The sequence below is a fragment of the Caproiciproducens lactatisolvens genome, assembly GCF_052443335.1.
Classification (GTDB): Bacteria; Bacillota; Clostridia; order Oscillospirales; family Acutalibacteraceae; genus Caproiciproducens.
In genome coordinates this window covers 1,957,431-2,418,803 of record NZ_CP195750.1, presented here as the reverse complement: position 1 = coordinate 2,418,803, position 461,373 = coordinate 1,957,431, and the positions used below count along the sequence as shown (strand labels likewise).

Genomic DNA, 461,373 nt, shown 5'->3' with positions numbered 1-461,373 from the left:
GGAGCAGAACCCTACCGCGGAGGAATTAAAGGAATGGCGCCGGAAGAGCGGGCTGGAGCTGAAAAAGTTCTTTAACACCAGCGGCCTGCTCTATAAGTCCTTGGGCCTTTCCAAAAAGCTGCCCTCCATGAGCGAGGAGGAGCAGTTCGCCCTGCTGGCCACGGACGGAATGCTGGTGAAGCGGCCGATTCTGGTGGATGGCGATACCGTGCTGGTGGGTTTCAGGGAAACGCAGTGGGAGATTTTAAAATAAAACAAAAGGTTCAAAAGGAAGATCGTAACAGCACAGAATACCGTGCGCTCCAAGAGGAAAGGAATGTCAGTCCGGCCCTCTCAGGGGGCAGAAAAGCGAAACCGCCCGGAAATTTCCGGGCGGTTTCGCCTGCCGCGGGTCAATCTGTTAAAAGAAAGTCCCGGGCGGGGATCTGTTAAGTTGAAAGTAGGGCGTTGATTGCGCCGGTGTAGCATTCCACCGCTTTTTGCAATTGATCGATTTCAATAGATTCGTTGATGGTATGGGCCAGCGATTCCAGCGAGGGTCCCAGACCGATGGTTTTGATTCCGGCTTCCCCGGCGTAGTGGCTGCCGTTGGTGCAGAACTGATACTGCGTGATTTCCGGCTGAAAGCCCATGCGCCGAAGCTCCCTGACAACGTTCTGAACAAAGGGCTCCTCCCGTGCGAACAGCCAGCCGGGGAAAAAGCGCTCGCCGCTGATTGCCGCGCCGGTATAGCATTCTTCCTTCCCTTGAGCGTAGGAGACCCGCGCCCTCAGGGCAGGATCCCTGCCCATTTCCTCTTCCAGCAAGGTTTGCAGGGGAGCCAGTACGCTTTCCTGGGTTTCCCCCACCAGAAGCCTTCTGTCGTAAGTCGCGCAACAGTATTCCGGCACCACCGAGGCGCCGGGGTAGGGGGTGGACTTGATATCCGTCAGCTCTAGAATTCCTTTCCCCAGGACCTCCTGCTCGGGCGGGGGAAGACGGCGGATCCGGTCGATCAGGCCGCAGATCCGGTAAACCGCGTTTACACCCTTTTCCGGGTTCGCGGAGTGGGCGGGGACGCCGAAGGTTTCCAGTCTGATTTCCGCTCGGCCCCGCTGGCCGATTTTTACGTTCAGGTTGGAAGCTTCCCCGATGACCACATAGTCCGGTTCGACCAGGGAACTGACGGAACGCGCCGCCACCCCCTCGAAGCACTCCTCGTGCACGACCCCGGCAACGTACAGCTCACCCGCGAAATCTCTGCCGCTGCTCCGGGCGAAATTGCTCGCCGCGCACGCCATGGCGGCGACCGCGCCCTTCATATCCGACGCGCCGCGTCCGTAGATTTTGCCGCCGCGGATTTCCGCGCCGAACGGGTCGCTGTCCCACGCGGAAGGGTCGGTGACCGCAACGGTGTCGATATGTCCGTCGAACAGAATTCTGTTGCCGGGCCTGTTTCCTTTGATGCAGCCGATGACATTGCCGTAGGAATCCGTCTGGACGCTGTCAAAGCCCTTCGCTTTCAAAAAAATTTTCAGCACCTGCGCGGCGGAAGATTCTTCGCCGGAGTAGCTTTTTTCGCGGATCAGGCTTTGGCACAATGCGATGACTTCCTGCTTCTGCTCCTGTGTCAGCATCGGTTTTCCTATCCTTTCCTTATATCATTTTTTCCTGATGAAGGATCGGAAGCTACGCGCTGAGCACCTTGGCGAGGAAGTCCCTGCACCGGTCGTTCTTGGGCGCCGTAAAGATTTCCTTTGCGGAGCCCTGTTCCACAATGTAGCCGCCGTCCATAAAAATCACGCGGTCGGCCACGTCGCGGGCAAAGTTCATTTCATGGGTTACGATCACCATGGTCATGCCCTCCTGCGCGAGGTTCTTCATGACCTTGAGCACTTCATCGACCATTTCCGGGTCAAGCGCGGAGGTCGGCTCGTCAAACAGCATGATTTTCGGGTTCATCTGCAGCGCGCGGGCAATCGCCGCTCTCTGCTTCTGCCCGCCGGAAAGCATCTGGGGATAGACGTCCTTTTTATCCTCCAGCCCGACCTTCTTCAGAAGGGCCAGGGCTTTCTCCTCGGCTTCCTTCCGGTTCATTTTTTTCAGCTCCAGCGGGGCAAGCAGCATGTTTCCCAGCACGGTGTAATTGGGGAAAAGGTTGAACGACTGGAAAACCATGCCGATGTTCTCTCTCAGCCTGTTGATGTTTTTGGTGTGGGTAACGTCCTCGCCCAGCACGGCCACGCTTCCGGCCTGAATATCCTCCAACCGGTTCAGGCAGCGGAGCAGCGTGCTTTTTCCGGAACCGGACGGGCCGATGATGCAGAGCACCTCGCCTTCGTCCACAGTCAGGGAAATGTCGCGTAAAACCTGCAGCTTTCCAAAGCTTTTCCTGATTTTATTCGCCTCGATTATCATAACTCAGCTTCCTTTCCATCTTTTTTGAAATCATGGTCAGAATCGTAATAAAGATAAAATACATGATGGCTACGATCGCGTATACCTCGAACGGGCGGTAATTGTTCGCAATGATGATCTGTCCGCTCAGGGTGAGCTCCCTCACACTGACGACGGAAAGAATAGAGGTGTCCTTTATGGTGGTAATGAACTGATTCATGATGGACGGAATCATGATCTTTACCGCCTGCGGCAGGATTACCCGCTTCATCGCCTTGAAATAGTTCAAACCAAGGCTCCGGGCCGCTTCCATCTGGCCGAAATCGATCGCCTGGATACCCGCGCGGAAAATCTCCGCCATATACGCGCCCGCGTTGATGGTCAGCGCAATAACGGCGGCAACCATGGGGTCAAAGCGGATCTGCAGCGCGGCGCCGACGCCGAAATACAGAAACAGGCCGAGAATCATCAGCGGAATCCCGCGAATGACGTAAATATAGGTAGTGGAAATGGCCTTCAGCAAGCGGAATCTGCTGATGCTGAAAATGCACATAATCAGTCCGACAATTGACGCGAAAAACAGGGACAAAATTGCCATGATAATGGTGATCCGCAGCCCGCTCAAAAGGCTGGGCAGCGATTCCTGCAATATCTTCAAAAACAAATCCAAACTCCATACCTCCTATAATCTGCCCCATGGAAAACGCAGCGGCCCGCGCTTGCGCGGGCTGCCGCTTTATTTTGCTCTTTTTATAAGTACTGGTTGACGATTTTGTCGTATGTTCCGTTTTCCTTTACCTTTTTCAGGCCTTCGTTAAACATTTTCAGCAGGTCCTGATTCTTGCCTTTATCTACGGCAAAGGCGTCGTACGGGGCTTCGCCAATGGACTCGACCGCTACCTTCAGCTTGGAACCGGCGTTGATCTTGATGGAATAGGAAATAACCGGGAAGTCTTCCACCAGAAAGTCCGCGTTTTTGTTTTCCACGGCCTGGAACATGGAGGGGGAGTCGTCGTAAACGTTGACCTTCAGGCCGTATTTGTCCTTGTTTTCTTCGGCAAACGAAGCGCCCGTGGTGCCCTTCTTAACGGCGGCGGTTTTGCCCTTCAGATCGTCCAGGGACTTGATGCTGTCGTCGTCCTTGTTCACAACGATGGAGGAACCCGCCTGAATATATCCGTCGGAGAAGTCGACGGATTCTTTTCTTTTTTCGGTGATGTTCATTCCGGCGATCGAACCGTCGATCTGACCGGCCTTGATCGCGGGGATGATGCCGCTGAAATCCATCGGCTTCAGTTCATACTGGAAACCCTCCGCTTTCGCAATGGCGTCCAGCAGTTCCACGTCGATTCCCTTGTATTTGCCGTCTTCTTCAAAGGAAAAGGGAGCGTATTTTGCGTCGCACGCAATCAGATATACTTTTGAACTGGCGGCCGACGCAGCGGATGAGCCCGCATCCGTTGATGCGGCGGGAGCGGCGGAACTGGCTGCGGTGCCGGAGCTGCAGCCCGCAAACACAGTGGCCGCCATCAGCACCCCCGTCAGCATCCCCGCGATGATTTTCTTCTTCATAGCCTTCAATCCTCTCAATCAAATACTTTTTAATCCGGTGTGGGTAAAACAAAAAAAGAGGCCCGCTGCCGAAGCAGTGAACCTCTTTGTTCGTATGCCCACCATTATACCCGACGAAACGGCCCGCGTCAATATGCAAGCTCACCTAAGTTTCAAAAATCAATTCGCTTTTTCTTGTCGTTTGCTATAATCTTTTTGGATTATAATTGGAGGATTGAAAATAGAAACTTGCAAAAACGTTCCAACTATAAATAAATTGTCCCGAAAAACGGGTTGACAATGCAGGAATCAGGATTTATAATTCATAATAATAGCAAGGGCGCTGTGGATTTTATCATCCGCGGCGTCCTTTTTTTACCAGGTTTGAGGGTGTGCAATATGTATCCGAAAGTGTCCGTAGACACAAAAAAACTGCTGAAAAATGTCAGAACCGTCCGTGCGCTGTGTGACCGGCACCATATCCGGGTCACAGCGGTTACCAAAATGTTCGGTGGAGATCCGCGCCTGGCACAGGTCTTTCTGGACGGGGGAATCCGCATGCTGGGGGATGCCCGTATCCAGAACCTGGAGCGGATGGAACAGCTGAAAGCGGAAAAATGGCTGATCCGCATCCCCATGCTGAGCGAAGCGGCCGACGTGGTGCGCTGCGCCGATGTGTCGCTGAATTCGGAGCTTCTAACCGTGCGGGCCCTGCAGAAAGAAGCCAAAAAGCAGAACAGGGTCCATAAAATCATATTGATGGCGGATCTGGGAGATATCCGCGAAGGGTATGTGGAGGATGACCAGCTGATGCGCACGGCGGACGAGATCCTGAAAATGGATTCCCTGCTGCTTTATGGAGTGGGAACCAACCTGACCTGTTTTTCCTTTGTACAGCCGGATACCGAAAAGCTGGAGCATCTGGAGCTTTTAAGCAGGGCGATGGTGGCTGCCGGGGGAAGCGGCATTGTCAGCGGCGGAAATTCCGCGACAATCGACCTGATGCTGCACGACGGCATTCCGCGGGGGGTCAACAACCTGCGTCTGGGCGAGGCGCTGCTTTTCGGCAGGGAGCGGGCGCATTACCAATATCTGGATCATACCTGTTCGGACGTGTTCATCCTGCAGGCGGAAATTGTGGAAATCAAGGACAAGCCGTCCCAGCCCTGGGGAGAAATCGGCGTGAATTCCTATGGGAAGAGGCCCGCTTTCGTCGATCGGGGTGTGCGCACCAGGGCCATCTGTGCGATAGGACGTCAGGATGTGGATACCGGCACCATGGAACCGCTGGACCCCGGGGTGATCCTGCTCGGCGCCAGTTCGGACCATTTGATCCTGGATGTGAGCGACAGCCGCCGCGCCTATCGTGTCGGCGGTATCGTCGAGTTTAAGCTGGGATATTTCGCGGCTATGCGCGCTTTTAATTCCCGGTATGTACAGAAGGAGTATCATTAGACTCCAGCCGCATTCCTTTCCTCCTTTTCTGCTAAATACAGCGTTTCCAGTTGATTCTGAAACAAGGCTGCGTTCCTCCCCCGCCTTCGGCGGGGGAGGAACGCGTTTTATCCCGCAAACTGAAAGGAAATTGTTATAGTAGTTTTCTGAAAGATGAATTTTATTCTTATACAGAAAATATATAAAAGCAATATTATGTAAAATAAGGATAAATTCAGGAACGGCAGTCATAATAGGAAGGATGAGCGCGGTGAAAAATTTATTTTTTTATGACACGGATATCGGGCGGATCGCGATCGCCGAAGACGGTACGGGGATTACCGACCTTTGTTTTGAGGGAGCCGCCGTCCCCCGCGGCGCTGCCGTGAGGGAAACGGAGCTGCTGAAGCAGGCGGCAAAAGAGGTGCGGGAATATCTGGCAGGGAGCAGAACGGAATTTACCGTCGCGCTGTCTCCGTCGGGAACGGAGTTCCAGCGGAAGGTGTGGCACTGCCTGTGCGGTATCCCTTACGGAGAAACCCGCAGCTATAAGGAAATTGCCGAAAGCGCCGGCAGCCCGAAGGGATTCCGCGCGGTGGGAATGGCGAACAACAGAAATCCGATTCCGATCCTCATTCCCTGCCACCGTGTCATCGGCGCGGACGGGTCGCTTGTTGGGTACGGCGGGGGCGTGGACATCAAGGTACGGCTTCTGGCTCTGGAAAAACAGGCGCGCTGAAGAAAACTTCGTGACCGTAGCCTGCGTGTACGGCAGGCTGCAAACGGATGACACAAAACGCCGGAAAAGTCGGGGAAGAAAATGAGTATCAAACAGAATTTATTTGAATCGATGGAACAGCATCTGCTTGCGGATGAAAAGCCTTCGCTGTATTTTGAGGAGCTGGACAAAACCGCCGCTCTGCGGGAGGCCCCTTTTGCCATGCTGCACGACCTGAAAAACGCCGAGCAGTCGCCGCAGCATCATCCGGAGGGGAACGTCTGGAATCACACCATGCTGGTGGTGGACGAGGCCGCGAAGATGAAGGGGAAAAGCAGCGACGCGAGGGCCTTTATGTGGGCGGCGCTGCTGCATGACGTCGGCAAACCGGGCACGACCAGAATCCGCAGGGGAAAGATCACTTCCTACGACCATGACAAGCTGGGCGCAAGAATGACTGCTGAGTTTCTAAAGCAGTTCAGCGGGGACGAAGCATTCATTGAGAAAGTGACCGCCCTTGTGCGCTGGCACATGCAGCTTTTGTTTGTGGTAAACGGCCTTCCTTTCGCGGATGCGGAGCAAATGAAAAGGCAGACCTCCGTCCGGGATGTGGCGCTGCTGGGCCTTTGCGACCGGCTGGGGAGGCTGAACGCGGACAGGGAAAAGGAAGAGGAAAACGTCCGTATTTTTCTTGAGAAAACCAGATAAAAAAGTGCTGCAAAACATTTTTGAAAAAGCGGGACAGTCATGCCGAACGGTGTGACCGTCCCGCTTTTTCACTTGTCTTACAGACTGCGGTATTTTCAGATACGGAAACATATTTACAGGATATTGTTACTGTGCTATGCTGGTATCAGTAATCAGAACCTGATACTTTTAAGGAGGAGTTTCATGGAAGATATCAAAGCGCAATATCCCGTCAGAAACAAAGTGGTAAACATCGTGGCGTATGTTTTTGCGTTTTTTGCGGCGATATCGGTTGGGTATTCTATTTACGTCCTGATAAACAAGCAATCTTTTGAAATGTATTTCATCATTGAGCCTGTATTTGTTTCTTTTTACATATTGAAACCATTCAATTTTTTAAGTATTTCCTATCTTGTCATGTGGATGTTATGGAAACGCTTGCCGGATATCAATCAATTGCACATTACTAAAAAAGCAATAAGAATTTTGCTTCTGCTTTTCAGCCTCTTTGTGATTGCCTTCTATTTTTTTAGCATTTTGGCGTTAAGTTTTGGTTTTATAACAATTCCGGTTTTGCTCCATAATCTAACAATTGCTCTTTCGAGGGCCAGTTATATTTTTGCTCCCGTTGGCGTCCTTCTGTTCTTTGGGCTCAAATCATAAATGAAAATTCTGATGATCTTATTTCTCAAAACAAAAAAGGAAGTCCGCAGAATGCTTTTTCTGCGGACTTTTTTTTATGGAGATCAATTCTGCGGTTTCAGAACCGCAAGCACATTTTCCTGAAAGAATTTTTTGGCGGTGGTGCCGGTAACGCTTTGCACTTCTCCGGAGTCGATTTTTACGCAGACTCCCTGATGAGTGCAGTGCCCCATGCAAAAGGCCGCTTTGATTTTCACGCTGTCGTGCAGACTGTACTTTTCGATCATCTGCTGAAACGCGGCGATCACGTTATAGCTGCCCTCCAGGTGGCATGCTGTTCCAATACAGACACTGATAACCATTCCAATCACCGATTCCTCTCATTATATTCGACGTGGAGAAGCTCGTGTACCCTTCCCTTGAGTAAATCGGAATAAAGCGACATCACGACCGGATTTTCTTCCGAGCGCTTGATGCTGCACATTTTATCGGCCGCGTAAAGGCCGCTGCCGCGCTTCGTTTTGCCCTGCGCGTCGGTAATCGGCTGTCCGGCTCCGCAGACGCAGCCGCCCGGGCATGCCATGACCTCTACAAAATCATAGCTTGCCTCCCCGCTCTGCATGCGGCGGATCAGGTTCTCCGCGTTTTTCAGCCCGCTGACGATGGCGATTTTCAGTTCGCGGTCGCCGTAGGGGACAACGGTTTCCTTGGTGCCTTCCATCCCTCTTACGCCGTTGAACGCGATTGCGCGCAGCTCGGTGGTGGATTTATTTTCGGCAAGACGGCGGATAACCGCCTCGGTCACGCCGCCGGTCACACCGAAGATGACGCCGGCGCCGCTCCGGTTGCTGAACGGCATGTCGATGGCTTCCGACTCCAGTTCGGAAAAATAGATGCCGGATTCCTTAATCATCTGAATCAGTTCCTGCGTGGTGATGACGTAGTCCACATAGGGAACGCCGTCTTTTTTGAATTCCTCTCTTGCCGCCTCAAATTTTTTGGCCGTGCAGGGCATGACGGCCACGCTGACGACACGGCGGCTGGAATGGCTGTATTCTTCCTTTAAAACGGAAGCGAACATTTCCATGGGGGAACGGCAGGTGGAAATATTGGGCAGAAGCTCCGGGTGCTTTTTCTCGGCGTACTGTATCCACGCCGGGCAGCAGGAGGTAAACAGCGGAAGCTTTCCGCCGTTTTCCAGCCGCTCCAGCAGTTCGTTCGCCTCTTCCATCACGGTCAGGTCGGCGCCCGTCGCGGTGTCGAACACCTCGTCCGCGCCCATGCGTTTGAGGGCCGCGACGATTTTGCCCATCAGGTCCTCGCCGGCCTTCTGGCCCATTTTTCCGCCGATGCCGACGCGCACGGCGGGAGCGATCTGTACGACCACTTTGGTGTCCGGGTCGCTCAGGGCGTCCCAAACGCTGTCGGTATCCTTTTTCACCACAATGGCCCCGGTGGGGCAGACGGCGGCGCACTGGCCGCAGCCGACGCAGTTGGAGTCCGCGATCGGCACATGGAACGCGGTGCTGACCGTCATTTTCGCCCCTCTGGACATGAAGTCGATCGCGCCCACGTTCTGGACCTCGTTGCACATTCTCACGCAGTCGCCGCAGAGAATGCATTTATTGGTATCGCGGATGATGCACAGGGAAGAGGTGTCCAGCTTCGGCTCCTCCGCGGTGTTCTTGAAACGGATCTGCCGGATTCCGAAGCGTTCCGCCAGCTCCTGCAGCCTGCATTCCCCGTTTTTCTCACAGGTGGTGCAGTCGCGGCAGTGGTCGGCCAGCAGCAGCTCCAGAATCATTTTACGGTATCTTCTCAGCTTCGGCGTATTGGTGTAGATCTCCATCCCCGCGCGGGGCGGGGTGGAACAGGCGGCTTCCATACCGCCGCGCTTGTTTTCCACCATGCACATGCGGCAGGCTCCGTAGACGGAAAGCTCGGAATGGTAGCAAAAGGTCGGCAGCTCGATTCCCGCCTTGCGGATGAGGCTGAGCAGGTTCTTTTCACCCTCTATTTCCACCGGGATGTTGTCAATCAGCATAAATTCTCCGGTCATTAACTTAGTCCTCCTTTACCGCGTGGAAGGCGCAGGCTTCCACACACGCGCCGCATTTGATGCACTTCGCGCCGTCGATCACAAACGGCGATTTGATCTGGCCGGTAATCGCGCCCACGGGACAGTTCCGCGCGCACTTGGAACAGCCCCTGCACAAAGATGCGTCTATGTAAATCTTTTTCAGTTTCTGGCAGTTCCTGGTGGGGCAGCGCTTTTCAATAATATGGTTTTCGTATTCCTCACGGAAATATTTGATCGTGCTCAGCACCGGGGACGCGGCAGTCTTGCCCAGCCCGCAGAGCGCGGTTGCGGAAATGGTTTCCGCCAGCTCTTCCAAAAGATCGATGTCGCCCGGCTCTCCGTTTCCGGCCACGATGCGTTCCAGAATTTCCAGCATCCGCTTGGTGCCTTCGCGGCAGGGAACGCATTTTCCGCAGGATTCGTTCTGCGTAAAGCTCATGAAGAAACGCGCCACCTCGACCATGCAGGTGTGGTCGTCCATCACGACCAGTCCGCCGGAGCCGATCATCGCGCCGACTTTTTTCAGGTTGTCAAAATCCAGCGGCAGGTCGAGATGCTCTTTTGTCAGGCATCCGCCGGACGGGCCGCCGATCTGTACGGCCTTGAACTCCGCGCCGTCGCGCATTCCGCCGCCGATATCGTAAATGACCTCGCGCAGGGTGGTGCCCATGGCGACTTCGATCAGTCCGGTATTCATGATGTTGCCGGTCAGCGCGAATGCCTTGGTTCCCGGGCTGTTTTCCGGGCCGATGCCGCGGAACCATTGACCGCCGTTTGTGATAATCGCCGGTACGTTCGCAAAGGTTTCCACGTTGTTCAGTACGGTCGGGCTGTCAAACAGTCCGTGCTCCACCGTTCTGGGCGGCTTTACGCGCGGCATACCGCGCTTACCCTCAATGGAAGCGGTCAGCGCGCTGCCCTCGCCGCAGACGAAAGCGCCCGCGCCGCGGCTGATTTTGATATCGAAGCACAGGTCGGTGCCGAGAATATGGTCACCCAGAAGCCCGAGCTTCCTCGCCTGATCGATGGCAATGCCGAGACGGGTAACGGCGAGCGGGTACTCCGCGCGGACATAAATGTAGCCGTTCTGCGCGCCGCAGGTATACGCCGCAAGGATCATGCCCTCCAGCATTTTATGCGGGTCGCTTTCCATCACGCTTCTGTCCATAAACGCGCCGGGGTCGCCCTCGTCGCCGTTGCAGACGATATATTTGTTTTCGGCCTTCCGGCGTTTTACCTGGGACCATTTTCTCGCGGTGGGGAATCCGCCGCCGCCGCGTCCGCGCAGGTTGGAAATTTCCACTTCCTGCAGCACTTCTTCCGGGGTCATTTCGAACAGGGCCTTTTCCAGCGCCGAGTACCCGCCGTTCGCTATGTATTCGCCGATGGAGGTGGCGTCGATATGTCCGCAGTGCTCCAGCACGACGCGCTTCTGCCGTTTGTAAAACGGAATGGATTCCTGATGCCTGTGGAACTCGCCCCCCTTATGATAGGTGAGCCGTTCCACACAGGTGTCGCTGACCACGCTGGCTTCCAGAATTTCCTCACAGTCTTCGGGTTTTACTTTTACATATAAATAGCCCTTTGGTTCGATACGCACCAGCGGGCCCATTTCACAAAATCCGTGACAGCCGCTTTTCTTTACGCCCAGCGGTTCCCCCTCCGGCTCATGCTCTAAATCAACCGCACAGTTGATTCCTTTTTCCTCGATGAGCTTCATAAATGTATCGTATAATACGAGGGACCCGTTCGCAACACACGCGGTGCCGGCACAGATCAGAATTTTCACTTTCTGTTTTTCAAGGCGGGCCTGATACAGGCTGCGGATATTCTGCAAATCTTCTCTACATTTCAGCATCTGTTTTGCCCTCCCTGAGTGTTACAAGTAAATCGGTTACCTTCTGCGGGGTCATCATTCCCATGACCCGGTCGTTCACCGTCAGCGTGGGAGCAAGTCCGCAGGCGCCGAGGCAGGATACCGTTTCAACGGTAAAAAGCAGGTCTTCCGTTGTTTTCTTCGCGGAAGAGAGGCCCAGTTCCTTGCGCAGCTGATCCAGAATGGCGGCCGATTTTCTCACATGGCAGGCCGTGCCGTCACACACCTTGATGACATATTTTCCTTTGGGCTCCAAAGAGAAATTCTCGTAAAAGGTGGCAATGCTGAAAATTTGCGCCTGGCTGATCCCAAGCCGGTCTGAATAATAGGGGAAAATATCCTTTGGAAGATAGCGGTACACCTCCTGTGTATCCTGAAGGATCGCAATGATGTTGCCGGGGTTGTACTGGTGTTTTTCCAGTATTTCATCCAAAATCTTGTGGTCGCACTGAGTATCCATTGATTTTTCTCCTCGCAATTCGTTTCGGTTTACCTGTTAAAAAATCTCTAAGGTTACAAAAAAGATAACATATCGTTATTTTATTGTCAATGATTTTTGGGAATATCGATGAAAAAAATAAGCTTTAGCTATCTTTTTGTAAATTTATCCCATTGACTCTCTTTATTAAATGAAAAGGAGACTAAGGTTTTATGAAACATTTCCGCCTTGACAATTTACGGGCTGAAAGATATGATTGGTACCGATCAAGAAATCAAATTCAGACTGAAAGGACGGAAGAGGATGATGAAAACCACAGCCGTGATCTATCGATCGAACTCCGGATTCACCGAAAAATACGCGCGCTGGATAGCAGAGGAGGCGGATGCCGACCTGCTGGAAGCGGACGGGGCAAAGCTGGAAAATTTGCTGCGGTACGGTACCATCGTCTACGGCGGCGGGCTGTACGTCGGCGGAATCAACGGCGTAAAGCTCATTACCGCCATAGGAAGGAACTGGCGGATAAAAAGCTGATCGTGTTCGGCATGGGTGCGTCGCCCTGCCGTCCGAATACGGTTGAAGAGGTTCGCAGGACCAATTTCTCCAAAGAAGCGATGGAAAAGATTCATTTTTTCCTTCTTCGCGGCGGATTTGACCTGAATAAATGTAACCTGAAGGATAAAATGCTGATGAATCTGCTCAAAGTCAAACTGGAAAAAGCCCCCGAAACGGATGAAGACGCAAAAGGAATGCTCGCCTGTTACGACCATCCGGCGGATTTTACCAGCCGGGACGCAATAAGGCCGATTCTGGACTGCATAAAAAAATACGCAATCATAAAAAAACGATGATATTCATCCCCGCTTTGTCAATACTATGGGCGAGGTGATGATCGATGGCAAAAGCCAGCGCTTATTTTGATATAGAAAATATGACCGATCGAAGAGACGTTCAGACCATTCAGAAGGAGCTTGACACTCTGCACGGAGTCATCTCCGTCAGCACCAATACGCACACGGGAAGAGTTGCCGTGGACTACGACACCACAGGGGTGGAGCAGAGCCGGATTGAGGATACGCTCCGGCGGCTCGGCTATCAGATCCGGGCGGAAAAAAACGAAGACCATGTGATGTAGGAGGAAGAAAAATGGACGAGAAGAAAGTTCCGGAGAAAAACGGCCTGAACGGGGAAACCCGGGCGGAAGCCGTAAACCAAGCGGGCCGGTCCAAAAAGCCGGAGAACCAGAACCAGTCGCACAATACAAAAAAGGCATCGCTTGGGCCGAATACCAAACGATCATAAAATTTATGAGGCGGGGCGCCTTTTCCCTTATTTACTTTTTGGCGCTGTTTGTGTATAATGGGATGAACGAAAAATATCGAAGCAACGATCCGGTAAAAAATGTTGCATGCGGATAAAATTCCGCGATCAGGCGACAATACAAAGGAATATCGTAATATCCCTCCAATAGAAAATGACGAAAATATTTTGGTCATGTTTGACCGGAAAGAAGGATGTTATTATGAAAGCGACTCTTGACAGAAGCGGATGCATTTCCTGCGGACTCTGCCCCGAAACCTGTCCCGAGGTTTTCAGAATGGGGGACGACGGTGTGGCCGAGGTTTACAGGGAGGATGTGCCGCCCGAGGTTGAGGACAAGGCGATCCAGGCGCAGGAAGGCTGTCCGGTTTCGGTCATTACGGTGGAATAAGCAGAACAGACAAAAAGAGAAGGCCCGCTGAAATGGGCCTTCTCTTTTTGTGATAGGATGCGGCGGTCAGTTCAGGTCGATTTTGTCGAGGATTCCGGACAGATACGCGATCACCACGCCGTAGTTGGACATGGGAACGCCCTGCGCTCGGGCGCGTTCCACGCGGGACAGCACGTATTTCCGGTTGAACATGCAGGCGCCGCACTGAATCACCAGATCATACGGGGAAAGGTCCTCCGGAAAATCGGAACCGCTCACCACGTCGACCGTCAGGGCTTCCCCGGCCTTTTTGCGGAGCATGCGCGGGAGCTTTTCCCGCCCGATGTCCTCTGCCAGCGGCGCGTGCGTGCAGGCTTCCGCAACCAGCACCCGGGACCGCTCCGTCAGGCGGTCGATCGCACCCGCGCTTTCCACATAATACGGAAGGTCGCCCTTGTAATTGGCGAACAGGACCGAAAAAGAGGTCAGCCTGCTTTCCTTCGGCTTTTTCTCATAGACCGTCTTAAATACCTGCGAATCGGTGATAATCAGCTTGGGCGGTTCTTTCAAGCAGGCCAGCGCTTCGTCCAGCTTGTCGGTGGTCGCGCTGAGGACGACGCACTTTTTGTCGAGCAGCTCTCGCAGCGTCTGTACCTGCGGCAGAATCAGGCGGCCCTTCGGCGCCTGAATATCCTGCGGCATGACCAGTAAAATCAGGTCCCCGTTGTCCGCCAGCCCGCCGGTGATGCTTTTTGCCTCGTAATCCTCGGGCAGCCGGCGGATGAGCTCCTCGCGGATTTTTTCAATCCCCGTTTTTGCCTTTGCGCTGACCACAATGGGGCTTAGCTTGCCGGTTTTCCGGACCTTCGCTGCAATTTCAGCCGCGTCGGCAAGAATATCGGCCTTGTTGACGACGGCGATGACCGGGATTTTATGCTCGCGCAGGGTGTCTGTCCAGCGGATTTCCTCCGTAATGTCTTCGCCGCTGAAAACGACCAGGGCAATGTCGGTTTTATCAATGACTTTTTTCGTTTTCTCCACCCGCATTTGGCCCAGCTCGCCCACGTCGTCGAACCCGGCGGTGTCGATGAACACACAGGGGCCGATGCCGTAAATCTCCATGGACTTATACACGGGGTCCGCCGTTGTTCCGGCAACGTCCGAAACCAGCGCGGTCTCCTGCCGGGTGAGCGCGTTGATCAGGGAGGACTTTCCGCTGTTGCGCTTCCCGAAAATGCCGATGTGAAGCCGGTTGGCTCTTGGGGTATCCGTCAGACTCATTTTTCGCACCCTTTCTTATGGATTCCTCTTTAAAACCGGAAGTCCCGTTTGCCCGCTTTCATCTCCTGCAGATGCTCCATGGCAATCGAGCGGACTTTTTCATTCGGAATATTGAAAACTTCTCTGGCAATCAGCGCTTCGCCTTTTTGTCTGGTATCCTTGGAAGCGTAATCCTCCAGATATTCCTTGAGCGTCATCAGGGCGTTCGGATGACAGCAGTTCGCGATCTGCCCGGCCTTTACCAGGGTCATGAAGCGGTCGCCGGTCCGTCCCGCGCGGTAGCAGGCGGTGCAGAAGCTGGGGATAAAGCCGAGGTCCAGCAGCCAGCCGACGATTTCGTCCAGCGTACGCTTGTCGTTCACCTCGAACTGCGCAGAGTTGTCCTCCTCCTCTTCCGGCTCGACGTACCCGCCGACGCTGGTGGAGGAAGCGCCGCTGATCTGGGAAACGCCCAGCTCCAGCACGCGTTCCCTCGTTTTCTGGGATTCCCTGGTGGAGATGATCATGCCGGTATAGGGGACCGCAATGCGCAGCACGGCGACGATTTTGGCAAAAATATCGTCCGAGATGGCGTTTGTGAAGTTTTTGGGGTCAATGTCGTCGGCGGGGCGGATGCGCGGCACGCTGATGGTGTGCGGGCCGACGCCCATGGCGGCTTCCAGATGCTCCGCGTGCATGAGCAGCCCGACAAAATCGTAGCGGTACATATTTAATCCGAACAGCACGCCGATCCCCACGTCGTCAATACCGCCTTCCATCGCGCGGTCCATGGCCTCGGTGTGGTAGGCGTAGTCGTGCTTCGGGCCTGTGGGATGCAGTTCCTCATAGCTCTTTTTATTGTAGGTCTCCTGAAAAAGAATGTAGGTACCGATCCCGGCTTCCTTCAGCTTCCGGTAGTTTTCCACGGCCGTCGCCGCGATGTTGACGTTGACGCGGCGGATAGCCCCGTTTTTATGTTTGATTCCGTAGATGGTCTGAATGCTTTCCAGCACGTACTCGATCGGGTTGTTCACCGGGTCCTCGCCGGTTTCCAGCGCCAGACGCTTATGGCCCATGTCCTGCAGGGCGACGACCTCGCGGGCGATCTCTTCCTGCGTCAGCTTTTTCCGGCAGATTTTTTTATTCTTAAAATGATAGGGGCAGTATACGCAGCCGTTAATGCAGTAGTTGGAAAGGTAGAGCGGGGCAAACATCACGATCCGGTTGCCGTAGAATGCCTGCTTGATTTTTTTGGCCAGCCTGAACATTTTTTCATTTTCGTCCGGCAGGTCGCATTCCAGAAGGGCGGCCGCTTCCCGGTGGGTCAGGCCCTTACAGTCCTTCGCCCGCTCGAGCAGCCCGTCGATGAGCGCGCGGTTCTGTTTGTTTTTCCGGGCGTAGTCCAGAGTATCCAGAATTTCCTCGTCGTCGATAAATTCGGTCGCTGTTTTCGATTTGCAGTTATACATGATAAAAACTCCTTAATCGTTCAGATTGGCGGGGCGGAAATCTCCCCGGTCGACCACAATCCGGTATCCGATGCTCTCCATCCGGTTCTGCAGGCAGAACCGGCATTCGGCCGCTTCCTCGCCCGTACAGATTTTGTTGTCGTACAGCTCGTATTTTTTCCGCACTCTTACGGGGGAAAGATTGGGCATGACGACATTCGCCCCGGCTAAAATCCCTTTTTCCCGCCCGCTCGGATGAATGGTGCCCAGCGCGGTCGTCGCGGGAATCAGCGCGTTCGGCAGCATCAGCCGGAGGATGCCGATCAGGAACAGCGTCAGTTCCAGGCTTCCCGCGGGCTGATCGGCAAACGGTGTGCCGTGGTGGGGGATATATGGCCCGATTCCCACCATCTCCGGCTCGAGCTGCCGGATAAAAAGCAGATCCTCCGCAAGGTTTTCCACCGTCTGGTAGGGCGAGCCGACCATAAAGCCGGTGCCTACCTGATAGCCGGTTTTCTTCAGCGCCCGCAGGCATTCCATGCGGGTCTGCAGCGTCTGGCTTTCCGGGTGGAGCCTGCCGTAGTGGTGCGCGTTGGCGGTTTCGTGCCGCAGCAGATAGCGGTCCGCCCCCGCCTGAAAGTATTTCCGATAGGCTTCCTCGCTTTTTTCGCCGATGGAAAGAGTGACGGCGCAGTCGGGGTAGCTTTTTTTGATGGAGCTTACCAGACCAATGATGTCCCCGTCCGTATAAAACGGATCTTCTCCCCCCTGTAAAACGAAGGTACGGAAGCCGAGCCCATAGCCACTTTCACAGCAGGACAGAATTTCTTGTTCCGTCAGACGGTAGCGCTCCGCCCTGTGGTTGCCGCACCGGATCCCGCAGTAGTAGCAGTCGTTGCGGCAGTAGTTGGTAAACTCGATCAGCCCGCGGACGTAAATCCGGTTCCCGAAATATTTTTTGGACACGCTCCGGGCCCGCTGAAAAAGGTATTCGCTGTTTTCCGGTGTGCAGTGGCTTAAAAGGAGGCAGAAATCTTCTTTGCTGAGCGTTCTTTCCATGTAAAGCCTGTCGATCAGTGCCCTCATTCGTAATCTCCGTTCTTATTACTCTTCCGTTGGGGGAACTTTTGAGTAGACTGTCTTGATGTTGACGTGGGGGATCATTCCCAGTTTCCCGGAAAGGGCGCTGATGACGTCCCCCGGCGCGTCCATCACGATGCTGATGACCGAAATGTGCCGTTTATGGTAAGGAATGCCCATCCTTCCCACAATGTACTCCCCGTATTCATGGAGGATGGCGTTGATTTTTTCCACCGAGTCGGTGTTTTCCACGATAATTCCGACCAAGGCGATTCTGGATTCCACTGGATAGCCTCCTTTCCGTGCAAAAAAAATCCCTGCGCCGAAAAGGCACAGGGATAGCATATCAAAACAAAGGCACACAGACGTGCCTTTTGAATTTCCACTATTCTCTCGCCTTCTCATTCGGGACGAACCCTCCTGCATTCAGTACGATCACTTTTTGAAAAGTTTCCCCATGGTTTGCCGCAAGATGAAAAGCTCCGTCTCAGCCGGCGCACCGAAAACTTATTTGTTAATATTATATCATGGTTCTGAAAAAAAGCAAGAAGGATTTCACAAAGGAAACTGTCATATTTACTATAAACAGAAGAATTGTATTTCATTTCCTGTCTGTTTTATCAAACGAAAATGTATCCCGCTCTTTCACGGCGCCGGCCGGCAGGCGGCGGTTGGGTTCGTGACGTTTTTATGCAAACGGCGGACGAAAAGAGAGAATACCAAAAAGTTTATATTACAGAACGATTTTCATTTTTTCCGTTCCGTGTTATACTGTTTTAAGCCTAATGTTTACTCTAAGTCGAGCAAAACAAAGATTTACAATTTGTATAATTGATGGAGGAATTTCCAATGGGTTATACTATTAAACAGGCGGCGGAAAAAATGAATCTGACGGCGCACACGCTTCGTTATTATGAAAAAGAGGGCCTTCTGCCGTTTGTTGAACGGACGGAGAACGGAATCAGAGTCTTTACGGATTCCGATTTGGAACGGCTGTCCGTGATCTGCTGCCTGAAAGGTACGGGAATGCCGATCAAGAAAATCAAGGAATATATTGATCTTTCGCTCGAAGGGGACGCGACGCTGGAGGAAAGACGGCAGATTTTCATCCGGCAGCGGGAAAGCGTGCTGGAGCAGATTCAGGAGCTGCAAAGGCATCTGGCCAAAGTAAATTATAAGATTCAGTTTTACGATCAGGCTTGTTCTGTCCGTCTGTCGGGGTCAGATTGCATGAACAAACCGCTCAAGCAGTCCGTCTGACGATGATCCCAGGAGGAAACATGCTTATCGGAGGAACATTTTGTGAGTGCTTCATAAGATGAATCGTATTCCTACAGCATTTCCAGTTGATTCTGCAACAAGATTGCGTTTCTCCCCCGCCTCTGGCGGGGGAGAAACGTGTTTTATCTCGCAAACTGAAATGGAATTGCTGTAGTTTTGATGTATTGAGTAAATTCATGAAATTATTGATACATAAAGTATAATGTGATTATTTTAATTAATTAGTCTTGGAAATTGCTCCAATGATTGTAATAAATACATGACAATATACTATTGGTATTAATGTGGAAAAGCGCACGGCTGTTAATTCAGCCGTGCGCTTTTCGATTTGTCAGTCCAAAGGCCCTTGGAGCGAGGCGGAATTTTATTTTGGTGTATCTTCGGTTCCGCTTCTTCTTCCAAAATCAGCTCCACGCCGGTTACAGTAATAAACAATAGCACCGTCCAGCCCAACTGCGGTCAGACCGGCAAGGGAGTAAAAAGCGTTGCGCAATCCAAATGTGCTGGTCAAAGCGCCGGTTACAACCGGGAGCGCGGTCATACCGGCCGCATAGACCGACTGATAAAATCCCATCGCGGTCGATTTCGTTTTTGAGGGGATGTTTTTCATCGCCTCCGAGGTACAGAAGGAAAACAGTATCCCGGTGGAAAGTCCCGATAAAATCTGTGTGGGGTAAAACCACTCTATGTTCGGAAGATTTGGAATCAACAGGCAGTAAATCGTCAGACAGGCCAGAATCACAGGAATCCAGAAGGAAGGGCCGAGCTTCTGAGACGCTTTTGAAGCGGCAAAATAAGAACTGAGCACCGCAGCGACAATGTAAATGACGGAGCATAAGCCGATCTGTGTGCTGTCCGCACCGCGCGCCTGCGCCGCCTGTGCTGTAAAAGACATGGAGGTGGAAATCTGTACCCCCTGCTGAATCAGCGCAAGCAGGGAAAAAAGAATGAGCCGCCTGTCCGTGCATATCTTCAGCAAATCCCTTACGGGCGGCGCCTGTCTTTCATGAGATGGTTCGGTGACGAACAGCGACAGAAAAAGCGCCGGAAGCGCGGCGGCGGCGCTCAGCACGCACAGCAGATGCATTCCAAAATGCCGGTAAAGCAGGGTGCCCATGGAAAACCCGAGAAAAATCCCCATATTATTCGCGCCGACAATCAAGCCGGAAGCTTTTTGTAAACTACTTTCCTGAAAGTGGCTGAAAAACAGGATCATAAAAGAAATCCAGGTGGCCGAAGCGAAGCCGGAAAACAGGTTGCCGAGGAAAAAACCGTATTCGTTCGGCAGAAAGATCCGAAACAGGGAAGCGGTTCCCGCACTGAAAATTCCAAGCATGATAAAGAGCCTGTGCCTGCCGCGGCGGTCGGCCGCTACGCCCAGCGGCAGGCGCAGGATCAGCTGCGTGAATCCGTAAGCGCCTGTTACAACGCCGATCAGAGTGGGTGCCGAGCCGATTCCCGACAGGTAGACCGTTTGATAGGGAATATAAACATACTGGCAAAACCAAAAAAGAGACACGATCACGGACAAGAGAAGAATCTGCGGCGTGTCCTTCGTTTTCTTTTCTGCTGCGGTTATCATAATGGGAAATCCCCTTTGATCTGATGATTTGGCGGTTAGATTGACAGAAAGACGGAATGCTTTATTCAGTCTCGCCGTTTGACGGCATTTTGGGTGCAGGTCCCGGGCGGCCCGGGACAGATTCCGCCGATATTAAATGGAGAAGCAAAAGGCTTTACATAAATGGTAAGCCTTTTGCTTCTGTGGAGGGAGGAATTGTCGCCGGGAGGAACGGGGCAGCGTCCTTCCGGCTTCTGTGCCGGTTTTGCTGCCGGCTATGTACAAACGGTTTCGGCTCAGATGGTGCCGTCCCAGGTGCTTACAGTCGTGGATTTGGATTCTTCCTCATCGAACCAGCGGGTGGTTACGACCTTGCTGTCCGTATAGAACCGGTAGCCGTCTTTTCCAAGGCAGTGCAGGTCGCCGAAGAAGGACTTTTTATGCCCGGAGAAGGTGAAATATCCCACGGGTACCGGGATGCCGACATTCACGCCGACCATGCCGCCGTCGGTATGGCGGACAAATTCCCTGGCGTAATGCCCGTTCTGGGTAAAGATGACGGAGCCGTTCGCAAACGGATTCTCGTTCATAACGGCAAGGCCCTCTTCAAAGGTTTTTACTCTCTTAATGCAGAGCACAGGCCCGAAGATTTCTCTTTCACCGACCGTCATGCCGGGCTTTACGTGGTCAAAGATGGTTGGCCCAAGGTAAAATCCCTTTTTAAAGCCTTCTACTTTGACATTCCTGCCGTCAAGCACAAGCGTGGCCCCCTCGTCGATCCCCTTCTGAATCCAGCTTGCTACAGACCGGCGGTGCGCCTCGTTGATCACTGGGCCTAACTTCGTGGTCTTGTCATAGGCAGGCCCTATTTTCATCTTACTGGCCTGTTTTACAATCTCAGCGACCAGCCGGTCGGCAATCCCTTCCTGGATGACGATGACGGGAAGCGCCATGCAGCGCTCGCCAGCGCAGCCGAAAGAGGAGTTAATGATACCGGCCGCGGTTCTTTCAACCGGTGAGTCGTTTAAAACCAAAGCGTGGTTTTTTGCTTCGCAAAGCGCCTGTACGCGTTTGCCGCTCGCCGCCGCAGTGGAATAAATATGTTGGCCGACATCGGTGGAGCCTACAAAAGTAATGGCTTTTACATCGGGGTGCGTCAGAAGGATTTCGGCTTCGTGCCGGGAACAGGTGACAATGTTGATGACGCCGTCCGGAAGGCCGGCCTCTTTGTACAGCTCCGCAAACCGGAGGGCGGACTGCGGGGTAAACGTCGCCGCTTTTAAAACGATGGTGTTGCCGCACGCGACGCAGATCGGCGTCATCCAGCCCATTGGGATCATGGATGGGAAGTTGAAGGGGATAATTCCCGCACACACGCCCAGAGGGACGCGGTACAGAACGGTATCGTAGCCCCTGCTGGCATCCATCAGGCTTTCGCCCATCATCAGCGAAGGCGCCGAGATTGCCTGTTCGGTACCTTCTTTCGCCTTCAGCACGTCGCCCTGCGCCTCCGACCAGTTCTTGCCGTTTTCCTGCGCGACCAGATAAGTCAGTTCGTCGAGGTGCTCCTCGATCAGCTGCCGCATCTTATAAAGAATCTGCACGCGCTTTACGACCGGTGTGGACGACCAGCCCGGGTAAGCTGCCTTGGCGCTTGCGACCGCTTGCTCCACCTCATCCGGTGTGCAGCAGGGCACCTTGGCGATCACTTCGCCGGTACTCGGATCATAGGCGTCACTGTATTTTTCCGTCTTTGACTCGATGAATTCTCCGTTGATATAAGGTCTCAGTTTCTTGACTTCACTCATTCTTTTTCCTCCTTAAAATGATAAACTTATGAGTAAGTTATGAATCTTTTAACCATTATATCTTTGAATAATAAAAAAATCAAGTTAATTATCAAATAAATATCGAAAATTGTTATTTATATATGCAAAATGATTTCATTGATCTGCAGAAAGAAAATAGATTATGAATCAATTTTATCAATTTATTGAATGCCGCGTTATTTGGTAAGAAGAATTCTGCCGCCGGAGCCCGTTATAAAGCTGCGGATCTCTTTGGGCGGTTCGGCTTCGGTAATCAGGACGTTTACTTGGCTCAGATCACAGTAAGTAATCAGGGAAACCGCACCGAATTTACTGCTGTCCGCTAAAAGATAAACCTGCTGGCTGCGCTTTACGGCCATGCGTTTGATATCGGACTCCGAAGGAGAGGAATTGGTCACGCCGTTGGCGATGGAAAACCCGGTCGTGGCCATAAACGCCTTGCTGATATTGTAATTCTGCAGCACCTGCGCGGAGCTGGTGCCGGTAAAGGACAGGGTTTTGCGGTTGAGCGTGCCGGAAAGGGAAATGATGTTGATGTTGTCATACGGGATTGCGCGCAAAATGATTTCCACGTTGTTGGTAAGGATGGTGATTTTCTTTTTATCCCGTATATAGTCGACGATGTGCAGCGTTGTCGTCCCCGAATCAATAAAGGCGATATCGCCGTCCTCCACCAGCTCGGCCGCGGCTGCGGCGATTTGTTCCTTTGCCGCCGAATTCGAGATATTCCGCTCCTCAAAGGAAGTCAGTTCCCTTTTGGGAATCGCCGTCACACCGCCGTAAATTTTTTTAATGTCGCTTTCCATCAAAATCTCGTCCAGGTCCCTGCGGAGCGTGCTCTTTGAGACCTTGAACCTTTCACAGATCTGGTCGAGCGTCACCGTTTTGTTGTCATAAATGTAGGCTTTGATTTCTTCAATTCTTTTAGACCGCATCATTTTAACTCCTAATCATATGTTATTCGCGGGAAATCATAGAGCAATATATAGAAAATGGTTACATTGTTCCTTTATTATATAGAACTTAGTCAAAATTTGCAATTCATAAATTTGTCGAATTCAGAAATCTTTTAGCTGATTTTTTATTAAAATAGTATTTGATTAATATAGAAATATAATCACAAAACTCAATGCAAATTTATTCTTTCTGGGACTAATCAGTTGTGAATTATTGATAAAGGAATTATTTAAATATTGTAAGTTATTATAAATAAATAAAAATTGCCTAAGTTTTCGCAAAAATCTATTGAATAATTTGCAGAATAGTGATAACATATCGTCATAACATATCCAAAACATTACAGAGAGAAGGATGAAACATGTCTATCCGTCCTATGAAGGAACTCATTATGGACGCTTCCAAAGAGGATAGGGCAGTCGGAGCCTTCAACGTAGGAAATATGGAAATGCTGATTGGCGCGGTCAAGGCGGCGGAAGAACTGAACACCCCTATTATCCTGCAGATTGCGCAAATCCGGCTGAAACATTCCCCGTTGGATTTAATGGGGCCCATGATGGTTCATGCGGCCAGGAATGCGAAAGTGGATGTCGCGGTCCATCTGGACCACGGTCTGACAGTGGATACCGTACAGCAGGCGCTCGATCTGGGATTTACGTCCGTCATGTTTGACGGCTCCAAATACGAGCTGCCTGAGAATATAAAGGTTACCGGACAGGTGATACGGATGGCCGAAAAGTGCGGAGCGTCCACGGAGGCCGAGCTTGGGGTCGTAGGCGGGAGCGAGGACAACAGCGTCAACCATAAAATGGTCTGCACCGATCCGGACGTCGCCCGCGATTTTGTAAAGGAAACAGGGGTGGACGCCCTGGCCGTTGCGATCGGGAACGCACACGGTCACTATACCACAGAGCCGAAAATCCGTTTTGATATTCTGGAAGAAATCCATCAGAAGGTCGCGGTTCCTCTGGTGCTTCACGGCGGTACGGGAATCAGCCCTCAGGATTTCAGGACCTGTATTCAGCACGGTATCCGCAAAATCAACATTGCCACGGCCAATTTCGACGCTCTGACACGGGGAGCGGAAAAGTATTTCCAGACGGAGGCTCCCTACAATTACTTTGCGCTCAATGAAGCGATGGTGCGGGAAGTATACGGGAACGTAAAAAAACATATCGAAATTTTCAACAACAGAATACCTCTGGAGCAAATTTCATAAAACGCGCACAGGGAAAGGGACGGCATGATGAAATACATAGAGTTTGACGCAAACAGAAAATTCGACCTTACGCCTTTGGGCAGAATTACGATTGACCTGAATCCGGTTGACTATTATAAAACGCTGGCGGAGAGCACGACCTATAAGAAATATCTGGGCGGTTCTCCCGCAAACATTGCGGTGGGCCTTTCGCGGCTGGGGAAAAAATGCGGTTTTTTCGCGCGGGTATCCGATGACCGGTTCGGTGATTACGTGACGGATTATTTCAGGAGAGAGGGAATCGACACTTCCCGGATCCGCCGCTGCGAAAATGGGGAAAAGCTGGGGCTTACCTTTACGGAAATTCTAAGTGAAAAAGAAAGCAGCATTTTAATGTACCGCAACAAAATTGCGGATTTACAGTTAAATGTGAACGATATTGACGAGGAATACATGAAGCAGAGCAAGGCGCTTCTAATCTCCGGAACGGCGCTGGCCGAAAGCCCGTCCCGGGAAGCGGCCTTCAAGGCGCTGTTCCTTGCAAAAAAAACCGATACGCCGGTTATTTTTGACATCGATTACCGCGCGTATAACTGGCAGTCAGAGGATGAGCTCGGCGTTTACTACGGGATTGCCGCCGGCCAGGCAGATGTGATTTTGGGTTCCAGAGAGGAATACGACCTGACCCAGAGTCTGATCCGGCCCGGCCTTTCGGACAGGGAAACCGCGGCACTCTGGCACAGCCGCTGCGCCAAAATCGTTGTCATCAAGCACGGGAAGGAAGGCTCCACCGCTTACACCTGCGACGGCCAGAGCTATACCGTGAAGCCGTTTCCGATTAAAAAGCTGAAGGGCTTCGGCGGCGGCGACGGCTACGCTTCCGCGTTCCTGTACGGGCTGCTGGAAGGCTGGGAAATCATCGACTGCCTGGAATTCGGCAGCGCGTCTGCTTCCCTGCTCGTCGCCAGCCATTCCTGTGCGGACAGCATGCCGGACGTGAAGACCGTTCGGGATTACATTGCCGACTGCAAACAAAAATACGGCGAAATGATCGCCAGAGCATAGAGTTTACGAAAGGAGTTCGGCTATGGGTACGACCAGAATGACAATGGCACAGGCGCTTGTGCGTTTTTTGGATCAGCAGTACGTCAGCGTGGACGGGGCGGAAAATAAATTCGTGGAAGGGGTCATCACGATTTTCGGGCACGGGAACGTGTGCGGGATCGGGCAGGCGCTGGATGAAAACCGGGGAGAATTAAAATATTTTCAGGGTAAAAACGAGCAGGGCATGGCCCACCTGGCCACCGCCTTTGCAAGGCAGAACAACCGCAAAAGGATGATCGCCTGCTCTTCCTCCATCGGCCCGGGCGCGGCAAATATGGTCACCGCCGCGGCCTGCGCTTCCGTCAACAATATTCCGCTGCTGCTTTTGCCCGGCGACACCTTCGCCAGCAGGCAGCCTGATCCGGTCCTGCAGCAGGTGGAACAGTCAGGCAGCCTGCAGACCACCACGAACGACGCGTTTAAAGCGGTCTGCAAATACTGGGACCGGGTGGAGCGCCCGGAGCAGCTGATGACTGCCATGATCAACGCCATGCGGGTCCTGACCGACCCGGCGGAGGCCGGCGCGGTGTGTGTCGCGATTCCGCAGGACGTGCAGGGCGAAAGCTACGATTATCCGGACTATTTCTTTCAGAAGCGCGTACATAAAATCACGAGGTGCCTTCCTGCGAACGAAGAGCTCGAAGATGTCCTGAACGCGGTGACGGCCAGCAAAAAACCGCTGGTGATCTGCGGCGGCGGCGTGAAGTATTCCGGAGCCGGAGACGTTCTTCAGAGTTTTTGCGAACAGTTCCATATTCCTTTCGGCGAAACGCAGGCCGGAAAAAGCGCCTGCTCCTCCAGCTCTCCCTATAATCTGGGCGGAATCGGCGTGACCGGGAATCTGGCCGCGAATACCATCGCGCGGGAAGCCGATCTGATTCTTGCAGTCGGTTCCAGACTGTCCGATTTTACCACTTCCTCCAAATGGCTGTTCCGGAATCCGGGTGTAAAAATGGTTTCCATCAATGTGTCCCGGTTCCACGCCTATAAAATGGACAGCATCAAAGCGGTCGGCGACGCAAAGGCGGCTCTGGAGGTGCTCACCGTCCTGCTGAAAAACAGAGGCTACCGCAGTGCGTACACCCATGAAATCTCAGACGCCAAAACAGCCTGGAACGAAGAAATGAAACGGCTGGCGGCCTATTCCTACGGAGAAGGCTTTGAACCGATGATCGCGGACCGCGCCCCGGACAGCATTGAAAAATTTGTCGGGATGACGGGCAGCCGCCTGACCCAGACGGCTGCGATCTGCGCCATTCGCGACGGTATTGCTGACGATGCGATCATCATCGGCGCCGCGGGCAGCCTTCCGGGCGATCTGCAGCGCATGTGGACGACCGAGGCGCGCGACTCCTATCACATGGAGTACGGATTTTCCTGCATGGGCTATGAGATCGCCGGCGCGCTCGGCGTCAAGCTTGCAGAGCCAAAGCGGGAGGTTTATGCCATGGTTGGTGACGGCAGCTTCCTGATGCTGCATTCCGAGATCGTCACCGCGGTTCAGGAGCATCGGAAAATCAATATTCTGCTGTTCGACAATGCCTCGAACGGCTGCATCAATAATCTGGAAATGTCCAACGGCATCGGAAATCTGGGGACGGAATTCCGTTTCCGCGATCCCGAAACGGGAAATCAGACCGGAGATTTTGTTCCGGTCAGCTACGCTGCGGTCGCCGCCGGTTACGGGGCGAAAACCTATACCGCGCGCACCATGGAAGAGCTGAAGGCTGCTCTTGCCGACAGCAAAAAACAGACGGTTCCCACTTTGATCGATATCAAAGTTCTGCCCAAAACCATGACGCGCGATTATGACTCCTGGTGGCACGTGGGCGTTGCAAGCACGGCAAAGAAAAAATCCGGGCAGGAAGCCTTTGAACGGAAAGAACGGTACAGAAGGGCCTCCAGAGAATATTAAAAATGGGAGGAATTACTATGTTCGATAAAGAAAAGGTTTTTGTGGGGATCGCCCCCATTGCATGGACCAATGACGATATGCCCGACCTCGGCAAGGAAAACACCTTTGAGCAGTGCATCAGTGAAATGGCTCTGGCCGGCTACAAGGGATGCGAAATCGGCAATAAATATCCAACACATAAAGAAGTCCTGAAAAAAGCTCTGGATTTGAGAGGTCTGCCATTTGTAACCAGTGGTTTTCCGCTTTCCTGATTTCGAAGCCCTTCGAGGAAACAGCAAAGTTGTTCGATGAAAAATTGGATTTTCTGAAATATCTGGGTGCAAAAGTCATCGGCGTTTCCGAACAGAGCTACAGCATTCAGGGGAAAAAGCAGCCCATTTTTGAAGGGAAACATGTGATGGATGACCGGGAATGGAACCTGCTGTGCGACGGCTTGAACCGTTTGGGGAAGATAGCGAAAGATAAGCAGATGAAGCTGACTTTCCATCATCATATGGGAACCGTTGTTCAGGACGAAAATGAAATCGACCGCTTGATGGCGCATACGGATTCGGAGCTTGTCTACCTTCTTTTTGATTCCGGCCACCTGAGCTTTGACGACATCGATCCCGTAAAGATCTTAAAGAAATACGCTAACCGCATCGGTCATGTGCATTTGAAAGATTTGAGAAACGATGTGGTGGCAGAGTCTAAGGCGAAACATCTGAGTTTCCTGGATGGCATACGCAACGGTACGTTTACGGTTCCGGGCGACGGGGATATGGACTTTAAGCCGATTGTCGGCATCCTGGACGAGAACCATTATAAAGGCTGGATCGTGGTGGAAGCCGAGCAGGATCCGGAAAAAGCGAATCCGTTTGAATATGCTAAAAAAGCCCGCGATTATATTTTCAGGATAACCGGAATTTAAACACGGCAGTCATCCTCCAAGATGTAAATCGGATTTTCCGTTTACATAAATTCGCCTAAATAAGAAAGGGGATTATTAAATTGAAAAGGTTTTTAGCAGCGATTCTATGTGTACTGCTCGTCATGGGGACGGCGGCCTGCGGCCAGACAGAAAATGCACAGGCGCAGAATTCAGGAACCCAAAGTACGGCGGAGGCTCCCAAAGAGACTGGAAACAAAAAAATGAAAATAGGATTCTCCATAGCTTTGCGTGATCAGTGGCTGACAACACTGGAAACAGCCGCTAAGAAAAAGGCGGAGGAAAACGGTATCGATTTTACGGTTTATGATGCGGACAGTGACGTTCAGAAGCAGCTCTCTCATATTACAACAATGGCCACGCAAAAATTTGATGTCATGATCGTTAACCTCGTCAATTCGGATAACGCTCCTGAAATAATCAGTACCGCAGGAGATATTCCAATTGTATTCGTAAACAGGCTTCCGAACCAGGAAAATCTAGTCGAAAATAAAATTGTATACGTAGGTTCCGACGAAAATACGAGCGGAAAATTGCAGGGCGAGTATTTAGCGAAATATTTTAAGGAAAAAGGAAAAACAGAAATCAATTATGTATTGCTGATGGGGACTCTGGGACTACAGCACACGACCGCGCGCACGGCCTCGGCCAAAAAGGCGCTGGAAGACGGCGGAATCAAAGGCAATGAGGTGTTTGAGGATACAGCCAATTACGAGCGTGCGACAGCGCAGCAAAAAATGCAGCAGTTCATCGGCACCGGGAAAAGCTTTGACGCCGTTATCTGCAACAACGACGAAATGGCACTCGGTGTAATAGAAGCTTTGAAGGCGGCCAATATCGAGGCCCCGGTTACCGGAATCGACGCTACGGAGAACGCTCTGGAAGCGGTAAAGAGCGGCGAAATGGCCTGCTCCGTATTCCAGAACGCGGTAGGTCAGGGAGAAGGAATGATCGATGCCGCTGTCAAACTGGCCAAGGGCGAATCCTGCGAAAAATTGAACTGGGTTCCGTTCGAGCTTGTCACAAAGGATAATGTGGAAGAATATTTCCAGAAGGTAAAGGGAAACTGATCGGCGCAAAGAAACATTTCCCTGCTTTTATGCGGGCAAACGCCCGCATAAAAGCAATTATGATCAACCGGAGATGAAATGGATGAATGAATATATTCTGGAGATGCTGGATATCTATAAAGAATTTCCCGGCGTACACGCTTTAGCGGGAGTTAATTTACGGATCCGTCCCGGTACGGTACATGCGCTCGTAGGGGAGAATGGCGCGGGAAAATCCACCCTGATGAAATGTCTGATGGCTATATACGAGCTGACTTCCGGTAAAATTATCTATCAGGGAAAAGAGACCGTTTTTCGTAACATCAGCGACGCATTAAGATGTGGACTGTCCATGATTCACCAGGAACTGAATCCGGTTCTGGAAAGGACCGTCTGTGAAAATATCTGGCTTGGACGCGAGCCCCGAAAAGGAATTATTATCGATCACAAAAAAATGAAGAAAGATACTGTTGAGCTTCTTAAAGAACTTGGGATTAACCATATAGACCCGTGTGCTTTGATAAAAAATTTATCGGTTGCCCAGATGCAACTCGTGGAGATTGCAAAAGCCGTTTCCTACGACGCGAAAATTGTAATTATGGATGAACCGACATCGTCGCTGACAACGTCGGAAGTGGAACAGCTGTTCCGCATTATCCGGCAGCTCAAAGAAAAGGGAACAGCGGTCATTTATATTAGTCATAAAATGGATGAAATTTCCCAGATCTGCGACGAAGTAACCGTTTTGCGCGACGGTCAGTTTATTGCAACCGATAAAATTGAAAATATGGATATCAATCAGATTATCAATCTGATGGTGGGACGCAAAATAGATGAGATGTTCCCCAAAGTCGACTGCCCGATCGGCGACACCATTCTGAAAGTGGAAAACCTGTCTTCCGGCAAGGCGGTCAAAAATGTTTCCTTTGAGCTGCACAGGGGGGAAATCCTTGGCTTTGCAGGACTTGTCGGAGCCGGCAGAACGGAAGTAATGGAAACCATTTTCGGGATCCGTGCTATGACGGGTGGAAAAATTTTTAAGAATGGGACGGAAATCCATATCAAAAATCCCGCCGACGCAATCAAAAACAATATTGTATTCCTTACGGAAGACCGGCGCCTTTCAGGGATCATCGGGATTAGAAGTGTTATGGAAAACATTATTTTATCCAGTTTGAAGCACTATGTCAGGCGTTCCTCAATGTTGGATTACAGGAAAATTGAAAAGGAGTGCAAAGAATATATTGAGAAGCTGAATATTAAAACACCGGAGCTTGATACCCAGATACAATATCTTTCCGGAGGGAATCAGCAAAAGGTTTTGGTAGCGAGATGCCTTCTGACGGACCCCGATATTCTGATCATCGATGAGCCGACGCGCGGTATCGATGTAGGTGCAAAAGCGGAGATACAGTCTCTTATTTCCTTCCTTGCGGGTCAGGGAAAGGCAATCATTATGGTGTCTTCTGAACTGCCGGAGGTCATTGGGATGAGCGACAGGGTTGTGGTTATGCACGAAGGAGTCATGACCGGCACCATAGACCGCAAGGACCTGAGTCAGGAAACAATCATGAAATATGCCATTGGCGCCCTTACGGCATAGGAGGAGAAAAGAATTGAGACATAATTTAAAACAATTGGCGGGTAAAAATTCAATGTGGCTGCTCCTGCTCGCCATGATCATCGTCATGAGCTTTGCGTCCCCCTCCTTTTTTACAGGAACCAACGCAATCAATTTGCTGATGACGGAGTCTATAAAAGGGATTATGACTATAGGCGTGATGTTTACCATATTGTCGGCCGGAATTGATTTATCCCCCGGTGCAGTCGTAGGATTGTCGGCAGTCATTTCGGCGAGTCTTGCTCAGGAGCTGACCTATTCCGCGAGGCTTTATCCGGGTCTTGGCGAAATCCCAGTCCCGGTTGCGATGCTGGCGGGAGTGGCGGTTGGGACGCTCATCGGCGTTGTCAACGGATTATTGATTGCGTACACAAATATCCATCCGTTCATAGCGACTTTGGGTACCCAGCTGATTGCACGTGCGATGGCCTACCTTTATACCAATGCATATCCCGTGCCAATGCTTAACAAGGGCTTTAAGAATGTAGGACAGGGTAAACTTTTCGGAATTCCGCATATCGTTCTTATTTTTATACTGGTCTGTGTGATTGCCTGGTTTATCCTTTCCCAGACACGCTTCGGGAAAAGCGTTTATGCAGTTGGGGGAAACAGAATTGCCGCCGAAGTGGCGGGAATTAAAGTCAAAACAATCTATGTCAGGGTTTATACCTGGAGCTCCTTCTGCGCAGCGCTTGGCGGCGTTTTGCTGGCGTCCTACTCAGGTTCCGGCAATGTGGCTTTGGGAGTGAATTACGAATTGGATGCTATCGCGGCTGCAACCGTCGGCGGCGTCAGCCAAAGAGGCGGAATCGGGCGCGTGAGCGGAGCGATCTGTGGAATCCTGATTCTCGGCGTTGTAAACAATGGTTTGCTTCTTCTCGGTATTTCACCTTACATACAGCAGATGGTAAAAGGCATGATTATCATCGGCGCCGTTGTATTCGATATGAGAAAAAATGCGAAAAAGGCTTGATTACATACTGAGCACAAAGATTGCAAAGCCTATTGACATGGCAAATAAGCTTTTTGAAGCAGTAACCCAATATGGTCTTATAAAATATACATTTTAGGAGGAATTTAAATGGAAGAATTAAGAATCGGCGTAATCGGCGCAGGCGCAATTGGCTGCGAGCATATCAAACGGATTACCAATAAACTTTCAGGAGGAAAAATTGTTGCGGTCACCGATATTAGCGGGGAATATGCGCAGAAAGCGGCTGCAATTTCCGGGGCGCGCGTAGAAAAAAGCGGAGAAGCTTTGATTAAGGCCAGTGATGTGGACGCCGTTATTGTCACAAGCTGGGGGCCGGCCCATGCCGAATCCGTGCTTCAGGCGATTGCGGCTGGGAAACCCGTATTTTGTGAAAAGCCTCTGGCTACGACCGCGCAGGACTGCAGAAAGATTGTAGATGCTGAAATGGCGCTCGGAAAGCATCTGGTACAGGTCGGTTTTATGCGCCGCTACGATAAAGGCTACAATCAGGTCAAAGAGATTCTGGAAAGCGGCGAGGCCGGCGCTCCTCTTATGGTGCATTGCGCGCACAGAAACGCCCAGGTAGATGACGGCTACAGCACCAGCATGGCTGTGACGGATACTGTCATCCATGAAATCGACTGCCTGCACTGGCTTGTCGGCGATCAGTATGTTTCCGCACAGGTGCTTTTCCCGAAGAACAGCAAATATGCGCATAAAGAGCTTCAGGATCCGCAGATCATGCTGCTTACTACGGAAAGCGGCATCCGGATCGATGTGGAGGCGTTTGTAAATTGCCAGTTTGGTTATGACATTGAGTGTGAGGTTTGCTGTGAGGGCGCAATTGTCAGGATGCCGGAACCTTCTTTCCCGTTGATTCGCAAGGATGCAAAACGTTCTGTAGCGATCGAAACCGACTGGAAACGCCGTTTTGCGGACGCCTACGATACAGAGATTCAGGATTGGATCAATTCCACAAAAAAAGGGCAGGTAAACGGCCCGTCCGCATGGGACGGTTATCTTGCGGCTGTTACCGCCGACGCACTGGTCAAGTCCCAGACCACTGGTGCCGTGGAGCCGATTGAAACAGGCTCCTGCCCAAATTTCTATCAAAAGTAATCCGATATCTAAATATTAAGGAGGAATTTTCATGAAAATGGGGTTCAATGAGGGGACATCCCTCGGCTGTAAAGGCCATACCCTGCTGGCAGACCTCGAAGCCTGCGAAAAGTATGGTTTTGACTACATAGACATTCGTTTCGATTGCCTGGAGGATTATTTGCAGGAACATACGCTGGAGGAGCTGGCCGGCTGGTTTAAAAGCCATCATTTGAAGCCGCTTTCCTACAATGCCCTGTGTTTCTTTAACTGGAAAAAGGACGCCGCCGCACAAAAAGCCGTATTTGACGAATTGGATCATATTATTAAAATCTGTAATGCCATCGATATGAAGCTGCTGGTTGCCGTTCCAACCTTTGACATCAAAGAGCATGCTTCCGTTGATGAAATTAAGGCCGATGCGGTGGATATGCTTCGTAAAATGGCTGATCAGTGCGCACTGAGCGGCATCGGAATCTCTCTGGAGTTCTGCGGTGCCCCCGGATGCACGATCAACCGCTTCGATACCGCCTATGATATCGTCACAGCCGTGGATCGGGACAATGTCGGGCTCACCCTCGATCAGTACCATTTTTATGCGATGGCATCTTCCTGGGAAGCGTTGGAGAAATCGGACGGCAAAAAAATATTTGTTTACCATTTGAACGACACAGAGAATCTTCCGCTTGGAGCTGCCTACAACACGGATGAAAAACGCCTCTGGCCAGAAAACGGCTGCCTTGATCACGCCCGATATACTTCCACGCTTAAAAAGATTGGTTTTGACGCGGATGTATGCACCATGGAAGTTTTTCGTCCCGAGTATTATCAGCTTTCCGTTGATGAGAATGTCAGGATGGCGGCACAAAGGACCAAAGCTTTTATTGCCAAATATTTTGGTTCCTGAGCACTGAAAGACGCATGCTGCTGCTGTTCAGCAGCATGCGGTAAGATATTACAATTGCATGGTAAGGAGGAATCCCTTTGAAAATTGCATTTGATGTCGATGTATTGGCAAAACAGATGAGCATCAGCGACATGGTCCATCAGGTTGCGGACTGGGGTTATAAATACATAGAACAGTCTCCGCATCCTCGTATTAATCCCTTCTATAAGCATCCATTGTTCTCCAGGGAATGTGAGGCGGAGTACCGCAAGGCGCTGAGGGAAACCGGGGTGGAAATTTCTTCGTTTATTTGCGTTTACCGCTGGTCCGGTCCAACTGAAGAGCATCGCAGGATGGCGGTGGACAACTGGAAAAAAATTGTGGAAATCGCCGTCAACATGGGCGTACAGGTTATTAACACGGAATTGTCCGGGGATCCGAATCAGCCGGAGCTTTGCAACGGAATGTGGTTCCGTTCCATGGATGAATTGCTTCCGCTGTTTGAAAAGGAAAATATCCGCGTGGAGATTCAGTCTCATCCGTATGATTTCTGCGAGTTAAACGACGAAACCTGCGACATGGTAAAATCCTATCACAGCGACAACCTGAAATATGTGTATTCTTCGCCGCACGGTTTCTTTTATGACAAGGGAAAGGGGGACGTCCGCCACATGCTTGAATATGCGGGAGACGATCTTTCCCATGTCCTGTTCGCGGATACCATGAACCAGACCATAGACTGCCGTTATATATTGAATCCTCCGGGAGTAAACGCCACCATCCATCAGCACATTGGTTTAGGCGAGGGGGAAGTGGATTTCGCCGGCATCTTTGAGACGCTGCGCAAAATGGATTTTGCCCATAAAACGTTCCGTGTCGGCGGGGAATCCATTGCCTGCGTATCCCTTTTCGGATACCCGGAAAAGATGGCGAAGCAGGCCCCAGAAACGCGGGAACGGATCGAGAAAGAACTTCTGGGCAGATAAAAGAGGGAATCCCTGCCCGGAATGCTTAATATTTTGTTTTTACAGGAGGGCTTCATGGAAACATCTTCTAATATCTTCGGTTATCCGGTGTTTGACCGGACCGGTAAAAAAATTTTGACGCAGACACAGGGGCCCTATGCGGACAGTCTGATGAACATTACGGTTTATCGCGTGGAGCAGGGGGAATCGCTTACCTTTTTCTCTGAAGACGAGGAAAGGGCGATATTGCTGGTCGAGGGAAGCGTATCCTATCTCTGGCCGAACGGCAGTGTCGCGGCATCCCGGGACAGCTTTCTGCGGGACGGACCGTATTGTCTGCATGTTGCCAAAGGCGTGAAAGTAAGAATCACCGCGCTCCGCCAGAGCGAAGTCCTTGTACAAAGCACTGGGAACGAAAGGGACTTTGAAAGCAAGCTTTATACACCGCAGAACTGTACCGAGGAAACCTTTGGACAGGACCAGTTTGAGGGAAAAGCACAGCGGACGGTCCGCACTTTTTTCGATTATCATACGGCGCCCTATTCCAATATGGTCATGGGCGAAATCCTTGTGCCGCAGGGAGGCTGGTCCAGTTATCCCCCGCACCACCATCCCCAGCCGGAGGTGTACTACTACCGCTTTGAAAAGCCGCAGGGCTTCGGTGCCTGCTTTATCGGCGACGAGGTTTGCAAAATCAAGGACGGCAGCTTCTGCCTCGTTCCCGGAGGGCTGACCCATCCTCAAGTGAATGCGCCCGGCTATCCCATGTATTATGTATGGATGATCCGCCATTTTGACGGTGACCCATGGACGGACCGCATCTTTGATCCGGCGCACACATGGCTGTTGGAAGAACCGTAACGGTCAGGATGAAAACGGCGGAAAATTATTTTTCTGCCTGAATCTCAGTTTTTTTCATTGAAAATGCCTTTTTCTTTTTCATACATATCTCCTACCCATTTTCTGCGGTCATTGCGGGTATTCTACAACTGTCTTGCGGTTCATCAGGAATAACAAGACCGTCGTTGGAGAATCCCGCGGTGACCTTTTCTGTTTTGACCGGAGCATAAACGGATGGAATCGCTTTTGTTGGGATATGTTCCGTCATCCGCTGATTATGCCAGACATCCGGCCCATTATTTCCCAGTATCAAAATTTTCTGAAAAGAGATGAAATCATGTTAAAAAACATGAAAATAGGCAAACAACTGATTCTGACCTTTGTTTTGGTAACGGTGATTTCCAGCACCGCGGGTGTGACGGGCCTTATTCAAATGGCGGATATGAACGCCAAATACAATGACGCTTTGGTCAACTATGGATTTGCACAGGGGGATATCGGCCTTTTTAATTCGACTTTTTTTGAAAACAGGGCAATCATCGGTTCGATCGTATCTTTGTCCGATGTAGAATCCCTAAATCATTTTTCAGATCAGCTTTCCGATTCCAATAGAAAAATGGACAGCTATTTTGTGAGTATGGAAAAGAGAATGTCAAATAAAAAAGAGAAAGGCTATTATAATGACATAAAGAAAAGCTTGACCGAATATAAAGCGGTGAGCGAACAGGTCGTGACCCTTGCTCAGCAAAATAAAACGGCGGAAGCCCAGGCACTTTTGCAATCCCAGGGAGAACCGCTTTTCCAAAATATTAAGACTGCGACCAATGCGCTGACCAGTGAAAAAACGGTGTTAGGGCATCAACTTGCCTTGGACCTCTCCTCCATGGGAACAGAGGCAACCTTGCGCATTTTTGTCATAGTTCTTGTGACTCTGGCTGTTTCCGTAACCATTGCGCTGCGTATCTCACGCAGTATCGGCAGACCGGTAAAAAAGATGGCCGAAGCCGCGCAGAGATTGGCGCAGGGGGATCTGAGCGTGCAGGTCAGCGTGGATTCCGGAAATGAAATAGGACAGCTTGCTGCTTCCTTTTCCGAAACGATCGAATCCATTCGAATGTATATTACGGACATATCGGCCAACCTTGCCAAAATGGCGGAAGGGGATCTGAACATCTTCTGCTCTGTAGAATATAAAGGGGATTTTATCGCGCTTCAGGAGTCAATTTTTCACATCGACCAGTCTTTTCATCACACGCTGTCCGAAATCAATCAGGCTTCGGAGCAGGTGTTGAGCGGTTCCAACCAGGTTTCCGACGGCGCGCAATCCATGGCGCAGGGAGCCGCCGAACAGGCGGAAGAGGTGGAAAGGCTGGCATCGTCCGTCGCGGCAATCTCCGAACAGGTGAAAAGCAATGCCGAACACACCGCCAATGCCGGTCAGAACGTTTCCCAAGTCCGTTGCGAAATTGATTCCAGCAGCCGCCATATGAGCGAAATGATGGAAGCAATCTCGCAGATCAGCGATTCGTCGAGTCAAATCGGAAAAATTATCCGGGTCATTGACGATATTGCTTTCCAAACCAATATTCTTGCATTGAACGCCGCTGTTGAGGCCGCAAGGGCAGGCGCCGCGGGAAAGGGCTTTGCCGTAGTTGCCGACGAGGTGAGAAATCTGGCGGGCAAGAGCGCGCAGGCGGCAAAAAATATTACTTCCCTGATAGAAAAGTCGGTTCAGCAGATTGAAAACGGAACCGTGATTGCGAATCAGACGGCGGAATCGCTGTTTCAGGTGGTCAACGCAACAAATGTTGTTTTTGACGCGGTTGAGAAAATATCGCAGGCATCCGGTTACCAGTCGGATGCGGTCGGTCAGATCAAAAGGGGAATCGACAACATTTCCAGCGTCGTGCAGACGAATTCCGCGACAGCGGAAGAAAGCGCGGCGGCCAGTGAAGAGCTTTCCGGACAGGCAAGGGAGCTTAAAAAGCTTGTGGACCGTTTCCGTTTGATTGAAGACGAACCTGTTTCCGCGGATTGTTTAAAAGAGAATGAAGATGAATTTCAGTGCAATCAAAAAAATATCATTGCCTGAAATGAGCAAAAAAAAGTATTGCCGCTCCCTGTATTAAACAGCGAACGGCAATTTTTATAATATCTTCATTATATGGGACAAGCAGTGCAGGCCTTTACTGAGGCCTTGATTTTTGCGGGGTGGCGCTCAGCACACAGCAGTTCGTGCAGAGAATAAAAAGGAACAAGAATTACGAACGGTCGATCGATGCGTCTACGACTTCAAAGTGGTCCTGAATCGCGCGGACCGCGTCATCCTCGTCGTTGCGGCTCAGGGCGTCCACCAGCTTTTCGTGCGACAAATAGAGCTGCTCCGCCTGTTCGTCGTCCTGCACGATGCGCCCGTACATGATGCTGATAAAATCATTGATGGTCGAAAGCATAGCCATGAAAATCGCGTAGATCAGCTTATTGCCGGCGGCTTCACAGAGAAGCGTATGAAATTTCTGGTCGAGCAGGGAACCCTTTTCGGCGTCCGGCTCCTCGCGCATCCGGCGTACCAGATCCGCCAGCTTGGCCGTCTGCCGTGGCAGGATGCGGCTGGCCGCCAGGCGCGCCGTCTCGGATTCCAGCCCCCTGCGCAGCTGGCTCACCTGCCGAAAGTTGGTTTCTCCCATCATCATCATGATCCGGAGCGTCTCGCTCAGATTCTGCTCCAGGTCGCACGATATGAAATTCCCTCCGCCGTGTACGCTGGAGATGAAACCCATCATGCTCAGTGTGCGCATCGCCTCTCTTACGGAGTTGCGGCTTACCCCGAGCAGCTCCGCCAAATCCCGCTCTGAAGGCAGCCGTTCTCCCCGCTTGAGGTTCCCGCGCCAGATCTCGTCCTTTACGTAGTCGATCACCCGTTCATAGGCTTTTTCGCTTTTTTCCGCTTTTGCGTCCATAGAAACATCTCCCTGCAGCCAAGCTGCCTTTCCGTGGTTTTCCGCCAAAAATCCCTTTGATAATTTATGCAGAAAAGCGCAGAATTTATTTATTTTTAAATTTGATTTTTAGTTCCATATAACTATGTATTATAGCATTTTTGTGTGTCTTAAACAAGGGTCAACTGCAAGCCGCAGAGACAGCAAGGCCGCCGGCTGGTTTCAGCCGACGGCCTGCTGTTAGTATGGATAAACGAGTATGGATAAAAAGGAGTAAGTGAATTTATTTGACGCCCATCCAGCCCGAGATGACCATGCGCTGTACTTCGCTGGTTCCTTCGTAAATCTCGGTGATTTTTGCGTCGCGCATCATGCGCTCAAACGGATATTCACGGGTGAAGCCGTAGCCTCCGACCAGCTGCACACAGCGGCGGGTCACGTCGCTGGCGGTGTCGGCGGCAAAGAGCTTCGCCATCGCGGCAAGGTGGCTGTATGGGTCGCCGTCCTGCTTGGCCTGCGCCGCGCGGTACGTCAGCAGGCGGGCCGCGTCGACATGCGTCTGCATGTTGGCCATTTCAAACTGCGTGTTCTGGAACTGGCTGATGCGTTTGCCAAACTGGATGCGCTGGGTAATATAGGGAATGGTCTGATCGATACAGCCCTGAGCGATGCCGACAGCCTGTGCGGCAATGCCGATCCGGCCGCCGTCCAGCGTCATCATGGCAACCTTGAAGCCCTTGCCGATTTCGCCCAGAAGATTGCCCTTGGGAATGCTGCAGTCTTCAAAGACCAGCTCGCAGGTGGAGGAACCGCGGATTCCCATTTTCTTTTCATGGGAACCGATGCGGAAGCCGGGAGTGTCCTTCTCGACAATAAAGGCGGAGATGCCCTTGGTTCCCAGGCTCTTATCCGTCATTGCGAAAACAACAAAGACGGACGCAAAACCGGCGTTGGTGATGAAAATTTTCGAGCCGTTAAGAAGCCAGGAGTCGCCCTTGTCCTCGGCGACCGTGCGCTGCATGGCGGCGTCGGTTCCGGCGCCGGGCTCAGTCAGGGCAAAGGCGCCCAGTTTTTCGCCGGAGCACAGGTCCGGCAGGTACTTTTGTTTCTGCTCCTCCGTGCCGAAAGCGAAAATCGGCCAGGCGCACAGGGAGGAGTGCGCGGAAAACATGGTGCTGGTGGCCGCGCAGTGCTTTGAGATTTCCTCAACCGCGGCAATATAGGAAAGGTAGCTCAGGCCGGCTCCGCCCGCTTCTTCCGGGTAGGCCATGCCCATCATGCCCATTTCGGCCAGCTGATGCCAGGTTTGCTCGGGAAATTTCTCCTGCTCGTCAATCTCCGCAGCAATCGGAGCGACCGACTTTACGCAGAAATCATGCAGCATATCTAAGATATCCTGTTCTTCACCGGTAAATTTAAAATCCATATTGAAAGACCCCTTTTCTTGTTAATCGATCTCAGGCTTTTGCTTTTTTGATCTCGGCAGTCAACGCGGGGACGATCTCAAAAAGATTGCCCACAAAGCCGTAGTCCGCGACACCGAAAATCGGGGCGTCAAAGTCCTTGTTGATCGCCACGATGACGTCGGAGGAGCTCATGCCGGCCAGATGCTGGATAGCGCCGGAAATGCCGCAGGCAATGTACAGCTTCGGACCGACGGTTTTGCCGGTCTGGCCGACCTGATGGGAATGGGTGATCCAGCCCTCGTCCACCGCCGCGCGGGACGCGCCGACGGTAGCGCCCAGCGCGTCCGCCAGCTCGCGGAGGATAGTAAAGCCTTCCGGTCCGCCGACACCGCGGCCGCCCGAGACGATGATGTCCGCGCCTTCAAGGTCTACGATCTCGCCCGCTGCTTCGCGGATGGTTTCCAGCAGTCTGGTGCGGATCTGGTCCGCGGATACATGAAAGTCCTCGCGGAGAATCTCCGCCTTGTCCTCGCAGACGTCGGGCTTCTTAAAGACTCCCGGCCGCACCGTACCGAGCTGCGGGCGATGGTCCGGGCAAAGGATTACCGCCATCAGGTTCCCGCCGAATGCCGGTCGGGTCCAGGCGATATTGCCGCTGGCTTCGTCGATGTCCAGCGCGGTGCAGTCGGCGGTCAGGCCGGTGCCGAGGCGGCAGGACAGGCGCGGCCCGAGGTCGCGGCCGTTCGGGGTCGCGCCGATCAGCATGCTCGTAGGCGCATATTTTTCAAGCAAATGCGCCAGCGCGGCGGTGTAGGCGTCCGTGGTGTAGCGCTGAAATTCCTCGCTGTCCACCACGATCACCCGGTCCGCTCCGTGCGTGCCCGCTTCTTTTACGGCTGCATCCGTGTGGCAGCCGATGACAACGGACACCAGCTTTCCGCCCTGCTTGTCGGCCAGGCGGCGTCCGGGGTTCAGTAATTCTATTCCGACATTCTTGGCAGTGCCGTCTTCATTGGTTTCCAAAAATACCCAAAGGTCTTTGGTTTTGGCTTCCATTTCCCAATCCCTCTCTTTCAAATCACGTGCGCTTTGCTCAGCAGCTCATACAGCTTGTGAGCGGACGCTTCGGTGGTTTCTTCCTTGACCACAACGCCGGCTTCTTTGCGCGGCGGCACATAGGTGCGCTTCACTTTTGTGGGCGAACCTTTCAGGCCGGCGTGCTCCGGGTCGATGTTCGTCAGTTCAGCCGCGGTGAGCTGAGCGATCTGCGCTTTGCGTGCCGCCATCTTGCGTTTGATGGTGGGGAAACGGGGATCGAAAGAGGGTTTGGTAAAGGTGATCAGGCAGGGCGTCTGTACACCGATGACTTCCTTGCCGTCTTCCGCCTCGCGGTAGACATGAAGGCCGTCTTCCGCCGATTTTACTTCCAGCGCGTAGGTTACCTGCGGGTAGCCCAGGTGTTCCGCGATTTCCGGGCCAACCTGTGCGGTATCGCCGTCGATCGCCTGCTTGCCGCAGAAGATCGCGTCAAATTTCGCGCCTTCCAGCTCTTCGACCTTTGCGATTGCCCTGCTCAGGATATAGCTGGTGGCCAGCGTATCGGATCCGCCGAAGATGCGGTCCGTCACCAGGTAAGCGTTGTCGGCAGCAATGGCCAGACACTCCCGCAGCGCGTTCTCCGCCTGCTTCGGGCCCATGGAAAGCACCGTGATTCTGGTGTCCGGCGCGTCGTCCCTCAGGCGTGCCGCCGCTTCCAGCGCGTAGCCGTCGAATGGGTTGACGATACTTGGCACACCGTCGCGCACCAGGGTGTTGGTGACCGGATCGATCTTGATTTCATTGGTATCCGGTACCTGTTTGACACATACAAGAATGTTCATATCGTTACTCCTTTTAAATGATTCTCCTGAAACTATTCTCCCTTTCTCGTCAGGTCCATACAAACCTTGCCGGGGTTCAAAATCAGCTTCGGATCAAATACCTTTTTAATACCGCGCATCAGCTCCATGTTCACCGGGCCCATTGCGCTTTCCAGGAAATGCACCTTTCCGTAGCCGATGCCGTGCTCGCCGGAAATCTGGCCGCCGAGCTCCACCGTCTTCCGGTAGAGAGCGCTCAGGAACTGATCGACCTGCTTCTTGAATGTTTCCTCTTCCATTTCCGTGGAGCAGGTGTAGATATGCAGGTTGCCGTCGCCGGCGTGACCGAAATATTTTACCTCAAAATCATAGTTTTGCTTGATCTCATTGACATATGCGACATAGGATGCAATTTTATTCACCGGAACGACCACGTCGCACTCATCCAGCAGCTTGGTCTGCTCCTCGATACCCTCCAGGAAAGAGGAACGGGTCGCCCAGATGTCTTTCAGTTTCGGCGCCGTATCCGCCACAAGGACGTCCAGCGCGCCTTCTTCCACCAGCATTTCGGAAGCGCTCTCGACGATCGGGTCCAGCTCATCCATGGAATCGCCGTCAAAAGTAACCAGCAGATAAGCGCCGACCTCCGTGCCGTCGATCTTGCGCGGGAAGACCTGCTTGCCCAGATACTCTTCGGAGGAAATCAGGATTTCTTTCTCAAAGAACTCCAGTGCCTGCGGACGGAAATGCTTCATAAAGAATTTCGGTACGGCAGAGATGCAGACCTCCAGGTCCTCGAACGGGGCCATCAGGCTTACGGTGGCCTGCGGGGCGGGGATGAGCTTCAGGGTCAGTTCGGTGATGATGCCCAGCGTGCCTTCCGAGCCGATCATCAGGTTCGTAAGACTGTAGCCGGAACTCGTCTTGGAAACCGTGCCGCCGAACCGGGTGATTTCACTGTTCGGGAGGACCACGGTCATGGCGCGGACATAGTCGCGGGTAGCTCCGTATTTTACGGCGCGCATGCCGCCCGCGTTTGTGGCCACGTTGCCGCCCAGAGTCGCCATCTTCTCACCCGGGTCCGGGGGATACATGCAGCCGTGCTTCAGCGCGTCGTCGGCCAGCTGCTGCAGCAGGACGCCGGGCTGCACCGTGACCGCGAAGTTTTCAAGGTCGTAGGACAGAATCTTGTTCATGCGCATGGTGCAGAGCACGACTCCGCCGCAGACCGGGGTGCAGCCGCCCACCAGACCGGTGCCGGCGCCGCGGGTCGTGACCGGAATGTTGTGCTCATAGCAGATTTTCATGATGGCGGAGACTTCTTCCGTGCTCTGCACGTCGATGGTGACGTCCGGCATGCGGGTACCGTAAATGGGCATTTCGTCGCGGGAGTAGTCCGGGTTGACATCTGCGCCGGTGACCACGTGACCGGGCGCCGCTTTTTCCAGTTCGGCAAGAATTTCCTGTGTGACCGGATTATAATTTGCCATGATAAATCCTCCTGATAAAATATTTTTATAGCTGTTAAGCCGATTCTCTCACCATAACGGAGATGCCGTTGGGGATCACGACCAGATGGGCGTCCGCGCCTTTGATGTCCCTTGCTTCCTTCAAAGCGGTATCCACATCCGGGGCCCACGCGATCTTCATGTCTTCAATGGTCTTCCGCTGTTCGGGTTCCGTGACATAGATGACATGGTGCTTGCACAGCACGCGGCAAAGGATCTGGAATTCCCACTGGTCGGGCCGGGTCCGGTCCTGCGGGGTGGCGAGAATCTGTTCCGCCAGCTTCTCCGGGGAAACGCAGTCGCGCAGCGCACGGTAAAAGCTTTCTCCGCCGTGTCCGTCGCTGCAGGAGCTGACCATGATCAGCACGGCGTCCGCCGCCGCCGCGGCTTCCGCCGCGGTAAGGCCTTTTACGCTTTGGTAAATATTCTGGTCCAGCGGGTAGCCTCCGTTGCTGGAAATCACGATATCGCCGCGTTTTTCCGGCTGTACCTGACAGTATTTCAGCAGCAGGTCGCAGCCCCGGCGGTGAGCGGTGACGGCGTCCCCGGCAAAGGCGGCAACCACATGCTTATCTTCGTCAATAATGACGTTTACTATGTATGCAAGATGCGCCATTTTTGCCGCGGCGAGCATATCCTTGTGCAGCGGGTTGCCGTCCAGGACGCCGGTGCGCGCATAAGGCGAAGCGATAAATTCGGAGCAATGGTTGCCAAGCACCGTCACCTGATCGCAGACACCCGGCAGCACGCTCTTGCGCCCACCGGAAAAGCCGGCGAAGAAATGCGGTTCGATAAAGCCCTCGGCGACGAGCAAATCCGTTTGTGCCGCTATTTTGTCGATCACGCAAGCCGCTCCGGAAGGAAGCACGCCAATCTGCACATTGCCCGACGCGTCCCGGCTGTCATGGATTACGATCTTTTCCCGCTCCACGATATCCCGGCCGAGCTTCGCCACCAGCTCTTCCTTGCCGGTCGGACGGTGAAAGCCGGTAGCCACCAGCAGCGTCACATCGATGTCCGGGCTGCCTTCGCGCAGTTCGGCCAGCATGGCGGGAAGAATGTGTTTGCTCGGGACCGGACGCGTGTGGTCGCTGATAATGATCGTGCAGGTCTTTTTGCCGGCAGCCAGCTCCCGCAGGCGGGGGGAATCGATCGGATTGGCCATGGCGGCCAGTACCAAACCGTCCTCCGTGTCGGCGGCTTTGAGTTCTTCCACATGGGATTCCAGAATTTCCGCATCGCTGAGATCCGCGTGCAGCGGCATCCCGGATTTGCCAAAGGGAATCATGATGGACATGAAAACGCCTCCATTCTGATTTTACACCAACCGTTTACAGATGCAAGCGGCAAAAAACCACCCTAAAATTGGTAGCTCCACTTATTTATGCTATCATCTTACCACATTTTATTTTTAATACAATGCCAAATCGAGTGATTCTATTTTTCTGACAAAATTGAAGTTTGATATTCGTCAAATATACCAAAATGTAATTTTGGATATAACTTCATATGGACTTTATGCTGATTTGAGGATATAATGTGTCCAGTATAGAAATATTCATTTCCGAGAGGATTCTTTTTTGCTGCCGTTCGTTTTCATATATCGCCGGAATGTTTGTCGAAACTGGTAGAACCAAAAGCAGGTAAACTGTGACTATTGCAGCCACTGAAATAAATAGGGGAGGTCTCTTATTATGCTTCAGTCCTATCTTGCTCTGGTACCGATCGTCTGGCTGATTATCGCGCTTACTTATCTGAAGATGCCCGGCCACAAGGCGTGCCTCAGTGCGCTGGCCGTTGCCGCGGTCCTGGCGCTGACGCTTTGGCGCATGCCGGCGGTGGATTGCGCCACCTCCGCCCTGGAAGGTTTCGCCACCGCGCTGTGGCCGATCATTCTGGTCATCATCGCAGCTATTTTTACTTATAATCTTTCTTTAAAAACCGGCGCGATGGACATCATTAAGCGGATGCTCACAGGCGTTTCCGCCGATAAGCGCCTTCTGATCCTGTTGGTGGGGTGGTGCTTCGGCGGATTTCTGGAGGGCATGGCCGGCTTTGGCACGGCAATCGCCATCCCGGCCAGCATGCTGGCCGGGATGGGCATGAATCCGATTGAGGCATGTGTGGTCTGCATGATCGCCAACGCCTTTCCCACAGCGTTCGGTTCCGTCGGCATCCCTACCGTTACCCTGCAGGCAGTGACCGGGCTGGATGCGCTGCCGCTGGCTTTTACGACGGTGTTTCAGATGGTGCCGTTTATGATTCTGGTTCCGTTCCTGATGGTCATCGCGGGCGGGGGCGGCGTCAAAGCGCTGAAGGGCGTTGTGGGCATCACGCTGGTGTCCGGCCTGTCCTTCGTCCTGCCGGAGCTGGTTGTTTCCAGGTTCCTCGGGCCGGAACTGACCGTCATCGTCGGCTGTGTCGTCTCGCTGGCCTGTACCTTCCTGATGGTCAGGGCACGGAAAAATAAGCCGGTTCCCAAGGAGTACGATATGAGTGCGGGGATTGCCGGAACGGCGCAAAAGCAGGACGAACCGGCAATGCCGCTCGCGGTGGCCGGCCTGCCGTTTATTCTTATTTTCGTGCTTCTTCTTCTGACCTCCAAGCTGGTTCCGTCGGTCAACGGTTTCCTTTCTATTTTCAAGTCCACCGTAAAGATCAGCACGGCCTCCAGCGCCGGTCCTGTTTCTTTCAGCTGGATCAATACGCCCGGCATCATCATTTTCGTTGCCACGGTGATCGGCAGCCTCGTGCAAAAGGCCAGCGGCAGGATGATGTGGCAGGCGCTGACCGGCACGGTGAAGCAGATGTCCAAAACGATCATTACCATCATGTCCGTGCTTGCCGTTGCCAAGATTATGACATATTCCGGGATGATCGCCGATATGGCGCACCTCTTTGTCGTTCTTACCGGCCGCTACTATCCGTTTGTGGCGCCGATCATTGCCGCGATCGGTGCGTTTGTCACCGGCAGCGGCACCAACACCGAGGTGCTGCTGGGTACCTTGCAGACGGCTGCCGCACAGCAGATCGGTGTTTCCAAGTACTGGCTCGCCGCGGCGAATTCTCTGGGCGCCGGCGTTGGCAAAATCATGTCTCCCCAGTGCGTTGCCACTGCGGTCGCGGCTGTCGGCCTCGTCGGTCAGGACAGCAAAGCGCTGCGTGCGGTCCTCAAGTGGGCGCTCATTATGCTTGCGATTACCTGTGTGGTAGTCGGCTTCGGCGTTCCTCTTTCTCCTGCCTGAGCACTGCTGACGGATTCCGGGTGTTTTTGGATACAGTCCGGACATAATTTCAGCACATCAGAATTCCTAATTACAAACAAGGCTTGGCATGCGTTGTCATATATCTCCTTCCAGCGAACAAAGGAGCCCTTCTTCCGCCGATGTTTCAGCGGAAGAAGGGCTTCCCGCTGTTCTACGGGACACACGAAACGATGATATTGCCTTTTCAGTTGTGGCTATAGAATAGTTTGTTGTTTCTATTCGGTATTTGCAGTATAATAAACCGGATGATGTCAGATAGAACCTTTACGGTATGGCGGTAATCATTTTCTTTGCTAATAAGCATAGCGGGACGTCTCATCTTTCTTTTAAACTGCACATTATGTTTATTTTTATAATTAGGAGAAAAAATCTAAAATGGATACAGAATTAAATTTCCGTTTTGCAGACGAAGGGGATATATCAAAGATTTTATACTTCATAAAGGAACTTGCAGCATATGAGAAGATGGCAGATGAAGTAGTTGCCACGGAAGAATTGATAAAGGAGTGGTTGTTCGAGAAGAAAAAGGCAGAAGTGATTTTTGCTGTTCAAAACGGAGTAGAAGTAGGATTTGCATTGTTTTTTCACAACTTTTCCACCTTCCTTGGCCGTGCCGGAATCTATCTCGAAGATTTATATGTTCTTCCAGAGTGCAGAGATAAGGGCTATGGGAAGGCATTATTAAAGCAACTCGCGAAGATAGCGGTTGAGCGCGGATGTGGGCGGCTGGAATGGTGGTGCCTTGATTGGAATAAGCCAAGCATAGATTTCTATCTTTCTCTTGGTGCTGAACCCATGAGTGATTGGACAGTTTATCGAATTGCAGGAATGACCCTTAAAGAACTGGCTGAATAATTTTGGCGTGGTACTGAGGTACTATTCTGCGGGAATTATCAACTTCGCGTGATGTTTATTAAGTGCACTTAGAGCATTCTTCCGGCTCATATAAGACTGCTTATAATAGAGGAATATATTAGACAAATGCCGAATTCAGGAGAAATACAATGATCTATAAAGTTGAAAAAGTCCCTGTGGAGGAAAAGGAAAATGCGCTTGAAATTTATGAATCTCTAAAAGGCAGTTATGGTTGTACATGGGACGTTCATTATCCGGTTATGGAAGATGTTTCCAGGGATATTCAGAGCGGTTCCCTGTATGGTGTTTTTAAAGATCGGGAATTGATTGCCGTAGCCGCCGCGGGGAAAGATGATGAATTAGCGCATTTATCCTGTTGGGATCGCTCTCTGCAAAACGCGTGCGATCTGGCACGTGTTGCGGTAAGGGCGGATTATCAAAATCAGGGAATTGCGAAAATGTTGATTACAGGTATCGAAAAAAACGGAATGGAAAGAGAATTCGACGGCATTCATTTAATAGTCGGTAAAACGAACCCTTATGCGATAAGGCTCTATGATTCGTTAGGTTACCTATGCTGTGGGGAAACTTCCATGTACGGCAATGAATGGCTCTGCTACCAAAAGAAATTATGACGGAGCCGGGCGGGATGGAATAAACTCCAATCCTCCGCCGGAGCACCGGACCGAAACAGCTCCATGGCCGAAAGGCCATGGAGCTGTTTTTATGCCGGACGTCCATGCTTCCCTGAATTTTACACATCAGCAGGACGGGCGGGCGCTTTTGCGGTACTCATTCGGGGAGATGAAAAGATGCTGCTTAAAGACAGCACAATAGTAGCTTTGATTGCAGAAATGATAAAAGCTCGCGATATCTGCGATTTCATAGTCTGTGTAAGCGATGAAATAGGTTGATTCCTCAATCCTCCGCCGTGCGATAAAATCGGTAAGCGAGCATCCGACCTCTTTTTTGAAGATACTGCTCAGATAATTCGGATGCACATACGCGTGTTTCGCAATATCGGCCAAACTCAGTTTTTGAGTCAGATTGTTGTTAATATACTGCAGCGCGGAAAAGATGGGGCGCGAATATTTTGCCGAGGTTTTATCCTTTGCCAGCTTGATAAACTCTTTCAACATTTCCTGCTCAAAGTTGCGCACTTCGGAAATGCCGGTCATCTTTTCGATCTGTTGAATAAAAGTGTCGCTGTAGGTAAAAGCGATATCCGGGAACACCCCTGCTTCGATCACCGCGCGCGTGAAAAAGGAGCAGGAACAGATGATCGAGTTCTTGAGGGAGCGCAGCGGATCCTTTGCCAAAACCGCGCGGCTGAGCAGGTTGATTTCCATCAGTGTGTTCAGCGCGCCGTCCGTATCGTAAATCTTGATTTGGTTGACGATCTTTTTTTCTAAAAAAAACGGTGGATGCGAAAACATCTTTTCCTGATTTTTATGGGTATTCTGAAAGTATTCCTGAATAAATCCGACTTCCTTGCCGATCGGGCGGGAATCCGGCGTCCTGTTCATGTTTCTGGCGTTGAAAAGCGATGCGATCAGTTTTCCGCAATAATAATATGTCTGGGGAGTAATTTCGTTTATGCCGTGATAATAGGACTCCAGCTTCTGCTTCCATTTAATCGGGATTTTTTCATTTTGGATCATGTTTACGATCATACCGTCCCGTACCGGCTCTGTCAGAAAAGGCCCGGCCGCTACGACATAAGTATCGTCGAATACATATACAATGAAAAGCTCGCCAAACTCACTGGAAAGATATTGCACGGTATTGTATTCATGGGGACTGTATTGGGTATGTAAGCCTGATTCCCCTGTAATGATTTGCCCGGCTGTCACCAGAATTTCGGGAAAGGATTGCTCGATTCGATCATTTTTTAATATACTGACAGGAAGCTGTGTTGCATAATAAAAAACCTTCACTTGCTCAGATAAATCAAATTCGAGCATAATTTACACCTGTTTAAATTTATTTTAGATATATTTTTATATCTTATTAAGATTATAACACTAATCTTAATATTTTGAAATACTGATTTCCTTTTTTACGTTATGATAAGATCATTCTTAATGGGCGTACAAAACCAAATTTAGGAGGATTGCAATGATGAAAAAGATAATAGCGGCATTTTTGGCAATTGCCATGGCAGCCGGCATGACCGCCTGCGGGAGCCAGCCGGCAAGCTCCTCAAAACCGGCCGATACAGAGAGCCGGGCCGCCGAATCCCAAACAGAGGCGGCAAATGGACGCGTCACCTTGAAGTTCGGCGCGCAGGCGGATTCCACCCCCGCCACACAGGCTGTTGTAGATGCATTTAACTCGTCGCAGACAAAGTATCAAGTGGAGTGGGAACAGTTCACAAACGATTCCGCGCAAATGCACGACCAGCTTTTAACTTCCCTTTCCTCCGGTTCCTCCGATTACGACGTCATTTCACTGGATGTCGTGTGGGCCGGCGAATTTGCCGCGGCAGGGTACCTTTCGCCGCTGGATGTCAAGATGAGCGAGGCGGGCTACAAAAAGACGGATTTTAACAAAGGCTCCATGGATTCCGGCAATTACCAGGGCAAGCAGTACACTCTGCCGTTTTTCCCCGATGTTGCCATGCTGTATTACCGTTCCGACATCGTCTCGAAAGAAGACGGTGAGAAACTCGTCGGCGGCAGCTATACATATGACGATCTTTATCAAATGGCGGCAAAATACAAGGGCCAGAAGGGCGCTGTCGACGGTTACGCGTTTCAGGCGAAGCAGTACGAGGGCCTGACCTGCAACGCGAATGAATTTACCGCGAACTTCAAAGATATTAAGGGCGGGCTCCAGATGATGAATAAATTCATTGCTTCCAAGGTTGCGCCCAGCGACGTTCTGAACTACAACGAAGGCTCGACCGACGCCAGCTTTAAAGACGGCAAGAGCGTATTTTCCCGCAACTGGCCGTATCAGTACGGTTTGATCAAAGCCGGGGACGTGGCTGTCAAAACGGAACAGGTCGGGATTGCGCCGCTGCCGGAGGGCGGCTGCGTAGGCGGCTGGCTGCTCGGTATGAACGCGAAATCCAAGAATGCGGACGGCGCATGGGAATTCATCAAGTACCTCGCGGGGCCCGACGGGCAGAAAATCATGTCGACAAAGGGTTCTTATCTTCCGGGCTACAACGCGGTGCTCAAGGATGAGGAAGTCATCAAGGCAAATCCGCTGCTTACCATGGAAGGTTTTCAGAAGGCGCTGAACACGACTATCGCAAGACCGGTTTCCGCCCAGTACTCCAAGACAAGCGACACAATTCAGATTCAGATTCATAAGTATCTTTCCGGAAGTCAGGATGTCGACACCACCGAAAAGGCTGTGCAGGACGCATTGAAATAAATTTGGTAGGCGTGCACCAAAACTGATGCACGCCTTTTTTGTATTACCGGCACAGTCGGGCATGATTCCGAATTTCTGAGATTGTGAGGCTTATCTATGAAAAAGAAGATGACATTCAAGGAATTCTTATTTATCGTACCGCTGTTGGTTATCATTGCCGTATTTTCAATCTGGCCGATTTTAACCTCCTTTTCGTACACTTTTTTTGATTATCGGCTCAATAACGCGCAAAAGTCGAAGCTTAGCTTCAGCGGCAGCTTTTCAGCCGATAATTTTAAGGAGAACAGCGAGTATATCAAGATTTTTTTGAATGATGACGCAGCCGTGGCGGCAAAGGACGAGGCGGCCGCAAAAGATTTTGCAGCGGCGCTTTCCGACACGGAGGCTTATACAAAACAATTTTCCCCCCTGCAAAGCGGAAAAATCTCCGCCCGGCAAAGCAATGATTTTACCGCTGCAACCGCCGGGCTGCAGGCAGAGGTAGAGGCGCTGTATCAAAACCACCCCAATGCAGAGTACGCCAACACGGAATCCCTTCCGAAAATTTTTGAAGAAATAAACAAGGCGATCGCCCCCTCGAATTTCATCGGACTGCAGGGATATCAGAAAATTTTCAGCGACGGCAGGCTGTTTGCCGCGCTTGGACATACGGTGTATTTTACGCTGATCTCCGTTTCCATTGAATTTATTCTCGGGCTGGGACTTGCGCTCGTTATGAACCGGGCGATCCGGGGAATCGGGATCATCCGGGCAAACGCGCTGATCCCATGGGCAATTCCGACTGCGGTTTCCGCGCTGATCTGGAGCTATTTGTACGATGGGTCCAACGGCATTATTTCTCATATTTTTGCCGAAACAGGGCTCCTGTCCGAACCGGGAGCGATGCTGCTGACAGGCCCCGGGGCCATGTCGGCCGCCATTCTTACGGATGTCTGGAAAACGACGCCCTATATGGCGCTGCTGCTGCTGGCAGGCCTGCAGGTGATCGATAAAGGACTGTATGAAAGCAGCGCCATCGACGGCGCCAACCGGGTACAGACTTTCTTCAAAATTACGCTTCCGCTGCTAAAGCCTTCCATTCTCGTAGCGGTTTTGTTCCGCATGCTGGATGCTTTCCGCGTGTATGACCTGATCGCCGTTTTGACCGGCGGCGGCCCCGGCGGTTCCACGGAAACGCTTTCCGTTTACGCTTACAAGACGATGTTCTCCCAGACGAATTTCGGATACGGCGCCGTAGTCGTGATGTTTATGTTCGTCTGTGTGCTGATGATCGCGGCTTTGTTCGTTAAGGTGCTGGGCGCCAATATCTTGTCTTCGGATTAGGAGGGACGCATGATGAAAAAAGCAGAAAATAGTATCTTCTATTTGGTGACGGCCGTTTTCCTGGCGATTATCCTGTTTCCGTTTTTCTGGATCCTGATCACCTCTTTCAAACCCTCCAATGAAATTTTCGGCGCCGGAGCGTTCCGCGTGCTGAGCGATCATTCCACCCTGCGCAATTACGGCGCGGTGCTGACGGGAAAGAACATCCTGAGCTCCGTAAAAAACAGCCTGGTCGTTTCAGCCACCACCACGCTCTATGTGATTGTTGTGTCAACCATGGCCGCCTATGCGATTTCCCGCTTCCATTTCCGTTTTAAAAATATCCTGCTGGGTCTGATCCTCGTGATCTCGATGTTTCCGCAGATGATCGTTGTCGGCCCGGTTTTTAACCTGTTTACCTCTTTGCACTGGACAAATTCCTATTTTATCGTCCTTCCCTACTCGACCATTACCATTCCGATGGCGGTCTGGATCATGGTCGCCCATTTTGGGAAAATCCCGCTGTCCATCGAGGAATCGGCGAGAATCGACGGCGCGTCCGCATTCCGCACGCTGTGGAGCGTGGTGTTCCCGCTGGCGGCCCCAGGCGTGTTTACAACTGCCATTATTACCTTTATCGCCGCGTGGAACGAATATTTGCTGACGGCGACTTTGAATACGGAAATCTCCATGCAGACGGTGCCTGTCGCCATTTCTTTTTTGCGGACACAGTTCCAGATCCTCTGGGGCGAGGTTGCGGCGGCGACGGTGATTGTGACGATCCCCACAATGATGATTGTACTGATTTTTCAAAAGAGAATTGTTTCCGGTCTCGTTTCCGGGGCAGTGAAGGAGTAACTATGGATGAAAGTAACTATGTCTATGAAGTCAGTGATTTTAGTCTTAAAAATGATGAGCTGATGCTGTACGAAACGCTTTTTCATAATGCAAACGGTTACCTTGGCGTCCGTTCCAATTTTGAAGAAGGGTATCCCATCGACTTCCAGTCGATCCGGGGCGAGTACATCAACGGCTTTTATGATTTTGTTGAAATGAAGCAGGCGGAAAGTCTTTGCGGCCTTACCGAAGAAAAGCAGACCATGCTGAATGTAGCCGATACGCAGGGGATCAAACTGTATCTGGGGGACGAGGAATTCAGCATGTTTACGGGCAAGGTCCTGAAAAGTTCCCGGGTGCTGGATATGGAAAAGGGCGTGACCCGGCGCAGTGTGGTATGGCGTTCCCCCGGCGGGAAGGAGGCCGAAATCACGATCGTGAGAATGGCTTCCTTCGTGATGCTTCCGCTTTTCACGATAGAATACCGTGTAAAGGCACTGAATTTCAGCGGGACACTGCGCTTTCAATCCACCCATATCGGCAGCGTTCTGAACTATTGCGATCCCAGTGATCCCCGTGTGGCAAACGAGACCTTCCAGCATCTTCTTTCCGCGAAAGCGGAGTTTGTGGACAATGACTCCGTGATTTCCTCCCGCACCTCAAAATCCTCGCTGGAGGCAGCCAGTGCGGTGAAAAATCTGCTGTCGAAGCCGGCCAAAGAAGAACGTTTGAAAAGAGACAGCACCGCTGCACAAAAGTTTACGGCGGAGGCGGAAGCCGGCGAAACCGTCACGCTGACCAAATATACGGTTTTGTGCGACTCCATCCGGTACCCGGATTGCCGCGCGGCCGCGCTGGAACATCTGGAACGGGCCTGCTCGGTCCCGCTTGCGCACTGGTACCGGATGCAGGAACAATATCTGAAGAAGTATTGGGAAAGCTGCGCCGTCCATGTAAAAGGCAATGACGAGCTGAGCAACGCGATCACCTATAACCTGTATCAGCTCATTCAGTCCGTCGGCAAAGACCCCCACAGCAATATCGCCGCGAAGGGGCTTTCCGGCGAGGGCTACGAGGGACATTATTTCTGGGATACCGAAATGTACATTCAGCCTTATTTTCTGCTTACCCAGCCACAGATTGCGAAAAATCTGATCGAATACCGTTACACCACCTTGGACGCAGCAAGGGAAAACGCGCGTATTCTGGGGCATAAAAACGGCGCTCTGTTTCCGTGGCGCACCATTATGGGCAAAGAATGTTCCGGATATTTTCCCTCCGGCAGCGCCCAGTATCATATCAACGGCGATATCGCCTATTCCGTCATCAACTATTATCTTTTGACAAAGGATATTGAGTTTATCGCCCGATGCGGGGCGGAGATTGTTTTTGAGACCGCGCGGCTCTGGCTGGACGTGGGGAACGACTGCGGCGGAAAATTCCTCATCAACAGCGTGACCGGACCGGACGAATATACCTGCCTTGTCAACAACAACTATTACACCAATGTTTTGGCACAGCACAATTTAAACTGGGCGGTCAAATTTTATGAATTGCTGAAGACGAAAGAACTTCTGACGCCCGTCAGGGAGAAGATCGGCCTGAAGGAAGCGGAAATTTCCGGTTTTAAACATGCGGCGGAGAGCATGTATCTGCCCTATGATAAAAGAATGGATATCAATCCGCAGGATGACTCGTTTCTTTCAAAAGCGGTATGGGATTTAAAAAAGACGCCGCGGCAGGATTTTCCGCTGCTGCTTCATTATCATCCGCTCTACCTTTACCGCCATCAGGTATGCAAGCAGGCGGATACGGTGCTGGCGCATTTCGTTCTGGAGGACGCACAGACGCTGGCCACGATGAGGCATTCCTTCAATTACTACGAGCGGGTTACGACGCATGATTCCTCGCTTTCCACCTGTATTTTCAGCATCATGGCATCCCGGTTGGGAATGCCGGAAAAAGCATACGATTATTTCGGAAAATCCTCTGAGCTCGATTTGTTCAATACCCATAAAAATACAAAAGACGGAATCCATACCGCAAATATGGGAGGCACCTACATGGCGATCGTATATGGATTCGGCGGACTGCGCATTAAGGAGGACGGACTGCACCTTGCTCCGGCTCTGCCCAAGCAATGGGAGGAATACGATTTTAAGATACACGACGAAGACAGCCTGATTCAGGTTTTGGTAAATCGGCGGGGATGTGAAATTTCGCTGCTGAGCGGTACGGAAAAAATGATTTTTATCTATGGCAGAAATTATCTGCTGCGGGACAGGCTGCAGCTTTCGCTGAAAGAATGGGGGAAGGTGTAAGTGAGCTTTCGCTGCGCGATTTTCGACCTCGACGGCGTATTGGTCGACACTGCGAAATATCACTATCTCGCGTGGAAAGAACTGGCCGATCAGCTCGGATTTGAATTTTCACCGGAACAGAACGAACAGCTGAAAGGCGTGTCGCGCATGACGTCGTGTAATCTTCTGTTGAAAACCGGCGGGATGCAGGACCGCTTTTCCGACGGGGAGAAAGAGCGGATGGCGGCAGGGAAAAACGCCAGATACGTGGAATATATTTCCGGCATGGATCAGTCCGAGCTTTTGGACGGCGCGCCGGAGCTTTTACAAGAACTGAGAAGGAGAGGCGTGAAAATCGCGCTTGGGTCCGCCAGCAGGAACGCTCCTCTCATTCTGAAGAATGTCGGGATCGCTTCCCTGTTTGATGCGGTCGTCGACGGCAATCGCATTTCCGCCGCGAAACCGAATCCGGAGGTGTTTACACTGGGTGCGGACTGCCTTCATATTCCCTACCCGGCTTGCCTGGTATTCGAGGACTCCGAAGCCGGCCTTCAAGCGGCAAAACGTGCCGGTATGTATGCGGTCGGCATCGGGGACAGGAAACACCTTCCGTCTGCGGATGTCATATACCCCGGTATAAAAGAATTTGAAATAGACAAATACTTTTAAATATCGGATCAGGGCTGCGTATCGTCCGGCGGCCATGGGAACAAATCCGGGCAATAAAGCAGTCAGTGAAGCCGTAAATCCAATGAATGAAGGATTTGCGGCTCTTATTCTGCCTGAATTCACTTTGTATGTTATCCTGTGCGTGTAGTGTTTACAGCATTCCAGTTGATCTGCAACAGGGCTGCGTTCCTCACCCGCCGAAGGCGGAACGTGTTTGTCTCGCAAACTGAAATGAAAGTGCTGTAGGCTGTAGAATGAATTTCAAGTAAAAAGAATAAATATGGCATTCTTTTTCCTTTTGGGATACACTAAACGAAACAGAAAAAAGAAGGTGATTAAATGCCTGATACTGAAAACAGGGTGCCCAATCGGCTGATCCATGAAAAATCTCCTTATCTTCTTCAGCACGCCTATAATCCGGTCAACTGGTACCCGTGGGGAAAAGATGCCTTTGAAAAGGCGAAAACGGAGGACAAGCCGGTCTTTCTCTCTATCGGCTATTCGACCTGCCACTGGTGCCACGTGATGGAGCGCGAAAGCTTCGAGGACGACGAGGTCGCACAGGAGCTGAACCGGAATTTTATCGCGATCAAAGTGGATAAGGAGGAGCGGCCGGACGTGGACGCGGTTTACATGACGGTCTGTCAGGCGCTCACCGGCAGCGGCGGGTGGCCCCTGACCGTTCTGATGACCCCGGACCAGCGCCCGTTTTACGCGGGAACGTATTTCCCGAAGCATTCCCGGTATTCCATGCCCGGACTGATGGACCTGCTTGCTTCCGCCGCGCAGCAGTGGCGGGAAAACCGGAAAGAGCTTCTCGGCTCCGGCGAGCGCATTGCCATGGCGCTGAGGGGACAGACGGTGAAAAAAGCGGGAAGGCCCACAAAGGACCTTCTGGTTTCCGCCCGGTCATGGTTCCGGCAGACCTTTGACGGTCAGTACGGCGGGTTCGGAGCCAGCCCGAAATTCCCGTCTCCGCACAACTTGCTGTTTCTGCTACAGTATGCTATGCTGGAAAAAGACGGGGACGCTCTTCAAATGGCGGAAAAAACCCTGCGGCAGATGTACCGCGGCGGGATTTTCGACCATGTGGGCTTCGGATTTTCCCGTTATTCCACAGATGACAGATGGCTGGTCCCCCATTTTGAAAAAATGCTCTACGACAACGCCCTGCTGACCATCGCGTATCTGGAAGCGTTCCGGATCACTCAAAACGATTTCTATAGAGCGGTCGCCGTAAAGACATTGGAGTATATTCTGCGGGAAATGACGGACGAAAACGGCGGCTTTTACTGTGCGCAGGATGCCGACAGCGACGGCCAGGAGGGGAAATACTACGTTTTTACCCCGGATGAGATCGTTTCCCTTTTGGGGGAAAGCGACGGCCGGACTTTTATCGAATATTTCGGAATGACGCCCGGGGGCAATTTTGAGGGAAAAAATATTCTGAACCTGATCGGAAACCCCGATGCCGAGCGTCCGAATGAGGCAATCGAGCGGCTGCTTCCGAAGGTGTATGAATACCGCCTGACGCGTACGAAGCTGCATAAGGACGATAAAATCCTGACCTCCTGGAACGCGCTGATGATCACGGCGTTTGCCGATGCCTATCGGATTCTGGGGAATAACCGTTATCTGGCCGCGGCGGAAAAGGCGATGCGCTTTCTCCAAAGCAGCCTGACGGACGAACAGGGCGGCCTGCGGGTACGTTACCGTGACGGAGAAGCCGCGGGTACGGGCGGGCTGGACGACTACGCGTTTACCGTGTGGGCTTTGCTGAGCCTTTACGACGCAACCTACGATGCGGATTATCTTCAGCGGGCGGCGGAACGGAACCGGACCATGCTGGACCGGTTTTACGACGGGGAAAACGGCGGCTTTTACCTTTCCGCAAGCGACGCGGAACCGCTTATTTACCGCCCGAAGGAAACCTATGACGGCGCGATTCCGTCCGGCAACTCCGCGGCGTCCCTCTGTCTAATAAAGCTGGCGGCGCTTACCGGGAATCTGGCTTTGCAGGAGGCCGCGGATCAGCAGCTCCGCTTCATGGCGGGCGCCGCGCAGGAATTTCCGGCGGGACACAGCTTTGCGCTGACGGCCATGACGGCCGCGCTGTACCCCTCCAGGGAAATCGTGTGCGTGGTAAAGGACGGCGCCGATTTTGAACAGGTCAGATCCCTGCTGCATCAAAAAAGAATGCCCAACACCACCGTGCTTGTAAAGAACGCGGAAAACGCGGAGCAGCTGGCAAAGCTTGCGGAATTTACGGAGGAATATCCGCTCGGGGAAGGCCGGAGCGCTTATTATATCTGTCAAAACAACGCCTGCTCGCCCCCGGTTTACGATCTGAAAGAGCTGGAACAAAAACTGTCGCAATAAAAGACTCCGTGCGAAACCTGCTGGTTCCGCACGGAGCGATTTTTGAAAAGAGGAAAAGAACTTATGGTAAAAGTAGGATTTCATGATTTGGACTATGTGAAGAACGACAGCCTCAAATATGCCATCATTGCGGCGCGCATGGGAGAGAAATGGATTCTCTGCCGCCATAGGGAACGGACAACCTGGGAAATTCCGGGCGGCCACCGTGAGAACGGAGAAGATATCCACGACACCGCGAAACGGGAGCTGTATGAGGAGACGGGCGCGGTGGAATTTCAGATCAAGCCCGTCTGCATTTATTCGGTGGAAGGGGAGGACGACCTGATACATAATGCGAAACCCACTTACGGCATGCTGTTTTACGCGCAGGTGGAATCCCTTTCTGATTTGCCCGCCGATATGGAAATGGCCGAAATCCAATTTTGCGCGGCGCTGCCGCAAAACCTTACCTATCCACAGATTCAGCCCGTGCTGTGGCGTTGGATCGTCAAAAACGAAAAGCTTTAAACGGTTTGCACCGCGTCCTCGCAGGAACGCATGGCCAGAATGGTCTGCTCAATCAGGTAATCCAGCTCCCAGCCGAGCATCTCCGCGCCGCGCCCGATCACTTCCCGGGAGCAGCCCGCCGCAAAATTCAGGGTTTTGTACTTCTTTTTGACCGATTTCAGTTCCAGGTCCTGTACGCTCTTCGAGGGGCGCATCAGCGCAACGGCGCCGATCAGCCCGGTGAGCTCGTCGACGGCGTAAAGCACCTTTTCCATCGTGTGCTCCGGCTTGATATTCACGGTCAGCTGGTACCCATGGCTTGCGGTCGCGTGGATGATATCCTCGCTGACTCCCCTTTCGCGCAGGATGGCCTGTCCGCGAATGCAGTGCTCGTCCGGGAAAAGCTCAAAGTCCAGGTCGTGCAGGAGCCCGACGATGCCCCAGAAGTCCTGTTCCTCCTCAAAGCCGAGCAGTTTGGCAAAATATCTCATGGTCCCCTCCACAGTGAGGGCGTGTTTCAGATGAAACGGGTCCTTGTTGTACTCCGTAAGGAGGGCCCAGGCCTGCTCCCGCGTAATGTTCAAATCCATTTTCCGCATCCTTTCCGCAATCAGCCCGCTTGCTTCCGGCGGCTCTTCTGCCGGACGGGGTTTTGCTGACATTTTATTATTTTGTCTTTTATCATACTGTCGCCCGGATAAAATGTCAATCTATTACCGCTTTGATAGGAAAAGACTTTTTATTTCAATAACCGATTGATAAAGGCCGGCTGTTACGGTATAATTTGTTCCGTGAGATCTATAGCAATTCCATTTCAGTTTGCGGGATAATACACGTTCCTCCCCCGCCTTCGGCGGGGGAGGAACGCAACTTTGCTGCGGAATCAATTGGAAATGCTGTAATGATAAAATTAATGATGACTGAATATACAGGTGGGAAAGAAATGTTAAATGAATTTTCGAGGACGGAGCTTTTGCTGGGGGCTCCCGCAATGAAAAAGCTGCAGGAAGCGGCGGTGGCGGTGTTCGGAATCGGCGGGGTCGGTTCCTACACGGCGGAAGCGCTCGCAAGAAGCGGGATCGGCGGCATCGCGCTGTTTGACGACGACAAGGTCTGCCTGACCAATATCAACCGTCAGCTGATCGCCACGCGCAAAACGGTCGGCAGGGCAAAGGTAGAGGTAATGCGCGACCGGATACTGGAAATCAATCCTTCCGCAAAGGTGGAGATTTTCCCTATGTTTTATACGGCTGAGAACGCCGATACCGTCGACCTGTCCCGATATTCCTATGTGGTGGACGCGATCGACACCATCTCCGCCAAGCTGATCCTGATTGAAAGGGCGAAGGCTGCCGGTGTTCCCGTCATCAGCTGTATGGGGGCGGGGAATAAGCTTGACCCCACAAAATTCGAGGTCGCCGATATCTATCAGACTTCCGTCTGTCCCCTTGCGAGGGTGATGCGCAATGAACTGCGTAAACGGAACATCCCTTCCCTGAAGGTGGTGTATTCCAAGGAGCCGCCGATGACGCCGATCGACGACGACGCCACCAGCTGTAAATATCACTGTATCTGCCCGCCGGGCACAAAGCGCAAATGCTCCATCCGCCGTCAGGTGCCGGGCAGCGTTTCTTTTGTTCCTTCCGTCGCGGGACTGATTCTGGCGGGGGAAGTCATCAAGGATATCGTCCGGGAATAAAACAGAAAACAGCAGGAGCGGGATCGAAATGAACTGCACCCCAAAAGTTAGACAGTATGATATACTGAAACTAACGGAAGGGGTGCAGTTTTTATGCCCAAAGGAATACCACTCAAGAAGTATACTGGTAAATTTAAGCAGCTGGTAGTAGAAACAGTCCGAAAGGACGGATTAAGCTATCGTGAAGCAATGCGCATATTTGAAATTGGCGGAGCAGAACGAATCAAGAAATGGGAACGAATTTATCTTGAAGAGGGACCGGCAGGGTTGTATGTCGAGCGTCGAGGCCGAGCCAGTGCCGCCAGCGGAACCCAGAAAGGCCGACCACCAAAACTGGACAAGCAGATGGAAGAAGATCTGATCGCAGAGAATCAGCGACTGCGTGCAGAGGTGGCGTACCTAAAAAACTTGCAAGCCTTGGTTTTGGAAGACGAGCGAAAAGCGCGCAAAAAACGCTGGTGATTCGAGGACTGAGGCAAAGTTATTCATTGGAAATTCTGTTGGAAGTGGCTCAGCTTGCGCGCTCGACTTACTACTACCATGAGAAACGGCTGGCAAAGGCAGATAAATACGGCAACGCCAAAGAGGGCATTGCCGCAATTTACCACGAGAACAAAGGGCGCTATGGCTACCGGCGTATTACCGCAGAGCTGCGCCGCCGCGGTTTCCCACTAAACCACAAGACGGTGCAGCGGCTGATGAAGCAGCTTGGCCTTGTCTGCCGTGTACGGATGAAGAAGTACCACTCTTACAAGGGCGCGGTTGGCAAGGTTGCGTCAAATCTGCTGGAACGAAACTTCGAGGCGGAAAAGCCAAACCAGAAGTGGGTGACCGATGTCACAGAATTTAGTCTGTTTGGGCAGAAGCTCTATTTGTCACCAATTCTTGACCTGTGTAGCCGTGATGTTGTAGGTTACTCAATCTCGGACAAACCAGCGCTCTCCATGGTGACAGAAATGCTGGACAAGGCTTTTGCAAGAATTCCAGACGGGACAAACCTGATCCTGCATTCCGACCAGGGCTGGCAATACCAGCACAAGCAATACCAACGTATGCTCAAAAAGAAAGGCGTCCGGCAGAGTATGAGCCGAAAAGGCAACTGCCTGGACAATGCCGTGATTGAGAACTTTTTCGGTCTGCTCAAGAGCGAACTGCTATATTTACAGACTTTTGAGTCCATGGAGCATTTTAAAACTGAACTCGTCGATTATATTGACTATTATAACTACCGCCGCTCCAAGGCAAAGCTAAGGGGCCTGCCGCCTGCTCTTCACAGACAACAAGCCCTCTCGGCTGCCTAATTAAAATATTTGTCTAACTTTTTGGGGTCAATTCAAAATCCCGCTCCTTTATTTTTCGCCGGTCATCAGCTGATAGCCGACGTTTTTGATGCAGTGAATCCGGATGCCGGAATGAATCCGTTTCAGCTTGTGGCGCAGATAGGTGATGTGTACCTCAAGGCTGTTTTCCGCCGTGGAATTTTCAAAGCCCCAGAATTTCGTCAGTAAATTTTCCTTGCTGCTGACATTGTGTCCCTGCAAAAGAAAGAATTTCATCAACTCGAATTCCTTGTTGGAAAGGGGGACGCTTTCCCCGGTGTCGGACAGCTCATAGGTGCTCAGGTTCAGCCTCAATTCACCGAAGGACAGGGTGTCCGCAATCAGCTCCCCCTTCCTGCGGGAAACCGCGCAGAGCCTTGCGAGCAGCTCGGCTTCCGCAAACGGCCTTTCCATAAAGTCGTCGGCGCCGCCGTTCAAGCCGCGGACCTTGTCGCTGACGCCGCATTTCGGCGACAGCATCAGGATGGGGACACAGTGGCCGGCTTTCCGTATCTGCTTAAGCACCTCCAGCCCGCTGCAGTCCGGCAGCGAAACGTCCAGAATCACCGCGTCGTAGATGCCGCTCATCGCTTCATCGGCTCCGTTTTCCCCGCTGGAAACGGAGAAATATTCAAAACGGTTCCGGTTCAGCAGCCTGCCGATTTTTTCCGCGATTTTTTTATAATTCTCTATGAGCAATATTTTCATCCGAATCCCTCCATCCGCCTTTCCTATATTATAGCAGCAGCGCATTTTTCGCATGTGATGGTCTTGTGAAGATGCGCTTAAATTTATGTGAAGCGCCGAAAATTTAGGTTTCGATTAAGGTTAAATTCCTATAATTGGATGTAGAAAGCGGAAATTGGAGGTCAGTTATGAAAGATAAAGCACTCAAAATAAAGAATAAGGTATTCAGTTTGGTTCAGAATCACAAAAAATTGTGTATCATCATCGCCTCGGGCACCGTCCTGGGCGTTGCTGTTCTGACGACGGTTCTGCTGTATCTCCACCAGATCAAGGCTTCGCAGAATACGGTCAATTACCGCGAGTATACCGTTGAAAAGGGCGCCGTAACCGTGGGCACCAGCGAAAGCGGCACGGTTGCGCTGGATGAGCAAACTGTTTCGTTCCCAGTGGATGTCACCATCGACAGCGTGCTTGTGAAGGTGGGCTATTCGGTCAAGGACGGGGAGTCGCTGGTAAAGCTGGACCAGAACAGCGTGACCGACGGGACGCTGGATTCCCGCACGAAGCTGGCGGAGGCTAAGCTTTCCCTTGAGCAGGCTCTTGCCGATCAGGACAGCAAGCTCAAGACCGCGAAGCTCACTTATGAGAAAAGCAGGTCGAACGCCGCCAACGCGTATACACAGGAATATCTGGACAAGGCGCAGATTCAGAACGACGTCGCTTCCGCCAAGGAGGATCTCAAGGAAAAGCAGGACGACCTTACGAAATACCTCGCCTTACAGAAAAGCTACCCCACGGATTACGCCAAGCTGAAGCAGCTGAAAAAGTGGAGGGACGACACGGAAACGACAAAGAGCAGCTACGAGGATCAGCTGGAGCAGTATGAAAAGGACCACAAAGCGGCGCTGGACGGACTCAGCTCTCTGGAGTCGGCGAAGAATTCCGCGTATTCCGCGTGGGTCCTGGCCAAAGCGCAGGACGACGGGGAAGACGAGGCGGAAACGGAATACGACGCGGCAAAGGACGCCTACAACGATTATGCCGACTACATAGCCTCTACGGTTTCCGCAAAAGAGGCGCTGGAAACGAAGGTGTCCCTTTACACGGCGGAATATGAAAACTATTCCTCGGCTTATGACGATTACAATGAAACCTTCCGGAGCAAGTACGGTTCCAGCTCCAGCAGCAGCGACGACAGCGATACGGCGGCTTCATCGGATGAAATCGACTCTAAGGTGACCTCGCTCCAGAATGAAGTAAAAACGGCTCAGTTTGCGCTGGAAAAAGCGCAGAAATCCGCGGCCGGGAGTGTCGACGAAGCGGAGCAGACGCTGCAAAGCAGCCTGATCGACGGCTCCGGCGCCGAAGCAGCCTATGAGCTGACGGCCAACCAGCTCGCGCAGGCGGTTTCCACCCAGCAGGAGACGTACGACAGCCTGCAAAGGGAACTGGACGACGTCAACAGCGCGATTAACGGAGACGGTGTGCTTACCTCTCCCTGCGACGGAATCGTCGTTGCGGTCGGCTACACCGACGGAAGCGACGTGAAGGCGGGGGAAGCCATTATCACGATTGCCAAAACCTCCTCCGTCAGTATGTCCGTTTCCCTGTCGGAAGAGGATGTCACCGACCTGTCCATCGGTCAGGACGCGGAAATCACGCTGACCTCGTACGACGGCCAGACCTTCCCCGCAACGGTGGAAAGCATCGCCGCTTCTCCCTCGCGCAGCGGGTCCGCTTCCGTTACCTATGCGGTCACGGCAAAGATGACCGACCCCAATACGAAGAAAGTGTTTGTGGGCATGAGCGGGGAAGTCGAGTTTATCAAGAAGCAGAAAAAGGATGTGCTGTATGTTTCCGATCAGGCCGTTACCTTTGAGGACGGCGTTTCCAGCGTGCTGGTGAAAAGCGCGGACGGTACGACCAAAAAGACGACGGTGACAACCGGGTTTTCCAACGGGCAGTACGTTGAAATTGTAAGCGGCCTGCAGGAAGGGGAAACCGTTCTGGTCGAAAGCGCGGTGACAAAGTCATGAGATTCAGTGAAATCCTTCATCTGGTATGGATCAATATTCTGGAAAGCAAAACCAAGGTCATGCTGACCTCCCTCGGGATTATCGTCGGCGCCGCGACCATCGTGCTGGTTATTGCCATCGGGCACGGCGGAGAGGTGGACGTTCAGGAGCAGTTTAAAACCCTGAACGTCGGCGCCATCAACGTGACCGTCAGCACGCAGGCCGATATGGCCGACGCGATGGCCGGGATGATGCCACCGGGGGATATGGGCGGCGGAGGCGGTTTCAGTGGCGGCTTCAGCGGCGGAACCCAGAGAAGCTTCAGCGGCGGAAGCCGTACCGGCGGGAGCGGAGGCGGCGGAATGCCGGGCGGCGGCCAGATGGGCGGGGGAGGCACCGCTCAGAAGGGCGTGACCCTGACCACGACGGATGTGGAGGATATCCTCTCTTATGTGCCCGATCTTTCATCCGCGTCGATCGTCCTCAGCGGAACGGGCGCGGTGCTGACGGATAATCTGGACGAGGAGACGGATGAGACGATCGTCGGCTGCCTGCCGGAATACCAGAATATCAGCAATCTGGAGCTGCTGCAGGGCGATTTTATTACGCAGGACGATGAGGACAGCAAAAATAAGGTCGCGGTGATCGGCAACAGCCTGGCGAAAACACTGTTCGGCAGCGCGTACGCCGCTTACGGCGACGTGCTGACCATCGAGGGGAAAACCTATACGGTGGTCGGCGTGCTTTCGGAAATCGGAACAGTTTCGTCCGGCGTCAGCCCCGACGATTCCATTTATCTGCCCTATTCCACGGCGCAGAAATTCGTACTTGGCAGCACGGCCACCCCGTCCATTATGGCGATCGCTTCGGATGTGAAAGAGGTATCCAATGCCATGGCGAATATTACGGCGGTGCTGACGGAAAATTATCCGAACGGAAGATTTACCCTGACGGACGCGGGCAGTGAAATGGAAGCGGCGACCACTTCGGCGAACACGCTTTCCATGCTGCTGATCGCCGTCGCGATCATCGTATTTATTGTGGGCGGTATCGGCATTATGAATGTGCTGTTTGTGTCGGTCAGAGAGCGCACGCAGGAGATCGGCATTTTAAAGGCCCTGGGGTGCAGCAAGCGGGAAATCCTGCTGGAATTTCTGGTGGAGGCAAACTTCATGAGCACCTTCGGCGGGGTGCTCGGCGTCATTGTCGGGTTTGCCCTTGTACCGGCGGTGCGCATGGCCGGAATGACGGTGGAGCCGCTCGCCGTGAGCGGCGTTCTGGCGCTTGCGTTCGCGGTGGTGACCGGCACGGCGTTCGGCTTTTATCCCGCCTATAAGGCGGCTCAGCTCACGCCGATCGAAGCTTTGCAGCAGGAATAAAAGGAGGAGTAAACATGATAAAAAGAAGAACAGTATGCGTCCTCATGGTTCTGCTGGTTGCGGCCGCCGCTCTCACCGGCTGCTCGTCGGGGAAGACCTCCCAGAACGCCGGAGAGAAGACGGAGTCCGGACTGAACCGTGAAAACCTTCAGGAAGGGACGCGTACGGGCACAAAAGACAGCGGCGCAAAAGGGGATTCCTCTTCGCAGTCGCAGAATCAGATCATCGGGAAGGTGACTTCCATTGTCGGGAATGAAGTGGAGCTGGAGCTCGGAACGATGTCCGGGGAAAGCGGTTCGGGGGAATTCGTATCCTCCGGAGAAACGAAGACGCTGCTGATTCCCGTGGGGCTTTCCCTGTCGGGCTCCGGTACGGGGGGTACGGCGCAGGCCGGGGGAACGGCCGGAGTAGGTGAGGCGGGCGCTCAGCAGGGAGGCGCGCCGGGCGGAACCGCCGCCGGGCAGACCGGGACAGGGACGTCTGCCAACCGGTCGGGTTCGGCCAAATCCGGCTCCGCCACCAAGACAACGGCCGGTACCGCAGCGGCGGGAACGGCCACGAAACGCACGAGCGGATTTTCCAGTATTACCGCGGGAATGGTCCTGCGGATCTCGCAGAAGGAAGTCAACGGAACGCTGACGGTCGTCAAAGTGGCCGTTGTATCGAAATAAACAAAGGGGCGCCGGAAATGGAAAATATCATTACCATGAATAAAATCCACAAATGCTATCAGGTAGGCGGCGACACCCTGGATGTGCTCAAGCATATTTCACTCGATGTGGAGTCGGGCGAATACCTTGCGGTTTTAGGGCCCTCCGGCTCCGGAAAAAGCACGCTGATGAATATCATAGGCTGTATGGACAGCTTTCAGGACGGAGAATATTTTTTGACGGGACAGCCGGTCCATCAGATGAACGACGCGCAGCTGACGCATCTCAGAAATCAGCAGATCGGGTTTATCTTTCAGAAATATCACCTGATCCAGAAGTACGACGTGCTGCAGAACACCATGCTTCCCCTGCTGATCCGCGGGGAAACCCGCAAAAAGGCGGAGGCTCTTTCCAGGGAAAGACTGGAGATGCTGGAAATGGATCAAAGAATCCACCATAAGCCGAACGAGCTTTCCGGCGGCCAGCAGCAGCGGGTCGCCATCGCCCGCGCGCTGGTCGGCAGGCCGAAGCTCCTTTTGGCGGATGAACCGACGGGCGCGCTTGACTCCGCAACCGGCAAGGAGGTTCTGAAGCTGTTCGGCCAGCTCAATGAAATGGGAAACACCATTGTGATGATTACTCATGACCTGCATGTGGCGTCTCATGCGAAACGGGTCATCAATATTATCGACGGCGAGCTTTTTGAAAATGAGACGGCTACGGCCTGATGAGAAAGGGAGGAACTGCCATGATAAAGAAGATGAGGACCGCGGTACTGGTTCCGGTCATCGCGCTGCTGCTCGCAAGCTTTTCCGCCGCCGCTTTTGCGGATTCGGCGCTGAACGACGAAGACTGCGCCGCGTCGGTCACACTGAATGAGATTTCGCTGGTGCAGAACACCAGCTATGTCAGCGAAGCGTATTTCGGGGTCATTTATCTGCGGGTCGACGACGACAGTATCGTCAAGGCTTCGGCGGACTCACAGGGGCATGTGGTGATGACCGCCGTCGCCGCCGGTACAACCAAGGTACGGTACTATTACAGGACCCTTGCGGAGAGCGACTGGACAAGCGCGGCGGTGCCCGTCACCGTAACGGGTTCCTCCGCGGCTCCTGCCGTTTCGTCCTCGGGACTTGTGTTTTCCCAGAGCAGTGTGAAAATCGCGAAATTCGGCGACTATACGCCGGACAATATTACGCTGAACGGAAATAAGGTGGAGGCTTCCTCGCTTTTGTGGGTGTCCTCTTCCACCGGCGTGGCTGCCGTAGACGCGTCCACCGGCAAAATCACGGCAGTGGGCGGGGGCACCGCGGTCGTTTATGCCATAGACCCCACGACAAAAGCCGCGGCGGATATCAGCATTTCCGTCTATTAATCCCGGTCATAAAGACGTAAAACGCCGGGGATTTTGGGAAGATATGCCGCTTGTACCGATCGTGAAAAAACCATCGAAACAGGTCTGACAGGAATATTCTTTGCTGCTTTGTGCAAATGTTCCATAGGAACCTGTAATTCCCATAAACTATTGGCATTATTCTGCAACTTTACTCTTGCAAACTTGCAAATAAAATGATAGAATAGGCTTGTTTAAAGCAAAGGCGCTTGACTGATGGTGTTAGGCGCCTGTCTTTTTATCCCATTGCTTTCCCCATTTACAGTGTTTTGGCTTAAAAGCATGACTGTGAAACTCTGTAAAAGCGCAACCCTGTTAAAGCAAAAAATCGGATAAAAGAATGATGAAGAGAGGTTTTAACGATGAAAAAGAGCAAAAGACTGCTGGCTGCCGTTCTTGCGGCAGTGATTGCCTGCGCGGGCCTGACGGCTTGTGCGGGCGGCAGTAAAAGCAGTACCGCGGCGGAGAGTGGCGTGGCATCTGCGGCAGATACCAGCAAAAGCAGAGCACAGGACACCCTGATCTACGCGCAGGGCGCCGACCCCAGAGGTCTGGACCCGGCGCTCGTGGATGACGGTGAATCCGCGAAGATCATGGTAAACATTTACGAGGGCCTTTTGAAGTACGACAAAGATTCCACAAAGGTTCTTCCTTCCCTTGCGGAAAGCTGGGATGTCAGCGACGATGGTCTTACATACACCTTCCATCTGAAAAAGGGCGTCAAATTCCAGGACGGCACCGATTTTAACGCGGAAGCCGTTAAATTCAACATCGACCGTCAGCTTGCCCCGAACGTAACGGAAGATATGGGCTACGCCGGATTCGTATTCGGCTCCGTCAAGGATGTTGAAGCCGTGGATGAAAACACGGTTAAAATCAACATGAAAGCCGCCTGCACACCGTTCCTCAACAACCTCGCCATGTGCCTGGGCGCGCCGATGGTCAGCCCCAAAGCGCTGAAGGACAACAACAATAACGTCAATGAGCATCCTGTCGGCACCGGCCCGTACAAATTCGTAAGCTGGACCAAGGGCCAGAACGTTGTTCTGACACGCAACGATGAGTACTGGGGAGACAAGGCTCTGACAAAGAACGTTATCTTCAAGTTCATCAAAGACAACTCCGCAAGAGTGGTTGCCCTGAGCAACGGCGAAGCCGATATGATCGACGGAATCGACGCGACGGTTGTCAGCCAGATCGAAAGCGCGGGCAACAAGATTTACGAAGCTCCGGGCATGAACATCAATTATCTGGCTTACAATACTACCAAAGCTCCTTTCACCGACGCGAAGGTCCGCGCGGCAGTTTCCCAAGCCATTAATGTTCCCGAACTGGTCAAGAGCCTTTATCAGGGTTATGCGGACCCCGCCACTTCCGTCCTGCCTACCTTTATGGAGGGCTACGACGAAAGCATCAAGCAGGTTGCGTTTGACCAAGCGGCTGCGAAATCCGCCCTCGCCGCAGCAGGCGTAAAGACGATTCACATGATTACCTATACCAACCCGAGACCGTATAACACCGCAAACGGCCAGGCGCTGGCAGAAGCGATCCAAGGCTACCTGCGCAACGCGGGCGTGGAAGCCACCATCGACGCTTATGACTGGACCACCTACAAAGAGAAGGTCAAGGCAGGCGATTACGATGTCTGCTTCTACGGCTGGACGGGCGACAACGGCGACCCGGATAACTTCATGAACCTGATGGCCGACAAAGACCCGACCATGAACGTTGCCCGCTATGACAATGCCGACTTCAAAGCGATGATTGCGAAAGGACTTGCCACGAAGGCCGGCGACGAGCGCAACAAGATTTATACGGATCTTGAAAAGAAAGCTGCCGAAGAAGCCGTGTGGCTCCCGATTTCCCATGGCAAGACTCTTTGCGGCTACAGAAGCAACGTAAAGGATTTCTACTACCACATGACCGGTGTTGTATTCCTTTCCGGTGTTTCCAAGAGCTAAACTGGTGTTTGTAAACAAAACGCAGATCTCTGTTTGAAAGGATTCTATGGATTGCCGGAGGTTGTTCAATACGACTTCCGGCATCTTGTTTGTTATGATACAACGAAAGGTTGTTGTAAATGTTCAAGTATATCGTCAAGCGCATATTGATGCTGATTCCCGTGCTGCTGGGAGTTTCGGTCATTGTGTTCTTAATCATGCGGGTTTTTTCACCGGACCCGGCCCCGATCGTTCTGGGGCAGCACGCTACGGTGGAAGCCGCCAACGCGTGGCGCGCGGCAAACGGTCTGGACGCCCCGCTCTATATCCAGTTCTTTAACTTCATCAAAGGCGCCGTCACCGGCGACCTTGGGACCTCGTACTACACAAAAACGCCTGTTACACAGGAAATTTTCTCGCGCTTCCCGGCCACAATCGAGCTTGCGCTTGCCGCTATTATTTTCGCGTCCCTTTTCGGCATCATCATCGGCGTTGTTTCCGCGGTGAAAAAGAATTCCTTTTTTGACCACGCGGGAATGGTGCTTGCCCTGATCGGTGTTTCCATGCCGATCTTCTGGCTGGGTATTCTGCTGATCATCCTGTTTGCGGGCGTATGGCATATCCTGCCCTCCGGCGGCCGGATCGACCCGCTTCTGCAGCCCATGGCGGCTTCGGGCTTCTACCTGATCGACACGCTTGCCATCGGGGATACGGAGGCTTTTGTCGACGTGCTCCGGCATTTGATCCTTCCGGCGCTGGCGCTCGGCATGTACTCCATGGCGATTATTACCAGGATGACCCGTTCCAGCATGCTGGAAACGCTCAATCAGGATTACATCCGTACGGCGCGGGCAAAGGGCGTGTCCGAAGGCAAGGTGATTTCCCACCATGCGCTGCGCAACGCGATGATCCCCGTCACAACGGTCATCGGTCTTCAGCTCGGCTCCCTTTTGGGCGGCGCGGTTTTGACGGAAACCGTCTTTTCCTGGCCGGGTATCGGCAATTATACCGTGGAATGCATTCTGAAATCCGACTTCCCCGTCGTACAGGGAGTCGTGCTTCTGATCGCGTGCATCTTCGTGCTCATCAATCTTGTCGTAGACGTTGTTTACGCGTTTATTGATCCCCGCATCAAATTTTCCAAGAAAGAAGGTTAGCTTGTTATGACACAGAAAAAAGCAGAGCAGCCGCAAACAGAATCCTCATCACAGGCAGCCGTCGTTCTCGAAAAACCGGAATCCCAGTTAAAAGAGATGTGGGAATCGCTTTGTGAGGACAAAGCGGCGATTACGGGCCTCATTGTCATTGGGTTCCTCGCGCTGCTGGCAATCTTCGGGCCGCTGATTATGCCGTACGATCCGAATTTATCGGATATGACCAAGAGCTTTATTCAGCCGAACGCCGAGCACTGGTTCGGAACCGACCAGCTTGGCCGCGATATTTTCAGCAGGATCATTGCCGGTACGCGCATTTCCCTTACCGTCGGCCTGAGTGCGGTCGCCATTTCCCTGACGGTCGGCGTCGTGCTGGGCTCCATTGCCGGGTACAAAGGAGGAAAGACGGATACCGTCATCATGCGCTTTATGGACATGATGCTCGCCATCCCCTCCATCCTGCTGGCTATCGCCTTTATGGCGGCACTGGGCAAGGGCATCGATAAGGCGGTTATCGCCATCGGTCTGGTTTCTATCCCCGAATACGCGCGCATTGTGCGCGGCTGTATCCTGTCCGTCAAAGAAAACGACTATGTGCAGGCGGCCAGGGTCATCGGAAACAAAAACAGCCGCATTATTTTCAAGCATATTCTTCCGAATGTGCTTTCCTCCATTGTGGTCAGGGCGACGCTGGGAATTTCCACCGCGGTTCTTGACACCGCCGCTCTGGGCTTTCTGGGCCTCGGCGTGCAGCCGCCGGCGGCTGAGTGGGGCGATATGTTAGGCAGAGCGAGGGGCTTTATCTTCACCGCGCCCTACACGCTCATTTTCCCGGGCATTGCCATTACCCTGACGGTTCTGGCGTTCAATCTGCTGGGCGACGGTCTGCGCGACGCGCTCGACCCGAAATATAGAAAGAATTAGAGGCGGTGAAGTTTTATGTTGCTTGAAGTAAACCATTTAAAAACGGAATTTCAGCTGAAACATGGCACCGTCAACGCCGTGGACGATATCAGCTTCTCATTAAATAAAGGTGAAATCCTGGCGATCGTGGGAGAGTCCGGCTCCGGAAAGAGCGTAACGTCGCTTTCCGTCATGGGCCTTGTTCAGGAGCCGGGCAGGGTGACGGGGGGAGAAATCCTGTTCAAGGGCGAGGACCTCCTGAAAAAGAGCAAGTCGGAAATGCAGGCGATCCGCGGAGACCAGATCTCCATGATCTTTCAGGAGCCGATGACTTCGCTCAACCCCGTATACCGCATTAAGGACCAGATCATGGAGAGCATCATGACGCATATGAAGCTATCCAAAAAAGAGGCGTGGGAACGCGCCGTCCATATGCTCGACATCGTGGGCATTCCTTCCCCGGCGGAGCGCGCCAGGGATTACCCGCACCAGATGAGCGGCGGGATGCGCCAGAGGGTCATGACCGCCATGGCGCTCTCGTGCCGCCCGGAGCTGCTGATCGCCGACGAACCGACCACCGCGCTGGACGTGACGATTCAGGCGCAGATTCTCGACCTGCTTTATCACATGCGCGAAAAATTCAACATGGCCGTCCTGCTGATCACCCATGACCTTGGCGTGGTGTCGGAGGCCGCTGACCGCGTCATCGTGATGTACTGCGGGAAAATCGTTGAGGAAGCGGATGTGAAAACACTGTTTGAAGAGACGATGCATCCCTATACGCTCGGCCTGCTCCGTTCCATCCCCAGGCTGGAGGATGAGAGCAGCGAACCGCTCTATATGATTAAGGGCATGGTGCCGAATCCGCTGAAAATGCCGTCCGGCTGCGCTTTCTCCGACCGCTGTGACCGGTGCATGGACTGCTGCCGCGAAAAGATGCCGGCACTGGTTGAAAGGGACGGCCATAAGGTGCGCTGCTTCCTTTACGGAACGGAAACAGAGGAGGCGGAAAAGCATGAGTGAAGTATTGGTAGAAGTGAAAAATCTGGCCAAGTATTTTAATCTGGAAAACGACTTTTTCGGCCGCCCGACCAGCGTCCTGAAAGCGGTGGACGACGTGTCGTTCGCCATTCATAAGGGCGAGGCCTTCGGACTTGTCGGCGAATCCGGCTGCGGGAAAACCACGATCGGCAAAATGCTGGTCAATCTTTATACCCCTACGCGCGGACAGATTATTTTTGAGGGCACCGACCTGACCAAGCTGTCCGAAGAAAAGCGCCGCGGATTCTGCAAGGATATCCAGCTGATTTTCCAGGACCCCTATGCTTCGTTAAACCCGAGAATGACGATCGGCGATATCATTGCGGAGCCGATCAAAATCAACAAGCTGCTCCCCGGCAATGAGATTGAAAAAAGGGTCACTTATCTTCTGAACTGTGTCGGACTGGCCAACCATCAGAGGAACCGCTACCCGCATGAGTTTTCCGGCGGACAGCGTCAGCGTGTCGGCATTGCGCGCGCTCTCGCCGTACAGCCGAAGCTGATCGTGTGCGACGAGCCGGTTTCCGCGCTGGACGTTTCGATTCAGGCACAGGTTCTGAACCTTCTGGATGAACTGAAGGCAGAATTCGGCCTGACCTATCTGTTTATTGCACACGGCCTGAACGTCGTGAAGCATATCAGTGACCGTGTGGGCGTGATGTATCTGGGAAAGCTAATGGAAGTCGCGCCGAAGAAGGAACTGTATTCCAACCCGCTCCATCCTTATACGCAGGCTCTGCTTTCCGCGATTCCGTTTATTGGCCCGACAAAATCCAAGCAGCGCATTATCCTGACCGGCGACGTGCCGAGCCCGATCAATCCCCCCGAGGGGTGCCGCTTCTGCTCGCGCTGCTTCAAAAAAACGGACGAGTGCGACGGATATACGCCGCAGCTCCGCGAAGTGTCCCCGGGACATTTCGTTTCCTGCCGCCTTTACGACGAGTCAGTGTCCTCCTGATTGATGAACCGGCAACCGGACTGTTTTTCAGCAGTCCGGTTTTTTATGTAAAATAATTCGATTATGTTATTAAGTTTGACAATTATATTCATAAGTTTTATTATGAGAATAAAGAACAGTCAATGATAAGGAAGCACTATCCTTAATGACTGTTTCATTTTGGACGAGCGGAAAAAGTCGGCTCGGATTTTTGGAAAAGGAGTTGTTATCCTATGCAGATAAATTCAGTGACAGCTTCCCCGGTCTGGAAGTATTCTTCAAACGAAAAGGGCAAGACTTCACAGACGGCTCAGAATCAAAAGTACCTGATCTTTGATTCTACGCCGGAAGAAGTGGTTTCCAAATATAATATCAATCAAATCAGCGAAGAGGAATACAGCCAAATGACAAGGGAACTCTGGCTGAATAAAAATGAAGAGTCAAAACAATTGGGAAGAGCTTTGATAGGGAATCAGCTGATGGATGATCCAACAACCAATTTCTCTGCTACCGATGGACAAAATATGCTTTGTTTTGCCAAGGACGGAAGCGGTGCAAATGTGCTGGATGCGGTTTTGGAAAAGTATAAACAGCAGCTTTCCTTAAACAGCGACAGCGCATCGACCTATTTGAAATTATATCAAACTTTATGGGATCTAAGTGAAAAGTAGTCGGGATTATCTGCTTATTTCTCAGGGACTCCCTGTCAGGAGTATTTTCCGCGAGGATAATTACAGCATTTCCAGCTGATTCTGCAACAAGGTTGCGTTCCTCCCCCGCCTTCGGCGGGGGAGGAACGTGTTTTTTTCGCAAACTGAAATGGAGTTACCGGAAAGCTGTTTTGCGAACAAGAGGGCGGAAAACGGCTTTTTTATCTGGAGTTACATAAAAATCCAACAGGGAAATCATACTAAGATAAAATGAATAAAACACCTTGAAAATTGTGGAGTGAAGTGGTATGATAATAATCAAACAAAGATTGTTATACTTTTAACAATTATGAATAAAAAATGAATTTAGGAGGAACATTTATGGCACGATTCACCTTACCAAGAGACATCTACTTCGGACCGAACGCAATCAGCGAGCTGAAAAATCTGAAGGGCTATCAGAAAGCTTTTATTGTGACCGGCGGCCATTCCATGAGAAAAACCGGGTTTCTGCAGAAGCTGGACGATGTTTTGAAGGACGCCGGCCTGCAGACCTTTATCTATGACGGTGTCGAGCCGGACCCGTCTATCGAAAGAGTATACGACGGCGCCAAGGCCATGCGCGAGTTTGAGCCGGACGTGATCGTTGCCATCGGCGGCGGTTCCCCCATGGACGCTGCAAAGGCGATGTGGGTGTTCTACGAATATCCGGAGAAAACCTTTGACGATATCAAGAATCCTTTCACCATGCCGAAGCTCAGAAAGAAAGCAATTTTCGTCGGCATCCCCTCCACAAGCGGGACAGCTTCGGAAGTGACGGCTTTCTCCGTGATCACGGATTATTCCACCGATATCAAATATCCTCTTGCCGACTTTGAAATTACGCCGGATATTGCGGTCCTGGATTCCGATATCCCGATGACCATGCCGAAAACCCTGACCGCGCATACCGGTATGGACGCCCTGACCCATGCGATCGAAGCCTATGTTGCCTCCGCCCGTTCGGACTTTTCCGACGCGCTGGCGCTCAAGGCGATTTCCAGCATCTTTGACAGTATCCTTGATTCCTACCACGGCGACGCCGAGGCGCGCGGCAAAATGCACATCGCCCAGTGTCTTGCCGGCATGGCGTTTTCCAACGCCCTTCTGGGAATCTCGCACAGCCTTGCCCATAAGACCGGTGCGGTGTTCCATATTCCGCACGGCTGCTGCAACGCCATCCTGCTGCCGAACGTCATCCAGTACAACTCCAGAGTCTGCATGGAAAGATACGCGCAGATTGCCAGGGAAGTCGGCCTGCCGGGCGCTACGGACAAACAGCTGACCAATTCCCTTGTGGAAGCCGTCCGCGAGCTGAACAAAAAGCTCCAGATCGCCCAGACCTATCAGGCAAACGGCGTCAGTGAGGAAGACTTCAAGGCGCACTGCAAGGAAATTGCGGTCAACGCCGTCGGCGACCCCTGCACGGGCTCCAACCCAAGGGAGACCGACGCGGACAATATGCTGAAAGTCCTTACCTGCGCCTATTACGGCGAGGACGTCACCTTCTGATTTTGGACAGTTTATAAAACGGCATCATCCCTTAAAGCGTCCGGCTTCGGCCGGGCGCTTTTTCCTGTCCGATTTTTTATAAAAATTTAATTTTGTAGCCATGGATACCGAAATAACGGAAGCTGAATGATATACTGAGGCCAACAAAACAAATGGAGGAACAATGTATGAAAAGACATATCGTTCAGATTGATTCTGAGAAATGCAATGGCTGCGGCCTGTGCGTCAGCGCCTGCCGGGAAGGCGCTTTGCAGTTGATAGACGGAAAAGCAACCCTGATCAGCGACAGCTACTGCGACGGGCTCGGAAACTGTCTTCCCGAATGCCCGACCGGCGCGATCCGGATCATTGAGCGCGAAGCCGGGGAGTACGATCAGGAAATGGTAGACGCCAAAATGAAACAGAAGGCAGCCCGGCCTCCCTTCGGGGGATGTCCGTCCGTGCGCATGAAGACGTTTGACCGCTCGCCCGCCCCGGCCCAACCGGAGACTCCGGTCCGGTCCGCGGCTCCGGCGGCCGCCCGTTCGGAGCTGCGCCAGTGGCCGTGCCAGCTGAAGCTGGTCGCGCCGAACGCCCCGTATTTTGAAAACGCGCACATCGTCGTCTGCGCGGACTGCACGGCTTATGCCTGCGCGAATATTCATCAGTTTATGAAAAATAAAATTACGTTAATCGGCTGCCCGAAATTGGACAACATAGATTACAGTGAAAAGCTGACGGACATTCTGAACCTGAACGACATTCAAAGCATCACCGTGGTGCGTATGGAAGTGCCCTGCTGCGGCGGAATGGTCAACGATGTGAAAACCGCTCTGCAGAATTCCGGGAAAATGATCCCGTGGCGTGTCGTTACCGTCGCTACCGACGGTGAAATATTAGAAAACTAATTGAAGGAGGAAAAGGAAGATGTTTTGTTTTCAGTGTGAACAAACCGCCGGAGGAACCGGATGCACCAAAATGGGGGTCTGCGGCAAAAGCAGCGTGACCGCCGATTTTCAGGATGAGCTGACCGGCGCGCTGGTCGGCCTGGCCAAAGCGGCGGGGAATTCGGGCAGGACCAAAAAATCGGATGAACTGATTCTGCGCGGCCTGTTTATGTGCATTACCAACGTGAATTTCGACAATGAGGCAATCGAGGCTCTTACCGCAGAGATCAGGAAGGAAAAGAATTCGCTGACGCCCGGCTGCGCTGCCTGCGGCTCAAAATGCGGCGGCACCGACGACCTTGATCTAAAACAGCTTTGGAACAGCGGCGAGGATGTCCGTTCGCTGAAATCCCTGCTTCTGCTCGGTATGAGAGGAATGGCGGCGTACGCGTATCACGCCTATGTGCTGGGTTATACCGACGACGAGGTGACCGGCTGGTTCTACAAGGGGCTGACGGCGATCGACTATGAGCAGGACCTGCCCCGGCTTCTGGAGCTTGTGATGGAGTTCGGCCGGGTGAACCTGAAATGCATGGCTCTGCTGGATCGGGCCAATACGGAGTCGTTCGGCAATCCCGTGCCGACCGAAGTGAGCAATACGATTGAGAAAGGCCCGTTCATTGTTGTTTCCGGCCACGACCTTTCCGATCTGAAACAGCTTCTGGAGCAGACAAAGGACAAAGGGATCAACATTTATACACACGGCGAAATGCTGCCCGCGCACGGTTATCCCGAACTGAAAAAGTATCCGCACCTGAAAGGCAATTTCGGTACCGCGTGGCAGAATCAGCAGAAGGAATTTCTCAATGTCCCGGCGCCGTTCCTGTTTACGACAAACTGCCTGATGCGCCCCATGCCGGCCTATGCCGACAGGGTTTACACGACCGCGGTGGTCGGCTATCCCGAAATGCCCCACATCGGCGAAGGGGACGGTAAAAAGGATTTCGGCATCGTGATCGAAAAAGCGCTGGAGCTCGGCGGATACGAGCAGGACGTGCATATGCCCGGCATCAACGGCGGAGAAAAGCTGATGACCGGCTTCGGCCACAACACCGTGCTGTCGGTTGCCGACCAGGTGATCGGGGCGGTGAAATCCGGCGCCCTGCGCCACATTTTCCTCATCGGCGGATGCGACGGCGCAAAGCCCGGCAGAAACTATTACACCAAGCTGGTGGAGCTTACCCCGCCGGATTCTGTCGTTCTGACCTGCGCGTGCGGAAAGTACCGCTTCAACGACCTCGACATGGGAACGCTCGGCGGACTGCCGCACATCATGGATATGGGCCAGTGCAACGACGCCTACTCCGCGATCAAGGTTGCGGTCGCCCTTTCGGAGGCTTTCGGCTGCGGCGTCAACGACCTGCCGCTGTCCATCGTGCTTTCCTGGTATGAGCAGAAAGCGGTCTGCATCCTGCTGACCCTGCTGTCGCTCGGCATTGCCAATATCCGCCTGGGCCCGACGCTTCCCGCGTTTGTATCCCCGAATGTGTTTAAAATACTGGTAGAGAAATTCAACATCATGCCGATCACCACACCCGAACAGGATCTGGCCGCCATGCTGAAATAGGAGGTACCGTATGCAAAAAAATTATATTAAAAATATCGATTTTGCAACCGCGCTCACTCTGGCGGAGCTGGTAACCTATCAGCCGGGCCAGGTCGTCAGCAAGACGCTGGCGCAGAACCCGGCGGTCAGCCTGACGCTGTTCGCTTTTGACCAGGGGGAGGAGATCAGCTCCCACGAGTCGAACGGCGACGCGATGGTCATTGCGCTGGACGGAGAGGGCGAAATTACCATCGGTTCCGAGAAGCATCTTCTCAAAGCCGGACAGACCATCGTCATGCCCGCGAAAACGCCCCACGCGGTCTATGCTTCCCAGCCGTTCAAAATGTTTCTGGCAGTCGTGTTCCCCGATTGATCCTTCCTCCGTCAGGACCGGCCTTTCGGTGATTTCGTGTCGCCCGAGGGCCGGTCTTTCTTTTTCCTAAAACAGGATTTTTCCCGTTCCAATCGGATATTTTGATTAATTTTAGCACTCTAACAACAAGAGTGCTAAAATTAATAATTTGGTCATATTTTATATGATTATTTTTCACAATCATTGGATATAGTAAGAATTGTTAAAGGAAGTAAGGCTTCCGGAGAACAAAATCAATATATGGAGGTTTTGATGATGTTTGATTTAATGCCGTTTGGACGCAGGGAAAACAACTTGTTCAGCTATTTCGACAATCTGGAGAAAAACTTCTTCGGCGATCTGTCGCAGAGCTTTTCCGCTTTCCGTACGGATGTGATCGATAATGGCGACAAGTATTTGCTGAAGGCGGAGCTGCCGGGCTTCAAGAAGGAAGATATCAAGATTGATATCGAGGGCGACAGGCTGACCGTCAGCGCGGAGCACAAGGATGAGACCGAGGAGAAAAAGGAAAATTACATTCGCAAGGAGCGCAGGTACGGCGCGTTTTCCCGCAGCTTTGATATTTCCGATGTCAAAGCCAATGAAATTTCCGCGGAGTACAAGGACGGAATTCTGGAGCTGAGCATGCCGAAGGTGGAAACCGTGGTGCCCGAAAGCCACAGAATAGAAATCCGCTAAAAGCGAAGACCAAAAGGGCCGGCCGGGGAAGATCCCGGGCGGCCCTTTTCGTCTGTTTTACGGGCCTTTTGCTCTGTCTGTGGAGCCGTACGGCAATTGCTTTCCCCTGCTGATTTTGATATAATGGAAACAATGAAAAGAAGATTGTCCGGGGGCGTAAAGGAATGAATCAAATTAAAATACTGCACTGTGCCGACCTGCATCTCGGCGCGGAGCTTACCTCGCTGGGGAGCAAAGCGGGCCAGCGCAGGGAAGAAATGCTGATGACGTTTGACAGGATCGTCTCCCTCTGTAAAGAGGAAGGCGTGGAGCTGCTTCTGATCGCCGGGGATTTTTTTGAAAGCTCCGGTACGGACGCCGCGACGGTCCGTTCCGTAAAAAAAACACTGTCCGAAATTCCGGAAACGGCGGTTGCCGTTGCGCCGGGGAACCACGACTATCTTTCTCTGGATTCCCCGTACGCCGACCCGGACTGGCCGGCAAACGTACATATTTTTCAGTCCGGCTTCGACTGCTTTGAGCTGCCCGGCAAGGGCGTGCGCGTGTGGGGGGCGGGGTTTGCGGGAACCTATGTCACGGAACCCCTGCTGGGGGAAATCGGCGCGCCGCAGGACGGCCTGCTGAATATCTGCGTCCTGCACGGAGACCTGGTCGCCGAGAACCAGTCGAGCAATTACAACCCGATCACCCCTTCCCGGATCCGTTTCAGCGGCATGGATTACCTTGCGCTCGGCCATATTCATATGCGCACCGAAATCCTGCGCAGCGGAAGGACCGCTTACGCCTACTGCGGCTGCCCGGAGGGCAGGGGGTTCGACGAGCTGGGGGAAAAGGGCGTCTATATCGGCACCGTGAGCAGGGACAGGCTTGACCTCGCTTTCCGCCCTGTGTGCCGAAGGAAAAATTCAGAGGTCCGCGTCGATATCGGCGGGGTTTCGGCCAACAGCGAGGCGGCGGCCGTCGTCCTTCATACGCTGCAGCGGCAGTTTGGGGATACGTATGCGGACAATCTTTATAAAATCATTCTGGAGGGCGCGCTGGACGCTTCCTTTTCGCCGGACTGCGCCGCGATTGCGGCAAGGCTGGAAAGCGAGCTGTACTTTGTGAAGCTCCGGGATGAAACGCGTCTGCGGGCCGATCTGACCGCACTGTCCAAGGAAACCTCCTTAAAGGGGATTTTTGTCCGGCGCATGCTGGAAAAAATCGGCGCCGCGGCGGGCGAGGCGCAGAAGCAACAACTCCGGCGCGCGCTCGATATCGGTTTAAAAGCGTTTGACAGCGAGGTAAAGCTGAATGAAAATTAACAAAATTTACATTGGACACTTCGGCAAGCTGAGAGAGTATACACTCGATCTGACGGACGGCTTCCAAATCCTCTACGGAAATAACGAGGACGGCAAAAGCACCGTCATGGCGTTTATCAGAATGATGTTTTACGGTTCCGAGGGCAGGAGCGGCGACCTTTCCAAAAATATGCGGAAAAAATATCAGCCGTGGGACGGGGCCAAAATGTCGGGATTTCTCGAATTTGAGGACAACGGGACCGTCTATCGGCTGGAAAGGCTGTTCGGCGCGTCCAACGCGACGGATAAAATCAGCCTGTGGAATACGGCGACCGGGGAAAAAGAGAAGATCGCCAGCGGTACCGACCTGGGTCAGCGTTTTTTTGGAATCGGGGCCGCGGCGTTTGAGAAAAGCGTCTTTATCGGGCAGGCCGGGAGCATGGCCGGTGCGGACAGGGACGATGAAATCACCCAGAGGCTTTTAAACCTGGTCTCCACCGGGGATGAAAGCGTGTCGCAGAAACGGGTGGAAACCCGTCTGCAGGCCGCCATGAACGAGCTGAAATCCAAAAGCGGCAGAATCGGCGTGCTGGATAAAGGCTATCAGCAGCAGGAACGGCTTGCTCAGGAGCGGGCGGCGGCTCTGGCGGACGAGGAAGAAAAAAAGCGGATGGAGCGCCGGTACGCCGAGCTGAACAAGAAGAAAGAAGCTTTGGAAAAGGAATATCGGCATTCCGTAGCCCGGTCCGCTTTGCAGGAAAAGCTCGTCCGGCTTCAGAATCTGGACAAAATCGTCCAGAAGCAAAAGGAGCTCGACGCGCAGATCAAAGAATACGGGGAGAAATCCGGGCTCCTTACTTCGGGCGGCACTGCCTTTGACGAGGAATTCGTTCATAACGCAGAAGAAAAAATCACTCAGGTCCAGTCTCTTCAGCAGCTTCTGGAGGAGAGAAGCAGAAATGTCCGCGCCCTGGAACGGGAGGACCCGTCCCCCGGCGGGCCGGTTGAGGAAATTTCACCGGCGGTGCCGGAGGAAGTCAAAAAACGGGAGCAGGAGCGTGCGCAGCTGCAGCAGGACATTCTTGTCCTTCGGGAAGCCGTCCGCGCCGCCGCCGAAACGGAGAAAAAACGGTCGGCTCTGGCGGAAGCGGAAAAAGCGCTGCAGGAGCAGCTGCAGCAGAAGCAGGAGCGGGAAGACGCCTGCAAAGAGGCTGCTCTGGAGCTGGAGGAAGCGCGGCGGTCCTGCCAAACCTGCCGGGAGGATCTTGACCGGAAAAAGAAAGAGCTTGCGCTCGCCGGACAGCGCAGGGAAAGCGCAAATACCGCGTATCAGGCCGCCGGGCAGCATTTGAAATCCGTACAGTCCCTTTCCGCGCAAAAGATGGAAACGGCGCAGGAGCGGCTGAAACAGGCCGGTACTCCCCGGCAGGTAATGGTCAACGAAAATGCCGGTCGTGAAATCAGGAAAGGGCTGCTGATCGGGGCGATTCTGATCGCCGCCGCATCGGTTGCACTGGGTGCCGCTCTGTCGCCCGTCTGCTTTGCCGGTCTGGCCCTCGCCGGAGTAACGGCGGTTTTCTCCTTTGGAAAGACTAAAATCAGGACCGTGGCCACGACGGTCGTGGACGAAGCCGAAGCCGCGGCGGCAAAAGCAAATCTGGAAAGCGTGCGTCTTGCCGCGAAACGTGAAACGGAAGCAGCAAAGCGGGCGGAAGAGGAAGCCGCGGGCGAATGGCAGGCGGCCTCGGCCGGAGAACAGCAGGTGCGGAAATCGGCCGCACAGGCGGAAGAGCTCTGCCGTATGGCGGGGGAGCAGATGTCCGCAGCGGAACGCAGGAACCGTGAGCTGGAGCTGAAACTCGGGTTTCTCGATGAAAAGCTCGCCGACCTTTCAAAGGATGTGCGGGAAAAACGCGCGGAGCTCCCGGCGGACGGCCCGGAACAGCGGACCGGTCTTCCCGCTCTGCGGGAGGAGCTGAACGCGAAAACGGCCCGGGAAGCGGCGCTTGCGGACGGGATACGGTCTCAGCTTCAATCGCTGGGGTGCCGGACGATGGAGGAGCTTCAGGACAAGCTGATGCGGTTCCGGAGCTTTCAGGCGCGGGCGGCCATGAGACGGGAAAATCTGGACAGGGCGAAAGAAGCCCTGACTCAGGCGCGGGAAAACCTTCGGGCGCAAACCGCCGCCCTCCTTTCCTTTATCAGCGCATACCGGCGGGTCTCCTCTTTTGAGGAAGCGGCGGGCGCCGTGCGGGAGCTGAAAAATCGGATGGAGGAGCTCCGTTCCATGCGGCAGAAAATCGAAAGCCAGTCGGAATCCCTAAAGGAGCAGGGACAGGGGAAGCCCGCCGAACAGCTTGAGCGGGAAGCCGGGGAAGCGCGGGAAGAGATTCTCAGCGCCTGCGCGGGGCGGATGCCGGAGCCTCTGGACGGTCCGGATGCGGAGAATCTTAAGCGCCTCAGCGCCGAATGCCTTGAGCGGCTTCAGCAAACAAGGGAAGAACTGATTCAGACGGGTTCCGAAATCAAAAACCGGTTCGCGGGGAAAAAGAATGTCAGCGAGCTGGAAGAAGAGGCGGAGGAACTGCAAAAAGAAATTGCGGAAAGGGAATCGGAGTATCAGTGCCTCAGCCTTGCAAAAGAAACGCTCACGGAGGCTTTCAATGAAATCCGCCGGAGCTTCGGCCCCCTTCTGAACGAAAAAACCGCCCGGATCTTCAGCAGCGTCACGGGCGGAAAATATCAGAATGTGATCGTTTCAAAGAATTTCGATATCAGCGTGCAGGACGCGGAAAACGCGGTTTCGCACGAATGGCAGTACCTGAGCAGCGGCACGATCGATCAGGCGTATTTCGCGCTCAGGCTGGCGGTCGCGGAGCTGCTTTCGGAAGAGGGCCCGAAGCTCCCGCTGCTGCTGGACGACGTTTTTCTGCAGTACGACGACGAACGGACGGGACAGGGCCTGAAATTCCTCGCCGATTATGCCGGAAACGGCGGCGGCGCCCAGATCATCCTCTTCACCTGCCATCAAAATATTGCGGAACTGGCCCGCCGGGAAGGCCTTTTCGCCGTGACGAAAAAGATCGGCCAAACCGTATCCGCGTGATATTTTTAAAAAAACCGGTATGCCGTTTTTTAATGAGAATTGGAAATAAATGGTTTCTTTTATATCCGTTTTATGATATTATAAATATAAGTATGGAATTATCTTTAGTAATCCTGCCGGGCACTGGTGGAAATTTCGTCGTCTTGGAGGAGTATTTCAGTGAAAAGAAGAATCAATACGCCCATAACAGCAATTTTAATAATCGCTATTTTTGTTGGGTTTATGATTCTGTCTTTCAGCAGATATTCTTTTTTGCTAAACAGAACTTTTGAAGAAGAAGTGCAGGAAAATCTGCTGTCCGATACCCAACAGAATGCCAAAATGGTCAATATGGAACTGAATAACGCGATTTCCTCCATGGAACTGGCCGCTCAGGCAATCGGCGCGGAAAATGCCGCGCTGGACAAGACCTCTGTGAAGGATCTGCTGGTTGATCTGAAGAAAGCGGACCAGTCGGCTGCGGTCGGGGTGGGGCTGCCTGACGGAACCTGCTGCCTTGCCGGGGGACAGACCATCCAAATCGGCGACCGCCCTTATTTTCAGCAGGCACTGAACGGCAAAACGACCGTTTCGACGGTATCCCGGTCAAGGACGGACGGCGCCCGCGGCATCGTCGTGACCGTGCCCGTCCGGCACGGGGAAAAAATTACCGGTACCGTCAGCTCCGTTATCCCCGAAAAATCGTTCAGCCGCCTGCTGAACGCGGAGAGCTCCGGGGAAAAGGGAGAATGCTGGCTTGCCCGGGGGGACGGAACGGTGATCGTCTCGCCGGATTCGCGGCAGACGGAGGAGAATATTTTTACGGATACGCTTCTGGCGCTGGAGGATCCGTCCTCTCTCAGCCAGATCAAGTCGGCCATGAAAAACGGGCGGCAGGGGAGTTCCCACTATTACTCCAATATGGGGGAGTATTATGTTTCCTATACGCCGGTCGGCTTGGAGGATTGGTATGTGATCGGCACGGTTTCCATCAACGCCGTTACGTCGAAATCCAACAAAATTCTGACCTATACCGTCTCGTTGGTGGTCAAGCTTACCATTGGGCTGATCCTGTTTGCGGCTTATGTCATTCTGTCGGAAAGAAAGAACAGGGAGCGGCTCCGCAGGAAGAACGACGAGCTGAAAAGCACCAAGGTGGAGCTGGAAACCTTCATTGCCAACCTGCCGGGCGGCGCGTTCCGCTTCAGCGCCGACGAAAAGGCGGAGTTCCAGTTTGTGAGCAACGGGCTTCTGAAAATGCTGGGATATACCCTGGACCAGTTCCTCAGCGCCTATGACCGTTCCTTCTACAACATGATTTATGAAGAAGACCGTATGCAGACCATCAGCAGCATTCACCATCAGATTTCCAGAGAGAATTTCGCGGAGGTAAAATACCGGATCGTCACGGCGGACGGAAATATCCGCTGGCTGCTCAACCGGGCCAAAATTGTGACGCATGAGAACGGATACCGGGAATTTTACGCCGTCGTTGTGGATATTACCGAGTCAAAGCAGGCGCATAAAAAAGCGAATGAGATCATGACGCAGCTGCAGACGCTGGCAAACAGCATCCCCGGCGGCGTGGCGCAGTACCTGTACGACGGGGGGCTGAAGCTGGTCTACGCGAGCGACGGGTTCTATAAGCTGTGTGGCTATACCAAGGAGGAATACGTGCAGCTTCCGGGCGAAGAAGGAATCCGCAATGTGCACGCCGAAGACGCCCAGCTTGTGTCGATTCTGCTGAAAAGGCAGATTGAGGAAAACAGGCCCGTTACCGCGGAATTCCGCATGGTGAGGAAAGACGGCGGCGTCATCTGGGTCTCTCTAAGCGGAACGCACACCGTCAACCAGAACAATCAGGTGATTTACCAGTGTGTTTACACGGATATCACCTCGCTGAAGCAGACGCAGGAAGAGCTGGAAGTGGAAAGGGAGCGTTACCAGATCGCGGAGAACCTTTCCGACGACATCATGTTCGAATACGATATCATAACCGACCGGATGGATTTTTCGCCGCTTTTCACCGCTCTGACCGGGCAGTATCCGCACATCCAGAATTTCATGAAGGATATTCTGGATAACCAGAGTATTTGCAAGGAAGACCTGCCGCAGTTCCGGACGCTGCTGAAGGAGTTCCGGCTGGGCAATACGGAGTATGAAATCGAGTTCCGTTTCATTACCAAAACAGGCCAGCCTGTCTGGCACCGCGTGAAAGCGAAAATCATGTACGACTCCTACGGCAAGCCGAGCAAAGCGGTTGGCAAGGCGTATAATATCGACAGCCAGAAAAAGGAAATGCAAAGGCTGATGGACAAGTCGCAGCGTGACGCGCTGACAAATCTTTACAATAAGACCGCCACGCAGTCCCAGATCGAGGATCATCTGTCGAATGCGGATACACCGGGAATCCACGCGCTGATGATGATCGATATCGACAATTTTAAATCCATCAACGACCAGTTCGGCCACATGGCCGGGGACAAGGTGATCTGCGACATTTCCGCGAAGCTCCAGAAGCTGTTCCGTACTTCCGATGTGGTCGGGCGTATCGGCGGGGACGAATTTCTCGTGTTTCTGCGCGATATCTCCACCGACGACCTGATTGCGGAAAAGGCGGAGGCGATGTGCGACATCTTCCGCAATACCCATGCGGACGGCCATATGGAATACAGCATCTCCGGCAGCATCGGCATCGCCATGTATCCTGCTGACGGAACAACGTATCAGGAGCTTTATCCCAAAGCGGACAGCGCGCTTTACAAGGCGAAAAAGCAGGGCAAGGACTGTTTTGCTTTTTATTCCGATCCATCGGACTGTGGAAAATAAAGAATGACGGCCGCGCGGCATGGAATACGAAAATTCCATGCCGCTTTTTTGTTTCCGGATGTCAATAAAATGCAGCCGGGCTGTCAATACTATAGCGATCGCATTTCAGTTTGCAAGACAAAACGCGTTCCTCCCCCGCCGAAGGCGGGGGAGGAACACAACCTTGTTGCAGGAGCAACTGGAAATGCTGTCAATACGATTGCGGCGGAAAATTACGAATGATCGGAAGGCGAAGGACAATGGCGGTAAAAAGGCTGATGCGCGTTGCATTAAGAGCGCTTTCCTATACGGATATCGGAGAAAAGGAAAGCGACCGGCTTCACCGAGCGGTCATTCGTATCAGAGGATTTCATCTTGGAAAGCTGCCTTATCAGACGTGGGATCATGTCGTGTCCTATGAAAACCATGATATCCCCGTACGGATATTTGCTCCCGGCGAAAACCGGCTTGATTCCCTGCTGATTTTCTTCCACGGGAGCGGCTGGGTCACCGGAACCATTGACGGCTACAACCGGATCTGCGCGAATATGGCCAATATGACCGGCAGCACCGTGGTGTCGGTCGATTACCGGCTTGCGCCGGAATACCGTTTCCCGGCCGCACCGGAGGACTGCTACCGTGTGGTGCGGGAGATTTTTCTGCACACGGAGCTGTTAAAGATCCCCGCCGAAAAAATCACGGTGGCCGGGGACAGCGCCGGGGGAAACCTTGCGGCGGCCGTATCCCTGATGGCGCGCGACAGGGGCGAGTTCCTGCCCGAGCGCCAGATCCTGATCTACCCCTCCACTTACTTTGACCATACGACAAAGTCGCCCTACGCTTCCGTGCGCGACAACGGGAGCAAATATCTGCTGACCTCAAAAAGTATTTGCGATTATATGAAGCTGTATCAGGCCAGCGACGAGGATCTGCAAAACCCCTATTTCGCGCCGCTGGCCTCCAAGGATTTCAGCCGCCAGCCGAAAACGCTGATTATTACGGCGGAATACGACCCGCTTCGGGACGAGGCGGAGGATTACGGGCAGCGCCTGAAGGAAGCGGGCAATGAAGTGGAGGTCCGCCGCATCCCCGGTGCGCTGCACGGTTTTTTTTCGCTTCCGCCGGTTTTTCGCCAGGTCCGCGAGTGCTATCGCCTGATCAACGATTTTTTGAACCGGGAAGGGTGAAGGAAAAGCCCTATAGGATTGAAAATATTGTAAAATTATACTATGATGGTAGAGATAATTGTTTCGTTGCAGACTTTCATACAAAGGGGACATGAAAATGAGCAGGATTATTTCCATTTCCAATCAGAAGGGCGGGGTAGGCAAAACGACTACCGTCTGCAGTCTGGCGGCGGGATTAAAGAGAAAGGGTTTTCGTGTTCTGATGATCGATCTTGACCCGCAGGGAAACCTTGGCTTCAGCGTAGGCGCTGAAACCGAAACCTGCGCCACTATTTATGAGGTGCTGAAGGGCGACGTGAAAACGCAGTATGCCATTCAGAAATCGGACACGGCCGACATCATTATATCCAGTATTTTGCTCAGCGGGATCGAGCTTGAATTTACCAATACCGGACGCGAGTTTCTGCTGAAAGAGGCGCTGAAACCGATCCTCGGCCTCTACGACTATATCCTTCTGGACACGCCGCCCGCGCTCGGCATCCTGACCATCAACGCGTTTACCGCATCGGATACGATTGTGGTTCCGATGCTTTCGGATATTTTCAGCCTGCAGGGGATTGCAAAGCTGTATGAAGCCGTTGAGCGGGTCAAAAAATACTGCAATCCCTCTCTGACCATCTCGGGCATCCTTCTGACAAAATTCAATCCCCGTACCCTCCTGAGCAGGGAAATCCGGGGTACGGCGGAATTGATCGCACAGGATTTGAACATTCCGCTGTTCGATTCCTACATACGCAGCAGTGTCGTCATCAGCGAGGCACAGTCCATCCAGCAGAACATTCTGGATTACTCGCCGAAAAACAATATTGCGAAAGATTACCTCAAATTTACGGATGAGCTGCTGGAGAAGGAGGAATAATGACTGATGGTAAGGACGAAGAAAGATATCGATAAAGATTTGATGTATAAAATGCTGATGCCCTCCGGTTCCAGAACGGCGAAGGCTTCGCAGGATGCGGAAAGCCCGGGCGGCCTCAGCGATGAGCAGAATACGCGCGCCGCGCTGGAAGAACCGCTGAACCAGCACAAAACCATTATGCGCCGCGAAGTGGGCGTCGCGTTTATGGATACCCAGCCGACCATCCTTGTCAATACAATGGAAAGCGTCGTGCTGGAAAAGCTGGAATCGGCGCTTGCGCGTTTCCAGTGCTGCAAATGCGACCGGTGCAAAAAGGACATTGTCGCGATGGCGCTGAACAAGCTTCCCCCGAAATATATGGTTTTGCAGGAGGGCCAGCCCACGCCGGACATCGATCCCCAGACCAACGCACAGGTGGTCACGGCGGTCATCCAGGCGATTCTGGCGGTCCGCGCGCATCCCAGGCATTAAGGAAAGAAAGGGCTTTGCGGGATCAAGATGGAAAAAGAAACGTATTTTACGGATAAACGGCGCAGGCGCGTCAAGCTTATTTTCAACCCGGCCTCCGGTTCTTCAAACGCTTCCCCGGTTCAGCTGATGGATATCATCAGCATGCTGCAGCAGTGGAAGTATGTGCCGGAGGTGTATTTGACGGAACCGGACAGCGATTTTGCGCAGATGGTCAAAGACACGATGGCGCAGGGCGTCAACATGTTTGTCGTCTGCGGCGGCGACGGCACCGTTTCCGCCGTTGCCAGAGAAATGAAGGGGCTGCCCGCGACGCTGGGCATTATCCCCACGGGCACCCAGAATAATGTGGCGCTCAGCCTGAACATCCCGCGGGATATTCTGTCCGCCATCGCCGTTTTGCGCACAGGGGAACGCACCAAGATCGATATGGGGCTCCTCGACTGCGCAGCAGGACGCACCTTTTTTCTGGAAATCTGTTCGGCGGGCCTGCTGTCTTCGATTTTTTCGGCGGGAGACGATATCCAGCACGGACATCTGGAACGGGTAGGCGATTTCCTCTCCACCCTCGTGTCGCTGACGCCCTCCAAAATCAAAATTCTGCTGGACGGAAAGCGGGAGATCGTCAGGATGGGTCATCTGGTCCTCGTCGCCAATATGCCGTATGTAGGACGGCATTACCAGGTGGGAGAAACGGCAGCTTTCCGGGACGGACTGCTGGACATCCTGATTTTTTCCAATTTATCCAAGCTGAAGCTGCTGGGCCGCGCGTTCAAGGGGGCAAAACTCGGTAAGCCGGAGGATTCCGGTATTGAGCATTTCCATGCCCGTACGGTGGACATGGAAGCCACCCCTTCCATGCAGCTGATGGCGGACGGCATTACGCTGGGGGAAGGGCCGGTTCATATTGAGCTGCAGCGCCGGACACTGGCGGTGATGACGAAAGCGCCGGAGCCGAAAAAAACAAAAAGATCAATTGGGGACGGGAAATGAAACTGATCGATCATTTGAGAAAGAACAAATGGGTGCAGCAGTGTGAACGGCTGATCGGCAGGATTCGTCATCTCCGGCCGGTCTTTTGGGTACCCGTTCTTGTTGTCGCGCTGTCCTTCTATGTCATTTTTGTCCCCCATACCTTCTGGAAAAATGTGTGGATTACCATCAGGGGGAACACGCCGCTGATCTGCATGCTCTTTGTGTTCTGTCTGCTGCTGCTTTCTCTGGTGTGGTCAACGGGGCAGAGCATAGACGCCTATGTGTTCGCCCTTTTCAACCGGCACGGCGCCCGCCCGCGCTGGCTGGACCGGACAATGCTCCTTCTTACCGAGCTGGGGAACGGAATTGTCACGCTGATCATCGCGCTTGTCCTCTATTTTGCCGTCAATGCCCACCTTGCGTATGAATTCGTTCTGGGTACGCTGACCCTGTGGCTGGTTGTGGAACTGATGAAAGCCGTCATCCGGCGGCCCAGGCCGTTTATCTATCTTGAGGATGTCCGCGTGGTGGGCATCCGGGCGCGGGGGAAGTCCTTTCCCAGCGGGCATACCAGTCAGGCGTTTTACATGGCGACGATGCTTCTGCAGTATTTTCAGGGTAACTTTGCGGCGGCGCTTGTGCTTTACGTGCTTGCCTCGCTGGTCGGCGCTACGCGCATGTATATGGGGATGCATTACCCGCGCGACGTGCTGGCGGGCGCCATCCTGGGCACCTTCTGGGGATTCATCGGCGTGCTCGTCAACGCGGTGATCTTCCGGCTCGTCAGCTGAATTCCCGTCGGGAAAAAGATAAAATCCTTGCCAAATCGGTTGATACTATCTATAATAGAAGAAATTTAATCCTAACAGCGAAAGGAAGGTTCCTATGCAGAAATATGGCGTACAGTCCGGCCTGCCGGCCAACCCGAATGCCGGAACGGATTACAGCAACAGAAAATTTAAGGAAATCTGGCTTGCGGGCGGATGTTTCTGGGGGGTACAGGCCTATTTTGCCCGCATCTACGGCGTGGCGAAAACGGATGTCGGCTACGCGAACGGCAGGACGGCGAATCCTTCCTACCATGACCTGAAGGTCACCGGGCACGCGGAAACGGTCCATATTCTCTATGATCCGGAGAAGACCGGCCTGCCGACGCTGCTGAATTTCTATTTTAAAATCATCGACCCTGTCAGCGTCAACCGTCAGGGAAACGATATCGGCACCCAGTACCGCACGGGAATCTATTATCGGGATGAGGCGGATCTTCCGGTGATCCGGGACTCTGTCGCGAAGGAACAGAAAAAATACAACGCGCCGATCGCGGTTGAAGTCGGCCGGTTGGAAAATTACTATCCGGCGGAGGAGTACCATCAGGATTATCTGGAAAAGAATCCCGGTGGCTACTGCCATGTGGACTTTTCCTCCCTGCGGGAGCAGACCCCGCCCGCCGGGAAGGCTGCTTACCCAAAGCCGTCGCCGGAGAAGCTGAAGGCTTCCCTTACGGAAATGCAGTATCGCGTCACGCAGCAGAACGCCACCGAACCGCCGTTCGACAACGAATACTGGGACAACCGCAGAAAGGGCATTTATGTGGATGTCGTGACCGGAGAGCCCCTTTTCGTTTCCAGCGACCAGTTTGAATCGGGCTGCGGCTGGCCCAGCTTTACGAAACCCATCCGCGCCGGCGCCCTGACGGAGCACCGGGATACCGGCCATTCCATGGTGCGTACCGAGGTGCGCAGCCGTCACGGGGATTCCCACCTTGGCCATGTCTTTCCCGACGGCCCGAAGGAGCAGGGCGGCCTGCGTTACTGTATCAACAGCGCGTCCCTCTGCTTTATTCCGCTTCAGGAAATGGAAGAACAGGGATATGGGCAGTTTATAAAGCTGATAGAAGAATAACGCGTTTTCAGCCGCACAGAAAGCTGAAAATATAAAAGAGGAGGGATCGGTATGGAATTTGCCATTCGCCCGATTTGTTTGAAGGACGCGCCGGATATCAATGAAATCCGGCGCATGAGCGGAGTAATGGAAAACATTCTCGGCATTCCGTCCGAAACCGTATCGAACAATGAACGATTCATTTCCAATATGGACGGCAATGCCCATGAATTTGTCGCGGTCATAGCGGATGAAAGCGGAAAGGAAAAAGTCATCGGCTGCGCGGGCCTGAACGTTTACGCAAGCCCGCGCATGCGCCACTCGGCGGGAATCGGCATCATGGTGCACAAAGCGTATCAGGGAATGGGTGTGGGCCAAAAGCTGATGGAAGGCGTGCTCGACCTGGCGGACAACTGGCTGATGCTGGTCCGGGTGGAGCTTACGGTCTACACGGACAACGAGAAAGCCATCCGGCTTTATGAGAAGATGGGCTTTGTACGGGAGGGCGTCAAACGGAAGGCGGCGATCCGCCGGGGGCAGTACGCCGACGAGTACATAATGGCAAGGATCAGGAACGACTGAGTTGTGGTATTCTGATACGGACTCGGAAAGGAGGATTCATCATGAAAAGAATCGCAGCTTTTTTTGATATTGACGGGACCATCTCCCGGGAAGGTCTCATCAGCGAAATGTTCAAGAAAATGATTAAATACGAGCTGATCGACAACAGCAAATGGGACAACGAGGTCGAGCCCGCTTTTACCAGATGGGACAAACGCGTGGGCGATTACGATATTTACCTGCAAAAAATGGTGGATATCTACACGGAGACCGTCAAAAACACCAGCGCTTTTCACATTGCCTATATCGCGAAAAAGGTGATCGAGCAAAAGGGAGAGCGCGTATATACTTATTCGCGGGAACGGATCCGGTGGCATAAGAAGCAGGGCCATGTCGTCATCGCCATTTCCGGCTCGCCGATTGAGCTGGTCAGCGAGGTTTCCCGGATGTACGGCATGGACGATTACCGGGGAACCATTTATCAGGTCGGAAAGAACGGCACCTACAACGGGGAAATCATCCCGATGTGGGATTCCCAGAGCAAGCGCAAGGCGGTTCTGGAAATGGCGGAAAAGCACAATATCGATCTGTCCCTGAGCTATGCCTACGGCGACACCAACGGCGATTATTCCATGCTGCAGCTCGTCGGGAGCCCGGTTGCGGTCAATCCCACGCGCGAACTGCTTTCCCACATTGAGAACGACGATCAGCTGAAAGAAAAATTTACGGTGATTGTGGAGCGCAAGGACGTGACCTATCGCCTGAATATCAATACGCTGGACCTTGTTTAAAAAAGTCTGAAAATACAGGAACGGACGCACCCTTTCCCGCATATTCTGATAGCGGGGGGATTCCGGCCTGAAACAAAAAGCGGCCGTCAACGGATCAAATCCGTTGACGGCCGTAATCTTTTGGCCCCTTCCCGAGGGTCGAATTCTTGCCTCTTTCCTTATTTCAGTTCCAGAACGGCGCCCCTGTTTGCAGAGGTGACCAAAGCGGCGTATCTGGAAAGGCAGCCCTCCGTAATGCGGGGAGCTCTCGGCTTCCAGTTTTCCCTGCGCTTTTTCAGTTCTTCGTCGCTGACAACAAAATCGATGGTGTTCGCCATAATGTCGATTCTGATGATGTCGCCTTCCTCAACCAGCGCGATATTTCCGCCCACAGCGGCTTCCGGCGAAACGTGCCCGATCGCCGCGCCTCTGGTCGCGCCGCTGAAACGGCCGTCCGTAATCAGGGCGACGCTTCCGCCCAGACCGCTTCCCATAATGGCGGAGGTCGGATTCAGCATTTCCCTCATGCCCGGGCCGCCCTTGGGGCCTTCGTACCGGATGACGACGACGTCGCCCGCCACGATTTTCCCGGAGGTAATTGCCTCGATCGCATCCTCTTCACAGTCAAACACCCTGGCGGGGCCTTCGTGCTTCAGCATTTCGGGAGCGACCGCGGAGCGCTTGACCACGCAGGCGTCAGGGGCCAGATTGCCTTTCAGCACGGCGATTCCGCCGGTTTTGCTGTACGGATTTTCCACGGAGCGAATCACGCCGTAGTCCAGAACGGGGCAGTCCGCAATGTTTTCCCCGACTGTTTTGCCCGTGCAGGTCATCAGGTCGGTTTTGAGCAGACCGAGCTTGCTGATCTCATTCATCACGGCGTACACGCCGCCCGCAACGTTCAGATCCTCCATGTAGGTATGTCCCGCCGGGGCAAGATGGCAGAGGTTCGGCGTTTTGTCGCTGATCTCGTTCGCGATGTTCAGATCGATGGAGATGCCGCATTCGTGCGCGATGGCCGGCAGGTGCAGCATGCTGTTGGTGCTGCAGCCCAGCGCCATATCGATGGTGAGAGCGTTTTTGAACGCGTCCTCCGTCATGATGTCCCTGGGGCGGATGTTCTTTTTCAGCAGCTCCATAATCTGCATGCCCGCGTGCTTGGCAAGCTGAAGGCGCTGCGAGTAAACGGCGGGAACGGTCCCGTTTCCCCTTAACCCCATTCCGAGTGCCTCCGTCAGGCAGTTCATGCTGTTTGCCGTGTACATGCCGGAGCAGGAGCCGCAGGTGGGGCAGACCTTGTTTTCAAATTCCAGCAGCTTCTCTTTTGTGATTTTCCCGGCGCGGTACGCTCCGGAAGCTTCCGAAACGCTGGAAAAGCTGGTTTTCTGCCCGTCCACCAGTCCGGCGAGCATCGGCCCGCCGCTGACAAAGATCGTGGGTATGTTGAGACGCGCCGCCGCCATCAGCAGGCCGGGCACGTTCTTGTCGCAGTTCGGCACCATTACCAGCGCGTCAAAGGCGTGTGCAAGAGCCATCGCCTCGGTCGAGTCGGCGATCAGCTCCCTTGTAATCAGTGAATACTTCATTCCGCGGTGCCCCATGGCGAGGCCGTCGCAGACCGCAATGGCCGGGAACACGATCGGGGTTCCCCCCGCTATGGAAACGCCCGTTTTGACGGCTTCCACGATTTTGTCCAGATTCATATGCCCCGGAACGATCTCATTCTGCGAGCTGACGATTCCGATGATCGGACGCTCCAATTCTTCATTGGTGAAACCCAGCGCGTGAAACAGCGCGCGCTGCGGTACGCTTTTGGTTACCGCATCACTGTTCATTTTACAAGCACCTCACTCTTTGATTGACAGCAGCGGGCTGAAGCAGGGTGGTTCCGGCCGCCGCAGTTGTATAATTTATTATATATTGTATGATGTCTTATGTCAATTGATAAAAAATACTATTTATCCCGCTTTTTATTCTTCCGTGATGCCGAACCCGCGCATCGCGTGGATAATGTGCAGTTCCATGGCGGTCTTTGCGCCCAATGCGTCCCGCTTCGACAGAAATTCCATAATCATGCGGTGATCGTTCAGCGTGTTCCGCACGATCTCTTCTCTGGCGTTGGACAAAATCACGCCCTTGCCGATGGCCTGATACAGGATGGGCATCAGGCGGTTCATAAATTCGTTGTGGGTCGCCTTTGCGATGGACTTGTGAAAGGCCTGTTCTATCTCCGTCCGGTCCTGCTTCTTTAAAATCAGGTCCTCCTCCAGCCTGCCGTAGTGCAGAATGCGCTCCAACTCCTTGTCAGAAGCCCTCCTGGCGGCAAGGTAGGCGGACTGGGGCTCGAAAATCAGGCGCATTTCATACAGGTCCTTTACATCCATCGGGAAAGCGGAAAGCGTGTTCAGGCCGATTTCCCGGTCCATGGCCTGATTGTCTTTGACATAGGTGCCCTTTCCGCGGCGGATTTCCAGTAGGTTGTGCGCCACCAAAATACGAATCGCTTCCCGCAGGGTGGTCCGGCTGACCTTTAAGTCGGCGGACAGCTCGTTTTCATTGGGCAGCTTGTCTCCGGCCGAATATTTTTTATCAATGGTGATCCTTGCGACAATATCGTCCGCGATATTTTCCGCAAGGCTTTTTTCTTTTGTCTTCATTGCCGATTCCTCCGCGTTCCTGATGTTCTCAGCATGATTATACTCCAAAAGACATCCTATTTCAATAAGGATGTCTGATGTCTGTAAGAACGGCAATAAAATACCGCACCGGCTGCGGGCCAATGCGGCGTTACTATATGATTTTTCCGCATTCCCTAACACTTTCCTCTTAATTGTACCGCCTTGCCAAGAATGACGACCGGCAGCCTGGTTAGATCTTCCGTTGAAAAGGAGACCAGTTCATATTTGGGGTTATAGGGAATCAGGGTGATCCCGCTTTCATATTTCGCTATTTTTTTAATGGTCGCTTCGTCCCCTCTGATGGAAACAACCGCAATGTCCCCGGTTTCCACCGCGGAGCGAATCTGTACAATCACGGTGTCGCCGTCCTGAATGCGCGGCTCCATACTGTCCCCATGCATCTTGATTGCGAAAAAATCCCCCTGTCTTGCCATTTCTTCGCTGATTTCCTCATATCCTACCACATCTTTCGCGGATTCGGCCGACCTCTCCGCGCGGAGGCCCCGGAGCACGGGTATTTTTTTGGAGGTGCCGGGCGGGTCGGGAACAGAGTCCTTTCCCAGCAGATAATCCGTGGTTACGCCGAAAAAAGCCGCCAGGTTCAGCAGGGTTTTGTTGTCGGGTTCGTACTTTCCGCTTTCGTATCCGGAGAGGGACGCCTGGCTGACATTGATGATTTTGGATAGCTCTTGCTGCTTCAATTTATTTTTCATTCTTAGTATTTTGATTCGATTCAATGAAGTCAACTCCTTTCATTATGAATTTTAATTGTGCCGTAAAAAAAGGTAAACTGTATATAAGTAAAACAAATATATTATGATCAATTAAAAAAATAATAAACAAAAATATAAATATAATTGATATTCAGGACGATAATTTAAAAAGAAGAAGTGGAATGGATCGAATCGAAAAAACAGACAAAAATGTGACCGGCGCCATAGATGGAGGAATGGCAGCCGGCTGCGTTTTGGAAAGGGGGAGAAACGAAAAACAGGTGGGGAGAACATTGCTGTGGAGGGAAAGCGTCCGGGAAGGAGAACCGGGCGGCAGCAGGAGTACGGGTACAGGACCCGGACAAAGCGGAATAGTAAAAAGAATCCAGCATGGAGAATGAGAAATGGAGAAAAATTATGAAAAATCTTAAAATCGCAAATAAGCTGATCCTGTCGTTTCTGGCGATATCCTTGATTACGGTCATTGTCGGCGCCGCCGGCATTTACAGTATGCGGCAAATGGAAGCTTCCAGTACAAAGCTCTATGAGCAGCAGACCGCGCCGCTGCCGGTTATGTCGGATATCCTTTTGAATCTCGACCGTTTAAGAGGACTGTCCAGAGATTATATATTGTACTATGACGATCAGGAAGAGCTAAAAACCATTGTCACAAATACCGAAAAATATAAAAAGCAATATGACGATGCGGTTGAACAGTATGAACCGACTATTTCGACGGCGGCTACGAAAGAGCTGTTTGCCCAGACGAAAACCATGTTTGACGAGGAATTCTGGCCGACCTTTGAAGCCATCGTTCAGGAAACCGAGCGGAAGAATATCGGCGAAGCCATGACCAACCTGAAAAAGCTGATGGAAATCAACATCAAGGTGACCGACAATTATACCCAGTGCATGCAGAATCGGGTCAGTAACGCAAAGGCGAACCACGATGCCAATCAGCAGCTCGGGGATACGATGATGCTCATGATGATTGTAATTATTCTTTTCGGAGTCTTCGTTTCCGGCGGCTGGGGCTTCTGGCTGGCCCGGAAGTTGAGCAGGCCGGTCAATGAAATGGCCGTCGCCGCCGAGAGCATCGCGCAGGGAAAGCTTGACGTGGATGTTACCTATTCCTCCAGAGATGAAATCGGTTCTCTTGCCCGGTCGCTGCAGTCGGCCGCCGGGACCCTTAAGCTGTATGTCGCGGATATTTCTGACAAGCTGGGACGTATGGCAAAGGGGGATATGACCGCGGATATTACACAGGAATATGCGGGGGATTTTGCTCCGATCAAACAGGCGCTGATGCAGATTTCTGACGAGCTGAACAATACTCTCGCAGCCATCGATACCTCCGCGGAACAGGTCAACAGCGGAGCGGCCCAGGTTTCCGACGGTTCTCAGGAGCTTGCGCAGGGCGCGACAGAGCAGGCAAGCTCCGTGGAAGAGCTGGCGGCCTCCGTTACCGAGGTTTCCGGAAAAGTCAGCGAGACGGCGGATAATGTCAGGGTAATGGCGGGTTACGTAAAAGATACCGTCGCGCAGGTAGAACAGGGCAACGAACAGATGCGGCAGATGCTCTCTTCCATGGAAGAAATCAGCAATACTTCCAGTGAGATCGGAAAAATTATCAAGGTGATCGACGACATTGCGTTCCAGACCAATATCCTTGCCCTGAACGCCGCCGTGGAAGCGGCAAGGGCCGGCAGCGCCGGAAAAGGGTTTGCCGTGGTGGCCGACGAGGTGCGGAATCTGGCAAGCAAGTCCGCCAACGCGGCCAAGCAGACCACCAGCCTGATCGAGGGTTCCATCCAGAGCGTGAAAAACGGAACCGCTATCGCCGGGCGTACGGCGAAAGAACTGAATGAGATCGCGGCCAAGGTGGGGCTTGTGGGAGAAACGATCGTCAAAATCGATATGGCCTCTTCCGATCAGGCCGCCGCGATCGAACAGATTACAACCGGCGTGGATCAGGTTTCCGCGGTCGTCCAGACGAATTCCGCCACGGCGGAGGAAAGCGCGGCGGCGAGCGAAGAACTGTCCGCACAGGCGGATATGCTCAGGAAGCTGGTCGGCGCTTTTCAGCTGAAAAAGAGAAAGTTCACGGTGATCGAAGGAGGCCCGGAAACCGGCGCGAAAGCTGAAAAAAATCTTTCAGACCTGACGGCGGAGGCGGCGGGCCAGAAATATTAATTGACAAATGATGATAAATATCGTATAGTGTTCCTATAGAGAAACACTATACAGGGGGCGGCACGATGGATCTGGTGGAACTGCTGGGATATTACAATCTTACACGGCAGGAATCGGCCCTGTATCTTCTGCTCTGCTCCGAAGGAAAACTGACGGGATATGAGGCCGCGAAAGCGTCCGGCATATCCCGTTCCAATACCTATACGGCGCTGGCCGGTCTGGTTGAAAAAGGCGCGGCCCTTGTGGAGGAAGACACGGCCACCCATTATCTTCCCGTTCCGGTCGAGGAATTCTGCAGCAACCGTATCCGGCGCATGCAGGAATACCGGGAGCTGCTGGTGGGGGCGGCGCCCAGGCGCAGGGAAGCCGGGGAGGGGTACATCACCGTCAAGGGCGAGACCAACATCATGGATAAAATGAAAAACATGATCGACGCGGCGAAAGAGCGTATTTACCTTGCCGTGTCCGAACAGACGCTTTCTTTGCTTCTGCCGCAGCTCTGTTCGGCTTTGCGCCGGGGGCTGAAGGTCGTCATCATCACCGACCCTCCGTTTGATCTGGAGGGCACGCTGGTGTACCACACGAAAACCGAGCGGCATCAGATTCGCCTGATTGCCGATTCCAAAAGCGTTTTGACCGGCGATATCGCCGCGGGTTCCGAGTCCACCTGCCTGTATTCTCAAAAGCGCAATCTGGTTGAGCTTTTCAAAGAGGCGCTGAAAAATGAAATCACATTGATTACCGTAACGAAAGGGAGCTGAAACTGTTTTGAAAAACACCTTCGTAAATAAGGAAGAACTTGAAAAGATCGCGGCCCGATTTCCGACTCCGTTTTATCTTTATGATGAAAAGGGGATCCGGGAAAACGTGCGCAGACTGCAGAAGGCTTTTGCGTGGAACAGCGGCTTCCGTGAGTATTTTGCGGTGAAGGCAACGCCCAACCCGGTCATTTTGAAAATCATGAAGGAAGAGGGCTGCGGGGTCGACTGTTCCTCGCTGACAGAACTGATGCTTTCCGACGCGGTGGGTTTTCACGGACAGAACATCATGTTTTCGTCCAACGAAACGCCGCCCGAGGAATTTGTACTGGCAAAAAAGCTTGGCGCTTTGATCAATCTTGACGATTTTACGCATATCGATTTTCTGAAATCCACGGCGGGCATTCCGGAAACCATCTGCTGCCGCTTCAATCCAGGCGGGACCTTTCAGATCAGCAACGCCATTATGGACACGCCGGGGGAAGCCAAATACGGCTTTACCCGCGAACAGCTGGAGCAGGGGTTTGTAAAGCTGAAGGAACTGGGGGCCAGGCGCTTCGGCATCCACGCTTTCCTCGCCAGCAATACGACGGACGACGGGTATTACCCGACGCTGGCCGGTATCCTGTTCCGTACGGCTGTCGACATCTACCGTAAAACGGGCGTTGCTGTTTCCTTTATCAATCTGTCCGGCGGCGTAGGAATTCCCTACCGTCCGGAACAAAAACCGGCCAATATCGCAAAGATCGGGGAAGGCGTCCGCAAAGCCTTTGAGGAGATCCTTGTTCCGGCGGGCCTGAAGGACGTGGCGATCTACACCGAGCTGGGACGCTTCATGCTTGGGCCGTACGGCTGTCTGGTGACGAAAGCGATCCACGAAAAACATATCTATAAGGAATATATCGGGGTGGACGCCTGCGCGGCCAACCTTCTGCGCCCCGCCATGTACGGCGCATACCACCATATTACGGTGATGGGGAAGGAAAACGCCCCCTGCGACCACAAATACGACATTGTCGGAAGCCTGTGTGAGAATAACGACAAATTTGCCATTGACCGTATGTTTCCGAAAATAGATATGGGGGACCTTCTAATGATCCATGACGCCGGCGCGCACGGCCATGCCATGGGCTACAACTACAACGGCAGGCTGCGTTCCGCGGAAGTGCTGCTGAAAGAGGACGGGTCGGCGCAGCTCATCCGCCGCGCGGAAACCCCGGCCGATTATTTCGCGACCCTTGATTTCTTGGGGCTGTTTCCGGAAAACGGCGGCCACGGGAAAGAAGATTGATAATACCCTGCCAAAATGGGATGATATAACAAAAATGGCTTTGCGGAAAACCCGCAAAGCCATTTTTCATCTGATCAATTAGAATTCAGCTTTCCAAAGGCCGTGAAGATTGCAGTACTCGTAAACCGTGCCGGATTCGGCGTCGTTGAACTCCGCCTTCGGGTCCATGCCGGGCTTCAGGTAGGCGATTTCCAGCCTGTCGCCGGACTCCAGCGCAATCCATTCAATATGATGCTCCGGGAGCATGGGGTGAATGGTGGAACCGATCTGAACTTTGATTTTTCCGTCTTCCCTTGTAATAAACGGAACGTGCTTTTCGGTCGCGGCGTCGGTGGTGTTTGCTTCCAGCTTCGTCATGTTCTGGCCGCAGCAGGTGAGTGTGCCGCCGCCGCTCCTGATCAGCGCTACCATATTGCCGCAAATCTCACAGCGGTAAAAAACAACTTTTGACATTTTTACAACCTCATTTCCATCATTTGATTATTATAAATAAAACAGCAAATAAAAGAGATACCGTGCGGTGGCAAAGCTTCGGGTCATTCAAAAACGACGATAGCCTGCCTGCGCTTGATGCGGAGCAGAACGGTCTCCAGAATACGGAAGCAGTGATTGAGGTCCCTTTGCTCCAGATAAGCGGCTGCAAGGTCCTGTCCGATCACCAGATCGATATTTCTCGGATCGGTGCAGACGAGCACCGCTTTGTCATTTCCCAATACAGGGCTGCTGACAACATTGCCGTTCAGCAGCTTTTTCACACGCTCAATTTCCAATAAACCCGTTCCGGGCTGAATCCGCTGCATCTGCAGATACAGGTCGGGACTGACCGCAAGCGCATAAGCGCCGTAAACGTTTTTAGAAGTCAGCAGCTGGATTGCCGCGGCGATATCGGTAAACGCGTTTTCTCCCTCGGACCAGTCTTTCTTTTCAATCCGGTTTGTTCCCGCTGCGGTAAGAAGCCCTTCATAGCCCAGTCCTTCGGCCCCGAAGAAAATCAGCCGGTCCTCTTTCAGGGCGCAGGCCTCGGCGGAAGCCATAACGGCGGATAAATCCACCGGATAACCGGATTTGCGGCTGCTTTCCAGATCTTTTGCCAAAAGGGTGGCGTCGTCGTAAACGGTGGGGATTTCCACATGCTTTCTGCCGGCGGTGACCGTCAGTCCGTCTTTGGTGATTTCCCCGATTTTGTCCGCGTCGTCAATCGCGATGCTGTCCGCTCCGATGCCGAGAGGCCCGAAAATATGTAAGAATCTTCTGCCCGCCAGAATACGGCGCGCCGATTCCACTACGGCAGCGTCAATTTGTTTCCAAAGCTCCTGCGGTACCGGGGAACCTTCTCTTGAAAGATAATCCATATGATCAGCTCCTTTACAGATTTATTTATTCGTTCAGCAGGCTGCCGACCGTCTGTCCGGGGGCGTCGGCAGCGGGCTCTGCGGACGGTTCGGAAATTCCCAGCCCCTCCAGCATCTCTCTTACTTCCGCTTCACCGGAGGCGAACAGCTCCGCTTCTTTCGGGTCCAGCTGCCGAAGCAGCGTCATCAATTCACCGATATGGGCCTTTTCTTCATCGCGGATATCGCTGATGACCGTTTTGGCCAGTTCATTGTCCGTGGCCTGAACATGGGCGTCATAAAGATAGATGGCTTCCAGTTCCCCCGCAATGTCCAGACGGATGGCCTGAACAAGTTCCTCATGTGTTAATTTCCTTTCAACGTTTGCCTGAAAAGGATTTGCAAAAGCCGGCATTTTTCTCAACCTCCTGTTATGATTGTTTTTTTGACAGATTCGACGGAATCAAATTTGTTTTCTGTAAATATCTGTCAAAATGCCTTTCTTATATTATAGCAATATTTTTACAAACAGCAAAGAGATTTTCAAAATATTTTATATTCTCTTTACAGTTCTGCAATGGTTGTATAGCGTTTTTCCGACCGCTTAAAAACGCATTTGCGGCTGCTGCAAATAATACATCTCCGCGCAAAACCATACGCCTGATTTTCAGTCGAGTGACAGTTGGCTTGGAAACAGCAGGCACAGAAACTGAAATTCGGGACAATTTTAATAAATTCCAAACAAAATTTTATATCATTCCTCTTTTAATTATGCTATTATCTAAAGATAATCTTACCGGATGTCCCATCACTCAATGAAAATTCCCGATTAAAAAACATCAGGCCGGAACAAAATGAGAAAGATACGAAAGGATGCTCAAAGATGAAAAATCTGATTGTCTATTATTCCTGGAAGGGGAACACGGAGGTCGCGGCGAAAGAGCTGTCCGAATTAATTGGCGGGGACCTAAAACGGATCGAAGAGACAAAACCGCGGAAATCCTTCGGTATGGCGGCATGCTCGGCGGTCTTTGGCCTGAAGAGCAAAATCGGGCCGATGGATTTTTCCCTGAACGGCTATGATTCCGTTTTTCTCGGCGGCCCGGTCTGGGCGGGCCGGAGTACGCCCGCCGTCAATGCCTTTCTGGAACGGGCGGATTTTTCCGAGAAAAAGGTCTATTTATTTGTCACACAGGCAGACGAGCATGAGCCGCAGTCCGTTTTTCAGTCTCTGACGCAGAGAGTGAAGCTGCGTGGCGGGGAAGTGTCCGGCTGCTTCTTTCTTCAGACCGTCATGAAAAGCCCCCTTTCCCCGGATAAGGCCCGGAAGTCCCTCGCGGACTGGGTGAAAAATTTAACTCTTGATAAAGTAAATTAAATTGTATAAAATAAAATTGTAAAAAATACAATTTGAAAGGTGATCCTTTATGACGATTTATGATTATTCCATTCAGACGATGGAGGGAAAGACCGTTCCGCTTTCAGAATTAAAAGGCAAGGTGCTGGTCCTCGTCAATACGGCAAGCAAATGCGGCTTTACGCCGCAGTACGAAGGTCTGGAAAAGCTTTATCAGACCTATCGCGAACAGGGTCTCACGGTGATCGGTTTCCCCTGCAATCAGTTTGCGGAGCAGGAGCCCGGAACGAACAGCGAGGTACAGGAGTTCTGTAAGCTGCGGTATGGGGTTACTTTTCCGCTTTCGGTGAAAATTGACGTTCGCGGGGAAAACGCAGACCCGATCTTCCGCTATCTGACCGGCCACACAGCCTTTGAAGGCTTTGGAAAGGGCGTAAAAAACAGGACGCTGGAACTGATGCTGAAAACGAAATACGGAAAAGAGTTCAGCGACAGCTCCATCAAATGGAATTTTACGAAATTCCTGATTGACAGGGAAGGAAATATTGCCGGACGTTTTGAACCGACAACGACGCCCGAGGAAATGGAATCCGCAATTAAGGAGTGTTTGTAATTTGGATGTGCGGCCCGACGACCTGTTAAAGCTTGACAGCCAGCTTTGTTTTGCGCTTTATGCGTGCTCAAAGGAAGTGATCCGCCTTTACAAGCCGTACCTCGAACCGTATGGCCTTACGTATACGCAGTATATCACTTTGCTGGTGCTGTGGGAAAAGGACAATCTCAGCGTATCGGAGTTGGGAAGCCGGCTGCTTCTGGATTCAGGAACCCTGACCCCGCTTCTGAAAAAGCTGGAAAAGCTGGAGCTTGTCGAACGCGTGCGCAGTGTCCGTGACGAGCGCAGTGTACAGGTTTGTCTGACGGAAAAGGGCAGAAGCCTGAAAAAACATTTTCTGGACCTTCCTCAGAAAATGTTCTGCTGTACGGGCCTTGCTCCGGAAGAGGCCCTTCGCCTCAGGGAAATGCTTTCCCAGCTTCTCGGGAACATACGGGCCGTACAGAAGGATACCGTCTGAAAGCATGATAAAAACGGCGTTGATTCCAAAGGGAATCAGCGCCGTTTTGCGGGAAGAGCTTCTCCGGCCGACCGATACCGATCAAAAGGTCAGAGAATACTCCATATTATTTTTTGCCTCCTGAAAACCGTATTTTTCATACAGCGGCTTTCCCATTTCGGAAGCGTTCAGCGTAATTTTCATGCAGTTTCTGGCACGTGTTTCCTCCAGCAGACGGCTTAAAAGAGCGGAAGCGATCCCTTTGTTCCGGTGTGCCGGTTTCGTATACATGTTCATGATGTACGCCACCGATCCCGTGATGTTGGAATAGACCGGGGGAATCGAATAGAACACGATCCCGCTGGTCGCTATGATCTCTTCGTCCTGAACCGCAACCCATGCGACAAAGCTGTCGTTTGCAAGATGCTGTTCAAAATACCGGTAGGTGTTCGCGTAAAATTCGGCGGTGCCGGAATTTTGAGGATTTTCCCTTTCGTTTCGCATCTCCACTCTGATTTCTGCCAGCTGGTCAACATCATGGATCGTCGCCCTTCGATACTCCATAGCTTCACTCACTTTCTGATATCCTGAATTTTTATCAATGTTTTTTAACGGCTGCTGTGCCATGCGTAAAATACTCAGTAAAGCTGTTCCATGGATTTGATAATGCAGTATAAAACGTGATTCACGGGAGTGGAAACCTGATATTTCCGGCCCAACTCCACGACGGTACCGGCAAAATAATCTACCTCGGTGCGCCGCTTTGCCTCTATATCCTGCAGCATGGAGGTTTTCCCCAGCGGTGAAAACGTGGACATCAGATTTTCGTATTCCAGGGCGTCCTGTTCGGTTAAATCGATATGGCGGGCCTTTGCCAGAGCGACGACCTCCATCATGGCTTCATGAAAAAGGATTCCGTTGGTTTCTATGCCGGTCATTTTTCCGTAGGGCGCGCCGGTGATGGCGGAAACCTGGTTGCAGCCCACATTGAGCATCCATTTTTTCCATACGGTGCGGATCATGTCCGAAGGGGCTTCGCATTCAATCCCGGCCGCGGCCAGAAAAGCTTTGACTGCGGTCACTTCCGGCGAAGGGACCGTGTTGTCCGCGTCCCCGAAATCAATCACACCGTCCACCGTGTTTTGTACACCGTCGGCGGTTCGCACCGCGTCTATGTAAATGGAAAGCCCGTAAAAGACGCGGTTGTCCGGAAAGACCGACAGGATTCTGTCCCTGACGGTGACTCCGTTCAAAAGGGGAAGGATTACGGTGCTTTTACCGACAAAGCTGCGCATATCCTCCAGCGCTTTGCTCAGCTGGTCGTTTTTTACGCTGACAATGATTAGGTCGGCTGGAAAATTCTGTTCCCCCGGCGAAAGCACCCGCGGGTAAAACACACTGCCGTTAAGCCGGATTCCGTTTCCCTTCAGCTTTTCTTTCCGCGCCCCGCCGGCGATCACGGCAAAATCGGCGCCGTAGCGGTCGTGCAGCAATTTCCCATAAACGGTGCCAATCGCACCCATTCCGATGAGGGCAGCCTTTTTGATCTGCATCTTCCATTCCCCATTCCTGTGTTTCGTTTCTGTTTCCCTGTTTGTTACTGTGCTGTTTCTTCTCCGCTAAAATATCGGTATTCAAATTATACTATTTCCTTAGCCGCTGTCAATTCCTTTTTTTCTGCGACCGAATGTTGTAAAATTCAGCTTAAAAGCATGTAAATTACCGGGTTCGCTGATGAAATCCTGTTGACAGAGCGCCTGATAGATGATATGATAAAAAAACAAAAAAACAATATCTCTTGGGGGAGTAGTTTGCATGCGGTCCGCCGCATGTGTCAAGTCAACAGCATGGCCGTTCCGGTCTGGCTTGCCTTAATGAACAAGACTCATGTATAGCTTTGTATGGGCTGTACATGAGTTTTTTTTATGATAATACATATCATAATCATCAGTTGAATGAATGAGAGGAAGAAACTACGCATGAAGTACTATTTAGCAGATTTGGATCAGGTCCTTGAGCAGGTCCAAAGCAGCCCGCAGGGCCTGTCACAGGCCGACGCAGATTCCCGTTTGCAGCGCGACGGAAAGAACAAGCTGGCCGAAGGCAAAAAGGTTTCCGTATTCAGGCGGTTTGTTCAGCAGCTTGGCGACCCGATGACCATCATCCTGATTGTCGCCGCGGTCATTTCGGGTATTACCGCGTCTTACGCGCACGAATCCTTTGCGGATGTCTTCATCATTATGATCGTTGTCCTGATTAACGCGGTGCTTGGCGTCTATCAGGAAAGCAAGGCGGAAAAAGCGATTGAAGCGCTGCAGGAAATGTCCGCCGCGACCTCTAAGGTTCTGCGCGGCGGCAGCGTCGTGACGATGAAAAGCGAAGATCTGGTCACCGGCGACGTGGTTCTGCTGGAAGCGGGAGACGCCGTCCCGGCCGACTGCCGCATGATTGAAAGCGCAAGCGTAAAAATCGAGGAGGCCGCCCTGACGGGCGAGTCGGTGCCGGTCAACAAGATCATTCAGGCGCTGACGCTGAAGAAAGAGAAGGAAGTGCCGCTCGGCGACCGTAAAAATATGGCGTATATGGGCAGCACCGTCGTTTACGGCCGCGGAAAAGCGGTGGTCGTTGCGACCGGCATGGATACCGAAATGGGAAAAATCGCCGACGCGCTCGCAAACGCGAAGGACAACGTTACCCCGCTCCAGATCAAATTGAATCAGCTCAGCAAAATCCTGAGCCGTCTGGTCATCGGCATCTGTATTTTCATCTTTGCGTTCAGTCTGATTAAATCGGGAGATTTCAGCGGTCAGGTCGTGCTGAACACCTTCATGGTCGCGGTCAGCCTTGCCGTCGCGGCGATTCCCGAGGGACTCGCCACCGTCGTGACGATTGTGCTCTCCATCGGCGTTACCAACATGTCCAAACGAAACGCCGTCATCCGGAAACTGACGGCGGTGGAAACGCTCGGCTGTGCGCAGGTGATCTGTTCCGACAAAACCGGCACGCTGACACAGAACAAAATGACCGTTGTGGAGCATTACTCGGAAGACGAGCCGCTGCTTGCCACCGCAATGGCCCTGTGCAGCGACGCCGAGCTGGGCAAAGACGGCGAAGTCACCGGGGAACCGACGGAAGCGGCGCTTGTCAGCTATGCCGCCAGCCTGAAGCTCGATAAAAACGAGCTGAAAAAGACGAATCCGCGCGTCGGCGAAGCGCCGTTCGATTCCATGCGCAAAATGATGTCCACCGTCCATTCTCTCGCGGACGGAAGCTGCATCCAGTACACGAAGGGCGCCCCGGACGAGGTCATCAAGAAATGCACCCATGTCCTGAAAAACGGACAGGTCGTGCCGATGACGGAGGCCCTGCACGGGGAAATCCACTCGCAGAACAAGGCGATGGCGGGCAAGGCCTTGCGCGTGCTCTGCGCGGCATTTAAGAAATATGACGGCATGCCCGCTTCCTTTGAGCCGTCCGATCTGGAAAACGGCCTGACCCTGATCGGTCTGACCGGAATGATCGACCCCATCCGTCCCGAGGTTGTGGACGCGATTCAGGAGTGCAGGGAGGCCGGAATCCGCCCGGTCATGATCACGGGCGATCACCGCGATACGGCGGTGGCCATTGCGACCCAGCTCGGAATCATCACGGACGAGTCGCAGGCGATTACCGGCGCCCGGCTGGACGAAATCAGCGACGACGAGCTGAAGGATACCATCGGGAATTATTCCGTTTACGCCAGAGTCCAGCCGGAGCATAAGGTCCGTATTGTCAACGCGTGGAAAACCAACGGGATGATTACCGCCATGACCGGTGACGGCGTCAACGACGCCCCGTCGATCAAAAGCGCCGATATCGGCGTGGGCATGGGAATTACGGGTACGGACGTCACCAAAAACGTGGCGGACATGGTGCTTGCGGACGACAACTTCGCCACCATCGTTTCCGCGGTGGAAGAGGGCAGAAGAATCTACGACAATATCCGGAAGGCCATTCAGTTTCTGCTGGCTTCCAACCTGAGCGAAGTGCTTTCCATTTTTGTCGCTACCCTTCTGGGCTTTGTCATTCTGAAGCCGGTGCACCTGCTCTGGATCAATCTGATTACCGACTGCTTCCCGGCCCTGGCGCTCGGAATGGAGGAGGGCGAAAAAGACCTCATGCGGCGCAGTCCCCGCAATCCCCGCGACGGCATTTTTGCCGGAGGACTCGGCACGGACGTCGCCTATCAGGGGGTCCTGGTCACGGTTGTCACCCTGTCCGCGTATTTCATCGGCCATTTTCTCGAGTCCGGGGCTTGGGAAATCACCAACAGCGCCGACGGCATGACCATGGCTTTTCTGACCATGTCGATGGCGGAGATTTTCCACTCCTTCAACATGCGTTCCCAGCGCCATTCGATTTTCAGCATGAGGAAACAGAACGGATACCTGATCGGCGCCATGCTCGTGTCGCTGCTGCTGACCACGGCCGTGATCTATATCCCCGCTCTGGCGTTTGCCTTCCAGTTTGAAGAGATTTCACTGCTGGAGTACTCGGTCGCTCTGCTGCTTGCTTTCTCGGTTATTCCGATTGTGGAAATCGTGAAGGCGTTTCAAAGAAAATTTGCAAAAGCTTCCACTTATGGGAATTAATTCTTTTCGGTACGGCGGAATAAAAACGAGTCGGGCGCACATAATAAGTCCTGGGTACATTGAATGATTCCTGGTGAATCAGTACCCTTAAAAAACAGATTGGCAAGCAAAGATTTAATCAAGAATACTGGGAGATGGTTAAGTTGAACAGATCAGTCTGGGAACCTATCATGATCCGTGCAGTAATGCCTTTATGAAGACCCAAAGATAAGTTTGGCTGAACTCATTGATTCTCAAGTTTTGATAATTAAATACGAGCTTGGAGGGGCGGGAATTCCGAATAGAATTTCCGTCTCTTTTCTTTTTCAGCATTCTTATCCACGCTTTCTCACCGGAGAATGATAGGATTAAGAAATGAAAAATTTTAACAGGAAATTTAAGACTTGATATAGTTATCGAAAGAAATCTGTGCTAAAATGTAGATGTTTTTAAAGTACATAACAAACCGGATACTGTGACGCCGAAAACCATGCGGATCGATTTTCGGCCGGGTGTCGGCCTGCGGTTTTCTGTGTTTTGGGGGTATCCATGAAAAGGTTTATCAAATTCGCCGACGGGCTGCTGATTGTATCCTTCTGCCTGATTCTGCTTTCGGTTTTTTCGGGAACCGGCCGGCATGAGAATGCTGTTTCGAACGGCGTTTTGGATATCGGCAGCGCCGGCCTTTCCTCACCTGTTCCGATGACCGGGGCATGGGAGTTTTATTGGGGCCGGCAGGTGAGCCCCCAGGGGAAGATAACGGATGCGGACAATAAACAGCTGGTTCAGGTTCCCGCAAACTGGACGGCGTACCGTGATGCGGACAATAAAGCCTGTTCACAGGAGGGATACACCGTCTACCGGGTGGTGCTGAAAGCACAGAAAGGCCTTTGTCTTGGGTTGAAAATTCCCCAGATCGGTTCTTCCTACCGGCTGTGGATCGATGGAAACATACGCTTCGAAAGCGGCCGGGTCGGGAAAAACGCGTCGGAATCCAGACCGGAGTGGACGACGCAGTCGGTTTTCTTTCAGACACAGCGGGAAGACACGGAAATTCTGATAGAGGTTTCCAACTTCGATTATTTCCGTTCGGGCCTGACGATTCCCGTTGTGGTGGGAACCCAGCAGCAGATCCAGCGGCTGGGCGATCAGGGCTTGTTTATGGACACCTTTCTCTTTTCATCCCTGTTTGTAATGGCGGTATTTTTCTTTCTGCTGTATTTTGTGCGTTCTCACGACAAGGCCCATATCTGTCTGGCGCTTTTTGCAGCGGCCATCTCCCTGCGTCCGCTGCTTTACGGCGAGTGCTATTTCAATAAGATTTTCCCCGGCATCAATTTTGAATTCAACACCAAACTGTACCTGGTCAATTTCGTGGTGATCCAGCTGCTGTGCCTGTTCTTTTACTATCAGTATAAAGAACTGTCGAGCAGAAGGTTTATGCGTGTCAGCGGAGCAGCGGTGTCCGCCATTGTTTTTGTGGGCGTTTTTCTTCCGGCCCGGTATATGCTGTATCCCGTTGTTCTGCTGGAAGCGATGATTCCCGTCACCGTTGCCAACTGCCTTGTGACGCTGATGCGCGCAATGAGAAAAAAATACGAAAACGCCGGAATCAACCTTTTAAGCGTCCTGCTCCTGTTTTTCCTGTCCATTGTGGATATCCTGAAAAATAACGGGCTGATCGAAATGAACCTTTACTATACTCCGATCGCAATGCTCGTCGTCACGTTCATCCAGATCTTCCTGCAGGTAGGAAGATTCAGGGAAAGCGATCTGCTGAACGAAAAGCTGGCCAATGAGGTCGGAATCAAAAATCTGAAGCTGGAATACGAAATGAAGCAAAGGAGTATTACGGAAAAACTGAACAACGGTCTGAGAGCGATGGTTTCCGCTTTGGAAATCGAGGGCCTTCTGGTCAGCATTCTGGAAAATCTGTATCAGATTATCGAATTTGAAAGCGCCGTCATGGTTTTGCGGGTGAATGAGAGCCTGGGTTACATTGTGACCAAACTGAATCACGAAAAAGTGGTCTGCCGCAGGTATTCCGGGAGAATCGTCCTCAGGGATCAAAATCAGTCCGAGAACCGAAACGGCGGCGAAAAGGTTCGCGTGCACGATCTTTACACCCGGGGCAAAGACGGAAAAAGCCTGATCGTGAAGTCTCTTTACTATAATCACAAGCTGTTCTGCGTCATAAAAATGATTGTCAGCAAAAGCAGGGAGATTTCTGCCGGAGACCTGGAACTGGTGGATATCTATACGGAGCAGTCGATTTTAGCGTTTCAGAACGCAAAATCCTATGAAAAAATCAAAGAACTTGCCCTGTATGACGAGCTGAGCGGTATTTACAACCGCAGGCAGCTGATGAAGCTCGGCATTATGGAATATATTTCGGCCAGGGAAGCCGGCTGCGATTTTTACGCAATGATGCTTGACATCGATTTTTTCAAGGCCGTCAACGATACATACGGCCATCTGTTCGGGGATAAAATCATTAAAAACGTTGCGAATATCTGCAAACGGTGTATCCCGGTCAGCGCGGTGGTCGGGCGGTACGGCGGCGAGGAATTCCTCATTTTCCTCAAGGACATGGAAAAGGAGGACGTCGGCCTGCTGGCGGAAAAGCTGAACAGGGAAGTAAGAAGCTGCAGCTATTCCTGTGAGGGTAACGACCATATTCATGTGACCGTCAGTATCGGCGTCGCAAGGGGAAAAAGGGAGCAGGTGAACCTGTACGACCTGATCAATCACGCGGACAAGGCGATGTATCTGGCCAAAAAAGAGGGGCGCGACTGTGTCCGGTGGTTTGAGCAGGAATGAGAATCCGTCTGCGGGGCTTCTGCCGGTTCTCTTATTTTCCTGTTTATTGACAGAATGTTTTCTATTGTGCTATAATAAAAACTGGGAATGAAGTTCTCCCGTAGCGAACGCTAAAATTGCTTTTATGCTGATGACTTCTGTGATATACACAGCGGGTTGTCGGCTTTTTTATTTGCAAATCAGAAAATTTAAGATGCAGGAGGGACTTTTTTGAATATTTGGCACGAGATTTCTCAGGACAGAATTCATGCGGACAGCTTTTTCGCGGTGATTGAAATTCCCAAGGGCTGCAAGACAAAATATGAGCTGGATAAGGAATCCGGCTTTCTTTCCATGGACCGTATCCTGTACACTTCCGCGCATTATCCGGCGAATTACGGCTTTATTCCGCGTACCTATGCGGCGGATCACGATCCGCTGGACGTGCTGGTGCTCTGTTCCGAGGACATTCAGCCGCTCTCTCTGGTGCGCTGTTACCCCATCGGGGTGATCTCCATGGAGGACGGGGGTTTTGTGGACGACAAGATCATCGCGATTCCGTTCGGCGACCCGACCTTCAACGAATACCGGAACATCGACGAGCTGCCCTCGCATATTTTTGACGAAATGATTCACTTTTTTGCGGTGTATAAGGAACTGGAGGGCAAAGCCACCGCGGTGGATTACATCCGCAGCGTGCAGGACGCAAAACGGATTATACAGGAAAGCATCGACGCTTACACTGAAAAATTCGGCGGGACCAACGCCTGATTTCCCCCTGTAAAGAACGGACGCTCCGGCGGTTTTTGACCGCTGCGGGGCGTCTTTTTTATTTTACGGCAGTAAAAGATGCTTGACAGGCATTTTGATGACGTTTAATATAGAATGAAAAACATGTAAAGGGGTGCTGTGATGATTAACAAGTTTTGTACTTCTCCGCTGTGGGAATCCGGCAGGACGCTTGCCGCGGTCGCGCAGGGCGCCGTTCCGGCGGAAACCGTGATTATCAACGCCAGGCTGGTGAATGTCTGTACCGGGGAGATCCTGCCGGATACCGATGTGGCCATTTCCTGCGGCAGGATTGCCCTTGTCGGAGACGCGAAGCACTGTATCGGAGAAGGCACAACCGTCCTGGACGCAGCCGGTCAGTATATCGCCCCCGGATTTTTAGACGGGCATATGCATGTGGAATCCTCCATGATGAGCGTGGGGGAATACGCGCGGGCGGTCATTCTTCACGGCACGGTGGGAATCTATATGGACCCGCATGAAATCTGCAATGTCCTCGGGCTGGACGGGGTTTCCTGCATGATCGAGGACTCCAAAAGGACTCCGCTGAAAACGATGGTCACCACACCGGCCTGTGTTCCCGCCGTTCCCGGCTTTGAAGATACCGGCTCCTCCATCGGTCCGGCGGAGATCGCCGAGACCATGCGGTGGGACAGCGTGGTGGGCCTTGGGGAACTGATGAATTTTCCGGGCGTGCTAAACTCGGACCCGCAGATGCACGGCGAGGTCGCCGAGACGCTCAGGGTGGGCAAGATCGTGACCGGTCATTACTCCATGCCGGAGACGGGGCGTGGGCTGAACGCCTACATTGCCTCCGGCGTGCGCTGCTGCCACGAGTCCACCCGTGCGCAGGACGCCCTTGCAAAGATGCGGTTCGGCATGTACGCCATGCTGCGGGAAGGTTCGGCGTGGCGCGACCTTCATGAGGTGGCGAAAAGCATTACGGAAAATAAAATCGACACCCGGTTCGGAGTGCTGATTTCCGATGATACGCACCCGTACACCCTGCTGAATCAGGGGCATCTGGACCACATCGTCCGCCGCGCGGTGGAAGAGGGAATCGACGTCATGACTGCCATTCAGATGGTCACCATCAACTGCGCCCAGTGCTTTCAGATGGACCATGAGCTGGGGTCCATTACGCCGGGGAAATGCGCGGATATCGTTTTTATCGGCAGTCTGGACAGGCTGGACGTTACGCGGGTGCTGATCAACGGCGCCGTTGCGGCGGAAAACGGAAAGCTTACCGAAAAGCTCCCGCCCTATCATTACCCGAAGTGGGCGACGGAATCCATGCATATCAAAAATCCCATTACACCGGAGTCCTTTGCCATTCCCGCGAAGGGCGACCGTGTGACCGCCCGCGTCATTGAAGTGATCCCCGCCAGGGTCGGCTCCTACGAACGGCATGTTTCGCTCAGGGTGGAAAACGGGCGGGTCGGTTCCGACGTCGAACAGGATGTCCTGAAAACGGCGGTCTTTGAGCGGCACCATGAAACGGGAAAGGCCGGCTTCGGCTTTGTCAAAGGGTTTGGTATCCGGTGCGGGGCCATGGCTTCCACCGTGGCGCATGACGCGCACAACCTGCTGGTGATCGGCACCAACGACGAGGACATGGCGCTGGCCGCCAATACGCTGATCGCGTGCGGCGGGGGAATGACCGCCGTACAGAACGGCAGGGTTCTGGGGACGGTTCCGCTCCCGATCGCCGGCCTGATGAACGACAAGCCGGTGGAGGAAATGGCTGAAATCGTCGGAAAGCTGAGCGAGGCGTGGGAAAAGATCGGGTGCAGCATGGTTTCTCCCTTTATGACCATGGCGCTGATTCCGCTTGCCTGCCTGCCCGAACTGCGCCTGACCGACAGGGGGCTGGTGGACTGTACGGAATTCCGGTTTACTCCGCTCTTTGTGGAAGAATAGAGTTTTATAAAAATAGAGCAGGTAAATAGAATATCGGGAGAGTGAATCAATATGAAAACAATCGGCCTGATCGGAGGAATGAGCTGGGAAAGCACCGTCGGTTACTATCAGATCATCAACCGCACGGTTCAGCAGAAGCTGGGAGGGTTCCACTCCGCGCAATGCCTGCTTTACAGTGTGGACTTCCATGAAATAGAAAAGTGCCAGGAGGAGGGCGACTGGGAAAAATGCGCGGGAATCCTGTCTTCCGCCGCGCGGAGCCTGGAAAAAGGGGGCGCCGATTTCCTTGTGATTTGTACCAATACCATGCATAAGGTCGCCGGACAGATTCAAAGCGCCGTCTCCATCCCGGTGCTTCACATTGCCGAGGTGACCGCGGCGGAGCTCTTGCAGAATCAAATTAAAAGAGTCGCTCTGCTCGGGACGGTTTACACCATGGAGCAGGATTTTTACAAGGAAAAGCTGGCGGAAAAGAATCTGGAAGTCCTTGTACCGGATGAAGAAGACAGGAAACTCATTAATCATATTATTTTTCACGAGCTCTGCCTCGGCATCGTTTCCAATGAATCGAAAGCGGCGTTCCTGAAAATCATCGGGAAAATGGCGGAACGGGGTGCGCAGGGCGTGATTCTCGGCTGTACGGAAATCGGGATGCTGGTTCAGCAGAAGGACACGTCCGTGCCGCTGTTCGATACGACCGAAATCCACGCGAAACGCGCGGCCCTGTACGCGCTGTCCTGAATGAGAAAAGATCAGTAAAAGAAGAAGCCGGAAAAGCGTTAAAACGCTTTTCCGGCTTCTTCCTGTTGTTTTATTTAACGTACAGCGTAACCATGGATTTTTCCGGAGAGGCTCTTTTCACGGAATTGTGCGCTCGAAAATCAGATTTTCTGAACTCCCAGCTCGACGGTTTCGCCGTTCAGGTCCCATTCCTTGGCGAAGCCCGCCATTTCGTTCAGCCTGACTTCTTCGGCCAGCACGTCGTTCTGAATGGAGGCGAGATTGTCGGAGATGATTTTCGCGATCCGGTCGTTTCCCTTTTCATAGACGACGATATGGTCGGTCACGTCAAAGCCCGCGTCCTTGCGCATGGTCTGGATCTTGCTGATGATTTCGCGGACGAATCCCTCTTCGATCAGGTTTTCCGTCAAATGGGTGTCAATGACCACCGTGATCCCGTTGTCCGCCATGGAAACGTAATTTTCCGCCTGAGCGGTTTCAATCAGCAGTTCCTCAGGGGTCAGGGAGATCTCCCCGTCCGAAAGGGCGAGGGTCAGGGCGCCGTTGGCGTCGAGCTCCTTCTTCGCCGCGCTTCCGTTGAGTCCGGCGAGCGCGGTGCGGATTTCGCCGATCTTCCTGCCGTATTTCTGCCCCAGAATTCTAAGCTGCGGCTTGAAATGGTAGGAGGTGAAGTCCGAGACATCCTCGGTAAACAGGATTTCCTTGCTGTTCAGCTCGTCGCGGATGATGGTCCGGTAGAACTCGCTCAGCGGCTTTTCCGAACGGACATACATTTTCGCGATCGGCTGGCGGTTCTTGATGTTGGCAGTATTTCTCGCCGCTCGGCCCAGCACGACGATGTCGAGCACCAGCTCCATGTTTTCTTCCAGCTCTTTGTCAGTCAGGGATTCGTCGACGCTCGGAAAATCGCAGAGATGGACGCTTTCCGGCGCGGAGGGGTCGATCTTGCAGACCAGATTGCGGTAAATATCCTCCGCCATAAACGGAATCATGGGAGACGCCGTTTTCGCTATGGTGACGAGCGCGGTGTACAGCGTCATGTAGGCGTTGATCTTGTCCTGCGGCATCCCTTTGACCCAGAAGCGCTCTCGGCTTCTTCTGACGTACCAGTTGCTCATTTCATCGACAAAATCCTGAAGCGCACGCGCCGCCTCCGGAATCCGGTAGTTCTCCAGATGGCCGTCGATGGCTTTTACAGAGGTGTTCAGGCGGGACAGCAGCCATTTGTCCATGACGGTCAGGCTGCCGCGGTCCAGCGTGTATTTGGTGGCGTCGAACTCGTCGATGTTCGCGTACAGTACGAAGAAAGCATAGGTGTTCCACAGCGTGCCCATGAATTTGCGCTGGCCTTCCGTCACGGCCTTGCCATGGAAACGGTTCGGGAGCCAGGGGGCGGAGTTGCTGTAGAAGTACCAGCGGATCGCGTCCGCGCCGTAGGTCTCCAGCGCCTCGAACGGGTCGACCGCGTTGCCCTTGGATTTGGACATCTTCTGCCCGTTCTCGTCCTGTACATGGCCGAGGACGATGACGTTTTTATACGGGGCCTTGTTGAAAATCAGGGTGGAAATCGCAAGAAGGGAATAGAACCATCCTCTTGTCTGATCCACCGCCTCGGAAATGAAGTCGGCGGGGAACTGCTGATGGAAAAGCTCCTGATTTTCAAACGGATAGTGATGCTGAGCGAACGGCATGGAACCGGAGTCGAACCAGCAGTCGATCACTTCCGGCACGCGTTTCATCTGTTTGCCGCATTTCGGGCAGGTAATGGTCACCGCGTCGATGTACGGCCGGTGCAGCTCAATATCCTCCGGGCAGTTGGGGGACATGGCTTTCAGCTCCTCAATGCTGCCGACGGAGTGCTTGTGCCCGCACTCGCATTCCCAGATATTCAGCGGGGTGCCCCAGTAGCGGTTGCGGCTGATGCTCCAGTCCTGCACGTTTTCCAGCCAGTCGCCGAAGCGGCCCTTGCCGATGCTTTCCGGAATCCAGTGGATGGTATTGTTGTTGCGGATCAGATCGTCCTTGACCGCAGTCATTTTAATGAACCAGGAATCCTTGGCGTAATAGATCAGCGGGGTGTCGCAGCGCCAGCAGAACGGATAGCTGTGCTCAAAGGCGGGCGCGGAGAACAGAAGCCCGCGCTGGTTCAGGTTTTTCAGGATTTCCTTGTCGGCGTCCTTGCAGAACATGCCCGGCCAGAGGGTCTCTTTGGTCATCTCGCCTTTCCCGTCTACCAGCTGCACGAAGGGCAGGCCGTATTTGCGGCCGACATTCGCGTCATCCTCGCCGAAGGCGGGCGCGATATGAACCACACCGGTGCCGTCCGTCAGCGTAACGTAGCGGTCGCAGGTGACGTACCAGCACTTTTTGTCCGGTTTTACAAAGTCAAAGAGCGGCTCGTATTCCTTATATTCCAGGTCTTTTCCGACATACTTTTCCAGTACGGTGTATTCTTCCCCCAGCACCTTGGGGGCAAGGGCCTCCGCCAGGTAATAGACGGCGTCCGCCGTTTTCACCTTCACATAGCTTTCGTCGGGATTCACGCACAAAGCCACGTTGGACGGCAGCGTCCAGGGGGTGGTTGTCCACGCCAGAATAAAGGCGTCCTCGCCCTTTACCCGGAATTTCGCGATCGCGGATTTTTCCTTGACGTCCTTGTACCCCTGGGCCACCTCGTGGCTGGAAAGGGGGGTCCCGCACCGCGGGCAGTAGGGGACGATCTTAAAGCCCTTGTACAGAAGGCCCTTTTCCCAGATCTGCTTTAACGCCCACCATTCGGACTCAATATAATCGTTTTCATAGGTCACGTAAGGGTGCTCCATGTCCGCCCAGAAGCCGACGGTCCGGGAGAAGTCCTCCCACATCCCCTTGTATTTCCACACGCTTTCGCGGCATTGCTTGATGAAGGGTTCCAGCCCGTACTGCTCGATCTGCTCCTTGCCGTCCAGATGAAGGAGTTTTTCCACCTCCAGCTCCACGGGAAGCCCGTGCGTGTCCCAGCCGGCCTTCCGGGGGACCTGATAGCCCTTCATCGTCCGGTAGCGGGGAATCATATCCTTGATGACCCTTGTCAGGACATGACCGATGTGGGGCTTGCCGTTCGCGGTCGGCGGGCCGTCGTAAAACATATAGGTTTTTCCGTTTTTGCGGCTGTCGATGCTCTTTTCGAAGATTTTGTTTTCTTCCCAGAACTTTTCGATCTTCTTTTCGCGTTCTACAAAGTTTAAATTTGCAGGAACCTTGTCGTACATTGCTGAAACCTCCCAAAATAAAAAACCTCCGCCCTGAGAACAGGACGAAGGCTTCGCTTCGTTATACCACCTATTGCAGCATACTGTCATATGTGCTCCCGGTAACGGGGGAAAACCGCCAAAGCTTAGTCGAAGAACTCTTTCAGCCCGGAACTCGAGAGTGATGTTCGGAAGTAAACGACTCAGGCCGGACTCTCACTGTCACCGGCTCGCTTTGCTTTTTGTCTGAATCCTACTGTCTCTTTCAACGTTTTTGTCATATTTTCAGGAATTAATCATAGCACAGGAATCAAAAAAAGTCAAACATCCCCTTTTATGGAATCCGCCGCGCGGAATCCACCGGGGAATTGTTAAATGTTGGTTATATTTTGCTCCCAATGTTTGATTTTATGCCCGTTTCCTGTTAGAATTGGGACTGATGAAATTTTTGAAAAATTTAACAGTTTTTAATCGAATCCTAATGAAACAGCGCGGGTTCAGGCGATATTGTATAGATGGCAGGCATGATGTTCCAAAGAAACAGGCCGCCGTTTTTTTTCGGCGGCAGACGGTACCATCATGGATCAACAATCTGTTTTGGAGGTAGCCAGAAAAGAGTATGGATGAGAAAATGAAATCGGAACTGGATAAAATTATCGACGGGAAATATATAAAGACTGTTTTTCAGCCCATCGTATCCCTGCGCGACGGTTCCGTTATCGGATATGAGGCGTTGAGCAGAGTTACCTGTGAGAGCGCCATCGCAAATCCCGAGGAACTGTTTCGGATCGCCGGGGAAAGCAGCCGCCTCTGGGACCTGGAGCTTCTCTGCCGGTCCACGGCGCTCCAGACAGCCTATCTGAAGACGGGGATCACGCTGAAAAAGAAGCTTTTTCTCAATGTAAATCCCGATGTGATGCACGACGCGAAATTCAGGCAGGGCTTTACCAAGGAATATCTGAAAAATTACGGCGCGGTGCCGGAGGATATCATTTTTGAAATCACGGAGCGGAACGCGGCCTCCGATATGGATGCCTTTCACGGGGCCGTTTCCCATTATAAGGACCAGAACTACAAAATCGCCATCGATGACGCGGGCGCCGGGTATTCCGGGCTGAACCTGATCAGCGACATCAACCCGCACTACATCAAGCTGGATATGAACCTCATCCGCAATATCGACAAGGACAGCATTAAGTTTGCCCTTGTAAAAAGCATGACGGAGCTTTCTCACGTGGCCAATATCAGCCTCGTCGCGGAGGGGGTGGAAACCCAGGAGGAACTCGCCACCCTGATCGATCTGGGCGTGCAGTACGCACAGGGATACTATCTGCAGCGGCCGGACGAGCAGATGAAGGAGCCCGCGCCCGACGTCCTTGGCTTCATCATCGAGGCCAACCGACGGAAAAACCATGTTCTGGGCAGTCAGGCCAGCAATATCTATATCCAGAATATCTGCACACAGACCAAAACGATTTCCCCGGAAGCAAAGGTGGAGGATGTTTTCGAGGAGCTCAAAAAGGACCCGTCGTCCTTCGGAATGTGCGTGGTGGAAGACGGCACGGTGCTGGGCGTGGTGACAAAGGCCAATCTGGTGCTCAAGCTCAGCGGGCGGTACGGGTTCAGCCTGAACCAGAAAAGGCCGGTTTCCTGCCTGATGGACCGGCAGTTTTTAGCGGTGGCCCACGACACCCCGATCAGCGACGTTTCGCACATCGCCATGTCCCGCCCTCCGGAAAAGCTGTATGACTTTATCGTCGTGACCATGGATGAAAAATATCTGGGGACCGTCACCATCAAGGACCTTCTGGAAAAAACCACGGAAATCGAAGTGGCGAACGCGAAATATCAGAATCCCCTGACCGGCCTGCCCGGGAATCTGGTGATCGAGCAGAAAATCCGGGCCTGTGTCGAAAGAGATACGCCCTACAGCGTCATCTATTTCGATATCGATAATTTCAAGGCCTATAACGACGTTTACGGCTTTGAAAACGGGGACAGGATCATCAAGCTGCTTGCGAAAACGATCGTATCCCATGTGCCGGAAAAGCAGTTTGCCGGCCATGTGGGCGGAGACGATTTCGTGGCGGTGCTGAGCGGTTTCAGCTGCGGCGGCCTGTGTGCCAAAATCATCAAAGATTTTGATAAAAACGTGCTGCAGTACTATAATCCGAGGGATATCTAAAACGGATATATCCTCGCGGAAAACAGGCGGGGGGAGCCGGAAAAATTTCCGCTGATTTCCCTGTCCGTCGCGGGGGTAAGCAACCGCACCCGCCGCTTCGGCACGATGCAGGAGCTGACGGAGGAACTGGCGAAAATAAAAAAGAAAAGCAAGCAGCAGAACGGAAGCTCCTGCTGCCTGGAGTAAAGCGGAGAAAACGGAAAGTCAGGAATGCTTATAATAGAAAATGGCAAGCTGCGTTCTGTCGCGGAGCCCAAGTTTTTCGAGGATGACGCTGATGTAATTGCGCACGGTTCCCTCGCTCAAAAACAGGGTTTCCGCGATTTCTTTATTGGACAGGCCGTTTGCGACCTGTGTGATGATTTCCGTTTCTTTTTCACTCAGGCCGAGTTCTTTGAAATCGTCCTTCGGGCCGCCGCTGAGCATGGCGGGGATTCTGGTGATGATTTCATCCCCGAACACCCGCTGCCCGATCGCGACCGTCTTGATGGAAGGCACGATGCTTTCAAAATTCTGTTTTAAAAGATAGCCCTTCGCGCCGATCCGCAGCGCCTTGATGATGTAATCATCGTCGGAGAAGGTGGTCAAAAACAGGATTTTCGCGCCGGGGTCCCGTTTCAGCAGAATTTCGGCTACCTCAATGCCGGTCATGCCGTCCATGCGGATATCCATCAGCAGGATGTCCGGCCTGCACTCGCCGAACAGCGCGATCGCCTGACTGCCGCTGGCGCCCGTTCCCACCACCTCGATATCGCCGTCCGCTTCGAGAATGGTTTTGAGCGAACTTGAAACGAGCCTGTCGTCGTCCACAATCAGTACTCTTATCAATTTGCCGCCTCCTTCGGGATAGTGATAAAAATTTTAAAGCCGTGATCGGTCATAATATTGATGTTTCCGTGAAAAGCGTCCACCCGGTCGGTGATGTTTTTCAGGCCGATCCCGCTTCCCGCGTCGTAATTTTTCACGGTCCCGTTGTCTTCTATAATCAGCTGATAAAGCGCGGGATGTTCCCGGCAGGTGATGCTCGCCCGGCTTGCGTCGGAGTGCCGGATGATGTTTGCCAGCGCCTCCTTTACAATGGAAAGGAACGCGTATTTCAGCCGGATGTCCGGGTTGCTGTGAATGTCGTAGTCCAGGCTCAGCTCGCAGAAAGTGAAGTTACGCGCCAGTTCTTCCATCTGTCCGTACAGGTCGATGGATTCGTCGTACAGGTTGTGTACGCTGGAGCGGATGCTTTCCATGGCCCGCGTCAGGGTGTCTTTTACCGCCAGCAGGTTTTCCTTCGCCTTTTCATCCTTGTTGACGGCGAGCAGCGCGCCGATCTGCAGCAGCGAGCTGGACAGCAGATGCCCCACATTATCGTGAATTTCCCGCGCGATGCGGTTGCGCTCGTTCAGGGTGGCGATGCTGACTTCATAATCCTGCTTTTCCAGCAGGTCGCTGTTCTGCTGGTTCAGCAGGAGCGTCATTTCCTTTGTGGTGTCGCGCAGATCGTTGTAATCCGATCTCAGCTTTTCCAGCCGGGCGGTACGGTATTTCAGCAATACACAGAGCAGAAAGAGAATGGCCGTTGCCGCACTGACGGCAGTGCCCGCGCCCTGCCAGAGAAAAACGAGCGGGATCAGCGCGGCCAGACAGAGAAACTGGAATCTTTCGAACAGCAGGTCGTAGCAGATCAGCGGAAGAAATACGGTCAGTCCGGGAAGAAATACGCTTGCCGCAATGAATCCGCCGGTCAGCACGGCCCGAAGAACCGGTTTTTCAAAATAGCTCAGGAAGCACGTGAAAACAACGGCGGTCAGCACCGGCACCACGCTTGCGCCGAAACCGGGCTCGCACAGGTAAAGGACAAAGCAGCAGATCAGAAGGATGATTTTATCGATGAGAATCATTACGGCCAACTCCTCCTATCTTCCATTCGGACGGCCCGTCGTTTCTTTTATAGTAACATCTTTCTTTCCGGTTCACAATCGCAATTTACGGGGATCACGGAAGAACATGACATCTGTCACGGCAAACACTGACAGGCGGCACTGATCATCCCCGTTATTATGCGCTAAAATAGGAGCATGAAAACAAGGAGGTTCCGCTTATGATTATCAGGGTGAACAATCTGGTGAAGAGATACGGCGATCTGGTCGCGCTGGATCATCTTTCGCTAAAAGTAAAGGAAGGGGAAATATTCGGGCTGCTCGGGCCGAACGGCTCCGGAAAGACGACGGCCATCAACTGTATTTTATCCCTTTTAAAATACGACAAGGGCGAAATTGAAATTTTTGACCGGCCCATGGCTCCGGACGCTTACGACATCAAACGGGACATCGGAATCATCATGCAGAATGTCGCCGTGTTCGAGGAACTGACGGTGTACGAAAACATCGATTATTTCTGCGGGCTGTATGTCCCGGACAAAGCAAAAAGAAAAAAGCTGGTGGAAGACGCCATCGATTTTGTAGGGCTGAACGATTTTCGGAAGTTTTATCCCAAAAAGCTGAGCGGCGGCCTGCTTCGCCGGCTGAACATCGCCTGCGGAATCGCGCACCGGCCGAAGCTGATCATTCTGGACGAACCGACGGTGGCGGTCGATCCCCAGAGCCGGAACAATATTCTGGAGGGCATTGTGCGGCTGAACCGGGAAGGCGCCACCATTGTCTATACTTCCCATTATATGGAGGAAGTGGAACAGATCTGTACCAGGATCATGATTTTAGATAAGGGCAGGATGATCGCCGACGGCACCAAGGAAGAACTGAAGGCCATGATCACGCTCGGGGAGAAAATCACGGTCGAGACCTTCTCTCTCCGCGAGGAACATCTGGCGGCCCTGAAAAAACTCCCGAATATCGTTTCCGCCGAGTACCGCGACCATCTGCTGGTCGTAAAGTCCGGGAAAGGGCAGAACAACCTGGAAGCCGTACTGGATTTTCTGAAAAAGAATGAGATCACCTTCGGAAAGATTTATTCCGAGCTGCCCACCCTCAACGACGTGTTTCTGGAAATCACCGGAAAACAGCTCAGGGATTAGGGGAGGGAGAAAAATGTTTCAGCATCTTTTCACGGCAAGGCTGAAATGCCTGATCCGCGACAGGCAGATGATGTTCTGGACCCTGCTTTTCCCGCTGCTGCTTGCCACCTTCTTCAATATGGCTTTGTCCAATCTGAACAATACGGAAGCCTTTCATCCCATCGATATCGCCGTGGTGGACAACGACCGGTACCGGCAGAGCAAGGATTTTCAGTCGGTGCTGGAGGAAGTCTCCCAAGGGGAAGACCGGATTTTCAACCTGACAAAAACCGACGGGGAAAAGGCGGAAAGGCTGCTTGACGACGGGAAAATCAAGGCGTACGTTACGGTGGGTACGGAGATCGGGATGACGGTCCGGGAATCGGGCCTCAGCCAGAACATTGTCCGGGCTTTCCTGAACAGCTACAGCCAGACGTCCTCCGCGGTGGCCTCGATTGTCAGGGAGAACCCCGCTTCCATTAAAGACGGGTTGATCGACGCCGTTTCCGCCCGCGGAGAATACACCCGGGAGGTTTCCGGCAGCAGCGCGGAGCCGAACAATGTGCTCAATTATTTTTACTCCCTGATCGCCATGAGCTGCCTGTACGGCGGCTTCCTGGGGCTGAAGGAAGTAGCGGACGTTCAGGCCGATCTTTCGCAGCGGGCGGCACGCGTCAACGTGGCCCCGGTCCATAAGCTGAAAATCTTTCTTTACAATGTGTGCGCGGCAATCCTGCTCCATTTCTCGGAGATGCTGGTGCTTCTCGCCTATCTGTATTTCGGGCTGAAAATCGACTTTGGGCCTAAAAGCCTTTTTGTCCTTCTGACGACCTTCGCCGGCAGTGTGCTGGGCGTTTCCTTCGGCGCCTTTGTCAGTGCGCTGGTAAAAAAGGGGGAGGGAATCAAGGTAGCGGTTCTGCTGGCGGTCAGCATGGCCGGTTCGTTTCTGGCGGGAATGATGTTCGAGGATATGAAGTATATCGTCGCGCAGAACGCGCCGGTTCTCTCTTACCTGAATCCGGTGAACCTGCTTACAGACGCCTTTTACTCCCTGTACTATTACGACGTCATGACCCGGTACGGGTGGAATATGGCGGCGGTCTGCGCTTATGCGCTGCTGTTCTGCCTGGGGTCGTATTTCATGATAAGGAGGCAGAAATATGCCAGTCTTTAAGCTCTGTATGAAAATCATCCAAAAAAATCTGTCCTCCATGATGATCTATGTAGCCGTTTTTCTTGCCGTCTCCACGCTTCTCTCGCTGAACAGCTCAAAAGTGCAGGAAGCCGGTTTTTCTCAGGAAAAAACCAATATCGCCTTTATCAGCGAAGAAGACAGCCCCCTGATCGACGGCTTTCAGGCGGAGCTGGCCAAAACAGCCAGCTTCGTAGAGGTTCCGGATGAAACGGAAAAGCTTCAGGACGCGCTTTTCTTCCGCTCCGTCAGTTATATTCTCCGTATCCCCAAAGGCTTTACCCAGAGCTTCATGCGGGGGGAGGACGTGCGGATCGAGAAGACCACCGTGCCGAATTCCGTCAGCAACGCCTATATCGATTTAAATATCAACCAGTATTTCAACACGGCGGCACTCTATGTAAAAACGGTGCCCGGCATTACGCAGGAGGACCTGGTCCGGCATTTGAAAGCGGATATGGAAATCAATACCCCTGTCGCAATGAAAGCAGATGCACAGCCGGATACCGACAACGGCTTTTCCGAGAATTACTTCAATTACCTTGCCTATGCGCTTTCTTCCGTGCTCGTTCTGGGCATCTCCGCCATCATGCTGGTGTTTAATGACCGGGATCTGAGCCGCAGGAATTTCTGCTCCCCCCTGAGCGCGGGAAAGATCAATTTCCAGTTTATTCTTGCGAACCTGATTTTTACCGTTGCCTGCTGGGCGGTCATGGTCGGCTTCTGTTTCCTGCTGGATTACCGGAACATTATGACCCGGAACACGGCTTATCTGGTCCTGAACTCTTTTGTGTTTACGCTCAGCATGTCCGGCATCAGCTTCCTCATCGGAAATCTTCTGAAGGAACGTGGAGCGATTTCGGCGGTCTGCAACGTCGTCTCCCTGGGTCCCTGCTTTATCAGCGGAGTATTTGTACCGCAGGAGCTCCTGAATTCCACCGTTTTGAAAATCGCCAGCTTTACCCCGACCTACTGGTATGTCAAAGCGAATAATCAGATTTCTTCACTGTCCAGTTTCAGCTTCTCCAGCCTTTCCGAAGTCTATGTCGCCATGCTGATTGAGGCAGGCTTCGCGGTCGCGTTTTTCGCGGTCTCCATGGTCGTGGGGAAGAAAAAAAGAATGAGTTCTTAAAACGGGGCTGTTGAATGAATTTGCGATGGCAAATTACAAAAAGCAGCAGGCTCAAAAAAGCGCGCCTTGAAACGGCTGTCAGCCAATCAAGGCGCGCTTCTCGTGTACCAGGCAGTCGATAAAGCCACGCAGACGCAAATCACTTTGCCATATTTGAAAATTAATAATGGACGCAGGCACCGAACGGCATCAGCGCCAGCTTTGCGATCTTGAAGCACTGCAGCCCGAAAGAAATTCCGACGATTGTCAGGCAGAACAGCCCGCCGATCGCGGCGGCTTCCACCGCCAGCGCGAAACCGCCGAAGACGAGCCACAGGATATTCAGCAAAAACGAGCCGACCCCGCCGCCGAAGGAAACATTTTTCCCGAACGGGAAGAACGCCAGCTCCGCGAATTTAAAGCACTGGATTCCGACGGGAATTCCCACAATGGTAATACACCACAGAATGCCGACCAGAAGCCAGCTCAAACCCATAATCAGGCCGCCGAAGACGAACCAGATCAAATTTCCCAGACATCCCATAACATAACGCTCCGATTTGACCGGCGGTCGGGCGGTTTATTTTTTATTTATATGATACCATAAATATGCGGCGGAATAAAATCCCGTTCCGCACAAAATCCCTGTTTCCTTATTGCTAAATCCGGACCGCAATACTATAATCAACATAAACAGCAGAAAAAAAGGAGGGAATTTCCATGAAAAAGGACTTGAAAGCCGTTTGCCTGATTTCGGACGATTTTGAGGATCTGGAGCTGTGGTATCCGGTGCTGAGGCTCCGGGAGGAGGGCGTCACCGTCCATCTTGTCGGCGAAAGGGCAAACCAAAAGTATGTCGGCAAGTACGGCGTTCCGGCGGTTTCCGATTATGCGTTCGGGGATATCCGTATTGAGGATTACGACGCGCTTCTGGTACCCGGCGGCTGGGCACCGGACAAATTAAGGCGTTTTCCGGAGGTTCTGGAAATGGTCCGCTCTATGGACCGGCAGCAAAAGCCCATCGGGCATATCTGCCACGCGGGCTGGGTTCTGGCTTCCGCGGATATCCTGCGGGGCAAAAAGGTCACGAGTACCCCGGGTATCAAGGATGACCTGATTCATGCCGGGGCCGCATGGTACGACCTTCCGGTGGTTGTGGACGGCAATATCGTTTCCAGCCGCCGCCCGCCGGATTTGCCGGAATATATGAAGGCGTTCATTGAACTGCTCGAAAAACAGTGAGGGGCGCTTTCCGCGCCCCTGAATTTCCGGAGGGATTCATTTGAAGACAAGAGTAAACGTGAAAAACGGCGATGCACTCTCCATTCTGGGGTTCGGGTGTATGCGGCTGCCCACAAAGAACGGTTCGATCGATGAAACGAGATCCATTCAGATGATTCACGACGCCATCGAAAGGGGCGTGAACTATTTTGATACGGCCTATATCTATCAGAACGGGAAAAGCGAACTGCTGCTGGGCCGGGCTTTGGCCGGGGGCTACCGCGACCGGGTAAAAATCGCCACAAAGCTGCCGCCTTTTCTGGTCGGGAAGCTGGAAAATGCAAAGAAAATCTTTGCAACGGAGCTTCAGCGGCTGCAAACGGACCATATCGATTATTATCTGCTGCACATGCTGACCGACAAGCCGGGGTATGACCGCCTTGTTTCGCTCGGCGTCGTGGAATGGCTGGAAGAGCTGAAGGCACAGGGCAAAATCAGAAACATCGGTTTTTCTTTTCACGGAAGCAGGACGGACTTTGAGCTGATTTTAAAAGCGTATCCGTGGGATTTCTGCCAGATCCAGTACAACTATATGGATGAAAACAACCAGGCGACCAAAGCCGGGCTGCAGACCGCGGCGGCGATGGGAATCCCCGTGATCGTCATGGAGCCTCTGCGCGGCGGAAAGCTGGTCACGCACCTGCCCGAACTGGTGATGAAGGCCTTCCAGAGCTACGACAAAAACCGTTCCCCGGCGGAGTGGGCTTTGCGCTGGGTATGGAACCATCCCGAAGTGAACGTAGTGCTTTCCGGTATGAGCGACGAAACGCAGATGGAGGAAAATATCCGCATCGCGGGGGAGGCGGAGCCCGATTCCCTCTGTGTGGAGGAACTGGATGTGTTCCGGACGGTCAGAAAGGAAATCAGTGAAAAGACGAAAATTCCCTGTACGGGCTGCGGGTACTGTATGCCCTGCCCTGCGGGGGTGAACATTCCCGGATGCTTTTCCTGTTACAACGACAAGTACCTGATGCAGGATAAATCGGCGCGGCGCCGGTATTTTCAGTCACTGGGCGCCCTGTCGGCCAAACCGGCCGTCGCGTCCCGGTGCAGGCAGTGCGGAAAATGCGAAAGCCACTGTCCTCAGAAAATAGCCATCCGGAAGGAACTGAAAACAGTCAGCCGTGAGATGGAAGGCGTTCTCTATAAACCGCTTGTTGCCATTGTCAGGAAAATGATGAGGATAAAATCAAATTAGAACCCGGCCGCGCCTCGGTATGAATTCCTTTTTGGAAGAAATACCCGGCGCGTTTTCTTCTTTTGCACGGCGGTCCGGAATTTCCGGAAGAAACGCAAAAAGAAGGGATTTCTGTCTTGAAAACCTGATTTTATCATGATACAATAAAAACTCACAGACAGAAAGCGGGTTTAGATTGAAATTTGAATTTTTACATCAGAGTACCGAGCAGAGGCGGGACTTGATTCTGCACGGAAATATATTGAAGACCCTGATGATGCTGTCGCTGCCAACGCTGATGATGAGTGTCATACAGTCCCTGATGCCGTTGACGGACGGACTTTTTATCAATAACGCGGCGGGAACGCTGGTCGCGAGCGCGGTCACCTACAGTGAACCCGTCATCAACATGATGACGGCGCTGGCCCAGGGGCTGAGCGTAGCGGCGATGGCCATTATCGGCCAGGCGAACGGCCACGGCGATTTTGACCGGGTGCGGAGCATTTCCGCGCAGATCGTCGTGTTTGCCTTTACCATGGGCTTTTGTATCGCGCCCCTGTCCGCGCTGGTGGCGTTTCCGATTTCGGCCAATGTGGATCCCGAAATATCGCACAATGTCATGCTGTATATCAGCCTTTATGCGTTTGTTCTTCCCTTTTCCTTTTTGGAGAGCATCTACAACGCGATCAAGAACGCTACCGGAAAACCGGAGGCTACCTTTATCCGCATGCTGCTCATGCTCGTCCTGAAAATTATTTTTAATATCATATTCGTCGTCTGGCTGCGGCTGGAGGTAGTCGGCTGCGTGCTGTCCTCGTTCTGCGCCAACTTCCTGATCTGCGGCTGGATGTTCTATGAGCTGTTTGTCAGGAAGGGGGAGGACAAGCTCAGCCTGAAGGGATTCCGGTTTGACAAACGGCTGCTTTCCCAGCTTTTCAAGGTGGGGGTCCCCGCCATGCTGACCAGCCTGATGCTGAATCTGGGATTTTTCCTTATCAATAACGAAACCCAGAAATACGGCGCGGTGGTCCTAAACGGGCAGGGCATCGCCAACAATATTACCGCCGTCTGTTTCAACCTGCCGGCGGCTTTCGGCTCGGCCATAACGACCATGGTCAGCCTGAATATCGGGGCGGAGCAGCCGGACAAAGCGAAGCGCTCCTGCCTGATCGGGTGCGTGGCCAGCGCGGTAACGGCTGTCGCCGTCATCGGCCTGATCGTACCGCTGTCCCCCTTTCTCACGGTTTTGTTCACGCAGAGGGCGGACGTGCTGGAGGTAGCCAACAGGGCGCTGCATATCTACACCTATTCCGTGGTGGGTTTCGGTGTCTGCATGGCGGTGCAGGGCGCGTTTATCGGCCTTGGCCGTACCGGCGTGCCGCTGGTGCTGGGGGTTTTGCGCATCTGGCTTTTGCGGTATCTTTTTATTCTGGCCACGGAACAGGCACTGCAGTTTTATTCCGTTTTCTGGGGCAACCTGTTTTCCAATTATGCCGCCGCGGTCATCTCCATTATCCTGATCCTGCGGGTAAAATGGTCCTCCGTACTGCGTTAGCCCTCGATATCGTTTCCATCATTCGGGTTGTAATAAGCGCCGCATTGGCTGTTCCAATGCGGCGCTTTGTCCGTCGTAAGGCGGTTTTTCCGGCTTATGTATGTTGTTTGCCGGATAGAGCAATAATAAAATAATCATTGCGGATGATTTGGCCGAAAACCGGTTCAATGGCTTCCTGCAGCCGATTTCCGGTGAGAATGAAAGCCTGTACATAAAGTCTTCATGTATTGTTTATAAATGGACGCTGTTTTTTTAAGACTTTCTGTTGTATAATATAAACTCGTGCTATGATAATGAATGGAAACAGTATCTGAAGGGGATGCCATGCAGAATCAAAAAAAACCGGCGACTGCCAAAAATATTTTTTCGGCGGCAACCATCTTAATTTCAATAGGAATTCTGGCTTTCTTTCTGTTTACCGAAGACGGTATGGAGAGTTTGGGACATGTTCTTTCAGAGCTTCAGCCGGTCTGGCTTCTCTGGATTCTGGCGGGGGTGCTTGCCGGATGGTTTCTGGAAGGATATGTGCTTCACCTGCTCTGCAATCATCTTGACAAAGCATGGACCCTGGGAGAATCGCTTTATATCGGTATGGTGGAAATTTTTTACAGCGCCCTTGCCCCTTTTGGGACGGGGGAGCCCATGGAAGTCTACTGTATGACAAAGATGGGAATGGAAACAGGCGCCGCTACTTCCATCGTGGCCGTAAAGTCCCTGATCCACCATGGGGTTACGTTTGTGTACTCCTTCATTCTGGTTGCGTTTGAGCTGAATTATTTTCAGACCAAAGTAAGTAATTTTGCCGTGATCGCCGTTTTCGGACTGGTTACAAACAGCCTTTTTATTTTGCTTGCTCTGATTTTTATGATGAATGAAAGGCTTACCGATTTGATCCTGCGGGCGGTTGTCCGCTTTATGGATAAAATACACCTTCATAAGCTTTCTCAGAAATTTTATGATCAGGTGCACGGCCAGCTTGTCGTTTTCCACGACAGCTCCAAACTTTTCGGAAAAAATTACGCCCTGTATGCGATCGCGGTTTTCTTCACGCTGATTCAGATTACGATTGCCAGCCTGTTATCCTTCTTTGTTTACCGCAGCTTCAACCTGAAGGGGGAGCCGGTGTTTACTATGGTCGCGGCGGACACTTTTGTCATGATGGCCGCGTCGTTCATTCCGCTGCCGGGTTCTTCCGGCGGTGCGGAGGGGGGATTCTATCTCTTCTTCCGGGAATTCTTCGGCCCGTATATCATTCCGGGAATTACCCTTTGGAGATTTTCAAGCTATTATCTTAATATTCTTCTGGGAAGCGTGCTCGTTTATTTCGGAGGGAAGAAATATCTTCCCGATTGACGGCGGCGGATACCATGTCCGGAAAATGCTAAGGATTCAGGTGAGGCAAGGAGTTTGATGAAATGCAGGATTGGATCATAGGGATTATCAACCAATACGGCTATTTTGGAATCGCACTGCTGATTGCGGTTGAAAATATATTCCCCCCTATTCCGTCGGAGGTGATTTTAACCTTCAGCGGATTCATGACCACGGTAACGGACCTGAAAATATGGGGCGTGGTGCTTTCGGCAACGATTGGCTCCGTTCTGGGCGCCGTGGTTTTGTACAGCGTGGGCAGGCTGATGAGCCCGCAGCGGCTGGAGCGTCTGCTGGGCGGAAAGCTGGGGAGAGTCCTTCATTTAAAAAGGGAGGACGTCCGCCACGCGGGAGCGTGGTTTGCCCGGCGGGGAAAGTTTACGGTGCTTTTCTGCCGGTTTATTCCCGTCGTGCGCAGCCTCATTTCCATCCCCGCCGGAATGGCAAAAATGAGGATGGGAATGTTTTTGCTGCTGACCGCGCTGGGAACGCTTCTGTGGAACGTCGTTCTGGTTTATCTGGGGGCTTTTTTCGGCTCTTCCTGGGAAACGGTGGTACGGTATGTGGATACTTACTCGATGGCTGCGATCGCGGTCGTCGCCGCATCTCTGGTTGGTTTCTGTGCGTGGTACTTTCTCAGAAGGTCAAAGCGCCGGTAACACCGGCCTTCCTTATTAAGAGACAAGCTGGGCCAGATCAAAAATACCGTCTTCCATCAGGATCTTTTTGCAGTCCAGAACCATTGCCGGGCTGCCGCTGACTTTTATGATGCCTTTAAAATACGGATTTGATTTTGGAAGAGGTTCCTCATCTCCGTCGGGACATCCGGGGTATACGGTCAGAACGTCCGCCAGCGTGTCTACGATCAGCCCGCTCTGTGCTCCTTCCAGGTTGACCATGATGATCGGTGTCTCATCATTGTAGGGGATGGAATTTTTGCGCAGTTTTAAGCGCATGTCGATGACCGGGAGAATCCTTCCCTCTACTTTGACAATTCCCTTGCAGTATTCCGGGGTGCCGGGCAGGGGAGAAATCATCAGCATTTTGGAGATAGCCGTTACATACATGCTTTCAATTGCAAAAAATTCATTGTCCAGCCTGAATGGCAAAAACTGTCCGCTCATTGAATTTTCAGATAATTGATACGGTGTTAACATAAAACATCTCCTTTTTTCAATTTAATTCTATGTTCTGTATCGGATTTTCCGGAAAAATAATAATAGAATTTTGTTGAATTGTGTAAAATTTTTAACTTCTTAATGAAATCTTTATATATTATGAATCGTCGGTTGTTTTTTGTGCCGCGGCGGGAGATATATGCGGGACCTTTTTCCGCCTTCCGCGGAGAGAATGTTTCCCTTCCGAAAAACTTATGCTATAATGAATGAAAATCGATCCTGCTTTGTCTGCCTCCAGGCAGAGAAATCGGGACGCGTTAAGCTGAAAAGGAGAACAGAATATGGGAGCTTCAAAAGTATATTTCACGGATTTCAGTGCGACACCAAGCTGTAACTTGCTGCAGAAGCTGGAAAAGCTGGTCAGGAAAGCGGGAATGGAATCCATTGATTTTAAAGACAAATATACGGCCATCAAAATTCATTTTGGGGAGCCGGGCAATATTTCCTACCTGCGCCCCAACTACGCGAAGGTCATTGTGGACCTCATTAAAAAACAGGGAGGAAAGGCGTTTCTTACCGATTGCAATACCCTGTATGTGGGCAGAAGGAAGAATGCGCTCGATCACCTTGACGCGGCGTATGAAAACGGCTTCAACCCCTTTGCGACCGGCTGTCATGCGATCATTGCGGACGGCCTGAAGGGAACCGACGAGGCCTTGGTCCCGATCGACGGCGAATATGTCAAGGAAGCCAAAATCGGCCGTGCGATGATGGACGCCGATATTTTCCTCACCCTGACCCATTTTAAGGGCCATGAGTCCACCGGCTTCGGTGGCACGCTGAAGAATGTGGGAATGGGCTGCGGCTCCCGCGCGGGGAAAATGGAAATGCACAGCGCCGGCAAGCCGGTTGTGGATAAAGAGCTTTGCAGAGGCTGTGGGATGTGCCGCAAAAACTGCGCACATGACGCGATTTCCTTTGATGAACATAAAAAGGCGCAGATCGACCACGATAAGTGTGTCGGCTGCGGCCGCTGCATCGGCGCCTGCAATTTCGACGCGGTAAACCCCATGGGCGATGAAACGAATGATATTCTGAACTGCAAAATCGCGGAATATGCGTACGCCGTTTTAAAGGACCGTCCGCAGTTCCATATCAGCCTTGTGGTGGATGTTTCTCCGTACTGCGACTGCCACGCCGAAAACGATATCCCGATCGTTCCGGATGTCGGGATGTTTGCTTCCTTTGACCCGGTGGCGCTGGATGTCGCCTGTGCCGACGCGGTCAACCGCCAGCCCGTCCTCAGTGGCAGCATCCTGTCGAAAAAGCCGCACGACCATCATGACCATTTTACCGACACGCACCCGGAGACCAACTGGAAAAGCTGTATCGACCACGCTGTAAAGATCGGTCTGGGCAACCGGGAATATGAATTGATCACAGTAAAGTAAACCGGTTTTCAGGCTGCCGATAAAATCGCGCAGCCGCAAAATTGTTGATTTTGTTTCCTTTTATTTAAGCCGCATTGGTTCGTGCCGACGCGGCTTTTCTGCGTTTTGGGGCGCCCGTATAAATTTTTTCATTCCATCAATACTAAGGAGATAGGCGGCACAATACCATGACGGGAAGGAAAAAAAAGATGGACAATAACAAAAACAGAAGGAAGGACCGGGAAAAGAGCAACCCGGAGCTGAGAAAGATGAAGCCCGGGGAAAATGCGGACGCCGGAATGATCGACGGCCGCAAACTGGGCATGCATGACGGCAGGCATGAAAAAAACAACAACGAGGGGGAGAGAAAATGAATACGATGCTTTGCAGCGTATCGGGAATTCAGAATAAAGAGTGCAAAACCCAAATCAAAAACGCGCTGGACAAAATCAAGGGAGTCCAGGAAGTCGGCGTGAACCTGACGACCGGTTCGGTCAAGGTGGAGTACAATGAGCCCGCCACGGAAGAGGAGATCAAGGACTGCATTGAACACACCGGCTTTAAAATCGAATACGAATAAGGCGGAAAGGGGATTTCAATGAGCCATACACAGAAGGACAAGAAGGGCGGCAGCGACAAAAAACAGGCGAAAACGGATAAGAAACACATCAGGCACGACCCTCAGGCCGAGAGCGCCAGAGCGAAATTCGGCAAAGAAGGGCAGAGCGGATACGGGAACTGATGTTTTCCCGATAAAAAATGCTGTCCCGGCTTTTAACCGGGACAGCATTTTTGTGTCTGAAATTACCAGTCCGATTTGTTCATAGTCAGGATGACCTCGCGTCCCTGATAGGTGGCCGTCAGTCCGGCGTCTTTCCCGGCGTTCGGCGAGACGGTGCCGACAGAGACATAATTGTCCGGTGTGGCGATTTCAACGTAGGTGGAACCGACGATCCCGCCGTTGTACCAAAGCTGTACCTGTACCTGCCCCTCTTTGCCGTTGGAGGAGAAAACACCGTCCTGGCCGATGCTGCCAAAGCTGAAATCGGACAGCGCCCAGCTTAACCCGCTTTTGGGAAGGGCGGTCGGAGCGCCCGAGAAATCCAGCCCCTTCGCGGTGATCGGAACGATGGATTTCGGGGAATAGGTTTTGTCATAGGGCGTCAGCGCGGCGGAGACAAAGACGCCGTCCGGCTTCGGGTTGGCGATAAAGAGCCACGAATTGGCTACGGCGCGCTCCCAGCCGTCGGAAGGATGGTTTTTTACGGTCAGCGCGGTTTCTCCGGGGGTCCTGGTCATCAGGGTGGACGAGCCGCCGCCGTCCAGGTTTCCGGCCCACACCGCTCCCAGGTCCTTCATCAGCTGCGCGGTCTGCTGCAGCGTCAGCCCGTGGGAATACGGGTCCTTTCTGCCGTCCGCCAGCAGGAAGAAAACGGAGTTGTCACTGCGCACGCCCACGGCGTTGCGGGGGGCAAGCGTGGACGTCAGGTCCGTGTTGACGACGATGCCGCCGTCGACCAGAATACTGTGAATACCCAGCGCCTGCTGGATGTTTCCCTTGTTGGCTTCGTAAGTCCGGCGGTCTCCGTAAATCGGGAAACCGTCTTTTTTAACGCCGAAAAACTTCCACCAGGTTCGCACCGGCGCATAGGAGTGGATTTCGGCTCCGTCCTTGACCACTACGCCCCACGGGTCGCCCGTGCTCATATTGTACATATCCGCGTTGATGGCGGCAACCACCTGTTTTCCGTTTCGGACCGCGGCGCCCGCCTGGTCCCGTACGGTGGCGAGGCCGATTTTCGTTCCGTCGTGCGGAGTGCCCGCCGCAAGGGTCACGCCGGCCTGCTGCGGATTGTACTCCATGATAAAGCAGGTCAGCCTTTTGCCGGATTGATCGGTGTATATAAATTCCTTCTGGGTGAGTCCAAACGCGACGGTGGTTTTGATCTCATCCACCAGAGAGGACGCCGTGCTGATGGAAATATCCGGAGCGCCGAGGGCCTGCACCGGGCTTGCCGATGTGACCTGCAGGGCCGCCAGACAAAGGACCGCCGCGCAAACGATTCCTTTTTTCGTTTTCGATTTTGTTTTGATATTCATGAATTGATATCTCCCTTCCGTGCGATCATGAACCTTCTCTGTTTTCAAACTTTTCCGTTTGCTGGAAAATACGATTACAGCGATTCCATTTCAGTTTGAAAGACAGAACATGTTTCTCCCCCGCCGAAGGCGGGGGAGAAACGCAAACTTGTTGCAGAATCGACTGTAGATGCTGTAAATAATATTATATCCCATTTTAAATGGGATTCTGTTAAAAATTCATTAATAGTTTATGTCGGTCGGGAAATAAGCCGGTTTTCCCGATTTTTCCGCACATCGTCATTTTCAGGGAATCTTGATTTTCCTGTTGACAAAAGAGAGGATAGCGCATATAATAACTACTAAAAATATATGTTTAATATAAGCACGAGGCGGTGGCAAGATGCGGTCCCAGTTCATAAACACCCTGTTCAGACGAATTGATCAAACCGGAGCGAGGGAGAGACCCCGGAAGAGGGCTTTGGCGATCCATGACCTGCCCTGCTTCGGGAAAGGCCTGCTGACGGCTGCGCTGCCCATCCTTTCGGCGGCGGGAATCGAAACGGCCGTGCTTCCCACCGCGGTGCTGTCCGCCCGCAGGGACGGATTCCCGGACTGTACATATCGCGGTCTTGCGGGGGATATCCCCAAAATTCAGGAGCACTGGAAAAGCCTTGGGCTGAAGTTTGACGGGATCTGTACCGGTGATCTGAACTCCCCGGAACAGGTAAAAGCCGTATTCGCCCTGATCGACGGATTTCAGAAGGAGGATGCGCTCGTTCTTGTGAACCCGGACATGGCGGACGGCGGAAAGCTGTATCCGCACCTGGGCGGCACGTTCCCGGCGGAGATGAGAAACCTCTGCGGCAAAGCGAATGTCCTTGTGCTGAATCTGACGGAAGCCTCTCTTCTGCTGAACGAACCGTATCTGAAAGGGCCGTACAAAAGAGTTTATATTGACAGTATTTTAAAGAAGCTGGGCGGGCTTGGCCCGGAAAAAATTGCTCTGACCGGCGTCCGCTTCGACGCGGCCCATCCGGGCGCCGCGGTCTACGACACGAAAAACGGAGAAATCGATTATGTCTTTTCCGATTGTACGGAAGGAGACTGCCGCGGAGCGGAGGGCGTTTTCGCAAGCGCATTGTTCGCCGCGCTTCTGAACGATTTTCCGCTTGTAAAGGCGGCCCGGATCGCTGCCGATTTTACGGTGGAAGGAATCCGCCGGACCCGGGCGGCGGGTTCGGATTTCCGCTTCGGGATCAGCTTTGAAGCCGGTATCCCGGATTTTCTCAAAGCATTGAAGCTTTTCGGCTAAATCACAAAAGGAAGGCGGATTTTATTGAACTTCGGCTTTATTGTACAGAGCCTGCCTCTCTATTGGAAAGCGGCGCAGCTGACGCTGACCATTTCCGTGTGGGCAATTGCGCTGTCGCTTCTGGTGGGTTTCCTCTGCAGCCTGGCGATTTATTACCGGGTCCGCATGCTGAAATCCATTGTGAAGGTTTATATTGAGTTTTCCAGGAATACCCCGTCGCTGATACAGCTGTTCTTCCTGTATTACGGACTGACGCAGATCGGGCTGAAGCTGGAAGCGGAGCTTTGCGCGGTTGCGGGGCTGACTTTTCTGGGCGGAAGCTATATGGCGGAAGCGTTCCGCAGCGGACTGGAGGCGGTGGGGAAAACCCAGATCGAATCGGGACTCAGTATCGGCCTTTCCCGCGCGCAGCTGGTGCGCTATGTCATTTTCCCGCAGGCGTTTTCCGTTTCCATGCCCGCTCTGGAAGCCAACGCGATTTTCCTGATGAAAGAGACGTCGATTGTCAGCGCGGTGGCGCTGCCGGATTTGATGTTTGTCGCCAAGGACCTGATCGGCATGTATTATTCGACTACGGAGGCGCTCACCCTGCTCGTGCTGTTCTATCTGCTGCTTCTGCTGCCGGTATCCCTGCTTCTGTCCGCTCTGGAAAGGAAGGTGCGCTATGGCCAGTTCGGGAATTAACGTTATTTTTGAGGGCTCGAACCTTCTCCGCCTGCTGAACGGGCTGCTGGTAACGGCGCGGATCGCGCTGGTTTCCGTTCTGATTTCCGGCGTTCTCGGGATTGTGCTGGGCATTGTGATGACGTCGAAATGGAAGGCCGTTCGTTCCGTCTGCCGGATTTATCTGGAAGCGGTGCGCATCATCCCGATTCTCGTGTGGCTGTTTATCTTCTATTTTACCCTGAATCTGGAGCTGGGCGGGGAGGTCGTCTCCATCATGGTCTTTTCCCTCTGGGGCACGGCGGAAATGGGGGACATTGTCCGCGGCGCGGTGGAATCCCTGCCGAAACATCAAAGAGAATCCGGCGCCGCCCTTGGACTGACCAACGTGCAGATTTACCGCTATGTCATTATTCCGCAGACCGTGCGGCGTCTGCTGCCCGCCGCGATCAACCTTGCGACGCGCATGATCAAGACCACCTCGCTGGTGGTGCTGATCGGGGTGGTGGAGGTCCTGAAGGTGGGCCAGCAGATTATCGAGCGGTCCATTTTAGAGGTGCCCACGGCATCCTTCTGGATATACGGCTTTATATTCCTGCTGTATTTTGCAGTCTGTTATCCTGTTTCGCTCCTGTCCAAACGGCTGGAACGGAAATGGCAGTCCTGAGGAGGTAAAAAATGGAGAAAGATATTCTTCTTGAAATCAAACAGCTTCATAAAAGCTACGACGACAGGACCGTGCTGGACGGGATCGACCTGCAGGTCCACAAGGGCGAGGTCGTCGTCATTCTCGGGCCTTCCGGCTGCGGGAAAAGCACCCTGCTGCGATGTATCAACGGCCTTGAGCCGATACAGTCGGGGGAGATCAGCCTTGACGGTCAGCCTATTTCCTCCGCCGGAACACAGTGGCATCTGGTCCGGCAGAAAATCGGGATGGTTTTTCAGAGCTATGATCTTTTCCCGCATATGACGATCCTGGAAAACATTCTGCTCGGTCCCCTGAAGGTGCAGAAGCGGAGCCGGGAAGAAGCCCGGCGGCAGGCGGAAGCGCTGTTGGAGCGCATCGGACTTCTGGACAGAAAAAACGCGTATCCCCGCCAGCTTTCCGGCGGGCAGAAGCAGCGTGTGGCCATCGTGCGCGCTTTGTGTATGAATCCGGAGGTAATGCTGTTCGATGAGGTCACGGCGGCGCTCGACCCCGAAATGGTGCGCGAGGTGCTCGACGTAATGCTCGGCCTTGCGAAGCAGGGCATGACGATGGTGATTGTTACCCATGAAATGGGTTTTGCCAGAGCGGTCGCGGATAAGGTCGTATTTATTGACGAAGGGAAGATTGTAGAGGAATCCGGCGCGGAGCTCTTTTTTACCGCTCCGAAAACCGACAGGGCAAAACAGTTTCTGAATATTTTTAATTTTGATGAAGAGAAGGGTTAATTATGAAAAAAACAGGCAGAATTCTCGCCGCCGTGCTGGCGGCCGTACTGACATTGGGAACATTTGCGGGCTGCTCCCAGCAGGGGACCCAGAAGTCCTCGCTGGAAACCATCAAGCAGAACGGAAAAATCAAGGTCGGAGTGTTCAGCGACAAACCTCCTTTCGGGTATGTTGACGCTCAGGGAAAAAATCAGGGCTTTGACGTCTACATCGCGAAGCGCTTTGCAAAAGACCTTCTGGGTGACGAAAACAAGGCCGAATTTGTCCTTGTGGAAGCCGCGAGCCGCGTAGAGTACCTGCAGTCCGGCAAGGTGGACCTGATTATGGCCAACTTTACCGTAACGGACGAGAGAAAAGAGAAGGTCGATTTTGCAAATCCGTACATGAAGGTAGCGCTCGGAGTGGTTTCTCCGGACGGCAGCCAGATTACCGATGTCTCCCAGCTCAAGGGCAAAAAGCTGATCGTCAACAAGGGTACGACGGCGGAAACGTACTTCACGAAAAACGATCCGGATATTGAGCTGCTGAAATACGACCAGAATACCGAGGCGTTTCAGGCACTGAAGGACGGCCGCGGCGCCGCTCTTGCGCACGACAACACCCTGCTGTTTGCCTGGGCGAGAGAAAACAGCGGCTATACGGTCGGGGTTTCGTCGCTGGGCGAACAGGACACGATTGCGCCCGCGGTGAAAAAGGGCGACAAGGAGCTTCTTGACTGGGTCAATAATGAGCTGACCGCACTGGGCAAGGAAAACTTCATTCACGAGGCCTATGATGCCAGACTGAAACCGGCCTACGGTGACTCCGTCTCCGCGGATGACGTGGTGATTGAGGGCGGAAAACTCCAGTAACGGAACGCAAAAAAAACAACGCCGGAAAAACCGGCGTTGTTTTTTTGTGTGTTATCTGTATATTTTGACTCTGTCTTCAAGGGGAAGGAAGGTCTTTTCATCGGGGGAAGCGGTGGGTTTGCCGAACGGCATTTGTGCGAGAAGCTTCCAGCTTTTCGGAATGTTCCAGCTTGCGGCGACTTTTTCGTCGATCAGCGGGTTGTAGTGCTGAAGGCTTGCGCCATAGCCGTTGGACTCGAGCGCCGTCCAGATGACGAACTGCAGCATGCCAGAGGATTCCAGCGACCAGACCGGGAAATTATCCTTATAAAGAGGGAACTGCTCCTGCAGCCCGGTAACAATGCTCTGGTCCTCGAAGTAAAGAACGGTGCCGTACCCGCCGCGGAAGGAGTTGATTTTCTCTTCCGTAGATGCGAAATTCTTCGCTGGGACAATGCCTCTTAATATTTCCATTGTGATATCCCAAAGCTTGTCGTGTTCTTTGCCGAAAAGAACGACCGTGCGCGCGCTTTGTGAATTGAAGGCGCTGGGGGTGTATTTCACGGCATCCTCAACCAGGCTGACGACTTCTTCGTCGGAGAGAATTTTTTCTTTGCTGATTGCGTAATAAGACCTGCGCTTTTTCAGGGCTTCCAGAAAATCCTTTTCCATACAATCTCTGCCTTTCTCATATACTGTCAATTTTGTAATAGCGGGGAGGGAATCCGCTCCGCTTATTCGCCGATGCACCCGTTGGAAAATTCCATGGAGCAGCTGACTTCATCCGGAATTTCGTATTCGTCCTGACGGTAAACCGACTTTCCGTAGTTGTTTTCCTGCGCCGGGCTCAATTTTCTATTTACATTTTTTTCATTCATAATCAAAACCTCCTGTTGACTTATTTCTTTTCTGTGACTTATAGTATAGCCTGTTTTTGATATTTAATCTATCCCTAAAAGGTAGATTTTAGAAGCAAAAAAGCATCTTCTTTTGTATAAAATAATAATAATTATTAATATTAAATTTTTCTCTTGAAATTTCGTTCCCACCATTATATAATAAAAATACCGATGAAATTTAACCGTCGTGCGTCCGATCCATATAAAAAAACAGGCCTGAACCCTCCATTGGGGTTCAGGCCTTATCTTTGCCTATTTTTCCGCGGCGGCGTGAAGGATCATGGAAATGCGGGTGCCGATGTCCTCCCGGCTCAGAACCTCCAGATGCCCTCCGTGGCGCTCCGCGATCCATTTCGCAATAGACAGCCCCAGCCCCGTTCCGCCCGTAGCCCTTGCGCGGGATTCGTCGGCGCGGTAGAAGCGGTCGAAAATGCGGGGGACCGCCTCGGACGGAATTCCGATGCCTTCATCCTGTACCGTCAGTCTGGCGCGGCCTTCTTCACCGGAAACGGAGATCGTAATCTTTTTCCCGGCGGGAGAGTATTTGATGGCGTTGTCCGTCAGAATCCGCAGCGCCTGTTTGATCAGCCCCTCGTCCGCGTTGACGAAAACGGGGGAGAGATAGGATTCGTACTCGTGCCCCGAGTCGATCATCTGTGTTTCCCGCAGCACCTCCGCGGCAAGGGCGGACAGGTCAAACCGCTCGATCTGAAGAGCCATGGTGTTGTTGTCGCCCCGGGCCAGAAACAGAAGCTGTTCCACCAGCGCCTTCATGTTTGCGGTTTCGTCCTTAATGGCGTCGATGGATTCCTGCAAGGTTTTCGCATCATTTTTCCCCCAGCGGTCCAGCAGGTTTGCGTAGCCCTGAATCACGGAAATCGGCGTTCTTAACTCGTGGGACGCGTCCGAAACAAAGCGCACCTGGGACCGGTAGGACTCGTTGATCCGGTCCAGCATCCCGTTGATGGCGGATGCAAGCGTTTTCAGCTCGTTCTGCGTTTCACCCACCGCAATCCGTGTATCCAGCCGGGCGGCGTTGATTCCATCCAGCTTGCCCGCCAGCGCTTCCAGCTGTTCGGGCGTCAGCGCGCCGCCGGTGTTGAGGTTCCTCGCGGTTTCAGCCAGTTCTTCAATCGGCCGCAGCGTTCTCCGGATCACTCTGGCTCCGCGGGAAATCCCCCCCAGAAGCAGGAGCAGCTCCAGCACGAGAAGAATGAGGAAGGCGGATTCCATCATCCGGATGGCGGCGGCGTTTGTGACGGAAATCAGGTAGGGCTGCCCGTTGATTTCGGCCGAAACCCTGTAAACGGCGCCTTCCAGGTATTTCCCGAAAGAAAGCCCGGGCGCAGCCGGAAACACAATGCTGCGCACGCCCTTTGCCGTCAGCTTTGAAAAGCGGCTCTGCAGAAAGCCGGGGATCGCGAACCGAATCCCCTCCGGATTTCCCTGATTTTCCGATACATTGATTCCCGCCTCGGCAAGCCATGCCTGATCCGACTGCGGGGGCAGCCCGCTTTTGCTCAGAATTTCGGCGGCATTTCCAGCCGACTGCTCGCTGAGCATGGCAAGTCCCGTCGCGCAGAGAATGCACAGGATGATGTCGAGGGTGAGAAACAGGCTGAGGACGCGCAGGAAAAGCCGCGCGTTGAGCTTCAGGACAATGGAAAATTTAAACTTGTCGCCCAGCCGGCTGGCGGGGCTGCTGGCCGGCTCACTGTTCATCTTTGATCACATACCCCACTCCTCTGACGGTCTGAATCAGTTTCAGCCCGAAGACATCGTCGATTTTTCCGCGCAGGTACCGCACATAGACGTCGACGGCGTTGGTCTCGCCCGTGAAATCAAAGCCCCAGACGTTTTCGAGCAGTGTTTCGCGGGAAATCACCAGCCCCTTGTTCTTCATCAGGTAATGAAGAAGGTCAAACTCCCTTTTGGTCAGCTCCACGGGCGCGCCGTTCACCGTAACGGTGCGCCGCGCGGTATCCAGCGTGACGCCGCAGCAGGAAAGCACCGTGTTTTCCTGCTGCGGCATTGTTTTTCTCAGCGCGGTGCGAATTCTTGCGAGAAGCTCTTCAATGGCAAAGGGCTTGGTAATATAATCGCTCGCCCCGCTGTCCAGTCCGGAGACCTTATCCATTACGCTGTCGCGCGCCGTCAGCATGATCACCGGCACGGAGGAGGTCCGGCGCAGCCTGCGCAGCACCTCCATTCCGCTCAGCTTTGGCAGCATGATATCCAGCAGAATGAGGTCGAACCTGCCGGATTCGGCAAGCTCGAGCCCCGTTCTTCCATCAAATGCTTTCGTTGTGGCATAGCCCTCGTAGCCGAGCTCCAGCTCGACAAAGCGGGCGATTTTTTCTTCGTCCTCAACAATCAGTATGTTCGCACCCATTGTCAGTCCTGCCGTTTCCCGTTATTTTTGGTTGATGGAATTCTTGATACTTTCCGCGGCGTCCGCGGCGCTGTCCATGGCATGATTTACCGTGTCACCGCTGAAATTGGGGCCGCTGAAGCGGTAGCGCAGACCGAAGAACAGCCCCACGATCATCAGCGGGATGGTCACCCAGAACGCGAAGATGAGAAGAAGCGCGAGAACGGAAACCGGGATGCACGCTTTGCTTTCCGGCCCTTTCAGAACTTCAAAATAGTTGGTGTTGCCTATGCGGATAATCTTCATCAGAAATCTCCCGAACCTTCTCATCAGGGAAGAAAAGGATTCTCCGCCATGATATTTCGGGTCCGTATACGCCCGGCCCGGTTCCGCGCCCGCCGTAGGATTCTGGTCCTCGGTTTTCGCGCTGCTGTAGTAGCCGCCGCCGGACGGGGCCGTCACTTTTCCCTGTTTCTCCAGATAGATCAGCGCTTCCAGCAGGTCGCCGTTTGTCGCGTCCAGTGCCGCTTTTGCCTCGTCATAGCTTACATTTGCCTTTTCGCGCAGTTTTTCTACTTGCTCCAGTGTAGTCATAAAAATTTCTCCTTCGTTATTTGTTGGAATCCCTCATGCAAATCATAGTCTCGCGATCGGTTTCCTCTCAGCTGAGTATGCTTGAATTCTAACAAATAAAACTTTAAAGGGAATTTGTCAAAAATTAAAATCACATTAAAAACATTCTATCCTATCTTAAGGTACATTTCAATACGCCGCGGCGGGAATGTTCCGCCGCTTCCGGTGGGATTTCCGCCCTGTAAAATAGCCTCTCCCTATTTATTTCAATAATTCACCGTTTCTCTATTGACAACACAATATAATGTTGATATTATATTGTCATAAACCAACATAATTTTGATAATAAACTCTCTAAAACCACATTATTTGCACATGATTGATTAATCCTGTTTCCATTGTCGCTATTTTGCGGATCATATAAAGAGAGGAAGTTGTTTGTGTTGAAAAGTCATGTAATGGTCATCGATGAAGGCACTATCGGAACCCGCGCACTGATATTCGACCAAGGGCTGAATATTGTGGCGCAAAGCTACGAAGAGTTTACCCAGTACACCCCCAGCGAGGAAAGAGTGGAGCACGACGCGGAAGAGATCTACGAAAAGAGCATGAAGCACTGTAAACTGGCCATGGAGCAGGCGAGGCTGACAGCGGCGGATATCGCCGCCATCGGTATCACCAACCAGAGGGCCACGAGCGTGGTCTGGGACAAGGCGACGGGGAAGCCGCTGTACAAGGCGATTGTATGGCAGGACAGCCGCACCGGCCCGCGGTGCGCCGAGCTGAACGCGAGCGAATGGGGAGAAAAAGCCAAAAAAGCGACCGGCTGGACAATCGCGCCCGTTTATTCTTCCCTTTCACTGGAATGGCTCCTGAAAAACGTACCGGAAGTAAAGGAGAAGGTTGACCGCGGCGAAGCACTGTTCGGTACGATCGACACTTGGCTGGTCTGGAAAATGACCGGAGGCAGAACGCACGCCATCAGTTATTCCAACGCTTCCGTGACCGGCAGCCTCAATCTGGAAACCGGCGAGTGGTACAAGGAATTCCTGGATTACCTTGGCGTTCCCGTTTCCATCTATCCCAACGTGACGGACGACTCCGGGGATTACGGCATGACGGAGCCCGGGCTGTTCGGAGGGCCCATTCAGATCGGCGGCTGCATTGCCGACCAGCACGCCGCGCTTTACGCGCAGGGCTGCCGTACCGCGGGAACCGCAAAGCTGACAAACGGCACCGGCTCTTTCCTGGATGTGAACATCGGGGAAAAATGCGTTGTGCTTGACGGCGGCATCAACACCGTGATCGCGTGGAGAATCAAAGGCAGAACGCAGTATGCGATGGAGGGCTATGCGGCCGTGACAGGCTCCGCCATCCAGTGGCTGCGCGACGGGCTGAACATTATCCAAAAATCCGGGGAATCGGAAACCCTTGCGCGCAGCGTTGAAAATTCCAACGGAATCTATTTCGTACCGGCTTTAACGGGACTGGGTGCGCCGTATTGGGACCCGTTCGCCCGCGGTATGATTATCGGCATCAGCCGCGGCACGACCAAAGCGCACATCTGCCGCGCCACGCTGGAAGCGATCGCGTTCAGTATCAAGGATATCACGGACTCTATCGGCGCGTACACGAAAACCGCGATGACGAACGTCAAAATCGACGGCGGCGCTTCCCGCAACAATCTGCTCGCGCAATTCTTTGCGGATATCCTCGACTGCAGGGTGGACCGCCCGGCGTCTGTGGAGGCAACCAGCCTGGGTGCCGCGGAAATGGCCGGACTGTTTGCGGGCCTGTGGCAGGAATCCGATTTTGATAAGGCCGTCGAATACGACGCGACGTTCACCTGTCAGATTACGGACGAAAACCGCAGTCAGCGTTATTCCGACTGGCAGGAGGCAGTAAAACGCTCCTCGAACTGGATTCGGCATTAAAACGAAGAAAACGGCAAAGGGAAGAACACGAGATAACAATAGGAGATGAGAGATTTGACTGCAAATAAGCAGGAGATATTGGCCGCTTTTTCAGAGGGGCTGAAAAAATTTGATCTGGATTCCAGCGCAGTCTCCGCCCGTATTGAAGATGACGGAATCCTCACGCTTGAAGGCAGTACAAAAACATGGCAGACGGCTGTTGATATCGGCCATATGGCGGCAAAGCTTCCCGGTGTACATAATGTGGTCAGCGATCTGACCGCCCCCGGCGCTGTCCCCCTGAAAAGGAAGGACAGCGCCCCGTACCGGGCGATGGGGGTCGTGGACAAAGCGGACGTAGTGATTATCGGCGGCGGGGTGACGGGATGCGCCATCGCAAGGCAGCTGACGCAGTACCGGGTGAACATCCTCCTGCTCGAAAAGGAAGAGGACCTCTGTGAGGGAAGCTCCAAAGCGAATAACGGAATGGTGCATTCCGGTTATGATTCCAAGCCCGCCAGCCTGAAAGCCCGACTCAACGTCAGGGGAAACGCCCAGTATACCAAGTGGTCCCAGCAGCTGGGTTTCAAGTTCAACCGTACCGGTTCCTTTGTCTGCGGCTTCGGGGAAGAGGACCGGGCAGCCATCGAAGGGCTGTATGAAAACGGCGTGACCAACGGCGTGCCGGGAATCGAAATCATCAGCGGGAACCGCGCGCGGGAGATGGAACCCGGGCTTTCCGACAGCGTTCAGTTTGCCCTCTGGACTCCTTCCGCCGGCTATGCGGAGCCTTACGAGGTCACCCTTGCGCTGGCGGAAAACGCGGTGGACAACGGGGCACGGTTCCGCCTCGGCTGCGAGGTGGTGGATATCCTGACAAAGGACGGGCGCGTGCAGGGCGTGGTTACCACACAGGGCGTTATTCCGTGTGACTGTGTCATCAACGCCGCCGGGCTTTACGCGGACGAAATCGCGGAAATGGCGGGGGACCGTTTTTATTCCATTCATCCGCGGCGCGGCGCGCTGGTGATCTTCGATAAGGAAAACAAGGGGAAAATCCGTACTTTTTCGGGTGTTGCCCCAAACAATTATACAAAGGGCGGCGGGCCGGAAGAAACGCCGGAAGGAACGCTGCTCTGGGGTCCCTCCGCGCTTGAGGTGCCGGATAAGGAAGACAGGGACGTTGACAGGGAAGACATGGAATTCATACTGGAAAAGGGAATGCGCCTGACGAAGGGCATTGACCCCAGGTCCGTCATTACCTATTTCAGCGGAAACCGCGCGGCAACCTACAGCGAGGATTTTGTGATTCAGAATTCCCGTAAAATCAAGGGCTTTATTCATGTGGCGGGCATTCAGTCCCCCGGCTTTGCCTCTGCTCCGGCAATCGCGGAGCTGGTGGAAAGCCTGTACCTCGGACAGAATCCGGATACCCCGATCAACACGGCGTTCAATCCCATCCGGAAGCCGGAACCCGCTTTCCGCGACTGCACGCAGGAGGAACGCGACCGGCTTATTGCCGAAAACCCCGCTTACGGCCGCGTGGTCTGCCGCTGTGAAACCGTCACGGAGGCGGAGATTCTCCGCGCCGTTCACGGTAAAATTCCCGCGCGGACGATGGACGCCGTAAAGCGCCGCACACGCGCCGGCATGGGCCGCTGCCAAAGCGGTTTCTGCGGTTCCCGCGTGCTGGAACTGCTGGCCCGCGAGTGGAAGATCGACCCTTCGGAGGTAACCCTGAAAGGGAAGGGCTCTGAAATACTGGTCCGGCCTTCACGCAATACAGGGAGGAATGCAGAATGAACACACTTTCGTATGACATCGCCGTGATCGGCGGCGGACCGGCCGGCCTCGCGGCTGCGGTAAAGGCGAGAGAGCTCGGTATGGACCGGATTCTGCTGGTCGAGCGGGACTACGAGCTTGGAGGAATCCTTCAGCAGTGCATCCATGACGGATTCGGCCTGCTCCGTTTCAAAAAGCAGCTTTCCGGATGCCAATACGCACAGAAATTCATCGATCTGGTTGCCGAGGGCGGCATCGACGTCCTTTGCGACACCATGGTCCTGGAGCTGACGGACGACCGCAGGATCTACGCGGTCAGCGCGCAGGAAGGGCTGCTGGAGATCCGGGCGCAGGCGGTCATTCTCGCCATGGGATGCCGGGAGCGCACCCGCCCCCAGGTCAGTATCATGGGTTCCCGCCCGGCGGGAGTCCTGACAGCCGGTTCCGTGCAGCGGTACATCAACATGGAAGGCTACCTTCCCGGAAAAAAGGCGGTGATCCTCGGCTCCGGCGATATCGGCCTCATCATGGCGCGCCGCATGACCCTGGAGGGTATTGAGGTGGAAGGCGTCTACGAAGTCATGTCTTCCCTCGGGGGACTGCGCCGCAACAAGGTGCAGTGCCTGGACGACTACGGGATTCCGCTCCACCTGTCCACCACGGTAACGAAAATACACGGAAACAAGCGGGTGGAAGCGGTGACGGTCGCGCTGGTCGGGTCGGACGGAAAACCCGTCCGGGAGACGGAGCGCGTGATCCCGTGCGACCTTCTGGTGCTGTCCGTGGGCCTGATCCCGGAAAACGAGCTGAGCCGGAAAGCGGGGGTGCAGCTGCACCCCGTGACGCGCGGCCCCGTTGTGGACGATACGATGATGACCTCGATTCCGGGTGTTTTTGCCGCGGGGAACGTGGTGGCCGTGTTTGACCTGGTGGATTATGTTTCGCGGTCCGGCGAAATTGCCGCGCAGGGAGCGGTGGATTTTATCCGCCGTCAGAGCGCACGGGGAAATATGGTCGATACGGTTGCGGGCAGCAATGTGGGCTTTGTCCTTCCCCAGCGCGTGAACGCGGACTGCGGGGGAAAAGAAATCAATCTTTACCTGCGCGTCCGCAAGCCGATGAAGGACGTCAGGGCGGAGATTGTGTGCAACGGGAAGATTTTAAAATCCACGCGTTACGGGGTGGCAAACCCGCCCGAAATGATTGCGCTCAGGTTTGTTCCGGACGGTCCGCTGGACGGTCCGCTGACGGTCGACGTGCGGTAAGGAGGATGGAAAATGACCACAAAACAATATGTGTGTATTGTCTGCCCGATGAGCTGCTCCATTGAGCTGACCGACGACAGCGGCGTGCTGACAGTGAAGGGGAATACCTGCAAACGCGGGGAGGAATACGCGAAAAACGAGTATACGGACCCCAAGAGGATGATTACGACCACCGTGGGGCTGCGGGGCTCGCGGCTGCGCTGCCTGCCGGTGATCAGCAGGAAGGCCGTGCCGAAAAAGCTGCTGCGGGACTGCATGAAGCAGCTGTACGCAACAGTGGTGGACGCGCCCGTCCGGCAGGGGGACGTCATTGTCGCCAATATCCTGGGAACAGGTGTGGATATCATAGCTGCGCGCAGCATTACCCTTTGAGCAGCGATTTACCAGTGAACTACCAACAGCAGGAAAGGAAGAATTTGAATGCAGAAAAACACAATCCCTTTTTTTGAGAAAGTAAACGAGCAATGTCCTCAAACGGAAATATTGACACAGCCTGAGGAAAGACTGATTTATTCCCACGGATGTTATCCCCGCGAATATAAATGGATGCTTCAGGGAACGTATCCGTATCTGACCGACGGCGTTCTTCGTCCTGCGGATACCGAAGAAATCAGCAGAATCCTGAAGCTTGCCGTACGGTACCATATCGGCGTCACCCCCTACGGCGGCGGCAGCGGCATCGTGGGCGGAACAATCCCCTACGACGGGCAGATCATGATAGACACCAAACGCATCCGCCATTTTTCCATCAATCCGGTCAACGGGACCGCCGTGGGCGGCTGCGGCCTTTCGGGCGCCGAGTTTGAAAACATGCTCAATGAGCGCGGCTATACCTGCGGCCAATATCCGCAGTCCTTTCAGAGCGCCTGTCTGGGCGGTATGGCCGCGACCCGCGCGGTGGGTACGTTCTCCACAAAATACGGCAAAATGGACGACATGGTCACCTCTTTGGAGGTAGTCCTTCCGGACGGGGATATCCTTTCCACCCACAAAGCGCCGAAGCGTTCCACCGGGCCGGAGCTGAACCAGCTCTTCCTCGGCAGCGAGGGCGTTTACGGCATCGTCACTTCCGTTGAAATGCGTATTTTTCCGGTGGCGGAAAAGCGGATTTTCAAAGCCTATACCTTTGCCGCTACGGAAGAAGGGCTCGACTCCATCCGCCGGTTTATCCAGAAGGGCCTGCACCCCGCGGTTGTCCGTCTGTACGACGAGGTGGAGGCACGGGGGAAAATCAGCCAGTACGGCCTTGAGAAGGGTTTTGCCCTCCTGATCCTGGTATTTGAGGGAATCGATGAAATGACGGAGCTGGAGGAACGGCTGACGGACGAAATCTGCCGTGCGGGCGGCGGGCGGCCAAAGACTTCCCAAATCGCGGAGGACTGGTTCGCCACACGCTTCTCAACGAAAAAAATGCTTGATTATGACGCGGTAAAGGGCGGAACGGCGGATGCCATCGAAGTGGCCGCCCCGTGGGATTCCATCGCGGCCGTGTGGAAGGAAATGCGCAGCGCGCTGGCTCCCTACTGCGAAGTGATAGATTGTCATTTTTCCCATGTCTACCATACCGGCGCGAGCGTATATGTCATTTTCCACGCAAAGACAAACGGCGACGACAAGGCGGGCGAGCAGAGGTATCTTGACTGCCTGCGCATCGCTGTGGAAACAAGCTTGAAGTACGGCGGAAACGTTTCCCATCACCATGGCGTGGGAACGGCGAAAGCGGAATTCCTTCCCCTGGAGCACGGTGCAGCCGGCGTAAAGGTGATGAAGGCGATCAAAGACGCGCTGGACCCGGACGGCATTTTGAATAAAGGAGTACTTGGATTATGAGAGAGTTTTCGTTGGATGCATACCGCTTTCAGGTAGACAGACAGTCGGTCCATATGGATCAGGGCGCCTGCTACTGCCCCGAATACCTCGCCACGAGGGCCATGTGCCATTACCCTTCCCGTGTGGCCCAGATTGCGCGCGCCGTCTGGCTCGGGCAGCTTCCGCCTTCGGAATACGGCGCGGACATTGTTTTTTCTTCCATCCTTTCCGGACAGGGAGAGCGCTGGCAGAATTTCGGGGAAGATCAGAACGATTACCTTCTGTGCATGATGCTGTTCAGGGAATTGTTTGTCAATCAGAGCTTCAAGCCCGACGCGGTGGCTTCCCTTCACGATACCGTGAAAAAGAATGACGGGCATATCATAAAGGCCGGAGAAAACGCGTACGGACTCTGGAAGGAAGCCGTCCCCGTTGCGGACGACAGCACGACATGCCTGTTCGTGGATGACGCCACCTTTGCGTTTACTTCCCGCTGCGCGTATGATCTTGGCGTTTTCCTGAAATCGCGCGGAATTGCGGTACAGCCCCGGTTCGGCCCGTTCTTCGGCGGTTTTGAGTATTTCGCCGCGGGGCTGATCGACGAAGGGTATCGGCACCTTTCCAATCTGGTGCAGGCTCTGCAGGAAAAAGGCGTGCGCAGGGTCATCACGCTGAGCGGCCAGAGCCAGTACCTGCTGACGACGCTGTGCGATAAGCTCGGAATCCGCCATGATCTCCGTGTGGAAAGTATCCTTTCCCTTTGCGGCAGCCTTGCCGTCGACAAAGGATACCTTTACGGCGGAAGCTTTTTCACGCGCTACCTGCGCATGGACGGACTCCTTAACCGCCTGTCCGGCGTTCCCGGCGAGCGCGCCGTCCCGAACAGCTGGGAATTCGTTCCCCTGGTGCAGGGCGGCAAACGTACCAACAGGGTCACTATCTGGCAGGCTCCGGTTTCTGCCGAATATGTTCCCTTTGGAGCGCGGCAGGAAATTCTTGAAAAAATCTATGAAGCCGGCGTGGAGGAAATCCACAGGGCGGGCCACCGGCAGTTGGTCGTCTGCGACCCGTATGCCTATGATGCGCTAATGAAACACGGCTGTACGGATCACCTTGTTTATTTCACCTCAATATTGCAATAAATGACCCCCTGAAAGTTCCGATCATGGAAAAAGCCTCCGGCCGCACGGTTAGCACCTGCGGCCGGAGGCTTTTTTGAAAAGGAATCCGGCTATATGACTTCAATTCCGTTTAACGCCATATATTTGCGGTAATTCTGGGGGAATACGTCATCCACAATAAACGCGTCCATTTCCTCCAGTTTTGCCATTCGGACAAGGGACTGTTTGTCGAGCTTGGAGGAATCGGCAACGACGTAATTTTTGGAGGAGACGGCGAGCAGCGCGCGGTTGCTTTCCACTTCTTCCATGACCGGGTGCGTAATCCCGTGGGAAAGGTTGATTGCCGATACGCCGAAGAAACATTTGTCGATCGTAAACGTGCCGATGAAATCCGTGGAGGACGGCCCGACGGTCATCCCAGAGCTGCTGCGTACCCTTCCGCCGGGAAGATAGATGTTGATGCCGGGAATGGCCAGCGCTTTGGACGCGACATTGACGTTCAGCGTGATGATGTTCAGCGGCGTTTTTCCCGCCAGATAATCGAGGATATACTCCACCGTGCTTCCCGAATTCAGCGCGATGGTATCGCCCGGGGAAACAAGGGCCGCGGCCTTTCGTGCGATGATCTGTTTTGCTTCATAGTTTTCACTGCGCTTCATCGCCATCGTCTGCTCGTGAACGCTGATGCTGTTTGTGGCGTTTTTCATGTATGCCCCGCCGTAGATCAGCTCGATATCCCATTCCGCGGCCAGCGCCTTCAGATCTCTGCGTATCGTTTCGGCTCCCACTCCGAACTGGTCCGCGAGCTCGGAAACCTTAACGGACCCCGTCCGGTAAAGCATGTCCAAAATATTTTTCTGACGGTCTACGTTCAACACAAGAATAACCTCCTGGAATTGTAATGCAATAATTTTAAGATTATATGAATATGCTGTTTTTGTTTTTTGTCATTATAGCAGATTATAGCCTGAAATACAACAAGATTTGCTGATGAATCAGGGAATTGATTCCAATTTCTATTGCAATTCGATATATTCAGGCATAGAATCTGAAAATTAACCATAAAAATAATATAAAATTATTATAAAACCTATTAATACTCTAAAATTATCGGCATAAAATTTATACAATACTCAATAAATTAAATAAATTATCACATATTTTTATGAAATCTTATTGACAACGACCTAATTTTAATATAAAATCAAATCATCACAGAATTTATATGCAATATTTATAGAATTATAAAAGTATAATAAGAGATTATATTGATATTATAGACGTTTCAGACCCTTTCCAATTGATCTGTCTCACTGTTAATCAATCATAAAGGAGGTTAAGGAGAGAAGTTTGACATTGGGCAGATGATCAATAAATTTTCCGTTACGCTGTTTGACGGCAGAAACGGAAACAGGATCAATGATATTGATACCAGTTGAGAATGAAAATTTTGGGAGGATTGAAAATGACATTGATTATGGTCGTGCTGGCTTTCTGCGGCGGCGTATTCGGCGCTATCCTCGGTGCGCTGGAAGCGTTTATTTTTACCGGTATTACCGGCCTGATCGGGATTGCCTTAGCGTGCGCCGGGGTGCCGTTTGATTTTTTGGGAGTCATTGCTTTCGGGCCGTTTTTTGCCCCGAACATCGCTTTTGCCGGGGGAGTGGGCGCCGCGGCGTTTGCAAAAAAGATCAAGGTGCTGGATTCGGGCAAAAATATTTCCCTGCCGCTGCTGAGCCTTAAAAAAATCAGTGTGCTGCTGGTCGGCGGCGTGTTCGGTACATTTGGTTACATTGTTGCCTATGGCGTGGGACAGGCCCTGCCCGGCCAGATTGATGCAGGCGGCTTTACCGTGGTCGTTTCGGCGATCATTGCCAAAATCGTGTTTTCAGGGGAACTGTTCGGCAAGGTCAGCGAAGAGGACAAAAAGCTGGGCGGCAGATACAGCCCCCTTGCGAAAACGGCGTGGGTCCCCTACATGACGGCCGCCGCGGAAAAAACGGTTTTGTCCGTAGCGGTGGGCGGCCTTTCCGCCTATGTTACCTATCAGATGCTCCAGAATCAGCAGACGGCGGGGGCCGCGCCCTTTGTGGGCTTCTGCATCTCGGCTGTTTCCCTGATTTTCTCACAGTTTGGGGCACCCGTTCCGGTAACGCACCACATCACCCTTTGCGCGTCTTATGCCGTTCTTGCCAGTGGGAATCTGTACTGGGGAATCGTAGCGGCAATTTTTGCGGCATTTGCGGGCGACTTTTTGGCAAGAAGCCTTTACAATTACGGCGATGTACATATCGATCCCCCGGCAATGACCATTGCGTTAACGTCGTTTTTGTTTTTGGGGCTGTTCAAAACGGGGGGACTGTATCAGATTCCGGGCGAAGCCGCTGCCGCCGTTATTCTGATCGTCGCGATAATTTACAGCTTTCTGGAGTACAATTGGATACAGAAGAAAACCGCAGGCCATCAGGGAACAAAATCTGCAGCTTGATATTTATATAAAATAAAAAAAGAGGCCTTTTCGCAGCTGCGAAAGGGCCTCTTATGCGTCGGCGAATACGGTACAAAATGGCGATTTGATCCATCAGCCGATATTCCCGGAATTTATGGAAAAACTGATAGGTGTCATCCATAAATGAAAAGGGGGGACAGCAGTTGTATATTTACCAAAAATCCGAACCGGGAATCTGGACGGTGGGATATTATACGGATTCCGGAACCTGGCGGCAGGAAAGCAAATGGAACAGCGCGGCGGAGGCCATGGAACACGCCCACAGCCTCAATGAAGGCGAAAATTCCTACGATACGGAAAACGCGAGGATGAAAGGAAGGATATAGCCTTTCAATGGCAGGTTTTCGGAAGAATTATTTTTTGCTGCGTTTCCAGATAAGGTATTCGCGCAATACTGCCTCTTCGTTAATATCCTTTTTTACGGCCATTTCCCAAAGCATTCTTTGAAAAGAAGGGAATCCTTTTCCGAAAGGATCTGAAATTGCACGGATTTTTTTGTCAAGCTTTTTAATTTCTTCTTGTGTCATTGCCGATTCCTCCCATTATATATTCGGCGGAAGCTCTGTATTTTTAGGGTATGTAACAAATGTGACAAATTTATTTTGGGCCGTACGACGGAAAGGAAATCGTGTGGGACTGCATTTTGTGTTAAAAATGGAGAAGATATAAACAGAAAGGAGGGACAATATGAAAAAACAAATGGTTTTCCTGTTGATCGTCACAGTTCTTATGATTTCCGTATTTTCCGGATGCCGGTATTTGCCGGGCGCATCCAGCGGAGCAAATCTGAACAGCACAGTGTCCGGCGTTGTGTCGAAAGTGGAATCCGACACAAAAGATTTGGGCAGTCAGGTTTCCGGAGTGGTTTCCGACATGCAGTCCGGAGGACAGGAGCTTGCCAGCCAGGCCTCCGGAACGATTTCAGCGATAACATCCAGCAAGTAAATAAAATGATTGAAAATGCTGTTTACAGCTTAAGAACGCCCTCTCAGGAAAATGAGAGGGCGTTCTGCAAACACGGCTCGGTTTCTGTTTTATCGGGATCGTTTGAAAAATCTGCATTGGGGATATTCAGTCGGTCGGGGAGTAAAAGAAGGTGCTGCCATCCACAATTTTACACCAGCTCTGATGCTCCAGCACATGGATGATGTCGCTGCGTTTTACACCCTTTCCAAGGTCCTTGGTAATTTCGGAAATATGGATGAGCTTATTGGCATTCTGCTGAAAAACGACCAGCAGACGGTCCGGCAGGTCGTCCATTTTCGAAGAAGCCCTTGCTTTTGACGGTTTTGAGACGGCGCGGCATTCCGGATACTTTTTAAAATAAAGGACGCATATTGCCCTGATGCGGCTGAGCAGGATAGAGGAAATGCCGAGCAGCTCCGGCAGTTCCTCAAACCGGCAGCTCATCAGGTCGGACATGCGCTTGTAATTGTGAAGCTCACAGTAATCCAGAAACGGGGTATAGCTGTCACCACAAAATATTTCGTTAATTTCGTCCATCGAATCAATCCTTTCCACTATGTGACACGAAAAACAATTATACCCGAAATATTTTCCCGATACAAGGCTTGACTTTTGGCTCAAAGGCGCTTTGCGGGTTGGCCGGAGCCCCGGATCAATCCCGGCGGCCGCAGGAAGAAATCCCCCGCGGTTCTGCACGCTGTGACTTTGTTTCTTGAAAATGATATTCTATTAGAATATACTAAGGATGCAGAATGGAAAGGGTCTGTCATTGAAAGAGTAATTTTGCAATTGCAGGGAACGTCTTCATTCGGCGAAGATGAGCCGGATGAGGAGCGTTCATCTAACGGGAGGGAAAAATATGTTGGTAATAGGCATCGATATCGGGGGAACGAAATGCGCCGTCAATCTGGGAGAACTCTCAAAAAGCGGCGCCGCCGCCGTACATAAGTGCGAAGTCAGGAAAACAGCGGCGTATTCCCCGGCGGAAATGCTGGAAGCTTTGGCGCGGGACGTTCGTTCCTGTGTGGAAAAGGGAAACGGGCAAAAAATCGAAGGGATCGGGATCAGCTGCGGGGGTCCGCTGGACAGCCGGACGGGGACCATCCTTTCCCCGCCGAATCTGCCGGGCTGGGACAGGATTCACGTTACGGAGTATTTTCAGCGGGAAACCGGGATCCCCGTCTGGCTCTGCAATGATGCCAACGCCTGCGCCCTTGCGGAATGGAAGCTGGGCGCGGGAAAAGGGACGTCCAGCATGATCTTCATCACCTTCGGCACGGGGCTGGGGGCCGGCCTGATTCTGGACAACCGCCTGTATGCCGGCGCCTGTGACATGGCGGGGGAAATCGGCCATATCCGCCTTTCGGACTACGGCCCGGCGGGATACGGAAAGATGGGGTCGTTCGAAGGCTTTTGCAGCGGCGGAGGCATCGCCCAGCTGGCCCGGTCCATGATCCGCGAAGAGTATCAAACGGGCCGGAAACCGGAGCTTTGCGGGAACCCGGAGGACCTTGAGCGGATTACGGCGGCACAGGTCGGAGCGGCGGCAAAAAGCGGCGATCCGCTGGCAAGGGAAATTTTAAAAAGGGTTGGATTACAGCTGGGGAAGGGCCTGTCCGTCATAATGGACATTCTCAATCCGGAGTGTATTGTGATCGGAAGCATCTTTGTGCGGAGCTACGACGAAATCTGGCCCTACGCACAGGAGGTCATCGAGAGGGAAACGCTCCCCGCGGTCCGCGGGGCGTGCAGAATCCTGCCGAGCCGGCTTTCAGAATCGGTCGGGGATATCGCCGGCTTAGTCGTCGCCGGCTATCATTTGGGATGGGAGGAATGGACATGAAAGAACGCACACTGGAATTTTGCCGGCAGTTTTTTGACCGGCATCGGGATTTGCTGCCTTTGCGGGAAGATATCCGCCGTGCCTGCGAGATCCTCGTGGGGGTGTATCGTGGCGGAGGGAAGCTTCTAATCTGCGGCAACGGGGGAAGCTGCGCGGACGGCGACCATATCGTCGGCGAGCTGATGAAGGGCTTTTTGCTGAAAAGGCCGCTGGACCCGGACACACAGAGGCTGCTGAAGGAAGATTTCGGGAACGAGGGGGCCCTGCTGGCGGAAAAGCTGCAGGGCGGGCTTCCGGCCATTTCGCTGAACGCCCATTCCGCTCTGCTGTCGGCTTTCGGCAACGACGCGGACCCGGAGCTGGTTTACGCGCAGCAGGTGATGGGCTACGCGAAGAAAGGGGACGCGGTCATCGGAATCAGCACTTCGGGCAACGCGGCCAATGTGGCCTATGCGCTGATGGCGGCGAAAGCAGCGGGCGCGGTAGCGGTCGCCCTGACCGGGCGCGACGGCGGGAAGATCGCCCGGCTTGCCGACTGCAGCCTGATTGTCCCCGCGCAGGAAACCTACCGCATTCAGGAATATCATCTGGCCGTTTACCATTTGATCTGCGCAGTCGTTGAGTCGGAGATGTTTTCTTGCTGACGGTCATTTTTCAGGCAGACAGAAGGAGGAAGGTATGATAAAGGTCATTATAGCGGACGATGAGGAAAACGTATGCCAGCTGATCCGCGGTCTGATCGACTGGGCTTCGCTGGATATGGAAATCGTGGGAATTGCGCATAACGGCGTGGAAGCGCTGGACATGGTGGAAAAGCTTCTGCCCGATCTGATGATTACGGATATCCGCATGCCGGGCTACGACGGGCTGGAAATGATCCGGCGCGCCACAAACGTCAGGCAGGATCTGGACTTCATTATTATCAGCGGATACCATCATTTTGAATATGCGCAGAACGCAATCAAGTACGGGGTGAGCGACTACCTTTTAAAGCCGATCAGAAAGGAGGATTTTCTGGCCTCCCTCAACAAGATGCGCGACCGGTACCTGAAGCGTACGGAGCGGCTGAACAATGAGGAACAGCTGAAAAAACGCCTGAAAAACGACGTGAACAAGCTGCGTACAGGCCTGTTTGCAGAACGGCTGCTGAGAAAGGGGATGACCACGCAGGACCTGACAATAGAAGAGGTCAACGAAAGCTATCATTACGCTTTTCAGCCGGGACTGTTTCAGGTCTGCGCGGTAAAAATAGACTGCGGATTTGAAGACGAGTACAACAACACCATTCAGATTCTGGAAGAAACGGTCATGAGGCTTTTGAACACGCAGCTGAAAGAGCTGTGTTTCGATATGGAAATGGATTTGGACGACAGCATCACCTACTGCGTTTTGAATTATGGCCCGGAAAACAGAAAGGCCGTGCGCAAGCAGATCAAAGCGGTTTTTGACGAGCTGATGGTGCAGAAAGCCTCGTTTGAACAGCACGACTTTACAATCGGCGCGGGCAGCGTGGTGGAAGACGTCGGCGAACTGAAAGAAAGCTTCCGGGCGGCCCGGTACGCCGTGGGGCAAAGGCTGATCGAGGGCACGGGCAGGCTGATTGAGGACGTAACCGTACATAAGGACCCCCAGCGGGTGGGCGTTCTGCTGGCGGAGCTGAATAAAACGATGGGCGCGGCGGTGGAAGTGCTGAAAAAAGACGCCGTGCTGAACTGCATTACCGGGTTAAAAAAGCAGCTCGGGACGGAAAACCTGAGCGGGGCGGAAATTTTCTCTCTGGTAAAGCACGTCTGTGAAATGTACCTGCTCCACCTTCGCAACAACCAGATCCAGATTCAGTACGGGCAGGAATTTTATGAGAAATTCTGCATTCACGCGGACCGCTGCAGCTCCATTGACCGGCTGTTTGAGTACCTGTCCGTCATGGTGGGCGAATCCATGGAAGTGATTATTGAGGAGAAAAAGCAGGCGGACACCAGACCGATCCGGGTGGCAAAGGAATATATCCAGGAAAATTTCAGCAAGCCGATCACGCTGGAGGAAGTCAGCGGGATCGTGGGGTTCAATCCTACTTATTTCAGCACGCTGTTTAAGAAGGAGACCGGAAACAATTTTGTGAATTACCTTTCCGAAATCCGTATGAACCGGGCAAAGGACCTCCTGCGGGAATCCAATCTGACGGTTGCCGCCGTCTGTGAGCAGGTGGGCTACAGCGACCTTAAAAATTTTACCAAAGGCTTTACGAAAAGTGTTGGGCTAAAGCCGAACGAGTACCGAAAACTCTACTCTTGATCCGGGGCTGATGAAATGAAAATACAAAAAATAAGGTATCTTTCCAGCCGTGCCGCGTGGATGTTCCTGCTCCTGTTTGCGCTTCTGCTGATCTTCCTGACCGTCTTTACGGCAACTGCCGTCCGGGAGGGGCGTCCTCTCTTTTTTGCTGTCGCCGGGTATGCCGTGCTGGGCGCGGCGGCGTATGTTTTTTACCGGTGGATTTACCGGCCTTATCTGGAAAGCGCAAAGGTCCTGCGCCTGTTTTTAACGGGCTATACCATCGACGCCCTTTTTGACCAGAAGGTGCTGCTGAGCCCGGAAATCGAAGAGATGACCCAAAAAGTGGAGCAGATCATGAATACGGACGAGCTGGTCAACGCGACCAAAAAGCAGGCGCAGTACCTCGCCCTGCAGAACCAGATCAACCCCCACTTCCTTTACAATACGCTTGAGGGAATCCGCGGGGAAACACTGAACGCCGGCCTTGAAAACGTGTCCAAGATGACGGAGGCGCTGGCTACCTTCTTCCGCTACACCATTTCCAATGTGGAAAATCTGGTGACGCTGGAGGAGGAGCTCACCAACGTCAACAATTACTATATCATCCAGCGCTACCGTTTCGGGGAAAGGCTGAACCTCAGCGTGGAATACGACCCGGAAAGCGAAAGGGAAATCATGTCCTGCAAGCTGCCGAAGCTGACCCTTCAGCCGATTGTGGAAAACGCGATTTACCACGGGATCGAGCGGAAAATCGGGGACGGCAATGTGAGCATCAAAATAGAAACGACCGCGACCCGGCTGATTATCACGATCTCCGACAACGGAATCGGCATGACGGAGGAACGGCTCCGGGAAATCGACGACAAGCTGAGCCGCACGATCCTGGATTACATCAAGCCGGACAGCGAGGCCCACGGAGGCATCGCCGTTGTCAATGTCAACAACAGAATCAAGCTCCTGTTCGGCGAGGAATACGGAATCTGCATGTACAGCACGCAGAACGTGGGGACGGATGTGGAGATCACCCTGCCGCTGGTGAAAAAGGATACGGGAAAATAAGATGAAGAATGAAATTTTAAGGCTGGAAAAGGTCACCGTCATCCGGGACGAGGTGACCCTGCTGGATAATTTTAACCTGCATATTTTTCAGGGCGAAATCATGGGGCTGGTGTGCATCAACGCGAACGGCAAGGAACCCCTCATTCAGCTCATCAGCCAGAATCTGCCCATTCATTACGGCCGCGTCTATTTTAACGAGGTGCTTGTGAACAATTACCGGCACAGCCCGATGACGATGAACAAGGTGGCCGTCATCGAGCAGAAAAGCAGGCTGATCGAAGATCTGAGCGTTGCCGACAACGTTTTCGTTCTGCGCAGGGGATTTCGGAAATACGTCATCAGTCCCCGCGTGCTGAACGAACAGTTCCGTCAGTTTGCACAGGAAATCGACGCCGATATCGACGGCCGGGACCTGGTGGCGCATTTAAGCCCTTACCAAAAATGTGTCGTGGAGCTTCTTCGCGCCGTCATCATGGGCGCGAAGCTCGTTGTCATCCGGGATGTCAGCAACTGTATCGGCGCGGCGGACCTGATCCGGTTTCACGAGCTGCTCCGGTATTACTGCGGGAAGGGCTTTTCCTTCCTGTATATCTGCAACCATCACGAGGAAGCGTTTAAAATCTGCACCCGGATGTCGCTGATGAAGGACGGAAAAATTCTGCGGGTGTTTGACCGCAATCAGTTTCAGAACGACAATATTGTTCCGTATTATGTCGGGGAATTTGCCGACCTTGCCGCACCGGAAACGGACGTCGGGAGAAAAGACAGTATCCTCGCTTTTCAGAATGTCTGTACGGAAAAGCTGAGAGATATGACGTTTACGGTGGCCAGGGGAGAGTGTACGGTGCTGTTCGATATGGACAACACCGTACTGCCGGATATTATGCGGATTATGAACGGCAGGCTGTATCCGGACAGCGGGACCGTTTTTCTGGAAGGCGCCGTTTTTACGCAGGAAGCGGCGCAGCATGCGCTGGAGGGCACGATCGCCTTTATCGGAGAGGACCCCATCCGCACCATGCTTTTCAAAGAAATGAGCTATCTGGACAATCTGTGCTTTCTGCTTGACCAGAAGAACAACGGGGTGCGGCTGAACAGAAGAATTGTCCGGAGCATCGCCCGCGAGTACGAACCCGTGATCGGCCCGGAAATCTACGAGACCAATATCATGAATCTGAAAATACAGTCGCTTTACGACCTGATCTATTACCGGATCCAGTTGTTCCATCCTAAAATCGTGTTCTGCGTCCAGCCTTTTGCGGGCGCGGACATGTACCTGCGCCGGCACCTGATCGGGCTCATCAACCGGCTGAAGCAAAAGGGCATCACGGTGATTTTCCTTTCGGTCAATATCGCCGACTCCCTGATGGTGGCGGACAAGCTGATCCGGCTGGAAAAAGGGCGGTTCAACAGCGAATACCTGCGCTCGGAGTTTAACCTTTTCCGATCGGAAGGAACCACTCTGGAGGAATTGTTTCAATGATGCATAAAATATAGATCGATTTTTGATGGTTTATGGTGATTTACCATAAACCATCAAAAGAAATACCCCCTTATTCGAAATGTAACCCCCTTATGAAAAACAAAAGCCAATGCTATACTGGTCACATGGAAACGAGTTCCACAGATAAGGACGGGTGAGTTTAAATGGGGGAATACATAGCTGAACTGAATCATATCCACAAAAGTTTCCCCGGAGTCAAGGCATTGGACGATGTGTCGTTTAATCTGAAATCCGGAGAGGTTCTTGCATTGCTGGGGGAAAACGGCGCCGGAAAGTCAACACTGGTAAAGGTGCTGAGCGGCGTTTACACAAAGGATGAAGGCGAAATCAAAATCTTCGGTCAGACAGTCGAGGATTTAACGCCGAAAAAGGCGCAGGAGCTGGGGATAGCGATTATCCATCAGGAACTGAACATGTGCGCGCACCTTTCGGTGGCGGAAAATATTTTTCTGGCGCGGGAGAAAACACATTCCGGCATCCTTTCCAACCGGGAAATGAACAAGGACGCGGCGGCGCTTCTGGCCCGCCTGAACATTGACCTGGACCCCGCCACGATTGTCGGGGATCTGGCCGTGTCCAAGCAGCAGATGGTGGAAATCGCCAAAGCGCTGTCCACCAACGCAAAAATACTGATTATGGACGAACCGACCTCGGCGCTGACTTCCAACGAGATTGACGATTTGTTCAAAATCATCCGCAAGCTGAAATCGGAGGGCTGCGGAATCGTATACATATCGCACCGGCTGGAGGAGCTGCAGAACATTGTCGACCGAGTCATCATTATGCGCGACGGCAGATACATTACCTCCATGGATTTCAAAGATACGACGATGTCTGAAATCATTTCCTGCATGGTCGGACGTGAAATCAAGGAAAAATTCCCGCGCGTTATCTGTGAGCGGGGGAAAAAGATTTTTGAAGTAAAAAATCTGAACGCGGGCAAAATGGTCCGGAACATCAATCTCGAACTGTACGAAGGGGAGATCGTCGGGATCGCGGGGCTGATGGGGGCCGGACGGACGGAAACCACACGCGCGATTTTCGGCGCGGACCCCAAAGAATCCGGCCGGATTTTTGTGGACGGCGGGGAAGTTGTGATCCGCCGGCCGATTGACGCGATCCGGGCGGGAATCGTCCTTGCGCCGGAAGACCGGAAAAAAGACGGCCTGTGCGTCAAACTCAGCGTCGAAGATAATATCGCTTTGCCCAACCTGGACCTGCTCTGCAGCAAATTCGGCGTGGTGGACAGGAAAAAGGAAAAAACGATGACCGACGAAGCGGTCAGAAGCCTGAGCATTAAGCTTGTCAACGCGGACATGGACGCCGCGACCCTCTCCGGCGGCAATCAGCAGAAGCTGGTGGTTGCCAAGTGGCTGGCGCGCAATTCCCGCGTAGTGATGTTCGACGAGCCGACACGGGGAATTGACGTAGCCGCGAAGGTCGAAATCTACAACCTGATGAACGAACTGAAAAAGCAGGGGATCGGCGTGCTTTTCGTTTCCTCCGAAATGCCGGAGATCATGGGGATCAGCGACAGGATTCTGGTCATGTGCGACGGGAAAATCACCGGCGAATTCGCGGCGGGAGAAGCGACTCAGGACCTTATTCTGCAGTACGCGACAAAATTTGAATCCAAATATGAGCAAAAAGAAGCTATTTAGCAATAAAGAAAGTCGGGAGCGTTTGAAATGGAAAATCGAGAGAAACAGAACGCGTGGAAAAAATTAATGGCTGTCCGGGGCATGGGGCAGGTGGTCACCGTTACGGCCGGCCTGATCGTCCTGTGCATTGTCTTTGCGGTTTTGAATCCGTCCTTCTATTCGGGGAGGAACGTCGGGAATCTTCTGCGGCAGGTCGCGCCGATCCTGATCATCGGCATCGGCCAGTCCTATGTTCTGATTACGGGGAACATCGATCTGTCGATCGGCTCCGTCGTCGGCATGAGCTGCATGATTTCCGCGACCCTGATGACCAAGGGGATGAATCCGTGGGCCGCCATGCTGCTGACCCTGGTCCTTTGTGTCGGCGTGGGCGTCTTAAACGGCTTACTGGTGGCGCAGTGCAAGCTGCCGCCTTTCATCGCCACGCTGGGCACCATGACGGTCGCCAGGGGCGTCGCCCAGATTGTCAACAACAACTACAACACGGACGCCATCGGGGAAGCGGCGCAGGGCTACCGAAATCTGTTCTACTACGGCAGCACGTTCGGCCTTTACAACACCATCTGGATTGCGCTTGTTCTCTTCCTGGGCTTCAATTTCCTGCTCAGCAAGACGCGCACAGGGCGCCATATCTACGCGGTGGGCAGCAATATTGAGGCATCCAAGCTGTCGGGCATCAACACGGACAGCACGACCATCAAGGTGTATATTGTGAGCGCGTTCTGTGCCGGTGTGGTCGGCCTGATCACAAGCGCGACGGCCGGTATGGGAACCATGGACGCCGGCAACATGTATGAAATGTACGCGGTCGCAGCTTCGGTCATCGGCGGCGTTTCCACTCTGGGCGGCCAGGGCCTTCTGGCCGGTACGGTGGTCGGCGCGGCGATTTGGGGAGTGCTGCAGAACGGTCTTCAGTTCGCGGGCGCGCCGGTCGCCATGAGAAATATCGTGATCGGCACCATCGTGGTCATCTCCGTTTTGCTCGATGTTGTCATCCGTACCGGAAAACCGAAGAAGGCAAAGAACAATACCAAACTGGTAACGGCACAAAAAGAAAGTTAAAGCAGACGCTTTAATGGATAAAAATTAGGGAGGCTTAATGTAATGAAAAAGAAGATCTTGGCTATTCTACTTTGCGCGGCAATGGCAGTGACTGCCTTCGCCGGCTGTGGTCAGGCGGCCAACCCGGCATCCGCGGAGAACAACGCTTCTGCGGGGGATGCGGGCTCTGCGGCGGCTCCGGCTTCCGACAAAAAGATCAAAGTCATTTTGATTACCATGGACAGTCTGGATCAGCACTGGGTTTCTGTCGACAAGGGCGCACAGAAGGCGGTTGCCGAGCTTGGCAACGTCGAGTACAAATGGATGGCTCCGGACAAGAAGGATGACGCGCAGCAGATCGAGCGTGTCAACAATGCAATCGCCGACGGCGCGGACGCGATCATGATCGCCGCCAACGGCCCGGACGCTATCTCCGCTTCTCTGGAAGACGCAAAGGCAAAGGGAATTAAAATCATCTATGTGGACTCCCCGGCAAAGACCGAAGGCATCGCCACCTTCGCAACGGACAACGAAGCAGCCGGTAAGACGGCGGGCGAGGAAATGCTTAAAGCGCTGGAAGCGGCCGGAAAGAAAGACGGAAAAATCGGTATCGTCAATGTCAACTCCGCCACAGCTTCCACTGTAGCGCGCGAAAAGGGCTTCCGCGCAGCGTTCGAGGGCAAGGGCTACACCCTGCTCCAGACCCAGTACAGCGAAGGCGACGCAACAAAATCACAGGATATCGCAGATAACTACATAACAGAGGGTGCTGTCGGTATCTTCGGCTGTAACGAAGGCAGTACCGTCGGCGCCGGCAATGCCATCAAAGGCTCCGGCAAGAAAGATATCGTCGGCGTTGGCTTTGATAAGTCCGACTCCATTTTCTCTCTGATTAAAGACGGTTCCCTGCTCTGCGCAATGGCTCAGAACCCGGACGTCATGGGCTATGAAGGCATGAAGGCCGCCGTGAAAGCGGTCAAGGGCGAAACCATTGAAAAGACCTCCGTTGACACCGGTGTTTCCGTACTGAACAAAGATACGATCAAATAAGAGTTAAAAAAATGCATAACAGGGTCGCTGTTTGCCAGTGGCCCTGTTTCTGTATTGACCGCCCGTATTGGTGCTGCTGAAAACAGGCCGGGCTGTTTCTGAAAAGGAGGGTTACTATATGGAAGGAACGGAATCATTACCGGCCGTTTACCGGGTCGGAATCGACCTTGGCGGGACCAATATCGCGGTGGGGGTGGTGGATGAGGAATTTCACATCGTCGCCAAATACTCCATCCCGACGGGGGCGGACCGTCCCTATGAGCAAATTGTCGAGGATATGGCGAAAGGCGTAAGAAAGGCCCTGCGCAATGCCGGGATTCCCGTGGAACAGTGCTGTTCCGTTGGGATCGGCAGCCCGGGAATCTGCGATTCCGAAACGGGTACGGTGCTGTACTCGAACAATCTTGGCTGGAAGGGCGTCCCTTTGACCTCCGCCCTGCAAAAATGGATCGACCTGCCCTGCCGTCTCAGTAATGATGCGAACTGTGCGGCGCTGGGAGAGGTTGCGGCGGGCGCGGCAAAGGGCTGTAAAAATGCCGTTCTGATCACGCTGGGGACCGGCGTCGGCGGCGGCGTAGTGCTGGACGGCAAAATATTTTCCGGCTGCCATTCCGCAGGCGCGGAGCTGGGGCATACGGTTCTTGTCAGGGACGGGGAGCTCTGTACCTGCGGGCGGCGCGGATGTCTGGAAGCGTATGCGTCGGCCACCGCGCTGATCCGGCAGACGAAGCGCGCCGCGCAGGAACACCCGGAATCGCTGATCTGGAAGCTGTGCAAAGGGAATCCGGAGCGTATCAGCGGCCGGACTTCCTTTGAAGCGGAAAGGCAGGGCGACGAAACGGGACGGCAGGTGGTGGACAGCTATCTGTCCTATCTCAGTGAGGGAGTCGTCGATTTTGTCAATATTTTTCGCCCGGAGTGTGTCATCCTCGGCGGCGGAATCTGCAACGAAGGGGCGCGTCTGCTCGACCCCATCAACGCGTTTGTCCGTCATTTCTGCTTTGGCGGAGAGCTGGTGGAAGCGCCCGCGGTGATGAAAGCCGCTCTCGGGAACGACGCTGGCATTATCGGTGCCGCGCTTCTGTAAAAAATGGATTGATAAAAACGCATAGAAATTTTCAACGATTGATTTTGAATTTTACCGCTTGACAGATGCTCCAAAATAGATTAATATATTTTGGTAATAAAGGCGGCCGTGAGCAGAAGGCTGCCTGCCGACGCGTCTTATTGGCAATGAGGTCAATAAAGCTTTACTTTCATGTATTGCTTTATTGACCTTTTTATTTTTTCTGCAAAAAACAAAAGAATAGGGGTTTGAACATGGATCATGGAGATGTGGCGTGGATGCTGACCTCCTCAGCTCTGGTACTTCTTATGACACCGGGCCTGGCATTTTTTTACGGCGGTTTTGTTAAGCGGAAAAATATTATCAATACGTTGATGTCTTCGGTTGTTCTGATGGGGGTGGCTTCCGTTTTGTGGGTGCTGGTCGGCTTTTCCCTTTCCTTCAGCGGGGATATCGCCGGTATCATCGGAAATCTGAAATGGGTGGGAATGAATTTTAATGGCTTTACGGATACAACGCTTCCTTACCCCAACACGCTGACTTTTGCCGTTTTCCAGATGATGTTTGCCATCATCACGCCCGCGCTGATGACCGGCGCGGTTGCCGAGAGAATGAAGTTTTCCTCTCTCGTTGTTTTTACGGCCATCTGGTCCCTGATCGTCTACTATCCCCTTGCGCACATGGTCTGGGGCGGAGGGTTCCTGTTCGACATCGGTTCCGTGGATTTTGCGGGGGGCAACGTGGTACATATCAGCTCCGGCGTCAGCGCCCTTGTCCTTGCCATCTTTCTCGGCAAGAGGAAAAATTACGGCAAGGCGACTTACCGCCCGCACAACGCGCCGATGATTTTTATGGGCGCCGCGCTTCTGTGGTTCGGCTGGTTCGGCTTTAACGCGGGCAGCGCATTAGCAGCGAACGAGCTTGCCGTTCACGCTTTTCTGACAACGAATACCTCGGCTGCCGCGGCGATGCTTTCCTGGCTGATGATCGAAGTGGTCACGAGCGGAAAACCGACGATTGTGGGCGCTTCCACCGGACTGGTGATCGGCCTTGTGGCGATCACCCCCGGAGCGGGCTTCGTTCCCGTCTGGGCGGCTTTGGCCATCGGGGCCATGGTCAGTCCCATCTGCTATTTCTTCATTACCGTTGTGAAGCCGAAATTTGGCTATGACGACGCGCTGGATGTGTTTGGGTGCCATGGCGTCGGGGGAATATGGGGTGGCATCGCGACGGGTATTTTTACGCAGAAATCCATCAATTCCGCGGCGGCGTGGAACGGGCTGATCTTCGGCGATGCAAACCTGTTCCTGCGCCAGCTTGCGGCAATCGCCATCACCGTTGTCATCGCGGTTGTCGGTACCCTGATCGCCGGGAGCATCACTTCGGCTGTTACGGGCGGCATCAAGGTTTCCCAAAAAGACGAGAATGTGGGGCTCGACGCTTCCCAGCACGGGGAATCCGCTTACCCGGCGTTTAACGGGATGGATTAAGAAATGAGAATGGTGAAGATATGAAAAAAATTGAAGCGTTTATACGTCCGGATCAGCTGGAAGATATCAAAGAAATCCTCGATTCTCTCCAGCTCAACGGCCTGAGCATTATGCAGGTCATGGGCTGCGGCAGTCAAAAGGGCTGGAAGGAATTTGTAAGGGGTACGGAGGTCGACTGCCAGTTCCTGCCGAAAATCAAAATTGAAATGATCGTTCTGGACGAACAGGCCGATACGGTTGTGGACAGCATCGTCGAAAAGGCGTACACCGGGGAATACGGCGACGGAAAAATCTTTATTTCCGACATCAGCGACGCCGTACGTATCCGTACGGGGGAACGCGGCAGGGAGGCTATCCAATAGCGTTCATAATGGGTTCCATGGGATAAAAAATTCGCCGGACTGCCGGTTTCCTTCCGTTTACGGTGTTCCCTGTACCAAAGCGGCGTGGAAAAATACGGACGGAAGACGGATTGACAGGCATTCCAATACAGTATATAATAAAATACAACGGGGGGAACTCATGGAGTTGAGAAGGTAAAACCTGACCCTTTGAACCTGTCGGCTAATACCGAGGTAGGGAACGTTGACTGATTCGCGTTCACCTGTTTGGGTGGACGCTTTTTTAATTGAATAGACGCGGGGGGACTCATCCGAGTTGAGAAGGTAAAACCTGACCCTTTGAACCTGTCAGTTAACGCTGTCGTAGGGAGCACAATCCGGTTCTTTTATGCTCGCCTTGACGGTGGGCATTTTTTTATTTCAGAAGGAGGAGTTAGCTATCAAAAATTTACTGACCATTGCGGGTTCCGACTGCAGCGGCGGAGCCGGAATCCAGGCCGACCTGAAAACCTTTGCCGCGCACGGGGCCTTTGGCATGAGCGTCATTGTTTCGGTGGTGGCGGAAAACACCAGCCGCGTGATTTCCATTCAGGATATCCCGCCTCAGATTGTCGCCGACCAGATCGACGCCGTGTTTGAAGATATCGCGGTGGACGGGGTAAAAATCGGCATGCTTTCCGGCGCGGAGCAGATGAAGACGGTCGCGGAAAGGCTGCGTTTTTACCGGCCCGGCGGCGTGGTGCTGGACCCGGTGATGGTCGCGAAGGGCGGCCGCGCCCTGATGCACCCGGACGCGCTGGAAACGCTGAAAGCAGAAATGCTGCCGCAGGCTTTTCTGCTCACGCCCAATATCCCGGAAGCGGAAGCCATCACCGGCATGGAAATCCGCACCGTCGGGGATATGGAAAAAGCCGCGGCTGTCCTGAGGAGCATGGGCCCCCGGCATGTGCTGGTCAAAGGCGGGCATCTGGAGGGCGACGCGGTGGACATTTTGTTTGATGGGGAAGAAATCCATCCGTTTCGGACGGAGCGGATTCCCACAAAAAATACCCACGGTACGGGCTGTACCCTTTCCTCCGCCATCGCGGCGAACCTTGCGAACGGAATGGACGTTCCCGAGGCCGTCGGCGCCGCGAAAGAATACGTTACCACAGCCATCCGGCACGCGCTGCCGGTCGGCAAAGGTCACGGCCCGACCAATCATTTTTACAATTTGTATAAAAACGGAGGATTATTACAATGAGAACATATCACACGCAGATGGAAGCGGCCAAAAAGGGCATTGTCACCAAAGAGATGGCCGTGGTGGCGGAAAAAGAATCCATGGAGCCCGAAAAGCTGCGGGAGCTGGTGGCATCCGGGCAGGTCGCCATTCCGGCCAATATTCACCATACGGCCCTGTCCCCGGAAGGAATCGGCGCGGGACTGAAAACAAAAATCAACGTCAATCTGGGAATTTCGGGCGACTGCAAAAATTACGATGTGGAAATGCAGAAGGTGGACATGGCGCTCCGCTTCGGCGCGGAAGCAATCATGGACCTGAGCAATTACGGCAAAACCAATACCTTCCGGCGGGAGCTGATTGCGAAATCCCCCGCGATGATCGGCACGGTGCCCATGTACGATGCGATCGGGTATCTGGAAAAGGATTTGCTGGAAATCTCCGCGAAGGATTTTCTGAAGGTGGTGGAGGCGCACGCAAGGGAAGGCGTGGACTTCATGACGATTCACGCGGGCATCAACCGCCGCGCGGTGGAGGGCTTCCGCAGGGAGGGCCGTATCATGAACATTGTTTCCCGGGGAGGCTCTTTGCTTTTCGCGTGGATGGAGATGACGGGCAATGAGAACCCGTTTTACGAGTACTATGACGAAGTGCTGGAAATCCTGCGCGAATACGACGTGACCATCAGCCTGGGCGACGCGCTTCGTCCCGGCTGTCTGGACGACAGCACCGACGCGGGGCAGATCGGGGAGCTGGTCGAGCTGGGAAACCTGACCAGACGCGCGTGGGAAAAGGACGTGCAGGTCATGGTGGAAGGCCCGGGCCACATGGCCATGAATGAGATCGCGGCCAATATGACGCTGCAGAAGCGGCTTTGTCACAACGCGCCATTCTATGTGCTGGGACCTCTGGTCACCGACATCGCTCCCGGCTACGACCACATCACTTCCGCCATCGGCGGAGCGATTGCGGCGGCCAGCGGCGCGGATTTCCTGTGCTACGTCACCCCGGCGGAGCACCTTCGTCTGCCGGATCTGAACGATGTCAAGGAGGGAATCATTACCAGCAAAATTGCCGCGCACGCGGCGGATATCGCGAAAGGCGTTCCCCATGCGCGCGATCTCGACAATCAGATGGCACACGCGCGCCACAGGATGGACTGGGACGAAATGTTCCGGGTCGCCATAGACGGGGAGAAGGCAAGGGACTACTTTGAAAGCACCCCTCCCGCCGACCGCCACACCTGTTCCATGTGCGGAAAAATGTGCGCCGTCCGCACGACCAACCTGATTCTGGAAGGCAAAAAGGTAGAGTTCTGCTCTGAAAAATAAAAGAGAAATAAATATCCGGAGGATGAAACAATGAATCAGATCACCAAAGAAGTATCAAACGCAATCCGTGTCCTGAGGGAAAAGGTTCCGTTGGTACACAATATCACCAATTATGTGACGGTCAACGACTGTGCAAACGCGCTGCTTGCCATCGGCGCTTCGCCCATTATGGCGGACGACATTGCGGAAGCGGCCGATATTTCCGCTATTTCTTCCGCGCTGGTGCTGAATATCGGCACACTGAACCAGCGCACCATCGCCTCCATGCTTGCGGCGGGGAAAAGAGCGAACGAACTCGGGATCCCCGTCGTGTTTGACCCGGTCGGCGCGGGCGCGTCCAAACTGCGCAACGACGCGACCAGAGAAATCCTGGAGCAGGTCAGGCTTACGGTCCTGCGCGGGAATATTTCCGAAGTCTCCTTTGTCGCGGGGCTGGGCGCTTCGACGAAGGGAGTGGATGCCTCCGAGGCCGACGGCGGCAACGACGCGGTTGCCGTCGCAAAAGCCGTTGCGGAAAAGCTGGGCTGCACGGCTGCTGTTACCGGTGCGGTAGACGTGATTGCCGACGGGAAGCGCGTCGTCAAAATACGCAACGGACATCCCATGCTCAGCAGGGTGACCGGTACCGGCTGCATGACCTCCGCGCTGGTCGGCGCCTACGCGGGCGCGCTGCGGGACGGATTTACGGCGGCGGTCTCCGGAATCGCTTCCATGGGAATCGCGGGCGAGCTTGCGTACGAAGCGGCGGGCCAGACCGGCACCGGCAGCTTTCATATCGCCGTGATCGACGCGCTGAGCCGCCTGAATCCAGTTTTATTGGAAGAGAAGGCGAAGCTAAATGAAATCTGAAATCGATTATTCCCTGTACCTCTGTACGGACAGGGAACTGATGAGCACTCCTACGGTGGAGGAATCGGTGGAGCAGGCGATACAGGGGGGCTGTACGGTCATCCAGCTGCGGGAAAAGAATATTCCCTCCCGCCTGTTTTACGACACGGCCCTCGCGGTGAAAAAGGTGACGGAACATTACGGCGTCCCTCTGATCATCAACGACCGGCTGGACATTGCGCTTGCGGTCGACGCGGATGGCGTGCACGTGGGGCAGAGCGATTTGCCCTGCGGCGTGCTGCGCCGTATTTTGGGGGAAGAAAAAATCATCGGGGTGTCCGCGTCCACTCTGGAAGAAGCCGTTCGGGCCGAAAAGGACGGCGCGGATTATCTCGGCGTGGGCGCCATGTACGCGACCGGGACGAAAACGGATGCCGCAATCGTCTCTATGGAAGAACTGCACGCCATCCGCAGGGCGGTTCAGATCCCGATTGTCGTCATCGGGGGGATCAACCGGAAAACCGCCCCCGCGTTCTGCAAGATCGGGATCGACGGCTTAGCGGTGGTTTCCGCGGTGATCGCACAGCCCGATATCCGCGAAGCCGCCCGCGGGCTTTTACAGATTTTTCAGGGAGGGAATCCATGAAGGAATTGAAAGGCGCGATTTTTGACCTTGACGGCACCTTGCTGGAATCCATGGGAATCTGGGCGCAGATCGATCAGCGGTTCCTTGCGAAACGGGGAATCCCCCTGCCGGACGACTATGTCGAAAAGGTTACGCCCATGAACTACCGGGATGCGGCGGCGTACACCATCGCGCGGTTTTCCCTGCCGGAAACGGCGGAGGAGGTCATCCGCGACTGGAAGGAAATGTCCGAACAGGCATACCGTTTTGAAATCGCGCTGAAGCCCCGGGCCGGGGAATTCCTCCGGAAATTGAAAAGCCGGGGGGTCAGGCTGGCGGTCGCGACCGCGCAGGCCCCCGAACTGTACGAGCCGGCGCTGAAAAACAACGGCGTTTTTGACCTGTTCGACGCTTTTGCCCATCTGGGCGAGGTGGAGAGGGGGAAGGGTTTCCCCGATATCTATCTTCTGGCGGCGCAGCGGCTCGGCCTTTCCGCGCGGGACTGCGTGGTGTTCGAGGACATTTCGGCGGGAATCCGGGGAGCGAAGGCGGGCGGCTTCCGGACCTGCGGGGTTTACGACCCGTACTCGGACTATGAAAAAGAGACCATCCTCCGGGAAGCGGATCGGTATATTGATTCGTTTGCACAACTGCTGGAACCGGACTGAATGGATACGAACAAAACGGAGAGAGGCTTTTCAGAGCCTCTCTCCGTTTTGTTCCATCGTTTTTTGGTACCAGTAAGCGCTGTCCTTCGGGATTCGCTGCTGTGTTTCGTAATCGACATAGATGATACCGAAGCGTTCGTGATAACCGGAATCCCATTCAAAATTATCCATCAGGGACCAGACAAAGTAACCTGCGACATCAATACCCTCATTTACCGCCATCCTTAAATAACGGAGATAGCGGCGCAGATAATCGATCCGGTTCGGGTCGTGTACCCGCCCGTCCAGTGAGATAGCGTCATGGGCGGACATCCCGTTTTCACTGATGATGATTTTTTTGCCGTATTTTTCATACAGGAATTTACTGCACCAGTACATGCATTCCGGGGTTACGGGCCAGTTCATGGCCGTTTTCGTCATCCCCACGGGGAACGGCACCGGCTCCCAGCCGTCCTTCGCCGCCCGGACGCGGGCGGCGTGGTAAATATTCTGCCCGTAAAAATCGACTGGCTGACGGATGAGTTCCATGTCCTCTGCGCTGATTTCGGGCAGTACATCGGGAAATTTTTGCAGGAAGTCCTTGGGGTACTCCCCCTTCAGGATCGGGTCGCTCCAGAGGGAGACGCTGAAAAGCGCGTCAAGATAGTCGCCGGGGACCTCGAAGGTAGCGCGCCGCGCGGCTTCGGCATCCTCGGTCCGGTCGGTCTGCGGAACGAAAATCCGCCCGCACTGCGCCAGTCCCACACTGACAGGACCGCCGTATTCCCTCAGCGCGCGGACAGCTCTTCCGTGCGCCAGCAGGACGTGGTGGACCGCCAGAAAATTATCCGCGGCGGAAAGCTTCAGGCCGGGCGCATGCGTGCCGCGGCCGTAGCCCAGTACGATAAAGCACTGCGGCTCATTGATGGTAAAATAGTGATGAATTTTGCCTTTAAAACGTCTCGCAATGGTTTCGGCATACTGTTCGAACCACAGCGGGCTCTGCGGGTTCAGCCAGCCGCCCTGCTTCTGCAGGACGGCCGGATAATCCCAATGAAAAAGAGTGGCATAGGGTGTAATCTGATTTTGCAGGAGTTCCTCTACAAGGTCTTCATAGAAACGCATGCCCGCTTCGTTTACTTCCCCTGTTCCGTCCGGCAGAACGCGGGGCCAGGAGAAGGAGAAACGGTAAGCACGGATGCCCAGCTGCTTCATCATGGCGATATCTCCGCGGAAGCGGTGGTAATGGTCGCAGGCGTCGTCGCCTGTCTGACCTTCAAAAACGGCGCCCGGAATACGGCAGAACTCATCCCAGACAGAGTCGCTTTTGCCCCCTTCGCGCGGGGCCCCTTCGATCTGGTAGGAAGCGGTTGCGGTGCCCCAGATGAAATTTTCAGGAAATCCCATTTGCTTCATCCCCAGCTCAGTTTATTTTGCGGCGGACCGGTTATCCCTTTACGCCGCCCAGCGCAACGCCGCGCACAATGTATTTGGAGAGAATCAGGTAAATCATGATGACCGGAATGATCGCGATGGTGACCATCATGTAGACCTGCCCCATGTCGAATTTGAGGAAATCCGCGCTGCGAAGCTGCGAAATCAGGATGGGCAGAGTCTTTTTGTCGGCTTTGTCAATCAGCAGGGCGGGAATAAAGAAGTTATTCCACGCGGTCACAAAGGTGAAAATTGCCTGTACGGCCACCGCCGGCTTCATGACCGGAAGCACGATGGTGTTAAAGGTGTGGAACTCGCCGCTGCCGTCAATGCGCGCGGCCTCCACGATTTCCATCGGCATATTGCTGTCAAGGTACTGTTTCATAAAGAAAAATACAGTGGGAGAAGCAATGGAGGGCAGAAACAGCGGAATCAGGGAATTGCGCAGCCCCATCGCCTGCATCTGATTGACGAAGCCCACCGCCGAAATCTGCGTCGGCATCATCATAATCAGCAAAATAACCGTAAAAGCGGTCTTCTTAAATCTGAAATCGTAAGCGTAAATCCCATAGGCGGTCAGCGCCGAGAAATAGGACGCCAGAAGCGCCGTCAGCGCGGAGACGACAAGGCTGTTATAAATACCGCTCAGCACGGGGATGTTCGCGTTTTTCAGAAGATTTTTCAGGTTTACGACAAAGGATTTTCCCGGAAGAAACGAGAACCCCTGCTGAATCTGATAGGTGTTCCGGGAAGCGTTGATCAGCAGCATGTAAAAGAAAAACAGGCACAAAAAGCAAAGAGCGGCCAAAACAAGATAACAGGCGGCCCGTGCGGCGGAAAGTCCGGATTGACCGGATTTAGAACGCTTATTCATCCATGGACACCCCTTTTTCTTTTGTTTCCGGCAAAGCCGTCGTTGTTTGTCGTGATAAAATAGATCAGGAAGCAGAGCGCCGCGCAGATCAGGAAAAGCACGGTGGAGACCGCTCCGGCCATCCCGTAATTTTTGCTGTACATATGATTGTTCAGGTACATGATCATCGTGGTCGCGCTGCGGTCCGGATTGCCGGAGCCGTTGGTCAGAATCTGGGGCACGTCAAACATCTGCAGGCCGCCGATGAGCGAAGTGACCAGGACATACGCCATAATGGGACGGATCAGCGGAATGGTGATCCGCCAGAACATCTGGCTGGAGGAGGCGCCGTCGATTTCGGCCGCCTCGTAAAGTCCGGGGTCGACGCCCATGATCGCCGCCATCAGCAAAATCGTGGTATTTCCGAACCACATCAGGAAATTCATAAAGCTGATCAGCCCGCGTGTGCCGGCTATGCTGGCCAGAAAACGGAAGGGCTGGCTGAAAATACCGAGGGACACCAGGCTTCCGTTGACGGGGCCGTTGTCGGAGAACAGCGCGAAAAACAGCATGGCAAAAGCGGACGCCATAATCAGATTCGGCATATAGATCACGGTTTTAAAGAACCCCTGCCCGCGCAGGTTCAGGCGCTGGTTGGTAAACCATGCCGCCAGCAGCAGCGAGATGATGATCTGGGGGACAAAGCCGATCAACCAGATCAGAAGGGTGTTTCCCAGGTAATTCGGCAGGTCCGTCTGAAATAATTTGACATAATTCGCCATGCCCGTAAAGGTAGGCCCAATAATTTTCAGCCCCTGGCGGTAATATTGAAAGAAGCTGTAATAAATGGTGGAGCACAGAGGGATCAGTGAAAAGACAATAAATACGATAAAAAACGGAGAGATAAAAAGATACCCCCATTTTGCGTAGCGGCTGCGCTTCCTTTTTTTCGGCGTACTCTCAGCGTTCATGAAGTCGAAGCCCCCTTTCCCTAATAAAGCCGCACGACCGCGGTCCGGGGGAAGCCCCCCTTTTGGCAGCCGTGCGGTCAGCTTAAAAAACGAGTGTTATGACGGCCATTTTATCTCTGTGATCTCAGGATATTTTTCCTTGACTGTTTTTTCAAAGTTTGCCTTTGCTTTTTCAAGGTCGATCGTGCCGTTGAAATAGTCCTTGAAGCATTTCTGCATGCTTTCGTTCATTCCCTGATCGTAGGGACCGGCGTTGCTCATGTCGATCTTCGGCGCCACTTCGGCAAAAAGCTTAATGTGGTTCTGGCCGCCGAGGAACGCGGATTTGAAGTCGCTGTTCGCGATTTCTTCCATGGCCGCTTTGTTATTGGTATAATCCTGTGTGTCGGTTGTGATCTTCTTCATGATCGTTCCGTCGCAGGTGAGGGACTTCATGACATTTTTGATCGTGCCAAGGTTGTCGCTTCCCTTGGCGCCGCAGATCCATGTGCCGCCCCAGTAGTAGCTTTGCGGACCCTGACAGACGGCATAGTCGCCGTAAACGCCGTTGCCTGCTTCTTCCTTGCCGCCTTCCGCGACCGGTGTTTTCAGGGAGTTGCCCAGCAGGGTAAAGTTAATGCCCCAGGTGGAGTAGAAGAATCCGAGTACTTTTCCGCTCGGACCCTGGTCGGCCTGCCATTTGTCGTCCCAGAGGGAGGTCTTGTTGTTGTAGCCCTTTTCCGCGTATTCCTTCGTCTGCTTGACCCAGTTCATCAGGTTGGGGTCAACCGTGGCCGTCGTATCCGTTACCCACGGAGCGGATACGTTGTTGGAGAAGGTGCGGTAGCTGTCGTCGTAGCCGGAAAGCATCTTGTAGCCCTTTGCGCTGGCCTGCGCCGCGACACTGTTGAACTTATCCCAGTCGGAGAGGGCTTCCTGTACCTTTGCGGGATCGTCCGTGCCCAGCACCGCTTTGGCGATGGAACGGCGGTAAGCAAAAAGGCCCGGGGTCGCCTGCCAGGTGGTGCCTTTCAGGGCGCCGCTTTTGTCGGTGACGATATCCTGTGTGTACTGGTATTGGTTGGACAGGTCGCTGTCCGTCAGCCCTATGTCTTTCTTTACATCCAATGTGTATTCACTGTCGACATATTTTAATGCGTAATCGGCTTCCACCAGGAAAATATCGATTTTGTCGTCGGCAGCGGCGCTTTCCTGAGAAAGCAGCGCCTGATCCAGTTTGTTCTGATAGTTGTTGTTGTCGTTTGGGTTGATGGTCCATTTGACGACGGTGCCGTCGTTTAAGGTAGTGGTGGATTTGTCCTTGGCCACTTCCTTCACTTCCGGATAGTAATCGTTGAACCTGCTTTGGAACTCATCGTTCCAGCACCAAATGTTGAGCGTTTTCCCTTCCGCTGCCGGAGCTTCGCTGTTTGCGGCTTCCTGGCTTTCAGCGGGAGCTGCCGTCGATGCGGCCGGTCCGCTCTGACAGCCGGAAACGGTTGCCGTGACGCCTGTCATCATCGCGAGAGCCAGAAGTGTTGCGGTGATTTTTCTTGCCTTTTTCATGTTTACGAAATCCTCCTTTAATCTGGCGGACAATCCGCTAAAATGTATCAGCATGGCAGTCGCTCTGCCAAAACTTACTCAATGGAGGGATCCACCCTTCCTACGGACTGGCCTTCTATCAGCTGGCCCATCACCGTAACGTTCTCCGTTATGGTGGTAAGGGGGTTTTCTATTTGGCCGATCAGCCTGCGCGCGGCTTCGCGGCCGAGCATTTTCGTGTCCTGCTTCAGCGTGGTGAGCCGCGGCTTGATCACCTGGGAAAGGGCGATTCCATCGTATCCCGCAATGGAAATATCCTCCGGAATCCTCAGCCCCGCGGCCTCGATCGCTTCAATGCCCCCAAGCGCCGCGTAATCGTCGGGCATGACGATGCAGGTCGGGCGGTTCGGCAGGCTCAAAAGCTGTTTGACGCTGTGCCGGGTAGCGGTGGGGTCGCGGTAGGCCGCGCGTACAAGATACTCCTGGGGCGTCTCGATCCCCAAATCCATCAGCGACTTGCAGAAGCTGGTCAGACGCTGTTCGGTGACCGCCGTCCTTTCACCGTGGACATAGGCGATTCTCCGGTGGCCCATGTCATATATGTACTGTACAAGCTCGTGCATCCCCCGAACATTCGCCGAGTTGATGCTTGTATGGTTGTTGAACACATGGTCGATGGTCACGACAGGGGTGCTGCTGCTGATCAGCTCGACGACCTCCGGTTTCTGAAAATCGATACAGGCGATACACACGCCGTCAAAATTACGGTATCTGCAGTGCTCCAGAAAAGTCATCGGCCGGTTTCCGATATTGATATTGTGATTGATAAAGGTGATGTCGTAGCTGTGCTTTTCCGCTTCCACCTTAAAGCTGTCCAAAACGGCGGCAAAATAATCGTGCGTCAGTCCGCTCTGGGCTTCGTCCACAAACAGTACTCCTAAATTATGGGTACGGTTTGTTTTCAGGGCCCTTGCGTTGGAGTTCGGGAAGTAGCCGAACTGCTCCGCCGTTTCCAGAACGCGCTGGCGGGTTTCCTTGCTGATGTCGCTGTAGCTGTTCAGAGCCTTGCTTACCGTTGAAACGGACAATCCGCATTTTAACGCAATCTCTTTTATGTTTGCCATATGACTTTCCCCTGTCTTAAAAATTTTCTAAATCGTTTTCGTAAGTTATTATAATCCAAATTTCATAATTTTTCAATAGTAATTTAAATATTAATATTAAATTTTTTAATATTTTTCATTTACAGATAAATTTTATGGACAAAGCTGGTCTTTAATTTTCTATTTTAATATAATATACGAAACTGTTTTCGTAAATTTCGCAAACCAAGAGATTTTTTAAAAGATCAATAGAATAATGAGAAATTCTGGGCTTTGGAGTCCTATCCCTTTGCTTTGGTTTAAAACAGCAGAATATAACGGTTGATATTCGTGTAATATGCTGAATATTAAAAAACACTTGATTTTATCCGTCATACCCATTACTATAAAGAAAATGGGTTTCGTGTTTTGTGAAATTACTAAATCGTTTTCGGAATTTGTAGTCAAACAAAGCATTGGGAGGAACTTGCCTATGAAATTCGGATATTTTGATGACGTCCGCAGGGAGTATGTGATTACCCGGCCGGACACCCCCTACCCCTGGATCAACTATCTTGGAAGCGAAGACTTTTTTTCACTGATCTCAAACACATCGGGGGGGTATTGTTTTTATAAAGACGCACGCATGCTTCGCCTCACGCGGTACCGGTACAATAATGTTCCCACGGATGCGGGAGGGCGTTACTTTTATATAAATGACCAAGGCACCGTCTGGAATCCGGGCTGGGCGCCGACGAAAACGCCGCTGGACTCTTACGGGTGCCGCCACGGGCTGGGATACAGCATTTTCGGTTCCAGCAAAAACGGCCTGCGGGCGACGCAGACCGTTTTTGTCCCGATCGGCGCGGACTGTGAAGTAACCCGCCTGACGATGAAGAACACCTCCGCAGAGCCAAAGAGCTTTCAGGTGTTCTCTTTTGTTGAATTCTGCCTTTGGAACGCGTACGACGACATGACGAACTTCCAGCGCAATTTCAATATCGGGGAAGTGGAAGTGGACGGCAGGGCGATTTACCACAAATCGGAATACCGCGAGCGGCGCAATCATTACGCGGTGTTCGGCGTGAACACCGCGATCGACGGTTTCGACACGGACCGGGAATCCTTTTTAGGAGCCTACAACGGCTTTGACAGGCCGGACGCGGTGCTTGAGGGGAAGCCCCGCAACTCCGTCGCAAGCGGCTGGGCGCCCGTCGGCTCCCACTGCGTCCGTATGACCCTTGCCCCCGGGGAGGAAAAAAGCCTGATTTACGTTCTGGGTTACTGTGAAAACCCGGAAGATCAGAAATGGGAATCGCCGAATGTTGTCAATAAAGCGCCGGCAAAAAAGCTGCTGAGCGCCTTTTCCACAGACGCGCAGGTGGATTCCGCGCTGTCCCGTATCAAAGAGTACTGGGATGGCCTGCTTTCCAATTTCCGCCTTGACAGCCGGGATGAAAAGCTGAACCGCATGGTGAATATCTGGAACCAGTACCAGTGCATGGTGACGTTCAACATGTCGCGCTCCGCCTCCTATTTTGAGTCCGGGATCGGCAGGGGGATGGGCTTCCGGGATTCCGCGCAGGACCTTCTCGGCTTTGTGCATTTGATTCCCTCCCGGGCAAGGACCCGTATTCTGGATATCGCCGCTACACAGATGGAGGACGGAAGCGCCTACCATCAGTACCAGCCGCTGACCAAACGGGGCAACCATGAAGTCGGCAGCGGGTTTAACGACGATTCCCTGTGGCTGATTTTCGGGGTGATCGCGTATCTGAAGGAAACGGGGGACTGGCCGGTTCTGCAGGAGCAGGTTCCCTTCAATAACGCGGAGGGCACGGAGGTCCCCCTGCTGGAGCATTTGAAACGTTCGTTTGACCATGTGCTGAACAACCTTGGACCGCACGGGCTTCCGCTGATCGGCCGCGCCGACTGGAACGACTGCCTGAACCTGAACTGTTTTTCCAAAACGCCCGGGGAATCCTTCCAGACCTGCGCGAACTTTGAAAGCGGAATTGCGGAATCGGTGTTTATCGCGGGGCTGTTTGTTTCGGTCGGCCCGGCGTACGCCGAAATCCTGCGCCGGTCGGGCTGCGCGGGGGAAGCGGAACGTGCGCTTCGCGAAGTGCGCAATATGACCGACGCCATCCTCAGGGACGGTTGGGACGGCGAATGGTTCCTGCGCGCCTACGACGCCTTCGGGGACAAGGTCGGCAGCCGGGAATGCGACGAAGGCAAGCTGTTTATCGAACCGCAGGGCTTCTGCGTCATGGCCGGAGTCGGCGTAAAGGAAGGCCTGGCGCAGCGCGCGCTGGATTCCGTGCACCGGCATCTTGATACGGAATTCGGTTTGGTTCTGAATTGGCCGTCCTATACGTCTTACCGGCTGAATCTGGGCGAAATATCTTCCTATCCTCCGGGATATAAGGAAAACGGCGGCATTTTCTGTCACAACAATCCCTGGGTTTCCATTGCGGAAACCGTTCTCGGCCGCGGCGATCTGGCGTTTTCCGTTTACAAAAAAACCTGCCCCGCCTATACGGAACAGATCAGTGAAGTACACCGCACCGAGCCCTATGTTTACGCGCAGATGATCGCGGGGCGCGATGCGCCGCGGCACGGCGAGGCGAAAAATTCCTGGCTGACCGGTACGGCGGCCTGGAGCTTTTACAACGTCTCTCAGTTTATTCTCGGTATCCGGCCCCAGTTCGACGGACTGGAAATCGATCCGTGTATTCCCGAGGATTTCGGCAGTTTTACGGTGGAACGCAAGTTCCGCGGCTCCACGTACCGGATCGAGATCGACAATACGGCGGGGAAGAGCAAAGGCGTAAAAAGCATGACGCTTGACGGCGAACCGGTACGGGGCAACGTCCTTTCGGTGTGCGGCGACGGGCAAAAGCATGTCGTCCGTGTGTGCATGGGCTGACATTCTCTTCTTAGGCAATACAGCCGTTTCTCATTTTGCGGCATAGAAACATAAAAACAGGCGGATCGCCCGGAAAACGGGTCGATCCGCCTGTGTCTGTTTTTTTATTTCATGCCAGAGATTGCAACGCCCTTGATGAACTGCTTCTGGAAGCAGAGAAGAAGAATGGTCACCGGGAGCATAATCAGCGCGGAGGCCGCCATGACGGCGCTGATATCGGTGGAATGCGCGTCGGAGAAATAGGTCAGCGCCAGAGGAAGCGTCATGCTCTTCAGCGTGGAGAGCATGATCAGAGGATTCAGGTAGTCGTTCCAGATATCCAGGAAGGTGAAAATTGCTAAAGCCGCAATGCAGGGCCGCAGCTGCGGCAGGATGATGCTGGCGTAGATGCGGAAATCCCCCGCGCCGTCCAGCTTCGCGGCTTCGCAAAGACTGTCCGGGATTTCGTCGCAGAACTGCCGGCAAAGGTAAATGCCGAACCCGGATACGATCGCCGGAATGATCAGCGCCTGCAGGCTGTTGTACAGGCCGACCTGATTGATAATCAGGAAGCGGGGGATCATGGTGATCTGGCTGGGAACCATCATGGTGCTCAGCACCAGCCAGAAAAGAAAGTTTTTCCCCTTGAAGCGGTATTTGGAAAACACATAGCCGGTGATCGTGCTTGTAAAGATGACCGCCGCCGTCACGGTGACAGACACGATCACGCTGTTTTTGAACCAGCTGAAGAACGGCGATTTTGTCAAAACGGTGAGGTAGCCGGAAAGCGTCCATTTGATCGGCATGACTTTTCCGGGGTTGTATAAAACCTCGCGGGTGCTCTTGAAGGAAGTGAGCATCATCCAGATGTAGGGCGCAATAATGAGCAGGGCGAAAACCATCAGGATGACGGCGATCACAACATACAGCTTGTAGTATTTTCTGGAATTGCTTGCCATCTTAATACCCCCATTCCACGCGGTTGAGCCGCTGCTGAATGATCGTGACGATCATGATGAGAACGAAGAGAACGACCGCGATTGCGGACGCGTAACCCATATCCTTGGTCTGGAAAGCGGTTTTATAGATGTAATAGGTAAGAACGTTTCCCGAGTTTTCCGGGCCGCCCAGCTTTGCAAGAACCTGGAACTGCGCGAACATCTGGAAATGGGAGATAATCGTCATGGCCACGACGAAGCTGACGGTTCTTCCCAGAAGCGGCAGGGTGATATAGAAGAATTTTTTCACCATGCCCGCGCCGTCGATTTCGGCCGCCTCGTAGAAATCCGTCGGGATTCCGTCCATGCCGGCGGAAAACAGGATGATGTTGTAGCCGATATCGGCCCAAAGCGTGAAAATAATGATGGCGGGCATCACGTAGCTTGCGGTTCCCAGCCAGTTAACCGGGGAGATCCCGAAGAAGGTTTTGAGCATATTGTTGATCAGGCCGTACTTGGTGGCATAGAGCCCGCCCCATACCACGCTGGAGGCGATCAGCGGCGCCACGCAGGGCATGAAGAAGATCACCCGGAAAAAGCTCCGGAATTTCGGCCACGGCAGCATGCTGATCAGCTGCGCGAGCACGAGGGTGATGAATATATTCAGAGTAACGGTAGTGCCGACAAATACGAGCGTGTTTGTGGTGGATTTCAGGAAGATTTTATCCGACATCAGCTTACCGAAGTTTTCAAATCCGATAAAATGGTTGATGGCTCTGAGCGGGTTGTAATCGAAAAAGGAAATCGCAAGGCCGCCTGCAATGGGCAGTACGAAGAAGACTGCCAATAGAAGAAAAATCGGGAGCAGCACAAAATAGACAAAACGATTGTTTTTCACGGGTCGATCCTCCTTAGAGAGACGGCGGGCTCTCTCCTTTGTCAAAAGTCCGCCGTATTTTCATGTGCAATGATTATTCCGCGTTCATTGTGCTGTCAAGTTTTTCAAGCGCTTCAGCCACAGGGGTCTTGTTGTTCACGATATCAATAAAGGTGTTTTTTACATTTTCCTTCAGTTTATCCGTGTTGAAATAACCGATGAACTTACCGCCGTCCAGAATGTTTACCAGCGGCTCAAGATAAGGCATCGCCTTCAGCAGCTCCGGATTGTGGGCCGCGGTTTTGGATGCGGGCACCATGCCGCAGGCAATGTTGTAATCCAGCACTCTGTCGGGATCGGTCCAGAATTCAACGAACTTCCATGCCGCTTCCTGATTTTTCGAGGAAGCGTTGACCGCCAGCCCCCAGCCGGTTTCCGCCGCGAACAGCTTCTGCGGGCCGTAGAACGGCATTGCAACGTATTCAAAATCCTTTCCGTACTCCAGACCGTCAACATGGATGCCTTCCGAGACCGTCCACGGTCCGCGGGGAACCATCAGTTCCTCGTCGCTGGTGAAAAGTTTCTGATAGGGCTCCGTGTCGCTGGCGTTGGTCAGGCCGTCGAGGTTTGTGATCTTGTCAACGGCAACATAGTCCACCAGCTTCTGCATGGTTTCGACGCCGACAGGATTGTTGAAGTTGAACTTGTCGCCTTCCATGTATTTGCCGCCGGAGGAAAGAATCATGGACAGCCAGGTGTAGGGAAGCGTATCCCATCCAACGAAATCCAGTCCGCGAAGGTGATACACCGCGCCGTCGGAGGAGGAATTCTTCTTGGCGATGTTGATCATGTCGTCCCATGTGGCGGGGTACTGAATGCCCAGCTCCTTGAATTTCGGGGTATTGACCAGCAGCCCGCCGTATTCGATGTTGAACTCCAGCGGGACGCCGTAGTACTTTCCTTTGTAGCCGAAGGAACCGATGACAGGCTCGTAGCTGTCCGCCTTGACCTTCTCCATGTATGTATCCGGTACGGGAGAGAAGGCCCCGGTCTTGGCGTAATCGATCGCCCAGCCGCCCCACAGCTGATAAACATCCGCTCCGCCTTCCTTGCTTAAAAGGGAGGTCTGCGTCTTGGATTCAAACTCGTCATAGGGAAAAGATTCGCGTACCACTTTAATGTCGGGATTCGCCGCTTCAAAATCCGCGATCATTTTGTCCTGAGCGGGGTTCCAGTTTTCGTCGATATGGGACCACAGGGTAATCGTGGTGGCGGCGCCCGACTTTCCTGCGGCCGAGGAATCGGAGTTTGCAGCGGGTGCGCCGCACCCGGTCAGCAGGGAAGCTGCCAGAGCGACGGCAAGTACACAAGATGTAAACTTTTTCATTTCAATCCTCCATTGTTTGAATTTGATTGTATCTTACTTGCTGCGGGAGCAGGGTGAGCCAAAATAAATCGATTTAAATGGCGAGCGATTTGAAATAGGTCAGGTATTCCTTGTTTTTATCCAGCATTTCCTGTACCATCTGCTTGGTTTCCGCCATGGAGAGCACGGCGGAGGTAAGGGGATCGAACAGAACCGCCTGGAAAATTTTCCACGGGTCCCCTTCGATCGCGCCGTCGATCGCCAGTTCCTCGCAGCGGGAAGAGGTGTTGACCAGAATCGCGAGGTTGTCGGGCAGTTTGCCGACGTGGAACGGGCGGATTCCCGCGCGGGAGGACAGGACGGGTACTTCTACACAGGCCCCGTCGGGCAGATTGTCGATCAGGCCGAAGTTCCTGAGGTTGCCGTTAAACTCAAACGGAGTGTGGTCGCCGAAGACGGCGTTGAAAATATTGGAAGCGTATTCGTCGCCCCTTCTGAGATCGAACTCCTCTTCTTCCAGCATCTTCCGGAATTCGCTTTCCCAGGAGCATTCTCTTTTCAAATACTCATCCAATATGTAGGCGTGGGCGCCCGGGTTCCAGCCCGTGCCGTGCGTGCAGTATTTTTCGATTAAATCCGGACGTTTGCGGAACCAGGCGTTGTACTCGGAATTGTGCCCGGACGACTCCGTCGGATAATAGCCCAGATTGAGGAACATTTCGGACCGGACCGGTTCTTCCGCCGCGACCTCCGGCTTTTCCAGCACCGCTTTTTTCAGCAGCGGCAGCGCGTCCTGTCCCTTCCAGTCCATTTTCAGGTAAAACGCCTGATGGTTGATCCCGGCGCAGGTGTAGGTCAGCTCCTCCGGTTTCGCGCCGATAAAGCCGGCGAGCATTTCCGCGGTACCCTGTACGCTGTGGCACAGGCCGGTCACGTTTACTTTGGTCTGGCGCTGCAGATATCCGCACAGAAGCGCCATGGGGTTTGTATAGTTCAGGACGATTGCGTCCGGGCACAGAGCTTCCACATCGCGGATGATCTCCAGCATAACGGGCGCGGTCCTTAAAAACCGGAAAATACCGGACGGTCCTCTCGTATCGCCGACACAGATATCGACCCCGTATTTTGCGGGAATTTCAATATCGTGGCGCCATACGTCGACGCCGCCCTGCAGAATGGTAATCAGGACGCCGTCCGCGCCTTTCAGGGCCTCGCGGCGGTCCAAAGTCGCCGATACCTTTGCGGGGTAGCTGCCCTTTTCAATTATTTTTTCCACTGCCTTCCTGGAATAGGAAAGCCTTTTGGAATCGATATCCATCAACGCGATTTCACAGTCCCGAAAAGCGTCAAAGGTAAGGATATCACGAACCAGATCTCTTGTAAATTCCAGGGATCCCGAACCGATGAAAGCAAATTTTTTTGACATGTTGCATACTCCTATCCGCGGTTGCAAATGAATCGATTAGTGAAACAATAATTTGTTTTCTTAACAACCTGAAAGTATTGTAGCATTGAAAAATCAATTTGTAAATCATATTTGTCAAAAATATCTTTTTATAATGTATTTTTGTGATTAATTTTAATAAATATATCTTAGCTCTGTGAAATATCACAAGAGCTTTTCTGAAAAACCGCAGTAATATTTTAGGAAAAGAAATTATTAGTTTAGTAAACAATGACTGGCAACTATGATTTTCAGATTCTCCTGCCTGGAATTTGTCCTCGTTTAACCGTTAGTATCCCCAGATAATCTTTCCTTTGGGAAATTTGCGGAAGGATAACTTTCCTTTTTCGGCTTTTTTACTTTGGATTGACATTTTATTGGCGAATGTTTATAATTTGTTTGGCAAACAACTGCGCATTGATAGGAGGAACATGATGTCGACAATCAGGGATGTGGCAAAATATGCGGATGTGTCCATCGCAACGGTATCGCGAATTTTGTCCGGGGACGCGAATTATAAGGCGACCGAAAAGACGCGCAAAAGAGTGAAGGACGCCGCCGCCGCCCTCAATTATTCTTATAAACGGCGGCTGCCGAAGGTGCAGGCCAAAAATATCTGTTGTATTTTGTCCATGACCGCGGAAAAATACGCAGACCCGTATTTTTCCTCCATTTTATCGGCGCTGGAAAGCAGGCTGCTGGAGCATAACTGCATCATCACGACGGTACGCAACTACAGCGAGCTGAGCAATCCCCAGAAGCTCGATCTCACCTTCGGGCGGGACCTGGACGGGCTGGTCATCATGGATGATCTTCCCGAGGACGCGTTCCGCTACGTCTGCAGCCGTGTCAGGTATGTAGTGGGCTGCGACACGGCGTACGGCAATCTGGATAATATCGGCTTCGATCTGTTCAATGCGTCCGTTCAGGCTGTCCGCCATCTGATCGACCGGGGGTACCGGAAAATAGCCTATGTCGGCGGCGCCAACCTGAAGGATTTCCGCAGCGATAAGCGGCAGATCGCCATCCGTTCCACGTTGGAGCTTGCCGGGCTGGAATACCGTCCGGAGTGGATGCTCGACTGTAAATGGGACATCGGCGTTTGCCTGAACGATGTCCGCGGGCTTTTATCCATGCCCGCGGAAGACCGCCCCGACGCGATTTTTGTCGGAAACGATACGCTGGCGTCCGCCGTGCTTCCCCTGATTAAGGAAATGGGGCTTACCGTTCCGCAGGACGTCGCGGTGATCGGTTTCAACAACGACTCCATCTCCTCCTATACTTTCCCCGGCCTTACGACGATTTCCGTACCCGTTCAGGAGATGGGGAAAACGACGGCGGACGTTTTGTACAGCCGCATCTGCGGAGATACCGGCATGGTCCGGAACATTGTGTTTCCGACGGAGCTGGTGATCCGGTCCTCCACCTGAATTCAATCATAACATAATAAAAAACGGTGCCGCGGAAATGTGGCATCGTTTGTGTTATAATAAGAAAAAATTGTTTTCGGAATCAGCAAAACGGAGGTGCGGCATGAACATACACGAACGGGTAAGCACCGGGCTGGGCGGCTTTGACCGGGTGATCGACAGCCTCAGGCTGGGGGACAACGTGGTCTGGCAGGTGGATACCGCGGCCGATTATCGGAAAATGGCGGAACCGTTTGCCGCACAGGCGAAGCGGGATCACAGAAAACTGATCTACGTTCGTTTTGCCGGACACGAACCGATTCTGCAGGACAGCCCGGATATCAGGCTCTATCGGATCGAGGCGAAGAAAGGCTTTGAAAGCTTTGTCGCGGAAGTATACAGTCTGGTGAAGCGGGAGGGCAGAAAAGCTTTCTATGTCTTTGACTGTCTGACCGATTTGCTGGAATACTGGCATTCCGACCTGATGATCGAAAACTTCTTTAAAGTGACCTGCCCGTTCCTGTACGAACTGGACACGGTCGCCTATTTCGCGATCATGCGCAATATCCACACCTACGGCACCATTGCCGGAATCCGTGAGACGACGCAGCTTCTGCTCGACCTGTATCAGGTCGGGGGCAAATTCTATATCCATCCGCTCAAGGTGCTCAGGCGCTATTCCCCCACCATGTTTTTTCCCCATCTGATCCAGGAGGGGGAGGCGGTCTCCATCACCTCCAGCGCGGACGCCGCCGAGCTTTTTTCCGGAATCAGCCGCGGGGAAGAACGGCTTGACTACTGGGACGTGATCTTCAGCCGGGCGAAAGAGGCCGTCCACCTTGCTCCGGAGCGGCGGGAAGCGGTCAAAAGGGACCTGATGTCCATGCTGATCGGGGAAAAATCCAGAATGTTTGAGCTGTGCGACCGCTATTTTACTCTGAACGATATCCTGATGATCTATGCCCGGGAGGTCGGGACAGGGTTTATCGGCGGTAAAAGCGTCGGCATGCTGCTTGCCCGGAAAATACTGGAGAAGGACGGCGGAAACCGGTTCACTCCCTTTCTGGAACCCCACGACTCCTATTACCTCGGTTCCGATCTTTTTTATACTTATCTTGTTCAAAACGGCCTGTGGAAGCTGCGGATGAAGCAGAAAACGGAAGGCGGCTATTTCAAATACGCCCCGGAATTGAAGGAAAGGCTTCTGCACGGCAGGTTTTCGGAGACGATTCAGGAGCAATTCCTCCAGATGCTGGAGCATTTCGGCCAGTCTCCTATTATCGTGCGTTCCAGCTCCCTGCTGGAGGACAACTTCGGCAATGCGTTCGCCGGAAAGTACGACAGCATCTTCTGCGTGAATCAGGGCACCCCCGAAGAACGCTACGAAGCCTTTGAACGGGCGATCCGTACGGTTTACGCCAGCACGATGAACGAAGACGCGCTTTCCTACCGGATCAGCAGGGGGCTCTCCGAAAAGGATGAGCAGATGGCCATTCTGGTCCAGCGCGTTTCCGGGGATTACCACGGGGAAAACTTTTTCCCGCATCTTGCCGGCGTAGGGAACTCCTCCAACCTTTATGTCTGGGATAAAAGCGTCGACATGGAGGCCGGCATGCTCCGGCTGGTGTTCGGACTCGGTACCCGGGCGGTGGACAGAACGGTCGGCGACTATGTCAGGATCGTCTGTCTGGACGACCCCCTGCGCACCCCGCCGACGGATTACGATGATCAGCAGAAGTTTTCCCAGCACTTTGTCGACGTCCTTTCTCTTCCGGAAAACGCTTTGACCGGCAAGGGGCTGGAAGAAATTTTGTCGTATGATATCCATACGGACAGGGAGCTGTTTGCCGGACAGGACTTCCGGGCGGCCGCGCGGCTGCGCGAGCTGGGCTACAGCGACAAAAAAATACCGCATATCCTCCACTTTGAAAAGCTGCTGAAAACGACGGAGTTTCCCCGCTTTATGAAAGACCTGCTGGCGCTTCTGTCGAACGTATATAACTATCCTGTGGATATTGAATTTACGGCAAATTTCAGAACGGACCGGTCCTTTAAAGTAAACCTTCTGCAGTGCCGGCCGCTGCAGACGCGGGGGCTGGGAAAATCCGTGGAAATTCCTGCGCTCACGGATGAACGGGACTGCTTTTTCGCTTCCGAGGGAAATTTCATGGGCGGAAACGTGCATTTGCCCATCGATTATGTCGTTTATGTACACGCGCCTGCGTATCTGAATCTGAGTGAGCAGAATAAATATATGGTCGCGCGGCAGATCGGCATGATCAATACCGCGCTGAAGGGGAAGAATGTCCTGTTGATGGGCCCCGGGCGCTGGGGGACGACGACGCCTTCTTTGGGCGTCCCCGTGCATTTTTCCGAGCTCTGCAACATGGCGGTGATCTGTGAGGTAGCGTCGCCCGCGGAGGGACTGATGCCGGAGCTGTCCTATGGCAGCCATTTCTTTCAGGACCTTGTCGAAACGGGGATTTTTTATGTGGCGATTTTTAACGGCCAAAAAAATGTGGTTTTTCACCCGGAACGGATTTTGGAACAGGAAAATATCCTTTCGTCCATTCTGCCCCAGAGCGGACAGTTTGGCGATGCGATCCGGATTGTGCGAACGGACGGGATGGAAATCTTTTCCGATATCCTCACACAGCGCCTTTTGTGCAGATGATTCCGGAAGGTTTGCAGCTTTCCACGCTGCTCCGGAGCACTCGGATTCCCTTGAACTCCCTGTGGCCATCTGCTATAATATGGTAAATCGCCGAATGGCGATCGGGACTTGATCCGGAGACTTTAGGAACAATAGAAAAATCATTTCAGGATACGCGAAGAGCCGATGGAAACAATAAGACAGGAGAATGATTTATGGATAATGAGTTTATTACCTTTACAATCGGAAAACAGAAAAAAATCGCGCTGATTGCCCATGACGGAAAAAAACAGGAACTGATTGAGTGGTGCGCGAAAAATCAGGATGTTCTGAAAAACCATTTTTTGTGCGGCACCGGAACGACGGCAAGGATGGTGACCGACCGGACAGGCCTTCCCGTAAAGGGCTATAACAGCGGACCGCTTGGCGGCGACCAGCAGATCGGCGCTAAAATCGTGGAGGGAAATATCGATTTTGTGATCTTCTTTTCCGATCCGCTGGAAGCACAGCCACATGATCCCGACGTAAAGGCGCTGCTGAGAATCGCCCAGGTGTACGATATTCCGATAGCGAATAATAAGGCGACCGCCGATTTCCTGATTAATTCCAGTCTGATGAATCAGGAATATGAGCATCAGGTCATCAATTTCCGGCAGAAGGTGATCGACAGGGCCAATAACCAAAGAAAATCCATTCAGTAAGGAGATAGGAAATCAGATTATGATGACTGTGAAAATACTTTTGGACAGCGTTGAGAAGGTAAAAAAATTCACTGCCAGCATCAGCAATGAGGAAGTGGATTTTGAAATTATTGAGGGAATGCATATTGTGGACGCCAAATCGATTATGGGGATTTTCAGCATCGATTTGACCAAGCCCCTTCGGTTGAATATTCATTCCGACGACCGGAAGATTCTGGATAAAATTAAGGATTTCCTCGTTGAGGAATAAAAAGGCCGAACGAACATAACGAATATAAAATACTGAAAATATTTTGGGCCGTTTCCAACAGAGATCATCCGGAAAAAAGCGGTACCCGAAAAGGCCGATTCAGCCTTTTCGGGTACCGCTTTTTATGTTGGCCGTCAGACGCCGAACAGCTCCGCCAGCGCCGGGCGGTTGAGGCCTACCCCGATCACGCACAGGCGGCCCGTATAGTCGGGGGCGATCGGACGAAGCCCGAACTCCTCCGGGACGAAATCGAACTGTGTCCAGTCCTTTTCATCCACGGGCACAATCCCCTTTGCGCGCAGAACCGTGCCGTATTTTTCGGAATCGGAGAGCATTTTCAGCATATCTCTGATTTCTTTTTCGGAGAAGGTGCGCGGCGTTTCCACACCCCAGTTCTCAAACACATCGTCGGCGTGGTGATGTCCTTCACAATGGTGGTCGTGCTCGTGCTCATGGCCTTCACAGTGGTCCCCGTGCTCATGGCCTTCACAGTGGTCCCCGTGCTCGTGCCCTTCGCAGTGGTGGTCGTGCACATGCTCATGGTCCCCGCAGTGACCGCCGTGCTTGTGCGGGGCTTCCTGTTCAATCAGCGGAACGGCGCCCTCCTGCTCCGCCGCGGCGAGGATAGTCTCCGCAGAAAGCTCCTCCCACGGGGTCGTCATGATTTTGGCGGAAGGATTGCGGGCTTTGATATCCTTCACCACCTCCGACAGCTTTTCAGCTTCGACCTTCTGGGTCCGGCTCAGAATGACTGTTTTCGCGCATTCGATCTGATTGCTGAAAAACTCCGAAAAGTTTCTAATATACATTTTGTATTTTATTGGATCAACAATTACTGCCTGTATATTGATTTCGCTGTCCGACTGAGTGATGGCCTTTCTGCAGGCCTCTGTAATGTCGGAAAGCTTGCCGACGCCGGAAGGCTCAATGATGACCCTGTCCGGGTGGTATTTTTTCAATACATCCTTTAAAGCGGCGTCGAAGTTCCCCAAAAGGGTGCAGCAAATACAGCCGGCGTTGATCTCTCTGATCTGGATTCCCGTGTTTTTCAGGATTCCCCCGTCGATCCCGATCTCTCCGAATTCATTTTCGATAATGACCACTTTTTCCGAGGACAGCTTTTCGTTCAGCAGTTTTTTAATCAGGGTTGTCTTTCCGGAACCCAGAAAGCCCGAAATAATATCGATTTTTGTACTCATTGAGTTTCCTCACTTTCCTGTCATGGAATTCTTGCCGGCGTCCCGAAGCCGTTGCGGCCGTTCGCCGGGAATTTCCATGGTCGTTGCGTCAATAGGTGAAATAAATATAGTCCTGCTTTGCCTTTTCCGCTTTTTCAATTTTGGTCACGTAACAGACGGGCATCGTCTGCCCCTGGTAATTTTCAATCTTGATTTCCCCGGTCACCCAGAGCCATTCGCCGTCCTGATACTGGGAAGCCGCGCTGCTGCGGCACAGAACCCCGCAGGGCTGCAAATCAGCGGCACAGCAGACCATGGCGTAGCGCGCAGGGACAAATTCGCTGGCTCCGAACGTGTTCATGCGGAAAACCTGCCCTTTCATCTTCAGGGTTTTTCCCTCGTACTTTTTCATATTTTCATTGATGTCCTGATACCAGCTTGCGAACTGTTCGTCGGTGACGGTGACGACTCCGTTTTTGTCCTCTCCAGGCACGCCGGAGGAGGGGGAGGAAGCCTCAATTCCAATATCGTCCCTGCTGGTTGCGGTGTCCGGTATCACGGTCCCTTTGTCCGGTGCGGAGGAGGCGGGGCTTTGCGCGGCAGCGCTGCTGCTCCGCGTACTTCCGGCGGAAATTCCGAAGGAAATCGCCTGGCTCTGCACCGCTCCCACCGGGATCAGGACCGCGGTAAGGATGGGGATCACCAGAATCATATTTTTGAGCGGCCTGGCATTGTGTTTCGGCGTTTTTGAGTAACGCAGCATAACGGCGCCGATCAAAAACAGAAAGGCGGCGGCGAACCACAGAAACCCGAACAGCCGGGGATGAATATAGTTGGAAGCCTTGCCCGAAATCAGCGCAAAGACAAACAGGACGGAGAGCGCCATACAGATCAGCGCCTGAAAGATCAGTTCGGAATTCGCTTTTCGTTTCATTACTTACCTCCTATCAGGAAAACGGAAAACAGTAAAAAGACGGGATATGCGACCGTCAGCAGAGTACAGGCCAATCTTATGATAAAGCTCTTTTTGAAGTTGCTGCCCAGCATCAATAAATTGGAAAGGTCAAGCATGGGACCCATTACAATAAAGCCCATGACCGCCGCCATAGGAAAAATATTCAGAAAGCTTCTGCCGATAAACGCGTTGGACGTGGAGCAGACCGACATAAAAAAGGCGGCCAGCAGCATCAGCAGCAGCGGAAGAATGATCCGGGACCCCGTATTGCTGAAGTAGGAAACGGGGACCACCTGCTGCAGTACGGCGCATACGAAAGCGCCGGCTACGATATATTTTCCCATCGTGAAAAATTCCTGGCCGGAAATCAGAAGTACCGACTCGGCTTTTGCCGCCGCGCCGCTTCCCCGTACATTGACCGTCGCCACGGAGCAGGAGCAGGCCGCGGAGGAAGAGAGAAAGACGTCTTCGGTCCGGACATGCGTCAGATTCAGGACCAGGCCCGTGAGCAGCGCCACCACCGTCCCCAGCAGGACACGGTACAGCGCGTATTGCGGCTGTCCCGGGAACGCGTAGATCGTAGACAGGATCGTAATGGGGTTCATGGCGGGGGCCGCCAGCATAAAGACCATGGCCTTTGATAAAGGGACGCCCTTCTGGGTCAGCCGCGAGGCGATCGGGACGATTCCGCAGTCGCAGATGGGGAAGAAAAAGCCGGATACCACGGCCAGCGGGTACCCCAGCCACTTATGGCCGGTAAACATCCGCACAAGGGTATCGTCCGAAACAAAAACCTGTAAAAGTCCGGAAACAAAAGAGCCGACCAGCAAAAACGGTACGGCCTGCATCAGAATGCCGATAAAGATCATGTTGATGCTTTTGATATAGGGAGGCGCGTTCAGAAAGAAATGGATGGCAAGGAAATACAGGGCGACCAGCGCGGCTGCCGTACCGATTTGCTTTTTTTTGCGCAGGCTGTTTTCTTTCCGCACTTCCTCGGGCTTGAGGACCCGTACGGCGTACTGTTCCGCCGCTTCCTCCGTAAAGCAAAGCTCCGCCGTGCGGTTGCAGCTTTTTACCGTCGCTTTCAGCGCGTCGGTATTCCCGCCGCAGCGGTTAAAAAAGACCGCGTCCGCGTTGCTCAGCTGGTTCAGCATCATGCTTCCCGTGTATTTCATATAGAGGGGAAAGGTGGAAGCTTCGGCGCAGAACAGGACCCGGTCGATCCGATAATCCGCCGGCAGCCGCACGCGCAGCAGCTGCTCGATCGGCCATGTCCCGTTGTATTCGATCAAAATGAGGTCGGGGTCAAGCTCTTCCTTCATTTTGCTGAACAGCCTTTTCCGGATTTTTTCCGGCTGTTCGATCTGTGCCAGAACAACGTCCTTGTTTGCCATTGCGGAAGCGCGGAATTCCGTCAGCCCTTCTTCGCACTGGAGGATCACGATCCGGCGGTACTCCTTGCAGTATTCCTGTTCCAGTATCTTCTGGATCAGCGTAGTTTTGCCGCTTTCTAAAAAACCGCAGATGATTTCAATTTTCGTCATCTTCAGAGCCCTCCGCGGAAATTCTGTTTGCGGAGCTGCCCGCGTGCTGTTTTTATCATGATACCTTCCTCCGCACAGAATGATATGGTCACGAAATATCGGGAAATAAAAAGTCCACATGCAAATGATTTTCATTTACACATGGACTTATTGTAATAGCGGTTTTCTGTTTTGTCAAGCCGCCCGGTCGGATGCGGATGGACGAAGTGCGGAGACGGTTTTATACCTGAAGAATAAAATGCTGTACCGCCAGGGATGTGACCGAAAGGACCGCCCAGCAGAGAAAACCGAGCAGAATCGGCCTGCCGCCGCTTTTTACCAGCTTCACCAGATTGGTGTTCAGTCCGATTGCCGCCATGGCCATCACAATGACGAATTTGCCCGCCTGTGATAAAAAGCTTCCCATCCCGGCGGGCAGGGGCAGGAAGGTGTTGGCGACCGAAGCGAGAACAAACCCCAGCACGAACCACGGAAAAATTTTTGTGATGCTGTAGCCTCCCTTGTTGCTTCTCTTTCTGCCGGTATAGACCGCCAGCACAAGCGTAACGGGAACGATCATCAGCGTTCTGGTCAGCTTGACAATGACCGCCAGATTGCCAGCCGCGTTGCTGAACGTGTACCCGGCGGCGACAACGGAGGAGGTGTCGTTGACCGCGGTACCCGCCCAAAGACCGAAGCTCTGGTCGCTCATGCCGAGAGCATGTCCCAGAAAGGGAAACAGGAAGGCGGCGATGACGTTGAACAGAAAGATCGTCGAAATGGAATGCGCGACTTCGTCGTCGTCCGCGTGAATGACGGGCGCGGTCGCCGCAATCGCCGACCCGCCGCAGATGGCGGAGCCGACCCCGATCAGCGTTTTGGTGTTGCCGTCCAGCTTTAAAAGCTTACCGGCAAAATAGGCGGTCAGAAAGGCCGCCGTAAGGGTAAAGGCCATTAACACGAGTGTTTGCTTTCCGACCTTAAAGACGTTGAACAGGTTCATTTCAAAGCCCAGCAGGATGATGGAGTACTGCAGCAGCTTTTTGGAAGTGTAACCGATGCCGTCATTGAACTGCTGCGGCCTTTTCCAGAAAGCCAGCAGCATGCCGAACAGGATACCCAGAACGGGGCTGCCCACAACGGGGATGATTTTTCCGATCAGCCACGCGGGGATGGCGATCACCGCCGTCAGGGCAATGCCCGGCAGCTTTTTGAGCAATGTTTTCATTTCATTCTCTCCTTCGCCGTTTATCATACGCCTTGACTGACGATTAGTAAAATATTATTATCTTATTGATACTATTAGAAAATGATTATGATTACAGCGATTCCATTTCAGTTCGCGAGACAAAACATGTTTCTCCCCCGCCCTTGACAGGGGAGGAACACAACCCTTGTTTCAGAATCAACTGAAAATGCTGTAGAGGAGAAAATATGACGTTAAGGCATTTTAAAATCTTTGTCGCGGTCTGCGACACCATGAATATGACAACGGCGGCGGAAACGCTTTTTATCTCTCAGCCCGCGGTGAGCCAGGCGATTGCGGAGCTGGAAAACCACTACGGGGTCCGGCTTTTTGAACGGCTGTCGCGAAAGCTTTATCTTACGCAGGCCGGGCGGAAGCTTTTGGGCTATGCGCGCCATATGATACGCATGAACGCCGAAGCGGAAAACGATATGAGGGCTCTTTGTCACAACGAAACCGTCCGCCTCGGCGCAAGCGTCACCGTCGGCGCCCATGTCCTGCCGGAAGCCGTTTCAAGGTTCCGGAAAATCAATCCGGCGGTAAAGATGGAAGTGGTCGAGGACAATACGGCGAAAATAGAGGACTGATTCTGAAGGACGCCGTTGACCTTGGACTGGTGGAGGGCGAAACCGTTTCTCCGGACATTGTCAGCCGCGCCTTTATGGACGACGAGCTGGTTCTGATCTGCTCTCCCCGTCACCGTTTTGCCGCCTGCGGGGAGATCGATCCGCGGGAACTGGGGACGGAAAATTTTATCATCAGGGAAAAAGGAAGCGGAACCCGGAAAACCTTTGAGGATAAAATGGCCGAAAACGGATTTCCCTGGGAAGCCGCCTGGACTTGCAACAACTCGGATACCATTAAAAACGCCGTGGCGGCGGGACTGGGCGTTTCCGTCATCTCCGCGCGGGCAGTCCGGAATGAAGTGAAATCCGGATTGCTGTGCCGCAGGGATGTGAAAGGCATCCGCTTCCGGAGGCGGTTTAAACTGATTTATCATAAAAACAAGTATCTGACACAGGCCATGAGGGACTTTATGTCGATGCTGGAGCGGGGGCCGGAATCATAGACCTTTCAGAAAGTTCTTGTATTTGAGGTTAGCATATGCTAACATAAAACTACATCAATTCCATTTCAGTTTGCAAGACAAAATACGTTCCTCCCCCGCCGAAGGCGGGGGAGGAACGTGACCTTGCTGCAGAATCAACTGGAAATGCTGTAAATTATTAAGATTGTTCCTGAAAGCGGGGGAATGCGATGGTATCGAGAACAAAACAGGCGTTTGGTCCGGAGGTAAGCATGGAGTCACAGAGCGGAATCCGGACGGTTTACCATGTCGGGTATGAGGACGGGGAGGGGACTATGACGGTCCTGAGCCTGTTTCCGGGGGTGGACCTGATTTTGAATGATTTTTCCACGTTTCATTGCTTTCAGTCCGCGTCGCCCCAGCCCGGCATGATGGAGATCAATCACTGCCGGAGGGGCCGCTTTGAGTGTGAATTCAGGCGCGGCGCCTATGCCTATATGGGAGAAGGGGACCTCGCGGTCAATATGCTGGAAAACGCCGCCAGCGGCAACTGTTTTCCCCTTAAAATGTATCAGGGCGTCTCCGTCTTTATGGACCTTTGGGCCGCCGGGAAATATTTTGAAGCACAGCTCTCCGGCTTCCAGATTCCTCTGGGCGGACTGCGCGAAAAGCTCTGTCCAGAAAACCGGTGCTTTGTTCTGAAATCCCCGGAACGGATACAGCGGATTTTTGACGAAATCTATCGGGCGGACTGGGAAACACAGGCGGGATATCTGCGGCTGAAAACGCTGGAACTGCTTCTCCTGCTGGAAGATTTGCCATCCTCTCCTTATGAGACAGTCCCTTATTATGACGCGAATCAGGTGCGGAAGGTAAAGCATATCCGGGACCACCTGACGCGCTCCCTCGAAAAGAATATCACGCTGGCACAGCTGGCACGGGAGCACGGAATCAGCCTGACGGGCTTAAAGAACTGTTTCAAATCCATTTACGGAAAGGGCGCTTCGGCTTACCGGCGGGAATACCGCATTCAGACCGCTGCAGAGCTGCTGCGCGACAGGGCGCTTACCGTAGCGGAAATCGCGGGCCGGGTGGGGTACGAGAACCCCAGCAAGTTTTCATCCGCCTTTAAGGAAATCATGGGGATGAGCCCCTCGGAATACCGCAATAAATAGCTGGCCTTTCGGAGCAGCCGGGGCTTTTTGGAGTGGAAATCCCTTTTGGCATCTTTTACAATAGCTTGTAGTTAGCGTACGCTAACTGAACACTTTGTATATTGAAGGAGGAAATTTATGCATAAGCAAAAAACGGGGATTCCACGGCTGCTTGAGTTTGCGGGAAAGTACAAAGCTCTTGTTGTGACGGCCTGTGTCCTGTCGGGAATCAGTTCGGTATTTATGCTGCTGCCGTTCGTCTGCATTTGGTTATGTGTCCGGGAGGTCCTGCGTGCGGCTCCGGACATGTCCGCGCTCAACGGCGGCAGACTTGCCCTGTACGGCTGGTGGGCGGTGGCCGCTTTCGCGGTGGGCTTCGTTCTCTATTTTGCGGCGCTGATGTGCTCCCATCTTGCGGCGTTCCATACGGCCAGAAATATGAAATCACAGGCCCTGCGGCATCTGGTCACGCTTCCGCTGGGCTTTTTTTCGCTGAACAGCAGCGGAAAGCTGAGGAAAATCATCGATGAAAACTCCGGTCAGACCGAAACGTTTCTGGCGCATCAGATTCCCGACCTGAGCGGGACTGTTGTAACGGCGGTGACCATGCTGGTCCTGCTGTTCGTGTTTGACTGGCGGCTCGGCCTTATCTGCCTGATTCCTATGGCCGCCGGATTTGTGATCCAGATGAAAATGATGACCGGGGAATCCATGGATTTTATGAAAGTGTATCAGGATTCTCTGGAGGAGATGAACAATGAGGCGGTGGAATACGTCCGCGGGGTGCCCGTTGTAAAGGTGTTCCAGCAGACCGTCTATTCCTTCAAGAGCTTCTACAGCTCTATCATGAAGTATAAAAAATACGTCTCCGCTTACGCTCTCTCCTTTAAGAAATCGATGACCGCTTTTACCACCATCCTGAACGGAACCTTTTTCCTTCTGATTCCGACGGGATTCCTTTTCGCCGTGTATGCGCCGGACATCCGCCTGTTTCTGCAGAACTATATTTTCTATCTCCTGTTTACTCCGGCCTGTTCCGCCATGATCAATAAGATCATGTATATGGCCAGTTATAAAATGATTGCGGAGGAATCGGTGCACCGCATTGATTCCCTGCTGCAGGAAAAGCCGCTCCCGAAGCCGGACATGCCGAAAATGCCCTCCGGGTCGCAGATCGAATTTTCCCATGTTTCCTTCACCTATTCCGGTTCGGAAATCCCGGCTCTGAACGACGTCAGCTTTACCGTCCCGGCGGGCTCCACGGTTGCGCTGGTGGGCCCTTCCGGCGGCGGGAAAACCACGGCTGCCAGCCTGCTGCCCCGTTTTTGGGATGTGAACGCCGGAAGCATCAAAATCGGCGGAGCAGACGTGCGGGATATCGAGCCGGATGTGCTGATGAGGCAGATCGCGTTTGTCTTTCAGGATTCCCGTCTGTTTAAGGATACTGTTTTCAACAATATCCGCGCGGCGAAGCCGGACGCCTCCGCGGCGGAGGTGGAAAGGGCCGCCCGGGCGGCCCAGTGCGGCGATATTCTCGAAAAACTTCCGCAGGGCCTGCAGACAGTGATCGGGACCAGGGGCATTTACCTGTCCGGCGGCGAACAGCAGCGGATCGCTCTGGCGCGTGCGATTCTGAAGGACGCGCCGATTATCGTTCTGGACGAAGCCACCGCTTTTGCCGACCCGGAAAACGAGCATAAGATTCAGGTGGCCTTTGAAAAGCTGACGAAGGGAAAAACGGTGCTGATGATCGCGCACCGGCTTTCCACGGTGAAAAATGCGGACGAAATTCTGGTGCTGTCCAACGGCACAATCGAAGAAAAGGGCCGGCACGAAGAGTTCCTCAAAAACGACGGAATTTACGCTTCGCTGTGGCGCGACTATCAGAGCTCCGTTTCTTGGAGCGTCGGCAAGGAGGTTTCCTATGTTTCGTAAGATATTTGCCCTGAGCGAGCAGGGCGCCAAAGACCTGAAAAAGGGGATCGCCGCCAGCGCCGCGGCCGATATCAGCCTGATGCTGCCGGTCGGCCTGCTGATCCTGACCCTGCAGGAGCTCCTGAAACCGCTCTTCGGCGGCTCTTCCGATACCGGGAAGGTCTGGAAATACACGGCGATTGCCGTGGGGCTTCTGGTTGTTATTTTTATTCTGCATTACATTCAGTACTGCAACACCTATGTTTCCGCATACGAGGAAAGCGCGAACCGCCGGGTGACGCTTGCGGAAAAGCTGCGGATGCTGCCGCTCTCCTTTTTCGGACAGCGCGACCTGAGCGCGCTTACCATCACGCTGATGGGCGACTGTACGGAGCTGGAGCACACCTTTTCCCACGCGGTTCCCCAGCTGTTCGGGTCCGTTATTTCCATTGCGCTGGTGGGAATCGGGCTGTTCGTCATGGACTGGCGGATGGCGCTGGCTACTCTGATCGTCCTTCCCGCGGCGCTGATTGTGACCGTCGGGAGCAAAAGGATTCAGAATAAATGGGGGACCAGGAAAGTCGACATCAAGCTGGCCGCCGCCGACGGCGTGCAGGAATGTCTGGAGACTGTCCGCGATATCCGTGCGTGCGGGCGGGAAGAGGAATACCTTTCGGCGCTTGACCGGAAGCTGGACAGGGTCATTTCGGCGTCCATCCGTTCGGAGCTGATAACGGGTGTTTTTGTTTCTTCCTCCCAGCTGATTCTGCGGCTTGGATTCGCCATCACTATTTTAGTGGGGGCCAACCTGCTTTCGCAGGGGCGGACCGATTTTCTGACTTACCTGATCTTTTTAATGACGGTTTCCCGTCTGTATGATCCCCTGTCCGTCTGCCTGATGCATCTGGCTGAAATATTCAATGCGCAGATCCAGATACGGCGCATGAAGGAGCTGGAAAATCATCCGGTTCAGGCCGGAAGCAGCCGGTACGACCCCGATGGGTACGATATCGTGTTCGACCATGTCGGATTTTCCTACAACGACGGGGAAACGGTTCTTGACGACGTATCGTTTACGGCGAAGCAGGGGGAGGTTACGGCCCTGATCGGCCCCTCGGGCGGCGGAAAGAGCACGGCTGCCAAGCTGGCGGCCCGGTTCTGGGACGCGGACCACGGGAAAATAACGGTCGGCGGCGTCGATGTGACCGCGGTGGAGCCGGAAACGCTTCTGAAAAGCTTTGCCATCGTCTTTCAGGATGTGGTGCTGTTCAACGATACGATCCTCAACAATATCCGTCTGGGGCGGAAGGGCGCGACGGATCAGGAGGTGTACGCCGCGGCCAGAGCCGCCAACTGCGACGAGTTTATCCGCCGCTTCCCCGACGGGTACCATACCGTGATCGGGGAAAACGGCTCCACCCTTTCCGGCGGGGAACGCCAGCGCACCTCCATCGCGCGCGCGCTGTTGAAGGACGCGCCGGTCATCCTGCTGGACGAGGCGACCGCCTCCCTTGACGTGGAAAACGAAACCCAGATTCAGACCGCGATTTCACGTCTGGTCAAGGACAAAACCGTGCTGATTATCGCACACAGGATGCGGACCGTCGCGGGCGCGGACCATCTGGTCGCGCTGGACAACGGCGTCGTGGCCGAACAGGGAAAGCCGGAGGAGCTGATGAAGCGCGGAAAGCTTTATCCCCGGATGGTTCAGCTGCAGCGGCAAAGCGCGGAGTGGACTCTAAAATAGCAAAAAATTTTTTCATCCATGAAGGGGCCGTTGCAAAACGGCCCCTTCATGGATGAAAGTGTGCTATAATAAGCACAAAAAGCTGTCAGGAGGAAAATGAGATTGGAAAATGAAGTTTTAAAACAGCTGCGGGAAAGAAAATCTGTGCGGGTTTTTGAGAACCGTGAAGTTTCTCAGGATGTGAAAAACGAAATCATCGCCTCGGCGTTTGAGGCGCCTACAGCCGGAAACATGATGCTGTACACGATCATCGATGTGACGGACAGCAGGAGTAAGGAGCAGTTATCCGTCCTTTGCGACCATCAGCCGTTTATTGCCAAAGCCCCGGTCGTTCTAATCTTCGTGGCAGATTATGACAGGTGGTATAAAATGTTCAGCGCCGCGGGCCTGTTCCCACGCAAGCCCGGACCCGGCGACCTGCTGCTCGCCTGCTCCGACGCCCTGATCGCCGCGCAGAATTCCGTAACGGCGGCTCATTCGCTGGGGCTTGGCTCCTGCTATATCGGGGATATTCTGGAAAACTGTGAAAAGGTCCGGGAGCTTCTCTCTTTGCCCGAATATACCCTCCCGGCTGTCATGGTGGTCTACGGATATCCCACTCAGCAGCAAAAGGAAAGGGGAAAACCCGGGCGCTTTGAAAAGGAGCATATTGTCCACACGGATTCGTACAGGGAAATGCAGCCGGAAGAACTGCTCCGTATGTACGGTGAGAATGGCTCGCGGGAGAGTATAGAGGCCTTCTGCAAAAGAAAATATATGTCCGATTTTTCACTGGAGATGAACCGGTCCGTTTCGGAGTATCTGAAAAATTTCATGGACCGCTGAAAAATTTTATTGTATTGATAAAAAAGCGTCTGACGAATGCCGTGTAAAATCAGTTACATAATCGTTGCCTCGTGGTCATACAAATTGATAACGAAGGTGATGAAGATGTACAGGCAGAACAGGACCGCTTATCTTTTTGTTTTGATTTTATCCATTTTGTTTCTTTACGGAGGCAACCGCATCGCGGAGCAGCATAAACTCAGCATTATCGTTCAGAGCAGGGATTCGGAATTGGACGATCAGGTCTTTGCTCAGGTCACAGCCGTAAACAGCACCCAGCCGGATCAAAGCGATTCCACAAGAAAAATCGTGACGTTTACTGCAAAAATCACAAGCGGACAAAACAAGGGTCAAATGGTACAGGCTACCCAATATTCCTATATCGATAATCCGACAATGCCCCCCGCGGTCAGTCAAAACGACAAAGTGGTCCTGGGAAAATTGACGCAGGACCAGAGTACGGAATGGGTGTTCGAAAACTATGAGAGAATAGACCAGATCATCCTTTTGTCCGTTATTCTGGCGGCGCTGATCCTGATTTTCGGCGGAAAAAAGGGAGTGCATACCGTCATTGCTTTGATTTTGACCTGCCTGTCCGTCTTTTATGTTTTTCTTCCGATGATTCTTGCGGGGTTCAATATCTACCTCTGTACGGTGCTGGTCAGCGTGTATGTCATTTGTGTGACGTTCCTGCTGACGGGCGGAATGAACCGGAAAAGCCTGGCCGCAGCGCTGGGCTGCATCGGAGGAGTCGTTTTCTCCGGAAGCATTTATTTGGTGTTCAACCATACCATGAAGCTGACTGGCTTTTACAACGATCAGTCTTCCCGGCTGATGGAGCTGTTTGCGAACCAGCCGCTCAATCTTCAGGCGGTCGTTTTCGCCATGGTCACCATCGGGGCGCTTGGCGCCACCATGGATGTGGCGATGTCCATTGCCTCTTCGCTGGTGGAAATAAAATCAAACAGAGGCAGCCGCATTTCGCGGTATATCCTGATAAAATCGGGCCTGACCATCGGGCGGGACATCATGGGGACCATGATGAATACGCTGATCCTGGCTTACGTCGGAAGCAGCCTGGTCACTCTCGTCATTTATGCCGCTTCCGATTATCCGATTATGCAGCTTGTGAATCAGGAGGAAATCATTGTTGAGTTCCTGCAGTCCTTAGTCGGCAGCCTCGGCATGCTTCTGACCATTCCGTGCACCACCTTTATCTCGGCAATGGTTTGGTCGGAACCGGGAGCGCCGGAGCCTGCGGCCCAAAATCAACGCCACAGTATCAGTCCCCCCGTGCATAAAAGGATATCTTGAATTTCCGGCTGCTTGTATTTGTAAGCGGTGAATCCGATGCGTTTTTGAGACTCAGGACAGGAAAAATTCGCATGTAAGAAAGCCCTCTCAGCCTTTGTCGGCTGAGAGGGCTTGAAGTTCTGAAAATATATTTAGCATTGTACCCGAAGTGCTCAAAACGGAGGTTGGCTCTTTATTCCGCTTTTCTCCATTTTAAAAGCAGGGAAGAATTGATAATAACGGCGACTGACCCGACATTGTGAACCAGGGCGCCGACCACCGGATTCAGAATGCCGGTGATGGCAAGGGCAATCGCAATGAAATTCAGCATCATGGAGGCAGTGAGATTTACTTTGATCGTCTGCATTGTCTTTTTCGCAAGCTGTAAAAGGTGAGGAATTTCCTTGATATCGTCGCCGACCAGCACGATATCCGCCGCGTCAATGGCAATGTCGCTGCCGATGCCGCCCATGGCGATCCCCACATGGGCGGTTTTCAGCGCCGGGGCGTCGTTGATGCCGTCTCCCACCATGCAGACCAGTTCGCCCTTTTCCTGATACGCATGGATCTCCTGCAGCTTCTTCTCCGGCAGGCAATCCGCCCGCACATCCTGAATGTCCGCGGCCTGGGCGATATGAAATGCAGCCGGCTTTGCGTCTCCGGTCAGCAGAACGGTTTGGACCCCGGTCCGGTGAATGGCCTCTACCGTCCGGGCGGCGTCAGGACGAAGGGTATCGGAGAGGGCGATCATACCAACGGCGTTTCCGTTTCGCGCAAGGGAAATTACGGTACAGCCGTCCGACTTTGCCTTTTCCTCCGCCCGCAGAAGCTCATCTGGAAGAATGATCCGGTATTCCGCCATCAGTGCTTCGTTTCCCGCAAGAATGTCCTGCCCGGCGTAACGGATGACTACGCCGCGCCCGGCCAGCATTTTGAATTCCTCCGGCTGCTCCGGCGGGGTTCCGTGCTTCTGCAGGTAGTCCGCGACGATTGCCCGGCCGAGCGGGTGCTCCGAGCGCAGCTCCGCGGCGGCCGCCAGTTCCAGAAGCGCCGTATCATTCAGCGCGGGGTCGATGCTATGTATCTGTGTAACCGCCGGCTTGCCGTAGGTCAGGGTTCCGGTTTTATCGAAGGCGATCCGCTGTACCTGCGACAGCCGTTCCAGGGCATCCCCCTCCCGGACAAGGATGCCGAACTTCGTCACATTTCCGATTCCGGCCATGATCGCGGTAGGGGTGGCGAGTACCAGCGCACAGGGGCAGAACACTACCAGAATGGTGACGGAACGGATGATCTCTCCGGTGGCAAACCAGGTGATGACAGCCGCCAGCAGTGCGGTCACGACGATCCAGGTGGCCCAGCGGTCGGCGATTCCGACAATTTTTGTTTTTCCGGCGTCGGCGGATTCTACCAGGCGGATCATGCGCTGCAGGGAGCTGTCCTCTCCGACCTTCTGCGCCGTCATGTCAAAGGTGCCGAACTGATTGACCGTCCCGCTGAACACCTCGTCACCCTCGCCCTTGTCTACCGGCAGGGATTCGCCCGTCATGACGGACTGATCGATGGAGGTCTGTCCTTTCAGAATCGTACCGTCCACGGCAATGGTTTCTCCGGCCAGGACGCGCAGGATATCTCCGATTTTCACCTGCTCCGCAGGGATATTCTCTTCCTTTCCGTCCCGAACGACTCGGGCGGAGGCGGGGGTCAGATGAACCAGATTCTCGATTCCCGCGCGGGCTTTGGCTACGGTCCGTTCTTCCAAATAGCCGCCGATCGCCATGATGAAAGCCACCTCGCCGGCCGCGAAGGTTTCCCCAATAAAAATGGATGCGATCAGGGCGATGGACACTAAAACATCCGCTTTAATATCAAACTTTGTAATCAGCCCGACAAGGGCTCCTTTCAGAATCGGGACGCCGCATAACAGGATTGCCACCCATGCCGCGTCGACCGGAAGATTGCCGATGTGAAAAAAACTGATGATCAGCGCGGGGGCGGAAAGGCAGAGAAAAAGTACGTCCCGTCTTTCCTTATCTTTTAACAGAGCCAAGCGAACACTCCTTTCTATACCTAAGGGGGTATAGGTTTATTATACCCGTAGGGGTATCGCCTGTCAATAAAAAAACAGCCGTTTTGTACAAACGGCTGTTTTTTTATTGTTTTTTCATGGCTTCTATGACATCCTTGAAAAATGCTCCACGGCCTTGGCGAAATCCGCGATGGTCTTTTCCGCGTCACCGTGCTCAATGCCCTCCCGTACGCAATGGTTCAGATGACCCTCCAGAACGACCTGCCCCACCTTATGCAGGGCGCTTTTTGCGGCGTTGATCTGGATCAGAACCTCTTCACAGGGGACGTCCTCATCCACCATTTTGTCGATGGCCCTGATTTGCCCCAAGATCTTGTTCAGCCGCCTGTGCAGATTATCGCAATCCATACATTTGCGCATAATCCCACCTCCTTTATACCCATAGGGGTATAGAAACACTATAGCATTTTTATCGCTTATCGTCAACCTGAAATGAAATTTGCGGGTCCGCCGATTCTGCCGGAGAAAAAACGGTCAGAATTAAAAAAGCCGCCCCATTTGGAGCGGTTCAGAAGAGAGGAGGGTAATGAAAAAGAATTTATGTCAAGCCCCGCAAGGGGCGATTGCTGTTTGTCTGCCACCTTTTTATGGTTCGGTATTCCGTCCATACCCATCAGTGTGACAGTTTTTATCTGATGTGTTTATTGTACCCGTTCTCTGTTAAGATAAAATGAACGTCCTGTCAAAGTTATGTTAATTTGGATACGTGAAGCTCCGGAGCTTCCAGCCATTGGCAGGGCTATCTTGATTTTTTAATGGGTTTATAACGCAATCTGAACATGTTTTGCCTATGATAGGAAATGAGGTGATAGCAATGACAGAGCGTTTGGATGTAATATGGAATGAAAAAAAACAGCGGGTCGACGAACCTGCGCTTGTCAGGAAAAACATACAGAGAATCCTGAACGAGTGGAAGACCTTAAAGAGGGTTCAGCTGCAGTCCGGCAAAACGGAGGATTATCCCGAAATTGCTTTCCTGAATAAAAAGATTCAGGAATTTGAAAAAGATTTACGGACTCTGCAGACAAATCCATGACGGCGCCCGTTCGCTTTTGCCCGAAAATATCTCTGACGGCAGGGCAAAAGCAAAGCACCACGGCATCACATAGAGATGTGTGGTGTTTTTTTATTAGTGAAACGTTTTCAGGTCTCAGGCTGCGCTCCCTATCAATTTTTATTTTGGAGGCATTCTAATGCAACAAAAAAACGGTAACAGAAAAAATTATGTGCTGGATACGAACGTTTTGCTGCACGATCCCGCGTGCATCCATAACTTTAAAGGGAATAACGTCATCCTTCCCATGGTTGTGCTGGAGGAAATCGACTCTCTGAAATCGAGAGACGGGCTGTGCGGCTGTCAGGCAAGGCAGGCCGTGCGGGAGCTTTCCCAAATGGTGGAGGGAAAGGCGCAGCAAAGCATCCAGGACGGAATCGAGCTTGAGAAAAATATCATCCTCAAAATTGAAATGAACGGCTATCATAATGTGACGGAAATAACCGATGAGCTGGATTTGAAAAAAAATGACAACAGAATTCTGCTTACCACGCTGAGCATCAAAAAAAGGGATTTGGAAATCCCCACCATCCTTGTGTCCAAGGACATCTGCATGAGGCTCAAGGCGCAGGCCTTCGGCATTGAGACCGAGGATTACGAAACCGACCGGATCGCGCTTGACGACCTGTATCGGGGTTATGCAACGGCAACGCTTTCCTCGGAAAATATTGACAAAATCTACGATTCCGGGCTGGCCTGCCCGAAAAAGCTCAAGCTTTTCCCGAACCAGTTTCTTTTGATTCATGCGAAGGATTCCCCGGCGCGTTCGGTTGTCGCCCGGTTTGACGGCGAAAAGCTGGTCCCGCTTCAGTTCGAAAACAGGACCGCGTGGGGACTTACGCCGCTGAACCTGGAACAGAAAATGGCCTTTGAGCTGATGATGGACGACAGCGTTAAATTTGTCTCCCTGACGGGCGGCGCGGGTTCGGGAAAAACGATTCTCGCCACCGCTGTGGCGCTGGAAAAAGTCATTGAGCAGCATGCGTACCGCAAAATCGTGTTTGTCCGCCCGGTGGTGCCGGCGGGGGACGACATCGGATTTTTGCCGGGAAATGAGGAGGAAAAGCTCCGGCCCTGGATGGGCAGCTTCTATGACGCCTTTGAAAACCTGATGTACTGCGGCCGCAACCGCAAGCCCAGAAAAAACTGTATGGAGGACAACACCTCTGTCGACGCGATTATCGAAAACCTCAAGTGTGCGGGTACGATCGATATGAAGACCTTTACCTATATGAGGGGAAGGACGCTGACAGACGCGTTTGTCATTGTGGATGAGGCGCAGGAAACGACGCCCCATATCGCCAAGCTGATGATGACACGGGCCGGGCAGAATTCCAAGTTCGTCTTTATCGGTGACCCGACGGATAATCAGATCGACAACGCGCTGGTCGACTCGCGGTCCAACGGACTGGTTTATCTGGTTGAAAGATTAAAAGGATCCGCGCTGACAGGCCATGTGACGCTGAGCCAGGTGGAACGCAGCCCGCTCGCGCACCTTGCTGAAAACGCGCTCTGATTTCAGGCGGCAAAGGTCCGGTCGCGGCTTTTCGACAGGATATTCTAAAGCAGAACTCCTTTGTAAATTCGGATTTAAACTTTATTTAAGCTTCTGTGAATTCATTGAAATCGCCTGATTGAGTTCGTATACTGAAACCAATGACGATGTCAAATTTAACCAACGAATTTAAGGAGGGCAACATGAGACAAACTTCCAGAATGATTTTATGCGGTGTTTTGGCGGCCGGGTTGGTGATTTCTTCCTCTGCAGGCGCTTTTGCCGCAACGGAACACTTCTCCGACGCAACCACCGACCAGTCGTGGTCCGGCTGGACACAGCAGTGGGAAACGTCTGTCAGCACCAATTACGAGCAGGTTTCCCTGACCCCCGGAAGAAACCAGAGCGAGCTGAATTTCGGCTGGTACTCCAAGGCGAGCGCCACGGCGACTCCGGCTGTCAAGCTTGCCACAAAGGAAGATATGAGCGACGCCAAAAGCTTTCAGGGCACGGCGGGCTCCGCGATTGACGGCTACCGCAGCAACAAGGTGACCGTCACCGGCCTGAAGGAAAACACCGCGTATTATTATACCTATCTGACGAACGGGGTGGAGAGCAAACCGGCGAAGTATGCCACAAAAAGCTTTTCCAGCTTTAAAATGCTGTTCTTCGGCGATCCCCAGATCGGCGCTTCAAAAGGGCAGACGGTTTCTACCGGCGACAAGCTCGAAAACACCTCCAGCCTGAACACTGCCGCCAGAAACGACGCCTTTAACTGGAACACCACGCTGAATGTCGCGTTAAAAGCCAATCCGGACACCAGCTTTGCCCTCTCCGCGGGTGATCAGATCAACAAAAACGTGAACGGAATCGACCCCGGCAACGAGATCGAATACGCCGGCTATCTGTCTCCGGCCGCGCTGAAGTCGCTGCCTGTCTCCACAACGATCGGCAACCACGACGCCACCAACAAGAGCTATGCCTTCCATTTCAACAACCCGAACGCCTTCACCGCGGAAACAAGCCCCTCCGCAGCCGGCAACGGTTACTACTACACCTATGGGAATGCGCTGTTTGTCGTGCTGAACACCAACAACTACAACTGTGCGGACCATGAAGCGCTGCTGAAAAAAGCGACGCAGGAAAACCCCAACACCCGCTGGAGAATCGTCATGTTCCATCAGGACATCTACGGCAGCGGCGCCGACCACTCCGAGTCGGACGGAATGGTCCTCAGGACCCAGCTCACTCCCATTCTGGACAAATATGACGTGGATGTGGTTCTTCAGGGCCATGACCACAGCTATTCCAGAAGCTACCTGCTCCAGGGCGACGGCAAGGTTCACGCTGCCTATGACGCCAATAAAACGAGCACCGGAGAATTTGACTGGGACAACGTGATCGACAAGGCCACCGGAAAGGTGTATCCGTACTATCCGAAAGCGGACGATGCCGCCGGTAAAGCCGCCAACGCCGCTTTCATTCAGGGAAATAACTGCTATACGATCAACAATAACAAATCCGCCAAGGTGGTGAACCCCCAGGGCACCCTGTATATGACCGCCAATTCCGCCACGGGCAGTAAATTTTATGAGCTGATTTCCCAGCAGCAGAACTTCGTCGCTTACAGAAACCAGAACTGGAAGCCGAGCTATTCCGTCATTTCCATCAGCGACAAGGATTTCAGCATTTCCACTTACAGCATTGTGGACGGAAATACAAGCCAGATCGATTCCACCTTTACAATCGAGAAAACCGTCAACAGAACGCCGGTCGCACTTAGCGCTCCAAACACAAAAGGTCAGACACCGGTAACCGGCGACACAAACGATCTGACCGGAATGATCGTGCTTGCGGCTCTTGCCCTTCTCGGCCTCGTAACGGCAGTCGTCGCCGCCGCAAAAGACAAACGGGTCAAGGCTGTCAAATAATCGAAATAACGATGAACTGAACTGTTTCACGGGAGGCGTAAGCGCAGGCTTTCGCCTCCCTGCCTGTCGGTGCCGAAATGCCGCCGGTAAAAAAACCGGCCCGAGGCACGGCTGAAAACTATAAAATCAGGGGATTGAAGGATATGCTGAAAAAACTGTTTGCAGATAAGAAGGCGAACGTACGCAGGGCGGTGATTGCCGTACTGGCGGTAGGATTCCTCATTTTCGTCTACTTTATCAATCAGGTGCAGAAGCCGGAGCTTGTCACTACGGTGGGCCGCACCTTTGAGCGGGCCAAAGTGGTCGAGGTGGTGAAAGACAATCTGCAGGAGGACGGCCGGCGCTACGGCGAGCAGACCGTGCGGCTTCTGATGCTCAGCGGCCGGCAGAAGGGTCAGACCGTGGAGGCCACCAGCTCGGCGGGATATCTGTTCGGCGCCGGCTGCACCCCCGGCATGGAGGTCATCACAATCCAGAGCGTTTCCGGCGATATTTCCGTTACCTCCGTCTACAGCGCCAATCGCGAGCCGGTTGTTTATGCCTTCGTGCTGCTGTTCTTCCTGATTCTCTGCGTCATCGGCGGAAAGCAGGGGATCAAAGCGTCCATCGGGCTTATCTTTACTTTGGCCTGCATCATTCTGCTCTATATTCCTCTGATTTTCCGCGGATTTTCCCCCTTCTGGGCGGCCGTGCTGGTGGCAATTGTCACGACGCTCGTCACCATGTACCTGATCGGCGGGCCTTCGAAAAAAACGGCCTGCGCCATTATCGGTTCCGTTTCCGGTGTTATCATCGCGGGCGTGGCTGCCACCGGATTCGGCTTTTTTGCGGGAATATCCGGCAACAATGTATCGGATATTGAAAATTTACTGTTCCTGGGGGAAAATACAAAAATTCAGGTCAGCGGCCTGCTGTTTTCCGGCCTGCTAATCGCCTCCCTCGGCGCCGTGATGGATGTGGCGATTTCCGTCGCCTCCACCATCAATGAAATCCAGGAAAAGAACCCCAGCCTCAGCCGGATGGAGCTTTTCCGTTCCGGTATCAGCGTTGGGCGCGACATGATGGGCACCATGTCCAATACGCTGATTCTTGCCTTCGCGGGCGGTTCCGTCAGCGTGCTGGTGACAAACTACGTTTATAATCTTCCTTATGTGCAGATCATCAATTCTTACGGAATCGGCATTGAAATCATGCAGGCGTTTTCCGGCAGCATGGGCGTCGTTCTGACAGTCCCCATCGTGGCCGCGGTTTCCGCTTTCTCCATGGGCGCCGCCCATACCGGTGCCATCCCGGCGGTGGAAGAGGGCTCCGACGGCCCTTTGACGGAGGCGGAACCTCTCGCCGCGCCGACGGGGGAAGAAGCTTTGCAGGTGACGGAAACCCCTGCGCTTTCTGAAAATCTGGCAGCTTTTCGGGAGCTCTTTCTTCTTGTAAAACAGAAAACGGCCCCCGTTATCCGCGGTTACTGGAAACCGGCGGTTGCCGTGATCTGTCTGCTGATTCTGGTGTTTTGCGGGTCGCGGTTTTACGCCGTTTACAGCGAGTATGAAAACGGCAGAAAAGAATATGAAAAGGCGGCTCAGACCATGTCCGAACCGTCCCCGCCGTCCTCTTCCGCCGCCGCACGGCAGAGTGGGGCGCCGGTGACTCTCGCGGCGGGCGGTTTTGCCTTTGATTACCAAAAGCTGACCGCGCAGAACAGCGACGCCGTCGGCTGGCTGCGTTTGCCGGAGACAAATCTAAGCTACCCCGTTGTGCAGGGGAAAGACAATACTTATTATTTAAACCATACCTTTTATAAAAACAGCAGCAGCATAGGGGCGATTTTTCTGGATTCCCGGATTGAAAACGGCCCCGGCGTAAAAAATTCGATTGTGTACGGGCACAATATGCGCAGCGGCGCCATGTTTGCCGCGCTTTGCAGCTTTCGCGACAAGAGCTATTATCAGCGGCATCCGGACATTGAATTCTACAGTAAAGCAGGAAAGGCCGACTGTAAAATCTTTTCTGTTCATGAAGCGAAGCCGGACAGCGAGACCTACACGTATTCCTTTGCCGACCAAAGCTCCTACGGCAGCTACCTGAAAAAAATGAAGAAGCTTTCTCTGTATGATACCGGCGTGGAAACGGACGCTGAAAGCCGCATCCTGACACTTTCCACCTGTGTGAACGATGCGCGCGACATGCGCTTTGTGGTGCACGCCGTCATCCTTTAAAAGATACGGACTGTGTATCATTTTCTGTTCCCGTTATTCCGTTTGGGGCGGCCATTCGATTACATTCTGCTTCAGCCAATCCGGAACATCATAGCTTTCTACATGCTTGAATTCTTTTGTAGCAATGCTATTAGTCGTTACATTCATGGTAACAATGTCTTTTCCAATAGAATTATGAGCGCCCAAATAGGGGAATATCTGTAATGTAACATCGTATCCGGAAGGAACCCGGTTAATATCCAGAATATCCATAGATACAGGGTCAATATTGGGAGGAAAGTTAAAATAGGGTTTATAGAAACGCTCAACGTCTTTTCCTATTTCGGGAAATAAGAGAAATTCAATAACGGCATCCTGATCATCAGTGCCGCTATTCGCCTGAATGGACGTATTTTTTGAATTTACTTTTAATAGGAAAATAAAAAAACTGCCAAGCAGGAGGATCACGGCCAATAACAAAACAATCGATTTCTTTTTCATGCTATCACCCCTGACAGAGTATATGCTTTCACTGTCAAGTCTAAGTCATTCCTTGGATGATCGGCATAATACCCGGTTCAGGAAGAGTTTTATAGAGGCTGATAACCATTTAAGGCACCCTTTTCCAGGGTGCCTTTTTATCTGTTTTGCCCATTGAGAGCATCTGAGAATGATTGTTTGAGAAGAACGCCGTTATACTGGAAGAAACCGGTTGAATAAGATGAAAAATAAAAGTATAATAAAGAAGAAATATGCGGCCAATTCAAAATGCGTTGAAGCGTCTTGCAGGCGGAATTTATCAGTAATCATAAAACCAGTATCGCACATCCGGAGGGGAGATAAAGAACATCGACATCAATCTGAAATATACCATGAAGTATTCGGCCGCTCACAGCTTTTATTGGTCGATTGTTTGCAGCAGTCTCGGCTTTGCATCCATATTTTTATTATCCAAGCATTTCAGCAACAGCCAGATCGGCCTGGTGCTTGCGCTGGCTAATATTTTTGCGGTACTGCTGCAGCCCGCGGTGGCGGCGTTTGCCGACAGGACCAGAAAAATATCGATGAAAAATTTAATTGTCGTCCTGACAGGAGCGGCGGGAGCGCTTGCGGCAGCCCGGTCCTTTCCGTCGGAGAGCTTTTTTATACTTGCGGTTCTGCTCACGCTTGAATCCGCCATTTTGTATACGCTGCAGCCGCTGGTCAATTCCCTTGGGATGCAGTTCATTAATAAAGGGGTCGGAATCAATTTCGGCCTTGCCAGAGGAATGGGTTCTATTTCCTACGCGGTATTATCCGTTTTGCTGGGAATCCTTGTGGACGGCTTCGGTACCGGCCTTCTGCCGGTTATTTCCACGGGCCTTTATATCGCGCTGGGAATCGTAGTTTATACATTTACGAAGCGGCAGTCCACTGATGCCGAAAGCGATACGGATTATCCGGAAAACATGGAAATGACAAGAGAACCGAAAAACACCGATACGAATCATCTGCTTTCCTTTTTTATACATAATAAAAAATTTGCCGCGCTGATGATCGCCGTATCCCTTACGTTTTGTTCGCATACCATGATCAATAATTACCTGATACAAATTACCGAAAATGTGGGCGGCACTGCAAAGAATATGGGAATCGCCACCGGAATCGCGGCGGCGATAGAATTGCCCGCCATGATTTTATTCGGCTTTTTGGTAAAAAAGATTCGATGCAGTTCCATTCTGAAATTTTCCCTCGTTTTCTTTACCGTGAAAGCGGCGCTCACGATGTTGGCAACCAATGTATGGATGCTGTATGTGGCACAGATCTTTCAGTTCAGTTCCTATGCGCTGTTTATTCCTGCTTCCGTCTATTATGTAAATGAAATCATCTGTAAAGAGGACCTGGCAAAAGGGCAGGCTTTTATGACAAGCGCGATCACGCTTGGCGGCGTAGCCGCAAGTCTTCTCGGCGGATTGCTGCTGGATCTTTCCGGCGTGCGGGGAATGATTTTTGTGGGATTGATTGCTACGGCGCTGGGCCTGATCATAGGACTTTATGGTATTGAAAAAGTAGAAGTGAAAGGATGCAAATCAGAAGAAGCATCTTCATCCTCTGTATCATAATATTTCAATTCAGGCGGCTCTTCCAACTTTACAAAAGCCCATAACCTTTTCTGGGCATAAAAAAGCGGAAATGGCTTTCTGACCATTACCGTTTGTCTTGTGTTTTACCCGGCCCTTTTTATCATTTCTAAAATTTCTTCAGGGCTTTTGCCCGATTTAGAAATGAATTTTTGCAGTTCCTCCAGCTTTTTTTGTTTCTGCTGATTTAAAATAGTTTCTTTTCGTTTATTGAATCCTTCGATTTTTTTATCGATTTTTATTTTTCTGGATTCCAGTTTCGCGATTTCTTCATCCAGAATTTGAAGTCTTTCTTCCTCTGTTTTCTGTGTTCCGCGGGACATAACGATCAGCTCCTTGATTTTAATTATTTCCTTGAATTAACTATATTCAATGATAAGCAGGTTTATACATTTCAGAAAGTCCGTTCATTGAAAGAAAATCGCTGAAACAACTATTTTCGAAAAAACGGTGATCAGCTGAAAAGAGGGAACTTCCATTTATGAAAATTTTAGTTTATGGCGCCGGGGTCATCGGCAGTTATTTAGCCCATGTGCTCTGCACGGCGGGACATGACGTTTCCCTGCTGGCCAGGAGGAAACGCAAAGAGGAACTGCAGCAAAAAGGACTGGAAATTCACCATTACCTTCAGCATAAAATTACAGTCGATCATCCTCAAATCGTAGGGCGGCTGAAACCGGAAGAACATTATAACGCCGTCTTCGCCGTAATGCAGTACCAGCAAATGTGGACAATATTGAACGATCTGGCCGCCTGCGACAGTCCTCTGGTGATGCTGGTGGGCAACAATCCTTCTGCGGCTCAGATGGAACGGTACATACAGCAGCATAGTCCCGCACCAAAGACCGTCCTTTTCGGATTCCAGGCGACCGGGGGCCGGCGGGAAAACGGCGCAGTCATCTGCGTCCGTCCGGGTGTCGGGGGATTGGAATGCGGCGCCCTGCACAGCGAGCCGGATGAAACGGATAAAGCCAGACTGGCTAAAATCTTTGCCGGAACAAAATATCAGCCGTCGTATTCCTCCGATATGGACGCCTGGTATCAGTGCCATCTGGCCATGATTCTGCCCGTCGGGTATGTGTGCTATGCCAATGGATGCAACCTGAAAAAGGCTTCCGCAGCTCAGCGGCGGCAGATGGTGACGGCTGTCCGGGAGGGCTACGGTCTGCTTCAGGCTCTGGGGTATCCCGTTCTGCCGGAGGGCTGTGAGAAGTATCTCGGGAAAGGTCTCCGGCGATGCTTTTTGTCTGTCTTGCTCTGGATAATGGCCAAAACCGGCATCGGCCGTCTGGCCGCCAGCGATCACTGCCGTTGTGCCTTAACGGAAATGCAGGCGCTCGACAAGGCATTTCGTGCCATGCGGACCCGAAAGCCGGATTTTCCCATGCCGGTGTGGAGCGAACTGGAGCGGCATATGCCTTCAAAAAATCAATAATACTTCAAATAGATAAAGAACCTCCTTTTACCTTCATGCGGTTGAAAAAACCGCACTGATTTCGGCAAAGGGAGGTTCTTTTTTGAACAGATACATGTTCTGACACGATTTAGGAAAGCTGATGGTACAGCCTTCGGATATCTCAAATTCATCTTTTCGCAATCTTTATATGATTGGTCAAATCCTAACGGCACCCTTACCATCCCAATGCTATACTGTCAAAAGAAACGGAGGGATATCATTTTGCAGGTTATTGTTGGAATAACGGGATTCATTTGTGCGGCACTATTGATTTATCTGGTTACTATTCTGTTTAGGAGCGATAAAGTATGAATGGAGAAATACTGCAGGCGGTGCTTTGCCTTGTCCTTCTGGTTGTTCTGGCCATCCCGCTTGGCGGCTATATTGGAAAGGTAATGAACGGCGAAAAAGTCTTTTTGTCCCGGATGATGCAACCGGTGGAGGGCTTTTTCTACAAAACGCTGAATATCGACTGGGACGAGCAGATGGGGTGGAAAAAATACGCCGGAGCAGCCCTCATTTTCAATCTGTTCGGGTTTCTGGCGGTATTCTTACTGAATCTTTTACAGGGCCTTTTCCCGCTGAACCCGCAGCATTTTGGAGCGGTCCCATGGGATTTGGCATTTAACAATGCCGTCAGCTTTGTTACCAACACAAACTGGCAGGCTTATTCCGGGGAAAGCTCCATGAGCTATTTCACGCAGATGCTCGGTTACACGGTGCAGAACTTTTTATCCGCCGCGACGGGAATCGCCGTTCTGTTCGCCTTGATCCGCGGCTTTGTGAAGGTGCAGGAAACCGGGCTCGGAAGCTTCTGGACGGATCTTACGAGAAGCGTTCTGTATATTTTGCTTCCGCTTTCTCTGGTCGTATCCGTTGCGCTGGTGTCACAGGGCGTCGTTCAGAATTTCAACAGCTATGACCAAGTCGACCTTGTGCAGCCGATTACCCTTGCGGACGGTACCGTCATTACCAGTGAGGTGGTGCCGCAGGGTCCAGCGGCAAGCCAGATCGCCATTAAGCAGCTGGGGACAAACGGCGGCGGCTTTTTTGGTGTGAATTCAGCGCATCCGCTTGAAAACCCGACGGCGGCATCGAATCTGATTGAATTGATTTCCATCCTGCTGATTCCCGCGGCGCTGTGCTTTACATTCGGACGAAATGTGCAGGATAAGCGGCAGGGGACGGCTCTGTTTCTGGCAATGTTTCTTGTCCTGTCCGTCTGCCTGGGCGTCGTTCTTTTCAATGAAATGCAGGCGACGCCTCAGCTTGCCCAAAACGGAGCGGTGAACACCTCCTTTGCCGGTCAGTCGGGCGGCAATATGGAAGGGAAAGAAACGCGTCTCGGCATTGCCGCTTCCGGCACATGGTCGGTCTTTACCACGGCTGCCTCAAACGGCTCCGTCAACGCCATGCACGACAGCTTTACGCCGATCGGCGGGCTGGTTCCCATGCTGCTGATTCAGCTTGGAGAAGTGATTTTCGGCGGCGTCGGCTCCGGCCTGTACGGGATGCTCGGATTTGCGATCTTCACCGTATTCATCGCCGGTCTGATGGTCGGCAGAACGCCGGAGTATCTGGGGAAAAAAGTGGAACCGTATGAAATGAAAATGGCGGTTCTGCTCTGCCTTGCGACGCCGGTGGCCATTCTGGTCGGCAGCGGGGTGGCCTGTATGGTCCCCGGTATTTCATCTACGCTGACCAACACGGGGGCGCACGGATTCTCGGAGATTCTGTATAATTTTACGTCGGCGGGCGGAAACAACGGCTCCGCTTTCGCGGGAATGGCTTCGAATACGCTGTTTATGAATCTTTCCACCGGAATCGTCATGCTTTTTGCCCGGTATGTCCCGTTGGTGGCCGCGCTCGCCATGGCCGGCTCTCTGGCGCAGAAAAAGAAAGTCGCGGTTGGCGCGGGCACTCTGCCCACCCATGACGCCATGTTTGTGGGACTGCTGATTTTTGTCATTCTTCTGATTGGCGCACTCAGCTTTTTCCCGGCTCTGGCGCTTGGGCCGGTGGCCGATTTTTATCAGATGGTTGGCTAAGGAGGTGCCGTATGAATACAAAACAAAAAAATGCTTTTGCTGATAAGAAAATGGTCGGCCGGGCCATTCAGGATTCCTTTGCAAAATGCAATCCCAAAATACAGGTGCAGAACCCGGTTATGTTTATTGTCTATGTCGCGGCGGTCCTGACAACGGCTCTTTACTTTGCCTCGCTGTTTGGGTTGAAGGACGCGCGGCCGGGCTTTATTCTGGCGATTGCAATCATCCTTTGGTTTACCGTGCTGTTCGCAAATTTTGCGGAAGCCGTTGCGGAAAGCCGCGGAAAGGCGCAGGCGGATTCGCTGCGCGCCGCGAAAAAGGACGTTCCGGCCAGTAAGATTCCGTCGCCGGAGCAAAGGGACCAAATTGAAAAAGTTTCTTCGTCTGAGCTGGTCAAGGACGATATCGTGATTGTGAAGGCCGGGGAGCAGATTCCCGCGGACGGCGAGGTCATCGACGGCGCGGCCTCGGTGGATGAAAGCGCGATCACCGGCGAATCCGCCCCGGTCATCCGGGAAAGCGGCGGCGACCGCAGCGCGGTGACGGGGGGAACCACCGTTATTTCCGACTGGCTGGTCGTCCGCGTTACCAGCGAGGCGGGGGAAAGCTTTCTGGACAAGATGATTGCCATGGTGGAAGGCGCTTCCCGCAAAAAAACGCCGAATGAGATCGCGCTTCAGATTCTGCTGGTCGCTTTAACGATTATTTTCCTGTTGGTCACGGCGGCGCTGTACCCCTATTCGGCGTTTGCCGCCGGGCAGGCGGGAATCCGGAACCCAAGCTCCATCACCGCGCTGATTGCGCTTCTGGTATGCCTTGCCCCGACCACGATCGGCGCGCTGCTTTCCTCCATCGGCATTGCGGGCATGAGCCGCCTGAATCAGGCCAATGTGCTTGCCATGAGCGGCAGGGCGATTGAAGCCGCTGGAGACGTGGATATCCTGATGCTGGATAAAACCGGCACCATCACGCTGGGAAACCGCCAGGCCGCGGAATTTATCCCCGTAGACGGGGTGGAGATCAGGGAACTGGCCGATGCCGCGCAGCTGTCCTCTCTGGCCGATGAAACGCCGGAGGGCAGAAGCGTTGTCGTTCTCGCGAAAAAGGAATTCGGCATCCGCGGGCATGAATTCGGCGGCCAGTCCCCCAAGTTTGTCCCGTTCACCGCGAAAACAAGGATGAGCGGCGTGAATCTTCCGGGCATGGAAATCCGCAAAGGCGCGGCGGACGCGGTAAAGGAGTATGTGCAGGCCCAGAACGGCATCTACTCCAAAGAATGTGAGGAAGCGGTTAAAAAGATTGCCAACAGCGGGGGAACGCCGCTGGTTGTTGCCAAAAACGGCAAAATCATGGGGGTCATCCATCTGAAGGATATCATCAAAAGCGGTGTAAAGGAAAAATTTGCCGACCTGAGAAAGATGGGAATCAAAACGATCATGATTACCGGCGACAATCCCATGACCGCGGCGGCTATTGCCGCGGAGGCAGGGGTGGACGACTTCCTGGCGGAGGCGACGCCGGAAGGCAAGCTGCAGATGATCCGGGATTTTCAGAAGCAGGGGCATCTGGTCGCCATGACGGGCGACGGTACGAACGACGCCCCCGCGCTCGCTCAGGCGGACGTGGCGGTGGCCATGAACACCGGGACACAGGCGGCGAAGGAAGCGGGCAATATGGTTGACCTGGATTCCTCGCCGACGAAGCTGATCGACATTGTCCGCATCGGAAAACAGCTCTTAATGACCAGAGGCTCGCTGACGACCTTCAGCATCGCAAATGACGTGGCGAAGTACTTCGCCATTATTCCCGCCATGTTCATGACCCTGTACCCCAGTCTTGCGGCGCTGAATATCATGGGGCTTCACAGCGCCGACACAGCGATTCTGTCCGCGATTATTTACAACGCGCTGATTATTGTGGCTCTGATCCCGCTTGCGCTGAAGGGCGTGAAATACCGCGAGGTCCCCGCCAAAAAGCTGCTTTCCCGGAACCTTTTCCTCTATGGGCTGGGCGGTCTTGCGGCGCCGTTTGTTTTTGTCAAGCTCATTGATGTTTTACTGGCCCTGTTCGGCGTTTCTTAAGGAGGAATCTTTTCATGAAACTGATAAAATCCGTTTGGTCAAAGGCACTTGTCGCGTTGTTGCTTTTTACCCTGCTGTGCGGGCTGCTTTATCCGCTGGCCGTTACAGGAATTTCGCAACTCCTGTTCCATAATCAGGCAAATGGCAGTATAATTGAAATTGACGGAAAGAAATATGGCAGCGCGCTTCTGGCGCAGCAGTTTACGGGCGACGGTTATCTTTGGGGACGGATCATGAATCTGGACACAAAGACGTACACCGATTCCAATGGAAAAACAATGCTGTACGCTTCGCCGTCAAATCTGAGCCCGGCCAGCGACCGGTATAAAGAGTTGGTAAAAGAACGGGTGGAGAAAATCCGGGCCGCGCATCCGGAAAAAAGGGACACCCTTATTCCGGAGGACGTTGTCACCTGCTCCGGCAGCGGGCTCGACCCCGATATTTCCCCCGCGGCGGCGGAGTATCAGGTGGAGCGGATCGCCAAAGCGAGAAATATGCCGGTGCAGCAGGTCCGCGACATTGTCGCCAAATATACGAACGGAAAATTTCTGAAAGTGTTTGGGGAAGATACGGTCAATGTCCTGAAGGTCAACCTGGCGCTTGACGGTATTTTAAAATAAAACGAGGTGGATGGAATGAGCGGCGAGCGTCCGACTCCCGAGACTTTGCTGAAAAAGATCAACGATCATGAGGGGAAAGCCAAACGGGGAACACTCAAAATCTTTTTCGGTTACGCGGCCGGCGTGGGAAAAACCTACGCCATGCTGGACGCCGCCCGTTCCGAGCAAAAGGCCGGGGTGGACGTGGTTCTGGGGTATATCGAACCGCATTCCCGCCCCGATACCATGTCTCTGGCGCAGGGGTTTGAAGACATCCCTGTTAAAAAGGTCGCTTACCGGGGGATTGTGCTGAATGAATTTGATTTGGACGCGGCGCTGAAACGCAGGCCGGAACTGATTCTGGTGGACGAGCTTGCCCATACCAACGCGTCGGGATGCAGGCACATTAAGCGTTACGACGATATTGAGGAGCTTTTGAACGCCGGAATCAACGTTTATACCACGCTGAACGTACAGCATTTGGAAAGCCTGAACGATATTGTCGCCTCCGTCACCCACATTACGGTGAAGGAAAGGGTGCCGGATTTTATCTTCGACAGAGCCACGCAGGTGGAGCTGGTCGATATTGAGCCCGATGTTTTGATCGAGCGTTTAAACGCCAGAAAAATTTATAAGGAAACGCAGGCAAAACGCGCGCTGCGCCATTTCTTCACGCGGGACAACCTTGTGGCCCTGCGTGAGATCGCGCTGCGCAGGATCGCGGACAAGGTGAACAGGGAAGTGGAATCAAACCGGGCGGAAGTCCGGGACGCTCCCTATTATACGGGCGAGCACATCCTTGTCTGTCTGAGCAGCTCTCCCTCCAACGCGAAGGTGATCCGTACCGCTGCCCGGTTCGCAAGCGCGTTCCACGCTTCCTTTACGGCGCTTTTTGTGGAAACGCCGCACACGAAGGAATTAAACGACAAAAACAGGGTGCGCCTGCGTGAAAATCTGAAGCTTGCCGAACAGCTCGGGGCGAAAATCGCAACCGTTTACGGCGACGACGTGGCATACCAGATTTCGGAGTACGCCAATGCCGGCGGCGTGTCAAAAATCGTCATGGGGCGTTCCAACAATAAGCCCGGACTCTTCTTTGCAAAACCGAATTTTGTGGAGAGGCTTACCTCGCTGGCGCCCAATATGGACGTATACATCATCCCGGACAATTTGCCGCCCCACCGTCCGGAAACGGTCCGAAGACACATTCAGGAGCATTTTCATCTGTCCGACCTGCTGAAAATGGCCGGGATTTTGGCTTTGTGTACTTTTGTCGGGATTCTTTTTTCCAGCCTTCATTATGTTCAGATCAATATCATCACCATTTATATTTTAGGCGTCCTCATTATTTCCAATCAGACGAACGGCAGAATCTACGGCTTGGGCTCCTCTGTTTTAAGCGTGCTGATTTACAATTATGTGTTTATTGAACCGAGGTTCACCTTTAACGCCTATGGCACGGATTATCCGGTTACCTTCCTGATTATGCTGATTTCGTCCCTCATCACGAGTTCCCTTACCATGAGGGTGAAATATCAGGCGAAGGCTGCGGCCGTCACCGCGCACCGTACGGGGATTCTGCTGGAAACCAGCCGGAAGCTGCAGCGCGCGAATGAATTCCACGAAATTGTCGAGAAATCCTCTCAGCAGATATCCAGGCTTCTGAACCAGTCGGTAATGTTTTTTGCGGTAAAGGACGGGGAGCTTCAAAAACCGTGGATTTACAGCGCCGACCCGTCCCACCCGCTGCCGGCGGAATATTCCGGCGAGGAAGAATATGCCGTCGCGGTCTGGGTCTACCATAACAGAAAGCCGGCGGGGATTTCGACGGATACTCTTCCGGGCGCAAAATCCCTGTATCTGCCCGTCAAGGGAAAGGATACGGTTCTGGCGGTCATCGGCATCCCGATGTGGAACAGGGAAGGGCTGGAGGTTTTCGGGCGTTCCCTTTTGGAAGGAATGATTTATGAAATTTCCTTCGCGATTGAAAAATATAATCTCAATGAAAAGCAGAATCAGGCGTCCATGAAAGCGGAAAAGGAGAGGCTGCGCGCAAATCTTCTGCGGGCCATTTCGCATGATCTGCGCACGCCGCTTACCAGCATCTCGGGGAATGCGAGCATCCTTTTATCGGAAGGAACGCAAATCGAAGAAGCAAAGATACACAGGCTTCTCGAAAATATTTACGAGGATTCGCTGTGGCTGATCAATCTGGTTGAAAACATCCTTGCCGTCACCAGAATCGACGACGGACGGCTGAGCATTGAAACGCAGCCGGAGCTGGTGCAGGACCTGATTGCGGAAGCGCTGCTCCATACAGACAGGCACGGCGCGGAGCATCAGATCAGCACGGTTCTGGAGGATGATATGCTGATGGTCCGGGTGGACGCCCATCTGATCGTCCAGACGATCATCAACATCGTGAACAACGCAATCACCTATACGCCGGCCGGTTCCCGGATCGTCATCCGCGCGTTCCAGCGAAAGCAATGGGTAATCGTTGAAATTTCAGATAACGGGAAGGGAATCCCGGACAAGGACAAAAAGCAGATATTCGACATGTTTTATACGGCCAATAATGAAATCGGCGACAGCAGAAGAGGGCTCGGGATCGGGCTTTCCCTGTGCAAATCGATCGTCAACGCCCACGGCAGGGAAATATACGTCAGAGATAACCAGCCGCACGGAACAGTGTTCGGCTTTTCTCTGCGGCTGGAGGAGATAGATCATCATGGATAAAACTTCGATTTTGGTTGTGGAAGATGATAAAGCGGTACGCAATCTGCTTACAACAACGTTAAACGCGTCCCATTCCTATTCGCTGCTGACTGCCTCCACGGGGGAGTCGGCAATTTCACAGGCCGCTTCCAAAAATCCGGACGTCATGATCCTGGATCTGGGACTTCCGGACATAGACGGCATGAAGGTGATCCGGAAAATCCGTACGTGGTCAAACCGTCCGATTATTGTGGTAAGCGCCAGAAGCGAGGACAGGGATATCATCAGGGCCCTTGACGCCGGCGCCGACGATTACCTGACAAAACCCTTCAGCGTAGAGGAGCTTTTGGCAAGAATCCGTGTTGCGGTCCGGAAAATGCAATATGACAGCCGTCCCGTTCTGGACGAGGCGTCCTTTGAGAACGGAGCCTTAAAAATAGATTATTCCGCCGCATCGGTTTTTGTGGATGGACGGGAAGTTCATCTGACTCCTATTGAATATAAGCTGCTGTGCCTTCTGGCGAAAAATGTCGGCAAGGTGCTGACCTATCATTTTATCCTGACGAATGTCTGGCCAAATCCGCTGGAATCCGATTCTTCCCTGGTCAGGGTATTCATGGCGACGCTCAGAAAAAAAATAGAACCAGACCCCTCCAAACCGGTTTACATCCAGACGCGCATTGGCATCGGTTACAGGATGAGCCGGGTTATGGAGTAAATCTGGTTGCGGAAAAAGAAGCGTCTTTAAAATTTACGGACAGATGATGCCGTAAGAGGACAGCGGATGGAGAAAGCGGTCAGGGTGCCGTTACGAAATATGGATGTTCACTCCGTTTACCTCGACGCCTTCGTCCGCGCGGATCAAAATGTATTTGGTGCCGTCGATGATCCGTGTTTCAACCAGGTCGTTGCGCTCCGGATTTACACGGATCGTCACGTCGGGAGTGCGGACCTCCAGCTGCTTTGTATCAATCAGATTCCGCGGACTGATCTCGGCATCGGCGCCGAACTCGGTGTCAAACTTTTCTTCAAAGGCGGTCACGCGGGCTTCGGAGACGCCGCAGGATTCCAGAATCCCCTTTACCGTTTTTTTGGAGACGGCCAGCGGCTCCTCTTCTTTATTGTTCTTGTGCTCCTCGATCATTTCGGACAACTGTCCCTGAACCGCCTGCACGACATCGAAGCTGCAGTCCTCGGCAACGGTATCCTCCAAAATGGCCTGGAAGGTTTCCTTCTGTGCGGCGGCGGGCATTGGAATCTCGCTTTTGAATACGGTGTCGACGAATTCCGTATGGTTCTCCGCAATGTTGCGGGAGTAGTAAAGGGCGTTGTAAATGTTGGCGCTGCGGTCGTTGAAAGCCGGAAACAGGAATCCAAGCTCCGGCGCCGACACGACCCAGTCCGTCCTGATGTTGCGGAAGCTGTTTTCGGAAACATAGTAGCCAAGCGCCGGTTTTGTTAATTTTACAGGGCAGATGCTGCACAGGAAGTACGAAAATACCTCCGAGGAATCCTCCTGCTTTTCTCCGTCTTTTGTATAGTAGGGAACATCGTACTGGTCGTAAGCCAGAAGAATCAGGTAATGGCCTTCCATATTGAGCGTCTGAATCACGCGTCCGTAAAATCCCCTCACGGCGTCATCGCTTTCCAGCGAGGAATCTTTGAGCGCCATCAGCAGCTTGTGCTCTTCGCCTTTCAGGACCTGCTGAGTCGCAAATTCAATGTCGATCAGGTTCTTTCCAATCGCCCCGGACAGCGTCTTCTTCAGAATGGCCAGCAGCTCTTCGGACTCCTCCTGGGGCATTAACCCCAGCGGCTGGCTGAACTCCGAAACAATTTCTTTCTGATCGTTGACGTAACAGCCGCGTATCCGGGTAATATTGCTCTTGTCCGGACGAAAGCGGCGGCGGATTTCTGCAATTTCTTTTTCGTTCATAGCATCCTCGCTCAATTCTATATGTCATTTGGCTCCAGTCATGTATTTTTGATTATATCACGGAGGAATGCTTTTGTCATCCTGACGAAGAAAGCTTTGACTGCTCTTTTTTTCGTCCCGGCTGCCGTGGCTTCCTCGGAACCTTGTATGTAAGGCTTCCCGGTCACCATCGTTTACAATGGAAGCGTTTCATGAAAAGCCCGTCATCCCTGTGCGGAGGACTGCTCTTGTGTGGAGGATGTGCTGATCACGCCCCGAAGCGCCCAGCGGTACTGCTCCTGGGAAGAAAAAAGATTGAGCTTCGCCTGATCGAGCGCGGCCTGTGCGCTGTCCAGGTCCGTCTGCGCGTTTTTCAGTTCGAGTGCCGAGGCGATCCCCAGTATGTTCTGGAGCTTTACGGCGTCAAGCGTTTTCGTTTTCGCGTCGTAAGCCGCCTGCGCCGAGGCAAGGCGGCTCTGCTTTTCCGCCACGTCGTTGTACACCTGCTGGAAGGAAGCGTTGAATGTGTTCAGCGCAAGACTGTAATTCAGCGACGCCGCGCGATAGTCGTCGACCGTTGAATCCAGATCGGAATCCTTGTCGTCGTCGGCGATTTCCTTCGCCAGCTTTTTTTCTTTCAGCGTCCAGTTTGCGCTCTGCGCCGTCTGCCGGTCGGCCGCCTCGTTCACTGCGGCGGAGAAATTTGCATCCGGCGACGGTGCGGAAGAAATCGAGAGGTCGTAATCGGACGAGTATCCCAGAAGCACCTGAAGATTGTTTTTCACCGTCCGCATCTGGTTCGCCAGCGCGGTGAGGGTATCCGCCAATGTGTTTTTCTGCTGCCGGGCGTTGAGCAGGTCGGTCTGCGTAATGAGGCCGAGGTCGGCTTTTAGCTGCGTGATTTTCAGCGTGTCGTCCAGCGCCTGCTGCTGCTTGAGCAGCTGATTGCGCTCGGCGTTCAGGTAGTGAAACGTCACATAAAGCTTCTGCGCCGTTACGACGATCTGGTCGGCGGCGTCGTTCATCTGCAGCTCGGTCTGGTCGATGGTGTCCTCGCTTACGTCGAGCTGATCGCTTTGGGCGCTCAGGATGGAACGGATGGCTGCGATTGATGCGAGACTGCCTTGGAGCGATGATGCAATGGCTTGCTGCTCCGGCGAGGAGGGCAGAGCGGCGACGGCATTGTAAGCGCTTTGGAGCTGGTCGCTCACGCTTTGCAGGGAAGCGCGGCTGGCGGCGAGTTCCTGCTGCTTCTGCCCGGCCGCGTCGTTGCTGTTCAGACTGTCCAGCGTTTTTTCATTTGCGCGGATGGTCTGATTGCCCGAACGCACGAGAAACTCAATGTCCGCGTAATTTACATTTACGATCTGGGGAGCGGCTGTGACCGCGTCGGAGGCCGTGTCGGCGAGCGCGGGAACCGAGGTCCCTGCCAGAAGAAAAACGGACAGCAGCCCTGCGGTGATTTTTTGAAAGTTCATAAGGCTTCCTCCCTTTGCAATAAAAATTTTGTCTGATCACTGTGAAGAAAATTATTGTTTGGAATATTTATTTTGAAAAATAAACATCCACGGTGTAACCCGGCTTCAGCAGGCCGTTCGGGTCGTTGGGCTTTATCAGCACGTGCACGACGCGCTTGCCGTCCTTCTCCACGGCCAGGTCGGGAATCTGTGTAACCGTACCGGTGAGCGAGGCGTCCGGGGCCGAGGCCGGCACGATCCTGACGGTTTCGCCGGCTTTCACGCTGCCGATAAATTCCTCGTCAACCTCCGCGCTGATGGCGATGGAGTCCGCGTCGATGATCTGGAGCACCTTGGTCGGCGCGCCCTGTACGCCTAAATGGGCCGCGCTGCTGACCGTGATATTCTGTACGATTCCGTTTTTGATATCGGAGATGATCTGGTTCCCCTTGAAATAGGTTTTTGCGGTTTTGGCCGTCATGGCGTCCAGATCCACCTGTGCGGAGGAGACGCCGCCCTGCTGTTTCGTGATATTCGCGGTGTTGCCGAGCTTTGCCTGTGAAAGCTGCGCCTGCTTGGATTTGAGCGAGACGTTCAGCTGGTCAAGCTCGTCTTTCAGGGCGTTTTTGGTTTTTTGCAGGGTTTCTGTGGCCTGGGTCACGGCGTCCTTATACTGGTTCAGCGTTTCCTTCGAGGCCCCGCCCGCGCTGTAGAGCGCCTGGTAGTTCGAGAGGTTGCGCTTCGCGGTGTCGAGCTGTGTTTGAGCGAGCTTCAAATCGGGGCTCGTGCCCTTGTTATATTCCGTCGTTTTGCGCGCGATTTGGCTCTGTGTCTGGGCAATGTCGGCCTCCAGAGCGGCGGTGTCCTGTGTGGCGGCGGGCAGCGCCGCCTGGTTTGCGGCTAACTGCTGCTTCAGCTTCTCGACGTTCCCGCTGTATTCGGAAAGGTCCAGCGTTACGAGCGGCTGGCCGAGCGTGACCCGCTCGCCCTCCTTCACCAATACATCCGTCACGATCGACGGGAAGTCGACGCTGATGTCCTCCATGCGGGTGTATTTCACCTCGCCCCACGCGTCGATCTCTCCGGCCCGATCTGCCGAAGCCGCAGAATCCGTCTTCTGCGGAGCAGTGGGGACGCTTTTCTGGTGAAAAAAGATTCCGAGTACGACGAAGAGCGCGGCGAGCGCGCACGCCCCGGCCAACGCCGTTTTTTTATGAGATAAAATCCAGCCCTTCACTGGTAAAAACCAATCCTTCATGGGTTCCTCCATCTATTTTTATTCGACGCTTTTCAGCGCTTCAAGCATGTCGATCTGTTTCATTTTCCGGGCTACGACGTTGTTGACGATCCAGGCGAAGCACAGGGTCAATATCCCGGCGATTAGCACGTCCGGCAGCGTGATGCTGCCCAGAAGGTCCATCTGTTCTCCCATTTTGCTTGCGATCAGCCACGACAGATACCGCCCTACGGGAATACCGGACAGCATGCCGAGCAGCACGGAAAAATAATTTTCAATCAGCACCAGATTCTGAATTTCCCGGTGGCGGAAGCCGAGTACCCGCAGCGTCGCAAGGTCGCGGATCCGCTCGGCAAAATTGAGGATGCCGGTATTGTACAGCACCACAAACGCCAGCGCCGCGCCCATAACGATCATCATGATCACCGCGAGGTTCACCACCTGTGTGCTGGAAGCAAGACCGGACTGCTGGCTTTCACGCGTCGTCGCGTCTGCCACCGCGTCGCTTGCCAGGAACCTTTGGTCCGGCGCGCCGTTCCATTTCACAAGCAGAGCTGTCGGCTCGAAGGTCTCCCCGAGGGATTTCCAGTAAGTATCGGTCATGTAAATTCCCTGGCCGGAGGCAAAGTAGGCCGTCTGTACAATCGGCACGGAGACATATCCTTCGTTCGTGCGCTTGATCCGGATGCTGTCTCCCGGCTGAACCCCGAGCGTCTCGCACAGCTTGCGGCTCATGAGGATCCCGTTTTCCGGCAGGGAAACGGGATTCCCGGCAGCGTCCTGCAGATGGATCAGGGGGCTGTCGCCGGTTGTGATGGTGATCGGCTCCATTTTCCGTTCGCCGCCCGGGGAGATCACCCCAATGGCGGATTCCTCCAGCTGCTGTATGACCCCGTCCAGCCCCAGGTTGCCAAGGTAACGGGAATCGGTCTTTGTAGTGTCGAGGATGATCTTCTGATCATAGACAAAGGTGGACTCATACATTTGCTCGTTGATCCCCGAAAGCATGCTTCGGACTCCCAGCGCCGCAATAATCACGCCGGTGCAGCCCATAACGCCAATGGTGCTCATGATGAGACGGCTCTTGTTCTTCAGAGTGTTCCGCGCAATCAGCTTGCTGCTGAACTTCATTTTCTGCCAGAGGGAGGGGAGAGTTTCCAGAAAAATGTGATCTCCTTTGTTCGGCGGCTTTTCCCGGAGAAGCACCGCAGGGGTGTCCCCCTGGAGTTTCCAGCAGGCGTAAAACGAAATGCCTCCCGTGCACAGAAGGATCAGAAGGAGGGCAAACGCAAAGTGCGCAAAATTGACGCTGATACGGTAGTCGGCAAACGCCAGCTTCATCCGCGGCACCAACAACCTGCCAAAGATGTTTGGCCCCGCCGCAAGGCCGGTGAACGCGCCGAGCACGCCGATCATGACTCCGTAGGAGGCGTAGTGCCAGAGGATGCTCCGTTTGCTGTAGCCCAGAGCCTTCAGGATCCCGATCTGACCGCGCTGGTTTTCCACCAGCCGTGTCATCGTACTTTGCGTGATCAGCGCGGTGATGAGGAAAAACAGAAGCGGGAATATGAAGGAGAGCGACTTGATCTGCTGAACCCGGCCGCTCACACCGCTGACGCTGCTGTTGTCTTTCTGAAGGGTCATGCCGATGAGGCCGTCGCCGATGACGGCGTTCGCTTTTTGTTCCACCTGTATCAGATCGGTGCCCGGCGCGGTTTTTACGCTGATCTGGTTGTAGACTTTCTGTCCGTAAACGCTCCCCAGCACGCCGGAGCGTATCACCGCGAAACCGTATGCGGCCGGATCCGGCATAACAGTGGCGGAGTTTTTCAGGGCAAAAACCTGCTCGCTGTTCAGCGCCAGCCCGTCGATTGGCAGGCGCAGCCAAACGCCGTTCAGCTTGACGGAGATCCGGTCACCGATTTTCAGGTTGTGCGCCTTGGCAAAAGCGCTGTCCAGCACCGCGCCGCCGCTTTTGCTGAATTTTCCCTCCTGCATCTCCGGCTGGTCAAGAGTGCTGCGGTCACTGAGCGCGTAAATGTGCAAGGTGGGGTTGCCGGGCAGATCCGTATCCGCGTCGGCGGAAAAGCGCTTCTCCACCTGCGTCACCCCGTCGATCTGACGGATGCCCCAGAGCTGCTGTTCCGAGGGATTCTGCACGGTCACCCAAAAATCGGAAAGGTTTGTCGCGCGGTACATGGCGTCCGCGTGGTTCTGAACGGTGAACCAGATGCTGTCGAGGCCCGTCATAAGGGAAACGGCCAGCGCCGCCATAATGAAAATCGAGATAAACTGCGCTTTCGACTTCTTCATGTCGCGCAGGGATTTCCTGAACAGGGCGCCCTTTACCATAGGATTTCCTCCACCTCTTTGGGGTGCTCGTGGAACTCCGTTTCGGCGATTTTTCCGTCCCTCATATACAGCACCGTCTGAGCCATCTCAGAAATCGGCGCGTTGTGCGTAACGATGATGACCGTCTTGCCAAGGTCGTTCGCAACGTCGCGAATGAGCCGCAGAACTTTTCGCCCTGTCTCGGAATCCAGCGCGCCGGTCGGTTCGTCGCACAGTACGATCTGCGGGTTCTTTGCCAGTGCCCGCGCGATAGAGACACGCTGCTGCTCGCCGCCCGACATCTGGCTGGGGAAATTGTCCATCCGCTTTTCAAGACCGACTCGCCGCAGCATTTCGCGCGCGTCGAGCGGCTCGGGACAAATCTCCTCTGCGAGCTGCACATTTTCCAGTGCTGTAAGATTCGGCACCAGGTTGTAAAATTGGAATACAAAACCGATCTGTGTGCGGCGGTAGTCGGTAAGCTCCCGCTCCGACATACCGGAGACCTCGCTTCCGTTGACAATAATCCTGCCGGCTGTCGGCGAATCCATGCCGCCCAGCATGTTGAGCACCGTGGTTTTTCCCGCGCCGCTCTGTCCGAGCACCACGTTGAATGTGCCGCTGCCGAGGCTGAAGCTGATGCCGTCCACCGCCTTGATGACGGCGTCTCCGACGCGATACTCCCTTTCCACGTTTTCAAATGTGATAAAATCCATGAATGATCTCCCTTGTTATGTAACTGCTTCTATTAAAATGTCGGATCTTTGCATCCTGACCCGGGTGGGACCAATTCCACGGCCCGATGTTGAGATGCCCGGTCGCATATCCTTACACATGATGATTGTCTTGACCGGCGATGCTCCAAAATTCTCCCTGGGAAAACCATGTTCATTCTTGACATTCAACCAGAAACTTATTATAATGACACTATGTTTATTTTGCAACCATCAGATGCTTATAGATTGTAATGTTTACAACAAAATACTGTGAAACTGTTGATTTCAGAACAGAATCCATTGCATTCGATTGTTAAATGAGGGGGAGAGACGCGCTTTATGAAGGAAATGAAAGAGAGCCGAAAAACACGTTATACGCGCATGACTTTGCAGGACAGCCTGTTTGAGTTAATGGAGAAAAAGCCGATTACAAAAATCACCATTAAAGAGCTGTGTGAAAACGCGGACATCAACCGTACGACTTTCTATGCGTATTATACCGACCAGTACGACCTCCTTCGCAAAATTGAGGACGAGACTCTTTCCTGGGTGAAGGAGACGCTTACCAATCTGATCGGTAAAACGGACAAATACGAATCGATGGAGGTCCTCGAAGGGATTTTCCAATACTTTGCTGAGAACAGGAAGCATATTCAGGTCCTGATGAGCGAGCAGGGCGATATCGATTTCCAGAAGCAGCTGTTCACCCTGATCTATCAGGAATGCGGGATTTCTCCCTCAGCCACAGCGGATGCGAATGTAAGCATCAAAGAGGACTATTTCGTATTTGTCGTAAACGGGAGCATCGGTCTGATACAGTACTGGCTTAAAAACGGCCTGAACAGGTCCGTGAAGGAAATGGCTGAAATTATTTACAGCATGTCTTCCCGGATCAGGTAAGCGGCTATGGTCCCGGACCTGTATTTATGAAAGATTGCATGATAAAAAATCACCCCAATCGTTATTCAGTACGTCATACTGTCTAACGATGGGGGTGCTGTTCAGCAACGCGGGACCGCGTGCTTTCCTATGCTTTTTCAATGCCGCTCAGCTCAGCCATTTTTGTTCGAGAGCCGTCATCATTTCTTCGTATTGCTCCGCGCATTGCCGCAGGTTTCCGTCCTCCAGCGATTTCAGACAGGGGGAGAGGTGATTTTCCCAGATTTCCCGGTAGACGGCCTGACGGTTGTCCGCCCGGTCAATTCCGCTGACAATCATCGGGGCGAAAAGATAGTATTCGCCGATTTTGGCTTTGCCCCGTGGCGTGGCCGCAAGCCAGCCGTCGCGGAAACGGCGGAAAGCGTTCAGTTCCGGGCAGTCGTCTCCCTTGCCGAGCGAGGAGCAGACCGCGGTGGTGATAAAGCACAGCTTTTTTCGGAAGCCGCTGCTGATGGTGTCATAGTTTGATTTCCCGAGCGGATTTTTCGGATAATGTTCGTTCCAGACCTTTAAAAAGCTGTCCGCAAGCGCTTCGGCGGCGGGAGTATGCTGTTCCAGGATGGCGGGCACCGTAAAGGCCACAATCATGTAACGGTATTCAAAAAGCCGGGGGTCGCTTTCCTTTTTGATCCCGCTTTCTTCAATCTTTTTCTGAAAGCGGTCAAAGAGAACGTCCGCAAAGAAGCCGGGCGCTTCATCCTTGCCTGCCGCGGCAAGGCAGTATGCTTTCAAGGCGGGGGAAATCAGGTTGTTGTATTTTTCAAATGCGGAGGGATAAACGTTCTGCTTGACGTTTTTAAACCCGTTTTTCACGATGAAAATCTCGTCCTTTAAGAGGGAAAAGGCTTCCTCCATCAGCCTTTGATAGTCGTCGTCCGCTGCCGGTTCGGCTTTCAGGAGCAGCGATTTCACATGAATGGGCTGCGCGCAGTACATGCACACAATATCCTCTGCGTCCTCCGGCAGCTGCAGTTCTTTTTTGCAGTGAGGGCACAGTGCGGTAATATAATTCATTCGGCACCTCCGTCGCGGCTATGCTCCCGCGTATATTGTTTGATACGGTCGAAGCTTTCTTCGCTGATAATATGCTCAATACGGCAGGAGTCCTGCAGGGCGATGTCGCTGCTGACCCCGAGGGTCATTTCCAGAAACTGCGCAATCAGGTTGTGACGCTCGTACACGGAGCCGGCCTTTGCGCGCCCCAGCTCCGTAAGGACCAGATTGCCGTTCGGTTCCATGGTAAGGTAGCCCGCCTCTTTTAAAATGCTCATGGCCCGGCTGACGCTTGGCTTGGTAAAATCCAGGTAATTGGCAACGTCGATCGAACGGACATATCCGTTTTTATTCTGTAAAATCAGTATGGTTTCAAGATAATTTTCGCCCGATTCCTGTATTTTCACCGGTATACCTCCTAAGTTGGCGCGAAAATGCGGTCCGTATTTTTCATATTGTAGCATTGTTCCTCAAAAATGACAAGCGTTATTGCGATTAGTTCATAATTTCCGCTATATTTTTCTGAGCGGTTTTATGTTAAAATATTAAAACGTATACTTTTCTATTTTCACATTGGAGGAACTATGATTACTGTATCCGATCTTGGCCTTGGGTTTAACGGCCAGAACCTGTTTTCACACGTCAATCTGCTTTTTACCGCCGGGAACTGCTACGGTGTCATCGGTGCGAACGGCGCGGGAAAATCCACCTTCCTGAAAATTCTTTCCGGCGAACTGGAGCCCACAAAGGGCGAGGTTGTCATTGACCCCCGTCTGCGGATGTCCGTGCTCAGGCAGGACCACCACGCCTACGACTCCTATACCGTTTTTGAAACCATCCTGATGGGCAACGCCCGTCTGTACGAAGTAAGGAAACAAAAGGACGCCATTTACGAAAAAGAGGACTTTACCGACGAGGACGGAATCCTCGCCGCGGAGCTGGAAGCGGAGTTTGCCGAGCTGAACGGCTGGGAGGCCGAAACCGAAGCGGGGAAGCTTCTGCAGGGGCTCGGCCTGGACAATGCGCTGCTGGATTCCGTGATGGGCGCCCTCACGGGAACGGAAAAGGTCCGCGTCCTGCTTGCCCGCGCGCTGTTCGGGCAGCCGGATATCATTCTTCTGGATGAGCCCACCAACGACCTCGACAACAAATCCATCGCCTGGCTGGAAAGCTTTCTGATGGATTATGAGGGAACGGTGATCGTGGTGTCCCATGACCGTCATTTTCTGAATAACGTCTGTACCCATATCGTCGACATCGATTTCAATAAAATCAGGATGTATGTGGGCAACTACGATTTCTGGTACGAGTCCAGCCAGCTGATGCAGCGCGTCATGCGCGACCAGAACAGGAAGGCGGAGGACAAAATCAAGGAGCTGCAGAGCTTTATCCAGCGCTTTTCCGCCAACAAGTCGAAATCAAAGCAGGCGACTTCCCGGAAGAAGCTGCTTGAGAAAATCTCCGTCGAGGAAATGCCCGCGTCTTCGCGCCGGTATCCCTACGTCGGCTTTACCATGGACCGTGAGCCGGGCAAGGAAATCCTTGAGGTCACGGACCTTTCCAAAACCGTCGACGGTGTGAAGGTGCTGAACAACGTCAGCTTCCGCGTAAACAAGGGCGACAAGATTGCCTTTGTCGGCTCCAATGAAATCGCCAACACCACGCTGTTTAAAATCCTGATGGAGGAGCTGGAACCGGACGAAGGCTCCTTCAAGTGGGGCGTTTCCACCAGCCAGTCCTATTTTCCCCAGGATAACTCCGCTTATTTCAACGGCTGTGAGGAAAGCATCCTCAAATGGCTGGAGCAGTATTCCAAGGATACGACGGAAACGTATCTGCGCGGCTTTCTCGGGAAGATGCTCTTTTCCGGCGAGGACGTTTTAAAGCCGGTGAACGTGCTTTCCGGCGGCGAAAAAGTGCGCTGCATGCTTTCGCGCATGATGATGTTCGGCGCCAATGTCCTTGTGGTGGACCAGCCGACCAACCATCTGGACCTGGAATCCATTACCGCCGTGAACAACGGCCTGACGGACTTCAAGGGCGTGGTGCTGTTTGCTTCCCACGACCACCAGTTTGTCCAGACCATTGCGAACCGCGTGATCGAAATTACGGAAGACGGCGTCATCGACCGTGTTTCCACTTATGACGAATATCTGGAAGCGCGCGACGGCATCCTCTCTTAAATCTGTCTGTAAAAAGCCGGGGTGGACAAATCAAAAAGGTCCGCCCGGCCATACCGCTGCGGAAGGGGACGGAAAGATGGCAAGCGGTGACTTTCTTTTAAAAATCAATGCCAGGTACAACCTTTTTACAAAGGCCGAAAAAAAGGTGGCCGATTATGTTCTTCAGGACCCGAAACGGGTTTTGTTCCTGTCCATCACCGGCCTTGCGGAAGCGTGCGGGGTGGGGGACACCAGCGTGTTCCGGTTCTGCAAGACCATGCAGCTTCAGGGCTACCAGGAGTTTAAAATGCTGCTTTCGCTGAGCATCTCGGAGGATGAGGACAGCAGCCGGATCGCCTCCATGCTTTCGGGCAGAATCACGCAGGAGGACACCCTTGAAGACGTAGCCAAAAAGGTACTGCAGACCAATATCAACGCGCTGAACGAAACGTATTCGCTGCTGGACTTTGAGGCGCTGTCCCTGACCGTCGACGATATGATCGGGGCGGAGCAGATTTATTTTTTCGGCGTGGGGTCGTCCCTGCTGACCGCTATGGACGCGGTGGACAAATTTGTCCGGATTACACCGAAGGTCCACAATTATGCCGACGCGCATTTACAGGCAATGGCGGCTTCCATCCTTTCGCCGGAGGATCTGGCGTTTGTCATTTCCTATTCCGGCGCCACAAAGGACACCATCCAGGTGGCACAGCAGGCAAAAAAAGCGGGCGCCAGAGTGGTCTGTATCACCCGGTTTGCAAAATCGCCGCTGACCGCATCTTCCGATGTGGTGATTTTGTGCGGTACGAACGAGGGCCCGCTCCAGGGCGGTTCCACGTCGGCCAGAATCAGCCAGATGCTCCTGATCGATCTGATCTATATGGAGTATTTCAAACGGACCTATGATGAGAGCAGCGCCAACAAACAGAAAACCACCGGTTCCGTTTTGAAGAAGCTCTATTGAACAGAGGTTCTATTGACAGAATACCTTCGCCGGGCTGCGGGGGTATTTTTTTACCCTTTTCTCAAAATTAACAGCACGTTCACAGAATTTTGGTTGAAATCCGGCATCCAAAAAGTTATACTGTAAAAATATCAACAAATGTTTATTATCATGAAAAGTTTATTAAGGGTGTGTGAAATGGCGAATCAGCAGGCCGATGAAGACCTTTTTCATTTTCTGGTTTGTGTCCACAGGGCGTTGACAAAGCCTTTTGAAGATCGTTTCAGGGGAAAATTTACAAGTCTGCAGCTGAACGCGCTGTGCGTTTTGTGCGCGAGCGGGCCGATGACGATGAGCGAGCTGGCCGCCAGCCTGCATATGCCGCGCCAGCAGATGAGCCGCATGATTGAAAAGCTGTATGAGGAAGGCCATATTGTGCGGAGCCTGGACGCAAAGGACAGACGAAAAATACGGATTTCCGTTTCGGAAACCACCGCAGGGGAAATCCACAACGGACGCGAAAAGTTTGACGAAGCGCTGAAATCGGCTATGGATGGCTTCAGCGAAGCGGATTATCAGGATTTTAACGCCGCGGTTCGCATTGTTAACAGAATTCTCACCAAAATTCCCCAAAAGGAATAGCGTATAATGTAAAGAAAAGGAGATATGAAACATGGAGAAAAAGGCAAACGCAGATTTTTTCACGGTAACTCCCGAAATTCTGGAGCTGACGGACCTTTGTAAAAGCCACAGTACGATCAAACCCTCCCTGTTTGCCCAGTACGACGTGAAGCGCGGCCTGCGCGATATTAACGGAAAAGGCGTCCTGACCGGTTTAACCGAAATATCGGATATTATTTCTTCGAAGGAAGTCGACGGCAAAAGCGTGCCCTGCGAAGGGGAGCTGTATTACCGCGGCATCAATATTCAGGATATTGTGCGCGGCTTTATCGCGGAAAACCGCTTCGGATTTGAGGAGACGACCTATCTGCTCCTGTTCGGCGAACTGCCGGAAGAGGGCAGGCTGCAGGAATTCAAAAGGCTCCTTTCCAAATACAGAACCCTGCCCACCAACTTTGTGCGCGACATTATTATGAAGGCGCCGTCGTTCGATATGATGAATACGCTGGCGAGAAGCGTCCTCACTCTTTACGCCTACGATGAAAGGCCGAACGATACCTCGCTGCCGAATGTGCTGCGCCAGTGCCTGGAAATGATCGCGCTTTTCCCGCAGCTCGCTGTTTACGGCTATCAGGCCTACGCCCACGACATGGACCCGAACTACAGCTTCTTTATCCATGCGCCCAAGCAGGAGCTCTCCGTGGCGGAAAATATTCTGTACATGCTTCGAATCGACAATCAATACACCGCCTTGGAAGCTCGTATCCTTGACCTTGCGCTTGTTCTGCACGCCGAGCACGGCGGCGGCAACAATTCCAGCTTTACCACCCATGTGGTCGCGTCCTCCGGTACGGACGCCTACTCGGTCATTGCGGCGGCGCTCAGTTCGCTCAAGGGACCGAAGCACGGCGGCGCAAACATCAAGGTCGTGATGATGTTTGAGGATATGAAGCAGAATATCGACGACTGGGAGGACGAGGACAAGGTAGCCGACTACCTGAGCAGGCTGCTGAATAAGCAGGCGTTTGACCGGGCCGGCCTGATTTACGGGATGGGCCACGCGGTTTATTCCCTTTCCGACCCGCGCGCGAATATTTTCAAGAAGTTTGTCAGGAGCCTTTCCGAAGAAAAGGGCCTTACCAAGGAATACAAGCTCTATTCTCTGGTTGAGCGGCTGGCGCCGGAGGTGATCGGGCGCGAGCGCAAAACCTATAAGGGCGTCAGCGCGAACATTGACTTTTACAGCGGGTTCGTCTACCATATGCTCGGCCTGCCGCCGGAGCTTTTCACCCCCGTTTTCGCCATGGCGCGTATCTCCGGATGGAGCGCGCATTTACTGGAAGAGCTGATCAACGTCGGCAAGATCATCCGCCCCGCGTACAAGAGCATCTCCGCCCACAGGGAGTATGTTCCCCTCCACGAAAGATAAGCGCTTATTTACGGATAAATCCTGAGAAATTCAAACGGCTGACCTTCCGCGGACCGGAATGTCAGCCGTTTTTGTACGATAAGGTTTTGCCCGCATGGGAAGTCCCCGAAAAAGCCGGTGGGATTTTTTGGCTTTATCGGCCGGCTTCGGTCTCTTCCGCTTCAAATTTGATTTTGTCTCCCATGACCTCGTTCTGAAGAAAAGCCTTGCAGCGGCCCGCCGTGGGCGTGCAGTTGATTCCGCAGAGAGGGCCGCAAAGCTCCCCCGGCCTGCTGCTGCGGAAATTCTTTTCAATCGCTCCCAGCACTTCATGATAGGGAACGAGAGGGTCGATTCCGCTGAGCGCCAGATCCGCGTAAAGGGGCGCGGTCACCGCTGCGCGAATCGTCCGCGTGATGCAGGGAAATTCAAGGCCGCCGGGAATGGGGTCGCAGGGGATTCCAAGGTTGGCCTGCAGCGCCATGGAGGCGGCATGCTCGACCTGTTTTCCGTCGCCCCCCGCCATCCAGGTGACCGCGCCGGACGCCATTGCGCAGCAGACCCCGGACTCTCCGACACAGCCGACCTCGCCGGTCGCGTTGGTGTGCGTATAGGCCAAAGCGCCCAGCCCCGCCGCCACGACCAGTCCCTCGATCATCTTCCGGTGGGAAAAACCTCTTGCCTCCCGCACGGCGTCCAAAGCGGAAAACAGGTATCCTCCTCCGGTTCCCATGGGGCCGGGTACAATCCGTACGCCCGGCAGCTTTGCGTTGGTCGAAAAGGCGTGTACCAGAATATGGCGTGTAATCGGGTCCGACAGCGTCTGATGGTTCTGCATGTATGTATTCCACTGCCTGCCGTAAATAGGCAGCATCGGAGTGTCCTTTGCATTGTCGTAGCCGATGGTCTCCAGAGCATGGATCTGGTGATTTAAAATATCCGCGATATTTTCAAAATACTGCCAGATGGTTTCATCCGTCCATCCGGAAAAATCCTTTTCGTATTCAATGGCGGCCTGAACAAAGGAAATTCCCCGCTGTTCCGCCACCCGGCGCCATTCCTCCACTGTTTTAAAAAGCTGCGGCTTTCTTTTCGCGGTGGTGACGACCGGAAGAAGGGCGGGGAATACCCTGACCTGTGTGCCGGGGCCGAAATACCGCAGCAGCTCGCCGGGCTCCGGGTTTTCGGAGAGCTCAAGGAATACGGCGCTCGCGCCGTCCTTACGGGCGACGCGTTCCGAAGTAAGAAAAGCTTCCCCCGCGCTTTGCTCAAAGCCGCGCAGCTGTTCCTCCGGAATGTCCTGCCCGGCGTTTTGCAGCAGCACGCCGAAGGTATCCGCCCGCCAATGAATGGGGAAGCCGGAAATTTCATAGGTCGCCACCATGCCGCCGCCGACTGATTTTGCGGTGAGGGAAGCGGTGTCCCCGCCGGTTCCCGTCAGCTCGAAGTGAACGCTTCCGGGATATGCGTTATCCGCTTCCAGCTCCCCGAATTCATACGATATCTTTTTTTCCCGGGCAAGCTCGTGTGCGGAAAACAGACGCACGTCGTCCGTGGCAAAATCCTGCAGGCCGCCCAAATAGCCCCGGTCGTCCATCATATTTCCCAGATTCAGCATATGGTGGTCGCCGGGATTGAACAGGATGCGCACCCGTTTCGGTTCACTGAGCAGCGTATGACGGGCGATCCGTCCCACCCGGCTGGTGCCCGCGAAGCTTCCGCTGGAACCGGGCTGCATAATCGGCCCGAATACGTCGTTAAAAAAATCAGGATAAAAAATCTTTCCCATGTTACCTGTCCTCTCCGCTGTTGATTCTTGTAAGCGCCCTTTTCCCAAGGGCGGAAAGCAGCTTTGCCGCGCCCGTCAGCCCGCTCCGGTCCGCTTTGAACGAAGGATTGTGCAGCGGGGCGGTATCGCCCACCCCGATCATCCAGAACGCCCCTCTGATTTTTTCCTGATAGCAGGAAAAATCCTCGCCTCCCATGGAGGGGACCGCCTCCTGTGTGCGCAGTCCCAGAGCCTGTGCGGTGTCTTTTACAAAAGCCGCCAGCTCTGCGTCGTTGTTTGTGGCGGGACAGCCGGGGTACCAGTGAAACCGGACGGACGCGCCGGATACCGTCGCGATTCCCTCGCAGATTTCCTTCATCCGGCGGACGATCTTTTGCCGGATGGCTTTGTCCAGCGTCCGGACGGTTCCTTCCAGCTGGGCGGAGGACGGGATCACATTCCACGTGCTGCCTGCTTCCACTCTGGTTACGCTGATGACGGCGCGGTCGAACGCGGAAAGACTGCGGCTCACGATAGTCTGAAAAGCGCCGGTCAGCTGGGAAGCCGCGAGGATCGGATCAATGACCAGCTCCGGGTGAGCCGCGTGGCCGCCCAGACCCGTTACATCCACAACAAACCGGTCGACCGCCGCATGGTCGGCCCCGGCCGTCACCGCAACCGTACCGGCCGGCAGGCCCGCCGCCACATGCAGTCCGTAGATTTCCTCCACGTCGTCCAGAGCTCCCGTTTTCAGGACATGCTTCGCTCCGTGCTCCGCTTCCTCCGCGGGCTGGAACAGAAGCTTTACGGTACCCTCCAGATCCGCCTCCTTCTGTTTCAGGAGCAGGGCGGCCCCCAGCATCGCCGTTGTATGGAAATCATGCCCGCAGGCGTGCATTTTTCCCGGGTTTTCAGACCGGTACGGAACATCCGCCGCCTCTTCGATCGGAAGAGCGTCGATGTCGCAGCGCAGCGCCACTGCGGGCTTCTCTTTTTTTCCCCGAAGGACGGCGACGAGGCCGGTTTGCAGTCCGCTGTCCAAAATCTTCACGCCGTTTTCCGTCAGAATCCGTTTGATATACGCCGTGGTTTCAAATTCCCTGAGCGCCGTTTCGGGGTGGCGGTGGAGCCATGAAAAATGCTCTTCCAGCGTATTCTGTAATGTCTTTTCGTCCATATTTCTTCCTTTCCCGAATCTTTGCTTTTCTATATAAAAAGCCGATAGGAGATTTTCCTACAGGCTTTTAAAATCATTCTGTCATATCGCTGTCCGGTTTCCGTCTTTTCAGCCGTCAAGGCAGGCCTGTGACAAAAACTGCTTTGTCCGTTCGTTTTGCGGGTTGCGGAAGATCTGTTCGGGAGTGCCATCCTCCTGAATCACGCCTTCATCGAAAAACAGAACGCGGTTGGATACGCTCCGCGCGAAACGCATTTCGTGCGAAACCACCACCATCGTCATCCCTTCCGACGCGATCTGGTTCATGACCGCCAAAACCTCGCCGACCCATTCCGGGTCCAGCGCACTGGTCGGTTCGTCGAACAGCATCACCTTGGGGCCCACGGCGAGCGCGCGCGCAATCCCCACCCGCTGCTGCTGCCCCCCGGAAAGCCGGGAAGGATATTGGTCGTGTTTTTCCTGCAGGCCGACCTTGCGCAAAAGCTCCATCCCGATTTCGTCCGCTTCCTTTTTCGGAAGCTTTTTCACATAGATCAGGCTTTCCGTAACATTTTCCAGAACCGTTTTATTGTGGAAAAGGTTGTAGTGCTGAAACACCATGGAGCTTTGTGCGCGAAGGCGGTAAATCCCTTTTTTGGTCGGGTTTTTCGCGTCAATAACGGCGTCCGCGATCCGGATGGTGCCTTCGTCCGGCAGTTCCAGCCAGTTGAGCATCCTCAGCAGCGTCGTTTTTCCCGCGCCGCTGGGGCCGATTACCGTCACGATTTCCCCTTTTTCAATCCGGAGGCTGACCCCGCGAAGCACCTGGTTGGTACCGTAGGCTTTTTTAAGATTTTCAATCTGTATCATCGGGCCACATCTCTTTCATATCGTCTTACATACCGTTCGATTATCCACAGAATCCGCTCAATTACAAAGCAGCACGCCCAGTAAATCAGCGATACCACAACGTAAATTTCAAAGAACCGGAAGGAGCGGGCGCCGATCAGCTTGGCCTCCGCCATGATATCCACAATGGAAATGCTGAACGCCAGCGACGTTTCCTTTACCATGGAGATAAAAGAATTCCCCAGCGGGGGAAGTGCGACCTTGAACGCCTGCGGGATGATGATGCGGACCATCGCCTGCCGCGTGGTCATGTTGACGCTGTAGCATGCTTCCAGCTGTCCGGAATCGACCGAGAGCATGGCGCTCCGGATGGTTTCGGACATATACGCGCCGGAATTAAAGGAAAACGCCACGACGCCGAAAATCAGGGTCGGGATCCCGTCGACATTCAGATTCCACTGGAACTGCTCGTTCATCGCCCGAAGAAGGATCGGTGTTCCGTAATACACGAGGAAGAGCTGGACCAGCGTGGGGGTTCCGCGGATAAAAGATACATAGATTTTGCTGATCGGCTCCAGAACGCGGATATGAAAATAGCGGATCAGGGCGATCCCCAGCGCGATCATCAGTCCGATCAGGGAGGAAACCACTGCAAGCCCGAGGGTAACCGGCAGATAGGACACAATTTCAGGCACGGTGGAAATCATAAATCCGGGGTCAAATAATTTATTCATAGACAGTCAAGTCTCCTTGCAGATCTTTGCCAATTTCCTTTTGATTGAAAAGACCGGCAGAAGAAACGCGGACCGTTTACGCCGTATTCCTTCTGCCGCCTGTATCTGAAATTAAGATTTCCGGTCGGTAATGGCTTTTTCCGTTGAATAGTCCTCGCCCAGATACTTTTGGGAGATTTCAACAAGCCCGCCGTTGTCGGTCAGGGTTTTCAGCGCCTTATCGATCAATTTTTTATATTCGGTTCCCTTTTCGTTTTTGGAGAAAAGGAAGAATTCCGGTTTTACTCCCAGTTCCGGCGCCAATGCGTAACCCAAGTCAAGCCCCTGCTTTTCGGCAATCAGCTTTGTGGTTACCTCGCTGTTGATGGTGGCGTCCACACGGCCGGAAATAATGTCCTGAAGCATCAGGGTAACATCCCCGTCGTAATATTTCAGCTTGATCGCGTTATTGTTTTTCTTGTTGTAGTCCTCCAGCCAGGTCGTGTTGTTGGAACCGACGCCCGCCGCTACCGTTTTTCCATGAAGGTCTTTCAGGGAATGAATGTCCGTGCGGCCGCCTTTATAGATAATAGAGCTCGCGGAACTAAGAATAGGGGAGCTCCGAAAATTGATATTTTTCTTCTCTGGATGGGTTTTTGGCAATTTGACTTGCAATCATATCGAATTTCCCGGATTCCAGCGCGACAAAAATAGAATCCCACGCCGTAGGCTGAAATTTGAATTCCACTTCGGGGATCAGTTCGTCCAGCGCGCGGACAACCGCCATGTCGTATCCGTCAACGGTACCGTCCGCATCCACATAGTTGAACGGAGGGTAGGCCCCTTCTGTCCCAACGATCACGGTTTCCACCTTGGTACCGGAATCGGAAGAAGCCGATGACGCGGCGGCGGAAGATGCGGAAGTATCCGCCGCCGAACCGGCCGCAGAGGGTGCCGCGGTATTTGCGCAGGCGGCGGTCAGCAGAAGCAGAAGAGTAGCCAGGAAGAGAGAAATTGATTTTGCGCCCTTTTTCATATGTAAAACCTCTTTCATTTTTTAAGTATAAAAACATGGAATCTATTTTCAGATATAACAGCGGCTGCACCCTTTACACATTCGCGTATGGCGATGGATGCAGCGAATCATTTTTCCCTTCAAGCAGTTCATAAGTAACTTCCTTTCCAAAAATCTTATCCCTGTTTCATAAGCTTGCCGTATGCTTTTATATGATAAAGCATACTTATCATATAGTTATTATATGAAATAAGGTTGCAATAAGGATAAAAGATTTTCTCCTTTTTGTCAAGAGACTTTTTATCACTGAAACAGTTAAATACCAATTTAAAGCTCTTTTCTGCTGCTTTCCGGTATCCATATTTCCATAAAGAGTATTTTTTGTACCTTTCGGTGACACAAAATGCATGAAAAGAAAATACAGAAGTCCGAAGAAATCTTACATTTTCAGAATTTTACTCCCAAATAACAAAAGAACGCACCTGCCTTTCAAGCATTTGCGTTCTTTTTATTGAATTGTAATATTCCCGGAAGTATAATAGGATTGATAAAAATGGATGATTGTCATGCTATCGGAAAACATGAAAAAATCGGTTGCGGGCAGCCCGGAACAATCGCCATGCCGCCTGCTTATGACTGTTCAGAACGGGAAATGGAAGGTAAATTGCTCAGATTGTTGCCGTCGCTGCCGTCGGGAATCGACTTGAGATATTCGGTGTCGCCCCGGTGGGCGATCCCCACGCCGGCTATTCCGCCCTGTCTGGCCAATTGAACGGCCTGCGCTTTATCCAGGACCGTGTTGTCTGAAAGCTGGTAACCGGTCACTCTGCCGCTTTCTTTTACCAGCCCGGTGATGCTGCGGGCGTTGGGCGCGGGCGATGGGATATTGTCCAGCGTGTTCCGGGCAAGCGTATTCTGCTCCTGATTTTGTTCCACTTGAGTTCCTCCTTTGCTGTTTTTGATTAGTTTGCTCAGCAATTCAAAAATTATCGATTCGAAGGAATTCTTTCATCAGGGCATCAACCCTTAAAAGTGAATGCAAAACACATAAAATCCGCGTTCCGTTTATCATTCTGGTTTGTGAAATAAATTGAGCCATGATCGCAGAAAGGATATTTTTATTGAATAAGGAAGGATATGACAAAATCAGACAATGGTTTTTCCTTCACCCGGTATTGCTAAGCAGTATGAAGCGATTGAACCTCTGGCTGCCGCGAATTGTTTACTGCGTGTATCCCGCCCTGCTGGCGGTGTTGGCCGTCCGGAGGGATGAGCGCTTTTTTAAGGTGCTGCTGATACCGGCTTTCGCTTTCGGCGCCGTGACCGTGATGCGAAAGCTCTGGAATCGGCCGCGGCCGTATGAAAAACTGGGGATAGAGCCGCTGATCCCCCGCGAAAAGAAAGGGCAGTCTTTTCCGAGCCGGCATGTAGCTTCCGTAACCATTATAGCGGTTGCCTGTTGGTATATCTGGCTTCCCATCGGGATTGCAATGTCGGTGATTGCACTGCTGATCGCCGTTATCCGGCCCCTTGCCGGCATCCATTTTCCCGAAGACGTGATTGCCGGTATGGTGTTTAGCCTCCTGACCGGTATCATCGGGTTCTGGCTTTTGTAATACTCTGCTGCATGATTTATACCAGCATAAGAATAGGCTCTTGAACGCTGCCGAATGGATAAGACATGAAGATAAAGAAATTTGTGGGGAGCAATACAATGAATCTGAAGGAAAAAGCAAAGGAGTTAAAAACGGATATTCCCGCAGTATTTTTAAGTTTGAAAAGCAGCGATACGCCGGTTGCAGCCAGGATTTTTGCCTGTATAACAGTGGTATATGCGTTGTCACCGATTGATCTGATCCCTGATTTCATACCGGTTCTCGGTTACTTGGACGATGTTATTCTGCTGCCGGCATTGATTTCCCTTACGATAAAATTGATTCCCGATACAATCTTTGAGCAATACCGAAAAGAAGCGGAAGGTATGTGGCAGAGCGGAAAACCGAAGAAATGGTATTATGCCATACCCATTGCGGGAATTTGGCTGATCATTCTCTGGCTGATCGTGAAGGCCGTTTTTTTCTAAACTACTGTTAAATTCTCATTGAGAGGAGAATATTTATGCCGGGTCTGCTGAATTTAGGAAGTCTGATATTGGGGTTAATTGCATGGATTCTTCCCATGGTCAATCTGCGGCGCAATAAGGCGGGCAGCGGGAGCCGGATTGTCTTGTGCGCGGCAAGCGTCAGCGCCTGTGCCGTCTCGCTGTGCCTGCAAATTTTCTATACGGATCATCTGGTAAAAATAGAGGACTGGTCGGCGCTGATGGACACTTCTTCCTCGGTGGCATTGGTTTCCGCGATCCTTCTCATGGTTACAATCCTACTCAATGCGATTGCGTTGAGTTCGTATTTCAGAAAGAATTAAATGGGCAGTCTAAAGATTTGATACGGTCAGAAATGCCAGCAGGGCGACGGCCAGCAGTGTTCCGACCGACGCAATCGTATTTAAAACCGCGTTGGCTTTCCGCTGTGTTTTCAGCAGTCTGCGGACAGCGGCATAGACCGCGATCCCAAGGATTCCCCCGAACGTATTGCCGATCAGGTCGGTGATATCGGACGCCCCGACTGCCAAAATAAACTGCATTGCCTCATAAAAGAAGCTTACACTGAAGATCGGAATGACTTTCTTCAGGAAAGACCAGCTGCTTTTCAGCATACTGATATAAAGCCCGAACGGGACGAAAATCAGAACATTTTCGTAGATTTCCGACCATTCAATCCTGTCGTTCACGACTACCGACTGGTAAAAAGGGATCAGGTTGATACTGCGGAAGGGATAAAATGGCCCGAAAGGGGACTGCATCTTGAATAATATGATCCAGGTCATTACGAGCAGATAAACAGCCAATAAGCTTCCTGTCAGAATTTGCTGCCTGGTTTCTATCTTTTCCATAGAGACCTCCTTAAACCTTTATAATAGGATGATCCTTTGATTGTTTTCAACTGTATTAACAATACTAATACAGTAATACAATTATGTCAATACGAAATTTAGCTTACAGCATTTCCGGTTTATTCTGCAACAAGGTTGTCGATAAAGTTGCTTACTGCTGTTGGATGCACTTGCCGCCTTGTCTTGCACGATTTCTCGACTCCTGACAAGTTTTTCGACACTCTCTCATAAACTGAAATGAAATTGCTGTAAATCGGAAGCGACAGGAAGAATCATTTGAAATCAGCGAAAAGGCCGGAATCCCGCATTGAACAGGATTCCAGCCTTTTTATCAGTCTATTGGGTTTTCAGAATAATTTCAAAATCAATGGACGACATCAACCGTTTCAGACCGGAAAACAGATTTTTATCTTTTTCCGGCTTTCACCAGATCAGCGTGCGTTTCGTACAGAGCTCCACTGTTTTCCGTATCCAACTGTTTTTGAAAGCATTTGGATATGATTCCTTCCGGAAATTTTATCATGGATACCCCGCATTGTTTCAGTTCCCGGAACATTTCGGGGTCGGCCAATTCCGCGGCCGCGGCGGGGTCGATGCTGTTCGTCGATTTTTTACGAAGGTAATCGTTGTAGCTCATTTCGCGGCACGGATATTCGGCTGCTGTCATGTTTTCGGCGTCTTCAATGAACAGAAGATCGGTAAAATCACAGATGCCGAGGTTCAGCCCATTGAAATCCCGGCCGGAAACCGCGTGATAATAATTGCATAATTTACAGTCCAACATAGAAATCCTCCTCTATATCATCGATAAGCTTACCTGACAGGCACAAATTCACTGATTTCCCGGTGTGCCTGCTTCGCGTAATTGTCGATGCTCATTTTATTTTTTACCGCGTGGTTCAGGCTGATACAGGCGGCTCCGCCGGCACATCCGCCGACGCAGGCCATTCCCTCTATGAAGTTTTCAGGCAGTTTCCCTTTGGAGGCTTTGACCAGTGCGGCGCGGCATTCCTCCAGCCCGTCGCAGATCGCCGGGTCGACCTGGAAATCGATATGCTTTTCCTCCAGCGCGTTGGAAACCGCTTCCGTCACGCCGCCGTTCCTTGCAAAAATCCTGCCGAAGTAAGAAGCGTCGCTCAGCTTCCTTTCTTCCAGCTCTTCCAGACGGATATCCAGGCCGCCGAAGATTGCCTGCAGCTCTTCAAAGGTGATCACGCTGTCGACTGCGCCTTTCAGCTCTTCCTTCTGAAATTCCATTTTCTTTGCGATGCAGGGGCCGATGAACACGACCTTCGCCGTTTTATCGACCATCTTGATCAGCCTGGCCGTCTCGACCATCGGAGAAGCATTGCTCGAAATATTGTTTTTTAGCTCCGGAAAATTCGTTTTGATATATTGGACAAAGGCCGGACAGCAGGAGGTCGTCAGAAACTCCTTTTCAACAAGCTCCTCCGCTTCCTTATGCGCCACGATGTCCGCGCCGAGGGCCGCCTCGACGACCCGGTTAAACCCCATTTTATACAGGCCGACCGCCACCTGCCCGACCTTCGCGTAGGAGAACTGGCTCGCGATTGCCGGAGCGACCGCGGCGTATACCCGGAAGTTTTTCCCGTTATTCGATTCCCGTATCATCTGCAGAACGTCCAGAACATACGATTTATCCACAATAGCGCCAAACGGGCACTGACGGACACATGCGCCGCAGCGGATGCATTTGTCCGGATCGATATCCGCCTTGTTCTGCTCATCCAGTAAAATCGCCTTTGCTTTGCACGCGTTGATGCACGGCCGTTCCTGCTCCGTAATCGCGTGGTAGGGGCAGGCCCTCATGCACTGGCCGCACGCCTTGCATTTTTCGGGGTCGATGACCGCCTTATGGTTTACGAACGTGATCGCTTTCGCCGGACACGCGGATTGGCAGCGGTGGGCAATACAGCCCCGGCAGGTTTCCGTCACCAGAAAGCGCTTGTTTGGGCATTCTTCACAGGCAATATCGATGACCTCTACAACATTTTTGTTGTCCGGGCTGCCTCCCATCGCCATCTTTACGCGTTCCTCCACAATGGCCCTTTCCCGGTAAATGCAGCACCGCATCGTCGCTTTGGGCCCCGGAACGATCGTGCGCGGAATATCATACAGCTTTGCGGGCAGCTCGTTCCTTGACGAAAGCCGGACCACCTCTTTCAGTACCCTGTATTTCAGTTCCTGTACGTTGGAATCAAAAATCAACAAATTACACACCCTCTCACAAGTCAGACCCGGATCGTTCGGAAAACAGGAGCCGGTCAGCAGGAGCCGACCGTCTGAAGAACATATTCCCCAAACACATTTTCCAGATTTTCCGCTGAGACATAATCGGTAAATTTCTCTCCGAACCTGACCGGAATCCCGGACTGGCCGAAATCGCCGACACAAAGCGAAGCGCTGAGCGAGACCCTGTTTTCCAGATGATTTTCTTCAATCAGCCTGCGAAATCCTTTTAAGATTTCCAGAGCCTTCAGGCGCAGCGATTTTCCAATGTATACTTCGATCACCATATAAAACCCCACCTATCTTTTGAAACCATTTTTCAGAATTGATAAATAATTCACACTGTAATACTGTAAAGGTAGCACGGCAGGAAAAAACCGTCAACAAAATGCGGCGCCGGGGGGTGTTCCTGAAAGCGGAAGCCCCGACCGGGGCAATTTGTCCATGGGCGAAAAAGTCCGATCAGCCGTAGGTTTTTCAGGGATACCGCATCCTTTTTCCAATGGGGAAATACCTCAAAATAAAAAACCATATTTATAATACGAAGGATAAAATTGGGCGACACTGACGTTGTCTTTTTCAATGTTTTATGGTAGGATAAAAAACATCAATTATAAATTGGATTTTCTTATTTATTTGGAGCATGCTTGATGGAAGAAATTATCGGTTTAAATCAATCAAACTGTAAGAACTGTTATAAGTGCATTCGCAACTGCCCGGTAAAATCCATTGCCTACCGGAACGAGCAGATTCACATTATCGGCGACGAATGTATTTATTGCGGAAACTGCCTGTTGGTCTGTCCGCAGAACGCGAAATATATCAACAGCGACCTTTCCAGGGTGAAACAGGCGATCCGTGCGGGGGAAAAGCTGTATGTGTCCCTGGCGCCTTCCTATATTGCCGCCTTTCCCGAAACCGGCATCGCGAAAATATCCGCCGCGCTGAAGAAACTGGGGTTTGCCCATGTGGAGGAAACGGCGATCGGCGCCGAACAGGTTACCCGGGAATATGAAAAGCTGATCCGCGAACACAAAATGCAGAATATTATCACCACCTCGTGCCCGTCGGTAAACCTGCTGATCGAAAAGAATTATCCGTCGCTGATTCATCAGCTTGCCCCGGTGGTGACCCCTTTGATTGCGCATGCGCGCATGATCAAACAGATTTACGGCATCCGGGCCAAAATCGTTTTTATCGGGCCGTGCATTTCCAAAAAGTACGAATGTGTGGACCCCGATAACGGGAATCTGTTATTTTCGGTTCTGACGTTCGACGAACTGGAAAAGTGGTTCCGGGAAGAAAATGTGGATTTTTTGCAGGACGACCATAACAGCCGCACTCTGAAAAACACATTGCCCCGCTACTATCCCGCGCCGGGGGGCATCATCAAAAACCTTCACCGGAAAGAGCGAAGTACCTACGAATGCCTGAGCGTCGACGGAGTGGACCGCTGCATTGAAATTCTGGATTCCGTCGTGCAGGGCAATCTTTCCGGCTATTTTCTGGAGCTGAACGCCTGCTCCGGGGGATGTCTGGGGGGCCCGATTCTGAAGCTGATGAATCTCAGCTTTTTAAATGCCAAAAATGTGCTGGTCGATAATGTAAAACGGTCGAATGAAGCTCCGCCCGCCCTTACGGAAGGGGTTGCGTCCCAGTTTGCGAAAAGGTTCCGGAACCGCTCGGCAAAAAAGGAAATCATCGACGAGGAAAAAATCCGCAGCGTGCTGGCTTCAACCGGAAAAACCTCGCCGGAGAAGGAGCTGAACTGCGGCTGCTGCGGGTACAATACCTGCCGCGAGAAAGCGATCGCGGTGCTGCAGGGAAAAGCGAATATCAACATGTGTATCCCTTATATGCGCGAGCTGGCCGAAAGCATGTCCAATACGGTCGTGGAACACACCCCCACCGGTATTCTGGTCATTAACGACCGTCTGAAAATCGAGCAGATCAATCCCTCCGCCGTACAGCTTTTGAAGTTCGGGAAGGACTGCATCGGGCTTTCCGTTGAAGAAATCCTTCCCAGCAAGGATTTTGAGGAGGTCCTTCAGACCGGTAAAAATATATTGAACCATAAGCAGTATTACAGGGAACTTGGGCTGATTCTGGAGCAGACGGTGGTTCACGTAAGCAATAACCAGCTGATGTTTGTGCTTCTGAAAGATATTACCCGGCAGGAGCAGGTGCTGGAGGAACAGCGGAAGGTGACGGAAAAAACCGCCGCCTTTGCCAGGGAGGTCGTCAATAAACAAATGCGGGTAGTACAGGAAATCGCCGACCTTCTCGGGGAAACAACCTGTGAAACCAAGGTGGCGCTGCTGCAGCTGACCGAAAATATCGTTCCGGGGACGGAGGATAAAAATGGACATCAGCATTGAGACGTACAGCGATTCCGTTCCCAAGTATCATGAGGGCCTTTGCGACGATCAGATCAGAGTCGTACGCGACAAGTCCGGCGTTGCGGCGATTCTTGCGGACGGAAGAAACGGCGGGGCAAGGGCAAGCCTTCTGACCTCCTTTGCCGCAAAGATGATGGTGGCGATGCGCGGCAGCGGCGCGTCCATCGACCGGGTCGCCGATATGATCGTGGAGTCCCAGCCGTCGGGCGGGAAAAAGGGAAAGGCGGGGAATATCGCCTTTACGCTGATCCTTGCGCTTTTCGACGGGACGATCCGGGTGGAGCAGTTTGAAACGCCCGACGTGATCCTGCTCCGCAGGGGCAGGCCGGTTGAGCTGCAGACGACCCAAAGGGCCGTGCAGGGCGGAACCGTCCGCAGCGGGAGGATAACGGCGAAGAAAGCGGATATGATCGTCGCGGTCGGCAACGGGATGCTGACCGCCGGAAGGAACAGAAAGCTGAAGGACGGCTGGAATTTGAAAAATATAGAAACCTATATGGCGAATGCCTACGATTCCCGGATGTCGGCCGAAGACCCCGTCCGGCTGCTTCTTGCCGCAGGCAGCTCCCTTTCTTCCGGAAAACCGGCGAGCGATCTGTCGGCGCTGGCCTTCCGGATCAGCTGCCTTCGCGTGCCGTAAAAGGACCGCAGGCTTTTTGAGGATGAAATGGCATGATGATTTTTAAAACGCTGATGCTTCAGCTGTATAAACCCGGAAAACAGAAACGGGATCTGATGGATACGGCCCTTCTGCGCTATTCCCGGGCTTTGCAGTTCCTGATGGATACCTATCGGAATGAAATTACAGAGCTGTCCAAATCAGAGAAGGACGTTACGCAGCACCGGATCCTGAAAATGATCGACAGGGAAACCGCCAAGAGCCTGAACCGTTTCGACATACAGCCTTTTAAGGATTCCCTGCTGATGGAATTTTCCGCCATCGCCGCCTCCTATCTTGCGCGCAGGCGCAATCATCCCAAAACCGGGTACCCTCTTCCTTTCCTGGACGCCACGCGCTATTCCCGCGCAATGTCGGACTGCGTTGCGCAGTTTGACAGTGGGGAGATCGGCCCGCAAAGGTTTCAATACCGCTCCTTTAAGCTGGTGGATAAGGCGGGAAAGCTGCGGTCCGTCTACTTCGGCCGGTACGCAATGAACCGCGATTACTGCCTGCTTTACGATGAGTTTAAGGACCGGTTCTATGCGAAACTGTATCTGATGAACCGCGCGGACAGTATTCCGGGCGGGGATTGCGCAAGCGGGCTCAGCCTGAAATATGTCTGGGACGGGATGCCTTTCATAAACAATCTGCCCGGACAGAGAAGATATATCGTCGTCCCGCTGGCTTTTGGAAAAGAGCAGTACGCCGACCTGAAGGAAGCGTTGAAAAATCCGCGCCTGCTGCATTCCTCCCGGCTGGTCAAAAAAGACCGGCAGTATTATCTGATGGTCAATATCGAGTGCAGCCGTCAGATCACCAGGGAAACGGTCACGACCATGGGGGTCGCGCGCGGCGTTCATGGGGGATTGAGCTATACGATCTGCGATAAAGGCGGCGTCGTCAGGGAAAGAAAACGGATTTCCGCGTGCCGGAAGCAGAACGACCCGTCCGCCTTTTCCAATACGATTGCGGAAATCGCGGCGAAGAACCGCTCTCAGGTGGTGCTGGAGGCAAACGGCGGAAAAAACGACCGGATGCCCGTTCCCGCGCGGAGCCCGGAGCTTTGTTTTTCGGTTGGGGATTATCTGCTGCTTGCCCAAAAATTGAAATACAAACTGCCCGGCAAGGGTCTGCCGCCGCCGGTCGAGGTAAGCTCGAACGGCCTTTTCCTTACCTGTCCCCGCTGCGGGAAAAGGACGCGGAGAAACCGTGTGACCGAGGAACTGTTCGCGTGTATCCGCTGCGGATATGCGTCCGAATTTGAGACGGTCGGAAGCGAGAACCTTGCGAAAAGGCTGGACAAATATCACAGCGACAAGGTTCCCATCACGGTCTCGAAAAAAGAGGGCGGTTTTCTTTGCTGCAATAAAATTCTCGGTTTCCGGTGCGAGCTTCCGCCGGACACGACGGATTACACGCCGATGTTTGAGGAGCTTGACCGGTTTATCGGCAGAATGCGGGAAACCTATATCGACGATTCCAAAAGGTACGCGGTCTGGAAAAAGCTTGCGCAGGCACCCGACCTGCGCAAATCCGTCCACCTCCTTTTGAGGTGAATTCCTGTTTTGGGTGCATTAGCTACCGCATCATGATTCCGCACACGCGGGCAATCCCGTGTGCAGAGCGATTCCGCTGAGCGGAAACGGGTAACCGTCCAAGTGTAGCTATTTCAATAAAGCCTGACCCGGGAGGAAAGTTCCGTCCCGGCTCGGGCTTTTTCTATGTTCCGGTGCGGGCGGAGACCACCCGCTGTGGAAAAGTATCATTAGTTTAGTTCAAATAATGTCTGGATTTTTCACTAAAATTGTTATGTGCGTATTTTTCTGGTTTGGAATTTATTGCTTAATGGTTTGGATTTCGCTCCCTGCTCCGTAGAGAATTCTATATAATGATAGATGGTAAGTAGTCTTGTGTGTAGAAGAAGTGTTTCATTTTGTAAGGGAGGTCAATAACGTGTTAGAAAAAGGATTTTCCAAACCGACCGCCAGAGTAGAGCGTCTGAAGGACATGATTATTCATGCCAAGCCCTGTGTGGAATCCGAGCGCGCGATTCTGATTACCGAGTCCTATAAGGAAACAGAGGGACTCCCTATCATCATGAGGCGTGCAAAGGCAGTGGAGAAGATTTTCAACGAGCTGCCCGTGACGATCCGTGACGACGAGCTGATCGTTGGTTCCATGACGAAGAATCCGCGTTCGGCGGGAATCTATCCCGAATTTTCCTGTGAATGGGTGGAAAAGGAATTCGATACCATGACCGACCGTCTGGCCGATCCTTTCATCATCTCCGGGCAGACCAAAAAAGAGCTTCATGACGTTTTTACCTATTGGAAGGGCAGGACGGTCAACGAGCTGGCCGCCTCCTATATGTCGCAGGAGGCAAAGGACGCGATGGCGTCGGGCGTCTTTACCGTCGGAAACTATTTCTTCGGCGGAGTGGGCCATGTGAACGCCGACTATGGCAAGGTGCTGAAGATCGGCTTCCGGGGAATCCTTGCGGAAGTGGTCAACGCGATGGAAAAGCTGGATAAGCTGGACCCGAACTATGTAAGAACCCAACAGTTCTACCATGCTCTGATCATTACATATTGCGCGGCGATCACGTTCGCCCATCGGTACGCGGCTAAGGCAAAGGAGCTGGCTGCGGCCGAATCCGACCCCGTCCGGAAAACGGAGCTTCTTCAGATCGCCCGCAACTGTGAGCGGGTGCCGGAATACGGCGCGACCAATTTCTACGAGGCCTGCCAGTCGTTCTGGTTTGTTCAAGCAATGATCCAGATCGAGTCCAGCGGCCATTCCGTTTCCCCCGGGCGCTTCGACCAGTATATGTATCCGTATTACGCCGCGGATCAATCGGTTACCGAGGACTTCGCGAAAGAGCTGATTCACTGTCTGTGGGTCAAGTTCAATGACGTCAGCAAAATCCGCGACGAGGTTTCCGCGCAGGCGTTCGCCGGTTACGGCGGGTTCCAGAACCTTTGCGTCGGTGGGCAGACCCCCGGCGGGATGGACGCTTCCAACGAGCTGTCCTACCTCTGTATGGATGCCTGTGCCGCCGTGAAGATGCCGCAGCCTTCCTTCTCGATCCGTGTATGGCAGGGGACTCCAGACGAATTCCTTTATCGTGCGTGCGAGCTTGCCCGCCTCGGGCTCGGCGTGCCGGCCATGTACAATGACGAGGTCATCATCCCGGCCCTGGAAAACAGGGGAGTATCCCTGGAGGACGCCCGCAATTACGCCCTGATCGGCTGTGTGGAGCCGCAGTGTCCCCATAAGACGGACGGCTGGCATGACGCCGCCTTCGTCAATGTCGCCAAAATACTGGAAATCACCCTCAATAACGGAAAAGTCAGCGGTAAGCAGTTGGGGCCCGTCACGGGAGACCCGACCGAATGGAAATCTACCGACGATCTGTTCGCGGCATTTAAGAAACAGATTGAGTATTTTGTCTATTATGTGGCGGAGTCGGACAACTGCGTGGATGTTGCGCATACGGAAAGATGTCCTTTGCCGTTCCTTTCCGCTTTGGTGGACGATTGTATCGCCAGAGGCAAATCGCTGCAGGAGGGCGGAGCCGTCTACAACTTTACCGGTCCGCAGGCATTCGGCGTTGCCGACTGCGGCGACTCCATTTATGCGATGCAGAAAAATATTTTTGAGGATAAAAACATTACGGTTGCCCAGCTGAAGGAAGCGATGGACGCGAACTTCGGTCATGGTGACGGCTGCGCGCGGCCGGCCTCCTCTTTGACGGAGGAAGAAATTGACAGAAGAATGTACCAGGCTCTTGCAAAGCTGGCGGGATGCCACTGCGGAATTGATCTGGCCTCTCTCAGAGACCGGGTAATGGCGGAGATTCAAGCTCCCCCCGAAGGGGATTACGAGTATATCCGTAAGCTGATGGACAGCACGCCGGGTTATGGAAACGACATTGACGAGATCGATATGATCGCGCGCAAGTGCGCGCTGCTCTACTGCAAAGAGGTCGAAAAGTACCGGAATCCGCGCGGCGGACTCTTCCAGCCCGGAATTTATCCGGTGTCAGCAAACGTCCTGTTCGGAAAGGACGTCGGCGCTATGCCGGACGGCCGACTCGCAAAGCAGCCCCTGGCGGACGGCTGTTCCCCCAGACCGGGCAAAGACGTCAAAGGCCCCACGGCGGCGGCGAATTCCGTTGCCAAGCTGGACCACACGCTCGTTTCCAACGGAAGCCTTTACAATATGAAATTCCTGCCCTCCGCCATTGCGGGTGATACGGGACTAAAGAATTTCGCCTCCGTTGTCAGAAGCTATTTTGACCATAAGGGCCAGCATATCCAGTTCAACGTCGTAGACAGGGAGACCCTGCTGGCCGCTCAGAAAAATCCCGACGATTACAGGGATCTGGTGGTGCGTGTCGCCGGATACAGCGCACACTTTGTGGTGCTGGCAAAAGAGGTCCAGGACGATATCATCAGCCGTACGGAGCAGACCTTCAGCTGAAATCCTTTCTCAATCCTTTAGCAGGCAATGTGAAAGCGTTTGTGTGCGCCGTGAAACGCGGCAGGAAAACCGTCGCGCTTTCACACTGCCTCCTTCTGTAACAGAGGCGTTTCAGAATACCATCTGTTGCTTGTGGAAATTTCATATTTGTCATCATATTATATCGTAATGGGAGGATAGGCAATGGACCAGCAATTAATCAATAAGGTAGTGCAGTCCTCATATGGCGTGACCGCCGAAAGCTGCAGCGGGAATCCGGCTGTGAGAAAACATAGGAACCAGCAATGATAAAGAAGGACTTTTCATCAAACGGAAAGCCCTTCTTTTTTCTATCTGCGCCTGAATAACGATGCCATCGCGGATTTACCCGCCGATCTTACGGTTAATACGCACGTGTGCCGAGGAAACTATCACTCTACCTGGGCTACCAGCGGCGGTTACGCGCCGGTAGCGGATATCCTGTTCGGCGGCGAAAATGTCGGTGCATATTATCTGGAATTTGACGACGGCCGTTCCGGGGACTTTGCTCCTCTGGCCAAAGTCTCGGGGGAAAAGCTGGTGGCATTGGGCCTGGTTACTTTAAAATGTCCCAAGCTGGAAAACAGGGCGGCTGTTATCGCCCGCATTCACGAAGCCGCTGCCTATGTGCCTCTCGATCGCCTGTGCCTGAGCCCGCAATGCGGCTTTGCCTCCACCGAAGAAGGCAATATCCTCACTGAGGAGGAACAGTGGTCCAAAATCAGATGGATCAGGGAAATCGCCGCGGAAGTCTGGGGATCGTGCTGATTCCATAATCGTATCGGACCGGCATGCTTTCCCAAAAGAGTATCACCTGTATAGGATATTCCATATCAAAAATCCTCCTGCCGTAGTTCTGATTCTGCGTTAGGGGGATTTTTCGCAATGCCCTTTTCAGGGGTTTCATTCATATGAAGGAGAGGGATAAAAGTTTCCATAAACATCATCTGAAGATTCCCGTAACAATCAGAATTGACTTTTTTCGTAATTTCCTGTATTATATAACATATATGATTAGTATGATATTTATTCCGATTATAATGGAAAGAGGGACCGTTTTAGCGTACTGTTTTTAAACCCTTTGTTTTTTGCTATAATATTCAGGAATACACGCTGAAGGAGTGCCTTGGACATTACTTCCGGACGCCAAAGACACGAAAAAATGATACAGTATGAGTAGGAGCATAAAAAATCAGAAAAACCGGAATTCTTACAGGAGGAATGGAAATGAACAGTCAGTTTGATCAGATAATAGAGAGAAAGGGTACGAATTCCCTCAAATATGATTTCGCCGCCGAACGCGGAAAACCGGAGGACGTTTTGCCCCTTTGGGTAGCCGACATGGATTTTAAAACGTCTCCTTTTATTATTGAAGCTTTACAGAAAGTCGCTGGGCATGGAATTTTCGGTTACTCCGAAAGCAAAGCGGGCTATTTTACTGCCCTGCAAAGCTGGTATGCCCAATATTTCGGCTGGAAGCTTCAAAGCGACTGGCTTGTAAAAACGCCGGGCGTCGTTTTCGCAATCTGTATGGCCATCCGGGCCCTGTCGAAAGAAGGGGACTCTGTATTAATCCAGCGCCCGGTGTATTACCCGTTTTCCCAGTCGATTCTGGACAACGACCGAAAGCTGGTGAATAACCCGCTCGTTTATCGCGACGGGAAATATCAGATCGATTTCGAGGACTTTGAAGAGGAAATCGTTCGGAACAAGGTGAAAATTTTTATTCTTTGCAACCCCCACAATCCGGTCGGCCGCGTGTGGACAAAGGAAGAGCTGATCCGCTTAGGCGATATTTGTGTAAAACACGGGGTCTATATTGTATCCGATGAAATCCATGCGGATTTTGTTTTCGAGGGGCACCGCCATTCTGTTCTTGCAAATCTGAAACCGGAATACCTAAAGAGAACCATCACCTGCACGGCGCCAAGCAAGAGCTTCAACCTGGCGGGCCTGCAGGTATCCAATATTTTGATCGCCAATGGGGAAATCAGAAAAAAATTTCAGCTTGAGATCAACAGGGCCGGCTATTCCCAGCTAAACACAATGGGGCTTGTCGCCTGCCAGGCGGCGTATGAAAACGGCAGGCCGTGGCTTGAGGAGCTCAAACAATACCTTGCTGAAAATCTCACGTTTACCAGAAATTTCTTGTCTGAAAAACTGCCGCAGATCGAAATGATCGAGCCGGAGGGGACTTATCTGGTGTGGCTCGATTTCCGCAGGCTCGGTCTGGATGACAGGCAGCTTGAAGATCTGATTGTGAACCGGGCAAAGCTGTGGCTGGACAGAGGTTCCATTTTCGGACCGGAGGGAAAGGGCTTTGAACGGGTCAATATCGCCTGCCCGAGGGCGACCCTGCAAAGAGCGCTGCTGCAGTTGGAGCAGGCGGTAAATCAGCAGGAAATCTGACACCCATGCGTCGGAAGGAAAACACTATTCAGCACCTCTTCGGAGGTGCTTTTGTTATATCGGAAAACCACCCGCCTTTCTCTTAACTCAGGAAGCGGAGATTTTGAAATCAGCGCATTACAATCGTGCAGGGCGTAAACACCGCTGAAATTGCTACGGCATTTCCCGCTGATTCTGCAGCAAGTTTGCGTTCCTCCCCCGCCAAAGGCGGGGGAGGAACGTGTAGAGACAGTTTGCAGGGTGGTAAATATTGGAGTTGACCCCGGGTTGAAATTGACGGTAAAATAATATTGAAAAACGCTCCGATTACTGATAGCGTGCAGGCTGCGCGTTCAGACTGCAGAACTGGCAAATTGAAATCGGTCTGTCAGGATTGCGCTCCAAAGATTTAGAATACGAATTGGGGAAGATGTGTTGCTGAACATTTCTTCCTCTTTTTTAAATATGACAGGCTGTTTCGGACTGAAGGCTGTCCCGTTGTATTAGGGTGCTATATACTGGAATGCAAACCACATAAACTTTACCGAATTTTGAAAGTTTTTGCCATCGTCAATCGTATCTATGGGTGAAGGGAGGAAAAGAGATGGAAAAAACATCGTCCGGTACCAACGATGTTGTAACAGAAGCTCTCGACAAATATTCCGATATGGTTCGAAGAATATGCTTTATGTATCTGAAGAATGAAGCGGATGTGGAGGACATCTTTCAAAATGTCTTTTTAAAGCTGCTGCAAAATAAAAAACCGTTTGAAAACGACGCGCATGAAAAGGCATGGCTCTGCAGAGTTACCATAAATGAATGCAAGGATTTCCACAAAAGCTTTTTCCGTAAAAATACTTGTTCCATCGACAACTTAGAAATTCCCATAGAGGATAAATCCGAAGAAGGTGTGTTGCGTGAAGTGTTGTCGCTTCCACAGAAATACAGAAATGTAATTTATCTGTTCTATTTCGAGGACTATTCGGTTCCTGAAATTGCAGTGATTCTTGGAAAAAATCAAAATACAATCCACACACATCTGCGAAGAGCGAAAGCAATTTTAAAGAACAAATTGAGAGGTTTTGATGATGGAAACTATTTTTAGGGCCGCTATGAACCATATCCGTGCCAGGGAAGACCTGAAAAGAAAAACAAAGGGATCCCTCATTGCCAGTTTAAGCACGGCACCCGCTGCGACACAGAGCAGGCACAGGCTCTCCATGAGGCAAAGAGCCCTGATAGCAGCCTGTACCGTCGTTTGTGTGTGTGCAATGTCTGTTGCCGCAGTTTCCTACTATAAAACTCCCGCTTCCTATTTAAGCCTTGACATTAATCCCAGCGTTGAGCTGGGCGTCAATGGATTCGGAAGAATTGTGTCCGCAACAGCTTATAACAGCGAAGGCACAGTGATTCTGAACGGGCAAAACATCATGGACGCGGATGTCGAAAGCGCTGTCCATACTTTGGTTAAGTCGGCCGCGCAGAAAGGCTTTGTCGCACAGGACGGCTCAACGGTAATTTCCGTGACCTCTGAAACCGACGATACCTCGGACGCGATCGAACTGGAAGACGCCGCGGCACAGGGCGCAGAAACGGCAATAAAATCAGAAGGGAAGACCGCAACAATCAGCAGGGACCACATTCCCTTGGAAAAGCGGGATGAAGCCAAAAAGCTGGCCATTACTCCGGGCAAGCTGAGCTTGATACGAAAGCTGCAGGCGCTCGATCCCTCCGTCACTGTCAGCGAATACAAGAGTGCCAAAGTGACGGATATCATGAAAAGGATCGACGAACTGAAAAATCCGGCGGATACGGACGGGAACGATACAAAGGACAACTCTGCTCCGACGGATAACAGCAGCGCCCCCGATGAAACGGCCGGCGAAGATACACCGAATTCATCCGGCACAACCGTTGACGACAATCAACAGGCTGATGAGAGTTCCGCGGTTTCCTCAGGTGAAGCCGGCAAAGACAATGTCTCCGATTCATCCGATGACCCGGAAAAAGAAGACACCGCTTCCAGCCGAAAAGGGGAAACGTCCTCTCAGGCACAAAGCCGCTCCAGCAATTCAAACGGCTCAAAAGTCAGCCGCCGTTCCTCTTCCTCCCCTTCAAGTCAGCAGAAACGATAAGGAATTCCATACGACGAATCGGCTGACACATGGAATACGGACGCGGCATAAAGCCTGATGCCGAAAAATCACCACCGCACTTTCACCACTGAATTCGCAAAAACACCACTCGATCAGGAGGATTTGCAGATGAAAAAATTGACAGCCAAAGTTCTTTCTCTCGTACTTTCATCCGCGCTGGTTATCAGCAGCTTTGCAACCGTCGCTGCCACGGCGGCTGCAAAGTCAATGACCGGCGTAATCAGCGGTACCAATCAAGACGCAATTTATCTTGTCAACGGCGGTACGGCAAATACCGCAGACCTTACGGATTTTCTGCTGGACAGCGGCAGCGATTTCCGCTTTGAAACCGCGGACCATCAGGCGGTCAGCGACGAGAAGATCAGTGCCATCGCCCATGTTTCCGGCGACAGCCTTGTTTCGTTAAAGGTGGACAGTTCCACCGATGCGGCGACTCTCAAGCTGAAGAGCAGCTCGGTTTCCGGTAAAGAAGTGATTTCTGTTCTTTATGAGGGCAGCTACACCGACGAAGACGGAAATGATTACACGGTGAAAGCAAGAAACAACCTTACCGTATATGTCTATGACAAGGGGCAGATCGTCTTCGGCGAATACGACTCAGGCTTCGCAGCCAAAGAGCCCGGCACCGGTTTCTCTGATTTCGAAACCTTTGCTCAGACAGCCAATTATACAAAAACTTTAGGGATTTATAAAGCGAAACCAAGCTCCGATTCCGCGCTGGCTGTTTATGAGGCTGCCGACTTAACCACGGCAACCGCCGGCATCACGGATAAAAACGCCTTCAGCTTCAGCATGACGGGCAGCGACGTGCATGTTTCGGTCGCAGATACGACTTCGGGATTCACCCAGTTTCCGGTTGCTGTCGCAGGAAGAAATTTGTCTGCTGAAACGCACCTGTACACACAGGATGCCAATACCATGAACGTAAGCATCACGGTGAAGAAGCTGGTTTCAGACGGTTCCACCTACAAGGCATCCAGTAGCTCCGACGACTCTTACACCCTGAAAACAAAGATTGAAAAGAAAACCGATGCGGCGACCTTATTGCCCGGCAGCAAGGTTTTTACCATTCAGAGAACGGACGGAAAAACAATGCTGACCGGCGACGCAAATCCCGGAACAGGCAATGTTACAGACAGCGAAGTAGTATTCCCGCAGGGCACCACACGCGTGAGTGTCGGGGAGAGCACCAATGTTAAGAAAATCTCCGGCAATGTCGGAGATCTCCAGATCGGCGGCGGGAAAGTCGGCTCCGTCGATATCAAAAGCGGCGCCGTTGAGGTTACGGACGGCACCGTCGGCGACATCAAAACGAGCGGGGCACCGGTCGCACCCGACGGCGACGCGGTTCTTGTAAGCGGCGGGAAAGTTGGAAATATTGACGTTACGGAGGAAACCCTGGATTCGGACAGCAATGTGACCGTAAACGCGGGAACAACCGGAACCATCCATGCCGACGGTACGGTTACCGTCAGCGCGAATGATTCGGATACCCCGGTTGTTACGGGTAAGATTACCGCACGGGATATCTTGATGTCCTCTAAGGAATCCAAAATCACCTGTGCAGGCGTTCAATCGGGCGCGGACGGTTCCATCACATTGTCCGGGGACAACACCAACGTGAATGCCATCGACCTCGATTTTCGCGGGACAACGGTCTATGTCGGCGGCGACAGAGAAGCCTTCACCGGAAAAATTCCCGCTCCTTCCAACGCGAAAAACGGAATGCTCTATATCCAGAACGAAGACACAAGCGCAACCGTCAGCGGTTCCGTTACGGTTGACACCATTTCCCTGGATTCCGATACCGTCCTGACGTTTGACGGGATGGTCACGGCGGATACGGTTGAAGGGGACGGCACCATGAGGATCGCGGCCGGAAACCTTTATGTTACCGGCAGTGTCTATAATGTCACCCTGAAGCTGACCGACAAGACCTTTACGGCGGGCACCACCGTCTTTAAGGCCGCTTCGGATGCCGTCGACGCGGATGATTTCAATACCTTTGGATTCACACTCGAGAAAACGGCGGGCACGGCGATCGATACTTTTAAAATTGCGTCCCTTTCCTTTGCCGGTCTTGCAATCAATCAGGAATCTTCCGGCATTGCCAAGGGCTATTCGGAGACATTCACCGCAGCGGCCTATCCGGCCGGCACCTCCCTTCCCGCCGGAGCCAGAGTGGTCTGGGAGCTTGACGGGGGCAGCAGCGACGTCTTTGAGCTTACTTCCTCCGGCGCTTCCGCAACCGTAACGGTAAACAGCATCGATCCGGTTTTCTCGTCGGAAAATAAAACGACTCTGACCGCGGTCCTGTATGACGAGGACGGTTATGAGATGGACGACTATGGGACGGCCAGATGCGATATTACCGCCGTTGCCACTCCGACCGCGGTTTCCGATACGAACGCCGCCCTCTCGGTCGAGAAGGGTTCCAGCTATGTTATGAAAGTGACCGCTTCGGCAACACCTTCCGTTACAGCCGGTACAAGCGGCGTATTCACAGTGGCGCCGGTTTCCCAGAACGGCAATGAATACCTCTACAGGCTTTCCGCAGTCGGCTCCGTCGGCTCCGCGACAGGAATCTACCTGAACGGGAATAAAATCTTTGTCGCGACGGTAAAAGGGGTTGCTTTCACAAGCGATACCACAATGGATGTATCCGTGAACGGTTCCTACACCTTCAGAATTACCTCAGCGGCGGCTCCGACCGTTACGGTCGGTTCTCCCTCGTTCTGGCTCTCCTATGTTTCCAAATCCGGCAATGATTATTTCTATAAGATTACCTCCGCCGGAGCGGCAGGCTCGGCAGCCGGAATCTATGTAAACGGCACGAGAATTTTTGTAGCTACCGTAAAGGGGACTTCTTTCACGAGCGATACGACGATGGATTTGACCGTGCATGGTGCCTATACCTTCAGAATTACCTCGGCAGCGGCTCCGTCCGTTACCGTCGGGTCCCCTGTCTTCAGTCTTGCTTATGCCAGCAAATCCGGGAATGATTATTTCTACAAAATCATCTCCACCGGCGCGGCGGGTTCGGCAGCCGGGATTTATGTAAACGGTACAAGAATTTTTGTTGCTGCGGTGGGATAAGGATTTCCCTGATGTATTCATCAGAATAAAATCGGTCTTATTGCGAGGCATCGGCTCAGAGTAAACATGAGCCGATGCCTCTTTAAATTGATGCATATTGCATTTTATTGCAATTCCATTTCAGTTTGTGAGATAAAACACGTTCCTCCTCCCGCCGAAGGCAGGGGGAGGAACACAATCTTGTTGCAGAATCAACAAAAAATGCTGTAATTGACTTTTTTCATATTTTATATTAAAATAATAACATTAACAAAGTCATGAAGGCTTTTAAAATCTTCACTTATATTTATTAGCACAAAACCATGAAGGGATGCCGTACGAAACGGCTCTTTTCATGGTATTTTTATTTAGGAGGATAGTAAAGATTTGTTTGCTCCAATGATAACTTGTTAAGGAGACTATCATGAAAAAAGCAACGACAGTAAATCTGACCGGAACCGCGCTCTGTATCGCGCTTGGAATTCTGCTTCCCACCTTTTTCCATATGATCGGCGCCGGACCGACCTTTTTACCGATGCATATTCCTGTTTTACTTTGCGGATTCATTTTCGGGTGGCCGTATGGAGCGGTATGCGGATTCATTGTACCGCTTTTCTCTTCTGTTCTGACTGGAATGCCCCCCATTTTCCCGACGGCTGCGGCCATGATGCTTGAGCTTTGCGCTTACGGCGCACTGACCGGATTCTTTTATCAAAAGCTCCGCTGGAATGTCTACCCCGCGCTTATTTGCGCAATGCTTGGCGGACGGATTGTATCCGGTCTGGCAAATGCTGTGTTTATGAACATGGCAGGCAAGGCTTACGGCTTTGCCGCATTCCTTTCAGCTTCCTTTGTGGTGGCACTGCCGGGAATGATTATCCAAATGATTCTGATTCCGATTTTTATCCTGGCTTTGGAGAAGGCTAAAATGATACAAAGGGAAAGAGCGTAAAAGATGGGCGAATATTTAAATCAACGAAACGAAATAAAACAGTTCTTTGACGGATGCGCAGAAAATTGGGACACTCATTGTACGTTCAACAAAGAAAAAATTGCGTCGATCGTCACCTTGTCGGGAATAAAGGCCGGGTCGCGGGTGGTGGATATCGCCTGCGGGACCGGCGTATTGTTCCCCGAAATCCTTTTACGCAACCCTGCTTCTGTCTTGGGTATCGACTTGTCGGACGAGATGATATCCAGGGCGCGAAGCAAATTTGCTGATTCCCGTTTGCGGCTGCTTGCCTCGGACTTGTTTGACGTACATGAGACCGGCTTTGACACAGCCCTGATATTCAGCGCTTATCCCCATTTTCCCGATAAACCAAAGCTTGCGGAGCATCTGGCAGGTATGTTGAGGCTGGACGGAAGATTCGTCATTGCTCACAGCGAGGGGAGAAGCTCCATCAATCATTGTCATTCGGGTGATACAGTGAGCCGGATTTCGTGGCCTTTGCGTCCTGCAAAAGAAGAAGCCGAAGCATTTCTCCGTTATTTTCATGTGGATATGTTAATCGACACCCCGGAAATTTACCTCATTTCCGGCACAAAAAGATCAGATCCGAAGGAGTAGGGCATGCACGGACTTCCGGCTGCACTTATCGGATATTTCACGAAAACAGAGCCAAAGCGCACCACAATCGCGTGTGTGCTTTGGCTCTGTTTCACTGTACTGCGAAAACTCCCGGCCAATAAAAATGCACCCTCAAGTCAGACGACAAAATATGCCGGGCTTTAGGGTGCATTTCATCTTCAGGACCGAAGGACGATCAGGGCTGTTTCTCAATCGTAAAGAGGCAGAAAGAATCGTTCATCATCCGTATGCTTTCTTTCAGCCGGTCCTTCACTACGACGCTTTTGCTCCCGGTAACGGACAGGCCGGTTAACGAGTGATCGCTGATCCAGTTATTATGCTGTTCGTCAACATAATACTCAGTCAGCTGATATGTTCCTTCCTTCAGACCGAAAATCTCCAGGTCATAGTCATTGATCTGTGCTCCGGGATTGGCGGTCAAAATCCGGACAGCCCCCTGACGATCCAAGGTTGCTACGCAGTTGTCATTAACGTAACCTTCAATCAGAAGTTCCCTGTCTCCAAGCATATGGAGCATTTTCATCACGTGTCCGCTCGGGGTCGGAACATACTGATTCTGATCATTCAGGACAAACATCGTGCGCCCAAGCTGCTGATTCGGATTGTGGAAGGAGCACCATGGGAACATCTTGAGATTTTTGCAATAGGAGCCTAAAATCATTCCGGCGATCTCTCCGCTGGCATTTTGAAGGTTATTCGGTCTTCCCGCGTCGCCCACTCCGGTTCTTAATCCATATTCCGTCATCAGAAGCGGCAGATCGGGCAGGTTCAGTTCTTTGATCTTCGCTTCATGACGGACATAGAATTGAAGAATCCTTCCGGGATTGGTATGATATTCATGCATGGAATAAAAGTCGATTTTACGGTCCTTATCCTTTGCAAGGATCTCTAAAAATTCGTCCCAGTATTTCCAGTTTGTAATCCCCGCGGACATCCCGAAACCGCCGACCAGCAGCGGTGTCTCATAGGAGTGTTCTGCATTCAGTTCCTCAATCGCCTGATAGGCTCTCTTGTACAGATTATAAAACTCCGGCATGGTCAGTTCGCCGAAATTTGGGATTTCAACTTCGTTACAGCACTCAATATAGACGATATTCGGACACAGGGCTTTATAGTGCTCGACTACTTTCTTAAATACCTCCTCGTATTGATCAAACGAAACAAGGCCGTCGGTCACCTCCCGCTCATATCTGCGGATGTTTAAAAGGACCGTGTCCGCACAGACCGCGTGAGACGTCAGATATTCTTCAGCATGAACTCCAAGAGGGGAAGGGACGGTCAGAGGCCAGTCGTAGTGATAATGATTCGGGTCGTCCTGATAGCGGTTTTCCCCAATCAGATAATCCCAGTGATAGGTATTATCCCGATAGTCCCATACCTCATCCAATGTAACGAACAGGCGAATGATCTCCGGCCGTCCGATATACGCCTCCATTGCCTCCGGAAAACGTTTATCCGGGGTGTACCTTAACGTGGTGTTATGGTACTTTTCGACGTGCGGCCACTCTCTCATGACTCTGGTTGCGTCCACCTTGATTTCCATATTTTTCTCCTTTTACATAAAATTTGATTTTATTACAGCATTTCCCGTTGATTCTGCAACAAGGTTGCGTTCCTCCCCCGCCGAAGGCGGGGGAGGAACGTGTTTTGTCCCGCAAACTGAGATGGAATTGCTGTAAATAGTATAGAATAGTAAAAATTCAGCCGGCCTATGCGTTTTCGATATGGAATAGGAACCGGATACCAGTGCTTGAACGTGATGATTTGAAAGGCAGACTTTTAACCAATTTTCAAAGCTATTATAGCATGGATAGAATAAAATTTCACTAATATATAAAACAAAATTCTATTTTATATGCTGTACGAATTCAACAAAATAAATCCGTTGCCTTCCTGTCCGGAAGGTATGGGCGGGGGAGGGGATAAACTTCCGGGTACAGCACCCGATGGCCCGGAAAAAAGAAATGTGCATAGATGGAACTATGTTCGAATTCAGGCGGAAAATACCGAGTGGCGAAGAAATAAAAAATCCAAATATAAAATAAAGTTTCATAAATGTATCCCGTGAAAACTGATTTTACAGGATTGATTTTAGAAATTTGATTTATTTAAAACTGAAATCTGTGGAAAACGACCAATGGACAAAATAAAATTTTGTTTCAATTCATAATGGAATTCTGTTTCATAGATGTTATAATAGATACGAAGGGCGGTTCCCGATCCGATTTTCAATTACATAGTTGTAGGGAGGAAAACATATGGAAGCAAAGACCTTAGCACAGGAAATTCTGGAATGTCTTGGAGGAGCGGCAAACATCGCAGAACTGGAAAACTGTATGACCAGACTGAGGGTACAGGTTCGGGACGCCGACAAAGTGAAAAAGGATGCTCTGTTGAAGATCAAGGGAGTGATGGGGGTCGTCGGGACGCCCGAAGAGCCTCAGGTCATTCTCGGTCCGGGCATGGCGGACAAAATCTGTACAGAGCTGAAGCAGACGGACGGGCTGAATTATTCGGAAGCGAAACAGGACGGAGCACTGATGCACAAGAAAAAGTCAAAAGGCATTTTTGAATTTTTCTCCAACGTATTCGTACCGCTCGTTTCGATCTTCGCCGGAGCCGGTCTGCTTTACGGTATCAGGCAGATTTTCGTGCTTGTGTTTACCCTTACGGGTACGGCTGCCTTTAACCCGGCCGCGGTCGCGGACGGCGGCTCCGTGTTCATGGCGGCGCTGACGGTTCTGTGCTCCACGTTCTTTACGTATCTGAACATTGCGGTTGGCTGCCAGGCGGCAAAAGTCATGGGCGGCAATCCGTATCTCGGCCTGATCGCCGGCGGCATCGTCACAAACGTAGGGAATCTTGCGGGCGTTTCGATGGGCTTTTTCGGCCTTACCTTTACCAACGGCAAGGGCGGTACGCTTGCGGCGCTCGCGGCCGGCGCTTTGATTGCCGTTGTGGAAAAATGGATCAAGGATCACTGCCCGGATTCCCTGAAAATCCACCTGCCTTCTCTCGGGGCGATTCTGGTCGTCGGTCTTGCCACGCTGTTCATCATCCAGCCGGTATGCGGCGTTCTGACAACCGGCATCACCAATGTGCTGCTGTGGCTGGTAAACAACGCGGGACCGCTTGGCGGCGCGGTGATTGCCTTCACGTTCCTGCCGCTGGTTATGACGGGTATGCATCAGGGCCTTACTCCCATCCATCTTTCCCTGATCCAGCAGCTTGGCTACACACCTATTTACGCCTTCGACTCCATGGCAGGCGGCGGACAGGTGGGCGCGGCCATTGCCCTGTTCTTTAAATACCGGAAGAACAAAAGTCTGCGGACTGCCGTAAAGGGCGGTCTTCCCGCCGGCATCCTCGGTATCGGTGAACCGCTGATTTTCGGCGTCAGCCTTCCGCTGGGCCGCGTATTCTTTACGGCCTGCGCCGGCGCCGCTCTGGGCGGGGCTCTCCTCGGATTCTTCCCCCACTCGGGCGCCGTTACCGTCAGCGTTTCCGGCATCCTCGGCGTTCTTGTCAACACCAATCCATTGGCGTACCTGGCCGCCTATGCTCTTTCCATCGCCGGAGGCTTCCTGTTTACCTGGTCTGTCGGCGCGAAAAAAGAGGCGCTTGACGCATTCGGCGGAGATCTGTAAAGCCGGAACTGAAAATATTTTGTGGCCCAATGCCGGAACGGGAGCCTTCGGGAGACTCTCTTTTCCGGCAGCGGGCTTTCCCGGCAAGCCACTGAAGTTACAGTCAACAACCTGATATAATATTGAATTGAATTTAGAAAGGATTTTGCAAACATGAGTTTTATGTTCAAACCCCTGGCCTATGATGACCACACCGCAATCAACCGTCCCGACATCCCGGCATCCGTCCGGGAGGATATTGTTTTCGGTACCGTGCAGTCCGCGAAGTGTATTGCTGAAAAGGCCGTTTCCCTGCTGGAAAGCGGAAAATCGGGGTGTGTCGTGGCTGTGGACGGTTACGCCTCCGCCAAATTCAGCGACCTTTCGGGTGCGCTGTCACAGGCCGTACGGCAGCGCGGCTGCCGGGTGGTCCTGCGCACCATGGACGAGGTTTACAAACCGGTCGAGGAACTGGACGCCATGGTGGCGGAGTGCCTTCCCCTGAATTACGGGGAAGACCCCGTTCTGCTGTTCGGCAAACTGTACGAGGGAAGCTTCTCCGATTTCATCGACAGGGGAAAGGCAGAAAAACTGCTGGAGGAAATGCGGAATCTTCCCGAGAAAACGCTGATGATTTTTACCGGGTACGGCAGTACATCAGAGACCTTTTCGGCTCTGACGGACCTGAAGGTCTATATTGATGTAACCCCGAAAACCGCCGCCGTCCGGGCACGCGAGGGGAAGCTGATCAACGTTGGGGACAAAACCCCAAGGCCGTTTGCGGAACTGATGCGCCGCAATTATTTCGTGGATTTTGAAATTATCCTGAAAAACCGCAAACGTCTGCTGACGCAGAATGAAATCGATTTTTACATCTGCGGCGACCATGACGAGGATTTTGTGCTGATGAGCGGTCAGGACCTCGAAACGATCCTGACGAGCCTTGCCCGCTATCCGTTCCGTACCAAGCCCGTCTATCTCGAGGGCATCTGGGGCGGCGAATTTATCCGCAAGGTCAGACGGCTGCCTTCCGAATACAAAAATATCGCCTGGGTATTCGACATGATCCCGATGGAGGTCAGCATCGTAGTCGACGCGGACGGCCGCGAAGTCGAGTTCCCGTTCTTTACCTTCATCCAGAAATGCCCCCTGCCGATCATGGGCGAAAAATGCACCGAACGGTTCGGCGGCTATTTCCCCATCCGGTTTAATTACGACGATACCTACCACAGCAACGGCAACATGTCCGTTCAGGTGCATCCTTACGAATCGGTCTGTAAAGAATATTATAATGAAAAAGGCAGCCAGGACGAGGCCTACTACGTCGTTGCCACCGGCCACGGGGCGAAAACATACCTCGGCTTCAACGAAGGGGCCGACCCCGCCGAATTTGTCGCGCTGGCGAAACAGTCCGAAAAGGACGGCAGCGACCTGGACTATGCCAAATATGTCAGCCACATCGATTCCGTTCCCGGCCGTCAGGTCATGATCCCCGGCGGAACCATCCACGCCTCCGGCCGCAACCAGCTGATTCTGGAGCTCGGTTCGCTCACCATCGGTTCCTATACCTATAAAATGTACGATTACAACCGGCGCGATGCCGAAGGCAGCCTCCGCCCGATCCACAGCGCGATGGGCGAGAAGGTGCTTCGTACCGAACGCACCGCGGACTGGGTACGCAAAAACATCGCCATCGAGCCGATCCCCGACGGGGAAGGCGACGGGTGGAAACAATATATTGTAGGAAAAACCGATTTGATGTATTATCAGACCAAGCAGCTTTATCTTGAAAAAAAGGCGGAATTCTCCAACAACGGCCAGTTTACCGTTCTCACTCTGGTGGACGGCGAGGAAGTGAAGGTCTATTCCAAATCCAATCCGGCGTTCTGCTACAGGCAGAAATTCCTGGATATCGTTGTGGTCCCGGCGTCCATCACCGATTATGTGATTGAAAATATGGGCTATCAGCCGGCCGTTGTCCACAAGACCATGCTCAGAACCGATGACTGAAGAATTCAGAAAGGAACGCAAAATCATGAGAGAAGACTTTATCCGCGAACCGAAGGGAATACAGAAATGGTGGGAAGACTGCGGGCTTTCCGGCCAGAACGTTGTCTGGCGCCAGAAAAAAATCAGCGAGCTGAAGGGCATTTACAAAAATGAGGATGCCCTGGTGGCGTTCGGCGACCGGCTTGCCTACCGCGTCGCGAATCAGAATTTCCACCGCACCGACTACGTCAAGGGTAATCTGCAGTGGGGCGTTACTTATCTGGAAGCTTACTGCGTCGACGGGGAATGCAGCATGACGCACGGGCATTTTCACATTGACCGCGACTGCGACGAATATTACTACGGCCTGCAGGGCGAAGGCTTTCTGCTGTTCTGGGACGGCGCGGACGAGTTTTACGCGGAAAAGGTTTTTCCGGGCTCGCTGCACTACATCAGCGGCAAGTACGCCCACCGCATCATTAATTCCGGCGAAAGCGTCCTGGCCGTGGCCGCCTGCAGCCTGCCCGCCACCAAGCAGGACCACGCCGTCATTGAACAGAAGCCGTTTCCTTTCCGCTGCTATAAGCGCAACGGAGAAATCCGGTGGGTCGGGGAGGGCTGAAAAATGGAACCGATTCTTCCCATTCCCGGTTACTGCGCCAGCATCTGGGGCGGCAGCCGTCTGACAGATATTCGGGGCATCACGCCGCCCGAAGGGCAGCAGTATGGAATCTGCCGGGAGGTGAGCGCCTACCGGAACACGACAAGCAAAATCCTCAGCGGCGAATATGCGGGCAAGACCCTTCACGAGCTGATCGGCCTCCGGCACGGGGAGCTGCTGGGCGGGGACCCCGCCGACCAGCTGGTGCGTGTGGCCTACATTGACGCACGGGAGGATCTTTCCATTCAGGTCCATCCCGCTGAAGAGTATGCGCGCCGCGTGGAAAACGATTATGAAAAGTCGGAATCATGGTATGTTCTGGACTGCGACGAAGGCGCCTATGTGGTGGCCGGAACGACGATAACGGACAAAGAGCAGCTGCGCAAAGCCGCCGCCGACGGCACCGTCGAGCAGTATATCCGCAAAGTGCCGGTGAAAAAGGGAGACTTCGTCATGATTCCCGCCGGGATGCTGCACGCCTGCGGCAAAAACATGCTGGCGCTGGAAGCGGGCAGCTTTGGCGGCATCACCTACCGCCTGTACGACTATGGGCGCGGCAGAGAGCTGCATCTGGAAAAGGGGTTTGACGTGCTTGACCCGTCCCTGCTGCCTGAGGTGCGGCACTTCGAACCGGGAAGCAGACCGGCAGCAGCCGCCCGCGTGCGGGAAGCGATCCGCCACCCTTGCTTCTGCGTGGATATCGTGGATATCGCGGACGAATGGCAGCCGGAAAACAACGGCGTCTGCCTGTCGCTTACCGCCGTGGAAGGGAACGCCGTCGTGGAAACCGCCGAAGGGCGGTATCAGATGAACCATACCCACACCGTTCTTCTTCCGGCGGACCGGAAGCCCTGCAAAGTAAAAGGGAACTGCAGAATCCTTTGCTGCTGGCACCCGTTCTGAGAATAGTAAAGGCCGGCTCCGTTCGGGGCCGGCCGTATTCTCCGCAAACAGGACTACTCTTTCAGCCTCAGCAGCAGCGAACGGTAATCCGTAAGCATTTTCGCCGGGTCCTCTCCGCTCTCGTTCACAAAATTCAGAAACAGGATGTCCACAATAAACAACTGCGCGTACCGTGAAAAAATGGCCGCCACTTTCGTCACCTGCTCCACGTTCGGAACGGAAAGGCAGATGTCGGCGAGTTCGGAAAGAGTCGTGTGGCCGTACCGGGTAATAGCGATGACTTTGCATCCGTTTTCCTTCGCCCGCTGGACGGCCAGATTTACCTCGCGCGTGATTCCGCTGTAGGAGACGGCTACGACAACGTCGTCGGGACCGGCCATGATGGCGTTCTGGGTGCCGAAGTTTCCGTCGATGTTGTAGATACAGCACTTATGCATCTTCATCAGCTTCTGCTGCAAATCCTGTACGATCAGGGAAGACGCCCCGATACCGAAAAAGTACACCAGTTTGGCGCGGTGGATGATGGACACGGCCTCCCTGAATTTTTCAAGACGGTTGATGTTCAGCGCTTCCTGACACACGCTGGTGATATTGTGAAGAAAATGCTGGTTAAGATCGTCTTTGTTATTGCCCCACTGAAGAATCTCATTGAAATCGTTTACGGTTTTCACATCCACGTTGCGTACCAGCTCTATGCGCATTTCGTTAAAGGATTTGTATTCCAGATTGTGGACAAAACGCGTTACGGTGGAAGGGGCCACCCCGGCCGCGCTGGCCAGGCCGTAGATACTCAGCTTTACGGTCTGCTCAGAATTCTGTGTAATATAATCCGCAATTCTGCGCTCCGCTTTGGTAAACGAATTGTAATATTGACTGATTCGAGTCAGGCAGTTCATAAGGGAAACCTCCGACTGGTCTTTGAATAATTGGACAGCTGGACCATTATTATTGTAACATGTTTTTTGCCGGGTGTATACATGGGAATTGTTCTCTGACGGACCTATTTTCAAAAATATGGTCCGCGCTGCCTGTGGAAACAGGTTTCCGCAGGATGATTAGCAGCCGCTTTGTAGGAAAGCGGAAGCCGAAGACAATTTTATCGCAAGAAAGGAAACAGAAGCCATGGAAAGGAAAGTATATTCGCCGATCACCGGCCGCGCTGTCCCTGTTACCGAGGTCCCGGACGAAGTTTTTTCCGGGAAAGTGCTGGGAGACGGCGTCGCCGTTTACCCCGAATCGCCGTTCGTGCTGGCGCCGTTCGACGGCGTGATCTCCAATATTGCCAGGACCCTGCACGCCATATGCATCACCGGAGACAACGGAATCGAGCTGCTGGTCCATCTGGGGATAGACACGGTGAAACTGAACGGAAAGGGATTCACCTGCTATGTGGAAGACGGCAGCCGCGTCAGCAGGGGCGACCGGATTATGAAAATGGATCTCAAGCTTTTCAAATCAAACAATTTCCGAATGATTTCCCCTTGTATTATCACCAATCTGGCCGGATTTACAAATCCAAGAATCCGGCTGGGAGAAGTGACCGCAGCGCAGTCGGAGATTATTTCCTGCGAATCCGCAGAGGCCGCCGATGACTGATCTCCGCGCCGTTATTACCGATCTGGACGGCACTCTTCTGAACGACCGCGGCTATGTCCATCCAGACGACCTGAAGACGCTGTCCAAGCTTCGGGAACACGGCGTACGAACGCTGATCGCGACAGGCCGCCATCCCGACCTGTTCCGTTTCTATCTGCCGCGGCTTGGGCCGATGGACGCAGTCGTCGCCTGCAACGGAACCCTGCTGTACGACCCTTCCCGGGATGCCGGAGAAGTCCTGGATCAGTTCACAGCCGGGCAGCTGGAGCGGCTGGATCGCTTTTGCAGGCGTGAAGGGCTGTATTTCAATTACTACACTTCGGCCAGCCCGTATTTCTGCCGGCGTGACCCCAGGCTTTCAGCGGACGGCCGGTCGGTGGAAATGCATAAAAATTTTTTTATCCGCTCCGGTATCCGGTCTTATGAAGAATGGAAAGGCATGCCGGAGGAACCTGTGGTAAAGGCGTCGATTCCGACCCTTTTACCGGAGCAGATGGACAGACTGCGAGGGGAATTCGGCGACCTTACTCTGGAGCTTTACCACAGTCCCTGCTGCGTGGAAATGGAACCTCCGGACTGCGGCAAAGGGCCGGGCCTGAAGAAGGCCGCGCAGAGACTCCGTTTTCCGCTGGAAAAAACCCTGGTAATCGGAGACAGCAGCAATGACATTTCCATGTTTCGCGCGGCGGGCTTTGCCGCGGCGCCCGCGAATGTGTCCCCGGAAGCGGAACCCTACATAGCCTATCGCGGAACCGACAACAATCATGCGCCGATTACGGATATCGTGCGCCATTTCGCGCCGGAGCTGCTACGATAGCGGGGCGGGGACGGCTGGGAAATCATCAAGGAGGAAAAGGAAATGAAAACGTTTGAATATATCGTAACCGCAGAGGAAGGGCTGCACGCACGGCCGGCGGGCCTGCTGGCGCAGGCGGCGAAAAAATGTGTGTCCAAAATCACTATGACGGCGGACGGCAAATCGGCGGACGCCAAACGGCTTTTCGCGATCATGAATCTCGGGGTAAAAAAGGGCGACGGAGTCGTCTTTCAGATTGAAGGCGAGGGCGAAGAAACCGAGAGCAGACAGCTCCGTGATTTTTGCGAAAAGAATCTGTGATTTTACGGCATTTTACACGATCATGCCGTTCGGCCCGTTTGGGAATCCATGGCCCGGCTGACGTCCGAGCAGTAGATTTCCGGATTTTTACCGGTGGGGAAGAGCATAAACAGCAGACAGGTTTTCCGTGTCTGCTGTTTGTACTTTATGAACTTCGTAAAAAAGATTCAGTGTCCAGACCTGTCCACTTTGCAAAAGAAAAATCCAACGGTACATTCAGATAGCTACAGCATTTCCAGTTGATTCTGCAATAAGTTTGCGTTTCTCCCCCGCCGAAGGCGGGGGAGAAACGCGTTTTGTCTCGCAAACTAAAATGGAATTGCTGTAGATAAAAACTGTTGACAAATTATTAAGCTACCTTTATAATATATGAAGGTAGCTTAATAAAATTCGGACGGCCCGATCTAAGGAGGAAAAACGATGAGCGAGAGCAAATACAGCAGGTTGGTGGAGCAGTTTATGCAAATCCAATGGCTGCTCATCCGGCATCACCACCACAACCATATGGCTTTCGGCCTGACGGGGAATCCATACCGCGGTCAGGGACGGGTGTTGAAATTGCTGAAAATGAAGCCGGAAATCACGCAGAAAGAGCTTTCGGACTTAATGGATATGCGTCCCCAGTCTTTGGGGGACCTGCTGAAAAAACTGGAGCAGAAAGGGTACATCACGCGTACGCCGTCGGAGGATGACAAGAGGGTCATGATTATCCGTTTGACCGAGAAAGGGAGAAACGCTGAAATTCAGGACGATAGGCAGCTTGGGTTTGAAACATTATTCGACTGTCTCTCGGAAGAAGAGCAGACGAAGCTGGGGGAATATCTGGAGCGCATTATAGACGATTGGCGCGGCGACAATGAACAGGAGTTCGGATCCGGGCATTTTGGGCACGATGGTTTCTGGAATCGGCACAGCTAAGAGGACGGCGTATACCACCCGAATCCTGTAAGGAGGTTAGAGAATGGACAATAATGCGATAACCCCTTCGCTTGAGAATTACCTTAAAACGATATACCTCCTGCACAAGGTAGACAGTTCCGTCCGGCTCATCGATGTTGCCGAAAGGATGTCTGTGTCGAAACCGAGTGCAAACAGGGCGGTTGCGGAGCTGTCGGAAAAAGGATTTGTGGAACACGAGAAATTCGGTCCCATACGGCTGACCGATCAGGGAATTGCAACAGCGCAAAAACTGCTCGCCAAGTTTGACACAATCAAGCGCTTTTTAATGAATGTACTGAACCTCAGCGAAGCTCTGGCGGTAAGCGAGGCCTGCATCCTTGAGCATACAATCCAGGATGTGACATTGAATCAAATGGCGGCACTGATATGAATACGCCGAACCGGGTTGAAATTCCGCCGCATTTTTGCGGCGGCGATCGACACTTCAGAGTGGAAACATGGTATAATCAATTCAAAACATAATGGTCGTTTATCCATGGACGAAGTATTTCAACGATCATACTGGGGTGCCTATGAAGAAAAATCAACAGAATAAGTGGAAACGGGATTTCCTCACCATTGCCGCGGGGCAGACGGTATCGCTCATCGGCAGCGCCGCCGTGCAGTTTTCCCTGATCTGGTGGCTGGCCACGGAAACGGCATCGCCGATCATGATGTCGGTCGCCGGCATGTTCGCTTTTTTGCCGCAGTTTCTTCTCGGTCCCTTTGCGGGCGTTTGGATCGACCGCCTTCATCGAAAAACCGTCATGATAGCGGCGGACCTTTTCACTGGATTGGCAGCCCTTGTTTTCGCCTTCTTTTTCCTGTATGGCAATCCGCCTTACTGGTCGGTCTGCGCGGTACTGGGGATCCGGGCGGTGGGCAACGTGTTTCAAAGTCCGGCTGTTCAGGCCGCAGTACCCATGCTGGTGCCGCAGGAGGAACTGGTGCGCGCCAACGGCTGGAGCCAGTTCCTGCAGTCGGGGGCTTTTCTGCTGGGTCCCGTATTGGGCGCGGCCATGTATGCCGCCCTGCCTCTTTGGGTCATATTGCTGTCCGATCTGGCGGGGGCTCTCGTAGCCAGCGCCACGGTATTATTTGTTAAAATACCGGATCCGGAACGCGGGGCAAAGCAGAAACCGCGCTTTTTCCATGAAATGAAGGAAGGCGCGACGACAATCTGCCGGGACAGGAAGCTGTGTATCGTAACGGCGGCTACCTTCTTTATTCTGGTGTTTTACGCGCCCCTCTCCACCTATTATCCGCTCATGACCAGCGGCTATTTCCGCTCCGACGCCTGGCACGCCAGCATGGTCAACTTTGCTTACGCGGGGGGGATGATGCTCTGCGCTGTATTGTTGGGAAGGTTTGGTATCATCAAAAATAAGTTCCCGGTCATCCATCTGGGGCTTTTTGTCATGGGAATATCCTCGTTACTGTGCGGCCTGTTGCCTGCGGAGATGTTCTGGTTCTGGGTGTTCGCGGCATTGTGCGCGCTGATCGGGGCCGGCACCAACCTGTATAACATCCCTTATATCGCCTATATGCAGGAGACCATCGCCCCGGACAAAATGGGGCGCGCCTTTTCCCTGATCAGCAGCCTCAGTTCATCGACTATGCCTTTGGGGCTGCTCATAGCGGGCCCAATTGCCGAAAAGCGGGGAGTCTCGTTGTGGTTTTTTGTTTCCGGGATCGCAATGCTGCTGCTGACATGCGTCAGCGCCTTGCTCGTTCTTCAAAAAAGGCCGGATGAAAGCCGCAATAAAAAATATAATTGACATTAGACGAATAACATGATAATCTAAACACGGTCGTCTATATGGGACGAGAATTTACTGACCGCTTCTATTTTTTAGAGGTTCAGGGCCTACGGACAGCCCGGTCGACTGCCGCCGCGGAGCGATCCGCATTATTGATTGCGTTAAAAGCGCAACTTTTATAAGCTGGCAACTTAATTGCCTGTTGGGTTCATTCGCCCGAAGTGTACTATGGTACACACTTGTAAAACGGTCAATAAGAGTAGTAAAAGTAAGTTCTTTGCTATATAGACTCTGAAACATCAGCACGAAAGCAATCTTTCCTTACGGCATATCCATGTAAAAAGTCGTGGTGTTCCGTGCGGTGCTGTTTATATTGAATTGATTTTATAGGTGTGTCACAGTATACTGTGGCGCACTTATTTTTTATCTTTGGAGGAATTATCATGGCAGATAAGCTAAGCCTGTACGGTTTTAATAATCTGACAAAATCGCTCTGTTTCAATATTTATGATATTTGTTATGCCAAGACTCCCCGCGAGCAGCAGGACTATATCAAATACATCAACGAGCAGTACAACTCGGAGCGTCTGACCGCGATCCTTACCCACCTGACGGAAATGATCGGCGCGACGGTGCTGAATATTTCAAAGCAGGACTACGAACCGCAGGGAGCGTCGGTCACCCTTTTAATCGCCGAAGAAAGCATGGTGCAAAACCTCAGCGGCGAAACAGTGGTGGCGCATCTGGATAAAAGCCATGTCAGCGTACACACCTATCCCGAATATCATCCCGGGACCTCGATTGCAACCTTTCGGGTGGATATTGACGTAGCCACCTGCGGGGAGATTACGCCGCTTTCCACTCTTGAATTTCTCATCAACAGCTTTGACTCGGATATCATCACCATGGATTACCGCGTACGCGGCTTTACCCGCGACGTGGAAGGAAAAAAGCTGTTTACCGACCAGAAAATCAGCTCGATCCAAAATTTCATTACGCCGGAAACGCTGAAAAAATATGATGCCATTGACATCAACGTTTATCAGGCAAATATCTACCACACCAAAATGCTGATCAAAGATATCGTTCTGCAGAACTACCTTTTTAATTCCGATGTTTATGAGATCCCGCCAAAGCTGCGTTTGGACATTACACAGGCGCTGCGGCAGGAGATGATCGAGATTTTCAGCGGCGAAAACATTTATCAGGAGGGTGGAGCCCAATGAAACAAAATCAGGCTCCCCTTTATGAAGCGCTGGAGCGCGTGAGGGACGGCGGCCTTGTACCCTTTGACGTTCCGGGGCATAAGCGGGGCAAGGGCAACCGGGAGCTGACCGAGTTTTTGGGCGAACGCTGCCTTTCCGTCGATGTCAATTCGATGAAGCCTCTGGACAACCTGTGCCACCCCACGGGGGTGCTCAAAGAAGCCGAGGTATTGGCCGCACAGGCCTTTGGCGCGGCGCACGCTTTTTTTATGGTGGGCGGTACGACCTCTTCGGTGCAGGCGATGATTCTTTCCCACGTGAAGGCGGGCGAGCGGATTATCCTGCCGCGCAATGTGCACCAGAGCGCGATCAACGCCCTGGTGCTCTGCGGCGCGGTGCCGGTTTATATCAATCCCCAAACCGACAAAAAAATCGGTATCGCACTGGGCATATCGGTCGCCGATGTCAAACAGGCGATCGCGGAGCATCCCGAAGCGAAAGCAATTTTAGTCAACAATCCCACTTACTACGGCATCTGCTCTGATTTAAAGCAAATCGCCCGGCTGGCCCACGCGCAGGGAATGAAAGTACTGGTGGACGAAGCCCACGGCACGCACTTTTATTTTGGGAAGGATATGCCGGTATCCGCTATGGCGGCGGGCGCGGATATGGCGGCCGTCAGCATGCATAAATCGGGCGGCTCGCTTACGCAAAGCTCGATCCTGCTGTGCGGGGAGCATGTGAACGCCCACTATGTGCGGCAGATGATCAATCTGACCCAAACCACCAGCGCGTCTTACCTGCTGCTTTCCAGCCTGGACATTTCCCGCCGCAACCTCGCTCTGCGCGGGGAAGAGCTGTTTGAAAAGGTCAAGCGTTTTTCCGGGTATGCCCGGGAGGAAATCAACAAGCTGGGCGATTATTACGCCTACGGCAGGGAACTGTGCAACGGCGACAGCGTTTTTGATTTTGACGTCACCAAACTTTCGGTCAACACCCGTGCTCTGGGTTTGGCGGGCATTGAGGTCTACGATATTCTGCGCGAGGAATATGACATTCAGGTGGAATTCGGCGATTTGGGAAATATCCTTGCCTACATTTCACTGGGGGATAAAAACAAGCATATTGAACGGCTCATCAGTGCCCTGGGCGAAATCCGGCGGCTTTACAAGCGCCCTGTCAGAGAGATGCCCGAGAGCGAATATATCAGCCCCGATGTGGTGCTCTCCCCGCAGGCGGCCTTTTACGGCGATAAGCAGAGCCTGCCGCTCGCACAGTGCGCGGGCAGGATATGTGCCGAATTTGTGATGTGCTATCCGCCGGGGATCCCGATCCTTGGCCCGGGTGAGCGTGTTACCGGGGAAATCATTGCATACATCCGGTATGCAAAAGCAAAGGGCTGTTTGCTTACGGGGCCCGAAAGCATGGATGCAAGCTGCCTGAACGTGCTGAAAGGAGAAGGGTGATGGACGATTTATGGTACAGCGAATATGATACGCCCAACGTGCGCTTTTCGATCAGGGTAAACGCGCAGTTACACAGCGAGCAAAGCGATTATCAGAAAATCGCCGTGTATGACTCCCCCGAGTTCGGGCGCTTTTTGACGCTGGACGGCGTGCTGATGCTCACCGAGCGGGACGAGTTTATCTACCACGAGATGATTACTCACGTTCCGATGGCGGTCGGGCCGGATACCAAACGGGTGCTGCTGATCGGCGGGGGAGACGGCGGCGCGGCCAGAGAGCTCGGTAAATATCCCGACATTGAGCGGATCGACGTGGTAGAGATTGATCAGCGCGTGGTGGCCGTCTGCAAACAGTATCTGCCCCGGACCGCCTGCGGGTTTGATAACCCAAAGGTCCGGCTGCATTTTAACGACGGTCTGCGCTTTGTCCGTTCGGCGGAGGAGGAATACGACCTGATCATCGTCGATTCCACCGACCCCTCAGGACCGGGCGAAGTGCTTTTTACCAAAGAGTTTTACGGCAACTGCCTGAAAGCGCTGCGCCGGAACGGGATCATGGTCAACCAGCACGAAAGCCCCTTCTATAGCGAGGATGCCAAAGCCATGAAAGCGGCGCATAAGCGGATCGTTTCGGTTTTTCCGCTGGCGCGTGTCTATCAGGCGCATATCCCCACCTATCCCTCGGGGCAGTGGCTGTTCGGCTTCGCCTCCAAGGGGCCGCACCCGCTGAAAGATCTGGATGCGGCACGCTGGAATGCCTTGGGCATTCCGACACGTTACTACAATACCAATCTGCACAGGGGCTCGTTTTATCTGGCAAATTATATCGAGGAGGCATTGAGCGAAAATGAATAGGAATCTGCAATGCTTTTTATCCTGCGAAGCACAGTATGACGAGGCGGATATCGCGCTCTTTGGCGTGCCGTTTGACGGTACGGCCTCCTTTCGCCCCGGCGCCCGCTTTGGCCCCGCTGCAATCCGCGGCGAAAGCTTTGGGCTTGAAACCTACTCGCCGTACTGCGGCCGTGACCTTGCCGACTGCCGTATCTTTGACGGCGGCGATTTGGAGCTGCCCTTCGGCAATCCCCGGCGGATGCTCGCGCTGACACAGGAGTATACCGCGCGGGTGCTGGCGGACGGCAAGCTGCCCGTTATGCTGGGCGGCGAACACTTGATTACCCTTGGTGCGGTGCGGGCGGTGCTGGAGCGTTATCCCGGGCTGCATGTCATCCACTTTGACGCGCATACTGACCTGCGCAGCGATTATCTGGGCGAGGAGCTTTCGCACGCCACGGTCATGCGGCAGATATGGAAGCTGATGGGGGACGGCAGGATCCACCAGTTCGGCATCCGCAGCGGAGAGCGGTACGAATTTGAATTTGCAGGAGCCCATACCGACCTTCATCCGTTCAACCTGCGCGATTTCGAGTCGTTTCTTCCCAGTCTGGCGGGAAAACCCGTCTACTTCTCGCTGGATTTGGATGTGCTGGACCCCTCTGTGTTTTGCGGCACGGGCACTCCCGAACCGGGCGGGGTCGGTTTCCAGGAGCTGTTGGATGCCGTCCTGCAGCTGCACCGGCTGAACGTTGTGGGCTGTGATGTGAATGAGCTTTCCCCCCACTACGACCACAGCGGGGCCTCCACGGCAGCCGCCTGTAAAATCGTCAGAGAATTGCTATTACAGCTAAAAGGAGAAATGGAAAATGGGTAAATGTATGATCATCGGCTGCGGAGGCGTGGCGGGCGTTGCCATCCACAAGTGCTGCCAGAACAGCGATGCCTTTGAAGAAATTATGATTGTCAGCCGCACCAAATCGAAATGCGACGCTCTGAAGAATTCGCTGCAGGGCAGTACCAAAACCAAAATCCATACCGCGCGGGTAGATGCTGACAAGGTGGACGAGCTTGTTGCGCTGATCCGGGACTTTCAGCCCGACGTCGTTTTGAATCTGGCCCTGCCTTATCAGGATTTAAGCATTATGGAGGCGTGCCTTGCCACCAAAACGCACTACATCGATACCGCCAACTACGAACCGCCGGATACCGCTAAATTTGAGTACAAGTGGCAGTGGGATTACCGTGAGCGCTTTCGCGAGGCGGGGATCTGCGCGCTGCTGGGCAGCGGCTTTGACCCCGGCGTAACCGGCGTGTTCTCGGCCTATGCGCTCAAGCACCAATTCGATGAAATCAATGAGATCGATATCCTCGACTGCAACGGCGGGGACCACGGTTATCCCTTTGCCACCAACTTTAACCCCGAAATCAACATCCGTGAGGTATCCGCCAAGGGCAGTTACTGGGAGGACGGGGGCTGGGTGGAAACCGAACCGATGGAGATCAGGCGCCGGTACGACTTTGCAGGAGTAGGGCCCAAGGATATGTATCTGCTGCACCATGAGGAAATCGAAAGCCTTGCCCTCAACATCCCCGGTATCCGCCGCATCCGTTTTTTCATGACTTTTGGCGAAAGTTATCTGACCCACCTGAAGTGCTTGGAAAACGTGGGTATGACCTCCATCAAGCCGATTCTGTACGAGGGGCGCGAAATTGTACCCCTGCAATTTTTAAAGGCGGTCCTGCCCGACCCCGCCTCACTTGGCCCGCGCACGGTCGGCAAGACGAACATCGGCTGCATCTTTCAGGGGAAAAAGGACGGCAGGGATAAAACCTACTGTCTCTACAATATCTGCGACCATCAGGAATGCTACCGTGAGGTGGGCTCCCAGGCGATTTCGTATACCACCGGCGTGCCCGCCATGATCGGCGCTATGCTGGTAATGAACGGCACATGGAACAAACCGGGGGTCTGGAATATGGAGGAATTTGACCCCGATCCGTTCATGGACGCACTCAATCAATGGGGGCTGCCCTGGATCGAGGACTTTGCCCCCGTCCTGGTGGAATGATGGATCCCCGTATCTTTGCGCTCCCCACCCCTTGCTATGTGGTGGATGAGGAGCTTCTCATAAAAAATCTGGAAATCCTCCGCGACACCGCCCGGCGGGCCGGCTGCAAAATCCTGCTGGCGCAAAAAGCCTTCTCGATGTTTGCGGTCTATCCGCTGATTGGGCAATATCTTGACGGAACCACTGCGAGCGGGCTTTTTGAAGCAAAACTGGGACACGAAGAAATGGGGGGCGAAACGCATATTTTTTCGGCCGCTTATCTTGAAAATGATTTTGATGAGATATTGAAAATCTGCGACCACATTACCTTCAATTCTTTTCATCAGTGGGAAAAGTATAAGCGCAAGTCGCTTGCTTCCGGCAAAAGTTTTGGAATCCGGATCAATCCGGAGCATTCTACGCAGGAGCACGGTATCTACGACCCTTGTGCGGCCGGTTCGAGGTTGGGGGTAACAATCCGAAACTTCCGCCCCGACCTGCTTGAGGGGATCGAGGGACTGCATTTTCACACTCTGTGCGAGCAAAACAGCGATGCGTTAATCAAAACACTGGCGGCGGTAGAAGACAAGTTCGGGGCGTTTTTGCCGCGGATGAAATGGGTGAATTTCGGGGGCGGGCACCACATTACCCGCCCGGATTATGACCGGGACGCGCTGATTGCCTGTATCCGGCGCTTTCAGAAAAAATACGGCGCCGAAGTTTATCTTGAGCCGGGGGAAGCGGTGGCGCTGAACGCGGGCTTTCTGGTAACCAGTGTGCTTGATATTGTAAAAAACGGCGTCGAAACAGCCCTGCTGGATGCTTCGGCGGCGTGCCATATGCCCGATGTGATCGAGATGCCCTATCGTCCGCCCCTCTGCGGAAGCGGAAAAGCCGGCGAAAAAGCATACACCTACCGTCTTGCGGGGGCTACCTGTCTGGCGGGAGACGTCATTGGAGATTACTCCTTCGACCAACCCTTAAAGCCGGGAGACCGCCTTGCCTTTTGCGACATGGCGATCTATTCGATGGTAAAAAACAACACCTTTAACGGGACTTGCCTGCCATCCATCGCACTGCGCAGGCAAAACGGCGAACTGACGGTGATCAGGAGCTTCGGGTACGCCGATTTCAAAAACAGGTTGTCTTAATAACGCTTTGTCTGCAATCCGGGCCGCCCCGAAGGCGGACTGGATTCTCCCGGCTCGCACCGGCTGTTTCTGCTTACCGATCGCTTCGCCATAGAAAAAAGGGCCCGCATCTGCGGATCCTTTGAATACTGAAATTGACCGTGCGATAGATTTTTGCAGAGTTTGCTATATAGACGTTAATTCTGTAAAGCAAAACCTTGATGCATAGATAGCTTTTCGATCAAGTGATACAGAGTTTCTTATTTCACGCCCTGATGATTCTCTAAAAGTTACGTCTATACAGACAGCGCTACAAAGTGAAACTATCATGACGAAATTTAACCCCAATACATATTTTCGCTTGTCCGAATTTCAAAGATACATGGATTCAAAGATAGCATATATTATTGAATACCAAAACAAGGTCAGAAGTGCAGATGAAGAAGAGGCATTGACTAACACGCTTGAGGACTATCAGGTACAACTATGTGATATGGAGAAAAGATTAAATGATGAATCAAACAGATTAAAGAAGCAAAAACTTTTATTTTAGCAGGAACACCCGCCCTTTACACATCCACTCCATTTCCTTCTTTATTGCACTGCTAAGGGTATTTAAGAGCAGCAGAAACGGCCCATCGGATTAACCGGTGGGCCGATATTGCAATAGCTATTATCTTGATTGTTTAAGGTACCCTCCTTGCATTGCCGTGCGCCATTCTTGCAATAAAGTGTTTGCCCCACAAAAACGCCCATCGCTTTGTAACACTCCTCGCATATACAAGAATTATTTTAAACCTTTAAATTAATAATAAGATTTCACTTGTTGCTTGTCAATACCGTTTTAAAGGAATTAAATCAGGGAATCCCCCTTCAGCCAATAGGCCAGCGGGGGACCATTTTATCCTGACTTATTTTGAACTGCATTGATTTTCTCCCTACATTCACGACAAATACTGTAGCCTCTGAATGTTGTGAGTTTATGCATACTGTTACAAAAGACACATGCAGGCTTGTATTTCTTCAAGACAACTCTTCCATTCTCAACATAAATTTCAAGGGGATCCTGCTCTTTTATTTTGAGTTTTATTCTTAACTTTTTTGGCAATGCAACGCGTCCAAACGTATCAGCATAACGAATCGCCCCAGTAGATTTCATTTATTTATCGCCTGCGTTTCAAATTAAATTTTTATGTGTTCTATTATATAATTCGATGGACTAAGACAAATTTGTGGGGTAATCAATCTCGTCTGGAACTAAAAAACCCTCTGCCGACTAATTCAAGTCAGCAGAGGGTTTTTAATGCCTATTCCGTTTTTTGTTCCCGGTCTGCGCCGTATTCTGCTTCACTTCTGCGGCCTGGTCCACTCCGGTCTGTGCAGCTTCAGCAGATGCGGGGTCAGCCGTACCGATAACCGGCGCGCTGCTCTGTACGATCGTTGCCGCCCCGGCACTGGCCGCATCCACAAGACCTCACCGACTATGTACGCAACGACGGTTGCACCGGCCATAATCAGCGCAGTAATCTGCGTCGCAAACGATACGATTGCCGCCCGCTTTCCGGAAAGGTACACGGTTGAGCCAGCAGATTGCCTATCTGCGCGACTTTTTTCGCTGCTATAAAGATTTCCCGACAGAGCAGCTGGACATATTGGAAATTCTGCTTGAAAAGCTCTACGCGAACTTTAAAATTACAGACGAAACAGATTACAGCAAGCTCACGTCTGAAGATTATCCAATCCTTTCCGATCTGTTTCATTTGGCCCACCATGAACTGGAAACCTATCAGGATACCGGCAGTCAGCTGTACACAAAAGATATTCTCCGTTCCCTGACGCTGGGTCTGCGGTCAATCTGTGTCGGCTCTGAAAGCACTTTCTTTAACGGCCACACCAATATCATCAACGCTGATTTCATTGACTTCTCCGTCAAGGGAATGATGGACACCAACGAAAACCTGAAAAATGCCATGTTCCTTAACATCTTCTCCTATATGAGCCATAAGTTCCTGACAGAAGGAGCTACGGAGCTGGCCGTGGACGAACTGCATCTTTTCCTGCAGAACAAAATCGCAATCGACTATATCCGCAGCTTCATGAAGCGCGGCCGCAAAAAAGATTCCGGCGTCATTATTGCAAGCCAGAATGTAGAAGATCTGATGCTGCCGAGTATTGTGGAATACACCCGGCCGCTGTTAAGCATTCCAACACACAGTTTCCTGTTTAACCCCGGTGAAAACTGCGACGAGGCCGATTTCCAGCGCCTGTTATCCCTGCAGCAGTGTGAATACAATCCGATCCGTGAACCGAACCGGGGCTTCTGCCTGTTCAAATGCGGAAACGAACGATACCATCTGCATGTTATTGCGCCGCCGTATAAGAGAGAGCTGTTCGGGGACGCCGGTGGCCGATAATGGGCGCCGCGGCATCTGCCCTGCTCAAATTTGCCAAGGTGGGGGCATGGAAAGTAATCGGCGGAATCGATAACTCAAGATATCCGGATAAGGAAGACATTCGGGGCAGCTCATCCGGGCGTTTTACGAGAGGAAGACCAGGAAGGTCCCTGTCCGTGATGCTGACGGAAATCCTGTTCTGGACGGGAACGGAAATAAGACCTACACAATGAAAGAATACACAGTGCCGGTTACGGATTCCACGAAGATTTTTCAGAACATCGAATCTATTTTCCGGATTTCCATCAGCGAGTCAGAGCGAGAATACATGATAAACCTTTCGCAATTTTTGATGGATTATAGCCCGTCCACTGTGTCAGAACAGATAACCGCTTATGAAGGACTGATCAGCAATATTGTTCTCAATACGGCATTCCTCAGTATGCTTCCCTCGTAATGGCCATCATGCAGAACGAAAGCGGCGGGACCGGCAACGACCCGATGCAGTGCAGTGAGAGCCCTCTCAATACGGAATACCCGCAAAGGCATAACGGGATCACCGATCCGGAATATTCGATCAACATCGGCATCAAATACTTTGAAAGTTGCCTAAGGGCAGCGAAATGCAAATCTCCAGATGACGTTCAGGAAATCAGCTTTGCCCTGCAGGGCTACAATTTCGGGAATGGATACATCAACTGGGCGCCGAAAAAAGGTGGCTACACACAGGCGAATGCCGTCGAATTCTCACAGCTGCAGGCGGCGCGGCTGGGATGGGACAGCTATGGTGACGTCAACTATGTCAGCCATGTGCTTCGCTATTACAGCACGGCCGGAAGCTCCGGAAGCGGTATCTTCGGCTATCCGATCAAAGTGGGAAAATACACGATCTCATCACCCTTTGGCTACCGTTCCGACCCAGCGACAGGCAAGAACACCCTTCATAAGGGTGTGGATTTCGCGGCAGCTTATGGAACGCCGATCTACGCCAGCGAATCCGGAAAAGTAATCTTCGCTGATTTCGGAATCACAGGAGGCGGTTACGGCGGCTATGGAAATGTTGTTGCAATTCAGCATTCATCCTCCACAATGTCCCTGTACGGCCACTGCTCACAGCTGCTGGTGAAGAAAGGAGATACCGTACAGAAAGGGCAGGTGATCGCTCTGGTCGGAAGCACCGGAGAATCCACCGGGAACCACTGCCACTTTGAAATCCGTGAAAACGGAAAAGCTGTTGATCCGATGGGCTTCCTGAAATAGAAAGTGTTATTTTTTCTCTGCTTTAGGCGCTCATTTTCGCCGAAATTCTTTGATAAATGCGCCGGAAAGTGCTATAATATTATTAATAAAAGGAGGGCTGACCGATGAAAGATATTGAGAAAATAATAGGCGAAGTCAATGGCACGATGGCCATGGAAGGTATGCCCTTAACAGCACAGGATAAGCAAAGATTGCGTGAATGTATCACGGGGAAAACGTCCTATGACGATATGGTAAAAAAGCTTGTGAAAAAGCATACTGTTCGTCCGTTCAGGTGACTTTATGAATGATTATCAATATGAGTACGATTGGGATAGCAAGTATTGTTATCCCAATTCCTTTACTCTCATCAATAAGCTGGGCATACAAGATGCTAAGGCACTGAATGAAGCTGAACGGGAAATCACTGCCATGCGTGTGTCTCAGATCAAAGAAAATCCTTGCAAGGGCGATTTTGACCTAAAGCATTTACAGGCGATACATCGGTTCCTTTTTCATGATGTTTATTCGTGGGCCGGCCAGCTGCGCACGGTGAACATTTCAAAGGGGAATCAGTTCTGCAACTGCATGTACATTGAATCCGGCTCAAAACTTGTCTTTGACAAATTAAAACAGGAAGATCGATATTTGATCGGAACGCCTACCGATGTGATCGGCGAGAAGCTGGCCTACTATTTGGGAGAGATCAACGTTATTCATCCGTTTCGGGAAGGTAATGGGCGAACACAGAGAGTATTTATAGAGAGCCTGGCACGGATCGCAGGATATCAAGTGGATTTTACGAATGTGTCTGGTCGAGAAATGATAGAGGCCAGCGCCGATGCCTTTAACTGCGACTACCGTAAAATGACAGATTTATTTCAAAGGATTACGTCACCCATATCATCTATAGAGCAGGAAGAATACATTCGGCTTGTGATGCCAAAAGGAGCATCATTCTTAAAGATCTATCATGAATCGAGTGAATATCAGTAAGAGTCGGAAGATCAGGAAATCACATTAGAATAAAGAATATCATTCAGAGCCATCGGAAAACAATCCGGTGGTTTTTTTATGCCCAGCAGTTGAAAAACATGTTATTTTTTCTCTGCTTTAGGCGCTCCCGACCGGCTGGCCGAACACATCTAACTTAAAAAAGAAGAGGTAATTTTATCATGAAGACAATCACGGTGAAGCTCAAAATTGATTCGCATGAGCTGGGCTATGTGATTGCTGAGTTCTTGAAACACTCAGTTGATAAAAAAATCTGGAAGTTTAATTAGAAGAACTAAATACTGCTTTTGCTGATTTTCGAGAAAGTACTATTGAAAATCTAAATGTTTATAAAAACTCTTATTTTTTGATCAAAAATCAGGCAATTGAACACACGAAAAACACTATCCAGGTACTTTATAAAGGATTTCATCATAGGCTTTCTGAGTTTCCCATTCGGATGTCTCTATGCACAACAAATTTCACATACATGATATAATCAGGATCGAAAGATTCCTGCGGCACAGCAAATGCGCGTTACTTTTCGCTTTCGCGTCCAATGATGGACAGATAACGGTACACACTGGCGTTACTGCAGCGCAGTAAGTGGGAAACGCGTCCCACGCATCCCTTCACGAGAAACACACCCTTGTCGCTTAACTTGCGGATAATCGTGATTCGGTCTTCCTGGTTGAAGTGCTCCGGAATATGATCGCCAAAAAGTTCCGTTACCGTACTGTTGATGGAATAGTCCAAATCATCAAAAAAGGTTTCCTTTGGAGCAGCCTCACCGCCGGCGCTGTTAATCAATACCGGATTGCCCGCATACTTCAGTCCTCCAAGTTCGAGCAATGCGTTGCTGATCTGTGAAAAGCAAGAGGTGTCGTAATTTATGCATATCATGCCAAGCAGTTGATCGTTCTCTTTAATAAAAAAGGTGGAAGAACGCAGCAAACGGCCGTTTTGTGAGCGCCCCTCGTAGCCGGCAATATAGTCCTGTTCTTTCCATGCCCCATTGTTGATAATCTGGCGGGCAAGGTCAGTCAGCGGGGAACCTACCTGACGGCCGCTGATATGACTGTTGGAAATCGCGACAATACAGCCCGCCCGACAGTCCTGCAAGGCAACCTCGCAGGATAAACCGATAGCCTGTCCCAAAAAGGGAATCAGCTTTTTATAATAATCCATAATGTTTGTCATCAGGCACACTCCTTGAAGAAGTAATGAACGGTCTTGTGAGGTAGAAATCGTATATAGTTTTATGATATTGTCCATTTTACCATATTCGGCAATCTTATACAATACAATAATAATTTATTATTTTGTGAAATTTCTTTTTTTAATAATTATTGTTGATAATAGCAACAAATAATAGAATAATTAATTGTTGCTTATGTATATTGCAATTATTATAATAAAAAATTATAATATTTTACAAAGAAAACCAATTTACCAATAAAAAATTATTATGAAAAGGCGGTAATCATGAAAAACGTTGTTTCCAGTACCAGCGCTCCGGCAGCAATCGGCCCGTATTCTCAGGCAATCACCGCAAACGGCTTTGTGTTTGCGTCGGGTCAGCTTCCGATTGACCCTTCCACAGGCGGCTTTCCTGAAGGTGGCGTCACGGCGCAAAGCGAGCAATCCATTAAAAATCTTAAAACCGTTCTTACAGAAGCTGGCTGCAGTCTTGATGACGTGGTAAAGACAACTGTATTTTTGAAGGACATCGGAGACTTTGCTGCGATGAACGACGTGTATTCGCAACATTTCAAGCAACAGTGCCCCGCACGTAGCGCGATTGAAGTGGCAAACCTGCCTAAGGGCGCCGTGGTTGAGATTGAGGCAATTGCAGTTTTACCAAAATGAACAAAAGGAGGGAAATCAATGAACGAATGCTTTAAATCTGTGCATTGGGAGCACCCTGAAGAAGGAAAGGCATATTCTGTGGAGCGTTTCGGCGTTGCACATGCCAAAGATGTCAACTCCTTTCATAAAAGCTTTCCAGAGTACAGCGTCACCCCGCTCGTCGAGCTGTGCTCTTTGGCAAAGCAGTTGGGGTTGGGAGACATCTGGGTGAAGGACGAAAGCTTCCGGTTCGGTCTTAATGCCTTCAAGGTTCTGGGAGGCAGCTACGCAATTGGTAGGTACCTGTCAAAACGACTTGGAGTTCCTCTTTCGCAGCTGCCCTATGAGCGAATGACAAGCGACAAAGTGAAGCAAAAGCTTGGCTCGCTTACCTTTGTGACCGCGACCGACGGAAACCATGGCAGAGGCGTGGCTTGGACAGCAAACAGACTGGGACAGAAGAGCGTGGTGTACATGCCCCAAGGCAGCGCTCAGGAACGGCTCGAAAATATCCGGGCATTGGGCTCCGAGGCTTCGATTACCGATCTGAACTATGATGACGCGGTACGTTTGGCAAATGAAAATGCGGAAAAGTACGGCTGGATTATGGTGCAGGATACGTCATGGGAGGGTTATGAGGACATTCCCGGATGGATTATGGAGGGCTACACCACCATGGCATACGAAGCGGCACAGCAGCTCCGGGAGCAAAAGCCAACACACATTTTCTTACAAGCCGGTGTTGGGGCGATGTCGGGAGGTGTCACAGGCTTTTTTGCGGATTTGTACAAGGACGACCCGCATCCGCCAATCATTACGATTGTGGAGCCTAATCAGGCGGATTGCCTTTACCGCACCGCCTATGCTAATGACGGCAGGCTGCATTTCGTAAAAGGCGAAATGCACACCATCATGGCCGGACTTGCCTGCGGTGAGCCGTGTACCATCGGCTGGCAGGTGCTGCGTGACCACGCGGACAACTTTGTATCCATGCCTGACTATGTGGCGGCCAAAGGCATGAGGATTCTGGGCAACCCGCTGCCGGGAGATACAAGAATCATATCCGGCGAAAGCGGCGCGTCAACGCTCGGCCTTGTGGCGGAGCTGATGCAAAACAGCAGTCTCGGATGGCTGCGTGACCAGCTTAAAATAGATGCGTCATCCAAGGTGCTTTGTTTCTCCACCGAAGGGGATACCGACAAAGACGGTTATCGTAATATCGTATGGGATGGAAAACATTCCAGCTTTGAATAGAAAGTATATTTAGAAAGAATATGGAGGCAAGGCATATGCTGACAAAAGAAAGACAGGACGCAGTGATTGAGCTTTGCAGAAAGCTTATTCGCCAAAAAAGTTACTCAGGTGAGGAAAGCGGCGTTGCTGCCGAGCTGAAGTCGTTTTTTGAGGGACATGGTTTTGATGATGTGTTCGTGGACGACTATGGCAACACGATCGGACACATCAAAGGCAACCGCCCGGGGAAAAAGTTGCTTTTTGACGGACACATGGACACAGTTCCCGTGACCGACCCCGCCGTTTGGGTGCATGACCCGTTTGCCGCTGATATTGCGGACGGAAAAATCTGTGGCAGAGGCACCTCGGACATGAAAGGAGCGCTTTCTGCAATGGCATCGGCCGCCGCAAACTTTGCCGCCGATAACGGCAAGAATTTCGCGGGCGATATCTATGTGGCAGGCGTGGTGCATGAAGAGTGTTTTGAGGGTGTTGCCGCCCGAAGAATCAGTGGACGAGTCCAACCGGACTATGTGGTCATCGGCGAAGCGTCGAATCTGAACATCAAAATTGGGCAGCGCGGCCGCGCGGAGATTGTAGTTGAAACCTTTGGCAAACCTGCGCACTCCGCAAACCCCGAAAAGGGCATCAATGCTGTTTACAAAATGTGTAAGGTGGTAGAGGCCATTCGGACGCTTGAACCTACGCATCATCCTGTATTGGGCAACGGTATTATGGAACTCACCGACGTAAAGAGCTCACCGTACCCGGGTGCCTCGGTGGTACCGGAATACTGCCGTGCCACCTATGACCGCCGCCTGCTGGTTGGCGAGACAAAGGAAGGCGTGCTCAAGCCCATTCAGGATTTGCTGGACAAGCTGATGGCAGATGACAGCGAGCTGAAAGCAAAGGTGTCCTACGCAGTGGGAACCGAAACCTGCTATACCGGCAATAAAATTACGGGCGAGCGTTTCTTCCCCGGCTGGCTCTACGACAAAGAGGAACCGTTTGTACAGGACGTTCTGAAGGAAATGCAGGCGGAGGGATTTGAGCCGCAGATTACCCAATACAACTTCTGCACCAACGGCAGCCACTATGCCGGAGAAGCGGGAATCAAAACACTCGGCATTGGACCGTCGCAGGAAAATCTGGCGCATACGCTCAACGAATATATTGAGATTGAACAGCTCACCAAAGTCACCGAGGCATACTACGCGGTGATGAAAGCCCTTTTGAAATAGATTCATTTTGAGGAGGTAAGAAATAATGAGCAGCACACAAATCACGGCATCCGTTATTATTTTGCTGTACATGGCGGCAACTGTGGCGATCGGGTTGATTGCGTCCAGGAGGAAGAAGTCCAAACTGGCGAAGGAAAGCAATGACGACTTCCTGATGGCAGGAAAATCTTTAGGGCCCCTTGTGCTTGCAGGCACTTTGTTTGCGTCCAATACGGGCGGCGCGAGTACAACCGGCATCGCAACCAATGTCTATAAATACGGTTTGTCCGCAAGCTGGTACGTAATCGCCGGGGGCATCGGATTTGTTCTGGTTTCTTTCATCGCTCCCTATTTCAGGAAAGCGCAGGCGAATACCGTACCGGAAATCATCAGCAAGCGTTACGGAAAAGCTTCCCATATTTTTACAGCATTTACATCCATTACCGCGCTTTTCATGGCCACAGGGGCGCAGATTATCGCTACCGCATCCATTATCAGTGTTTTGACTGGCATCGGATTTAACATTGCCGCTATCATCAGCACCGTCGTTGTAATCGTCTATACCATGATTGGCGGCTATAAATCGGTTACTGCGGCAAACCTCATGCACGTTTTGTTCATCACAGTCGGTATGGGAATTGCCATGTTCATTATGGTAAACAATAAAGATGTAGGCGGCTTCGGCGCCCTGTTCACAAAGGCACAGGGTATTCAAGCGGCCTCCGGCGAATACCTTAATTTGCTGAGCATGACTAAAATCGGCTTTACTACGATTATAGGCTATATCGTGATGTATTTTATGACGTTCCCAACCGGTCAGGAAATCGTACAGACCTTCTGCTCCGCAAAGGACGGAAAATCCGCAAAACTCGGATCTGTGCTGGCAGGTCTTGTGTCCGCTGCGTTCGCAATCATCCCTGCCATTATCGGCCTGATCGCTTATTCATGCATTGACGGCTATGCGGCAGGAGGCATCCAGAAGAATGCCTTGGCAGAAGCCACCATGCGCTTTGCTCCGCCGGTTGTTGCGGGTATTGTTCTGGCGGCAATTGTTGCGGCAACCATCAGCAGCGCCTCTGGCAATATGATTGGCACGGCTACCATGTTCACCAATGACATTTTCACGCCCTATATTAACAAGGGAATAAAGAACGACCAAAAGGAAATTTGGATTTCCCGTGTAGTCATGGTTATTGTTGGCATTGTCGGCCTTATTATAGCACTCACCGCGTCGAACATCATCAGCGTTATGATGAGCGCATTCGCACTGAGAAGTGCAGGGCCCTTCGCGGCATTTATCTGCGGTATCTTCTATAAGAATGTTACGAAACGCGCGGGCTTCATTTCTATTGTGGTTGGTACCGTAGTTGCGGCTATCTGGATTTACGCTCTGCATTCTCCTTGGGATCTCAGCGCAATGGTACCCGGCGGCATCGTGGCATTCATCGCAATTTTCGCAATTTCTGCGATTGATAAGAAAATGGGAATTGCGCCAGCGCCGGAAATTCAGTTTGACGAAGAATAGTGACAGTGCTTAAATAGTATTTTTAGGAGGTAAAATTAAATGAAAACCCTGATTAAAAATGGTCTGATTATAGACGGCAGTGGAAAACCCGGTTTCAAGGGTAGTCTGCTGATTGATGGCGACAGAATTGAAAAGATCGGTGACGTAGCAGAAAGCGGAGATATGAAGGTTATTGACGCCTCCGGTCTCGTAGTATCTCCCGGTTTTATTGATACCCACAGCCACAGTGATGTTCAGATTCTGCTGAATCCCGAAATTCTACCTAAGGTGATGCAGGGCGTGACCACCGAGGTGCTCGGTCAGGACGGTGTTGCAATGGCGCCGCTGCCGGAGCAGTACATCAGCCCGTGGCGGAAAAATCTTGCGGGATTGGACGGCGACAGCGACAAAATTGACTGGCACTTTAAAGATACCGCCGGTTATCTGTCTATGATCGAAAAAGTCGGGCCGGGCATCAACGAGTGCTACCTTGTACCGCACGGTAATATCCGCATGGAGGCAATGGGGCTGGATAACCGCCAGCCGTCGCCGGAGGAGATGCAAAAAATGAGGGACATCACCCGCCGCGAGATGGAAGCCGGCGCGATGGGTCTCTCCACAGGTTTGATCTATATGCCCTGCGCCTATGGCCGCACTGAAGAAATCATTGAGATGTGCAAGGTCGTTGCGGAATACGATGGACTATTCGTTATCCATCAGCGCAGCGAAGCGGACACCATTCTGGAATCAATGGAGGAGGTTATCCGCATTGGCAGGGAGTCCGGCGTACGCACCCACTTTTCGCACTTCAAGGTCTGCGGCAAAAAGAACTGGAATAAGATTGACAAGGTGGTCGCACTGCTTGAAAAGGCGGAAGCCGAAGGCATAAAAGTCTCTTTTGATCAGTATCCGTATGTGGCGGGCAGCACCATGCTGGGCGTGATTTTGCCGCCATGGGTGCACGACGGCGGCACAGATAAGCTCGTGACACGCCTCCACGACAAAGAACTGCGTAAAAAGATGGTCGAGGATATTGAGAACGGAATTCCGGGATGGGATAACTTCGTAGACTTCGCGGGCCTTGACAACATCTATGTCACCAGCGTCAAGAATAAGAAAAACGAAAACGCCATCGGCCTGAGCCTTACACAGCTCGGTGAGCTGCACGGCAAGAATCCTTACGATGCAACCTTTGATTTGCTGATGGAAGAAGAAAACGCCGTTGGCATGGTGGACTTCTACGGCACTGAGGAGCATGTGCGGCGCTTCATGAAGCGCCCGGAGATGAACGCCTGCACCGACGGGTTGCTTGGCGGCAAGCCGCATCCCCGCGTATACGGAACCTTTCCGAGAATTCTCGGAAAGTATGTGCGCGAGGACAAAGCGCTCAAGCTGGAGGAAGCAGTTTACAAAATGACCACCAAACCCGCGGAAACCATGCACATCAAAGAGCGCGGGCAGCTTAAATCCGGCTATTTCGCCGATATTGTGCTGTTTAATCCGGACACCGTCATTGACAAGGGCAACTTCACAGATCCCGCTCAGTATCCGGAAGGCATTGACATGGTAATGATCAACGGTAAAACAGTGGTAAAGGATGGCAAACATACGGGAACTCGCGCCGGATGTGTTCTGCGGAACGGGCACGTGAGCAAATAGCGGAATTGCTTTTAGCAGTGTCCTTAAAATTACACAAACAAAAAGTAAAGCAAGAGCCGCAAGATGAACTAAAAAATTAAAATTTTGACCACCGGATTTTTTATATGCTCCCTTTTGAGAGACAGTGAAAGAGAAAAACACTGTTGAACATGAAGGGAGCATTGCTATGTCAAGAAAAAGCAAAATAGCGATAGCGGAAAAGGAAAGAACAACAAGAGAATATACAGCAGGAAATCTCCCAAGGGAGGAAGCGGCGAGATGGGTCGGAGTTGTCCCCGACGTAATAACGGATTGGACATGGATTTATTATCGTCGGGAGGGAGCGTATAGCCTTCAGGAGGAAATCGCAAGCATTTGGACGCACGTTATCTCCTTGCGGCGGGAAGATGCCGATGCGCTGGGGTATGATCATCAAAAGCCTTGGCGCGATCTGGTCCTGCAGAAGATTGATGTCATTGCGAAAGCGTCCAATATCCCCGTATCCGACCTTCACTGGTACGCCGGAATGCATAATACAACACATTATCCTCACATCCACCTTTTTGTATTTACCGATAATCCGAAAGTCGGCCACCTGAACGTGTCCGGCATCAATAAGATGAAAGGCGGCATATTTATGAGCATAAGACGGAGATCCGGGACAACCTGAAAAAAAAAGATCGACGATATTTTGTCAGATATCCAGAGCGGCTCCACCGATCAGCTGAACAGAAAGCAAATAGACTCTCTTTCCAAAAAACTTCTCCAATACTTTTTGGCGGCGGCAAAGCTGGGGCATGAATTCGCTCAGTTTGCCGCCGCCAAAGCTTTGCTATCCGGTATCGGCGTGGAAAAGAACGTACAGGGTGCTGTTGATTGGTTCCGAAAATGCGCAGAGAAAGGGAATCCTTTTGCAGCATATCAGCTGGGCTTGCTTTTATCAGCGGGAAAGGAAATTCCTAAAGATGATTCACTGGCACAGAAATTCTGCTCTATAGCGATTTCCGGATTTATTTCTCTCGATCATAAGCAGCCGAATGCAGGCGTGGAACGCAAAATTGCACTGATGTTTTACTCCGGGAACGGCACGGCTCAGAATTACGCCGCTGCAGCGCAATGGTTTTCCATGAGCGCTGTGAAAGGCGATCCTTATTCTCAGTTTCAGCTCGCCCGAATGATACAGAAAGGGGAAGGCATCCCTGTTGACGCACTCAAAGCGCAGCTAATCTATGCGGCCGCTCTCGCAGGATTTCAAAAAATCCTGCAGGGGAACCCTGACCCGGATTTATTATATAAGGCACTCAAAGAAGTCCACGGCCATCAATATGACGATCAGGAAGAAATAATGTAGGGGGGAATTCATTTGTCAAAATTCATACCGTTTACGGAAGAAGAAATCTATGTAGCCGCGCATACGGAGATTAAGAGCATCCTGGACGCAAAGGGCGAAAAATCCGAGCGGAGTGGCACAGAATGGATGTGGGCAGCCAACCACAGCGTCAAGTTTCGCGGACACATTTTCTATGATCACTCCACCGGCGACAAAGGAACCGCGATTGATTTCCTCTGCACCTTTTTTAACATGCGGTTTCAGGATGCCGTTTGTACGCTGAACTGCAAGGATTATAACGGAATTGAGTTTGAAAGATCACGCTAAAAAAGGAAGAGAACGGCGCATTGATTCTGAAATCATTTCCTTCTTTGTACATAACCGAAGCCTATATGAAAGCGCCAGTACACATAACGCCGTCTTTGTTGGGTACGATTCAACCGGCAAGGCCAGGGCGGCTCATCAGAAAGGAACGCTTACTGAAAAGCCATACCGGGGTGATGTAGACGGCTCTGAAAAAGATTTTTTCTTCAATTACCACGGTGGATCAGAGCGACTCTATGTCTTTGAAGCACCTATTGATATGCTGTCCTTCATTACCCTTAACAAAAGAGAAGGATGGCAGAAACATAGCTACCTTGCCTTGGGCTGCACGGCTCCACTCGCCTTGCTCCGCTTCCTATCAGAGTATCTGGGAATCCATCAAATCGTTTTATGCATGGATAATGACGCCGCCGGTATCAAGGCCGACGCTATCATACAAGAAACGTTGCAAAGATTTTCTGGAGGAATGTATGTGGAAGATCTGTCCGAAGAAACGCGAGAACAACTGCAGCGGCCTTATGAAGTGAGTATTTTGAAGTCTATCAAAAAGGATTGGAATGATGATTTGAAATATGGGTGATAAATATGATCAATAATTCATAATTTGGTAAAATTAGTTGAATTAGACAAAAAAAATATAATGTAATATAAGAAGATGATAAATTGGAAATCTAAATTTTTTAGATATTCGGATAATAGCATTGAAACGTCAGAGGTCTACATGCAATGCAATAAAAGCCTGAAGCTTAGCATTAGCCGGTTTAATCTTCCTGTTGAATGGGCGCGATCAAACCACATCCAGATCGGGGACTGTGTTTACCTCGTGGCCACTACCGAAGGGATTATCATCTGCCCAAAAGGGACTGATTTTTTGTGTATAACAAAAAGCATCCACAGGCGAAAAACCGTCGACCAAACAGTTAATCGCCTTGCGCCATAAGTGGGCAACGACCCCATTATGACTTGTGAATGCCGTTTTATGCGGTGTTATTTTAACACGCATTTCGGATACATGTCAAGGTCTGTACCCTTATGTGGCCATTAGGGTGCAGACTTTTGTTTTTCTCATATCTCCACAATGACAAACATTGTGTACCTCATCATGACCGATGCAGTCACAGCACGAGGCTGGCGTTCCTTGACAACTTAGTTAGTGAGTCAAGACCAGCATTTGAACTATCATTTCAAATGCTCGTGTCAGCTTGCTACCTATGCTTGCCGGAAGAGTAATACCGGAGTTTATTGGACCGAACCAAATTCAAGCTACGCAATAATGAGCGAAAATGTGGAACGAGGTGATATAAAGCTCGGAGCGAGCCTCTGGACTCCCTGAAAACGCGATAGATCTTATCTGCACCAGAAATGTGGATATGCGGCGGAACCGGCTTCCGGATGCCAAGCAATAATATGATTATATCTCTCTGGCTATGTGGTCAGCGCAGCTGGAGAGTTATCATAAAGCTGGTCGGAGTGGAATTGTAGGATTTGGGAAAACACAGTAATATCAACGGTTTGCAGGCGGTCGGCAAGTAGTATTTACAAACACTAATAAATTAAATTCTCTATATCTGGCAAACCATTTATTTCTATACATTTTACGATAAGCCTATTAAGAAGAGAAGAAGATCTTACTACAAGAGTAGTACTATCACCTTTAATATTGTTTCCATGAACAGCAGAAGAACGAGATTTATACAAACTTTTGACATCATCAAATATCTTTTTAGCTTCATCGCTATTCTTATCAGATAGAAATTTAGATATGTATAGGCTAATTCTAAAACTTAATTCACTATTTATTCTAAACAACGATTCTATGCCCGCCCACAAAATCGCCAATTGCACTCTTGGATGAGGGTTCCATTTATATGTAGCCATTGAGTGAACAGCCATCATAAAGGAATCGTTCTCTATTAAGGCTTGAGCATTAGAAAAATATTGGTTAATCCACTTGCAATTTTCATCAGTAACAGTATAGGGTTCATTAATCAATCCTTTCATATGATAATTTGTAACTTGAAGTGCTGAGTCACTTGAAATTTCTTCCAAAGGCTGTGTGCACTGTAAATTACAAACACAATTACAATTGAATATAGCACTTAGTAGAATTAAATCCCATTGAGCATTCCATGCTGAGATAGCTAAATCCTTTGGATTTTCAGCTTCAATTTTCAGTTGTGATGATAGTGATCCTGAACATAAAATAGCAATAGCAAAATCAACGTCCCTTTTAATTAGTTTAGAAATTGTGTCTAAAGGCAATTTGCATTTTACTGGCATAAGCGTTTTGTTATTGCTAATAGGGAGGGCTTTGTTGATGGTTAGTCCATTAACATATAAATAGGTTTCCGTTCCTACACCAAAAATACTCACAACGTACACTTCCCCTGAAATTTATTTGTTTTATGGCCATTATACCACTTACCGATAAATCCCGTCACTCAATTTTTCTTTCGAGGGTAATTATAGGACTTATACCATATATAAAGCCCGTAACCTGCATAAATACAAGCAAATAAAAGACCGTCGACAAAAGTCGACGGTCTTTTCAATGGTCGAGGTGACTGGATTCGGGTGTTGGCACGCTCGACCCGCGTTCCGCGAGTCCCTCCGTTTTTCGGCTCTTCAAAAGCGCTTACTGTTTCTCCCGACTCGCACCGGCTGTTTCTGCTTACCAATCGCTTTGCCATAGAAAAAAAGGCCCGCGTCTGCGGACCCTTTTTTCTATGGTCGAGGTGACTGGATTCGAACCAGCGGCCTCTACGTCCCGAACGTAGCGCTCTACCAAGCTGAGCCACACCTCGAAAAATGCGGCCCCAAAATTGGGGCCATGGCTGCGGAAGAAGGATTCGAACCCTCACAAACAGAGTCAGAGTCTGTCGTGCTACCTTTACACAATTCCGCATCAAAATATTTCAAACAGCAAGAATAATTATACCAAAAACCAGAAATTTGTCAATCCTTTTTTTAAAATAAATCTTTGGGTTTTTTAATTTGTATTTAACACAAATGGATTGATAAATAATCGAAGGTAAGATATAATTGAAACAATTTATATTAAAATGGATTGTGTGCCAAACGGCATACGAGTGATTAAGGAGGAATTCACAGTGATACTCAACCATACCATAGAGGCTTTGCTCGACAGGCGGGCGGTTCGCGCTTATCGGCCTGAGCAGATTTCAGAGGAAGAGCTGACAGATATTTTACTCGCGGCAAAATTTGCCCCGTCAACCATGGGGATGCAGGCAAGGCATTTTACCGTGATTCAGAATAAACAGCTGCTTGCGGATATTGTCTCCGTCGCTGTGGAAAACGGCGCGAAATTCGTACCGGGCCATGTGCCGTTCTACAACGCTCCCACCGTCGTTGTTTTGTCGGCCCCGGAATCGGCGAAATATAACCGCGAGGATTGTTCCTGCGCGATCATGAATATCATGCTTGCCGCCCAGGCATACGGGCTTGGAAGCTGCTATATCTGTTCGGTCAACGACGGCCTGCGCGACGAGCGCATCCTGAAGCGCCTCAAGCTGCCCGATCAGTACATTCCGTTCGGCTGCGTTACCGTGGGGTATCCGAGTGAAAATGCACCGGCTCCCAAAGAGCGCCGTGACGATGATATCAGCTACGTAAGATAACTGTATTAAGATAACTGTATTATGATATGAAAATGTTGGCGATGCATACGGGCAAAATCCGCTTGCTTCAACGACAGCCATAACATTTTGATAGAACCCTTCCTGTTGCCGGAGAGAAGCAGTTTTGTTCCTCCTTTACAACAGGGAGGGCTTGTAATTTACGGCTTTATAGACTTTTCCTGGTTTTCAAAACTCCTTGACAACAGGGTTTAGCAGGTATACAATTGAGAACATGGAAAAGCAATACGATGCGCAGAAAATCTCAAGGCGTCTTCTGGATGCTGTGGAACAATTCAATAAATACGACAGAAGATCCCGCACTTTTGGCACGGATCACGAGCTTTTTATTGCCGAAATACATTTGATTGATTTTATCGGAAGCAACGAAAGTTACTGTATCTCCGATATCGCCAAGTCCATTAGGGTGACAAAGGGCGCTGTTTCTCAAATGGTAAAGAAGCTTGAGGAAAAAGGGTATCTGATGAAGGCGGCGGATTCCGGCAATAAAGCGAGGGTCATTGTGCGGCTGACGCAAAAGGGCCAAAAGGCTTTTGAAGAGCATCGCCGCTATCACAAAGAGCTTGATGGGAAAGTTTCTGACGTAGTGCAAAACTATGACGGGCAAAAGCGCGCGGTAATCTGTGAGTTTTTAGAGGAGATTCAGAAAAAATGGGAATAGTGCTGCAAGGCGCTATTTTTTTTGCACAATCGTATAGCAGCTAAACGGATTGGAAGGGGTAATTTTCAGTGAATAAAAGATTGGCTGTGATGGAGAGCGGGAAAGTGAATACTGCTTTGCTGTACTTAGGAATGCCAACGATCGTCGGGCTGCTGATGACGGGGTTCTACAATTTTATCGACAGCTTCTTTGTGGCGCAGCTGGGTACCGCGGCGATGGGAGCGATTTCCATCGCCTATCCTCTTGTCACGTTCATTCCCGGAATCGGTCTGCTTTTCGGAAACGGGGCGGCGGCGTATATTTCCGAGCTTCTCGGGGCGAGCGAGAAGAAAAAAGCGGAGATCGTGCTTTCGTCGACTCTTTTTTACTGTGTACTTGCAAGCGTAGGGTTTCAGCTCGTCCTGCTGTTTCTGCGGCCTTTGCTCAGGGCAATGGGCGCCTCCGCCGAGGTGATGCCCTATGCGCTGAATTACACGGGAATCCTGATTGTGGGTTTTTTGTTTCAGATCCCGTCCATCTGCCTGATGAATCTCGTACGCGCCGAAGGCGCGGTAGCGCTCAGCACGTGGTCCCAGATCGTGGGTTCCATGGTAAACATCATTCTGGACCCGATCTTTATCTGGCCGCTGAAGATGGGAATTGTGGGCGCCGCCGTGACTGATGTCATCGGGCAGTTCATCAGTGTTGCGATTTTGCTGCCGTATTATCTGAGAGGGAAGAGCTACTTGACCCTTTCCGTCAAAAACATCCGCTTTCAGTCATGGTCTATAAAACCGATTCTCAAGACGGGGATTCCCATCTTTACGATCAACCTTTTTCAGAGTCTGTCCATCAGCGCGGCAAACATTGTGGCGTCGCCCTACGGCGACAACACCATTGCCGCGCTGGGGATTGCCAACCGTATGGTGGGGATGACGACGTTTGCCATTACCGGATTTTCAAGAGGGTATCAGACCTTTATTTCCTATAATTACGGCGCGCGGCATTTCGACCGTATTAAAGAGGCCACCCGGAAGGCATACCTGTGGGCGATTTCAGGCGGCGTGATTCTGGCGGGTCTGCAAATTCTGTTTGCGCAGCCGATTGTTGCCGCGTTTTCCAGGGACCCCTCCGTCGTTAAGCTGGGCATACGGGCAATGATCGGGGCAAGCGTTTTGTTTTTCACCTATGGCTTTCAGGCGATGGCGATCGTATATCTGCTCTGCATCAAATACAGCAAGTCCGGATTTGTATTCAGTATTTCCAGACAGGGGATCATTTACCTTCCGATTCTGATCCTGATGGAACGTCTGTGGATGGAAAACGGGATTTACTACGCGCAGGCGGTCGCCGATCTGATTACAACTTTCGTGATGCTGGTCTTTCTTGTATGGACCAGACAGAAACGGACGGACGCTTTGCGGGAGCCACCCCTTCGGACAGACGCCTTATCCCCGGCACAGGAGAGGGAAGCTTGCTCCGGGGCTTTGAATGAGAAAAACACAGATGCGCAGGGCCCCGCTGCGGGTGACGGGGAACGGAAGAGATGAGAACAAAGAAATGCCTTGACCGGATTACCAAAGCCGATCAAGGCATATTTTATGCAAGGTTTCTTTTTGATTATTTGGCGTTGGTTCCCTGTATCAGCTGAATCAGCAGCTTTTCCGCTTCCATTGCGTCCGCGCGGCCCCGTGTCGCTTTCATAACGGAGCCCAGAATGGCCTTGAGCGCCTTTTCTTTGCCGGAAAGGTAATCCGACACCGCATTGGGATTGGAGGCGATAGCCTGCTCGCAGACGGATTGAAGGGCATCCGCATCCACACCGCCCATATCGGCCTCGCTGATGAGCTCGCCCGGAGCTTTCCCGGTGTCGAGCATTTTTTCAAGCGTCGCCTTTAAAAGGTTCATTTTGATTTTGCCTTCGTCCAGCAGCTTCACAAGCGCATTTAAGTTTTCGGGCGTTACGTTCACCTGAAAGCTTTCTTTCGCGCTGTCTCCGTCCAGACGGCTGAAAATCTGTCCGATCATGCAGTTCGCAACGACCTTTGGATTCTGAACGCCGTCAATCGCGGCTTCAAAATAGTCCGCGATCCTGCGGTATTTGATCAGTTGCTGCGCGTCGGCTTCGGGGATTCCGAATTCGGCCCGGTAGCGTTCCAGCCTTTGATGGGGCAGCTCCGGCAGCTTTTCCCTTAACCGGGCGACCGTCTCGCCGGAAACCTGAATGGTCACGAGGTCCGGCTCGCGGAAATAGCGGTAATCGTGGGCGTCTTCCTTGCCGCGCATGCTTTCGGTGCAGTCGTCCTCCTCGTTGTAGCGGCGGGTTTCCTGTACGACCTTTTCGCCGCTCTGCAGCAGGTCGATCTGACGGTTCACCTCGTATTCCATCGCCTTGGCCATGTGGGTGAAGGAGTTCATATTTTTAATTTCGGTCCTTGTGCCGAATGCTTCGGTTCCCTGCGGACGTACGGAAACGTTCACGTCGCACCGCATGGAGCCCTCCTGCATTTTACAGTCCGAAATACCGAGAAAGCGCATGACGAGCTGCAGCCTTTCCAGATATTCCCTCGCTTCGTCAATGCTGCGGATGTCGGGCTCGGTAACGATTTCAATCAGCGGCACGCCGCCGCGGTTATAATCCACATAGGTGCTGCCGCGCTGGTGGACCAGCTTTCCGGCGTCCTCTTCAATATGGATGCGCAGGATACGGACCTTTCTGCCGTTGCTCAGCTCCACATATCCGTTTTTGCACAGCGGCATATCGTACTGTGAAATCTGGTATGCCTTCGGCAGGTCGGGGTACACGTAGTTTTTGCGGTCCATTTTGGAAACCGGGCTGATTTCGCAGTTTGTCGCCAGACCGGCCATAACGGCGTATTCGACCACTTTTTTATTCAGCTTGGGCAGAGTGCCCGGCAGCCCGATGCAGACGGGGCAGCAGTGGGTGTTCGGGTCGCCGCCGAACTCCGTGGTGCACGAACAGAAAATTTTCGTTTTGGTGGATAATTCAATATGAGTTTCCAGTCCGCAGACCAGCTCGTAATTACTCATAGCTTCACCCCCATGTCCGCAGAGCGGAAAACCGTGTCTCCCACGGCCGATTCATACTGATGCGCAATATTCAGGATGACCGCCTCGCTGAAGCTGCTGCCGATCAGCTGCATGCCGATGGGCAGGCCCGCGGCGTCAAAGCCGCAGGGGATGGAGACGGCGGGCAGGCCCGCGATGTTCACCGGCACGGTGCAGATGTCCGTCTGATACGTTTCCACCGCGTCCTGTGCGGTGAAATTCAGCGGGAAAGCCGTCATGGGGACGGTGGGGGCGAGAATCGCGTCGCATTTCCCGAAAGCGTCCTGAAACGCTTTGACCAGCGTGCCGCGCAGATTCTGCGCCTTTTTATAGTACGCGTCGTAGTACCCTGCGCTCAGCACGTAGGTGCCCAGCAGGATTCTGCGCTTGACTTCCCTGCCAAAGCCCTCGCTGCGCGTTTTGCAGATCATTTCATTGCGGTCGCTGTAGTGCGGGGTGCGGTAACCGTAGCGGATGCCGTCGTACCGGCCGAGGTTGGAGGAAGCCTCCGCGCACGCCAGAATATAATACACCGGCAGGCTGTATTTTAAAGCGGGCATATCGAAATAGACGATCTCGGCGCCGAGCGACTCGCAGACCTTCAGCGCGTTCTGTACAGCGCCGTTCACATCGTCGCGGATGCCGTCGAAGTATTCCTTTGCAATTCCGATTTTCATACCTTTGATGCTGTTGTTCAGGCTCTCGCTGACCGGTTTTCCGGTATTGCCGCGGCACGTCGAATCCTTTTCGTCGTACCGGGAAATCGCGTCGTAAATTAGCGCGGCGTCCTCCACCGTCGCGGTGATCGGCCCGATCTGGTCAAAGCTGGACGCGTAGGCGATCAGCCCGTAACGGGAAACGGCGCCGTAGGTCGGTTTTAAGCCGACCAGACCGCAGAAGCTCGCGGGTTGGCGGATTGAGCCGCCCGTGTCGGAACCAAGCCCGTAAACGGCAAGATTGCCGCCGACCGCGGAGGCGACGCCGCCGGAGCTGCCGCCCGCCACGCGGGAAGGGTCGTGGGGGTTCAGCGCCCCGCCGAAGCAGGAGGTCTCGCAGGAGGAGCCCATGGCGAACTCGTCCATGTTTGTCTTTCCGAGCAGTACGGCGTTCTGCCGCTGCAGAATGTCCCATACTGTCGCGTCATAAATCGGGTAATAGCCCTTCAGAATGTTGGAACAGCAGGTGGTTTCGATTCCTTTGGTGGAGATATTGTCCTTGAGAGTCATCGGAATTCCCGCGAGGGGGGAAAGCTCTTCACCGGAAGCGATTTTTTTGTCCACAGCCTTTGCCGTTTCCATTGCCAGCTCCGCCGTGGGGTTGACATAGGCGTTGATTTTTATATTGTCGCGTTCCATCGCGTCGAGATAGTTCTGTGTAAGCTCCTGACAGCTGATCTGCCGGGACTGCATCAGTCCGTGCAGCTTTTTGATCTGACTTTCCATCCGTACCTCCTACACACGTTTTTTGACCAGAAAATATCCGTCGTCCCGGCTCTCGGCGTTTTTCAGGATCTCTTCCCGGTCGTAGGAGGGGACGACGGTGTCCTCCCGGAAGACATTGGAGAGGTTGTTGATATTGTCAAAATCGGAAGCGTCGGCGCTGGCGGCGTTGATCGTGTCGGCAAAGCCGATGATTTCGCTCATATCCTTCGTCAGTTCGTCCAGCTCTTCGTCACTGACGGAAAGCTTCGCCAGATTGGCGATATTCAATATTTCCTCATGGGTAATCATGAAAGCCCTCCTTCGGTCCGGGCCAAAAACAGGCTCCGGGCTTATTTTCTCAGCTTGATGTGAACCTCGCGCAGCTGCTGCTCGGTGACTTCTCCGGGAGAGCCCATCAGCACGTCCTGCGCGTTGGAGTTCATCGGGAACGCGATCACTTCGCGGATGTTATCCTCGCCGGTCAGCAGCATCAGCATCCGGTCCACGCCCGGGGCCATGCCCGCGTGCGGGGGCGCGCCGTACTGGAACGCGTTGTAGAGCGAGGTGAATTTGGTTTGGATATCTTCTTCCGTGTAACCGGCAATTTCAAACGCCTTGACCATCACGGCGATGTCATGGTTGCGCACCGCGCCGGAGGAAAGCTCCACGCCGTTGCAGACGATATCGTACTGGTAAGCCAGAACCTCCTCCGGCTTTTCGGCCGTCAGCGCCTCCATTTCGCCCTGCGGCATGGAGAACGGGTTGTGGGTGAAGACGTAGTTTCCGGTGTCCTCGTCGATCTCGTACATCGGGAAGTCCACAATAAAGCACAGCTCAAACGCGTCCCTGTCGATCAGGTCAAGCCTTTCGCCGAGCTCCGTGCGGATCTGTCCTGCAAGCTTTGGTGCCGTCTCGCGGTCGTCGGCAATGAAAAAGATCACGCAGCCGGGCTTCAGCCCCGCGCGGCGGGTCAGTTCCCCGCGTTTGTCGTCCGGCAGATATTTGTTGATCGGGCCCTTGTACTCGTTTTCAGCGGTGACGCTGATGTAGCCGAGACCCTTCATGCCGATTCCTTCCGCGAATTTGAGCATGTTCTCGAAGAAGCTCTTCGGCTGGGCAACGCAGTCCGGCACGTTGATTGCGCGGACCGTTTTGCCTTTGAACGGGGCAAAGGCGGTATCTTCAAACAGGTCGGTAATATCGAGAATGGTCAGCGGGTTGCGCAGGTCGGGCTTGTCTGTGCCGTATTTCAGCATGGATTCCTCGTAGGGAATGCGCACAAACGGTGCTTTGGAGACCCTTTTATCGGAAAATTTTTCAAAGGTCGCGCCCAGCACTTCCTCCGCGACAGAAAAAACGTCCTCCTGCGTGGCGAACGCCATCTCAAAGTCGAGCTGATAAAACTCGCCGGGAGAACGGTCGGCCCTTGCGTCCTCGTCGCGGAAGCAGGGGGCGATCTGGAAATAGCGGTCGAAGCCCGACACCATCAGAAGCTGTTTGAAAATCTGCGGCGCCTGCGGCAGGGCATAGAATTTGCCCGCGTGCCTGCGGCTGGGAATCAGATAGTCGCGCGCGCCCTCCGGAGAAGAGGCGCTGAGAATCGGCGTCTGGATTTCCAGAAAGCCCATTTCCGTCATCTTACTGCGCAGAAAAGCAATCAGCTGGGAGCGCAGGACGATATTCTGGTGCACCTTCGGGTTGCGCAGATCGAGAAAGCGGTATTTCAGACGGACGTCTTCCTTGGTTTCCTTCGACAAATCCACTTCAAACGGCAGGCTGTTCAGTGTTTTGCCCAGCACGGTGAGGGCGGAGACCTTTACCTCCACCGTGCCGGTATTAATTTTGGGATTAACAGTGTCTTCGTCGCGCAGTATAACGGTGCCGGCGGCGGTAATGGTGCATTCTTTCGTTACGTTTTCCAGCAGGCTTTCGTCATGAACAACGATCTGGACCACGCCGTAATGGTCGCGCAGATCCAGAAATTTTACGCCGCCGTGGTCGCGGATGTTTTCCACCCAGCCGGCGACGCGCACTTCGCTGCCAATGTCCTTTTCGCTGACTTCCCCGCACAGATGGGTGCGGTACTGGTTCACACAAATCATAATTCCGTTAATCCCCTTTAAGCACTTTCTTAATTTAAAGCATAATTATACCATAAAATGCATTTTTCGGCAACGGGAACTCCGCTGTTTTTCCGCCAATTTGCACTTTATCACTTTACTATATCATATTTTGCAGGGAAATGCGATACAAAATTCATTCCGCCTTTACAATATTCAGGAGTACGTCCGCCATGCTGTCCATGGACTGGACCGGAACGTACTCGAACCGGCCGTGAAAATTGTGGCCGCCAGTGGAAAGGTTGGGGCAGGGAAGGCCCATGTACGAAAGCCTTGCGCCGTCCGTGCCGCCGCGGATGGCTACGATCTCCGGCTCCACGCCCGCGTCCTTCATGGCCTTTTTTGCCTTTTCAATGATAAACATATGCGGCTCTATTTTTTCCTTCATATTATAATAGGAATCCCGCAGGGTGAGCTCAATGGTATTGTCCCCGTATTTTTCGTTGAGATAGCGGGCGACTTTTTCAAAACGGGCTTTTTTCTCCGTAAACTGGTTCATGTCGTGGTCGCGGATAATATAGCGCAGAACGGTTTTTTCCTCGTCGCCCTCCATGTGGCTCAGGTGGTGGAAGCCCTCGTAGCCCTCGGTACAGGCGGGAATTTCGTTCGGGGGAAGCATGGAGTTGAATTCAATGCCCATCAAAAGCGCGTTCTTCATCTTGTTTTTCGCGTCCCCCGGGTGGATGTTCACCCCGTTTACCGTGACCGTCGCGGCCGCCGCGTTGAAGTTTTCGTACTCAATTTCCCCCAGCCTTCCGCCGTCCACCGTGTAGGCGTAATCCGCCCCGAAATGTTCGACGTCGAACCGGTCCGCCCCGCGCCCGATTTCCTCGTCCGGGGTGAAGCCGACCGCGATTTTTCCGTACTTTATCCCGCCGCCGCTCAGTTTTTCCAGGACGGTCATGATTTCCGCCACACCGGCTTTGTCGTCGGCGCCCAGCAGGGTGGTGCCGTCGGTGACGATTAAATCCTTGCCCTTGTAATCGCGCAGGCTTTCAAATTTCGCGGGGCTCATCACGATCTGTTTTTCCTGATTGAGGACGATGTCCCCGCCGTCGTAATTTTCCACGATTCTCGGCCTGATCCCGGCGCCGCTCGCGGACGGGCTGGTGTCCATGTGGGAAATCAGCCCGATCACCGGCAGCTTTTCCTCACAGTTTGCGGGAAGCGTCCCGTAGACGTAGCCGTTTTCGTCCATGTGGGCGTCGGAAAGGCCCAGCCCCTTCATTTCCTCCACCAGAAACTTTGCCAGCTCCTTCTGTTTTTCGGTGCTGGGGCAGACGTTTTCCGGGGCGTTTTCGTCGGAGGTGGTGTCAAAGCCGACGTATTTCAGAAATCTTTCATATGCTCGCATGTTATGCTTCTCCTTTATCCGATGGAAATCCGCCGCATCGGCGGGATGCGGACTGATTCCATTATCTGTTAATGTACCCTATTTTACTACGATAAGCCGGAAAAAACAATCAGGACCACGCGCTTTTCAGGCAGTCCACCGCCGCGCCGATTTCCCCGAGGGGAATCCCGGCGAAGCCGAGCCTGATTCTGGAGGTCCCTTCCTGCGGCGGCATGGTCCGGACGCCTTTCTCCGCCGCCAGGGCGCAGAGCTCCTGCGATGATAGCCCGGTTTTCACGTCCAGGATCAGGTACAGAAACGTCTCCTCCAGCAAAATATCGACGCTGTCGCCGAAAGCGCTTTTCAGGGCTTTGATCAGTGCGGTGCTCTTGGCGGCGTACAGCTTTCTCAGCCGGCGCAGGTGGCGCTCCAGCTGTCCGCTTTTCACGTACCCGCTCAGAGCCAGCTGCTCGATTTTGGAGGCGGTCTGGTTGTAGCGGCTGGCCCGCGCGCGGTAGCGTTCCAGAAGACTTTCCGGCAGCACCATATAGCCGATACGCACCGAAGGAAGCAGAAGCTTGGAGAAGGAGCCGATGTAAACGATGCTTTCCCCGCCCGCCATGCTCTGCATGGCCGGGATCGGGCGCGCGTTGTAGCGCAGCTCGCCGTTGTAGTCGTCCTCAAGGATGATCGCGCCGGTTTCCCGCGCCCAGTTCAGCAGCTCGGCCCGCCTGCCCATGGGCAGGCTCGTTCCTGTGCGGACCCGGTTGGAGGGACTGACAAACAGCAGCCTCGCACCGCTTTTTTCCAGCGCGTCCATCCGGATGCCGCTTTCGTCCGCCGGCAGCTGCAGGACATCCAGTCCGCAGTCGGAGAAAATCTGTTCGGCCTGCAGAAATCCCGGCTCTTCCATGGCAACGCGCGTATCATCCCTGTTTAACAGTCCGCATAATATGGTTAACAGCGGCTGCGTGCCTGCGCCGATGACGATCTGCTCCGGGGAAGCGACCACCCCCCGGACGCTGTAGCTGTAGGCGGAAAGCGCCTCGCGCAGAGAGCGCTCCCCCTGATGCTCGCCGTACCCGGCGATGACCTCCTGACGGTTCAGCACGTCGCGGATATGGCGCCGCCAGGCCCTGATGTCGATATTGTCGCTGTCCACGCAGTCGCTGCCGAAATTATAGCGGATGGGAGGGGCACTCGGCAGAGGGGTACCGACGCGGCGCGGCTTTTGCCGCCCGTCGTCGTGCGCCACAGCCAGAACAAAATAGCCGCGCTGCGGCCGGGACTGGATATAGCCTTCCACGCAAAGCTGCTGATACGCGTTTTCTACCGTCGTGCAGCTCAGTTTTAAATCCTCCGCCAGCTTGCGGATGGAAGGAAGGCGCTCTCCCTTCGCGAGATGTCCGGCCTCAATGGCGGCTTTCATAGTGAGGTAAAGCTGCTGATAAAGCGGGGTGCCCGAATCGGCGTCCAAAATCAGATAATCGTAGGTCATGGGCTTCCTCCAAAAACTGTACTGATCATTTTTTTATTAACTGTATATTTCAATATGAACAGTTATACGCTATTATTATAGCACAGCTTTAAAGCAAATCAATCATTGGAGTGTTTAGATGATGAAAACGAACCGGTCTTCTGCGACGGGAACCTATGTCATGACGGCGCTTTTTGCCGCGATGATCTTTGTGGTTACGGCCTATGTCCTCCATATCCCTACGCCCGCGACGGGCGGATATATCCATCTGGGGGATTCCATCCTCTATCTTGCGGCCAGTATTCTGCCCGCGCCGTTTGCCATCGCCGCCGGGGGAATCGGCGAAGCGATGTCCGATGCGCTGACGGGGAGCGTAGCGTACGCGCTGCCGACCTTCCTGATTAAATCGGCCATGGTCCTCTGCTTTTCCGCGGCGGGCAAAACGATTCTTCATAAGCGCAATGCCGCGGCGGCTGTCGCCGCCGGGGTGATCTGCATCGCCGGGTACTATCTGACGGAAGTCGTTTTTCTGCACAGCTTTGTCTCTCCGCTGGCGGAGATACCGGCCAATCTGGTGCAAGCAAGCGCCAGCGCGGCGGCTTATTTCCTGCTGGGCAACGCGCTGGACCGGTTGAATGTCAAAAACCGTATCGGCGTCCTGAATTAAATCATTCATAGTTTGGGGGTATTATCATGAAATTCAATACAAATCGGCAAAAGACGACGGTCAATGTCGCGCTGACCGGCCTGATGGGCGCGCTTGTACTGGTGGGAACCTATCTGAACGTTCCGATTCCCGTGCTTGGCGACAAAACCATGATCGGTCTCGGCAACGTGTTCTGCATTCTGTCCGGCCTGCTTTTAGGACCGGTTTACGGCGGCGCGGCGGCGGGAATCGGTTCGTTTATCTTTGACCTGATCGGCGGCTGGGCCTCCAGCGCGCCTTCTACGCTGGTCTTTAAGTTTATGATGGCGTTTGTCTGCGGCACCATCGCCTGGGGCGGGGACAAATCCGCGAAAAAGCTTTCCCGCCTGATTCTTGCGGCGGTCGCGGGCTCTTTAAGCTACTGCGCCCTGTACCTCGGCTACTCCTATGTGAAGGAGCTGCTCATCGGCTCCGCGGTGCAGGTCGTCAATATTAAAATCGCGACCAAAGCCGCCGTAACCCTTACGAACGCGGTGATTGCGGACGTGGTGGCCGTACCGCTTTTCCTCACCATTCGGAAAGCGCTCGACAGAAACCATGTCGGCGGAAAACTTCAGGAATAGCCATTGAAATATTGTTAATTTTTTGCGATCATGCTATAATATACTCCTTGCTAAAAAGTACAGCGGCAGGTATTGGAGTATAGGATAGATGAAAGAAAAAAAAGACCGTAAAATCAGAAGTTCCATCGTGCGCGACGCGCTCAGTACCTTTGGCACAACCGCGTTCGGCGCGGTAATGGGGTTCGTTTCCTCCCTCGTGATCACGGGGGTTCTGGACCCGGCTTCCAAGGGATATATTACACAGCTGCAGTACGTGGGGACGCTTCTGGTCACCTTCCTTTCCCTGAGCGTCAGCTCCGCGGTGATTTACTATACGTCGCGCTACGGGCTGAAGAACGTGAAAAAAGCGCTGACAAAAATCTGCGCCGGAATCGTTGTCCTGATCGTCGTCATCGGCCTTGCAAGCGTTTTTGTACTGCGCGACAGCTATTTTGCGGACACTCCTCTCTTATACAGCGTGCTTGCGGTGGTTTACGGCGTGTTTTCCTTTTTATCCACCGTCTACACCTGCATTCTGCGCGGGGAGAACAAGTTCAGCGCCTATAATATCATCACCCTGATTCAGCGCGTGCTGACCACCGTGTTTGCGTTCAGCGTGTTTTTCTGGAAAACGCCGCTGGTGATTATTCTTTCCAGCATTCTGATTATGGTGGCCATGATCGGGATGTGTATTTCCGTGCTGCGCAGGGGTCCGGAACAGGCGGTAAGCGAAGAGGACGATGTGCTGGTCGGCGCCGGTACCATGGTAAAGTACAGCCTGAAATCCCATGTTTCCAACATGCTGACCTATGTGAACACCTATGCCGCCAATTTTATTGTTAAGGGATATTACAAGGTCGCCGCGCTCGGCGTGTACTCCTTCGCCTCCACACTGATGGAGCAGGTCTGGCTTTTGCCGAATGCCGTCAGTATGGTCATCATGTCGCGGATCGCCGGGATGAAGGTGCAGGAGGATAAAGTCAAGCTGACGCTGATGTCCTGCAAAATCGTTACCTACATTACTTTTGTGTGCGCGTTCCTGCTGACCTGGATGGCGCAGGTTTTCGTACCGATTGTTTTCCCGAAATATATCGAGGCCATTCCGGCGCTGCGCATCCTGATTATCGGTTCCATCTTTATTACTTACGCGAAGGTGCTGGCAAACTCGATTGCGGCGTACGGAAAACCGGAGCTGAATATCATTTCCACGGTGATCGGCGTGGCGTTCAACATCGTCCTCAGCTTTGTCCTGATTCCCGGCATGGGCATCAACGGCGCGGCGGTGTCGACGTCCATTTCGCTGACGGCGCAGGGAGTGACCTCGATTATCATTTTCTGCAGGTTTACCAGAACGCCTTTTTACAGGCTCCTGATTCCGAGCAAAGAGGAAATTTCCATTGTACAGAAAATTATCAAACGATAATGGAATGATACAAAAAGCCTGTGGGCGCCGGCCCGCGGGCTTTTTTCATTCAGCTTTAAAATAAAGAACATACAACCGTCACATTGCGCCAATATAATAACCATACGTCAGGAAGATATTTCCAATTTTTTAGAATGGAGATGCAAATCATGAAGGATCGTATGGTAAAACGGGTGGAAGCGGTGTTGCTGGCCGCCGTTTGTACTGTCGGACTTGTGGCATGTTCCTCGCAGACAACGGCCGTGACGGCGGCACAGTCGGCTTCCCAGCAGAGCAAGGACAATCAGACAACCGTGTACGGCAAGGTGACGGCGGTTGACGGCAGTAAAATCACTCTTGCTCTGGGGACCTTGAACCCCGGAGAGGGCGGCGGGCGTCAGGGAAGCGGGAAAGGCGGCGCTTCCGGCAGTGAACAAAAGGGAGACCTTCCGTCGAAAGACGATACTGCGTCTGGCGGCGACAATTCCGAAGGGAAAAATCAAAAGCAGCCGGGTTCCGGCGGCGCAGGCGGATTTGAAATGCTGACGCTCACCGGCGAAACAAAAACCATTACCATTTCCGATGAAAGCATCCTTACCAGACAAAGCGTGCGGGGAAACCGGCAGACTCCGGGCGGAAAAAAGGAACAGGGGACGGATTCCACGGCTTCTTCCGCAGAGGATACAAGTGATACATACAGTACAAAAGGAGTGAAAAATACAAGCGGTAATGAAAGCGGAGAGTCCGCTTCCCTCAGCGACATCACCGTCGGCAGCGTGTTAAAGGTCACCAGCGAAGCGGGAACCGACCAGCTGATTTCCGTACAGATTCTGGGCGGGGGCGCGCACGAAAAACCGGAAGAGTCAAGCAGTTCAGGCCAGTCCTGAGGAAGCGGGACATAAAAACTGCCTGCCGGAAGCAAATATTCCCAGCCGCCGCAAAAAACCTTTGAAAGCAAAAAGCGCTTTGATACGGTCCTGAAAAGGACTGTTCAAAGCGTTTTTTTTTCATACAGTAAAATGGACTATTCGGCAAGAGCCTTCAGACCCGGGACAAAGGCACGATTTGTTGCAGTCTGCTGCCTGAGTGTTATTGATTGCGGAAACGGGACAAAAACTCCCGGGTGCTTTCCTGCTGAGGATTGGAAAAGAGCTCTTCCGGCGTGTTTTCTTCCGCCACCACGCCGTCCGCCATAAAGACGACACGGGAGGAAACGTCGCGGGCAAAGGCCATTTCATGGGTCACGATCACCATGGTCATGCCTTCCTGCACAAGATCGCGCATAACCTGCAGCACTTCGCCGACCATCTGGGGATCGAGCGCGCTGGTCGGTTCGTCGAACAGCAGCATTTCGGGCTCCATGGCCAGCGCGCGCGCAATGGCGACACGCTGCTGCTGTCCGCCGGAAAGCTGGTGGGGCTTTGCGTTGATGTATTCGCCCATACCGACCTTCGTCAGATATTTCATCGCGGTTTCTTCCGCGGCTTTTTTATCCTTCCTGAGTACTTTTGTTGTACCGGCCATGCAGTTCTGGAGCACGGTCATGTTGTTGAACAGGTTAAAGGACTGGAACACCATTCCCACCTTGGAACGGTACACGTTCACGTTGCTCCCCTTGGAGGTGATGTCCCTGCCGTGAAAGAAAATCTGGCCGGAGGTCGGCGTTTCCAGCAGGTTGATGCAGCGCAGGAGCGTGGACTTGCCGGAACCGGAAGCGCCGATAATACAGATGACGTTCCCGTGATAGGTTTCAAAGTCGATATCCTTCAGCACCTGATGGTCGCCGAAGCTTTTGCTCAGATGGCTTACCCGCAGGATCGGGGCGTTTACTTCTTCCATGTTTGATTGCCTCCGTGCTTCTTAACAGGATTGTGGCCGCAGGGGTCGGCCATCATATCGGTCTCTACCAGAGAGTAATAGCCGGAGCCGTCGATCTTGCGCTCCATCCAGCGCAGCAGGCGCGAACAGGTAAAGGTCATGATAAAATAGATCACGCAGATGATAAAGAATACTTCAAAATACCGGAAGTAGGCGCCGGCGGCGGAGTTTCCGGAGAAGAACAGCTCCGTGACGGAAATGATGTTCAATACGGAGGTATCCTTGATGTTGATAATCAGATTGTTGCCGATCTGCGGAAGGATGTTGCGCAGGGTCTGCGGCATAATGACGCTTACCATGGTCTGCCAGTGCGTCATGCCGATCGCCTTTGCGGCCTCCGTCTGACCCACGTCAATGGAGTCGATGCCGCCGCGTACGGTTTCCGCCATGTAGGCCCCGGTGTTGATGGATACGATGAAAAACCCGGCGAACATCGCGCTCATATCCACGCCGAACATCTGCTTGGAGCCATAGTAGAGCACCATGGCCTGAACGATCATCGGGGTCCCGCGAAAGACTTCTATGTATACTGCTAAAATAAACTGCAGGACCTTATACAGGATTTTGATGACCGGATTGGCTTTTTTGTTGTAGGGCAAGGTCCTCAATACGCCGACCAGAAGGCCGATCAAACATCCGATCAGGGTGCCGACCAGCGCCAGCATCAGCGTTACGCCCGCTCCGCGCAGAAAAATCATTCCGTATTTGTCGAGCAGATACAGTACCCAACCGAAAAAATCGGTTTCGTTGGGGAGATTCATAGATTACACTCACTTCCTGCCTGAACGCAGTCAATCGTTATTGAGCCATCGGCTGCTTTGAAATCGCGTCCTGCATGATTTTGTCGCGGTCGGCTTCACTGATTTCAGCGAGGGCTTTATTGATGGCTTCTTTTAAGTCCGCGGCGGATTTCGAAACCGCAATGCCGAGGTTGACGTCTTCGTCAGATGCCTTGAAATCGTCTCCGCCGGCGGAAAAGTCGAGCATGACAAGATCTTTATTCGTAGAGGTGGCGGCCATGGCCGTCGGCTTGTCCGTCACAAAAACCTCGGTCTTGCCGGAGGTCAGGGCCACGATCAGCGCGGGAACATTCTTCATGGCCGGCTGGATTTTCGCGTCCGGGATCTGATTGAGCATATCGTACCAGATGGTGTTTTGCTGGGAAGTGCAGGAAGCGCCCTTCAGGTCGGCCACACCCTTGGCGGAAGCGTATTTGCTGTCGGACTTTACAAGAGCGTAAATGGAGGCTTTGTAGTAAACATCCGTGAAATCGACGGTCTGCAGACGCTCCTTCGTAATGCTCATGCCCGCGATCGCCGCGTCCAGCTTGCCGGAGGATACGCCGGGGGCAAGACCGTCCCATTCGGTTTTGACGATTTGCAGGTCGTATCCGATTGCGTCGGCAATCTTCCTGGCCATCATAACGTCGTAGCCGTTGGCATACTCGCCGCTGCTGTTGGAAATCGGGACCGCACCGTTGGAATCATCCGCCTGCGTCCAGTTGTACGGGGCAAACGCGCACTCCATGCCGACCTTGAGCACCTTTTTTGAAGCGGTGCTTCCCGCGCCGGATGCGGCGGGAGCGGCGGACTGTGCCTCGCTTTTGGAACAGCCCGCCAAAGAAAACAGGCTGATTGCCATCGCCGCACAGAGCACGGCGGATAAAATCCTTTTTGTCTTTTTCATAATAATACCCCTTCCGTTAAAAAAAGCAATACCGGCAAACCGCCGGTGAAATCCTGAGTGAAGCAGATTGATATGCAGGAAAGATAAATGAAGACTGCAAAAAAACACCGCTTTATCTGTTAAACCTGCTGAATTATTGCAAATTATAATATGATTATAGGGAAATGTCAATGGCTGTTTCTTGAAAAATCATGCATCAGATTGGGCTGTTTTATGCATTTTGCACCTTGTTAGAGCGTTAAAGCAACATCCCCTCAAAAAAATATTTTTATGTCGACAGTTCTCATTGTTATGTAAAACGGGGTTTTCAGAACAGCTGCTTTGCCAGAACGCAGAAAAAAGGCATTGTCGCCACGGAAAACAGGGTCGTCAGCGCCACGGCCTTGGAGGCGAGCTTTGCGTCCCCGCCGAACTGGACTGCAAACATCGCGGTGGCGGTAGCCGACGGAGCGGCGCAGAGCAGTAAAACGGTGGAGGCCACGATTTTGTCAATGCTGAACGGGAGCATCAGCACAAGGGTCAGGCCCGGGAGCAGGACCAGCCTCAAAGCGGAAAGCAGGTAAAGGCCGCGGTCCGTAAACAGCTCCTTCAGGTTGATTCCGGAAATGTAAACTCCCACCACGATCATGGCGAGCGGCGTGTTTATCGAGGCCAGAGAGTCGATCGGGGATTCCAGAATTTCCGGCAGCCTGACGGAGAACGCAAAAAGCGGAAAGGCAACCGCCAGCCCGAGAATTCCCGGATTGGTGGCGATCTGCCTCAATCCCGGGGCGCGTTTGCTGCTGACGCTGGCATAACCGTGCGTCCACATAAAAAAACTGAACACGGCATTGTACATGGAAGCGTAGGCGACTCCCGTGCTGCCGAAGACGGCTTCCACAAGCGGAATCCCCATAAATCCGCTGTTGGAGTAAGCGGCAGCGAAACGCAGAATTTTTTTCTGGTGATCGGGATTTTTCCGGAAAAAGAGCATACTGGCGAGAATCGCCAGACCCATGGCAAAAGCCGACCAGAACACGGCGGAAATCAGCTCTTTGATCCCGATCTGTCCGATGATGCTCTGCAGTGAGGCGATAATCAGGCACGGCGTTACAACGTACATCAGAATGGAAGTAATCTGCTGCGCGCCGCGCTTCGTAATCATCCCGGTCCTCCCGCAGAGATAGCCGATGAAGATCATAATAAACAGAATCATGACCTTCTCAAAAATGGTCAAAAAGGAAGTAAGCATCAGAAATCCGCCCCGATCTTTGTCAGATAGGTCTTTGCGCGGGCCAATTTGGTGGTGTAGAAATGATTCAATTCAAGCGTCCTTTCCGCAGAGAGATTATATTAGGAAGAGTTTTGCATGGAACAGCTTTTCTATGGTCCTGACGACCGCGTCGCTGTCCTGACTGCCGATGATCTGCGGCGCCGCTTCCTTCAGGCTGGCCGTCGCGTTGGCGACCGCATAGCCGTAGTCCGCCGCCGCGATCATGCCCGCGTCGCTCTCGTCGTCGCCAAAAGCGGCGACCTTTTCCATCCCGTACCGCCTTTTCAGTTCCAGTACGGCGTTTTCCTTGGAGGCTTCCACGCTGTAGATTTCCAGAAAATAGTGGCCTTCGTTGTTCCGGTCGGGGTAATAGACCGCACTGATTTGCCCGGCGCAGCTCAGGCTCAGAATTTCTTCGCGCAGCTTCCGGATGGTTTCCAGCCGGTCAACCGCCATGATATAGACCACGTCGCGGTTTTCGGGCAGCGGGTTGCAGATATAATTTTTTAAGGGCCGCAGCTTCTGTTCGTGGTAAAAGCGCTCCTCCGCCGCATTGGTAAAATCGCCGTAATAAATATGAAGGATATCGTTGATGATCGTGTGCACAAAGCAGTTCAGCCCGTATTTGTCAAATACCCCCAGCACTTCCTTCGCTGTCGCGTAAGGGATATTTTTGCTGTAAAGATAGGTCTTTTTCCTGATATCATACAGCGCCGCGCCGTTCATGGCAATCACCGGAAGCGAAAAAGAGATTCCTTTCAGGATCGGCTCCATGGAAGAGGACGAACGTTTGCTCGCCACCGTGATCATAGCGCCCCTTTGCAGGAGCTGGTTCAGCTTGAAACGGGTGAAATTGCCGATCTGCCCGTCGGAGTTGGTCAGTGTGCCGTCCAGGTCGCTTACGAACAGCAGATTGCCGTTCTTTCTGCGGGGAAGATGAAACGCGTTCACGCCCAGCGACACGAAGATGCCGATCAGCGTGTCTAAAATTCTGTTCAGCGCGAAAAAATAAGGACTCGCATCCTGGCCGTGAGAAACGGTAATGCTCATAAAGACAACACAGGTAATATAGGAAGCGGAGGTCTTTTTGGCAAGTACGGTAATATAAATGAGCGGGATGATTACGGCGGAAATCAGCAGATATTTCAGCACCGGCACATTCGGCGGGATAAAGCTCTTTTCCGCCATCATGACAAGCATGCCGGCGGTCCCGCCGATCAAGGTGCCGATGATGCGGTTAAAGGCGACCTTCCGGCTGTTGGAGACATACGGCTGCATGCACAGAATGGACGCTATTGCGGAATAAAACGGAATTCCGTCGCCGCGGAGAAGATAGATTGCGAAGCAAAGGAAAACCGCCACAGAGGATTTGATGATTCGCATTCCGATTTTGGGCATTTGCAAGTACTCCTAAATAATATTCATTTTTACTTAGTTTACCACAACACTATAAATTTGCAACGTTCATCTTTTGAAAAATCAATCCTTATGGATTGTTTATATTTTTTTGCAACACCAGATATGATCTTTGTGTAAACCATAAAGGGTCCCGAAACCAGGCATACGGTCTCAGAAAGAAATGCACCCTGAATCGACTTTTGCAAAGTCTGTTCAAGGTGCATTTTTTGTATAATGTTTTCGGTAAGACTGTTTTGTAACGGCCTCCTGTTCCGAATGGTATGGTGTTTTATTCCTTTCCGTAGCCGGATAGAATTGCCGCAGTTTCATCCGCTGTTTCTTCTTGTTCGATCAGATCTTCCAGAAACCGGGTAATGCTAACGCATTTATCTACGCCGAGTTCCTTAAAGAGCACCTGGTTTTTCGGGTCGTTTACGACGGCAAATGTTTTCTGGGTGTGAAAATATTTTTTCGCTATTTCACAGACAAGCAGGTTAAACGCATCCTTACTGCTGAGCGCTACAATCAAATCCATTTTATCCGCCGCTGCTGCTTTTAGTATGGCGGGATCGGTTCCATCACCGCAGACGGTTTCCACTTCGTATTCATCCGTAAGTTTTTTACACCAGCAGAAGTCTTTGCCGATCACTTTTACGCGATGTCCGTGTGCTTTCAGTGCTCCTGTCAGAAAGCGGGTTTTCGTTTGTTCGCCCACCAATAATACATTCATAGGGTTTTCGCTTCCTTATCATGAAGTAACACCCGCTGAGCTTCGTAAACAGAAAGAGCGGCGGGACAGAGCACGGTAATATTCATTTCAGAACAGGAAATCGCTTTTGATATGTCATTGATGTACGCAAGAATATTTTTTACAGGGTAGTGACAGTCGGCAATCTGAGCAATCATAATATTAGTGGCATCATCATCGGTCGCCGCCACCAAAGCATCGGCCTTTCGTATTCCCGCAGATTCCAGAATATCGCTGTCTGTACCGTCCCCCAGAAGGACGGAACCGCTGTAGGAGGAAGGCAGCCTTTTGAGTGCAGTCTCATCAGGGTCAATTACGGTGACGTCCCATTCCTTACTGGACATAGCGCACGCCAGGGAATTGCCCAGGCGTCCGCAGCCGATTATGAGAATCGTCCCGTCTTTTTTGCTGTCAAACAATCGCATGAAGATTCCCTCTTTCTGTTGCTTATCTTAGCACAACGGATATTATCGTGGCGTTAAGAATGGCGGAAAGACGTTAAGATTCCGTAAAAGGGTTCGGTCCCCATTTGCAGAACGGCGGTGTCCGCTTCCGAGATAACGCAGCACGGGCGGGCAGGATCTTTGCCCGTTATTCGCAGAAATAAGCGCAGAAGCTGTTTTGCGGTATATACCATTATTTTCGTAAAAGAGGAAACAGAATTATTTTTTGCCTATTGACAAAAACTAAAAATATGTTTATAGTATTAATACACCCCCCAGGGGTGGAGTGAGGTGAAGCGATGAATAAAAAATTCAATGTAACGGGCATGACCTGTTCGGCTTGCTCGGCCAATGTGGAAAAAAGCGTCCGGAAGCTGAACGGAGTGAACTCCGTCAACGTCAATCTGCTTTCAAACAGCATGACGGTGGACTACGACGATACGGTTGCCAATGACGCTGAGGTGATCCGGGCGGTGGAAAACGCGGGGTACGGCGCTTCCGTATATTCCCGTAAGGCGAATGCAAACGCGAAAAGCCAGCCGCAGGAGAGCCCGGTCCAGAAAGAACTGCAGTCGATGAAAACGCGCTTGATTGTTTCTTTTACATTTTTGATTCCTCTGTTGTATCTTGCCATGCATCATATGCTGAAGGAATGGATCGGCCTGCCGGTGCCGGAATGGATCAAAGCGACCTTCCACGGTCCGGAAAACGGCGTGGTGTTCGCGTTTGCGCAGTTCCTGCTGCTTTTGCCGATCGCCTATGTCAATCGCAAATATTTTCAGGTCGGATTCAAAACGCTGGCAAAACGCGCGCCCAACATGGACTCCCTGATCGCCATCGGTTCCACGGCGGCGATCGTGTATGGAATCTTCGCCATTTTCAAAATCGGCTATGCGCTGGGACACGGCGATATGGAGACGGCGGACCATTTTCTGATGGACCTCTATTTTGAATCGGCGGGAACCATTCTGGCGCTGATTACGCTCGGAAAATATCTGGAGGCCAGGTCAAAGGGAAAAACCTCGGAAGCGATTACCAAGCTGATGGATCTGGCACCGAAAACCGCGGTGGTGATCCGCGGCGGCGCCGAGGTTGAAATTCCGGTGGAAGAGGTCGTTGTCGGCGATATCCTGCCGGTCCGCCCGGGCCAGAGCATCCCGGTGGACGGAATCATCGTGGAGGGCTCTTCCTCCGTCGACCAGTCCGCGCTGACCGGCGAGAGCATTCCTGTGGAAAAGCATGCCGGCGATAAGGTCATTGCCGCAACCATTAACAAAACCGGATATTTCAAGTTTGAGGCGCAGAAGGTCGGTGACGACACGACACTGGCACAGATCATCGATCTGGTGGAGGAAGCAAGCTCCTCCAAGGCGCCGATCGCAAAGCTTGCGGATAAGATCAGCGGCATCTTTGTTCCGGTCGTAATCTGCATTGCCATTGTTTCGGCGGCCGCGTGGCTGATCGCCGGCCAGTCGTTTGAATTCGCCCTCTCCATCGGCATCGCGGTGCTGGTTATTTCCTGCCCGTGCGCGCTGGGGCTGGCGACTCCCGTCGCCATTATGGTCGGTACGGGCAAAGGCGCTTCCAACGGCATCCTGATTAAATCCGCGGAGGCTCTGGAAACGGCGCATACCGTGAATACGGTGGTTCTGGATAAGACCGGAACCATTACGGAAGGCAAGCCGAAGGTGACGGATATCCTGATCACCGGACTGGCCGCGGAGCGGGAGCTGCTTACAGTTGCTGCTTCCATGGAAAAGCCCTCGGAGCATCCTCTTGCGGACGCCATTGTGGAAAGGGCGTCCGAACTGGGGCTGGAGATCAAAGCGGTCGATCAGTTTGACTCCGTTTCCGGCCAGGGCGTTGCCGCGGTGCTGGACGGCAAACAGTATTTTTCCGGAAACCGCGCGATGATGGAAAGCAGAAAGGTGGATATCTCCTCCCTGCAAAGTGCCTGCGACGCGCTGGCGGAGGACGGAAAAACGCCGCTGTATTTTGCGCAGGGGCAGAATCTGCTGGGCGTCATCGCGGTGGCGGACGTTGTAAAGCCGACCAGCCGTCAGGCAATTGAAGAATTTAAGGCAATGGGTATTGACGTAGTCATGCTGACGGGCGATAATAAAAGAACAGCTGAAGCGATCCGCCGCCAGCTTCATATTGACCGCGTTGTGGCGGAAGTCATGCCGCAGGACAAGGAAAGCGAGGTCCGCAGGATTCAGGAAGGCGGCAAAAAGGTCGCGATGGTCGGCGACGGCATCAATGACGCACCCGCGCTCGCAAGAGCCGACGTCGGGATCGCCATCGGGGCGGGAACGGATATCGCCATTGAATCGGCGGACATTGTGCTGATGAAAAGCGATTTGCTCGACGCCGTGACCGCGGTGCAGCTGAGCAAGGCCGTCATCCGCAACATCAAGGAAAACCTGTTCTGGGCTTTCTTTTACAACAGCATCGGCATCCCGCTTGCGGCCGGCGTGTTTTTCTCCCTGCTGGGCTGGAAGCTGAATCCGATGTTCGGCGCGGCGGCTATGAGCCTGAGCTCCGTGTGCGTTGTTTCCAACGCGCTGCGGCTAAAGCTGTTTAAACCGCGCAGAATCTCTGCGGGGCAAAGACAGAACGAAATCGAAAACCCGATCAAAACAGAAGCGGAAGGAGATCTTTCTGAAATGAAAAAAGTCATTACCATTAACGGCATGAGCTGCGAACACTGCAAGGCCAGGGTCGAAAAGGCGCTGAACGCCATTGGCGGCGTGGAAGCAAAAGTGGATCTGAAAAAGAACAACGCCACGGTTTCGCTGAAAACGGAGGTTTCCGACGAAGCGCTGAAAAACGCCGTGCAGGAAGCCGGCTATGAGGTGGTTTCCGTAGAGGAAAAGAAAGGCCTGTTCGGCAAATAATTTTACACGGAGGGCTGCCATGAAAGCAGACAAAGAAAAGGTGACCCGGCTGCTGAAAACCGCACGGGGACAGCTTGACGGACTTTTGAAAATGGTGGAAGAGGACCGCTACTGCATCGACATCTCCAACCAGCTGATGGCCACGCAGGCAATCCTGAAAAAAGCCAACATTGAAATTATCCACGCGCACCTTGGCTGCTGTGTCAAGGAAGCGTTTGAACAGGGAGACGCCGAAGAAAAGATAGACGAGATACTGGCTGTCATGGATAAGCTTTCAAAATAACGCCCGTAGCTGCCGCATAAATGTCCGGCGGAAAAGGGCCGCAGAATACAAGCGTTCCGAGTGGCTTTTCAAGCCTTTTCGGGGCGCTTTTTTTCTGATTGCAGGCTGAAATTTGAAAAAAGAAGGTTTTTGCAGAAATATAGATAACATTGACAGATTATAAGATTTGAAATATAATAATATTGTGTATAAAAGAGACATGGAATGAAAGTAAAGAAGTAAAATTTTATCAGTTTTGAACTGAATTTTTTGATTGCTGAGGCGGTAGAAAAATGAATTTTACATCGAAACGGTCTGTCTTAATTTCTGCAATTGCAATCCTCATTCTTCAGACGGCAGGACTTTTGTTCCAATTCCACGGGGTGGGCGGCTTTTTCTATTCCGTGATCGGGAGCATCCTGATTCTAATTGCCGCCGACGCCCTGTTTGGAAAAAACGGAGGGGAACCCCACCCCGTAAAGCAGAAGGACCATGGACAGGACGACCTGGGAGAACGGCTTTTTCAGGTCGCGGAAACCATGGGCTTTGACTCCCAGCAGCTGATCTGGCTTTCCAAGGATAACATGAAAACCTTTGAAAAGGTTGCAAAGATTTCTTATGAAATTGAAAAGCTCAGCGAACAGAATGCGGCCAGTTCGGAAGAAATCAATGCAAGCATCAATGAGCTTGCCGGAGCATGTACCAATCTGAATTCCGGGATCATAAAAATCGAGGATCATTCCAAAACCTCCATCGAAATGCTGAACAAAAATGAGCGGACCATCCGAAGCATCGGGAGCTTCATCCTCGACCTTACGTCGGTCATCAAGGTCGCTTCCGACAGCAACCTGGAGCTTCGGGAATCCTCTGCGAAAATCAATGAAATTGTGGACTATATCAGAAAGATATCCAGCCAGACCAATCTTCTGGCGCTGAATGCCGCCATAGAGGCCGCGCGGGCGGGGGAGGCCGGCAAGGGCTTCTCCGTTGTTGCCGGGGAAATCCGGCGGCTCGCGGTGCAGACGGACGACGCGATCTCCGTTATTGAAGGCGTGGTCAGAAATATTGTCGATAAAATACAGACATCTAACACGGCCATGACCGAAATCGGCGGCAAGATGAAAAATGTGGACGGCATTGTCACGGAATCGTCTCAGATCATTCAGGAAATCAATTCGATCCTGAAGGATGTTCAGAACGCGATTTCCGGACTTACCCAGGAGTCGCTGATGCAGAAGAATACGGCGGCTGAAATTGAAAAAGCAGTGGAAAACGTCGCAGAGGCGGTACAAAAGACCCACGATGTTTCCTGCTCCGCCATTGAGATGGTAAATGTCCAGCAGAAGAAAAACGAAACGATCCTTTCCTTCTGCAACAAGATCGGCGAAACCGCGGAAATGCTGCAGCAGGATGCCATGGCTTTCAAAAAGCAGGACGAAATCATCTTCGGCGTCAATCCTTTCGTCGAGCCCGACCGTATCCGGAAAACCTATGTGCCCATCCTCGAGCGGGTATGCGCCAGCGTGGGGCTGAAATGCCGCACCCTGATCGTCAGAAGCTACGACGCGCTCAGTGAAAGCGTGGAGAAGGGCATCATCGACGTCGGCTGGTTTTCTCCGTTCGCGTATGTCAACGCGCATGAAAAATGCGGTGCGAATGTGCTGGTTACGCCGAAGGTCCAGGGCCGCTGCTCCTACAACGGGTACGTTGTGGCCCGCAAGGACGGCAGGGTGCATTCCCTCAATGACTTAAAGGGAAAGACCTTTGCCTATGTCGATGAAAAAAGCGCGTCGGGGTATCTGTACGCCCGCGACATGATCAAGCAGAACCATATGGACCCGGACACCATCTTTGAAAAGGTCGTCTTTTTGGGCAACCACAATAATGTTGTCAACGCCGTTCTTGCCGGAGAGGTGGACGCGGGCGCGACCTACGACGAGGTTTACAATCAGGCGCGTGCCGACGGGCTTTTCACGGACGAGCTGATCATTGTCGCCCGTACGGAGGAAATTCCGAAGGATGCCCTGGCCGCCAGAAGGGACATGCCCGCGGCGCTTGCGGAAAAGCTCAGCGGCGCCTTTGTGGACTTCAGCGACTACAGCGGGATCGATACGACGGTTCAGGGCTTTGTCAGGAATGAAGACAAGGCGTACGATATTATCAGAAGATTAAATCATTAATTTCGAATTCATAATTTTTCCAGTATCTTCATTAGTTTACATAATTTTCAGTATTGTTTTCTTCATGCATTGGTGTTACGATAAGTGCAAGAAAAGTTACAAACCTGTAACAATTCAAAATCGAGAAGCATGAAAAGGAGATAATACATGAAAACGAAAATACTTGCGTTAATTGCATGTGTGCTGATGTCAGGTACGGCCGGCGCGATTGTAAACAGCGGCAATACCGCGGCTGCACCAAGCGAAAGCACCACCACAAGTACCGTTTCTGTCGATTCTCAGGCGGAAGCCGTGGAAGTAACCAGCGAAGCACCGGCGGCGGACACACAGGAAACAGGCAACACCGTTGCCGATATCGTTAAATCCGGTACATCCAGCGTTTGCCCCAAAACTCCCGCTTCCAACGGAACCGTGGCGGGAACCGATTCCGCCAACTGCAAGGTTGGCAACAGCTGTGCCGGCAACCAGATCTGCAGCACGGCAAACGGCTGTATCAACAACTCCAACTGCAAAGCAGGCACCACCTGCACAGTCAATTCCAACTGTCTGACCAATTCCTTCAACGGAAACAAATATCAGATCACGATTGGCGGAAAAACATACACCTGCCCCAATACGAACGCAAGCTCTAAGCCGAGCTCCAGTTCAAAACCGAGCGCAAGCTCCAAGCCCAGCTCCAGTTCCAAGCCGAGTTCCAGTTCTCAGGGCGGCACTTCCAGCACACCGTCCACTACGGGCGGAAGCTATGCTTCCTTCCAGAATCAGGTAGTTCAGCTTGTCAATCAGGAAAGGGCCGCAAACGGACTCAAGCCCCTTACTGTCAATTCCTCTCTGACAAAGACCGCGACCTTAAAGTCGCAGGACATGGCGAAACTGAACTATTTTGACCATCAGTCTCCTACCTACGGTTCTCCGTTTGATATGATGAAGCAGTATGGGATCAGCTACAGGGCCGCCGGCGAAAACATCGCCATGGGCCAGACATCCCCGCAGCAGGTTATGCAGGGCTGGATGAATTCTCCCGGACACAGAGCGAACATCCTGAATGCTTCCTTTACCCAGATTGGCGTGGGCATTGCCCAGAACGCACAGGGCCGTTATTACTGGACCCAGCAGTTCATCGGTTAAAAATTTCATTTCCTTTCAAATGATGTGAAAGAAGGCTGCCGTTTATCGGCGGCCTTCTTTTTTTGCCGTCATGGAACGTGTCAGAAAACGTTGGAACAAGATGGAGAGCAGCGTCATAAAGTGTTTACTGGAGGCCTGGACAATGACCAGAGGGCTGTTGGAAAGGTCTTCAGCAGGAGGAATGAGTATGAATAATTTTTTTACCTGGGAAACGCTGGCTACCTTTGCAGGATGCGCCGCCGCGACTGCGGTGATTACCCAGTTCGTGAAGAGCGCATCGTTTTTTAAAAACATTGCCACCCAGTGGGTGTCCTATTTCGTTGCGATAATCCTTTTACTGGGGGCAACGTATTTTACCGGCGCGCTGACATGGTCGTCGGGCGCATTGATACCGTTTAACGCGGTCATCATTGCCCTTAGTGCCAATGGGGCGTATTCCGCTGTATTAAGGGCCACCGGGACCAAAGAAAACAAATAGATGAAGTAACGTTCCGCTGTGGAAAGGAATATCCTTCCGGCCGGATGGCCGGAAGGATGTTCTGAAAATCCATGTGATCCCTGGGTGTGCCCGCTCCCATTACACAGGCGTATACTGCACTTTTCGCGGGTCACCACATATTATATTAAAAAGCGTAAAGTGTTTGTTCATGCTAATATTCGTAAACAAATTTGATACATGGGAGTTTTGATTATGTCAAATAGCAGAAGATGCCCGCCCTATGATGCAGGTGACGGGTTTAATCCAGAAATGAAAATTTATCATAATGGATGCCTGGATAATTGTTGCAAAGATCCGTGCGGCTGCTGCCGCCCGGGTCCGACCGGCCCGAGAGGCCCTCAGGGCCCTGCCGGCCCCATGGGCCCTATGGGCTTTAGCGGTTCCACCGGCCCAACCGGCTCCACCGGTCCTATCGGTCCGTCTGGCGGCCCAACGGGAGATACGGGTCCGACCGGCCCCACAGGTCCAACAGGCGCGGCAAGCACTGTGACCGGCCCTACCGGAGATACGGGTCCTACCGGCTCCACAGGTCCAACAGGTGCGGCAAGCACCGTTACAGGCCCAACGGGTGATACAGGTCCTACCGGCCCGACGGGAGATACGGGTCCCACTGGCCCAACCGGTCCAACAGGTGCGGCAAGCACTGTGACTGGCCCAACAGGTGATACAGGTCCCACTGGCCCAACCGGTCCAACAGGTGCGGCAAGCACTGTGACCGGCCCTACCGGAGATACAGGTCCGACCGGCCCGACCGGTCCAACAGGCGCGGCAAGCACCGTTACGGGCCCAACGGGCGATACAGGTCCTACCGGCTCCACAGGTCCAACAGGTGCGGCAAGCACCGTTACAGGCCCAACGGGCGATACAGGTCCGACCGGCCCGACCGGAGATACAGGTCCGACCGGCCCGACCGGTCCAACAGGCGCGGCAAGCACTGTGACCGGCCCAACTGGTGATACAGGTCCCACTGGCCCGGCCGTTGCTCTGCTGGGAGTTCAGGCACAGCTTCTTGGCGATGGTGTAGGAACGGTTGCCGACGGAGCTAATGTGATCTTTGACACGCTCACATCTAACGTAAGCCCCAACATCACCTATAATGCGGCAACCGGTGTATTTACCATCACCGCTCCCGGAAATTATTATGTAACTTGGTGGGTGGCAACGGATGGTGCGGAAGCCGCTACGACTGTATCCTTTGCAGTGGAATTAAATGGCGGCGGCGGTGTCCTTGGATCGTCCCCGATCGTAACAGGGCAGCTGAATGGAAGCGTGTTGGTAACCGTGGGAGCAGTTCCGGCCACTATTACACTTACCAATGTCACTGGAGCGACCGTTGGCTTGGCGGCGACACCTGTTCAGGCCAATATCGTTATCACAGAGGTAAGTCTGTAAAGAATGCCTCGTTGTGCAAGATAGTATTGGAGGATTTTAATTGAGCAATATAGCACTACAGATAGAACGCACAACAGACGGTTCAGTTGCGGTCGCGGCTAATGTGGTTTTTGACAGCGTAGTTTATTCGGCAGGAAATGTAAGTTATAATTCGGCGACCGGAGAAATCACTTTTAATGAAACAGGAAGATATGAAATAAATTGGTGGGTAACATCCCAATCCTCTCTGTCAACTAACGGGATAGTATTTGCGCTTTCCTCTTCACAGGGAGATCTTCTGGAGGGCAACTCACCGCTGAAAACGGGGGAAGTCGTAGGACTGGGAATTATCGATGTAACTGCGGCACCTGTGACAGTGTCGCTGATAAATGCCAGCACGCAGGTGATTTTCTATGCGCCGATGGTGCCGTTAACCGCGACCCTCGTCGTAATTGAGGATGATATTGTTACTCCGACCGGCCCGACAGGAGCAGCCGGAGATACCGGTCCGACAGGGACTACCGGAGACACAGGTCCAACGGGAGCAACTGGAGACACAGGTCCGACAGGAGCAACCGGGGATACCGGCCCGACGGGGGCAACTGGTGATACAGGTCCTACAGGAGCAACCGGGGATACCGGTCCAACGGGAGCAACTGGAGACACAGGTCCAACAGGAGCAACCGGAGCCACCGGTCCAACAGGAGCAGCCGGAGCCACCGGTCCGACAGGTGCGGCTGGAGCCACCGGCCCAACAGGGGCTACAGGTGACACAGGTCCTATAGGAACAACTGGGGATACTGGTCCTACGGGAGCAACCGGAGATACCGGCCCGACAGGGACTACCGGAGACACAGGTCCAACGGGAGCAACTGGAGACACAGGTCCGACAGGAGCAACCGGGGATACCGGTCCAACGGGAGCAACCGGAAACACAGGTCCAACGGGAGCAACTGGAGACACAGGTCCGACAGGAGCAACCGGGGATACCGGTCCAACGGGAGCAACCGGAAACACAGGTCCAACGGGAGCAACTGGAGACACAGGTCCGACAGGAGCAACCGGGGATACCGGTCCAACGGGAGCAACCGGAGACACCGGTCCAACAGGGGCAACCGGAGACACCGGTCCTACGGGAGCAACTGGAGATACCGGTCCTACGGGAGCAACCGGGGATACAGGTCCGACAGGGGCAACCGGAGACACAGGTCCTATAGGAACAACTGGGGATACAGGTCCGACAGGAACAACCGGAGACACCGGCCCGACAGGGGCAACCGGGGACACAGGTCCAACGGGAACAACCGGCGACACAGGTCCAACGGGAACAACCGGCGACACAGGTCCAACGGGAACAACCGGCGACACAGGTCCTATAGGAACAACTGGAGATACCGGTCCGGCAGGAGCAACCGGAGATACCGGTCCGACAGGAGCGACTGGAGACACCGGTCCAACAGGGGCAACTGGTGATACAGGTCCAACGGGAGCAACCGGAGATACCGGTCCGGCGGGAGCAACCGGAGATACCGGTCCAACGGGAACAACCGGAGACACCGGTCCAACGGGAGCAACCGGAAACACAGGTCCAACGGGAGCAACTGGAGACACAGGTCCGACAGGAGCAACCGGGGATACCGGTCCAACGGGAGCAACCGGAGACACCGGCCCAACAGGAGCGACTGGAGACACCGGTCCTACGGGAGCAACCGGAGACACAGGTCCTATAGGAACAACTGGGGATACAGGTCCGACAGGGGCTACCGGCGACACAGGTCCTATAGGAACAACTGGGGATACCGGTCCGACAGGAACAACCGGAGACACCGGCCCGACAGGGGCTACCGGAGACACAGGTCCTATAGGAACAACTGGAGATACCGGTCCGGCAGGAGCAACCGGTGATACCGGTCCTACGGGAGCAACCGGAGATACCGGTCCGACGGGAACAACCGGAGATACCGGTCCAACGGGAACAACCGGCGACACAGGTCCTACAGGAGCGACCGGAGCCACCGGTCCGACAGGTGCGGCTGGAGCCACCGGCCCAACAGGGGCTACAGGTGACACAGGTCCTACAGGGGCAACTGGAGACACAGGTCCGACAGGAGCAACCGGGGATACCGGTCCGACAGGAGCAACCGGGGATACCGGCCCGGCAGGAGCGGCCGGTGTTGCAGGCCTACTTGGAGACATCGGACCCACCGGACCCACTGGGCCTTCTGTCACAGAGAACTCCATGAGTGCACAAAATGCCACAGGTGACACGATCGCCACGGTGGCAGGCGGTACCTCGATAGCCCTGCCTGACAACCAGAACCTGGATAGCTTCACTGTCGATGGGGCAAACACAATCTTTACTGTTCCCAGTACGGGCACCTATCTGGTAACTTACCAGATTAACGTAACCGCGGGTCTGCTCGTGTCTACTCAGGTACTCCAAAACAGCACGGCGATTCCCGGATCTGTTTTTTCTCCCCTCGTTTCCGTCTCAGCCTTCAGCGCCACTACCATTGTTCCGCTGACTGCCGGAGATCAGCTTCAGCTTCAGTTCTTCGGCTTGCTGGGTACGGCAACACTTCAGGACGGTGCAGGTGCCACCCTTACTGTAATACGTCTTGCGTAATTCCCTTTGTACGGGAGCATGCCCTTTCGGGCATGTTCTCGTACAGTTTTCCAATGTAAACGACCCCACGGGTCTGAAGGTCCCTGGTCCGCTGTCGCTTTTCTGGAAATTCAGGCATAGTTTCTTGGCAGTGTAGGTATGGCTGCCGAACGGAGCCAGTGTGATTGTTTTAGTAACCGTGGGAGCGGTCACAGGCGCTATTACGCTTACCAATGCCACTGGGTAACCTTCGGTTTGGCGGCCCTGTTCAGGCAGTTATCACAGAGGTAAATCTGTAAAGAATACCTCATTGAGCAAGATAGTATTGGAGGATTTTAATTGAGCAATATAGCACTACAGATAGAACGTACAACAGATGGTTCAGTGGCGGTTGCGGCTAACGTGGTTTTTGACAGCATAGTTTATTCGGCAGGAAATGTAAGTTATAACCCGGCAACCGGAGAAATCACTTTTAATGAAGCGGGAAGATATGAGATAAATTGGTGGGTAACATCCCAATCCTCTCTGTCAGCCAATGGGACGGTGTTTGCGCTTTCCTCTTCACAGGGAGATCTTCTGGAGGGCAACTCACCGCTGAAAACGGGGGAAGTCGTAGGACTGGGAATTATCGATGTAACTGCGGCGCCCGTGACAGTGTCGTTGGTAAATGCCAGCACGCAGGTGGTTTTCTATTCACCGATGGTGCCGTTAACCGCGACCCTCGTCGTAATTGAGGATGATATTGTTACTCCTACCGGTCCCACAGGTCCGACAGGCCCAACGGGGGCAACCGGCGACACAGGCCCAACAGGAACAGCCGGGGATACCGGTCCGGCGGGAGCAACCGGAGATACCGGTCCAACGGGAGCAACTGGAGATACCGGTCCAACGGGAACAACCGGGGATACCGGTCCAACAGGAGCAGCCGGGGACACAGGCCCGACAGGAGCAACCGGCGATACCGGCCCAACAGGGGCTACCGGATCCACAGGTCCGACAGGAGCAACCGGAGATACCGGTCCAACCGGAGCAACCGGAGCCACAGGTCCAACGGGAGCAACCGGAGCCACAGGCCCGACAGGCCCAACCGGAGCCACAGGCCCTACAGGGGCTACAGGTGACACAGGTCCAACGGGAGCAACCGGAGCCACAGGCCCGACAGGCCCAACCGGAGCCACAGGCCCTACAGGGGCTACAGGTGACACAGGTCCAACGGGAGCAACCGGCGATACCGGCCCGACAGGAGCAACCGGGGATACCGGTCCGACAGGAACAACCGGAGACACCGGCCCGACAGGGGCTACCGGAGACACCGGCCCGACAGGCGGATCGGCGATTATCCCCTTTGCATCGGGGTTACCGGTTACTCTGACATCTATTGCAGGCGGCTTAGCCGGAACCCCCGCATTTATTGGCTTTGGAAGTTCCGCTGAAGGATTAACCGTGCTTGGAGCATCAATCGATCTGACGGGTGGCCCGGGTATCACAGTCAACGAAGCGTTTTCCGTTCCGCGTGACGGCACGATCACTTCCGTTGCAGCATTCTTTAGTACAACGGTGGCATTATCTTTGGTAGGATCAACGGTGACAATTACCGCGCAGTTGTATGAATCGACCACACCGGACAACACGTTCACACCGATTGCCGGTACGCTGGTCACTCTGGCCCCCCCTCTGACGGGTGCTATCTCCCTTGGTGCCGTATCCAGCGTAATTGAGACAGGGCTGAGCATTTCGGTAGCCGCGGGAACGCGCCTGCTGATGGTTTATTTCATTACCGTAGCAGGTGTTGATCTTGTTACAGCCGTTGCCGGCTATGCCAGTGCCGGTGTGACCATCGCTTAAACGCGGCCCGCACAGAAAAATAATGAATATGATGATCGTTTGGCCTCTCCGAAAGGGGGACCAAACGATTTACATAATTACTGAGAAGAGGGTGCGAAATTGAATCGGTATAAAATCTGTGTTTATGCCATTACGAAAAACGAGGAAAAATTCGTCGACCGCTGGATGGACGCGGTCAGCGAGGCGGACCTGGTGGTTGTAACGGACACGGGTTCCACGGACAGAACGGTGGAAAAGCTCCGCGAAAGAGGGGCCGCCGTCTATGTGGAAACCATCAGCCCCTGGCGATTCGACGCGGCGAGAAATCTGGCTATGGACCATATCCCTGAGGACGTGGATATCTGCGTTTCCAATGATCTGGATGAAGTATTTGAAGCAGGATGGAGGGAGAAGCTGGAAAACGCCTGGCTTCCCATCTATACACGCGCAAGATATCTGTTTACTTGGAGCCACAACAGCGACGGGACGTACGGCAAGCAGTTCACAATGGAGAAAATTCACCGGCGGCACGGCTTCCGTTGGGTGCATCCTGTCCATGAGGTTCTGGCCTACAGCGGCGAGGATCCGGACAGAACGGTGTGGGTCCCCGGCCTGGTGCTGAACCATTATCCGGATGTCAGTAAACCCAGAAGCCAGTACCTGCCCCTGCTTGAGCTGTCCGCTAAGGAGAATCCTCAGGACGACCGGGTCGCTTTCTGGCTTGGCCGGGAATACATGTATAAGGGAATGCTTGATAAAAGCATCGAAACATTGAACAATTACCTGAAGATGCCCACCGCTCTCTGGAACGAGGAGCGGTGCGCCGCCATGCGCTTTATCGCAAGCTGTTATCAGGGAAAGGAAGATAAAAACGCGGCCCGCCTGTGGCTGTTCAGGGCGATTGCCGAATGCCCGACGATCCGGGAGCCCTATCACCAGATGGCCCAGCTCGGGTACCGGATGAACGACTGGCCCCTTGTCTTTTTCATGGTCAGCGAGGCGCTGAAAATCACGGAAAAATCGGGCAGCTATCTGTTTGAGCCGGCCGCATGGGGGTATTCGCTGTACGACCTTGGGGCGATCAGCGCCTACCGGCTGGGATTGTACCGGTTATCCTGCGATTATGCTACCCGGGCGTGCGAACTGCAGCCGGACGACGAGCGCCTGAAAAAGAACCTGGAACTGATTAAGCTGAAGCTTCCCGATGCGCAGCCGGACCCGAAGGTTTGAGGTGATCTTTTGAAAAAGTATCGAATTTGCGTGTATGCGATCTGTAAGAATGAGGAAAAGTTTGTCGACCGCTGGATGGATTCCATGAGGGAAGCGGACGTGATCGTTGTGACGGACACGGGCTCCACCGACGGCACCGTTGAAAAATTTAGGGAGCGCGGCGCGGTGGTCTGCACGGAAGAAATAAAGCCGTGGCGGTTCGACGTGGCACGCAACCTGTCCCTTGACCATGTCCCGGAGGACGCCGATATCTGCGTGTGCACCGATCTTGACGAAGTATTTACCAGGGGGTGGCGCGACTGTGTGGAAAAATCGTGGCAGCCCGGCACCACCATGGGAAAATACCTTTACAACTGGAGCCTGAAAGAGGACGGTACGCCCGACGTGCAGTTCAGCTACTTCAAAATCCATGACAGGCACAGCTATCAATGGGCTTATCCCGTTCACGAGTGTCTGAAATATGTCGGCACCGGACCGGAAAAAATCATCTACATTACCGGAATGGAGCTGAATCACTACCCGGACGCCGCAAAATCCAGGGGCTCCTATCTGCCTCTGCTGGAGCTTGCGGCGAAAGAAACGCCTCAGGACGACCGCGTGGCGTATTACCTTGGACGGGAATATATGTACAAGGGCATGTGGAAAGAATGCATCGCGGAATTAAAACGGCATCTGGCGCTGCCGTCTTCCATCTGGAAGGAAGAACGGTGCGCGTCCATGCGCTGGATCGCAAAATCCTGCTTCCGGCTTTCCAATCTGACGGAGGCTTTCAGCTGGTATTGCCGCGCCATCGCGGAAGTGCCCCATATGCGCGAACCCTATGTAGAGTGCGCCCAAATGGCCTATCAGACATCAAACTGGCCCATGGCGTACTATATGGCGGCGGAAGCGCTCAAGATCAGGCAGAAGTCCATGGTCTATGTCAACATGGGATACGCGTGGGATTATACGCCGGATGACCTGTGCGCGATCGCCTGTTACCGGCTCGGAATGTACGGGGAATCCCTTGCCCACGCAAAGGCGGCGCTGGCGTTCAGCCCCAAGGACGAAAGGCTGCAAAACAACCTCAGGCTGATCGAGCTGAAAGCAAATCATTAAAAGCGGTGTGGGGACAGCTTTTCAGCAGTGGTAAACGCTCCAATATTCGCATATATAAATAAAAACAGAGCATCAACGAAGGAAAACCGCAGTTTTGCACGGAAAGACGGGTGCAGGTATGAAGGTAGTCATTCTTTGCGGAGGAAAAGGCACGCGTATGCGGGAGGAGACGGAATTCCGCCCCAAGCCCTTGGTGGAGGTGGGCGAAAATCCGATTATCTGGCACATTATGAAAACCTATTCTTATTACGGAATCAACGATTTCATTCTGTGCGTGGGGTACAAAGGCGATATGATCAAGCGGTATTTCATGGAAATGCGGTGGCGGAACAATGATTTCACCGTAAAGACGGGACTGCAGGAAGCCGTGGAATATCATACCGCGGGGGAAGAGGATTGGAACGTTACGATTGTGGACACCGGGGCGGAAACGCAGACCGGCGGCCGGATCAAACAGATCGAGAAATATATTGACGATGAAGATTTCATGCTGACGTACGGCGACGGCCTGAGCGACGTCAATATCCGCAAGCTCTATGTCTGCCATAAAAAAACCGGGAAAATCGCGACTCTGACGGGTGTGAGCCCGAACTCCCCCTTTGGGGTGATCGAAACGCGGGAAGGGATCGTGACCGCGTTTAAGGAGAAGCCGGTGTTGGAGGACACCATCAACGGCGGCTATATGGTCCTGAACCGCAGGGTGTTTGAATATCTGCCGGAAGAGGACTGCGCTTTTGAGCAGGAGCCTCTGCACAGGCTTGCCCTTGACCACGAGCTCGCCGTTTACAGGCACAGCGGCTTCTGGACGGCGATTGATACTTACAAGGATGTGGAAAGGGTCAATACGCTATGGAAAACGGGGGAGACGCCATGGAAGATATGGAAATAGACCTGGGCAGAATGTTCGGGGGCTTTTACCGCGGGAAAAATGTGCTGGTGACCGGCCACACGGGCTTTAAGGGCTCCTGGCTTTGCCTGTGGCTGTATTTGCTGGGCGCAAGGGTGGTCGGCTACGCGCTGGATCCCCCGGCGGAAAACGGCAATTTCAGCCTGTGCGGGCTGCGGCACAGAACGGTGGATATCCGCGGGGACATCCGCGACGGGGCAAGACTCAAACAGATTTTCGACCTATACGAGCCGGAAATCGTGTTTCACCTTGCCGCGCAGCCCATTGTCCGCCGTTCCTATGAGATCCCGGGCGAAACGTTTGAGACCAATGTCATGGGAACCGTGGAAGTGCTGGAAAACATCCGGCTTTCCCGGACCGTAAAAACGGGCGTGATCGTTACGTCCGACAAATGCTATGAAAACAGAGAGCAGTTCTGGGGCTACCGGGAAGGGGACGCGCTGGGCGGATATGATCCGTACAGCGCCAGCAAGGGCTGCGCGGAGCTTGCTGCGGCCGCGTACCGGAGCTCCTTTTTCAGTACCCGCCCCGGAAAATGCGTTTCTACCGCGCGGGCGGGCAACGTGTTCGGGGGAGGGGACTGGGCGGAAGACAGGCTCGTTCCCGACTGTATCCGCGCCCTGCAGTCCCACAGCCCCGTTATGCTCCGGAATCCCGAGTCTGTCCGGCCGTGGCAGCATGTTCTGGAACCGATTTACGGCTATCTTCTGCTGGTATATCAAATGGCGGAGAAGGGTTCGCGGTACACGGGGGCTTGGAATTTCGGCCCGGATGCGGATTCCGCTGTCCCGGTCGGCCGGCTGGCCGACGAGCTGATCTCGCTCTGGGGAAGCGGGGAATGGGTGGACTGCTCGGAATATACGTCCCTGCATGAGACCGCTATGCTGAGCCTTGACTGCACCAAAGCGAAGACGTTTCTCGGGTGGAAGCCCCGTATGAATCTGAAGAAAGCGTTGGAATATACCGTGGAGTGGTACCAGAATTACCGCAGGGAGGACGTTTACGCCCTCTGCAGAAGGCAGATTTCCTCTTACTCCGCGGCGTGCATGGAGGCGGCTCCGGACTGACGGGGAGGTGAGGCTGCTTTGAAACTGTCCGATTATATCGCGGAGTTTTTGGCGGAATACGGCTGTACTTATGTGTTCGGCTATCAGGGCGGCGCCGTGACCCATCTGGTGGATTCCCTGTACCGGCGCAGCGACCTCCGGTTTATCGCCGCCTGCAACGAGCAGGGGGCCGCTTTTGCCGCGGAGGGCTACGCGAGAGTACGCAACGACATCGGCGTGGCGGTCGCGACCAGCGGCCCCGGCGCCACCAATCTGATCACGGGGATCGGCAGCGCGTATTTTGATTCCATCCCGTGCCTTTACCTGACCGGTCAGGTCAATACCTATGAATACAAGGGTGACCTTCCCATCCGGCAGAGGGGCTTTCAGGAAACCGATATTGTCAGCGTTGCCGCGCCGGTTGTCAAATACGCCGTGCGCATCACGGACCCTAAAAAAATCCGTTATGAGCTGGAAAAGGCGGTTCATATCGCCAATTCCGGCAGGAAGGGCCCCGTTTTGCTGGATATCCCGATGGACGTCCAGCGGGCGGAGGTGGATGCCCGTTCCCTTGAGGAATACGAGGCAGCCGGAGAAACGGATGAATCGTTCAGCCCCGAAAAGGTTGTGGAGTATTTCCGCCGTGCCCGCAGGCCGGTTCTCCTGGCCGGCGGAGGGGTGCGGCTTTCCGGCGCTCAGGAGCTTTTCAGCCGTTTTGCCGAGACGACGGGAATCCCGGTGGTCAGCTCGCTGATGGGACGCGACGCGTACGACGGCACCCATGACAATTATTTCGGGATGATCGGTGTGTACGGCAACCGCTGCGCCAATCTGGCCGTTGCCAACAGCGACCTGATCCTCGCGCTCGGCACAAGGCTGGACACCCGACAGACCGGCACAAACGTGAGCAGCTTCGCGCGCGGGGCCCGGCTGATCCGGGTGGATATCGACGGGAATGAGCTGGGCAGGAAGGTCAAAGAGGATGAGGTCGCCATTGCCATGGACGCGGGGCGGTTCCTTGCGGAAATGCGCGGACACATCCATCAGATCCCCGAAGGGGAGTACGCTTACGGCCCGTGGATCGAGCGCGTGAAGGGCTACAGGAAGCGTTACCCGTTTGTGGAGAAACCGGAAATGCCGGACCCCAATTATATCCTTTCCAAGATTTCCGCCATGACGGAGGAAAACGACATCCTCTGTCTTGACGTCGGGCAGAACCAGATGTGGGCGGCGCAGTCTATGACCGTCCGGAAAGGACAGCGGATGCTGATTTCCGGGGGAATGGGAGCGATGGGCTTTTCCCTGCCGGCGGCGATCGGCGCAAGCTTTGGAAAGCGGAGCGGGGGAGCCGTCCTTTCCATCAACGGGGACGGCGGGCTGCAGATGAACATTCAGGAATTGGAGACTGTCAAGCGGAACCGTATCCCCGTGAAGATCATCGTTATGAACAACCGCTGCCTGGGGATGATCCGCCATTTCCAGGAACAGTATTTTGAAAACCGCTTCTGTGCCACCGTGAAGGATTACGAGGCCCCGGACTTTTGCAGAATCGCAAAGGCCTACGGCATTGCGGGCGTCCGGGTGGAAACGCTGGAAGAGCTTCTCGCCGTCCGGCCCCTGCTGGAGTCCAACGACCCCGTCCTGATCGACATCCGGCTCGAACAGAATACGCAGGTGTGGCCGAAGCTGTCCGTCAGCCGGCCCATCGAAGATCAGGAACCGCTGCTGCCGCGGACGGAGCTTGCGGAAAATATGCTGATCAGACTCTATGACGGCGGGGGAGGGAATGACGATGCGCCATTATAAAAAGTATGTGAAAAAAACATTGGACGCGGTCAAACGGATCAGCCCCTACGAGCCGTTTCTCTATCTTCCCGTCTATGACCGGCACGGAATCATTCAGGGGTACCTGCGTCCCATCACAAAGGAGTACCGCTATGCGGTTCCGGACTGCGCCGCCCTGTTTGCCGGATGGCGGAATGAAAATTCCCATATGTCCCCGGCTTCGTTCGAAGCGACCGCCGGGAGCACCGAAAAATGGCTGGACGGGATTATCGCGCGGGATGACCGGGTCCTGTTCCTGATTGTAGCTGCGGACGGCGCGAGGGTGGGGCATATCGGCTTTTCGTCTTTTGACTGCCGACGCCGCTCCTGTGAAATCGACGCCGTCATCCGAGGGCTGAAAATCGGATATCCGGGGATGATGACGTTTGCGCTGAATACGCTGATCCGCTGGGGCCTCGGCAAATTGAAGCTCCGGCAGGTGAGGCTGCGCGTATTGTCCGACAATACGCGGGCAATCGCCTTTTACAGGAGGAACGGCTTTTATCCCTCGGGGGACATTCCCCTTTACCGGGCTTTCACGGCGCGGGGCGAATCCTGGTCGGAATCGAAAACCAAACGCCACCAGCGGGCGGAAAAGCATTATATGCAAATGAAGCTTGATATCAAAAAATGGAAGCGGCAAAACGATACCATGCCCATTTGAAGGAGGATTTGCCTTGAGGAAAAAAATCAGCTTTGCGGGGCCGTCCATTACGGAAAAAGAGGTGGCCTACGTCACGGACGCGGTCCGGAACGGATGGTACGAAAATTTTGACGGGTATATCAGAAAGCTGGAAAGAGCGTTCGCGGATTACGTCGGGGTCAAATACGCCATTGCGACCCACTGCTGCACCCATGCGCTGCACCTTGCCGCGGCCGCCGTAGGGCTGAAAGCGGGGGATGAAGTGATTGTCACCGATTTCAGCTGGGTGGCGACGGCGTACGCCGTTTCCTATACCGGCGCGGACTGCGTTTTTGTGGACATTGACCCGGACACCTGGACGATCGATCCGGCATGTATCCGAAAGGCCGTTACGAAAAAGACAAAGGCCATCATGCTGGTGCATACGTTCGGGCATCCCGCCGAAATGGATGAGATCATGAGTATCGCGAAGGAATACGGCCTTTTTGTCATAGAGGACGCCGCGCCCGCCGTCGGCGCGCAGTACCACGGAAAGCCGGTCGGCGGCTTCGGAGACGTCGCCTGCTTCAGCTTTCAGGGCGCAAAGATGACGGTCAGCGGGGAAGGCGGCATGCTTCTGACCGACAACGAGGATATCTACCAGCGCGCAAAGCTTCTGGCAGACATGGGCCGCACCGACCGCGAGGCCGTTTTCTGGTCGGACCTTCTGGGCTTTGAATATGTCATGAGCAATGTTTCCGCGTCGCTCGCCCTTGCACAGCTGGAACGCGTGGAAGAGCTGATCGCGAAAAAAAGGCAGATTTTCAACTGGTACGATACCCGCCTGAAAGAGGTGAAAGGGCTGAAAATCGTCAGGGAAAAGCCTGGCTGCAGAAGCAATTACTGCTATCCATCCCTGCTGCTGGAGGATTCGGTAACGGCGGACAGGGACGAAATCCTTGCCGGGTTAAGAAAGCTGAACATCCATGCGCGTCCCGGATTTCCGCAGATGAGCCGCTTCCCCGTCTACAAACAGCGCTTTGAAAACCCGGTCGCGGCGCTTGTGGAAAAACGCGGGATCTCCCTGCCCTCGGCGGCCAATCTGGAGGAGGACGATATCGATTTCGTGTGTTCCAGCCTGACGGGGCTGATGCGGGAGGGCTGATATGGAGGACCGTATGGAAGCGGAGCAAAAGCTCCGGAAGGAAATCCTCGACCGTGTCGCCCGTATTTATGAGCTCAGGGAACAGGAACGACCGTTTGTTCCGGGAAAAACAAGGGTGCATTATTCCGGCAGGGTATTTGATGAAAAGGAAATGCAGGCCATGGTGGACAGCGTGCTGGATTTTTGGCTGACGCTGGGACCGAAGGGCAAAGAGTTTCTCACACAGTTCCTTTCCTATACCGGGATGCGGTATGGGCTGGTTGTCAATTCCGGGTCGTCCGCCAATTTGGTCGCGGTCGGGGCGCTGTGTTCGCCCCGGCTGGAAAATCCGCTCCGGCCGGGGGATGAAGTGATTACCCCGGCGCTTGCCTTTCCCACTACGCTGAATCCCCTCCTGCAAAACGGGCTTGTCCCCGTCTTTGTCGATGTTGAAGAGGGAACCTATAATCTGGACGCCGGCCGGCTCGAAGACGCAAGGTCGGACCGCACCCGCGCGGTTGTACTGGCCCACACGCTCGGCAACCCCGCGCAGATGGACGCGGTCATGGACTTTGCCCGCTGGTATGATCTCTATGTCATTGAGGACACCTGCGACGCGCTGGATTCCCGTTACGACGGAAAGCTCTGCGGTACCTTCGGCGATTTTTCGACCTACAGCTTTTACGCCGCCCACCATATCACCATGGGGGAGGGGGGCGCGGTGCTGACCAACCGCCTCGACCTGTACCGTCAGGCCCTGTCCCTGCGCGACTGGGGGCGGGACTGCTTTTGCCAGACGGGCGAACAGAACCCCGGCGGCGCCTGCGGCCATCGGTTTGACCACACCTATGAAAGCCTGCCGTACGGCTACGACCACAAATATGTATACGGCAATATCGGCTACAATCTGAAGCCGCTCGACATTCAGTGCGCCATGGGGATTGAGCAGCTGAAAAAGCTGCCGTCCTTCAGCGAAAAGCGGAAGCGGAATTTCCGGCGGCTGTACCGCGCGCTGGAAAAATATCAGGACAGCTTTCTTCTGCCGCGCTCTCTGCCGAAGGCCGACCCCTCGTGGTTCGCCCTGCCGCTGACGGTCAGAAAGGAAGCCGCGTTTACCCGCAGGGACATTGTCCGGTTTCTGGAGGAAAACCAGATCGAAACGCGGATGCTGTTTGCGGGGAATATTTTACGCCACCCCGGCTACCGGAATATCCGGCACCGGATCTGCGGCAGTCTGGAGCACACGGACGATGTTCTTCTCAACACCTTTTTTATCGGCGTGTATCCGGGGCTGAGCGACGAAATGATCGAGTATGTTATCCGGACGATCGACCGGTTTATGTCATAATTTCAGCCGGGACCGGCGCAAGAAAGCGGTGATGAATACGGAACCTGTACCAGCAAAACCGGAAAACCGGCACACGCCGGTCGTGAGCATTGTCCTGCTCGCCTACAATCATCTCAGTTATACGAAGCTGTGTGTGGAAAGCCTGTTCCAATATACCTCCCATATCGATTTTGAGCTGATTACCGTCAATAACGGCTCCACGGACGGGACGAAAGAGTTCTTCAACAGCCTGCCCAACAGCAAAAAAATCAGTTTCCCCGAAAATGTCGGGGTGGACAAAGCAGTCAACTGCGGGTTCAGAATCGCACAGGGAAAATATACCCTGAATCTGAGCAACGACATTGTCGTGACCGCCCACTGGCTTGACAACCTGATCGCCTGTATGGAATCGGATGAAAAAATCGGGATGGTCGTGCCGGTGTGCAGCGCGTCCTCCAACGGGCAGCAGGTGGACCTTCCCTATCAGTCGATCCCGGAAATGCAGCGGATGGCTCAGGTGTACAACGTGAGCAACCCGTGCCTCTGGGAAGAGAAGATGAAGCTTGTCACCTACACCTGCCTGTTCCGCACGAGCCTGCAGAAGGAGCTGGGAGGATTTGACGAGGATTTCAATCCCGGGGCCTATGACGACGACGCCATCAGCTTCCGCATCCGCAGGGCGGGCTACAAACTGATCCTGGCGAAAGACACGTTTGTGCATCACTTCGGCTCCGTGACCTTTCAGGCGGAATATGCAAAAAACAATCTGGCGCAAAGAAATCTGAACCTGTTCATCAGCAAATTCGGCGTCCATCCGTGGCAGGCCGCGTTTATTGACGGCACGCTCCTGACCGTACTGAACTACGACGGCGGCAGCGGCAAAAACATTCTGGGAATCGGCATGTCCTGCGGCGCGACCCTGCTTCAGATCAAAAATTTATTAAAGGAAAAGGGCGCGGCCGATATCAGGCTGTATTATCTTTCCGGAAGGGAAGATAACATGGCCGACCTTTCCTCCATCTGCGAATACTGCACGTATGCGGACATGGACGCTCTGGTGCCCCTGTTCGGTTCAAGAACCTATGACATCATCGTTCTGGAAAGCGAAATGGATCAAGTCGGCGACCTGGAGGGACTGGCCGGCGACCTGAAAGGAATCCTGAAGGACGGCGGCCAGATTGTCTGTACCGCGCCGGATGAGGAGCTGCATGAACGCATCAGGACGCTTTTCGGGAGTCTGGGGATGGCTGAGATAAAAAATGCCCGCGGCTATTATTATTGTTTTTTAAATCAAAAGACGGAGGTCTGAAAGCGTTTCGCTTTTCAGACCTCCTTTACAAATGTTTCAGGAATTACTCCATGCTACATGACTCTGACTGGAAAGACCGCATCGACAATGCCGATGACCAAAGCACCCAGAATGGCGCCGATAATCGAAACGCTCATGCCGGGGACTAAAAACTGTGCGACGTAGATGATAATTGCGGATATAATAAATCCTTTCAATCCTTTCCCAAAGGGAGCTGCGTCCACTTTCATCATCTTTTCCACCAGATAGTCAATCACGCTGATGACTACTGCAGCAAGCAGAAATGACCATAATCCTCGGATGGAAAAGCCCGGGGTCAAAAACGATACGACTGCAAGAACGACTGCTGTAATGATCATTCTGCCAAACCAGCGGAGAAATTCCGAACCGGCTGACTGCGTTGAATGCTCGGTATCCATATGCCCTTCGTGTGTCATTTATTCATCCCTCCTGTACCGCACGCAAAATGGATTTGGTACGGACAGATATAGTTTTGACGAAATACCGCCGCGATATCCTTTACGGCGGCTGACAGTTATTGTTAAGCCATTATTCGGTTAAAAAATTCAATCACATAAATTTGCCGCCGACATTATTATGGTAGAAATAATGTTTTGGCGGTGAGTGAATTTGTATCTGATATCCGTATTATTATTTGCGCTGTCGGCAAACCTTGACAATTTTACCGTGGCAATTACCTTTGGAATGCGGAAAATTAAAATGAATTTTTTTATTAATTTTCTGATTGCCGTTATCACGGGGGCCGGCACCTTCCTTTCCATGTGGATCGGCGGGATCATCGGCCGGTTTTTCCCCGCGTCGGTATCCAATACGCTTGGCAGCATCCTCCTGATTCTCATCGGACTTTGGTTTCTCAGGGATTTCTTTAAAAAGCCGCGGGAAGAAGACGAAGTCGGACAGGAGGAAAAGGTGAATCTCAATACCATGCTCAAAGACCCCGAAAAAGCGGATCTGGACAGTTCGGGAACGATCGATGTCAGAGAGTCCGCAATTCTGGCCCTGGCGCTGACCGTCAATAATTTCGGCATGGGCGTCGGCGCGAGCATCTCGGGGCTGAACATATGCGCCACAACGATTTTTACATTTCTGATCAGTATGTTTTCCATTACCCTGGGGTACCGTGTGGGAAGGGGCTGCATTCCGAAGTCGCTTTCCCGGTTTGTCCCGCTGATTTCGGGCGGGATCGTCATTGCGCTCGGAATTTTTGAGATGCTGATCTGATCCGGTGCCGGAAATCAGCCGCCGAGGGTGACATCCTGGTCCTGATACCATGCAAGGGCCCGATAAAACTGCTCGGGTTTGAAATCCGGCCACAGCTCGTCCAGCACATAAATGTCCGCATAGATGGATTGAATGGGCAGAAAGCCGCTCAGGCGGCGTCTTCCTCCCCAGCGGATGATCAAATCGATTCTCGAAATATCCGAGGATGCGATCGTATTTGCCATGTTGCCGCCGATGCCGGCTTCGCTGTTTTTCAGGGAGCAGTTTAAGTCCCAGTTCCATCCGTAGTTCACAAGAAAATTGACTTTCATAAGGCCGCGGCCGAAACGCACCCTTTTGGAATAAGGCAGAAGCTCTTTCGGGAATAACGGCGACTCCGTATTGCCGACGATTAAGAGGTCGGCGTCCTGATTGGCAAGGTTCCTGACCGCGTCCACACAGGCGCTCTGAAAGGCTTTTGTCTGAACGGACGGACGCTTCGTGTTGTCGATGGTGAAGCCGTAGAAAGTCATTTCCTGAATCCCGAGCTCAAGACAGGTTTTGTAGAGCTCAAATCCCGGTGCAATGCCGAATTGGTAGCCGTCCTGTTTTTCATATCCGTTTTTTTCAGCCCATCGTCTGTTGCCGTCCGGAATAATCCCAATGTGCCGGGGCAGTCTGCCGAAAGATAACCTGTTCATTTTTCTCTCCGATTCGTTTGATTTTCAGAGAATAGTCTGCATAAAACAGGAACAATTATACTCAAAGAGGGCAGGGCTTTGTGGAACTTCAATGCAATTTACATATTTTCTCAACGATATGCAATAATAAAAACAATTGTTTCACGCGGAGGATCGGATATGTTTCATTTTTCATCAAAGCGAAAAAACGCGGTTGTAACGGGGCAGGTTGAGAATTTGAACCGGAAGCTGGACGAAAACCATTTGAGCCGGTCGCTGGATACCAATGTGGAAATCATCAAAAAGCTTTTTACCGATGTGGACATCCTGATTGTCAGATATTTTCAGAACAACCATGACAAAGACCTGAAATACTGCATCGTCTATTGCGACGGCATGGTCAATTCCGAGATCATCAACGAAAATATCATCAAGCCGCTGATGCTTTCCGACGCGGCCGGAGGGCATCCGGACGAGCATCTCGCTGACGATCTGATCGAAAACGTCGTTTTCATCAACGAGATCAAAAAGACGAAGGTAATAAAAGAAATTGTGGAGGCCGTCACCTACGGCGACACCGTTTTATTTGTGGAGGGCGTGGAGGAAGCCGTCATTCTGAATTCCAAAGGATTTATGACCCGCTCGATGGACGAGCCGGAAAATGAAAAAATCCTTTCGGGACCCAGGGAAGGGTTTAACGAATCCCTGCTCCAGAATCTTTCGCTGATCCGCCGCAAAGTGCGTACCAATGAGTTGAAAATGAAATTTACCACGATGGGAAAGGTCACAAGAACCAGAGCCTGTATCTGTTATATCGATAAAATTGTCAACAAAAATATTCTGAAAGAGCTTTACCGCCGTCTTGAACTGATCGATATCGACGGAGTTCTGGACACCAACTACATTACTGAGCTGACCAGGGATTCCATAGGGTCTCCCTTCCGCACGACGGGGTATACGGAACGCCCCGACGTCGTCGTGGGAAAGCTTCTGGAAGGCAGAATCGCCGTTTTTCTGGACGGAACGCCGGTCGTCCTGACCATTCCTTATCTTTTTATTGAAAATTTTCAGAGCAACGAGGACTACTACCTGAGCTTCTATTATACCTCCCTGTCGCGGTTTGTGCGTATTATGGGCTTTTTTCTGACCATTTGCGTTCCGGCGCTTTATGTCGCAATTGTGGCGTTTCAGCAGCAGATGCTGCCTACCCAGCTTTTGATCAGCATAGCCAGCTCCAGAAAGAGCGTACCGCTGCCCGCTGCTGCGGAAGCGTTTATCATGCTCGCCGTATTTGATATTCTGCGTGAAACCGGAATCCGCATGCCTTCCAATATCGGGCAGCCGCTCAGCATTGTCGGCGCTCTTGTGATCGGACAAGCCGCGGTGGATGCAAGGCTGGTGGCCGCTCCCATGATCATTGTCGTCGCGCTTACGGGGATCACCGGCCTGCTGGTTCCTAAAATGAACGCGCCGGTGATTTATACGCGCGTGTTCCTGCTGGCGATGGCTACCTGCTTTGGGTTATTCGGATTTTTTCTGGGCTCTTCGGCCGTGCTCATCCATATTCTGAATCTGCACTCGTTCGGAGTTTCTCAGCTTCACTTCAACGGGTCGCTTCAGTTCCAGGAAATCAAGGATACTTTTATCAGGGCGCCATGGTGGGAAATGCTTACAAGAACAAAGTCGATGACGAACAATCTTGTACGGATGAAGAGCACTCAAGGAAAAGACAGCGGAGGAAATCATGAGTAAGAAAATAGTCTGCCTGGTGATGAGCTTTGTGCTGCTGTTTTTCCTGTCGGGCTGTTGGAGTTACCGGGGAATGAACGAAATCACAGTTGTCGCGGGTGTGGGGATTGACCTGGATCCGGACACTCAGGAGTATTTGCTCAGCTGTGAAGTCATCGATTTAACCACCTCTCAAGACGAAGCGGGCACCAAAGCCAAACTTGTGGAGTCGCGGGGCAAAACGGTGATGGACGCGGTCAGAAATGCAAAGAAAAGGCTGCTCAACAAGCTGTATTGGGGCAATAACGAGATCCTGATCATAGGCAATGAGCTTGCCGAAAGCGGAAAGCTGGACAATGTGCTCGTCTGGTTTTTATCCGACGAGGAGTGCCGTGAAACGGTGGAGATCGTCGTTTCCGAGGAAAGGACGGCGAAAGATATTCTGAGTCTCTATGGGCTTGACAATTCGGTCGTCTCCTATGAAATCAAGAAGATTCTTGATGGTGACCAGAGCACCGTGGGCACCATAGAAAGCGTTCAGCTGTATCGTGCGTTCAGCACGCTGAAAAGCGAGGGGCATTCCCTTACCCTTCCGGTTTTCCGCAACGTCGAAAATGATGAGCAAACGGTCGTGGAAGCAGACGGCGAAGCGGTCTTCAAAGGGAACAAAATGGTGGGGCTCCTGCCTCCGGAGGACAGCAGATATTATTTGTTTGCAGTGGACGGCCTTCACGGCGGAATCCTGACCGTATCCTCTACGGAGCAAAATAACCCTGACATATCTCTCGAAATTTCAAAAAGCACAACGAAAGCTTCCTATTCTTATTCGGGCGGGAAGCTGAAGGTGACGCTTCAGATCGAGACCGAGGCCTTTGTGGACGAGTCAGAAGCGGATACGGATCTGCTGGATGAAAAAACGATCGGCAAAATTGAGCAAAAAGCACAGGAAATGATCAAAGAGAAGACCGAGAATGTTATTCGGAAGGTTCAAAAGGAATATAACTCGGATATTTTTGGATTTGGCGAAATGATCTATAAAAAAGATCTGACGCTTTGGAAGCAGCTGAAACCGCAATGGGATAAGATTTTTCCGACTATCCAGGTAGAAGTACAGTCCCAGGTGAAGATAGTCAATACCGCTTTTCTCAAGCACAGTTGAAAGTGGGTGTTCGCCTTGATGACCTTTATCGTAATCGGTTTATATCTGGTAATTATTCTCATCGATTTTGTTCCCGTTGTAAAAAACGGTGAAAAAAAGATAACGTGGATTTATTCGATACTGCTCACGGTCAGTTTTTGCGTACTGATCCTGTACACGTTCGACATCGTGCTCCCCGGTCCCTCCGGCCCCATCCGACAGATTGTTGAAAGTTTTTATAAGCCGTAAAATACGAATGCGGCGATTAACTTGGAAAGGAACAGGTTCCGATGAAGAAACAGTACCTCTCAATGCGTCAGGCCATATGCGTTATTGTTGTTTATATCTGCGGGAGCAGCGTAGTACTGGGAGGAAACTCCGAAGCGGGGCAGGACTCCTGGATTGCTCTGCTTCTGTCGCAGGTGATCGCAATTCCGATGGTTCTGATTTACGCAAAAATCATCAAACTGTTTCCGGAAAAAAATATTTTTGAAGTGACAGAGATCCTGTTCGGAAAAATTGCCGGTAAAATCGTAACCGCTCTGATTGCCTGGTATGCCCTTCATCTGGGCGCGTTGGTTCTTCGGAATTTTTCCGAGTTTGTCGAAATAACGGCGATGCCGGAGACCCCCCAGCTTGCACTGATGATTGTCATGATTCTGGTCACCACCTATATGGCCAGGAGCGGGGCGGAAATTTTGGGGAAATGGTCGCTGGTGAGTCTGGTGATCATTGTTTCCATTATGTTTCTTACGGTCATGCTGCTGTACAATCGTTTTGATATGAATAATTTCCTGCCCGTTATGGAACACAGTACAAAAACGATTCTGACAGGTTCCTATGAGCTTTTTACTTTCCCGTTTGTTGAAACGATGCTGTTTCTGGCTCTGGCGGATTATGTAAAAAAGGAAGACAATCCCTTTAAAATATATGTATGGGCTGAAGTGCTGGGGGCCCTGATTATGCTGATTGTCGCTCTGAGAAATATTGCGGCGCTGGGCGCGGCCATGATGAAAGTGGAGACTTTTCCCTCTTATTCGGCCGCGAGAATCATCAGTCTCAGCGACTTTCTTGCAAGAGTGGAAGGCTTTATCTCAACGAACTTCATTTTGGGAGGAATCACCAAAATTACCGTTTGTCTTCTGGCGGCGTCCAAAGGGCTGGCCAGCCTGTTCAATATACGGGATTGCAAGAAGCTGGTGCTCCCGGTCAGCCTTTGTATGCTGGCCCTGTGCAGCATCGTTTACCGCAACACCATGGAGATGATTAACTTTTTGGACATCTATAAAATTTATGCCATTCCTTTCCAGATCGTTATCCCGCTCATGATCTGGATCGGCGGTGAAATCAGGGCGCGCATACAGGGGAAAGCGGCGGAAAAACCCGCGTAAACGGAAACAGCGGCGTCTTCGCCGCACGCAACCGTCCGGCGAAGGTTCGTTCGGGATCGTTTTCAGAGGATTTTTTTAGATGAACCAGGCGGAAATCAAAAAAAATTTTTTAAGAGTTAAATTTTTATCATATGTCTCATAATTTGAAAGCGATTTCAAGAAAGAAACAATTTTTCCGCTGTTTGATAGGAAAAATAATATTAATTCTTATTATTTGAATTTAAAAAATTGTCTCATTGGATAAGATTTCTTTATTTTTCCAACAATATAGCGGCATTCCTTATCAATTTACGCATATTGACTTATTGAAATTGCTTGTTATAATATTATCGAGGTATATTTATATATTCAGGCTGTCGATAAAGTCGCGCAACCGCAAAATTGTTTTACAATTTTGCTTACTGCGTTGGCTGTGTTTGCCGCCTTGTCTTGCACAATTTCTCGGCGCCTGACAAGTTTTTCGACACTGTGAATTATTCTTTATTTTGAAAGAGGATTGCTATGGAGAAAAAAATCGTGATTATCGGTGCGGGTTATTCGGGATTGCTGACCGCCAAAAAATTAGCCAAACGGCTGAAAAAGCAAGAGGACGTCAGCATTACCGTTATTGATAAAAATCCGTTCCACACCATGCTGACCGAACTGCACGAGGTGGCTGCCGGACGGGTGGATGAAGACAGCATCAAGATCAGCCTCAGCAGGGTGTTTGCCGGAAGAAAGGTAAACGTCAGGCTGGATACGATTCAGTCCATTGATTTTGAGCAGAAGTCCGTAACCGGAACCGGCGAAAGCTACGGCTACGATTACCTTGTGCTTGCGGCCGGTTCCAAACCCTCCTTTTTCGGCATCCCGGGAGCGGAGGAATACGCCCACACGCTGTGGTCGTACGACGACGCCGTGCATCTGAAGGATCATATCCACGAGTTCTTCAGAAAGGCCGCCCGCGAGACCGATCTGGAAGAAAAGAAAAAGCTGCTTACGTTTTATGTCGTGGGCGCGGGCTTTACGGGAATTGAAATGGTGGGGGAGCTGGCCGAGTATGTGCCGGTCCTCTGCGACAAATACGAAATCGACCGCTCCCTCGTCACGATTTACGACGTGGATGTCCTTCCGCGCATCGTGCCGATTTTACCTGACAAACTTTCCAACAAAATAGAAAGACGCCTTTTCAAAATGGGCGTTGGCCTCAAGCTGAACTCCGGTGTCGTCAGCATTGGCAAAGACTATATTGAAATCAAGAACGGCGAGACGGTAACCCGCGAAACTGCCGGCACCGTGATCTGGACGGCGGGAATCGAAAGCGCCGAAATTGCGGGCGAGGCGGCAAAGGTGCTCCAGTCGGCCCGCCGCGGAAGAATCCAGACCGACGCTTATCTGCGTTCCGTGGATAATCCGAACGTCTATGTCGTCGGCGACGATATCCTTTATACGCCGGAAGGCGAAAAGATGCCGGTTCCGCAGCTGGTCGAAAACTGTGAGCAAAGCTCCGGCGTCGCCGCGAAAAATATCATCGCCGCCCTTACCGGCACGGGCGAAATGGAAGCGTACAAACCGAAGTTCCACGGGGTCATGGTTTGTGTGGGCGGCCGTTACGGCGTCGCCCATGTCGGCCTGCCGAACCACATGTTCAGCCTTCCGTCCTTCCTCGCCATGTTCGCGAAGCATTTTATCAATATCATCTATTTCATTCAGGTCCTTGGCTGGAACAAGATTTTCAGCTATATGAAGCATGAGTTCTTTACGGTGCGCCACGACAGAAGCTTTGTCGGCGGCCACTTCTCCAATAAAACCCCGAGCTTTTTGCTCGTCGCTCTCCGGATCTGGCTGGGTATGGTCTGGCTGTATGAAGGCGTTATGAAGATTGTGGAAGGCTGGTTCAATTCTCCCCAGCTGACCGGTTTCTTCGGCGGCGCAAACACATGGTACAACACCATCCTGAGCGGTGCGGGCGCCGGCGGCGCCACACCGGACGCGACAAGCAGCGCGACCGCCACTGCGGCCACCGGTGCGGCGAATGCAGTAAACGCGGTAGCCGGAGCGGCTTCCGTTGCGGTAGACGCGATTTCCTCCGCCACGTCCGGCGCCGCCGACGCGGCCGGTCAGGCGGCGGGTGCCGCCGCTGCGGCCGTCGGGCAGGTTTTGATGAATTTCAGTTTCCTCGGCTGGTTCCAGGTGATCTTTGTAAGCGGCAAGGAGCTGGCGAAATCCACTCTGAACGATCTGGCGTTCAAGCTTGACGTGCCGCTGATGAACTGGTTTGTCAGTACGTTTATTCTCCCCAACCCCAAGGTACAGCTTTTTATGCAGATCTTTATTGTGGTTGCGGAAATCCTGATCGGCCTGTCGCTGATCGGCGGCCTGTTTACCACGCTGTCCTCCGGGCTTTCGCTGGTTCTTCAGGTCATGTTCGTCTGCACCACGGGCCTGTATCTCAACACCTTCTGGATGATTTTCGCGGCAATCGCGGTCCTGATCGGCGGAGGCAGGGTCTTTGGACTGGATTATTATGCGATGCCGTATCTGAAAAAGCACTGGAAAAATGTAAAATTCGCAAGAAAGTTATATATTTACAATGATTAATGAACGCACTGCAGAAAATGCCGCAGTTGAATTTCTTACTTTTGACGATGCGGCGGAACAGGTAAAGCAGGAGGTGGACAGATTGCTGTCCGCCTCTCCTAAACCCATCCGCAATTATACGCAGCACCTGACTCTTTCCTGGGGCAAGTTCCTTCGTTCCCGTGCTTTGCTTGCCTGTGCCGAAAACAGGGAAGGGCTGCTTCACCCCAACGCGGTGAAGCTCGCTTCCGCGATAGAGGTCCTGCATCTGGCCACGCTGGTGCATGACGACGTCATCGACAACGCCGATCTCCGCAGGGGCTTCGTCACTCTCCAGAAAAAATACGGAAAGCGCACCGCCGTTATCTGCGGGGACTATCTTTTCTGCCTGGCTCTTGAACAGGCTGCTTCCATACCGAACAAGAGGGACTATCTGGATTTCAATATTCCCGATTACATGACCAGAATCTGTCTGGGTGAGTTAAGGCAGAACCAGAACAATTACAATCTGGACCTTTCCGTTGCGGGCTATCTCAGGATTATCTCCGGGAAAACCGCGGCCCTCTTTGAGGCTTCCTTTTACGCGGGGGCAATCCTCTGCGAGGAGGAGAAGGATGCGGTGGAGAAATACATGCGCCTTGGCCACCTGATCGGCATGATCTTTCAGCTTACCGACGACTGCATCGACTTTGAAGCGCCGCGGCAGCTGGCCAAAAAACCGGTCCAGTCCGACTACGAGCAGGGCGTTATCACCCTTCCGCTGATCTACGCGTTTCACACGCGCGCCGCTTTCAAGGAAAAGGCGAGGGCGGAAAAGATTTCCAGGGAGGAAATCAATGCCGCAGTGGAAGAAACGGGCGGCCTGAGCTACACAAGGACAGTTTCAAAAAAGTATTACGACAAGGCCTTTAAAATGATCCGGGAGCTGGGCGCTTCCGAAACGAAAAAAGAAAGGCTTCAGTCTATTTTGGATAAAGCTTACCGCGGGTTATAAAAACGATGCTGAAAAGGTTTTTGAATTTTGTGGAGCTGCGGACAAAAATCACCAGCGTCTTTGCCTTTTTGATGGCGCTTGCGTATCTTTTTTACAAAAAGCAGCCGGTAAACTGGACATTGACCCTGCTCTTTTTCGGTTCGATGCTTCTCTTTGATTTCACCGCTACGGCGATCAATAATTATGAGGGGGCCAAAACGGCCGGGGAGCTCCTGCCTTTCCGCCGCCCGACGGCGAAGGCGACCATTTTTCTTCTGCTTTTGGTCAGTACGGCTCTGGGGCTGACCCTGGCCTTTCTGACGGACGCGGTCGTGCTGCTTGTGGGCGGGCTGTGCTTTCTGTTCGGGGTGCTCTATTCGTGGGGCCCGGTTCCCCTTTCCCGTCAGCCGCTGGGAGAGCTTTTTTCCGGCGTGTTTTACGGGCTGTTCATCCCTTTCCTGCTGCTGTACATCAATATGCCCGCGGGAACCTTCCTGACATTGGCGTTTGATTTTCAAACGGTTCATCTGGATTTGAACTTTTTTCCGCTTTTTTCGCTCGCGCTGTTTTCGGTAACGCCAGCCTGCGCGACCGCGAATATTATGCTCGCCAACAACCTGTGCGATCTGGAAAAAGACATTCGGGCAAAGCGATACACGCTCCCGTATTATCTTGGCGAAAAGGCCCTGTCCGTATTCGCGGGGCTGTATTCCGTTTCGTATGTCTCGGTTGTCGGGATGGTACTTCTGAAAATCCTGCCTTCCGTCTGCCTGTTATCCCTGTTGACGATCGTTCCCATCAGGAACAATGTTAACCGGTTCAAAAAGAAACAGCAGAAAGGGGAAACGTTTGTCCTTTCGGTCCAAAATTATATCATTCTTGTGGGTACCGACAGCCTGCTGATTTTTATCGGCGGTTTTTTTAACTGAGGCGGAGTTTATCGATGAAATTTGTCAAAAAAACCGATCTTGTGATTCTTGCCGTTGCGCTTGTGGTCTGTGCGGCCGCGTGGTTTTCCTATCAGTCCATCGTTGGAAAGAAAGCGGCGAAAGCCGAGATCTACTACAAATCGGAGCTGGCGGACACGGTCGATCTGACGGCGGGAGTGGATAAGCGCTTTTCAATTGAGCAGAATAAGAATGTGATTTTTCACGTTTTTAAAGACGGCAGCATTTGCTTTGAGGAATCCAATTGCCCGGATAAAATTTGCATCCGCGCGGGCAGGCTCCACACGATCGGTGAGAGCGCGGCCTGCCTTCCGAACGGCATCGTAATGAAAATAGTGGCGAAGGATCAGCGCAGTTCGGACGATCTGGATGCTGTGATTGGATGAGGAAAACAAAGCATGGCTGAAGACAAAAACCTGACGAAACGTGAGATCAACTCCCTGAGGATCAGACGGATGGTTCTGACGGGCCTCCTTTTTGCGGTGGTCCTTGTGCTGTCCGTCGTCGAAAACCAGCTGCAGATTCCCGTTCCGGTTCCCGGCGTCAAGCTTGGGCTGTCCAATATTGTGGTGATGTATTCTCTTTTTTTCATTGAAAAAAAAGAAGCGCTGCTTTTGGCGGTGCTAAAATCCGTCTTTGTGTTCCTGACCAGAGGCGCGGTTGCGGCTCTGCTGAGCTTTTGCGGCGGGCTTCTTTCCGTATTGGGCATGATTTTGTTTCTGTTTCTTTTCAAGGAAAAGATCTCTTACCTGATGATCAGTATTCTGGGCGCGGTCTTTCACAATATCGGGCAGATGGCTGCGGTTTCCCTTTTATATACGAATCTGTTTCTGTGGGCGTACGCCCCCGTGCTGCTGCTGTCGGGCGTGATAGCGGGCGCGGCGACATCCGCCTTGCTCAAGGTTACTCTGCCGGCTTTAAAAAAGGTCGGCTTCAGTAAATAAATTGAAATTTTGGAGGAAAATATGAAAAAAGCATTAGCAGCATTTTTAGCCGCAGTAATTACCGCAGTCAGCTTTGCGGGATGCGGCACAACCACCACGGCCAGTTCCGCGGCTTCTCAGCCCGCCGTGAGCTCACAGGCCGCTGAGTCGGCCCCGGCATCCGGTACATGGAAAACAGGTCTTGCCGTCATTTCGTCTATTGCGAAGTCCACGGACGTCAAAGACGGAAAGGGCCTTGCAGAGGCGGACTCCACCGTTGTGGCCGTCGCCGTCGACCAGGACGGCAAAATCGCAAAATGCCTGATTGACGCAGTTCAGAGCAAAGTCGAATTCTCCGACGCCGGCAAAATCCTGACCCCGCTTGACACCGTCGTGAAGTCCAAGCAGGAACTCGGCACAGAGTACGGCCTTGGCAAAGCTTCCGGCATCAAGAAGGAATGGAACGAGCAGGCCGACGCGTTTGCAAGCTATGTCGTCGGCAAAACGGTGGACGAGGTCAAGGGCATTGCCGTCGACAGCGAGGGCAAAGCAACCGATAAGGAACTGACCGCCTCCGTTACCATCCATGTCGGCGACTTTATCGCCGCCGTTGAAAAGGCAGTCGCCAATGCAGCCGATAACGGCGCAAAAGCGGACGACAAGCTGGGCCTCGGCATTGAGACCAGCATTTCCGGCTCCAAGGATGCCGGTGCCGAAGACGGCCTTGCGCAGGCTTATTCCTACTACACCGTTACCACCACCGGCGCCGACGGCAAAATCACCAGCTGCATCATCGACGCTTCCCAGACCAACGTGAACTTCTCCAAAGCGGGCAAGATTACGTCCGACCTGAAAGCGGAGCAGAAGACGAAGAACGAACTGGGCGACGCTTACGGCATGAAGAAGGCTTCCAAGATCGGCAAAGAGTGGAACGAAGAAGCCGCTGCCTTTGCGAAGTATGTAGTCGGCAAAACGCTGGACGAAGTCAAGGGGATTGCCGTTGACTCCGAAGGCAAGGCGACCGATAAGGAACTGACCGCATCCGTTACCGTGCATGTCGGCGATTTCATCAAGGTTATCGATAAGGCTGTTTCCGGAGCAAAATAACGGGAAAGCTCAATTCACAAAGTGATTCGCGAGAGGTAGATTCATTTCTACCTCTCCATTTTTTGAGGTGGAAAACGGGTGAAAAAACTGATTTCGGCGATTCTCGCCATGGCGCTGATCGTTCAGCTTCCGGCCTGCAATACCAGTAAGAAAACACGCTATGAAGCGCAATTTTTACAGCTTTTCGACACCATGACGGAAATTGTGGCTTATACGGAAACCAAAGAGGAGTTTACAAACCTTTCCAATTTGATTTATAATAATCTAAAGGTTTACCACGAACTTTACGATATTTATAATGATTACCCCGGAGTCAGCAACATCAAAACGATCAATGACAACGCGGGGAAGAAGCCGGTCAAGGTAGATAAGAGGATTATCGATATGCTCCTGCTGGGCAAAAAGGAAAGCGCGGACAACAGCTCCGCTTTCAATATCGCGCTGGGCTCGGTGCTGAAAATATGGCACCAGTACAGGGAAGCGGGGATAGACGACCCGGAAAACGCCGCCCTGCCCCCAATGGCCGACCTGAAAGAAGCTATGAAGCATACGGATATCAGCAAGGTCGTCATCGATGAAAAAGCTTCCACGGTATATTTAGAAGACCCGGAGATGAGTCTGGACGTCGGCGGAATCGCAAAAGGCTACGCGACGGAGCAGGTGGCGAAAATCGCGATGGAACACGGCTACAACTCCGCACTTCTCAGTGTGGGCGGCAATGTGCGGGCCATCGGCGACAAGGGCGTCAATCAGGAGGATTGGAATATCGGGATTCAGAACCCGGATAAGGAAAGCGAGAAGAAGTCCCTCTGCACAATCAATATCAAGGATGAATCCGTTGTGACCAGCGGGATTTACGAGCGGTATTACACGGTGGACGGCAAGACCTACCACCATATCATAGACCCGAAAACCCTGATGCCGTCTACTTATTTTAAAGCCGTCACCATTATCACGCCGGATTCCGGTATGGCGGATATCTACTGCAAGCTGATTTTCAACGTCCCTTACGAGCAGGGGCTGGCTTATATCAGGACGCTGCCGGATACGGAAGCGCTTTGGGTGCTTCCCGACAACGAGATCAAGTACAGCGACCATTTTCAGAAATATATCAAGAGCTGAATTTCACGGATTCAAAAAGTATGGAGCAAATGGGGAATGCGCGGATGGCATACAAAGGCCTTCAGGATTTTATCAGAAAACTGGAAACGAGCGGGGAACTGAAGAAGATCGACGCGCCCGTGTCGCCCGAGCTGGAAATTACGGAGATCACCGACCGCGTTTCCAAAGCCAACGGCCCCGCCCTGCTGTTCCAGGAGGTAAACGGGTCAAGGTATCCCGTCCTGATGAACGCGATGGGCAGCTATCAGAGAATGAGCATGGCTTTGGGCGTGGAAAAGCTGGACGACATTGCGGACGATATCCAGAAGTATCTGGATATCGTCAACCGCCTGTCCGTTCCCCGGCTGATCAAAAGTGTTTCCCATCTGTTCCGCCTGCTGAGCGCGTTTCCGCGAAAAAGCCTGTTTCGGGGAGAATGCCAGCAGGTGGTGGAACGGTTCGTGGATTTGTCCTCCCTGCCCGTTTTGAAGTGCTGGCCGCAGGACGCGGGACCGTTTATTACCCTTCCCATCGTCTTTACGCGTGACCGGAAAACGAAGCGGCAGAACGCCGGAATGTACCGCCTTCAGGTCCTTGACAGCACCACCACCGCGATGCACTGGCACAAGCATAAGGACGGCTCCGAAATCTACCGCGGTTACGCGGAGCAGAACCTGAGGATGCCGGTTTCGGTCGCGCTGGGGTGCGACCCCGCCGTTACCTACGCCGCCACCGCGCCGCTGCCGAAAATGCTGGATGAAATGATGCTGGCCGGATGGCTGCGCAGGAAAAGGGTCAAAATGGTCAAATGCATTACGAATAACATCTATGTTCCCGCGGATGCCGAATTTGTGCTGGAGGGTTACGTCGACCCCGCGGAAGAACCGGTGCTGGAAGGGCCGTTCGGCGACCATACGGGCTATTATTCCCTTGCGGATTATTATCCGAAATTTCATGTGACCTGCATCACCCATAAAAGGGAAGCCGTCTATCCCGCCACGGTTGTGGGCAAGCCGCCGATGGAGGATTGCTACATGGCAAAGGCGACGGAGCGTATTTTCCTCCCGCTGCTGCGGATGCAGATTCCGGAGCTAACGGACCTGAACCTGCCGCTGGAAGGGGTTTTTCACAACTGCGCCATTGTTTCGATCAAAAACAAATACCCCGGCTGCGCGCGCAAAGTGATGAACGCGGTCTGGGGCATGGGGCAGATGATGTATACGAAGCTGATCGTCGCCGTGGACGAATCCGTGGACGTTCAGGACCTGGCCGCCGTGCGGGACGCGGTGCTGAAAAATGTCAGCGGGCCGCAGAGCCTGCTTTTTTCGGAAGGCCCGCTGGACGCGCTGGATCATTCGTCCAACCGCGCGCTGTACGGGTGCCGGCTGGGAATCGACGCCGCCAGCCCCGCAAAGGGCTTTAATGACGAGGTTACCGATACCTTCCGGATTCTGCCCGTGCGCAAGGACCGCCCGGGGAAGGGCAGGGAGCTGGTCGAGAATTACCTCTGGAACCACCCGGACAAGTTTGTGATCGTGGTGGACGAGGATGTGGTTACGGGGGACCTTTCCACCGTTATGTGGAAGGTGTTCAATAATATAGACGCCAAAAGGGACATTGCGGTCATCGATTTCAAAATCGGGGTGGACGCTACGAAAAAATGGAAGCAGGAGGGCCTGACCCGCCCCTGGCCGGATGACATCGTCATGACGGACGCGATGAAACGGCAGGTCGGCAAAAGGTGGAACGAATATGGGATTGACTAAAATTTTCGATAAGATTCAATCATACGGCAAGCTGGTCATGTTTTCACACACGATTTTTTCTTTCAGCTTTGCGTTGGTTTCCATGGTGCTGGCCGCGAACGGCCTTCCCGGCGTTTCCACCGTCTTTTGGATCGTGGTTTGCTTTCTGGGGGCGCGCACGGGCGCGAACGCCGTCAACCGCGTGATCGACGCGAAGATCGACGCGAAAAATCCGCGCACGGCCAGCCGCCAGATTCCAAAGGGAGAAATGAAAAAGGGCGAGGTCGTTGCGTTTACCGCGGTCTGTTTCCTCGTGATGCTGTATGGAGCGTACCGGCTGAACCGGGTCTGTTTTGCCCTGTCCCCGGTCGCTTTGTTTTTGCTGATTATTTACTCCTACTGCAAGCGGTTCACTTTTCTGTGCCACCTGATCCTCGGCGTCACCTGCGCCTGCGCTCCGGTCGGCGCGTGGCTTGCCGTCACGGGAAAGCCCGCGCTGGTCCCGCTCGTTATGGGCGCCGCCAATACCCTGTGGGTCGCCGGGTTCGACATTATCTACGGCTCGCAGGATTATGACTTTGACAGGCGGAACGGGCTGCATTCCATCCCCGTTGCCTTCGGAGTGAAAAACGCTCTGCGCATCGCCATGCTGTTTCACATCGTCACCCTGATCTGCCTCGTCGTCATCGGGCTTCTTGTGCCGCAGTTCGGCGTGATCTATTATGTGGGTGTGGCGGTCATCGCCGCCCTGTTCACCGCGGAGTACCGGATGGTGTCTCCCGACAATCTGACCCACGTCAATATTGCGTCTTACAGCGTGAACCAGCTCGTGAGCATCGTCCTGCTGGTGTTCGGGCTTCTGGATGCGTTTGTTTAGGAAGGGATAACATGAAGAGAATCATCGTGGGAATCACGGGAGCGAGCGGAAGCGCGTATTTTCTGCGCGTGATGGAAGCGCTGTCTCGGCAGGAACTGGAAATCCATCTGATTGCTTCCGAGCAGGGCCGTAAAGTGCTGGCCTATGAAACCGGGGCGGTTCTGGAGGAAAAGGCGCGGCTTTGGGGCGGCGGAAGGGCGGCGATCGTTTTAGAAGACAACGAAAACATGTTCTCTCCGGTCGCGAGCGGCTCTTTCCGGTGCGACGCCATGGTGATTCTGCCGTGCTCCATGTCCACCGTGGCCGAAATCGCCTGCGGCATCACCAAAACGCTTCTGACCCGGGCCGCCGACGTCATGATCAAAGAAAGACGCAGGCTGGTGCTGGTCCCCCGGGAAACGCCGCTGTCGACGGTTCACCTCAGAAGAATGGCCGAGCTTTCGGAGCTCGGCGTGACCATCCTGCCCGCCATGCCCGGGTTTTACGGGCATCCGCAGACGTTGGACGAGATCGTCGGTTTTGTCGCGGGCAAGGTGCTGGACAGCCTTGAAATTGAAAACGATTGTTATCAAAGGTGGGAAGGAAATCATGAAAAATAAAATCATAGCAGTTTTTGTTCTTTTGTTAATAGCATTCACTGCGGGGTGCGCACCGCAGCAGGCAGCAGGCAGTACATCGGGCAGCGTGTCCGGCGGTAAGGAGAAACCGCTCATCCGCATCGGGATGATGTCGTCCTCCGACGTGATTCCTTATGTGCTGATCAATGAAAACAAGCTTGCCGACAAATACGGCTTCCGGCTCGATCTGGAGGTCTTTACCTCCGCGAAGGACCGGGACGCCGCTCTGCAGGCAGGGGAACTGGACGGCGTGCTGACCGATTTTATCGGGGTCTGCATGTATCAGAACGCCGGACTGGACGTGAAAATCACCGGGATTACCGACGGGGACTACATCCTTGTGGCCGGCAAGGACACGGGCATCAGGGACATCAGCCAGATCAAAGGGAAAAGCATCGCGATCTCCGAGAAAACGCTGATCGAGTACACGCTGGAAGATATTTTAAGCAATAATGACATGACCGGCGACGACGTTGTGAAGGAAGTGGTCCCGAAAATTCCGGACCGTCTGGAGCTTCTGCGCAACAAAAAGATCGACCTCGGCCTGCTGCCGGAGCCCTTCGCCACCCTGGCGCTGAACGACGGCGCCGTTTATCTGGGCAGCGCGAACCAGTTCGGGCTGTACCCGGCGGTTTCCGCGTTTTCAAAGACCGCGCTGGACAGCAAGGCCGACGCGATCCACAAGCTGTATCAGGCCTATAACGAGGCCGTGGACTATATGAACCATACGGATATCCGCAAATATGAAAAAACCGTGATCAAGGCGGTGGGCTACCCGGAAGAAATGATCGGCAAGATCACGGTGAAGCCCTTCCGTACCAGCAAGCTTCCCACCAAAGCGGAAGTGGAGAACGCCGTGCAGTGGGCAAGCAAAAAGGGCCTCTGCAAGCCGACCCTGCAGTATGACCAGATGGTGTATGACGTTTATTCCGCATCGTAACGGTGGAAGTTTATGGAGAGCAAGATGCTTGTAATCGACAGGGTAACGGTCAGCTACAAAACAAAAAAAGGCAGAACGCCAGTGATTGAAGGACTCTCCCTGCAAATAGAGGAGGGGGAGGTCCTTGCCGTACTCGGGCCTTCCGGCTGCGGCAAGTCGACGCTGATCAACGCGCTGGCGGGGATGCTTCCTCTGGACGGCGGCAGCGTAGACAGCGTGATTGAAGGAGAAAAGCGGCCTCTGAATCCCAGAACGCATAAGATCGGGGTGATTCCCCAGAATTGCGGGCTGCTTCCGTGGAAGACGGTCGGGGAAAACTGCCTGCTTCCGCTCAAGCTCCGCAGAGAGACCGTCACCGAAGAGCGCAGGCGGGAGATCAGCGGGATCTGCGACGCGCTGGATGTTTCGCGGCTGCTCCATCGGTATCCCGCGCAGCTCAGCGGCGGACAGGTCCAGCGCGCGGCGCTTGCGCGGGCGTTTATTTTCAACCCCGATCTGCTTCTGATGGACGAGCCTTTTTCCGCGCTGGATGCGATTACCCGTCAGGACGCGCGGGAGCTGTTTTTACGGATCTGGAAGCGGAACCGGCCGACCACGATTCTGGTGACCCACAGCATTGAGGAGGCGCTGTATCTGGGAAATACCGTTGTGGTCATGGGGAACCGCCGCGGAGTGCTCCGGTATTCGATGAAAAATCCTTATTTCGGGCAATCCGACCCGGAGTCGGTGGATTACCTGACAGCGAAACGGATTCTTCATGAAAAATTAGGGCCGGAGGGCGAAAGGCGGGGCAATATTGAACAGACTGCTGAATAAGTGCCTGCTGTTTTTGCAGGGCTTCCTGCTTTTAAATGTCCTCTGGTTTCTGGCGTATCTTTTGATGCACACAACGGTCATCCCGGACCCGGCGGTCATTTACCGGAATTTCGGCGACGCTTTTTCAAACCATATTTTCCTCCATATCCTTGCCAGCCTGAAAAGGATCGCGGCCGGTCTGGGCCTCTCTCTTGCGGTGGGGGTCCCGGTCGGCGTCCTGATGGCGTATTCCGAAAGAGCCAACAAGGTTCTGTATCCGCTCATCTACTTCAGTTACCCCATTCCCAAGACGGCCTTTCTGCCGGTCGCCATGATCCTCTGGGGCATGCGGGACGGCTCCAAGGTCGCCATCATTTTTCTGATCATCGTCTTTCAGGTGATTGTTGCCGCCAGGGACAGCGTACGCAACATCGACCCCTCCGTTTATCTGGTAACCGTCAGCGCGGGAGCGGGCCCCGCGCAGATTATCCGGCATATCACGCTGCCCGCCATTTTGCCGGAGCTGTTCACCAGCATCCGCGTTTCTCTGGGAACCGCGGTATCCGTGCTGTTTTTTGTGGAGGGCTACGGAACAAAATATGGCATGGGATATTACATTCTGGATGCATGGTCAAGAATTGATTATATCGACATGTATACGGGAATTATCGTGATTTCCATTGTGGGATTTGCCTTGTTTGTCGCCATCGACCTGTTTTCGGACCTGCTGTGCAGGTGGAGCCGGCCGGCCGGGTGATGAGCCGGGTTCCGGTTTGGGGCATCTGTGTAGTGGAAGGCATCATTTTCATAATTCCCTGCCATCATTTACATTTGCAAACCCGCTCTTTTTTTAGTAAAATAGTGGGGTGCTATGAGAAATGAGTAATTTGGGCCCAGAGATAGTAATAAGTCTTCCGGATGAAAGTTTCTTGCGATATGCCGCTCCGTTATGGGGGCGGCATGTTTGCTTTTATTGTAAAAATTATGATCATGCTGATTTCCAATTCCCTCAAATCGTGGTAAAATAAAGAAAAAAGACGCTCAGTCATCCTTTGTTTTGATAGGATCACTCAGCGGAAGGAAGAACCTGATATGGATAAAACGATCACCATTCGCATGGCCTCGGAATCGGACGCGCAGCAGATACTGGACATTTACGCGCCGTATGTTACGGATACGGCGATTACATTTGAATATGATGTACCGGCCATCGAAGAATTTACGCAGAGAATCCGCAATACCCTGAAAAAATATCCTTACCTGGCGGCGGTGCGGGACGGCTCCGTCGTCGGCTATGCTTATGCCTGCGCGTTCAAAGGGCGCGCTGCCTATGATTGGGCGGTGGAGACCACGGCTTATATCAAAAGGGACTGCAAGGCGAAAGGAACCGGAAAAAAGCTTTATCAGGCGCTGGAAGAAATTTTAAAGAAACAGAATATCATCAACCTGAATGCCTGCATTACCTGCTCCAACGCGGAAAGCGTCGGTTTTCATGAGCATCTGGGATACAAAACCGTCGCGCATTTTACCAAGTGCGGCTATAAATTCCACACCTGGTACGACATGATCTGGATGGAAAAAATGATCGGAGAACATGTTGAGAATCCGGACCCGTTCATTCCTCTTCCGCAGCTCGCTCTGCAGGAGCGGTAAAAAGAGAATAAAATAAAACTGCTCCAAAAAGCGGCGCTTTCCGAAGCAGTTTTATAGTCGGTTATTAAAAAATAAAAGAGGGCGGTGGGAAAATGTCTCTGGCGGAACTTCCAATTGAAAAGGCCTTTATGCTGATTGAGCCGGGACCGGTGCTGCTGGTTACCACGCACGACAAAGGCCGCAATAATGTGATGACCATCTCCTGGCACATGGTGATGGATTTTACCCCACAGATTGCTCTGACAACGGGCCCGTGGAATTATTCCTTTCAGGCGCTCAGGCATACCGGGGAATGTGTGCTTGCGGTTCCCACGGTAGACCTTGCGGAAAAGGTGGTCGCAATCGGCGACTGCTCCGGCGAACAAACGGATAAGTTTGCAAAATTCGGGCTTACGCCGCTGCCCGCGGCCCAGGTAAAAGTGCCGCTGATCGCGGAATGCCTCGGCTGTCTGGAATGCCGCGTAACGGACTATCTGGAACCGCAGGGTATCTTTCTTCTGGAGGGCGTACGCGCGTGGATGGATTATGACCGGAAAGAACGCCGGACCTTTCATGCAAACGGAGACGGCACCTTTGCGGTGGACGGCGGCACGATCGATCTGCGCAGTCTGATGGAGGATAAGCTACCGCCCGGCGTATGAAAAGGAAGCCCCTTATTTGATCATGCGGATGGTCCCTTCCTTGCGCGGCAGAGCGGCTGACTCCACATCGATATACCCGATCGCGGCCGCGGAGCAGATGGTGTGCTCTCTGGGAATCCCGAGTTGGAACAGAAATTCGCGCACACCGGGGTCACTGCGCAGCCAGTGCAGCTGATTGATGTAGCAGGTGCCCAGCCCAATCGACTGCGCGGCTAAAAAGATGTTTTCCAACGCAAGTGCGCAGTCCGCCATGGCGTTTTCGTAATCCGGCCGGTTCGAAGCGATGACAAGGGTCGGTGCGTGGTAATAAAAATTGAAGTTTTCCTTTTCCGATCTGGCCTTGGCCCTGACTTTTCCGGGATAGTTGTCGTCCGGAACCCAGTTCTGGAAGCCTTTTTTTACCAACCCGTTCAATTGAAGCAGGGTTTCTTTATTTTGAATAGCGGTAAACAGCCAGCTCTGGCTGTTACTTCCGCTGGGCGCCCAGATTGCGGCGTCGAGCAGGGTTTCCAGCTGTTCGGACTCGATCTGGCGCTCCTGGAACCGGCGGGTGCTTCTGCGCTTGTGGATGCAGTCCAGCACTTCATTCTGAATCATGTGAAATCCTCCTGACTTTTTGCGTTTATTTTGGAAATCCGTATCTCAGGAAAACCGGTTGTAAAATACGGTTTCTTCCAGCGGTTTTCTGCTTGTGTGCTGGTTGCTGGGTCCGGCGTCATCCGCGGGGTATCCCAGCGGGAACAGGGCGACCGGCACCAGATTTTCCGGAATGGAAAAAGCTTTTCTCACGGCGGCGGGATCAAAATGTCCGACCCAGGTGGTACCCAGCCCAAGCTCGGCAGCCTGCAGCATCATGTGGGTGCCAACGATGCTTGCGTCAATGTCCCCGCTGTCTTTGCTGTCGTAGCTGCGTTTCCAGCTTACCGTATTGTCGTAGCAGACCAGCAGCGCCATCGGTGCGCTGAAATGGTACCGGGTGCAGTCCTTCAGCTTTGCAACCGCTTCCTCACTTTCAATGACTAAAATTTTCTGCGGCTGATTATTACAGGCGGTCGGGGCCAGCCGGCCGGCCTGCAGCACAAGGCCGAGCTTTTCTTTCTCCACCGGTTTCTCGCTGAATTTGCGAAGGGAATACCGGTCCTGTGCAAGTTCTATGAATTTCATCTGCATCTCCACCTTTTTATTTATTTTTGCCGCGTGGCAGTGCGCCCTATAATCGCCCTGTGCGGCTCTTTATCTATTAGTATATTCAGCAGGGAACATATCTACAAGTACGCACATTTTTGTGCCTTAAAATAGGAGAAATCATATGTCAAAAGAACCGGAAAAAATAAAATCGATTCACAGCAAAAAGTGCGCGGTGGCACACGCTCTGGAAATCATCGGGGGAAAATGGAGGCTGCCGATTATCTGGGAGCTTTCCGCGAAGGACAGCATGCGCTACAACGAGCTGAAACGGCATCTGGACGGGATCACCAATATCATGCTGACCAGGGCACTGAACGGTTTGGAGAAGAACGGGCTGGTACTGCGTACGGAAATCTGCCAGATACCGCCCCATGTGGAGTATTCCCTGACCGAAAGCTGCAAGCAGCTGCTGCCTGCGCTGGAAATCATCAATGAGTGGGGGAAGAGCAGGATGCTGGACGCCGCCTGCAGGGACTCCGCAGAGAACAAAAATACGAATTCCTGAAAACACCCTCTCGGCCATCCGGCAGAGAGGGTGAAATTTTGTGCTGGCTGAAAAAGAACAGGAAACGACATGTTCTATTTATTTCTGTATCATCATTACAATATTTTCTGGAAATCTTGACAATCCGGTTTGATATGGGTTTAATAGGTAATGTAGTGGAAAACGAATTAAAGACAGGTGATTATATGTTGGAAATTGCTATTTGCGATGACGATAAATACGAATTGGATCAGCTAAATACCATGATTGCAAAGTATTGCAATGAAAAAAGTATCAGAATGTTTACAAGCTTATATGCAAAAGGGGAGGAGTTATTACATAGCACAAAAAAATTTCATATTATTTTTTTGGATATTCGGATGGACCAAATGGACGGAATTGAAGTTGCTAAAGTAATCCGCTCAAGGGATAAGAACGTCAAAATCATTTATGTAACAAATTTTTCAAACTATCAAACGGACGCTTTTTCCGTCAGAGCCTTTGGATATGTAACGAAACCGTTTACTTATGAGACGATTTGCAAGCAGTTGGACGACGCCATCGAATATACGAAAATGGAGAAAAATAAAATTACTTTTACTTTTGATACGAACTTAGGTATCAAAACGCTTAACTTGGAAGATATCTATTATTTTGAATCCTGCGATCACAAAATTGAAATTGTGGCAAAGGACAGGACCTATAAAATTAATGATAGTATTAATAATATTTTTAACAGTTTCAAGCCATATGGGTTTTCCATGCCGCACAAAAGTTTTGTGATTAATCTGCTGCATATATCGAGTATCAAGGGATATGACGTTACCCTGACGAGTGGTGATTTAATTCCAATATCTCAGAAAAGAGCGGTGGAATTCAAAGCGGAATTTCACTCTTTTCTAAAAAATAATTTTAATATATTAATAAAGAGATGATGATATGTTAGAAACAATCATAAAATGGCTGTCTTACGTGATATCGTGCAGCGCCGGTACAGCGATTTTATTTGACTTCATGAACAAAATGTATGAGCCTCAATATTTGAAAAAAAGGACAAAGATCATTTTATATTTTCTATTTGCAATCTTGTGGATCAGTGTAAACTTATTGGATGCCCCATTCCTCAATTTTACATATTTTGTAGTTACCACCTTTCTCGTAGCGTATCTTTACAATGTCAGGCAAGTTAAGGAATATCTCCACATTATTGTGTTTATTATTACTTTTGCGGGATGCGACACGCTTGTCTCTTCCTTGTTGACGATTATAACAGGCTCGATTCCTCTTTATAATCATAATTCTGCTGTCTTTTTGTTTAATGTGATTGTTGTTCAGACCTTTATGTTTGCCGTTTGTAAGTTGTTGATTATTTGCTTTAAAAGACAGAGAATCACCTATCTGTATAAAAAGCAGTATGTTTTTTTGGCTCTGCTTCCTGTTTCAAATGTTGCGATTATTTATTTTATTGCAATAATGGCTGCATATAAGATTGATCCTACTACTACTCATTTTATTATGATGATGCTTGCAGTTATTTCCATCATACTGAATCTGGCAGTGATCTATTTTTTTGAGAATGTGTCAAAATCGGACCAACTGGAGAGTGAAATTGTTTTAATTCAGCAAAGAATGGACATGCAGTACAATTATTATCAGCAGCTGGAAATAGAATATAATAATTCCCAAAAAATCATGCATGATATCAAAAATCACGTCAGAGTGTTTGAACGGCTTTACACGGCGGGGCAAAATACGGAAGGCCTTGAATATGCTAAAAAAATATCGGAAATCGTAGATGAACTGGGGATGAAATTCACTTGCAGTAACAGAATCCTAAATATTATTGTAAATGAAAAAATGAAAATCTGTCATCTGGATGGAATCGAATTTATTTATTCTGTGGAAAACCTGAATCTGAATTTTATTGATGATATCGACATTACGGCGATTTTTGCCAACTTATTGGATAATGCCATAGAGGCGTGCAACAGGATTATCGACGGCACAAAAAGAATTGAACTGCGTATTTATCAGTTTCACGATATGTTTATTATTAACCTCATCAATTCCATTCAGGAAATCCCCGTAAAAAGTGAAGAAAAATTTCTTTCCAATAAGAAAAACCATAAAGCGATCGGCCTTTCCAATGTGAACTCCTCTGTAAAAAAATACGACGGAGATATTAATATAGAAGTTGAACAGGGCAAATTTTCTGTGAGCATTATCTTTCCGGTGAGCCGAAGAAGCAGCAGTCTGTAAATGTATTTATTTTCCTATAACGGCATAATATCTGTATTTCAGTCCAAAAAACTGTAAGTTAGGTAAACCCCCTTGTGAACAGCCAAAATTCGATTATAATGGAGTCAATAAATTAACAAGGGGTGTTGAAAATGAAAAACGGTCAGAAAAATGTAAAAATGAAGGCACTGGATTTGGTTTCTAAAATCGCGATGCAGGAAGCTCGCCAGTCCGCCAATACGTCTTGCGTAGTACTTGCTTATCAGGACAAGCTCCCTGAAGCGGTAAAGAGCCTCAGAAAATTCTGATGCTGACCAATTTTTCCAACTGGATCGTGAAAGCCCTGAGCGAGAGCGGCTTGATCTCGGAAAAAGATAAGGATCTCTATTCTTTTGGAGTGCAGACCGCTCTCCTCAAAATGATTCATTTTTCCACTATGCTTTTCATCGGTTTGTTCCTCGGTATGCTGTTAGAGACTTTTGTATTTATCGTATCGTATTCCTTCCTTCGGGTTTATGCGGGCGGTTACCACGCCAAAACCAAACTGGGTTGCTATGGGATGTCGTGGGTGATGATCCTTTTTGTGCTGTTGCTGACGAAATTTTGCCCGGGCTATATGGCATTTATCACGTCGATTGCAGTCGTCATTCCAGCCTCCCTGATTGTTGTGATTTTAGCGCCTGTAGAAAACATCAATAAACCACTTGATGATGCTGAAGTACACCACTACAGAATGAAAACCAGAATCATTCTTTCCGTAGAATTCATCGTAACAATTATCTTCTTACTTGTAAACAGTATTCAATTTTCTTTTGTCGTCAGCCTTAGTATATTTTGGGTCTCTGTTATGCTGATTCTCGGAAAGGCCCGGATGATGATGGCTGATCATGTATCAGTGTGAGGTGCCCTCTATGTATTACAGTGATTTATCCCGTGACGAAGTTACGGAAATAGAAGCCCACATGCAAATCATTGAGCTATGCGAAAGATGGTATAATGTGGCTCATCCAAACGGCGATTTTGTGAAATACTTTAAGAAGCATCCCGATTTGCTGAGTATCGAGCAATGGCCGTGCTTTATGAAAATCGGAGAAACAAAAACGGTTGATTAAAAATTCTTTGCATTTATAAAACAGCCCTTTTAGCCGGATAAAACGGTTAGAAGGGCTGTCTTGGTAACCAGCCGTTTTTTCATCCTCTATAGAACTCATATACGTCGGTCCTGACGGGGCAATGCCGCCGGGATCGGCGCATTTATTTGTGCCGATGTCCGGACCTTATCTCCATATTTTAAGGATACGGGATGGCGGGAACACTTGTCAATTCTGACAAAATATGCTTTAATGAAAACGAATTATCATTGAATTTGTATCCTGCATACGGAATTGCGGGCAAGGCAGGGATGATAGAATTGCGGACGGGAGAAACAGCGGACAGTCCTTTTAAAAAACAACTGGAAAAGCAGGCGCTGCAAAAGATCATTTTTTTGGTCATTGTCGGCTGCCTGCTGTTCTGTATCCCCATTTTTGGGCTGAATTATCTCAATCAGAATTTCAATATGGAGGAACATCTGAGCTTTCTGAACCGCACATTTGATGAGGTTTATGAAGATGTCACCGCTTATCTGGAGGATGAAGAAAACGAGGGGCTTTTTCTTCGCTGTATGACCGGCTTTTCCGACAGCCGGGAGGTGCAGTACTCCCTCAGCAAGCATAACGTGGTAAGCCCGGTGCGCGTTCGTATGATTCTGATGAACCGGGAAAAACAGATCGTCTATACCAGCTTTGGGCAGGAAGCAATGAACCTGCACAGAACGGAATTCAATAAAATTGTGGCGGACAATGCCCTGAAAGCAAATCTGCCCGTTTACACGACCGTTTATTATTTTTCCGGAGACAACTCGGAGTGTGTTTTTGCAAAACCCGTTTACCAGCATGGGGTGCTGGCCGGATTTGCCGTGGCCTATCTGAGCGGGAACGACTGGGGCAGCCTTTTTTCAGGATACCAGTATGACTGCATCATCACAAACCTGAACGGGGATATCATTTACTGCTCCAAAAACGCGTTCCTTTCCGAGCGCAACACCAACAAATACAAGGCGGATCCGTCCCAGCGCTTTGTGACGGTGCAGGAGAACCGGTACCGGATCGGCGCGCGGGTTCTGACGGATAAAAAAGCGGTGCTCTATTCGTTTGTGTATTCTCCCGGGAATTCGCTCTATATCATCATCGGGGTCATGACGATCGTTCTGCTGGGCTGCATCTGGCTGTTAATGTTCCGAAAGCTGTCCCAGATGATGGCGGAAAAAACCGCTCAGTCCGTAGAGGCGCTGGTGGGGGAGATCCGCGTCATCCGCCACGGGGACAACGAGCATATCATCCGGATCAACACCGGGGACGAAATTGAGGAGATCGCGGCGCAAATCAATAAAATGGTGAAAAGCATCAACGAGCTCAATACGCGCAACACCGATCTGATCAAATTAAACAGCATGATTGAGATGAGGAACCTGCAGACGCAGATTAATCCGCACTTCATTTACAATACGCTGGACAATATCAAGTACCTCATCCCCGGAGACGCGGAAAAAGCTTCGTATCTGCTGGAAAAATTTACCCACATTCTTCGCTACAGCATCAACAATACCAAACAGGACGTCCTTCTTTCGGAGGATATCGGTTACATAGAGGATTATCTGTATATCCAGAAAACAAGGTTCGGGGAGCGTTTCCGGTGCCGGATGAAAATAGAGCCGGACTGTAGCCAGTGCATGATTCCGAAGCTGCTTCTGCAGCCGCTGATTGAAAACAGCATCAAGTACGGCTTTCAGAAGCAGATGGAGCTTTCCGTTCAGATCAGGGCCTGGTGCGAGGACGATTATCTGTTCCTGCGTGTGGAGGACGACGGTCCGGGGGTTCCTGTGGAGATGCTGGAACGCCTGCAGAGCATGATTGTTTCCGAAGGAATCAAGACCGAGCACAACGGCCTGCAGAACCTTTCCCGCCGGATCATTCTGGAATATGGGGAGGAGTGCGGCCTGTTTATCAACAGTGAGGAAGGAAAAAGCTTTACCGTTACGGCAAAGCTGCTGCGCAGGGGGAGAAAAGATGTTTAGCGTAATACTGGTGGAGGACGAGGATATTATCCGAAAGGGCATCCGTTACGCGGTGCCGTGGGAAGAGCACGGCTGTACCGTGGTGGGGGAAGCCCGCAACGGTGTGGAAGGAAAGGAATTGATCCGGACGCTCAACCCGGATATCGTGATTACCGATATCAATATGCCGGTCATGGACGGGTTGCAGATGATTGCTGAAACGAAATGCCAGAACGATTATGTGGCAATTCTTTTAACCGGCTATTCCGACTTTGAATATGCCAAGGAGGCGATCCGGAACGGAGTTTCCGATTATATCCTGAAACCGCTGAATCAGGAAGAAATGATGGAAGCGCTTGACCGCGCCGCTCTGGAATGTGAAAACATCCGCATTTTACGCAAACAGAATAAAAACGCGGCGGAGCTGAAGGATATTTCCCTGTTCGGCAATATGAAGCTGGAGCATCCGGAGGACCCCGTGGTCGTTCAGATCCTGGACTATATCGCGCAGAACTATACCCAAAAAATCACGCTTGCCGAATTGTCGGAGAAGCTGTTTTATTCCGACCGGTACATCAACCAGAGGTTTCAGAAGGCGCTGGGGACCACGGTGATCGAGTACCTGAACCGGTACCGCATCCAGAAAGCGCTTTCTCTCCTGCAGGAGAACCGGCTTCCGATTTCCGGGATCGGGGGAGCGTGCGGCATAGGGGATTACAAATATTTCAATCATGTTTTTAAAAAGTATGTGGGGTGCTCGCCCAAGGAATACAAGCTGAAAATTCGCTGAGAAAAGATACCGGATGAAATTGTTCGGTATTTTTTCTATTTTGTTCCGTAATTCAGGTATTTATTTTATGCAATATTTTTGTAAAATAAAGATACCGAATTGAAACACCAAACTTAGAGGAGGAAATGAAATGAAAAAGTTTATGGCACTGATTCTTTCCGTTGTGCTTGCCGTTTCCGCGGCAGGCTGTTCTTCCGCACCGGCCGCTTCCCAGGCGGACGGAGCCGGCAGCGCCGCTTCCGAAGCCGCGTCTTCGGAAAAACAGGGCGGCGGCAAGCTGGTCATCTATTCCCCGAACTCCGAGGGCCTGATGAACGCTACCATCCCGCTGTTTGAAGAAAAGTACGGCGTGGATGTCGAAGTCATCCAGGCGGGTACCGGCGAGCTGATCAAACGGATCCAGTCCGAAAAGGAAGACCCGTACGCGGACGTTATGTTCGGCGGTTCCTGGTCTTTGGCGTATGACAATAAGGATTTGTGGGAACCGTATGTTTCCAAGAATGACGCCGGTGTGCTGGATGCCTACAAAAACACCAGCGGGTTCATTACCGGGAACGTTCTGGACGGCAGCTGCCTGATCGTCAACACCGACCTGATCGGCGATATCAAGATTGAAGGATATGCCGACCTGCTGAACCCGAAGCTCAAAGGCAAGATCGCCACGGCCGACCCGGCCAATTCCTCTTCCGCTTTTGCGCAGCTTACCAACATCCTGCTGGCGATGGGCGGCTATGAAGACGAAAACGCATGGAAATATGTAAAAGATCTGTTCACGAATATCGGCGGTAAAATCTGTGAAAGCTCCTCCGCGGTTTACAAGAGCGTCGCGGACGGCGAAAATGTGGTTGGACTTTCCTACGAAGACCCCTGTGCGCAGCTTGTGCGCGACGGCGCTCCCGTCAAGGTGATCTATCCCAAGGAAGGCGCGGTTTACCTCCCGGCATCCGCTACCATCATCAAAGGCGCCAAGAACATGGATAACGCGAAACTCTTCATCGATTTCATTATCAGTGAGGAAGTGCAGAATATCTGGGGCAGCACGCTGACCAACCGCCCGGTGCTGAAGGACGCGAAAACCAGTGATTTTATGACCCCGATGTCCGAAATCCACGTCATTGAGGAAGATATCCCCTATGTCAGCTCTCATAAACAGGACATTGTAAACAAATACACGGATATCTACACCAGCCTTCAGAGTAAATAAGAGCGACCATCGATAAGAACTGCGGGGGTATGAAATGAGTAAGATCCTGATCCAAAACGCCGTAAAGAAATACGGGAACAATACGGTTATCCCGGATTTGAATATTGAAATAAAAAACGGGGAGCTTTTTACGCTGCTGGGTCCCTCCGGGTGCGGAAAAACAACCCTGCTGCGCATGATTGCCGGCTTCAATTCCATCGAGGGCGGTGATATCTACTTCAACGACACGCGTATCAACGACATTGATCCAAGCAGGCGGAATATCGGCATGGTTTTTCAGAATTATGCCATCTTTCCCCATATGACGGTGCGCGATAACGTCGCCTTCGGGCTGAAAAACCGCAAAATGGAAAAAGAAAAAACACAGGAGCTGACGGAAAAATACCTGCAGCTGATGCAGATTGCGCAGTATGCCACACGAATGCCGAACCAGCTTTCCGGCGGGCAGCAGCAGCGTATCGCGCTGGCGCGCGCCCTTGTGATTTCGCCGGACGTTCTGCTGATGGATGAGCCGCTTTCCAATCTGGACGCAAAGCTGCGTCTGGAAATGAGGAGCGTCATCCGCCACACGCAGAAAAACGTCGGAATTACCACCGTATATGTCACACACGATCAGGAAGAGGCCATGGCCATCAGCGATACCATTGCGGTTATGAAGGACGGCGTGATCCAGCATGTCGGCGCGCCGAAGGAAATTTACCAGAGGCCGAAAAACGTGTTTGTCGCAACCTTTATCGGCCGGACCAATATCCTGCCGGCCAGGGCGGAGCGGGGCACCCTGATTTTCCCCAGCGGCTACCGGGTACCACTGGAATGCCTGAATATGCTGGAGGACCAGGAAGTGCAGTGCTCCGTGCGCCCGGAGGAATTCGTCATCAGCAAGCAGGGCGGCGAGGGGATTCACGGCGTCGTAAAGGAGTATACATATCTTGGCCTGAATACGCATTACGCCGTGGAGACCGAGAGCGGCCTCACGGTGGAAATCGTTGAGGAGTCTTCCCTGGAAGATGAGCTGAAGCCCGGACAGAACGTGCTGCTTCAGGTGAAAAGACACAAAATCAATGTGTTTGATAAAGAGGGCGGCCGCAACCTTGTGAGGAGCGAAGCTTATGAAAGACAATAGCAAATTCCGCCTGGACATCTGGGGAACCCTTACGCTGTGCACCATCGCGGTCTATCTGCTGTTCCTGATCTATCCGATGGCCCATCTGATGCAGCAGTCCGTTTACGATTCACAGACCGGGCAGTTCACCATGGCAAACTTTGTGAAGTTCTTTTCAAAGAGCTATTACTTCGATACCCTGCTGAACAGCTTCAAGGTCTCGCTGGCGGCAACCGCCCTTTCCATTGCCATCGGTACTCCGCTTGCCTACCTCTTTTCTGTTTTTAAGATCAGGGGAAAGTCGGTGCTGAATATCCTCATTGTGGTCGCGTCCATGTCCGCTCCGTTCATCGGCGCGTACTCCTGGATTCTGCTTCTGGGCCGCAGCGGGGTCATCACGGCTTTCTTCCGGAAGCTGGGCGTTCTCCTGCCGGACATCTACGGCTTCGGGGGAATCGTGCTGGTCATGTCCCTGCAGCTTTTCCCGCTGGTGTTCCTGTACGCGAGAGGCGCCTTGAAGAACATCGACAATTCTCTGATTGAAGCGGCGAACAACCTGAGCTGTTCCGGCGTCAAATGCTTCTTCAAGGTGGTAGTCCCTCTTATCATGCCGACTTTGCTCGCGGCCGGCCTGCTGGTCTTTATGCGGTCGTTCGCGGATTTCGGTACGCCGATGCTGATCGGCGAGGGGTACCGCACGTTCCCTGTCGTCCTGTATACGGAGTTTATCAATGAAGTGGGGGGGAACGACGGTTTTGCGGCGGCAATCGCGATTATCGCCATTGTCATCACCACCGTTGTCTTCCTTGCGCAGAAATATGTTTCCAACAGGAATTCCTTCGCCCTGAACGCCCTGCATCCCATTGAAGAGCGGGAGCCGAGGGGGGGCAGGAAAGTGCTCGTATATCTTTTTTCCTATCTGGTGGTGGCGATTGCCATCCTGCCGCAGGTATACGTCACTTATACGTCCTTTAAAAAGACCTCGGGCAAAATTTTTATCCGCGGCTATTCTCTGGGCAGCTACGAATCCGCGTTTTCCAAGCTGGGAAGAAGCATTCAGAATACCATTATCATCCCGATGCTTTCCCTGGTCGCGATTATCCTGCTCGCCGTGCTGATTGCCTATCTGGTGGTGCGGCGCAAAAACACCCTTACCAGTACGGTCGATATCCTTTCCATGATTCCGTACATCGTGCCGGGAACCGTTCTCGGCATTGCCCTGCTGACGGGCTTTAACCAGAAGCCTCTGATGCTGAGCGGGACAATGCTGATTATGGTGATTGCCCTGATCATCCGAAGGCTGCCGTATACCATCCGTTCTTCGGTGGCCATCCTGCAGCAGATTCCCATCAGTATCGAAGAAGCGGCCATTTCGCTGGGCGCTTCCAAAATGAAGGTCTTTTTCCGCGTAACGGTTCCGATGATGGCCGCCGGCATCGTTTCCGGTGCGATCTTAAGCTGGGTAACGATGATCAGCGAGCTGTCCACCGCGATTATTCTGTATACGGGCAGGACAAAAACGCTGACCGTCGCCGTCTATACGGAGGTTGTCCGCGGCAATTACGGAGTGGCGGCGGCGCTCTCTTCGATTCTGACCCTGCTCACGGTGGTTTCCCTGCTGGCGTTTAACAAAGTGAACGGCGGAAAGGATTTCAGCCTGTAACAGCATCCCATAGTTAAGAATCCGAACCTCTTTCCGAAAGGAGAGAAGTTCGGATTCTTTGGTTTCTTAACTCCTGTACTTGCATAAAAATAACGGCAATAGCTTTTGTAAATCAAAGCCGTTGCCGTCAGGTTTCATATCCGGATCTCATGCTGCTTTCTGTTTGTATACCCTCATTGCGAACAGATACGCAACAATGAGAATACCCACGCACCATGCGAGCGCGACCCAAATGTCATTGCCGACAGGCTGATTAAACAATAACGCGCGGATCGCATCCACGATCGAAGTTACCGGCTGGTTTTCGGCAAAGGCCCGGACGGGCCCCGGCATCGATTCGGTCGGCACAAACGCCGAGCTGATGAACGGCAGGAAGATCAGCGGATAGGAGAAGGCGCTCGCACCGTCCACCGATTTTGCGGTCAGCCCGGGAATCACCGCGATCCAGGTCAGGGCCAGTATCACAAGCGCGAGGATCCCGGCCACCGCAAGCCAGGACAATACTCCCGCCGAGGAGCGAAAACCCATGATCAGCGCCACGAGAATGATGACGACGACCGAAATCACGTTGGATACCAGCGAGGTCAGCACGTGCCCCCACAGGGCGGCGGAACGCGCGATCGGCATGGAGTGGAACCGCTCGAAGATGCCGCTCTGCATATCCGTAAACAGGCGGAAAGCCGTGTAGGAGATGCCGCTCGCGATCGCCATCAGCAGGATGCCGGGCAGCAGATAATTTACATAATTGTCTGTGCCGGCTTGAATCGCGCCGCCGAGCACGTAGACGAACAGCAGCATCATCGCTATCGGAGTAAGGCAGACCGTGATGATGGTGTCCATGCTGCGGGAAATATGGCGCATGGAACGTCCAAGCATCACGCTCATATCGCTGAACAAGTAGTTCTTTGCCGCTTCCATTTATTTTTCCTCCTTCTTGCCGATGATTGCGAAGAAGATTTCCTCCAACGTCGGCTGTTTTTCTATATACTCCACCTTCGCGGGCGGGAACAGCTTTTTCAACTCCTCGAGCGTGCCGCTCACGATTATTTTTCCTTCATGGAGGATGGCGATCCGGTCGGCAAGTTGCTCGGCCTCTTCCAGATGCTGCGTGGTCAGGAACACCGTCGTGCCATTGTCGGCGAGCTCTTTGACCGTCTTCCAGACTTCGATGCGCGCCTCGGGGTCAAGCCCGGTGGTCGGCTCGTCGAGGAAAATGAGCCGCGGGTTTCCGATCAGGCTCATGGCGATGTCAAGTCTGCGGCGCATCCCGCCCGAATAGGTGGAAACCCTGCGGTCGGCGGCATCTGTCAGGCCGAAGCGGTTCAGCAGATCGTCCGCGACCTGGCGCGAATTAACAAGATGCCGCAGCCTCGCGATCATGATGAGGTTTTCCCGCCCGGTCAAAATCTCGTCCACGGCAGCAAACTGCCCGGTCAGGCTGATCGACTGCCGGACCTTGCCGGGTTCCTTCGTTACATCAAAGCCGTTCACTACGGCGCGCCCACCGTCGGATTTGAGCAGTGTGGTGAGGATTTTGACAATCGTCGTTTTGCCCGCGCCGTTGGAACCGAGCAGGGCGAAAATACTGCCTTTTTCCACCTCGAAATCCACGCCCTTCAGAACATGAAGTTTTTTGTAGGACTTTTGCAGCCCTTTTACCTGAATAGCGGTTTCTGTCATTTTGAAGCCTTACCCTTTCCAAGTTTTTTCAGTATGTCGCGGTTGAGCGCCTCACGCCAGTCTTCCGTGTATGTCCTGGCGCTGCGCAAAAGCTCGTCGCAGAATGCGGCCACATCCTCTCCGGTAATCTCCAAAACAGGCTTGCCTTCCGCCGCGCCGGCCTCGAACAGTTCTATCAGGTCATAATGGATCTTCATCATGTCATAGCCGGATCCCGCCGCGAACATCCACATGTGACTTTGGATTTTTTTAAATACGTATTGATAGTCTTTCGGCAGAGCCTCCACCCTTGCCATCTGCTGCTTGTATTCGCGTTTGCTCCCGATTATTTTTTTGATATTAAAATAATTATCGAAAAATTCAGACATCTGATTGCTCCTCCTTTAATTGGTTGATTTTCGACGCGACAAATTCCCATTTTTCCCAGAACCTCCGCAGTTCCTCGCGCCCCGCGTCGTTGAGCGCGAAAAACTTTCGCGGCGGCCCCAGGTCGGAGGGCTTTTTGGTGATCTCTACCAACTTGCTTTTTTCAAGCCGGAGCAGGATGGTGTACACCGTTCCCTCCACAACATCCGTGAAGCCGAGGGCGTTCAGCCGACGCGTGATTTCGTAGCCGTAGGTTTCTTTACGGCTTATGATTTCAAGGACGCAGCCCTCAAGCACGCCTTTGAGCATTTCCGTCAGGTTTTCCAGTATAATCCCTTCTTTACTATTATGTATGACTTGTATGGAGTGATACTTATTACTGCTATATAGTAACACGGAATAGATGCTTTGTCAATAGCACTTACTTTAGTAATGAATTCCATCTATAACGCAGGATGAAAAACAGCAGTCCGCCGGACGCCGGCAAATATTATCCCCTCACGTATTGGTATTTCCTGTCACATTGCTTCTATGATTGTACCGTTAATATCAAGAAATCCCGCTGTCTGCTGGAAAACAGCAGACAGCGGGACTCGTGCAGGTGATTGTGCTTTCTTTGTTTTTGTTTCTCTTAACACAGCGGTTCAAGGCCTTCGCTCCATCAACGCCAAAACAGGGAATACCCAAAATGGGCATTGCTAAAACCCTAATTCCTGGTCTATAAAGATGATTTCACACTTCATGCCCATCGGGGCACGGTCTATAATGGTCGTTATACGGCAAATCCGCTCAGGGCTGTTGCAATCATAGCATTTGTCCGCATTTTTGGCGCAGGGGGTTTTTGCGTTCATCCGTTTGGCGTTTTTCGGGGCGGCCACGTTCTTGCAGCGGTAGATTGCGTCACTCAGATTTGCTGTGATTTTATTTTTCCCCACAATATAGTAGCATGTTTCGGGACCGAAAGCCGTCATGGAAACACGATTTCCCGTCGCGTCGATATTGACGATCTCTCCGGACTCAGTCACGGCGTTTGCACTGGTTATGTAGATATTTGCGCAGTTGGCCAAGCGCCGGACGTCCCGGGAAGGCACCTTATTGTGCCATACCACGGCATTGTTTTGTTGTAAAGCCTCAAACAGTCCCATTTCCTTCAGAGTCGCGCTTCCACCGAATCCAATCGTTTGACGCTGGAGGGTGTTCACCAGATAATCGCTCGCTTCTTCTTTCGATGAAAAAAGCTGAGTTGAAAAACCATGCTTTTCAAAATTCTGCCTGATCATGGAATACTCCATTGCCGTCACTCCCGAAATCATTTTATCTCTCAAAGCTGAGAGTTTTCTTATTTATATTATACCACAGGCGTACAGGGCCGTTCATGCAACACTCTCATCATGCCTCTTAGCGGATAGGCCATCCATCAAACGGCGTCGGTAATCGGATTCGGATGCCACCGCAGGTCCTGCGTGGTGTTATAGGTAAGACCTTCATTATTATTGCAATACATAATAATGCGGGATGATGTCCTGATAGCTTCCGTCTTTCATGAGAAATCCCCCGGGAATGACACCAAGCTGGACAAATCCCAGCTTTTTATACAAATGGAGAGCTGCAGTATTTGTGCTTACGACAGCGTTAAACTGCAGTATTTTAAAGCCAGTTTCCTTCGCCTTAGTAATACAGTGCAAAACCAGAATCTCACCGATTCTCTTTCCTCGTTCATCGCCCTTTACAGCATAGCTCGCGTTACAAATATGCCCGCATCTGCCTACATTGTTTGGATGCAGGATATACAGCCCGACCAGGTTACCTGTTTCCTGCTCAATTGCCACCCCGGTAAAAGACTGGCTTTCAAAAAATTCCATGCCGTTCTTTTCCTCCAAAAGCTCCGTCTGAGGAAAAGCAATTCCGTCCTCAACGATCTCATTCCAAATTATAATCATAGCCGGAATATCTTCACGTGTAAATTCTCTAACGGTAATACCCATAACTGCCCTTCTCACCTGAATTTTAATTTAGTTATCTTTACTTTAATAATAACACACTTTCCTTCATAAAATAAAGGTTTCGGCATTGGCAAACGAGCAAAAGGGAAGACAGGGGCACTTGCGACATTGACATCAGCGAAAATCTGATATATGATAGTTTATAGAACAAATTCTATAAACTATCATAATGAGGAGCAGTCGTATGGCGAGACCTAAAAAAGACCCAAACATAAAAAGAAAAGAATTTATAAATCAAGCTGCCGTTCTTTTCTTTGAAAAGGGATATAACGACACTTCTATCCAGGACATACTGCCGTGGAAATTATCGAAAAAATACTTGCGGATAAATGACCATTCTCACATCGGGCCAAGTGGCCGATGTAATGCCGAGGTACATTCTACGGTTTAAAATAAAAATGCCCTCCCGGCCGTCATGGTCAGGAGGGCGCAATTTTTATCGATTGAGCAGGGGCAGACCCGGCACAGCGGTATAATTCGGACTCATGTGACCGAAGCGGCCTGGGAGTACTGATAATCCTCATTCCACTGCGCGTAAGCGCTGTCCGACCGATGGTCCTCCAGATCATAATTCTGAGCGAGATAATTCCCGAAGTAAGAACTGATTTTGTACGCGCCCCAAAGGTTAAGATGCCCCGCATTGTTCATGTCGTTCGCAAAGTCCAGCCCGACCTCGTCCTTCTTATCATAGAAATCGAGGAACGGAATCCCGTTTTCCTCCGCCACATCCGCGACCGTGTTGAACAGAGCCTCGCAGTCGTTCACCCAATCGCTTTCTTTTTCAGCTTCGCTGTAGTCGCAGGGCATGTTTATAAAAATGAGGTCAAAGTTCTCCGTCTTTGACAGATCGATAATTTTATTCAGGTATTCCAAGGACTTTTCCGGAATATCGATCCGGTTGTCCGTAGTCTTCCACTCGGAATTCGGTTTACCGTACCGGTCGGTCCCGGCTGCAAACCCCTTTGAGTAGTAAAGAGGCGCAACGTCGAAACCGAAATCCTTCTTCTGCAGGGACGACCATCTGAAATGATATTTCAGGACCGGCAGGAGATACGCAATCCGGTCCTGCGGAGGGATGCAGTTCCAGATGGTCTCCAGCTTATTTTCTGAAAATTGCATATTGTCCACCGTGTTGCTGATTAACCCGGATTCCCCGTATTGGGTTGTCATGCCAAGATAAAATAAGTCCACAACGACAAGAGGACTCTTGTGCGTCTTTAAGACTTCTTTTAATAAGTAGTAGGTCACATCAAGCGGCTGCCCGCCCGTTGCATAATTAAAGCTGGTGATGCCCTGCTGGTTCCAGATGACGTTTGGGTCCAGCCCGCCGTTCATATGGCTGGAACCCATAAAAACAACGTCGTACTGGTCGTCGGACAGGTACAGGCCCTCTTCCAGCTTTGCCCGGTGCTCCGTTTTGTAAACGAAAATCGGGCTGAGCCCGGCGAGAAGAACAACCAGAAGGGCAGTAAAAAGCAAACTTTTTCCAATGATTTTTTTACGCATTCGTTTCCTCCACTTGGCTTTGTTCGTAAATTGAAAATTGACGGATTTTCAGACACAAAGTGCCTTACCCGCCTACGGTGCTCACGTTGATAGCCTATTCCATACGGGTTTTCTGTATTCCTCGCTTTGAATACGCTTCAAAGCAAGCGATGTGCGAAACGGGCATGCAGGTTCAGCCTGCCCGTATGCCGGGCATTTTTGACGCGGTCGGACGTAAATCGTCCAGCTCCTGATTTGCGAACGGGCCTAAAACTTGCTATAAATAAACTGCTGGGCGTTATATTCCGACCCGTAAGTGCCGAAGACGGCCAGCGTCAGGGCGGCTGTCAGATACACCGACCACCGCACCGCGGCATTGCTGCCCAGCACGGCGCTGCGCAGGTCCCATTTCCTTTTTATAAAGTCCACCGCTGCCACGACGAGAATCCCAAGGACCGCGGCCAGAAATTCCGGCTGCGTGAGGCCGAGGTTGAAAAGGGAGCCGTCCCACAGGGACGCCGGATTGAACCGGAACAGATTCCCGATCATCGCGGCCGCGTCGGGCAGCGTTTCCGCGCGGAAAAAGATCCATGCAAAGCTGACCAGCAAAAAGGTGACGGCGGTCTGCAAAGCCCGGTACCAGGCGGAACTCTCGCCAATTCCCAAGCGCTCCCGGGCATTTTTTCTCAGCCGCTTCGACAGCAGCCCGACCACCTGATAAAACCCGTGCAGGGCGCCCCAGATCAGAAAGTTGACAGAATCCCCGTGCCAGAGGCCGCAGACCACAAACACGGTCATCAGATTCAGGCAGCGGCGGAACGCGGAGCACCGGCTCCCGCCGAGCGGGATATACAGGTAATCCTTAAACCAGGAGCCCAGCGAAATATGCCAGCGCCGCCAGAACTCCTGAATCGACCTTGAAAAATACGGCCGGTCGAAATTGGTGGTCAGCCGGAAGCCCATCACTTCCGCCGCACCGATGGCGATATTGGTATAGCCGGCAAAATCGCAGTAGATCTGGAACGTGTAAAAGACGACGGCAACGATGGAGGCGAGTCCGTAGTACTGCGCCGGCTTTCCGTATACCGTATCAACCAGAACTCCGAGCCGGTCCGCTACGACCATTTTCTGAAAATAGCCCCACAGCATCAGCAGGACGCCTCTTCTGGCCCGGTCGTAATCAAAAATATGTACCTCGTCCAGCTGGCGGAGAAAGTTCTTCGATTTCTCGATCGGGCCGGAAGTGATCTGTGGGAAGAAGGAAACAAACAGCGCGTATTTTCCCAGATGCCGCTCCGGCGGAACGTCCCCTCTGTAAACGTCCACGGTGTAGCTCAGAGCCTGAAAGGTGTAGAAGGAGATTCCCACCGGCAGCAGCAGGTCGAAATGCGCCGCGGCCACGGGAACACCCGTCAGGGAAAGGATGCCCGCGCCGATCTGACTGAACAGGTTCAGATATTTGAAGACGGATAAAATACCGATATTGATGAAGAAGCTCAGGGCGACCCAGATTTTCTTCTGCCGCGCCGCTCTGCCGGGATCCGCCAGCCGGGCGGATTCCCCGATCAGCAACCCGCTCGCGTAGGTGACCAGCGTGGAAACGCCCAGAAAGATGGCGTACCACGGATGATAACACATGTAAAAAAAATAACTGGCCGCGAGCAGCCAAATCCACCGGAATTTGTGGGGGAGGACAAAATATACCACCGTCGAGACAGAAAAGAACAGAAAAAACTCCAGCGAGATGAACGACAAAAAAGCACCTCCTAAACCTGCAATTGGCCCGTATCCCGACCCGATTGATTTCTTTACTATTAAATCATAAAAATGCAAACATTTTGTTAACAATTGTAATCTTTTTGTAATCTTTTTTACATATATCCTTAGAAATAAAAAAATCCTCGTCAGCCAATAGGCCAGCGGGGATAATTTGCTGTCATCAGCTAAAGTTCCTCTGATCGAGAAATTTTTCAAATTTTGCCGGTCCCAAAATCTCGTTGGTCACAAACTTGCCGTCATAGAAAAAGCTGTAGGTGGTAAAGGGCGTGGGGGCAGATTGTGCCTGCCCGGTCGTCGCGATCTTGTGGACGCTGATTTCCGCTCCGCATTCCTTCGCAAGGCTGACGATGATCGGCACATATTTGTCGGTGTGCGGACACTGGTTGGTGTAGTACAGCACCATGCCCTTTTCGGCGATTTTGCCCTGATTTGCGCAGTCTCTGAACCTCGGAACAGGAGCGTTCCCGGTAAACGGCAGGCAGTAGAGAACAAAAAAGGGCGCAGCGGTATCGGCAGCTGAAAAGCCTTTGTGTTTCAGATAATCCGGGTCGGACAGGAATGGACGTTTTTTCTCCGAGGCGACAACAGTGAGGCCGCAGCAGCCTTTGGATTTGGCATCCTGAATGCACTCCTCCAACAGACGGTCGGCGTAGCCCTTTCCCTTATACTGCCCCGAAACCCAAAAGCAGTTGACGTGCATATATCCCTGTGCACCGATGGGGCACCATGCCTTCTCTGCGGGGATGTACTCAATAAACACCTTTCCCCGAACATTTAGCTTCCGGAACACCAGGCCATCCGCAAAGCAATCTCTCATCCACGCCTTTTTGGAGGATACACAGGTTTCGCCCTTCTTGTCGGAGATGGCGCAGCAGATATGCTCGCGATCAATGTTGTCCGCTGTTACGGTGATGATGTTTTCCATTGCCACACCTTCTTTTTGATATTTCACATTCCGGACCCGCTGGGCGAAACAACTGCCGTAGCTGGGCTGGATCTCGGAATTCTCCTGCAGAAAGCGATTCGTTTCAACCCATAAGCGGCTGCTAATGTACCCCGAGAGTCAAGGATGGAGATGCCCTCGATTTTTCCTTGGGTGGTATATATCGGAAGATTCGTATATAAAACAGAAAATCATAACGGCTGCACGGAAAGAATTAGCTTGGCGATCAAGTAAATAAGATAGAACAGCATCAATGGATTGCTAAAAAATCTGCGGATGCGATGTTCCACGGGAACAAAATTTTCCTTCTCCTTACGCAAGTTTTTTAGAATCATCTGCCGCTTTTTTATCAGCACCCAAATACCAATGCCTCCTAAAATTGCAATAATAACATAAATGGCGATGGTATTGGGAATTAAGGTCAAACCGTTATTGATGACGTGCAGGATATAGGCGCTTTTTATACTTCCGGTTTCCAATGTAACATATGCAAGTACAAGCCCAAAAAGAAATGTTTGAAAGAGTTGGGTGAAATTTCCGTGACCGAGTGAGAAAAAAACAGAAGACATGATGATAGCAAAACATTTCCCATATGGAGCAAAAGCAGAAAGCAACAGCCCCCTGCAAAGTATTTCTTCTGACAGTGGAGCAATAAAAACCCCAATGACTATCAGCAAAATAGTAAGTAAAAAGGGCCCGTTGCTACCTATTTCAGAATGTGATGGTGACTGAAGACCGGCTCGCTGAAACAGGGCAGAAAGGGGTATACAAAACAAAAACAGGCCAATAGCTGCAAAGGTATATTCTACTGGAATATAATACTTCATATTCTTTACGTCAACTTTAGCGCTATTCCAAAGGTGCAGTAAATGAATATGTAGAATTTTTCCAATCAGCGGAAAAACAACAAGAAAGTTAAACATATACCCAGTAGCCACCCATATGACTCTGGAAGGTAACCCATTTGTAGTACCGCCTGCCGCTAAAATTATTTTATAAACTACTGGCGCCAACACCATCTGGATGAAGACGTCAGATAAAATCAAACACAACGCAACTTTCGTCACTGTGGTCCTGAAATTTTTTGCCTCAATTTCCGACTCCATATATTGAACCTCCTTGTTTAAGCTGAGCTTCATAGACAGAATGGAGAAGGTCAGAAGATAGGGGAGACGGCACACAAACATAGTAACCTTATTTCACTTCGCGTTATGTCCTATCCAATGAGAAAATGAAAATAATTAAAAATCAGACCAACGGCCAGAGATATTGTATTGGCAATTACTGTATACAGGGCAAGCTTGGGTTTGGAAATATGTTTGAACAAGAACAAGTATGCCACAAATTCAGTAATGAAAACAAATATTTCGCCGATAATTACTGAATCGGTATAACTAACCGTGCCGGATCTGATGAAAGCAAAAAGTATGATTTGAGTGACAATGTTGATCACGACAACTTTCCGGAGCGGCCTCATTTTAAATGGAACAGCGACCAAAGCTTCTATCGCAACGGATATCGTCATTCTGGTCAAATAAGCCAAAATGAATAAGAACGAAAAAGCCATAGCGCTGTAGCCGTGATAATACGGCGAAAATTCTATGGTCGGCGTTTCGCTCCCTGCATTATATCTGACTGTGCGTGGAAAAGTATCATCATCGGTTGGCGTTACACTTACCGCATTGGAGACCTTCAGGAGTTTCCCATCCCTGTCAAGCAAGGCGATTTTGATAGTCTTCGTCATAGTACTGATCGGTTTATTCCCATTGTTCAGTATCATATCTTTTGTCAACTCTGAGTTGGACTGTTGGCTGTTGGGACTTGATTGCACATCTTTACAATGGAAAGATGTGCTCATATATCCGTCCTGATTGTAAGCTACGATAGGTGTTGAACGGCTAAAGCCATGAGCACTCGCATTTGCCGTATTCAAATCCGTATAATATTCGTTGTTACTGTCTATTTTAATCAGAATATCAATATACCTTACATTTTCATCTGCATTGGTTACGTACGAATAAAAATAACTCGGAGGCGGAGGTGAATTAGCATAGGCAACACACAAAGGTGTAAAAAAGATACAAAAAATTCCTATGGTAAGAAACAGGAAAAGTGTTTTTACTTTTCGCATTCGTTTCACTCCCTTTTATAAATAATAAAGCTCTTTACAGTGTGTAAACACATTGCGAAATTCACAATAGAGGGGAGACAACAATTGTTTTCATAGTCTGAATCCCATTTGTTTGTAAGAGCCCAAGTGGCTGATAGCGGTTTAGATGCCCAACATGCCCGGTCCTACAAATTATTTTTCTACAAATATCTTTGCATTCCCACAAGTACATAACTTTCTGCGGGCACTTCGACGCCCGTTTTTTCAAAATGATTTCTGATCCAAAATGCTTCGCTTTGATAATTCCCTCTAACATATGCAAGCTTTGCAGCAGAAAAGCCCGTTTCTTTGAGGTAATGACAAACTTCTGTAATGATGGCGGTCCCGACGCCTTTTCCCTGCACTTGCTGATCCGTCATAAAGAAACCTATAAATGCTGTTTTCGAATTGGGATACCCGGATATCAAATCCATTATTGCGACAAGCGATCCATCTTTATAAAAGCCAATGTAATATTTATCTTCCAGGGTTTTACCCTTTGGCAATATTATCAGATCTTCTTTTATGCTGTTAATTGTTACAAATGGCGGGCATTTTCTTACCCTCTTGCGGATTAATGATGTGTGTTCTTAATCTCATAAAACATAAGCTCAAAGGGTAGGGGAGACGCAATCAAGTATCATCTGGATGTGAGGGATTCCATCCTCAAGAAATATTCCTGAAACCTGTTTGAATCCTTGCTTTTCATAAAATCCTTTTGCATATGTTTGCGCTTCTATTCTTATAGCAGTCGCCTTCAATTTGTTTTTCGCAACCTTTATCCCTTCTGAGAGAATTTCGCTGCCTATGCCATGCCGTCTTTTCACGGCAATCACTCGGCCAATCGATACCTCATTATAGGACACACCTTTATCAACAACTCTTAAGTATGCCTGTATTCCATCATCATCTTTTAAATACACATGAAATGATCGTTTATCCTTGCCATCGATCTCCTGATACGGACAATTTTGTTCAACAACAAATACGGCAACTCTTATCTTAAGAATCTCGTACAATTCCTCAACTGTTAACTCTTCAAATCTTTTTACTATAAGCTCCATTTTGTTCCATCCTTCATTTTTATTTATTGTTTATATAGATGTTTATGAATAATTTAGCCAAACCTTCATTCATCCAATCTTCGAGGCAACCGATCAAGTTCAACAGTCAATCAGGTAAAAAAGACCAAAATAAATTGAATCTGCCTATATTTTATCACTTCCCTTTATTTTCCTCAATGGCAACTTGACTAAAATGATAGAAAAGACGAAAGGAGACGCGCTCATGTAAAGCCGCCTTTGGAGACGGAGGCCTCCGGTCTGGTCGGCGCGGTAGTCCGGCGTCTGCGGGTCCAGACTGCTGATCGTGACGCCGTGGAGTTATAAATCGGTTCTCCCCAGACAAAGTCCTCACGCCCGCCGCAGAAGTGCGCGCGCGTTCATCCTATAAAAAAAGTATGACCTGTAAGTAAACAGTGTTTTTTCTGTCTGCTTACAGGTCATCACTTCATTTTACGGGTGATATTGACTTTTACGCATCCCTTTGCTTTTATGATATTTCATTTTAGTCTGAGCCGGCCGGGTCCTGCAGCCCATCCTTCAGACAGCCGGACGCAGGCCGGGAATCTTTGGTTCAATCATGCGTTCCGAAAGAGGCAGCCCCAGCAATTTACAGACAAGGGGTGCAATATGCAGCTGGGCCACCGTCTGATCGCTGTAATCCGCCGCATCGACTTGGTCGCTGATGATATACATTGGAACCATTCTTTCCTCTGCGCTGGTTCCTCCATGGATTCTGTCCCTGCCCATCCCATGGTCAGCGGTTATGATCACGCTGTATCCCTCTTCAGCCCATTTGAGCAGAAACTGGGACAGGATACAATCAACGTTAAAAGCCGCCTTGCAGTACTCTCCGCTCTCTCCGCCGAATTGATGGCCGACGTAATCCACACTCATGGGATGCACCAGAATAAATCCCGGGTTATGGCGGATGATCAGTTCATCCGCGTCAAGAAACAGATGGGAATCCGGGTAGCTGTCGTCATAATAAAACATGGCGTTCTGGATCGCCGATGCGGAATCACTGTGGAACCGGTCCGTCAGCGGATGGAACGGGGCATGAAGATATAATTCGCTGAAAAAATAATAAGCAGCGGCGGCAGTGGCAATACCGGCATCCGCCGACATCTGGAAAAGATTTTCCTGAGTGGATTTTCGGATTGTTTCATTTGAAGCGATTTGATTGACGGATACCGGCGTTCCGGTCATAAGGACCTCATATAACGGCCGGGAAACCGATGGGAGTTCCGACCTGACAACATACTTCGACGCTATGCGCGCCTCCACGAGATGCTCCATAAAACCCATATGACGAAACGCTGTTTCCGCGTTCAGACCATCGATTAGAACAAAAAGCACTTTTTCCAACTTATGAACCTCCTGACAATACCATTCTATTTGTTTCATCCAGTATTCAGCAATCCGTTCCCAAGGCTTTTTTCCTGCCCGCCGACATTCTTCAGGGATTCTTCGGTCTGCGCATCAAAGACATGCATATTCTCGGGCCTGACGATCATTTCCACCGTCTGGCCGATCTGAAGATCCGTATGTCCGTTGGCGTGTACCTCAACAAAAAAAGTGTTTCCATCGGACGAACGGATGGTATATCTTTTCGTCTTTCCGAGAAAATCCAAATTGTAGATTTGTCCCCGCAGATGGTTGATCTGCCCGTTTTCACTGAAACTTTCGGAAAGCTCTATGTCCTCGGCATGCATGACAATTCGGATTTTTCTGCCGATCTCCGCTTTTTTCTCGTCAAGGTGCGGCAATGCGACCATACCGCTGCATACTTTCGCAATGGGAGGACTAAGGGATGCGATCGTCCCCTCCATAACGGAAACCACCCCGATAAACGAAGATGTAAAAAAACAATTCGGATTGGAATACATGGTCTGCGGGTCGTCATATTCCACGATGGAACCTTCCCGCATGAGCGCCACCCGGTCGGCAATCGCAAGAGCCTCCGCCTGGTCATGAGTTACAAAAACAGCCGTGATGCCAAGCTGAAGCTGGAGCCTGCGGATTTCGCCGCGCAGCGAAAGCCGTACCGCCGCGTCAAGGGCGCTGAGCGGCTCGTCGAGCAGAAGAAGACCGGGGCTGGGCGCAAGCGCCCTGGCCAGCGCGACCCGCTGCTGCTGCCCGCCGCTCATTTGATGCGGATACCGGTTTCTGAAGTCCTGAAGTCCGACCCTCTCCAGCCATTCTTCCGCTTCCTTTTGGGACTGTTTCCGGGGCATTCTTTTCATTTCCAATCCAAACGCAACGTTTTGCAGCGCATTTAAATTGGGGAACAGCGAATAATGCTGAAATACCATCCCGACACGGCGCTTTTTGGCGTCCAAACCGCCCCAGTTCACTCCCTTGAACTCGATGCCGCCGCCGTCAGGCATCTCCAGCCCCGCGATAATTTTCAGCAGCGTGCTTTTTCCACAGCCGCTGGGCCCGAGCAAACAAACCATTTTGCCCTCGCTGATCTCCAGATTGATTTGATTTAAAACACGGACTTTTCCATAGTGTTTCTCAATGTCCGTAAGTTTCAGATGATTCAAAGAGCATCTTCCTCCTTCCTTTCTCCTTTTGCTTTGCTTTGGAAACCCGCAATCCACGACATGATAAAGATGATCAGCATCCCAATCACGGAAAGCGTACTGACTACATGCCCGTCCATGGTAAAGTATTTATACTGATACATCGCAAAGGTCTCCCAGCCGGCTCCCACAATCAGCTGCTGGAGCGCGAAATTATCAAACGTACTCGCAAAGGCGATGACTGCTGCGATGACGATCCCTTTTTTCAGCGAGGGTATCATAATCCGGATGATAAATTCCAAAGTTCCGCACCGGAGAGTCCTCGCGGCGTTGTAAAGCTCCACCACATCGACAGCCTGAAATGCATTTAAGATCGTCCAGTACACGAACGGCAGACCGAACGCGGCTTGAACCCCGATCAGGAGGGCGGGGGTGCCAAGCAGGGCGGGGACCGTCGCGCCGTAAAACTTGACGGAACCCAGAGCCAGCACCACCGCCGGCAGGGCTATTGGAATAATGGAGAGTATTTGAATCAGCCTTCCAAGGCCTTCGTTTCCAATTTTGATTGCGAAGACGGCGGGGATTGTCACAGCGACCTCCAGGACCGCCACAACCAGGCAAAGAAAAATCGTTCGGAACAGAGACGAGTAAAATTCATCGCTGGCGAAAATTATGGAATAGGCATTCAGCGACCATGACTGCGGCAGGACGGTGTCGGTCCACTTTCCCGACAGGGAAAACAGCACCGTTGCAAGGATCGGAACGCCAAGATACAGCAGGAAGAAAATCGAAATCGCAGAAAACCCGATCCGTTCCCACCTGTCACGCTTAGCTTTCCGGGAAATCGGCCGCGTATCGGAAGATCCTCCGGTTTTTATCCAATCCATTTTGAAGCCCTCTTATTAAAAACATCATAAATACAGGTCGTAACGATCATAATTAAAAGCAGCACCACCGAAAGAATATCCGCATCGGACCGGTTAAAAACGGACATCTGCATTAAATAGCCGATTTGAAGCGTAATCAGGTTGATGCGGTTGTCGGTGATGGCCTGGGCAGTGGCGTAAGTTCCCATTGCCTGAAGAAAAACAAGTGTGGTGGAGGAGAGAAACGAGGGAAGCAGAACCGGACCCGCAATTTTCAGAAAATAGCGGAGCTTTCCGGCGCCCAGGGTGCGGGCGGCTGCAAGCCACTCCGGTTTCAGGCATCCCACTGCCGGCATAAAAATCAGGCACATAAACGGAACCAGAAAGGAAAGATAGGCCCAGTGCAGCCCGGAAAGGCTTACCAGCTTAAAATCGGCAAGCATCCCGATTCCGATATGTTTCAGCAGCAGGGACAGCATCCCGTTTGTTCCCAGCGTCGCTATAAACGAGAACGCAAGGCTCACACCGCCGTTGTGGGCGCCAAAATTAACAAAGGCAAGGAACCAGCTGTGCTTGGACAGCTTTGGCGCCCAGAACAGGGCAAGCAGCCCCCCGATGACGGCAGCCTCCGCCGTCGTCCAAAAAGCGAGAAGGAAGCTGCCCCGAAAAGCCCTGACGTAAGTGCTGTTGCGCGCAACGGCAATCCAGCCGTTCAGGCCGCTGTCAAAGCTGTGAACGGTGATGGAGATCACAGGGAAAACCAAAAACAGGGCACAGATGATGAGGTAGGGCAATGCGAGGAGGTACGGGAGGGTTCCTCCGACATGCCGTTTCCGGCTTTTGAGACTCTGTTCCTGCTCCATTTTGACCATTACTGTCCCAAAACCTCCTTTGTCCACCTGGCTGCGATCACATCCGGCGCCACCTTGTCCCATTCGGCCGGTTTCCCGCAGTTCGTGTAAAAGCTGTCCGGAAGCATCTTGCTTTTAATTTCATCCGGAATCTGCAGGCTGCCTTCCACATAGCGGATCGGGCGCGCATACCCTTTTGCAAAAATCAGCTGTCCTTCGTCCGATGATACAAAATCCGCGAATTTTTTCGCGTTGTCAGGGTGAGGCGACCATTTATTGATGATCAATGCACCCGGCGCCCAGATAGATCCTTCCTCCGGGAACACGATGGAGAAATTCGCCTGCCCTTTCAGCTGTTCCTGATACCCTTTTGCCAGGAAATCGTAGACAATGTAAATCGGAACCTCTCCTTTTTGCAGTGTTGCGACGGACACGGAGATATTCTTGATATTACCCGCTTTCTGGAGCTTCGAAAAATAGGACATGGACGCGTCAAGATTGGTGACGCTTCCGCCCAGGGCGTACGACGCGGCCAGAACCATATTTTGTCCGGAGCCCGATGTCTGCGGGTTTGACATGCAGACCATGTCTTTGTAATCGCTCTTCAGCAAATCGTTCCATGACTTCGGAACATTCTTGACGATATCCATGTTCACCAAAAACACGGGGACCCCGACGTACAGCCCGGACCAGTTTCCGTCCTTATCCTTGGCCCAGTCGCCGATCTTATCCCAATTCGCGTGTTTATACGGCATGGTAACGCCCTGCTGCACGGCGACCAGTCCCCACATCATGCCGACTTCGGCCGTGTCCGCAACAGGATTGTTCTTTTCCGCGCCGAACTTCTGAATCTCTTCGGCACTCGACATATCGGTGTCGGTGTGCGTGGTTCCGTATTTTTCATTGAAGGTCGCGAACATTTCCTTCCAGTTTGCCCAATCGTCGGGCTGTCCATAAGTAATAATCTTGTTCTCGGCTGAAGCCGTCCCCGCGCTGCCGGAGCAGCCTGCGGCAAAGGTCATCATGAGAGCTGCGGCCGTCAGCAGACAGCCGGTCTTTTTCCAAAATCCTGGCATTTTTATACCCCGCTTTCAGTAGTCAAAATTCTTGTAACCGGTCCAAAGGCGCCATTTCACGATAACGCTCGGTCATCGATGTTTCAATCATAGGGTTCATATGTTAAAGCGCCAACCCATCGATGTAAAAAACCAGTTAACTCTATTTCCGTACCGATTAGCAGCAGCGTATTGCTTCAGTACGTCGCTGAGGGTTTTCCGCAGGTAAAAGGACGGCAGCATCCAAGCTGGATGCTGCCGTCCCAAAAAGCGAATATGTTCTGATCCGCCGATACAGGGGAAGCCCGCGCAGACGGGAAGTTTCCGTATCGGGCTTCAGATCGCTAAAAATTAATTTTCAGCTTAAACCGGTCGCTCCGTGCATAAACCTGAAAATATTCCACAGGACCGCCGGGTACCTCGAATACATTGGTTTCCTTTAACAGGGGGATGCCGGCATCAATGCCGAGCAGATGAATTTCCGAAACAGTGGGCAGGACCACTTCGACCGCCACGCTCTTGCAGATCGGGTGCGCGTAGCCATATTTATCGACAAGAATATCGTTGAGCGAATAAAAGCTGTTTAGATACTGCTCCAGCTCCGGCACCATTCTTTGCGGGATTTCAGAGTAGCAGATGGCGAGGGGAAGACCCATGACGGACCGCAGAACTTTCAGCCGGTAAAGCTGGTCGCCCTCCGAAAGACCGAAAATGTTTTTTTCAACCTGCTTGGCCCGGATCAGCGTCCATGCCAGCAATTTACTCTCATAGCGATATACCGGCTCCTGAAATGTTTCCGAAAAGCCGACGTTGACATCCTGCTGATAGACGATGAACTGCTGCTTTTCCGCGACAAAAAAGCCTTTCCCTTTGCGCGCGTATACTTTTCCCTGAGAACGCAAATGGTCCAGCGCTCCCCTTACGACATTGCGGCTGACGCCAAACTGGGTCGCAAGGGAGTTTTCCGAGGGCAGCATTTCGTCCGTGGACAGCCTGTGGGTACGGATATAACCCATCACGTAATCTGCAATCTTCAATTTCATCAGCTGCGTTTTCACGATGTGACCATCGCTCATCAATCTCACTCTCCCTTCAATGTCCGCGCCCATTATCAGGGGTTTTGCCCCTCTGAAAGCAGACCGTTGATCTTTTCTGTCAGAGCGGGCAGCTCTTTCAGGGTATTGATCACAAAATGGGCCCCCGCGCTTAGAAAATGAGCCTTTGCAGCATCACATTTTTCCTGAAACGCTTTTGGACTCATAAGAGCCTTCTCTTCCAGGCGCAGGCCAAGCTCGCTGCTGCCTTCCACGACGCCGATGCTCCAACAGCCGGCGTTGACACCTTCCTGAATATCGCTGACGGTATCCCCGACCTTCACCATGCGGCGCATGGGGTACACGCCGAGCCGAATGGCATTTTGATAGCACATCCACGGGTAAGGGCGGCCTGCCGGCAGCCCGTCCGAAGTAAAAACGCAGTCCGGGGCGTATCCGCGTTTTGCCGCCGACGGGACGACGATTTTCATCATCTGGTCGGTATATCCCGTCGTGGAACCGATTTTCAGACTGGTTTTGCGAAGTTCCTCCACTGTCTCCACGACACCGGGAATCAACTCCGAATAATTGCCCAGGACCGCAGTCAGCGCCGGTACAAACTGCTGATACAGCTTCCGGACGTCCGAGTCCTCCGGAAGCCTTCCATATTTTTTCTTCCATAAAGCCGCTATTCTCGGCATGCTGAGCAGCGCACGGATATGGTTGATCTTCGAAAGTCCCATCGGCTGTCTCGCCTCTTCCAGCGTAATCTCCACGCCGCTGCTTCTGAATGTCTCCAAAAAAGCGCCGAGCGGGGCGAAGCATCCATAATCGATCGTCGTTCCCGCCCAGTCAAAGATTACCGCTTGAATTTTTTCTTTTTGCATCGTTAAATCCCCTTATTCATAAAATTTCTGAGGCGGCTTTCATTGCGAGGCTATGGCCTGTTCCAAAATGTCGAGGGCGCGGCAAAGCTGCTCCTCCGTAATAATCAGCGGGGGGGAGAGGATGATGCAGCTGCCTTTCGAGACTTTGAAGCTCAGCCCGTTTTCAAGGCAGCGGTACAGTACGCGCTCCGCCATCCGGACCGCCTGCTCTCCGTTCTTCCGGCCCGACGCCAGTTCCAGACATCCCAGCAAACCGATGCACCTCACGTCGCCGATGATTGGATTGCGTTTTTGCATATCCTTCAGCCGCCGCGCCATCAGGCTGCCGAGTACGGCCGTGTGCTCCAGCAGATGTTCCTTTCGGATGCATTCGATTACCGCCAGCCCCGCCGCCGCTCCCAGCGGGCTTTTCTCATGCGTAAAGTGTCCCAATGAAATGTCCCCCGCGCAGTCGAAACGTCCGTCCGCCAGCAGGGCGGCAAACGGAACCGCGCCTCCGCCCAGGCCTTTTCCCAGAATCACCATGTCCGGTCTGACCCCGAAATGCTCGTGCGCAAAAAAAGTACCCGTTCTTCCTAAAGCGGTGGGAATTTCGTCAAATATCAATAAAATTTCGTAATGGTCACAAAGGCTCCGTATTCTTTCAAAATATTCAGCGGGAGGAATCTGCACATCCGTGGCCCTTACCGGCTCCATAATCAGCGCGGCGACGTCCCCTTCCATTTTCAGCACATATTCCAGATAATCCAGGCATTTCAGGCCGCAGTCGCCGCAGCGGCCAAACACACAGCGAAAGGAATTATACGGGGGGATATGGATGTCTCCGGGCAGCAGCGGACCGATTCCGCAGCGGAAATCTCTTTCGCCGCCCACGGAAATGGCCCCTAAGGTAGCCCCGTGAAAGGAATCCCACATGGAAATGGTTTTATAGCGTCCGGTGTATCTTCTGGCAAGCTTGACCGCCATTTCCACCGCTTCGGAGCCTCCCGGCGCGAAAAGGACCTTCGCGGGCCCCCCGCTCCAAAGCTCGATCAGCTGTTCCGCAAGGCGGACCGGTGTCTCGCTGGTGTAGCGGCGCGGCACGAACGAGAGGTCTTCAAGCTGCGCGCGCAGCGCCTTCATCACATATGGGTTGCGGTAGCCGAGCTGATGGGCGCTGTTTCCATGGAAGTCCATGTAGCTCCTTCCGTCGAGATCATACAGGTAAATGCCGGCGGCGCTCTGCACGGCGTTGAGACAGGGAGTTGAAAGGGACTGGGAGAAAAAAGCCCTGCGATCCCTTTCGATCAGGTCCGCTGCTTCCGTGCTCAGAAATTTCTCCTGCCATGTAAGGCGCAGTTCCGACAGGTTCGTGTCTCCCTCTGTTTGACAACGGTTTTCCATATTCATTCTCTGCTCCCCGGTTCAGTACCGAACCGGTACGCAAATCTTTTGAACGCGCAGCGCGGCTTCAAAAACCCTGAAAAAATCTTCTACATCCTGCTCATCGATCGCCCCCAGACTGCAAAGCCGAAACGTGCCGGAAATGATGCCGGAATAAATGGTGAATCCCCGCTCATAGCAATAGTCGTGGATTTTATCGAGATCCCAATTTGGGTCCGCGGGATATTTGAAGGTAACGACCAGCCCACTCTGAAGCTCTTTGCGTATGATGTCCCGGAGCCCAAGCCTTTCGCTGCATTCATGGATTTTTTTCCACACCCTGCGGTGGCGTGCGTATTTTGCGGACTCACCCTCCTCCCAGAACTCCTCGAGCGCTTTCTGAAGCGCGTAAACGGTCTGGACCGGAGGCGTAAAATGCATCTGTCCTGTCGTTTTGTAATATTGGTACTGCATGTAAAGATTGCAATAATAGGAACGCGTGGGGTAGTCCTTCGTCTTTCGGATCATGGCTTCGTTGCCGACAATAAAAGAAAGGCCCGCCATAGCCGTCAGCCCCTTTTGGGCGGACGCCATCAGAAAGTCGATATTGTCCCGTTCCATGTCGATGGGAAGCAGCGCGTAGGTGGATGTTGTGTCGGCCACAAACACGGCGCCGTGCCGGTGAGCCAGCGCGCCGATCTCTCTGACAGGATTCAGGATGCCGGTTCCCGTTTCATTGTGGGTGGTGTATACAATCGCAATATCGGGATTGGCCTGAAGAGTTTTTTCCGTAAGCTCCAGATCGGGCAGCTCGTCAATCGGAAAATTCAGTTCCACATACGGCAGCCCATAGGCCTGACAGGCATCGACCGCGCGTGAACTGTAGAATCCGTTATTCAGAAACAGAATCTTTTTCTCCGCGGGCAAAAGCGAATTGATTGCGACGTCGATATTTATAGTACCCGACCCGCAGAACAGCACGGCGGTATATTTTGCGGGATCCCCATGTACAATGCGGATCAGCTGCTGGCGAATCCATTCCATGACATTCCCGAATTCCTGTTCTCTGGGGCAGATATCCGGAACGACCTGTGCCATTTTAACCGTGTCGGTTGTTGTTGCCGGCCCGGGAGTAAGAAGAATATTTCTTTTGACCGATTGCATCCCATGCACCTCTTTCATCAATTTAAGGTCATCCTATCATGGCACCATGTTAGCGTCAACAACTGCGAGGTTAAATGTTCATTAACAGAGCACGCCTTCACCCGGCACCTTTTTCTGACCCAACAGAGTATTCTCCAGGTTACCCGAAGAAACTGAAAGTCGCATGAGTATTGAGAAGACAGCGATGAAGAAAGACTTCTCCGTTGCGACGGCCTGCCGTGTCTGCGCCATGCCAAAGCAGCTTGATTATCTGCTGCTTAGGATATTCGGAGTGCGAGTATTCCGTTCATTCTTACTTCCGGTACGAGTAATATCAATGGTTTGCAGGTAATCGGTAAGTAGTATTTATTATTTAATATATTTTTGATAAGTCTTTAAAAGTACTATGTTATCATAAGAAAAATGTATAACGCTTAAATACTTACGAGTGAGGTGAAAAAACGATGAATAAAACAAAAAAAGATATTCCCCTTGATTCTTTTACAATTGTTGTTGCTCCCCCTGTAAACCGCTTATCTACAACTTGTATTAACATCTATCAAGATGGAAAATTCAACATGAATGGCAAACTCTCAAGTATACTCGGAGGGAAATTCCTCCAGATTAGGCTTACGGATAATTGCCGAAATATGTGTATTCTGGAAGCGGATAGTGCAGGAGAATCAATAAAATTTCCACAAAGCGGATCTCGCAGATTACTCGAGCTCATTCCTATATTGAAAAAACGTGGGCTTGCACTTCCTGCTAAATATGAATTCTGGTACAGCGAGACAACTAAGAGCTGGCAAGGAGAATATATCGAAAACCCTACGAAAAGGCTTTTGGCAAAGTCTCGAGATTCAAAGAAGAATTGAAGGCTCTTCCAAAGGCATTTGTAGTTGCTATAACTCAGTTTTTAACAGAGTCGATATCTGAGGACCTTTTTCATGAAATGATAGTTTGCTGTTATACTGTTAAAGAAAAGTATAAGGGAAATAACTTTTCTATACATGTTCACAGCTTAATATCCGAAACGATAAGAAAAAGAAATCATGAAACACGGTACCTATATAATTCATATAGGAACATTTCTTTAAATCAATGCATTGGCGACAGTAAACACCCGGTTTCAGATTGGCTTGATTTATCCGATTGGGATGAGTGGGAATAAATAAAAAGCCGTCGACATAGATCTACGGCCTTTTCGATGGTGCCGGTGGCCGGACTCGGGTATTGGCACGCTGAACCCGCGTTCCGCGAGTCCCTGCATTTATCCGGAAGGATCTGATTTTCTGATGTTTCTCCCAACCTGCACCGCGGTTCGGGAAATGGAGCCATCAACGCGAAAAAGCAGCCCGGCCCACAAGGGCCGAACTGCTTTTTGGTGCCGGTGGCCGGACTCGAACCGGCACGGTATCGCTACCGGTGGATTTTGAGTCCACTACGTCTGCCAATTCCATCACACCGGCATGAACAACGTGTTATATTATATAATAAACTTATAAAAAAAGCAATATAAACCTTTATGAAAGTCGAATAAATTGGGGTGCTTCCCGGCTGGCCGGGTTACACCCCGTTTTTCATTCTATTGCTTACACTCCGAACATGGTAATGCAGTGCCTTGGGCAAACGCCGGCGCAGTCGCCGCAGCCGACACATTTGGCAGGATCGACGGCCGCAAGGGAATTTGCGACATGAATGGCGTCGTGCTGACAGGTCTTTTCACATTTCATACAGCCGATGCAGCCGACCTTACAGACTTTGCTGGTCAGGGCGCCTTTGTCGCAGTTGCTGCATCGGACCACCGCCTGCTTTGTCGCGGGGACAAACGAAATCAGGTGTTTCGGACAGGCTTTTACACACATGGAACAGCCTCTGCACTTGACCGGGTCAATTTTGGAAACGCCGTTGCAAACACTGATCGCGCCGTATTGGCAGGCGTTCATACAGTCGCCCAAGCCCATGCAGCCATACTGACAGCTTGCCACGCCGCCGGCGACGATCGCCGCTCCCGCGCAGGTCGCGATTCCTTCGTACTCCACTTTATCGGTCGTATTGTCATAGCTGCCAAGGCAGTGGACCAAAGCCACCTTTGATTCCACGTCGCCCAGGTCGCAGCCAAGGTATTCGGAAATGGCTTTGGCTACCGCCGCACCGCCCACCGGGCAGAGTCCGGGTTTCGCCTCGCCCGAGGACAGCGCCTTTGCGTAGCCGTCACAACCGGAATATCCGCAGGCGCCGCAGTTGGCTCCCGGCAGCATATCGCGAATTGCCTCGGCCTTTTCGTCCTTGGGCACGGCCATGACGATCGACGCAATCGCAAGGATGAGGCCCGCCAACAGGCCGATCCCGGCCACAATCAGGACCGGAGTCAATATTTCATTCATATCTGCATCTCCTAACCCAGCATGCCGTCAACAAGGCCCTGAAAGCCGAGAAACGACACGGCTGTCAGCGACGCGGCAACCAGTGTGATCGGCAAACCCTGAAGGAATTTTGGAATATCGTTGTTTTCAATTCTTTCCCGCACGCCCGCGAAGATAACCATGGCCACCAGAAAGCCGATGCCGGAGCCAAACGCGTTTACAAGCGACTGGATAAAGCCGAAGGTCGGGTCGGACTGGCCTTTCTCAATGACCAGCATGGTTACACCAAGCACGGCGCAGTTAGTGGTAATGAGAGGGAGGTAAATGCCGAGCGCATTGTACAGGGAAGGAATGTATTTTTTCAATACCGTCTCAATAAACTGAACGAGGGCCGCAATAATCAGAATAAACACGATCGTCTGCAAGTACGCGAGGTCCAGCGGAACCAGTACATAGGTATAAATCGGCCACGTCGCCGCAGTGGAAATCACCATGACGACGGTGACCGCAATGCTCATGCCGGTTGCGGTGTCGAGCTTTTTGGAAACGCCCAGAAAAGGGCAGATGCCCAGAAATTTATTGAGGATGTAGTTTTCGGTCAGTATGGCAGCCAAAAAAATAGCGACTAATCCTTTGATCATTTTCCCGCACACTCCTTTTCTTTTTCAGCCATCATGGAGCAGTTTCCGCAGAGAGGACAGTTCTGGCAGCCCAGCTCAGCCGGTTCGGCGCCCTTTTCAGCAGCCAGCTTGTTTGCCAGCGCAATCATCATGCCGAACACGAAGAAGCCTCCCGGAGGGAGCAGGAAGATGATAATGGGCGATACAAATCCGGCGGTAATCGGGAATCCGAAAACCGTTCCGGCGCCCAGAAGTTCGCGGATGATGCCCATCACCAGCAGCGTGGCGGTAAAGCCGGCTCCCATCCCCAGGGCGTCCAGAACGGACGGAAGGACCTTGTTTTTGTTCGCGAACATCTCGGCCCTGCCCAGAATGATGCAGTTCACGACGATCAGGGGGAGGTAGATGCCGAGCGCCGCTTTCAGGCTGGGGGAATACGCTTCGATCAGCATCTGTACAATGGTGACGAATCCCGCGATCAGCGTAATATAGCAGGGGATACGCACCTTATCCGGAATGACCCTGCGCAGCAGGGAAATGACCGTATTGGACCCCACCAGCACAAAGGTCGTGGCAAGTCCCATGCCGATCGCGTTGCTTGCGGAGGTGCTCAGCGCAAGCGTGGCGCAGGTGCCGAGTACAAGGCGAAGAACAGGATTTTCCTTGATGATGCCTTTGCTGAATTCCTGCCATGGAGTTTTCGACATTTCATTCGCCCCCCTTTACATTTTGATATTCTTTAATCGCGTCGTTCACGCATGCGGTGACGGCTTTACTCGTTATGGTAGCGCCCGTCATCGCCTCGATCTGCGTGTCCGAAGCCGTGCCGGATTTAATGACTTCAAATCCGTTTTCGGGGACGGCCTTTTTGTACTGAACGCGAAAACTTTCTTTTTCCGCGTTCAGGCCGAGGCCCGGCGTATCGCCGATGGCCAGCAGGACGACGCCGGTGATCTTGCCATCCTTGTCAATGCCGGTCATCACCTTCAGATCGCCGCCGTAGCTTTTTGTCTTGGTGGTAAACACATATCCGGCAAGCGAGTTTCCGTTTTTGCCGATCGCGTACGTACCGTCTTTGGAATTCTCAAAATCCTTCGCGGAAGGAAGCACAAGCTGGCGGGAAGCGGATTCGGACTGTTGGTTGATCTCCACGATTTTATCGCGCGTCATCAGGTTTGTGCCCGCCAGCAGGACCGCGGTGACCAAACAGATCACAAACAGTGTGAGGGCGGGGGTGAGCACCTCTTTTGTGTCAATCTTCAACTTTCACACGCTCCTTTCCAAATGCCCTGGGACGTGTCAAGCGTTCGATATGCGGCACCAGAAGGTTCATCAGGATGATGGAGAAGGACACGCCTTCCGGAAGCTGACCGAAAACACGGATCAGCATGGTAATGACGCCCGCGCCGACGGCAAAGACGATCTTGCCCTTCAGGTTGATCGGGGAGGTAGCGTAATCGGTCGCCATGAAGATGGCGCCGAGCAGCAGGCCGCCCGCGAGCAGGTCGAACAGAACGTTCCTTCCCGCAATCAGGGAGATCACGGCGACGGAGCCGATATAGCACAGCGGGATGACGGGGCTGATGACCCCGCGCACCACCAGGTAGATACCGCCGAGAATCAGCGCCACCGCGCAGGTTTCCCCAAGACATCCCGCGCGGGCGCCGACCAGCATATTGAGCAGCGTCGGCATGGTGCCGCTTGCGCCCTCCTTCAAGATGCCGAGCGGGGAAGCGGTGGTCATCGCGTCGGTGCTGTGCAGATAATAAAACGGGGCGTTCCAGCTGCTCATCTGGGCGGGGAAGGAGGACATCAGGATAATGCGCGCGGTCAGCGCCGGGTTCACAAAGTTCTGCCCGATTCCGCCGAACATCTGCTTTACCACCACAATGGCGGCAATTCCGCCGAAGATGACAATGAACGGGCTGACGCCCACGGGTACGTTAAATGCAAGGAGGATTCCGGTTACTACGGCGCTCAGGTCGCCGATGGTGTTTTCACGCTTCATGACCTTTCTGCAGACATATTCGCTGAGGACGCAGGAAGCAACGGAACAAAGGATCAGCACGAGGGCCTTGAATCCGAAGATAATCACGGAAGCGATTGCCGCCGGAGTCAGCGCAATGATGACGTCCAGCATGATTTTGCGGGTCGTCACGCCGCTTCTGATATGGGGAGAGGACGATACGATCAGTTTCTCTGCCATTATTTTTTACCTCCCGCTTTTACCAGTCCCTTGCCGAGCCGGATGGCCTGTACAAGAGGTCTGCCCGCCGGGCAGCTGAAGGCGCAGGTGCCGCATTCCATGCAGGTCATGACGTCATATTCCTGAAGCTTTTCAACATCCTTGGCATTGGAGTATTTTTCAAGCTGCGTGGGGATCAGATTCATAGGACAGCCGTCCACACAGCGGCCGCAGCGGATGCAGGCGGTCGGCGCGTTCATCCGGGCTTCCTTTTCTCCGAACGCGAGGATGCCGTTGTTTTGCTTCAATACTGGAAGCTCGTCGCTGGCCAGGGCAAGACCCATCATGGGGCCGCCCATTAAAAGTTTTTTCGGCTCCGACCGGTACCCGCCGCAGAATTCAATCATGTCGGCGATCTTTGTGCCGATCGGGACAATGACATTCTGTGGATTCCGGATCGCCGACCCGTCGACGGTGACCCGCTTTGTCACAAGCGGCATCCCTGTTTTCAGGTATTTGGCAATAAAGGAAACAGAGGTAATGTTCATCACGAGGCAGCCCACGTCGGCGGGCAGCTTTCCCATCGGGATTTCGCGGTCCGTACAGGCCTTGATCAGTACCTTTTCAGCGCCCTGCGGATAACGCGCGTGCAGGGGAAGAATGCGCACGCGGTCTTCCGGGTCATTTGTTTTGCTGTCCGCGATTTTTTTCAGAATTTCAATGACGTCCGGCTTGTTGTCTTCCACGGCAATGATCACGCGTTCCAGCTTTAACAGATCTGCAACGGCGTAAATCCCCGAAAGCACGTCCCAGGAATTTTCAATCGCCTCGCGATTGTCCGCTGTTATGTACGGTTCGCATTCCGCCGCGTTGACAATCATGGTATCGAGCTTTTTATCCTTTGGAACATGGAGCTTTACGTGCGCCGGGAACCCCGCGCCGCCAAGTCCTACCAGCCCCGATTCCCGGATCGCCTTCGTAAACGCTTCCGGCGTTTCCGTTGCCGGCGGTTTTACGTCCGGGGAAACGGCCATCTGACCGTCGGAGTCGATGACAACCGCGTCGGTGTACTGTCCGCCGGGCAGCATGACCTTTTTGATCGCGCTGACTCTGCCTGAGACGCTCGCATGAATCGGAGCGCTGATGAATGCGCCGCTGTCCGCAATTTTCTGTCCCACCAGAACGGTTTCGCCAACTTTTACAAGCGGAGCGCAGGGAGCGCCTGCATGCTGCTGCATGGGCAGCACCACCTGTGCCGGAGGCGGCATCACGGCGGACTCAGCCTGCGCCGTGTTCTTATTGTGGGGAACGTCCGCACCGCCATGCGTTTTGAATGGCTTGGCCGGAAATGTCAATTCCATGTTTTTTCCTCCATATTTTACTCATCTGTTATCAGACCGGTAAACGGTTCTGATATCCATGAAAAACACGCCTGCAGAGTTTGTCCACAGACGTGCTGCGGGAAACGAATGTTGCCGGAATGTGTTTGAGAATATAGAACATAAAGATCTTAATATTCTGATTTTAACTCGTTTTATTTCAAAATATATTGCTTTTCGACAATTTTAAAAGAATTTACAAGATTATCAGTGACGAATACCTGATGATCGCTGTTGATAAAGATTCCGCCGGCGTTGTATTCCTTCAGAAGAGCGGTCCCCTTCTCTTTTCCCAAAACAAAACAGGCGGTGGAAAGCGCGTCGCTCAGCGCGCCGTTGTCACAGACCACCGTGCAAACAGCTTTTCCTGCAGGCCGTGCTCCACTAACAGCGCGCGGAACCGCCCGATGGTATCTCCATCCGGCGCCTGATTGCTTGATTCCACTCCGCAAAATTCCGAAAAGGCGCGGCTGTCGATGACTTGCGTCATGGTCGCCATGTCCGACCGGTTGTACAGATTTTGAACCAGATAGATTCGTCATATCTTCAATTTCTTTGAATGCTGAAAAAAATCTTCGCTCCCGGCAGATATTTCTTGTAGGGCAGACGATGTTTATCAATTTCGCCTACGACATTCGCAAGAACTTCTTGTTTGCGGTTTGTCGCCTGGAACTTTTCAAACTCTTTCCTAACAATGATAGTTGCCAGATGCTGAAACGGACGCATTTTTTTCGGGTATCCTGACAGGCCGATACAGCCTATTCGCTTTGCTTATACAGGCAACAACCCTATTGTAGCCGAGTAATGTGCCCTGTAATTTTTTTGCATCCTCCATACCAATGGCAAGTTCATCAATTTCTCCGGACATAATTCTCCTTGCACCTTCATGAACTTGTCCCCGTCGTGCCGGCTGCATTGTTGTGATGATAACTCCGCCTTCACCCATAAAGTTTACATTTTTTATTAACTGAATTTTTCCATGGCAGATAATTACCCAACCAGTGAAATAAGGCGCATAAGGTTATCCATAGTAAGCATGAGGTCGCTCCTGCTGCGCTTTTTTGCTTCGTCAAACGGTACCGCAACACGATTGATACTGAAAATGGCATTGACCCCCTGATCGTACATTCCTTCAATATTATCACCAATATCACCCACAACGGCGATAACGGGGACTCCCTTTTCTTTTGCGCGGCGTGCTACACCGATCACTACCTTGCCGCGCAGCGATTGAAAATCGATTTTACCCTCGCCAGTAAATACCAAATCCGCGCCTTCAAGAAGCGAATTGAAATGAACCGTATCCAGCACGGTTTCAATGCCCATTTGCAGCCTGCTGCCGAAAAAAGCCACCATACCGCCGCCCATTCCGCCTGCGGCGCCGGCGCCTGCAAGATGAATGATGTCTTTCCCCAGATCTCTTTTTACCACCGCTGCCATATGCGTAAGATTGCCATCCAGCACTTTTACCATCGCCTCATCTGCACCTTTTTGCGGTCCGAATACCGCTGCGGCGCCCTGGGGTCCGCACAGAGGGTTGTCAATATCGCACATCGTGATCAACTCTACTCCCGCAAGAGCCGGGCTGAGTCCGCTGACGTCAATTGAAGCAATGTTGCATAAAGTTTCGCCGACAGGGATAAAAGATTGGCCTTCTGCATTCATAAAGCGGACACCTAACGCAGCCGCAGCACCTGCGCCCCCGTCATTGGTAGCACTGCCGCCAAGACCGACAATAATTTTTTTACAGCCCGCCTTTGCCGCATGCTCTATCAACTGACCGACACCGTAGGTTGTGGTTTTTTCTGCATGTCGATTATCCCCTGCCAGAGGCAGACCTGCCGCGGCAGCCATTTCCACTACTGCAGTATGGTCAGGCAAACACCCGTAAAAGCTCTGTACCTCTTCAAAATAGGGTCCTTTTACAGAAAGCTGCACCTTTTCACCCCCAACGGCAGTTAAAAAGGATTCCACACTTCCCTCACCGCCGTCTGCCACTGGAATGCTGATTATTTCCGCATGGGGGTAATAACGATGAATGGACTTTTCCATAATGGTGCATATTTCACTGGACGACATCGTCCCCTTAAAAGAATCAGGGATTAGTAAGACCTTTTTCATAATGTTCTCCGTTCTCCTTTGTGTGTGGTTACAGGGTTAAAAGCATTGGGACGGTAATCTCTCTTACCGTCCCAGAAATAGTATCGTAAAAGCCGAATGGGCAATTTAATGTAAAAAGAGCGATAGGACAAAAACGCCTGCCATTGCGGCAACACCTTCAACCAAAGTAACCATAGTTTGTGTTTTGTAACCCTGTTCCGGCTTCAATGCGCCAAAATTGGTAACAACCCAGAAATAGGAGTCGTTTGCATGGGAGACGGTCATTGCACCGGCGCCGATGGCCATCACGGTAAGAGCGCTCAGAACAGGCACCCCCAGCCCCATAAGATCCATCAGCGGAGCCATGATGCCGGCTGTGGTTGTAATAGCAACGGTTGAGGAACCTTGCGCAGATTTGAGGATAGCTGCCAAAAGGAACGGGAAGAAGATGCCTACTGTCTGCAAAAGCGATGCATTGGATGTGATGAACTGTACCATACCGGATACGGCAATCACCTTGCCAAGCACGCCGCCCGCTGCGGTGACAAACAGGATCGGCCCAACGGTTTTTAAAGTTTCATCGGTGATATTGTAGAACTTTTTCATTTGTTTGGTGTCCACCAGCAGCCATACGCCAAACAGGGTTCCTATGGCAAGGGCGATAATGGGAGTGCCGAGGAACGTACACATGATGAGCGCTGAACCGGTCCATTTGGACATAGAAGCAATGGAACCGAGAGCCATAAGCAAAACGGGAACAATGATTGGGCTAAGTGCAAGGGCCCCGTTTGGCAGACGGCCGTATTCTGCGACGACTTGCTCATAGGTCTTTATGATTTCGCCGTCCGCTGCCTTCGCATCATACTCATCAGCGGCTTTCACTTTTTTACTGATGTATTTGGAATAAAAATAAGCTGCCACAAGAGCTGGAATAGAGACAAGGGCACCCATACCCATTACTAAAAGCAGATTGTTGCCAATGCCAAGGGTATTGGCAGCCGCGATTGGCCCCGGCGTTGGAGGTATGAATACATGAGAAGCATACAAACCGGCCGACAGACAAACCGTCATAGCAACGCTGCTTTTGCGGGTACGCTGTACCAAAGCTTTGCGAATTGGGTTTAAGATGACAAAGCCGCTGTCACAGAACACAGGGATTGACACAACCCAGCCCATAAGCAGCATGGCAAGGTCGGGATGGTCGGGCCCAACCAATTTGATAACCATATCAGCCAGCTTAAAAGCCGCGCCCGTCGCCTCAAGGATAGTGCCGATCAGGGCACCCAAAATAATTACAATACCGATACTGGTGAATGTACCGCTGAAGCCTGCGCCGATTACGTTGGCCAGACCCTGCACCACCGTACCGTCGGCTTGTTCGACATCTGTCAGTGGAATTCCCGCAACAAGTCCCAAAATAAGGGATACGCTCATGATGGACAAAAATGGATGGACTTTCAGCTTTGAAATTGCCAGTATCATTACAATGATCGCAATAACAAACGCAATAATTAGACCGATTCCAGACATAAAATTACCCTCCTACAATGTATTCAAGCTTATAACAGCTTTCGCGAGTTCGGCAATTTTCCTAAAATCTTTGCACAAACTCTCTTTCTTTAACCTATATTATAACATTGCGGAAAGATTGTATATGTACTATATAACACAATTAGCCTTGAATTTATATTACCCATAACATCATAATTAAAAAATCATCAGTTCTATTGTATTAATTGCCCAAAATAAGCAATTCTTTTTGAATATCCCGAAAAAACAAAACAGCAATATAAAAAATTGCGCTGTTACTGGGAAGGCGCACGTCATAACCGGTACATTCTTCCAGTTTCTTCAGTTTGTATTGTAGGGTGTTCTTATGCATGAACAACCTTTCAGCCGATAAGCGGATGGAACCTTCGGCATGAAAGTAAACTTCTAAAATAGCAATCCAGTTACGCATTTTTTCAAAGCTGCAGCCTGCAAATATTTTACGCAGGTATTCTTCTTTCAATACCTTTGGAATCTCCTCCATGAATATTTCCATGTTAATTTGGTCGTACAGCATAATGCAGTAAGCGGGCACGTTACAGGCATGAGATGCTTTATTGGCCTTGATATAGGCGCCTCGGACGTCAGTTGTACCGGTTTCCCCATTGTCAATTCCCGCGAAAAGCGTCACATCAAATAAACTATGGATATGTTGACAAAGTTTTTCTGCTAATGCACGCATCTGAATGTCACTGCGAGGCATTACCAAACAAATTTGCTTCGTAGTAAGGCGCAAATAGACATTTCCCGGTTCCTCACAGATAAACTGACGGACAGCCTGCTCTATCTTTTCAATCACCTTCTGCCCCTCTCCGGTGCCGGCAAGGCGTTGAAAGTCTGCAAGCCGCAGCACCATGACCCGCCTTGGACGGGTGATGTCAATGTGCAGTGCGACGCCCCTTTCAATAAAGGCGTGGCCCAACTCTGCGCCTGTACCCAGAATCCAGTCTTCCAAAAAACGGCTTTCAATCTTCTTGTCAAACCGCTCCTGCTCCCGGGCGTAGCTTTCCCGCACCAGAATTTCCGTCATTTTTTTTACAATCTGCCCATAGTTAAAAACCTGCTCGTACCCGCCGGTGATGCCTATAACGCCGATGGTCTCACCGTTGATGATTATGGGAAGATTGAGTCCGGCGCGGGTGAAAGGAGTTTCTGTTTCGGGAGTCACATAAAATTCCGTAAGATGCTCGTCAATGATCTTTTTTGCACCTTCGTGGTAATTCCCTACACGGCTCGAATCGGTACTGGCAATAATATAACCTTGTGCATCCATCATATTTACATGCTGCTTGACAATAGTACTTATCTCGTTCACAATTTGCTGTGCACTTTGAGTGGAAATATGCATTTTGAATTCTCCTTTATCCTGTGTGATTGATTCTTACTTTGGTATACCACCTTACGAAGCAAAGCCTTAGAATACAGGTTATAAAGATTTTAATATTCTGAATTTTAACTCGTTTTATTTCAAAATATATTGCTTTTCGACAATTTTAAAAGAATTTACAAGATTATCCGTGACGAATACCTGATGATCGCTGTTGATAAAGATTCCGCCGGCGTTGTATTCCTTCAGAAGAGCGGTCCCCTTCTCTTTTCCCAAAACAAAACAGGCGGTGGAAAGCGCGTCGCTCAGCGCGCCGTTGTCACAGACTACCGTGACGGAAAGCAGGCCGTTGTTTTCCGGGTAGCCGGTTTTCGGGTTTAAAAGATGATGATAGGTAACGCCGCTTTCCGTAAAATTCTTTTCGTATGTACCGGAAGTGGACACAAAACCGGAGGCCAGGTCAATTGTGCCCATGGAAGCACTCTGCGCTTCGGAGCTGCGGGGATCGCGCACCGCCACACGCCAGGGCGATTTGTCCTGCTTGGTGCCGAATACTCCCACGCTGCCGCCGACGGCGACGATTCCGCAGTCCGCTCCGGCCTGCCGGTAGGCGGCGACTGCTTCGTCACAGGCGGCGCCCTTTCCGATCGCGCCCAGCTCGACCGCGGTATAGTGCAGCTTCAGGGACGCGGCGGAATCCTTTGGGTTTACTCTTAAATTGTTATAATCCACGTATTTCAAATAGGTATCGATTTCCGCCTTAGAGGGAACACGCTGGTTCTCTCCTCCGAAATCCCATAGGGAGGTAATCGGCAAGATGGTAGGGTCAAAGGCCCCGCCGGACTTCTGAGCGACGGTAAGGCTTTTTTGAAGCAGAGCGATGGTCCTCGCGTCGAGCCTGACCCAGCTGGAGCCGGAAGCCTGATTCAGCCTGTCGATATCGGAATCCGCGATTCTCCACGAAATCAGGTTTTCCAGCTCACCTATTTTTTTAGCGGCAGCGGTTGCCGCCGTCTCCGCGTTTTTCCCATAAACGGTCTGCTGGACATAAGTTCCCATTGCGAAGTTCGTACATTCGTAGCTGTCCGCGCGCTGTCCGAATCTGATCCAGAGGAAGGCCAGACAGACGATGACGGCGGTCAGCAGGACGCTGAGCGTCAGAATGATTTTTTTGTTTCTATCCATTGTTTCCTCCCTTGCATAACTGCTTAGAATTATATCACGATTTGTGGTTATTTCAAGAATTTCGCGGATTTATGAAAAGGGAAGCCAGTCACCGGCGCAGTTGTTGCCGGAAGCTGGCTTCCTGTGGTTTTCCGATTGTTTTCACTGGGGGGAAAGGGAATCATATTGTTTGGGAGCGCCGTTTACGTACCCGGATGTTTCAAGCCCACCGTCAAAAATGACAAACCTGCTTCTGCCGCAGCGCTTCGCTTCGTAAAGGGCGGCATCCGCCTTTTTATATAAGTCCGCGTAGGTCCTGCCGTCTTTCGGGTAAACCGCGATACCGATGCTGCCGGAGATGGAATACTGTTTCGGCCCGTTCTCGAAAGTCTGCTGCAGGCTCTGGTGAATGGCGTCTGCCTTTTCGGCCACCAGGGACAGGTCGCCGATGCTTTTCAGAAGCACCATGAATTCATCCCCGCCGACACGTCCCACCACGTCGGAGGTGCGGAACAGCTTTTTCAGCTTGCCGCCGATTTCCGCCAGCACCGCGTCGCCGAACATATGTCCAAGATGGTCGTTGATATCCTTGAAATGATCGACGTCGATGATGTACAGTGCGCAAAGCTCGTTGCCGACCAGCGCCTGCTCAATATACGCTTTTGTGGCGGATTTGTTCAGCAGCCCGGTCAGCCCGTCGCGCTGCGCTTTCTGCACCAGCTTTTGGGTGGCTTCCTTCTGGCAGGTGATGTCGCTGATCCTGCCGATAGCCCGGACCGGTTCGCCGTTCTGATTAAAAATCGTAGTGATCTTCATGCTGTACCAGAGATAGGAGCCCTGCCGGTCTTTCAGCCGGCATTCGCCTTCCGCGCTGTGCGCTCCGTTTTTGACGCCGGTAAACATGGAGCGGAACAGGTCAAGGTCGTCGGGGTGAATCATTTCGCTTTCCAGCACGCTGTCGGGAAAGTTCCGGATTGCGCCGCCGCTTCCGAACACAGAAAGGCCGCTTGTGCTGTTGGATACCGTCCCGTTGACGATGTCGTATTCAAAAATCATACTGTCCGACTGGTCCAGTACGATTTGATATCGTCCATTGCTGATTTCCAGCTCCTGCATGATTTCCCGTTGGTCGGTGATGTCCGTCAGCAGGCAGTAAAGCTCGGGCTCCATGCCGCTTTCGGCCATCAGCTGTCCCTTGTCGAGAACCCAGATCAGGGAGCCGTCCTTTCTTAACAGACGGTACTGCACGTCAATGACGCTGCCGTTCTGAAGCTGGGCGTCTATGCTCCGCTGAATGACCTCGCGGTCGGGCTCATAAACCATGAGGAGGAACCGGTTGTGAAAGAACCGCCCGATTTCTTCCGGGGTATATCCGGTCAGCTGCGGAAAGCCGTCGCTGCAGTACACGATCGTGAGAAAGCCGTCGTATTTGCAGTGCTGCACGCAGCCGGGGATATTGGCGGTCAGCGCTTTCAGTTCCTGAATCCCTTTTCTGACGTCGGCGTTTTTCCGGCGCAGCAGAACGACGAAGTAAGTTCCAAGCAGAAGAAAAGTCAGCGCGGTTCCCGCCACAGGAATTGCGCACAGCAGAAGAAGACGCCCGAATCTGGAAAAAACCGCGGTATCCGGGACCGCGGCGGCCAGGTACCAGTCCGTCCCCGCAACAGGAGCAAAGTAAAGATAACCGTAAGAACCGCCGGTCCCGTACTCCACGGCACCGCTTTCCGAGCGGTCCATGATCCCGCGGATGCGGTCAATGCTGTCCCGGTTGCCCTGGTTTCTGTTCAGCAGACAGGAGAACAGATTTTCCTCCTTGCTGTCAAACGGCGTGTCCGACTGAAGAATGACGCTGCCGTCGCGCCCGAGCAAAAGGCGGGAGCCGGCGCCGCCGTATACGGCTGTGCTGAGGGCGTCCGTCAGCGGCCCGGTGTCGGAAATCCCTATCAGGACGCCAGCTACGGCTTCCTTTCGATAGACCGGCACGGAAAAAAGCAGGCTCTTTTTGCCGTAAAAAGCAAAGGAGTCGCAGACTGCCTTTTGACCATTTAAGGATTTTTTAAAGAAATCATATTCCGCCACATTGCTTTTTTCGCCGCTGTCCGAAGTGCTGTCGCCGTTTAAATCCGCGATGGCGGTCTGTACGAACGCGCCGCTTTTTGTCAAAGAGTGCATCGCCTGTGTAACGGTTGGGTCGTTTTGAACCTCCCTGCTGCCGATCAAAGACGCCAGAGAGCCTAAAACCGCAAATTTTTCGCGGAACTGGCCGGACAATGCCGCGGAATTCTGTTGTTCGCTTTTCTCAATTTCCTGATCGGCAAAATTCCGGATATCTTTTTTCAGCTGAAAGGCAAACACAGTGAAGGAAGTAGTCAGGACAGAGCAGGAAATGGCAAGAATCAAAACCGTTTTCAGCTTTGGATTTGTTTTCACATGCTCACGTCCTTTCCAATAGCACGATTGAAAAAACAGCAGATGACAATAAATAAAATATACACTATTTTATTTTCGTGTACAATGATTTATTTTCATAAAAATAATTATATAAAAGTAATAAATTGTAATAATCTAACGAAAAAAGGGGATTCAGGGTACGCCGTGCTCTTCGCGGGTGATAATCTTTATGCAAAGGACGGCGTCATTATGCGGGCTGTCCGGTTTGCCGCCAATGCGGCTGGGAAGCGGAAATTTCCGGATTTCCGGCATAGGGAAACAGATACATAAAACGAAAAAAAATTCGTTGAAATTTGTGTTTTATTACAAATTTGAATAAAAATACTTTTTACTTTTACGCAGTATGCTATACTATAAGAATTCAATAATTGATCGGAATACAGCGGGGAAATCCCGCGATTTTTGACAGTCCGCATGTTTTCGACATGCTCGGATAGGTACCTATCAATAATATCGGAAAGCCGGAGGAAATGATGTCGGTTCAGAAAGTAAAGGACTATTTAAAATTATACGGGATGGAAGACCGCCTGCACGAATTTTCGGTTTCGAGCGCGACGGTGGAACTGGCCGCACAGGCACTGAATGTTGAGGAAGCACGCATTGCAAAGTCGATCTCTTTTCACAGCGGCGGCGGTTGCGTGATTGTCGTCGCTGCGGGAGACGCCAAGGTGGACAACGCAAAATTCAAGGCAGAGTTCGGCACAAAGGCGAAAATGCTTGCTCCCGACGAGGTGGAGCAGCTGACCGGGTACAAGGTAGGGGGCGTCTGCCCGTTTGGAAATCCGCCCTGCGCAAAGGTGTACTGCGACGTTTCGCTGAAACGCTTCTCCAAAGTTTTCCCCGCGGGCGGCAGCGCAAGCTCCTGCGTGGAGCTGAGCTGTGACGAGCTTTTCCACGTTTCCCAAAGCGTGAAATGGGTGGACGTCTGCAAAAACTGGCAGGATCTTCAGGGAAAAGGATAGGGGTTTACCGTCATGAGAATGCGCAATAAACCGTGGGCCGCGCCCGAGCTGGATGCGTGCGGCTTTTTTGTCCGCAATCCCGCACAGTATATTGGAAAATGGCACAGCTTTTTCCGGCGGCGGCAGCCCATCCATCTGGAGCTTGGCTGCGGAAAGGGCCTTTTTCTCGCCGGGCTTGCCCCGCAAAATCCGCAGATCAATTATATGGGAATCGATTTGAAGGATGCCGTTCTCGGCCCGGCCAAACGGAATATTGAACAGGCGTTCCGGGAGCGGAACGCAGAGCCGGACAACGTCGTGCTGATGGCACAGGATATTGAGCGGATTCTCACCGTGATGAATGCCGAAGATACGGTGGAAAGAATCTATATTCATTTCTGCAACCCGTGGCCGAAGGCCAAGCATCACAAACGGCGGCTGACCTATCCCCGCCAGCTTGAAAATTACAAGCAGATTCTGGAAAAGGGCGGAGAAATCCACTTTAAAACCGATGACGGCGCCCTTTTTGACGATTCGCTGGTGTACTTTGAAGAAAGCGGGTTTACGATTCTGTCTGTGACCTACGACCTGCACGGCGGCGGTCAGCAGGGAAATACGCTGACCGAACATGAAAAAATGTTCATGGAAAAGGGTATAAAAATCAAGGCGCTTGTCGCCCGGTGGACGGGAGAATAAGATTTGTTTTATTTATTTTTGCAATATGCATTGACAAATTATGCAATATTTACTATAATTCCTATATGTTTAGTAATGTTATTTGAGGGGGTGTCGGCTTGGGCGAGGCGATCATCGAAATTCAATCGTTGAGCAAAACCTTCCACACGAAGGATTCTGAGGTGCAGGCTTTAAGCGATATTAACCTGACGATTGAAAAAGGCGATATTTTTGGCATTATCGGTATGAGCGGCGCCGGTAAGAGCACGCTGGTACGATGTATCAACATGCTGGAAAAACCGTCGGAGGGCACTGTCCTGTTCGACGGGCGCGACCTGTCCGCCCTTTCCGATAAGGACCTGCGCACGGTTCGCCGGTCCATGGGGATGATTTTCCAGCAGTTCAATCTTCTGATGCAGCGCACGGCGGAGCAGAATATCTGTTTTCCCCTGGAGCTGGCCGGCGCTGACAAGGCATCCGCAAGAAAAAGGGCGAAAGAGCTTCTGGAGCTCGTCGGCCTGGCCGACAGGGCCCGGGCTTACCCCGCCCAGCTTTCCGGCGGCCAGAAACAGCGTGTGGCCATTGCCCGCGCGCTCGCGACCAATCCGAAGGTGCTTTTGTGCGACGAAGCCACCAGCGCCCTTGACCCGACCACCACCACGTCGATCCTGGCGCTGCTGAAGGATATCAACCGCCGGATGGGCATCACCATTGTTATTATCACGCATCAGATGAGCGTGATAGAGGAAATCTGCAACCGCGTCGCCATTATTGACGACAGCCGGATTGCCGAATCCGGTTCTGTGGAGGATATTTTCCACAGGCCGCAGACGTCGGCGGCGCAGAAGCTGGTCTATCCCGAAGGGAAACATCCCGATAAAATGATCAGCAAGCGATGTATGCGCATTGTGTTTGATGGAAATTCTTCTTTTGAGCCGGTCATTGCGAATATGGTCCTCGACTGTAAGGCGCCCGTCAATATCCTGTACGCAGACACCAAAGACATAGACGGCAAAGCGTTTGGCCAGATGGTGGTCCAGCTGCCGCAGGACGAGGCTCTGGCGCAGAAGATGTTTGACTATGTACGCGCGAAGGGTCTGTCCGCTGAGGAGGTGAACGGTTATGTGGGATGAGTCAACGCTGAGCATGTTGTTGCAGGGCATTGGTGAAACCCTGTATATGGTACTGGTTTCCACACTCTTTGCCTATCTTATCGGCCTGCCCGTGGGAATCCTGCTGTTCACCAGCGCAAAGGACGGGATCCGCCCGCACGCTTCTCTGTATAAGGTGCTGGATGTGATCGTCAATCTGACCCGCTCCATCCCGTTCCTGATCCTGATGATCGCCATCTTTCCGTTTACAAGAATGGTGACGGGCACCACCATCGGTTCCACGGCAACCATTGTTCCGCTGACCTTGTCGGCGGCGCCCTTTATCGCGAGACTTGTCGAGTCCTCGCTGAAAGAGATTGACATCGGCGTGATTGAAGCCGCGCAGTCCATGGGCGCGTCCGACTTCCAGATTATCAGGAAGGTTCTGCTTCCCGAATCCAAGCCTTCCCTGATTGTGGGCTGCGCCATTGCGACGACCACGATTCTGGGATATTCCGCCATGGCCGGCGTTGTCGGCGGCGGCGGGCTGGGCACGATTGCGATCAATTACGGCCTTTACCGCTGGCAGGGCGAGATGATGCTGATCGCCACCATTCTGCTGGTTGTGATCGTTCAGGTGCTTCAGGGCATCGGGATGAGGGCGGCCGGACTGAGCGACAAAAGAAAAAATTAAACGATAAACGATTCCTATCTGAAATTTTGGAGGTTTTACAATGAAAAAATTATTATCAGCAATCTTAATTGCGGCACTCTCTGCTTCTGTATTTGCCGGCTGTGCGAATTCCGCAACCGCTTCCTCTGCGGCCGCATCCTCTGCCGCCCCGGCTTCCAGCGAAGCGGGAAGCACGGCGGCAGCCAAGAAAATCGTCATCGGCGCGTCCCCGACACCGCACGCGATTATTTTGAAGGAAGCCGCCAAGCTGCTGAAAGACAAGGGCTACGATCTTGAGATCAAGGAATTCTCCGATTATGTTCTTCCCAACAAAGCTCTGGACAGCAAGGACCTGGATGCCAACTACTTCCAGCATCAGCCGTATCTGGATGAATTCAACAAGGAAAATGGAACCAAGATTGTTTCCGCGGGCTCCATCCACTATGAGCCGTTCGGTATTTACGCCGGGAAAACCAAGGCCCTTGCCGATCTGAAGGAGGGCGCGACCATTGCGGTTCCGAACGATACTTCCAATGAGGCCAGAGCGCTCCTGCTGCTCCAGGATCAGGGACTGATCAAGCTGAAGGACGGCGCCGGGATCACCGCCACTCAGAAGGACATTGCGGAAAACCCGAAGAAGCTGAAGTTTACGGAAATTGAAGCTGCCCAGCTGGTCCGTACCCTGCCCGACGTGGACCTGGCCGTCATCAACGGCAACTATGCTCTCGAGGGAAATCTGAAGGTTTCCGACGCGCTCGCAGTGGAAGCGAACGACTCCCTTGCGGCGGCCACATACGCCAACATTATCGCTGTCCGCGAAGGTGACGAAAACCGCGAGGATATCAAGGCGCTGGTGGAAGTGCTGGAGAGCGAGGAAATCAAAACCTTTATCACGGATACGTTCAAAGGGGCTGTTGTTCCGGTAAAATAAGCGAAAGCGACGGCAGAAAACACCTGCACGGAGAAATCCGTGCAGGTGTTTTGACGTTGAAATAAGGGGCGTATTTTGCTACAATGGGATTCATTCCATCGGAACCCGCCTGTGCGGGGAAAACCGCTGCAGGGCGGGAAAAGAAAACATAGGGAGTATGGTTATGAAGTGTTATCGGATTACGAAAGAAACGCTGGAGGAAGCGGACACACCGTTTGCGCCGGATACCGTCTGCGTCTGTACGCCGGAGGAACTGCGCGCCGGTCATTTCTGCGCGGCGCCGCACACGTTCGGCGAGTGCGCGAACCCCGGCCCCGCCAAGCTGGAGGCGTACGACGGGTATGACTTTATTCTTCTGAATGTCGTCAACGACAACGAACGGTATCTGACCCACCGGATCGGGCTGTATATCCTGCCGGACCGGATGGTCTTTGCCGGCGACGGGGAAAACCGTGCGGTACAGGACGTGCTGGATGCTTTTGCGGGCGGCAAAACGTCCAGCCTGAATATCACGCGGATTCTTTACGCGTTTTTCAACAACCTGACCATTCATGATTCGGAGGAGCTGGAAGAGCTGGAAGAGGAAATCTCCGCGCTGGAGGAACGGGTCATGGAGGGCGCGGACGAGGATTTTATCAAGGACATCATCGCGATGCGGAAACGGCTGATGTTCTATAAAAAATATTATGAGCAGCTGCTGGATGTCGCGGAGAGCATCGAGGAAAACTCCAACGGGATTCTGTCCTCCGGCGCGCTGCGCTATTTCAAGATGTTTACGGCCCGGGTGGACCGCCTGAACCGGAGCGTCCTCAACCTGCGCGACTATATCACGCAGGTGCGCGAGGCGTATCAGTCGCAGGTGGACATCGGGCTGAACGCGATTATGAAGCTGTTTACCGTGATTACCGCTATTTTTCTTCCGCTCACGCTTCTGGTCGGCTGGTACGGCATGAATTTCAAGTATATGCCGGAGCTTCAGTGGCCGTACGGCTACGCTTTTGCCGCGGGTCTTTCGGTTGCTTTTGTGGTCGTCTGTATTCTCTTTTTCAAAAAGAAGAAAATACTGTAAGGACCAGACTGACGTCAAAGTCACTCTCATAAAGCTGATTTTATACGACCCCGGGACGAAGCACAGAGGAGTACTACAGAATGCTGCAGTCGTGATTGCCGTAGGCGCGAAAGGTGCTGTTACCCTTCCTCATTTGCGGCGCTTGCCGCCTTGACTTGCGCGATTTGTCGCGGTCCGGCAGTTTGTCTGCAACCTGGCCGCAAGGGCCTCTTTTGAAAATAATTTCAAAAAGTACTGGAACTATTTTGCCCGCTGTAATATAATTATGAGGAATAAGACAGTTTTCGCAGGATGAAAAAGCTTGTTCGCTGGTCATTATAAACAAAAAATATTGTTAGTGTGAAAAAATATTGACAATTAGATAACGCTGGTGTAGAATGGAAATACATTGAAACCGGTTTCAAAATTCAAAAGGGACGGGGTCCGGTTCAACCGCATTTTTAACAGGAAAGCTATGGTGATGATTTTGGCTCAGATCAGCGATGTGGCGAGATTAGCCGGTGTTTCGTCGGCGACTGTGTCTCGTGTCATCAACGGGACGGCAAAAGTAAGTGACGAAAAAGTAAAACGCGTTTTGGAAGCGATCGATGCAACCGGTTTCAAGCCAAATGAAATCGCGCGTTCGCTCTATAAAAAGTCTTCTAAGATCATTGGCTACATCGTGCCGAGCATCCTGAACGTTTTCCTGACCGAGATCGGTCGGGCGATTGAGGATGAGGCGTTTCAGAACGGCTATAAGATGATCCTGTGCAATTCGGACGAAAATCCGAAAAAGGAAGTCGCCTATATCAATATGCTTACCGCCATGAATGCGGACGGCATTATTATTACCGCCAACAATGATAATCTGGATGAAGAAATCCGCAGCTGCCCGCTGCCCGTTGTCGCTCTGGACAAGGACGCAGGCAGCCGTTATACTGCGGTGGTCCAGTCCGACAATTACTCGGGAGGGCGCCTTGCCACCGAGCATCTGATCGAGTGCGGGTGCCGCCATATCGTCCTCATGCGCGGGCCGCAGAAATATTCCAGCGGGAGCCAGCGCTTTCTGGGCTATGTGGACGTCTGCAACGAACACGGCATCCAGCCTCTATTTATGGAAAGCCAGTACAGCTTCGACGCGGTCGAGAGCTCGCGCGAGCTTCTGAAACGCTTTCCGAATGTGGACGGGATTCTGGCCCTGAGCGATATGACCGCGCTGTCCCTGTATAAGGTGCTGTGCGAACAGGATAAAAAAGTCCCGGACGACATCATGATTGTAGGTTATGACGGAGTGGAGCTCAGCTCGCTGATGACGCCTGCGCTGACCACCGTCGTACAGCCGATCGAGGAAATCGGGCGGCTTGCGGCAAAACTGATTATCGATCAGGTCACAAACGGGAAGCTCAGCTCCAGGGAGAACGTGTTGCCTGTTTCTCTGAAAATGGGGCAGACGACAAGAATGCGTAAATGAAGAAAGGCGGATACTATGAATAAACGTGTTTTTTTGATTGTACTCGACAGTGTCGGAATCGGCGAAGAGCCGGACGCCGCGGAGTACGGCGACGAAGGGAGCAATACGCTTGCCGCCGCCGCGACAAGCAGGTGTTTTGATATGCCCAACATGCAGAAGCTGGGCCTTTTCAACATCGACGGCGTCACCTGCCGCCCGAGGGCGGAGCATCCCGCGGGCGCGGTCGCGCGCATGAGGGAAATTTCCAAGGGCAAGGACACCACGATCGGCCATTGGGAAATTGCGGGGATCAATTCGCCCAAACCGCTGCCGACTTATCCGGACGGCTTTCCGCCGGAGGTCATCCGTGCGTTTGAAGAAAAAACGGGCCGCAGGGTCATTTGCAACAAGCCTTATTCCGGCACCGAGGTCATCCGGGATTACGGCAGGGAGCATGCCGAAACGGGCGCGCTCATCGTTTACACCTCCGCGGACAGCGTATTTCAGATAGCGGCGAATGAGGAGCTCGTGCCGGTGGAAGAGCTTTACCGCTGCTGTCAGATCGCGCGGGAACTGCTGGCGGGCGAGCACGGCGTCGGCCGGGTGATCGCAAGGCCGTTTGTCGGGACCTATCCGGATTATACCCGCACCTCGAACCGCCACGACTTTTCGCTGCTCCCCCCGAAGACGACGATGCTGGACCAGCTGAAGGAAAACGGCTATGATGTGATCGCCGTCGGCAAGATCAACGATATTTTCGCCGGCAGAGGGATTACCCGGTTTATGAGGACAAAGAACAACGCGGAGGGCATTGACCGCACGATCGAGCTGACAAAGGAAACCTTCAACGGTCTGTGCTTTATCAATCTGGTCGATTTCGATATGCTTTACGGCCACCGCAACGACGTGGACGGCTACGCCAAAGGCTTGACCTATTTTGACGAAAAGCTGCCTGAAATTCTGGCGGGCCTTCGCGAGGACGACCTGCTAATGATTACCGCGGACCACGGCTGCGACCCGATCACGCCCTCCACCGACCACTCCCGCGAGTACACGCCCTGGGTGATTTACGGCAAACGGGTAAAAGCCGGGGCCAATCTGGGCACACTGCCGACCTTTGCCGATATCGCGGCCACGATCCTTGATTATTTCGGGGTGAAGCCGAAAATTACCGGCACGTCCCGGCTGAAAAATATTGTCGACTGAACAGGAGGAGACTATGTCTAACGTACCAACGCCCCATAACGGGGCCAGAGAAGGAGAAATCGCAAAAACCGTCTTAATGCCGGGCGATCCGCTCCGCGCCAAATTCATTGCCGAAACCTATCTGACCGATCCGGTCTGCTTTAACACCGTGCGCAATATGCTCGGCTACACCGGAACGTACCGGGGCAAACGCGTGTCCGTCATGGGCGGCGGAATGGGAATCCCCTCCGTCGGCATTTACACCTACGAGCTTTTCAATTTCTACGGGGTGGAAAACATCATCCGCATCGGCTCCGCCGGCGGGATCGCCGACAATGTGCACGTGCGCGACGTCGTAGTCGGCATGGGTGCCTGCACCAATTCCAACTATGCGGCCCAGTACAATCTGCCGGGTACGTTTGCGCCGATTGCCGGCTATGACCTTCTCAGAAACGCGGTTGACGCCGCGGAAAAACTGGGCGTGCATACGGTCGTAGGCAATGTGCTGTCTTCGGATACTTTCTACGACGACAACGAAAACGCGCTGGCCTCGTGGAAAAAGATGGGCGTGCTGGCGGTGGAGATGGAAGCCGCGGCTCTCTATATGAACGCCGCGAGGGCCAATAAAAACGCGCTCTGCCTCCTCACGATCTCCGACTGCCCGTTTACCGGCGAATCCCTTTCGGCCCAGGAGCGCCAGACCGGATTTACCCAGATGATGGAAATCGCATTGGAAATTGCTTGACTTAATGGAAAAATTGATTGCAAAATGCGGCGAAATAAAGTAAGATGATTTTCGGCGCGAAAAAAGAATGGGAGTAATATCACGTTTTCGTGGTATTCCATATATCCAAAAAAATAATCAGGAGGAAAAATGAATGAAGAAGATTGTAGCACTTTTTCTTGCGGTTATGATGGCAGTTTCCGCGACCGCCTGCGCTTCCAACGCCCCGGCGGCATCCAGCTCGGAAGCGGCCGGCTCAGCTGCCGAAAGCAAGGCGGAATCCGCAGCGGCGACCGATTTTAAAATCGGCATGGTAACGGATACCGGCGGTGTCAACGACCAGTCCTTCAACCAGTCCGCGTGGGAAGGACTGCAGAAGCTTTCCAAGGATACGGGCGTCACGGTCAAGTATTCCGAATCCAAGCAGGAGTCCGACTACGCGACAAACCTGGACAAAGCTGCCGACGACGGCAACAATCTGATCTGGGGCATCGGTTTCGCAATGGCCGACGCCATCCTCAATTCCGCAAAACAGAACCCGGACATCAACTATGCAATCGTAGATAACGCTTATGAAGACACGCCTGCCAACGTGACCGGTGTGATGTTCCGCGCTCAGGAGCCTTCCTTCCTGGTCGGCTACATTGCGGGCAAAACAACAAAGACAAACAAAGTCGGTTTTGTCGGCGGCCAGACCAGCGCCATCATCGACCAGTTTGAGTACGGCTACAAAGCCGGAGTTGCTTACGCTGCGAAAGAGTTAGGTAAAAAGATCGACGTTAATTCCCAGTATGCGGAAAGCTTCACGGATTCCGCCAAGGGCAAGGCAATCGCAACCAAGATGTTCTCCGACGGCTGCGATATCGTATTCCATGCTGCCGGCGGCGTCGGGGTCGGCGTTATTGAAGCAGCCAAGGAAGCCAAGAAGTACGCGATCGGCGTTGACCGCGACCAGGCTTATCTTGCGCCCGAAAACGTTCTTACCTCTGCTTTGAAGCTGGTTAACCAGGCTGTCGAGCTTGTTTCCAAGGACGCCATGGACGGCAAGGAAATCGGCGGAAAAACTTACACCTACGGCCTGACCGAAGACGCCGTCGGGATTCCGGAAGAGCACAAGCTCATGGGCGACGACACCTATAACGCGGCAATCGCACTCGAAGGCAAGATCAAGGATAAGACAATCACTCCTCCGGCGAATAAGGATGAATTCGCAGAGTTCGAAAAAGGACTTAAATAAGTATTACTCTTTTATTCTTTTGGGCAGCGGGGCGCATGGGTTTTATTGCGCCCCGCTGCGCTTAAAAGAATTGATTAACGGGCAGGGGGTCTGTTGTAATGGAAGTCAACCGGGAATACGCGGTGCAGATGCACGGTATTACAAAAATGTTCGGCTCCTTTTGCGCTCTGAATAACGTCAGTCTCGATGTTAAAAAGGGTACGATTCATGCCATATTGGGCGAGAATGGCGCCGGAAAAAGCACATTGATGAATGTTCTGTACGGCCTGTATCAGGCCGAAGCGGGGGAAATCTTCCTGAATGGGGAAAAGGTCAATATCAAGAACCCGAATATTGCCATTGAACACGGAATCGGCATGGTCCATCAGCACTTCATGCTGGTAGACAATTTCACCGTAACCCAGAATATTATTCTGGGCAACGAAGTGACCAATCAGTTCGGCGTATTAAACATGAAAAAAGCACGCGAGGAAATTCTTGAAATCGTCAAGAAATACGGGCTGGAAGTGGACCCGGACGAAAAAATCGAAGATATTTCCGTTGGCATGCAGCAGCGTGTTGAAATATTAAAGGCACTCTACCGCGGAGTCGACCTGCTCATCCTCGATGAGCCCACGGCGGTCCTTACTCCGCAGGAAATCGATGACCTGATTCAGATCATGCGGAATCTGATAGCGGATGGGAAAACGATCATTATCATTACTCATAAGCTCAAGGAGATCAAAGCCTCTTCGGACGTCTGCACCATTATCCGCCGCGGCGAGTATATCGACACGGTAAACGTCGCCGATGTGGACCAGGAAGAGCTTGCCACCAAGATGGTCGGCCATGCGGTCCAGCTTGTGGTCGAAAAAACCCCGGCCAATCCGGGCGAGGTCGTCTTTGAAATCGACAATCTGACGGTCAGGGACGAACGGAAGCTGGCCGTGGTCAAAAATCTGTCGCTGAAGGTGCGCAAAGGCGAAATCGTCGGCGTGGCGGGCATTGACGGGAACGGCCAGAAAGAGCTGGTCGAAGCCATCACCAACCTGACAAGGGTGGAGAGCGGCACCATCAGAATCAACGGTACCGAAATCCAGAACACAACGCCGCGCAACGTCATCGACCATAAAATCTCCACGGTGCATGAAGACCGGCAGAAACGCGGTCTGGTGCTTCCGTTTACAGTGGCGGAAAATATGATGGTTGAAAAATACCGCAGCCAGCCGTACAGCAAAAGCGGTATGCTCAACAGAAGCGAAATCCTTTCCTACACGAAGAACCTGATCAAAGAGTTCGATATCCGTCCGGATAACTGCGAAAGCCAGCCGGTGCGCGGACTCTCCGGAGGAAACCAGCAGAAGGTCATCCTTGCGCGTGAAATATCGAACGAGCCTGATCTTCTGATCGCCGTTCAGCCGACCCGCGGGCTGGACGTAGGGGCGATCGAATACGTACATAAGACGCTGGTGCGCGAACGGGACCGGGGCAGGGCAATCCTTCTGATTTCCCTTGAGCTTGACGAGGTCATGAATGTCGCGGATACCATCGACGTGATTTACGCGGGAATGATTGTCGACAGCTTTAAGCAGGGAGAGGTCGACGAAAAAACGATAGGACTTTTGATGGCGGGAGGTAAGCTTGATGAAAACAACAGTCAAAATTCTTAAAAAACCGATTACCTCCACCTTGATTGCGATTCTGTTTGGTTTTCTGGTTGCCGCGGTTGTGCTCGTATTTGCGGGCTACAACCCATGGGAGTCCTTCGCGGCGCTGTTCCAGGGAATCTTCGCAAAGCCGAAGTACATTTCCAACGTCATTATCAAGGCGACGCCGATCATATTGACCGGACTGAGCGTTGCGTTTGCCTTTAAAACCGGCCTTTTCAATATCGGTGCCGAGGGCCAGTACATAGCGGGGACCATCGCCGCCGTCTGCGTCGGTGTCAAGTTTGATTTTGCCCCCGTTATCCAGATCCCGCTTGTAGTGCTTTCCGGTGTGCTTGCCGGGGCTGTTTTCGGCGGGATCATCGGCTGCCTGAAAGCGCGGTTCGGCATTCATGAGGTCATCACCAGCATCATGCTGAACTGGATCGGCCTTTACCTTTCCAACTTTATTGTCAATACGGCGGCTTACCATCAGCCGAATTCCACAAGCTCCTTTGCGGTGAACGAATCGAGCTTCACCATGCTCCTGCCGAACTGGAAAACCTCCAAGGCAGGTATGGCCGCGCTGAAGCCGCACCAGTGGCTGTATGAAATGATGCTGAAAACGGATGTGAATTTCGGCATTCTGGTCGCCGTGATCATGGCCCTTGTCATCTGGGTGCTGCTTTACCGCTCCACAAAGGGCTACGAGCTGCGCGCGGTCGGTTTTAACCGCGACGCCGCGGAATTCGCCGGAATCAACGTGGGCCGCAACATCACTCAGGCGATGCTGATCGCGGGGGCTCTGGCGGGCCTTGCGGGCGCGCTTGCGATTACGGGAACCTCGCCGCACAAAATTTCCCAGATGGCGGCGTTTGAAAACAACGGCTTCAACGGCCTGTCCGTCGCGCTGATTGCCGGTTCCTCTCCGGTAGGCTGTATCTTTGCCGGGCTTTTGTTCGGCGGACTGCTTTACGGCGGGCAGAGCGTGCAGCAGGATGTCGGAGCGCCGACGGAGATTATCAACATCATGATCGGCACCATCGTATTCTTTGTGGCTCTGACGAAAATCGTGCCGTCACTTGCCGACAGGCTTGAAAAGAGAGGTGCTCACCGTGTTAAGTAAAATTCTTCTGTTGCTCGGCATTACGCTGATGTACTCGACCCCCCTGGTGTTCGGCGCGCTGGGCGGCGTCATTTCGGAGCGCTCCGGCGTCGTCAACATCGGGATTGAGGGAATGATGACGGTAGGCGCGTTCACGGCGGCCGCGGTCAGCTATTTTACCGGCAGTCCGTGGCTCGGCCTGCTTGCGGCCGGTGCGGCGGGCGGCCTGATCTCCCTTTTGCACGCGGTGGCTTCCGTCACCTTTAAAGCGGACCAGACCATTTCCGGTATCGCCATCAATCTGATCGGACCGGGGCTGGCGCTGTTTTTCTGCCGCCTGATGTTCGACGACGCGACCATGACGCTTCCCGCAAAAACACTGCCCAAGCTGTTTGGGGAAAGCGGGTTTGCCGACAGCCCCCTGAAAAACCTGAATGTGGACGTCACGGTCGTGCTTGCGCTGGCGGTGTCCGCCGTCATGTGGTTTTTCCTTTACCGGACCAAATGGGGACTCCATGTACGCTCGGTGGGCGAGCATCCCGCCGCGGCCGACACACTGGGCATTCATGTCAGCCGCGTCCGCTACCTGTGCGTATTCGTATCCGGTATCCTGGCCGGTTTCGGCGGCGCTTCCATGACGCTTGCCATCATCTCTCAGTTTACGCCGACCGCGATCAGCGGGCAGGGCTTCATCGCGCTGGCGGCCGTTATCTTCGGAAAATGGACTCCGTTCGGCGCTTACGGCGCATGCCTGCTCTTCGGTTTTGCGCAGGCTCTGACGATTGTGCTGGGCGGCGGCGACTTTGCCGTCCCGTCCCAGATTCTTGCGATGCTTCCGTACATTCTGACCATTGTGGTCCTGATTCTGTTCGTCGGCCGTTCGGTTGCCCCGAAGGCGGACGGCGAGCCCTATGAAAAGGGAGTAAGATAACGGGACTGCAGCATTGAAAATAAAAAAGGAGATCATGAAAATGGATCACCGGGAAATACTGGAGAAAGTAGATCATACCCTGCTGACACAGGCCGCGACATGGGAAGAAATCAAGCAGATCTGCGACGACGCGGTCAAATACCGCACCGCGTCGGTCTGTATCCCCGCCGCCTATGTAAAGCGCGCGAAGGAATACGTCGGCGACAAAATGGCGGTCTGCACCGTAATCGGTTTTCCGAACGGCTATTCCACGACGGCGGTCAAGGTGTTTGAAACGAAGGACGCGATTCAAAACGGCGCCGATGAAATCGATATGGTCGTCAATATCGGCTGGGTGAAAGACGGGCTTTTCGATTTGCAGCTGGACGAAATCCGGCAGGTAAAAGCCGCCTGCGGCACGCGCATCCTGAAGGTCATTATTGAAACCTGTCTGCTGACGAAGGAAGAAAAGATAAAAATGTGCGAGGTAGTGACCGAATCCGGCGCGGATTTCATCAAGACCTCCACCGGCTTTTCAACGGCGGGCGCTACGTTTGAAGATGTCGCGCTCTTTGCCGCCCATATCGGGCCGAAGGTCAGAATCAAAGCTGCCGGCGGCATTAAAACCATGGACGACGCGGAGAAATTCGTATCGCTCGGGGCTTCCCGCCTCGGCACGAGCAGAATTATCAAAATCATAAAAAATGAAGAGGCGCACGGATATTGACCGGCTTCCGGCAAATATGAAAATTCTGAGGAGCGGCGGCAGCCGTTCCTCAATTCTATCTACAGCAATTTCATTCAGTTTGCGAGACGAAACACGTTCTTCCCCGCCTTCGGCGGGGAAGAACATAAACTTGTTGCCAGAACAACTGGAAATGCTATAGGAAAAAAGGTGAAGAGATGGAAGATTATAAAGAATTGGTTGCGGCGGCTATTTCCGCCAGGAAAATGGCCTACACCCCCTACTCAGGATTCGGCGTGGGCGCGGCGGTGCTGACGAAAAGCGGAAAGATTTACAAGGGCTGCAACATTGAAAACGCGGCCTTTACCCCCACGAACTGCGCCGAGCGCACGGCTTTTTTCAAAGCGGTCAGCGAGGGGGAGACGGAGTTCGACTGCATCGCGATTGTCGGCGGCAGAACCGGGGAACCCGTCAGCGGGCTTTGCCCGCCCTGCGGGGTCTGCCGTCAGGTCATGATGGAATTCTGCGACCCGGCGGCCTTCCGGATCATTCTCGGGAAAAGCCCGGAGCAGTGGGAGGTTTTCATGCTGAGGGATTTGCTCCCGCTCGGGTTCAGCAAGGCGGATATGGAGGAATAGAATGATCAAAAATATTGTTTTCGATATGGGCCAGGTTCTGGTGGATTTTGATCCGGACTTTTTTATCAGCCATTATACCAAAGATCCGGAGGATATCCGCCTGATTCGTACGGCAGTGTTTGAGACGAGCGAGTGGACGGAAATCGACCGGGGCACCATTACGGAGGAGGAGCTGATCGAGCCGGCCTGCGCGCGCCTGCCGGAGCGCCTGCACGGCGCCGCGACGAAGCTGCTGCTGAACTGGATGGACCATATGCGGATCATGGATAATATTCTGCCGTTGGTGCGCGAACTGAAGGAGAATGGCTATTCGCTGTATCTGCTGTCCAACGCGGGGAAAAAAATTCACAGCATAACGCCGAGAATTACGGCTCTGCAGTATTTTTCGGGTGTTTTCTTTTCGGCGGATTTCCACTGCATCAAGCCGGATGAGGAAATCTACCGGAAGTTTTTTAAAGAGTTTTCACTCGACCCGCGCGAGTGTTACTTTATCGACGACCGCGAGGACAATGTGGAAGCGGGAAGAAAGCTCGGCATGGAAGGGCACTGCTACGAAGGGGACCCGGACGTGCTCCGTACGGCCCTTCAGGAAAGCGGAATCTTCCTGCTGGATAAAATGATCGTAGGAAGGTGACTGAAAATGAGAATGTATGATATCATTGCGAAAAAACGCGACGGCGGGACGCTCTCCGATGAGGAAATCCGGTTCTTTATCAACGGCTATGTCAAAGGGGAGATTCCGGATTATCAGGTATCCGCTCTGCTGATGGCAATTTATTTTCGGGGGATGACGGACGGGGAAACGGCCTCCCTGACCATGTGCATGGCCAACTCCGGCGAAACCGTGGATTTGTCCTCCATAGACGGTGTCAAGGTGGATAAACACAGCACCGGCGGGGTCGGCGATAAGACCACATTGATTATTTCTCCGATCGTCGCGTCCCTGGGGGTGCGCGTCGCGAAAATGAGCGGGCGCGGGCTTGGCCACACCGGCGGCACGGTGGATAAAATGGAAGCCATTCCGGGCATGCAGACCTCCATTGACCGTGAAAAATTCTTCGATATTGTACGGAAGGTGGGCGTCAGCGTGATCGGCCAGTCCGGCAATCTGGTGCCCGCGGACAAAAAGCTTTACGCGCTGCGCGATGTGACCGCGACGATTGAAAGCATTCCGCTGATTGCTTCCAGCATCATGAGCAAAAAAATCGCGGCCGGCTCCGACTGCATCCTGCTGGACGTCAAAACCGGGAGCGGCGCTTTCATGAAGACGGTGGACGATTCCATCCGGCTGGCGCAGGCAATGGTGGCGATCGGCGAGCATGTCGGGCGCAGGACCATCGCGCTGATCACCGACATGGACCGTCCGCTCGGAAACGCCATCGGCAACTCGCTGGAAATCAGGGAGGTCTGTGAAACGCTCAAGGGACGCGGGCCCGGAGACCTCACGGAAATCTGTCTGGAGCTTGCCGCCAACATGCTGTTTCTGGCGGGCAGGGGAAGTATGGAAGCGTGTAAAAAGCTTGCCGGACGCCAGATCGGCAACGGCGAGGCCTTTGCAAAGCTCAAGGAAATGGTCGCGGCGCAGGGCGGTGACACCGCCGTTTTAGACGACGGCGCAAGATTTACACAGGCAAAGGTCAAATATGACGTTCCGGCGCTGAGCGAAGGGTATCTCTACTCCATGAATACGGAGCAGTGCGGGATCGCTTCCGTCGAGCTGGGCGCGGGGCGCGAGAAGAAAGAGGATTCCATCGATTTCAGCGCGGGCATCCTGCTCCGCAAAAAGATCGGGGATTACGTCAAGGAAGGCGACGTGATCGCGGAGTTTTACTCTTCCTCTCTGGACAAATGCAGGGAAGCGGAAAAGCTGTTTGAAAGCGCGGTTTCCATCCGCCCGGAAAAACCCGCGTTTGTCCCGGTGATTCACGGCCGGGTGACCGTGGACGGCGTAGAAAAATACTAAAAAAGCAATTCCATTTCGGTTTGCGAGACAAAACGCGTTTCTCCCCCGCCGAAGGCGGGGGAGAAACGCAATCCTGTTGCAGAATCAACTGGAAATGCTGTAATCGTAAGGCTTGGAGTGGGGATTTTTCTTATTTTTTGATCGATTCGATTCCGGCAATCAAAGTCACTTCATCGATCGCTCCCTGATAGGCGTTCACAATATAGCCGTCCCGGTCGATAAAGATCGTGTCCGGAATGGCAGAAATTCCGTAAGTATTCGCGGCCTGCTGCTCCTTGTCAAAGTAAACGGGGAATTCATAGCCTTGCTCTTTTACATAATTCTGCCCTTTTTCCTGCGTTTCCCGCTGACCGTCCACCAGATCGATCATCAGAAAGACCACGCCGTCTTTTTCCTTCTGGTACTGGCTGTTGAAATGCGGCATTTCTCCCTTGCACGGCGGGCACCAGGAGGCCCAGAAATTCAGCACAACGGGTTTCCCCTGAAAGTCCGACAGCCTGACCTTGTTGCCTTTTTCATCGAATACGGTAAAATCGGGAGCCTGTGTTTTCCCGCTTTCTCCCGCGGAGCCGCCTGTTTCAGACGATGCCGGCAGATTTGGCCGGAACCGGTTGGATAACGTGTTGTAGGCATAGTAAACGACGGCGAAGAATACCACGAACGCGAGAAATCCCAGCAAAATTTTTCCGTTTGTTTTCATATCGTACTCCTCAAAAAGTAAATAGGGACAAAAAGCAGCCCATAAGTCCGGTCGCCATCATCAGGCCGACGACGACGAGCAATCCGCCCGAAATCATGCCGATGATCCGGTAGTTCCTTTTGATAAAGTCAAACGCGGACATGAGGCGGTCGATCAAAACAGCGCTGATCAGAAAGGGAATCCCCAACCCAAGCGAAAACGAGAGAAGCATAAAAATGCCTTTCATGCTTTCCCCGCTCGAAGCGGCGAGCATCAGAGCGGAGCCTAAAAACGCGCCTACGCAGGGGGTCCAGCCAATGGAAAAGATCACGCCGAACAGAATGGAGGCCCCAAAATCCATATTTCGCTTTTTAAAATTCAACTGCCGGTTTCCATTCAGAAAAGGGATTTTGATCAGCCCCATAAAGTTTAACCCGAATAGGATGACGACAATACCGGTGACAAGATTCACCGCGGTGTGATATTCTTTCAGAAAGCTCCCGACCGTCCCCGCGAAAGCACCCATTGCCGTAAACACAAAGGTGAAGCCAAGTACAAACCCAAGGGAATTCCGAATGACCGGGGCCTTTTGATTCTGAATCTCCTGTCCCGCAAAATAGGAAATATAGATCGGCAGCATTGGTAAGAGGCAGGGAGAAATAAATGTGATGATCCCTTCCAGAAATGAAATCAGATAATCCATGGTCTCTCCTTTCTTTCCTACAGCGATTCCATTTCAATTTGCGAGATAAAACACGTTCTTTCCCCCGCCTTCGGCGGGGGAAAGAACACAATCTTGTTGCAGAATCAACCGTAAATACCGTAAACTTGTGTTTTCCATTTGTATTTTTTCCAAAGTGTGTATATTCATGATAACATATAAAATCTTCCGGCTCGGTGATCAGGTCACATTCCGATCCAAATAAGACGAAAAAGGTATCCTCCACTGGCTGCGGGGGATACCTTTTATGCTGCAGCCCGGACAACCCGCGGCGCGGGAAAGGCTTTAAGCGTCCAGCCCTTCAAACTGCATATTGTAGTACTTTGCGTAGATGCCGTTTTTCTCAATCAGTTCCTGGTGGGTGCCGCGTTCCTCAATGCCTTCGTCGCCGATCACAATGATTTCATCCGCGTTGCTGATGGTGCTGAGCCGGTGGGCGATCACGATGGTGGTCCTGTCCTTGGACAGTTCCTCCAGCGAATTCTGGATATGGCGCTCGCTTTCGTTGTCCAGCGCGCTGGTCGCTTCGTCCAGAATCAGGATTTTCGGATTTTTCAGAAAGACGCGGGCAATGGCCAGACGCTGCTTCTGCCCGCCGGAAAGGCGCGTGCCGCGTTCGCCCACATAGGTGTCGTAGCCGTCGTCAAGCCCCGCGATAAAGTCGTGGATATTCGCGCTCTTTGCGGCGGCGATGATTTCCTCATCCGTCGCGTCCGGTTTGCCGTAGGCAATGTTTTCTTTGATGCTGCCCGCAAACATGTAGACGTCCTGCTGGACGATCCCGATTGCGCTGCGCAGGGATTTCAGCCTGATATCGCGCACATCCGTGCCGTCGATCGTTACGCTTCCGGCGGTCACGTCGTAAAAACGGGGCAAAAGGGAGCAAAGGGTGGTTTTGCCGCCGCCCGAAGGCCCGACCAGCGCCACGGTTTTTCCCGCCTCAATCGAAATATTGATATTTTCCAGCACGTCGTTCGCGGAATCGTAGCTGAACGAGACGTTTTCATACCGGATGTCGCCTTTCACGTCCTTCAGCTCGGCCGCGCCGGGCCGGTCGACAATCTCCGGTTCCGTTTCCACCACTTCGATAAAGCGCTTGAAGCCGGAGTAGCCCTTCTGGAACTGTTCGGTAAATTCGATCAGTATGTCGATGGGGTTGATAATAATGTTGATGTACAGGGCGTAGACGGCTAGATCGGCAACGTGCAGGGAGCCCTGCGCAATAAACAGGCCCCCGCTGACCAGCACGGTCAGGAAGAGAAGCCCCTCAAAAAATGAGGTGCCCGCGCGGAAGCTTCCCATCACCCGGTAGCTGCTCTCTTTTGAGTCCAGAAATTTCAGGTTGCTTTCGTTGAATTTTGCCTGTTCCAGCTCCTCGTTGCCAAAGCTTTTTACCACCCGGATGCCGGCCAGGCTGTCCTGCACGCGGGAGTTGACGCCCGCGATTTTTTTGCGGTTGTCCATGAACACCGCACGCATTTTCCGGTTCTGGTGGATGCTGAAAACAATCATAATCAGCGTTACTCCCAGCAGAATCAGAGTCATCGGGACGTTGATGATCATCATCAGCGCAAAGCTTCCCACGATTTTCAAAAGCGAAATCAGAATGTTTTCCGGCCCATGGTGGGCAAGCTCGCTGATGTCGAACAGGTCGGACACAAGCTTGCTCATCATTTCCCCGGTGTTGTTGCGGTCGTAATACGAAAAGGAAAGGCGCTGCAGGTGGTCAAACAGATCCTGCCTCATGTCGCTTTCCATTCTGGCGCCCATGACGTGTCCCCAGCTGGTAATGTAGTACTGGCAGCCGAGGCGGATCAGTTCCATGGCCAGAAGGCCCGCCGCAATCCACGGGAGATTTTCCAAAATGGTGTGTGCTTCCCGCGCGAACAGACCCTTTGTCAGAAAATTCAGAATCTGCGGAAACGCGACGTCAACCGCCGACACGATCAGCGCACAGAACATATCGAAGTAAAACATTCCCCGGTATGGTTGGTAGTATCTTATAAATTTTTTAAAAATCGACATTGCATGCTCCCTAATATCATTTCTTCCGTTACTGTTTTTCGGGTTCTCCGTATTCCTCTCCGAACGTATCGACGGTAACGCTCTTCATGATTTCGTCTTCATACGGCTTATCCCTGTAGTCGCGGCGAACCGACACAATGCGCTCCGCCTCTTCCATTCCCTCGGTCACCTTGCCGAAAGCGGCGTATTCCCCGTCAAGGTGCGGCGCGTCGGCAACCATGATAAAGAACTGGGACCCCGCGCTGTTCGGGCTCATGGACCTCGCCATGGAAATGACGCCCTTCACGTGCTTCAGGTCGTTCTGAAAACGGTTGGAGCGGAATTCGCCTTTGATGCTGTAGCCGGGGCCGCCCATTCCGGTGCCTTCCGGGTCGCCTCCCTGGATCATGAATTCGGGAATCACGCGGTGAAAGATGGTTCCGTCATAAAATCCTTTTTTGACAAGGGAAATAAAGTTCTTTACGGTGTTCGGAGCAATTTCGGGATAAAGCTCAATTTTTATCGTGCCGCGGCCCGTTTGAATGGTAACAATTGGATTTTTCATAATCTTCCTCCATCAATTCTGTAAAAAGTCATATCCCTATTATAGCGGGAATCCGGGCTTCCTTCAAGGCATATTTTTGATAGAAGAAGTATTGTGCTTCCACCGTCTCTTATGCTTTTTACGGAAGCTCTGAGGAAAATTATTTACTCTTTTCGATATGAATATGATATAATAACCCCAAAAGCTTTGACCGAAAATGAACGGTTCCTCCGGCGGGCCGGAGGCGGAAATAAAAAATGGGGGATGAATGATTGAAGCTGATATCATGGAATGTCAACGGGCTTCGCGCCTGTTTGAACAAGGGCTTTACGGACTATTTTCAATCGGCCGACGCCGACGCCGTGTGCATTCAGGAAACGAAAATGCAGCCGGAGCAGGCGGAAATTGTTTTGCCGGGCTACCGGCAGTACTGGAATTCCGCGGAAAAGAAGGGCTATTCCGGTACGGCTGTTTTTACCAGGATGGACCCCCTTTCCGTCGGTTACGATATCGGCGACCCGGAGCATGTCGGCGAGGGGCGTTCCATCACGCTGGAATTTGAGGATTTTTACCTTGTGACGGTGTATACGCCCAATTCCCAGCGGGACCTGGTGCGCATCGAGTACCGGATGCGCTGGGAGGACGCTTTCCGCGCCTATCTGAAACAGCTCGACGCGAAAAAACCGGTCGTTGTGTGCGGGGACATGAATGTGGCGCATAATGAGATCGATCTGAAAAATCCGAAGACGAATGTCGGCAACGCGGGCTTCTCCTTCGAGGAACGCGAAAAGATGTCGGAACTGCTCGCCGCCGGGTTTACGGACACCTTCCGTTACCTGCACCCGGAGGAAACGGGCGCCTATACGTGGTGGTCTTATATGTTTAAGGCAAGGGAGAAAAACGCGGGGTGGCGGATCGATTATTTCCTTGTGTCCGACTCCATCCGCGACAGAATCGAGGCCAGCAGCATACACCCGGAGGTGATGGGCAGCGACCATTGCCCGGTCGAGCTTATTTTGTCCATGAAAAATACACAGACGGGAGAATAGAGGATGCAACTGATATTTTACGGTGCGGACAAAGAAGTCACCGGAAGCTGCCATTGCTTACTTGTAAACGGAAAAAAGATTTTGATCGACTGCGGCCTGCAGCAGGGCGCCGATGAGGACGACAACCACAGGCTGCCTTTTTATGCGTCCCAGATCGATTATGTTATCGTAACGCACGCGCATATTGACCACAGCGGACGGTTGCCGCTTCTGGTCAAGAACGGCTACGACGGGAAAATGTACGCGACCGGGGCGACCTGCAAGCTGCTTTCCATCATGCTGCGCGACAGCGCCCATATACAGGAGATGGACGCGATCAACGAGAACCGGAAGGGAAGGCGCGCCGGGCGCGAGCCGGAGGAGCCGATTTACACCGTGGAGGACGCGCAGGAAACGCTGAACCGGCTGGTCCCGTTTTCCTACGGGGAAATGGTGGAGCTTTGCGAAGGGGTCCGTTTCCGCTTTACGGACGCCGGTCACCTGCTCGGCTCCGCGGCGGTGGAGATGTGGCTGACGGAGCACGGCGAGACGAAAAAAATCGTCTTTTCCGGGGACATCGGCAATAAAAACCAGCCGATCATTCGCGATCCGCAGTATATCCGGGAAGCGGATTATGTGGTGATGGAATCGACCTACGGCGACCGCGATCATGAAAAGATGGACGACTATGTCCCGAAGCTCGCCGAGGTTTTCGATAAAACCCTTTCCGCCGGGGGCAACGTGGTCATCCCCAGCTTTGCGGTCGGCCGCACGCAGGAACTGCTTTACTATATCCGTGAGATGAAGGAACGCGGCCTTGTCAAAAGCAACCCGGATTTCCCGGTTTATGTGGACAGCCCGCTTGCGGTGGAAGCAACCAAAATCTACGGCGGCAATCTGGACGGTTACGCCGACGATGCCGCCGTCAAGGTCATCAGGGCCGGATTTGAGCCGATTCATTTTTCCAACCTGAATATCTGCGCCAGCGTGGAGGAATCCAAAGCGCTGAATATGGATAACGTACCCAAGGTCATCATTTCCTCCAGCGGGATGTGCGAAGCCGGACGAATCCGCCACCACCTCAAGCATAATCTGTGGCGGCCGGAATGCGCGGTCGTGTTTGTTGGCTATCAGGCCAACGGCACCCTCGGCAGAATGCTGGTCGACGGGATCGATCAGGTGAAGCTTTTCGGCGAAGAAATCACGGTACAGGCGCATATTTACAATTTCCGTGCGCTTTCCGCGCACGCAGACCGGTCGGGCCTGATCCAGTGGATCCGGGCGTTTGACCCCAAGCCGAAGCGCGTGTTTGTGGTGCACGGGGAACTGAAGGTCAGCGAGATGTTCGGCGACACCCTGCGGCAGCTGGGTTACAACGCGATTGTCCCCAATTTTGAAGCCTCTTTTGACCTGGCGGAAAACAGCGTTCTGGAAGAGGGCGTTGCGCCGGAGCTGCGCGGCCCGCGCAGGGAGGACAGAGGGAAGAAATTCTCCGCTCCGTTTGCCCGCCTGATGGAGGCCGGAAAACGGCTGGTACAGGTGATACAGCGAAACGAGGGCGGCGCGAACAAGGACCTTGCCAAATTTGCCGACCAGATCAACGCACTGAGCGAGAAATGGAACCGGTAATCCGCTTTAACAGGACGATAAAATCCCCAGCCGGCAGCAATGCCGGCTGGGGATGTATTTTACACGGTATTTTTCTGTCAGTTTTCCTTTTTCAGCAGGTCGCGGATTTCCGTCAGCAGCGCTTCTTCCCGGCTGATTTCCGGGGCGGCAGGCGGGGTCTCTTCCTTTTTCCGCTTCAGGCGGTTGGATGCCTTGATGACCAGGAAAATGGAAAAAGCGACAGCGATGAAATCCAGCACCGTCTGCAGGAAATTTCCGTAGGTAATGATAATCGGTTTGGGACTTCCCATTGCCGCGGGAATGGTCACCGCCAAAGCCGTCAGGTTGATTCTGCCGATAACCAGCGAAAGCACGGGCGTAATGATGTCGGCAACCAGCGAGGATACGATTTTTCCGAACGCAGCGCCTATGACAACGCCGACCGCCATATCCATGACGTTCCCGCGCATGGCAAATTCTTTAAATTCACTGACTAATTTATTCATGATTTTTTCTCCGTCTCTTCATTCGTTTGTGCTGCAAGCTTCTCCCTGGCAACGGCCAGCATCAGCTTGATTCTGTTTTCCTGATTGACACGCGTCGCGCTCGGGTCATAATCGATGGGGACAATATTGGACCGTTCGTCCACCGCTTTGATCCGGTGGATCATGCCTTTGCCGCAGATGTGGTTCGGCAGGCAGCCAAACGGCTGTGTGCACACGATATTCTCATAGCCCTGCTCGACCAGTTCCAGCATTTCCGCGGTCAGAAGCCAGCCTTCGCCCATCTTGTTGCCGTAGCCGATGACGTTTTTCACCAGGCTTTTCGTGTGGGCGTAGGGCTCCGGCGCCAGAAAGCGGGGCTCGGTTTTCACCGCGCGGATCAGGACATCCTGCATTTTCAGCAGATAGTCCATCAACGCCTTGACGACCACGTATTTTGCCTTGTTTCCGCCGTACAGCTTGATATCCTCCAGCCGGTTGTCGACCTTGAAAAGGGCGAAATTCAGGATGCCCGGCACGTTTACCTCACAGTCCTGCTCCGCGAGGAAATCCTCCAGATGGTTGTTGCCCAGCGCGGAGTATTTTACATAGATTTCCCCGACGATGCCGACCTTGATTTTCGGCCCGCGGTCGATTTCGATCTGTGCGAAATCGTGAACGATTTTATGGAGGTTTTCTTTCAGCTGTTTCAGCGACAGGCCCTGCCCGTGATTGAACTGCTCCGTCAGGGTATCCGTCCATTTTCTGACCATCCGGCCGCTCTCGCCGGGGACCGTTTCATATGCCTTCGTCTGGTTGTCCAGCAGCATCAGCGCGTCGCCGTAGACAAGCCCCGCGATAAATTTCCGCAGCATCGGCAGAGTCAGCGTAAATCCGGGGTTGCTTTCCAGCCCGGACATATTGAGCGAAACAACCGGAACCCGTTCCAGCCCGGCCTTTTTCAGCGCCTTGCGCAGAAGGTGGATATAGTTGGATGCGCGGCAGCCGCCGCCCGTCTGGGTAATAATCAGCGCGGTGCGGTCCAGGTCGTATTTCCCAGAATGAAGCGCGTCGATAAACTGGCCGATGACCAGCAAAGCGGGGTAACAGGTATCGTTATGGACATATTTCAGGCCTTCCTGCACGACGTTCGGGCCGTCGTTCGTCAAAAGCTCCACATGGTATCCGCAGTTGTTCAGCACGTTTACGATCAGCTGAAAATGGATCGGCGCCATCATGGGACAGAGGATGGTATATTCCTTTTTCATTTCCTTTGTAAAAAGCAAGCGCCCGTCCTTGCTGAATTTCAGTTCCGCCAAAGAATCACCTCATTTCTCCAGAGCGGCAAAGAGGCTGCGCAGCCTGATCTTTACCGCGCCGAGATTCGTAATTTCATCGATCTTGATCTGTGTGTAAATTTTGTCGTTCGCTTCCAGAATGCTGCGCACCTCGTCGGTGGTAATGGCGTCTACGCCGCAGCCGAACGAAACGAGCTGGACAAGGTTCATGTCGGGCTTGTCGCCGATGTATTCGGCGGCCGCGTACAGCCTTGCGTGATAGGTCCACTGGTTCAGAACCGTGGTGTGGAAGCGTGTTACCTTATTGCTCAGCACGTCTTCCGAGATGACCGCCGCGCCCAGGCTGACGATCAGCTTGTCGATGCCGTGGTTGATTTCCGGGTCGAGATGGTAAGGCCTTCCGCTCAGGACGATGATCGGCTTGTGCTGCTTCTGCGCTTCGGCAATGATCCGGTCGCCCTTTTCGTGTACCTTCGCAAAATAGCCGTCGTATTCGCGGTACGCTTCTTTTGCCGCTTCTTTCACCTCGGAAAGGGAGATATCGTCAAAATACCCGGAAAGAATCCCGTGCATCTTTTTCGGGAAGTCGCGCTTTCTGTGGATCCCGACATAGTCGTGGATCAGGCGGAAGCCTTCCGGCATGCTCATGTTTGCGGAAATGACTTCCGGATAATAGGCGACGACGGGACAGTTGTAGTGGTTGTCGCCCAGACCCTCGTCGAAATTATACGACATGCAGGGGTAAAAAATATTTTTAACGCCCTCGTCGATCAGAGCCTGCACATGTCCGTGCATCAGCTTTGCGGGGAAGCAGACCGTGTCGGAAGGAATGGTGCTCTGGCCCTCGATGTAAAGCTCCCTGCTGGAAAGGGGAGAGAGCGTTACCTCAAAGCCGAGCCTGGTAAAGAAGGTGTGCCAGAAGGGGAGCAGCTCATAGAGATTCAGCCCCATCGGAATGCCGATTTTGCCCCTTCTGCCCGGTACGGGCTGGTAGGAGCGCAGCAGGCCGAGCTTATAGGCGTACATGTTGAGCTCATCCTCCGACGTGCGCTTCGTCACCGGCTTTTCGCAGCGGTTTCCGCCGATAAAGCGCCGGGTGCCGCCGAAAATGTTGATGGTCAGCCGGCAGTGGTTGTTGCACAGCCCGCAGGAGGTGACCCTGACGTCGTGCTGGAAGTTTTCCAGCTCCTCCCTGCCGATGATCGCGCTCTGTCCCTTTGAATGGGCTCTGGCGTAGATCCCCGCGCCGTAAGCGCCCATCAGGCCGGAAATATCCGGGCGGGAAACGTTGACGCCCAGCTCGTTTTCAAACACGCGCAGCACCGCGTCGTTCAGGAAGGTGCCGCCCTGTACGACAATGTTGCGGCCCAGCTCTTCGGCTGAAGCCGCGCGGATGACCTTGTAGATTGCGTTTTTCACCACGCTGACGGAAAGGCCGGCGGAAATATCCTCGGTGGTCGCGCCGTCCTTCTGCGCCTGCTTGACCTGCGAATTCATGAATACGGTGCAGCGGGAACCCAGATCCACCGGGTGCTTCGCAAACAGGCCCAGCTTCGCGAAATCCTCTATTTCATAGCCGAGCGTGTTGGCGAAGGTCTGTAAAAAAGAACCGCAGCCGGAGGAGCAGGCTTCGTTCAGAAAGATATTGTCGATTGCTCCGTTGCGGATTTTAAAGCATTTCATATCCTGCCCGCCGATGTCGATGACAAAATCGACGTCGGGCAGAAAACATTTGGCAGCCGTAAAGTGCGCCACCGTTTCCACGATGCCGAAGTCAATATTGAAGGCGTTTTTCAGAAGCTCTTCGCCGTAGCCCGTCACGGCGCCCGCGGCGATCCGGATTTTCGGGAAACGGTTAAAAACGCTGAGCAGGTATTCCCGGATAATCGGCACCGGGTTGCCCGAATTGCCGCGGTAAATGGAATCCAGCACCTCGCCGTCTTTGCCGAGCAAAACGGCCTTTACCGTGGTGGAACCCGCGTCGATCCCGAGGTACGCGTCGCCCGTGTAGGTTTCCGCGCTGCCGCGCGGCGCTTTGCATTCGGCGTGGCGGCGGGTAAAGGCTTCATAATCCGCCTGTGTTTCAAACAGCGGGGGAATGGAAAGAAAGTTCGCCGTATTGCCGTAGGCGGCGATGCTTTCGAGAGCGGTTTTCAGGTCGATTTCGGTGTCGCTGCTCAGCGCCGCCCCCAGCGCCACATAATAAAGGGAATTTTCGGGACATACGCCCTGCGTTTTCAGCGCCTGGTCAAAGCTTGCGCGAAGCTGCGGCAAAAAGGTGAGCGGCCCGCCCAGATAAATCACTTTGCCGGCGATTTTCCGGCCCTGTGCCAGCCCCGCGATCGTCTGGTTCGCCACGGCGGCGAAGATGCTCGCCGAAATGTCGCTTTTGCGCGCGCCCTGATTCAGCAGGGGCTGCACGTCCGACTTTGCGAACACGCCGCAGCGCGAGGCAATGGTGTATATTTTCTCGTACTGCTCCGCCAGCCGATCCATTTCGTCCAGCGAGATATTCAAAAGAGTCGCCATCTGGTCAATAAAAGCGCCGGTTCCTCCGGCACAGGAGCCGTTCATGCGGACCTCCATTCCGCCGGATAAAAACAGCATTTTCGCGTCTTCTCCGCCGAGCTCGATAATGACGTCCGCGTCGGGAATCAGCTTTCCGATTGCCACGCGGGTGGCGTAAACCTCCTGAATAAACGGCAGCTTGCAGGACTGTGAAATCCCCATTCCGGCGGAACCGGATACCGTAAGCCGGGCCTTCGCGCCTTTGAGGAGTTCGTGATCGATTCTTGTGAGAAGCTCCGACATCTTTTGCGTAATCTGGGAAAAATGCCTCTCATAAGATTGATACAGGATTTGATTGCCGTCGTCCAGCACCACGCATTTGATCGTGGTGGAGCCGACATCTAAGCCGATTTTCATAAAATGCCACCGTTTCTGATTATATTATTCCATGAACGATAATAATACATTTTAGCCTAAAATAGTCCACATTGTCAAGCGACAGACTTTATAAATCTTCGGGTGTTCCGCGCCTGTCCGTCGGTGAAAATTTTGGTTCCTTCCGCGGCAGCGCACGGATTTCGACAGGTTTGCTCTTCCCACCGGCGGGGCTGTATGGTACAATCATTATAAATTGAGTGCTAAATATTGTTATTCCTGAAATCAGATGATAAACGATATTTTACAAACGTTTAAAGCAGGCTTAACATCGTGTCCGGACCTTTGTGATGCGGCCGGACGGAAAAACCGGATCGTTTTTTGTTCTTGTGAAAGGGGTGGTCAGTTTGCATGCGGATGCTGTGCGGGAAAATTCAGGGGAGCAGAAGCTGGTGCTTGTCTTTTTCGGTTCCCCCAACAGGAACGGGACTACCGCGAAGCTTCTGAACGAATTTCTGAAGCCGCTGGAAGGGAATACGCGGATCGAGACCGTCAGCGCCTACGAGCGGAACATTGCGCCCTGTATCGCCTGCAACGTCTGCGTTGGGGAAGAAAGATGCTCGCAGCCGGACTTTGACGACATTGACGCGCTGATCCGCGCCGCGGATGTGATCGTCGTCGCCACGCCGGTTTACAACCTCGGCCTGCCCGCGCCGCTCAAGGCGATTGTCGACCGTACACAGCGGTATTTCGCGGCCCGGTTTTCCCTCGGCATCAGGAACCCGGTTGCAAAGCATAAGCTGGCCGCGGCGCTGGTTACCTGCGGCTCAAAGGACTGCGAGGGCGCACAAATCATTGCCCGCCAGCTGAAGCTGGCGTTTTCCGTCGTCAATACCTCGCTCGCGGGCATGGCTGTCTGGCCGGGAACGGATTTTGACGACGGCCGCGAAACGTTTGAAAAAGCGCGGAATTCCGCGCGGGAGCTGGCGCTTGCCATAGAATGTGAATTGTGATATTATAAAATGTAACCTATTATTTGGGAGGAAAAAATATGTCTGGCCATTCAAAGTGGAATAATATCAAACGTAAAAAAGAAAAGACAGACGGCGCAAAGGCGAAAGTATTTACAAAAATCGGCCGTGAGCTTGCCGTAGCGGTAAAAGAGGGCGGCGGCCCGGACCCCAACACCAACTCGAAATTAAAGGACTGCGTTGCCAAGGCGAAGGCCAACAATGTGCCTAATGACAATATTGAACGCATTATCAAAAAAGCTGCCGGAGACGGGGACGATACCAAGTATGAAAACATTACATACGAAGGATACGGCCCGAACGGCATCGCGGTCATTGTGGAAACGCTGACCGACAACCGCAACCGTACCGCCGGCGACGTCCGCCATTATTTCGATAAATTCGGCGGCAACCTCGGCACCACCGGCTGTGTTTCGTTTATGTTCGTTCAAAAGGGACTGATCGTCGTCGAAAGGGAAGGGCTTGAGGAAGACAAGGTCATGGAGGACAGCCTGGAAGCGGGCGCGTCCGATTTTCAGGCCGACGAGGACGTCTTTGAAATCTACACCGAACCGGAGGATTTCAGCGGCGTGCGCGACGACCTTGAAAAGAAAGGCTATGAGTTTGTTTCCGCGGAAGTGGAGATGGTGCCGAACACCTATACCACGCTGACCGACGAAGAATCCGTTACCAAAATGCAGCGTCTGCTCGATGCCCTTGAGGACAACGACGACGTGCAAAATGTTTGGCACAACTGGGATAATCCGGATATGGACGACTAAGAATAATAGAAGGTTTTTCCATATTTGTGAAACATGGAGGAAGCAAGATGACTGGCTTTGACAATCTATGCATGAACTGCATGTCCGATACAAACGGCAAAACCGAATGTTCCAACTGCGGCTTCAGTTCTTCCGAGCCACAAATGCGCCATGCGCTTCCGTACAGGACCAGACTGCAGAACCGGTATATCGTCGGCCGCGCGAAAAAAAGCAACGGCGAAGGAATTACCTATATCGGCTACGATACGGTTCTAAACATACCGATTGAGCTGCGCGAGTTTTTTCCGCAGACCCTGTGCGAAAGACCCGCCAACGGGACGGATATCCGTGTGATCGGCGGCAGCGAGATCATCTTTGACGAATGCCTCGCCGCTTTTCTGAATTATTCCAGAGAGATCGCGCACATGCGCGAGCTTTCCGCCATCGTACAGATTTACGATATCTTTGAAGAAAATCATACGGCCTATACCGTTTCCGAGTGGAGCGAAAGCATTACGCTCCGCTATTTTGTCGAGCGCAGCGGCGGCAACCTCGGCTGGAACGCCGCCCGTCAGCTGTTTATGCCCGTTTTGTCCGCGCTCAGCTCGATGCAGGCGGCGGGGATCAGGCATCTTGGCATTTCTCCCGATACCCTGAATATCATGCAGGACGGCAGGATGAAGCTCGGCAGCTTCTGCATCGGCGCCGTCCGCCGGATGGACACGGATTTGCCGCCGGACCTCGTTCCCGGCTGCGCCGCCATAGAGCAGTATGTGATGGACTATGTCCCCAATGAATCGACGGATGTCTATGGCTTTGCCGCGTCCCTGTTTTTCGCCCTGACGGGCACCATGCCGCAGGAAGCCTTAAAAAGGCGCAACGATATGCGGCTGTTGATTCCGACCAGCATTATGCGCAGCCTGCCGCCCCATGTGGTGACGGCGATGGCCAACGCGCTCCAGGTTTCCCCGGACAAACGCACCCCCACCTTTGAGCGGCTCCGCGCCGAGCTTTCCGCCGCGCCGACCGTCACGGCGACCATTGAGGATACCCAGGGAATTCACAGGTCCGTCCCTGAGCCGGAGGAGGACGACGGCAAAAAGGGTGTTCCCAATTTCGTATGGGTTATCCTGACCTGTGTGGCGGCCCTGATCGTGTTCACCATCGTCGGGATTATCTGGATTTCCAACACCGGGCGGGGGGATACGGAAACGCTCGCCTCGGAAGCCTCTCAGGTTGAGTCCGCGGCCGCGGACTCGCTGGAAATGACGATGGACTCCGTGGATTCCGCGGAGTCCGCCGACCCGAATCTGATCGAAGCGCCCGATCTGGTCGGCCAGGTTTTTCAGGAGCAGGCCAATTCGGGCGAATCCTCCTCCAGCCAGGATTATCAGGTGCTTCTGTCCAGCAAGCAGTTCAGCGATACCATTCCCGAGGGCAGCATCATTTCCCAGTCGCCCGCCGCGGGCACGAAAATGGCAAGGGGAACGGCGATTGTAGTCGTTGTCAGCGAAGGGGCCGCCGTGCGCACGCTTCCGCCGATCACCGGGAAAACGCTTGCGGAAGCTTCGGAAGCGGTCACCTCGGCCGGCTTTACGCCCACTAAAACGGAGGAATACAGTTCCAACGTGGAAAAGGGGATGGTCGTCGGCTACAAGGATGTGCAGGAGGGCAGCCAGATGGCCTACGGGTCCCAGGTCGCCATTGTCGTCAGCAAAGGGCCTGCGCCGGACGGCGCTTCCGGTTCGGCTCCCTGAGTGCGGCGCTGCCTGAACAGTCGTTTTGAGTATCGATGAAAAAAGGAGCCTTTCAGCCGGCTCCTTTTTTTGCGCGGTATTCGGCAAGCAGCAGGTCGACCATCCGGCCGTAGCTTTTTATGCCGTCCGTCTGCTTGTTGGCCTTCAGATAAGAATCGTTGACATGGTCGGCGGCGGTGGCGACCGGCCCTTCAAACTGCTTCCAGTACGCGGAATTGTTTTCCAGATCGCGCCTGACGCCGTCGCTCAGGGTCCCGTAGATCTGATTTGCCGCCGCCGGGTCCGTGCCGTAAAGCGCGTTGGAAGCGTAAATGTAGGCGAGCATCGTCCCCGAATACCGGAAATCCGTGTCCCCGCTTTTTTCACAGGCAAGGTAGCCGATGAAATTTGCCTCGTCCTCGCGCATATATCCGCGCAGATGGGAAAGCTCGTGGCACATGGTCAGCGGGATGGAATAATCGGGGATATCCACGTTGACATTCGCTTCAAAGGTAAACGGGAAAAAGATGCCCGTAGTGTCACAGTAGGACATCAGCCGGGAGAAAAACACCGGCTTCGGCGGGCCGTACCCCGCGCGCAGAAGCGGATAGTCCCCGCTGACCGCGTCAAACGCCGTTCTCGCCTTTTTTGCCGTCGCCTCCATATCCTCCGTGTTCAGCCGCATGACGGAATTCCGGTCGGTCCGGACTCCTTTCCGTAACTCGTTTGCCCGATTGGCAAGGCCGGTACAGAGCGCCGTCAGCTCGACTTTGGACGAAGGCCGGATTTCCAGCCCGCAGGTCTGCGAGAAGGGGTAGCGGTAATAATTGATTCCGCAGAAAACCACAAACGCAAAATACAGCACACTGGCAATGCATATCAGGTTAATTGCGAAAAGAGAAAATATTTTTCTTCGTTTTCCGCGGTTATGTATGATTTTGGCAATAAAGAAAATCATATAAAAAACGGCGCCCGCGCAAAGAAGGACAATCAGGACCTCCATAACGGAAAACGGGGCAAGGGAAGTGACGCGGTTCACCCCGCGCGACAAAACGGGATAAATGGTGTTCGCGTACCATTCCGCAAAATCGGGATGGTTTTGTGCGGCAAGGGTAAGCAGTAGGGCGGCCGGTGCAAACGCAAGGAGCCGGATTCGCCTGAGAGGAAGGAATTTTTTCAAAACAGCACCTCCGATCCCGTTTATTGTAGTATATCCGCACAGGTACGTCAATGGAAATCCGCTCTGCCTTTTCCATATTTATACGGAAAGGCGGTTGCCTATACGGTACAAAAATGATATGATAAGCATTAATAATCGATTTCGAACAGGGAGGCCGGCGCATGAAATTTTACATTAAACAGAGCACCGGTACGGAAGCTCTTTTTACCGTAATAGATGCTCTTGGTCAGTCTGTCTACAGTGTTACCGGTGATTCATTGTCCATCGGCAGCAAGGTCTGCCTGATTGACAACAACCAAAACGAGGCGGCCCGCATCTTCAGTCTGGGGATTTCGGCCATATCGAGGTACTCCGTTTCTATCGGGGACAAGGAGCGCGCGCGCGTGACGCTGAACCTTGCCTCGTCGAAGCAGCCCATTAAAATCAAAGGCGTCGGCTGGAGCTTCCGCGGCGATCTTCTGACGCGTTCCTACGACCTGATCGATGTGGACTCTACTGTCGTGATGACACACGGCCGGTGCTGGAATGAAAACGGCGACTGCTTCGCCGTCGATATCGCCAATGAGTCCAATGTCCTGCTGTGCCTTTGCATTGCCGTCATCCTTGACAGCACCGTGATCGGCGGTTCCGTCAAACCGGTTCCGGCAAGCTGAAAAAATTGACAAACGACCCATGGAATGCCATAATAAACAAGCTGCTTTCCGTGGCGGCGCGCCCGGCGCACCGCTGGGAATGAAGGGGTATTCCATCATGATAAGGGATAAAATTCAGGAGGAAAATATATGAGCAGGGAACTTGCAAAGACCTATGACCCACAGGAAGTGGAGGACAGAATTTATGACTTCTGGCTCTCCGGCGGCTATTTCCACGCCGAGCCGGACCCTGAGAAGCAGCCATATACCATCGTGATTCCGCCCCCGAACATTACCGGACAGCTCCACATGGGACATGCCTTGGACGAAACCCTGCAGGATATCCTGATCCGCTGGAGAAGGATGCAGGGCTATTCGGCGCTCTGGCTGCCGGGAACCGACCACGCTTCCATTGCCACAGAGGCGAAAATCGTCGAGGCGATGCGCAAAGAGGGCATTACCAAAGACGAAATCGGCCGCGAGGCTTTTTTGGAACGCGCGTGGAAATGGAAGGAAAAATACGGCGGAAGAATCATTGAACAGCTGAAAAAGCTGGGTTCCTCCTGCGACTGGGAACGCGAGCGCTTTACCTTAGACGAGGGCTGCTCCAAAGCCGTCCGGGAGGTTTTTGTAAGACTGTACGAAAAGGGCCTGATCTACCGCGGGGAACGCATCATCAACTGGTGCCCGCACTGCCGCACCTCTATTTCCGACGCGGAAGTGGAGTTCAGCGAGCACGACGGCTTCTTCTGGCATTTGCGCTATCCTTTCAAGGACGGCAGCGGTTCCATTCAGCTGGCTACCACCCGTCCGGAGACCATGCTGGGAGACACCGCGGTCGCGGTACATCCCGAAGACGAACGCTATGCGGGTCTGGTGGGGAAGACGCTGGTCCTCCCTCTTGTAAACCGCGAGATCCCGCTGATTGCGGATACTTATGTTGAGCGCGATTTCGGAACCGGAGTGGTAAAAATCACCCCGGCCCACGACCCGAACGACTTTGAAGTCGGCCTGCGCCACGATCTGCCGGTCATCAATGTCATGGATGACGGCGGCAATATGAATGAGAACGCCGGGAAATACGCCGGTATGCCCGCCTTGGAGGCCCGCAAACAGATTGTGGAGGACCTGAAGGCACAGGGCTTTCTTGTCGAGGTCGAACCGATCAAGCACAACGTCGGCTCCTGCTACCGCTGCGGCACCGTTGTGGAGCCGCGCGTTTCCAAGCAGTGGTTTGTAAAAATGAAACCGCTGGCGGGGCCCGCTCTTCAGGAAGTAAAGGACGGGAAAGTGAAATTTGTTCCCGACCGTTTTGAAAAGATTTACGACCACTGGATGGAAAACATCAAGGACTGGTGTATTTCCCGCCAGCTTTGGTGGGGCCACCGCATTCCCGCGTGGTACTGCCAGGACTGCGGGGAAACGGTCGTTTCCCGCGGGGAACCCCACACCTGCCCGAAGTGCGGTTCCAAAAACCTGAAGCAGGACGAGGACACCCTCGACACCTGGTTCAGCTCCGCGCTCTGGCCGTTTTCCACCCTCGGCTGGCCGGACAAAACCGAGGACCTGAAATACTTCTATCCGACCGATACCCTTGTCACCGGTTACGATATCATTTTCTTCTGGGTCGCCCGCATGATTTTCTCCGGCATTGAGCAGATGGGAGAGGTCCCGTTCCATACCGTCCTGATTCACGGCCTTGTCCGCGACGCAAAGGGCAGAAAAATGAGCAAGTCGCTGGGCAACGGCGTGGACCCTCTTGAAATCATTGAAAAATTCGGCGCGGACGCGCTCCGCTTTACCCTCGCAACGGGCAACAGCCCCGGGAACGACATGCGTTTTTCCGACGAGAAGGTGGAGTCCAGCCGCAATTTTGCCAATAAAATCTGGAACGCCTCGCGCTTTATCCTCATGAATATCGACGGTCATGACGTAAAGAATGAACTTCCCGCGAACCTTGCGATGGAAGATCGGTGGATCATCGATTCCTTCAACCGCGTGACGAAGGAAATTACGGAAAACCTGGAGCATTTCGAGCTCGGGATCGCCGTACAGAAGCTTTACGATTTTCTCTGGGACGAATTCTGCGACTGGTATATTGAAATCGCGAAAATCCGCCTGAATTCCGACGATCGGGAAACCGCGCAGGGCGTGCGTCAGGTGCTTGTCTGGGTCATGAGCGGCACCCTGAAGCTGCTGCATCCGTTTATGCCGTATATTACCGAGGAAATCTGGCAGACGCTTCCGCACGAGGGCGAGTCCATCATGGTGTCCCGCTGGCCGCAGTACGAGGAAAGCCGTTGCTTCCCGCAGGCCGCGGAGAACATGCGCAGCATTATGGAAGCGGTGCGCGCCGTCCGCAACCGCCGTTCCGAAATGAACGTACCGCCTTCACGCAAGACCCATCTCTATATTGCCACCGGCGACGCCGCCATGTTTGAAGAAGGCAGGGAAATCATCAAAAAGCTCGCCTATGCCACGGAGGTGGAAATCGGGTCCGATTATCAGCTCGACGGCGCGGCGACCATTGTCACGGCCAACGCGAAGCTGTATATCCCCATGTCCGAACTGGTGGACAAGAAGGCGGAGCTTGAACGCCTGACCAAAGAACTGGAATCCGCACAGAAGCAGTATCAGAACGCACAGGAGAAGCTTGCCAACGAGAAATTCATGTCGAAGGCTCCCACGAACGTAGTGGAAGGCGTCAGGCAGAACGCCGACAAGCTGCGCGATCACATCGCGCTGATTCAGTCCGGTATCGAAGCTTTAAAGTAGGCGTAAAAATGATAACGTATGAGGAAGCGCTTCAAAAAATAGAAAGCCTGCTCCGCTTCGGCTCCAGACCGGGCCTCGAAAGAGTGGAGAAGCTTCTTGCCCTGCTCGGAAATCCGCAGGACAGACTGAAATTCGTTCATGTGGCCGGCACTAACGGGAAAGGCTCCACCTGTGCGCTGATTGCTTCGGTGCTGAAAAAATCCCAGTATAAAACAGGGCTGTTTATTTCTCCTTTTGTCACGGATTTCTGCGAAAGAATGCAGATCAACGGTGAAAGGATCGGCCGTGAGGAGCTGAGCGCCCTTGTGGAAAAAATCTTTCCTCTTGTGGAGCGGATGGCGGAGAACGGCGAAATCATTACGGAATTTGAGCTGATTACCGCGCTGGCAATGGAGTGGTTCGCAGAGAGTCAATGCGATATCGTCGTGCTGGAGGTGGGTCTCGGCGGACGTCTGGACGCGACGAACGTCATTTCCACCCCGCTTGTGTCCGTCATTACGTCGATTTCTTTTGACCACACCGCGATTTTGGGCGATACCCTCGCGAAAATCGCCTATGAAAAATGCGGCATTATCAAGGAAAACGGCGTGACCGTGTGCTCGCCCGGACAGAATCCGGAAGCGCTTGCGGTCATCAGGAGTACGGCGGAAGAGCGCAAAAACCGCTTTGTCCCGGCCGATACGGACAGCGTGGAAGTGCTGTCCATGAATCTCAGCGGAACCGGGCTCGAGTACCGCGGGCTTCTGGTCAGCCTGCCTTTCCTTGGGGAGCATCAGGTCAAAAACGCGGTGACCGCGCTGGCCGTGATCGAGGAACTGAAAAAACAGGGGTACCATATTGCCGACCACAGCATTGAGGCGGGATTTTCCTCGGCAAGCTTCCCCGCCCGGATGGAGGTGCTTTCCGCCGACCCGCTGATCGTGCTGGACGGCGCGCACAATCCCGGCGGCACCGCCGTGCTGGCGAAAGCGGCCGGAAAATATTTCGGCGATCGGAAAATCATAGCCATTGTGGGCATGCTTGCCGACAAAGACGTTGCCGGCGCCGTACGGAATTTTACGGGGCTGTTTTCCAAAGTGTTTACGCTGGCGCCGCCCGGTCCCCGCGCACTGGACGCACAATCGCTCGCGGAACAGTTTCGCAAAATCGGTGCGGACGCGGAGCCCGCGCAAACCGCCGACGCGGCCCTTGCGAAAGCATTTTCCCTGCTGGATGGGAACAGCGCGCTGCTGATCTGCGGCTCGCTCTACCTTGCGGGCGATATCCGGCCGCGCGTCCTCAATCTGCTTTATTCAAAATAAAAACAGCCTGTCCGCAAATTTCGAGTAAAATTTTACACAAAAGCCCTTATCTTTATAGTTAAGGGCTTTTTTTATTGCCGATTTTCTAAATTCATGAATAACAAGTCTGAAATCTGCCGATACTAATTAGATTACATATATCATGGAGGGATCCGCATGGGTGTCAGATTAATACTGAAGGATGGCGAGATGACCGCCGTGCTGAGCGGCGAGATCGACCATCATTCCGCACGGGAAATCCGCGGCGCCATTGACGAGGCGGCGTCGAAAGTAAAACCGAAGCTGCTGACGCTTGATTTTTCAGGGGTGCAGTTTATGGACAGTTCCGGTGTGGGGCTGATTATGGGGCGCTGCAAGCTGATGCAGATTTGGGGCGGCAGTGTCAGAATCGCAAATCTACAGCCGAAAATAGAAAAAATCGTTTCGCTTGCAGGTTTAAACCAGCTATGCAGTATTGTAAAGGATGTGAAAATTCATGAAGCCAATGAATGAAATGACGGTCTCCTTCCCAAGCTGTTCGGCAAACGAATCCTTCGGCAGGGCGGCGGTTGCGGCGTTTGCCGCGCAGCTTGACCCTACGATCGATGAACTGAGCGATATCAAAACAGCGGTTTCAGAGGCGGTTACCAACTGTATTGTCCACGCCTACCGCAATACCATAGGGATCATATACATAACCTGTAAACTATACGAGAACGGCAGAATCAGCATCCGTATCCGCGACAAGGGCTGCGGCATCGAAGATATCGAACAGGCCATGCAGCCGCTGTTCAGCACTTCCGAGGACGAAGAACGCGCGGGGCTGGGCTTTGCCGTCATGGAGAGCTTCATGGATGTTCTGAGAGTGACCTCCAAGCCGGGGCGCGGAACGTCGGTCACCATGAGCAAAACCATCCAGCGCCGCCGGACGGAAAAAAACCATTAATATGGACAGAGAGCAAACAATCAGTGATAATATCGGTCTTGTGCATGCCTGCGTCAAGCATTTCAAAGGACGCGGGGTGGAATACGACGACCTTTTTCAGGCCGGTTGTCTGGGCCTTGTCAAGGCTGTGGACAATTTCGACAGTGAGCGCGGGGTCAAATTTTCCACTTATGCCGTCCCGGTTATTCTGGGGGAGATCAGGCGGCTTTTCCGTGACGGCGGCGCAATCAAGGTCGGCAGGGGGCTGAAAGAGCTGTCCATGCGCGCCGCGCGGGAATCGGCCGCGTTCAGCGAGCGGGAAGGACGCACACCGACTGTCGGCGAGCTTGCGGAGCTGCTGGATGTGGAACCCGCCGAGGCCGCTCAGGCGCTCGGGGCTTCCCAGCTTCCGCTTTCGCTCACCGCCTCTCCGGAAGAGGGGGGAGGCCAGATCGATGTGAGCGTGGAAAGCGGCGACGACAAAATCGCGGAGCTGCTTTCCCTGAAGCAGGTTGTCACGGAGCTTCCGCCCAAAGACCGAAGCATCATCGTTTTCCGCTATTTCAAAAGCCGGACACAGACGCAGACCGCGGAGGCGCTCGGCATGACGCAGGTGCAGGTATCCCGGCGCGAAAAAGTGATTTTGAATCAATTGCGTGAAAAATTGTCGTGAGTTTCAGCATAAACTGAGAAAAGAGCTCTCCGCCCGCGGGCGGAGAGCTCTTTTCAGTTATCGGTAAGATCTTTCAGGTCGTACGGCGTCTGCTGGTATACATAATAGTTCAGCCAGTTGATGAACAGAAGGTTTGCGTGGCTGCGCCACACAAAGGGCGGTTCCTGCGTAACGTCGTCATTCGGGAAATAATGTTTTGGAATATGCGGATGGATTCCTTTTCTCAGGTCCCGGAAATATTCATTGGCCAGCGTGTTGCAGTCGTACTCCAGATGGCCGGTGACAAAGAACTGCCTGCCGTTCTTTCTGGCGATAATATGGACTCCGGCTTCCTCCGAAGCGGTCAGGACGATCAAATCCTCTATTTTTTCAATGTCCTTTATCCTGACTTCGGTATTTCTGGAATGCGGCGAAAAGAAATTGTCGTCAAAGCCGCGGACCAGCGGATGCCGGCAGTCGAGCAGATGGTGAAGAAATACGCCGGAAAGCTTTTCGGGCAGCTGATATTTCGGCACTCCGAAGTGATAATAGAGTCCGGCCTGAGCTCCCCAGCAGATGTGCAGCGTGGAATAAACGTTGCGCCTGCTCCAGGCCATGATTTTGCAGAGCTCGTCCCAATAATCGACTTCTTCAAAAGGCAGGTTTTCGACAGGGGCACCCGTAATAATCATGCCGTCGAATTTTTCGTCCTTCAATTCGTCAAATGTTTTGTAAAAAGTATTGAGATGCGACGCCGAAGTATTCTTGGAAATATGCGTCGCCATCTGCATCAGTTCGACATCCACCTGTAAAGGGGAATTTCCCAAAAGCCGCAGAAGCTGCGTTTCCGTATCGATCTTTGTGGGCATCAGATTGAGGATTACGATTTTCAGCGGGCGGATATCCTGCGTGATCGCGCGCTGATGCGTCATAACAAATATATTTTCCGACTCCAGCACTTCCACTGCCGGAAGGTTTTCCTGTATTTTGATTGGCATAGTCTGCCCTCCTGTTAATAGAGACAATAGGTTTATTATACCAAACATCTATAAATCCTGCAATATACGGCAAAATCTTGAAAGTTTCATAAAATACTGAAAAAAGCGTTGACAATGTATAATGGAAGTGGTATTATAGTGAAGCCGTCGAAAAACGGGAACAAAACGCTTGACAAGTCCACTGAAATATGATAGACTTCAAAGCGTTCTCCTTGTACAGTTTGACGGAGATAGGACCTTGAAAATTAAACAACGAGAGAATTAAGGAACCCGTAATGAACTTGAGAGTATGGAAGTACTTTCGGACGAAGTTGGTTGTCACTTTAAAAGACAACGAGAATACACGCTTAGTGTATCGTATTTAGAGCTATTCAAAAACTCTGAGTATTATGATATAAACGCCTTCGGGCGATTATATACAATATTTTAGAGAGTTTGATCCTGGCTCAGGACGAACGCTGGCGGCGTGCCTAACACATGCAAGTCGAACGGAATTAAGTTTAACACCGAACGTTTTGTTTGGTGGCGACGCCTTACCGAACGGTGGGTGTTGAGCTTAATTTAGTGGCGGACGGGTGAGTAACGCGTGAGTAACCTGCCTTTCAGAGGGGGATAACGTCTGGAAACGGACGCTAATACCGCATGACATATTTGGGCTGCATGGTCCGAATATCAAAGGAGCAATCCGCTGGAAGATGGACTCGCGTCCGATTAGCTTGTTGGTGAGGTAAAGGCCCACCAAGGCGACGATCGGTAGCCGGACTGAGAGGTTGAACGGCCACATTGGGACTGAGACACGGCCCAGACTCCTACGGGAGGCAGCAGTGGGGGATATTGCACAATGGAGGAAACTCTGATGCAGCAACGCCGCGTGAGGGAAGACGGTTTTCGGATTGTAAACCTCTGTCCTTGGTGACGAAACAAATGACGGTAGCCAAGGAGGAAGCTCCGGCTAACTACGTGCCAGCAGCCGCGGTAATACGTAGGGAGCAAGCGTTGTCCGGATTTACTGGGTGTAAAGGGTGCGTAGGCGGCTCTGCAAGTCAGGCGTGAAATATATGGGCTTAACCCATAGACTGCGTTTGAAACTGTGGAGCTTGAGTGAAGTAGAGGTAGGCGGAATTCCCGGTGTAGCGGTGAAATGCGTAGAGATCGGGAGGAACACCAGTGGCGAAGGCGGCTTACTGGGCTTTAACTGACGCTGAGGCACGAAAGCATGGGTAGCAAACAGGATTAGATACCCTGGTAGTCCATGCCGTAAACGATGATTACTAGGTGTGGGGGGTCTGACCCCTTCCGTGCCGGAGTTAACACAATAAGTAATCCACCTGGGGAGTACGGCCGCAAGGTTGAAACTCAAAGGAATTGACGGGGGCCCGCACAAGCAGTGGAGTATGTGGTTTAATTCGAAGCAACGCGAAGAACCTTACCAGGTCTTGACATCCAACTAACGAAGCAGAGATGCATCAGGTGCCCTTCGGGGAAAGTTGAGACAGGTGGTGCATGGTTGTCGTCAGCTCGTGTCGTGAGATGTTGGGTTAAGTCCCGCAACGAGCGCAACCCCTGTGATTAGTTGCTACGCAAGAGCACTCTAATCAGACTGCCGTTGACAAAACGGAGGAAGGTGGGGACGACGTCAAATCATCATGCCCTTTATGACCTGGGCTACACACGTACTACAATGGCTGTTAACAAAGGGAAGCAAGACCGCGAGGTGGAGCAAAACCTGAAAAACAGTCTCAGTTCGGATCGCAGGCTGCAACCCGCCTGCGTGAAGTTGGAATTGCTAGTAATCGCGGATCATCATGCCGCGGTGAATACGTTCCCGGGCCTTGTACACACCGCCCGTCACACCATGGGAGCCGGTAATACCCGAAGTCAGTAGCCCAACCGCAAGGGGGGCGCTGCCGAAGGTAGGATTGGCGACTGGGGTGAAGTCGTAACAAGGTAGCCGTATCGGAAGGTGCGGCTGGATCACCTCCTTTCTATGGAGACATGAGCAGCTGAAACAAGCTGGTCAGACATCCAAGGTCAGTTACGGAAGACGAAATTCGAATCGTTGTTTAATTTTGAAGGCCCTGAGCTGAGCTCAGAGGCACGGCCCGCGGACAGCAGTCCGGGGAAAGTGTCTTGGCGCCGCGGGACGGTAACAACCGGCTTCCGGGGTGAGGAGCGAAGCGCAAAGCTTTCAGAAAAAAGTGGAAACAAGGGTAGAACACCTGAGTGAAGCTACCTGTATATGGGGGTTTAGCTCAGCTGGGAGAGCGCCTGCTTTGCAAGCAGGAGGTCAACGGTTCGATCCCGTTAATCTCCACCAGCGGCGAGTCGCCGCAGACAATTCGCGGGTAAGATTTGATGGAAACGTCAAATGAGCGCACGCGGAAAGAACTGCGGATCAGGATTTGCCAAAAAATCACGGAAGCGTGTTAAGGAACGCGTGCGGAAGGCGAGAGATTGCCGAAAGCTGAAGCGTGACGAAACACACTGCGTGTGCGGCTATATGGGCACAAGAATAACCGGATAGCCTCTGGCCAGAAATATGGGCTTATAGCTCAGCCGGTTAGAGCGCACGCCTGATAAGCGTGAGGTCGGTGGTTCGAGTCCACTTAAGCCCACCACGGGTAGCACCCGAGGCAAGGCCCGCCGTGTAACAACGGCAGGAAAGAATCGCGGTGCGGCGGGACAGTCGGAAGACGCTCCCGAAATCCCAAAGACAAATACATACGGTAGTTTGAATTCACTTCGGTGGAGGAAAGGGTATCGTGTGGCAAAGGCCGGCAGAAGGTGGAATCCGCGGCAGAACGGGTCTTTTGATCTGAGTGCTGTCCCGCGACGAAACGGCCTGCGGCCGTGTACATTGAAAACTGAATAAAGAAGAAGCAGATATTAAGCGAAAAATAACTTGTTATTTTTAGATTTAAAATCTACAATTTCAAATTTTTAAAGAAGAACCAAGAAAAAACACATGGTCAAGCTACAAAGAGCGCAAGGGGAATGCCTTGGCACTGGGAGCCGAAGAAGGACGCGACTAACTGCGAAAAGCTATGGGGAGCCGTAAGTGGGCATTGATCCATAGATATCCGAATGGAGCAATCCAACTGGAGTCATGTCCAGTTATCATACACTGAATTCATAGGTGTATGAGGGGAACCGCCTGAACTGAAACATCTAAGTAGGGCGAGGAAAAGACATCAAATGAGATTCCGCTAGTAGTGGCGAGCGAACGCGGAAGAGGCCAAACCGGGAGTAGCAATACTCCCGGGGTTCGGACAGCAACATGGACGCTGGAATTTAGCAGAATGGCATGGGAAGGCCAACGAAACAGTGTGAGAGTCACGTATGCGAAAAAGGAAAGCGCTTAGCTGTATCCAGAGTACCGCCGGACACGTGAAACCCGGTGGGAATATGGGGGGACCACCCTCCAAGCCTAAATACTACCCAGTGACCGATAGTGAAGAGTACTGTGAAGGAAAGGTGAAAAGGACCCCGGAAGGGGAGTGAAAGAGAACCTGAAACCTTGTGCTTACAAGCACCGAGAGCCCGTCAAAGGGTGATCGGGTACCTTTTGTAGAATGGTCCGGCGAGTGAATGTAACTGGCAAGGTTAAGTCCTTAAGGGACGGAGCCGCAGGGAAACCGAGTCTGAAATGGGCGTATGAAGTCAGTTGTATTCGACCCGAAACCGGGTGACCTACCCATGTCCAGGTTGAAGTGGGGGTAAAACCCCATGGAGGACCGAACCGACTCCTGTTGAAATAGTAGCGGATGAGGTGTGGGTAGCGGAGAAATTCCAATCGAACCCGGAGATAGCTGGTTCTCTCCGAAATAGCTTTAGGGCTAGCCTCGTATTAGATTACCGGAGGTAAAGCACTGAATGGTCTAGGGGCCGAAAGGCTACTGAAACCTATCAAACTCAGAATGCCGGATAATTGATGTACGGGAGTCAGACAGCGTGAGATAAGTTTCGTTGTCAAAAGGGAAACAGCCCAGACCCACAGCTAAGGTCCCCAAATATGGTTAAGTGGAAAAGGATGTGGGGTTGCACAGACAACCAGGATGTTGGCTTAGAAGCAGCCACTCATTAAAAGAGTGCGTAATAGCTCACTGGTCGAGTGACCCTGCGCCGAAAATTTAACGGGGCTAAATCATATACCGAAGCTTGGGATTCCGCAAGGAATGGTAGGAGAGCGTTGAATAAGGGGTGAAGTCAGAGCGGAAGCGCTGGTGGACTTTATTCAAGTGAGAATGCCGGAATGAGTAGCGAGAAATGTGTGAGAATCATATTGGCCGAAAGTCTAAGGTTTTTGGAGGAAGGTTCGTCCGCTCCAAGTAAGCCGGGAGCTAAGGTGAGGCCGAGAGGCGTAGCCGATGCACATACGGTGGAAATTCCGTAGCCGCCAAAAGATTTAAGTAAGAGGACACCTGCAAAGGGCATAACCCGGGCGATGGTTGACCCGGGCGTAAGGGACCGAAATTAGAGTAGGGAAGTATGCATAGAGCAGGGCGAGAAAAGTCTTATGGATATCTGAGGCGCCCGTACCGCAAACCGACACAGGTAGATAGGAAGAGAATTCCAAGGCCAACGGGAGAAGGGTAGTTAAGGAACTCGGCAAATTGACCCCGTAACTTAGGGAAAAGGGGTGCCACAGCAATGTGGCCGCAGAGAATAGGCCCAGGCGACTGTTTAGCAAAAACACAGGTCTCTGCCAAATCGCAAGATGAAGTATAGGGGCTGACACCTGCCCGGTGCTGGAAGGTTAAGAGGAGATGTGCAAGCATTGAATTGAAGCCCCAGTAAACGGCGGCCGTAACTATAACGGTCCTAAGGTAGCGAAATTCCTTGTCGGGTAAGTTCCGACCCGCACGAATGGTGTAACGATCTGGGCACTGTCTCAATTACCCGCCCGGCGAAATTGTAGTACCGGTGAAGATGCCGGTTACCCGCGACAAGACGGAAAGACCCCATGGAGCTTTACTGCAGTTTAATATTGGGTTTCGGTAATTTATGTACAGGATAGGTGGGAGACTGCGAAGCAAGGGCGCCAGCCTTTGCGGAGTCGCTGTTGGGATACCACTC

The 461,373-nt window shown here is 52.5% G+C and carries 414 protein-coding genes, 5 tRNA genes, 2 rRNA genes, 7 pseudogenes and 2 riboswitches (2 of these 430 running past the window's edge); of the genes and pseudogenes, 276 read left to right on the top strand and 152 right to left on the bottom strand.

The window, feature by feature from the left end:
• On the top strand, positions 1–253 hold the 3' portion of the coding sequence (locus ACRQV7_RS11780; protein WP_444658292.1) for an arsenate reductase family protein. Its footprint begins 98 nt before the window's first position; 253 of the gene's 351 nt are visible here — the last part of the coding sequence; its start codon lies beyond the left edge, outside the window; the stop codon is at positions 251–253.
• A gap of 175 nt (positions 254–428) precedes the next feature.
• Here the strand turns inward: ACRQV7_RS11780 and ACRQV7_RS11775 are convergent, their stop codons facing one another.
• The 4 genes from ACRQV7_RS11775 to ACRQV7_RS11760 form a co-directional block, all read right to left on the bottom strand.
• On the bottom strand, positions 429–1,616 hold the full coding sequence (locus ACRQV7_RS11775; RefSeq protein WP_444658291.1) for a YgeY family selenium metabolism-linked hydrolase: 1,188 nt from the start codon (positions 1,614–1,616) through the stop codon (positions 429–431).
• Positions 1,617–1,668: 52 nt separating this feature from the next.
• Positions 1,669–2,397, bottom strand: a complete 729-nt coding sequence (locus tag ACRQV7_RS11770; protein ID WP_275715492.1) for an amino acid ABC transporter ATP-binding protein — start codon at positions 2,395–2,397, stop codon at positions 1,669–1,671.
• Positions 2,378–3,046 carry an amino acid ABC transporter permease gene (locus tag ACRQV7_RS11765; protein WP_275715494.1) on the bottom strand — a complete coding sequence of 223 codons (669 nt, stop codon included), beginning with the start codon at positions 3,044–3,046 and terminating at the stop codon, positions 2,378–2,380. The genes ACRQV7_RS11770 and ACRQV7_RS11765 overlap by 20 nt, the downstream gene beginning before the upstream one ends.
• Before the next feature lie 80 nt (positions 3,047–3,126).
• Positions 3,127–3,948, bottom strand: a complete 822-nt coding sequence (locus ACRQV7_RS11760) for a transporter substrate-binding domain-containing protein (RefSeq protein ID WP_444658290.1) — start codon at positions 3,946–3,948, stop codon at positions 3,127–3,129.
• A gap of 378 nt (positions 3,949–4,326) precedes the next feature.
• On the opposite strand from ACRQV7_RS11760, the gene ACRQV7_RS11755 reads away from it, so the two are divergent.
• The 4 genes from ACRQV7_RS11755 (at position 4,327) to ACRQV7_RS11740 (ending at position 7,429) form a co-directional block, all read left to right on the top strand.
• Positions 4,327–5,382: an alanine/ornithine racemase family PLP-dependent enzyme gene (locus tag ACRQV7_RS11755; protein WP_444658289.1), complete on the top strand. Its 1,056-nt coding sequence runs from the start codon at positions 4,327–4,329 to the stop codon at positions 5,380–5,382.
• Between the two features lie 250 nt (positions 5,383–5,632).
• Positions 5,633–6,100: a methylated-DNA--[protein]-cysteine S-methyltransferase gene (locus tag ACRQV7_RS11750; RefSeq protein ID WP_444658288.1), complete on the top strand. Its 468-nt coding sequence runs from the start codon at positions 5,633–5,635 to the stop codon at positions 6,098–6,100.
• An 81-nt stretch (positions 6,101–6,181) separates the two neighbouring features.
• Positions 6,182–6,787, top strand: coding sequence for an HDIG domain-containing metalloprotein (locus ACRQV7_RS11745; protein ID WP_444658287.1), 606 nt, complete (start codon positions 6,182–6,184; stop codon positions 6,785–6,787).
• Between the two features lie 183 nt (positions 6,788–6,970).
• Entirely contained in the window at positions 6,971–7,429 is a 459-nt protein-coding gene (locus ACRQV7_RS11740) for a hypothetical protein (protein ID WP_444658286.1), read from the top strand.
• A gap of 83 nt (positions 7,430–7,512) precedes the next feature.
• Here ACRQV7_RS11740 and ACRQV7_RS11735 read toward each other — a convergent pair whose 3' ends face one another.
• From ACRQV7_RS11735 to ACRQV7_RS11720, 4 genes are read right to left on the bottom strand one after another with little or no spacing between them, the layout of a single operon-like run.
• Positions 7,513–7,770 carry a (2Fe-2S) ferredoxin domain-containing protein gene (locus ACRQV7_RS11735; protein WP_444660271.1) on the bottom strand — a complete coding sequence of 86 codons (258 nt, stop codon included), beginning with the start codon at positions 7,768–7,770 and terminating at the stop codon, positions 7,513–7,515.
• A gap of 5 nt (positions 7,771–7,775) precedes the next feature.
• The gene (locus ACRQV7_RS11730; RefSeq protein ID WP_444658285.1) at positions 7,776–9,467 is read right to left on the bottom strand and encodes a [FeFe] hydrogenase, group A; all 1,692 of its coding nucleotides are present in this window, start codon (positions 9,465–9,467) and stop codon (positions 7,776–7,778) included.
• A 4-nt stretch (positions 9,468–9,471) separates the two neighbouring features.
• Entirely contained in the window at positions 9,472–11,346 is a 1,875-nt protein-coding gene (locus ACRQV7_RS11725) for an NADH-ubiquinone oxidoreductase-F iron-sulfur binding region domain-containing protein (RefSeq protein ID WP_444658284.1), read from the bottom strand.
• A complete protein-coding gene (locus ACRQV7_RS11720) occupies positions 11,333–11,824 on the bottom strand; it encodes a complex I 24 kDa subunit family protein (RefSeq protein ID WP_275715508.1) in 492 nt (163 codons plus the stop codon). Before ACRQV7_RS11720 ends, ACRQV7_RS11725 begins: the two co-directional genes overlap by 14 nt.
• Before the next feature lie 282 nt (positions 11,825–12,106).
• On the opposite strand from ACRQV7_RS11720, the gene ACRQV7_RS11715 reads away from it, so the two are divergent.
• The 5 genes from ACRQV7_RS11715 to ACRQV7_RS11695 all read left to right on the top strand — a co-directional run bounded on the left by ACRQV7_RS11715 (position 12,107) and on the right by ACRQV7_RS11695 (position 13,514).
• Complete coding sequence (locus ACRQV7_RS11715; protein WP_444658283.1) at positions 12,107–12,337, top strand: flavodoxin domain-containing protein; 231 nt, start codon at positions 12,107–12,109, stop codon at positions 12,335–12,337.
• Between the two features lie 2 nt (positions 12,338–12,339).
• Positions 12,340–12,654, top strand: a complete 315-nt coding sequence (locus ACRQV7_RS11710; RefSeq protein WP_444658282.1) for a hypothetical protein — start codon at positions 12,340–12,342, stop codon at positions 12,652–12,654.
• Between the two features lie 44 nt (positions 12,655–12,698).
• Positions 12,699–12,938, top strand: a complete 240-nt coding sequence (locus tag ACRQV7_RS11705; protein WP_275715512.1) for a heavy-metal-associated domain-containing protein — start codon at positions 12,699–12,701, stop codon at positions 12,936–12,938.
• Between the two features lie 11 nt (positions 12,939–12,949).
• On the top strand, positions 12,950–13,105 hold the full coding sequence (locus tag ACRQV7_RS11700) for a hypothetical protein (RefSeq protein ID WP_444658281.1): 156 nt from the start codon (positions 12,950–12,952) through the stop codon (positions 13,103–13,105).
• 220 nt (positions 13,106–13,325) lie between these two features.
• Positions 13,326–13,514: a ferredoxin gene (locus ACRQV7_RS11695; protein WP_038325376.1), complete on the top strand. Its 189-nt coding sequence runs from the start codon at positions 13,326–13,328 to the stop codon at positions 13,512–13,514.
• Between the two features lie 66 nt (positions 13,515–13,580).
• Here ACRQV7_RS11695 and hydF read toward each other — a convergent pair whose 3' ends face one another.
• Genes hydF through ACRQV7_RS11675 form a run of 4 tightly spaced genes read right to left on the bottom strand, consistent with a single transcriptional unit; the run spans position 13,581 to position 17,566 of the window.
• Positions 13,581–14,774, bottom strand: a complete 1,194-nt coding sequence (hydF, locus tag ACRQV7_RS11690) for a [FeFe] hydrogenase H-cluster maturation GTPase HydF (protein WP_444658280.1) — start codon at positions 14,772–14,774, stop codon at positions 13,581–13,583.
• 29 nt (positions 14,775–14,803) lie between these two features.
• On the bottom strand, positions 14,804–16,222 hold the full coding sequence (gene hydG, locus ACRQV7_RS11685; RefSeq protein ID WP_444658279.1) for a [FeFe] hydrogenase H-cluster radical SAM maturase HydG: 1,419 nt from the start codon (positions 16,220–16,222) through the stop codon (positions 14,804–14,806).
• Positions 16,223–16,234: 12 nt separating this feature from the next.
• Entirely contained in the window at positions 16,235–17,287 is a 1,053-nt protein-coding gene (hydE, locus tag ACRQV7_RS11680; RefSeq protein WP_444658278.1) for a [FeFe] hydrogenase H-cluster radical SAM maturase HydE, read from the bottom strand.
• Positions 17,288–17,305: 18 nt separating this feature from the next.
• Entirely contained in the window at positions 17,306–17,566 is a 261-nt protein-coding gene (locus tag ACRQV7_RS11675; protein WP_275715524.1) for a TM1266 family iron-only hydrogenase system putative regulator, read from the bottom strand.
• A 564-nt stretch (positions 17,567–18,130) separates the two neighbouring features.
• Here ACRQV7_RS11675 and ACRQV7_RS11670 point away from each other — a divergent pair.
• Positions 18,131–18,541 (top strand): MerR family transcriptional regulator, encoded by a 411-nt coding sequence (locus ACRQV7_RS11670; RefSeq protein WP_275715526.1) that lies wholly within the window; start codon positions 18,131–18,133, stop codon positions 18,539–18,541.
• Between the two features lie 385 nt (positions 18,542–18,926).
• Here the strand turns inward: ACRQV7_RS11670 and ACRQV7_RS11665 are convergent, their stop codons facing one another.
• From ACRQV7_RS11665 to ACRQV7_RS11655, 3 genes are all read right to left on the bottom strand, one after another.
• Entirely contained in the window at positions 18,927–20,144 is a 1,218-nt protein-coding gene (locus ACRQV7_RS11665; RefSeq protein ID WP_444658277.1) for an MFS transporter, read from the bottom strand.
• A 275-nt stretch (positions 20,145–20,419) separates the two neighbouring features.
• Positions 20,420–21,931 carry a CoA-acylating methylmalonate-semialdehyde dehydrogenase gene (locus tag ACRQV7_RS11660; protein WP_444658276.1) on the bottom strand — a complete coding sequence of 504 codons (1,512 nt, stop codon included), beginning with the start codon at positions 21,929–21,931 and terminating at the stop codon, positions 20,420–20,422.
• Between the two features lie 197 nt (positions 21,932–22,128).
• Positions 22,129–22,887 (bottom strand): DeoR/GlpR family DNA-binding transcription regulator, encoded by a 759-nt coding sequence (locus ACRQV7_RS11655; protein WP_444658275.1) that lies wholly within the window; start codon positions 22,885–22,887, stop codon positions 22,129–22,131.
• Positions 22,888–23,270: 383 nt separating this feature from the next.
• On the opposite strand from ACRQV7_RS11655, the gene ACRQV7_RS11650 reads away from it, so the two are divergent.
• The 12 genes and pseudogenes from ACRQV7_RS11650 (at position 23,271) to ACRQV7_RS11595 (ending at position 37,578) form a co-directional block, all read left to right on the top strand.
• A complete protein-coding gene (locus ACRQV7_RS11650; RefSeq protein ID WP_444658274.1) occupies positions 23,271–24,128 on the top strand; it encodes a class II fructose-bisphosphate aldolase in 858 nt (285 codons plus the stop codon).
• Positions 24,129–24,155: 27 nt separating this feature from the next.
• Positions 24,156–25,172, top strand: a complete 1,017-nt coding sequence (gene iolC / locus ACRQV7_RS11645) for a 5-dehydro-2-deoxygluconokinase (RefSeq protein ID WP_444660270.1) — start codon at positions 24,156–24,158, stop codon at positions 25,170–25,172.
• A 22-nt stretch (positions 25,173–25,194) separates the two neighbouring features.
• A complete protein-coding gene (iolD, locus tag ACRQV7_RS11640; RefSeq protein ID WP_444658273.1) occupies positions 25,195–27,126 on the top strand; it encodes a 3D-(3,5/4)-trihydroxycyclohexane-1,2-dione acylhydrolase (decyclizing) in 1,932 nt (643 codons plus the stop codon).
• Between the two features lie 17 nt (positions 27,127–27,143).
• Positions 27,144–28,036: pseudogene (gene iolE / locus ACRQV7_RS11635) on the top strand (myo-inosose-2 dehydratase).
• 80 nt (positions 28,037–28,116) lie between these two features.
• The gene (locus ACRQV7_RS11630) at positions 28,117–29,124 is read left to right on the top strand and encodes a substrate-binding domain-containing protein (protein ID WP_444658272.1); all 1,008 of its coding nucleotides are present in this window, start codon (positions 28,117–28,119) and stop codon (positions 29,122–29,124) included.
• An 82-nt stretch (positions 29,125–29,206) separates the two neighbouring features.
• Positions 29,207–30,706, top strand: coding sequence for a sugar ABC transporter ATP-binding protein (locus ACRQV7_RS11625; RefSeq protein WP_444658271.1), 1,500 nt, complete (start codon positions 29,207–29,209; stop codon positions 30,704–30,706).
• A 13-nt stretch (positions 30,707–30,719) separates the two neighbouring features.
• Positions 30,720–31,697 (top strand): ABC transporter permease subunit, encoded by a 978-nt coding sequence (locus tag ACRQV7_RS11620; RefSeq protein WP_444658270.1) that lies wholly within the window; start codon positions 30,720–30,722, stop codon positions 31,695–31,697.
• Positions 31,698–31,805: 108 nt separating this feature from the next.
• Positions 31,806–32,816, top strand: coding sequence for a Gfo/Idh/MocA family protein (locus ACRQV7_RS11615; protein ID WP_444658269.1), 1,011 nt, complete (start codon positions 31,806–31,808; stop codon positions 32,814–32,816).
• A gap of 31 nt (positions 32,817–32,847) precedes the next feature.
• Positions 32,848–33,702, top strand: coding sequence for a sugar phosphate isomerase/epimerase family protein (locus tag ACRQV7_RS11610; RefSeq protein ID WP_444658268.1), 855 nt, complete (start codon positions 32,848–32,850; stop codon positions 33,700–33,702).
• A 77-nt stretch (positions 33,703–33,779) separates the two neighbouring features.
• Positions 33,780–34,667, top strand: a complete 888-nt coding sequence (locus tag ACRQV7_RS11605; RefSeq protein WP_444658267.1) for a sugar phosphate isomerase/epimerase family protein — start codon at positions 33,780–33,782, stop codon at positions 34,665–34,667.
• A 54-nt stretch (positions 34,668–34,721) separates the two neighbouring features.
• A complete protein-coding gene (locus tag ACRQV7_RS11600; RefSeq protein ID WP_444658266.1) occupies positions 34,722–35,507 on the top strand; it encodes a 5-deoxy-glucuronate isomerase in 786 nt (261 codons plus the stop codon).
• Positions 35,508–35,823: 316 nt separating this feature from the next.
• Positions 35,824–37,578: a methyl-accepting chemotaxis protein gene (locus tag ACRQV7_RS11595; RefSeq protein ID WP_444658265.1), complete on the top strand. Its 1,755-nt coding sequence runs from the start codon at positions 35,824–35,826 to the stop codon at positions 37,576–37,578.
• 169 nt (positions 37,579–37,747) lie between these two features.
• On the opposite strand, the gene ACRQV7_RS11590 is transcribed toward ACRQV7_RS11595, so the two are convergent.
• The 6 genes from ACRQV7_RS11590 to larA all read right to left on the bottom strand — a co-directional run bounded on the left by ACRQV7_RS11590 (position 37,748) and on the right by larA (position 44,495).
• Positions 37,748–38,446, bottom strand: a complete 699-nt coding sequence (locus ACRQV7_RS11590; RefSeq protein WP_275716395.1) for a FadR/GntR family transcriptional regulator — start codon at positions 38,444–38,446, stop codon at positions 37,748–37,750.
• 262 nt (positions 38,447–38,708) lie between these two features.
• Entirely contained in the window at positions 38,709–39,851 is a 1,143-nt protein-coding gene (locus ACRQV7_RS11585) for an acyl-CoA dehydrogenase (RefSeq protein ID WP_444658264.1), read from the bottom strand.
• A gap of 31 nt (positions 39,852–39,882) precedes the next feature.
• The gene (locus ACRQV7_RS11580; RefSeq protein ID WP_275716399.1) at positions 39,883–40,887 is read right to left on the bottom strand and encodes an electron transfer flavoprotein subunit alpha/FixB family protein; all 1,005 of its coding nucleotides are present in this window, start codon (positions 40,885–40,887) and stop codon (positions 39,883–39,885) included.
• 17 nt (positions 40,888–40,904) lie between these two features.
• Positions 40,905–41,711 carry an electron transfer flavoprotein subunit beta/FixA family protein gene (locus tag ACRQV7_RS11575; protein WP_275716401.1) on the bottom strand — a complete coding sequence of 269 codons (807 nt, stop codon included), beginning with the start codon at positions 41,709–41,711 and terminating at the stop codon, positions 40,905–40,907.
• A 32-nt stretch (positions 41,712–41,743) separates the two neighbouring features.
• The gene (locus tag ACRQV7_RS11570; protein ID WP_444658263.1) at positions 41,744–43,180 is read right to left on the bottom strand and encodes an FAD-binding oxidoreductase; all 1,437 of its coding nucleotides are present in this window, start codon (positions 43,178–43,180) and stop codon (positions 41,744–41,746) included.
• 34 nt (positions 43,181–43,214) lie between these two features.
• Positions 43,215–44,495, bottom strand: a complete 1,281-nt coding sequence (gene larA, locus ACRQV7_RS11565; protein ID WP_444658262.1) for a nickel-dependent lactate racemase — start codon at positions 44,493–44,495, stop codon at positions 43,215–43,217.
• 397 nt (positions 44,496–44,892) lie between these two features.
• Here larA and ACRQV7_RS11560 point away from each other — a divergent pair, with 397 nt between their 5' ends.
• From ACRQV7_RS11560 to ACRQV7_RS11550, 3 genes are all read left to right on the top strand, one after another.
• Positions 44,893–46,443 carry an L-lactate permease gene (locus ACRQV7_RS11560; RefSeq protein WP_444658261.1) on the top strand — a complete coding sequence of 517 codons (1,551 nt, stop codon included), beginning with the start codon at positions 44,893–44,895 and terminating at the stop codon, positions 46,441–46,443.
• 396 nt (positions 46,444–46,839) lie between these two features.
• Entirely contained in the window at positions 46,840–47,319 is a 480-nt protein-coding gene (locus tag ACRQV7_RS11555; protein ID WP_275716409.1) for a GNAT family N-acetyltransferase, read from the top strand.
• A 149-nt stretch (positions 47,320–47,468) separates the two neighbouring features.
• Positions 47,469–47,954 (top strand): GNAT family N-acetyltransferase, encoded by a 486-nt coding sequence (locus ACRQV7_RS11550; RefSeq protein WP_444658260.1) that lies wholly within the window; start codon positions 47,469–47,471, stop codon positions 47,952–47,954.
• 126 nt (positions 47,955–48,080) lie between these two features.
• On the opposite strand, the gene ACRQV7_RS11545 is transcribed toward ACRQV7_RS11550, so the two are convergent.
• A complete protein-coding gene (locus ACRQV7_RS11545; RefSeq protein ID WP_444658259.1) occupies positions 48,081–49,100 on the bottom strand; it encodes an AraC family transcriptional regulator in 1,020 nt (339 codons plus the stop codon).
• A gap of 337 nt (positions 49,101–49,437) precedes the next feature.
• On the opposite strand from ACRQV7_RS11545, the gene ACRQV7_RS11540 reads away from it, so the two are divergent.
• From ACRQV7_RS11540 to ACRQV7_RS11510, 7 genes are all read left to right on the top strand, one after another.
• Positions 49,438–50,703, top strand: coding sequence for an extracellular solute-binding protein (locus ACRQV7_RS11540; RefSeq protein WP_444658258.1), 1,266 nt, complete (start codon positions 49,438–49,440; stop codon positions 50,701–50,703).
• 96 nt (positions 50,704–50,799) lie between these two features.
• Positions 50,800–52,026, top strand: coding sequence for a carbohydrate ABC transporter permease (locus ACRQV7_RS11535; protein ID WP_444658257.1), 1,227 nt, complete (start codon positions 50,800–50,802; stop codon positions 52,024–52,026).
• A gap of 9 nt (positions 52,027–52,035) precedes the next feature.
• Entirely contained in the window at positions 52,036–52,863 is an 828-nt protein-coding gene (locus tag ACRQV7_RS11530) for a carbohydrate ABC transporter permease (protein WP_444658256.1), read from the top strand.
• A gap of 2 nt (positions 52,864–52,865) precedes the next feature.
• A complete protein-coding gene (locus ACRQV7_RS11525) occupies positions 52,866–55,163 on the top strand; it encodes a glycoside hydrolase family 65 protein (protein ID WP_444658255.1) in 2,298 nt (765 codons plus the stop codon).
• The gene (gene pgmB, locus ACRQV7_RS11520; protein WP_444658254.1) at positions 55,164–55,811 is read left to right on the top strand and encodes a beta-phosphoglucomutase; all 648 of its coding nucleotides are present in this window, start codon (positions 55,164–55,166) and stop codon (positions 55,809–55,811) included. It abuts the gene before it with no gap.
• A gap of 339 nt (positions 55,812–56,150) precedes the next feature.
• Positions 56,151–58,190, top strand: coding sequence for a thioredoxin domain-containing protein (locus tag ACRQV7_RS11515; protein ID WP_444658253.1), 2,040 nt, complete (start codon positions 56,151–56,153; stop codon positions 58,188–58,190).
• Positions 58,191–58,253: 63 nt separating this feature from the next.
• Positions 58,254–58,697: an NUDIX hydrolase gene (locus ACRQV7_RS11510; protein ID WP_275716427.1), complete on the top strand. Its 444-nt coding sequence runs from the start codon at positions 58,254–58,256 to the stop codon at positions 58,695–58,697.
• Here ACRQV7_RS11510 and ACRQV7_RS11505 read toward each other — a convergent pair.
• Complete coding sequence (locus ACRQV7_RS11505) at positions 58,694–59,266, bottom strand: HD domain-containing protein (RefSeq protein WP_275716429.1); 573 nt, start codon at positions 59,264–59,266, stop codon at positions 58,694–58,696. The two genes, ACRQV7_RS11510 and ACRQV7_RS11505, sit on opposite strands and share 4 nt — an antisense overlap.
• A 353-nt stretch (positions 59,267–59,619) precedes the next feature.
• Between ACRQV7_RS11505 and ACRQV7_RS11500 the strand changes: the two genes are divergently transcribed.
• The 3 genes from ACRQV7_RS11500 (at position 59,620) to ACRQV7_RS11490 (ending at position 61,676) form a co-directional block, all read left to right on the top strand.
• A complete protein-coding gene (locus ACRQV7_RS11500; RefSeq protein WP_444658252.1) occupies positions 59,620–60,375 on the top strand; it encodes a tRNA threonylcarbamoyladenosine dehydratase in 756 nt (251 codons plus the stop codon).
• A 93-nt stretch (positions 60,376–60,468) separates the two neighbouring features.
• Positions 60,469–60,837, top strand: a complete 369-nt coding sequence (locus tag ACRQV7_RS11495; RefSeq protein WP_444657875.1) for a helix-turn-helix domain-containing protein — start codon at positions 60,469–60,471, stop codon at positions 60,835–60,837.
• A 26-nt stretch (positions 60,838–60,863) separates the two neighbouring features.
• Entirely contained in the window at positions 60,864–61,676 is an 813-nt protein-coding gene (locus tag ACRQV7_RS11490) for an IS3 family transposase (protein WP_444657876.1), read from the top strand.
• A gap of 48 nt (positions 61,677–61,724) precedes the next feature.
• Here ACRQV7_RS11490 and ACRQV7_RS11485 read toward each other — a convergent pair whose 3' ends face one another.
• Complete coding sequence (locus tag ACRQV7_RS11485; protein ID WP_444658251.1) at positions 61,725–62,402, bottom strand: response regulator transcription factor; 678 nt, start codon at positions 62,400–62,402, stop codon at positions 61,725–61,727.
• A gap of 167 nt (positions 62,403–62,569) precedes the next feature.
• On the opposite strand from ACRQV7_RS11485, the gene ACRQV7_RS11480 reads away from it, so the two are divergent.
• The 27 genes from ACRQV7_RS11480 to ACRQV7_RS11350 all read left to right on the top strand — a co-directional run bounded on the left by ACRQV7_RS11480 (position 62,570) and on the right by ACRQV7_RS11350 (position 93,415).
• A complete protein-coding gene (locus ACRQV7_RS11480) occupies positions 62,570–64,417 on the top strand; it encodes an efflux RND transporter periplasmic adaptor subunit (protein ID WP_444658250.1) in 1,848 nt (615 codons plus the stop codon).
• Positions 64,414–65,775, top strand: coding sequence for an ABC transporter permease (locus tag ACRQV7_RS11475; RefSeq protein WP_275716437.1), 1,362 nt, complete (start codon positions 64,414–64,416; stop codon positions 65,773–65,775). Before ACRQV7_RS11480 ends, ACRQV7_RS11475 begins: the two co-directional genes overlap by 4 nt.
• 14 nt (positions 65,776–65,789) lie before the next feature.
• A complete protein-coding gene (locus ACRQV7_RS11470; RefSeq protein ID WP_444658249.1) occupies positions 65,790–66,446 on the top strand; it encodes a hypothetical protein in 657 nt (218 codons plus the stop codon).
• Positions 66,447–66,463: 17 nt separating this feature from the next.
• Positions 66,464–67,153, top strand: a complete 690-nt coding sequence (locus ACRQV7_RS11465) for an ABC transporter ATP-binding protein (RefSeq protein ID WP_275716441.1) — start codon at positions 66,464–66,466, stop codon at positions 67,151–67,153.
• 20 nt (positions 67,154–67,173) lie between these two features.
• Entirely contained in the window at positions 67,174–67,800 is a 627-nt protein-coding gene (locus ACRQV7_RS11460) for a hypothetical protein (protein ID WP_444658248.1), read from the top strand.
• A gap of 380 nt (positions 67,801–68,180) precedes the next feature.
• Positions 68,181–69,779: an ABC transporter substrate-binding protein gene (locus ACRQV7_RS11455; protein WP_444658247.1), complete on the top strand. Its 1,599-nt coding sequence runs from the start codon at positions 68,181–68,183 to the stop codon at positions 69,777–69,779.
• Positions 69,780–69,898: 119 nt separating this feature from the next.
• Entirely contained in the window at positions 69,899–70,915 is a 1,017-nt protein-coding gene (locus tag ACRQV7_RS11450) for an ABC transporter permease (RefSeq protein WP_275716448.1), read from the top strand.
• A gap of 6 nt (positions 70,916–70,921) precedes the next feature.
• Positions 70,922–71,836 (top strand): nickel transporter permease, encoded by a 915-nt coding sequence (nikC, locus tag ACRQV7_RS11445; protein ID WP_275716450.1) that lies wholly within the window; start codon positions 70,922–70,924, stop codon positions 71,834–71,836.
• A gap of 15 nt (positions 71,837–71,851) precedes the next feature.
• Positions 71,852–72,838 carry an ABC transporter ATP-binding protein gene (locus tag ACRQV7_RS11440; RefSeq protein ID WP_444658246.1) on the top strand — a complete coding sequence of 329 codons (987 nt, stop codon included), beginning with the start codon at positions 71,852–71,854 and terminating at the stop codon, positions 72,836–72,838.
• A complete protein-coding gene (locus ACRQV7_RS11435) occupies positions 72,831–73,814 on the top strand; it encodes an ABC transporter ATP-binding protein (RefSeq protein WP_275716454.1) in 984 nt (327 codons plus the stop codon). The genes ACRQV7_RS11440 and ACRQV7_RS11435 overlap by 8 nt, the downstream gene beginning before the upstream one ends.
• 212 nt (positions 73,815–74,026) lie before the next feature.
• Positions 74,027–74,464, top strand: a complete 438-nt coding sequence (locus tag ACRQV7_RS11430; RefSeq protein ID WP_444658245.1) for a hypothetical protein — start codon at positions 74,027–74,029, stop codon at positions 74,462–74,464.
• 360 nt (positions 74,465–74,824) lie between these two features.
• Positions 74,825–75,994 carry an iron-containing alcohol dehydrogenase gene (locus ACRQV7_RS11425; RefSeq protein ID WP_444658244.1) on the top strand — a complete coding sequence of 390 codons (1,170 nt, stop codon included), beginning with the start codon at positions 74,825–74,827 and terminating at the stop codon, positions 75,992–75,994.
• Positions 75,995–76,161: 167 nt separating this feature from the next.
• Entirely contained in the window at positions 76,162–76,881 is a 720-nt protein-coding gene (locus ACRQV7_RS11420) for an ATP-binding protein (RefSeq protein WP_444658243.1), read from the top strand.
• A gap of 19 nt (positions 76,882–76,900) precedes the next feature.
• The gene (gene hcp / locus ACRQV7_RS11415; RefSeq protein WP_444658242.1) at positions 76,901–78,487 is read left to right on the top strand and encodes a hydroxylamine reductase; all 1,587 of its coding nucleotides are present in this window, start codon (positions 76,901–76,903) and stop codon (positions 78,485–78,487) included.
• A 10-nt stretch (positions 78,488–78,497) separates the two neighbouring features.
• Positions 78,498–78,839, top strand: coding sequence for a cupin domain-containing protein (locus ACRQV7_RS11410; protein ID WP_444658241.1), 342 nt, complete (start codon positions 78,498–78,500; stop codon positions 78,837–78,839).
• A 252-nt stretch (positions 78,840–79,091) separates the two neighbouring features.
• Complete coding sequence (locus ACRQV7_RS11405; protein ID WP_275716465.1) at positions 79,092–79,517, top strand: Hsp20/alpha crystallin family protein; 426 nt, start codon at positions 79,092–79,094, stop codon at positions 79,515–79,517.
• A gap of 164 nt (positions 79,518–79,681) precedes the next feature.
• A complete protein-coding gene (locus tag ACRQV7_RS11400; protein WP_444658240.1) occupies positions 79,682–80,821 on the top strand; it encodes a metallophosphoesterase family protein in 1,140 nt (379 codons plus the stop codon).
• Positions 80,811–83,906 carry an AAA family ATPase gene (locus ACRQV7_RS11395; RefSeq protein WP_444658239.1) on the top strand — a complete coding sequence of 1,032 codons (3,096 nt, stop codon included), beginning with the start codon at positions 80,811–80,813 and terminating at the stop codon, positions 83,904–83,906. Before ACRQV7_RS11400 ends, ACRQV7_RS11395 begins: the two co-directional genes overlap by 11 nt.
• Positions 83,907–84,158: 252 nt before the next feature.
• A complete protein-coding gene (locus ACRQV7_RS11390; protein ID WP_444658238.1) occupies positions 84,159–86,714 on the top strand; it encodes a diguanylate cyclase domain-containing protein in 2,556 nt (851 codons plus the stop codon).
• Between the two features lie 239 nt (positions 86,715–86,953).
• Complete coding sequence (locus ACRQV7_RS11385) at positions 86,954–87,880, top strand: alpha/beta hydrolase (protein WP_444658237.1); 927 nt, start codon at positions 86,954–86,956, stop codon at positions 87,878–87,880.
• Between the two features lie 97 nt (positions 87,881–87,977).
• Positions 87,978–88,739, top strand: coding sequence for a ParA family protein (locus tag ACRQV7_RS11380; RefSeq protein WP_444658236.1), 762 nt, complete (start codon positions 87,978–87,980; stop codon positions 88,737–88,739).
• A gap of 6 nt (positions 88,740–88,745) precedes the next feature.
• On the top strand, positions 88,746–89,210 hold the full coding sequence (locus ACRQV7_RS11375) for a late competence development ComFB family protein (RefSeq protein ID WP_444658235.1): 465 nt from the start codon (positions 88,746–88,748) through the stop codon (positions 89,208–89,210).
• Positions 89,211–89,237: 27 nt separating this feature from the next.
• Positions 89,238–90,200: a diacylglycerol/lipid kinase family protein gene (locus ACRQV7_RS11370; RefSeq protein WP_444658234.1), complete on the top strand. Its 963-nt coding sequence runs from the start codon at positions 89,238–89,240 to the stop codon at positions 90,198–90,200.
• Positions 90,197–90,973, top strand: a complete 777-nt coding sequence (locus tag ACRQV7_RS11365; protein ID WP_444658233.1) for a phosphatase PAP2 family protein — start codon at positions 90,197–90,199, stop codon at positions 90,971–90,973. The genes ACRQV7_RS11370 and ACRQV7_RS11365 overlap by 4 nt, the downstream gene beginning before the upstream one ends.
• Before the next feature lie 94 nt (positions 90,974–91,067).
• Positions 91,068–92,084: a peptide-methionine (R)-S-oxide reductase MsrB gene (msrB, locus tag ACRQV7_RS11360; RefSeq protein WP_444658232.1), complete on the top strand. Its 1,017-nt coding sequence runs from the start codon at positions 91,068–91,070 to the stop codon at positions 92,082–92,084.
• A 51-nt stretch (positions 92,085–92,135) separates the two neighbouring features.
• The gene (locus tag ACRQV7_RS11355) at positions 92,136–92,645 is read left to right on the top strand and encodes a GNAT family N-acetyltransferase (RefSeq protein ID WP_444658231.1); all 510 of its coding nucleotides are present in this window, start codon (positions 92,136–92,138) and stop codon (positions 92,643–92,645) included.
• A gap of 41 nt (positions 92,646–92,686) precedes the next feature.
• Positions 92,687–93,415, top strand: coding sequence for an HAD family hydrolase (locus ACRQV7_RS11350; RefSeq protein ID WP_444658230.1), 729 nt, complete (start codon positions 92,687–92,689; stop codon positions 93,413–93,415).
• Positions 93,416–93,573: 158 nt separating this feature from the next.
• Here the strand turns inward: ACRQV7_RS11350 and ilvD are convergent, their stop codons facing one another.
• The 3 genes from ilvD to ACRQV7_RS11335 form a co-directional block, all read right to left on the bottom strand.
• Complete coding sequence (gene ilvD / locus ACRQV7_RS11345) at positions 93,574–95,229, bottom strand: dihydroxy-acid dehydratase (protein WP_444658229.1); 1,656 nt, start codon at positions 95,227–95,229, stop codon at positions 93,574–93,576.
• Between the two features lie 135 nt (positions 95,230–95,364).
• Positions 95,365–96,051: a FadR/GntR family transcriptional regulator gene (locus ACRQV7_RS11340; protein ID WP_444658228.1), complete on the bottom strand. Its 687-nt coding sequence runs from the start codon at positions 96,049–96,051 to the stop codon at positions 95,365–95,367.
• A gap of 155 nt (positions 96,052–96,206) precedes the next feature.
• Positions 96,207–96,809, bottom strand: coding sequence for a LexA family protein (locus tag ACRQV7_RS11335; RefSeq protein WP_444658227.1), 603 nt, complete (start codon positions 96,807–96,809; stop codon positions 96,207–96,209).
• Positions 96,810–96,967: 158 nt separating this feature from the next.
• On the opposite strand from ACRQV7_RS11335, the gene ACRQV7_RS11330 reads away from it, so the two are divergent.
• The 4 genes and pseudogenes from ACRQV7_RS11330 (at position 96,968) to ACRQV7_RS11315 (ending at position 101,027) form a co-directional block, all read left to right on the top strand.
• On the top strand, positions 96,968–97,186 hold the full coding sequence (locus ACRQV7_RS11330; protein ID WP_444658226.1) for a hypothetical protein: 219 nt from the start codon (positions 96,968–96,970) through the stop codon (positions 97,184–97,186).
• A gap of 28 nt (positions 97,187–97,214) precedes the next feature.
• Positions 97,215–98,978, top strand: a pseudogene (locus tag ACRQV7_RS11325) (methyl-accepting chemotaxis protein); the annotation flags it as partial.
• A 65-nt stretch (positions 98,979–99,043) separates the two neighbouring features.
• Positions 99,044–99,739 carry a TrmB family transcriptional regulator gene (locus ACRQV7_RS11320; protein WP_275716500.1) on the top strand — a complete coding sequence of 232 codons (696 nt, stop codon included), beginning with the start codon at positions 99,044–99,046 and terminating at the stop codon, positions 99,737–99,739.
• Between the two features lie 7 nt (positions 99,740–99,746).
• Positions 99,747–101,027, top strand: a complete 1,281-nt coding sequence (locus ACRQV7_RS11315) for a diaminopimelate decarboxylase (protein ID WP_444658225.1) — start codon at positions 99,747–99,749, stop codon at positions 101,025–101,027.
• 78 nt (positions 101,028–101,105) lie between these two features.
• Here ACRQV7_RS11315 and ACRQV7_RS11310 read toward each other — a convergent pair whose 3' ends face one another.
• From ACRQV7_RS11310 to ACRQV7_RS11300, 3 genes are all read right to left on the bottom strand, one after another.
• Positions 101,106–101,480 (bottom strand): desulfoferrodoxin family protein, encoded by a 375-nt coding sequence (locus tag ACRQV7_RS11310; protein ID WP_275716504.1) that lies wholly within the window; start codon positions 101,478–101,480, stop codon positions 101,106–101,108.
• An 83-nt stretch (positions 101,481–101,563) separates the two neighbouring features.
• Entirely contained in the window at positions 101,564–102,379 is an 816-nt protein-coding gene (locus tag ACRQV7_RS11305) for a family 1 encapsulin nanocompartment shell protein (RefSeq protein ID WP_444658224.1), read from the bottom strand.
• Between the two features lie 25 nt (positions 102,380–102,404).
• Positions 102,405–102,773, bottom strand: coding sequence for a demethoxyubiquinone hydroxylase family protein (locus ACRQV7_RS11300; protein ID WP_275716508.1), 369 nt, complete (start codon positions 102,771–102,773; stop codon positions 102,405–102,407).
• Positions 102,774–103,241: 468 nt separating this feature from the next.
• On the opposite strand from ACRQV7_RS11300, the gene ACRQV7_RS11295 reads away from it, so the two are divergent.
• From ACRQV7_RS11295 to ACRQV7_RS11285, 3 genes are read left to right on the top strand one after another with little or no spacing between them, the layout of a single operon-like run.
• A complete protein-coding gene (locus tag ACRQV7_RS11295) occupies positions 103,242–103,736 on the top strand; it encodes a flavodoxin family protein (protein ID WP_444658223.1) in 495 nt (164 codons plus the stop codon).
• 49 nt (positions 103,737–103,785) lie between these two features.
• A complete protein-coding gene (locus ACRQV7_RS11290; protein ID WP_444658222.1) occupies positions 103,786–104,328 on the top strand; it encodes a glutathione peroxidase in 543 nt (180 codons plus the stop codon).
• 1 nt (position 104,329) lies between these two features.
• On the top strand, positions 104,330–104,788 hold the full coding sequence (locus ACRQV7_RS11285; protein ID WP_442868009.1) for a MarR family winged helix-turn-helix transcriptional regulator: 459 nt from the start codon (positions 104,330–104,332) through the stop codon (positions 104,786–104,788).
• An 81-nt stretch (positions 104,789–104,869) separates the two neighbouring features.
• Here ACRQV7_RS11285 and ACRQV7_RS11280 read toward each other — a convergent pair whose 3' ends face one another.
• Positions 104,870–105,343: a GNAT family N-acetyltransferase gene (locus ACRQV7_RS11280; RefSeq protein WP_275716516.1), complete on the bottom strand. Its 474-nt coding sequence runs from the start codon at positions 105,341–105,343 to the stop codon at positions 104,870–104,872.
• Between the two features lie 62 nt (positions 105,344–105,405).
• Complete coding sequence (locus tag ACRQV7_RS11275; protein WP_275716518.1) at positions 105,406–106,320, bottom strand: ketopantoate reductase family protein; 915 nt, start codon at positions 106,318–106,320, stop codon at positions 105,406–105,408.
• Between the two features lie 426 nt (positions 106,321–106,746).
• Here ACRQV7_RS11275 and ACRQV7_RS11270 point away from each other — a divergent pair, with 426 nt between their 5' ends.
• The 5 genes from ACRQV7_RS11270 to ACRQV7_RS11250 all read left to right on the top strand — a co-directional run bounded on the left by ACRQV7_RS11270 (position 106,747) and on the right by ACRQV7_RS11250 (position 115,626).
• Positions 106,747–109,398, top strand: a complete 2,652-nt coding sequence (locus ACRQV7_RS11270; RefSeq protein WP_444658221.1) for a cation-translocating P-type ATPase — start codon at positions 106,747–106,749, stop codon at positions 109,396–109,398.
• Between the two features lie 528 nt (positions 109,399–109,926).
• Entirely contained in the window at positions 109,927–112,197 is a 2,271-nt protein-coding gene (locus tag ACRQV7_RS11265; protein WP_444658220.1) for a sensor domain-containing diguanylate cyclase, read from the top strand.
• A 74-nt stretch (positions 112,198–112,271) separates the two neighbouring features.
• A riboswitch (Fluoride riboswitch) is annotated at positions 112,272–112,344 on the top strand.
• A 63-nt stretch (positions 112,345–112,407) separates the two neighbouring features.
• Positions 112,408–112,947, top strand: coding sequence for an inorganic diphosphatase (locus ACRQV7_RS11260; RefSeq protein ID WP_444658219.1), 540 nt, complete (start codon positions 112,408–112,410; stop codon positions 112,945–112,947).
• 141 nt (positions 112,948–113,088) lie between these two features.
• Complete coding sequence (ade, locus tag ACRQV7_RS11255) at positions 113,089–114,885, top strand: adenine deaminase (protein WP_444658218.1); 1,797 nt, start codon at positions 113,089–113,091, stop codon at positions 114,883–114,885.
• A 51-nt stretch (positions 114,886–114,936) separates the two neighbouring features.
• Complete coding sequence (locus ACRQV7_RS11250; RefSeq protein ID WP_444658217.1) at positions 114,937–115,626, top strand: aspartate/glutamate racemase family protein; 690 nt, start codon at positions 114,937–114,939, stop codon at positions 115,624–115,626.
• Positions 115,627–115,766: 140 nt separating this feature from the next.
• Here the strand turns inward: ACRQV7_RS11250 and ileS are convergent, their stop codons facing one another.
• Positions 115,767–118,877 (bottom strand): isoleucine--tRNA ligase, encoded by a 3,111-nt coding sequence (ileS, locus tag ACRQV7_RS11245; RefSeq protein ID WP_444658216.1) that lies wholly within the window; start codon positions 118,875–118,877, stop codon positions 115,767–115,769.
• 610 nt (positions 118,878–119,487) lie between these two features.
• Here ileS and ACRQV7_RS11240 point away from each other — a divergent pair.
• The gene (locus ACRQV7_RS11240; RefSeq protein ID WP_444658215.1) at positions 119,488–121,041 is read left to right on the top strand and encodes a GGDEF domain-containing protein; all 1,554 of its coding nucleotides are present in this window, start codon (positions 119,488–119,490) and stop codon (positions 121,039–121,041) included.
• Positions 121,042–121,245: 204 nt separating this feature from the next.
• Here the strand turns inward: ACRQV7_RS11240 and ACRQV7_RS11235 are convergent, their stop codons facing one another.
• Positions 121,246–121,866: a response regulator gene (locus ACRQV7_RS11235; RefSeq protein ID WP_444660268.1), complete on the bottom strand. Its 621-nt coding sequence runs from the start codon at positions 121,864–121,866 to the stop codon at positions 121,246–121,248.
• Positions 121,866–122,933, bottom strand: coding sequence for a sensor histidine kinase (locus ACRQV7_RS11230; RefSeq protein ID WP_444658214.1), 1,068 nt, complete (start codon positions 122,931–122,933; stop codon positions 121,866–121,868). The genes ACRQV7_RS11235 and ACRQV7_RS11230 overlap by 1 nt, the downstream gene beginning before the upstream one ends.
• Before the next feature lie 200 nt (positions 122,934–123,133).
• Here ACRQV7_RS11230 and ACRQV7_RS11225 point away from each other — a divergent pair, with 200 nt between their 5' ends.
• From ACRQV7_RS11225 to ACRQV7_RS11215, 3 genes are read left to right on the top strand one after another with little or no spacing between them, the layout of a single operon-like run.
• Positions 123,134–124,066 carry an ABC transporter ATP-binding protein gene (locus ACRQV7_RS11225; RefSeq protein ID WP_275716536.1) on the top strand — a complete coding sequence of 311 codons (933 nt, stop codon included), beginning with the start codon at positions 123,134–123,136 and terminating at the stop codon, positions 124,064–124,066.
• A gap of 13 nt (positions 124,067–124,079) precedes the next feature.
• Positions 124,080–125,219, top strand: a complete 1,140-nt coding sequence (locus tag ACRQV7_RS11220) for an ABC transporter permease (RefSeq protein ID WP_444658213.1) — start codon at positions 124,080–124,082, stop codon at positions 125,217–125,219.
• Positions 125,206–126,369, top strand: coding sequence for an ABC transporter permease (locus tag ACRQV7_RS11215; protein ID WP_444658212.1), 1,164 nt, complete (start codon positions 125,206–125,208; stop codon positions 126,367–126,369). The genes ACRQV7_RS11220 and ACRQV7_RS11215 overlap by 14 nt, the downstream gene beginning before the upstream one ends.
• 160 nt (positions 126,370–126,529) lie before the next feature.
• Here ACRQV7_RS11215 and ACRQV7_RS11210 read toward each other — a convergent pair whose 3' ends face one another.
• Positions 126,530–126,892, bottom strand: coding sequence for a YccF domain-containing protein (locus ACRQV7_RS11210; RefSeq protein WP_444658211.1), 363 nt, complete (start codon positions 126,890–126,892; stop codon positions 126,530–126,532).
• A gap of 176 nt (positions 126,893–127,068) precedes the next feature.
• Between ACRQV7_RS11210 and ACRQV7_RS11205 the strand changes: the two genes are divergently transcribed.
• From ACRQV7_RS11205 to ACRQV7_RS11185, 5 genes are all read left to right on the top strand, one after another.
• Complete coding sequence (locus tag ACRQV7_RS11205) at positions 127,069–127,590, top strand: type 1 glutamine amidotransferase domain-containing protein (protein WP_444658210.1); 522 nt, start codon at positions 127,069–127,071, stop codon at positions 127,588–127,590.
• A 40-nt stretch (positions 127,591–127,630) separates the two neighbouring features.
• Positions 127,631–128,827 carry an aldo/keto reductase gene (locus tag ACRQV7_RS11200; protein WP_444658209.1) on the top strand — a complete coding sequence of 399 codons (1,197 nt, stop codon included), beginning with the start codon at positions 127,631–127,633 and terminating at the stop codon, positions 128,825–128,827.
• A 175-nt stretch (positions 128,828–129,002) separates the two neighbouring features.
• The gene (locus ACRQV7_RS11195) at positions 129,003–130,361 is read left to right on the top strand and encodes an MATE family efflux transporter (RefSeq protein WP_444658208.1); all 1,359 of its coding nucleotides are present in this window, start codon (positions 129,003–129,005) and stop codon (positions 130,359–130,361) included.
• Positions 130,362–130,685: 324 nt separating this feature from the next.
• Positions 130,686–131,714, top strand: a complete 1,029-nt coding sequence (locus ACRQV7_RS11190; RefSeq protein WP_444658207.1) for a lysylphosphatidylglycerol synthase transmembrane domain-containing protein — start codon at positions 130,686–130,688, stop codon at positions 131,712–131,714.
• A 62-nt stretch (positions 131,715–131,776) separates the two neighbouring features.
• The gene (locus ACRQV7_RS11185; protein ID WP_444658206.1) at positions 131,777–132,391 is read left to right on the top strand and encodes a DedA family protein; all 615 of its coding nucleotides are present in this window, start codon (positions 131,777–131,779) and stop codon (positions 132,389–132,391) included.
• A 15-nt stretch (positions 132,392–132,406) separates the two neighbouring features.
• On the opposite strand, the gene ACRQV7_RS11180 is transcribed toward ACRQV7_RS11185, so the two are convergent.
• Positions 132,407–132,841, bottom strand: a complete 435-nt coding sequence (locus ACRQV7_RS11180) for a chemotaxis protein CheW (RefSeq protein WP_444658205.1) — start codon at positions 132,839–132,841, stop codon at positions 132,407–132,409.
• Between the two features lie 350 nt (positions 132,842–133,191).
• Between ACRQV7_RS11180 and ACRQV7_RS11175 the strand changes: the two genes are divergently transcribed.
• The 4 genes from ACRQV7_RS11175 to ACRQV7_RS11160 all read left to right on the top strand — a co-directional run bounded on the left by ACRQV7_RS11175 (position 133,192) and on the right by ACRQV7_RS11160 (position 135,022).
• The gene (locus tag ACRQV7_RS11175; RefSeq protein ID WP_444658204.1) at positions 133,192–134,301 is read left to right on the top strand and encodes a DUF362 domain-containing protein; all 1,110 of its coding nucleotides are present in this window, start codon (positions 133,192–133,194) and stop codon (positions 134,299–134,301) included.
• Between the two features lie 188 nt (positions 134,302–134,489).
• Positions 134,490–134,654: a hypothetical protein gene (locus ACRQV7_RS11170; protein WP_444658203.1), complete on the top strand. Its 165-nt coding sequence runs from the start codon at positions 134,490–134,492 to the stop codon at positions 134,652–134,654.
• Positions 134,651–134,860 carry a heavy-metal-associated domain-containing protein gene (locus ACRQV7_RS11165; protein WP_038325264.1) on the top strand — a complete coding sequence of 70 codons (210 nt, stop codon included), beginning with the start codon at positions 134,651–134,653 and terminating at the stop codon, positions 134,858–134,860. Before ACRQV7_RS11170 ends, ACRQV7_RS11165 begins: the two co-directional genes overlap by 4 nt.
• 18 nt (positions 134,861–134,878) lie before the next feature.
• Positions 134,879–135,022 carry a CPC_1213 family protein gene (locus ACRQV7_RS11160; protein ID WP_275716563.1) on the top strand — a complete coding sequence of 48 codons (144 nt, stop codon included), beginning with the start codon at positions 134,879–134,881 and terminating at the stop codon, positions 135,020–135,022.
• Positions 135,023–135,084: 62 nt separating this feature from the next.
• Here ACRQV7_RS11160 and ACRQV7_RS11155 read toward each other — a convergent pair whose 3' ends face one another.
• Positions 135,085–136,380, bottom strand: a complete 1,296-nt coding sequence (locus tag ACRQV7_RS11155; protein WP_444658202.1) for a phosphodiester glycosidase family protein — start codon at positions 136,378–136,380, stop codon at positions 135,085–135,087.
• A 460-nt stretch (positions 136,381–136,840) separates the two neighbouring features.
• Between ACRQV7_RS11155 and ACRQV7_RS11150 the strand changes: the two genes are divergently transcribed.
• Genes ACRQV7_RS11150 through ACRQV7_RS11130 form a run of 5 tightly spaced genes read left to right on the top strand, consistent with a single transcriptional unit; the run spans position 136,841 to position 140,622 of the window.
• Positions 136,841–137,674 carry a bifunctional hydroxymethylpyrimidine kinase/phosphomethylpyrimidine kinase gene (locus ACRQV7_RS11150; RefSeq protein ID WP_444658201.1) on the top strand — a complete coding sequence of 278 codons (834 nt, stop codon included), beginning with the start codon at positions 136,841–136,843 and terminating at the stop codon, positions 137,672–137,674.
• A gap of 18 nt (positions 137,675–137,692) precedes the next feature.
• Entirely contained in the window at positions 137,693–138,358 is a 666-nt protein-coding gene (locus ACRQV7_RS11145; RefSeq protein ID WP_444660266.1) for an amino acid ABC transporter permease, read from the top strand.
• Entirely contained in the window at positions 138,339–139,004 is a 666-nt protein-coding gene (locus ACRQV7_RS11140; RefSeq protein WP_444658200.1) for an amino acid ABC transporter permease, read from the top strand. Before ACRQV7_RS11145 ends, ACRQV7_RS11140 begins: the two co-directional genes overlap by 20 nt.
• A gap of 11 nt (positions 139,005–139,015) precedes the next feature.
• Entirely contained in the window at positions 139,016–139,771 is a 756-nt protein-coding gene (locus ACRQV7_RS11135; protein WP_444658199.1) for an amino acid ABC transporter ATP-binding protein, read from the top strand.
• A 2-nt stretch (positions 139,772–139,773) separates the two neighbouring features.
• Positions 139,774–140,622, top strand: coding sequence for a cysteine ABC transporter substrate-binding protein (locus ACRQV7_RS11130; protein WP_444658198.1), 849 nt, complete (start codon positions 139,774–139,776; stop codon positions 140,620–140,622).
• A gap of 51 nt (positions 140,623–140,673) precedes the next feature.
• On the opposite strand, the gene ACRQV7_RS11125 is transcribed toward ACRQV7_RS11130, so the two are convergent.
• The 5 genes from ACRQV7_RS11125 to ACRQV7_RS11105 form a co-directional block, all read right to left on the bottom strand.
• A complete protein-coding gene (locus tag ACRQV7_RS11125) occupies positions 140,674–141,273 on the bottom strand; it encodes a nitroreductase family protein (RefSeq protein WP_444658197.1) in 600 nt (199 codons plus the stop codon).
• A 62-nt stretch (positions 141,274–141,335) separates the two neighbouring features.
• Positions 141,336–141,479, bottom strand: coding sequence for a hypothetical protein (locus ACRQV7_RS11120; protein WP_444658196.1), 144 nt, complete (start codon positions 141,477–141,479; stop codon positions 141,336–141,338).
• A gap of 273 nt (positions 141,480–141,752) precedes the next feature.
• Positions 141,753–143,222: a sensor histidine kinase gene (locus ACRQV7_RS11115; RefSeq protein WP_444658195.1), complete on the bottom strand. Its 1,470-nt coding sequence runs from the start codon at positions 143,220–143,222 to the stop codon at positions 141,753–141,755.
• On the bottom strand, positions 143,212–143,892 hold the full coding sequence (locus ACRQV7_RS11110) for a response regulator transcription factor (protein WP_444658194.1): 681 nt from the start codon (positions 143,890–143,892) through the stop codon (positions 143,212–143,214). Before ACRQV7_RS11110 ends, ACRQV7_RS11115 begins: the two co-directional genes overlap by 11 nt.
• A 21-nt stretch (positions 143,893–143,913) precedes the next feature.
• The gene (locus ACRQV7_RS11105) at positions 143,914–144,465 is read right to left on the bottom strand and encodes a ubiquitin (protein WP_444658193.1); all 552 of its coding nucleotides are present in this window, start codon (positions 144,463–144,465) and stop codon (positions 143,914–143,916) included.
• A 422-nt stretch (positions 144,466–144,887) separates the two neighbouring features.
• Here ACRQV7_RS11105 and ACRQV7_RS11100 point away from each other — a divergent pair, with 422 nt between their 5' ends.
• Genes ACRQV7_RS11100 through ACRQV7_RS11075 form a run of 6 tightly spaced genes read left to right on the top strand, consistent with a single transcriptional unit; the run spans position 144,888 to position 152,355 of the window.
• Positions 144,888–146,378 carry an FGGY family carbohydrate kinase gene (locus tag ACRQV7_RS11100; RefSeq protein WP_444658192.1) on the top strand — a complete coding sequence of 497 codons (1,491 nt, stop codon included), beginning with the start codon at positions 144,888–144,890 and terminating at the stop codon, positions 146,376–146,378.
• Positions 146,379–146,432: 54 nt separating this feature from the next.
• Positions 146,433–148,160 (top strand): NAD(P)/FAD-dependent oxidoreductase, encoded by a 1,728-nt coding sequence (locus ACRQV7_RS11095; RefSeq protein WP_275716588.1) that lies wholly within the window; start codon positions 146,433–146,435, stop codon positions 148,158–148,160.
• Entirely contained in the window at positions 148,157–149,404 is a 1,248-nt protein-coding gene (locus ACRQV7_RS11090; protein ID WP_444658191.1) for an NAD(P)/FAD-dependent oxidoreductase, read from the top strand. Before ACRQV7_RS11095 ends, ACRQV7_RS11090 begins: the two co-directional genes overlap by 4 nt.
• Before the next feature lie 12 nt (positions 149,405–149,416).
• Positions 149,417–149,776 carry a DUF1667 domain-containing protein gene (locus ACRQV7_RS11085; protein WP_275716592.1) on the top strand — a complete coding sequence of 120 codons (360 nt, stop codon included), beginning with the start codon at positions 149,417–149,419 and terminating at the stop codon, positions 149,774–149,776.
• A 48-nt stretch (positions 149,777–149,824) separates the two neighbouring features.
• On the top strand, positions 149,825–151,234 hold the full coding sequence (locus tag ACRQV7_RS11080; protein WP_444658190.1) for an FAD-binding oxidoreductase: 1,410 nt from the start codon (positions 149,825–149,827) through the stop codon (positions 151,232–151,234).
• A complete protein-coding gene (locus ACRQV7_RS11075; RefSeq protein ID WP_444658189.1) occupies positions 151,231–152,355 on the top strand; it encodes a hypothetical protein in 1,125 nt (374 codons plus the stop codon). Before ACRQV7_RS11080 ends, ACRQV7_RS11075 begins: the two co-directional genes overlap by 4 nt.
• Positions 152,356–152,444: 89 nt before the next feature.
• Here the strand turns inward: ACRQV7_RS11075 and ACRQV7_RS11070 are convergent, their stop codons facing one another.
• Positions 152,445–153,212: a DeoR/GlpR family DNA-binding transcription regulator gene (locus ACRQV7_RS11070; protein ID WP_275716598.1), complete on the bottom strand. Its 768-nt coding sequence runs from the start codon at positions 153,210–153,212 to the stop codon at positions 152,445–152,447.
• A gap of 587 nt (positions 153,213–153,799) precedes the next feature.
• On the opposite strand from ACRQV7_RS11070, the gene ACRQV7_RS11065 reads away from it, so the two are divergent.
• Positions 153,800–154,822, top strand: a complete 1,023-nt coding sequence (locus tag ACRQV7_RS11065; protein ID WP_444658188.1) for a hypothetical protein — start codon at positions 153,800–153,802, stop codon at positions 154,820–154,822.
• 164 nt (positions 154,823–154,986) lie between these two features.
• Positions 154,987–155,169, top strand: coding sequence for a hypothetical protein (locus tag ACRQV7_RS11060; RefSeq protein WP_444658187.1), 183 nt, complete (start codon positions 154,987–154,989; stop codon positions 155,167–155,169).
• Positions 155,170–155,196: 27 nt separating this feature from the next.
• Here the strand turns inward: ACRQV7_RS11060 and ACRQV7_RS11055 are convergent, their stop codons facing one another.
• Complete coding sequence (locus ACRQV7_RS11055) at positions 155,197–155,370, bottom strand: hypothetical protein (protein WP_275716604.1); 174 nt, start codon at positions 155,368–155,370, stop codon at positions 155,197–155,199.
• Positions 155,371–155,530: 160 nt separating this feature from the next.
• On the opposite strand from ACRQV7_RS11055, the gene ACRQV7_RS11050 reads away from it, so the two are divergent.
• Complete coding sequence (locus tag ACRQV7_RS11050; protein WP_444658186.1) at positions 155,531–155,788, top strand: hypothetical protein; 258 nt, start codon at positions 155,531–155,533, stop codon at positions 155,786–155,788.
• Between the two features lie 126 nt (positions 155,789–155,914).
• On the opposite strand, the gene ACRQV7_RS11045 is transcribed toward ACRQV7_RS11050, so the two are convergent.
• Entirely contained in the window at positions 155,915–156,346 is a 432-nt protein-coding gene (locus ACRQV7_RS11045; protein WP_444658185.1) for a hypothetical protein, read from the bottom strand.
• Positions 156,347–156,668: 322 nt separating this feature from the next.
• Between ACRQV7_RS11045 and ACRQV7_RS11040 the strand changes: the two genes are divergently transcribed.
• The 16 genes from ACRQV7_RS11040 (at position 156,669) to ACRQV7_RS10965 (ending at position 173,812) form a co-directional block, all read left to right on the top strand.
• Positions 156,669–157,652 (top strand): ROK family protein, encoded by a 984-nt coding sequence (locus ACRQV7_RS11040; RefSeq protein ID WP_444658184.1) that lies wholly within the window; start codon positions 156,669–156,671, stop codon positions 157,650–157,652.
• A complete protein-coding gene (locus ACRQV7_RS11035; RefSeq protein WP_444658183.1) occupies positions 157,649–158,296 on the top strand; it encodes a D-sedoheptulose-7-phosphate isomerase in 648 nt (215 codons plus the stop codon). The genes ACRQV7_RS11040 and ACRQV7_RS11035 overlap by 4 nt, the downstream gene beginning before the upstream one ends.
• Positions 158,297–158,330: 34 nt before the next feature.
• A complete protein-coding gene (locus tag ACRQV7_RS11030) occupies positions 158,331–159,944 on the top strand; it encodes a response regulator (RefSeq protein ID WP_444658182.1) in 1,614 nt (537 codons plus the stop codon).
• Positions 159,945–159,959: 15 nt separating this feature from the next.
• Complete coding sequence (locus ACRQV7_RS11025) at positions 159,960–160,985, top strand: sensor histidine kinase (RefSeq protein ID WP_444658181.1); 1,026 nt, start codon at positions 159,960–159,962, stop codon at positions 160,983–160,985.
• Position 160,986: 1 nt separating this feature from the next.
• The gene (locus ACRQV7_RS11020) at positions 160,987–162,468 is read left to right on the top strand and encodes an ATP-binding cassette domain-containing protein (RefSeq protein ID WP_444658180.1); all 1,482 of its coding nucleotides are present in this window, start codon (positions 160,987–160,989) and stop codon (positions 162,466–162,468) included.
• Between the two features lie 164 nt (positions 162,469–162,632).
• Complete coding sequence (locus ACRQV7_RS11015) at positions 162,633–164,150, top strand: sugar ABC transporter ATP-binding protein (protein ID WP_444658178.1); 1,518 nt, start codon at positions 162,633–162,635, stop codon at positions 164,148–164,150.
• Between the two features lie 27 nt (positions 164,151–164,177).
• On the top strand, positions 164,178–165,212 hold the full coding sequence (locus ACRQV7_RS11010; protein WP_275716621.1) for an ABC transporter permease: 1,035 nt from the start codon (positions 164,178–164,180) through the stop codon (positions 165,210–165,212).
• A 42-nt stretch (positions 165,213–165,254) separates the two neighbouring features.
• Positions 165,255–166,241, top strand: a complete 987-nt coding sequence (locus ACRQV7_RS11005) for an ABC transporter substrate-binding protein (RefSeq protein ID WP_444658177.1) — start codon at positions 165,255–165,257, stop codon at positions 166,239–166,241.
• 118 nt (positions 166,242–166,359) lie between these two features.
• Positions 166,360–167,328: an ROK family protein gene (locus ACRQV7_RS11000; protein ID WP_444658176.1), complete on the top strand. Its 969-nt coding sequence runs from the start codon at positions 166,360–166,362 to the stop codon at positions 167,326–167,328.
• Positions 167,329–167,561: 233 nt separating this feature from the next.
• Entirely contained in the window at positions 167,562–168,797 is a 1,236-nt protein-coding gene (locus ACRQV7_RS10995; protein WP_444658175.1) for an ammonium transporter, read from the top strand.
• A 20-nt stretch (positions 168,798–168,817) separates the two neighbouring features.
• Positions 168,818–169,159, top strand: a complete 342-nt coding sequence (locus ACRQV7_RS10990) for a P-II family nitrogen regulator (protein ID WP_275713894.1) — start codon at positions 168,818–168,820, stop codon at positions 169,157–169,159.
• 140 nt (positions 169,160–169,299) lie between these two features.
• Positions 169,300–169,397, top strand: a riboswitch (TPP riboswitch).
• 180 nt (positions 169,398–169,577) lie between these two features.
• A complete protein-coding gene (thiD, locus tag ACRQV7_RS10985; protein ID WP_275713913.1) occupies positions 169,578–170,381 on the top strand; it encodes a bifunctional hydroxymethylpyrimidine kinase/phosphomethylpyrimidine kinase in 804 nt (267 codons plus the stop codon).
• A complete protein-coding gene (gene thiC / locus ACRQV7_RS10980; protein ID WP_444658174.1) occupies positions 170,378–171,691 on the top strand; it encodes a phosphomethylpyrimidine synthase ThiC in 1,314 nt (437 codons plus the stop codon). Before thiD ends, thiC begins: the two co-directional genes overlap by 4 nt.
• 30 nt (positions 171,692–171,721) lie before the next feature.
• Positions 171,722–172,540 (top strand): hydroxyethylthiazole kinase, encoded by an 819-nt coding sequence (gene thiM / locus ACRQV7_RS10975; protein ID WP_275713892.1) that lies wholly within the window; start codon positions 171,722–171,724, stop codon positions 172,538–172,540.
• Positions 172,530–173,165, top strand: coding sequence for a thiamine phosphate synthase (gene thiE, locus ACRQV7_RS10970; protein WP_444658173.1), 636 nt, complete (start codon positions 172,530–172,532; stop codon positions 173,163–173,165). The genes thiM and thiE overlap by 11 nt, the downstream gene beginning before the upstream one ends.
• Positions 173,162–173,812, top strand: coding sequence for an HAD family hydrolase (locus ACRQV7_RS10965; RefSeq protein ID WP_444658172.1), 651 nt, complete (start codon positions 173,162–173,164; stop codon positions 173,810–173,812). Before thiE ends, ACRQV7_RS10965 begins: the two co-directional genes overlap by 4 nt.
• Before the next feature lie 30 nt (positions 173,813–173,842).
• On the opposite strand, the gene ACRQV7_RS10960 is transcribed toward ACRQV7_RS10965, so the two are convergent.
• The 5 genes from ACRQV7_RS10960 to ACRQV7_RS10940 all read right to left on the bottom strand — a co-directional run bounded on the left by ACRQV7_RS10960 (position 173,843) and on the right by ACRQV7_RS10940 (position 179,697).
• On the bottom strand, positions 173,843–175,198 hold the full coding sequence (locus ACRQV7_RS10960) for a GH1 family beta-glucosidase (RefSeq protein WP_444658170.1): 1,356 nt from the start codon (positions 175,196–175,198) through the stop codon (positions 173,843–173,845).
• A 40-nt stretch (positions 175,199–175,238) separates the two neighbouring features.
• Complete coding sequence (locus tag ACRQV7_RS10955) at positions 175,239–176,099, bottom strand: carbohydrate ABC transporter permease (protein ID WP_444658169.1); 861 nt, start codon at positions 176,097–176,099, stop codon at positions 175,239–175,241.
• A complete protein-coding gene (locus ACRQV7_RS10950; protein ID WP_444658167.1) occupies positions 176,096–177,049 on the bottom strand; it encodes a carbohydrate ABC transporter permease in 954 nt (317 codons plus the stop codon). The genes ACRQV7_RS10955 and ACRQV7_RS10950 overlap by 4 nt, the downstream gene beginning before the upstream one ends.
• A 96-nt stretch (positions 177,050–177,145) precedes the next feature.
• The gene (locus ACRQV7_RS10945; protein WP_444658165.1) at positions 177,146–178,594 is read right to left on the bottom strand and encodes a carbohydrate ABC transporter substrate-binding protein; all 1,449 of its coding nucleotides are present in this window, start codon (positions 178,592–178,594) and stop codon (positions 177,146–177,148) included.
• Positions 178,595–178,668: 74 nt separating this feature from the next.
• Positions 178,669–179,697 (bottom strand): LacI family DNA-binding transcriptional regulator, encoded by a 1,029-nt coding sequence (locus ACRQV7_RS10940; protein ID WP_444658163.1) that lies wholly within the window; start codon positions 179,695–179,697, stop codon positions 178,669–178,671.
• A gap of 451 nt (positions 179,698–180,148) precedes the next feature.
• Here ACRQV7_RS10940 and ACRQV7_RS10935 point away from each other — a divergent pair, with 451 nt between their 5' ends.
• Positions 180,149–182,584 carry a GH36-type glycosyl hydrolase domain-containing protein gene (locus ACRQV7_RS10935; RefSeq protein WP_444658162.1) on the top strand — a complete coding sequence of 812 codons (2,436 nt, stop codon included), beginning with the start codon at positions 180,149–180,151 and terminating at the stop codon, positions 182,582–182,584.
• Between the two features lie 104 nt (positions 182,585–182,688).
• Here ACRQV7_RS10935 and ACRQV7_RS10930 read toward each other — a convergent pair whose 3' ends face one another.
• From ACRQV7_RS10930 to melA, 4 genes are all read right to left on the bottom strand, one after another.
• The gene (locus ACRQV7_RS10930) at positions 182,689–183,522 is read right to left on the bottom strand and encodes a carbohydrate ABC transporter permease (protein ID WP_275713883.1); all 834 of its coding nucleotides are present in this window, start codon (positions 183,520–183,522) and stop codon (positions 182,689–182,691) included.
• A gap of 1 nt (position 183,523) precedes the next feature.
• Complete coding sequence (locus tag ACRQV7_RS10925) at positions 183,524–184,399, bottom strand: carbohydrate ABC transporter permease (protein WP_444658160.1); 876 nt, start codon at positions 184,397–184,399, stop codon at positions 183,524–183,526.
• 73 nt (positions 184,400–184,472) lie between these two features.
• Positions 184,473–185,765 (bottom strand): extracellular solute-binding protein, encoded by a 1,293-nt coding sequence (locus ACRQV7_RS10920; protein ID WP_444658158.1) that lies wholly within the window; start codon positions 185,763–185,765, stop codon positions 184,473–184,475.
• Between the two features lie 73 nt (positions 185,766–185,838).
• A complete protein-coding gene (melA, locus tag ACRQV7_RS10915; protein ID WP_444658156.1) occupies positions 185,839–187,170 on the bottom strand; it encodes an alpha-galactosidase in 1,332 nt (443 codons plus the stop codon).
• A gap of 452 nt (positions 187,171–187,622) precedes the next feature.
• On the opposite strand from melA, the gene ACRQV7_RS10910 reads away from it, so the two are divergent.
• The 4 genes from ACRQV7_RS10910 to ACRQV7_RS10895 all read left to right on the top strand — a co-directional run bounded on the left by ACRQV7_RS10910 (position 187,623) and on the right by ACRQV7_RS10895 (position 192,201).
• The gene (locus tag ACRQV7_RS10910) at positions 187,623–188,618 is read left to right on the top strand and encodes a LacI family DNA-binding transcriptional regulator (RefSeq protein WP_444658155.1); all 996 of its coding nucleotides are present in this window, start codon (positions 187,623–187,625) and stop codon (positions 188,616–188,618) included.
• Between the two features lie 103 nt (positions 188,619–188,721).
• Entirely contained in the window at positions 188,722–191,271 is a 2,550-nt protein-coding gene (locus ACRQV7_RS10905) for a PEP/pyruvate-binding domain-containing protein (RefSeq protein ID WP_444658154.1), read from the top strand.
• A gap of 194 nt (positions 191,272–191,465) precedes the next feature.
• Positions 191,466–191,951 carry a methylglyoxal synthase gene (locus ACRQV7_RS10900; protein ID WP_275713877.1) on the top strand — a complete coding sequence of 162 codons (486 nt, stop codon included), beginning with the start codon at positions 191,466–191,468 and terminating at the stop codon, positions 191,949–191,951.
• Positions 191,952–191,970: 19 nt separating this feature from the next.
• Positions 191,971–192,201 (top strand): HPr family phosphocarrier protein, encoded by a 231-nt coding sequence (locus ACRQV7_RS10895; RefSeq protein ID WP_275713876.1) that lies wholly within the window; start codon positions 191,971–191,973, stop codon positions 192,199–192,201.
• 134 nt (positions 192,202–192,335) lie between these two features.
• On the opposite strand, the gene ACRQV7_RS10890 is transcribed toward ACRQV7_RS10895, so the two are convergent.
• The 4 genes from ACRQV7_RS10890 to ACRQV7_RS10875 form a co-directional block, all read right to left on the bottom strand.
• Positions 192,336–193,400, bottom strand: a complete 1,065-nt coding sequence (locus ACRQV7_RS10890; RefSeq protein WP_444658152.1) for a CobW family GTP-binding protein — start codon at positions 193,398–193,400, stop codon at positions 192,336–192,338.
• Positions 193,401–193,488: 88 nt separating this feature from the next.
• Positions 193,489–194,313 carry a TIGR03943 family putative permease subunit gene (locus tag ACRQV7_RS10885; RefSeq protein ID WP_444658151.1) on the bottom strand — a complete coding sequence of 275 codons (825 nt, stop codon included), beginning with the start codon at positions 194,311–194,313 and terminating at the stop codon, positions 193,489–193,491.
• Positions 194,313–195,881, bottom strand: coding sequence for a permease (locus tag ACRQV7_RS10880; protein ID WP_444658150.1), 1,569 nt, complete (start codon positions 195,879–195,881; stop codon positions 194,313–194,315). Before ACRQV7_RS10880 ends, ACRQV7_RS10885 begins: the two co-directional genes overlap by 1 nt.
• 220 nt (positions 195,882–196,101) lie before the next feature.
• On the bottom strand, positions 196,102–197,088 hold the full coding sequence (locus tag ACRQV7_RS10875; RefSeq protein ID WP_275713871.1) for a YeiH family protein: 987 nt from the start codon (positions 197,086–197,088) through the stop codon (positions 196,102–196,104).
• A 206-nt stretch (positions 197,089–197,294) separates the two neighbouring features.
• On the opposite strand from ACRQV7_RS10875, the pseudogene ACRQV7_RS10870 reads away from it, so the two are divergent.
• The 6 genes and pseudogenes from ACRQV7_RS10870 to ACRQV7_RS10845 all read left to right on the top strand — a co-directional run bounded on the left by ACRQV7_RS10870 (position 197,295) and on the right by ACRQV7_RS10845 (position 205,087).
• Positions 197,295–198,175, top strand: a pseudogene (locus ACRQV7_RS10870) (LysR family transcriptional regulator).
• A 230-nt stretch (positions 198,176–198,405) separates the two neighbouring features.
• On the top strand, positions 198,406–199,308 hold the full coding sequence (locus ACRQV7_RS10865) for a helix-turn-helix domain-containing protein (RefSeq protein ID WP_444658148.1): 903 nt from the start codon (positions 198,406–198,408) through the stop codon (positions 199,306–199,308).
• Positions 199,309–199,425: 117 nt separating this feature from the next.
• Positions 199,426–201,222 carry an ABC transporter ATP-binding protein gene (locus ACRQV7_RS10860; protein ID WP_444658147.1) on the top strand — a complete coding sequence of 599 codons (1,797 nt, stop codon included), beginning with the start codon at positions 199,426–199,428 and terminating at the stop codon, positions 201,220–201,222.
• Positions 201,212–202,948: an ABC transporter ATP-binding protein gene (locus ACRQV7_RS10855; RefSeq protein WP_444658146.1), complete on the top strand. Its 1,737-nt coding sequence runs from the start codon at positions 201,212–201,214 to the stop codon at positions 202,946–202,948. Before ACRQV7_RS10860 ends, ACRQV7_RS10855 begins: the two co-directional genes overlap by 11 nt.
• Before the next feature lie 96 nt (positions 202,949–203,044).
• Positions 203,045–203,773 (top strand): nitroreductase family protein, encoded by a 729-nt coding sequence (locus ACRQV7_RS10850; RefSeq protein ID WP_444658145.1) that lies wholly within the window; start codon positions 203,045–203,047, stop codon positions 203,771–203,773.
• A 105-nt stretch (positions 203,774–203,878) separates the two neighbouring features.
• Positions 203,879–205,087, top strand: a complete 1,209-nt coding sequence (locus tag ACRQV7_RS10845; protein WP_275713864.1) for a YibE/F family protein — start codon at positions 203,879–203,881, stop codon at positions 205,085–205,087.
• Between the two features lie 172 nt (positions 205,088–205,259).
• On the opposite strand, the gene ACRQV7_RS10840 is transcribed toward ACRQV7_RS10845, so the two are convergent.
• On the bottom strand, positions 205,260–207,116 hold the full coding sequence (locus ACRQV7_RS10840) for a heavy metal translocating P-type ATPase (protein WP_444658144.1): 1,857 nt from the start codon (positions 207,114–207,116) through the stop codon (positions 205,260–205,262).
• A 123-nt stretch (positions 207,117–207,239) separates the two neighbouring features.
• Complete coding sequence (locus ACRQV7_RS10835; RefSeq protein WP_444658142.1) at positions 207,240–207,515, bottom strand: metal-sensing transcriptional repressor; 276 nt, start codon at positions 207,513–207,515, stop codon at positions 207,240–207,242.
• A 454-nt stretch (positions 207,516–207,969) separates the two neighbouring features.
• On the opposite strand from ACRQV7_RS10835, the gene ACRQV7_RS10830 reads away from it, so the two are divergent.
• The 4 genes from ACRQV7_RS10830 to srtB all read left to right on the top strand — a co-directional run bounded on the left by ACRQV7_RS10830 (position 207,970) and on the right by srtB (position 213,851).
• Entirely contained in the window at positions 207,970–208,191 is a 222-nt protein-coding gene (locus ACRQV7_RS10830; protein WP_444658141.1) for a hypothetical protein, read from the top strand.
• A gap of 157 nt (positions 208,192–208,348) precedes the next feature.
• Complete coding sequence (locus tag ACRQV7_RS10825) at positions 208,349–209,725, top strand: PhoH family protein (protein WP_444658140.1); 1,377 nt, start codon at positions 208,349–208,351, stop codon at positions 209,723–209,725.
• A gap of 182 nt (positions 209,726–209,907) precedes the next feature.
• Complete coding sequence (locus tag ACRQV7_RS10820) at positions 209,908–211,635, top strand: metallophosphoesterase (protein ID WP_444658139.1); 1,728 nt, start codon at positions 209,908–209,910, stop codon at positions 211,633–211,635.
• A gap of 143 nt (positions 211,636–211,778) precedes the next feature.
• Positions 211,779–213,851 (top strand): class B sortase, encoded by a 2,073-nt coding sequence (gene srtB / locus ACRQV7_RS10815; RefSeq protein ID WP_444658138.1) that lies wholly within the window; start codon positions 211,779–211,781, stop codon positions 213,849–213,851.
• 33 nt (positions 213,852–213,884) lie between these two features.
• Here srtB and ACRQV7_RS10810 read toward each other — a convergent pair whose 3' ends face one another.
• Positions 213,885–214,331: a DUF3888 domain-containing protein gene (locus tag ACRQV7_RS10810; protein ID WP_444658137.1), complete on the bottom strand. Its 447-nt coding sequence runs from the start codon at positions 214,329–214,331 to the stop codon at positions 213,885–213,887.
• A gap of 371 nt (positions 214,332–214,702) precedes the next feature.
• Here ACRQV7_RS10810 and ACRQV7_RS10805 point away from each other — a divergent pair, with 371 nt between their 5' ends.
• On the top strand, positions 214,703–215,932 hold the full coding sequence (locus ACRQV7_RS10805) for an MFS transporter (RefSeq protein WP_444658136.1): 1,230 nt from the start codon (positions 214,703–214,705) through the stop codon (positions 215,930–215,932).
• 104 nt (positions 215,933–216,036) lie between these two features.
• Here ACRQV7_RS10805 and ACRQV7_RS10800 read toward each other — a convergent pair whose 3' ends face one another.
• Positions 216,037–216,273: a hypothetical protein gene (locus ACRQV7_RS10800; protein ID WP_275713856.1), complete on the bottom strand. Its 237-nt coding sequence runs from the start codon at positions 216,271–216,273 to the stop codon at positions 216,037–216,039.
• 158 nt (positions 216,274–216,431) lie between these two features.
• Between ACRQV7_RS10800 and ACRQV7_RS10795 the strand changes: the two genes are divergently transcribed.
• The 6 genes from ACRQV7_RS10795 to ACRQV7_RS10770 all read left to right on the top strand — a co-directional run bounded on the left by ACRQV7_RS10795 (position 216,432) and on the right by ACRQV7_RS10770 (position 225,570).
• Complete coding sequence (locus tag ACRQV7_RS10795) at positions 216,432–217,385, top strand: ketopantoate reductase family protein (protein ID WP_444658135.1); 954 nt, start codon at positions 216,432–216,434, stop codon at positions 217,383–217,385.
• A gap of 329 nt (positions 217,386–217,714) precedes the next feature.
• Entirely contained in the window at positions 217,715–219,454 is a 1,740-nt protein-coding gene (kdpA, locus tag ACRQV7_RS10790; RefSeq protein WP_444658134.1) for a potassium-transporting ATPase subunit KdpA, read from the top strand.
• A gap of 11 nt (positions 219,455–219,465) precedes the next feature.
• A complete protein-coding gene (kdpB, locus tag ACRQV7_RS10785; RefSeq protein ID WP_444658133.1) occupies positions 219,466–221,535 on the top strand; it encodes a potassium-transporting ATPase subunit KdpB in 2,070 nt (689 codons plus the stop codon).
• A 14-nt stretch (positions 221,536–221,549) separates the two neighbouring features.
• Positions 221,550–222,155: a potassium-transporting ATPase subunit KdpC gene (gene kdpC, locus ACRQV7_RS10780; RefSeq protein WP_444658131.1), complete on the top strand. Its 606-nt coding sequence runs from the start codon at positions 221,550–221,552 to the stop codon at positions 222,153–222,155.
• Positions 222,156–222,170: 15 nt separating this feature from the next.
• Positions 222,171–224,873, top strand: coding sequence for a DUF4118 domain-containing protein (locus ACRQV7_RS10775; RefSeq protein WP_444658130.1), 2,703 nt, complete (start codon positions 222,171–222,173; stop codon positions 224,871–224,873).
• The gene (locus ACRQV7_RS10770; RefSeq protein WP_038325137.1) at positions 224,866–225,570 is read left to right on the top strand and encodes a response regulator; all 705 of its coding nucleotides are present in this window, start codon (positions 224,866–224,868) and stop codon (positions 225,568–225,570) included. The genes ACRQV7_RS10775 and ACRQV7_RS10770 overlap by 8 nt, the downstream gene beginning before the upstream one ends.
• A 90-nt stretch (positions 225,571–225,660) precedes the next feature.
• Here ACRQV7_RS10770 and ACRQV7_RS10765 read toward each other — a convergent pair whose 3' ends face one another.
• From ACRQV7_RS10765 to ACRQV7_RS10745, 5 genes are all read right to left on the bottom strand, one after another.
• Positions 225,661–226,788, bottom strand: a complete 1,128-nt coding sequence (locus ACRQV7_RS10765) for a DUF4317 domain-containing protein (RefSeq protein WP_444658128.1) — start codon at positions 226,786–226,788, stop codon at positions 225,661–225,663.
• 203 nt (positions 226,789–226,991) lie between these two features.
• The gene (locus tag ACRQV7_RS10760) at positions 226,992–228,245 is read right to left on the bottom strand and encodes a TolC family protein (protein WP_444658126.1); all 1,254 of its coding nucleotides are present in this window, start codon (positions 228,243–228,245) and stop codon (positions 226,992–226,994) included.
• 67 nt (positions 228,246–228,312) lie between these two features.
• Positions 228,313–229,482: an HlyD family secretion protein gene (locus ACRQV7_RS10755; protein ID WP_444658125.1), complete on the bottom strand. Its 1,170-nt coding sequence runs from the start codon at positions 229,480–229,482 to the stop codon at positions 228,313–228,315.
• Positions 229,483–229,500: 18 nt separating this feature from the next.
• Positions 229,501–231,813 carry an ABC transporter permease gene (locus tag ACRQV7_RS10750; RefSeq protein ID WP_444658123.1) on the bottom strand — a complete coding sequence of 771 codons (2,313 nt, stop codon included), beginning with the start codon at positions 231,811–231,813 and terminating at the stop codon, positions 229,501–229,503.
• Entirely contained in the window at positions 231,807–232,508 is a 702-nt protein-coding gene (locus ACRQV7_RS10745) for an ABC transporter ATP-binding protein (protein WP_444658122.1), read from the bottom strand. The genes ACRQV7_RS10750 and ACRQV7_RS10745 overlap by 7 nt, the downstream gene beginning before the upstream one ends.
• Before the next feature lie 339 nt (positions 232,509–232,847).
• Here ACRQV7_RS10745 and ACRQV7_RS10740 point away from each other — a divergent pair, with 339 nt between their 5' ends.
• Positions 232,848–233,408 carry a TetR/AcrR family transcriptional regulator gene (locus ACRQV7_RS10740; RefSeq protein ID WP_444658121.1) on the top strand — a complete coding sequence of 187 codons (561 nt, stop codon included), beginning with the start codon at positions 232,848–232,850 and terminating at the stop codon, positions 233,406–233,408.
• A gap of 147 nt (positions 233,409–233,555) precedes the next feature.
• Here the strand turns inward: ACRQV7_RS10740 and ACRQV7_RS10735 are convergent, their stop codons facing one another.
• Positions 233,556–234,461 (bottom strand): CFI-box-CTERM domain-containing protein, encoded by a 906-nt coding sequence (locus tag ACRQV7_RS10735; protein ID WP_444658120.1) that lies wholly within the window; start codon positions 234,459–234,461, stop codon positions 233,556–233,558.
• A complete protein-coding gene (locus ACRQV7_RS10730) occupies positions 234,458–234,847 on the bottom strand; it encodes a metal-dependent transcriptional regulator (protein ID WP_444658119.1) in 390 nt (129 codons plus the stop codon). The genes ACRQV7_RS10735 and ACRQV7_RS10730 overlap by 4 nt, the downstream gene beginning before the upstream one ends.
• A gap of 177 nt (positions 234,848–235,024) precedes the next feature.
• Between ACRQV7_RS10730 and ACRQV7_RS10725 the strand changes: the two genes are divergently transcribed.
• The 4 genes from ACRQV7_RS10725 (at position 235,025) to ACRQV7_RS10710 (ending at position 239,595) form a co-directional block, all read left to right on the top strand.
• Complete coding sequence (locus tag ACRQV7_RS10725) at positions 235,025–236,623, top strand: ABC-F family ATP-binding cassette domain-containing protein (protein WP_444658118.1); 1,599 nt, start codon at positions 235,025–235,027, stop codon at positions 236,621–236,623.
• Between the two features lie 76 nt (positions 236,624–236,699).
• Positions 236,700–237,566 carry a MurR/RpiR family transcriptional regulator gene (locus tag ACRQV7_RS10720; RefSeq protein WP_444658117.1) on the top strand — a complete coding sequence of 289 codons (867 nt, stop codon included), beginning with the start codon at positions 236,700–236,702 and terminating at the stop codon, positions 237,564–237,566.
• Positions 237,567–237,743: 177 nt separating this feature from the next.
• Positions 237,744–238,187 carry a MarR family winged helix-turn-helix transcriptional regulator gene (locus tag ACRQV7_RS10715; RefSeq protein ID WP_444658116.1) on the top strand — a complete coding sequence of 148 codons (444 nt, stop codon included), beginning with the start codon at positions 237,744–237,746 and terminating at the stop codon, positions 238,185–238,187.
• Positions 238,188–238,218: 31 nt separating this feature from the next.
• Positions 238,219–239,595: a citrate/2-methylcitrate synthase gene (locus ACRQV7_RS10710; RefSeq protein WP_444658115.1), complete on the top strand. Its 1,377-nt coding sequence runs from the start codon at positions 238,219–238,221 to the stop codon at positions 239,593–239,595.
• 133 nt (positions 239,596–239,728) lie between these two features.
• Here the strand turns inward: ACRQV7_RS10710 and ACRQV7_RS10705 are convergent, their stop codons facing one another.
• The 7 genes from ACRQV7_RS10705 to ACRQV7_RS10675 all read right to left on the bottom strand — a co-directional run bounded on the left by ACRQV7_RS10705 (position 239,729) and on the right by ACRQV7_RS10675 (position 246,011).
• Positions 239,729–241,363: an L-serine ammonia-lyase, iron-sulfur-dependent, subunit beta gene (locus tag ACRQV7_RS10705; RefSeq protein ID WP_444658114.1), complete on the bottom strand. Its 1,635-nt coding sequence runs from the start codon at positions 241,361–241,363 to the stop codon at positions 239,729–239,731.
• 1 nt (position 241,364) lies between these two features.
• Entirely contained in the window at positions 241,365–242,519 is a 1,155-nt protein-coding gene (locus tag ACRQV7_RS10700; protein ID WP_444658113.1) for an amidohydrolase, read from the bottom strand.
• A 108-nt stretch (positions 242,520–242,627) separates the two neighbouring features.
• The gene (locus tag ACRQV7_RS10695; RefSeq protein ID WP_444658112.1) at positions 242,628–243,368 is read right to left on the bottom strand and encodes an amino acid ABC transporter ATP-binding protein; all 741 of its coding nucleotides are present in this window, start codon (positions 243,366–243,368) and stop codon (positions 242,628–242,630) included.
• The gene (locus ACRQV7_RS10690) at positions 243,365–244,081 is read right to left on the bottom strand and encodes an amino acid ABC transporter permease (protein ID WP_444658111.1); all 717 of its coding nucleotides are present in this window, start codon (positions 244,079–244,081) and stop codon (positions 243,365–243,367) included. Before ACRQV7_RS10690 ends, ACRQV7_RS10695 begins: the two co-directional genes overlap by 4 nt.
• A gap of 111 nt (positions 244,082–244,192) precedes the next feature.
• Positions 244,193–244,735: an ABC transporter substrate-binding protein gene (locus tag ACRQV7_RS10685; RefSeq protein ID WP_444658110.1), complete on the bottom strand. Its 543-nt coding sequence runs from the start codon at positions 244,733–244,735 to the stop codon at positions 244,193–244,195.
• Complete coding sequence (locus ACRQV7_RS10680; RefSeq protein ID WP_444658109.1) at positions 244,665–245,096, bottom strand: transporter substrate-binding domain-containing protein; 432 nt, start codon at positions 245,094–245,096, stop codon at positions 244,665–244,667. Before ACRQV7_RS10680 ends, ACRQV7_RS10685 begins: the two co-directional genes overlap by 71 nt.
• 609 nt (positions 245,097–245,705) lie before the next feature.
• The gene (locus ACRQV7_RS10675; protein ID WP_275713833.1) at positions 245,706–246,011 is read right to left on the bottom strand and encodes a DUF3892 domain-containing protein; all 306 of its coding nucleotides are present in this window, start codon (positions 246,009–246,011) and stop codon (positions 245,706–245,708) included.
• Positions 246,012–246,262: 251 nt separating this feature from the next.
• On the opposite strand from ACRQV7_RS10675, the gene ACRQV7_RS10670 reads away from it, so the two are divergent.
• From ACRQV7_RS10670 to ACRQV7_RS10660, 3 genes are all read left to right on the top strand, one after another.
• The gene (locus ACRQV7_RS10670) at positions 246,263–246,691 is read left to right on the top strand and encodes a phosphatase PAP2 family protein (protein ID WP_444658108.1); all 429 of its coding nucleotides are present in this window, start codon (positions 246,263–246,265) and stop codon (positions 246,689–246,691) included.
• Between the two features lie 98 nt (positions 246,692–246,789).
• Positions 246,790–247,158, top strand: a complete 369-nt coding sequence (locus ACRQV7_RS10665; protein ID WP_275713831.1) for a YkvA family protein — start codon at positions 246,790–246,792, stop codon at positions 247,156–247,158.
• Positions 247,159–247,226: 68 nt separating this feature from the next.
• The gene (locus ACRQV7_RS10660; RefSeq protein ID WP_444658107.1) at positions 247,227–247,499 is read left to right on the top strand and encodes a hypothetical protein; all 273 of its coding nucleotides are present in this window, start codon (positions 247,227–247,229) and stop codon (positions 247,497–247,499) included.
• A gap of 9 nt (positions 247,500–247,508) precedes the next feature.
• Here the strand turns inward: ACRQV7_RS10660 and ACRQV7_RS10655 are convergent, their stop codons facing one another.
• The 4 genes from ACRQV7_RS10655 to ACRQV7_RS10640 form a co-directional block, all read right to left on the bottom strand.
• Complete coding sequence (locus tag ACRQV7_RS10655) at positions 247,509–248,027, bottom strand: VanZ family protein (RefSeq protein WP_444658106.1); 519 nt, start codon at positions 248,025–248,027, stop codon at positions 247,509–247,511.
• A 406-nt stretch (positions 248,028–248,433) separates the two neighbouring features.
• A complete protein-coding gene (locus ACRQV7_RS10650; protein WP_444658105.1) occupies positions 248,434–248,811 on the bottom strand; it encodes a hypothetical protein in 378 nt (125 codons plus the stop codon).
• Positions 248,812–248,840: 29 nt separating this feature from the next.
• A complete protein-coding gene (locus tag ACRQV7_RS10645) occupies positions 248,841–250,268 on the bottom strand; it encodes a 4Fe-4S dicluster domain-containing protein (protein ID WP_444658104.1) in 1,428 nt (475 codons plus the stop codon).
• Positions 250,269–250,312: 44 nt separating this feature from the next.
• A complete protein-coding gene (locus tag ACRQV7_RS10640) occupies positions 250,313–250,564 on the bottom strand; it encodes a hypothetical protein (protein WP_444658103.1) in 252 nt (83 codons plus the stop codon).
• Between the two features lie 363 nt (positions 250,565–250,927).
• Between ACRQV7_RS10640 and ACRQV7_RS10635 the strand changes: the two genes are divergently transcribed.
• From ACRQV7_RS10635 to ACRQV7_RS10585, 11 genes and pseudogenes are all read left to right on the top strand, one after another.
• Positions 250,928–252,655: a [Fe-Fe] hydrogenase large subunit C-terminal domain-containing protein gene (locus ACRQV7_RS10635; RefSeq protein WP_444658102.1), complete on the top strand. Its 1,728-nt coding sequence runs from the start codon at positions 250,928–250,930 to the stop codon at positions 252,653–252,655.
• Positions 252,639–253,316 carry a hypothetical protein gene (locus tag ACRQV7_RS10630; protein WP_444658101.1) on the top strand — a complete coding sequence of 226 codons (678 nt, stop codon included), beginning with the start codon at positions 252,639–252,641 and terminating at the stop codon, positions 253,314–253,316. Before ACRQV7_RS10635 ends, ACRQV7_RS10630 begins: the two co-directional genes overlap by 17 nt.
• A gap of 32 nt (positions 253,317–253,348) precedes the next feature.
• Positions 253,349–254,893 carry a hypothetical protein gene (locus ACRQV7_RS10625; protein ID WP_444658100.1) on the top strand — a complete coding sequence of 515 codons (1,545 nt, stop codon included), beginning with the start codon at positions 253,349–253,351 and terminating at the stop codon, positions 254,891–254,893.
• A 397-nt stretch (positions 254,894–255,290) separates the two neighbouring features.
• On the top strand, positions 255,291–257,819 hold the full coding sequence (locus tag ACRQV7_RS10620; RefSeq protein ID WP_444658099.1) for a glycyl radical protein: 2,529 nt from the start codon (positions 255,291–255,293) through the stop codon (positions 257,817–257,819).
• 330 nt (positions 257,820–258,149) lie between these two features.
• Positions 258,150–258,605 (top strand): annotated as a pseudogene (locus tag ACRQV7_RS10615) (5-methyltetrahydropteroyltriglutamate--homocysteine methyltransferase); the annotation flags it as partial.
• Between the two features lie 459 nt (positions 258,606–259,064).
• Positions 259,065–260,246 carry a MalY/PatB family protein gene (locus tag ACRQV7_RS10610; protein ID WP_444658098.1) on the top strand — a complete coding sequence of 394 codons (1,182 nt, stop codon included), beginning with the start codon at positions 259,065–259,067 and terminating at the stop codon, positions 260,244–260,246.
• A 583-nt stretch (positions 260,247–260,829) separates the two neighbouring features.
• Positions 260,830–261,330: an RNA polymerase sigma factor gene (locus ACRQV7_RS10605; RefSeq protein ID WP_444658097.1), complete on the top strand. Its 501-nt coding sequence runs from the start codon at positions 260,830–260,832 to the stop codon at positions 261,328–261,330.
• Positions 261,314–262,360, top strand: a complete 1,047-nt coding sequence (locus ACRQV7_RS10600) for an anti-sigma-I factor RsgI family protein (protein ID WP_444658096.1) — start codon at positions 261,314–261,316, stop codon at positions 262,358–262,360. Before ACRQV7_RS10605 ends, ACRQV7_RS10600 begins: the two co-directional genes overlap by 17 nt.
• Positions 262,361–262,489: 129 nt before the next feature.
• Positions 262,490–265,477: a hypothetical protein gene (locus ACRQV7_RS10595; protein ID WP_444658095.1), complete on the top strand. Its 2,988-nt coding sequence runs from the start codon at positions 262,490–262,492 to the stop codon at positions 265,475–265,477.
• Between the two features lie 403 nt (positions 265,478–265,880).
• Positions 265,881–266,408: an ECF transporter S component gene (locus ACRQV7_RS10590; RefSeq protein ID WP_444658094.1), complete on the top strand. Its 528-nt coding sequence runs from the start codon at positions 265,881–265,883 to the stop codon at positions 266,406–266,408.
• A 3-nt stretch (positions 266,409–266,411) separates the two neighbouring features.
• Complete coding sequence (locus ACRQV7_RS10585; RefSeq protein WP_275713815.1) at positions 266,412–267,026, top strand: class I SAM-dependent methyltransferase; 615 nt, start codon at positions 266,412–266,414, stop codon at positions 267,024–267,026.
• A 196-nt stretch (positions 267,027–267,222) separates the two neighbouring features.
• Here ACRQV7_RS10585 and ACRQV7_RS10580 read toward each other — a convergent pair whose 3' ends face one another.
• Entirely contained in the window at positions 267,223–268,590 is a 1,368-nt protein-coding gene (locus ACRQV7_RS10580) for a hypothetical protein (protein WP_444658093.1), read from the bottom strand.
• A gap of 715 nt (positions 268,591–269,305) precedes the next feature.
• Between ACRQV7_RS10580 and ACRQV7_RS10575 the strand changes: the two genes are divergently transcribed.
• The 4 genes from ACRQV7_RS10575 to ACRQV7_RS10560 all read left to right on the top strand — a co-directional run bounded on the left by ACRQV7_RS10575 (position 269,306) and on the right by ACRQV7_RS10560 (position 274,226).
• The gene (locus ACRQV7_RS10575) at positions 269,306–270,694 is read left to right on the top strand and encodes a PTS transporter subunit EIIC (protein WP_275713813.1); all 1,389 of its coding nucleotides are present in this window, start codon (positions 269,306–269,308) and stop codon (positions 270,692–270,694) included.
• Between the two features lie 153 nt (positions 270,695–270,847).
• Entirely contained in the window at positions 270,848–272,683 is a 1,836-nt protein-coding gene (locus ACRQV7_RS10570) for a class I mannose-6-phosphate isomerase (RefSeq protein ID WP_444658092.1), read from the top strand.
• Positions 272,684–272,708: 25 nt separating this feature from the next.
• On the top strand, positions 272,709–273,284 hold the full coding sequence (locus ACRQV7_RS10565) for a glucose-6-phosphate isomerase family protein (RefSeq protein ID WP_444658091.1): 576 nt from the start codon (positions 272,709–272,711) through the stop codon (positions 273,282–273,284).
• 3 nt (positions 273,285–273,287) lie between these two features.
• Positions 273,288–274,226, top strand: coding sequence for a type I phosphomannose isomerase catalytic subunit (locus tag ACRQV7_RS10560; RefSeq protein ID WP_444658090.1), 939 nt, complete (start codon positions 273,288–273,290; stop codon positions 274,224–274,226).
• A gap of 53 nt (positions 274,227–274,279) precedes the next feature.
• Here the strand turns inward: ACRQV7_RS10560 and ACRQV7_RS10555 are convergent, their stop codons facing one another.
• A complete protein-coding gene (locus ACRQV7_RS10555; RefSeq protein WP_444658089.1) occupies positions 274,280–275,122 on the bottom strand; it encodes a MurR/RpiR family transcriptional regulator in 843 nt (280 codons plus the stop codon).
• A gap of 226 nt (positions 275,123–275,348) precedes the next feature.
• Between ACRQV7_RS10555 and ACRQV7_RS10550 the strand changes: the two genes are divergently transcribed.
• The 12 genes from ACRQV7_RS10550 to nspC all read left to right on the top strand — a co-directional run bounded on the left by ACRQV7_RS10550 (position 275,349) and on the right by nspC (position 286,344).
• Positions 275,349–275,822, top strand: coding sequence for a PTS sugar transporter subunit IIA (locus tag ACRQV7_RS10550; protein ID WP_275713808.1), 474 nt, complete (start codon positions 275,349–275,351; stop codon positions 275,820–275,822).
• A complete protein-coding gene (locus tag ACRQV7_RS10545; protein ID WP_444658088.1) occupies positions 275,815–276,639 on the top strand; it encodes an HAD family hydrolase in 825 nt (274 codons plus the stop codon). Before ACRQV7_RS10550 ends, ACRQV7_RS10545 begins: the two co-directional genes overlap by 8 nt.
• Before the next feature lie 42 nt (positions 276,640–276,681).
• A complete protein-coding gene (locus tag ACRQV7_RS10540; RefSeq protein ID WP_275713806.1) occupies positions 276,682–276,939 on the top strand; it encodes an HPr family phosphocarrier protein in 258 nt (85 codons plus the stop codon).
• 420 nt (positions 276,940–277,359) lie between these two features.
• The gene (locus tag ACRQV7_RS10535; protein WP_275713805.1) at positions 277,360–277,857 is read left to right on the top strand and encodes a MarR family winged helix-turn-helix transcriptional regulator; all 498 of its coding nucleotides are present in this window, start codon (positions 277,360–277,362) and stop codon (positions 277,855–277,857) included.
• Between the two features lie 43 nt (positions 277,858–277,900).
• Positions 277,901–278,269, top strand: coding sequence for a metal-dependent transcriptional regulator (locus ACRQV7_RS10530; protein ID WP_444658087.1), 369 nt, complete (start codon positions 277,901–277,903; stop codon positions 278,267–278,269).
• Positions 278,270–278,411: 142 nt separating this feature from the next.
• Positions 278,412–279,656, top strand: a complete 1,245-nt coding sequence (locus ACRQV7_RS10525) for an MFS transporter (RefSeq protein WP_444658086.1) — start codon at positions 278,412–278,414, stop codon at positions 279,654–279,656.
• 425 nt (positions 279,657–280,081) lie between these two features.
• Positions 280,082–280,864 (top strand): adenosylmethionine decarboxylase, encoded by a 783-nt coding sequence (gene speD, locus ACRQV7_RS10520; RefSeq protein WP_444641278.1) that lies wholly within the window; start codon positions 280,082–280,084, stop codon positions 280,862–280,864.
• Positions 280,861–282,309 carry an aminotransferase class I/II-fold pyridoxal phosphate-dependent enzyme gene (locus ACRQV7_RS10515; RefSeq protein ID WP_444658085.1) on the top strand — a complete coding sequence of 483 codons (1,449 nt, stop codon included), beginning with the start codon at positions 280,861–280,863 and terminating at the stop codon, positions 282,307–282,309. Before speD ends, ACRQV7_RS10515 begins: the two co-directional genes overlap by 4 nt.
• The gene (speE, locus tag ACRQV7_RS10510) at positions 282,309–283,163 is read left to right on the top strand and encodes a polyamine aminopropyltransferase (protein WP_444658084.1); all 855 of its coding nucleotides are present in this window, start codon (positions 282,309–282,311) and stop codon (positions 283,161–283,163) included. Before ACRQV7_RS10515 ends, speE begins: the two co-directional genes overlap by 1 nt.
• A complete protein-coding gene (gene speB / locus ACRQV7_RS10505; RefSeq protein ID WP_444658083.1) occupies positions 283,156–284,019 on the top strand; it encodes an agmatinase in 864 nt (287 codons plus the stop codon). Before speE ends, speB begins: the two co-directional genes overlap by 8 nt.
• Entirely contained in the window at positions 284,012–285,214 is a 1,203-nt protein-coding gene (locus ACRQV7_RS10500; protein WP_444658082.1) for a saccharopine dehydrogenase family protein, read from the top strand. Before speB ends, ACRQV7_RS10500 begins: the two co-directional genes overlap by 8 nt.
• Positions 285,214–286,344 carry a carboxynorspermidine decarboxylase gene (gene nspC / locus ACRQV7_RS10495; protein ID WP_444658081.1) on the top strand — a complete coding sequence of 377 codons (1,131 nt, stop codon included), beginning with the start codon at positions 285,214–285,216 and terminating at the stop codon, positions 286,342–286,344. Before ACRQV7_RS10500 ends, nspC begins: the two co-directional genes overlap by 1 nt.
• A gap of 880 nt (positions 286,345–287,224) precedes the next feature.
• On the opposite strand, the gene ACRQV7_RS10490 is transcribed toward nspC, so the two are convergent.
• Together ACRQV7_RS10490 and ACRQV7_RS10485 are read right to left on the bottom strand one after the other, a co-directional pair.
• Positions 287,225–287,482: an AbrB/MazE/SpoVT family DNA-binding domain-containing protein gene (locus ACRQV7_RS10490; protein ID WP_275713796.1), complete on the bottom strand. Its 258-nt coding sequence runs from the start codon at positions 287,480–287,482 to the stop codon at positions 287,225–287,227.
• A 141-nt stretch (positions 287,483–287,623) separates the two neighbouring features.
• On the bottom strand, positions 287,624–287,791 hold the full coding sequence (locus ACRQV7_RS10485; protein WP_444658080.1) for a hypothetical protein: 168 nt from the start codon (positions 287,789–287,791) through the stop codon (positions 287,624–287,626).
• Between the two features lie 109 nt (positions 287,792–287,900).
• Here ACRQV7_RS10485 and ACRQV7_RS10480 point away from each other — a divergent pair, with 109 nt between their 5' ends.
• From ACRQV7_RS10480 to ACRQV7_RS10460, 5 genes and pseudogenes are all read left to right on the top strand, one after another.
• Entirely contained in the window at positions 287,901–288,737 is an 837-nt protein-coding gene (locus tag ACRQV7_RS10480; RefSeq protein ID WP_444658079.1) for a hypothetical protein, read from the top strand.
• A 399-nt stretch (positions 288,738–289,136) separates the two neighbouring features.
• Positions 289,137–289,580, top strand: a pseudogene (locus ACRQV7_RS10475) (lysozyme family protein); the annotation flags it as partial.
• A 9-nt stretch (positions 289,581–289,589) separates the two neighbouring features.
• The gene (locus ACRQV7_RS10470; RefSeq protein WP_444660264.1) at positions 289,590–289,976 is read left to right on the top strand and encodes a M23 family metallopeptidase; all 387 of its coding nucleotides are present in this window, start codon (positions 289,590–289,592) and stop codon (positions 289,974–289,976) included.
• Between the two features lie 104 nt (positions 289,977–290,080).
• Complete coding sequence (locus ACRQV7_RS10465; protein ID WP_275713792.1) at positions 290,081–290,254, top strand: hypothetical protein; 174 nt, start codon at positions 290,081–290,083, stop codon at positions 290,252–290,254.
• A 4-nt stretch (positions 290,255–290,258) separates the two neighbouring features.
• The gene (locus tag ACRQV7_RS10460; RefSeq protein ID WP_275713791.1) at positions 290,259–290,951 is read left to right on the top strand and encodes a Fic/DOC family protein; all 693 of its coding nucleotides are present in this window, start codon (positions 290,259–290,261) and stop codon (positions 290,949–290,951) included.
• A gap of 534 nt (positions 290,952–291,485) precedes the next feature.
• On the opposite strand, the gene ACRQV7_RS10455 is transcribed toward ACRQV7_RS10460, so the two are convergent.
• Entirely contained in the window at positions 291,486–292,148 is a 663-nt protein-coding gene (locus ACRQV7_RS10455) for a helix-turn-helix transcriptional regulator (protein ID WP_275713790.1), read from the bottom strand.
• A 285-nt stretch (positions 292,149–292,433) separates the two neighbouring features.
• Here ACRQV7_RS10455 and ACRQV7_RS10450 point away from each other — a divergent pair, with 285 nt between their 5' ends.
• The 9 genes from ACRQV7_RS10450 to ACRQV7_RS10410 all read left to right on the top strand — a co-directional run bounded on the left by ACRQV7_RS10450 (position 292,434) and on the right by ACRQV7_RS10410 (position 300,625).
• Positions 292,434–292,817, top strand: coding sequence for a RidA family protein (locus ACRQV7_RS10450; RefSeq protein WP_275713789.1), 384 nt, complete (start codon positions 292,434–292,436; stop codon positions 292,815–292,817).
• An 18-nt stretch (positions 292,818–292,835) separates the two neighbouring features.
• A complete protein-coding gene (gene dpaL / locus ACRQV7_RS10445; RefSeq protein WP_444658078.1) occupies positions 292,836–294,050 on the top strand; it encodes a diaminopropionate ammonia-lyase in 1,215 nt (404 codons plus the stop codon).
• 35 nt (positions 294,051–294,085) lie between these two features.
• Positions 294,086–295,270, top strand: coding sequence for a YgeY family selenium metabolism-linked hydrolase (locus ACRQV7_RS10440; RefSeq protein ID WP_312692265.1), 1,185 nt, complete (start codon positions 294,086–294,088; stop codon positions 295,268–295,270).
• 25 nt (positions 295,271–295,295) lie between these two features.
• Positions 295,296–296,774 (top strand): sodium:solute symporter family protein, encoded by a 1,479-nt coding sequence (locus tag ACRQV7_RS10435; RefSeq protein ID WP_444658077.1) that lies wholly within the window; start codon positions 295,296–295,298, stop codon positions 296,772–296,774.
• Between the two features lie 39 nt (positions 296,775–296,813).
• Positions 296,814–298,412 (top strand): N-acyl-D-amino-acid deacylase family protein, encoded by a 1,599-nt coding sequence (locus ACRQV7_RS10430; RefSeq protein ID WP_444658076.1) that lies wholly within the window; start codon positions 296,814–296,816, stop codon positions 298,410–298,412.
• Between the two features lie 166 nt (positions 298,413–298,578).
• On the top strand, positions 298,579–299,061 hold the full coding sequence (gene mobL, locus ACRQV7_RS10425; RefSeq protein ID WP_329493333.1) for a relaxase MobL: 483 nt from the start codon (positions 298,579–298,581) through the stop codon (positions 299,059–299,061).
• Positions 299,062–299,082: 21 nt separating this feature from the next.
• Positions 299,083–299,742, top strand: a complete 660-nt coding sequence (locus ACRQV7_RS10420) for a tetratricopeptide repeat protein (RefSeq protein WP_444658075.1) — start codon at positions 299,083–299,085, stop codon at positions 299,740–299,742.
• A 12-nt stretch (positions 299,743–299,754) separates the two neighbouring features.
• Positions 299,755–300,048, top strand: coding sequence for a hypothetical protein (locus ACRQV7_RS10415; protein WP_444658074.1), 294 nt, complete (start codon positions 299,755–299,757; stop codon positions 300,046–300,048).
• Positions 300,026–300,625 carry a DUF3991 and toprim domain-containing protein gene (locus ACRQV7_RS10410; RefSeq protein ID WP_444658073.1) on the top strand — a complete coding sequence of 200 codons (600 nt, stop codon included), beginning with the start codon at positions 300,026–300,028 and terminating at the stop codon, positions 300,623–300,625. Before ACRQV7_RS10415 ends, ACRQV7_RS10410 begins: the two co-directional genes overlap by 23 nt.
• A 965-nt stretch (positions 300,626–301,590) precedes the next feature.
• Here the strand turns inward: ACRQV7_RS10410 and ACRQV7_RS10405 are convergent.
• From ACRQV7_RS10405 to ACRQV7_RS10395, 3 genes are all read right to left on the bottom strand, one after another.
• Positions 301,591–302,418, bottom strand: coding sequence for a hypothetical protein (locus ACRQV7_RS10405; RefSeq protein ID WP_444658072.1), 828 nt, complete (start codon positions 302,416–302,418; stop codon positions 301,591–301,593).
• 354 nt (positions 302,419–302,772) lie between these two features.
• Positions 302,773–302,849, bottom strand: a tRNA-Pro gene (locus ACRQV7_RS10400).
• Between the two features lie 27 nt (positions 302,850–302,876).
• A tRNA-Gln gene (locus ACRQV7_RS10395) sits at positions 302,877–302,950 on the bottom strand.
• 205 nt (positions 302,951–303,155) lie between these two features.
• On the opposite strand from ACRQV7_RS10395, the gene ACRQV7_RS10390 reads away from it, so the two are divergent.
• The 3 genes from ACRQV7_RS10390 to ACRQV7_RS10380 all read left to right on the top strand — a co-directional run bounded on the left by ACRQV7_RS10390 (position 303,156) and on the right by ACRQV7_RS10380 (position 305,891).
• Positions 303,156–303,683, top strand: a complete 528-nt coding sequence (locus tag ACRQV7_RS10390; protein WP_275713761.1) for a nitroreductase family protein — start codon at positions 303,156–303,158, stop codon at positions 303,681–303,683.
• Between the two features lie 232 nt (positions 303,684–303,915).
• Complete coding sequence (locus ACRQV7_RS10385; RefSeq protein WP_275713760.1) at positions 303,916–304,362, top strand: MarR family winged helix-turn-helix transcriptional regulator; 447 nt, start codon at positions 303,916–303,918, stop codon at positions 304,360–304,362.
• A 68-nt stretch (positions 304,363–304,430) separates the two neighbouring features.
• The gene (locus ACRQV7_RS10380) at positions 304,431–305,891 is read left to right on the top strand and encodes an MATE family efflux transporter (protein WP_444658071.1); all 1,461 of its coding nucleotides are present in this window, start codon (positions 304,431–304,433) and stop codon (positions 305,889–305,891) included.
• 70 nt (positions 305,892–305,961) lie between these two features.
• Here the strand turns inward: ACRQV7_RS10380 and gatB are convergent, their stop codons facing one another.
• From gatB to pdxR, 6 genes are all read right to left on the bottom strand, one after another.
• Positions 305,962–307,392, bottom strand: a complete 1,431-nt coding sequence (gatB, locus tag ACRQV7_RS10375) for an Asp-tRNA(Asn)/Glu-tRNA(Gln) amidotransferase subunit GatB (protein WP_444658070.1) — start codon at positions 307,390–307,392, stop codon at positions 305,962–305,964.
• Positions 307,389–308,852: an Asp-tRNA(Asn)/Glu-tRNA(Gln) amidotransferase subunit GatA gene (gatA, locus tag ACRQV7_RS10370; RefSeq protein WP_444658069.1), complete on the bottom strand. Its 1,464-nt coding sequence runs from the start codon at positions 308,850–308,852 to the stop codon at positions 307,389–307,391. Before gatA ends, gatB begins: the two co-directional genes overlap by 4 nt.
• Positions 308,853–308,861: 9 nt before the next feature.
• Positions 308,862–309,140: an Asp-tRNA(Asn)/Glu-tRNA(Gln) amidotransferase subunit GatC gene (gatC, locus tag ACRQV7_RS10365; RefSeq protein WP_038324946.1), complete on the bottom strand. Its 279-nt coding sequence runs from the start codon at positions 309,138–309,140 to the stop codon at positions 308,862–308,864.
• 41 nt (positions 309,141–309,181) lie between these two features.
• Positions 309,182–310,933: an aspartate--tRNA ligase gene (gene aspS, locus ACRQV7_RS10360; protein WP_444658068.1), complete on the bottom strand. Its 1,752-nt coding sequence runs from the start codon at positions 310,931–310,933 to the stop codon at positions 309,182–309,184.
• A 154-nt stretch (positions 310,934–311,087) separates the two neighbouring features.
• Positions 311,088–312,305 (bottom strand): peptidase T, encoded by a 1,218-nt coding sequence (pepT, locus tag ACRQV7_RS10355; protein WP_444658067.1) that lies wholly within the window; start codon positions 312,303–312,305, stop codon positions 311,088–311,090.
• Between the two features lie 109 nt (positions 312,306–312,414).
• Complete coding sequence (gene pdxR, locus ACRQV7_RS10350; protein WP_444658066.1) at positions 312,415–313,782, bottom strand: MocR-like pyridoxine biosynthesis transcription factor PdxR; 1,368 nt, start codon at positions 313,780–313,782, stop codon at positions 312,415–312,417.
• Between the two features lie 118 nt (positions 313,783–313,900).
• Here pdxR and ACRQV7_RS10345 point away from each other — a divergent pair, with 118 nt between their 5' ends.
• From ACRQV7_RS10345 to ACRQV7_RS10330, 4 genes are all read left to right on the top strand, one after another.
• On the top strand, positions 313,901–314,428 hold the full coding sequence (locus ACRQV7_RS10345; RefSeq protein WP_275713753.1) for a TIGR04002 family protein: 528 nt from the start codon (positions 313,901–313,903) through the stop codon (positions 314,426–314,428).
• Between the two features lie 26 nt (positions 314,429–314,454).
• Entirely contained in the window at positions 314,455–315,030 is a 576-nt protein-coding gene (locus ACRQV7_RS10340; RefSeq protein ID WP_444658065.1) for an ECF transporter S component, read from the top strand.
• An 88-nt stretch (positions 315,031–315,118) separates the two neighbouring features.
• Positions 315,119–316,432, top strand: a complete 1,314-nt coding sequence (locus ACRQV7_RS10335) for a lipopolysaccharide biosynthesis protein (protein ID WP_444658064.1) — start codon at positions 315,119–315,121, stop codon at positions 316,430–316,432.
• 149 nt (positions 316,433–316,581) lie between these two features.
• Positions 316,582–317,298 carry a hypothetical protein gene (locus ACRQV7_RS10330; RefSeq protein ID WP_444658063.1) on the top strand — a complete coding sequence of 239 codons (717 nt, stop codon included), beginning with the start codon at positions 316,582–316,584 and terminating at the stop codon, positions 317,296–317,298.
• Positions 317,299–317,500: 202 nt separating this feature from the next.
• Here ACRQV7_RS10330 and ACRQV7_RS10325 read toward each other — a convergent pair whose 3' ends face one another.
• The 7 genes from ACRQV7_RS10325 to ACRQV7_RS10295 all read right to left on the bottom strand — a co-directional run bounded on the left by ACRQV7_RS10325 (position 317,501) and on the right by ACRQV7_RS10295 (position 323,798).
• Positions 317,501–318,250 carry an amino acid ABC transporter ATP-binding protein gene (locus tag ACRQV7_RS10325; RefSeq protein WP_275713749.1) on the bottom strand — a complete coding sequence of 250 codons (750 nt, stop codon included), beginning with the start codon at positions 318,248–318,250 and terminating at the stop codon, positions 317,501–317,503.
• Entirely contained in the window at positions 318,238–319,050 is an 813-nt protein-coding gene (locus ACRQV7_RS10320) for an amino acid ABC transporter permease (RefSeq protein ID WP_444658062.1), read from the bottom strand. The genes ACRQV7_RS10325 and ACRQV7_RS10320 overlap by 13 nt, the downstream gene beginning before the upstream one ends.
• A 37-nt stretch (positions 319,051–319,087) precedes the next feature.
• Complete coding sequence (locus ACRQV7_RS10315; RefSeq protein ID WP_444658061.1) at positions 319,088–319,975, bottom strand: transporter substrate-binding domain-containing protein; 888 nt, start codon at positions 319,973–319,975, stop codon at positions 319,088–319,090.
• 307 nt (positions 319,976–320,282) lie between these two features.
• Positions 320,283–321,206, bottom strand: a complete 924-nt coding sequence (locus ACRQV7_RS10310) for an AEC family transporter (protein WP_444658060.1) — start codon at positions 321,204–321,206, stop codon at positions 320,283–320,285.
• A gap of 96 nt (positions 321,207–321,302) precedes the next feature.
• On the bottom strand, positions 321,303–322,625 hold the full coding sequence (locus ACRQV7_RS10305; RefSeq protein ID WP_444658059.1) for an HAD-IIB family hydrolase: 1,323 nt from the start codon (positions 322,623–322,625) through the stop codon (positions 321,303–321,305).
• Between the two features lie 289 nt (positions 322,626–322,914).
• Positions 322,915–323,355 carry a potassium channel family protein gene (locus ACRQV7_RS10300; protein WP_275713744.1) on the bottom strand — a complete coding sequence of 147 codons (441 nt, stop codon included), beginning with the start codon at positions 323,353–323,355 and terminating at the stop codon, positions 322,915–322,917.
• On the bottom strand, positions 323,352–323,798 hold the full coding sequence (locus ACRQV7_RS10295; protein ID WP_275713743.1) for a potassium channel family protein: 447 nt from the start codon (positions 323,796–323,798) through the stop codon (positions 323,352–323,354). The genes ACRQV7_RS10300 and ACRQV7_RS10295 overlap by 4 nt, the downstream gene beginning before the upstream one ends.
• Positions 323,799–324,115: 317 nt before the next feature.
• On the opposite strand from ACRQV7_RS10295, the gene ACRQV7_RS10290 reads away from it, so the two are divergent.
• The 17 genes and pseudogenes from ACRQV7_RS10290 to ACRQV7_RS10210 all read left to right on the top strand — a co-directional run bounded on the left by ACRQV7_RS10290 (position 324,116) and on the right by ACRQV7_RS10210 (position 347,089).
• Positions 324,116–326,713 (top strand): heavy metal translocating P-type ATPase, encoded by a 2,598-nt coding sequence (locus ACRQV7_RS10290; protein WP_444658058.1) that lies wholly within the window; start codon positions 324,116–324,118, stop codon positions 326,711–326,713.
• A gap of 19 nt (positions 326,714–326,732) precedes the next feature.
• A complete protein-coding gene (locus tag ACRQV7_RS10285) occupies positions 326,733–326,996 on the top strand; it encodes a metal-sensing transcriptional repressor (protein WP_038324927.1) in 264 nt (87 codons plus the stop codon).
• A gap of 272 nt (positions 326,997–327,268) precedes the next feature.
• Positions 327,269–329,155, top strand: coding sequence for a phosphate/phosphite/phosphonate ABC transporter substrate-binding protein (gene phnD, locus ACRQV7_RS10280; protein ID WP_444658057.1), 1,887 nt, complete (start codon positions 327,269–327,271; stop codon positions 329,153–329,155).
• Between the two features lie 147 nt (positions 329,156–329,302).
• The gene (locus ACRQV7_RS10275) at positions 329,303–330,283 is read left to right on the top strand and encodes a CAP domain-containing protein (protein WP_444658056.1); all 981 of its coding nucleotides are present in this window, start codon (positions 329,303–329,305) and stop codon (positions 330,281–330,283) included.
• A gap of 187 nt (positions 330,284–330,470) precedes the next feature.
• On the top strand, positions 330,471–330,761 hold the full coding sequence (locus ACRQV7_RS10270) for a hypothetical protein (protein WP_141825586.1): 291 nt from the start codon (positions 330,471–330,473) through the stop codon (positions 330,759–330,761).
• Positions 330,762–331,718: 957 nt separating this feature from the next.
• Entirely contained in the window at positions 331,719–332,174 is a 456-nt protein-coding gene (locus ACRQV7_RS10265; RefSeq protein WP_444658055.1) for a hypothetical protein, read from the top strand.
• A 400-nt stretch (positions 332,175–332,574) separates the two neighbouring features.
• On the top strand, positions 332,575–334,779 hold the full coding sequence (locus ACRQV7_RS10260) for a BclA C-terminal domain-containing protein (protein ID WP_444660262.1): 2,205 nt from the start codon (positions 332,575–332,577) through the stop codon (positions 334,777–334,779).
• 816 nt (positions 334,780–335,595) lie between these two features.
• Positions 335,596–336,603, top strand: a pseudogene (locus ACRQV7_RS10255) (exosporium glycoprotein BclB-related protein); the annotation flags it as partial.
• Between the two features lie 99 nt (positions 336,604–336,702).
• The gene (locus ACRQV7_RS10250; protein ID WP_444658054.1) at positions 336,703–337,812 is read left to right on the top strand and encodes a tetratricopeptide repeat-containing glycosyltransferase; all 1,110 of its coding nucleotides are present in this window, start codon (positions 336,703–336,705) and stop codon (positions 337,810–337,812) included.
• A gap of 9 nt (positions 337,813–337,821) precedes the next feature.
• Positions 337,822–338,910 carry a tetratricopeptide repeat-containing glycosyltransferase gene (locus ACRQV7_RS10245; RefSeq protein WP_444658053.1) on the top strand — a complete coding sequence of 363 codons (1,089 nt, stop codon included), beginning with the start codon at positions 337,822–337,824 and terminating at the stop codon, positions 338,908–338,910.
• A gap of 118 nt (positions 338,911–339,028) precedes the next feature.
• On the top strand, positions 339,029–339,799 hold the full coding sequence (rfbF, locus tag ACRQV7_RS10240) for a glucose-1-phosphate cytidylyltransferase (RefSeq protein ID WP_444658052.1): 771 nt from the start codon (positions 339,029–339,031) through the stop codon (positions 339,797–339,799).
• Positions 339,781–340,884, top strand: a complete 1,104-nt coding sequence (gene rfbG / locus ACRQV7_RS10235) for a CDP-glucose 4,6-dehydratase (protein WP_444658051.1) — start codon at positions 339,781–339,783, stop codon at positions 340,882–340,884. Before rfbF ends, rfbG begins: the two co-directional genes overlap by 19 nt.
• A gap of 18 nt (positions 340,885–340,902) precedes the next feature.
• On the top strand, positions 340,903–342,669 hold the full coding sequence (locus ACRQV7_RS10230) for a thiamine pyrophosphate-binding protein (protein ID WP_444658050.1): 1,767 nt from the start codon (positions 340,903–340,905) through the stop codon (positions 342,667–342,669).
• The gene (locus ACRQV7_RS10225; protein ID WP_444658049.1) at positions 342,656–343,351 is read left to right on the top strand and encodes a GNAT family N-acetyltransferase; all 696 of its coding nucleotides are present in this window, start codon (positions 342,656–342,658) and stop codon (positions 343,349–343,351) included. Before ACRQV7_RS10230 ends, ACRQV7_RS10225 begins: the two co-directional genes overlap by 14 nt.
• 13 nt (positions 343,352–343,364) lie before the next feature.
• Positions 343,365–344,474, top strand: a complete 1,110-nt coding sequence (locus ACRQV7_RS10220) for a DegT/DnrJ/EryC1/StrS family aminotransferase (protein WP_444658048.1) — start codon at positions 343,365–343,367, stop codon at positions 344,472–344,474.
• 1 nt (position 344,475) lies between these two features.
• Positions 344,476–345,801, top strand: a complete 1,326-nt coding sequence (rfbH, locus tag ACRQV7_RS10215; protein ID WP_444658047.1) for a lipopolysaccharide biosynthesis protein RfbH — start codon at positions 344,476–344,478, stop codon at positions 345,799–345,801.
• A gap of 31 nt (positions 345,802–345,832) precedes the next feature.
• Entirely contained in the window at positions 345,833–347,089 is a 1,257-nt protein-coding gene (locus ACRQV7_RS10210) for a glycosyltransferase (protein WP_444658046.1), read from the top strand.
• A 53-nt stretch (positions 347,090–347,142) separates the two neighbouring features.
• Here the strand turns inward: ACRQV7_RS10210 and ACRQV7_RS10205 are convergent, their stop codons facing one another.
• The gene (locus ACRQV7_RS10205) at positions 347,143–347,526 is read right to left on the bottom strand and encodes a phage holin family protein (RefSeq protein WP_442867960.1); all 384 of its coding nucleotides are present in this window, start codon (positions 347,524–347,526) and stop codon (positions 347,143–347,145) included.
• A gap of 187 nt (positions 347,527–347,713) precedes the next feature.
• Here ACRQV7_RS10205 and ytaF point away from each other — a divergent pair, with 187 nt between their 5' ends.
• The gene (gene ytaF, locus ACRQV7_RS10200) at positions 347,714–348,331 is read left to right on the top strand and encodes a sporulation membrane protein YtaF (protein ID WP_444658045.1); all 618 of its coding nucleotides are present in this window, start codon (positions 347,714–347,716) and stop codon (positions 348,329–348,331) included.
• A gap of 14 nt (positions 348,332–348,345) precedes the next feature.
• Here the strand turns inward: ytaF and ACRQV7_RS10195 are convergent, their stop codons facing one another.
• On the bottom strand, positions 348,346–349,011 hold the full coding sequence (locus ACRQV7_RS10195) for an undecaprenyl diphosphate synthase family protein (protein WP_444658044.1): 666 nt from the start codon (positions 349,009–349,011) through the stop codon (positions 348,346–348,348).
• A 159-nt stretch (positions 349,012–349,170) separates the two neighbouring features.
• Here ACRQV7_RS10195 and ACRQV7_RS10190 point away from each other — a divergent pair, with 159 nt between their 5' ends.
• From ACRQV7_RS10190 to ACRQV7_RS10105, 18 genes are all read left to right on the top strand, one after another.
• Positions 349,171–350,742, top strand: coding sequence for a spore germination protein (locus ACRQV7_RS10190; RefSeq protein WP_444658043.1), 1,572 nt, complete (start codon positions 349,171–349,173; stop codon positions 350,740–350,742).
• Entirely contained in the window at positions 350,735–351,877 is a 1,143-nt protein-coding gene (locus tag ACRQV7_RS10185) for a Ger(x)C family spore germination protein (RefSeq protein WP_444658042.1), read from the top strand. The genes ACRQV7_RS10190 and ACRQV7_RS10185 overlap by 8 nt, the downstream gene beginning before the upstream one ends.
• A 269-nt stretch (positions 351,878–352,146) precedes the next feature.
• Positions 352,147–353,247, top strand: coding sequence for a GerAB/ArcD/ProY family transporter (locus tag ACRQV7_RS10180; RefSeq protein WP_444658041.1), 1,101 nt, complete (start codon positions 352,147–352,149; stop codon positions 353,245–353,247).
• Positions 353,248–353,748: 501 nt separating this feature from the next.
• Positions 353,749–355,827, top strand: coding sequence for an NAD(P)/FAD-dependent oxidoreductase (locus tag ACRQV7_RS10175; RefSeq protein WP_444658040.1), 2,079 nt, complete (start codon positions 353,749–353,751; stop codon positions 355,825–355,827).
• Positions 355,820–356,800 (top strand): polyprenyl synthetase family protein, encoded by a 981-nt coding sequence (locus ACRQV7_RS10170; protein WP_444658039.1) that lies wholly within the window; start codon positions 355,820–355,822, stop codon positions 356,798–356,800. The genes ACRQV7_RS10175 and ACRQV7_RS10170 overlap by 8 nt, the downstream gene beginning before the upstream one ends.
• Before the next feature lie 5 nt (positions 356,801–356,805).
• Positions 356,806–357,708, top strand: a complete 903-nt coding sequence (locus ACRQV7_RS10165) for a UbiA family prenyltransferase (protein WP_444658038.1) — start codon at positions 356,806–356,808, stop codon at positions 357,706–357,708.
• 14 nt (positions 357,709–357,722) lie between these two features.
• Positions 357,723–358,112: a NusG domain II-containing protein gene (locus tag ACRQV7_RS10160; protein WP_444658037.1), complete on the top strand. Its 390-nt coding sequence runs from the start codon at positions 357,723–357,725 to the stop codon at positions 358,110–358,112.
• Positions 358,113–358,124: 12 nt separating this feature from the next.
• Positions 358,125–358,670: a Gx transporter family protein gene (locus ACRQV7_RS10155; RefSeq protein WP_444658036.1), complete on the top strand. Its 546-nt coding sequence runs from the start codon at positions 358,125–358,127 to the stop codon at positions 358,668–358,670.
• Between the two features lie 21 nt (positions 358,671–358,691).
• Complete coding sequence (locus ACRQV7_RS10150) at positions 358,692–359,756, top strand: hypothetical protein (RefSeq protein ID WP_444658035.1); 1,065 nt, start codon at positions 358,692–358,694, stop codon at positions 359,754–359,756.
• A 78-nt stretch (positions 359,757–359,834) separates the two neighbouring features.
• Positions 359,835–360,878 (top strand): FAD:protein FMN transferase, encoded by a 1,044-nt coding sequence (locus ACRQV7_RS10145; protein ID WP_444658034.1) that lies wholly within the window; start codon positions 359,835–359,837, stop codon positions 360,876–360,878.
• A 44-nt stretch (positions 360,879–360,922) separates the two neighbouring features.
• Entirely contained in the window at positions 360,923–362,623 is a 1,701-nt protein-coding gene (locus tag ACRQV7_RS10140) for a menaquinone biosynthesis decarboxylase (RefSeq protein ID WP_444658033.1), read from the top strand.
• Entirely contained in the window at positions 362,610–363,479 is an 870-nt protein-coding gene (locus ACRQV7_RS10135; RefSeq protein ID WP_444658032.1) for a UbiA-like polyprenyltransferase, read from the top strand. The genes ACRQV7_RS10140 and ACRQV7_RS10135 overlap by 14 nt, the downstream gene beginning before the upstream one ends.
• An 11-nt stretch (positions 363,480–363,490) precedes the next feature.
• A complete protein-coding gene (locus tag ACRQV7_RS10130; protein WP_444658031.1) occupies positions 363,491–364,078 on the top strand; it encodes a UbiX family flavin prenyltransferase in 588 nt (195 codons plus the stop codon).
• The gene (locus ACRQV7_RS10125; RefSeq protein ID WP_444658030.1) at positions 364,068–365,036 is read left to right on the top strand and encodes an ABC transporter substrate-binding protein; all 969 of its coding nucleotides are present in this window, start codon (positions 364,068–364,070) and stop codon (positions 365,034–365,036) included. Before ACRQV7_RS10130 ends, ACRQV7_RS10125 begins: the two co-directional genes overlap by 11 nt.
• Positions 365,037–365,048: 12 nt before the next feature.
• Positions 365,049–365,852: an ABC transporter ATP-binding protein gene (locus ACRQV7_RS10120; protein WP_444658029.1), complete on the top strand. Its 804-nt coding sequence runs from the start codon at positions 365,049–365,051 to the stop codon at positions 365,850–365,852.
• On the top strand, positions 365,833–366,588 hold the full coding sequence (locus ACRQV7_RS10115; RefSeq protein WP_444658028.1) for an ABC transporter permease: 756 nt from the start codon (positions 365,833–365,835) through the stop codon (positions 366,586–366,588). Before ACRQV7_RS10120 ends, ACRQV7_RS10115 begins: the two co-directional genes overlap by 20 nt.
• Positions 366,589–366,923: 335 nt before the next feature.
• Positions 366,924–367,484 carry a GNAT family N-acetyltransferase gene (locus ACRQV7_RS10110; RefSeq protein ID WP_444658027.1) on the top strand — a complete coding sequence of 187 codons (561 nt, stop codon included), beginning with the start codon at positions 366,924–366,926 and terminating at the stop codon, positions 367,482–367,484.
• Between the two features lie 92 nt (positions 367,485–367,576).
• Positions 367,577–368,125: a flavin reductase family protein gene (locus ACRQV7_RS10105; protein WP_444658026.1), complete on the top strand. Its 549-nt coding sequence runs from the start codon at positions 367,577–367,579 to the stop codon at positions 368,123–368,125.
• Positions 368,126–368,137: 12 nt separating this feature from the next.
• Here the strand turns inward: ACRQV7_RS10105 and ACRQV7_RS10100 are convergent, their stop codons facing one another.
• Positions 368,138–368,722, bottom strand: a complete 585-nt coding sequence (locus ACRQV7_RS10100) for a nitroreductase family protein (RefSeq protein WP_444658025.1) — start codon at positions 368,720–368,722, stop codon at positions 368,138–368,140.
• 45 nt (positions 368,723–368,767) lie between these two features.
• Positions 368,768–369,289 carry a nitroreductase family protein gene (locus tag ACRQV7_RS10095; protein WP_444658024.1) on the bottom strand — a complete coding sequence of 174 codons (522 nt, stop codon included), beginning with the start codon at positions 369,287–369,289 and terminating at the stop codon, positions 368,768–368,770.
• A gap of 145 nt (positions 369,290–369,434) precedes the next feature.
• On the opposite strand from ACRQV7_RS10095, the gene ACRQV7_RS10090 reads away from it, so the two are divergent.
• From ACRQV7_RS10090 to ACRQV7_RS10040, 11 genes are all read left to right on the top strand, one after another.
• The gene (locus tag ACRQV7_RS10090; RefSeq protein WP_444658023.1) at positions 369,435–369,818 is read left to right on the top strand and encodes a winged helix-turn-helix transcriptional regulator; all 384 of its coding nucleotides are present in this window, start codon (positions 369,435–369,437) and stop codon (positions 369,816–369,818) included.
• A complete protein-coding gene (locus ACRQV7_RS10085; RefSeq protein ID WP_444658022.1) occupies positions 369,749–370,732 on the top strand; it encodes a LytR/AlgR family response regulator transcription factor in 984 nt (327 codons plus the stop codon). The genes ACRQV7_RS10090 and ACRQV7_RS10085 overlap by 70 nt, the downstream gene beginning before the upstream one ends.
• 4 nt (positions 370,733–370,736) lie before the next feature.
• Entirely contained in the window at positions 370,737–372,056 is a 1,320-nt protein-coding gene (locus ACRQV7_RS10080) for a sensor histidine kinase (protein WP_444658021.1), read from the top strand.
• 131 nt (positions 372,057–372,187) lie between these two features.
• The gene (locus ACRQV7_RS10075; RefSeq protein WP_444658020.1) at positions 372,188–372,343 is read left to right on the top strand and encodes a cyclic lactone autoinducer peptide; all 156 of its coding nucleotides are present in this window, start codon (positions 372,188–372,190) and stop codon (positions 372,341–372,343) included.
• Positions 372,343–372,936, top strand: a complete 594-nt coding sequence (locus ACRQV7_RS10070; protein ID WP_444658019.1) for an accessory gene regulator ArgB-like protein — start codon at positions 372,343–372,345, stop codon at positions 372,934–372,936. Before ACRQV7_RS10075 ends, ACRQV7_RS10070 begins: the two co-directional genes overlap by 1 nt.
• 10 nt (positions 372,937–372,946) lie before the next feature.
• Positions 372,947–373,147, top strand: a complete 201-nt coding sequence (locus ACRQV7_RS10065; RefSeq protein WP_275713703.1) for a hypothetical protein — start codon at positions 372,947–372,949, stop codon at positions 373,145–373,147.
• A gap of 299 nt (positions 373,148–373,446) precedes the next feature.
• Complete coding sequence (locus ACRQV7_RS10060; RefSeq protein ID WP_444658018.1) at positions 373,447–375,150, top strand: sensor histidine kinase; 1,704 nt, start codon at positions 373,447–373,449, stop codon at positions 375,148–375,150.
• Positions 375,143–375,919: a response regulator transcription factor gene (locus ACRQV7_RS10055; RefSeq protein ID WP_444658017.1), complete on the top strand. Its 777-nt coding sequence runs from the start codon at positions 375,143–375,145 to the stop codon at positions 375,917–375,919. The genes ACRQV7_RS10060 and ACRQV7_RS10055 overlap by 8 nt, the downstream gene beginning before the upstream one ends.
• Positions 375,920–376,049: 130 nt before the next feature.
• Positions 376,050–377,123, top strand: coding sequence for an ABC transporter substrate-binding protein (locus ACRQV7_RS10050; RefSeq protein ID WP_444658016.1), 1,074 nt, complete (start codon positions 376,050–376,052; stop codon positions 377,121–377,123).
• Positions 377,124–377,157: 34 nt separating this feature from the next.
• The gene (locus ACRQV7_RS10045; RefSeq protein ID WP_444658015.1) at positions 377,158–378,246 is read left to right on the top strand and encodes an ABC transporter ATP-binding protein; all 1,089 of its coding nucleotides are present in this window, start codon (positions 377,158–377,160) and stop codon (positions 378,244–378,246) included.
• The gene (locus ACRQV7_RS10040) at positions 378,233–379,888 is read left to right on the top strand and encodes an ABC transporter permease (protein ID WP_444658014.1); all 1,656 of its coding nucleotides are present in this window, start codon (positions 378,233–378,235) and stop codon (positions 379,886–379,888) included. The genes ACRQV7_RS10045 and ACRQV7_RS10040 overlap by 14 nt, the downstream gene beginning before the upstream one ends.
• Before the next feature lie 147 nt (positions 379,889–380,035).
• Here the strand turns inward: ACRQV7_RS10040 and ACRQV7_RS10035 are convergent, their stop codons facing one another.
• The 22 genes from ACRQV7_RS10035 to ACRQV7_RS09930 all read right to left on the bottom strand — a co-directional run bounded on the left by ACRQV7_RS10035 (position 380,036) and on the right by ACRQV7_RS09930 (position 401,101).
• Positions 380,036–380,806 carry an ABC transporter permease gene (locus tag ACRQV7_RS10035; RefSeq protein ID WP_444658013.1) on the bottom strand — a complete coding sequence of 257 codons (771 nt, stop codon included), beginning with the start codon at positions 380,804–380,806 and terminating at the stop codon, positions 380,036–380,038.
• On the bottom strand, positions 380,807–381,568 hold the full coding sequence (locus ACRQV7_RS10030; RefSeq protein ID WP_444658012.1) for an ABC transporter ATP-binding protein: 762 nt from the start codon (positions 381,566–381,568) through the stop codon (positions 380,807–380,809). It lies immediately after the preceding gene.
• Positions 381,565–381,936, bottom strand: a complete 372-nt coding sequence (locus tag ACRQV7_RS10025) for a DUF1048 domain-containing protein (protein ID WP_275713695.1) — start codon at positions 381,934–381,936, stop codon at positions 381,565–381,567. Before ACRQV7_RS10025 ends, ACRQV7_RS10030 begins: the two co-directional genes overlap by 4 nt.
• Entirely contained in the window at positions 381,929–382,243 is a 315-nt protein-coding gene (locus tag ACRQV7_RS10020; RefSeq protein ID WP_275713694.1) for a PadR family transcriptional regulator, read from the bottom strand. Before ACRQV7_RS10020 ends, ACRQV7_RS10025 begins: the two co-directional genes overlap by 8 nt.
• Before the next feature lie 389 nt (positions 382,244–382,632).
• Positions 382,633–383,226 (bottom strand): lactate utilization protein, encoded by a 594-nt coding sequence (locus ACRQV7_RS10015; RefSeq protein WP_275713693.1) that lies wholly within the window; start codon positions 383,224–383,226, stop codon positions 382,633–382,635.
• Positions 383,227–383,424: 198 nt separating this feature from the next.
• The gene (locus ACRQV7_RS10010) at positions 383,425–383,919 is read right to left on the bottom strand and encodes a GNAT family N-acetyltransferase (protein WP_275713692.1); all 495 of its coding nucleotides are present in this window, start codon (positions 383,917–383,919) and stop codon (positions 383,425–383,427) included.
• Between the two features lie 501 nt (positions 383,920–384,420).
• Positions 384,421–385,443 carry a hypothetical protein gene (locus ACRQV7_RS10005; RefSeq protein WP_444658011.1) on the bottom strand — a complete coding sequence of 341 codons (1,023 nt, stop codon included), beginning with the start codon at positions 385,441–385,443 and terminating at the stop codon, positions 384,421–384,423.
• Positions 385,444–385,689: 246 nt separating this feature from the next.
• Entirely contained in the window at positions 385,690–387,177 is a 1,488-nt protein-coding gene (locus ACRQV7_RS10000; protein WP_444658010.1) for an MBOAT family O-acyltransferase, read from the bottom strand.
• A gap of 184 nt (positions 387,178–387,361) precedes the next feature.
• Positions 387,362–388,126, bottom strand: a complete 765-nt coding sequence (locus tag ACRQV7_RS09995; RefSeq protein WP_444658009.1) for a GNAT family N-acetyltransferase — start codon at positions 388,124–388,126, stop codon at positions 387,362–387,364.
• Positions 388,127–388,335: 209 nt separating this feature from the next.
• Positions 388,336–389,250 carry a CPBP family intramembrane glutamic endopeptidase gene (locus ACRQV7_RS09990; RefSeq protein WP_275713686.1) on the bottom strand — a complete coding sequence of 305 codons (915 nt, stop codon included), beginning with the start codon at positions 389,248–389,250 and terminating at the stop codon, positions 388,336–388,338.
• Between the two features lie 110 nt (positions 389,251–389,360).
• Entirely contained in the window at positions 389,361–390,275 is a 915-nt protein-coding gene (locus ACRQV7_RS09985) for a hypothetical protein (protein ID WP_275713685.1), read from the bottom strand.
• A 179-nt stretch (positions 390,276–390,454) separates the two neighbouring features.
• Positions 390,455–390,799, bottom strand: coding sequence for a GNAT family N-acetyltransferase (locus tag ACRQV7_RS09980; RefSeq protein WP_275713684.1), 345 nt, complete (start codon positions 390,797–390,799; stop codon positions 390,455–390,457).
• A gap of 105 nt (positions 390,800–390,904) precedes the next feature.
• Positions 390,905–391,357 carry a GNAT family N-acetyltransferase gene (locus tag ACRQV7_RS09975; RefSeq protein WP_275713683.1) on the bottom strand — a complete coding sequence of 151 codons (453 nt, stop codon included), beginning with the start codon at positions 391,355–391,357 and terminating at the stop codon, positions 390,905–390,907.
• A gap of 537 nt (positions 391,358–391,894) precedes the next feature.
• Complete coding sequence (locus ACRQV7_RS09970) at positions 391,895–392,713, bottom strand: alkaline phosphatase family protein (RefSeq protein ID WP_444660261.1); 819 nt, start codon at positions 392,711–392,713, stop codon at positions 391,895–391,897.
• Between the two features lie 44 nt (positions 392,714–392,757).
• The gene (locus ACRQV7_RS09965) at positions 392,758–393,903 is read right to left on the bottom strand and encodes an ABC transporter ATP-binding protein (RefSeq protein WP_444658008.1); all 1,146 of its coding nucleotides are present in this window, start codon (positions 393,901–393,903) and stop codon (positions 392,758–392,760) included.
• On the bottom strand, positions 393,900–394,769 hold the full coding sequence (locus ACRQV7_RS09960; protein WP_444658007.1) for an ABC transporter permease: 870 nt from the start codon (positions 394,767–394,769) through the stop codon (positions 393,900–393,902). Before ACRQV7_RS09960 ends, ACRQV7_RS09965 begins: the two co-directional genes overlap by 4 nt.
• Positions 394,757–395,620 carry an ABC transporter permease gene (locus ACRQV7_RS09955; protein WP_444658006.1) on the bottom strand — a complete coding sequence of 288 codons (864 nt, stop codon included), beginning with the start codon at positions 395,618–395,620 and terminating at the stop codon, positions 394,757–394,759. The genes ACRQV7_RS09960 and ACRQV7_RS09955 overlap by 13 nt, the downstream gene beginning before the upstream one ends.
• The gene (locus ACRQV7_RS09950; protein ID WP_444658005.1) at positions 395,620–396,675 is read right to left on the bottom strand and encodes an extracellular solute-binding protein; all 1,056 of its coding nucleotides are present in this window, start codon (positions 396,673–396,675) and stop codon (positions 395,620–395,622) included. Before ACRQV7_RS09950 ends, ACRQV7_RS09955 begins: the two co-directional genes overlap by 1 nt.
• A 323-nt stretch (positions 396,676–396,998) precedes the next feature.
• Positions 396,999–397,730 carry a GntR family transcriptional regulator gene (locus ACRQV7_RS09945; RefSeq protein WP_275713678.1) on the bottom strand — a complete coding sequence of 244 codons (732 nt, stop codon included), beginning with the start codon at positions 397,728–397,730 and terminating at the stop codon, positions 396,999–397,001.
• Between the two features lie 35 nt (positions 397,731–397,765).
• Entirely contained in the window at positions 397,766–398,575 is an 810-nt protein-coding gene (phnX, locus tag ACRQV7_RS09940; protein WP_444658004.1) for a phosphonoacetaldehyde hydrolase, read from the bottom strand.
• Between the two features lie 39 nt (positions 398,576–398,614).
• A complete protein-coding gene (locus ACRQV7_RS09935; protein WP_444658003.1) occupies positions 398,615–399,958 on the bottom strand; it encodes an aspartate aminotransferase family protein in 1,344 nt (447 codons plus the stop codon).
• Between the two features lie 21 nt (positions 399,959–399,979).
• Entirely contained in the window at positions 399,980–401,101 is a 1,122-nt protein-coding gene (locus tag ACRQV7_RS09930; protein ID WP_444658002.1) for a 2-aminoethylphosphonate aminotransferase, read from the bottom strand.
• Positions 401,102–401,544: 443 nt separating this feature from the next.
• On the opposite strand from ACRQV7_RS09930, the gene ACRQV7_RS09925 reads away from it, so the two are divergent.
• Entirely contained in the window at positions 401,545–401,955 is a 411-nt protein-coding gene (locus ACRQV7_RS09925) for a hypothetical protein (protein ID WP_444658001.1), read from the top strand.
• A gap of 507 nt (positions 401,956–402,462) precedes the next feature.
• On the opposite strand, the gene ACRQV7_RS09920 is transcribed toward ACRQV7_RS09925, so the two are convergent.
• The 15 genes and pseudogenes from ACRQV7_RS09920 to ACRQV7_RS09850 all read right to left on the bottom strand — a co-directional run bounded on the left by ACRQV7_RS09920 (position 402,463) and on the right by ACRQV7_RS09850 (position 416,199).
• A tRNA-Leu gene (locus ACRQV7_RS09920) sits at positions 402,463–402,549 on the bottom strand.
• A 123-nt stretch (positions 402,550–402,672) separates the two neighbouring features.
• Positions 402,673–403,467, bottom strand: coding sequence for an RnfABCDGE type electron transport complex subunit B (locus ACRQV7_RS09915; protein ID WP_444658000.1), 795 nt, complete (start codon positions 403,465–403,467; stop codon positions 402,673–402,675).
• 11 nt (positions 403,468–403,478) lie between these two features.
• Positions 403,479–404,087 (bottom strand): electron transport complex protein RnfA, encoded by a 609-nt coding sequence (locus ACRQV7_RS09910; protein ID WP_444657999.1) that lies wholly within the window; start codon positions 404,085–404,087, stop codon positions 403,479–403,481.
• Complete coding sequence (gene rsxE / locus ACRQV7_RS09905; RefSeq protein WP_444657998.1) at positions 404,084–404,773, bottom strand: electron transport complex subunit RsxE; 690 nt, start codon at positions 404,771–404,773, stop codon at positions 404,084–404,086. The genes ACRQV7_RS09910 and rsxE overlap by 4 nt, the downstream gene beginning before the upstream one ends.
• A 1-nt stretch (position 404,774) precedes the next feature.
• Positions 404,775–405,329 carry an FMN-binding protein gene (locus ACRQV7_RS09900; protein ID WP_444657997.1) on the bottom strand — a complete coding sequence of 185 codons (555 nt, stop codon included), beginning with the start codon at positions 405,327–405,329 and terminating at the stop codon, positions 404,775–404,777.
• Positions 405,319–406,272 carry an RnfABCDGE type electron transport complex subunit D gene (locus tag ACRQV7_RS09895; protein WP_444657996.1) on the bottom strand — a complete coding sequence of 318 codons (954 nt, stop codon included), beginning with the start codon at positions 406,270–406,272 and terminating at the stop codon, positions 405,319–405,321. Before ACRQV7_RS09895 ends, ACRQV7_RS09900 begins: the two co-directional genes overlap by 11 nt.
• Positions 406,272–407,612, bottom strand: coding sequence for an electron transport complex subunit RsxC (gene rsxC, locus ACRQV7_RS09890; protein WP_444657995.1), 1,341 nt, complete (start codon positions 407,610–407,612; stop codon positions 406,272–406,274). The genes ACRQV7_RS09895 and rsxC overlap by 1 nt, the downstream gene beginning before the upstream one ends.
• A 173-nt stretch (positions 407,613–407,785) precedes the next feature.
• Complete coding sequence (locus ACRQV7_RS09885; RefSeq protein ID WP_444657994.1) at positions 407,786–407,980, bottom strand: hypothetical protein; 195 nt, start codon at positions 407,978–407,980, stop codon at positions 407,786–407,788.
• Positions 407,980–408,168: pseudogene (locus ACRQV7_RS09880) on the bottom strand (transposase); the annotation flags it as partial. The gene ACRQV7_RS09885 and the pseudogene ACRQV7_RS09880, both read right to left, overlap by 1 nt.
• Positions 408,169–408,318: 150 nt before the next feature.
• A complete protein-coding gene (locus ACRQV7_RS09875; RefSeq protein ID WP_275718010.1) occupies positions 408,319–408,594 on the bottom strand; it encodes a sugar diacid recognition domain-containing protein in 276 nt (91 codons plus the stop codon).
• 26 nt (positions 408,595–408,620) lie between these two features.
• Positions 408,621–409,751 (bottom strand): glycerate kinase family protein, encoded by a 1,131-nt coding sequence (locus ACRQV7_RS09870; RefSeq protein WP_275718009.1) that lies wholly within the window; start codon positions 409,749–409,751, stop codon positions 408,621–408,623.
• 105 nt (positions 409,752–409,856) lie between these two features.
• Positions 409,857–411,260 (bottom strand): GntP family permease, encoded by a 1,404-nt coding sequence (locus ACRQV7_RS09865; protein ID WP_275718008.1) that lies wholly within the window; start codon positions 411,258–411,260, stop codon positions 409,857–409,859.
• A 202-nt stretch (positions 411,261–411,462) separates the two neighbouring features.
• A complete protein-coding gene (locus ACRQV7_RS09860) occupies positions 411,463–412,626 on the bottom strand; it encodes a CdaR family transcriptional regulator (RefSeq protein ID WP_275718007.1) in 1,164 nt (387 codons plus the stop codon).
• Between the two features lie 114 nt (positions 412,627–412,740).
• Positions 412,741–413,790 carry an FAD:protein FMN transferase gene (locus ACRQV7_RS09855; RefSeq protein ID WP_444657993.1) on the bottom strand — a complete coding sequence of 350 codons (1,050 nt, stop codon included), beginning with the start codon at positions 413,788–413,790 and terminating at the stop codon, positions 412,741–412,743.
• A 141-nt stretch (positions 413,791–413,931) separates the two neighbouring features.
• Positions 413,932–416,199, bottom strand: a complete 2,268-nt coding sequence (locus tag ACRQV7_RS09850; protein WP_444657992.1) for a diguanylate cyclase domain-containing protein — start codon at positions 416,197–416,199, stop codon at positions 413,932–413,934.
• 494 nt (positions 416,200–416,693) lie between these two features.
• Between ACRQV7_RS09850 and ACRQV7_RS09845 the strand changes: the two genes are divergently transcribed.
• The 17 genes from ACRQV7_RS09845 to ACRQV7_RS09765 all read left to right on the top strand — a co-directional run bounded on the left by ACRQV7_RS09845 (position 416,694) and on the right by ACRQV7_RS09765 (position 433,101).
• Entirely contained in the window at positions 416,694–417,182 is a 489-nt protein-coding gene (locus ACRQV7_RS09845) for a YbaK/EbsC family protein (protein ID WP_444657991.1), read from the top strand.
• A 12-nt stretch (positions 417,183–417,194) separates the two neighbouring features.
• A complete protein-coding gene (gene trmB, locus ACRQV7_RS09840; protein ID WP_444657990.1) occupies positions 417,195–417,857 on the top strand; it encodes a tRNA (guanosine(46)-N7)-methyltransferase TrmB in 663 nt (220 codons plus the stop codon).
• Positions 417,858–417,955: 98 nt separating this feature from the next.
• Positions 417,956–418,969, top strand: a complete 1,014-nt coding sequence (locus ACRQV7_RS09835; protein ID WP_444657989.1) for a methionine ABC transporter ATP-binding protein — start codon at positions 417,956–417,958, stop codon at positions 418,967–418,969.
• Positions 418,959–419,621, top strand: coding sequence for a methionine ABC transporter permease (locus ACRQV7_RS09830; RefSeq protein WP_444657988.1), 663 nt, complete (start codon positions 418,959–418,961; stop codon positions 419,619–419,621). Before ACRQV7_RS09835 ends, ACRQV7_RS09830 begins: the two co-directional genes overlap by 11 nt.
• A gap of 40 nt (positions 419,622–419,661) precedes the next feature.
• Positions 419,662–420,531: a MetQ/NlpA family ABC transporter substrate-binding protein gene (locus tag ACRQV7_RS09825; RefSeq protein WP_444657987.1), complete on the top strand. Its 870-nt coding sequence runs from the start codon at positions 419,662–419,664 to the stop codon at positions 420,529–420,531.
• A gap of 163 nt (positions 420,532–420,694) precedes the next feature.
• Positions 420,695–421,600 (top strand): magnesium transporter CorA family protein, encoded by a 906-nt coding sequence (locus ACRQV7_RS09820; RefSeq protein ID WP_444657986.1) that lies wholly within the window; start codon positions 420,695–420,697, stop codon positions 421,598–421,600.
• 454 nt (positions 421,601–422,054) lie between these two features.
• Positions 422,055–423,050, top strand: a complete 996-nt coding sequence (locus ACRQV7_RS09815; protein WP_444657985.1) for a LacI family DNA-binding transcriptional regulator — start codon at positions 422,055–422,057, stop codon at positions 423,048–423,050.
• Between the two features lie 15 nt (positions 423,051–423,065).
• A complete protein-coding gene (locus ACRQV7_RS09810; protein ID WP_444657984.1) occupies positions 423,066–424,235 on the top strand; it encodes a phosphopentomutase in 1,170 nt (389 codons plus the stop codon).
• 13 nt (positions 424,236–424,248) lie between these two features.
• On the top strand, positions 424,249–424,959 hold the full coding sequence (gene deoD / locus ACRQV7_RS09805; protein WP_444657983.1) for a purine-nucleoside phosphorylase: 711 nt from the start codon (positions 424,249–424,251) through the stop codon (positions 424,957–424,959).
• A gap of 133 nt (positions 424,960–425,092) precedes the next feature.
• Complete coding sequence (locus tag ACRQV7_RS09800) at positions 425,093–426,175, top strand: BMP family ABC transporter substrate-binding protein (protein WP_444657982.1); 1,083 nt, start codon at positions 425,093–425,095, stop codon at positions 426,173–426,175.
• 98 nt (positions 426,176–426,273) lie between these two features.
• Positions 426,274–427,824: an ABC transporter ATP-binding protein gene (locus tag ACRQV7_RS09795; RefSeq protein WP_444657981.1), complete on the top strand. Its 1,551-nt coding sequence runs from the start codon at positions 426,274–426,276 to the stop codon at positions 427,822–427,824.
• Entirely contained in the window at positions 427,799–428,926 is a 1,128-nt protein-coding gene (locus tag ACRQV7_RS09790; protein ID WP_444657980.1) for an ABC transporter permease, read from the top strand. The genes ACRQV7_RS09795 and ACRQV7_RS09790 overlap by 26 nt, the downstream gene beginning before the upstream one ends.
• On the top strand, positions 428,916–429,836 hold the full coding sequence (locus ACRQV7_RS09785; RefSeq protein WP_444657979.1) for an ABC transporter permease: 921 nt from the start codon (positions 428,916–428,918) through the stop codon (positions 429,834–429,836). Before ACRQV7_RS09790 ends, ACRQV7_RS09785 begins: the two co-directional genes overlap by 11 nt.
• Before the next feature lie 40 nt (positions 429,837–429,876).
• A complete protein-coding gene (gene deoC / locus ACRQV7_RS09780) occupies positions 429,877–430,542 on the top strand; it encodes a deoxyribose-phosphate aldolase (RefSeq protein ID WP_444657978.1) in 666 nt (221 codons plus the stop codon).
• A 176-nt stretch (positions 430,543–430,718) separates the two neighbouring features.
• Positions 430,719–431,138 carry a cytidine deaminase gene (locus ACRQV7_RS09775; protein ID WP_444657977.1) on the top strand — a complete coding sequence of 140 codons (420 nt, stop codon included), beginning with the start codon at positions 430,719–430,721 and terminating at the stop codon, positions 431,136–431,138.
• Between the two features lies 1 nt (position 431,139).
• Positions 431,140–431,772, top strand: coding sequence for an HAD family hydrolase (locus ACRQV7_RS09770; RefSeq protein WP_444657976.1), 633 nt, complete (start codon positions 431,140–431,142; stop codon positions 431,770–431,772).
• A 6-nt stretch (positions 431,773–431,778) separates the two neighbouring features.
• Positions 431,779–433,101 carry a pyrimidine-nucleoside phosphorylase gene (locus tag ACRQV7_RS09765; protein ID WP_444657975.1) on the top strand — a complete coding sequence of 441 codons (1,323 nt, stop codon included), beginning with the start codon at positions 431,779–431,781 and terminating at the stop codon, positions 433,099–433,101.
• Between the two features lie 130 nt (positions 433,102–433,231).
• On the opposite strand, the gene ACRQV7_RS09760 is transcribed toward ACRQV7_RS09765, so the two are convergent.
• The 4 genes from ACRQV7_RS09760 to ACRQV7_RS09745 form a co-directional block, all read right to left on the bottom strand.
• Positions 433,232–433,801 carry a TlpA family protein disulfide reductase gene (locus ACRQV7_RS09760; protein WP_444657974.1) on the bottom strand — a complete coding sequence of 190 codons (570 nt, stop codon included), beginning with the start codon at positions 433,799–433,801 and terminating at the stop codon, positions 433,232–433,234.
• A gap of 10 nt (positions 433,802–433,811) precedes the next feature.
• Positions 433,812–434,483 carry a cytochrome c biogenesis CcdA family protein gene (locus tag ACRQV7_RS09755; protein ID WP_275714684.1) on the bottom strand — a complete coding sequence of 224 codons (672 nt, stop codon included), beginning with the start codon at positions 434,481–434,483 and terminating at the stop codon, positions 433,812–433,814.
• A gap of 303 nt (positions 434,484–434,786) precedes the next feature.
• Entirely contained in the window at positions 434,787–436,526 is a 1,740-nt protein-coding gene (locus ACRQV7_RS09750; RefSeq protein ID WP_444657973.1) for an ABC transporter ATP-binding protein, read from the bottom strand.
• A gap of 28 nt (positions 436,527–436,554) precedes the next feature.
• Entirely contained in the window at positions 436,555–437,070 is a 516-nt protein-coding gene (locus ACRQV7_RS09745; RefSeq protein ID WP_275714681.1) for a peptidylprolyl isomerase, read from the bottom strand.
• 251 nt (positions 437,071–437,321) lie between these two features.
• On the opposite strand from ACRQV7_RS09745, the gene ACRQV7_RS09740 reads away from it, so the two are divergent.
• Entirely contained in the window at positions 437,322–438,098 is a 777-nt protein-coding gene (locus ACRQV7_RS09740; protein ID WP_444657972.1) for an exodeoxyribonuclease III, read from the top strand.
• A gap of 3 nt (positions 438,099–438,101) precedes the next feature.
• A complete protein-coding gene (locus ACRQV7_RS09735; RefSeq protein ID WP_444657971.1) occupies positions 438,102–439,706 on the top strand; it encodes an MBL fold metallo-hydrolase RNA specificity domain-containing protein in 1,605 nt (534 codons plus the stop codon).
• A gap of 77 nt (positions 439,707–439,783) precedes the next feature.
• On the opposite strand, the gene mscL is transcribed toward ACRQV7_RS09735, so the two are convergent.
• The 3 genes from mscL to ACRQV7_RS09720 are packed head-to-tail and all read right to left on the bottom strand — an operon-like array spanning position 439,784 to position 444,390.
• Positions 439,784–440,191 (bottom strand): large-conductance mechanosensitive channel protein MscL, encoded by a 408-nt coding sequence (gene mscL / locus ACRQV7_RS09730; protein WP_444657970.1) that lies wholly within the window; start codon positions 440,189–440,191, stop codon positions 439,784–439,786.
• Entirely contained in the window at positions 440,188–441,486 is a 1,299-nt protein-coding gene (locus ACRQV7_RS09725) for a 2-hydroxyglutaryl-CoA dehydratase (protein ID WP_444657969.1), read from the bottom strand. Before ACRQV7_RS09725 ends, mscL begins: the two co-directional genes overlap by 4 nt.
• A 9-nt stretch (positions 441,487–441,495) precedes the next feature.
• A complete protein-coding gene (locus tag ACRQV7_RS09720) occupies positions 441,496–444,390 on the bottom strand; it encodes an acyl-CoA dehydratase activase-related protein (protein ID WP_444657968.1) in 2,895 nt (964 codons plus the stop codon).
• A gap of 365 nt (positions 444,391–444,755) precedes the next feature.
• Here ACRQV7_RS09720 and ACRQV7_RS09715 point away from each other — a divergent pair, with 365 nt between their 5' ends.
• Genes ACRQV7_RS09715 through ACRQV7_RS09705 form a run of 3 tightly spaced genes read left to right on the top strand, consistent with a single transcriptional unit; the run spans position 444,756 to position 447,876 of the window.
• Positions 444,756–445,361, top strand: a complete 606-nt coding sequence (locus ACRQV7_RS09715) for a flavodoxin family protein (RefSeq protein ID WP_444657967.1) — start codon at positions 444,756–444,758, stop codon at positions 445,359–445,361.
• A 38-nt stretch (positions 445,362–445,399) separates the two neighbouring features.
• The gene (locus ACRQV7_RS09710; protein WP_444657966.1) at positions 445,400–446,140 is read left to right on the top strand and encodes a YebC/PmpR family DNA-binding transcriptional regulator; all 741 of its coding nucleotides are present in this window, start codon (positions 445,400–445,402) and stop codon (positions 446,138–446,140) included.
• A gap of 47 nt (positions 446,141–446,187) precedes the next feature.
• Complete coding sequence (locus ACRQV7_RS09705; RefSeq protein ID WP_444657965.1) at positions 446,188–447,876, top strand: PASTA domain-containing protein; 1,689 nt, start codon at positions 446,188–446,190, stop codon at positions 447,874–447,876.
• 52 nt (positions 447,877–447,928) lie between these two features.
• Here the strand turns inward: ACRQV7_RS09705 and ACRQV7_RS09700 are convergent, their stop codons facing one another.
• Positions 447,929–449,035 (bottom strand): DUF3810 domain-containing protein, encoded by a 1,107-nt coding sequence (locus tag ACRQV7_RS09700; RefSeq protein WP_444657964.1) that lies wholly within the window; start codon positions 449,033–449,035, stop codon positions 447,929–447,931.
• Between the two features lie 161 nt (positions 449,036–449,196).
• Between ACRQV7_RS09700 and ACRQV7_RS09695 the strand changes: the two genes are divergently transcribed.
• The 6 genes from ACRQV7_RS09695 (at position 449,197) to ACRQV7_RS09670 (ending at position 455,320) form a co-directional block, all read left to right on the top strand.
• Positions 449,197–449,688 (top strand): tubby C 2, encoded by a 492-nt coding sequence (locus tag ACRQV7_RS09695; RefSeq protein ID WP_444657963.1) that lies wholly within the window; start codon positions 449,197–449,199, stop codon positions 449,686–449,688.
• 129 nt (positions 449,689–449,817) lie between these two features.
• The gene (locus tag ACRQV7_RS09690) at positions 449,818–452,442 is read left to right on the top strand and encodes a valine--tRNA ligase (RefSeq protein WP_444657962.1); all 2,625 of its coding nucleotides are present in this window, start codon (positions 449,818–449,820) and stop codon (positions 452,440–452,442) included.
• Positions 452,443–452,450: 8 nt separating this feature from the next.
• The gene (locus tag ACRQV7_RS09685; protein ID WP_444657961.1) at positions 452,451–453,743 is read left to right on the top strand and encodes a bifunctional folylpolyglutamate synthase/dihydrofolate synthase; all 1,293 of its coding nucleotides are present in this window, start codon (positions 452,451–452,453) and stop codon (positions 453,741–453,743) included.
• Positions 453,744–453,899: 156 nt separating this feature from the next.
• The gene (locus ACRQV7_RS09680; protein WP_275714664.1) at positions 453,900–454,235 is read left to right on the top strand and encodes an STAS domain-containing protein; all 336 of its coding nucleotides are present in this window, start codon (positions 453,900–453,902) and stop codon (positions 454,233–454,235) included.
• Positions 454,219–454,668, top strand: a complete 450-nt coding sequence (gene spoIIAB / locus ACRQV7_RS09675; protein ID WP_275714662.1) for an anti-sigma F factor — start codon at positions 454,219–454,221, stop codon at positions 454,666–454,668. The genes ACRQV7_RS09680 and spoIIAB overlap by 17 nt, the downstream gene beginning before the upstream one ends.
• A 1-nt stretch (position 454,669) precedes the next feature.
• On the top strand, positions 454,670–455,320 hold the full coding sequence (locus ACRQV7_RS09670) for a sigma-70 family RNA polymerase sigma factor (RefSeq protein ID WP_444657960.1): 651 nt from the start codon (positions 454,670–454,672) through the stop codon (positions 455,318–455,320).
• A 53-nt stretch (positions 455,321–455,373) separates the two neighbouring features.
• Here ACRQV7_RS09670 and metA read toward each other — a convergent pair whose 3' ends face one another.
• A complete protein-coding gene (gene metA, locus ACRQV7_RS09665; protein WP_275714658.1) occupies positions 455,374–456,297 on the bottom strand; it encodes a homoserine O-acetyltransferase MetA in 924 nt (307 codons plus the stop codon).
• 423 nt (positions 456,298–456,720) lie between these two features.
• Here metA and ACRQV7_RS09660 point away from each other — a divergent pair.
• The 4 genes from ACRQV7_RS09660 to ACRQV7_RS09645 form a co-directional block, all read left to right on the top strand.
• Positions 456,721–458,282 (top strand): 16S ribosomal RNA (locus ACRQV7_RS09660).
• A 256-nt stretch (positions 458,283–458,538) separates the two neighbouring features.
• Positions 458,539–458,614 (top strand) — tRNA-Ala (locus ACRQV7_RS09655).
• Positions 458,615–458,838: 224 nt separating this feature from the next.
• Positions 458,839–458,915 (top strand) — tRNA-Ile (locus tag ACRQV7_RS09650).
• Positions 458,916–459,264: 349 nt separating this feature from the next.
• Positions 459,265–461,373 (top strand): 23S ribosomal RNA (locus ACRQV7_RS09645); it runs 723 nt beyond the window's last position.
• Together the 16S and 23S rRNA genes with 2 tRNA genes alongside form the textbook arrangement of a ribosomal RNA operon.

What these genes read in the sequence shown, in the direction of transcription:
- ACRQV7_RS10965 (WP_444658172.1), top strand. Translation starts at nt 173,162, where the DNA reads ATGAAGGAATTGAAAGGCGCGATTTTTGACCTTGACGGCACCTTGCTG.
- ACRQV7_RS10875 (WP_275713871.1), bottom strand. Translation starts at nt 197,088, where the DNA reads ATGAAAACATTGCTCAAAAAGCTGCCGGGCATTGCCCTGACGGCGGTG.
- ACRQV7_RS11270 (WP_444658221.1), top strand. Translation starts at nt 106,747, where the DNA reads ATGAAGTACTATTTAGCAGATTTGGATCAGGTCCTTGAGCAGGTCCAA.
- ACRQV7_RS10650 (WP_444658105.1), bottom strand. Translation starts at nt 248,811, where the DNA reads ATGTTGGACTGTAAATTATGCAATTATTATCACGCGGTTTCCGGCCGG.
- ACRQV7_RS11450 (WP_275716448.1), top strand. Translation starts at nt 69,899, where the DNA reads ATGTTCAAGTATATCGTCAAGCGCATATTGATGCTGATTCCCGTGCTG.
- ACRQV7_RS10600 (WP_444658096.1), top strand. Translation starts at nt 261,314, where the DNA reads ATGGAAACTATTTTTAGGGCCGCTATGAACCATATCCGTGCCAGGGAA.
- ACRQV7_RS11275 (WP_275716518.1), bottom strand. Translation starts at nt 106,320, where the DNA reads ATGCAGATCAAAAAGGCTGCCCTCATCGGAATGGGTGCGATTGGCACC.
- ACRQV7_RS10850 (WP_444658145.1), top strand. Translation starts at nt 203,045, where the DNA reads ATGAGATTGGAAAATGAAGTTTTAAAACAGCTGCGGGAAAGAAAATCT.
- ACRQV7_RS10565 (WP_444658091.1), top strand. Translation starts at nt 272,709, where the DNA reads ATGAGAGAAGACTTTATCCGCGAACCGAAGGGAATACAGAAATGGTGG.
- ACRQV7_RS11505 (WP_275716429.1), bottom strand. Translation starts at nt 59,266, where the DNA reads ATGGATTTGAACATTACGCGGGAGCAGGCCTGGGCCCTCCTTACGGAG.
- ACRQV7_RS09955 (WP_444658006.1), bottom strand. Translation starts at nt 395,620, where the DNA reads ATGGTCAAAATGGAGCAGGAACAGAGTCTCAAAAGCCGGAAACGGCAT.
- ACRQV7_RS10035 (WP_444658013.1), bottom strand. Translation starts at nt 380,806, where the DNA reads ATGGAAGCGGCAAAGAACTACTTGTTCAGCGATATGAGCGTGATGCTT.
- ACRQV7_RS10575 (WP_275713813.1), top strand. Translation starts at nt 269,306, where the DNA reads ATGGAAGCAAAGACCTTAGCACAGGAAATTCTGGAATGTCTTGGAGGA.
- ACRQV7_RS10740 (WP_444658121.1), top strand. Translation starts at nt 232,848, where the DNA reads ATGAAGGAAATGAAAGAGAGCCGAAAAACACGTTATACGCGCATGACT.
- ACRQV7_RS10455 (WP_275713790.1), bottom strand. Translation starts at nt 292,148, where the DNA reads ATGACAAACATTATGGATTATTATAAAAAGCTGATTCCCTTTTTGGGA.
- ACRQV7_RS11465 (WP_275716441.1), top strand. Translation starts at nt 66,464, where the DNA reads ATGGAAAATATCATTACCATGAATAAAATCCACAAATGCTATCAGGTA.
- ACRQV7_RS11740 (WP_444658286.1), top strand. Translation starts at nt 6,971, where the DNA reads ATGGAAGATATCAAAGCGCAATATCCCGTCAGAAACAAAGTGGTAAAC.
- ACRQV7_RS11550 (WP_444658260.1), top strand. Translation starts at nt 47,469, where the DNA reads ATGATCTATAAAGTTGAAAAAGTCCCTGTGGAGGAAAAGGAAAATGCG.
- ACRQV7_RS11585 (WP_444658264.1), bottom strand. Translation starts at nt 39,851, where the DNA reads ATGGATTTTAAATTTACCGGTGAAGAACAGGATATCTTAGATATGCTG.
- ACRQV7_RS10700 (WP_444658113.1), bottom strand. Translation starts at nt 242,519, where the DNA reads ATGGACGAAAAGACATTACAGAATACGCTGGAAGAGCATTTTTCATGG.
- speB (WP_444658083.1), top strand. Translation starts at nt 283,156, where the DNA reads ATGAATAGGAATCTGCAATGCTTTTTATCCTGCGAAGCACAGTATGAC.
- ACRQV7_RS09695 (WP_444657963.1), top strand. Translation starts at nt 449,197, where the DNA reads ATGAAATTTTACATTAAACAGAGCACCGGTACGGAAGCTCTTTTTACC.
- ACRQV7_RS09845 (WP_444657991.1), top strand. Translation starts at nt 416,694, where the DNA reads ATGTCGGTTCAGAAAGTAAAGGACTATTTAAAATTATACGGGATGGAA.
- hydE (WP_444658278.1), bottom strand. Translation starts at nt 17,287, where the DNA reads ATGAGGGCACTGATCGACAGGCTTTACATGGAAAGAACGCTCAGCAAA.
- ACRQV7_RS11075 (WP_444658189.1), top strand. Translation starts at nt 151,231, where the DNA reads ATGAGAGAGTTTTCGTTGGATGCATACCGCTTTCAGGTAGACAGACAG.
- ACRQV7_RS11350 (WP_444658230.1), top strand. Translation starts at nt 92,687, where the DNA reads ATGAAAAGAATCGCAGCTTTTTTTGATATTGACGGGACCATCTCCCGG.
- ACRQV7_RS09930 (WP_444658002.1), bottom strand. Translation starts at nt 401,101, where the DNA reads ATGCAATCGGTCAAAAGAAATATTCTTCTTACTCCCGGGCCGGCAACA.
- ACRQV7_RS10125 (WP_444658030.1), top strand. Translation starts at nt 364,068, where the DNA reads ATGAAAAATAAAATCATAGCAGTTTTTGTTCTTTTGTTAATAGCATTC.
- trmB (WP_444657990.1), top strand. Translation starts at nt 417,195, where the DNA reads ATGAGAATGCGCAATAAACCGTGGGCCGCGCCCGAGCTGGATGCGTGC.
- ACRQV7_RS09830 (WP_444657988.1), top strand. Translation starts at nt 418,959, where the DNA reads ATGTGGGATGAGTCAACGCTGAGCATGTTGTTGCAGGGCATTGGTGAA.
- ACRQV7_RS11470 (WP_444658249.1), top strand. Translation starts at nt 65,790, where the DNA reads ATGATAAAAAGAAGAACAGTATGCGTCCTCATGGTTCTGCTGGTTGCG.
- ACRQV7_RS09985 (WP_275713685.1), bottom strand. Translation starts at nt 390,275, where the DNA reads ATGCGAAAAGTAAAAACACTTTTCCTGTTTCTTACCATAGGAATTTTT.
- rsxC (WP_444657995.1), bottom strand. Translation starts at nt 407,612, where the DNA reads ATGGAATTGACATTTCCGGCCAAGCCATTCAAAACGCATGGCGGTGCG.
- ACRQV7_RS11125 (WP_444658197.1), bottom strand. Translation starts at nt 141,273, where the DNA reads ATGGAAAAGGATTTTCTGGAAGCCCTGAAAAAGCGCAGGTCTTATTAC.
- ACRQV7_RS11110 (WP_444658194.1), bottom strand. Translation starts at nt 143,892, where the DNA reads ATGGGTGCGAACATACTGATTGTTGAGGACGAAGAAAAAATCGCCCGC.
- gatC (WP_038324946.1), bottom strand. Translation starts at nt 309,140, where the DNA reads ATGATTACCCATGAGGAAATATTGAATATCGCCAATCTGGCGAAGCTT.
- larA (WP_444658262.1), bottom strand. Translation starts at nt 44,495, where the DNA reads ATGTCCATCATGATTCCCTTTGGCAAATCCGGGATGCCGCTGCACGCG.
- ACRQV7_RS11410 (WP_444658241.1), top strand. Translation starts at nt 78,498, where the DNA reads ATGCAAAAAAATTATATTAAAAATATCGATTTTGCAACCGCGCTCACT.
- ACRQV7_RS10580 (WP_444658093.1), bottom strand. Translation starts at nt 268,590, where the DNA reads ATGGAAATCAAGGTGGACGCAACCAGAGTCATGAGAGAGTGGCCGCAC.
- ACRQV7_RS10720 (WP_444658117.1), top strand. Translation starts at nt 236,700, where the DNA reads ATGGCAAGCGGTGACTTTCTTTTAAAAATCAATGCCAGGTACAACCTT.
- ACRQV7_RS11025 (WP_444658181.1), top strand. Translation starts at nt 159,960, where the DNA reads ATGAAAATACAAAAAATAAGGTATCTTTCCAGCCGTGCCGCGTGGATG.
- ACRQV7_RS11005 (WP_444658177.1), top strand. Translation starts at nt 165,255, where the DNA reads ATGAAAAAGAAGATCTTGGCTATTCTACTTTGCGCGGCAATGGCAGTG.
- ACRQV7_RS10535 (WP_275713805.1), top strand. Translation starts at nt 277,360, where the DNA reads ATGAGCGAGAGCAAATACAGCAGGTTGGTGGAGCAGTTTATGCAAATC.
- ACRQV7_RS09760 (WP_444657974.1), bottom strand. Translation starts at nt 433,801, where the DNA reads ATGAAAACAAACGGAAAAATTTTGCTGGGATTTCTCGCGTTCGTGGTA.
- ACRQV7_RS10275 (WP_444658056.1), top strand. Translation starts at nt 329,303, where the DNA reads ATGAAAACGAAAATACTTGCGTTAATTGCATGTGTGCTGATGTCAGGT.
- iolD (WP_444658273.1), top strand. Translation starts at nt 25,195, where the DNA reads ATGGGTACGACCAGAATGACAATGGCACAGGCGCTTGTGCGTTTTTTG.
- ACRQV7_RS11375 (WP_444658235.1), top strand. Translation starts at nt 88,746, where the DNA reads ATGGTAAGGACGAAGAAAGATATCGATAAAGATTTGATGTATAAAATG.
- ACRQV7_RS11775 (WP_444658291.1), bottom strand. Translation starts at nt 1,616, where the DNA reads ATGCTGACACAGGAGCAGAAGCAGGAAGTCATCGCATTGTGCCAAAGC.
- ACRQV7_RS09855 (WP_444657993.1), bottom strand. Translation starts at nt 413,790, where the DNA reads ATGGATAGAAACAAAAAAATCATTCTGACGCTCAGCGTCCTGCTGACC.
- ACRQV7_RS11045 (WP_444658185.1), bottom strand. Translation starts at nt 156,346, where the DNA reads ATGGACGAAATTAACGAAATATTTTGTGGTGACAGCTATACCCCGTTT.
- ACRQV7_RS11530 (WP_444658256.1), top strand. Translation starts at nt 52,036, where the DNA reads ATGATGAAAAAAGCAGAAAATAGTATCTTCTATTTGGTGACGGCCGTT.
- ACRQV7_RS10440 (WP_312692265.1), top strand. Translation starts at nt 294,086, where the DNA reads ATGCTGACAAAAGAAAGACAGGACGCAGTGATTGAGCTTTGCAGAAAG.
- ACRQV7_RS10705 (WP_444658114.1), bottom strand. Translation starts at nt 241,363, where the DNA reads ATGGGAAAGATTTTTTATCCTGATTTTTTTAACGACGTATTCGGGCCG.
- pdxR (WP_444658066.1), bottom strand. Translation starts at nt 313,782, where the DNA reads ATGACCTACGATTATCTGATTTTGGACGCCGATTCGGGCACCCCGCTT.
- ACRQV7_RS11300 (WP_275716508.1), bottom strand. Translation starts at nt 102,773, where the DNA reads ATGCCGGCTTTTGCAAATCCTTTTCAGGCAAACGTTGAAAGGAAATTA.
- ACRQV7_RS10430 (WP_444658076.1), top strand. Translation starts at nt 296,814, where the DNA reads ATGAAAACCCTGATTAAAAATGGTCTGATTATAGACGGCAGTGGAAAA.
- ACRQV7_RS11175 (WP_444658204.1), top strand. Translation starts at nt 133,192, where the DNA reads ATGGGAGCTTCAAAAGTATATTTCACGGATTTCAGTGCGACACCAAGC.
- ACRQV7_RS10180 (WP_444658041.1), top strand. Translation starts at nt 352,147, where the DNA reads ATGAAGAAACAGTACCTCTCAATGCGTCAGGCCATATGCGTTATTGTT.
- ACRQV7_RS10805 (WP_444658136.1), top strand. Translation starts at nt 214,703, where the DNA reads ATGAAGTATTCGGCCGCTCACAGCTTTTATTGGTCGATTGTTTGCAGC.
- ACRQV7_RS10335 (WP_444658064.1), top strand. Translation starts at nt 315,119, where the DNA reads ATGAAAGAAAAAAAAGACCGTAAAATCAGAAGTTCCATCGTGCGCGAC.
- ACRQV7_RS11265 (WP_444658220.1), top strand. Translation starts at nt 109,927, where the DNA reads ATGAAAAGGTTTATCAAATTCGCCGACGGGCTGCTGATTGTATCCTTC.
- ACRQV7_RS11080 (WP_444658190.1), top strand. Translation starts at nt 149,825, where the DNA reads ATGCAGAAAAACACAATCCCTTTTTTTGAGAAAGTAAACGAGCAATGT.
- ACRQV7_RS10025 (WP_275713695.1), bottom strand. Translation starts at nt 381,936, where the DNA reads ATGTCTGAATTTTTCGATAATTATTTTAATATCAAAAAAATAATCGGG.
- ACRQV7_RS09960 (WP_444658007.1), bottom strand. Translation starts at nt 394,769, where the DNA reads ATGGATTGGATAAAAACCGGAGGATCTTCCGATACGCGGCCGATTTCC.
- srtB (WP_444658138.1), top strand. Translation starts at nt 211,779, where the DNA reads ATGCTGAAAAAACTGTTTGCAGATAAGAAGGCGAACGTACGCAGGGCG.
- ACRQV7_RS11430 (WP_444658245.1), top strand. Translation starts at nt 74,027, where the DNA reads ATGCAGATAAATTCAGTGACAGCTTCCCCGGTCTGGAAGTATTCTTCA.
- ACRQV7_RS10910 (WP_444658155.1), top strand. Translation starts at nt 187,623, where the DNA reads ATGTCGACAATCAGGGATGTGGCAAAATATGCGGATGTGTCCATCGCA.
- ACRQV7_RS11625 (WP_444658271.1), top strand. Translation starts at nt 29,207, where the DNA reads ATGAATGAATATATTCTGGAGATGCTGGATATCTATAAAGAATTTCCC.
- ACRQV7_RS10450 (WP_275713789.1), top strand. Translation starts at nt 292,434, where the DNA reads ATGAAAAACGTTGTTTCCAGTACCAGCGCTCCGGCAGCAATCGGCCCG.
- ACRQV7_RS10855 (WP_444658146.1), top strand. Translation starts at nt 201,212, where the DNA reads ATGTTTCGTAAGATATTTGCCCTGAGCGAGCAGGGCGCCAAAGACCTG.
- ACRQV7_RS11040 (WP_444658184.1), top strand. Translation starts at nt 156,669, where the DNA reads ATGTTGGTAATAGGCATCGATATCGGGGGAACGAAATGCGCCGTCAAT.
- ACRQV7_RS10160 (WP_444658037.1), top strand. Translation starts at nt 357,723, where the DNA reads ATGAAATTTGTCAAAAAAACCGATCTTGTGATTCTTGCCGTTGCGCTT.
- ACRQV7_RS11385 (WP_444658237.1), top strand. Translation starts at nt 86,954, where the DNA reads ATGGCGGTAAAAAGGCTGATGCGCGTTGCATTAAGAGCGCTTTCCTAT.
- ACRQV7_RS10995 (WP_444658175.1), top strand. Translation starts at nt 167,562, where the DNA reads ATGGATCATGGAGATGTGGCGTGGATGCTGACCTCCTCAGCTCTGGTA.
- ACRQV7_RS09720 (WP_444657968.1), bottom strand. Translation starts at nt 444,390, where the DNA reads ATGAAAATCGGCTTAGATGTCGGCTCCACCACGATCAAATGCGTGGTG.
- ACRQV7_RS10340 (WP_444658065.1), top strand. Translation starts at nt 314,455, where the DNA reads ATGAAATTCAATACAAATCGGCAAAAGACGACGGTCAATGTCGCGCTG.
- ACRQV7_RS11610 (WP_444658268.1), top strand. Translation starts at nt 32,848, where the DNA reads ATGAAAATGGGGTTCAATGAGGGGACATCCCTCGGCTGTAAAGGCCAT.
- ACRQV7_RS10990 (WP_275713894.1), top strand. Translation starts at nt 168,818, where the DNA reads ATGAAAAAAATTGAAGCGTTTATACGTCCGGATCAGCTGGAAGATATC.
- ACRQV7_RS11760 (WP_444658290.1), bottom strand. Translation starts at nt 3,948, where the DNA reads ATGAAGAAGAAAATCATCGCGGGGATGCTGACGGGGGTGCTGATGGCG.
- ACRQV7_RS11225 (WP_275716536.1), top strand. Translation starts at nt 123,134, where the DNA reads ATGATTATCAGGGTGAACAATCTGGTGAAGAGATACGGCGATCTGGTC.
- ACRQV7_RS11205 (WP_444658210.1), top strand. Translation starts at nt 127,069, where the DNA reads ATGAAAAAGGACTTGAAAGCCGTTTGCCTGATTTCGGACGATTTTGAG.
- ACRQV7_RS10590 (WP_444658094.1), top strand. Translation starts at nt 265,881, where the DNA reads ATGAAAAAAGCAACGACAGTAAATCTGACCGGAACCGCGCTCTGTATC.
- ACRQV7_RS11770 (WP_275715492.1), bottom strand. Translation starts at nt 2,397, where the DNA reads ATGATAATCGAGGCGAATAAAATCAGGAAAAGCTTTGGAAAGCTGCAG.
- ACRQV7_RS10105 (WP_444658026.1), top strand. Translation starts at nt 367,577, where the DNA reads ATGTCTCTGGCGGAACTTCCAATTGAAAAGGCCTTTATGCTGATTGAG.
- ACRQV7_RS11330 (WP_444658226.1), top strand. Translation starts at nt 96,968, where the DNA reads ATGGATCGAATCGAAAAAACAGACAAAAATGTGACCGGCGCCATAGAT.
- ACRQV7_RS10435 (WP_444658077.1), top strand. Translation starts at nt 295,296, where the DNA reads ATGAGCAGCACACAAATCACGGCATCCGTTATTATTTTGCTGTACATG.
- dpaL (WP_444658078.1), top strand. Translation starts at nt 292,836, where the DNA reads ATGAACGAATGCTTTAAATCTGTGCATTGGGAGCACCCTGAAGAAGGA.
- ACRQV7_RS11210 (WP_444658211.1), bottom strand. Translation starts at nt 126,892, where the DNA reads ATGGGATGTCTGGGAAATTTGATCTGGTTCGTCTTCGGCGGCCTGATT.
- ACRQV7_RS10745 (WP_444658122.1), bottom strand. Translation starts at nt 232,508, where the DNA reads ATGGATTTTATCACATTTGAAAACGTGGAAAGGGAGTATCGCGTCGGA.
- ACRQV7_RS10320 (WP_444658062.1), bottom strand. Translation starts at nt 319,050, where the DNA reads ATGAATCTCCCCAACGAAACCGATTTTTTCGGTTGGGTACTGTATCTG.
- ACRQV7_RS10165 (WP_444658038.1), top strand. Translation starts at nt 356,806, where the DNA reads ATGCTGAAAAGGTTTTTGAATTTTGTGGAGCTGCGGACAAAAATCACC.
- ACRQV7_RS10625 (WP_444658100.1), top strand. Translation starts at nt 253,349, where the DNA reads ATGATGATTTTTAAAACGCTGATGCTTCAGCTGTATAAACCCGGAAAA.
- ACRQV7_RS11085 (WP_275716592.1), top strand. Translation starts at nt 149,417, where the DNA reads ATGACCACAAAACAATATGTGTGTATTGTCTGCCCGATGAGCTGCTCC.
- ACRQV7_RS09710 (WP_444657966.1), top strand. Translation starts at nt 445,400, where the DNA reads ATGTCTGGCCATTCAAAGTGGAATAATATCAAACGTAAAAAAGAAAAG.
- ACRQV7_RS11650 (WP_444658274.1), top strand. Translation starts at nt 23,271, where the DNA reads ATGTCTATCCGTCCTATGAAGGAACTCATTATGGACGCTTCCAAAGAG.
- ACRQV7_RS10100 (WP_444658025.1), bottom strand. Translation starts at nt 368,722, where the DNA reads ATGATTCAGAATGAAGTGCTGGACTGCATCCACAAGCGCAGAAGCACC.
- ACRQV7_RS11555 (WP_275716409.1), top strand. Translation starts at nt 46,840, where the DNA reads ATGGATACAGAATTAAATTTCCGTTTTGCAGACGAAGGGGATATATCA.
- ACRQV7_RS11250 (WP_444658217.1), top strand. Translation starts at nt 114,937, where the DNA reads ATGAAAACAATCGGCCTGATCGGAGGAATGAGCTGGGAAAGCACCGTC.
- ACRQV7_RS11165 (WP_038325264.1), top strand. Translation starts at nt 134,651, where the DNA reads ATGAATACGATGCTTTGCAGCGTATCGGGAATTCAGAATAAAGAGTGC.
- ACRQV7_RS11130 (WP_444658198.1), top strand. Translation starts at nt 139,774, where the DNA reads ATGAAAAAAACAGGCAGAATTCTCGCCGCCGTGCTGGCGGCCGTACTG.
- ACRQV7_RS10545 (WP_444658088.1), top strand. Translation starts at nt 275,815, where the DNA reads ATGACTGATCTCCGCGCCGTTATTACCGATCTGGACGGCACTCTTCTG.
- ACRQV7_RS11480 (WP_444658250.1), top strand. Translation starts at nt 62,570, where the DNA reads ATGAAAGATAAAGCACTCAAAATAAAGAATAAGGTATTCAGTTTGGTT.
- ACRQV7_RS09995 (WP_444658009.1), bottom strand. Translation starts at nt 388,126, where the DNA reads ATGGAAAACATCATCACCGTAACAGCGGACAACATTGATCGCGAGCAT.
- ACRQV7_RS09775 (WP_444657977.1), top strand. Translation starts at nt 430,719, where the DNA reads ATGGAAGATTATAAAGAATTGGTTGCGGCGGCTATTTCCGCCAGGAAA.
- ACRQV7_RS10110 (WP_444658027.1), top strand. Translation starts at nt 366,924, where the DNA reads ATGGATAAAACGATCACCATTCGCATGGCCTCGGAATCGGACGCGCAG.
- ACRQV7_RS10055 (WP_444658017.1), top strand. Translation starts at nt 375,143, where the DNA reads ATGTTTAGCGTAATACTGGTGGAGGACGAGGATATTATCCGAAAGGGC.
- ACRQV7_RS11720 (WP_275715508.1), bottom strand. Translation starts at nt 11,824, where the DNA reads ATGGATACTCAGTGCGACCACAAGATTTTGGATGAAATACTGGAAAAA.
- ACRQV7_RS10765 (WP_444658128.1), bottom strand. Translation starts at nt 226,788, where the DNA reads ATGAACGAAAAAGAAATTGCAGAAATCCGCCGCCGCTTTCGTCCGGAC.
- ACRQV7_RS09950 (WP_444658005.1), bottom strand. Translation starts at nt 396,675, where the DNA reads ATGCCAGGATTTTGGAAAAAGACCGGCTGTCTGCTGACGGCCGCAGCT.
- ACRQV7_RS11105 (WP_444658193.1), bottom strand. Translation starts at nt 144,465, where the DNA reads ATGACTACACTGGAGCAAGTAGAAAAACTGCGCGAAAAGGCAAATGTA.
- ACRQV7_RS10490 (WP_275713796.1), bottom strand. Translation starts at nt 287,482, where the DNA reads ATGAAATCTACTGGGGCGATTCGTTATGCTGATACGTTTGGACGCGTT.
- ACRQV7_RS11065 (WP_444658188.1), top strand. Translation starts at nt 153,800, where the DNA reads ATGACATTGATTATGGTCGTGCTGGCTTTCTGCGGCGGCGTATTCGGC.
- ACRQV7_RS10460 (WP_275713791.1), top strand. Translation starts at nt 290,259, where the DNA reads ATGAATGATTATCAATATGAGTACGATTGGGATAGCAAGTATTGTTAT.
- ACRQV7_RS10065 (WP_275713703.1), top strand. Translation starts at nt 372,947, where the DNA reads ATGTATTACAGTGATTTATCCCGTGACGAAGTTACGGAAATAGAAGCC.
- ACRQV7_RS10015 (WP_275713693.1), bottom strand. Translation starts at nt 383,226, where the DNA reads ATGGAGTATTCCATGATCAGGCAGAATTTTGAAAAGCATGGTTTTTCA.
- ACRQV7_RS09915 (WP_444658000.1), bottom strand. Translation starts at nt 403,467, where the DNA reads ATGAATGAAATATTGACTCCGGTCCTGATTGTGGCCGGGATCGGCCTG.
- ACRQV7_RS09810 (WP_444657984.1), top strand. Translation starts at nt 423,066, where the DNA reads ATGAATAAACGTGTTTTTTTGATTGTACTCGACAGTGTCGGAATCGGC.
- ACRQV7_RS10900 (WP_275713877.1), top strand. Translation starts at nt 191,466, where the DNA reads ATGGATAATGAGTTTATTACCTTTACAATCGGAAAACAGAAAAAAATC.
- ACRQV7_RS10040 (WP_444658014.1), top strand. Translation starts at nt 378,233, where the DNA reads ATGAAAGACAATAGCAAATTCCGCCTGGACATCTGGGGAACCCTTACG.
- ACRQV7_RS11725 (WP_444658284.1), bottom strand. Translation starts at nt 11,346, where the DNA reads ATGCTGAAATGTAGAGAAGATTTGCAGAATATCCGCAGCCTGTATCAG.
- ACRQV7_RS10010 (WP_275713692.1), bottom strand. Translation starts at nt 383,919, where the DNA reads ATGGGTATTACCGTTAGAGAATTTACACGTGAAGATATTCCGGCTATG.
- ACRQV7_RS10525 (WP_444658086.1), top strand. Translation starts at nt 278,412, where the DNA reads ATGAAGAAAAATCAACAGAATAAGTGGAAACGGGATTTCCTCACCATT.
- metA (WP_275714658.1), bottom strand. Translation starts at nt 456,297, where the DNA reads ATGCCAATCAAAATACAGGAAAACCTTCCGGCAGTGGAAGTGCTGGAG.
- ACRQV7_RS09750 (WP_444657973.1), bottom strand. Translation starts at nt 436,526, where the DNA reads ATGTCGATTTTTAAAAAATTTATAAGATACTACCAACCATACCGGGGA.
- ACRQV7_RS10570 (WP_444658092.1), top strand. Translation starts at nt 270,848, where the DNA reads ATGAGTTTTATGTTCAAACCCCTGGCCTATGATGACCACACCGCAATC.
- ACRQV7_RS11140 (WP_444658200.1), top strand. Translation starts at nt 138,339, where the DNA reads ATGGCCAGTTCGGGAATTAACGTTATTTTTGAGGGCTCGAACCTTCTC.
- ACRQV7_RS10325 (WP_275713749.1), bottom strand. Translation starts at nt 318,250, where the DNA reads ATGGAAGAAGTAAACGCCCCGATCCTGCGGGTAAGCCATCTGAGCAAA.
- ACRQV7_RS11365 (WP_444658233.1), top strand. Translation starts at nt 90,197, where the DNA reads ATGAAACTGATCGATCATTTGAGAAAGAACAAATGGGTGCAGCAGTGT.
- ACRQV7_RS11615 (WP_444658269.1), top strand. Translation starts at nt 31,806, where the DNA reads ATGGAAGAATTAAGAATCGGCGTAATCGGCGCAGGCGCAATTGGCTGC.
- ACRQV7_RS11405 (WP_275716465.1), top strand. Translation starts at nt 79,092, where the DNA reads ATGATGTTTGATTTAATGCCGTTTGGACGCAGGGAAAACAACTTGTTC.
- ACRQV7_RS10095 (WP_444658024.1), bottom strand. Translation starts at nt 369,289, where the DNA reads ATGAAATTCATAGAACTTGCACAGGACCGGTATTCCCTTCGCAAATTC.
- ACRQV7_RS11380 (WP_444658236.1), top strand. Translation starts at nt 87,978, where the DNA reads ATGAGCAGGATTATTTCCATTTCCAATCAGAAGGGCGGGGTAGGCAAA.
- ACRQV7_RS09815 (WP_444657985.1), top strand. Translation starts at nt 422,055, where the DNA reads ATGGTGATGATTTTGGCTCAGATCAGCGATGTGGCGAGATTAGCCGGT.
- ACRQV7_RS10895 (WP_275713876.1), top strand. Translation starts at nt 191,971, where the DNA reads ATGATGACTGTGAAAATACTTTTGGACAGCGTTGAGAAGGTAAAAAAA.
- ACRQV7_RS10725 (WP_444658118.1), top strand. Translation starts at nt 235,025, where the DNA reads ATGATTACTGTATCCGATCTTGGCCTTGGGTTTAACGGCCAGAACCTG.
- aspS (WP_444658068.1), bottom strand. Translation starts at nt 310,933, where the DNA reads ATGATTTGTGTGAACCAGTACCGCACCCATCTGTGCGGGGAAGTCAGC.
- ACRQV7_RS10005 (WP_444658011.1), bottom strand. Translation starts at nt 385,443, where the DNA reads ATGCGTAAAAAAATCATTGGAAAAAGTTTGCTTTTTACTGCCCTTCTG.
- ACRQV7_RS10120 (WP_444658029.1), top strand. Translation starts at nt 365,049, where the DNA reads ATGGAGAGCAAGATGCTTGTAATCGACAGGGTAACGGTCAGCTACAAA.
- ACRQV7_RS11090 (WP_444658191.1), top strand. Translation starts at nt 148,157, where the DNA reads ATGAACACACTTTCGTATGACATCGCCGTGATCGGCGGCGGACCGGCC.
- ACRQV7_RS11665 (WP_444658277.1), bottom strand. Translation starts at nt 20,144, where the DNA reads ATGATAACCGCAGCAGAAAAGAAAACGAAGGACACGCCGCAGATTCTT.
- ACRQV7_RS11655 (WP_444658275.1), bottom strand. Translation starts at nt 22,887, where the DNA reads ATGCGGTCTAAAAGAATTGAAGAAATCAAAGCCTACATTTATGACAAC.
- ACRQV7_RS10540 (WP_275713806.1), top strand. Translation starts at nt 276,682, where the DNA reads ATGAAAACGTTTGAATATATCGTAACCGCAGAGGAAGGGCTGCACGCA.
- ACRQV7_RS09870 (WP_275718009.1), bottom strand. Translation starts at nt 409,751, where the DNA reads ATGAAAAAGGTCTTACTAATCCCTGATTCTTTTAAGGGGACGATGTCG.
- ACRQV7_RS11240 (WP_444658215.1), top strand. Translation starts at nt 119,488, where the DNA reads ATGAAATCGGAACTGGATAAAATTATCGACGGGAAATATATAAAGACT.
- ACRQV7_RS09670 (WP_444657960.1), top strand. Translation starts at nt 454,670, where the DNA reads ATGGACAGAGAGCAAACAATCAGTGATAATATCGGTCTTGTGCATGCC.
- ACRQV7_RS11475 (WP_275716437.1), top strand. Translation starts at nt 64,414, where the DNA reads ATGAGATTCAGTGAAATCCTTCATCTGGTATGGATCAATATTCTGGAA.
- ACRQV7_RS10890 (WP_444658152.1), bottom strand. Translation starts at nt 193,400, where the DNA reads ATGAGTACAAAAATCGATATTATTTCGGGCTTTCTGGGTTCCGGAAAG.
- ACRQV7_RS10515 (WP_444658085.1), top strand. Translation starts at nt 280,861, where the DNA reads ATGAAACAAAATCAGGCTCCCCTTTATGAAGCGCTGGAGCGCGTGAGG.
- ACRQV7_RS09705 (WP_444657965.1), top strand. Translation starts at nt 446,188, where the DNA reads ATGACTGGCTTTGACAATCTATGCATGAACTGCATGTCCGATACAAAC.
- ACRQV7_RS10260 (WP_444660262.1), top strand. Translation starts at nt 332,575, where the DNA reads ATGGTGCCGTTAACCGCGACCCTCGTCGTAATTGAGGATGATATTGTT.
- ACRQV7_RS10330 (WP_444658063.1), top strand. Translation starts at nt 316,582, where the DNA reads ATGAAGGATCGTATGGTAAAACGGGTGGAAGCGGTGTTGCTGGCCGCC.
- ACRQV7_RS10880 (WP_444658150.1), bottom strand. Translation starts at nt 195,881, where the DNA reads ATGACGAAAATTGAAATCATCTGCGGTTTTTTAGAAAGCGGCAAAACT.
- ACRQV7_RS10695 (WP_444658112.1), bottom strand. Translation starts at nt 243,368, where the DNA reads ATGATACAGATTGAAAATCTTAAAAAAGCCTACGGTACCAACCAGGTG.
- ACRQV7_RS11305 (WP_444658224.1), bottom strand. Translation starts at nt 102,379, where the DNA reads ATGGATTATCTTTCAAGAGAAGGTTCCCCGGTACCGCAGGAGCTTTGG.
- ACRQV7_RS10315 (WP_444658061.1), bottom strand. Translation starts at nt 319,975, where the DNA reads ATGAAAAAGACAAAAAGGATTTTATCCGCCGTGCTCTGTGCGGCGATG.
- ACRQV7_RS10560 (WP_444658090.1), top strand. Translation starts at nt 273,288, where the DNA reads ATGGAACCGATTCTTCCCATTCCCGGTTACTGCGCCAGCATCTGGGGC.
- phnD (WP_444658057.1), top strand. Translation starts at nt 327,269, where the DNA reads ATGAATTTTACATCGAAACGGTCTGTCTTAATTTCTGCAATTGCAATC.
- ACRQV7_RS11435 (WP_275716454.1), top strand. Translation starts at nt 72,831, where the DNA reads ATGAGTGAAGTATTGGTAGAAGTGAAAAATCTGGCCAAGTATTTTAAT.
- ACRQV7_RS11120 (WP_444658196.1), bottom strand. Translation starts at nt 141,479, where the DNA reads ATGAATGAAAAAAATGTAAATAGAAAATTGAGCCCGGCGCAGGAAAAC.
- ACRQV7_RS11420 (WP_444658243.1), top strand. Translation starts at nt 76,162, where the DNA reads ATGAAAAGACATATCGTTCAGATTGATTCTGAGAAATGCAATGGCTGC.
- ACRQV7_RS09860 (WP_275718007.1), bottom strand. Translation starts at nt 412,626, where the DNA reads ATGCATATTTCCACTCAAAGTGCACAGCAAATTGTGAACGAGATAAGT.
- ACRQV7_RS11230 (WP_444658214.1), bottom strand. Translation starts at nt 122,933, where the DNA reads ATGATTCTCATCGATAAAATCATCCTTCTGATCTGCTGCTTTGTCCTT.
- ACRQV7_RS11015 (WP_444658178.1), top strand. Translation starts at nt 162,633, where the DNA reads ATGGGGGAATACATAGCTGAACTGAATCATATCCACAAAAGTTTCCCC.
- ACRQV7_RS10795 (WP_444658135.1), top strand. Translation starts at nt 216,432, where the DNA reads ATGAAAATTTTAGTTTATGGCGCCGGGGTCATCGGCAGTTATTTAGCC.
- ACRQV7_RS11700 (WP_444658281.1), top strand. Translation starts at nt 12,950, where the DNA reads ATGGACGAGAAGAAAGTTCCGGAGAAAAACGGCCTGAACGGGGAAACC.
- ACRQV7_RS10710 (WP_444658115.1), top strand. Translation starts at nt 238,219, where the DNA reads ATGGAGAAAAAGGCAAACGCAGATTTTTTCACGGTAACTCCCGAAATT.
- ACRQV7_RS11500 (WP_444658252.1), top strand. Translation starts at nt 59,620, where the DNA reads ATGTTAAATGAATTTTCGAGGACGGAGCTTTTGCTGGGGGCTCCCGCA.
- ACRQV7_RS09975 (WP_275713683.1), bottom strand. Translation starts at nt 391,357, where the DNA reads ATGGAGCTTATAGTAAAAAGATTTGAAGAGTTAACAGTTGAGGAATTG.
- ACRQV7_RS10935 (WP_444658162.1), top strand. Translation starts at nt 180,149, where the DNA reads ATGAAATTCGGATATTTTGATGACGTCCGCAGGGAGTATGTGATTACC.
- ACRQV7_RS11580 (WP_275716399.1), bottom strand. Translation starts at nt 40,887, where the DNA reads ATGGAAGCCAAAACCAAAGACCTTTGGGTATTTTTGGAAACCAATGAA.
- ACRQV7_RS11460 (WP_444658248.1), top strand. Translation starts at nt 67,174, where the DNA reads ATGATAAAGAAGATGAGGACCGCGGTACTGGTTCCGGTCATCGCGCTG.
- rsxE (WP_444657998.1), bottom strand. Translation starts at nt 404,773, where the DNA reads ATGTCGAAAACTCCATGGCAGGAATTCAGCAAAGGCATCATCAAGGAA.
- ACRQV7_RS09800 (WP_444657982.1), top strand. Translation starts at nt 425,093, where the DNA reads ATGAAGAAGATTGTAGCACTTTTTCTTGCGGTTATGATGGCAGTTTCC.
- ACRQV7_RS11440 (WP_444658246.1), top strand. Translation starts at nt 71,852, where the DNA reads ATGTTGCTTGAAGTAAACCATTTAAAAACGGAATTTCAGCTGAAACAT.
- ACRQV7_RS11220 (WP_444658213.1), top strand. Translation starts at nt 124,080, where the DNA reads ATGTTTCAGCATCTTTTCACGGCAAGGCTGAAATGCCTGATCCGCGAC.
- speD (WP_444641278.1), top strand. Translation starts at nt 280,082, where the DNA reads ATGGCAGATAAGCTAAGCCTGTACGGTTTTAATAATCTGACAAAATCG.
- phnX (WP_444658004.1), bottom strand. Translation starts at nt 398,575, where the DNA reads ATGCAAAAAGAAAAAATTCAAGCGGTAATCTTTGACTGGGCGGGAACG.
- ACRQV7_RS09925 (WP_444658001.1), top strand. Translation starts at nt 401,545, where the DNA reads ATGAATAAAACAAAAAAAGATATTCCCCTTGATTCTTTTACAATTGTT.
- ACRQV7_RS10640 (WP_444658103.1), bottom strand. Translation starts at nt 250,564, where the DNA reads ATGGTGATCGAAGTATACATTGGAAAATCGCTGCGCCTGAAGGCTCTG.
- rfbH (WP_444658047.1), top strand. Translation starts at nt 344,476, where the DNA reads ATGGAGGACCGTATGGAAGCGGAGCAAAAGCTCCGGAAGGAAATCCTC.
- ACRQV7_RS09935 (WP_444658003.1), bottom strand. Translation starts at nt 399,958, where the DNA reads ATGGAAAACCGTTGTCAAACAGAGGGAGACACGAACCTGTCGGAACTG.
- ACRQV7_RS10465 (WP_275713792.1), top strand. Translation starts at nt 290,081, where the DNA reads ATGAAAGATATTGAGAAAATAATAGGCGAAGTCAATGGCACGATGGCC.
- ACRQV7_RS09820 (WP_444657986.1), top strand. Translation starts at nt 420,695, where the DNA reads ATGAAGTGTTATCGGATTACGAAAGAAACGCTGGAGGAAGCGGACACA.
- ACRQV7_RS10175 (WP_444658040.1), top strand. Translation starts at nt 353,749, where the DNA reads ATGGAGAAAAAAATCGTGATTATCGGTGCGGGTTATTCGGGATTGCTG.
- ACRQV7_RS10945 (WP_444658165.1), bottom strand. Translation starts at nt 178,594, where the DNA reads ATGAAAAAGGCAAGAAAAATCACCGCAACACTTCTGGCTCTCGCGATG.
- ACRQV7_RS11290 (WP_444658222.1), top strand. Translation starts at nt 103,786, where the DNA reads ATGACGATTTATGATTATTCCATTCAGACGATGGAGGGAAAGACCGTT.
- nspC (WP_444658081.1), top strand. Translation starts at nt 285,214, where the DNA reads ATGGATCCCCGTATCTTTGCGCTCCCCACCCCTTGCTATGTGGTGGAT.
- ACRQV7_RS09895 (WP_444657996.1), bottom strand. Translation starts at nt 406,272, where the DNA reads ATGGCAGAGAAACTGATCGTATCGTCCTCTCCCCATATCAGAAGCGGC.
- ACRQV7_RS11705 (WP_275715512.1), top strand. Translation starts at nt 12,699, where the DNA reads ATGGCAAAAGCCAGCGCTTATTTTGATATAGAAAATATGACCGATCGA.
- ACRQV7_RS11540 (WP_444658258.1), top strand. Translation starts at nt 49,438, where the DNA reads ATGATGAAAAAGATAATAGCGGCATTTTTGGCAATTGCCATGGCAGCC.
- ACRQV7_RS10150 (WP_444658035.1), top strand. Translation starts at nt 358,692, where the DNA reads ATGAAAAAAGCATTAGCAGCATTTTTAGCCGCAGTAATTACCGCAGTC.
- hcp (WP_444658242.1), top strand. Translation starts at nt 76,901, where the DNA reads ATGTTTTGTTTTCAGTGTGAACAAACCGCCGGAGGAACCGGATGCACC.
- ACRQV7_RS11115 (WP_444658195.1), bottom strand. Translation starts at nt 143,222, where the DNA reads ATGAACAGTGAGCCGGCCAGCAGCCCCGCCAGCCGGCTGGGCGACAAG.
- ACRQV7_RS11495 (WP_444657875.1), top strand. Translation starts at nt 60,469, where the DNA reads ATGCCCAAAGGAATACCACTCAAGAAGTATACTGGTAAATTTAAGCAG.
- ACRQV7_RS10130 (WP_444658031.1), top strand. Translation starts at nt 363,491, where the DNA reads ATGAAGAGAATCATCGTGGGAATCACGGGAGCGAGCGGAAGCGCGTAT.
- ACRQV7_RS09745 (WP_275714681.1), bottom strand. Translation starts at nt 437,070, where the DNA reads ATGAAAAATCCAATTGTTACCATTCAAACGGGCCGCGGCACGATAAAA.
- ACRQV7_RS09790 (WP_444657980.1), top strand. Translation starts at nt 427,799, where the DNA reads ATGAAAACAACAGTCAAAATTCTTAAAAAACCGATTACCTCCACCTTG.
- ACRQV7_RS10825 (WP_444658140.1), top strand. Translation starts at nt 208,349, where the DNA reads ATGCAACAAAAAAACGGTAACAGAAAAAATTATGTGCTGGATACGAAC.
- kdpC (WP_444658131.1), top strand. Translation starts at nt 221,550, where the DNA reads ATGAAACTGATAAAATCCGTTTGGTCAAAGGCACTTGTCGCGTTGTTG.
- ACRQV7_RS11745 (WP_444658287.1), top strand. Translation starts at nt 6,182, where the DNA reads ATGAGTATCAAACAGAATTTATTTGAATCGATGGAACAGCATCTGCTT.
- rfbG (WP_444658051.1), top strand. Translation starts at nt 339,781, where the DNA reads ATGGAAGATATGGAAATAGACCTGGGCAGAATGTTCGGGGGCTTTTAC.
- ACRQV7_RS11135 (WP_444658199.1), top strand. Translation starts at nt 139,016, where the DNA reads ATGGAGAAAGATATTCTTCTTGAAATCAAACAGCTTCATAAAAGCTAC.
- ACRQV7_RS11730 (WP_444658285.1), bottom strand. Translation starts at nt 9,467, where the DNA reads ATGACCGGAGAATTTATGCTGATTGACAACATCCCGGTGGAAATAGAG.
- ACRQV7_RS10960 (WP_444658170.1), bottom strand. Translation starts at nt 175,198, where the DNA reads ATGGGATTTCCTGAAAATTTCATCTGGGGCACCGCAACCGCTTCCTAC.
- mscL (WP_444657970.1), bottom strand. Translation starts at nt 440,191, where the DNA reads ATGAATAAATTAGTCAGTGAATTTAAAGAATTTGCCATGCGCGGGAAC.
- ACRQV7_RS10830 (WP_444658141.1), top strand. Translation starts at nt 207,970, where the DNA reads ATGACAGAGCGTTTGGATGTAATATGGAATGAAAAAAAACAGCGGGTC.
- ACRQV7_RS10140 (WP_444658033.1), top strand. Translation starts at nt 360,923, where the DNA reads ATGGCATACAAAGGCCTTCAGGATTTTATCAGAAAACTGGAAACGAGC.
- ACRQV7_RS10020 (WP_275713694.1), bottom strand. Translation starts at nt 382,243, where the DNA reads ATGCTCAAAGGCGTGCTTGAGGGCTGCGTCCTTGAAATCATAAGCCGT.
- ACRQV7_RS10585 (WP_275713815.1), top strand. Translation starts at nt 266,412, where the DNA reads ATGGGCGAATATTTAAATCAACGAAACGAAATAAAACAGTTCTTTGAC.
- ACRQV7_RS10860 (WP_444658147.1), top strand. Translation starts at nt 199,426, where the DNA reads ATGCATAAGCAAAAAACGGGGATTCCACGGCTGCTTGAGTTTGCGGGA.
- kdpB (WP_444658133.1), top strand. Translation starts at nt 219,466, where the DNA reads ATGAATACAAAACAAAAAAATGCTTTTGCTGATAAGAAAATGGTCGGC.
- ACRQV7_RS10210 (WP_444658046.1), top strand. Translation starts at nt 345,833, where the DNA reads ATGAATACGGAACCTGTACCAGCAAAACCGGAAAACCGGCACACGCCG.
- ACRQV7_RS11000 (WP_444658176.1), top strand. Translation starts at nt 166,360, where the DNA reads ATGGAAGGAACGGAATCATTACCGGCCGTTTACCGGGTCGGAATCGAC.
- ACRQV7_RS10075 (WP_444658020.1), top strand. Translation starts at nt 372,188, where the DNA reads ATGAAAAACGGTCAGAAAAATGTAAAAATGAAGGCACTGGATTTGGTT.
- ACRQV7_RS11160 (WP_275716563.1), top strand. Translation starts at nt 134,879, where the DNA reads ATGAGCCATACACAGAAGGACAAGAAGGGCGGCAGCGACAAAAAACAG.
- ACRQV7_RS11660 (WP_444658276.1), bottom strand. Translation starts at nt 21,931, where the DNA reads ATGAGTGAAGTCAAGAAACTGAGACCTTATATCAACGGAGAATTCATC.
- ACRQV7_RS11170 (WP_444658203.1), top strand. Translation starts at nt 134,490, where the DNA reads ATGGACAATAACAAAAACAGAAGGAAGGACCGGGAAAAGAGCAACCCG.
- thiM (WP_275713892.1), top strand. Translation starts at nt 171,722, where the DNA reads ATGAATCAGATCACCAAAGAAGTATCAAACGCAATCCGTGTCCTGAGG.
- ACRQV7_RS11515 (WP_444658253.1), top strand. Translation starts at nt 56,151, where the DNA reads ATGCCTGATACTGAAAACAGGGTGCCCAATCGGCTGATCCATGAAAAA.
- ACRQV7_RS11600 (WP_444658266.1), top strand. Translation starts at nt 34,722, where the DNA reads ATGGAAACATCTTCTAATATCTTCGGTTATCCGGTGTTTGACCGGACC.
- ACRQV7_RS11010 (WP_275716621.1), top strand. Translation starts at nt 164,178, where the DNA reads ATGGAAAATCGAGAGAAACAGAACGCGTGGAAAAAATTAATGGCTGTC.
- ACRQV7_RS09770 (WP_444657976.1), top strand. Translation starts at nt 431,140, where the DNA reads ATGATCAAAAATATTGTTTTCGATATGGGCCAGGTTCTGGTGGATTTT.
- ACRQV7_RS11735 (WP_444660271.1), bottom strand. Translation starts at nt 7,770, where the DNA reads ATGGTTATCAGTGTCTGTATTGGAACAGCATGCCACCTGGAGGGCAGC.
- ACRQV7_RS11715 (WP_444658283.1), top strand. Translation starts at nt 12,107, where the DNA reads ATGATGAAAACCACAGCCGTGATCTATCGATCGAACTCCGGATTCACC.
- ACRQV7_RS11590 (WP_275716395.1), bottom strand. Translation starts at nt 38,446, where the DNA reads ATGGACGCAAAAGCGGAAAAAAGCGAAAAAGCCTATGAACGGGTGATC.
- ACRQV7_RS10155 (WP_444658036.1), top strand. Translation starts at nt 358,125, where the DNA reads ATGGCTGAAGACAAAAACCTGACGAAACGTGAGATCAACTCCCTGAGG.
- ACRQV7_RS09680 (WP_275714664.1), top strand. Translation starts at nt 453,900, where the DNA reads ATGGGTGTCAGATTAATACTGAAGGATGGCGAGATGACCGCCGTGCTG.
- thiC (WP_444658174.1), top strand. Translation starts at nt 170,378, where the DNA reads ATGAGAACATATCACACGCAGATGGAAGCGGCCAAAAAGGGCATTGTC.
- ACRQV7_RS10205 (WP_442867960.1), bottom strand. Translation starts at nt 347,526, where the DNA reads ATGACACACGAAGGGCATATGGATACCGAGCATTCAACGCAGTCAGCC.
- ACRQV7_RS10345 (WP_275713753.1), top strand. Translation starts at nt 313,901, where the DNA reads ATGATGAAAACGAACCGGTCTTCTGCGACGGGAACCTATGTCATGACG.
- ACRQV7_RS11215 (WP_444658212.1), top strand. Translation starts at nt 125,206, where the DNA reads ATGCCAGTCTTTAAGCTCTGTATGAAAATCATCCAAAAAAATCTGTCC.
- ACRQV7_RS11355 (WP_444658231.1), top strand. Translation starts at nt 92,136, where the DNA reads ATGGAATTTGCCATTCGCCCGATTTGTTTGAAGGACGCGCCGGATATC.
- gatB (WP_444658070.1), bottom strand. Translation starts at nt 307,392, where the DNA reads ATGAGTAATTACGAGCTGGTCTGCGGACTGGAAACTCATATTGAATTA.
- ACRQV7_RS10190 (WP_444658043.1), top strand. Translation starts at nt 349,171, where the DNA reads ATGTTTCATTTTTCATCAAAGCGAAAAAACGCGGTTGTAACGGGGCAG.
- ACRQV7_RS10605 (WP_444658097.1), top strand. Translation starts at nt 260,830, where the DNA reads ATGGAAAAAACATCGTCCGGTACCAACGATGTTGTAACAGAAGCTCTC.
- ACRQV7_RS10045 (WP_444658015.1), top strand. Translation starts at nt 377,158, where the DNA reads ATGAGTAAGATCCTGATCCAAAACGCCGTAAAGAAATACGGGAACAAT.
- ACRQV7_RS10920 (WP_444658158.1), bottom strand. Translation starts at nt 185,765, where the DNA reads ATGAAAAAGTTTACATCTTGTGTACTTGCCGTCGCTCTGGCAGCTTCC.
- ACRQV7_RS09945 (WP_275713678.1), bottom strand. Translation starts at nt 397,730, where the DNA reads ATGAGCGATGGTCACATCGTGAAAACGCAGCTGATGAAATTGAAGATT.
- ACRQV7_RS10770 (WP_038325137.1), top strand. Translation starts at nt 224,866, where the DNA reads ATGGATAAAACTTCGATTTTGGTTGTGGAAGATGATAAAGCGGTACGC.
- nikC (WP_275716450.1), top strand. Translation starts at nt 70,922, where the DNA reads ATGACACAGAAAAAAGCAGAGCAGCCGCAAACAGAATCCTCATCACAG.
- ACRQV7_RS10930 (WP_275713883.1), bottom strand. Translation starts at nt 183,522, where the DNA reads ATGGCAAGCAATTCCAGAAAATACTACAAGCTGTATGTTGTGATCGCC.
- ACRQV7_RS10810 (WP_444658137.1), bottom strand. Translation starts at nt 214,331, where the DNA reads ATGAAAAAGAAATCGATTGTTTTGTTATTGGCCGTGATCCTCCTGCTT.
- ACRQV7_RS10090 (WP_444658023.1), top strand. Translation starts at nt 369,435, where the DNA reads ATGTCAAAAGAACCGGAAAAAATAAAATCGATTCACAGCAAAAAGTGC.
- ACRQV7_RS09735 (WP_444657971.1), top strand. Translation starts at nt 438,102, where the DNA reads ATGCAACTGATATTTTACGGTGCGGACAAAGAAGTCACCGGAAGCTGC.
- ACRQV7_RS10300 (WP_275713744.1), bottom strand. Translation starts at nt 323,355, where the DNA reads ATGAATGTATTATTGGTGGGCGAACAAACGAAAACCCGCTTTCTGACA.
- ACRQV7_RS11295 (WP_444658223.1), top strand. Translation starts at nt 103,242, where the DNA reads ATGAAAAATCTGATTGTCTATTATTCCTGGAAGGGGAACACGGAGGTC.
- ACRQV7_RS11370 (WP_444658234.1), top strand. Translation starts at nt 89,238, where the DNA reads ATGGAAAAAGAAACGTATTTTACGGATAAACGGCGCAGGCGCGTCAAG.
- ACRQV7_RS11050 (WP_444658186.1), top strand. Translation starts at nt 155,531, where the DNA reads ATGAAAAAACAAATGGTTTTCCTGTTGATCGTCACAGTTCTTATGATT.
- ACRQV7_RS11190 (WP_444658207.1), top strand. Translation starts at nt 130,686, where the DNA reads ATGCAGAATCAAAAAAAACCGGCGACTGCCAAAAATATTTTTTCGGCG.
- melA (WP_444658156.1), bottom strand. Translation starts at nt 187,170, where the DNA reads ATGTCAAAAAAATTTGCTTTCATCGGTTCGGGATCCCTGGAATTTACA.
- ACRQV7_RS10295 (WP_275713743.1), bottom strand. Translation starts at nt 323,798, where the DNA reads ATGCGATTGTTTGACAGCAAAAAAGACGGGACGATTCTCATAATCGGC.
- ACRQV7_RS11755 (WP_444658289.1), top strand. Translation starts at nt 4,327, where the DNA reads ATGTATCCGAAAGTGTCCGTAGACACAAAAAAACTGCTGAAAAATGTC.
- ACRQV7_RS10835 (WP_444658142.1), bottom strand. Translation starts at nt 207,515, where the DNA reads ATGCGCAAATGTATGGATTGCGATAATCTGCACAGGCGGCTGAACAAG.
- ACRQV7_RS10865 (WP_444658148.1), top strand. Translation starts at nt 198,406, where the DNA reads ATGGAGTCACAGAGCGGAATCCGGACGGTTTACCATGTCGGGTATGAG.
- ACRQV7_RS09865 (WP_275718008.1), bottom strand. Translation starts at nt 411,260, where the DNA reads ATGTCTGGAATCGGTCTAATTATTGCGTTTGTTATTGCGATCATTGTA.
- ACRQV7_RS11400 (WP_444658240.1), top strand. Translation starts at nt 79,682, where the DNA reads ATGAATCAAATTAAAATACTGCACTGTGCCGACCTGCATCTCGGCGCG.
- ACRQV7_RS10635 (WP_444658102.1), top strand. Translation starts at nt 250,928, where the DNA reads ATGGAAGAAATTATCGGTTTAAATCAATCAAACTGTAAGAACTGTTAT.
- speE (WP_444658084.1), top strand. Translation starts at nt 282,309, where the DNA reads ATGGACGATTTATGGTACAGCGAATATGATACGCCCAACGTGCGCTTT.
- ACRQV7_RS11055 (WP_275716604.1), bottom strand. Translation starts at nt 155,370, where the DNA reads ATGACACAAGAAGAAATTAAAAAGCTTGACAAAAAAATCCGTGCAATT.
- ACRQV7_RS10385 (WP_275713760.1), top strand. Translation starts at nt 303,916, where the DNA reads ATGGAAAAGCAATACGATGCGCAGAAAATCTCAAGGCGTCTTCTGGAT.
- ACRQV7_RS09990 (WP_275713686.1), bottom strand. Translation starts at nt 389,250, where the DNA reads ATGGAGTCGGAAATTGAGGCAAAAAATTTCAGGACCACAGTGACGAAA.
- ilvD (WP_444658229.1), bottom strand. Translation starts at nt 95,229, where the DNA reads ATGAACAGTGATGCGGTAACCAAAAGCGTACCGCAGCGCGCGCTGTTT.
- ACRQV7_RS10285 (WP_038324927.1), top strand. Translation starts at nt 326,733, where the DNA reads ATGAAAGCAGACAAAGAAAAGGTGACCCGGCTGCTGAAAACCGCACGG.
- ACRQV7_RS10310 (WP_444658060.1), bottom strand. Translation starts at nt 321,206, where the DNA reads ATGCTTACTTCCTTTTTGACCATTTTTGAGAAGGTCATGATTCTGTTT.
- ACRQV7_RS11155 (WP_444658202.1), bottom strand. Translation starts at nt 136,380, where the DNA reads ATGAATATCAAAACAAAATCGAAAACGAAAAAAGGAATCGTTTGCGCG.
- ACRQV7_RS10630 (WP_444658101.1), top strand. Translation starts at nt 252,639, where the DNA reads ATGGACATCAGCATTGAGACGTACAGCGATTCCGTTCCCAAGTATCAT.
- ACRQV7_RS10775 (WP_444658130.1), top strand. Translation starts at nt 222,171, where the DNA reads ATGAGCGGCGAGCGTCCGACTCCCGAGACTTTGCTGAAAAAGATCAAC.
- ACRQV7_RS10670 (WP_444658108.1), top strand. Translation starts at nt 246,263, where the DNA reads ATGAAGCGATTGAACCTCTGGCTGCCGCGAATTGTTTACTGCGTGTAT.
- ACRQV7_RS10500 (WP_444658082.1), top strand. Translation starts at nt 284,012, where the DNA reads ATGGGTAAATGTATGATCATCGGCTGCGGAGGCGTGGCGGGCGTTGCC.
- ACRQV7_RS10050 (WP_444658016.1), top strand. Translation starts at nt 376,050, where the DNA reads ATGAAAAAGTTTATGGCACTGATTCTTTCCGTTGTGCTTGCCGTTTCC.
- ACRQV7_RS10750 (WP_444658123.1), bottom strand. Translation starts at nt 231,813, where the DNA reads ATGGTAAAGGGCGCCCTGTTCAGGAAATCCCTGCGCGACATGAAGAAG.
- hydG (WP_444658279.1), bottom strand. Translation starts at nt 16,222, where the DNA reads ATGTATAACTGCAAATCGAAAACAGCGACCGAATTTATCGACGACGAG.
- pepT (WP_444658067.1), bottom strand. Translation starts at nt 312,305, where the DNA reads ATGCGAGCATATGAAAGATTTCTGAAATACGTCGGCTTTGACACCACC.
- ACRQV7_RS11485 (WP_444658251.1), bottom strand. Translation starts at nt 62,402, where the DNA reads ATGAAAATATTGCTCATAGAGAATTATAAAAAAATCGCGGAAAAAATC.
- ACRQV7_RS10195 (WP_444658044.1), bottom strand. Translation starts at nt 349,011, where the DNA reads ATGAACAGGTTATCTTTCGGCAGACTGCCCCGGCACATTGGGATTATT.
- ACRQV7_RS10680 (WP_444658109.1), bottom strand. Translation starts at nt 245,096, where the DNA reads ATGAAAAAGGGCGCAAAATCAATTTCTCTCTTCCTGGCTACTCTTCTG.
- ACRQV7_RS11670 (WP_275715526.1), top strand. Translation starts at nt 18,131, where the DNA reads ATGGGTTATACTATTAAACAGGCGGCGGAAAAAATGAATCTGACGGCG.
- ACRQV7_RS09690 (WP_444657962.1), top strand. Translation starts at nt 449,818, where the DNA reads ATGAGCAGGGAACTTGCAAAGACCTATGACCCACAGGAAGTGGAGGAC.
- ACRQV7_RS10555 (WP_444658089.1), bottom strand. Translation starts at nt 275,122, where the DNA reads ATGAACTGCCTGACTCGAATCAGTCAATATTACAATTCGTTTACCAAA.
- ACRQV7_RS11560 (WP_444658261.1), top strand. Translation starts at nt 44,893, where the DNA reads ATGCTTCAGTCCTATCTTGCTCTGGTACCGATCGTCTGGCTGATTATC.
- ACRQV7_RS10290 (WP_444658058.1), top strand. Translation starts at nt 324,116, where the DNA reads ATGAATAAAAAATTCAATGTAACGGGCATGACCTGTTCGGCTTGCTCG.
- ACRQV7_RS09795 (WP_444657981.1), top strand. Translation starts at nt 426,274, where the DNA reads ATGGAAGTCAACCGGGAATACGCGGTGCAGATGCACGGTATTACAAAA.
- deoC (WP_444657978.1), top strand. Translation starts at nt 429,877, where the DNA reads ATGGATCACCGGGAAATACTGGAGAAAGTAGATCATACCCTGCTGACA.
- ACRQV7_RS10950 (WP_444658167.1), bottom strand. Translation starts at nt 177,049, where the DNA reads ATGAACGCTGAGAGTACGCCGAAAAAAAGGAAGCGCAGCCGCTACGCA.
- ACRQV7_RS10225 (WP_444658049.1), top strand. Translation starts at nt 342,656, where the DNA reads ATGCGCCATTATAAAAAGTATGTGAAAAAAACATTGGACGCGGTCAAA.
- ACRQV7_RS10845 (WP_275713864.1), top strand. Translation starts at nt 203,879, where the DNA reads ATGTACAGGCAGAACAGGACCGCTTATCTTTTTGTTTTGATTTTATCC.
- ACRQV7_RS10030 (WP_444658012.1), bottom strand. Translation starts at nt 381,568, where the DNA reads ATGACAGAAACCGCTATTCAGGTAAAAGGGCTGCAAAAGTCCTACAAA.
- ACRQV7_RS10270 (WP_141825586.1), top strand. Translation starts at nt 330,471, where the DNA reads ATGAATAATTTTTTTACCTGGGAAACGCTGGCTACCTTTGCAGGATGC.
- ACRQV7_RS10665 (WP_275713831.1), top strand. Translation starts at nt 246,790, where the DNA reads ATGAATCTGAAGGAAAAAGCAAAGGAGTTAAAAACGGATATTCCCGCA.
- gatA (WP_444658069.1), bottom strand. Translation starts at nt 308,852, where the DNA reads ATGGAAAGTCAGATCAAAAAGCTGCACGGACTGATGCAGTCCCGGCAG.
- ACRQV7_RS10715 (WP_444658116.1), top strand. Translation starts at nt 237,744, where the DNA reads ATGGCGAATCAGCAGGCCGATGAAGACCTTTTTCATTTTCTGGTTTGT.
- ACRQV7_RS11035 (WP_444658183.1), top strand. Translation starts at nt 157,649, where the DNA reads ATGAAAGAACGCACACTGGAATTTTGCCGGCAGTTTTTTGACCGGCAT.
- ACRQV7_RS10305 (WP_444658059.1), bottom strand. Translation starts at nt 322,625, where the DNA reads ATGCCCAAAATCGGAATGCGAATCATCAAATCCTCTGTGGCGGTTTTC.
- ACRQV7_RS11425 (WP_444658244.1), top strand. Translation starts at nt 74,825, where the DNA reads ATGGCACGATTCACCTTACCAAGAGACATCTACTTCGGACCGAACGCA.
- ACRQV7_RS10820 (WP_444658139.1), top strand. Translation starts at nt 209,908, where the DNA reads ATGAGACAAACTTCCAGAATGATTTTATGCGGTGTTTTGGCGGCCGGG.
- ACRQV7_RS11185 (WP_444658206.1), top strand. Translation starts at nt 131,777, where the DNA reads ATGCAGGATTGGATCATAGGGATTATCAACCAATACGGCTATTTTGGA.
- ACRQV7_RS09755 (WP_275714684.1), bottom strand. Translation starts at nt 434,483, where the DNA reads ATGGATTATCTGATTTCATTTCTGGAAGGGATCATCACATTTATTTCT.
- ACRQV7_RS10070 (WP_444658019.1), top strand. Translation starts at nt 372,343, where the DNA reads ATGCTGACCAATTTTTCCAACTGGATCGTGAAAGCCCTGAGCGAGAGC.
- ACRQV7_RS10530 (WP_444658087.1), top strand. Translation starts at nt 277,901, where the DNA reads ATGGACAATAATGCGATAACCCCTTCGCTTGAGAATTACCTTAAAACG.
- ACRQV7_RS10905 (WP_444658154.1), top strand. Translation starts at nt 188,722, where the DNA reads ATGAACATACACGAACGGGTAAGCACCGGGCTGGGCGGCTTTGACCGG.
- mobL (WP_329493333.1), top strand. Translation starts at nt 298,579, where the DNA reads ATGTCAAGAAAAAGCAAAATAGCGATAGCGGAAAAGGAAAGAACAACA.
- msrB (WP_444658232.1), top strand. Translation starts at nt 91,068, where the DNA reads ATGCAGAAATATGGCGTACAGTCCGGCCTGCCGGCCAACCCGAATGCC.
- ACRQV7_RS10735 (WP_444658120.1), bottom strand. Translation starts at nt 234,461, where the DNA reads ATGAATTATATTACCGCACTGTGCCCTCACTGCAAAAAAGAACTGCAG.
- ACRQV7_RS11570 (WP_444658263.1), bottom strand. Translation starts at nt 43,180, where the DNA reads ATGGCAAATTATAATCCGGTCACACAGGAAATTCTTGCCGAACTGGAA.
- ACRQV7_RS10170 (WP_444658039.1), top strand. Translation starts at nt 355,820, where the DNA reads ATGATTAATGAACGCACTGCAGAAAATGCCGCAGTTGAATTTCTTACT.
- ACRQV7_RS11595 (WP_444658265.1), top strand. Translation starts at nt 35,824, where the DNA reads ATGTTAAAAAACATGAAAATAGGCAAACAACTGATTCTGACCTTTGTT.
- ACRQV7_RS11030 (WP_444658182.1), top strand. Translation starts at nt 158,331, where the DNA reads ATGATAAAGGTCATTATAGCGGACGATGAGGAAAACGTATGCCAGCTG.
- ACRQV7_RS10955 (WP_444658169.1), bottom strand. Translation starts at nt 176,099, where the DNA reads ATGAATAAGCGTTCTAAATCCGGTCAATCCGGACTTTCCGCCGCACGG.
- hydF (WP_444658280.1), bottom strand. Translation starts at nt 14,774, where the DNA reads ATGAGTCTGACGGATACCCCAAGAGCCAACCGGCTTCACATCGGCATT.
- ACRQV7_RS11455 (WP_444658247.1), top strand. Translation starts at nt 68,181, where the DNA reads ATGAAAAAGAGCAAAAGACTGCTGGCTGCCGTTCTTGCGGCAGTGATT.
- ACRQV7_RS10655 (WP_444658106.1), bottom strand. Translation starts at nt 248,027, where the DNA reads ATGGAAAAGATAGAAACCAGGCAGCAAATTCTGACAGGAAGCTTATTG.
- rfbF (WP_444658052.1), top strand. Translation starts at nt 339,029, where the DNA reads ATGAAGGTAGTCATTCTTTGCGGAGGAAAAGGCACGCGTATGCGGGAG.
- ACRQV7_RS11320 (WP_275716500.1), top strand. Translation starts at nt 99,044, where the DNA reads ATGGATCTGGTGGAACTGCTGGGATATTACAATCTTACACGGCAGGAA.
- ACRQV7_RS10690 (WP_444658111.1), bottom strand. Translation starts at nt 244,081, where the DNA reads ATGAATAAATTATTTGACCCCGGATTTATGATTTCCACCGTGCCTGAA.
- ACRQV7_RS11535 (WP_444658257.1), top strand. Translation starts at nt 50,800, where the DNA reads ATGAAAAAGAAGATGACATTCAAGGAATTCTTATTTATCGTACCGCTG.
- ACRQV7_RS10550 (WP_275713808.1), top strand. Translation starts at nt 275,349, where the DNA reads ATGGAAAGGAAAGTATATTCGCCGATCACCGGCCGCGCTGTCCCTGTT.
- ACRQV7_RS10595 (WP_444658095.1), top strand. Translation starts at nt 262,490, where the DNA reads ATGAAAAAATTGACAGCCAAAGTTCTTTCTCTCGTACTTTCATCCGCG.
- ACRQV7_RS11395 (WP_444658239.1), top strand. Translation starts at nt 80,811, where the DNA reads ATGAAAATTAACAAAATTTACATTGGACACTTCGGCAAGCTGAGAGAG.
- ACRQV7_RS11340 (WP_444658228.1), bottom strand. Translation starts at nt 96,051, where the DNA reads ATGAAGACAAAAGAAAAAAGCCTTGCGGAAAATATCGCGGACGATATT.
- ACRQV7_RS10940 (WP_444658163.1), bottom strand. Translation starts at nt 179,697, where the DNA reads ATGGCAAACATAAAAGAGATTGCGTTAAAATGCGGATTGTCCGTTTCA.
- spoIIAB (WP_275714662.1), top strand. Translation starts at nt 454,219, where the DNA reads ATGAAGCCAATGAATGAAATGACGGTCTCCTTCCCAAGCTGTTCGGCA.
- ACRQV7_RS11695 (WP_038325376.1), top strand. Translation starts at nt 13,326, where the DNA reads ATGAAAGCGACTCTTGACAGAAGCGGATGCATTTCCTGCGGACTCTGC.
- ACRQV7_RS11575 (WP_275716401.1), bottom strand. Translation starts at nt 41,711, where the DNA reads ATGAACATTCTTGTATGTGTCAAACAGGTACCGGATACCAATGAAATC.
- deoD (WP_444657983.1), top strand. Translation starts at nt 424,249, where the DNA reads ATGTCTAACGTACCAACGCCCCATAACGGGGCCAGAGAAGGAGAAATC.
- ade (WP_444658218.1), top strand. Translation starts at nt 113,089, where the DNA reads ATGATTAACAAGTTTTGTACTTCTCCGCTGTGGGAATCCGGCAGGACG.
- ACRQV7_RS10885 (WP_444658151.1), bottom strand. Translation starts at nt 194,313, where the DNA reads ATGAAACGAAAAGCGAATTCCGAACTGATCTTTCAGGCGCTGATCTGT.
- ACRQV7_RS09825 (WP_444657987.1), top strand. Translation starts at nt 419,662, where the DNA reads ATGAAAAAATTATTATCAGCAATCTTAATTGCGGCACTCTCTGCTTCT.
- ACRQV7_RS10185 (WP_444658042.1), top strand. Translation starts at nt 350,735, where the DNA reads ATGAGTAAGAAAATAGTCTGCCTGGTGATGAGCTTTGTGCTGCTGTTT.
- ACRQV7_RS10755 (WP_444658125.1), bottom strand. Translation starts at nt 229,482, where the DNA reads ATGAAGGATTGGTTTTTACCAGTGAAGGGCTGGATTTTATCTCATAAA.
- ACRQV7_RS10760 (WP_444658126.1), bottom strand. Translation starts at nt 228,245, where the DNA reads ATGAACTTTCAAAAAATCACCGCAGGGCTGCTGTCCGTTTTTCTTCTG.
- ACRQV7_RS09685 (WP_444657961.1), top strand. Translation starts at nt 452,451, where the DNA reads ATGATAACGTATGAGGAAGCGCTTCAAAAAATAGAAAGCCTGCTCCGC.
- ACRQV7_RS09910 (WP_444657999.1), bottom strand. Translation starts at nt 404,087, where the DNA reads ATGATCAAAGGATTAGTCGCTATTTTTTTGGCTGCCATACTGACCGAA.
- ACRQV7_RS11310 (WP_275716504.1), bottom strand. Translation starts at nt 101,480, where the DNA reads ATGTCAAAAGTTGTTTTTTACCGCTGTGAGATTTGCGGCAATATGGTA.
- iolC (WP_444660270.1), top strand. Translation starts at nt 24,156, where the DNA reads ATGAAATACATAGAGTTTGACGCAAACAGAAAATTCGACCTTACGCCT.
- ACRQV7_RS11525 (WP_444658255.1), top strand. Translation starts at nt 52,866, where the DNA reads ATGGATGAAAGTAACTATGTCTATGAAGTCAGTGATTTTAGTCTTAAA.
- ACRQV7_RS10610 (WP_444658098.1), top strand. Translation starts at nt 259,065, where the DNA reads ATGAACAGTCAGTTTGATCAGATAATAGAGAGAAAGGGTACGAATTCC.
- ACRQV7_RS10135 (WP_444658032.1), top strand. Translation starts at nt 362,610, where the DNA reads ATGGGATTGACTAAAATTTTCGATAAGATTCAATCATACGGCAAGCTG.
- ACRQV7_RS10080 (WP_444658021.1), top strand. Translation starts at nt 370,737, where the DNA reads ATGTTAGAAACAATCATAAAATGGCTGTCTTACGTGATATCGTGCAGC.
- ACRQV7_RS10800 (WP_275713856.1), bottom strand. Translation starts at nt 216,273, where the DNA reads ATGTCCCGCGGAACACAGAAAACAGAGGAAGAAAGACTTCAAATTCTG.
- ACRQV7_RS11020 (WP_444658180.1), top strand. Translation starts at nt 160,987, where the DNA reads ATGAAGAATGAAATTTTAAGGCTGGAAAAGGTCACCGTCATCCGGGAC.
- thiE (WP_444658173.1), top strand. Translation starts at nt 172,530, where the DNA reads ATGAAATCTGAAATCGATTATTCCCTGTACCTCTGTACGGACAGGGAA.
- ileS (WP_444658216.1), bottom strand. Translation starts at nt 118,877, where the DNA reads ATGTACGACAAGGTTCCTGCAAATTTAAACTTTGTAGAACGCGAAAAG.
- ACRQV7_RS11510 (WP_275716427.1), top strand. Translation starts at nt 58,254, where the DNA reads ATGGTAAAAGTAGGATTTCATGATTTGGACTATGTGAAGAACGACAGC.
- kdpA (WP_444658134.1), top strand. Translation starts at nt 217,715, where the DNA reads ATGAATGGAGAAATACTGCAGGCGGTGCTTTGCCTTGTCCTTCTGGTT.
- ACRQV7_RS09765 (WP_444657975.1), top strand. Translation starts at nt 431,779, where the DNA reads ATGAGAATGTATGATATCATTGCGAAAAAACGCGACGGCGGGACGCTC.